The organism is Steroidobacteraceae bacterium (assembly GCA_041395505.1).
Classification (GTDB): domain Bacteria; phylum Pseudomonadota; class Gammaproteobacteria; order Steroidobacterales; family Steroidobacteraceae; genus JAWLAG01.
On the sequence record JAWLAG010000001.1, the window covers coordinates 1,955,494 to 2,416,866 of the forward strand.

General features: G+C 61.3%; 452 protein-coding genes, 8 tRNA genes, 4 pseudogenes and 1 riboswitch (2 of these 465 cut by a window edge). Of the genes and pseudogenes, 206 read left to right on the top strand and 258 right to left on the bottom strand.

All coding sequences use genetic code 11. The features are described 5' to 3' along the window. The 26 genes from fliF to R3E77_09150 all read left to right on the top strand — a co-directional run. Positions 1-26, top strand: the 3' end of a protein-coding gene (gene fliF / locus R3E77_09025; protein MEZ5499553.1) for a flagellar basal-body MS-ring/collar protein FliF. It extends 1,603 nt beyond the left edge of the window; only the last 26 of its 1,629 coding nucleotides appear in the window; its start codon lies off the left edge, out of view; it ends in the stop codon at positions 24-26. Between the two features lie 97 nt (positions 27-123). Beyond that, entirely contained in the window at positions 124-654 is a 531-nt protein-coding gene (locus tag R3E77_09030) for a flagellar assembly protein FliH (GenBank protein MEZ5499554.1), read from the top strand. Then, positions 651-2,009 carry a FliI/YscN family ATPase gene (locus R3E77_09035; protein MEZ5499555.1) on the top strand — a complete coding sequence of 453 codons (1,359 nt, stop codon included), beginning with the start codon at positions 651-653 and terminating at the stop codon, positions 2,007-2,009. Before R3E77_09030 ends, R3E77_09035 begins: the two co-directional genes overlap by 4 nt. A gap of 2 nt (positions 2,010-2,011) precedes the next feature. Next, entirely contained in the window at positions 2,012-2,461 is a 450-nt protein-coding gene (gene fliJ / locus R3E77_09040; GenBank protein MEZ5499556.1) for a flagellar export protein FliJ, read from the top strand. Position 2,462: 1 nt separating this feature from the next. Next, positions 2,463-3,545 carry a flagellar hook-length control protein FliK gene (locus R3E77_09045; GenBank protein MEZ5499557.1) on the top strand — a complete coding sequence of 361 codons (1,083 nt, stop codon included), beginning with the start codon at positions 2,463-2,465 and terminating at the stop codon, positions 3,543-3,545. Positions 3,546-3,675: 130 nt separating this feature from the next. After that, entirely contained in the window at positions 3,676-4,173 is a 498-nt protein-coding gene (locus R3E77_09050; protein ID MEZ5499558.1) for a flagellar basal body-associated FliL family protein, read from the top strand. Positions 4,174-4,191: 18 nt separating this feature from the next. Further along, the gene (gene fliN / locus R3E77_09055) at positions 4,192-4,560 is read left to right on the top strand and encodes a flagellar motor switch protein FliN (protein ID MEZ5499559.1); all 369 of its coding nucleotides are present in this window, start codon (positions 4,192-4,194) and stop codon (positions 4,558-4,560) included. Beyond that, the gene (gene fliO / locus R3E77_09060; protein ID MEZ5499560.1) at positions 4,561-4,989 is read left to right on the top strand and encodes a flagellar biosynthetic protein FliO; all 429 of its coding nucleotides are present in this window, start codon (positions 4,561-4,563) and stop codon (positions 4,987-4,989) included. Further along, complete coding sequence (gene fliP / locus R3E77_09065) at positions 4,986-5,738, top strand: flagellar type III secretion system pore protein FliP (GenBank protein MEZ5499561.1); 753 nt, start codon at positions 4,986-4,988, stop codon at positions 5,736-5,738. Before fliO ends, fliP begins: the two co-directional genes overlap by 4 nt. Beyond that, positions 5,735-6,004, top strand: coding sequence for a flagellar biosynthesis protein FliQ (gene fliQ, locus R3E77_09070; protein MEZ5499562.1), 270 nt, complete (start codon positions 5,735-5,737; stop codon positions 6,002-6,004). The genes fliP and fliQ overlap by 4 nt, the downstream gene beginning before the upstream one ends. A 2-nt stretch (positions 6,005-6,006) precedes the next feature. After that, positions 6,007-6,786, top strand: a complete 780-nt coding sequence (fliR, locus tag R3E77_09075; protein ID MEZ5499563.1) for a flagellar biosynthetic protein FliR — start codon at positions 6,007-6,009, stop codon at positions 6,784-6,786. Positions 6,787-6,789: 3 nt separating this feature from the next. Then, the gene (flhB, locus tag R3E77_09080; GenBank protein ID MEZ5499564.1) at positions 6,790-7,953 is read left to right on the top strand and encodes a flagellar biosynthesis protein FlhB; all 1,164 of its coding nucleotides are present in this window, start codon (positions 6,790-6,792) and stop codon (positions 7,951-7,953) included. Next, positions 7,950-10,010, top strand: coding sequence for a flagellar biosynthesis protein FlhA (gene flhA, locus R3E77_09085; protein MEZ5499565.1), 2,061 nt, complete (start codon positions 7,950-7,952; stop codon positions 10,008-10,010). The genes flhB and flhA overlap by 4 nt, the downstream gene beginning before the upstream one ends. A gap of 41 nt (positions 10,011-10,051) precedes the next feature. Further along, positions 10,052-11,122, top strand: coding sequence for a hypothetical protein (locus R3E77_09090; GenBank protein MEZ5499566.1), 1,071 nt, complete (start codon positions 10,052-10,054; stop codon positions 11,120-11,122). Beyond that, on the top strand, positions 11,109-11,993 hold the full coding sequence (locus tag R3E77_09095) for a P-loop NTPase (GenBank protein MEZ5499567.1): 885 nt from the start codon (positions 11,109-11,111) through the stop codon (positions 11,991-11,993). The genes R3E77_09090 and R3E77_09095 overlap by 14 nt, the downstream gene beginning before the upstream one ends. Beyond that, positions 11,990-12,721, top strand: a complete 732-nt coding sequence (locus R3E77_09100; GenBank protein MEZ5499568.1) for an RNA polymerase sigma factor FliA — start codon at positions 11,990-11,992, stop codon at positions 12,719-12,721. Before R3E77_09095 ends, R3E77_09100 begins: the two co-directional genes overlap by 4 nt. Before the next feature lie 30 nt (positions 12,722-12,751). Next, positions 12,752-13,492, top strand: a complete 741-nt coding sequence (locus R3E77_09105; protein MEZ5499569.1) for a flagellar motor protein — start codon at positions 12,752-12,754, stop codon at positions 13,490-13,492. A gap of 10 nt (positions 13,493-13,502) precedes the next feature. Then, the gene (motD, locus tag R3E77_09110; GenBank protein ID MEZ5499570.1) at positions 13,503-14,369 is read left to right on the top strand and encodes a flagellar motor protein MotD; all 867 of its coding nucleotides are present in this window, start codon (positions 13,503-13,505) and stop codon (positions 14,367-14,369) included. Next, positions 14,356-14,742 (top strand): hypothetical protein, encoded by a 387-nt coding sequence (locus tag R3E77_09115; protein ID MEZ5499571.1) that lies wholly within the window; start codon positions 14,356-14,358, stop codon positions 14,740-14,742. The genes motD and R3E77_09115 overlap by 14 nt, the downstream gene beginning before the upstream one ends. Positions 14,743-14,853: 111 nt before the next feature. Then, entirely contained in the window at positions 14,854-15,678 is an 825-nt protein-coding gene (locus tag R3E77_09120; protein MEZ5499572.1) for an HDOD domain-containing protein, read from the top strand. Further along, positions 15,671-16,549, top strand: coding sequence for an HDOD domain-containing protein (locus tag R3E77_09125; GenBank protein ID MEZ5499573.1), 879 nt, complete (start codon positions 15,671-15,673; stop codon positions 16,547-16,549). Before R3E77_09120 ends, R3E77_09125 begins: the two co-directional genes overlap by 8 nt. Before the next feature lie 51 nt (positions 16,550-16,600). Beyond that, positions 16,601-17,644, top strand: a complete 1,044-nt coding sequence (locus R3E77_09130) for a L,D-transpeptidase family protein (GenBank protein MEZ5499574.1) — start codon at positions 16,601-16,603, stop codon at positions 17,642-17,644. A gap of 6 nt (positions 17,645-17,650) precedes the next feature. Beyond that, complete coding sequence (locus R3E77_09135) at positions 17,651-18,124, top strand: lipocalin-like domain-containing protein (GenBank protein ID MEZ5499575.1); 474 nt, start codon at positions 17,651-17,653, stop codon at positions 18,122-18,124. Beyond that, positions 18,121-18,963: an SAM-dependent chlorinase/fluorinase gene (locus R3E77_09140; GenBank protein ID MEZ5499576.1), complete on the top strand. Its 843-nt coding sequence runs from the start codon at positions 18,121-18,123 to the stop codon at positions 18,961-18,963. The genes R3E77_09135 and R3E77_09140 overlap by 4 nt, the downstream gene beginning before the upstream one ends. Positions 18,964-19,023: 60 nt before the next feature. Further along, the gene (locus R3E77_09145; protein MEZ5499577.1) at positions 19,024-19,248 is read left to right on the top strand and encodes a hypothetical protein; all 225 of its coding nucleotides are present in this window, start codon (positions 19,024-19,026) and stop codon (positions 19,246-19,248) included. 6 nt (positions 19,249-19,254) lie between these two features. Next, positions 19,255-21,840, top strand: a complete 2,586-nt coding sequence (locus R3E77_09150) for a bifunctional aspartate kinase/diaminopimelate decarboxylase (protein ID MEZ5499578.1) — start codon at positions 19,255-19,257, stop codon at positions 21,838-21,840. Here R3E77_09150 and hisIE read toward each other — a convergent pair. From hisIE to R3E77_09195, 9 genes are read right to left on the bottom strand one after another with little or no spacing between them, the layout of a single operon-like run. Then, positions 21,837-22,484: a bifunctional phosphoribosyl-AMP cyclohydrolase/phosphoribosyl-ATP diphosphatase HisIE gene (gene hisIE / locus R3E77_09155; protein MEZ5499579.1), complete on the bottom strand. Its 648-nt coding sequence runs from the start codon at positions 22,482-22,484 to the stop codon at positions 21,837-21,839. The genes R3E77_09150 and hisIE overlap by 4 nt on opposite strands. Next, on the bottom strand, positions 22,475-23,197 hold the full coding sequence (locus R3E77_09160; protein MEZ5499580.1) for a HisA/HisF-related TIM barrel protein: 723 nt from the start codon (positions 23,195-23,197) through the stop codon (positions 22,475-22,477). Before R3E77_09160 ends, hisIE begins: the two co-directional genes overlap by 10 nt. A gap of 29 nt (positions 23,198-23,226) precedes the next feature. Then, positions 23,227-23,958, bottom strand: coding sequence for a 1-(5-phosphoribosyl)-5-[(5-phosphoribosylamino)methylideneamino] imidazole-4-carboxamide isomerase (locus tag R3E77_09165; GenBank protein MEZ5499581.1), 732 nt, complete (start codon positions 23,956-23,958; stop codon positions 23,227-23,229). A 5-nt stretch (positions 23,959-23,963) separates the two neighbouring features. Beyond that, positions 23,964-24,569, bottom strand: a complete 606-nt coding sequence (hisH, locus tag R3E77_09170) for an imidazole glycerol phosphate synthase subunit HisH (protein ID MEZ5499582.1) — start codon at positions 24,567-24,569, stop codon at positions 23,964-23,966. Continuing rightward, positions 24,566-25,639 carry a bifunctional histidinol-phosphatase/imidazoleglycerol-phosphate dehydratase HisB gene (hisB, locus tag R3E77_09175; GenBank protein ID MEZ5499583.1) on the bottom strand — a complete coding sequence of 358 codons (1,074 nt, stop codon included), beginning with the start codon at positions 25,637-25,639 and terminating at the stop codon, positions 24,566-24,568. The genes hisH and hisB overlap by 4 nt, the downstream gene beginning before the upstream one ends. Further along, positions 25,636-26,703, bottom strand: coding sequence for a histidinol-phosphate transaminase (gene hisC, locus R3E77_09180; GenBank protein MEZ5499584.1), 1,068 nt, complete (start codon positions 26,701-26,703; stop codon positions 25,636-25,638). The genes hisB and hisC overlap by 4 nt, the downstream gene beginning before the upstream one ends. A gap of 14 nt (positions 26,704-26,717) precedes the next feature. Beyond that, complete coding sequence (gene hisD / locus R3E77_09185; protein MEZ5499585.1) at positions 26,718-28,022, bottom strand: histidinol dehydrogenase; 1,305 nt, start codon at positions 28,020-28,022, stop codon at positions 26,718-26,720. A 3-nt stretch (positions 28,023-28,025) separates the two neighbouring features. Further along, a complete protein-coding gene (gene hisG, locus R3E77_09190) occupies positions 28,026-28,913 on the bottom strand; it encodes an ATP phosphoribosyltransferase (protein ID MEZ5499586.1) in 888 nt (295 codons plus the stop codon). Between the two features lie 2 nt (positions 28,914-28,915). Then, on the bottom strand, positions 28,916-29,233 hold the full coding sequence (locus tag R3E77_09195) for a YerC/YecD family TrpR-related protein (GenBank protein MEZ5499587.1): 318 nt from the start codon (positions 29,231-29,233) through the stop codon (positions 28,916-28,918). 120 nt (positions 29,234-29,353) lie between these two features. Beyond that, positions 29,354-29,471, top strand: a riboswitch (SAM riboswitch). A gap of 132 nt (positions 29,472-29,603) precedes the next feature. Between R3E77_09195 and R3E77_09200 the strand changes: the two genes are divergently transcribed. After that, positions 29,604-30,653, top strand: a complete 1,050-nt coding sequence (locus R3E77_09200; protein MEZ5499588.1) for a homoserine O-succinyltransferase — start codon at positions 29,604-29,606, stop codon at positions 30,651-30,653. Then, entirely contained in the window at positions 30,650-31,816 is a 1,167-nt protein-coding gene (gene metB / locus R3E77_09205; GenBank protein MEZ5499589.1) for a cystathionine gamma-synthase, read from the top strand. Before R3E77_09200 ends, metB begins: the two co-directional genes overlap by 4 nt. On the opposite strand, the gene leuB is transcribed toward metB, so the two are convergent. The 6 genes from leuB to ilvC are packed head-to-tail and all read right to left on the bottom strand — an operon-like array spanning position 31,803 to position 38,451. Then, the gene (leuB, locus tag R3E77_09210) at positions 31,803-32,885 is read right to left on the bottom strand and encodes a 3-isopropylmalate dehydrogenase (protein MEZ5499590.1); all 1,083 of its coding nucleotides are present in this window, start codon (positions 32,883-32,885) and stop codon (positions 31,803-31,805) included. The genes metB and leuB overlap by 14 nt on opposite strands. Further along, positions 32,882-33,457: a 3-isopropylmalate dehydratase small subunit gene (gene leuD, locus R3E77_09215; GenBank protein ID MEZ5499591.1), complete on the bottom strand. Its 576-nt coding sequence runs from the start codon at positions 33,455-33,457 to the stop codon at positions 32,882-32,884. The genes leuB and leuD overlap by 4 nt, the downstream gene beginning before the upstream one ends. 22 nt (positions 33,458-33,479) lie before the next feature. Continuing rightward, positions 33,480-34,883 (bottom strand): 3-isopropylmalate dehydratase large subunit, encoded by a 1,404-nt coding sequence (leuC, locus tag R3E77_09220; GenBank protein MEZ5499592.1) that lies wholly within the window; start codon positions 34,881-34,883, stop codon positions 33,480-33,482. A gap of 10 nt (positions 34,884-34,893) precedes the next feature. Further along, positions 34,894-35,853, bottom strand: a complete 960-nt coding sequence (locus tag R3E77_09225; GenBank protein ID MEZ5499593.1) for a branched-chain amino acid transaminase — start codon at positions 35,851-35,853, stop codon at positions 34,894-34,896. Between the two features lie 25 nt (positions 35,854-35,878). Next, positions 35,879-37,441, bottom strand: coding sequence for a 2-isopropylmalate synthase (locus R3E77_09230; protein MEZ5499594.1), 1,563 nt, complete (start codon positions 37,439-37,441; stop codon positions 35,879-35,881). 14 nt (positions 37,442-37,455) lie between these two features. Continuing rightward, the gene (ilvC, locus tag R3E77_09235) at positions 37,456-38,451 is read right to left on the bottom strand and encodes a ketol-acid reductoisomerase (protein ID MEZ5499595.1); all 996 of its coding nucleotides are present in this window, start codon (positions 38,449-38,451) and stop codon (positions 37,456-37,458) included. A 335-nt stretch (positions 38,452-38,786) separates the two neighbouring features. Here ilvC and R3E77_09240 point away from each other — a divergent pair, with 335 nt between their 5' ends. The 8 genes from R3E77_09240 to R3E77_09275 all read left to right on the top strand — a co-directional run bounded on the left by R3E77_09240 (position 38,787) and on the right by R3E77_09275 (position 46,763). Further along, positions 38,787-39,677 carry a DMT family transporter gene (locus tag R3E77_09240; GenBank protein MEZ5499596.1) on the top strand — a complete coding sequence of 297 codons (891 nt, stop codon included), beginning with the start codon at positions 38,787-38,789 and terminating at the stop codon, positions 39,675-39,677. Then, positions 39,677-41,014: a hypothetical protein gene (locus R3E77_09245; protein MEZ5499597.1), complete on the top strand. Its 1,338-nt coding sequence runs from the start codon at positions 39,677-39,679 to the stop codon at positions 41,012-41,014. Before R3E77_09240 ends, R3E77_09245 begins: the two co-directional genes overlap by 1 nt. Before the next feature lie 20 nt (positions 41,015-41,034). Next, positions 41,035-42,726, top strand: coding sequence for a dihydroxy-acid dehydratase (ilvD, locus tag R3E77_09250; protein MEZ5499598.1), 1,692 nt, complete (start codon positions 41,035-41,037; stop codon positions 42,724-42,726). Between the two features lie 302 nt (positions 42,727-43,028). After that, entirely contained in the window at positions 43,029-43,661 is a 633-nt protein-coding gene (locus R3E77_09255; protein MEZ5499599.1) for an energy transducer TonB, read from the top strand. 21 nt (positions 43,662-43,682) lie between these two features. Beyond that, a complete protein-coding gene (locus R3E77_09260; protein MEZ5499600.1) occupies positions 43,683-44,462 on the top strand; it encodes a MotA/TolQ/ExbB proton channel family protein in 780 nt (259 codons plus the stop codon). Between the two features lie 38 nt (positions 44,463-44,500). Next, positions 44,501-44,947 carry a biopolymer transporter ExbD gene (locus tag R3E77_09265; GenBank protein ID MEZ5499601.1) on the top strand — a complete coding sequence of 149 codons (447 nt, stop codon included), beginning with the start codon at positions 44,501-44,503 and terminating at the stop codon, positions 44,945-44,947. A gap of 14 nt (positions 44,948-44,961) precedes the next feature. Next, the gene (locus R3E77_09270; GenBank protein ID MEZ5499602.1) at positions 44,962-45,384 is read left to right on the top strand and encodes a biopolymer transporter ExbD; all 423 of its coding nucleotides are present in this window, start codon (positions 44,962-44,964) and stop codon (positions 45,382-45,384) included. A 128-nt stretch (positions 45,385-45,512) separates the two neighbouring features. Further along, positions 45,513-46,763 carry a tetratricopeptide repeat protein gene (locus R3E77_09275; GenBank protein ID MEZ5499603.1) on the top strand — a complete coding sequence of 417 codons (1,251 nt, stop codon included), beginning with the start codon at positions 45,513-45,515 and terminating at the stop codon, positions 46,761-46,763. Positions 46,764-46,976: 213 nt separating this feature from the next. On the opposite strand, the gene R3E77_09280 is transcribed toward R3E77_09275, so the two are convergent. The 8 genes from R3E77_09280 to R3E77_09315 form a co-directional block, all read right to left on the bottom strand. Further along, on the bottom strand, positions 46,977-49,421 hold the full coding sequence (locus tag R3E77_09280; protein ID MEZ5499604.1) for a TonB-dependent receptor: 2,445 nt from the start codon (positions 49,419-49,421) through the stop codon (positions 46,977-46,979). A 139-nt stretch (positions 49,422-49,560) separates the two neighbouring features. Continuing rightward, positions 49,561-49,899, bottom strand: a complete 339-nt coding sequence (locus R3E77_09285; GenBank protein MEZ5499605.1) for a hypothetical protein — start codon at positions 49,897-49,899, stop codon at positions 49,561-49,563. 109 nt (positions 49,900-50,008) lie between these two features. Further along, complete coding sequence (locus tag R3E77_09290; protein MEZ5499606.1) at positions 50,009-51,040, bottom strand: class I SAM-dependent methyltransferase; 1,032 nt, start codon at positions 51,038-51,040, stop codon at positions 50,009-50,011. Between the two features lie 88 nt (positions 51,041-51,128). Next, the gene (locus tag R3E77_09295) at positions 51,129-52,265 is read right to left on the bottom strand and encodes a class I SAM-dependent methyltransferase (protein MEZ5499607.1); all 1,137 of its coding nucleotides are present in this window, start codon (positions 52,263-52,265) and stop codon (positions 51,129-51,131) included. Continuing rightward, on the bottom strand, positions 52,262-52,582 hold the full coding sequence (locus R3E77_09300) for a hypothetical protein (protein MEZ5499608.1): 321 nt from the start codon (positions 52,580-52,582) through the stop codon (positions 52,262-52,264). Before R3E77_09300 ends, R3E77_09295 begins: the two co-directional genes overlap by 4 nt. Continuing rightward, positions 52,579-53,466 (bottom strand): hypothetical protein, encoded by an 888-nt coding sequence (locus R3E77_09305; protein MEZ5499609.1) that lies wholly within the window; start codon positions 53,464-53,466, stop codon positions 52,579-52,581. Before R3E77_09305 ends, R3E77_09300 begins: the two co-directional genes overlap by 4 nt. Beyond that, positions 53,463-54,098 (bottom strand): isochorismatase family protein, encoded by a 636-nt coding sequence (locus R3E77_09310; GenBank protein MEZ5499610.1) that lies wholly within the window; start codon positions 54,096-54,098, stop codon positions 53,463-53,465. The genes R3E77_09305 and R3E77_09310 overlap by 4 nt, the downstream gene beginning before the upstream one ends. 14 nt (positions 54,099-54,112) lie before the next feature. Beyond that, on the bottom strand, positions 54,113-55,492 hold the full coding sequence (locus R3E77_09315) for a CaiB/BaiF CoA-transferase family protein (protein ID MEZ5499611.1): 1,380 nt from the start codon (positions 55,490-55,492) through the stop codon (positions 54,113-54,115). Here R3E77_09315 and R3E77_09320 point away from each other — a divergent pair. The 5 genes from R3E77_09320 to R3E77_09340 all read left to right on the top strand — a co-directional run bounded on the left by R3E77_09320 (position 55,479) and on the right by R3E77_09340 (position 61,900). After that, on the top strand, positions 55,479-56,393 hold the full coding sequence (locus tag R3E77_09320; GenBank protein ID MEZ5499612.1) for a hydroxymethylglutaryl-CoA lyase: 915 nt from the start codon (positions 55,479-55,481) through the stop codon (positions 56,391-56,393). The genes R3E77_09315 and R3E77_09320 overlap by 14 nt on opposite strands. Before the next feature lie 86 nt (positions 56,394-56,479). Beyond that, positions 56,480-58,591 carry a hydantoinase/oxoprolinase family protein gene (locus R3E77_09325; protein ID MEZ5499613.1) on the top strand — a complete coding sequence of 704 codons (2,112 nt, stop codon included), beginning with the start codon at positions 56,480-56,482 and terminating at the stop codon, positions 58,589-58,591. Positions 58,592-58,638: 47 nt separating this feature from the next. After that, the gene (locus tag R3E77_09330; protein ID MEZ5499614.1) at positions 58,639-60,552 is read left to right on the top strand and encodes a hydantoinase B/oxoprolinase family protein; all 1,914 of its coding nucleotides are present in this window, start codon (positions 58,639-58,641) and stop codon (positions 60,550-60,552) included. Next, on the top strand, positions 60,549-61,193 hold the full coding sequence (locus R3E77_09335; GenBank protein MEZ5499615.1) for an isochorismatase family protein: 645 nt from the start codon (positions 60,549-60,551) through the stop codon (positions 61,191-61,193). Before R3E77_09330 ends, R3E77_09335 begins: the two co-directional genes overlap by 4 nt. After that, positions 61,193-61,900, top strand: a complete 708-nt coding sequence (locus tag R3E77_09340; protein MEZ5499616.1) for a c-type cytochrome — start codon at positions 61,193-61,195, stop codon at positions 61,898-61,900. The genes R3E77_09335 and R3E77_09340 overlap by 1 nt, the downstream gene beginning before the upstream one ends. Here R3E77_09340 and R3E77_09345 read toward each other — a convergent pair. Genes R3E77_09345 through R3E77_09355 form a run of 3 tightly spaced genes read right to left on the bottom strand, consistent with a single transcriptional unit; the run spans position 61,894 to position 65,016 of the window. Continuing rightward, on the bottom strand, positions 61,894-62,856 hold the full coding sequence (locus R3E77_09345) for a universal stress protein (protein MEZ5499617.1): 963 nt from the start codon (positions 62,854-62,856) through the stop codon (positions 61,894-61,896). The genes R3E77_09340 and R3E77_09345 overlap by 7 nt on opposite strands. Then, positions 62,853-63,497 (bottom strand): response regulator transcription factor, encoded by a 645-nt coding sequence (locus R3E77_09350; protein ID MEZ5499618.1) that lies wholly within the window; start codon positions 63,495-63,497, stop codon positions 62,853-62,855. Before R3E77_09350 ends, R3E77_09345 begins: the two co-directional genes overlap by 4 nt. Positions 63,498-63,516: 19 nt before the next feature. Continuing rightward, positions 63,517-65,016, bottom strand: a complete 1,500-nt coding sequence (locus R3E77_09355; protein ID MEZ5499619.1) for a PAS domain S-box protein — start codon at positions 65,014-65,016, stop codon at positions 63,517-63,519. Positions 65,017-65,163: 147 nt separating this feature from the next. On the opposite strand from R3E77_09355, the gene R3E77_09360 reads away from it, so the two are divergent. From R3E77_09360 to R3E77_09375, 4 genes are read left to right on the top strand one after another with little or no spacing between them, the layout of a single operon-like run. Continuing rightward, a complete protein-coding gene (locus R3E77_09360; protein ID MEZ5499620.1) occupies positions 65,164-65,793 on the top strand; it encodes a hypothetical protein in 630 nt (209 codons plus the stop codon). Positions 65,794-65,836: 43 nt separating this feature from the next. Then, positions 65,837-68,878: a TonB-dependent receptor gene (locus tag R3E77_09365; GenBank protein ID MEZ5499621.1), complete on the top strand. Its 3,042-nt coding sequence runs from the start codon at positions 65,837-65,839 to the stop codon at positions 68,876-68,878. Beyond that, positions 68,878-70,143, top strand: a complete 1,266-nt coding sequence (locus tag R3E77_09370) for a nucleoside transporter C-terminal domain-containing protein (protein ID MEZ5499622.1) — start codon at positions 68,878-68,880, stop codon at positions 70,141-70,143. The genes R3E77_09365 and R3E77_09370 overlap by 1 nt, the downstream gene beginning before the upstream one ends. Positions 70,144-70,145: 2 nt before the next feature. Further along, positions 70,146-70,745, top strand: coding sequence for a CDP-alcohol phosphatidyltransferase family protein (locus R3E77_09375; protein ID MEZ5499623.1), 600 nt, complete (start codon positions 70,146-70,148; stop codon positions 70,743-70,745). Here the strand turns inward: R3E77_09375 and R3E77_09380 are convergent. The 5 genes from R3E77_09380 to R3E77_09400 form a co-directional block, all read right to left on the bottom strand. Further along, positions 70,708-72,960 (bottom strand): GGDEF domain-containing protein, encoded by a 2,253-nt coding sequence (locus R3E77_09380; protein MEZ5499624.1) that lies wholly within the window; start codon positions 72,958-72,960, stop codon positions 70,708-70,710. The genes R3E77_09375 and R3E77_09380 overlap by 38 nt on opposite strands. A gap of 101 nt (positions 72,961-73,061) precedes the next feature. Further along, positions 73,062-74,489, bottom strand: coding sequence for an OmpA family protein (locus R3E77_09385; GenBank protein ID MEZ5499625.1), 1,428 nt, complete (start codon positions 74,487-74,489; stop codon positions 73,062-73,064). A gap of 53 nt (positions 74,490-74,542) precedes the next feature. Then, complete coding sequence (locus tag R3E77_09390) at positions 74,543-75,523, bottom strand: universal stress protein (GenBank protein ID MEZ5499626.1); 981 nt, start codon at positions 75,521-75,523, stop codon at positions 74,543-74,545. 201 nt (positions 75,524-75,724) lie between these two features. Next, a complete protein-coding gene (locus R3E77_09395) occupies positions 75,725-76,255 on the bottom strand; it encodes a hypothetical protein (protein MEZ5499627.1) in 531 nt (176 codons plus the stop codon). Positions 76,256-76,313: 58 nt separating this feature from the next. After that, the gene (locus tag R3E77_09400; GenBank protein MEZ5499628.1) at positions 76,314-77,453 is read right to left on the bottom strand and encodes a D-2-hydroxyacid dehydrogenase; all 1,140 of its coding nucleotides are present in this window, start codon (positions 77,451-77,453) and stop codon (positions 76,314-76,316) included. Positions 77,454-77,558: 105 nt separating this feature from the next. Between R3E77_09400 and R3E77_09405 the strand changes: the two genes are divergently transcribed. Beyond that, the gene (locus R3E77_09405; protein ID MEZ5499629.1) at positions 77,559-79,058 is read left to right on the top strand and encodes a M20/M25/M40 family metallo-hydrolase; all 1,500 of its coding nucleotides are present in this window, start codon (positions 77,559-77,561) and stop codon (positions 79,056-79,058) included. Between the two features lie 26 nt (positions 79,059-79,084). On the opposite strand, the gene R3E77_09410 is transcribed toward R3E77_09405, so the two are convergent. Both R3E77_09410 and R3E77_09415 read right to left on the bottom strand, forming a co-directional pair. Further along, the gene (locus R3E77_09410) at positions 79,085-79,939 is read right to left on the bottom strand and encodes a dienelactone hydrolase family protein (protein MEZ5499630.1); all 855 of its coding nucleotides are present in this window, start codon (positions 79,937-79,939) and stop codon (positions 79,085-79,087) included. Between the two features lie 16 nt (positions 79,940-79,955). Further along, positions 79,956-80,585, bottom strand: a complete 630-nt coding sequence (locus R3E77_09415) for a carboxymuconolactone decarboxylase family protein (GenBank protein ID MEZ5499631.1) — start codon at positions 80,583-80,585, stop codon at positions 79,956-79,958. Between the two features lie 139 nt (positions 80,586-80,724). On the opposite strand from R3E77_09415, the gene R3E77_09420 reads away from it, so the two are divergent. Next, positions 80,725-81,909 (top strand): acyl-CoA dehydrogenase family protein, encoded by a 1,185-nt coding sequence (locus R3E77_09420; GenBank protein MEZ5499632.1) that lies wholly within the window; start codon positions 80,725-80,727, stop codon positions 81,907-81,909. Here the strand turns inward: R3E77_09420 and R3E77_09425 are convergent. Continuing rightward, positions 81,900-84,242, bottom strand: coding sequence for an EAL domain-containing protein (locus R3E77_09425; GenBank protein ID MEZ5499633.1), 2,343 nt, complete (start codon positions 84,240-84,242; stop codon positions 81,900-81,902). The genes R3E77_09420 and R3E77_09425 overlap by 10 nt on opposite strands. 91 nt (positions 84,243-84,333) lie before the next feature. Here R3E77_09425 and R3E77_09430 point away from each other — a divergent pair, with 91 nt between their 5' ends. Both R3E77_09430 and R3E77_09435 read left to right on the top strand, forming a co-directional pair. Further along, a complete protein-coding gene (locus tag R3E77_09430) occupies positions 84,334-85,155 on the top strand; it encodes a sterol desaturase family protein (GenBank protein MEZ5499634.1) in 822 nt (273 codons plus the stop codon). A gap of 251 nt (positions 85,156-85,406) precedes the next feature. Further along, a complete protein-coding gene (locus tag R3E77_09435; GenBank protein ID MEZ5499635.1) occupies positions 85,407-85,766 on the top strand; it encodes a hypothetical protein in 360 nt (119 codons plus the stop codon). 18 nt (positions 85,767-85,784) lie between these two features. Here R3E77_09435 and R3E77_09440 read toward each other — a convergent pair whose 3' ends face one another. Then, on the bottom strand, positions 85,785-86,207 hold the full coding sequence (locus tag R3E77_09440) for a hypothetical protein (protein MEZ5499636.1): 423 nt from the start codon (positions 86,205-86,207) through the stop codon (positions 85,785-85,787). A gap of 132 nt (positions 86,208-86,339) precedes the next feature. On the opposite strand from R3E77_09440, the gene R3E77_09445 reads away from it, so the two are divergent. The 3 genes from R3E77_09445 (at position 86,340) to R3E77_09455 (ending at position 90,278) form a co-directional block, all read left to right on the top strand. Next, positions 86,340-87,086 carry an endonuclease/exonuclease/phosphatase family protein gene (locus R3E77_09445; GenBank protein ID MEZ5499637.1) on the top strand — a complete coding sequence of 249 codons (747 nt, stop codon included), beginning with the start codon at positions 86,340-86,342 and terminating at the stop codon, positions 87,084-87,086. A gap of 12 nt (positions 87,087-87,098) precedes the next feature. Beyond that, positions 87,099-89,135 (top strand): 3-hydroxyacyl-CoA dehydrogenase NAD-binding domain-containing protein, encoded by a 2,037-nt coding sequence (locus R3E77_09450; GenBank protein MEZ5499638.1) that lies wholly within the window; start codon positions 87,099-87,101, stop codon positions 89,133-89,135. A 69-nt stretch (positions 89,136-89,204) separates the two neighbouring features. Beyond that, complete coding sequence (locus tag R3E77_09455) at positions 89,205-90,278, top strand: cyclic nucleotide-binding domain-containing protein (GenBank protein MEZ5499639.1); 1,074 nt, start codon at positions 89,205-89,207, stop codon at positions 90,276-90,278. 67 nt (positions 90,279-90,345) lie between these two features. Here the strand turns inward: R3E77_09455 and R3E77_09460 are convergent, their stop codons facing one another. From R3E77_09460 to rrtA, 11 genes are all read right to left on the bottom strand, one after another. After that, complete coding sequence (locus R3E77_09460; protein ID MEZ5499640.1) at positions 90,346-90,720, bottom strand: PilZ domain-containing protein; 375 nt, start codon at positions 90,718-90,720, stop codon at positions 90,346-90,348. Next, on the bottom strand, positions 90,717-91,706 hold the full coding sequence (gene holB, locus R3E77_09465; protein MEZ5499641.1) for a DNA polymerase III subunit delta': 990 nt from the start codon (positions 91,704-91,706) through the stop codon (positions 90,717-90,719). The genes R3E77_09460 and holB overlap by 4 nt, the downstream gene beginning before the upstream one ends. Further along, complete coding sequence (gene tmk / locus R3E77_09470) at positions 91,703-92,320, bottom strand: dTMP kinase (GenBank protein MEZ5499642.1); 618 nt, start codon at positions 92,318-92,320, stop codon at positions 91,703-91,705. The genes holB and tmk overlap by 4 nt, the downstream gene beginning before the upstream one ends. Continuing rightward, positions 92,321-93,352 carry an endolytic transglycosylase MltG gene (mltG, locus tag R3E77_09475; GenBank protein ID MEZ5499643.1) on the bottom strand — a complete coding sequence of 344 codons (1,032 nt, stop codon included), beginning with the start codon at positions 93,350-93,352 and terminating at the stop codon, positions 92,321-92,323. It lies immediately after the preceding gene. Then, entirely contained in the window at positions 93,349-94,167 is an 819-nt protein-coding gene (gene pabC / locus R3E77_09480; GenBank protein ID MEZ5499644.1) for an aminodeoxychorismate lyase, read from the bottom strand. The genes mltG and pabC overlap by 4 nt, the downstream gene beginning before the upstream one ends. Further along, entirely contained in the window at positions 94,164-95,543 is a 1,380-nt protein-coding gene (locus tag R3E77_09485) for an aminodeoxychorismate synthase component I (GenBank protein MEZ5499645.1), read from the bottom strand. Before R3E77_09485 ends, pabC begins: the two co-directional genes overlap by 4 nt. A gap of 6 nt (positions 95,544-95,549) precedes the next feature. After that, positions 95,550-96,797, bottom strand: a complete 1,248-nt coding sequence (gene fabF / locus R3E77_09490; GenBank protein MEZ5499646.1) for a beta-ketoacyl-ACP synthase II — start codon at positions 96,795-96,797, stop codon at positions 95,550-95,552. Positions 96,798-96,889: 92 nt separating this feature from the next. Continuing rightward, entirely contained in the window at positions 96,890-97,129 is a 240-nt protein-coding gene (gene acpP, locus R3E77_09495) for an acyl carrier protein (protein ID MEZ5499647.1), read from the bottom strand. 200 nt (positions 97,130-97,329) lie between these two features. Beyond that, a complete protein-coding gene (gene fabG / locus R3E77_09500) occupies positions 97,330-98,061 on the bottom strand; it encodes a 3-oxoacyl-ACP reductase FabG (GenBank protein ID MEZ5499648.1) in 732 nt (243 codons plus the stop codon). 8 nt (positions 98,062-98,069) lie between these two features. Further along, the gene (fabD, locus tag R3E77_09505; protein ID MEZ5499649.1) at positions 98,070-99,020 is read right to left on the bottom strand and encodes an ACP S-malonyltransferase; all 951 of its coding nucleotides are present in this window, start codon (positions 99,018-99,020) and stop codon (positions 98,070-98,072) included. A gap of 8 nt (positions 99,021-99,028) precedes the next feature. Next, positions 99,029-99,664, bottom strand: coding sequence for a rhombosortase (rrtA, locus tag R3E77_09510; GenBank protein MEZ5499650.1), 636 nt, complete (start codon positions 99,662-99,664; stop codon positions 99,029-99,031). A gap of 51 nt (positions 99,665-99,715) precedes the next feature. Here rrtA and gspG point away from each other — a divergent pair, with 51 nt between their 5' ends. Genes gspG through R3E77_09550 form a run of 8 tightly spaced genes read left to right on the top strand, consistent with a single transcriptional unit; the run spans position 99,716 to position 105,253 of the window. Beyond that, positions 99,716-100,180 (top strand): type II secretion system major pseudopilin GspG, encoded by a 465-nt coding sequence (gspG, locus tag R3E77_09515; protein ID MEZ5499651.1) that lies wholly within the window; start codon positions 99,716-99,718, stop codon positions 100,178-100,180. Positions 100,181-100,203: 23 nt separating this feature from the next. Then, a complete protein-coding gene (gene gspH, locus R3E77_09520) occupies positions 100,204-100,746 on the top strand; it encodes a type II secretion system minor pseudopilin GspH (GenBank protein ID MEZ5499652.1) in 543 nt (180 codons plus the stop codon). After that, entirely contained in the window at positions 100,743-101,234 is a 492-nt protein-coding gene (gspI, locus tag R3E77_09525) for a type II secretion system minor pseudopilin GspI (GenBank protein MEZ5499653.1), read from the top strand. The genes gspH and gspI overlap by 4 nt, the downstream gene beginning before the upstream one ends. After that, the gene (gspJ, locus tag R3E77_09530; protein MEZ5499654.1) at positions 101,231-101,854 is read left to right on the top strand and encodes a type II secretion system minor pseudopilin GspJ; all 624 of its coding nucleotides are present in this window, start codon (positions 101,231-101,233) and stop codon (positions 101,852-101,854) included. Before gspI ends, gspJ begins: the two co-directional genes overlap by 4 nt. Beyond that, positions 101,851-102,792: a type II secretion system minor pseudopilin GspK gene (gene gspK / locus R3E77_09535; protein MEZ5499655.1), complete on the top strand. Its 942-nt coding sequence runs from the start codon at positions 101,851-101,853 to the stop codon at positions 102,790-102,792. Before gspJ ends, gspK begins: the two co-directional genes overlap by 4 nt. 5 nt (positions 102,793-102,797) lie before the next feature. Next, positions 102,798-104,036, top strand: a complete 1,239-nt coding sequence (gspL, locus tag R3E77_09540; protein ID MEZ5499656.1) for a type II secretion system protein GspL — start codon at positions 102,798-102,800, stop codon at positions 104,034-104,036. After that, entirely contained in the window at positions 104,033-104,512 is a 480-nt protein-coding gene (gene gspM / locus R3E77_09545) for a type II secretion system protein GspM (GenBank protein MEZ5499657.1), read from the top strand. The genes gspL and gspM overlap by 4 nt, the downstream gene beginning before the upstream one ends. A 6-nt stretch (positions 104,513-104,518) precedes the next feature. Then, positions 104,519-105,253: a type II secretion system protein N gene (locus R3E77_09550; GenBank protein ID MEZ5499658.1), complete on the top strand. Its 735-nt coding sequence runs from the start codon at positions 104,519-104,521 to the stop codon at positions 105,251-105,253. Here R3E77_09550 and R3E77_09555 read toward each other — a convergent pair whose 3' ends face one another. The 9 genes from R3E77_09555 to R3E77_09595 form a co-directional block, all read right to left on the bottom strand. After that, positions 105,254-108,598 (bottom strand): UvrD-helicase domain-containing protein, encoded by a 3,345-nt coding sequence (locus R3E77_09555; GenBank protein ID MEZ5499659.1) that lies wholly within the window; start codon positions 108,596-108,598, stop codon positions 105,254-105,256. Then, positions 108,591-111,122: a PD-(D/E)XK nuclease family protein gene (locus R3E77_09560; GenBank protein MEZ5499660.1), complete on the bottom strand. Its 2,532-nt coding sequence runs from the start codon at positions 111,120-111,122 to the stop codon at positions 108,591-108,593. The genes R3E77_09555 and R3E77_09560 overlap by 8 nt, the downstream gene beginning before the upstream one ends. Before the next feature lie 66 nt (positions 111,123-111,188). Further along, positions 111,189-112,481 (bottom strand): aminotransferase class I/II-fold pyridoxal phosphate-dependent enzyme, encoded by a 1,293-nt coding sequence (locus tag R3E77_09565; GenBank protein MEZ5499661.1) that lies wholly within the window; start codon positions 112,479-112,481, stop codon positions 111,189-111,191. A 46-nt stretch (positions 112,482-112,527) separates the two neighbouring features. Further along, positions 112,528-112,977, bottom strand: coding sequence for a hypothetical protein (locus R3E77_09570; GenBank protein MEZ5499662.1), 450 nt, complete (start codon positions 112,975-112,977; stop codon positions 112,528-112,530). 2 nt (positions 112,978-112,979) lie between these two features. Continuing rightward, entirely contained in the window at positions 112,980-113,453 is a 474-nt protein-coding gene (locus R3E77_09575; GenBank protein ID MEZ5499663.1) for a Dps family protein, read from the bottom strand. A 119-nt stretch (positions 113,454-113,572) separates the two neighbouring features. Further along, complete coding sequence (locus tag R3E77_09580) at positions 113,573-114,526, bottom strand: DUF4437 domain-containing protein (GenBank protein ID MEZ5499664.1); 954 nt, start codon at positions 114,524-114,526, stop codon at positions 113,573-113,575. Positions 114,527-114,561: 35 nt separating this feature from the next. Further along, positions 114,562-114,816, bottom strand: coding sequence for a hypothetical protein (locus tag R3E77_09585; GenBank protein MEZ5499665.1), 255 nt, complete (start codon positions 114,814-114,816; stop codon positions 114,562-114,564). Positions 114,817-114,885: 69 nt separating this feature from the next. Continuing rightward, positions 114,886-116,874 carry an FAD-dependent oxidoreductase gene (locus R3E77_09590; GenBank protein MEZ5499666.1) on the bottom strand — a complete coding sequence of 663 codons (1,989 nt, stop codon included), beginning with the start codon at positions 116,872-116,874 and terminating at the stop codon, positions 114,886-114,888. After that, entirely contained in the window at positions 116,871-117,572 is a 702-nt protein-coding gene (locus tag R3E77_09595; GenBank protein MEZ5499667.1) for a glutathione S-transferase N-terminal domain-containing protein, read from the bottom strand. Before R3E77_09595 ends, R3E77_09590 begins: the two co-directional genes overlap by 4 nt. Positions 117,573-117,599: 27 nt before the next feature. Here R3E77_09595 and R3E77_09600 point away from each other — a divergent pair, with 27 nt between their 5' ends. Continuing rightward, a complete protein-coding gene (locus R3E77_09600; GenBank protein MEZ5499668.1) occupies positions 117,600-118,496 on the top strand; it encodes a hypothetical protein in 897 nt (298 codons plus the stop codon). On the opposite strand, the gene R3E77_09605 is transcribed toward R3E77_09600, so the two are convergent. The 8 genes from R3E77_09605 to R3E77_09640 are packed head-to-tail and all read right to left on the bottom strand — an operon-like array spanning position 118,483 to position 125,529. Further along, positions 118,483-120,057, bottom strand: coding sequence for a peptide ABC transporter substrate-binding protein (locus tag R3E77_09605; protein ID MEZ5499669.1), 1,575 nt, complete (start codon positions 120,055-120,057; stop codon positions 118,483-118,485). The genes R3E77_09600 and R3E77_09605 overlap by 14 nt on opposite strands. Beyond that, positions 120,054-120,803: a hypothetical protein gene (locus tag R3E77_09610; protein MEZ5499670.1), complete on the bottom strand. Its 750-nt coding sequence runs from the start codon at positions 120,801-120,803 to the stop codon at positions 120,054-120,056. Before R3E77_09610 ends, R3E77_09605 begins: the two co-directional genes overlap by 4 nt. Before the next feature lie 2 nt (positions 120,804-120,805). Then, positions 120,806-121,441, bottom strand: a complete 636-nt coding sequence (locus R3E77_09615; protein MEZ5499671.1) for a glutathione S-transferase family protein — start codon at positions 121,439-121,441, stop codon at positions 120,806-120,808. Between the two features lie 30 nt (positions 121,442-121,471). Continuing rightward, entirely contained in the window at positions 121,472-122,476 is a 1,005-nt protein-coding gene (locus tag R3E77_09620; protein MEZ5499672.1) for an ATP-binding cassette domain-containing protein, read from the bottom strand. Further along, the gene (locus R3E77_09625; GenBank protein MEZ5499673.1) at positions 122,469-123,434 is read right to left on the bottom strand and encodes an ABC transporter ATP-binding protein; all 966 of its coding nucleotides are present in this window, start codon (positions 123,432-123,434) and stop codon (positions 122,469-122,471) included. Before R3E77_09625 ends, R3E77_09620 begins: the two co-directional genes overlap by 8 nt. After that, on the bottom strand, positions 123,431-124,297 hold the full coding sequence (locus R3E77_09630; protein ID MEZ5499674.1) for an ABC transporter permease subunit: 867 nt from the start codon (positions 124,295-124,297) through the stop codon (positions 123,431-123,433). Before R3E77_09630 ends, R3E77_09625 begins: the two co-directional genes overlap by 4 nt. After that, positions 124,290-125,213 carry an oligopeptide ABC transporter permease OppB gene (oppB, locus tag R3E77_09635; protein ID MEZ5499675.1) on the bottom strand — a complete coding sequence of 308 codons (924 nt, stop codon included), beginning with the start codon at positions 125,211-125,213 and terminating at the stop codon, positions 124,290-124,292. The genes R3E77_09630 and oppB overlap by 8 nt, the downstream gene beginning before the upstream one ends. A 10-nt stretch (positions 125,214-125,223) precedes the next feature. Then, positions 125,224-125,529 (bottom strand): hypothetical protein, encoded by a 306-nt coding sequence (locus tag R3E77_09640; protein ID MEZ5499676.1) that lies wholly within the window; start codon positions 125,527-125,529, stop codon positions 125,224-125,226. 72 nt (positions 125,530-125,601) lie between these two features. Between R3E77_09640 and R3E77_09645 the strand changes: the two genes are divergently transcribed. Next, positions 125,602-126,471, top strand: coding sequence for a sulfurtransferase (locus tag R3E77_09645; GenBank protein MEZ5499677.1), 870 nt, complete (start codon positions 125,602-125,604; stop codon positions 126,469-126,471). On the opposite strand, the gene R3E77_09650 is transcribed toward R3E77_09645, so the two are convergent. Beyond that, a complete protein-coding gene (locus R3E77_09650; GenBank protein MEZ5499678.1) occupies positions 126,468-127,007 on the bottom strand; it encodes an ureidoglycolate lyase in 540 nt (179 codons plus the stop codon). The two genes, R3E77_09645 and R3E77_09650, sit on opposite strands and share 4 nt — an antisense overlap. 67 nt (positions 127,008-127,074) lie before the next feature. Between R3E77_09650 and R3E77_09655 the strand changes: the two genes are divergently transcribed. Then, positions 127,075-127,752: a hypothetical protein gene (locus tag R3E77_09655; protein MEZ5499679.1), complete on the top strand. Its 678-nt coding sequence runs from the start codon at positions 127,075-127,077 to the stop codon at positions 127,750-127,752. Between the two features lie 61 nt (positions 127,753-127,813). On the opposite strand, the gene R3E77_09660 is transcribed toward R3E77_09655, so the two are convergent. Both R3E77_09660 and R3E77_09665 read right to left on the bottom strand, forming a co-directional pair. Next, a complete protein-coding gene (locus R3E77_09660; protein MEZ5499680.1) occupies positions 127,814-130,375 on the bottom strand; it encodes a TonB-dependent receptor in 2,562 nt (853 codons plus the stop codon). 179 nt (positions 130,376-130,554) lie between these two features. After that, complete coding sequence (locus R3E77_09665; GenBank protein ID MEZ5499681.1) at positions 130,555-132,138, bottom strand: FAD-binding oxidoreductase; 1,584 nt, start codon at positions 132,136-132,138, stop codon at positions 130,555-130,557. Between the two features lie 179 nt (positions 132,139-132,317). On the opposite strand from R3E77_09665, the gene R3E77_09670 reads away from it, so the two are divergent. The 8 genes from R3E77_09670 to R3E77_09705 all read left to right on the top strand — a co-directional run bounded on the left by R3E77_09670 (position 132,318) and on the right by R3E77_09705 (position 139,221). Continuing rightward, a complete protein-coding gene (locus tag R3E77_09670; protein MEZ5499682.1) occupies positions 132,318-133,130 on the top strand; it encodes an IclR family transcriptional regulator C-terminal domain-containing protein in 813 nt (270 codons plus the stop codon). A 66-nt stretch (positions 133,131-133,196) separates the two neighbouring features. Next, positions 133,197-133,946 carry an electron transfer flavoprotein subunit beta/FixA family protein gene (locus tag R3E77_09675; GenBank protein MEZ5499683.1) on the top strand — a complete coding sequence of 250 codons (750 nt, stop codon included), beginning with the start codon at positions 133,197-133,199 and terminating at the stop codon, positions 133,944-133,946. Beyond that, entirely contained in the window at positions 133,943-134,890 is a 948-nt protein-coding gene (locus R3E77_09680; GenBank protein MEZ5499684.1) for an electron transfer flavoprotein subunit alpha/FixB family protein, read from the top strand. The genes R3E77_09675 and R3E77_09680 overlap by 4 nt, the downstream gene beginning before the upstream one ends. Before the next feature lie 8 nt (positions 134,891-134,898). Continuing rightward, positions 134,899-136,077: an MFS transporter gene (locus tag R3E77_09685; GenBank protein MEZ5499685.1), complete on the top strand. Its 1,179-nt coding sequence runs from the start codon at positions 134,899-134,901 to the stop codon at positions 136,075-136,077. A 9-nt stretch (positions 136,078-136,086) separates the two neighbouring features. Then, entirely contained in the window at positions 136,087-136,551 is a 465-nt protein-coding gene (locus R3E77_09690) for a hypothetical protein (GenBank protein ID MEZ5499686.1), read from the top strand. A 47-nt stretch (positions 136,552-136,598) separates the two neighbouring features. Then, the gene (locus R3E77_09695; protein MEZ5499687.1) at positions 136,599-137,570 is read left to right on the top strand and encodes a hypothetical protein; all 972 of its coding nucleotides are present in this window, start codon (positions 136,599-136,601) and stop codon (positions 137,568-137,570) included. Further along, entirely contained in the window at positions 137,567-138,601 is a 1,035-nt protein-coding gene (locus tag R3E77_09700) for an ATP-grasp domain-containing protein (protein ID MEZ5499688.1), read from the top strand. The genes R3E77_09695 and R3E77_09700 overlap by 4 nt, the downstream gene beginning before the upstream one ends. Further along, positions 138,580-139,221 carry a DUF2238 domain-containing protein gene (locus R3E77_09705; protein MEZ5499689.1) on the top strand — a complete coding sequence of 214 codons (642 nt, stop codon included), beginning with the start codon at positions 138,580-138,582 and terminating at the stop codon, positions 139,219-139,221. Before R3E77_09700 ends, R3E77_09705 begins: the two co-directional genes overlap by 22 nt. On the opposite strand, the gene R3E77_09710 is transcribed toward R3E77_09705, so the two are convergent. From R3E77_09710 to R3E77_09765, 12 genes are all read right to left on the bottom strand, one after another. Next, positions 139,170-140,591, bottom strand: a complete 1,422-nt coding sequence (locus R3E77_09710) for a patatin-like phospholipase family protein (GenBank protein MEZ5499690.1) — start codon at positions 140,589-140,591, stop codon at positions 139,170-139,172. The genes R3E77_09705 and R3E77_09710 overlap by 52 nt on opposite strands. Further along, positions 140,588-141,475, bottom strand: coding sequence for a hypothetical protein (locus R3E77_09715; GenBank protein ID MEZ5499691.1), 888 nt, complete (start codon positions 141,473-141,475; stop codon positions 140,588-140,590). The genes R3E77_09710 and R3E77_09715 overlap by 4 nt, the downstream gene beginning before the upstream one ends. Positions 141,476-141,481: 6 nt before the next feature. After that, on the bottom strand, positions 141,482-142,450 hold the full coding sequence (locus R3E77_09720; protein MEZ5499692.1) for a universal stress protein: 969 nt from the start codon (positions 142,448-142,450) through the stop codon (positions 141,482-141,484). Positions 142,451-142,516: 66 nt separating this feature from the next. Next, a complete protein-coding gene (locus R3E77_09725) occupies positions 142,517-144,376 on the bottom strand; it encodes a KUP/HAK/KT family potassium transporter (GenBank protein MEZ5499693.1) in 1,860 nt (619 codons plus the stop codon). Beyond that, complete coding sequence (locus R3E77_09730; protein MEZ5499694.1) at positions 144,366-145,379, bottom strand: NADP-dependent oxidoreductase; 1,014 nt, start codon at positions 145,377-145,379, stop codon at positions 144,366-144,368. Before R3E77_09730 ends, R3E77_09725 begins: the two co-directional genes overlap by 11 nt. A gap of 15 nt (positions 145,380-145,394) precedes the next feature. Beyond that, complete coding sequence (locus tag R3E77_09735; GenBank protein ID MEZ5499695.1) at positions 145,395-145,877, bottom strand: peroxiredoxin; 483 nt, start codon at positions 145,875-145,877, stop codon at positions 145,395-145,397. A gap of 42 nt (positions 145,878-145,919) precedes the next feature. Next, positions 145,920-147,467, bottom strand: coding sequence for a dihydroorotase family protein (locus R3E77_09740; protein MEZ5499696.1), 1,548 nt, complete (start codon positions 147,465-147,467; stop codon positions 145,920-145,922). A 12-nt stretch (positions 147,468-147,479) separates the two neighbouring features. Beyond that, on the bottom strand, positions 147,480-148,796 hold the full coding sequence (locus R3E77_09745; GenBank protein ID MEZ5499697.1) for an MFS transporter: 1,317 nt from the start codon (positions 148,794-148,796) through the stop codon (positions 147,480-147,482). After that, positions 148,796-149,611 carry a GntR family transcriptional regulator gene (locus R3E77_09750; protein ID MEZ5499698.1) on the bottom strand — a complete coding sequence of 272 codons (816 nt, stop codon included), beginning with the start codon at positions 149,609-149,611 and terminating at the stop codon, positions 148,796-148,798. Before R3E77_09750 ends, R3E77_09745 begins: the two co-directional genes overlap by 1 nt. Positions 149,612-149,615: 4 nt before the next feature. Further along, on the bottom strand, positions 149,616-150,347 hold the full coding sequence (locus tag R3E77_09755; GenBank protein ID MEZ5499699.1) for an SDR family oxidoreductase: 732 nt from the start codon (positions 150,345-150,347) through the stop codon (positions 149,616-149,618). Further along, positions 150,337-151,044, bottom strand: coding sequence for an iron-containing redox enzyme family protein (locus tag R3E77_09760; protein ID MEZ5499700.1), 708 nt, complete (start codon positions 151,042-151,044; stop codon positions 150,337-150,339). Before R3E77_09760 ends, R3E77_09755 begins: the two co-directional genes overlap by 11 nt. A gap of 10 nt (positions 151,045-151,054) precedes the next feature. Then, complete coding sequence (locus R3E77_09765; protein MEZ5499701.1) at positions 151,055-152,458, bottom strand: UbiD family decarboxylase; 1,404 nt, start codon at positions 152,456-152,458, stop codon at positions 151,055-151,057. 91 nt (positions 152,459-152,549) lie between these two features. Here R3E77_09765 and R3E77_09770 point away from each other — a divergent pair, with 91 nt between their 5' ends. Continuing rightward, positions 152,550-153,677: a class I SAM-dependent methyltransferase gene (locus R3E77_09770; GenBank protein MEZ5499702.1), complete on the top strand. Its 1,128-nt coding sequence runs from the start codon at positions 152,550-152,552 to the stop codon at positions 153,675-153,677. 29 nt (positions 153,678-153,706) lie between these two features. After that, positions 153,707-155,203 (top strand): aldehyde dehydrogenase, encoded by a 1,497-nt coding sequence (locus tag R3E77_09775; GenBank protein ID MEZ5499703.1) that lies wholly within the window; start codon positions 153,707-153,709, stop codon positions 155,201-155,203. 12 nt (positions 155,204-155,215) lie between these two features. Here R3E77_09775 and R3E77_09780 read toward each other — a convergent pair whose 3' ends face one another. Continuing rightward, the gene (locus R3E77_09780; protein ID MEZ5499704.1) at positions 155,216-155,683 is read right to left on the bottom strand and encodes a VOC family protein; all 468 of its coding nucleotides are present in this window, start codon (positions 155,681-155,683) and stop codon (positions 155,216-155,218) included. A gap of 55 nt (positions 155,684-155,738) precedes the next feature. On the opposite strand from R3E77_09780, the gene R3E77_09785 reads away from it, so the two are divergent. Continuing rightward, positions 155,739-156,362 carry a glutathione binding-like protein gene (locus R3E77_09785; GenBank protein MEZ5499705.1) on the top strand — a complete coding sequence of 208 codons (624 nt, stop codon included), beginning with the start codon at positions 155,739-155,741 and terminating at the stop codon, positions 156,360-156,362. Here R3E77_09785 and R3E77_09790 read toward each other — a convergent pair. After that, on the bottom strand, positions 156,359-156,928 hold the full coding sequence (locus R3E77_09790) for a carboxymuconolactone decarboxylase family protein (GenBank protein MEZ5499706.1): 570 nt from the start codon (positions 156,926-156,928) through the stop codon (positions 156,359-156,361). The two genes, R3E77_09785 and R3E77_09790, sit on opposite strands and share 4 nt — an antisense overlap. Positions 156,929-157,024: 96 nt before the next feature. On the opposite strand from R3E77_09790, the gene R3E77_09795 reads away from it, so the two are divergent. Together R3E77_09795 and R3E77_09800 are read left to right on the top strand one after the other, a co-directional pair. Next, on the top strand, positions 157,025-157,498 hold the full coding sequence (locus R3E77_09795) for a DUF4440 domain-containing protein (GenBank protein ID MEZ5499707.1): 474 nt from the start codon (positions 157,025-157,027) through the stop codon (positions 157,496-157,498). 76 nt (positions 157,499-157,574) lie between these two features. After that, complete coding sequence (locus R3E77_09800; GenBank protein MEZ5499708.1) at positions 157,575-158,378, top strand: alpha/beta hydrolase; 804 nt, start codon at positions 157,575-157,577, stop codon at positions 158,376-158,378. A 6-nt stretch (positions 158,379-158,384) separates the two neighbouring features. Here the strand turns inward: R3E77_09800 and R3E77_09805 are convergent, their stop codons facing one another. Together R3E77_09805 and R3E77_09810 are read right to left on the bottom strand one after the other, a co-directional pair. Beyond that, entirely contained in the window at positions 158,385-161,192 is a 2,808-nt protein-coding gene (locus R3E77_09805; GenBank protein ID MEZ5499709.1) for an EAL domain-containing protein, read from the bottom strand. 2 nt (positions 161,193-161,194) lie between these two features. Beyond that, positions 161,195-161,698: a prepilin-type N-terminal cleavage/methylation domain-containing protein gene (locus tag R3E77_09810; protein MEZ5499710.1), complete on the bottom strand. Its 504-nt coding sequence runs from the start codon at positions 161,696-161,698 to the stop codon at positions 161,195-161,197. A gap of 145 nt (positions 161,699-161,843) precedes the next feature. Between R3E77_09810 and R3E77_09815 the strand changes: the two genes are divergently transcribed. Beyond that, positions 161,844-163,043, top strand: coding sequence for a hypothetical protein (locus R3E77_09815; GenBank protein ID MEZ5499711.1), 1,200 nt, complete (start codon positions 161,844-161,846; stop codon positions 163,041-163,043). Positions 163,044-163,077: 34 nt separating this feature from the next. Here R3E77_09815 and R3E77_09820 read toward each other — a convergent pair whose 3' ends face one another. The 21 genes from R3E77_09820 to R3E77_09920 form a co-directional block, all read right to left on the bottom strand. Next, entirely contained in the window at positions 163,078-163,959 is an 882-nt protein-coding gene (locus R3E77_09820; GenBank protein ID MEZ5499712.1) for a MaoC/PaaZ C-terminal domain-containing protein, read from the bottom strand. A 34-nt stretch (positions 163,960-163,993) separates the two neighbouring features. Then, positions 163,994-164,974 (bottom strand): tetratricopeptide repeat protein, encoded by a 981-nt coding sequence (locus tag R3E77_09825; GenBank protein MEZ5499713.1) that lies wholly within the window; start codon positions 164,972-164,974, stop codon positions 163,994-163,996. A gap of 6 nt (positions 164,975-164,980) precedes the next feature. Beyond that, complete coding sequence (locus R3E77_09830) at positions 164,981-165,409, bottom strand: cytochrome c-type biogenesis protein (protein MEZ5499714.1); 429 nt, start codon at positions 165,407-165,409, stop codon at positions 164,981-164,983. Then, positions 165,406-165,939, bottom strand: a complete 534-nt coding sequence (locus R3E77_09835; protein MEZ5499715.1) for a DsbE family thiol:disulfide interchange protein — start codon at positions 165,937-165,939, stop codon at positions 165,406-165,408. Before R3E77_09835 ends, R3E77_09830 begins: the two co-directional genes overlap by 4 nt. Then, entirely contained in the window at positions 165,936-167,906 is a 1,971-nt protein-coding gene (locus R3E77_09840; GenBank protein ID MEZ5499716.1) for a heme lyase CcmF/NrfE family subunit, read from the bottom strand. Before R3E77_09840 ends, R3E77_09835 begins: the two co-directional genes overlap by 4 nt. Positions 167,907-167,921: 15 nt before the next feature. After that, positions 167,922-168,401, bottom strand: a complete 480-nt coding sequence (ccmE, locus tag R3E77_09845) for a cytochrome c maturation protein CcmE (GenBank protein ID MEZ5499717.1) — start codon at positions 168,399-168,401, stop codon at positions 167,922-167,924. Beyond that, positions 168,398-168,559, bottom strand: coding sequence for a heme exporter protein CcmD (gene ccmD / locus R3E77_09850; GenBank protein MEZ5499718.1), 162 nt, complete (start codon positions 168,557-168,559; stop codon positions 168,398-168,400). Before ccmD ends, ccmE begins: the two co-directional genes overlap by 4 nt. Then, a complete protein-coding gene (locus R3E77_09855; protein ID MEZ5499719.1) occupies positions 168,556-169,293 on the bottom strand; it encodes a heme ABC transporter permease in 738 nt (245 codons plus the stop codon). The genes ccmD and R3E77_09855 overlap by 4 nt, the downstream gene beginning before the upstream one ends. Positions 169,294-169,309: 16 nt before the next feature. After that, a complete protein-coding gene (gene ccmB, locus R3E77_09860; GenBank protein ID MEZ5499720.1) occupies positions 169,310-169,987 on the bottom strand; it encodes a heme exporter protein CcmB in 678 nt (225 codons plus the stop codon). Continuing rightward, entirely contained in the window at positions 169,984-170,619 is a 636-nt protein-coding gene (gene ccmA / locus R3E77_09865) for a heme ABC exporter ATP-binding protein CcmA (protein MEZ5499721.1), read from the bottom strand. The genes ccmB and ccmA overlap by 4 nt, the downstream gene beginning before the upstream one ends. Before the next feature lie 76 nt (positions 170,620-170,695). Next, a complete protein-coding gene (locus tag R3E77_09870) occupies positions 170,696-171,445 on the bottom strand; it encodes an SDR family oxidoreductase (protein MEZ5499722.1) in 750 nt (249 codons plus the stop codon). After that, entirely contained in the window at positions 171,442-171,858 is a 417-nt protein-coding gene (locus tag R3E77_09875; GenBank protein MEZ5499723.1) for a VOC family protein, read from the bottom strand. The genes R3E77_09870 and R3E77_09875 overlap by 4 nt, the downstream gene beginning before the upstream one ends. Before the next feature lie 5 nt (positions 171,859-171,863). Continuing rightward, positions 171,864-172,868 (bottom strand): zinc-binding dehydrogenase, encoded by a 1,005-nt coding sequence (locus R3E77_09880; GenBank protein ID MEZ5499724.1) that lies wholly within the window; start codon positions 172,866-172,868, stop codon positions 171,864-171,866. 6 nt (positions 172,869-172,874) lie between these two features. Next, positions 172,875-173,765 carry an SDR family oxidoreductase gene (locus tag R3E77_09885; GenBank protein ID MEZ5499725.1) on the bottom strand — a complete coding sequence of 297 codons (891 nt, stop codon included), beginning with the start codon at positions 173,763-173,765 and terminating at the stop codon, positions 172,875-172,877. A 3-nt stretch (positions 173,766-173,768) separates the two neighbouring features. Further along, positions 173,769-174,773: a Gfo/Idh/MocA family oxidoreductase gene (locus tag R3E77_09890; protein ID MEZ5499726.1), complete on the bottom strand. Its 1,005-nt coding sequence runs from the start codon at positions 174,771-174,773 to the stop codon at positions 173,769-173,771. Beyond that, positions 174,773-175,897, bottom strand: coding sequence for a DUF819 family protein (locus R3E77_09895; GenBank protein ID MEZ5499727.1), 1,125 nt, complete (start codon positions 175,895-175,897; stop codon positions 174,773-174,775). The genes R3E77_09890 and R3E77_09895 overlap by 1 nt, the downstream gene beginning before the upstream one ends. Positions 175,898-175,926: 29 nt before the next feature. Then, positions 175,927-176,010 (bottom strand) — tRNA-Leu (locus tag R3E77_09900). 56 nt (positions 176,011-176,066) lie between these two features. Beyond that, positions 176,067-176,507 carry an ion channel gene (locus R3E77_09905; GenBank protein ID MEZ5499728.1) on the bottom strand — a complete coding sequence of 147 codons (441 nt, stop codon included), beginning with the start codon at positions 176,505-176,507 and terminating at the stop codon, positions 176,067-176,069. Positions 176,508-176,579: 72 nt separating this feature from the next. Then, a tRNA-Cys gene (locus R3E77_09910) sits at positions 176,580-176,653 on the bottom strand. A gap of 96 nt (positions 176,654-176,749) precedes the next feature. Beyond that, positions 176,750-177,250, bottom strand: coding sequence for a DUF4399 domain-containing protein (locus tag R3E77_09915; protein ID MEZ5499729.1), 501 nt, complete (start codon positions 177,248-177,250; stop codon positions 176,750-176,752). 154 nt (positions 177,251-177,404) lie between these two features. Next, positions 177,405-178,127 carry a helix-turn-helix domain-containing protein gene (locus R3E77_09920; protein MEZ5499730.1) on the bottom strand — a complete coding sequence of 241 codons (723 nt, stop codon included), beginning with the start codon at positions 178,125-178,127 and terminating at the stop codon, positions 177,405-177,407. 112 nt (positions 178,128-178,239) lie between these two features. Between R3E77_09920 and R3E77_09925 the strand changes: the two genes are divergently transcribed. Then, a complete protein-coding gene (locus R3E77_09925; protein ID MEZ5499731.1) occupies positions 178,240-179,550 on the top strand; it encodes a vanadium-dependent haloperoxidase in 1,311 nt (436 codons plus the stop codon). Between the two features lie 18 nt (positions 179,551-179,568). Here the strand turns inward: R3E77_09925 and R3E77_09930 are convergent. From R3E77_09930 to R3E77_09955, 6 genes are all read right to left on the bottom strand, one after another. Then, positions 179,569-179,644 (bottom strand) — tRNA-Gly (locus R3E77_09930). A 110-nt stretch (positions 179,645-179,754) separates the two neighbouring features. Beyond that, positions 179,755-180,330 (bottom strand): CDP-diacylglycerol--glycerol-3-phosphate 3-phosphatidyltransferase, encoded by a 576-nt coding sequence (gene pgsA, locus R3E77_09935; protein ID MEZ5499732.1) that lies wholly within the window; start codon positions 180,328-180,330, stop codon positions 179,755-179,757. A gap of 7 nt (positions 180,331-180,337) precedes the next feature. Next, positions 180,338-182,152, bottom strand: a complete 1,815-nt coding sequence (gene uvrC / locus R3E77_09940) for an excinuclease ABC subunit UvrC (protein MEZ5499733.1) — start codon at positions 182,150-182,152, stop codon at positions 180,338-180,340. 22 nt (positions 182,153-182,174) lie between these two features. Beyond that, entirely contained in the window at positions 182,175-182,795 is a 621-nt protein-coding gene (locus tag R3E77_09945) for a uracil-DNA glycosylase (GenBank protein ID MEZ5499734.1), read from the bottom strand. Between the two features lie 47 nt (positions 182,796-182,842). Further along, positions 182,843-184,171 carry an NADP-dependent isocitrate dehydrogenase gene (gene icd, locus R3E77_09950; protein ID MEZ5499735.1) on the bottom strand — a complete coding sequence of 443 codons (1,329 nt, stop codon included), beginning with the start codon at positions 184,169-184,171 and terminating at the stop codon, positions 182,843-182,845. Between the two features lie 65 nt (positions 184,172-184,236). Beyond that, positions 184,237-185,619 carry a 3-deoxy-7-phosphoheptulonate synthase class II gene (locus tag R3E77_09955; protein ID MEZ5499736.1) on the bottom strand — a complete coding sequence of 461 codons (1,383 nt, stop codon included), beginning with the start codon at positions 185,617-185,619 and terminating at the stop codon, positions 184,237-184,239. Between the two features lie 130 nt (positions 185,620-185,749). Here R3E77_09955 and R3E77_09960 point away from each other — a divergent pair, with 130 nt between their 5' ends. Beyond that, positions 185,750-186,922, top strand: coding sequence for a saccharopine dehydrogenase C-terminal domain-containing protein (locus R3E77_09960; protein MEZ5499737.1), 1,173 nt, complete (start codon positions 185,750-185,752; stop codon positions 186,920-186,922). Then, entirely contained in the window at positions 186,919-188,472 is a 1,554-nt protein-coding gene (locus R3E77_09965; GenBank protein MEZ5499738.1) for an aldehyde dehydrogenase family protein, read from the top strand. The genes R3E77_09960 and R3E77_09965 overlap by 4 nt, the downstream gene beginning before the upstream one ends. Here the strand turns inward: R3E77_09965 and R3E77_09970 are convergent. The 7 genes from R3E77_09970 to R3E77_10000 form a co-directional block, all read right to left on the bottom strand. Continuing rightward, complete coding sequence (locus R3E77_09970; protein ID MEZ5499739.1) at positions 188,453-189,871, bottom strand: ATP-binding protein; 1,419 nt, start codon at positions 189,869-189,871, stop codon at positions 188,453-188,455. The two genes, R3E77_09965 and R3E77_09970, sit on opposite strands and share 20 nt — an antisense overlap. Before the next feature lie 3 nt (positions 189,872-189,874). Beyond that, positions 189,875-190,552 (bottom strand): response regulator transcription factor, encoded by a 678-nt coding sequence (locus R3E77_09975; protein MEZ5499740.1) that lies wholly within the window; start codon positions 190,550-190,552, stop codon positions 189,875-189,877. Positions 190,553-190,573: 21 nt separating this feature from the next. Next, entirely contained in the window at positions 190,574-190,873 is a 300-nt protein-coding gene (locus tag R3E77_09980; GenBank protein ID MEZ5499741.1) for a PepSY domain-containing protein, read from the bottom strand. A gap of 73 nt (positions 190,874-190,946) precedes the next feature. Continuing rightward, positions 190,947-191,561 (bottom strand): glycine zipper 2TM domain-containing protein, encoded by a 615-nt coding sequence (locus R3E77_09985; GenBank protein ID MEZ5499742.1) that lies wholly within the window; start codon positions 191,559-191,561, stop codon positions 190,947-190,949. A 126-nt stretch (positions 191,562-191,687) separates the two neighbouring features. Beyond that, positions 191,688-192,476 (bottom strand): nucleoside triphosphate pyrophosphohydrolase, encoded by a 789-nt coding sequence (mazG, locus tag R3E77_09990; protein MEZ5499743.1) that lies wholly within the window; start codon positions 192,474-192,476, stop codon positions 191,688-191,690. Continuing rightward, positions 192,473-193,150 carry a CoA pyrophosphatase gene (locus R3E77_09995; protein MEZ5499744.1) on the bottom strand — a complete coding sequence of 226 codons (678 nt, stop codon included), beginning with the start codon at positions 193,148-193,150 and terminating at the stop codon, positions 192,473-192,475. Before R3E77_09995 ends, mazG begins: the two co-directional genes overlap by 4 nt. After that, complete coding sequence (locus R3E77_10000) at positions 193,140-194,540, bottom strand: class II fumarate hydratase (GenBank protein ID MEZ5499745.1); 1,401 nt, start codon at positions 194,538-194,540, stop codon at positions 193,140-193,142. The genes R3E77_09995 and R3E77_10000 overlap by 11 nt, the downstream gene beginning before the upstream one ends. 71 nt (positions 194,541-194,611) lie before the next feature. On the opposite strand from R3E77_10000, the gene purB reads away from it, so the two are divergent. The 8 genes from purB (at position 194,612) to R3E77_10040 (ending at position 203,661) form a co-directional block, all read left to right on the top strand. Next, positions 194,612-196,009: an adenylosuccinate lyase gene (purB, locus tag R3E77_10005; GenBank protein MEZ5499746.1), complete on the top strand. Its 1,398-nt coding sequence runs from the start codon at positions 194,612-194,614 to the stop codon at positions 196,007-196,009. A gap of 142 nt (positions 196,010-196,151) precedes the next feature. Next, positions 196,152-196,715 carry a hypothetical protein gene (locus R3E77_10010; protein ID MEZ5499747.1) on the top strand — a complete coding sequence of 188 codons (564 nt, stop codon included), beginning with the start codon at positions 196,152-196,154 and terminating at the stop codon, positions 196,713-196,715. A gap of 9 nt (positions 196,716-196,724) precedes the next feature. Beyond that, positions 196,725-197,255, top strand: a complete 531-nt coding sequence (locus R3E77_10015) for an NUDIX hydrolase (protein ID MEZ5499748.1) — start codon at positions 196,725-196,727, stop codon at positions 197,253-197,255. Positions 197,256-197,305: 50 nt separating this feature from the next. Next, complete coding sequence (gene mnmA, locus R3E77_10020) at positions 197,306-198,415, top strand: tRNA 2-thiouridine(34) synthase MnmA (protein ID MEZ5499749.1); 1,110 nt, start codon at positions 197,306-197,308, stop codon at positions 198,413-198,415. Between the two features lie 68 nt (positions 198,416-198,483). Then, positions 198,484-201,372 (top strand): aconitate hydratase AcnA, encoded by a 2,889-nt coding sequence (acnA, locus tag R3E77_10025; GenBank protein MEZ5499750.1) that lies wholly within the window; start codon positions 198,484-198,486, stop codon positions 201,370-201,372. 3 nt (positions 201,373-201,375) lie between these two features. Next, positions 201,376-202,023, top strand: a complete 648-nt coding sequence (locus R3E77_10030; protein MEZ5499751.1) for an HAD-IB family hydrolase — start codon at positions 201,376-201,378, stop codon at positions 202,021-202,023. Positions 202,024-202,083: 60 nt separating this feature from the next. Then, positions 202,084-203,010: a protein-methionine-sulfoxide reductase catalytic subunit MsrP gene (gene msrP, locus R3E77_10035; GenBank protein MEZ5499752.1), complete on the top strand. Its 927-nt coding sequence runs from the start codon at positions 202,084-202,086 to the stop codon at positions 203,008-203,010. A 30-nt stretch (positions 203,011-203,040) separates the two neighbouring features. Continuing rightward, the gene (locus R3E77_10040) at positions 203,041-203,661 is read left to right on the top strand and encodes a protein-methionine-sulfoxide reductase heme-binding subunit MsrQ (GenBank protein ID MEZ5499753.1); all 621 of its coding nucleotides are present in this window, start codon (positions 203,041-203,043) and stop codon (positions 203,659-203,661) included. Here the strand turns inward: R3E77_10040 and R3E77_10045 are convergent. Beyond that, positions 203,635-204,492, bottom strand: coding sequence for a tryptophan 2,3-dioxygenase family protein (locus R3E77_10045; GenBank protein MEZ5499754.1), 858 nt, complete (start codon positions 204,490-204,492; stop codon positions 203,635-203,637). The genes R3E77_10040 and R3E77_10045 overlap by 27 nt on opposite strands. Positions 204,493-204,581: 89 nt before the next feature. On the opposite strand from R3E77_10045, the gene R3E77_10050 reads away from it, so the two are divergent. The 3 genes from R3E77_10050 to R3E77_10060 are packed head-to-tail and all read left to right on the top strand — an operon-like array spanning position 204,582 to position 207,895. Further along, complete coding sequence (locus R3E77_10050) at positions 204,582-205,595, top strand: beta-eliminating lyase-related protein (GenBank protein MEZ5499755.1); 1,014 nt, start codon at positions 204,582-204,584, stop codon at positions 205,593-205,595. A 52-nt stretch (positions 205,596-205,647) separates the two neighbouring features. Next, entirely contained in the window at positions 205,648-206,448 is an 801-nt protein-coding gene (locus R3E77_10055) for a TatD family hydrolase (GenBank protein ID MEZ5499756.1), read from the top strand. Between the two features lie 46 nt (positions 206,449-206,494). Beyond that, a complete protein-coding gene (locus tag R3E77_10060; GenBank protein MEZ5499757.1) occupies positions 206,495-207,895 on the top strand; it encodes a M20/M25/M40 family metallo-hydrolase in 1,401 nt (466 codons plus the stop codon). Between the two features lie 13 nt (positions 207,896-207,908). Here the strand turns inward: R3E77_10060 and R3E77_10065 are convergent, their stop codons facing one another. The 4 genes from R3E77_10065 to thrA are packed head-to-tail and all read right to left on the bottom strand — an operon-like array spanning position 207,909 to position 213,251. Continuing rightward, positions 207,909-208,532 (bottom strand): nuclease-related domain-containing protein, encoded by a 624-nt coding sequence (locus R3E77_10065; protein MEZ5499758.1) that lies wholly within the window; start codon positions 208,530-208,532, stop codon positions 207,909-207,911. Continuing rightward, the gene (thrC, locus tag R3E77_10070) at positions 208,532-209,833 is read right to left on the bottom strand and encodes a threonine synthase (protein ID MEZ5499759.1); all 1,302 of its coding nucleotides are present in this window, start codon (positions 209,831-209,833) and stop codon (positions 208,532-208,534) included. The genes R3E77_10065 and thrC overlap by 1 nt, the downstream gene beginning before the upstream one ends. After that, positions 209,830-210,765 (bottom strand): homoserine kinase, encoded by a 936-nt coding sequence (locus R3E77_10075; protein MEZ5499760.1) that lies wholly within the window; start codon positions 210,763-210,765, stop codon positions 209,830-209,832. The genes thrC and R3E77_10075 overlap by 4 nt, the downstream gene beginning before the upstream one ends. Further along, entirely contained in the window at positions 210,762-213,251 is a 2,490-nt protein-coding gene (gene thrA / locus R3E77_10080) for a bifunctional aspartate kinase/homoserine dehydrogenase I (protein MEZ5499761.1), read from the bottom strand. The genes R3E77_10075 and thrA overlap by 4 nt, the downstream gene beginning before the upstream one ends. A gap of 183 nt (positions 213,252-213,434) precedes the next feature. Here thrA and R3E77_10085 point away from each other — a divergent pair, with 183 nt between their 5' ends. From R3E77_10085 to R3E77_10095, 3 genes are read left to right on the top strand one after another with little or no spacing between them, the layout of a single operon-like run. After that, positions 213,435-214,481, top strand: coding sequence for an XdhC family protein (locus R3E77_10085; protein ID MEZ5499762.1), 1,047 nt, complete (start codon positions 213,435-213,437; stop codon positions 214,479-214,481). After that, on the top strand, positions 214,478-215,497 hold the full coding sequence (locus R3E77_10090) for a hypothetical protein (protein ID MEZ5499763.1): 1,020 nt from the start codon (positions 214,478-214,480) through the stop codon (positions 215,495-215,497). The genes R3E77_10085 and R3E77_10090 overlap by 4 nt, the downstream gene beginning before the upstream one ends. 40 nt (positions 215,498-215,537) lie before the next feature. After that, on the top strand, positions 215,538-216,887 hold the full coding sequence (locus R3E77_10095) for an amidase (protein ID MEZ5499764.1): 1,350 nt from the start codon (positions 215,538-215,540) through the stop codon (positions 216,885-216,887). On the opposite strand, the gene R3E77_10100 is transcribed toward R3E77_10095, so the two are convergent. Then, positions 216,862-217,704, bottom strand: a complete 843-nt coding sequence (locus R3E77_10100; GenBank protein ID MEZ5499765.1) for an SDR family NAD(P)-dependent oxidoreductase — start codon at positions 217,702-217,704, stop codon at positions 216,862-216,864. The two genes, R3E77_10095 and R3E77_10100, sit on opposite strands and share 26 nt — an antisense overlap. 64 nt (positions 217,705-217,768) lie before the next feature. Between R3E77_10100 and R3E77_10105 the strand changes: the two genes are divergently transcribed. The 4 genes from R3E77_10105 (at position 217,769) to R3E77_10120 (ending at position 221,782) form a co-directional block, all read left to right on the top strand. Then, complete coding sequence (locus R3E77_10105) at positions 217,769-218,539, top strand: enoyl-CoA hydratase-related protein (protein ID MEZ5499766.1); 771 nt, start codon at positions 217,769-217,771, stop codon at positions 218,537-218,539. After that, entirely contained in the window at positions 218,536-219,855 is a 1,320-nt protein-coding gene (locus R3E77_10110; protein ID MEZ5499767.1) for an MFS transporter, read from the top strand. Before R3E77_10105 ends, R3E77_10110 begins: the two co-directional genes overlap by 4 nt. A gap of 113 nt (positions 219,856-219,968) precedes the next feature. Then, positions 219,969-221,150 carry an aromatic ring-hydroxylating dioxygenase subunit alpha gene (locus tag R3E77_10115; protein ID MEZ5499768.1) on the top strand — a complete coding sequence of 394 codons (1,182 nt, stop codon included), beginning with the start codon at positions 219,969-219,971 and terminating at the stop codon, positions 221,148-221,150. 53 nt (positions 221,151-221,203) lie between these two features. After that, a complete protein-coding gene (locus R3E77_10120; protein ID MEZ5499769.1) occupies positions 221,204-221,782 on the top strand; it encodes a nucleotidyltransferase family protein in 579 nt (192 codons plus the stop codon). Positions 221,783-221,791: 9 nt separating this feature from the next. Here R3E77_10120 and R3E77_10125 read toward each other — a convergent pair whose 3' ends face one another. The 11 genes from R3E77_10125 to R3E77_10175 are packed head-to-tail and all read right to left on the bottom strand — an operon-like array spanning position 221,792 to position 230,877. Beyond that, a complete protein-coding gene (locus tag R3E77_10125) occupies positions 221,792-222,448 on the bottom strand; it encodes a TadE/TadG family type IV pilus assembly protein (protein MEZ5499770.1) in 657 nt (218 codons plus the stop codon). A 10-nt stretch (positions 222,449-222,458) separates the two neighbouring features. Continuing rightward, complete coding sequence (locus tag R3E77_10130) at positions 222,459-223,319, bottom strand: type II secretion system F family protein (GenBank protein ID MEZ5499771.1); 861 nt, start codon at positions 223,317-223,319, stop codon at positions 222,459-222,461. Positions 223,320-223,321: 2 nt separating this feature from the next. Then, positions 223,322-224,170, bottom strand: a complete 849-nt coding sequence (locus R3E77_10135) for a type II secretion system F family protein (protein ID MEZ5499772.1) — start codon at positions 224,168-224,170, stop codon at positions 223,322-223,324. Continuing rightward, positions 224,167-225,510 (bottom strand): CpaF family protein, encoded by a 1,344-nt coding sequence (locus tag R3E77_10140; protein ID MEZ5499773.1) that lies wholly within the window; start codon positions 225,508-225,510, stop codon positions 224,167-224,169. Before R3E77_10140 ends, R3E77_10135 begins: the two co-directional genes overlap by 4 nt. After that, a complete protein-coding gene (locus R3E77_10145; protein ID MEZ5499774.1) occupies positions 225,507-226,778 on the bottom strand; it encodes a pilus assembly protein N-terminal domain-containing protein in 1,272 nt (423 codons plus the stop codon). The genes R3E77_10140 and R3E77_10145 overlap by 4 nt, the downstream gene beginning before the upstream one ends. A gap of 13 nt (positions 226,779-226,791) precedes the next feature. Beyond that, positions 226,792-227,628 (bottom strand): Flp pilus assembly protein CpaB, encoded by an 837-nt coding sequence (cpaB, locus tag R3E77_10150; GenBank protein MEZ5499775.1) that lies wholly within the window; start codon positions 227,626-227,628, stop codon positions 226,792-226,794. A gap of 16 nt (positions 227,629-227,644) precedes the next feature. Then, a complete protein-coding gene (locus tag R3E77_10155) occupies positions 227,645-227,818 on the bottom strand; it encodes a hypothetical protein (protein ID MEZ5499776.1) in 174 nt (57 codons plus the stop codon). Continuing rightward, positions 227,815-228,471: a hypothetical protein gene (locus R3E77_10160; GenBank protein MEZ5499777.1), complete on the bottom strand. Its 657-nt coding sequence runs from the start codon at positions 228,469-228,471 to the stop codon at positions 227,815-227,817. Before R3E77_10160 ends, R3E77_10155 begins: the two co-directional genes overlap by 4 nt. Then, a complete protein-coding gene (locus tag R3E77_10165; GenBank protein ID MEZ5499778.1) occupies positions 228,465-229,277 on the bottom strand; it encodes a hypothetical protein in 813 nt (270 codons plus the stop codon). Before R3E77_10165 ends, R3E77_10160 begins: the two co-directional genes overlap by 7 nt. Continuing rightward, positions 229,274-230,629: a hypothetical protein gene (locus R3E77_10170; GenBank protein ID MEZ5499779.1), complete on the bottom strand. Its 1,356-nt coding sequence runs from the start codon at positions 230,627-230,629 to the stop codon at positions 229,274-229,276. Before R3E77_10170 ends, R3E77_10165 begins: the two co-directional genes overlap by 4 nt. Continuing rightward, positions 230,626-230,877 carry a hypothetical protein gene (locus tag R3E77_10175; GenBank protein ID MEZ5499780.1) on the bottom strand — a complete coding sequence of 84 codons (252 nt, stop codon included), beginning with the start codon at positions 230,875-230,877 and terminating at the stop codon, positions 230,626-230,628. Before R3E77_10175 ends, R3E77_10170 begins: the two co-directional genes overlap by 4 nt. A gap of 195 nt (positions 230,878-231,072) precedes the next feature. On the opposite strand from R3E77_10175, the gene R3E77_10180 reads away from it, so the two are divergent. The 3 genes from R3E77_10180 to R3E77_10190 all read left to right on the top strand — a co-directional run bounded on the left by R3E77_10180 (position 231,073) and on the right by R3E77_10190 (position 237,095). After that, a complete protein-coding gene (locus tag R3E77_10180; GenBank protein MEZ5499781.1) occupies positions 231,073-233,142 on the top strand; it encodes a S46 family peptidase in 2,070 nt (689 codons plus the stop codon). Positions 233,143-233,216: 74 nt separating this feature from the next. Further along, on the top strand, positions 233,217-233,690 hold the full coding sequence (locus tag R3E77_10185) for a DUF4440 domain-containing protein (GenBank protein ID MEZ5499782.1): 474 nt from the start codon (positions 233,217-233,219) through the stop codon (positions 233,688-233,690). Positions 233,691-233,948: 258 nt separating this feature from the next. Further along, positions 233,949-237,095, top strand: coding sequence for a S8 family serine peptidase (locus R3E77_10190; GenBank protein ID MEZ5499783.1), 3,147 nt, complete (start codon positions 233,949-233,951; stop codon positions 237,093-237,095). 82 nt (positions 237,096-237,177) lie between these two features. Here the strand turns inward: R3E77_10190 and R3E77_10195 are convergent, their stop codons facing one another. The 3 genes from R3E77_10195 to R3E77_10205 form a co-directional block, all read right to left on the bottom strand. Next, a complete protein-coding gene (locus tag R3E77_10195; GenBank protein MEZ5499784.1) occupies positions 237,178-237,852 on the bottom strand; it encodes a hypothetical protein in 675 nt (224 codons plus the stop codon). A 25-nt stretch (positions 237,853-237,877) separates the two neighbouring features. Next, positions 237,878-238,822 (bottom strand): MBL fold metallo-hydrolase, encoded by a 945-nt coding sequence (locus tag R3E77_10200; GenBank protein ID MEZ5499785.1) that lies wholly within the window; start codon positions 238,820-238,822, stop codon positions 237,878-237,880. A gap of 86 nt (positions 238,823-238,908) precedes the next feature. Next, the gene (locus R3E77_10205) at positions 238,909-239,712 is read right to left on the bottom strand and encodes an NYN domain-containing protein (GenBank protein MEZ5499786.1); all 804 of its coding nucleotides are present in this window, start codon (positions 239,710-239,712) and stop codon (positions 238,909-238,911) included. Between the two features lie 158 nt (positions 239,713-239,870). On the opposite strand from R3E77_10205, the gene R3E77_10210 reads away from it, so the two are divergent. From R3E77_10210 to R3E77_10300, 19 genes are all read left to right on the top strand, one after another. Then, positions 239,871-240,167 (top strand): hypothetical protein, encoded by a 297-nt coding sequence (locus R3E77_10210; protein MEZ5499787.1) that lies wholly within the window; start codon positions 239,871-239,873, stop codon positions 240,165-240,167. A gap of 11 nt (positions 240,168-240,178) precedes the next feature. After that, entirely contained in the window at positions 240,179-241,027 is an 849-nt protein-coding gene (gene purU / locus R3E77_10215; protein MEZ5499788.1) for a formyltetrahydrofolate deformylase, read from the top strand. Between the two features lie 104 nt (positions 241,028-241,131). Further along, entirely contained in the window at positions 241,132-242,127 is a 996-nt protein-coding gene (locus R3E77_10220) for a sugar phosphate nucleotidyltransferase (GenBank protein MEZ5499789.1), read from the top strand. A 55-nt stretch (positions 242,128-242,182) separates the two neighbouring features. Then, entirely contained in the window at positions 242,183-242,509 is a 327-nt protein-coding gene (locus tag R3E77_10225) for a hypothetical protein (protein MEZ5499790.1), read from the top strand. Further along, a complete protein-coding gene (locus R3E77_10230; protein ID MEZ5499791.1) occupies positions 242,490-242,891 on the top strand; it encodes a hypothetical protein in 402 nt (133 codons plus the stop codon). The genes R3E77_10225 and R3E77_10230 overlap by 20 nt, the downstream gene beginning before the upstream one ends. A 127-nt stretch (positions 242,892-243,018) precedes the next feature. Continuing rightward, entirely contained in the window at positions 243,019-243,996 is a 978-nt protein-coding gene (locus R3E77_10235; GenBank protein ID MEZ5499792.1) for a proline iminopeptidase-family hydrolase, read from the top strand. Positions 243,997-244,182: 186 nt separating this feature from the next. Then, entirely contained in the window at positions 244,183-244,446 is a 264-nt protein-coding gene (locus R3E77_10240) for a hypothetical protein (GenBank protein MEZ5499793.1), read from the top strand. After that, positions 244,443-244,838 (top strand): type II toxin-antitoxin system VapC family toxin, encoded by a 396-nt coding sequence (locus R3E77_10245; protein MEZ5499794.1) that lies wholly within the window; start codon positions 244,443-244,445, stop codon positions 244,836-244,838. Before R3E77_10240 ends, R3E77_10245 begins: the two co-directional genes overlap by 4 nt. Positions 244,839-245,037: 199 nt before the next feature. Beyond that, entirely contained in the window at positions 245,038-245,310 is a 273-nt protein-coding gene (locus tag R3E77_10250) for a hypothetical protein (GenBank protein ID MEZ5499795.1), read from the top strand. Between the two features lie 456 nt (positions 245,311-245,766). Next, the gene (locus R3E77_10255; GenBank protein ID MEZ5499796.1) at positions 245,767-245,967 is read left to right on the top strand and encodes a hypothetical protein; all 201 of its coding nucleotides are present in this window, start codon (positions 245,767-245,769) and stop codon (positions 245,965-245,967) included. A gap of 1,582 nt (positions 245,968-247,549) precedes the next feature. After that, a complete protein-coding gene (locus tag R3E77_10260; protein ID MEZ5499797.1) occupies positions 247,550-247,930 on the top strand; it encodes a hypothetical protein in 381 nt (126 codons plus the stop codon). Positions 247,931-248,046: 116 nt separating this feature from the next. After that, positions 248,047-248,589 carry a hypothetical protein gene (locus tag R3E77_10265; GenBank protein ID MEZ5499798.1) on the top strand — a complete coding sequence of 181 codons (543 nt, stop codon included), beginning with the start codon at positions 248,047-248,049 and terminating at the stop codon, positions 248,587-248,589. Positions 248,590-248,648: 59 nt separating this feature from the next. Continuing rightward, positions 248,649-249,197, top strand: coding sequence for an RHS repeat-associated core domain-containing protein (locus R3E77_10270; GenBank protein ID MEZ5499799.1), 549 nt, complete (start codon positions 248,649-248,651; stop codon positions 249,195-249,197). Positions 249,198-249,582: 385 nt separating this feature from the next. Next, entirely contained in the window at positions 249,583-250,032 is a 450-nt protein-coding gene (locus tag R3E77_10275; protein MEZ5499800.1) for a hypothetical protein, read from the top strand. Positions 250,033-250,541: 509 nt separating this feature from the next. After that, positions 250,542-250,901 (top strand): hypothetical protein, encoded by a 360-nt coding sequence (locus R3E77_10280; protein ID MEZ5499801.1) that lies wholly within the window; start codon positions 250,542-250,544, stop codon positions 250,899-250,901. Between the two features lie 307 nt (positions 250,902-251,208). Next, entirely contained in the window at positions 251,209-251,448 is a 240-nt protein-coding gene (locus tag R3E77_10285) for a hypothetical protein (GenBank protein ID MEZ5499802.1), read from the top strand. 11 nt (positions 251,449-251,459) lie between these two features. Beyond that, positions 251,460-251,975 (top strand): hypothetical protein, encoded by a 516-nt coding sequence (locus tag R3E77_10290; GenBank protein ID MEZ5499803.1) that lies wholly within the window; start codon positions 251,460-251,462, stop codon positions 251,973-251,975. A 1,999-nt stretch (positions 251,976-253,974) separates the two neighbouring features. Next, on the top strand, positions 253,975-254,409 hold the full coding sequence (locus R3E77_10295; GenBank protein ID MEZ5499804.1) for a DUF4265 domain-containing protein: 435 nt from the start codon (positions 253,975-253,977) through the stop codon (positions 254,407-254,409). Positions 254,410-254,639: 230 nt separating this feature from the next. After that, positions 254,640-255,314, top strand: coding sequence for a tetratricopeptide repeat protein (locus R3E77_10300; protein MEZ5499805.1), 675 nt, complete (start codon positions 254,640-254,642; stop codon positions 255,312-255,314). Positions 255,315-255,573: 259 nt separating this feature from the next. Here R3E77_10300 and R3E77_10305 read toward each other — a convergent pair whose 3' ends face one another. After that, the gene (locus R3E77_10305; GenBank protein ID MEZ5499806.1) at positions 255,574-255,807 is read right to left on the bottom strand and encodes a hypothetical protein; all 234 of its coding nucleotides are present in this window, start codon (positions 255,805-255,807) and stop codon (positions 255,574-255,576) included. A gap of 113 nt (positions 255,808-255,920) precedes the next feature. Here R3E77_10305 and R3E77_10310 point away from each other — a divergent pair, with 113 nt between their 5' ends. The 13 genes and pseudogenes from R3E77_10310 (at position 255,921) to R3E77_10370 (ending at position 266,777) form a co-directional block, all read left to right on the top strand. Then, on the top strand, positions 255,921-256,595 hold the full coding sequence (locus R3E77_10310) for a hypothetical protein (protein ID MEZ5499807.1): 675 nt from the start codon (positions 255,921-255,923) through the stop codon (positions 256,593-256,595). Positions 256,596-256,772: 177 nt separating this feature from the next. Further along, positions 256,773-257,510 (top strand): annotated as a pseudogene (locus R3E77_10315) (RHS repeat-associated core domain-containing protein). Next, positions 257,507-257,800, top strand: coding sequence for a hypothetical protein (locus R3E77_10320; GenBank protein MEZ5499808.1), 294 nt, complete (start codon positions 257,507-257,509; stop codon positions 257,798-257,800). Before R3E77_10315 ends, R3E77_10320 begins: the two are co-directional and overlap by 4 nt. A gap of 854 nt (positions 257,801-258,654) precedes the next feature. Beyond that, positions 258,655-259,182, top strand: coding sequence for a hypothetical protein (locus R3E77_10325; protein MEZ5499809.1), 528 nt, complete (start codon positions 258,655-258,657; stop codon positions 259,180-259,182). A gap of 1,505 nt (positions 259,183-260,687) precedes the next feature. After that, entirely contained in the window at positions 260,688-261,035 is a 348-nt protein-coding gene (locus R3E77_10330; protein ID MEZ5499810.1) for a hypothetical protein, read from the top strand. A gap of 18 nt (positions 261,036-261,053) precedes the next feature. Next, on the top strand, positions 261,054-261,629 hold the full coding sequence (locus R3E77_10335; GenBank protein ID MEZ5499811.1) for a hypothetical protein: 576 nt from the start codon (positions 261,054-261,056) through the stop codon (positions 261,627-261,629). 106 nt (positions 261,630-261,735) lie between these two features. Further along, positions 261,736-262,251: a hypothetical protein gene (locus tag R3E77_10340; GenBank protein MEZ5499812.1), complete on the top strand. Its 516-nt coding sequence runs from the start codon at positions 261,736-261,738 to the stop codon at positions 262,249-262,251. A gap of 906 nt (positions 262,252-263,157) precedes the next feature. Beyond that, positions 263,158-263,811: a hypothetical protein gene (locus R3E77_10345; GenBank protein ID MEZ5499813.1), complete on the top strand. Its 654-nt coding sequence runs from the start codon at positions 263,158-263,160 to the stop codon at positions 263,809-263,811. Beyond that, the gene (locus R3E77_10350; protein MEZ5499814.1) at positions 263,808-264,158 is read left to right on the top strand and encodes a hypothetical protein; all 351 of its coding nucleotides are present in this window, start codon (positions 263,808-263,810) and stop codon (positions 264,156-264,158) included. Before R3E77_10345 ends, R3E77_10350 begins: the two co-directional genes overlap by 4 nt. A 465-nt stretch (positions 264,159-264,623) precedes the next feature. Next, a complete protein-coding gene (locus R3E77_10355; protein MEZ5499815.1) occupies positions 264,624-264,899 on the top strand; it encodes a hypothetical protein in 276 nt (91 codons plus the stop codon). A 15-nt stretch (positions 264,900-264,914) separates the two neighbouring features. Continuing rightward, complete coding sequence (locus R3E77_10360; GenBank protein ID MEZ5499816.1) at positions 264,915-265,151, top strand: hypothetical protein; 237 nt, start codon at positions 264,915-264,917, stop codon at positions 265,149-265,151. 101 nt (positions 265,152-265,252) lie between these two features. Continuing rightward, on the top strand, positions 265,253-265,945 hold the full coding sequence (locus R3E77_10365) for a hypothetical protein (protein MEZ5499817.1): 693 nt from the start codon (positions 265,253-265,255) through the stop codon (positions 265,943-265,945). Between the two features lie 205 nt (positions 265,946-266,150). Next, complete coding sequence (locus R3E77_10370) at positions 266,151-266,777, top strand: hypothetical protein (GenBank protein ID MEZ5499818.1); 627 nt, start codon at positions 266,151-266,153, stop codon at positions 266,775-266,777. A 33-nt stretch (positions 266,778-266,810) separates the two neighbouring features. Here R3E77_10370 and R3E77_10375 read toward each other — a convergent pair whose 3' ends face one another. Further along, a complete protein-coding gene (locus R3E77_10375) occupies positions 266,811-267,005 on the bottom strand; it encodes a hypothetical protein (protein ID MEZ5499819.1) in 195 nt (64 codons plus the stop codon). Positions 267,006-267,372: 367 nt separating this feature from the next. On the opposite strand from R3E77_10375, the gene R3E77_10380 reads away from it, so the two are divergent. Together R3E77_10380 and R3E77_10385 are read left to right on the top strand one after the other, a co-directional pair. Then, the gene (locus tag R3E77_10380; protein ID MEZ5499820.1) at positions 267,373-268,098 is read left to right on the top strand and encodes an RHS repeat-associated core domain-containing protein; all 726 of its coding nucleotides are present in this window, start codon (positions 267,373-267,375) and stop codon (positions 268,096-268,098) included. A 94-nt stretch (positions 268,099-268,192) separates the two neighbouring features. Next, on the top strand, positions 268,193-269,077 hold the full coding sequence (locus tag R3E77_10385; protein MEZ5499821.1) for a hypothetical protein: 885 nt from the start codon (positions 268,193-268,195) through the stop codon (positions 269,075-269,077). A gap of 109 nt (positions 269,078-269,186) precedes the next feature. Here the strand turns inward: R3E77_10385 and R3E77_10390 are convergent, their stop codons facing one another. Continuing rightward, positions 269,187-269,501 (bottom strand): DUF5076 domain-containing protein, encoded by a 315-nt coding sequence (locus R3E77_10390; protein ID MEZ5499822.1) that lies wholly within the window; start codon positions 269,499-269,501, stop codon positions 269,187-269,189. 252 nt (positions 269,502-269,753) lie between these two features. Continuing rightward, positions 269,754-269,948: a hypothetical protein gene (locus R3E77_10395; GenBank protein MEZ5499823.1), complete on the bottom strand. Its 195-nt coding sequence runs from the start codon at positions 269,946-269,948 to the stop codon at positions 269,754-269,756. Between the two features lie 185 nt (positions 269,949-270,133). On the opposite strand from R3E77_10395, the gene R3E77_10400 reads away from it, so the two are divergent. Both R3E77_10400 and R3E77_10405 read left to right on the top strand, forming a co-directional pair. Continuing rightward, positions 270,134-271,030: an RHS repeat-associated core domain-containing protein gene (locus R3E77_10400; GenBank protein ID MEZ5499824.1), complete on the top strand. Its 897-nt coding sequence runs from the start codon at positions 270,134-270,136 to the stop codon at positions 271,028-271,030. Positions 271,031-271,669: 639 nt separating this feature from the next. Continuing rightward, positions 271,670-272,281: a CPBP family intramembrane glutamic endopeptidase gene (locus R3E77_10405; protein ID MEZ5499825.1), complete on the top strand. Its 612-nt coding sequence runs from the start codon at positions 271,670-271,672 to the stop codon at positions 272,279-272,281. A 404-nt stretch (positions 272,282-272,685) separates the two neighbouring features. On the opposite strand, the gene R3E77_10410 is transcribed toward R3E77_10405, so the two are convergent. Both R3E77_10410 and R3E77_10415 read right to left on the bottom strand, forming a co-directional pair. After that, positions 272,686-273,108, bottom strand: a complete 423-nt coding sequence (locus tag R3E77_10410; protein MEZ5499826.1) for a type II toxin-antitoxin system VapC family toxin — start codon at positions 273,106-273,108, stop codon at positions 272,686-272,688. Further along, positions 273,105-273,353 (bottom strand): hypothetical protein, encoded by a 249-nt coding sequence (locus tag R3E77_10415; GenBank protein ID MEZ5499827.1) that lies wholly within the window; start codon positions 273,351-273,353, stop codon positions 273,105-273,107. Before R3E77_10415 ends, R3E77_10410 begins: the two co-directional genes overlap by 4 nt. A gap of 567 nt (positions 273,354-273,920) precedes the next feature. Here R3E77_10415 and R3E77_10420 point away from each other — a divergent pair. The 10 genes from R3E77_10420 to R3E77_10465 all read left to right on the top strand — a co-directional run bounded on the left by R3E77_10420 (position 273,921) and on the right by R3E77_10465 (position 290,228). Beyond that, positions 273,921-274,826, top strand: a complete 906-nt coding sequence (locus tag R3E77_10420; protein ID MEZ5499828.1) for a PDZ domain-containing protein — start codon at positions 273,921-273,923, stop codon at positions 274,824-274,826. A gap of 10 nt (positions 274,827-274,836) precedes the next feature. Then, on the top strand, positions 274,837-281,952 hold the full coding sequence (locus tag R3E77_10425) for an FG-GAP-like repeat-containing protein (protein ID MEZ5499829.1): 7,116 nt from the start codon (positions 274,837-274,839) through the stop codon (positions 281,950-281,952). 5 nt (positions 281,953-281,957) lie between these two features. After that, positions 281,958-282,626: an ankyrin repeat domain-containing protein gene (locus R3E77_10430; GenBank protein MEZ5499830.1), complete on the top strand. Its 669-nt coding sequence runs from the start codon at positions 281,958-281,960 to the stop codon at positions 282,624-282,626. Between the two features lie 386 nt (positions 282,627-283,012). After that, positions 283,013-283,792 carry a hypothetical protein gene (locus R3E77_10435; protein MEZ5499831.1) on the top strand — a complete coding sequence of 260 codons (780 nt, stop codon included), beginning with the start codon at positions 283,013-283,015 and terminating at the stop codon, positions 283,790-283,792. Continuing rightward, positions 283,792-284,145 carry a hypothetical protein gene (locus tag R3E77_10440; protein MEZ5499832.1) on the top strand — a complete coding sequence of 118 codons (354 nt, stop codon included), beginning with the start codon at positions 283,792-283,794 and terminating at the stop codon, positions 284,143-284,145. Before R3E77_10435 ends, R3E77_10440 begins: the two co-directional genes overlap by 1 nt. Before the next feature lie 907 nt (positions 284,146-285,052). Further along, positions 285,053-286,081: an RHS repeat-associated core domain-containing protein gene (locus R3E77_10445; GenBank protein MEZ5499833.1), complete on the top strand. Its 1,029-nt coding sequence runs from the start codon at positions 285,053-285,055 to the stop codon at positions 286,079-286,081. A gap of 1,174 nt (positions 286,082-287,255) precedes the next feature. Further along, on the top strand, positions 287,256-288,191 hold the full coding sequence (locus R3E77_10450) for a hypothetical protein (GenBank protein ID MEZ5499834.1): 936 nt from the start codon (positions 287,256-287,258) through the stop codon (positions 288,189-288,191). Positions 288,192-288,235: 44 nt separating this feature from the next. Next, positions 288,236-288,520, top strand: a complete 285-nt coding sequence (locus R3E77_10455; GenBank protein MEZ5499835.1) for a hypothetical protein — start codon at positions 288,236-288,238, stop codon at positions 288,518-288,520. 297 nt (positions 288,521-288,817) lie between these two features. Continuing rightward, entirely contained in the window at positions 288,818-288,976 is a 159-nt protein-coding gene (locus R3E77_10460) for an ankyrin repeat domain-containing protein (GenBank protein ID MEZ5499836.1), read from the top strand. A gap of 304 nt (positions 288,977-289,280) precedes the next feature. Next, positions 289,281-290,228, top strand: coding sequence for an RHS repeat-associated core domain-containing protein (locus R3E77_10465; protein MEZ5499837.1), 948 nt, complete (start codon positions 289,281-289,283; stop codon positions 290,226-290,228). A gap of 1,409 nt (positions 290,229-291,637) precedes the next feature. Here the strand turns inward: R3E77_10465 and R3E77_10470 are convergent. The 18 genes from R3E77_10470 to R3E77_10555 form a co-directional block, all read right to left on the bottom strand. Then, positions 291,638-291,925: a hypothetical protein gene (locus R3E77_10470; GenBank protein ID MEZ5499838.1), complete on the bottom strand. Its 288-nt coding sequence runs from the start codon at positions 291,923-291,925 to the stop codon at positions 291,638-291,640. Positions 291,926-292,103: 178 nt separating this feature from the next. After that, entirely contained in the window at positions 292,104-292,460 is a 357-nt protein-coding gene (locus tag R3E77_10475) for a type II toxin-antitoxin system VapC family toxin (protein ID MEZ5499839.1), read from the bottom strand. A 6-nt stretch (positions 292,461-292,466) separates the two neighbouring features. After that, complete coding sequence (locus tag R3E77_10480; GenBank protein MEZ5499840.1) at positions 292,467-292,667, bottom strand: type II toxin-antitoxin system VapB family antitoxin; 201 nt, start codon at positions 292,665-292,667, stop codon at positions 292,467-292,469. 89 nt (positions 292,668-292,756) lie between these two features. Beyond that, positions 292,757-292,921, bottom strand: a complete 165-nt coding sequence (locus tag R3E77_10485; protein ID MEZ5499841.1) for a hypothetical protein — start codon at positions 292,919-292,921, stop codon at positions 292,757-292,759. A 781-nt stretch (positions 292,922-293,702) separates the two neighbouring features. Continuing rightward, positions 293,703-293,778, bottom strand: a tRNA-Lys gene (locus tag R3E77_10490). A gap of 91 nt (positions 293,779-293,869) precedes the next feature. After that, a complete protein-coding gene (gene queC / locus R3E77_10495; GenBank protein MEZ5499842.1) occupies positions 293,870-294,562 on the bottom strand; it encodes a 7-cyano-7-deazaguanine synthase QueC in 693 nt (230 codons plus the stop codon). Next, complete coding sequence (gene queE / locus R3E77_10500) at positions 294,559-295,212, bottom strand: 7-carboxy-7-deazaguanine synthase QueE (GenBank protein ID MEZ5499843.1); 654 nt, start codon at positions 295,210-295,212, stop codon at positions 294,559-294,561. The genes queC and queE overlap by 4 nt, the downstream gene beginning before the upstream one ends. Before the next feature lie 5 nt (positions 295,213-295,217). Continuing rightward, the gene (gene ybgF, locus R3E77_10505) at positions 295,218-295,961 is read right to left on the bottom strand and encodes a tol-pal system protein YbgF (GenBank protein ID MEZ5499844.1); all 744 of its coding nucleotides are present in this window, start codon (positions 295,959-295,961) and stop codon (positions 295,218-295,220) included. Then, on the bottom strand, positions 295,945-296,469 hold the full coding sequence (gene pal, locus R3E77_10510; GenBank protein MEZ5499845.1) for a peptidoglycan-associated lipoprotein Pal: 525 nt from the start codon (positions 296,467-296,469) through the stop codon (positions 295,945-295,947). Before pal ends, ybgF begins: the two co-directional genes overlap by 17 nt. Positions 296,470-296,495: 26 nt before the next feature. Next, positions 296,496-297,797: a Tol-Pal system beta propeller repeat protein TolB gene (tolB, locus tag R3E77_10515; protein ID MEZ5499846.1), complete on the bottom strand. Its 1,302-nt coding sequence runs from the start codon at positions 297,795-297,797 to the stop codon at positions 296,496-296,498. Continuing rightward, positions 297,790-298,539, bottom strand: a complete 750-nt coding sequence (locus R3E77_10520) for an energy transducer TonB (protein ID MEZ5499847.1) — start codon at positions 298,537-298,539, stop codon at positions 297,790-297,792. Before R3E77_10520 ends, tolB begins: the two co-directional genes overlap by 8 nt. A gap of 9 nt (positions 298,540-298,548) precedes the next feature. After that, positions 298,549-298,989, bottom strand: a complete 441-nt coding sequence (locus R3E77_10525) for an ExbD/TolR family protein (protein ID MEZ5499848.1) — start codon at positions 298,987-298,989, stop codon at positions 298,549-298,551. A gap of 8 nt (positions 298,990-298,997) precedes the next feature. Next, positions 298,998-299,687, bottom strand: a complete 690-nt coding sequence (gene tolQ / locus R3E77_10530; GenBank protein ID MEZ5499849.1) for a protein TolQ — start codon at positions 299,685-299,687, stop codon at positions 298,998-299,000. 8 nt (positions 299,688-299,695) lie between these two features. Beyond that, positions 299,696-300,100, bottom strand: a complete 405-nt coding sequence (gene ybgC, locus R3E77_10535; GenBank protein ID MEZ5499850.1) for a tol-pal system-associated acyl-CoA thioesterase — start codon at positions 300,098-300,100, stop codon at positions 299,696-299,698. Continuing rightward, entirely contained in the window at positions 300,097-301,140 is a 1,044-nt protein-coding gene (ruvB, locus tag R3E77_10540; protein MEZ5499851.1) for a Holliday junction branch migration DNA helicase RuvB, read from the bottom strand. The genes ybgC and ruvB overlap by 4 nt, the downstream gene beginning before the upstream one ends. Further along, positions 301,137-301,748 (bottom strand): Holliday junction branch migration protein RuvA, encoded by a 612-nt coding sequence (gene ruvA, locus R3E77_10545; protein MEZ5499852.1) that lies wholly within the window; start codon positions 301,746-301,748, stop codon positions 301,137-301,139. The genes ruvB and ruvA overlap by 4 nt, the downstream gene beginning before the upstream one ends. Next, positions 301,736-302,302 carry a crossover junction endodeoxyribonuclease RuvC gene (gene ruvC / locus R3E77_10550; protein ID MEZ5499853.1) on the bottom strand — a complete coding sequence of 189 codons (567 nt, stop codon included), beginning with the start codon at positions 302,300-302,302 and terminating at the stop codon, positions 301,736-301,738. Before ruvC ends, ruvA begins: the two co-directional genes overlap by 13 nt. Further along, a complete protein-coding gene (locus R3E77_10555) occupies positions 302,265-303,008 on the bottom strand; it encodes a YebC/PmpR family DNA-binding transcriptional regulator (GenBank protein MEZ5499854.1) in 744 nt (247 codons plus the stop codon). The genes ruvC and R3E77_10555 overlap by 38 nt, the downstream gene beginning before the upstream one ends. Before the next feature lie 52 nt (positions 303,009-303,060). Between R3E77_10555 and R3E77_10560 the strand changes: the two genes are divergently transcribed. After that, on the top strand, positions 303,061-305,037 hold the full coding sequence (locus R3E77_10560) for an HD domain-containing protein (GenBank protein ID MEZ5499855.1): 1,977 nt from the start codon (positions 303,061-303,063) through the stop codon (positions 305,035-305,037). 157 nt (positions 305,038-305,194) lie between these two features. After that, positions 305,195-307,273, top strand: a complete 2,079-nt coding sequence (locus R3E77_10565) for a TonB family protein (GenBank protein ID MEZ5499856.1) — start codon at positions 305,195-305,197, stop codon at positions 307,271-307,273. A 45-nt stretch (positions 307,274-307,318) separates the two neighbouring features. Here R3E77_10565 and lpdA read toward each other — a convergent pair whose 3' ends face one another. From lpdA to R3E77_10600, 7 genes and pseudogenes are all read right to left on the bottom strand, one after another. Continuing rightward, positions 307,319-308,749 carry a dihydrolipoyl dehydrogenase gene (gene lpdA / locus R3E77_10570; GenBank protein MEZ5499857.1) on the bottom strand — a complete coding sequence of 477 codons (1,431 nt, stop codon included), beginning with the start codon at positions 308,747-308,749 and terminating at the stop codon, positions 307,319-307,321. 15 nt (positions 308,750-308,764) lie between these two features. Further along, a complete protein-coding gene (odhB, locus tag R3E77_10575) occupies positions 308,765-309,946 on the bottom strand; it encodes a 2-oxoglutarate dehydrogenase complex dihydrolipoyllysine-residue succinyltransferase (GenBank protein ID MEZ5499858.1) in 1,182 nt (393 codons plus the stop codon). Positions 309,947-310,041: 95 nt separating this feature from the next. Further along, positions 310,042-312,843 (bottom strand): annotated as a pseudogene (locus R3E77_10580) (2-oxoglutarate dehydrogenase E1 component). Between the two features lie 119 nt (positions 312,844-312,962). Continuing rightward, positions 312,963-313,439 (bottom strand): DUF5658 family protein, encoded by a 477-nt coding sequence (locus tag R3E77_10585; protein MEZ5499859.1) that lies wholly within the window; start codon positions 313,437-313,439, stop codon positions 312,963-312,965. 46 nt (positions 313,440-313,485) lie between these two features. Then, the gene (locus R3E77_10590; protein ID MEZ5499860.1) at positions 313,486-314,478 is read right to left on the bottom strand and encodes a PA2778 family cysteine peptidase; all 993 of its coding nucleotides are present in this window, start codon (positions 314,476-314,478) and stop codon (positions 313,486-313,488) included. Next, on the bottom strand, positions 314,459-314,854 hold the full coding sequence (locus R3E77_10595; GenBank protein MEZ5499861.1) for a PA2779 family protein: 396 nt from the start codon (positions 314,852-314,854) through the stop codon (positions 314,459-314,461). Before R3E77_10595 ends, R3E77_10590 begins: the two co-directional genes overlap by 20 nt. A gap of 100 nt (positions 314,855-314,954) precedes the next feature. Next, the gene (locus R3E77_10600) at positions 314,955-315,260 is read right to left on the bottom strand and encodes a metalloregulator ArsR/SmtB family transcription factor (GenBank protein MEZ5499862.1); all 306 of its coding nucleotides are present in this window, start codon (positions 315,258-315,260) and stop codon (positions 314,955-314,957) included. 152 nt (positions 315,261-315,412) lie between these two features. Here R3E77_10600 and R3E77_10605 point away from each other — a divergent pair, with 152 nt between their 5' ends. Genes R3E77_10605 through R3E77_10625 form a run of 5 tightly spaced genes read left to right on the top strand, consistent with a single transcriptional unit; the run spans position 315,413 to position 322,533 of the window. Then, positions 315,413-315,616, top strand: coding sequence for a DUF2892 domain-containing protein (locus tag R3E77_10605; GenBank protein ID MEZ5499863.1), 204 nt, complete (start codon positions 315,413-315,415; stop codon positions 315,614-315,616). Beyond that, positions 315,613-316,695 (top strand): efflux RND transporter periplasmic adaptor subunit, encoded by a 1,083-nt coding sequence (locus R3E77_10610; protein MEZ5499864.1) that lies wholly within the window; start codon positions 315,613-315,615, stop codon positions 316,693-316,695. Before R3E77_10605 ends, R3E77_10610 begins: the two co-directional genes overlap by 4 nt. Beyond that, positions 316,692-319,949 carry an efflux RND transporter permease subunit gene (locus R3E77_10615; protein ID MEZ5499865.1) on the top strand — a complete coding sequence of 1,086 codons (3,258 nt, stop codon included), beginning with the start codon at positions 316,692-316,694 and terminating at the stop codon, positions 319,947-319,949. The genes R3E77_10610 and R3E77_10615 overlap by 4 nt, the downstream gene beginning before the upstream one ends. A 2-nt stretch (positions 319,950-319,951) precedes the next feature. Next, positions 319,952-321,235 (top strand): FAD/NAD(P)-binding oxidoreductase, encoded by a 1,284-nt coding sequence (locus R3E77_10620; protein ID MEZ5499866.1) that lies wholly within the window; start codon positions 319,952-319,954, stop codon positions 321,233-321,235. Further along, complete coding sequence (locus R3E77_10625) at positions 321,232-322,533, top strand: TolC family protein (protein MEZ5499867.1); 1,302 nt, start codon at positions 321,232-321,234, stop codon at positions 322,531-322,533. Before R3E77_10620 ends, R3E77_10625 begins: the two co-directional genes overlap by 4 nt. Here R3E77_10625 and R3E77_10630 read toward each other — a convergent pair. Beyond that, positions 322,499-322,783 carry a hypothetical protein gene (locus tag R3E77_10630; protein ID MEZ5499868.1) on the bottom strand — a complete coding sequence of 95 codons (285 nt, stop codon included), beginning with the start codon at positions 322,781-322,783 and terminating at the stop codon, positions 322,499-322,501. The two genes, R3E77_10625 and R3E77_10630, sit on opposite strands and share 35 nt — an antisense overlap. A gap of 12 nt (positions 322,784-322,795) precedes the next feature. Next, positions 322,796-325,180, bottom strand: a complete 2,385-nt coding sequence (locus R3E77_10635; GenBank protein ID MEZ5499869.1) for an EAL domain-containing protein — start codon at positions 325,178-325,180, stop codon at positions 322,796-322,798. 97 nt (positions 325,181-325,277) lie between these two features. Here R3E77_10635 and R3E77_10640 point away from each other — a divergent pair, with 97 nt between their 5' ends. Both R3E77_10640 and R3E77_10645 read left to right on the top strand, forming a co-directional pair. Further along, positions 325,278-325,925, top strand: a complete 648-nt coding sequence (locus R3E77_10640; GenBank protein ID MEZ5499870.1) for a methylamine utilization protein — start codon at positions 325,278-325,280, stop codon at positions 325,923-325,925. Further along, on the top strand, positions 325,913-327,145 hold the full coding sequence (locus tag R3E77_10645) for a hypothetical protein (GenBank protein ID MEZ5499871.1): 1,233 nt from the start codon (positions 325,913-325,915) through the stop codon (positions 327,143-327,145). The genes R3E77_10640 and R3E77_10645 overlap by 13 nt, the downstream gene beginning before the upstream one ends. Positions 327,146-327,172: 27 nt before the next feature. On the opposite strand, the gene R3E77_10650 is transcribed toward R3E77_10645, so the two are convergent. After that, the gene (locus R3E77_10650) at positions 327,173-327,508 is read right to left on the bottom strand and encodes a hypothetical protein (protein MEZ5499872.1); all 336 of its coding nucleotides are present in this window, start codon (positions 327,506-327,508) and stop codon (positions 327,173-327,175) included. Then, positions 327,505-328,659 carry a class I SAM-dependent methyltransferase gene (locus R3E77_10655; protein ID MEZ5499873.1) on the bottom strand — a complete coding sequence of 385 codons (1,155 nt, stop codon included), beginning with the start codon at positions 328,657-328,659 and terminating at the stop codon, positions 327,505-327,507. The genes R3E77_10650 and R3E77_10655 overlap by 4 nt, the downstream gene beginning before the upstream one ends. Positions 328,660-328,947: 288 nt before the next feature. On the opposite strand from R3E77_10655, the gene R3E77_10660 reads away from it, so the two are divergent. Then, a complete protein-coding gene (locus tag R3E77_10660) occupies positions 328,948-330,105 on the top strand; it encodes an acyl-CoA dehydrogenase family protein (GenBank protein MEZ5499874.1) in 1,158 nt (385 codons plus the stop codon). Between the two features lie 82 nt (positions 330,106-330,187). Here R3E77_10660 and R3E77_10665 read toward each other — a convergent pair whose 3' ends face one another. After that, positions 330,188-331,057 carry a MaoC/PaaZ C-terminal domain-containing protein gene (locus R3E77_10665; GenBank protein MEZ5499875.1) on the bottom strand — a complete coding sequence of 290 codons (870 nt, stop codon included), beginning with the start codon at positions 331,055-331,057 and terminating at the stop codon, positions 330,188-330,190. A 209-nt stretch (positions 331,058-331,266) separates the two neighbouring features. Here R3E77_10665 and R3E77_10670 point away from each other — a divergent pair, with 209 nt between their 5' ends. The 3 genes from R3E77_10670 to R3E77_10680 all read left to right on the top strand — a co-directional run bounded on the left by R3E77_10670 (position 331,267) and on the right by R3E77_10680 (position 333,003). After that, positions 331,267-332,163 carry an SDR family oxidoreductase gene (locus R3E77_10670; protein MEZ5499876.1) on the top strand — a complete coding sequence of 299 codons (897 nt, stop codon included), beginning with the start codon at positions 331,267-331,269 and terminating at the stop codon, positions 332,161-332,163. A gap of 17 nt (positions 332,164-332,180) precedes the next feature. Further along, positions 332,181-332,666 (top strand): MaoC family dehydratase N-terminal domain-containing protein, encoded by a 486-nt coding sequence (locus R3E77_10675; GenBank protein ID MEZ5499877.1) that lies wholly within the window; start codon positions 332,181-332,183, stop codon positions 332,664-332,666. 94 nt (positions 332,667-332,760) lie between these two features. Further along, positions 332,761-333,003, top strand: a complete 243-nt coding sequence (locus R3E77_10680) for a hypothetical protein (GenBank protein MEZ5499878.1) — start codon at positions 332,761-332,763, stop codon at positions 333,001-333,003. An 18-nt stretch (positions 333,004-333,021) separates the two neighbouring features. Here the strand turns inward: R3E77_10680 and R3E77_10685 are convergent. Continuing rightward, positions 333,022-333,097, bottom strand: a tRNA-Arg gene (locus R3E77_10685). A gap of 86 nt (positions 333,098-333,183) precedes the next feature. On the opposite strand from R3E77_10685, the gene R3E77_10690 reads away from it, so the two are divergent. Further along, entirely contained in the window at positions 333,184-333,645 is a 462-nt protein-coding gene (locus R3E77_10690) for a VOC family protein (GenBank protein ID MEZ5499879.1), read from the top strand. A gap of 9 nt (positions 333,646-333,654) precedes the next feature. Here R3E77_10690 and R3E77_10695 read toward each other — a convergent pair. Next, positions 333,655-333,730, bottom strand: a tRNA-Ala gene (locus tag R3E77_10695). A gap of 121 nt (positions 333,731-333,851) precedes the next feature. Here R3E77_10695 and R3E77_10700 point away from each other — a divergent pair. Then, positions 333,852-334,307, top strand: coding sequence for a peroxiredoxin (locus tag R3E77_10700; GenBank protein MEZ5499880.1), 456 nt, complete (start codon positions 333,852-333,854; stop codon positions 334,305-334,307). Between the two features lie 19 nt (positions 334,308-334,326). On the opposite strand, the gene R3E77_10705 is transcribed toward R3E77_10700, so the two are convergent. From R3E77_10705 to R3E77_10720, 4 genes are all read right to left on the bottom strand, one after another. After that, positions 334,327-335,211 carry an SPFH domain-containing protein gene (locus R3E77_10705; GenBank protein ID MEZ5499881.1) on the bottom strand — a complete coding sequence of 295 codons (885 nt, stop codon included), beginning with the start codon at positions 335,209-335,211 and terminating at the stop codon, positions 334,327-334,329. A 64-nt stretch (positions 335,212-335,275) separates the two neighbouring features. Further along, positions 335,276-335,839, bottom strand: coding sequence for a phosphoglycerate mutase family protein (locus tag R3E77_10710; protein MEZ5499882.1), 564 nt, complete (start codon positions 335,837-335,839; stop codon positions 335,276-335,278). 1 nt (position 335,840) lies between these two features. Next, complete coding sequence (dapA, locus tag R3E77_10715) at positions 335,841-336,788, bottom strand: 4-hydroxy-tetrahydrodipicolinate synthase (protein ID MEZ5499883.1); 948 nt, start codon at positions 336,786-336,788, stop codon at positions 335,841-335,843. Continuing rightward, a complete protein-coding gene (locus tag R3E77_10720) occupies positions 336,785-337,780 on the bottom strand; it encodes a hypothetical protein (protein ID MEZ5499884.1) in 996 nt (331 codons plus the stop codon). Before R3E77_10720 ends, dapA begins: the two co-directional genes overlap by 4 nt. A 21-nt stretch (positions 337,781-337,801) precedes the next feature. On the opposite strand from R3E77_10720, the gene R3E77_10725 reads away from it, so the two are divergent. Further along, positions 337,802-339,547 (top strand): mechanosensitive ion channel family protein, encoded by a 1,746-nt coding sequence (locus R3E77_10725; protein ID MEZ5499885.1) that lies wholly within the window; start codon positions 337,802-337,804, stop codon positions 339,545-339,547. Here the strand turns inward: R3E77_10725 and R3E77_10730 are convergent. Next, entirely contained in the window at positions 339,475-341,484 is a 2,010-nt protein-coding gene (locus R3E77_10730; protein ID MEZ5499886.1) for an acetyl-CoA carboxylase biotin carboxylase subunit, read from the bottom strand. The two genes, R3E77_10725 and R3E77_10730, sit on opposite strands and share 73 nt — an antisense overlap. 20 nt (positions 341,485-341,504) lie before the next feature. Further along, entirely contained in the window at positions 341,505-343,112 is a 1,608-nt protein-coding gene (locus R3E77_10735) for a carboxyl transferase domain-containing protein (protein ID MEZ5499887.1), read from the bottom strand. Between the two features lie 80 nt (positions 343,113-343,192). Here R3E77_10735 and R3E77_10740 point away from each other — a divergent pair, with 80 nt between their 5' ends. Next, on the top strand, positions 343,193-344,359 hold the full coding sequence (locus tag R3E77_10740; protein MEZ5499888.1) for an isovaleryl-CoA dehydrogenase: 1,167 nt from the start codon (positions 343,193-343,195) through the stop codon (positions 344,357-344,359). A 2-nt stretch (positions 344,360-344,361) separates the two neighbouring features. Then, positions 344,362-345,105 carry a GntR family transcriptional regulator gene (locus tag R3E77_10745; protein MEZ5499889.1) on the top strand — a complete coding sequence of 248 codons (744 nt, stop codon included), beginning with the start codon at positions 344,362-344,364 and terminating at the stop codon, positions 345,103-345,105. 12 nt (positions 345,106-345,117) lie between these two features. Here the strand turns inward: R3E77_10745 and R3E77_10750 are convergent, their stop codons facing one another. The 8 genes from R3E77_10750 to R3E77_10785 form a co-directional block, all read right to left on the bottom strand. Next, positions 345,118-345,915 (bottom strand): SDR family oxidoreductase, encoded by a 798-nt coding sequence (locus tag R3E77_10750; GenBank protein ID MEZ5499890.1) that lies wholly within the window; start codon positions 345,913-345,915, stop codon positions 345,118-345,120. 26 nt (positions 345,916-345,941) lie between these two features. Beyond that, positions 345,942-346,490 (bottom strand): VOC family protein, encoded by a 549-nt coding sequence (locus R3E77_10755; GenBank protein MEZ5499891.1) that lies wholly within the window; start codon positions 346,488-346,490, stop codon positions 345,942-345,944. After that, positions 346,487-348,241: an AMP-binding protein gene (locus R3E77_10760; GenBank protein ID MEZ5499892.1), complete on the bottom strand. Its 1,755-nt coding sequence runs from the start codon at positions 348,239-348,241 to the stop codon at positions 346,487-346,489. The genes R3E77_10755 and R3E77_10760 overlap by 4 nt, the downstream gene beginning before the upstream one ends. 3 nt (positions 348,242-348,244) lie before the next feature. Further along, positions 348,245-348,541: an antibiotic biosynthesis monooxygenase gene (locus R3E77_10765; protein ID MEZ5499893.1), complete on the bottom strand. Its 297-nt coding sequence runs from the start codon at positions 348,539-348,541 to the stop codon at positions 348,245-348,247. Positions 348,542-348,612: 71 nt separating this feature from the next. Further along, a complete protein-coding gene (locus tag R3E77_10770; protein MEZ5499894.1) occupies positions 348,613-349,857 on the bottom strand; it encodes a dihydrolipoamide acetyltransferase family protein in 1,245 nt (414 codons plus the stop codon). Beyond that, complete coding sequence (locus R3E77_10775; GenBank protein ID MEZ5499895.1) at positions 349,858-350,871, bottom strand: alpha-ketoacid dehydrogenase subunit beta; 1,014 nt, start codon at positions 350,869-350,871, stop codon at positions 349,858-349,860. 1 nt (position 350,872) lies between these two features. After that, positions 350,873-352,108: a thiamine pyrophosphate-dependent enzyme gene (locus R3E77_10780; GenBank protein ID MEZ5499896.1), complete on the bottom strand. Its 1,236-nt coding sequence runs from the start codon at positions 352,106-352,108 to the stop codon at positions 350,873-350,875. A gap of 18 nt (positions 352,109-352,126) precedes the next feature. Then, entirely contained in the window at positions 352,127-353,197 is a 1,071-nt protein-coding gene (locus R3E77_10785; GenBank protein ID MEZ5499897.1) for a Glu/Leu/Phe/Val dehydrogenase dimerization domain-containing protein, read from the bottom strand. A 112-nt stretch (positions 353,198-353,309) separates the two neighbouring features. On the opposite strand from R3E77_10785, the gene R3E77_10790 reads away from it, so the two are divergent. After that, positions 353,310-353,771, top strand: coding sequence for an Lrp/AsnC family transcriptional regulator (locus tag R3E77_10790; GenBank protein MEZ5499898.1), 462 nt, complete (start codon positions 353,310-353,312; stop codon positions 353,769-353,771). On the opposite strand, the gene npdG is transcribed toward R3E77_10790, so the two are convergent. The 5 genes from npdG to cofC are packed head-to-tail and all read right to left on the bottom strand — an operon-like array spanning position 353,764 to position 359,254. Further along, positions 353,764-354,447 carry an NADPH-dependent F420 reductase gene (gene npdG / locus R3E77_10795; GenBank protein MEZ5499899.1) on the bottom strand — a complete coding sequence of 228 codons (684 nt, stop codon included), beginning with the start codon at positions 354,445-354,447 and terminating at the stop codon, positions 353,764-353,766. The two genes, R3E77_10790 and npdG, sit on opposite strands and share 8 nt — an antisense overlap. A gap of 31 nt (positions 354,448-354,478) precedes the next feature. Beyond that, a complete protein-coding gene (gene cofD / locus R3E77_10800) occupies positions 354,479-355,414 on the bottom strand; it encodes a 2-phospho-L-lactate transferase (protein MEZ5499900.1) in 936 nt (311 codons plus the stop codon). After that, positions 355,414-356,202, bottom strand: a complete 789-nt coding sequence (gene cofE, locus R3E77_10805) for a coenzyme F420-0:L-glutamate ligase (GenBank protein ID MEZ5499901.1) — start codon at positions 356,200-356,202, stop codon at positions 355,414-355,416. Before cofE ends, cofD begins: the two co-directional genes overlap by 1 nt. Further along, complete coding sequence (gene cofH, locus R3E77_10810) at positions 356,202-358,595, bottom strand: 5-amino-6-(D-ribitylamino)uracil--L-tyrosine 4-hydroxyphenyl transferase CofH (protein MEZ5499902.1); 2,394 nt, start codon at positions 358,593-358,595, stop codon at positions 356,202-356,204. Before cofH ends, cofE begins: the two co-directional genes overlap by 1 nt. Next, entirely contained in the window at positions 358,592-359,254 is a 663-nt protein-coding gene (cofC, locus tag R3E77_10815) for a 2-phospho-L-lactate guanylyltransferase (GenBank protein ID MEZ5499903.1), read from the bottom strand. Before cofC ends, cofH begins: the two co-directional genes overlap by 4 nt. Before the next feature lie 58 nt (positions 359,255-359,312). On the opposite strand from cofC, the gene maiA reads away from it, so the two are divergent. Next, entirely contained in the window at positions 359,313-359,954 is a 642-nt protein-coding gene (gene maiA / locus R3E77_10820; protein ID MEZ5499904.1) for a maleylacetoacetate isomerase, read from the top strand. A gap of 29 nt (positions 359,955-359,983) precedes the next feature. On the opposite strand, the gene ald is transcribed toward maiA, so the two are convergent. Next, positions 359,984-361,084, bottom strand: a complete 1,101-nt coding sequence (ald, locus tag R3E77_10825) for an alanine dehydrogenase (GenBank protein MEZ5499905.1) — start codon at positions 361,082-361,084, stop codon at positions 359,984-359,986. A 133-nt stretch (positions 361,085-361,217) separates the two neighbouring features. On the opposite strand from ald, the gene R3E77_10830 reads away from it, so the two are divergent. The 3 genes from R3E77_10830 to R3E77_10840 are packed head-to-tail and all read left to right on the top strand — an operon-like array spanning position 361,218 to position 363,560. Then, entirely contained in the window at positions 361,218-361,676 is a 459-nt protein-coding gene (locus tag R3E77_10830; GenBank protein MEZ5499906.1) for an Lrp/AsnC family transcriptional regulator, read from the top strand. A 25-nt stretch (positions 361,677-361,701) separates the two neighbouring features. Continuing rightward, on the top strand, positions 361,702-362,070 hold the full coding sequence (gene arsC, locus R3E77_10835) for an arsenate reductase (glutaredoxin) (GenBank protein MEZ5499907.1): 369 nt from the start codon (positions 361,702-361,704) through the stop codon (positions 362,068-362,070). Then, positions 362,067-363,560: an AMP-binding protein gene (locus R3E77_10840; GenBank protein ID MEZ5499908.1), complete on the top strand. Its 1,494-nt coding sequence runs from the start codon at positions 362,067-362,069 to the stop codon at positions 363,558-363,560. Before arsC ends, R3E77_10840 begins: the two co-directional genes overlap by 4 nt. A gap of 24 nt (positions 363,561-363,584) precedes the next feature. Here R3E77_10840 and R3E77_10845 read toward each other — a convergent pair whose 3' ends face one another. The 4 genes from R3E77_10845 to R3E77_10860 form a co-directional block, all read right to left on the bottom strand. Further along, on the bottom strand, positions 363,585-364,958 hold the full coding sequence (locus tag R3E77_10845) for an L-serine ammonia-lyase (GenBank protein MEZ5499909.1): 1,374 nt from the start codon (positions 364,956-364,958) through the stop codon (positions 363,585-363,587). A gap of 10 nt (positions 364,959-364,968) precedes the next feature. Then, a complete protein-coding gene (gene putA / locus R3E77_10850) occupies positions 364,969-368,133 on the bottom strand; it encodes a bifunctional proline dehydrogenase/L-glutamate gamma-semialdehyde dehydrogenase PutA (GenBank protein ID MEZ5499910.1) in 3,165 nt (1,054 codons plus the stop codon). A gap of 109 nt (positions 368,134-368,242) precedes the next feature. Next, complete coding sequence (locus R3E77_10855; GenBank protein ID MEZ5499911.1) at positions 368,243-368,953, bottom strand: DUF481 domain-containing protein; 711 nt, start codon at positions 368,951-368,953, stop codon at positions 368,243-368,245. A 91-nt stretch (positions 368,954-369,044) separates the two neighbouring features. Beyond that, the gene (locus R3E77_10860; protein MEZ5499912.1) at positions 369,045-369,809 is read right to left on the bottom strand and encodes a queuosine precursor transporter; all 765 of its coding nucleotides are present in this window, start codon (positions 369,807-369,809) and stop codon (positions 369,045-369,047) included. 48 nt (positions 369,810-369,857) lie between these two features. On the opposite strand from R3E77_10860, the gene R3E77_10865 reads away from it, so the two are divergent. Then, complete coding sequence (locus tag R3E77_10865) at positions 369,858-371,048, top strand: glycine C-acetyltransferase (protein ID MEZ5499913.1); 1,191 nt, start codon at positions 369,858-369,860, stop codon at positions 371,046-371,048. Continuing rightward, on the top strand, positions 371,045-372,109 hold the full coding sequence (gene tdh, locus R3E77_10870; GenBank protein MEZ5499914.1) for an L-threonine 3-dehydrogenase: 1,065 nt from the start codon (positions 371,045-371,047) through the stop codon (positions 372,107-372,109). Before R3E77_10865 ends, tdh begins: the two co-directional genes overlap by 4 nt. On the opposite strand, the gene sppA is transcribed toward tdh, so the two are convergent. From sppA to ffh, 7 genes are all read right to left on the bottom strand, one after another. After that, positions 372,085-373,923 carry a signal peptide peptidase SppA gene (sppA, locus tag R3E77_10875; protein MEZ5499915.1) on the bottom strand — a complete coding sequence of 613 codons (1,839 nt, stop codon included), beginning with the start codon at positions 373,921-373,923 and terminating at the stop codon, positions 372,085-372,087. The genes tdh and sppA overlap by 25 nt on opposite strands. A 13-nt stretch (positions 373,924-373,936) precedes the next feature. Next, entirely contained in the window at positions 373,937-375,070 is a 1,134-nt protein-coding gene (locus tag R3E77_10880; protein ID MEZ5499916.1) for a PQQ-dependent sugar dehydrogenase, read from the bottom strand. Next, a complete protein-coding gene (gene rplS / locus R3E77_10885) occupies positions 375,054-375,398 on the bottom strand; it encodes a 50S ribosomal protein L19 (GenBank protein ID MEZ5499917.1) in 345 nt (114 codons plus the stop codon). The genes R3E77_10880 and rplS overlap by 17 nt, the downstream gene beginning before the upstream one ends. A 1-nt stretch (position 375,399) precedes the next feature. Beyond that, on the bottom strand, positions 375,400-376,143 hold the full coding sequence (trmD, locus tag R3E77_10890; GenBank protein MEZ5499918.1) for a tRNA (guanosine(37)-N1)-methyltransferase TrmD: 744 nt from the start codon (positions 376,141-376,143) through the stop codon (positions 375,400-375,402). A gap of 10 nt (positions 376,144-376,153) precedes the next feature. Next, positions 376,154-376,651: a ribosome maturation factor RimM gene (gene rimM, locus R3E77_10895; protein ID MEZ5499919.1), complete on the bottom strand. Its 498-nt coding sequence runs from the start codon at positions 376,649-376,651 to the stop codon at positions 376,154-376,156. A 56-nt stretch (positions 376,652-376,707) separates the two neighbouring features. Continuing rightward, complete coding sequence (gene rpsP, locus R3E77_10900; protein ID MEZ5499920.1) at positions 376,708-376,965, bottom strand: 30S ribosomal protein S16; 258 nt, start codon at positions 376,963-376,965, stop codon at positions 376,708-376,710. A gap of 158 nt (positions 376,966-377,123) precedes the next feature. Continuing rightward, entirely contained in the window at positions 377,124-378,482 is a 1,359-nt protein-coding gene (gene ffh / locus R3E77_10905; protein MEZ5499921.1) for a signal recognition particle protein, read from the bottom strand. Positions 378,483-378,577: 95 nt separating this feature from the next. On the opposite strand from ffh, the gene R3E77_10910 reads away from it, so the two are divergent. Next, positions 378,578-379,843 carry a CNNM domain-containing protein gene (locus R3E77_10910; protein MEZ5499922.1) on the top strand — a complete coding sequence of 422 codons (1,266 nt, stop codon included), beginning with the start codon at positions 378,578-378,580 and terminating at the stop codon, positions 379,841-379,843. Here the strand turns inward: R3E77_10910 and radA are convergent. Further along, a complete protein-coding gene (gene radA, locus R3E77_10915; protein MEZ5499923.1) occupies positions 379,821-381,164 on the bottom strand; it encodes a DNA repair protein RadA in 1,344 nt (447 codons plus the stop codon). The two genes, R3E77_10910 and radA, sit on opposite strands and share 23 nt — an antisense overlap. 138 nt (positions 381,165-381,302) lie before the next feature. Here radA and R3E77_10920 point away from each other — a divergent pair, with 138 nt between their 5' ends. Genes R3E77_10920 through R3E77_10930 form a run of 3 tightly spaced genes read left to right on the top strand, consistent with a single transcriptional unit; the run spans position 381,303 to position 383,838 of the window. Then, positions 381,303-382,229 (top strand): Stp1/IreP family PP2C-type Ser/Thr phosphatase, encoded by a 927-nt coding sequence (locus R3E77_10920; GenBank protein MEZ5499924.1) that lies wholly within the window; start codon positions 381,303-381,305, stop codon positions 382,227-382,229. A 15-nt stretch (positions 382,230-382,244) separates the two neighbouring features. Further along, positions 382,245-382,958, top strand: a complete 714-nt coding sequence (locus tag R3E77_10925; GenBank protein MEZ5499925.1) for an FHA domain-containing protein — start codon at positions 382,245-382,247, stop codon at positions 382,956-382,958. 19 nt (positions 382,959-382,977) lie between these two features. Further along, entirely contained in the window at positions 382,978-383,838 is an 861-nt protein-coding gene (locus R3E77_10930) for an NmrA family NAD(P)-binding protein (GenBank protein MEZ5499926.1), read from the top strand. Positions 383,839-383,845: 7 nt separating this feature from the next. Here R3E77_10930 and alr read toward each other — a convergent pair whose 3' ends face one another. From alr to rnr, 7 genes are all read right to left on the bottom strand, one after another. Next, a complete protein-coding gene (gene alr / locus R3E77_10935; protein MEZ5499927.1) occupies positions 383,846-384,922 on the bottom strand; it encodes an alanine racemase in 1,077 nt (358 codons plus the stop codon). Continuing rightward, positions 384,919-386,322 (bottom strand): replicative DNA helicase, encoded by a 1,404-nt coding sequence (dnaB, locus tag R3E77_10940; protein MEZ5499928.1) that lies wholly within the window; start codon positions 386,320-386,322, stop codon positions 384,919-384,921. The genes alr and dnaB overlap by 4 nt, the downstream gene beginning before the upstream one ends. A 10-nt stretch (positions 386,323-386,332) precedes the next feature. Next, positions 386,333-386,782 (bottom strand): 50S ribosomal protein L9, encoded by a 450-nt coding sequence (rplI, locus tag R3E77_10945; GenBank protein ID MEZ5499929.1) that lies wholly within the window; start codon positions 386,780-386,782, stop codon positions 386,333-386,335. Between the two features lie 9 nt (positions 386,783-386,791). Beyond that, positions 386,792-387,034 carry a 30S ribosomal protein S18 gene (gene rpsR / locus R3E77_10950; protein MEZ5499930.1) on the bottom strand — a complete coding sequence of 81 codons (243 nt, stop codon included), beginning with the start codon at positions 387,032-387,034 and terminating at the stop codon, positions 386,792-386,794. Between the two features lie 17 nt (positions 387,035-387,051). Continuing rightward, positions 387,052-387,450 (bottom strand): 30S ribosomal protein S6, encoded by a 399-nt coding sequence (rpsF, locus tag R3E77_10955; protein ID MEZ5499931.1) that lies wholly within the window; start codon positions 387,448-387,450, stop codon positions 387,052-387,054. 135 nt (positions 387,451-387,585) lie between these two features. After that, positions 387,586-388,347, bottom strand: coding sequence for a 23S rRNA (guanosine(2251)-2'-O)-methyltransferase RlmB (rlmB, locus tag R3E77_10960; protein ID MEZ5499932.1), 762 nt, complete (start codon positions 388,345-388,347; stop codon positions 387,586-387,588). After that, the gene (rnr, locus tag R3E77_10965) at positions 388,344-390,395 is read right to left on the bottom strand and encodes a ribonuclease R (GenBank protein ID MEZ5499933.1); all 2,052 of its coding nucleotides are present in this window, start codon (positions 390,393-390,395) and stop codon (positions 388,344-388,346) included. The genes rlmB and rnr overlap by 4 nt, the downstream gene beginning before the upstream one ends. 49 nt (positions 390,396-390,444) lie before the next feature. Between rnr and R3E77_10970 the strand changes: the two genes are divergently transcribed. After that, positions 390,445-390,530: transfer RNA gene (locus R3E77_10970), tRNA-Leu, on the top strand. A 216-nt stretch (positions 390,531-390,746) separates the two neighbouring features. Here R3E77_10970 and R3E77_10975 read toward each other — a convergent pair. The 6 genes from R3E77_10975 to R3E77_11000 form a co-directional block, all read right to left on the bottom strand. Continuing rightward, a complete protein-coding gene (locus tag R3E77_10975; protein ID MEZ5499934.1) occupies positions 390,747-391,226 on the bottom strand; it encodes a GNAT family N-acetyltransferase in 480 nt (159 codons plus the stop codon). Beyond that, positions 391,219-391,491 carry a DUF1778 domain-containing protein gene (locus R3E77_10980; protein MEZ5499935.1) on the bottom strand — a complete coding sequence of 91 codons (273 nt, stop codon included), beginning with the start codon at positions 391,489-391,491 and terminating at the stop codon, positions 391,219-391,221. The genes R3E77_10975 and R3E77_10980 overlap by 8 nt, the downstream gene beginning before the upstream one ends. A gap of 362 nt (positions 391,492-391,853) precedes the next feature. Beyond that, positions 391,854-392,732, bottom strand: a complete 879-nt coding sequence (locus R3E77_10985; GenBank protein ID MEZ5499936.1) for an SDR family oxidoreductase — start codon at positions 392,730-392,732, stop codon at positions 391,854-391,856. Between the two features lie 88 nt (positions 392,733-392,820). Further along, on the bottom strand, positions 392,821-393,702 hold the full coding sequence (locus R3E77_10990) for a CoA ester lyase (GenBank protein MEZ5499937.1): 882 nt from the start codon (positions 393,700-393,702) through the stop codon (positions 392,821-392,823). Continuing rightward, positions 393,699-394,157 carry a MaoC family dehydratase gene (locus tag R3E77_10995; protein MEZ5499938.1) on the bottom strand — a complete coding sequence of 153 codons (459 nt, stop codon included), beginning with the start codon at positions 394,155-394,157 and terminating at the stop codon, positions 393,699-393,701. The genes R3E77_10990 and R3E77_10995 overlap by 4 nt, the downstream gene beginning before the upstream one ends. Before the next feature lie 34 nt (positions 394,158-394,191). Next, complete coding sequence (locus R3E77_11000; GenBank protein ID MEZ5499939.1) at positions 394,192-396,123, bottom strand: PQQ-binding-like beta-propeller repeat protein; 1,932 nt, start codon at positions 396,121-396,123, stop codon at positions 394,192-394,194. A 157-nt stretch (positions 396,124-396,280) separates the two neighbouring features. Between R3E77_11000 and R3E77_11005 the strand changes: the two genes are divergently transcribed. Next, positions 396,281-397,303, top strand: a complete 1,023-nt coding sequence (locus tag R3E77_11005) for an LLM class F420-dependent oxidoreductase (GenBank protein ID MEZ5499940.1) — start codon at positions 396,281-396,283, stop codon at positions 397,301-397,303. Here the strand turns inward: R3E77_11005 and thpR are convergent. Both thpR and R3E77_11015 read right to left on the bottom strand, forming a co-directional pair. After that, positions 397,300-397,890: an RNA 2',3'-cyclic phosphodiesterase gene (thpR, locus tag R3E77_11010; GenBank protein MEZ5499941.1), complete on the bottom strand. Its 591-nt coding sequence runs from the start codon at positions 397,888-397,890 to the stop codon at positions 397,300-397,302. The two genes, R3E77_11005 and thpR, sit on opposite strands and share 4 nt — an antisense overlap. Then, the gene (locus tag R3E77_11015) at positions 397,883-398,422 is read right to left on the bottom strand and encodes a nuclear transport factor 2 family protein (GenBank protein MEZ5499942.1); all 540 of its coding nucleotides are present in this window, start codon (positions 398,420-398,422) and stop codon (positions 397,883-397,885) included. Before R3E77_11015 ends, thpR begins: the two co-directional genes overlap by 8 nt. A gap of 56 nt (positions 398,423-398,478) precedes the next feature. On the opposite strand from R3E77_11015, the gene R3E77_11020 reads away from it, so the two are divergent. Next, positions 398,479-399,699, top strand: coding sequence for an MFS transporter (locus R3E77_11020; GenBank protein ID MEZ5499943.1), 1,221 nt, complete (start codon positions 398,479-398,481; stop codon positions 399,697-399,699). Positions 399,700-399,736: 37 nt separating this feature from the next. Here R3E77_11020 and R3E77_11025 read toward each other — a convergent pair whose 3' ends face one another. From R3E77_11025 to R3E77_11035, 3 genes are read right to left on the bottom strand one after another with little or no spacing between them, the layout of a single operon-like run. Next, positions 399,737-400,909, bottom strand: a complete 1,173-nt coding sequence (locus R3E77_11025; GenBank protein MEZ5499944.1) for an alpha-hydroxy acid oxidase — start codon at positions 400,907-400,909, stop codon at positions 399,737-399,739. A gap of 34 nt (positions 400,910-400,943) precedes the next feature. Next, positions 400,944-401,537: a hypothetical protein gene (locus R3E77_11030; protein ID MEZ5499945.1), complete on the bottom strand. Its 594-nt coding sequence runs from the start codon at positions 401,535-401,537 to the stop codon at positions 400,944-400,946. Then, complete coding sequence (locus tag R3E77_11035) at positions 401,521-402,135, bottom strand: HupE/UreJ family protein (protein ID MEZ5499946.1); 615 nt, start codon at positions 402,133-402,135, stop codon at positions 401,521-401,523. Before R3E77_11035 ends, R3E77_11030 begins: the two co-directional genes overlap by 17 nt. 35 nt (positions 402,136-402,170) lie before the next feature. On the opposite strand from R3E77_11035, the gene R3E77_11040 reads away from it, so the two are divergent. Next, a complete protein-coding gene (locus tag R3E77_11040) occupies positions 402,171-402,791 on the top strand; it encodes a hypothetical protein (GenBank protein ID MEZ5499947.1) in 621 nt (206 codons plus the stop codon). A gap of 32 nt (positions 402,792-402,823) precedes the next feature. Here the strand turns inward: R3E77_11040 and R3E77_11045 are convergent, their stop codons facing one another. The 4 genes from R3E77_11045 to R3E77_11060 form a co-directional block, all read right to left on the bottom strand. Then, complete coding sequence (locus R3E77_11045) at positions 402,824-403,384, bottom strand: glycine zipper 2TM domain-containing protein (GenBank protein MEZ5499948.1); 561 nt, start codon at positions 403,382-403,384, stop codon at positions 402,824-402,826. A gap of 103 nt (positions 403,385-403,487) precedes the next feature. Continuing rightward, complete coding sequence (locus tag R3E77_11050) at positions 403,488-404,204, bottom strand: phosphatase PAP2 family protein (GenBank protein MEZ5499949.1); 717 nt, start codon at positions 404,202-404,204, stop codon at positions 403,488-403,490. Between the two features lie 9 nt (positions 404,205-404,213). Then, complete coding sequence (locus tag R3E77_11055) at positions 404,214-405,842, bottom strand: phosphoethanolamine--lipid A transferase (protein MEZ5499950.1); 1,629 nt, start codon at positions 405,840-405,842, stop codon at positions 404,214-404,216. After that, positions 405,823-408,060, bottom strand: a complete 2,238-nt coding sequence (locus R3E77_11060) for a multiheme c-type cytochrome (protein MEZ5499951.1) — start codon at positions 408,058-408,060, stop codon at positions 405,823-405,825. The genes R3E77_11055 and R3E77_11060 overlap by 20 nt, the downstream gene beginning before the upstream one ends. A gap of 61 nt (positions 408,061-408,121) precedes the next feature. Between R3E77_11060 and R3E77_11065 the strand changes: the two genes are divergently transcribed. The 4 genes from R3E77_11065 to R3E77_11080 are packed head-to-tail and all read left to right on the top strand — an operon-like array spanning position 408,122 to position 411,695. Further along, complete coding sequence (locus R3E77_11065) at positions 408,122-408,655, top strand: VOC family protein (protein MEZ5499952.1); 534 nt, start codon at positions 408,122-408,124, stop codon at positions 408,653-408,655. A gap of 4 nt (positions 408,656-408,659) precedes the next feature. Then, positions 408,660-409,610: a class I SAM-dependent methyltransferase gene (locus tag R3E77_11070; GenBank protein MEZ5499953.1), complete on the top strand. Its 951-nt coding sequence runs from the start codon at positions 408,660-408,662 to the stop codon at positions 409,608-409,610. Next, the gene (locus tag R3E77_11075; protein ID MEZ5499954.1) at positions 409,607-410,542 is read left to right on the top strand and encodes a glycosyltransferase family 2 protein; all 936 of its coding nucleotides are present in this window, start codon (positions 409,607-409,609) and stop codon (positions 410,540-410,542) included. Before R3E77_11070 ends, R3E77_11075 begins: the two co-directional genes overlap by 4 nt. Further along, entirely contained in the window at positions 410,529-411,695 is a 1,167-nt protein-coding gene (locus R3E77_11080; GenBank protein ID MEZ5499955.1) for a glycosyltransferase family 1 protein, read from the top strand. The genes R3E77_11075 and R3E77_11080 overlap by 14 nt, the downstream gene beginning before the upstream one ends. Positions 411,696-411,698: 3 nt before the next feature. On the opposite strand, the gene R3E77_11085 is transcribed toward R3E77_11080, so the two are convergent. After that, entirely contained in the window at positions 411,699-413,249 is a 1,551-nt protein-coding gene (locus R3E77_11085) for a radical SAM protein (GenBank protein ID MEZ5499956.1), read from the bottom strand. 132 nt (positions 413,250-413,381) lie between these two features. Here R3E77_11085 and R3E77_11090 point away from each other — a divergent pair, with 132 nt between their 5' ends. Next, on the top strand, positions 413,382-414,344 hold the full coding sequence (locus tag R3E77_11090) for an NAD(P)-dependent oxidoreductase (protein MEZ5499957.1): 963 nt from the start codon (positions 413,382-413,384) through the stop codon (positions 414,342-414,344). Then, on the top strand, positions 414,341-415,441 hold the full coding sequence (locus R3E77_11095) for a glycosyltransferase (protein ID MEZ5499958.1): 1,101 nt from the start codon (positions 414,341-414,343) through the stop codon (positions 415,439-415,441). The genes R3E77_11090 and R3E77_11095 overlap by 4 nt, the downstream gene beginning before the upstream one ends. Here R3E77_11095 and R3E77_11100 read toward each other — a convergent pair. Next, positions 415,438-416,598 carry a glycosyltransferase family 10 gene (locus R3E77_11100; GenBank protein MEZ5499959.1) on the bottom strand — a complete coding sequence of 387 codons (1,161 nt, stop codon included), beginning with the start codon at positions 416,596-416,598 and terminating at the stop codon, positions 415,438-415,440. The two genes, R3E77_11095 and R3E77_11100, sit on opposite strands and share 4 nt — an antisense overlap. Positions 416,599-416,678: 80 nt before the next feature. Between R3E77_11100 and R3E77_11105 the strand changes: the two genes are divergently transcribed. Then, complete coding sequence (locus R3E77_11105) at positions 416,679-418,148, top strand: hypothetical protein (GenBank protein ID MEZ5499960.1); 1,470 nt, start codon at positions 416,679-416,681, stop codon at positions 418,146-418,148. Here the strand turns inward: R3E77_11105 and R3E77_11110 are convergent. Together R3E77_11110 and R3E77_11115 are read right to left on the bottom strand one after the other, a co-directional pair. After that, positions 418,097-419,329: a glycosyltransferase gene (locus R3E77_11110; protein ID MEZ5499961.1), complete on the bottom strand. Its 1,233-nt coding sequence runs from the start codon at positions 419,327-419,329 to the stop codon at positions 418,097-418,099. The genes R3E77_11105 and R3E77_11110 overlap by 52 nt on opposite strands. Continuing rightward, positions 419,326-420,360, bottom strand: a complete 1,035-nt coding sequence (locus tag R3E77_11115; protein MEZ5499962.1) for an NAD-dependent epimerase/dehydratase family protein — start codon at positions 420,358-420,360, stop codon at positions 419,326-419,328. Before R3E77_11115 ends, R3E77_11110 begins: the two co-directional genes overlap by 4 nt. Positions 420,361-420,513: 153 nt before the next feature. Here R3E77_11115 and R3E77_11120 point away from each other — a divergent pair, with 153 nt between their 5' ends. From R3E77_11120 to R3E77_11180, 13 genes are all read left to right on the top strand, one after another. Further along, positions 420,514-421,587, top strand: a complete 1,074-nt coding sequence (locus tag R3E77_11120; protein MEZ5499963.1) for a Gfo/Idh/MocA family oxidoreductase — start codon at positions 420,514-420,516, stop codon at positions 421,585-421,587. Between the two features lie 164 nt (positions 421,588-421,751). Beyond that, positions 421,752-422,123: a hypothetical protein gene (locus R3E77_11125; GenBank protein ID MEZ5499964.1), complete on the top strand. Its 372-nt coding sequence runs from the start codon at positions 421,752-421,754 to the stop codon at positions 422,121-422,123. Beyond that, positions 422,123-422,767 carry a hypothetical protein gene (locus R3E77_11130; GenBank protein MEZ5499965.1) on the top strand — a complete coding sequence of 215 codons (645 nt, stop codon included), beginning with the start codon at positions 422,123-422,125 and terminating at the stop codon, positions 422,765-422,767. Before R3E77_11125 ends, R3E77_11130 begins: the two co-directional genes overlap by 1 nt. Before the next feature lie 8 nt (positions 422,768-422,775). Beyond that, entirely contained in the window at positions 422,776-424,263 is a 1,488-nt protein-coding gene (locus R3E77_11135; protein MEZ5499966.1) for an FAD-dependent oxidoreductase, read from the top strand. A 15-nt stretch (positions 424,264-424,278) separates the two neighbouring features. After that, the gene (locus tag R3E77_11140; GenBank protein MEZ5499967.1) at positions 424,279-425,277 is read left to right on the top strand and encodes a Gfo/Idh/MocA family oxidoreductase; all 999 of its coding nucleotides are present in this window, start codon (positions 424,279-424,281) and stop codon (positions 425,275-425,277) included. Further along, entirely contained in the window at positions 425,274-426,149 is an 876-nt protein-coding gene (locus R3E77_11145; GenBank protein MEZ5499968.1) for a hypothetical protein, read from the top strand. The genes R3E77_11140 and R3E77_11145 overlap by 4 nt, the downstream gene beginning before the upstream one ends. After that, positions 426,149-427,333 carry a glycosyltransferase family 1 protein gene (locus R3E77_11150; GenBank protein ID MEZ5499969.1) on the top strand — a complete coding sequence of 395 codons (1,185 nt, stop codon included), beginning with the start codon at positions 426,149-426,151 and terminating at the stop codon, positions 427,331-427,333. Before R3E77_11145 ends, R3E77_11150 begins: the two co-directional genes overlap by 1 nt. After that, positions 427,330-428,049: a polysaccharide deacetylase family protein gene (locus R3E77_11155; protein MEZ5499970.1), complete on the top strand. Its 720-nt coding sequence runs from the start codon at positions 427,330-427,332 to the stop codon at positions 428,047-428,049. The genes R3E77_11150 and R3E77_11155 overlap by 4 nt, the downstream gene beginning before the upstream one ends. After that, entirely contained in the window at positions 428,049-428,936 is an 888-nt protein-coding gene (locus tag R3E77_11160) for a hypothetical protein (GenBank protein ID MEZ5499971.1), read from the top strand. The genes R3E77_11155 and R3E77_11160 overlap by 1 nt, the downstream gene beginning before the upstream one ends. Beyond that, positions 428,933-429,934, top strand: coding sequence for a glycosyltransferase (locus R3E77_11165; GenBank protein ID MEZ5499972.1), 1,002 nt, complete (start codon positions 428,933-428,935; stop codon positions 429,932-429,934). The genes R3E77_11160 and R3E77_11165 overlap by 4 nt, the downstream gene beginning before the upstream one ends. After that, the gene (locus R3E77_11170; GenBank protein ID MEZ5499973.1) at positions 429,927-431,165 is read left to right on the top strand and encodes a glycosyltransferase family 4 protein; all 1,239 of its coding nucleotides are present in this window, start codon (positions 429,927-429,929) and stop codon (positions 431,163-431,165) included. Before R3E77_11165 ends, R3E77_11170 begins: the two co-directional genes overlap by 8 nt. Then, a complete protein-coding gene (locus R3E77_11175) occupies positions 431,162-432,967 on the top strand; it encodes a hypothetical protein (GenBank protein MEZ5499974.1) in 1,806 nt (601 codons plus the stop codon). The genes R3E77_11170 and R3E77_11175 overlap by 4 nt, the downstream gene beginning before the upstream one ends. A 25-nt stretch (positions 432,968-432,992) precedes the next feature. Then, positions 432,993-433,961, top strand: coding sequence for a UDP-glucuronic acid decarboxylase family protein (locus R3E77_11180; GenBank protein MEZ5499975.1), 969 nt, complete (start codon positions 432,993-432,995; stop codon positions 433,959-433,961). 3 nt (positions 433,962-433,964) lie between these two features. Here the strand turns inward: R3E77_11180 and R3E77_11185 are convergent, their stop codons facing one another. The 4 genes from R3E77_11185 to R3E77_11200 all read right to left on the bottom strand — a co-directional run bounded on the left by R3E77_11185 (position 433,965) and on the right by R3E77_11200 (position 438,737). Then, entirely contained in the window at positions 433,965-435,089 is a 1,125-nt protein-coding gene (locus tag R3E77_11185; GenBank protein ID MEZ5499976.1) for a hypothetical protein, read from the bottom strand. A gap of 123 nt (positions 435,090-435,212) precedes the next feature. Further along, positions 435,213-436,661, bottom strand: coding sequence for a hypothetical protein (locus R3E77_11190; protein ID MEZ5499977.1), 1,449 nt, complete (start codon positions 436,659-436,661; stop codon positions 435,213-435,215). Between the two features lie 2 nt (positions 436,662-436,663). Beyond that, positions 436,664-437,518, bottom strand: a complete 855-nt coding sequence (locus R3E77_11195; protein MEZ5499978.1) for a hypothetical protein — start codon at positions 437,516-437,518, stop codon at positions 436,664-436,666. Between the two features lie 10 nt (positions 437,519-437,528). Further along, positions 437,529-438,737, bottom strand: coding sequence for a DUF3617 family protein (locus tag R3E77_11200; protein ID MEZ5499979.1), 1,209 nt, complete (start codon positions 438,735-438,737; stop codon positions 437,529-437,531). A 170-nt stretch (positions 438,738-438,907) separates the two neighbouring features. Between R3E77_11200 and R3E77_11205 the strand changes: the two genes are divergently transcribed. The 4 genes from R3E77_11205 to R3E77_11220 are packed head-to-tail and all read left to right on the top strand — an operon-like array spanning position 438,908 to position 442,771. Next, positions 438,908-439,585, top strand: a complete 678-nt coding sequence (locus R3E77_11205) for a response regulator transcription factor (GenBank protein MEZ5499980.1) — start codon at positions 438,908-438,910, stop codon at positions 439,583-439,585. Between the two features lie 7 nt (positions 439,586-439,592). After that, the gene (locus R3E77_11210) at positions 439,593-441,428 is read left to right on the top strand and encodes an ATP-binding protein (GenBank protein ID MEZ5499981.1); all 1,836 of its coding nucleotides are present in this window, start codon (positions 439,593-439,595) and stop codon (positions 441,426-441,428) included. Positions 441,429-441,486: 58 nt separating this feature from the next. Next, on the top strand, positions 441,487-441,996 hold the full coding sequence (locus tag R3E77_11215; GenBank protein MEZ5499982.1) for a DUF2059 domain-containing protein: 510 nt from the start codon (positions 441,487-441,489) through the stop codon (positions 441,994-441,996). Between the two features lie 46 nt (positions 441,997-442,042). Continuing rightward, entirely contained in the window at positions 442,043-442,771 is a 729-nt protein-coding gene (locus R3E77_11220; GenBank protein ID MEZ5499983.1) for a carbon-nitrogen hydrolase family protein, read from the top strand. A 15-nt stretch (positions 442,772-442,786) separates the two neighbouring features. On the opposite strand, the gene R3E77_11225 is transcribed toward R3E77_11220, so the two are convergent. Beyond that, the gene (locus tag R3E77_11225) at positions 442,787-443,101 is read right to left on the bottom strand and encodes a hypothetical protein (protein MEZ5499984.1); all 315 of its coding nucleotides are present in this window, start codon (positions 443,099-443,101) and stop codon (positions 442,787-442,789) included. A gap of 122 nt (positions 443,102-443,223) precedes the next feature. Here R3E77_11225 and R3E77_11230 point away from each other — a divergent pair, with 122 nt between their 5' ends. Next, positions 443,224-444,516, top strand: coding sequence for a helix-turn-helix domain-containing protein (locus R3E77_11230; GenBank protein ID MEZ5499985.1), 1,293 nt, complete (start codon positions 443,224-443,226; stop codon positions 444,514-444,516). A gap of 20 nt (positions 444,517-444,536) precedes the next feature. Here R3E77_11230 and R3E77_11235 read toward each other — a convergent pair whose 3' ends face one another. The 21 genes and pseudogenes from R3E77_11235 to R3E77_11335 form a co-directional block, all read right to left on the bottom strand. Further along, a complete protein-coding gene (locus R3E77_11235) occupies positions 444,537-445,040 on the bottom strand; it encodes a hypothetical protein (protein ID MEZ5499986.1) in 504 nt (167 codons plus the stop codon). Positions 445,041-445,057: 17 nt separating this feature from the next. Further along, positions 445,058-445,549: a hypothetical protein gene (locus tag R3E77_11240; protein ID MEZ5499987.1), complete on the bottom strand. Its 492-nt coding sequence runs from the start codon at positions 445,547-445,549 to the stop codon at positions 445,058-445,060. A 489-nt stretch (positions 445,550-446,038) separates the two neighbouring features. After that, a complete protein-coding gene (locus R3E77_11245; protein ID MEZ5499988.1) occupies positions 446,039-446,467 on the bottom strand; it encodes a hypothetical protein in 429 nt (142 codons plus the stop codon). Between the two features lie 73 nt (positions 446,468-446,540). Beyond that, positions 446,541-447,014, bottom strand: a complete 474-nt coding sequence (locus R3E77_11250) for a hypothetical protein (protein ID MEZ5499989.1) — start codon at positions 447,012-447,014, stop codon at positions 446,541-446,543. Further along, complete coding sequence (locus R3E77_11255) at positions 446,986-447,768, bottom strand: TIGR04255 family protein (protein MEZ5499990.1); 783 nt, start codon at positions 447,766-447,768, stop codon at positions 446,986-446,988. The genes R3E77_11250 and R3E77_11255 overlap by 29 nt, the downstream gene beginning before the upstream one ends. Positions 447,769-448,275: 507 nt before the next feature. Further along, positions 448,276-448,773: a hypothetical protein gene (locus R3E77_11260; GenBank protein MEZ5499991.1), complete on the bottom strand. Its 498-nt coding sequence runs from the start codon at positions 448,771-448,773 to the stop codon at positions 448,276-448,278. 34 nt (positions 448,774-448,807) lie between these two features. After that, complete coding sequence (locus tag R3E77_11265; GenBank protein ID MEZ5499992.1) at positions 448,808-449,206, bottom strand: hypothetical protein; 399 nt, start codon at positions 449,204-449,206, stop codon at positions 448,808-448,810. A 217-nt stretch (positions 449,207-449,423) separates the two neighbouring features. Beyond that, positions 449,424-449,591: pseudogene (locus R3E77_11270) on the bottom strand (IS3 family transposase). Between the two features lie 195 nt (positions 449,592-449,786). Further along, positions 449,787-450,074 (bottom strand): annotated as a pseudogene (locus R3E77_11275) (transposase). A 335-nt stretch (positions 450,075-450,409) separates the two neighbouring features. Beyond that, the gene (locus tag R3E77_11280) at positions 450,410-451,780 is read right to left on the bottom strand and encodes a DUF3631 domain-containing protein (protein ID MEZ5499993.1); all 1,371 of its coding nucleotides are present in this window, start codon (positions 451,778-451,780) and stop codon (positions 450,410-450,412) included. After that, the gene (locus tag R3E77_11285; GenBank protein MEZ5499994.1) at positions 451,777-452,070 is read right to left on the bottom strand and encodes a hypothetical protein; all 294 of its coding nucleotides are present in this window, start codon (positions 452,068-452,070) and stop codon (positions 451,777-451,779) included. The genes R3E77_11280 and R3E77_11285 overlap by 4 nt, the downstream gene beginning before the upstream one ends. A gap of 128 nt (positions 452,071-452,198) precedes the next feature. Beyond that, the gene (locus R3E77_11290; GenBank protein ID MEZ5499995.1) at positions 452,199-452,459 is read right to left on the bottom strand and encodes a hypothetical protein; all 261 of its coding nucleotides are present in this window, start codon (positions 452,457-452,459) and stop codon (positions 452,199-452,201) included. Between the two features lie 65 nt (positions 452,460-452,524). Beyond that, positions 452,525-453,055, bottom strand: a complete 531-nt coding sequence (locus R3E77_11295; protein ID MEZ5499996.1) for a hypothetical protein — start codon at positions 453,053-453,055, stop codon at positions 452,525-452,527. Continuing rightward, positions 453,052-454,107: a site-specific integrase gene (locus R3E77_11300; protein MEZ5499997.1), complete on the bottom strand. Its 1,056-nt coding sequence runs from the start codon at positions 454,105-454,107 to the stop codon at positions 453,052-453,054. The genes R3E77_11295 and R3E77_11300 overlap by 4 nt, the downstream gene beginning before the upstream one ends. Positions 454,108-454,332: 225 nt before the next feature. Then, positions 454,333-454,422, bottom strand: a tRNA-Ser gene (locus R3E77_11305). A gap of 16 nt (positions 454,423-454,438) precedes the next feature. Continuing rightward, positions 454,439-455,719 (bottom strand): serine--tRNA ligase, encoded by a 1,281-nt coding sequence (serS, locus tag R3E77_11310; protein MEZ5499998.1) that lies wholly within the window; start codon positions 455,717-455,719, stop codon positions 454,439-454,441. A gap of 13 nt (positions 455,720-455,732) precedes the next feature. Next, complete coding sequence (locus R3E77_11315) at positions 455,733-456,110, bottom strand: CrcB family protein (GenBank protein ID MEZ5499999.1); 378 nt, start codon at positions 456,108-456,110, stop codon at positions 455,733-455,735. Positions 456,111-456,116: 6 nt separating this feature from the next. Further along, on the bottom strand, positions 456,117-457,421 hold the full coding sequence (locus R3E77_11320; protein ID MEZ5500000.1) for a replication-associated recombination protein A: 1,305 nt from the start codon (positions 457,419-457,421) through the stop codon (positions 456,117-456,119). A 16-nt stretch (positions 457,422-457,437) separates the two neighbouring features. Further along, positions 457,438-457,824: a VanZ family protein gene (locus R3E77_11325; GenBank protein MEZ5500001.1), complete on the bottom strand. Its 387-nt coding sequence runs from the start codon at positions 457,822-457,824 to the stop codon at positions 457,438-457,440. An 11-nt stretch (positions 457,825-457,835) separates the two neighbouring features. Continuing rightward, complete coding sequence (lolA, locus tag R3E77_11330) at positions 457,836-458,474, bottom strand: outer membrane lipoprotein chaperone LolA (GenBank protein MEZ5500002.1); 639 nt, start codon at positions 458,472-458,474, stop codon at positions 457,836-457,838. Between the two features lie 4 nt (positions 458,475-458,478). Continuing rightward, a complete protein-coding gene (locus tag R3E77_11335; GenBank protein ID MEZ5500003.1) occupies positions 458,479-460,800 on the bottom strand; it encodes a DNA translocase FtsK 4TM domain-containing protein in 2,322 nt (773 codons plus the stop codon). Between the two features lie 70 nt (positions 460,801-460,870). On the opposite strand from R3E77_11335, the gene trxB reads away from it, so the two are divergent. Beyond that, positions 460,871-461,373: the 5' portion of a thioredoxin-disulfide reductase gene (trxB, locus tag R3E77_11340; GenBank protein MEZ5500004.1), read on the top strand. 457 nt of this gene lie beyond the right edge of the window; the window shows 503 of its 960 coding nt (coding positions 1-503); it begins with the start codon at positions 460,871-460,873; its stop codon lies beyond the right edge, outside the window.

The window sequence follows — 461,373 nt, forward strand, 5'->3', positions numbered from 1 at the left end:
AGACATGGGTGAACGAGAATGAATAGCAGCATTTCAGTACCAGAGGCAAAGAGCTGGTCGCCCCCAGATATTTCGACGGACAAGGTTCCGAAGCAACTCCTGCCGAAACTCCGCAGCAGTACGATGCGTGAGCAACAGCTGTTCGAAGAGGGCTTTGAGGCGGGAAAGTCGGCTGGTCGGGCCGAAGTTGTCAGCATAACCCAGGACCTGGTATCGCAACGCGAACAATTGAACAAGCTCCTTGCGATGATCGCTGACCCGTTGCAAATGCTGGAGGCCCAGATTGGCAAGAACCTGGTGCGCATCGCTTTGCTGCTCGGCAGCCATTTGGCCCGCCGCGAGCTGACCGCGGAACCGCTGCAACTGATCTCCGTGATTCGAGACTGCGTGGGACGATTGTCTGGCGCCGGCGATGTCGTGACTATCAAGATGCACCCACAGGATGCCAGCGCCGTTCGCGGCGCTTTGCGCGAGGCCGAGTCGGGTGCCGCTTGGCGTATTGTCGAGGACCCGCTCAGCAGTCGCGGAGGCTGTGTTGTCACTAGTGGATTTTCCACTATCGACGCACGCCTGGAGAGCCGCATCAATGACGCGATCGCAAGCATATTGGGCGATGACAGATCCGATCTGCGCGACGGAGCACCGGATCGATGAGCGCGGCCATCGAACTGGCTGTTGCACGCCTCGGGAGGGTTGTCGACACATCGCTGGAAAGATGCGCAAACCTCGATTTGCCGCCCATCCAGGGCAAGCTGACGCGTCTCGTTGGACTCACGCTGCAGGCCGCAGGTTGTGGCGGCGCTGTCGGTGACGGCTGTAAGGTTATTGCGAGCGATGGGCAGCAGATCGACGCGGAAATTGTCGGATTTTCCAGTGACACCACCTACCTGATGCCGATCGGCGACGCTCGGGGATTGCAACTGGGCGCCCGCGTCGTGCCGGCAAAGAGCGTGCAGCATGCGCTCGTTGGCGAGGGTCTGCTCGGCCGAATCGTCGGCGGCAATGGCGAGCCGCTCGATGGCCGCGGTGCGCTGGCATGTGCCGAAACAGCTTCGATATTCGGCTCCAGCATCAATCCATTGTTGCGCTCGCCGATTAATGAGCCACTCGACGTCGGTGTCCGTGCCATCAATTCCCTGCTCACCGTAGGCAAAGGACAACGCCTGGGCCTTTTTGCCGGAAGCGGTGTCGGCAAGAGCGTCCTACTTGGAATGATGTCCCGTTATACAAGTGCCGACGTCATCGTTGTCGGCCTGATTGGCGAGCGTGGCCGCGAGGTCAAGGAATTTGTCGATAACATCCTGGGGCCCGAAGACAGGAAACGTGCGATTGTGGTTGCAACTCCAGCAGACCAATCGCCGCTTATGCGTTTGCATGGCGCCTGGCTGGCTACGTGCTATGCGGAGTATTTCCGATCTCGCGGTAAGCATGTGTTGCTCCTGATGGATTCCTTGACCCGCTTCGCCCAGGCGCAGCGCGAAATTGGACTCGCAATCGGTGAAGCGCCGGCGACCAAAGGATATCCGCCGTCCGTATTCGCACGCCTGCCGCAACTGGTCGAACGCGCGGGCCTCGGTGCGGGCGGAGATGGTTCCATCACGGCATTTTATACAGTGCTTACCGAAGGTGACGACCTGCAGGATCCAATTGCAGACGCAGCGCGGGCAATTCTCGACGGTCATATCGTACTGTCCAGAAGTCTGGCAGATAGCGGTCACTTTCCGGCCATTGACATCGAAGCATCAATAAGCCGGGTCATGACGGAAATCGTTCCAAATGAACAACTGCAACTGGCCCGAGAGTTGCGCCAGCTAATAGCGACACACAGACACCACCAGGACCTGGTGGCAATCGGTGCTTATAAGGAAGGCGTCGACGCGCGCCTTGATAGAGCTTTGCGCCTCTGGCCGAGTATCCAGCATTTTCTTCAACAGGACGTCAGCATAGCTGCCAATAGACGCGAGAGTAGCCTGGCGCTGCGCAAACTGCTCGAGACGGATGGAGACTAGTCGTGAGACGTACCCAGCGTATGCAGACCGTTACCAAGGCACTGGCAGGTCAGGAGCAGGAGCATCGCCGCGCATTGCACGAGAAGGAACAGGCCCTTGATGCAGCAAGGCAACGGTTGGACGAATTGCTCGGATACCTCAAGTCCTACCGGGAGCAATTCGTCAAACGCTTTGGCGAAGGAACAAACGGTGCAGTGGGCCGTGGCTACCAGCAATTCGTCGAGCGACTGCAGTCCGCCATCGCGCAGCAGAACGAAAATATTCGACGTGCGTCAGGAGAACGTGACAAGGCGCAACATCTATGGCGCGAAGCGGCGAGGCGCAGCAAATCGGTCGAGAGAGTGGCAAGCCGTTGGGCCGTGCAAAGTCGCAAGCGCGACGCTGTGCGCGATCAAAAGGCAACGGATGATCTTGTTACCAATCGTACCCAGAGACTGAAAAATGGCAGTTAGCATGACAGCGGTGCCGACTGCTGGTGCTGAAGCATCTTTGCCCTCAGCCCAACCGGGCACGAATTCACCGGAAGCTGAAGACGACTTCGGAATCGTGGCTGAGAGCTGCGCGATGCGACCAAGTCCGGACTTGGCTCTGGCGGCGACCGAAGACGCATCGGATGACCCGATGCGGGTCGATAAGTCGGACGCAACGCCGGAGGACACGTGGCAGCCGACCGGCTGTCTGGTCGTCACCGCAGCATCCATCGCGGCCTCGGGCTCGCCAGGGCCGGCATTAGGGACCACATCGAATCCGGGCGAAGGTGAGGGTGAGGTTAATGGTGCACGCAAACCCGAGAAGTCAGAGGTTTGCGATGCGTATGGAATTTCCGAAAATCGTCCGCGCACGTCGATGGACAGGCACCAGGGACTCCCACCGCTATCACCGGACAATGCCGATCCGCCGATCGACGTCGATTCCACAGTCGGGGAATCGGTTCCCTCCCAGTCGACTCATGCAGACAGCGCAAAAGGCGGCTTGCATTCGCTTCTTGCCATACTGGATGGATCACAATCACAGAATGAATCCGCAAGGCTTGCGCACACGGCCAACGCGGGCTTGCCGCAGGGTATAGCCCCGAAGGGGCTGCAGGGCAGTCACAGTCTCGTTGCAGAGGCTGCACCAGTCCGAGAGTTGCGGGAGCCAATCATGTCGCCCCGGTGGCGCGACAAGTTCGTGGAGAGCATTGCCGTCTCTCTGAAACATGGTCAGCACAAGGTCTGCATTTCCCTTACACCGGCAGAGTTGGGGCCGATCGAAGTTCGCATTGAATTGCGGTCCAACGACGCGAGCATCCATTTCGTTGCCGGGCACGCAGATACCAGGACGGCGATCGACAGTGCCCTGCCGCGACTTCGAGAAATGTTCAATGGACTTGGCATGTCCCTTGCGGATGCCAGCGTATCGCAGGGTCACGGTCAAAGAGAGATGCCGAGAATGTTCCAGGAACCGTCAGGACCTGTGATTGCAACCGAGACCGACGTGTTGTCTGCCCTTGGCCCAGTGGCGATTCCTTCAGGACTGGTTGACGCATACATCTGACCGGCTGGTGCCAATAATCCGGCACTGAATTATCTGCGCGCCTCGCGCATTGTGACATTCATCGCAATTTGCGTTGGCACGCAGATTGCTCCTGGTGGGTAGGACCCCTCGAAACCCAGGAGTAATTGTCATGGCCGAAAAGCCAAATGCTGAAGAAGCCGATGCACAACCGAAAAAGAAATCGAAGCTGCCGCTGATCATCGCGGCTGTTGTGCTTCTGGCTGGCGGTGGCGGCGCCGCCTGGTGGTTTCTCAAACCGAAGCATGATGAAACCAAAACCGCTGAAGAGACAAAAGAGCCGATTGGTCCGGCTCATTACCTCGCCCTTGAACCACCCTTCGTGGTGAATTTTCAGTCGAAAGAGGTTGTGCGTTTCCTGCAGGTCGCGGTTCAGTTGATGAGTCACGACCTCGAAACAATTGAACTCGTCAAAGCGAATGACCCGGCCATACGCAACGATCTACTGCTTCTGTTCAGTGGTCAGTCCGCAACCGAGCTTGCGGACAGAAACGGCAAGGAATCGCTTCGCGGTGCGGCTCTGGAGGCTGTCAAAGAGGTCGTCAAACAGGCGGGCGGCGAACCGGAAAAAGTCGAAGCGCTGTATTTCACAAGTTTCGTAATGCAATAGCACGGGAAGGAATAGGGCATGAGCAGTCCTGAACAAGACAACGCGCAGGCCTCGGAAGCCACCGGTGAACCGCCGGTCGAGCAGGAGACTGACGCTGAAATCGCCGTTGCGCAAAGCGAGGCGGAAAAGCCAACGTTGGAAATGGTCCTCGACGTTCCTGTAACTCTTTCGCTCGAAATAGGCAATACGCGAATGCCAATCAGGAATCTGCTGCAATTGAACCAGGGAAGCGTCGTTGAACTCGAGCGCGCAGCCGGTGAACCACTCGACGTTCGCGTGAACGGCGTCCTCGTGGCGCACGGCGAAGTTGTTCTACTGGACGAGAAGTTTGCGATACGACTGACGGATATCGTAAGTCCCACTGAGCGCATCCGGAAATTGAGCTGAATGATGGCCGTATCGCGAAATTCCCTGCTCCAGGCGCTGCGCTCGATTCTTGCAGTTGGCGCCATCTATTCGGTCCGTGCTGTAGCGTCTGAACCAGCGGCGACTTTGCCGACGCCGGCCGTGCCTGGCCTGTGGCGAAGCACTCTGGCCTTGATCTTCGTGGTTGCAGTGATTCTGGGAATAGCGGCCTTGCTGAAGCGCCGTGGCTGGGGTCGCACAAACCATTCGCAATACCTTCGAGTTGTGACGACGTGCTCCCTGGGTCACAAGGAACGCCTGGCCGTAGTTCGCGCCGGCGAGCGCTACCTGTTGGTCGGCGTTACGCCATCCGGCATTACCGCACTCGGCGACGTTTCCGGAGCGGAATCCGTGCTCGGCGGTGACAAGACCGGATTTTCGGAACTCCTTGCGCAAAGGTTCAGACAATGACGCAACGTGCGCTGCGCATGATGCTGCCAATGCTCTTGTGCGCCGCAGCCCCAATGGTCGCCAGCGCGAGTCCTGGGCTTGCTGCGCTGACCGTTCAAAATGGGGTCGACGGTTCCCAAACCTGGTCGCTCAGCATGCAGATCCTCGCACTGATGACAGCGATAACGCTGTTGCCAGCCATCGTGTTGAGCATGACCGCTTTTACTCGAATCGTGATCGTCCTGGGAATACTGCGTCAGGCATTGGGCGCTGGACAGACCCCACCCAACCAGGTCCTCGTGGGTCTGGCGTTGTTTCTGACCGTTTTCGTAATGGCACCCGTCGGAACAAACATCAGGGAAGTCGCTCTGCAACCCTACATGGCCGGCGAAATCGAAATGCCGGTTGCACTTGAGCGCGCCCAGGCTCCGCTGCGGAAATTCATGCTGTCCCAGACTCGCGAGAATGATATTGCCGTTTTCGCGCGCATCGCGGGATACGAAGGTTTCGAGAGCCCGGATAACATTCCGAATTCGATACTGATGGCCGCCTTCTTGACCAGCGAACTCAAGACGGCGTTCTTGATCGGATTCCTGATCTTCATCCCTTTTGTAATCATCGATCTCGTTGTCGCAAGCGTTTTGATGTCGATGGGCATGATGATGCTTTCGCCCATGCTCATATCCCTGCCGTTCAAGCTGATGTTGTTCGTCCTGGTCGATGGGTGGGTCCTCGTCATGGGCAGCCTCGCGGCGAGCTTTACCCGATGACCCCGGAAATCGTCCTCGAAATCGGCCGGAACAGTCTCCTGGTCATGTTGTGGCTGGCGACGCCACTGCTTGCCTGCGCGCTGGTCATTGGTCTTGTGATCGGCATATTCCAGGCCGCCACGCAGATCAATGAGATGACACTTTCTTTCATCCCGAAGTTGATTGGCATGGCTGCCGCCCTGGTCCTCGCGGGGCCCTGGATGCTGAAGCTGCTGATCAACTATACCGCCAACCTGTTCAACAGCATTCCGACCCTGGTGCGCTGACAGTGAATGTATCGACACTGCAACTCGAAGCACTGGTAGGCGCATACATGTGGCCTTTCCTGCGAATTGGTGCATGCCTGATGGTCGCACCCGGCTTCGCCACCGCGGCAGTGCCCCGGCGATACCGGCTCGTACTCGCGGCGATTTGCGCATTCCTCGTGGCACCCAGCGTTTCGATACCAGCGGAACTGTCTCTGCTGTCGGCTACCGGTACGGTGGTGGCACTCCAGCAGTTGGTGATTGGCCTGGTTCTCGGTCTGTGCCTGCAACTGGCTTTCGACGCGTTGAGCCTTGGCGGGCAGGTCATCGCGAACAGCATGGGTCTTTCTTTTGCATTCAATGTGGACCCGCTAAGAGGTGCCAGCACGCCAGCCATTGGGCAACTGTACCTTTTGATCGCCACACTCACATTCCTTGCGTTGGATGGCCATCTCGCCATCGTGCAGCTGTTCTCGCAAAGCTTTGTTGTCCGACCGATCGGCGCCGAGGGCTCGATTGCCGATGGTGCCTGGAACTATGCAACCCTCGGCGGCCTGTTGTTCGAATCGGCGGCGGCGGTTGCTCTTCCTGCGGTGACCGCCCTGCTGGTCGTAAACATTTCTTTCGGAGTTATCAGTCGCGCAGCGCCGGCGCTGAACCTGTTCGCTGTAGGGTTTCCGGCCGCACTGCTGTTCGGCTTGCTCCTATTGTTGTGGACGCTACCCGGCGTTCAGCAGGTATTCGTTCGCCAATTTGCCGAACTGGTGCAAATCGCCCTTCAGATCATCTCGGGCGTGAGCTAGGCCATGGCAGACGAGCAAGCCAGCCAGCAGGACCGCACAGAGCAACCAACACAAAAACGCTCTGACGAGGCACGTCGCGAAGGACAGGTTGCCAGATCAGGCGAACTGTCGGCAGCCGCCGTGCTATTGGCCGCGACGATATCATTGGTTGCAACGGTTGAATCGCTCCGTGTGGCGCTCGCCGACCTTTTGAAGGCCTGTATTGGCCTCGCAGGGCAATTGCATGGGTTGTCGAGCCAGAACGAGCTCGTAACTCACACCTCCCGGTCGCTCCTTCAGGTTGCGATAGCTCTTGCACCGGTATTGACTGCAGTATTCCTTGCGGCACTTGTCGCACCTTGGTTGCTTGGCGGGTGGAATTTCAGCGCCAAGGCGCTATTGCCAAAGTTTTCGCGTCTTTCACCACTAGCAGGTCTCACCCGAATGTTCTCGGTGCGCGGCCTGGTCGAACTGTTCAAGTCCATCCTCAAGTTCCTTCTGGTGGGCTCCTTTGCAGCCATCGCCATTTTCGGCGCTCGCGGGGAGCTGATGTCCCTTGGAAATCGTGAGATCGGTGCGGCTTCAGATGTGGCGGGCCATATCGTCGGTAACACGCTTTTTGCGCTTGTCGGCGCAATCGTGATCATTGCACTCGTCGATGCGCCATATCAATTTTGGAAGCATCGCCAGGACTTGAAGATGACCAAGGATGAGGTACGCCGGGAAATGCGCGACAGCGAAGGATCGCCGGAGGTGCGGGGTCGAATTCGAATGATGCAGCAGATGCTCGCACGCAAACGCATGATGGCAGCGGTCCCGGAGGCGGACGTCATCGTCACAAACCCGACCCACTTCGCCGTGGCCCTCCGGTACGACGCGCAGCGTATGCGGGCCCCACGAGTTGTCGCCAAAGGTACAGATCTGGTCGCGCTGCGAATCCGAGAGATCGCCTCCCAACACGAGGTACCGGTCATTGAGGCACCACTGCTGACGCGCAGTATTTATCGCCTGGTAGAGATTGGTCAGGAGATTCCCGCGGCACTTTACCTGGCAGTTGCGCAGATTCTCGTCTATGTCAGTCAGTTGAATGACTTGCGTCGCGTCGGTACGAGACAAACCCTGCCAAAGCCGAACGATTTGCCTGCTGATCTGGCTCGCGCACTTGGCACGCAGGTCACGCCGCAATGACGGCTGGTTCCGCAACCGCGAGCGGCAATCTGCAGCTGACGCGAGCCATCGCGTTGCCGGTTGGTGTGTTGCTTTTGCTCGCCATGGTTGTACTGCCACTGCCGCCGATCGCTCTTGATATCCTTTTCACATTCAACATTGCTCTTTCTCTCCTTATTGTTCTCGCTGTCTTTCATGTTGCACGGCCGCTCGACTTCGGCGTGTTCCCGACGTTGCTGCTGCTCGCTACCATCCTGCGTCTTGGTCTGAACGTTGCGTCGACCCGGGTTGTACTGCTCAACGGGCATGCCGGCAGCTCCGCGGCCGGAAGAGTCATCGAGTCGTTCGGCGAGTTCGTCATCGGCGGTAATTTCGCGGTGGGAATCGTTGTTTTCGCGATCCTTACCATCATCAACTTCGTTGTCGTCACAAAAGGCGCCGGACGAATTTCCGAAGTCAGCGCCAGGTTCACCCTCGATGCAATGCCGGGCAAACAAATGGCCATCGATGCCGATTTGAATGCTGGACTGATCAATCAGGATGAAGCGAGGACCAGACGAAGCGAAATTCGTGCGGAAGCGGACTTCTACGGCGCCATGGATGGCGCCAGCAAGTTCGTGCGAGGAGACGCGACGGCAGGAATTCTCATCGTAATCATCAATATGGTTGGTGGGCTCGCCATCGGCACACTCATGCACGATCTCCCGTTCGCGGACGCCGCACGATCATACGTACTGTTGACGATCGGCGACGGCCTGGTCGCGCAGATCCCGGCGCTGTTGTTGTCAACGGCAGTGGCAATCATCGTCACTCGCATGTCCAAAGAGCAGGACATGGGGCGGGAGTTCGCGAAGCAGCTACTTGGCGATCCGCGGACGCTGACGATCGCGACGATTCTTCTCGTCGTCCTTGGCTTGATACCAGGCATGCCACATTTCGCATTCCTGCTGATCGCCGCCGTCTGCGGCAGCCTGGCCTGGTGGATCAAGGTCGCACGCGACCGCGCAAGACAGACTCCGGTCACGCCGGCTCCGGTAGCAGCTGCCGAGCCCGCAGAGTTGGGTTGGGATGACGTAAAGCCCGTGGACAGGTTGAGCCTGGAGGTTGGCTACCGATTGGTAAGCCTGGTTGAAAAGTCTCACGGGGGCGACTTGCTCGCACGAGTCCGGGGTGTCCGCCGCAAGCTTTCAGAAGAGTTCGGCTTTCTGATCCCTACCATCCACGTCCGTGACAACCTCGATCTGCCACCAAACGGGTATCGAGTCAGTGTTTCGGGCGTTCCGGTTGGCGAAGGCAGCGTTTATCCGGAGAAGGATCTCGCTATCAATCCCGGCAAGGTTTTCGCACGTGTCAGTGGAATCGACACACGAGATCCTGCATTCGGGATGGAAGCCACCTGGATCGAGCGCTCGGCGCGCGAACACGCGCAGACTTCCGGATATACGGTAGTCGATCCGGCTACTGTGGTCGCAACACATCTCAGCCATCTGATACAACAGAATGCCGCTGATCTTCTCGGACACGAAGAAGTACAGAAGCTCCTGGAAAAGCTTGCGCGGAGCAGTCCGAAACTGGTTGAGGACTTGACTCCGAAATTGATGCCGATGAGCGGTATTGTGCGTGTTTTCCAGAATCTCTTGAGCGAAGGAGTTTCCATTCGAAATACGCGCAGCATCGTCGAGGCGATCGCTGAGCACGCGACGCGCAACCAGGACCCGTCCGTAATCACGACGCATGTGCGAGTCGGCCTGGGACGTCAGATCGTCCAGGATATCGTCGGTTTGCGCGACGAAATGCCAGCCATGACCCTGGACGGACAATTGGAGCAGCTCCTTGGAGGTACCAATACCGCGGCGCTGGAACCCGGTATTGCCGAAAAGCTGCAACAGCGACTGCAGCAAGCGGTTCAACAACGCGACGTGCAGGGCGAGCCCGCAGTACTGGTGGTCGCACCGGCCATCAGGGTGACAGTAGCCAAATTTGCGCGCGCAGTTGCGCCGGGCTTGCACGTGCTTTCCTGGCAGGAAATACCCGACAGCCGCCGCCTGCGCCTGGTGGCAACGATTGGTGCGAAATAGAAGAGACAGGTATGCGACTAAAGAGATTTGAAGCGCAAGACATGAGAGAGGCAATTCGCGAAATTCGCGAGGCGCTAGGCCCGGACGCGATCATCGTATCGACCCAGTCCTCGGCGGATGGGGTTGTAGTCATGGCAGCGCGCGATGCGAGCGAGGTTGATGTCGTCCGGTCGACCCCAAGCAGCCCGCCGATACTGCATCCTCAGACATCCGCCGCTGCCGAACCCATAGGCACGGAACTTCGCGAGCTGCGCCGGCTGTTGGAGGTGGAGCTCGCAACTCTCGCGTGGAACGACTACACGCGGCGCGAGCCCGTTCGCGCTGCTGTGCGCATGGACCTGTGTGCGTTGGGACTGGACGAAGGACTTGCGCAGCATATTGCCGATGAGGGCCCGGCAACCCAATCGCTCGATAGCGCGTTGTGCAACGCCCACGCCAGTTTGCTGGCACAGCTGCGCGAGTGCGATCTTGGGCCACTGGCACAAAGAGCGGTGGCATTCGTAGGGCCGGCCGGGTCCGGGAAGAGTTCGCTCTTGACCAAGCTCGCAATCGGACATGTAAGCGAGCATGGTGGCCCGTCATTATTGATCGTTGCAGATGCCAGCAAGAGGGTAGCAAGCGACTACTCGCCTCAGCGCCTTGCCGCACTTCTCGGTGCCGAATACGCCGAGATTGCCGGGGTCGACGACCTGCGGCCGATTCTCGAGCGCGCAAATGGACGCCAACGGGTGATGATCGACGACTGCGACCATTACCTGGTCCAGCAGGCGCAGGGCCATGCTCGGGTTGCCCGCATCCTGGCATTGCAAGCGCACATCGAGGCGCGCGCTATGGCGGCAACGATCGATGCCTACTGCGCCCATACGCTTGCAGGCGTTGCCATCACCAATGTCGACCGCGCGGCGTCCCTCGGTCAGGTGATCGCCGCACTCGTGGCTCGGAAAGTACCGATGGCATTTCTGTCCGACGGACCGGATGTCGTCAGGGATCTGCATGTCGCTACGAGCGGTGACCTGCTCGCGCGCGCTCTCGCAGTACACGAGAAGTTCAAAACCAGAAACAGCGAGCGCAATTCGCCCGCTTATAAAGGAGTAACCCATGGCTTCGGGTAACGGAATATTGGAGCAGGTGCAGCACATGGGTCGATCAAACGCCCACTGTCCAACTACCATTGCCATAGCCGGTGGCAAAGGCGGCATTGGAAAAAGTGCAATCGCTGTCAATCTAAGTGCCGCATTGGCAGGATCCCACAGACGCGTCCTCCTGATCGATGGTGACTTCGCCCTCGCCAACGCCGATCTGCTGCTCGGACTCACCCCGAAATACACGTTGCGCGACGTATTGGACGGAGCCCGCAGCCTTGACGAGGCCATTAGCGTTTGCAACTTTGGTTTTTCAGTACTGGCCGGCGCATCGGGCATCAGTCGGCTTGCAACACTCGGCGAGAGCGAGATTCTGGGGCTGGTGCGGGCTTTCTCATCGCTCAAATCCGTACCGGACACCGTTGTGATCGACACTGCGGCCGGACTGTCGCCCGCGGTAACCCGGTTGTCCCACGCAGCTCAGGAAATTCTCGTGGTGATCTGCGATGAGCCGGCATCGCTTGCCGACGCATACGCTTATATAAAAGTGATGAGGCGCAACCACGGTGTGCGTCGATTTCACATAATTGCGAACATGGCCAGAGGCGATGGAGAGGGCGGTCGCGTCTTCGCCATGTTGAAACGCGTCACTGATCGCTTCCTGGATGTCTCGCTCCGCTATACCTGCGAAATACCCGACGATCCCTATATGCGCCGTGCAATCCGCAACCAGCAGCCGGTCGTCATTGCACATCCCGGGTCGCCTTCCGCTCGTGCGCTCAAATATCTTGCAAAACTCGCGAGTGCCTGGAGTCCGCCGGCCGAAACCCGCGGAACGATTGAGTTCTTTGCAGAGCGATTGATAGCGCGCCCAACCGCTCGGCTGGAGCTCGTCGGATGAACGCCGTCGAAGCATACCAGGCACAGGGAACAGAGCGGGATGCAGAGCGACTCATTCTCGAGCATGCCGAGCTGGTCAAACGGATTGCATATCATCTTGCCGGCCGTTTGCCCGCGTCGGTTGACGTAAACGATTTGATCCAAGCGGGAATGCTCGGGCTGCTGGAAGCCGCTGGCAACTTTGCGGCCGGCAGGGGTGCGAGTTTCTCTACCTACGCGGGAATTCGCATTCGTGGCGCCATGATCGATGCGCTACGCAAGCTCGACTGGGCTCCACGCTCGGTGCATCGAAAGAGCCGAGCAGTCTCCGCCGCCATAGCCAGCATTGAAGGACGAACCGGCCGAGAGGCACGCGACGCCGAGATCGCCGAGGAAATGGGCATCAGTCTCCAGGACTACCACCAGATCAGTCAGGACACCGTCGGATGTCAGCTCGCAAGCCTTGACTCAATAGCTGCGTCAGGCGTCGACGATGAGCAAAGCGACCCGTTTCGGGACACGGCATCCGACCAGTTCCGCAAGGCGTTAGCGCGGGAAATCGACTCACTACCCGAGAGAGAGCGAATGGTCATGTCGCTCTATTACGAGCGCGAGCTGAACCTGAAGGAGATTGGCAGGGTATTGAACGTCACGGAGTCGCGGGTTTGCCAGATTCACGGACAGGCTATCGCGCGGCTCCGCGGGCGCCTCCTCGATTGGGAAGCCGGCGACGGCGAAAGGGCGATCTGATTGCGACCGAAACGGTCCCGATGAAGGCGGATGGACATACTGACCATAATCGGCTTCGCGCTCGCACTTGTTGCGGTCGTGGTAGGAGCGATCCTCAAAGGCGCCGGCGTGATGGCTCTGCTGTCAAGCGCCGCCTTCATGATCGTTGTCGTCGGTACATTGGCTGCGATTTTCGTGCAAACCCCGCTCATCGTTTTCAAGCGAGCGATGTCGATGCTCTCATGGATCGTGAGACCGCCGGCACTGGATGCCAAAGCAATGATTGCGCGAATTGTCGATTGGTCGAACACAGCGCGAAAACAGGGCCTCCTGGGCCTTGAACCCATGATTACGAGCGAATCGGACGACTTCGTCACGAAAGGTCTGCAACTTGTCGTCGACGGCAATGAACCGGAAGTCATTCGCTCGGTGATGGACGTTGAATTGACCACGCGGGAGCTGCGCGATATTCGCGCCGCCAAGGTCTTCGAAGGCATGGGAATTTATGCGCCAACACTCGGGATCATCGGTGCCGTCCTCGGATTGATGGCCGTCATGCAGAACCTGGCCGATCCGAGCAAATTGGGCGCAGGCATTGCCGCCGCATTCACAGCCACAGTCTACGGAATCGGCCTTGCTAATCTGTTTTTTCTTCCCGCTGCAGCGAAGTTGAAGGGCATCGTCCAGGAGCACGCGCAGGTCCGCGAAATGATCATTGAAGGAATGATCTCCATTGCTCAGGGTGAAAATCCACGTGCAATCGAAGCCAAATTGCACGGCTACGTAGGCTGAGGAAATTCATATGGGTCGCAGACATCGCCACGAGGAGCACACGAACCACGAAGCCTGGGCGATTCCCTATGGCGATCTGATCACCTTGCTCCTTGCATTTTTTGTCGTGATGTACGCGATTTCTTCGGTTAACGAAGGTAAATACCGGGTCTTGTCCGATTCCCTGGTCGCCGCGTTTCGCGGCACACCGAGAACCCTTGAACCCGTGCAGGCGGGACAGAAGAAGGTAGGGTCGGGGGCAGATATCAATATTTCAATCGTGCAGGAACAGATGCAGGCCGGGCAACCGCGCGATTTGATGCAGGCCCTGCCAGTCACTCCAAGTGATAATGAAACGAGGGCCGCAGGAAATGCCAATTCCGAAAATCGTGCCGCGACCAAAACCCTCGACAAGATTGCAGACAACCTTACGTCTGCATTGTCAGGTCTCGAGGCGGACAACCTCGTCACGGTTCGCAGGAAACCACTGTGGGTCGAGGTGGAGATCAAGACCGACCTGCTTTTTGCAAGCGGCAATGCGCAGATCGCGCCCGCCGCACGGCCCGCAATCGAAAAGGTCGCCACGGCGATCAAGGATTTCAATAATCCGGTTCGTGTCGAAGGGCACACCGACAATGTACCGATCAGGACGGCCGCGTTTCCGTCCAATTGGGAATTATCTGCGGCACGCGCGGGCAGTGTCGTGGCACTGCTCGAGGCCGTCGGCGTTGCGCCATCGCGTCTGGCGGTCATCGGCTATGGGGAGAATCGCCCAATCGCCAACAACGATACAGCCGAGGGCCGAAACAGTAACCGCAGAGTCGTGGTGGTAATACTCGGCGGATCATCCACAAGCACCGAAGCGTCAGAAAAGGAAAAAGACGATGTTAAGCAGTGATCTATACATACCAACCTACCTGGCATACGCAGGGATCGGGATCGGCCAGTTCGCGATCGTAGCCGCGTTGTGGTTATTGACGCGCGCATCTGCGCGGCACCGCTCCGAACTCGAGCGACGGTTTACGTTCTGGTCGGAACACCTGAGCACTCGCGTCGAACAAATCGGCTGGTCCGCGCCAGCAACATTGCAAGCGGCGTGCAATACAGCGATCCGCCTCGCCAAGGAAGGGCACTCGACGACGGATATTGTCAAATCACTGCAATTCCCGGAATCGGAAGCGGAACTGGTCATCAAATTGCACGGCCGGCCGGGGCGGGTTGGCCACGAAGTCACCCAGCACACGACCAATTGCTCAAGAACTGATCGCTAGCGCCGATACGCATTTGATCAATATTCGCATCTTGTCGAGGAAGTGACCGTGTCTGTTTCAGCTTCACATGCCGCTCCGGCGTCGGGAGCCAAATCGCCAGCGTTTGCTTTCGTGAAGGCTCTCGCGTTCGAACTCTCGAAAGGCAAGGTTGAAATTCCAAGCTTCCCCGAGGTTACATCGCGTATCCAGCGTATTCTTCGTGACGCCAATGTCCCCACCGACAAAGTAGTCCGTGTAATTGGGTCGGAACCGGTTCTGACGGCACGGGTATTGCAGATATCGAACTCTGTCGCATTCAATCCCAACGGCAGGAAAATCGTCGAACTCCGGACGGCCGTGATGCGACTCGGCTTCGACATGCTGCGAAGTGCCACCATGGCCTTTGCCGTAGAACAGCTACGCCGCGCGAAAGGTATGGCACATTTGCAGAAGCCTCTTCATTCACTTTGGCAGCGCAGTGTGCAGGTTGCGGCCCTCGCGTATGTCATCAGTAAACGCTACAGCGCGATCAATTGCGATACAGCCCTGCTGAGCGGAATGCTGCATTCAGTCGGAAAATTGTACATTCTCTCCCGCGCCAATGAGTTTCCTGGCCTTATAGAAGACAACGACGCATACCAGACGATAGTGGCGGACTGGCACGCGAATGTCGCAAAGGCCGTATTGGAGAACTGGGACATCGCGGACGATGTTGTAGCGGCCGTCCATGACTATGAGGATCTAGATCGTGATCCGCGCGGTCCTGTAACCCTGACAGATATCCTGTCCGTAGCCACCGTTTGCGCAAGATTTCACCCGGACGCCGAGTCGGCCGCCCAACACATCGGTCGATCTCGTGTCGGTGCGAAATTGCAGCTCAAGGCGGAGGACATGCAATGCCTGCTTGCCGAATCCACCGAAGAAGTGCAGACACTTAGGGAGGCACTCAGTGGCTGAAGCGGCAAGGAGCAGCGGTACGGGGCGAACGGCAGCTTTCGATTTCGTCCAGGCATTGGCGGGTGAGCTGTCCAGCAAGAACGTCGAGCTGCCCAGCTTTCCCGATGTAGCGATCCGGGTTCGGCAGGTACTGTCCGACGAGTCGATTGAACTGGCGAAGGTTGTCCGCGTCGTCGGATCGGAACCCAATCTGGCCGCGCGCATCCTGCAGATGGCCAATTCGGCCGCGATCGGACGCGGTTCTCGCGCCGTGACCGAGGTTCGTGCCGCCATCGCGCGAATTGGCTTCAACATGGTCAGAAGTGCAGCCATTGCCTTCGCCATGGCACAGGTGCGCAAGGCAAAGGAATATCAGCATATACAAGCAGACCTGCAGGATCACTGGAAACGAAGCGCCCAGGTCGCCGCACTGAGTTTTGTGATCGCGCGAAACTTCACGCGCGTAAACAGCGATACGGCAATGCTCGCGGGACTGCTGCACAGTGTCGGCAAGCTGTACCTGCTGACTCGCGCCCAGAAATATCCGGAGCTTTTCAGCGACAAGGAGGCGTATAACACCATCGTCGCGCAGTGGCATGCGAACGTGGCGAAGGGATTGCTCGAGACATGGGGCATGGCCGAGGAGATCGTCACTGCAGTCTATGAGCACGAAGATCTCGAGCGGGGGCATGAAGGCGAGACTGATCTGACGGACGTTCTCACTGTCGCCGGCATCATCGCCGATCACTATCGCCATGTGGAACAGATACCGGATCTGCTGCGCGGCGTGTACGCGGCAACCAGAATGGGTCTGGACGAAGGCGCCATCAACAAGATAATCGCGGAATCAGCAGATGAAATAGCGGCCATCAAGAGCGCCCTCAGCGGCTGACAGCGTCTTGATACTGCATGCCAGGCGTGCCTCGTGTTACGATCGCGCCTGGTGAAAAAATATCTCAATCGCAACGTCGGACGTGCGTTTTGCAGTGCCAACCAACATGCAACCACGTTGGGGACTTGGCTGGCCTGGGGCGCACTTGTCTGTTGCAATGTATCGTGGGCGACTGTCTACCCGTTGCGCGAGGACGGCGCGAACATTTTTGGTGAAGTCACCGAAACTTCGACGCAGTACGAAGACACTCTCATAGACCTGGCACGATCCTACTCGCTCGGCTACGAGGAGCTGATGCGTGTCAATCCGGGTGTCGACCCGTGGCTTCCCGGCGACGGTACACGCATACTTATTCCTGGAAAACGGCTGCTGCCGGCAGGTCCGCGTACGGGCATTGTCGTAAATCTGCCGGAACATCGACTATATTATTTTCCGCCTGTCAAACGTGGCGAGGCGCCGGTTGTGCATACCTTTCCGGTCAGTATCGGCAAGATGGATTGGCAGACACCCATCGGGACGACCCGGGTGGTTGGCAAGCAACGCAATCCAAATTGGTACCCGCCGGAGTCGGTCCGCAAGGAACACGCCGAGCGTGGCGACCCGCTACCCAAGGTTGTGAAGCCTGGGCCTGACAATCCGTTGGGCGCGTACTCGCTAAGATTGGGAATCGCCTCGGGCAGCTACCTGATACACGGCACCAACAATCCGGCGGCGGTTGGAATGGCGGTCACACACGGGTGCATTCGCATGTACCCGGAGGACATAGAGCGGTTGTTCGGCATGATCCGCGTCGGTACACCTGTGACCCTCATCAACGAACCGGTCAAGATCGCATTCGTCGACGGCGAACTGTGGCTCGAAGTGCATCCGCCTGTTGATGCAATGGGCCAGAGTTTCGAGCCAGATGTCGATCAGTTCTCGGAGCGTCTCACGGAGATTCTCGGCGACTCGGTCACGGCAATTCACTGGGATCTGGCGCTCGATGCATTGCGCAAGGCCGAAGGCATACCTGTAGTGGTCGGGATCGAGGCAGACCTGAGCGACCCGCCCGCACAGGACAACCATGCAACCGTCGACGCGGACATCGCACGCTGAACGACGATGGGCCCGGATTTCGCGGCACGGATCATAGGCGCCTGGCTGCTGGAGGATTGGCAAATCCTCACAGCAGAGGAAGCACCGACCACCCGCCCATTTGGTGACGAGCCGCTCGGACTCCTGCTCTACAGTGCCGATGGCTGGATGTCGGCGCAGATAAATTCGCGCTCTCGCAGCGCCTGGTCGCACGGAAGTGCGCGCCGCGCCACCGCCGAGAGCAAGCTGCCGGCACTCGATGAGTGCATGTGCTACAGCGGCAGATGGTGGCTTGAAGGCAGTACTATCGTACATTCGATCCGGCAGTCGTTGAATCCTGTTTTGATAGGCAGCAGACAGGTGCGTCAACCCCAATTCGACGGTGATCGCATGCGCCTAACGGCACTGGAGGAAATCGGCGGGCGATCGCGCAAGCATGAAATCCTCTGGGTGCGATCCAAATCGACTGGCGTAGAGCAGAAACCGGAGCGAACCCAATGACTCAGGGGCCGAAGCACTCCTGGCAGCCTGCCGGGATCATTACGTTGACGACAGATTTCGGTTCCGCCGGGCCATATGTCGGCGTCATGCATGGCGCGATCCTGCTGCGTATGCCTGCCGCAAAAATCGTCGATATCACGCACGATATCTTTGCGCATTGGCCGTACGAAGCGGGCTTCTGGATCAGCCGGTCCGCGCGTTACTTCCCGGCCGGAACGGTGCATGTATGCGTAGTCGATCCCGGGGTTGGCACGGATCGCGGCATCGTCCTGGTCCAAAGCGGTGAACAGGTTTTCCTAGCGCCCGACAACGGTCTGCTCGCGCCCGTCATTGAACAAAATCGCGGTGCACAGATATATCACCTGCGCTCGCAACGTTTGCGCCAGTTTGCGTTCGGCCAATCGAGCGCAACGTTTCACGGCAGGGACGTGTTCGCACCTGTTGCAGCCGAACTCGCTGCGGGCAGGGCTGATCCGCACGATCTCGGTGAGCGAAGCTCGAAATATGTTCCGGCGCTGTTCGATGAGCCGGAGCTGCATGACGGGGCGGTGACTGGCGTGGTCGTGAGTGTCGACAAGTTTGGCAATCTCATCACAAATATCGATGGTCAATGGCTGGAGCATTTTCGAGCGCCCATGCTCTCGGCCGGCGGGCATGATTTCCGAATTGCCCGCACCTACGGCGACGTCGCACCCGGCGAGATGGTTGCCTTGTTGAGCTCATTTGGCAGCCTTGAATTGGCCTGCGCAGAAGCGAGCGCAGCCGATCGCCTGGGCCTTGGGCGTGCAGCGCCGGTGCGATTGGCAGGGGAGTTGATTGGCCCGGCAAATCCGCTATAGTTCGCTTCCGCGCACCACGCGCGAGACCATTTAACCCTTTGAATATAAAAACAAAATACCATGACCGAGCGCGACGCCGACAGTTTCGACATGGATTCTGATTTCGATAACGATGGCCCGGAGGAGGGTCGCTCGGTAGAAGCTTTGCTAGAGCGGCCGGAACGCCGGGCTCGTCATGCGCCGGTTCGTGCGAGCGCCCGAGCCGCCTGGGCGCGGATCGAAGACGTACTCGCAGACCGCAAACTTGCCAACGATCTCAAGGACGTGTTCGAGGACGACGTCTAGCGATCCATGGCTTCTTCCCAGACACGCTGGCTGGTGCTCAAGTTCGGCGGTACCAGCGTTTCGACGCGAGCCAACTGGGAGCAGATTGCAACGATTGTGCAGCAACGCCTCGCGACTGGGGCGCACCTGCTCATCGTGCATTCGGCATTGTCAGGCGTGACCGATCTGCTAGAACAGCTGATTTCAGCCGCTGTCTCGGACGATGACGCACAGCAACTGTTGATCCGCATCCGGGAACGCCATGACCAGCTCGCCCGAGACCTGGAAGTCCCGGTACCCGCCACTTTCGAATCATTGTTTGCGGCCCTGGAGTCCGCGGTAAATGCAATTCGAATCGCAGGCGAGTGCGATGATTTCGCACGCGCCGCCATACTGGCATGCGGCGAACTGCTCGCGACGACATTGGGCACACAGTTTCTGCGCCAGCGCGGATTCGATGCCGTCTGGGCCGATGCGCGGAACTTGTTGCGCTCCGAGCAACATGGAGCGCACGCGCGAGCGGACGTATTGGCTGCAGCTTGCGGCTTTGAACCTGATGCACAGTTCGCCGCGAATTTGGCAACCAATGGCCAACTGGTCGTAACCCAGGGTTTCATCGCGGGCGATCACAGCGGCAACACGGTTCTGCTCGGCCGCGGCGGATCTGACACATCGGCCGCCTATCTCGCGGCGCGACTTGCCGCTATGCGCCTCGAAATCTGGACAGACGTTCCCGGCATGTTCAGTGCCAATCCGCGCGCCATACCGGGTGCCCGGTTGCTGCGCAGCCTGGACTACGATGAAGCACAGGAAATCGCCACTGCGGGCGCAAAAGTCCTTCATCCTCGCTGCATCCTGCCAGTCAAGAAATTCGGCATCGAACTGCACGTTTACTCGACTGTCGATCCTGCCATGGCGGGTACCGTCGTCAGTGCGAGCGGCGGTGGGCTTGCGGCGCAGGTCAAAGCCGTATGTCTACGTAAGGGCGTAACGCTGGTGACCATGGACAGTCCCGGGATGTGGCATCAGGTCGGATTTCTTGCCGATGTGTTCGCCGTATTCAAGCAACACGGCCTCAGTGTGGATCTGGTATCCACATCCGAGACCAATGTGACCGTGTCCCTGGATCCAGCGGCCAACACGCTTGACCGCGCGCTACTCGATCGGCTGATTGCGGATCTCGAGCCCATGTGCGGCGCGGAGATCATCGGTCCTTGCTCCTCGGTAACGCTGGTTGGGCGAAACATTCGGGCGATTTTGCACCAGCTCGGAGACGCGCTTGAACTGTTCGAAGAGCAGAAGGTATATCTCGTAACCCAGGCCGCCAACGATCTCAATCTCACATTCGTCGTCGATGAAGGGCAGGGTGATCGACTCGTGAAGCAATTGCACGAGCGCCTGGTCCGTCCGACCAAGGGTGACCTCGTATGGGGTCCGACCTGGCAACAGTTGTCTGCCGCAACTCCGGACGAAGGTCAACGCGAATTGCCTTGGTGGCATAAGCATCGTGAGCAAATCCTGGCGGCTGCAACGCAGCACGGCGCCGCGTTCATTTACGATCTGTCATCAATTGCCGATGCGGCTCATCGCCTGCGATCCATCAAATCCGTCGGGCGTTTTCTCTATGCGATGAAGGCCAACTGGCATCCTGCGATACTGCAGACACTTTACAATTGCGGTATCGATATCGAATGCGTGTCGAGAGGCGAATTGGAGCATGCCTTTGACTGCATACCGGATCTCGACCCACAACGGGTACTCTTCACGCCGAATTTCTGTGCGCGCGAAGAATACGCTCGCGCGATGAGTTACGGCGTATTGATCACCCTGGACAACCAGTTTCCGCTGACAGAATGGCCCGACCTGTTTCGAAACCGCGAGATCATGGTGCGGGTCGACCCTGGATTTTCCCAGGGTCATCATGCACACGTGCGCACGGGGGGTAGCCGCTCGAAGTTCGGCGTAGCAATCGCCGAGTTGACCAAATTGGCCTCACTGTGCGACGACAACTCTACCCGCGTGGTGGGCCTGCATGCGCACAGTGGCAGCGGCAATCTCGACATCGACAACTGGGCCCACCTGGCCGAGCTCCTCGCAGGTCTCGCAGGAAACTTTCCTGCGGCCCGATTTCTCGATCTTGGCGGAGGGCTTGGTGTGCCTGAGCAGCAGGGGTCTGCAGTTCTCGACGTTCAAGCACTCGATGCAGCCCTCGCCAGGCTTGTCGCACAGCACCCGCGGCTTCAGTTGTGGCTAGAGCCGGGTCGCTACCTCGTGAGTCAGGCCGGCGTATTGGTTGCTGCTGCAACACAGCTCAAGAGCAAATCCGGCGTGGATTTCGTTGGTCTTGCAACCGGCATGAATTCACTGATCCGCCCGGCCCTGTATGGGGCGCATCATGAAATATTCAACCTGACACGCATCGCGGAACCTGCGACCCGCCTGTACGATGTGGTCGGACCCATCTGCGAGAGCGCGGACTTTGCCGGTCACGATCGATTGCTGCCGCAGACGCAGGCCGGTGACATCCTGCTTATATGCAATGCCGGTGCCTATGGCCGCGCCATGTCATCTCACTACAATCTGCGCAACCCCGCCGTTGAAATAGTCGTCTAGCGAGTCGTCTCACTCAACCGGTTCTGATGGCGCGCCTCGAGCTCTTCGATAATATTTTCGAGCGTCAGATTCCGCGCCTTGATCAGTACCAGGAGGTGGTAGAGCAGATCGGCCGATTCGGCAACCACCGCCGAATCATCGCCGCTTGATGCAGCAATTGCCAGTTCGACGGCTTCCTCACCAACCTTCTGCGCAATTCTTTTGACACCCTCGCAGTACAGTCGCTGCGTATAACTGTTCTCGTCCGGCGCGGCAATTCTCCGCGCAATGATGTTTTCGAGCACATTCAGGAACATCGCTGATCGTGCGCCCGGGCGACCGTCATCGAAACAGGTAGCCGCACCGCGGTGGCACACTGGGCCACTTGGAACTACGTCGAACAGGAGAGTGTCATCGTCGCAGTCAAGCCTGACCTCGACGACATCCATCACATGTCCACTTGTTTCGCCTTTTTTCCATAGCTTGCCCCTGGTCCGGCTATAGAACACAGCCTGGCCAAGCTCGATGGTCGCTTCGAGCGCCTCTCGATTCATGAACCCAAGCATGAGTAGCTCCCCGCTGACCGCATCGCGCGTAATTGCAGGCACAAGCCCGTCGAGCTTACCGAAGTTGACCCGCTCGATGTCGAGCTCGTTCAGTTGCATGGGCGCACCTCAACTCCTCTATTGCGCAAGAATCGTTTGAGGTCTGCTATCGGCAGACTACCGGAGTGAAACACGCTCGCCGCCAGCGCCGCATCAACACCCACCGAGAAAACATCTGCAAAATGCGCCGCACAGCCGGCACCACCGGAAGCGACCAATGGCACGGTACATTGTGCGCGAGCCTGCCCAAGCTGGGTGGTGTCATATCCCTGGCGCACGCCATCCTGATTCATGCAATTGAGTACGATTTCGCCGGCACCGCGATCCTGGACCTCCGATATCCACTCGAGCGTAAGACGCTTGGTGCTTGCACTCTGTCGCGGATCACCGGTATCGCGATATACATAGTAGGTATCGTCGGCGGCAAAGCTGTCGATACCAACGACCACGCATTGTGAGCCGAAACGTCTCGCCAGCTGATCGATTAACACAGGCTGGGCCAACGCCGGCGTGTTCACGGAGATCTTTTCGGCGCCAGACTGCAATATCGCTTCGGCATCCGCCACGGAGCGGATGCCTCCCGCGACGCAAAACGGAATATCGAGTACCTCGGCCACCCGTTGTACCCAATTGCGATCCACTGTGCGCTGTTGCGGGCTCGCTGAAATATCATAGAAAACGATCTCGTCCGCGCCTTCGCGACAATAGCGCCGCGCCAACTCCTCGATGTCGCCGACGATCCTGTGATTCGCAAATCGGATGCCCTTGACCACCTGGCCATCGCGGACATCCAGGCAGGGAATTATGCGTTTGGCAAGTATGGCCGTAACTCCATCAGGGAAATTCTCTCCTCCAATAACGCCTTGCCGCTGATCGCTGCAGCTGCGCCCGCGGCCGCAAGAGCCGCCAGATCCGCGCCGCTTGCAATGCCACCGGATGCTTGCCAAGCCAGCTCGGGGTGTCGAGTGATGGCTTGGGAATACAACGCTGTGTTTGGGCCGGACAAAGCGCCATCGCGGGCAATGTCGGTACAAAGTACGTGCTTCAATCCGCAGTCACGGTAGAACTCGAGAGCCTGCCACAAGGACAAACCTCCGGATTGTGTCCAACCGCGCGTCCGCAATTGCGGACAGCCGTCCGCGTCGAGCTCTATGTCGAATGCCAGACACACTCGTTCGCCGCCGAAGCGGCCAATCCAGTCGATAACGGTGTCGGGCTTCTCAGCCGCAAGGCTGCCAATCACGACGCGGTCGACCCCGATCCGCAGCAGGTCATCCGCCGTTCGTAAATCGCGCACACCACCGCCAACCTGAATCTGTACTGCCTGCTGACTGGCCAGACGCGCGATCGTTTCGCGGTTCTCGAGTTGTGCCGACCGTGCACCATCGAGATCCACGATATGCATCCAGCTCGCGCCCATATCGCGATAACGCTGCAGCAATTCGTGGGCTTCGAGAGGATAGATGGTCTCCTGGTCGAAGTCCCCACGCAGCAGCCGAACACATCTGCCCGCGCGTAGATCAAGTGAGGGCATCAAAATCATGAATAGAGAGCCAGGAAGTTACGCAGGACCATCTCGCCGCAGGCACCCGACCGCTCGGGGTGAAATTGCACACCCCAGAAGTTGCCGCGGCGCGCCACGGCACTGATAGGCGCACTGTAGTCACAGCGGGCGATGCAGTGGCGGTCCGGCACTGCGGCGTAACTGTGCACGAAGTAGAAATAGCTGCCGTCCTCAATAGAGTCGAGCAGAGGGTCGTCGACGCTACGCGTGATCGTATTCCAGCCCATGTGCGGCACCGGGAAACCGGGCGATGAAGGAATTCGCCGTACTGTGCCAGGGAGAATACCAAGGCATTCTGTCGCACCTTCTTCCGATAGATCAAAAAGCAATTGCATGCCCAGGCAGATTCCCAAAACCGGTTGGGAGAGCGCGAGAATCGTATTGGCAAGGCTCCGTGAATGCAGGCGTTGCATGGCGTCCCGGGCCGAGCCAACACCAGGCAGTATCACGCGATCCGAGTCCGCCAACACTGTCGGGTCACTTGTGACGGTCGACGTTGCGTCAAGGCGTCCCAGAGCGATTTGGAGCGACGCGAGATTGGCGCCGCCGCTATCGACAATCGCGACCCGAGGTGCGGTCACAATACGCCCTTCGTGCTCGGCAGTTCATTACCGGCACGTCGCAGCGCCATGCGCAGTGAACGTCCTACGCCCTTGAAGCACGCTTCAATCATGTGGTGGGTATTGCTTCCCGCAACCTTGATGTGCAGCGCGAATTGGCCCGCATCCGCCAGGGACCGAAAGAAATGCGAAACGAGCTCTGTTGACAAACCGCCAACATTGGCTCGGCCGAACCGAGCGTCGAATTCGCAATGCGCACGGCCCGAGAGGTCAAGGCTGACAGTCGCAAGTGCCTCGTCCATTGGCAGGACGAAGCCATAGCGGTCGATTCCACGTTTGTCGCCCATTGCTTCGCGCAATGCCTGACCAAGCGCGAGTGCACAGTCCTCGACCGTGTGGTGATCATCGATGTGCAGATCCCCGACGCAGTTGAGAACCATGCCGATACCGGCGTGCTTGGTGAGCTGTTCGAGCATGTGGTCGAAAAAACCAATCCCCGAATGTATAGCCGGGTCGAAGGGATCGTCCAGGTTGATGAGTACGTCGATCGACGTTTCGCGGGTCCTGCGTTGCAGCTGTGCAATCCGTGCAATGCAGCGATTTGCTATCTCTGGCCAGCGATCGCCGGAGCTGCCTTTGGCGTCGATGGGCAGGCCGCGGATACCGAGTCGCCGCGCGAATTCCATATCGGACTCGCGATCCCCGACCACCGCGCTGCGGCGCATGTCAATCTGATTGGCCTCGAGATAGGCGGTGACCATGCCGATGTCCGGTTTCCGGCAGTTGCAGTGGTCGCTGGCAAAATGAGGGCATATGTACACGGCATCGAATTCGATTCCCTGGCTGGCGAACGAGCGGAGGATGAACTCATGCACAGGTTGGAATTGCGCCAACGGCAGACTCGCCGTGCCAAGACCGTCCTGATTCGTAACCATGACAAGGCGCCAGCCCGCAGCCACGATAGTCTGTAGTGCACCGAACACTCCGGGCAGAAATCGAATCTTTTCGAAGCTGTCGACTTGTTCGTCAGGCGGTTCCTCGACCAAGGTACCGTCGCGGTCGACAAACAACACTCTGGTCTGCCCGCTCATTGCCATGCCTCCAGCAGTCGATCATTGTCCTCCCGCGCTCCGATGCTGACGCGCAGGCAATTGTCGAGGTTCAGCGCCGCGGATTGGTCTCGAACAAGTATTCCTGCCGCCAGGGCGGCACGCATGAGTCGCACGGAGTCATAGCACCTGACCAGTAGAAAATTGGCATCGCTCGGCCATAGTTGCGCGATCGCCGGCAGCTGGGTCAATTGCACAGTCATTCGTGCTCGTTCGGCGCGCAATAGATCGATGCGCGCTCGCGTACGCGCAATGGCCAGCGGCTGCATTGCCGCAATACCTGCTGCGATCGCGTAATTGCTGAGCGAATAGGGCGGGGCGATTCGTTGCAGCAATTGGACGATTGCAGGACGCGCAAGGGCCACACCCAGACGGGCTCCCGCGAGACCATGCGCCTTTGACATCGTGCGCAAAACGACCAAATTCGGATGTCGCTCGATATGGCGGGCAAGACTCGCTTGATCCGCGAATTCGATATAAGCCTCATCGACTACGACCAGTGATCGGCCTTGCCAGAATCTCGCCAGCGCCAAAATCTCGTCGGCGCCGGCGCAATTGCCGGTCGGATTGTTCGGCGAGCACAGGAAAATAATCTTGACGCCAGGTGCCGAGATCGACTGGAGACGATCGAAGTCCGGCAGCCAGGCACCGCTCACGGTGAGAGGCACCTCGATGATGCCCGCACCCTGGATCTTCGCCGCCACAGCATACATGCCGAATGTCGGCGGGCAAGTGACGATTGCATCCTCGCCGGCGCTACAGAATGCGCGCACGAGCAGATCAATGGCTTCATCGCTTCCGTGACTCAGAAAGACGGCATCGCCCGGGACGCCGAAGTAATCGCCAGCGAGCTGCGCCAGTCTGCGCGGACGGGGCTCAGGGTAACGATTGACTTCATTGGCATCATCTGCGTGCGCGCCGGGCCAAGGCAATTCATTGGCGTGCAGGCGAAGCAGGCCTGGCTGGAATGTCGCATGCGAGTAAGGCTGCAGATCCCGGATTTCGGATCTTGCGCGCGCGATCACCTCGTTTTCTTCAGCAGTCATTGCCATAACCATGACTATCGGTTTGACGCTCGCGCGAGACGCAGCTCCACCGCCTGCGCATGGGCATCGAGACCTTCGATTTTCGCAAGAGTTACCGCTGTCGGACCAAGGCGTGCCAGACCCTTTTGCGTCAGTGTCTGCACGGACATACGTCGCTGGAAGTCGGCGAGACCCAGGCCGCTATAATTGCGCGCATAGCCATAGGTCGGCAGCACGTGATTGGTTCCAGAGCAATAATCTCCGATGGGCTCCGGGGTCCACTCGCCGAGGAACACGGATCCCGCGTTGCGCAATCGCGGTAACCACTTCTCTGGTTCGCGACATTGCACAATCAAATGCTCAGGCGCATATAGATTCGCGATATCGATGGCTGCGCCGAAGTCACTGACACAGATGATGCGCAGGTTGCGTATCGAGGCCGCGAGTATCTTGCGGCGCGACAAACGACGCACCTGGTTCCGCAACTCAGCAACCACCATTCGCGCTATCGAGCGGGACGTCGTCACCATGATTGCCTGCGCCGATGCATCATGCTCGGCCTGGGCGAGAAGGTCAGCAGCCGCGAATTCGGCACGCACGCTTGCGTCCGCTATGACCATGACTTCTGATGGTCCGGCCGGCAAATCGATGGCGGCACCACGCGGATCATTGGCAACCTGCTGCTTGGCTTCCGTTACCCAGGCGTTGCCGGGGCCGAATATTTTGTCGACCCTTGGGACCGACTCCGTCCCATAAGCCATCGCGGCGACGGCTTGCGCACCGCCCACGCGAAAGATCCGGGTGACACCGCAATGTTGCGCAGCGTAGAGCAAGGCCGGGTGAATTGATCCATCAGCGCGTGGCGGCGTGCATAGAATGCCAACCGCGCATCCTGCAAGCCTGGCCGGAACAGCCAGCATGATTACGGTCGATGGCAACGGCGTCGCGCCCCCTGGCGCATATAGTCCGACGTTTTCTATCGGTCTGACCAGGCTTTGACACCTGACGCCGGGCATGATGTTGACTGTGATGTCATCGCGCCGCTGGGCCTCGTGAAATAACGTCACATTGTCGATCGCTCGCTGGATCGCATCCCGTTCATCGCGCTGAAGTTGACCAGCCGCGGCCGCAATTTCCTCCTGGTCGATTTCCATTTGCGCAAGCTCGACGTTGTCGAACTGCACTGTGAAACGAGCGACCGCGCGATCGCCCTTCGCCCGGACCTGAGCGATTATTCGAGCAACCTGATCGCGCATTTCTGCGCGCCCCTGCATGGCCGGGCGCGCCAGGGCGATTTCGCGCTGGCGCGGTGTAAGCTCATTCCACAACAGCACTTGCATTGGTCAGGCCAGCATTTTCTCGACCGGCAGAACCAGCAGCGAACTGGCGCCGGCCTTCTTCAATCCCTCCAGGGTCTCCCAGAAAACGTTTTCGCGGCATACGGCGTGAATCGCCACGCGATCCGGTGCGCCATCGAGTGGAATGATCGTTGGTGATTCGCTGCCCGGGAGGAGCTTGCGGATTTCCGGCAAGGCGTGTCGCGGTGCGTGGAGCATGATGTACTTGCTCTCCTTGACTTGCTCGACACCTTCGATTCGCAGGAGGAGTCGTTCCACCCAATTGGCTTTCTCGGCAGGCAACGGGACCTGCGTCCTGATCAAAACGACCTTGCTTTCGAGCAGCGTTTGTACTTCTGTCAGGTGGTGGGCGGCGAGCGTCGAGCCTGTCGATACCAGATCACAGATGCAATCGGCGCGTCCGAGTCTTGGCGCGATTTCGACCGCCCCGGAAAGCACGACGATGTCCGCTTGCACACCCGCGCTATCGAGATGTCTGCGCAGGAGATTTGGATAGCTGGTCGCTATACGCCGGCCCTGCAACCAGCGAGGCCCAGTGTACTGCTCGGAGTTCGGCACGGCGATGGACAGCCGGCAACGACCAAAATCAAGCTCCCGCAGAATCTGAAAGCGCGGTGCCGTGCCGTTTGCCTGCAGACCGAGCCGCCGTTCCTCAAGTACATTCAGGCCAATCAGCCCGAGATCGCACACATCCTCCTGAACGAGATCCGTGATGTCGTCGTCACGAACGAACAGGACATCGAGCGGCATGTTCTCGCCGTAGCCCATCAAATGATCCTTGCCCCGCACGAGTTTCAGGCCACATCGTTGCAGCAGGTCGATGCATGGGTCGGTAAGGCGTCCGGATTTCTGAATCGCGAGTCGCAGGCGCATGCTCAACCGCCCCCCTGGTTGCCAAGCCGATCGCGTACGAGTTGATAACCGCCGTTTCCTGCCAGCAGGAAACGGGCCACTCGACCGATGGTAGTGACCGAAACGCCGGTTGCCTCGTGAATCTTGCGATAGGGCAAGCCGCGTTGCAGAGGCTCGACTACGGCCCAGCGATCTGCAAGGGCCTGCAACTCAGCGGGTGTGCATAGATCGCGAAAGAACGCGCGACACTCATCGACGCTACGAAGGGTGAGTATGGCGGAATAAAGCTGGCGCTCGGCATGCGCTTCCTGTCGGGCGCTTTGGGCACGGTGGGTTTTCATGGTGTACAATAATGTATTAACGCGCTATTACAATATATTACAGCGGCTGCCGGCAGAGGTCAAGAGGCCCCGGGCAAGGCAGCTTGACAGCGCCCCCATCCGCAAAAGTACAATCCCCGACACTCATCGAGACCGGTTGAGGGATAGGCCCTTGGACGCCGGGGCAACCTGCGCGACTAACCATCGCGTCAAGGTGCCAACTCCTGCAGCGGATGACGCCATCCGCGACAGATGAGCGATTGCGTAGCCGCCGTTTGCGGATGGTCGCAACATGGTTCGCCTGCTCAGGCGGATTCGCTCAAATGGTGACTCGATGCGATGAATTGCCCACACGACGGCGCGGCAATGTTGGACAAGCATGGAGTTCGCATTGAAACGAGAGCATTTCGCGGCCATTTCCGCCAACGATCCACGCGCATCTGCGACTGGCATCGAACCCGGTGACAGCCCGGATCAGGACGGTGTCCTGGTGCTGCCTGGACAACTACGACTACATCACGGCGGCGAGTTGCAGGACGTGCGCGTCGGTTGGCGCCTCAGCGGTCCGGCCGGTGCTCCGGTTGCCATGGCACTGGGCGGGATATCGGCGGGCCGCAACGTGTGCGGGAACTCGGCCGCATCCCGTGGCTGGTGGGCTGACGTCGTCGGAAAGGGGCAGGCGCTCGATTCAAACAGGCTTCGGATTCTGTCCTTCGATTATCTTGGCGGCAGCGGCAACACGGTTTCGGGTGATGAGGCACCAATGCCCTCCATATCGACCTACGACCAGGCGCAGCTGGCGCTCGCGCTGCTCAATCACCTCGGTCTGCGCGCATTACACGCCTTCGTCGGGGCGTCCTACGGCGGCATGGTCGGCCTTGCATTCGCCGAGCGTTATCCCGACCGATTGTCGCGGCTGATCTGCATCTCCGCGGCAGACCGAAGCGATCCGCTGGCCACCGGCTGGCGCGCGGTGCAGCGCCACATCGTTCGTCTCGGCGAACGCACCGGCGAGGCGAGGGCGGCCCTCGAAATTGCCCGTGCGCTGGCGATGACAACCTATCGCAGCCGGGAGGAATTCAGCGCTCGCTTCGGGCGGCAGCCGACTTTGCAGGATGGCCGTCATGTTTTCCCGGTCGAGGAATACCTGTTGTCGCGGGGCGGACAATACGCGTCACTTCACCGGCCGGATGCATTTATCTGCCTATCCGAGTCGATCGATCTGCACGCAGTCGACGCAACGCGAATTTTCACGCCGACGACGCTCGTTGCGGTACGCGAAGACCAGCTCGTTCCGGTTGCCGACATGCGTGCAATGGCGGCACGACTACCGCACGCCCAATTGTCCGAAATTTCATCCGTGTTCGGGCACGACGCCTTTTTGAAGGAGGTGGCACAACTACGGGCGGTATTTGCGAAAGCGCTCGGGGAATTGCCATGAGCCGATCCAGGAGACGTCCATCGACCATCGCGGTGCGAGCAGGGCTCGAGAGCGACCCGACAACCCGTGCGGTGGTCCCGCCGTTGCACTTGAGTTCCACGTTTGCCTTTCGAGGCTTCAATGACAAGGGCCCTTACGATTACACGCGCTCGGGTAATCCGACGCGGGATCTGCTTTCGAGCGCCTTGACCGAGCTCGAAGGAGGTGCCGGCGCCGTCGTCACTGCGACGGGCATGGCGGCGATCACATTGGTCGGACAGTTGCTGCCAACAGGTGCGCGAATCGTTGCACCCCATGACTGCTATGGCGGCACTTTCCGACTGTTCCAGGCGTGGCGAAGGACCGGACGCTTCGCCGTCGATTTCATCGACTACGCGGACCATACCGCATTGGCTCGAGCGCTGGGCACGGCCTGCGACCTCGTATGGATCGAAACGCCGAGCAATCCGTTGCTGCGGATCACCGACATTGAGCAAGTGGTCGCTCTTGCCCACGGGCGCGGAGCGCGCGCCGTCGTCGACAACACCTTTCTTTCGCCATTGTGGCAGCAACCACTGCGCCTCGGCGCCGATCTCGTCGTCCACTCGACCACAAAATACCTCAATGGTCACAGCGATGTCGTTGGCGGCGCCGTCGTTGCCGCAACCCGCGAATTGTCCGATGAGCTCGCATGGTGGGCCAATTGTCTTGGCCTGACCGGTGCGCCTTTTGACAGCTATCTCACACTGCGCGGCCTGCGAAGCCTGTCCGCCAGAATGCAAGTCCACGAGAAGAATGCCGTTGAACTCGCCCAGTGGCTCGGCACGCGGCGCGAAGTGCTCAAGGTGTATTACCCGGGTTTGGCCAAACATCCGGGTCACCTGGTGGCTCGGCGCCAACAAACGGGATTCGGTGCAATCATCACGATCGAAATCGCGAACGGTGCGCGTGGCGCCAAGGCGCTGGTCGAGAATCTGCGATTGTTCTCGCTGGCCGAATCGCTGGGCGGCGTCGAGAGTCTGGTTGCCCATCCTGCCACTATGACCCACGCGGCGATGGAGCCCGAAGCGCGTGCGGCCGCCGGTCTGGTTGATGGCTTGCTGCGCCTGTCGGTCGGAATCGAGGACGTCGAGGACCTGCGCGATGACCTGGCGACGGGCCTCGATCAGATCAGATTGGGTTAGCCGTACTCGCAGCGAGCTCGGCCAGCACGGCCGCGCCCGCTTCGCGCGTCGATACCGGGCGGCGATCCGGCGAGGCGATGTCGGCTGTACGAAATCCCTGCGCTATCGCGCGTTCGACTGCCGTCTCGATCATGGCCGCTTCATCCTCGAGGCCAAGCGAGTACCGCAGGAGCAGGGCACAGCTCAAAATCGTTCCATAAGGATTGGCAATGCCCTTGCCAGCGATATCGGGCGCGGACCCGTGGATTGGCTCATAAAGTCCACGCCGACCGTCGCCAAGTGATGCCGATGGCAGGACACCAAGCGAGGCTGCGAGCATTGCTGCCTCATCCGTCAGGATGTCGCCAAACATGTTCTCGGTCAGCAGAACATCGAAATCCCGCGGCCGCTTCAACAAATGCATGGCCGCGGCATCGACCAACATGTGCTCGAGGGTGACATCAGGGTACTCCGTGTGCAACACCCGCTCGACCACCTCGCGCCACAGTCGCGACGTCTCGAGGACATTCGCTTTGTCGATCGAGGTCACGCGGCGCTTGCGGGCGCCGGCGAGCCGCCCGGCAACCCGGGCCACGCGTTCGATTTCGGGGACGCTGTATTCACACAGATCGCGCGCCACGGCGCTGTCGCGATACTTCTCGCCAAAATAGATGCCACCGGTCAGTTCGCGCACGAAAAGCAGGTCGACATCCTGCACGACCTGCGCCTTCAATACCGACGCATCGATCAGGGCAGGCATCGATCGAATCGGGCGCAGGTTGGCAAATACACCGAGCCGTCTGCGCAAGACAAGGAGTGCTTGCTCCGGGCGCATCTGCGGTGCAGCCGTTTGCCATTTCGGACCGCCAATGGCGCCCAAAAGCACGGCATCGCTCGCTAGGCAAAGGTCGAGCGTCGTTTTCGGCAGTGCTTCGCCGTGACGATCCGCAGCGACACCACCAAAATCCGCGCTTTCCAGGGTGAACTCATGACCGCGGCGGGTGGCGACTGTGCGAAGGACGGCGACGGCCTCAGCCATGACCTCCGGGCCGATACCGTCGCCCGGCAGCACAGCAATGCGCGCGATCATGCCAGCCTGGCTTCGTAGCTCTCTATGGCCGACTCTTGCGCGAGAAGATAGCCGAGTTCATCTATGCCATTCAAAAGGCAGTAACGCGCAAATTCCTCGAGTGTGAAGCCCGCGGTTCCACCACTGCCCATGCGTAGCTCGCCGGCCTCGATGTCGATTTCGACTTCCGCGCCTGGATGATCCAGCAACCAAGCGTGCGCCCTTGGCTCGACGATGACCGGAACCAGGCCGTTCTTCAGCGAGTTATTGCGAAATATGTCGGCGATCTGCGTGCTTATGACCGCCTGGAAGCCGTAATCGAGGAGCGCCCATGGTGCGTGCTCGCGTGACGATCCGCAGCCGATATTGGGCCCGGCCACGAGGATCCGGCAGCCGCGCACCGCGGGTTGGTTGAGAATGAACTCGGAACGCTCCAGACCGTCCTTGTCGTAGCGCCAGTCGGCAAAGAGGTGCTGGCCGAGACCGGTCTTTTCCGTGGTAGTCAGAAACCGCCCCGGAATGATCTGATCGGTGTCGATGTTGGCCGCTGGCATCACGACAGTGCACGATTTGATCAGTTTGATGCCGTTCATGGTTCGCTTCCCGCCGCAGGGTCTACTGTAGGAAATCGCGAGGATCGGCAATCTTGCCGCGCACGGCCGACGCAGCAGCCGTTGCCGGCGAGGCCAGCAACGTGCGCGCGCCGACGCCCTGACGCCCCTCGAAATTCCGGTTGCTCGTGCTCACCGAATATTCGCCGCGGTCGACTGTGTCGCCGTTCATTCCCAGGCACATCGAGCACCCAGATTCTCGCCATTCGGCGCCGGCATCCAGGAATATCTTGTGCAAGCCCTCGGCTTCGGCTTCGGCTTTCACGGCCTGCGAGCCCGGCACGACCAGCATGCGCACGTTCCTGGCAACCTTGCGACCACGCATGACGCTGGCCGCCGAACGAAGATCCGACAGGCGCCCATTGGTACAGCTACCAACGAACACAACGTTGATGGATTTTTCGGTGAGGCGCTCACCCGGCGCGAGACCCATGTAGGTGAGAGCGGCCCGCTCGATCGCGCTGGGCTCATGATCGGGCACATGGCCGTTGACCGCCACGCTCATTCCCGGGTTCGTTCCCCAGGTGATCATGGGCTGAAGTTGGCCGGCATCGACCGCAACGCTTCGGTCGAATCGAGCACCGGGGTCGGTTGGCAGCGTGCGCCAGTGGGCTATAGCGCGCTCCCAGTCCCCGCCCTCCGGCGAGCGTGCACGGTTTCGCAGATAGTCGAAAGTCGTCTGATCGGGAGCAATCATGCCGGCGCGTGCGCCCGCCTCAATGCTCATGTTGCACACCGTCATGCGCTCGTCCATATCGAGCGATGCTATCGTGGGACCTCGGTATTCGATGACGTGCCCGGTGCCACCATCCACACCGATTTGATTGATGATCGCGAGTATCAGGTCCTTGGCGCTGACGCCGGTCGGCAAGGCGCCCGTGACTTCGATGGCCAGGGTTTTTGGCTTGCGCTGCAACAGGCATTGCGTCGCCATTACGTGACCGACTTCGGTCGTGCCGATGCCAAATGCCAGTGCCCCGAACGCACCGTGCGTGCTGGTGTGACTGTCGCCGCACACGATGGTGCGACCGGGCTGCGTGAGGCCAAGCTCCGGCCCGATGATATGCACGATCCCGCGACGCTTGTCCTTCAGGTCGAGAAGTTCGACACCGAATTCACGGCAGTTCTTTTCGAGTTCAGCAACCTGGTGGGCAGCCGATGCGATACTGATAGGAACTCCGCCGAAGACCTGTTCGGTACGGGTCGGCGTAGCATGATCCATCGTCGCCACGGTCTTGTCCGGCCGACGCAGTTTGAGGCCGCGCTGGCGCAAAACCGCGAAGGCCTGCGGCGATGTCACTTCGTGAGTGAGATGCAAGTCGACATAGAGTACTGCCGGCGTAGCGGCCGTCTCGGCGACCACCTCATGACTGGACCAGACCTTTTCGAAAAGTGTTCGCGCGGCCATATGTGCCGGGTCAGCCGTCTACTGCCATCGGACGCGCGTTCATGTCGACGTAGTCGAGCCAACCGTGTTTGTCCGTGCGGCTGCCATCGAATAGCCCGAAGAATGCGCCTTGCAGCAACTTCGTGACAGGCCCGCGCTTGCCATCGCCTATCATGAGGCGATCGACTGAACGGACCGGCGTGACTTCGGCGGCCGTGCCGGTCATGAACAGCTCGTCGGCCAGATAGAGCATTTCGCGTGGAATAGTGGTCTCGCGCACTTCGATACCAGCCTCCCTGGCAAGGCAAATGACCGAATCGCGGGTAATCCCTGCGAGGACCGAGTGGCCGAAGCCGGGAGTCAGGATGGTGCCATCCTTGACCAGGAACAGATTCTCGCCGGCACCTTCGCTGACCGTACCGTCGGCCGCGAGCCCGATGCCTTCGGCGAAGCCGAGACGCTTGGCCTCCATGCTGATGAGCTGGCTCGACAGATAGTTGCCACCCGCTTTCGCCATGGCCGGGAGCGTGTTCGGAGCAACCCGATTCCACGACGATACGCAGACATCGACACCTTCGGCCTCGCTATCCTGGCCGAGATACTTGCCCCATTCCCACGCCGCCACAGCAACTTCCGTTGGCGGATCGATGGCTGGTGCAACCCCAATCTCTCCATAGCCACGGAATGCGACGGGTCGGATATACGCACCCCGGCCAAGTCCATTGGCCGAGACGACCGTGCGGCAGGCCGCGCTGATCGCGTCCGCATCAAATGGCAGCTTGATACGGTAGATCTTTGCCGAGTCGGCAAAGCGGCGTGAATGGTCCTTGAGGCGGAAAATCGCAACGCCATCGGGTGTCGCATAGGCACGCACACCTTCGAATACGGAACTGCCGTAATGCAACGCATGCGAAAGCACGTGCACCGTGGCTTTCTCCCAATGAACCAGTCGGCCGTTGAACCAGATGTATTTCGTGGCAGGAATGGGCATTTGGTCTGTCTCGCTGTGCCGTCGGTCAATTCGCTGCAGCAGCGGCCGGTTGGCGGTGCTGCTGCAATCTCTGACCCAATTCGATCCGATTTATTACTTCCAGAAACGCGAGCGCGCTCGCCTCGACAATGTTCGTGCTGACGTTGCTGCCGCGGTAACTTCGCTCATTGTACTCCACGTAGACGACCGCTTCGCCTTGCGCATCCTCGCCCTCGGAAACGCTGCGTAATTCGAATTTCGTCAAATCGACATCGATACCCGTGGCCGCCTCAATCGCCTTGAACGCCGCGTCAACCGGCCCGTCACCTATGGCATCGCGCTGCACCTGCCGGCCATCGACATGCGCCAGACGCACGGTAGCGCGCGCCGGCTCGCGATTATCCGCCGCAGTAACCAGCTGCAGCATCGACCAGGGTCCATCGTCCAGACCCTCAGCATGCAGTACCAGCGCTTCGATGTCGCCGTCGAACAATTCCTTCTTTTTATCTGCGAGCATTTTGAATGACTCGAAGACCCGATTGAAATCTCCCTCGTCGAGCGCAAAACCAAGCTGCTGGATGCGCTCACGAAGCGCGTGACGGCCACTGTGCTTGCCCAGCACGAGGTTGCTTCGCGACAACCCGACATCCTGCGGCAGCATGATCTCGTAGGTCGAGTGGTGCTTCAGCATGCCGTGCTGGTGGATACCCGATTCATGTGCAAAGGCATTCTCGCCCACCACGGCCTTGTTACGCGGTATCGGCATGCCGGTGATACTTGCCACCAGGCGCGAGGTGGGGTAGAGCCGCTTGCTGTCGATGCCGGTCGACAGGCCGAAAAAGGCCTCGCGCGTGCGAATGGCCATCACGACTTCCTCCAACGAGCAGTTACCCGCTCGCTCGCCGATTCCGTTGATGGTGCACTCGATCTGGCGGGCACCGGCAACGCAAGCCATCAGACTATTCGCAACCGCCATGCCGAGGTCGTCGTGGCAATGCACAGACAGGCGCACCTGGTCGATGCCGCGCACTTCCTTGCGAAGATAACGGAATAGCTCGGCGAATTCGTGAGGTACCGTATAGCCGACAGTGTCGGGGATATTGACGGTCGTGGCGCCAGCGGCGATCACCGATTCGACTACCTCGGCGAGAAACTCGAGTTCCGTGCGTGATGCATCCTCGGGAGAGAACTCGACATCGTCGCAGAACTCGCGCGCTATTTTCACGCCTTCGACGGCCGCGCGCAGGATTTCCTCTTTGGCCATGTTCAGCTTGTACTGCCGGTGTATGGCGCTCGTCGCGAGAAAGACATGCAAGCGGTGCCGCGGCGCGGGAGCAAGGGCCTTCGCTGCCAGCTCGATGTCCGAGCGATTGCAGCGGGCAAGGCCGCAAATCGTCGAGCCTTGCACGTCGCGCGCTATGGCGTTCACCGCCTCCCAGTCGCCCGGTGACGCTGCAGGAAAGCCTGCCTCGATGACGTCGACACCCAGATCGGTGAGTGCCCGAGCTACGCGCAGCTTCTCGGTCTTGGTCATGCTGCAGCCCGGCGATTGCTCGCCGTCGCGCAACGTCGTATCAAATATGAGCACTCGTTCGGGTTGCGATGTCATGGTATGGCTTCCAGTTATTTGCCGGACTCGTTCAACCAGGGCATGCGCGCGCGCAGTTTTGCCCCTACCTTCTCGATTGGGTGACGCAGATCCGCCGCCAGCATCTTCTTGTACTTGCGTCGCCCGGTGGCATTTTCACGGATCCATTGCCGTGCGAATTTGCCGTCCTGGATCTCACCGAGAATCTTCTTCATCTCGCGTTTGGTCGCGCTGTTGACCACGCGCGGCCCGCGGGTGAGATCGCCATACTTGGCAGTTTCGCTGATGAATTCGTGCATTTTGGTTATGCCGCCTTCGTGCAGCAGGTCGACGATCAATTTCAATTCGTGCAGGCATTCGTAGTAGGCGGCAGCCGGCTGGTAACCCGCCTCGACGAGCACCTCATAACCCTTCACCACCAGTTCCGTAGCGCCGCCGCAAAGCACCGCCTGCTCGCCGAAAAGATCTGTTTCCGTTTCCTCGGCGAATGTCGTTTGCAGTACGCCACCACGGGTGCCGCCGATGCCGTGCGCATAGGCGAGGGCGCGGGCGTGGGCGCATCCGGTCGCATTTTGCGAAACTGCCACCAGGCAAGGAACGCCGCGGCCCTGTTGGTATTGGCGGCGCACCAGATCGCCTGGTCCTTTCGGCGCGATGAGCACGACATCGAGATCCTTGCGCGGCTTGATTTGCTTGAAATGAATGTTGAAGCCGTGGGCGAACAACAGGGTGGCGCCGCGTTTCAGACTTGGCAGGATCTCTTTGTAGAGCGACTTCTGCGCCAGATCCGGAACCAACATTGCAACCAGGTCCGCACCTGCGACCGCCGCCGCCGGCGCCGCCGTCTTCAGGCCATCGCGCCGCGCTTTGCGCGCGCCCGCACCGCCCGCACGTACTCCGACAACGACATCGAAACCACTGTCTGCAAGGTTCAGAGCATGTGCGCGACCCTGACTGCCGTAGCCCAAAATGGCAATGCGCGCGCCTGCCAGCGCCTTACGATCAACGTCTTTCTGCGAATAGAGCTTCATCGATTTCCTCTCCGAAAAAATCCTCAAAACTGACACGCCATAGTCAAAACCCCGCATCGGTGTTCGCCGGTGCGGGGTTTTGTATGGTGTCCTGCTTCGCTAAGGTCTGTTAGGCAGGCGTCCCGCACCGGCTCGCTGCAAGTAGCAGCAGGCCAAGTACCGGCAGGACGAGGGCAGCCTCGCGGGAAACCGATCCGGTTTCGAGCGCCAATGGAGCTATGCGAGCTGCAATTGCCATATCTTTGGATGTCACCACATTGGCACACCCCAAGTCAACCGGCTGAATGCCCGCGCCCGGGCCAACGGCGTCACGGATATTGGCTAAGCTTGCCACCGTGACCGATTCCGGCAATTCCGTTGCACCCCGCCACCTGCTGCTGCTGGTCGCAATCACGCTGGTATGGGGATTTAACCTGATAGCCGCAGTTGAAGGCGTCCGCCAGCTCCCACCGCTGACGTTTGCATTTTTGCGCTTTGCCGTGGTTGCTGTCCTGCTATTGCCATTGCTGCGTTTCCATCGCGGCGCGATGGGCGCAATGGTCTCAGCGGCACTATTGGCCGGGGGGCTGCATTTTGGATTGCTCTTCGTGGGCCTCAGCACGGCGGTCAGCGTGAGCTCGGTGGCCATCGCGAGCCAGCTCGGAGTGCCATTTGCGACCTTGCTATCGGTCGCGTTGCTCGGCGAGCGCATTCGCTGGCGCCGATGGTGCGGTATCGCGCTCGCGTTCGCGGGGGTAATCGTCATGGGCTTCGACCCGAGGATCTTCAGCAACTGGCAGAGTCTCTCGCTGGTCGTACTGTCTGCGTTCATTGGCGCGCTCGGGCTCATCGCCATAAAGAAGCTGCAAGGTTTCGGGGCACTTGAACTCCAGGCCTGGCTGTCCTTGATCAGTGTGCCGTTGCTGCTGGCGCTGGCATGGGTATTCGAAGGGCCGCCGTTGGAAGCTGCAATGCGCGCACCAATGAGCGCCTGGCTATCCGTCCTCTATACTGCGATTGGCGCGAGCCTGTTTGCGCATTCGAGCTTCTATTACCTCATTCGCCGTTATCCGGTCACCAGCCTTGCACCAATGACCACGCTGTCGCCGGTATTCTCGGTCATGTTCGCGACGACCTTGCTGCATGATCCATTGAGCACACGAATCATTGCCGGGGGTATCCTGACGGTGGCCGGAGTGGCGATCGTGACCCTGCGTGAAGGACGGATCGCGGAGGCCGCCAGCTGATGGATTTCAGTGGTCTTGGACCATCCGCAGTGCAACCGTCGCTGATCGAGCGCGCGATACTGCGACGTGAAATCCTGCCGTGGGCCTTGCTTGGCGTAACGCTCGGACTTGTCGAGGGTGCGACTGCGGCGGTCCTCGTCAAGGAAACTTTCGCCGGCGCGGCAAGCCCCACCAGCGTCAACGTGGCCGTGAGCCTCGTGAGCGGCGCACCCGCAATGGCCAATGTCGTGAGTTTCGCCTGGGCAAACATCGCGCACGGCCGCGCGCGCGTGCAATTGGTCGTTGCGCTGCAGGCATTGTTCGCGCTTTTTGTCGGCCTCGTCGGCCTGGCGCCGTCCGCCGCAGGCGGACTCGTCTTCGCAGTGATGTCGATCCTGCTCGCACGCACGCTCTGGGCCGGCGTTTTGACCGTGCGCGCGAGCGTGTGGATCAGCAACTACCCGCGGCGCGTCCTGGCTCGGATAACCGGACGCATCGTGACCTTGAGTTCGCTTACCGTGGCAGCGTCCGCTGCACTTGCCGCGACTGTGCTGGGCACTGGAAGGGTCGAAGCGCGCTGGCTATATGGCCTTGCGTCCCTGTGCGGATTGCTCGCTGCATGGCTCTATCGACACACGCGTGTCCGTCGCGAGTTTCAGTTGCTGCAGGCGGAAACCCGGGTGCTGCGCCGTAGCGAGCCTTTCAGCCTGGCGATGCTGCGCCAGATCCTCCGTGAGGATCCTGACTATCGCAGCTACATGTCCTGGATGGCCATCTACGGCGCTGGCAACCTGATGCTCGTACCCATACTCGTGGTCTTGATGACCGATCATCTTGGCATCCCGGCTGCGCAGCAGATTGCGTTGTTATCGGTTGTGCCACTCGCGGCCTTGCCGCTGGCGATTCCCGCCTGGGCAAGGCTTTTCGAGGGCGTGCATATCGTCGAGTACCGCGCGCTGCAAAGCTGGGCAATGGTGGCCGCGATGGTGCTGCTTTTCTGTCCGGCATTCTTCGGTTGGCCCAACCTGCTGTGGCTCGGCGCCGTGGCTCTTGGCGCAGCGCTCGCCGGCGCCAATCTCGGCTGGAATCTCGGCCACAATGATTTTGCGCAGCCGGGCAGGGCGCAGCATTACATGGGCGTACATGTCACGCTGACCGGCGTGCGTGGCATGTTTGCGCCATCGATCGGCATCCTGTGCTACGAACTACTCGAGTCGTGGCATGCCGGCAGCGGGCGATTTGCGCTATTGTTGCCGTTCACACTGACGGTCGCGGGTGCGTTCGGCTTCGGGTTGCAGGCTGAGCAACTCAGGGCGCGAGGCGCGCTCGTGCAGTCGCAAAAAAAGTACAAACCCTGATCAGGCATTGCAGACCACCGATGAAGCGCAAGAAAAGAAGTAAAGACAAGCATGACCCGCGGCATTACTCGGCGCTCGTCGTCGATGGTGTCAAGCAGACCGCGTCGCGCGCAATGCTGCGGGCCGTCGGGTTCAATGACGACGATTTCGCACGGCCACAGATTGGCATCGCATCGACTTGGGCTAACGTCACGCCCTGCAATATGCATATCGGCGATCTCGCGAGCCGAGCGGAGCGTGGCGCGAATGCGGCGGGCGGCAAGGCACTCGTATTCAATACGATTACCGTTTCGGACGGCATCTCCATGGGTACGCCGGGCATGCGTTATTCGCTGGTCTCGCGCGAAGTCATCGCCGATTCCATCGAAACGGTCGTCGGCGCGGAGGGTTTCGACGGTTTTGTCGCAATAGGCGGCTGTGACAAGAATATTCCCGCCTGCGCGATGGCGATCGCGCGCTTGAACCGGCCGGCCGTATTCGTATATGGGGGCACGATACGACCCGGCGCCGGCCATACCGACATCGTGGCCGTATTCGAGGCAGTCGGCTCTTTCGCCGCAGGTCGTATCGATCACAATGAACTGACACGCATCGAGCGTGTGGCGATCCCGGGGCCGGGCAGCTGCGGCGGGATGTACACCGCAAACACAATGGCATCGGCGGTTGAGGCGCTGGGCCTCAGCCTGCCCGGCAGCTCCGCGCAGGAAGCCGTGAGCGAGGCCAAGCGGGCGGATTGCGAGCGTGCCGGCGCGGCTGTCGTTGCGATGGTCAGGTCCGGCCTCAAGCCGCGGGATATTCTCAGCCGTCGGTCATTCGAGAACGCCTTTACAGTCGCAGTCGCGCTCGGCGGATCGACCAATGCCGTTTTGCACCTGCTTGCGATCGCACACGAGGCGGGAGTTCGCCTGACCCTCGATGATTTTGCGCGCATCGGCAAGCGCGTACCGGTCCTGGCAGACCTGCGCCCGAGTGGCCGTTACCTGATGTCCGAACTGATTGCCATCGGCGGTATCCAGCCATTGATGAAAGAGCTTCTGGCACGCGGCCTGCTGCATGGCGAATGCCTGACCGTGACCGGGAAGACGTTGGCGGAAAACCTGGCCTCGAGCAGCCACTACCCGCAGCAGCAGGAGATCGTGCAGCCTTTTGATCGACCCATCAAGAAAGACTCGCATATAGTTATTTTGTATGGAAATTTGGCGCCGGAAGGCGCCGTCGCAAAAATCACGGGCAAGGAAGGATTGCGTTTTTGCGGGCGCGCCCGGGTGTACTCGGGCGAAGAGAGTGCCACCGCCGCCATCCTGGGCGGTAAGGTCAAGGCCGGCGATGTCGTCGTCATTCGTAATGAAGGCCCACGCGGCGGGCCCGGCATGCGCGAAATGTTGAGCCCCACGGGTGCCATCATGGGCCGAGGCCTCGGAGACAAAGTGGCTCTCATTACGGATGGGCGTTTCTCCGGCGGTAGCCATGGGTTCGTGGTCGGCCACATCACGCCCGAGGCGGCGGTTGGCGGCCCGATCGCCTGCCTGCGCAATGGCGATCGCATAACCATCGATGCGGTCGAACGCCGTATCGACGTTGCGCTCAGTCGGGCGCAAATGCGTGAACGCCGCAAAAGCCTAGGAAAAGCAGCACCGCCGGCACCGCGCGGCGTCCTCGGCAAATATGCTGCGACGGTTTCAAGTGCATCCAGGGGCGCGGTCACGACTTGAGTTATGTGCACACGACCGTGGCGGCGGCGGCAGGGCCAATCCTGCCGGCCGAAGGAATGGTTGTCAGTCGGCAGAGGCCACGGTAGAGTGAGCGCCGGCCACGCAGTCCGGGGCGAGCGTTGGCCGTGGGTTACATAAACAAACTGCAGGGGATTTTAAAGTCGGCTGACCCGACCAGAGCGTCAGCCGCGTTTAGAAGTCAAGGCTGAGAGTGCCGGGCGGTTGCGCTATTGCGCAATCGACGATTCGGGTTACCCTCGGGCTTTATTGTCCGTACAACTTAGAGACGCTGACAGGTACACATGGCGGCATACGCACAAGACACTTCATTTTTCTCGCGGCGCGGTCTGGTCTTTCTCGCCGTTGTCGGTTTTCACGTCCTGATGGTGTGGGCCCTTGCCTCGGGGCTAGCGCGCAAGGTGGTCCAGGTGATCGCGCAGCCGCTCGAGACCGACATCATTGACGAGATCGAAAAGCAGGACGAGCCGCCGCCACCGCCGCCACCCGAACTCGAACGCCCGCCGGTCGAAGTGCCGCCACCGGATATCCAGATCAATATCCCGATGGAGACCTCCACCAGCACGGCTATTACCGACGTAACGGACAAGCCGGTGCCCAAGGCGCCGCCGCCGCCACCGCCGCCCAAGGCACGCAAGGCGCCGTCCCTCGATGTGCGGCGATCCCCGTCCACGGATGATTACTACCCACCGACCTCCAAGCGTCTCGAGGAAGAAGGCGTGGTCACGGTCAACGCCTGTGTCGACGCAAGCGGTCGTACCTCGGGCGCAACGGTCGAGAAGTCGTCGGGTTTCGGCCGCCTCGATGAAGCCGCAGTCAAATGGGCCAATCGGGCGCGCTGGAAGCCTGGCACGGAAGACGGACAACCAGTCGCCATGTGCCAGGCATTCAATGTACGGTTCAAGCTGACCAATTAACGGATACACACAACGGGTGGCATGGCAATGCTGCCCGTTTTTTCAATAGCAGAGGAAATCATGCAACACAGTGAAGATACTGCAGTCGTAGACAACCCATATGGCCTGCAAGCCCTTTGGGAACAAGGCGATTTTGTCGCAAAAGGCACGCTGATCATTCTGGTGATCATGTCGTTCTTCTCCTGGTACATCATCGCCACCAAGCTCTGGGACCAGCGCAAGCTGCGCCAGGCGAGCAAGCGCGTCGAGAAGCAATTCTGGAACGCGGGCTCGGTCAAGGAGGCCGTCGAAAAGCTCCCGAAGGGCGACGCATTTCGGCTGATGGCCGAGGATGGCCTGCGGGCAGCCTCGCATCACGAGGGCCGGCTGACGGATCGCATCGATCTTCACGAGTGGATCACCATGTCGCTGCAGCGCGCTGGCGAGGGCATCAACTCGCACCTGCAGGGTGGCTTGTCCTTCCTCGCGACCGTCGGCTCCACCGCACCCTTCGTCGGGCTGTTCGGCACCGTTTGGGGCATTTACAACGCGCTGATCGCCATAGGCATCTCAGGCCAGGCGAGCATCGACAAGGTCGCGGGTCCCGTCGGTGAAGCGCTCATCATGACGGCAATCGGCCTGTTCGTCGCGGTGCCTGCGGTCATGGGTTACAACTGGTTGCTGCGTCGCAACAAGGGCATCCAGGAATCCGTCAAGCACTTCACCGGCGACCTGCACGCCTATCTGGTCAGCGGTGCACGAGTTGCTGCCGAAGGTGGCTCCGGCGGTGCGCGCGCAGCGGCACCAGCGGCCAAGCGGTAACCGCTGATTTCCTCAGCTAGCGAGCGGGGCTTAAATCCATGAGCATGAGCGTAGGTTCACCGGACGATGGCGATGAAGGCAAAGCGATGTCGGAGATCAATACGACTCCGCTTGTCGACGTCATGCTGGTGCTGTTGATCATCTTCCTGATCACTGTTCCGGTCATTACCCAGACGGTCAAGGTCGACCTGCCCAAGGCGGTCAATATCCCGACCCAGACCAAGCCGGAGAACATCACCATTGCCATTGACGCGGCGGGCAACGTCTACTGGAACGCTCGCCTGGTTTCGGACCGGTTGCAATTGCTCGAGGAAGTCAAGCGGGTGGCTGTGCTGCAGCCGCAGCCCGAGGTGCATATCCGTGCCGACAAGTCGACGCGGTATGAAGCCGTGGGCCGGGTGATCTACACAGTGCAGCGCGGCGGCATCGTCAAGCTCGGGTTCATCACCGAACCCGATCGCGGCATCCGTGGCACCCGCTTCTGATCAGGAGATAGAACATGTCGATGTCTGTAGGTAGCGATAGTGGCGACGACTCAATGGTGGATATCAACACCACGCCACTGATCGACGTGATGCTCGTGTTGCTCATCATGTTCATCATCACGCTTCCCATCATGACGCATGCGGTCAAGCTCGATATGCCGCGCGGCGACAATCCTCCGCCGCCCGTCAGACCCGAGGTCATCGACATAGAAATCGACTTCGACGGCACGATCGTCTGGAATGGCACTCCGATCAGTGGCATCGCGGCGCTCGATGGCTATTTCAGCCAGGAATCGGACAAGGATCCACAACCGGAATTGCACATTCGTCCGGACAAACGTGCCCGTTATGATGCTGTCGCCAAGGTATTGGCTTCCGCGCAGCGCAACCGGATGCTCAAGATCGGCTTCGTAAATACGGCCGAATTCGGCTTCTGAGATCTGATTCCACGCGCTGGATGGCCTTGATTGGCCATTCAGCGCGTGTTCATATGTACAGGTCAAAATGTGTATGAGAGGACCACCAGGTCCGCTCGATTGACCGCAAATTGCAGTGAGGAATTGACATGCAAAGAGCTTTACTGACAGGAAAGCTGTTCCGATCGTCCGTCCTGGCGACCATGCTGGCGGCGCTGGCAATTTTTGCCGTAACCACACAGCCGGCACAGGCGCAGAAGAAGGCCACGGTCAGCAAGGCGCTGGCGAAACCCCTCAAGGCGGCTCAGGACGCCATGGGCAAGAAAGACTGGCCGACCGCACGCGCAAAGCTGCGCGAGGCCGAAGCCATGTCCGGGCGCAGCGATTTCGATGATTTCACGATCAACGAAATGATCGGCTACGTCGCCGTGCGTCAGGGCCAGTACGGCGAAGCCGCCGAAGCGCTCGAGAAGAGCTTCAACTCACCGCATTTCGACAAGGCACAGACTGCCTCCCGTCTCAATGCACTCTCGCAATTGTTCTACCAGGTCAAGAACTACGGCAAGTCCATCGAATATGGCAACCGCGCCATCCGCGGCGGCACCGCGGACGAGGACATGTACACGCTTGTTGGCCAGGCCTACTACGTCACCAAGGACTACAAGAACACCATACGCCTGCTGGGCGGCTACACGAGCGACGTCGCCAAGCGCGGCCGCACGCCCAAAGAGCAGCATTTGCAGCTCGTCCTCAGCTCCTGCATCAACCTCAAAGACAATGCCTGCGTCACGGACTCGCTGGAGAAGCTGGTCGCGTACTATCCGAAGGAGGACTACTGGCAGAATCTGGTTGCATCCCTGTTTGCTTCGACCGGCAACGATGACCGTTTGCTCCTGAACGTGTTTCGACTGGCTGTCGAAGTCAATGCAATGCGCCGGCCGGAGGACTACACGGAGATGGCGCAGCTTGCCATCGAGAAAGGCTCTCCAGGCGAGGCCCAGTCAGTCCTCGAAACCGCATTTGCACGCAAGGTGTTCACGGACAAGCGTGAGATCGACAAGAACCAGCGCCTTCTGGACCAGGCCAAGAAACTCGCGGCGACGGACAAGGCAAGTCTGAAAAAGGTGGAAGCGGAAGCCGCAGGAGCCAAGTCCGGTGAAGCGGCTGTGAGGGTTGGACAGGCTTACCTGAGCTATGGTGATTACGCCAAGGCCTCGGCGTTGATTCAGCAGGGCATCGGAAAAGGTGGCATCAAGAACGCCGAGGAAACCCAATTGCTGCTTGGAATTGCCGAGCTGAAGAATGGCCAGAAAGCTGATGCCATCAAGGCATTCAAGGCCATCAACGGCAGTGACAGCTATAAGCGCATTGGTAATCTCTGGGCACTACACGCCGGTTGACCAGCGATTTCTGAAGCGGATTCGAAAGTCCGCAATGGTCGAAAAAACGCCGCCCTCCGGGCGGCGTTTTTTTGTCGACTACGCGCCCGGTTCATCCTCGCCACATAACAACCGTGCCGGGCATTGTGCGTGTCGACGAACGTGCGCCGTTCGGGTGACGAAAAAAAGCCGCCGCCCGAAGGCGGCGGCGGAGCATCGATCTGCCTGACGGGATTAGCGGCGATCGCCGAATCGATAGTTGAAATTGATGGACCAGCGGCGCGGGTCCTGGATATAGGGCAACTCGGCAAGAACCGACACGATCTGGTCCTCGTTGGTGCAGTTGCTGCAGTTGGCTTGAACGGTCCACCCGGCATCCTCGTTCGCGAGCTGGATGCCCGCATTGAAGACCGTGTAGGAACCGACCAGGGAGATGGGCGTGCCGCTCGTACCGACGTTGTTGGCGCCGACATGCTGCGCCACGATGGAGGGCGTCAAGGTCAGTCGGTCACCAATGTGGAAACGATATTTGGCAAGCCCAGTTACCGTGTCGGGCACTCTCACCGGCTCGGCAATCTTGCCCTGCGGGTCGACGATGCCGGCCGCGCACAGATTGGCTGTCGAACCGCCCGATTGCAATGCCGCCAGACAAGCCTGCTGCTGAGCGGCGATCAGTGGGTCGAGATTCGTGTATTCAGCGCTCTGGAAGCCAAAAGTCAGTCCCAGCTCGAGATCGTCTACAGGCTGGAACCGTATGTCACCCTCGATACCCTTGTTTTCCATGTCGGCGAAATTCTGAGTAATGAAGGTCGGTCCTGTCGGACCATTGATTGCCGATGGCGTCTGCAGGTCTTTGACATCGAGGAAAAAGGCCGTGAGGTTGATCAGCACCCGGCCATCGGCCAGCGTGGAGCGCGTCCCCAGTTCATATGACCAGGCTTTTTCCGGATCGAACGGCAGGATGGCGCCCGGAAAAGTGCCGCGGGCATTCCAGCCACCCGACTTGAAGCCATTGGTCGCAGACAGGTAGAAATTGGTGTTCTCGGAGGTATTGAACTTCAACGCGACCCGGGGCGTGAACTGGCTGGTTGATTGCGACAGCGGTATGAACGGCGCGGTGCTGCCCGCCGAGGTCGTCGGGTTGGTCGATCCGACTCGGGTGGCCGCTATATTCGCGGAATTGACCCGGGTGACCGCCGAAGGTGCCGCAAGCGCGGGATTCGCGTTTGAGGTGAATTCGATTTCCTTGTCCTCATCCGTCCAGCGCCCGCCCACGGTCAATTGCCAACGATCGTTCAGATTGAAGTCCCACTGCGAATAGGCAGCGATCGCCTTGGCCGTATTGTCGAGGATGCGGTCCTCAAGTATGAGCGGGAAGGGAATCGTGCCCCCGCCGAGCGCCAGGAAGAACAGGTCGCCGAAATCCGTGTGATTGTCTTCCTTGAAATAGAACAACCCGGAAGTGTGGGTAATTCGCTCACCCAGGGTACCGACCAGCTTGATCTCTTGCGAGATCTGCTTGTGCTCACCCTCATTTGCAATGACGAACCCCCCGGTCGGGAATCCAACGAAGGGCGCCGGTGTGCCGTTGAAGAAGTCGAGCGCAAAGTCCTGTTGTAGCTTGCGATAACCCGTGATGAAATTGAATTCACCCAGTCCCGTCTTCAGCTGAACGTTCGAGGTGAGCGCAACGTTCTTTACCTCGTTCCCCAGGGGGTAATTCTGCTTGTTGCCGGTGAAACGGCCAACCAGCGTGGACTGATCGCTGCGCATACCGGTGCAGGTAAAGCGCGAGCTGGTGGCGCCGACGCCCGGCGGGCAGCGAGCGGCGATATTCGCTATCGCCGCCGTGGCGATGCCGGGTGCCTGCTGCGGACCGCCGCTACTTGAGAAATTGAGCAGGTTTGCGCCGTCGTCCTTGCCATATTCGACGCCGAGGTCCCAGGTGGCCGAGTCCGACAGCAGGAATCGCAGATCGCCATGTACACCGATCGATTTGCGATCGTTGATGCCGTCTTCATTGGTGACCGGGTTCCACACATAGCCGTCGTCCTTGACGGAATAGAACGAGAGCTTGCTCAGCACCCGATCCGAAATCGGCAGATCAACGGTGCCGCGCATGCGAAACCTTCCGAACTGGCCAAAGCCGGCTTCCATGTAGCCGCCAAATTCCGGCGACGGCTTGCGAAGGCGGATAATGACCGCGCCCCCGGTGGTGTTGCGGCCGAAAAGCGTTCCTTGTGGTCCGCGCAGGATCTCGATGCGCTCGACGTCGAACAGCCCGAAGTTATTGGCGTTCTGGCGGCTGACGAATATGTCGTCGATATAGGTCGCGACCGGCGGGTCGAAGGTGGCGATCGATTCGGTGTTGCCAAGACCACGAATATAGTAGCCATTGGCGGTACCAAGACCGGTGTTGTTGAACGTCAGGGCGTTCGGGATGAGCGGGGCGATGCCGATCGCCTCGGTAATGTTGAGCTGGCTGAGCTGTGCATCCGTCACAGCCGTAATGGCCAGAGGCACGTCCTGCAATTTTTCGGTACGTCGCTGTGCCGTTACAGTGATTTCCTCGAGCAGGCTGCCGCTGCTCGCTGTGCCTTCCTGTGCGATCGTTACCTGGGAGAACAAACTCGCGAGGAGTTGGCTGGCCAAAGCCAGGCCGAATCGTATTCGGGTCATGGAGTCTCCATTGTTGTTAAGACGCAACAAACGCGGACGAATGTCCGTACAAGCCTAGCGCGCATTGGATAGCTTGACCAGTGGCAGCTGACGGCCGTCCGGCATCGACTGCCATGTGCGGCGATGACGAACGAGGCGGTCAGTCAATGACGGCCGCGATCACGTCGGCCTCGCTACGCGGGCCATCCGGACGGGTTGCCTCATCGAGCTCAGCCTGAAGGATTCGAAGCACCCGGGCGATATATTCACTACGGCTCCTTTCACGGCGCTGTTCCTCGGCGGCATCGGGCTGATACGCGTCGACGGCGTCCGCAGCAAGCACCCGATGGCGTACCAACAGCCGCTCGAGCGTGGCCAGGCGGTCACGGGTGACTGAGAGTTCCTCCATCAGGCTCAGCGTCATGGCCAGCAGTTTGTCGGTAGCCGGGTCGGCAAAATATTGGGGCCGCTTGCCTTTGGGGATGCGCGCGAGTCTCACTGCCTCGCCTGCTGGCTCGGCGACTGGCGCCTTCGCACGACGCGACCGGGCCGTTGTATTTCGCTTTGCGCGATTTGTCTTCTTGGTCATAGGCATTCCATCGGAGCCATCAGCGCTGCGCGCAGAGGATTTTCCACCGGAAGCTCCGCGAGTAGAGGTGGCGGGTCTTCCCGGCACCCGGGTCGGCACCGATCAGCGAGGTTGCATCAGGCGCAAAACCCGCTTGCACTGCATGCGCCGCAAGATCAGCTTCGGTCAGATAGCCGGCGAAGGTCTCATTGTTGTTGTAAGTCTCCCAGTTGTACATGAACTTCTCGAACGGTGTATCGCCCCTCGGGATCTCAAGGTGCAGCATGATACCGCCGGGTCTCAGCAATCGGTGGCACTCGCGCAGAATGTTGCCCAGCGCCAGACGCGAGGTTTCATGCAACATGATGTGCGAGAGCACGAGATCGAAACTCGCCGTGGCAAAATCCGTTTGTTCTGCATTTTGCTGCGAGAAATTAACGGCGATCCCGAGCTCCTGGCTTCGCTGATGGCCATAACGGAGCATCGGAGCGGCAACGTCGATTGCCTGCAGGTCTGCCTCGGGATAGCGTCGTGCCCATGCGACGCTGTTGTTGCCTATCCCGCAGCCCATGTCGAGAATTCGCTCGGGCCGCCGTTCGGCGAATTGTCGTGCGTACCAGTCGCTGAGGAATCGACCCATGCCGTCGTGAAGCAAGCCGGGCGAATCCGGCTGGTAGATGCTGAGAGCGCGTTCATACAGGGCGCCGGAAGCGACATCACCGGCACCTCGGTCGCTGTGGTAGCCGCCCGGTTGCAGATGAATGTCGGCGGCGACGTGGTAGCGTGGTATCGGCAGTCCGGAATCGAGTCGCAGACTCCCCAGCGGCCGCGTTCGTCGCGATGCAGACTCATCCGCGCGCGTCGCGAGAGTGGCGTCGGTCTGTTCGACGGAGTCGGCCACGGCCGACCACATCATTTCCTGGCTCAGACGCTGGGTCGCGCTCCAGAACTGGTAGTAGCCATCCTGGGTCATGAGCTGGCGTACTTCGGTTGACGTTGCCGGTGGCCGACCGTTTGCCGCCATGAAGCGCGGCAATACGCGGCGCTCGAACATCAGTTCGTTGCCGGGCATGACATTTCGCGACAGGTGCCGGCGCAGACTGCGGACGAAATCTTCGCGCGCCAGGGCATCGTGGGCCGGCTCGCGTCGACTGCCTCGCTCAGCGCAGTGCTGCGATGATTTTCCAGGCGAAGCTTTGTGCATAGTTGCCTTGCGCTGCGCTGATTTCCTGTCGGTAGTCGAGCACCTGCATCCCGCTTGCTGGAAAGCCTGCGTCGGTGACTTCCGCCGGCCAATCGACATGAGTCACGAATCGCGCAAACGTTTCGTTGTTGTTGAAGCTTTCCCAGTTGTGCATGAAACGCTCCACGGGATTCGAACCCCGCGGAATCTCCAGATGCAGCATCATGCCGCCTGGTCGCAGCAGCCGGTGGCACTCGCGGAAGATGCGTCCGATGGCCGAACGCGACGTCTCGTGCAACATGATGTGCGAAACCACGAGGTCGAAATGCCGATCGGGAAAATCGGTGCCCTCGGCGTTCTGCTGGCTGAAGTGGATTGGAACGGCCAATGCTTCGGCGCGCGCGTGCCCGTAGCGAAGTACCGGCGCGCCGATGTCGATTCCATGCACGTGCGCCTGGGGAAATTCTCGCTTCCAGCACAGCGTGCTATTGCCTATGGCGCAACCCAGGTCGAGTATGCGCCGCGGATCGAATTGCGCAGCCCTCTGGCGGAGGAATCCGACCAGCACATCGCCCATGAGGTCGTTATTCGTCCCGAGCGCGCCATTCAGGTAAATGTTAATTCCGGCGTCGTAGATCGCGCCGGCCGCGATATCGTCCGGCTGTTGGTCCTGATGGTAACCGCCCGGCTGCAGATGTATGTCCGCGTTGCGATGGTAGGGCGGGATGACCAGAGCCGGATTGAGCTTTAGTGTTCCGACTCGCTTGCCACTCGCGGCGAGTTGTCTGGCGAGGTCGGTAAGCTGCGGCAGGTCACGCTCCAGCGGCTCGATCACCGACTCCCAAAGCAGCTCCTGGCTGCGCCGCTGCAATGCGCTCCAGAATTGATAGTAGCCGTCCTCGAGCATGAGGTTGCGCACTTCCTGCTCATCCTGCGGTTTGCGCCCGTGGCGCGCCATGAATCGTGGCTCCGCACGGGCCGAATACAGCTTGTACACACCCGGCATGACCCGGCTCGATAGATGTGCGCGCAAGCCGCGCACGAAATCCTGCCGTGCATTGTCATCGTGCTGTAATCGAGGGCACATGGCATGGCGATGCAGGCGGCGGCTCATGAATCGTTTTTTTCCGTGAGGCTGCGCCGGTAGTCTTCGAACGGTCGCAGGACCTCGTCGACGATTTTCGCGCGCAGGGCTCTGCGCTCGGCTTCCGCGCGATCATCGGGCTCAAAGGCCTCGATTTTGCGACGATCGAGCCGCCCCTCGGTCTCGAGTACCCGCTCCAGTGTGTCTATTCGCATCAGCGCCACGGCCAGTTCGCCCGAGAGCGCAAGCAAGGCGGCAATCAATTGATCAACAGTCGGATCGTCGAAGTAATACGGTCGCTTGCCGTCCGGTGCGTGGAAAGTCGCGTCTCGGTTATCGTCCGTCACGACTCGATCAACTCGATCCACTCGCCACCAGCGCCGACACAGACGGCAGCGCGGCGGCCGTGGTATGGCGTTTCCGCTATGTCACGCGGCGTGGCGCGGTAGGACAGTCCGTCGGGGAGCGCGTCGACGGCAAAACTGACCATGCTGATCGCCACGGGTAACTCGCCCGGCGGCTGTGGGCGCGCCGTCGTCGAGGATGGCATGGTATCGAGTTCGATGAATGACTGCCCGGCCAGCGACAGCGCCGCCAACTCATGGGCAGTGTCCCGCGGCAAGTCATGGGCGGCCGACAGTACGCTTATGACGCCCTGCATGGGCGCCGCCGGCGTCGTGCCGAGGTGGCGAGCATAGAACTCGCTCAACTGGGTCACCGACGGTCCACCGACGATCACGATGAACACACGATCGACTGGATGTCGCGCATCCGGGGTGTCGAACTCGGCCAGACGCTCCTTGAACATGGTGAGGTAGAGCGCTTCGTTCGAAGGACCCAACACCTGCATGGCACGGATCTTGTCGCTGAAAGACAAATCGGCCGGCGGCCCGATCACCCGAAACGGGCCATCGGCCAGCTTTTCGGCCAGTGCATCGACATCCTGCACCATGATTTCGGCCGCGTTCCAGCCAAAATGGCCGAAGGGCCGAAAGGAGTTCGCCGACGGTCCCTCCACGAATCGCAAACAGGGGCCGCTATCGCCGCCTGGCAGCATGAGCGCGTACCTGCGTCCGGCGAGGGACGGGCAGGCCCAGAGCGCAGCGAGGCCCGCGTCGATGCGGCCGCGTTCCATCAATTGATAGCCAAGATGAAGTTGATAGACGTCGATCGTAGGCTGCAACTGCGCAACGGCGACGGTTACCGCGCGGATCGGACCCAGCCTCGTCATTGCCGGTTTGCCAGCAGTTGCAGTACATGCCGCAAATCGACGACCTCTGCGTACTTGGCCTGCAGGTCGAACAGGTTGGCCTCATGCGGTCCGCTCGCGCGATCGCCGACGGCATCGCGAACGACGATCGGCACGAAACCATGCTGGCAGCAGTCGACCGCGCTCGCGCGAATGCAACCACTGGTGGATACGCCGGCAATCAGCACCGTATCGACTCCGAGGGCGGTCAGGGTCGATGCCAGGGTGGTACCGAAGAATGCGCTGGCATATTGTTTGGTGATGACGGTCTCATCCGGTCGTGGCTCGAGACCTTCGGCGAAAGCAGCGAGCTCCGGGTGTTGCCCTGCCTCGAAACAGGCAAGCGCCGGCACCTTGCGAAAGAACACGCCGCCATCGCGCCCGCCACGCTGGAACGAAACATTCGTATGGATGATGGGTATCGCGGCGCGGCGCGCAGCTTGCAGCAGCTCGACGGCGGCGGCACGAGCCGACTCGACACCGGCATAGAGCGGCGATCCGGGCACCAGGTAGGCGCGAACAAAATCGATTACGACCAGCGCCAGCTGCCTGCCAGGTTGGAGCGATTTGCCAAAGCCGCCACGCGCATAGTTCTCTTGCAGGGATTCAGTCATGGAGCAGTGCGCCTTCAGATCACCTTATTGGCCTTGAGAATTTCATAGCGCTCGCGGCTCAGCCCGAGCAGATCAAGGTAAACGTTGTCGTTGTGCTCGCCCATGCCCGGACTTGGGCTACGGATTCCGCCAGGCGTCTCGGACAGTTTCGGCGCGACGTTCTGCATTCTCAGATCGCCGAAGTCCGGGTGTTTGGTGGAGACAATGGCATCGCGCGCCTTGAAGTGCGGGTCCTCGAGCATGTCCGGAGCGCGGTAGATCAGTCCCGAGGGCACGCCGAAGTTGTCCATCAGGGCGAGTATTTCCTTGCAGGTCTTGGTGCGTGTCCAGTCCGCAATCAGCTCATCGAGCTCCTGTTGACGCGCGCCGCGCGCCATGTGGCTGATGAAGCGTTCGTCCTTGGCGAGCTCCGGCTGACCCATGGCTTCGGCCAGGCGCGCGAAAACCGTGTCCTGATTGCCGGCGATCAGGACCATCTGGCCGTCGCTGGTGGGATAGACATTCGATGGGGCGACATTTGGCAGTATGGCTCCCGTGCGTTCACGGATATAGCCCGCCTTGTCGTACTCGGTGATGAGCGACTCCATCATGTTGAGCACGGCTTCGTAGATCGCCGAGTCCACCAGCTGCCCGCGCCCCGTCTTTTCGCGGTAGTGCAGGGCCGACAAGGCGCCGACCGCCGCGAACGTTGCAGCGAGTGAGTCGCCGATGCTGATCCCCATGCGCGAGGGCGGGGTCGCGGGATCGCCGCAGACATAGCGGAGCCCTCCCATGGCCTCGCCGACGGCGCCAAATCCAGCCTGCCGGGAGTAAGGCCCGGTCTGGCCGAACCCGGATACCCTTATCATGATGAGCCGTGGGTTGATCTTTGACAGGACGTCCCATCCCAAGCCCCATTTTTCCATGGTGCCGGGCCGAAAATTCTCAAGCAAAAAATCAGATTCCGCGACTAACTCCTTGAGAAGGCTCTGACCTTCAGGCTGCCGTAGGTCCAGAGTGACGGCCTTCTTGTTGCGCGCGATCACCGGCCACCACAGGCTCTTGCCATGGGCTTTCTCGCGGCCCCAGTTGCGCATCGGGTCACCCTGGCCCGGCGGCTCGATCTTGATGACTTCGGCGCCCATATCGCCCAGTAGCTGGCCGCAGAATGGTCCTGCCAGCAGCGTGCCCAGTTCGATGACCCGCAGGTCCGAAAGGGGGCCGTTGCGGAATTTGGGGTCCACAGTCATGTCTAATTGTCCTCGCTGAAAAGCCTGTTTTTCCGGGTTGGCTGACGTATACCGAGCACCAGATGGGCGGTCAAGCAAGCGATCGCTTGCCGCCCACGCAGCGTGCTCTATGATTGTCCGTGCATTTAGGCTGGATTGGAGCGAAATGGCAATGGCCAGGCGCATCGAAATCGTCGAAGTGGGGCCGCGGGACGGTCTGCAGAGTGAGCCTGGCGTCATGGCGACCGCGACCAAGATCCAGTTCATCGATCGCCTGATCGGCTGCGGCGTGCGGCGTCTCGAGGTCACGAGCTTCGTAAATCCCAAGCGTGTGCCGCAGATGGCGGATGCAGAAGCCGTTCTGGCCGGGCTGACCCGCCGCGACGACGTCCACTATGTCGGCCTCGTCCTGAATCGCCGCGGATTCGATCGCGCCCTCGCAGCGGGCTGCAACGAAATCGGCATGGCAGTCGTTGCCAGCAACACTTTCAATGAGCGCAACCAGGGCGTGACGACCGAACAATCCATCGCCGCCTGGCTGGATATTGCGAAGGCGGCACACGCCGCCGGGATCCGCGCGCAAGTGACAGTCTCGGCCGCGTTTGGTTGCCCATTCGAGGGTGAGGTCAGGATCGATCGGGTCATCGAGATCGCTCGCCGTGTCGCCGATGGCAATCCGCACGAAATCGCATTTGCCGACACCATCGGCGTGGGTGTGCCGGCGCAGGTCACCGAGTTGTTGACCCGCGCCCGCGATGCGCTGCCGGGCATGCCGCTGCGTTGCCATTTTCACAACACCCGCAATACGGGCCTTGCCAACGCCTATGCGGCCGTCGAGGCCGGGGTCAGCGCGCTCGATGCGAGTACGGGCGGAATTGGCGGCTGCCCGTTCGCCCCTGCGGCCACGGGCAATATACCGACCGAGGATCTCGTCTACATGCTCGCCCGAAGCGGAATCGACTGCGGTATCGACCTCGATGCGCTGATTGCAACCGGCCAATGGCTGGCTGAAGCGCTCGGTCGGCCCGTTCCTGGCATGTTGGTCAAGGCTGGAAACTTTCCGGGCGCACTGCCGAGCGCGGCTTGATGCCAAGGCCGCGCGTGCGCCGGCAATTGCCACGACGGAACTAAACTCGGATACTCAACAGGATTCACTGGAAGGACAGGATCAATATGTCGTACCGATTGGGAGTCGATGTAGGCGGCACGTTTACCGATCTGCTGCTGGTCAACGAAAAGACCGGCAAGAGCTGGAGTGCGAAGATACCGAGCACGCCGCAGGATCAATCGATCGGCGTACTGAATGGCATCAGTCGCGTCTGCCAGAACGCCGGCATCGATCCAACTGAGATCGATCACGTAATGCACGGCACCACGGTCGCAACCAATACCGTGCTGACAGGCACGGGCGCCGTCTGCGGCCTCGTGACTACCAAAGGCTATCGGCAGGTGCTGCAGATCGCACGCTCCTACGTACCGGGCGGATTGGGTGGTTGGGTGATCTACAACAAGAGCCTGCCGATGGCCCCGCTCGCGCTCACGGTCGAAGCGGACGAGCGCATCAGCGCCAAAGGCGAGGTTGTACACAAACTCGACGAGGACAGCCTGCGGCGTAGTCTGCGCGATCTCAAGGGACGCAAGATCGAGGCCCTGACCGTATCGCTGATCAATGCCTTCGCCAACGATGCCCACGAGAAACGCGTACGCACGATCGCCGCGGAGGAATTGCCGGGCGTGCCGGTATCGCTATCCTCGGAAGTCGTCCCGGAAATGCAGGAATACGAACGCACCGTCACGACGGTTGCCAATTCGTACGTGCGCCCGCGCGTTTCAAAGTATGTTGCCAGCCTCAAGAGCAAGCTCGAGAAGACCACCAGCAAGGTCAAGCTGCACATTCTGCGCTCCGATGGCGGACTGGCTTCCGCCGCATCGGCCGAAGAGTACCCGGTCAACCTGTTGATGTCCGGGCCAGCCGGTGGCGTAACCGGCGCGCTCTGGGTCGCCCTGCAGGCGGGCTTCAAGAATCTGTTGACCATCGACGTGGGTGGCACCTCGACAGACGTGGCGCTCATCCAGGACGGTGAACCCAGACTGCGTCGTGAGACCACCGTCGGTGACGTCACCGTACGGGCCTCGTCGGTCGATATACGTACGGTGGGTGCTGGCGGTGGGTCGATCGCCCATGTACCGGAACTCACCAAGGCCCTGCGCGTCGGTCCGCAGAGCGCCGGTGCGGATCCAGGCCCAGCGGCCTACGACCGTGGAGGCACCGAGCCGACCGTCACCGATGCGAATGTCGTGCTGGGCTATCTGCCCGAAATGCAGCGTCTCGGCGGCGACATGGAACTCAAGCGTGACCTGTCCGCTCAAGCCGTGCAGAAAATCGGCGCAGCGCTAGGCCTGTCCAAGAAGGATGCGGCCCTCGGAATCTACAATATCGTCAACGAGAACATGGTCGGCGCACTGCGCCTCGTGTCGGTCGAGCAGGGTTACGACCCCCGCGACTATGCGCTCATTTCCTTTGGCGGAGCGGGTCCGCTGCACGCCAATGCGATTTCGCGGCTGCTGGGATCCTGGCCCTCGATCATCCCGCCGGGGCCGGGTGTGCTGTGTGCTCTTGGCGATGCGACGACGGCCGTGCGCGATGAACGCGCGCGCACTTTCGTGCGCAAGTTCTCCCAGACCAGCGCGAAGGAGGTCGCGAAAACCTTGCGCGAACTCGCGAACGAAGCGTCTGTTGCGCTCGTCAAGGAAGGTGTGCCGAAGAGCGACATTTCGACGCAGTTCCAGGTGGACGTCCGTTATCACGGCCAGGGCCTTCGACTTACGGTCAACGTATCGCTGCAGGACCTCGAGAAGAACGGTCTCAAGGCGATCTCGGAACCCTTTGACGAGGAACACAAGCGCCTGTTCACATTCGCCCTGAGTCTCGAACATGAACTGGTCACGCTGCGCGCGGCGGTCCGTGGGCGAGGAATCCGCGTCACCCGGCCAGCCATTGCCAAGGGCTCGGCCGATGCCAAGGCTGCCATCGTCGCAACGCAGGCGAGTTACATGGATGGGCGCGACGTCAAGGCCAAGGTCTACGACCGCGCCAAATTGAAAGCAGGCAACAAGATCGCAGGCCCGGCGATCATCATGGAAATGGATTCGACAACCGTGATCCTGCCGAAGCACCATGGACGCGTCGACAAGTTCGGCAACATTTTGATTTTCCCCGATGGCCACAAGGCAGCCGGAGCGCCCACCAAGCGCAGGCGGTCGAGCCCGTCACGCAAGAAGTGACCGCCGCCCGACGTAACGCCAACACGTAACAGATTCAGGAGACGCAAATGCCGGCAACTATCATTGAACCGAACAAGAAGCGCTGCAAGAAGGTCAAGGTCGACACCGTGACGATCGACATCATCGAGAGCGCGCTGCGCAATGCGCGCTATGAAATGGATACCGTGCTGTTTCGTACCGCAATGTCGCCAGGCATCCGCGAGCAGCACGATGAATTTCCAATGATCGCAAACCTTGAAGGAAAGATGGTCGTCGGCCAATTCGGCTCGTTCATCTGGGGATTCATGCAAGGATACGATGGTACGGTCGAAGAGGGCGATATCTTCCTCACCACCGATCCCTACTCCGTCAATGGCGCAATCAGCCATGCCAATGACTGGCTCATGCTCATGCCGATCTACAAGGACAAGCGGGTCATCGCATGGGCCGCCATGTTTGGCCATATGACCGACATCGGCGGCAAAGTGCCGGGCTCGCTTCCGACGGATGCCCGGCAGATCTTCGAAGAGGGTATCGTTGTGCCGCCCGTCAAGATCTACAAGAACGGCAAGCTGCAGGAAGATGTGCTGCGCGTCATATTGCACAATTGCCGTCTACCGCACTGGAACCTGTCGGATTTCAATGCCATCGTGGCAGCGTTGCGCACGGCCGGAAATCGTTGCCGCGAAATCGCTCGCCGCTTCGGTGATGATGTTTTCTACTCGGCCATGGATGCGATGCTCGAGCGCAACAAGCGCGCCATGCGCGAACTGATCCGGCGCACCGTCCCGGAGAAAAAGCAGTATTTCGAGGACTATATCTGCGACGACGGCATGGGCAGCGGCCCGTACAAGATCGCCTGCAGCATGTGGCGCGAAGGCGATAAGTGCATATTCGATTTCACGGGCACCGACCCGCAATCGGTTGGCTCGATCAATTTCCTGCTCAACGAGGAAATGTTCAAGATGTTTGCGGGCGTGTACATGATCATGGTGTTCGACCCGCAGATCCTGTTCAACGACGGCTTCTATGACCTCATGGAGGTTCGCATCCCTCCGGGAACCTTGCTGAAGCCGCTCAAACCGGCGGCACTTTCCTGTCGAACCCATGCGCTGGGTCGCATCTTCGACATCCTGGGAGGCTTGCTCGGCCAGGGCAATCCGCAATTCATGTGCGCGGCAGGATTCTCGGACAGTCCGCATTTCATGTACTCCGGATACGACCGCAATGGCGAGTGGTACCAGCTCTACCAGATCGGTTTCGGTGGTATCCCCGGCAAACCTTTCGGAGATGGGCCGGACGGCCATTCACTGTGGCCTTCGTTCACGAACGTGCCGAACGAGTTTCTCGAGAGCTACTTTCCGTTGCGAATCGATGTCTATGAAACGCTCGCCGACACTGGCGGTGCAGGCAAGCACCGTGGTGGCAATGCGCTACGGATCGGCTACCGGTTCCTCGAACCGGGCGAGATTTCGATTCACGACGATCGTTGGCTCACCTATCCCTGGGGCGTCAATGGCGGCTTGCCGGGCGCACGCAGCACCAAGATCCTGGTGCGAACCGATGGCACTCGCGAACTGATGCAGTCGAAGTGCGACCGGATCCGCGTCGAGGCCGGCGATCTGCTTTATTTCGATACCTGGGGAGGCGGCGGCTGGGGAGACCCCCTGGAGCGCGATGCCGCGCAAGTAGCCTTCGATGTTGATGCGGGCCTCGTGACTCGCGAGGGAGCCCGCCGCTATGGCGTCGTTTTGCGAGACGACCGCTCCGTCGATCAGGAACAGACCAGGGCTCTTCGGCAGCGCATGGCGAGCGAGCGGGGTGAGGTCAAGTTGTTCGACCGCGGTTTCACCAGCATTGATGAACTCAAGGCACGCTGCGAGAGCGAAACGGGCCTGGCTGCGCCTGTGCAGCCCCAGTTCACCAAATGGGCAAAAGTGGCAGCGGAATCCGCGCTGCGCAAACGCGGCAAAGCGGCGTGAGCGACGACCCGTACAAACAGGTTGGCTACGGCGCCTATGACATAGGCTATGGCGAAAAACCGGCTGTGCTCTGCGTTGACTGGCAGGTTGCGTTCACCGATCCGCGATTTCCGCTCGGCAACCTGCCCGCGCTGCACCGCGCACGTGACAATACGGTCAGGCTGCTCGATGTCGCTCGCGCAGCTGGTGTGCCAGTCGCAGCCTGTTATACGGCCTATTGCAGTCAGTCCGACATGCCATTGTGGAAAGTCAAAGCGGTCCGCGAAGAGTTCATCTACGGTCATGAGTGTACGGCGATGGACCCCCTGATCGACCACCCGGACAATTTCACCTACTGCAAGAATGCGCCGTCGATGTTCTTTCAGACGCCGCTGATTACCTACCTCGTGCGTCAGAACATCGATACCGTGATCGTCACCGGCTGTACGACCAGCGGCTGCGTACGCGCGACAGTTGTCGACGCTTTTTCCTATGGTTTTCGGGTGCAATTGGTTGACGACTGTTGCGGCGATGCGGGAGAGGGGCCACACAACGACGTTTTGCGCGATTGCGGACGCCGTTATTGCGATGTCACCAAACTGGCCGATGTGACCCGGCAATTGCGTGTTGGCCAGTCGCAACGCCAGGCTCCGGCCGCCTGATGCGCGCCAACCGGGCAATCGCGGTACGCTTTCGGCTTGTCGCGCTTGCGCTTTTGGCAATCGGCGCGATCAGCGCAGCGCATGCAGCCGAGAGCAGCGCGCGGAGTGACTACGCAGCAGCCGCAAGGCTGACGGCGGATTCCGCCCGCGGCCGGGAGCTGTTTGGAGTCTGTGCCGCCTGCCATGGCGTTGACGGCAACGGCCAGAGGGATGGATCCATACCCGCCATCGCGGGCCAGCATCGCAGTGTTCTGCTGCGTCAGCTGATCGATTTTCGACATCAGCGACGATGGGACATCCGGATGGAGCACTTCGCGGCGAGCAAGCGCTTCCCCGATCTTGCTGACCTTGTCGATCTGGCGGCCTATGCCTCGTCTTTACCGGTCAGGCCAGGTCGGGCGCAGACGGGCAATGGCACGGAGCTACGTAGCGGTGTATCGGCCTATCTCACCAACTGCTCGCGTTGCCATGGTACGAGCGGGCAGGGCGATTCAGCAAAGGACGTGCCGCGGCTAGCTGGGCAGCACTACGAATACCTGGTGCGGCAGATGCACGACACCATGGAAAACCGGCGTCCCAACATGGCGCCAACCCATATCGACCTGCTGCGTCGGGTATTGGACCGCGATGTAATCGACGGTATAGCGGACTACCTCTCCAGGCTGTGTGCCGACCGGGCCTGCTCCGGACCGCCGCAGAATCAGTAGGCGGGCGACGGCTGCTCGCGAATCCCACTGACGAAATTCCCTGGTTTGACGACCAGGACATCGGTTTGCAGCAAGTCGAACAGTTGTTCCGCCGTATTGCCGACAAATATGCGGCGAATCGCTGAGCGCGACACGGCCCCCATGACAGTCACCGCAACGCTGTTTGCAAGCGCGACCTTGGTGATGTTCGCGGCGATGTCGCCTTCGGTCAGGTGACAACGGCTCGATGGCAGCCCCGTGGCTTTTGCGATCCGGCGCAACGCGCGTGCGGCTCGATCGCGTTGTCGCTCCGTAAGGCCGCCGTCCTCGCCGAGCGGAACCGGTTGCCCGAGTCCGACCGGCATGAATTGCTGCATGGGGACGAGATTGTGCAACATGTGCAGTTTGCCACCGAGTTGGGCGGCGAACTTCATGCCCGACCGAAGTATCTGTTTGTCGAGCGCTGCCGGCTTGGCGCGGCTGTGAAACGGATCGATCGACGCAAGGATATTCCGACTGCGCTGCCAGTTGGCAATTGGTTTCATCAGCAGCAACGGCAACGGACAGTGACGAATCAGTTCCCAATCCGTGTTCGATAACATCAGGCGAGCGGCACGCGCGTGATGATGCGTTTCGATCACGATCATGTCAGCCTTGATCGCCAGCGCACGGCGCACGATTGCCTCGTGCGCGGGGTAGTCCCAATTGACCGCGGTACGGACTGCGACAGCACGAAGGGCGGGGGCCTCCGCCAGTTGATCGAGCGAATCGAGCACCGTGCGTTCAATTCTTGTCATGACCTGTTGGCGCATCCGGCGACCTGCGCTGCCGCCGAGCGACACTGACGTGACAGGTGCATCGATCGCGCAGTACAGCTCGAGTTCGGTCCCTTTCTGCCTGCCGAGTACCGCGAGTTTGCCGAGCGTAGGGCGCGCGAGACCGTCGCCATGTTGAACTGCAATGAGGATTCTCTTCACGGTGCGTCGACCCCCCGCGTCTTGCCCGCCATGGCATCGTCGATACCGATCACCATGCGAACCAACTGTGCCAACGAACCTGCGCACATCTTCTCCATGACCCTGGCACGGTGAATTTCAACCGTGCGCTGACTCACGCCGAGATCCGCTGCCATGACCTTGTTTGGCCTGCCGGTGGATACCAGGCGCAATACCTGCATTTCCCGCGGCGTCAGGGACTCGTAACGCGCGCGGATTTCCGCCAGCGAGGCAAGTTCCGAGCGTTGCTTGCGATCCAGTTCGAGGGCGCGCTGCACCCGATCGAGGAGGTCCTGGTCGCGAAACGGTTTTTGCAGAAAATCCATTGCTCCGTGCTGCATTGCCTCCACGGCCATGGGCACATCGCCGTGACCCGTAATGAAGATGACCGGCAAGGTGATGCCACGTTGGTTCAACTGCTGCTGCAATTCAAGCCCGCTCATGCCCGGCATGCGCACATCCAACAGCAGGCAGCCACCCACCTCCGGTCGATAATTCGCAAGAAAGTCATTCGCGGATGGAAAGCTCGTACATTCCATGCCAACGGAGCGCAGCAGCAGCTCGAGCGAATGCCTGACAGCCTGGTCGTCGTCGACAACAAAAACCGTCGGCCTGGTAACCATGGTCAGTGTCCTCCCCGTATCACGCCGGCAGGCTTACCGTGAACTTCGCGCCACGCTCGCCGCCACTTGCAAATGCGATCTGTCCTCGATGCGCTTCGATGATACTACGGCTAAGCGCGAGCCCAAGTCCGGATCCCGTTGCCTTGGTCGTTACAAAGGGCTCGAAGATTCGCGGGGCCACGGACTCATCGACGCCGGGGCCGTTGTCGGTGATCTGGATTCTGATCTCGTCCGATGCGCAGGTTGCACTGACCCTGATAACTCGCTCGGTCACTACAACATCCTGCATCGCGTCGATCGCATTCTTGATCAGGTTGAGCAAGACCTGCTGTATCTGGATTCGATCGACCTTTGCTTCGGGCAGATCAGGGTCGACGTCGAGCTCGATGCGCACGTCGTTTGCACGAAGGTCGTGCTTGGCAAATTCGACGGTATCGGCAAGCAGCGCCGACAGATTCGTGGCCTCGGTTTTCGTCGCACGGCGCTGTGCCAGGCCGCGAAGACGCGTAACGATTTCGCCGGCGCGCAGTGCCTGGCTTGATATATGTCCCAGAACTTCGCGCACCTGAGCTGGATCGGGCTGACCCGACTGGCAGATTCGGATCGCTGCCTGGGCATAGGTTGCGATTGCAGAAAGAGGCTGATTGAGTTCATGGGCAATACCGGCCGAGATCTCGCCGGTGGTCGCCAGGTGCGACATGCTGGCCATTCGCTCGCGCGCCTGGTGATACTCGCGCTCCGCTGCACGTCGCGCGGTTTCGTCTTCCGCCGAACACAGCAGCGCCTGTACAGAACCGCTTGCGTCGCGCAATGGCACGCAACGATGGTGCAGGAAGCGCCGCACTCCATCGGCTGCATCTACTCGGATGTCGCCGCGCACCTCGTCGTCGCAGACGGATGCAAAAGCCGCGCGCACCTGTTCGCGCATGCCCTCGCGATCCTCGATGCAGAGGAATTCGAACCAGTTCTTGCCAACGAGTTCGCGCACGTCCGTGCCGAGTATGGTTGCACCATGCCGATTGATCTGCTGGATATTGCCACTCGCATCGAACACGGCGATCATGACCAGAGCGACATCCAGGTAAAGCCTGGCGCGATCACGCTCCGCTTGCAGCGCTCGCGTATTCTCGACTTGCAGCGAGATGTCGTGCAGGATTCCGACATACCGTGGCCGATCCGCGCCGCCGATTTCGCCAACTGACAGGTGAGCCGGGAATTCGCTGCCATCCCTGCGCTTGGCCAGCACCTCGCGGCCTGTGCCAATGATGTGGCCAACCCGCGATTGCTGGTATCGCGAAATATAGCCATTGTGATTTCTCGCGTCGGATTCGCTCATGAGCAGGCTGACGTTACACCCGACCGCTTCATCGCGTGTGTATCCGAACATCCGCTCGGCGCCCCGGTTGAACCGCTGAATACGCCCTGTTGCATCGATGACCAATATTGCATCGACCGTTGCATCGAGCAGAGCGGACAGCATTCCATCGGATGGATCACCTGCTGCTTTCAATTGATCCATTTGACACTCGTGCGCACAAACATAACAGCATGTTGCACAACTTGCTTATGGCAAAGCCCCGACGCGCCTAGGTAGTTTCCGCAATCCACTTTCACTGCGTGGAGCGTAACACTTGTTCGCCTGGAATCGGCTGACGGGCGGAATTTTTTGCCAAGCATTCTGGTACTGGTTGAACGAGGTCCGGACAGCGCGATCGTTCTGCGCCGCGCGCTCACGCTGGCGCGCTACCTGCAAGCCGATGTCATCGCCACGCTGGCCGGTGAGTCGAGTGAGGGAGAGCACGCGGATGCCTACTATCTGGACATCCTGATCAAGAGTTTCGGCCCGACCGGCGAGCGGGTCAGAACCGTGGTTCGGCGCGCAAAGACCGACCGTCAGGACCTTCGGGCCCTTACCGAGGGCCACAACGTGCGTATGCTCATCGGCGGGGCAGTGTCTCCCAACTATTTTGCAGCATCACCCGAGCCTCGTTCGCTGGCCATCATGCTGGCGAGGCCGCTGCTGGTGACGGCCGGCAGCACCTGGGCGCCAGTTCCGCGGGTTGTCGTCATCCGCGAGACTGAAGGGTCACAAAGCACGCCAGGTGCTCGTCGCTGGGCACGTGAACTCGCACAGGCCTGTAACGCGAGCGTCGTGGAATGGGCCGGGATCGATTCGTGCCGACTCGCGGCCGATCGACCGGACATCGTGTTGCTCAGCACCGGAAGTACCACGCCGCTGCCACCGCACTCGCGCTCGCATCAGCCCGACTGGATGTGGGTGCCGGTGGGAGATTGAACCCTCGCCGCAATTTGAGCGGCCGATCCCGGGTCAAATGATCATGCGAATTTCTCGGGGGCTCGCGCCGTTGGCGGCGGGTTTCGCTCTGCTTCACATGGCGGCCGCTGCAGCACAGCAGGCGGGTCTGCATGTGACTGTCATCGACCAGCACCTGCCGCAGTCCGGCGAAGCACCGGGCTACGAGGTACGGGTCGACAATGCGGCCATCGGTCTGCATATGCGACAACGGCTGGCAGGCGGGCGCCAGGCCCGTTTTGAGCCGTTACCCACTACGGGCCGTTACCGAGTGTCGGCATGGGCCCTTGACGAGGCCGGCGGTTCGGTCGCGCTCGATGACCTGCAGTTGCGCAGCGGCGAAGTCAGGGCCGTGCAGCTGCTCCTGCGTCCGGCCCCGCTTGAGGAAGTACAGGTTTCTGCGCGTCGCGCGGGCGCACTCGCCAACCGTCTTAACGCAGAGGTCGCGGCGTCCCTTGATTCGACAGCACTTGCCGCCTTGCCCATAGCGGGCAGGGATGCGCTCACCAGTCTTGTGCGAATGCCGAATGTCGCCTGGTCAACGGGCTTCTTTCCGGAAGCGCCGCCGGTGTCCATTAATGGCGCAAACGGATTATACATTAACTATCTTTTAGATAGTATTGATAATAATGAGAATTTTCTTGGCGGCCAAAAATTTCCGGTCCCCTTGGGAGTGGTCCAGCAAGCAACCGTGCTTGCCAACAATTTCTCGAGCGAATTCGGACGATCGGCAAACGGCATCGTGAACTTCACGACGCGCGGTGGAACCAACGAACGTCAACGTGAAGTCTACGGCCAGTTCCGGCCGGGGCGCCCCATTGATTCGCCATCGCGATTTCGCCAGCGCGACTTGTCAGGTAATGCCGTCAGCGATGATTTTTCGCGCGAGCAATACGGCGTAACCGTCAGCGGCCCTATGCGCAAGGATTGGACTCACTACCTGCTCAATCTCGAGTACACGGATGAGTCAAATGCCTATCTTCTCGATTCGCCCATACTCGGCCTGTTACGCAGCATTCCCGGAAGGAACCGCTATGCGCTTGGATCGCTGCGACTGGATCAGCGGGTTTCCGCATTATGGGCTGCGACCCTGCGCGCCCATCTGGGGCGCATCGCGCTCGAACGACCCGGCGGCGGATTGGGAGGTGGCAACGTAACCTTTCCGTCGGCCGGGTCCGCTCAGGATCGTGATTCGAGTTTGCTGGCTCTCACCATGGGGCGCCGCGGGTCGCGATATGACTATGAATTGGTCGCGCAATTCTCCCGATTTGATTGGAACTATGCCCGACCGTCCCAGGCAGGACCGCAATTCGTGCTGCGAGATGAAAGCGGCTTGCCGATTGCAGTCCTCGGCAATCCCGGGTTCGTCTTCGACAGTCGCGAAAAGAGCGCGCAGTTCGGCCACAAGCTCTCGTGGCAAAGCGGTAACCATCGCCTCAAACTGGGTGCGGAATTCCTGCAACACGAGTTCTCCCTGGCCGGCGGCGGCAACCCGAACGGGAATTTCACACTCGACCTGACCGCGGACGAAGTCGCGCTGCTCGGGAACACGTCCGGCACATCGCTCCCCACGATTGCCGAAATCGTGGCATTCGATCCACTGGTCGCGAACTACGCTGTCGAGCTGAGGCCCGCGCGTTTCGGCGTTCCACAAAGACTTTGGGCCGCCTATGCAGAGGACGAGTGGCATCCGGACGAGCGCTGGACCGTCACTGCCGGAGTGCGCTGGGACAAGGATTCTTTGAGTGGCGCGGGTTCCGGGCGCGAAGACAAGGACAATTTTGCGCCGCGCCTTGCCGTCAACTTTCGGCCCGACCAGCTCAATGTAATGCGCGCCGGGATCGGAATCTTCTATGACAAACTGACCTACGCCGTCATCTCCGACGCTTTACAAAGAAACTCCGACAGTGTCGGTTTGCGCTCACAATTGCAGCAACTGATCGCGCTTGGCGCGTTACCCGCGGATACGACAATCGATCGCGTCCTGTTCCCGGGCAATCTGACCGTGAATCCCGCTTGTCTTCGGATCACGGAATGTCCATCCGGCAGCGAGGTGGCACTGCTACGCGAGCAGTTCGCAAGCAATGAAATTCGTATCAAGAATCCTTCCGGCTATGAAAATCCCTACAGCGTGCAAATCATGCTCGGTTGGCAACGCGAACTTGCCAACGAATTGCTGTTCTCCGTAGATGCGTTGTTCAATCGCTCATTGCATCTTGTGCGCCTTCGCGATCTGAATGCGCCGGCGCCTTTCGCCGCGAACCTGGCAGCGCTGACGCCACAGATCGTCGCGCAGCTGCAGTCCCTGCCGGACAATGCCGCGCGACTCACCCTGGCGCACGAGCTCGGCCTGGTGCGAACCCCTGCGGAGGCGGACGCAAGCCGCCCGGTCGCCATTGTGCCGGGCGGGGCGCGGCAAATCACCGTTTCCGAAACAGCCGGCACGTCGACCTACCGCGCCTTGACGCTGCGTTTGACTCGCCCGTTACAACCAGGCGCAGTGGGCATCGATCTCGCATATACGCTGTCGAAACTCGAGAACGACACCGATGACATCAATTTCCGCGCGGCCGATGCCAACGATTTCACCGCCGACTACGGACCTTCCGCCAATGATCGCCGCCATGCGCTCTCCCTGGTCGGCACCATCTCCCCTCGCGCGGGCTGGGAGGTGACAGTAGCCGCGCTTCTGCAGTCGGGCCAACCGATCAATTTCGTTCCCGACGGGCGAATTTTCGGAACGCAGGACCTCAATGGCGACGGCATGTCATTCGGTGAGAATTATCTCGGTAATTCGGATCGTTACCCGGGAACGGGGCGCAACAGCGGTCGGCTTCCCTGGTCCAGCAACATCGACGTCGGCCTTCGCTACAATCGCGCGCTGGGAAAGGGGAGTGCGCGTTTGAGTGTCGATATATTCAATCTGCTCGACAGCAACAACTGGTCGGGTTTTGCAAATGCTGCGACAACGTCCAATCAGATCCAGTTCGGCGGCGGCGTGCAACCTGTGCAGCGCAATGCCGGAGCGCGGCGACAGTTTCAGATCGCGCTGGATTATTCATTCTGATGACAGCGTGGCTTGGACATTTGCAGGGAGTACTCGGAATTGCCGCAATAGTCGGTTTGTGCTGGGCTGTCAGCGAAAATCGGCGCGGCATGCCGAGCTGGCGCTGGCTGGGCACCGCACTCCTGATACAGCTGGTGGTGGCGGTCACCTTGTTGCGTATTCCCGCGATGTTCGAAGTGCTTCGTTTTGGCAACACAGCCGTCGATGCGCTCGCGCGCGCCAGCCGTGCAGGATCTGCCTACATGTTCGGCTACCTTGGCGGCGCTGATTTGCCGTTCGATCTTCGCGACGGCGGCGGCCGCCCGGTCATCATCGCGTTCGAGATCCTGCCGCTGGTCATCGTGACATCTGCGCTCGCCGCGTTGCTCTGGCATTGGGGCATACTTCGCGCCATCGTTCGGGTTCTGTCATACGCCATGCAACGCAGCATGCAAATCGGTGGCGCGGTCGGCCTGAATGCCGGCGCGAACCTTTTCCTCGGAGTCATAGAGGCACCGTTGGTCGTTCGCGCCTATCTCGAGCGCATGACGCGCTCGGAACTGTTCATGGTCATGACGCTTGGCATGAGCACGGTATCAGGCGTGGTTCTCGTGCTCTATAGCCAGACGCTGGCACAAGTCGTCGACAATGCGTTCGCGCACATACTGACAGCCTCGTTGATATCCATGCCCGCGGCGGTATTGCTGGCACGCGTCATGGTTCCGGGCTCCAGCCCCACGGGGGCTGACCGACCGGCAGATGAACTGCGTTACGAGAGCAGTATCGATGCGCTGGTGCGCGGCACCGGCGATGGCCTGAAACTGTTCCTGATGGTCATCGCCATGTTGATCGTCATTTTTGCCTGCGTTTCGCTATGTGACCAGTTGCTCGAACAGCTGCCCAACCTTGGCCATACCGCGTTGACTCTCAAGCGCGTGTTTGGCTGGTTGTTTGCGCCGCTCATGTGGGCCATCGGCATCGACTGGCAGGACGCAGCGATGGCGGGATCATTGATGGGGACGAAGGCTGTGCTGAACGAATACGTGGCCTACCTGGAACTGGCCGCTGCAGGGCAGGGCGCAATGACGCCGCGCTCGACATTGATCTGTACGTATGCACTATGCGGATTCGCGAACTTCGCAAGCATCGGCCTGTTGATTTCCGCAATCGTTACACTCGCACCATCGCGACGACGAGACGCAGTTCAGCTCGGGATGCGCTCGTGGCTGGCAGGCAACCTGGCGAGCGCAATGACCGGCGCAATGGTGGGAATGGTTCTCGCCTGATCATGTTCGACAGGAGTCTGCAACGCGGCCTTCAGCCACTTCTGGATTCAATCGCGGCGAGACTGCAGCAAGCCGGGCTGCGCGCCAATTGGCTGACGACGATCGGCCTCGCCGCCGCGGTGACCGGCGGAGTCTGTATTGCATCGCGCGCCTATGGGCTCGGACTGTGCGCCATCGCGATCAGCCGACTGGCGGACGGCCTTGATGGACCGCTTGCCCGGCTTTCACGCCCGACCCGCTTCGGCGCGTATTTCGACAGCGTCGCAGACTTTGCCTTCTATGCAGCCGTGCCACTTGGGTTCGCCCATGCCGCTGCCGAAAATGCCCGGGCGGCGGCAACCTTGCTCGCCGCCATCGTCCTGTCGTCGAGTAGTTTCCTGGCCTACGCAGCGGTATGCAACACGGCACCGCTAACCGAACCCCACAGTCACGGGAAGGGATTCGCATACAGCCAGGGTCTTGCAGAAGGTGGCGAAACGATTGCGGTTTACGCAGCGATGTGCCTCTGGCCGGGCCAGTTTGGCCCGCTCGCCTACGCGTTCGCGGCGATATGTGTCCTGACCGCTATCCAGCGACTTGTCGCTGCGCGCCAGGCGTGGTGACCCCCGCAAGCTGGTTCAGAACACTCTCCAGAGGTTGCGGCGCACCGCAACCGTAGCCTTGACCATATACGACACCCAGCTTGCCCAGGTACTCTGCAGTTTCCTGGTCCTCGATATGTTCGGCCACGGTCACCAGATTGAGTTGCCGGGCTATATGCAGGACGGCGCGCACCATCGACTCGGAACCCGAATCGCGCAAGACATCACGCACGAACGCGCCATCGATTTTCAGACACTCCACCTTCAATTCCTTGAGATAGGCGAGGGAGGACAGACCGGTACCGAAGTCATCGAGTGCGAAGTTGCAGTCGAGTTCCCCGAGCCGCTCAATGAATCGTTTAGCGGCGTCCAGATTGCCAATCGCTGCGGTTTCCGTCACTTCGAAGACCAGATTCGCACCCGACAGGCCCGAGGATCGCAATGCAGAGCGGACCCAGTCGGCGAATTCGGGGTCTGCAAGTGACGGTCCCGACAGATTGATGGCAAACCGCGCGCCGGTCTCGTCGAGCTGCGAGGCATAGGGGGCGAGCTCCTTGAGCGAGTGACTTACCACCCAACGATCGATTTGCGGCAGCAATTGATATCGGGTCGCGGCTGACATGAATGACTCTGGCGCCAAAATATTGCCCGATTTGTCCCGCATTCGAACCAGCAGCTCGAAGTTCGTTGGACGCGTGGGATCCCACAGGGGAACGATCGGCTGGGCGAAAAGGACGAAACGCTCATCGGACAGCGCATCGATGATTTCGCGAAATACAGCGACATCTTCGTGCCGGCGCATCAGGCTGAGATCGGCTGCCTCGAATACCTCGACGCGATTTCGACCTCTGTCCTTGCCTGCTTTACAGGCCGTCTCCGCAGCCGCTATCGCGTGCTCGAGCCGCGTATCGCCAGTGGCCACCGCAACGCCCAGCGTAACCGTCAGGGGCAATCTTGCCGGCTCGCCCACGCTCACATTCCGGGCGATTTGCTCGCGTAGATTTTCCGCCCAGGTTCGGGCCTGATTCAAAGTGGCACCGTTCAGTACGGCGAGAAATCGATCCCCCGTCAGACGATAGACGCCGCCGCCAGCCGAACCCATGGGCACAGTGCGCCAGATTTCGCCGATGCGGCGCAGACAATCGTCTCCCTGGGAAAAACCATACAGCTCGTTGATTACATGCAACTGGTCCACGTCACCGTAAACGATCGCCGCATTCGCTTCACCCAGTTTCGTGAGTGTCTGGATCCGCTCCTCCAGTGCACGGCGGCTCTGGACACCGGTCAGCCGGTCAATGTTGGCGGTAACGAGTTCATTGAGGCGCGGCACCAGACGCTCGAGGACTCGCGCATCGTCATTGGTGAAGGATCTGCGGCGACTACTGTTGTAGACGGCTACAACGCCCAGGCATTCGTTCTCGGCCATCAGTGGAACGCAGAGAATCCGAAATGGCAAAAGTGCCTTCGACCCTTCCTCACGAATCTTGTTGACCACAAGCGTCTGCGCCCGCTTTTGGACCGCCCTCAGGAGGTATCCGGTCGTAAGCTCGCGCAACTGTTCGCCTGTTTGCTCCGCGCCGTCCTTGCGTCCATGCACACGCGTCAAATGACATCCCGGCACATGCAGCACGATCCAGTCGGCATCGAGACGTTTCTCGATTGCGGCTAGTGTGTCGCCGATCAGATCGGACTCCGACTTGCCACCGGCTCGCAATTGGGTCACGTCGAGCAACCAGTTGAGCTCGACGGTTTCGTTGAGGTTGAATCGACCGGATTCGATGGCCGCGCGTTGGGAAATGTCCCGACCAACCAGCACGAGCAATGCGCGCAACAACTTGTCGACTGCTTCGAGCGTACTGAGACCACCCTGGCTCGATCGGCACAGAAGGCATGTCACGCCGACCAGCCTGCCGCGATCGTCGGTCACTCGCAGGAAATAGGCGAGTAGATCGCCGATCTCGGCTGATCGCCCGATACCATCGACGGTTTCGGTATCGCTGTTGCCGCCTCCTGCCGCAATCATTTCGCTAACGATGGCCGCAACTTCCGGCAAAATCGTCCCATCACTGCTGTACAAAAGACTGTCGGCAGTGTCGATGAATGCTATCCACGTCGCGCGCGGAACCAGCGCCTTTATCATCTGGGCGCATGGCGCGAAATCGAATTCCTGAGCATCCTGGCTCATGAGTGCCGGCGGTCCCCAGTGCGTATTGATGGCCAATGCACGAAGGGTCAAAAATGCCGCATTGCACGCGATGGGGAGATGTCCCAATTCACAGCAATATCCCTCGACCTGTGAACTGGCGCACAGGTCGATCTATTGTCCGATTGGACCAGCTACTCGCGGGAGACCGGGAGTACCAGGGCGCCGCGCAGTACGACGTCGATTCGGCGATTCCTGCCGCGACCTTCTGCTGAGTCGTTGCTGGCGATGGGCTGGGTCTCGCCGTAGCCCTGGGCGGTCACCTTGTCGGGATCGAGTCCGGGCGTATTCGCCAGCAAGTACTCTCGCACGGATAGCGCCCGCTGCGCAGAAAGCTCCAGATTCGCTTCATCGCTACCGAACGAATCCGTATGGCCCTCGATGAGCACCTCGCCTGGCGAAAACAGCGTAAGGACATCGCGCACCTTGCCAAGCAAGGTATAAGCGCTCGTCTCGACCGTCGAGCGGCCGCTCGGAAAGGTCAGTCCAACCAGCCGCAAAAGCAGATCGTTGCCCTGCTGGTAAACCAGCGCTTCTTCCGGCGGGAACATGAGCTCGGTTTGTCGCAATCGGTCACGCAGCCGCTCCTGTTGCGCCCTGCGCGCCGACTCACGACCGAGCTTGGTTTCGAGATCGCCCAATTCCGCTTCGAGATTCGCAATCTGCGTGTTGCGCTCGCCCAGCAATTGCGAATCCTTCTGCAATCTGGTGACCGCCTCGATTATTTGTTGCGCAAGCACCGTGGATTCGACATCGCTGGTCGGGCTGAGATCCAGCTGCGCGGCCACATCGCGTAACGGCTTTTCCGACTGCAACAGCAGTGTTTCCAGTTCTGCCGCGCCGTCGCGGACCGGGCCGATCCGTGCCGCCAGTGACAACGCGTGCGCAGCCTCAGCGCGGGCTTCCCGCGCCAGGCTGCGCGGTTCATCGACATCGTAACGATTGCGCTCGAGGGCGGAATCGGCCTCCGTCAGCAGCGCTTCGGCATGGGCCAGTGTCCTCGGAGCGTAACGAGCGACACGCTCATTTCGGGCCCTTTGTATGAGTTGCCGCGCTTCGTCGAGATATTGGGTCTTGATTGCACCAAGCTCGGCGGCACGGTAGGCGGTACTTGCCTGCACGCCACGCGATCGTGCTCCATTGAGATCGCCACTCTCAAGGCGTTGCGCCGCGGAGCTGAACAGCCTTTGTGCCTCTTGCCATCCATCCGGTGCAAATTTCGGTGCCTCGGACTTGAGCGCATCGGCTCGCGCACGCATGGTATCTGCCAGCGAGACCGCCGCAATCTTGGCGGCATCGCGCGCGGCTGACCACGACGTGGTGGCACGTGCCAAATCGGCCTTGATTCGATCGATGTTGCCCTTGTCGGCCAGTCGCTGCTCAGCACGCTCGTAGTAACGGCTGGCTTCCGAATAGTTCTGCGGCGCAAGGAGCGCCGCTTGCTCGTTATCTGCTGACTGGCGCGCGGCATCTGCGTCGGCAAACAGAGTTGCGCGCAGTTCCTGCGACCAGGCAAGCGAGGCCAGCAACATGCTGACCAGCAGGAAGATGGATCGGCGCATGTAAATTCCGGTGTCCTCGGCTATTGACACCGGCATATTAGCTCAATTTGAAGCTAGGTAACCGCTGGTGTGGCCATGATCCGCAGACCGCGGCTGCCGCGAGCAACCGGCGAACGGAACGAGCGCGGCTTGACGACCAGGGCATCGCAAGGCAGCGCATCAAGCGTTCGCTCCGCCGTATTGCCAATGAACAAGCGCTTGATAGCCGATCGCGACACCGCACCCATTACGACGAGACCGGCCCTTTGCTTGCGAGCAATCGTTACGATCGCCGCACTTGGTTCCGCCGAGATGACGTGACGTCTGTCGCGAGCGATCGGCCGCTTGCCAATTAATTTGTCGAGCTCAGCGCGTGTGCTTCGGAGCCGTTCCTCGGGACTCGAATCGGGGAGCGCATACGCTTCCATGTAGCCGAATGACGGGTAGACCGGGGGCGCAGGGCATGCCGTAACCGCGTGAAGCTTCGCGCGCAACATTTCCGCGTAGTCTGATGCTGTATTCAGGATTGCGGTATCGAGTGCCGCAGGCTTGGCGTGCGCGTGCGTAGGATCAACGGCGGCGACAACCACTTTGCCGTCGTAGCCGCCTTCTGTCTTGGCGATCAAGACCGGGCAGGGCGCCAATCTCAACAGCTCCCAATCATTGAAACTCAACAGCCAGCGCGCATGCCGCGCGCCCGCGTGCCGATCTGCGATGATCAGTGAAGCGCCCCATTTGCGAGCCTGCCGGACGATGGCCTCGGCGGGCGGGTAATCCCATTCGGCAGCAACGGATATCCTCACGCCACTCGATCCGGGTCGGCTCGCAAGCTTTTCGAGCGCAGCGCGACTGCGCTTCAGTTCCCGCGACTCCAGGGTGCGCAAACTGTCACCGCGCGCAGTAAGTGCATCGAGATAGATGGGTGCCGACAGGCTATGGAACAACTGCACCTGGCCGCCGGCGGCACGCGCGAGCGCCAGCGCTTTGCGCAGGGCCGGCAACTTCCGATCAAACGGGTCCTTGACCGCTACAAGTATTTTCTTGGGGCTTGGCATTGCGCGCTCCCGGTGGTCGCTGGATCTCATGGTAAAGATGACTTATCGCTGCGCGAATGCCAATCCGGATCGCTACGTGATCGGTAGGGGTACTTACTTAAGTAACACCACGGTCCAGCATTAATTTAACTTAATATACATTATGCGCAGTTGACCAGCTGCCACCGTGAGGCTCGCCGGCGCCGATTTGTGTCGTTTCCTTCACGACGCAGTATTCGCATCCGCAAGCCACGCCTCGAGGAATGCCAGCCCCGGCTTCTTGCGCTCTACGTCGATGACCACCGGTTGCTGTCGTGAGTCGTAAATCTCGATATGGGGCGTGCCATAGAAACGATAGAAGTCGTGGATATCTTCCTGCCTGTCCTGCCAGGCGGACATCTCTTCGCTGCTGGAAAATCCAATTTGACCACTGAAGGTCTTGACCTGCCGTACTACGACATCCCGGCGTCGGTCCAGGAACGCGGGAAGCTGCCCCTCGAGCCAACGGCATGTCGAACAATGCTCCGAATAGATCTCCACGACCGTATAGACGCCAGGTTCGGCCAGATCCGACAAAGGTTTCTGCGCGTCGAACAGTACGCCTATATCGAAGCGTTCGATGGCCGCAGTACTGCGCAATTTTGCCTCAGGGAGCACCCGGTATGGCACGCGCGAACGGCCGTCATCGCCATCCCTGACGACAAAGAAGTAGATCGCGACGGCGACCACCGCGACAAAAGCAATTTTTCTCATGGCCCATGGTAGCTCGAGAGCGCGATACGATCTGTGACCAAAACCCCGCCCAGAACGCTCAGTACTGGCGGTCGACATCAACCACAGAAAGCAATCGGGCGCCGGCGACGTAACGCCTAACGTTTTCCGCAATCACAGCGAATTGCGCCTCTTCGCCGAGATCAGACTGAGCCGCGACATGGGGCGTCAGTATCACATTGGGCGCCAGCCACAACGGATGATCCTTGGGCAGCGGCTCCGGTTCGGTGACATCGAGGGCCGCGCCTGCAATCTGCCTGGCCTCAAGGGCGTGCACCAGATCGTCGGTGACTACCAGCCCTCCGCGCGATACATTCACCAGGTACGCCGATGGTTTCATGCGCGCAAACATCTGCGCATCGAACATGCCGCGTGTCGTCGAGGTCAGCGGCGCCGTGACCACAACCGCGTCTGCGGACGCGGCAAGATTGGCAAGTTCGTCCGGTTTGCCGAGGTAGCTCACGAACGGCGGCGCCGGCGCATTACTCGCGCGCGTCGCAATCACACGCATGCCGAGCGCATCGGCGCGACGCGCAACCTGTTCGCCGATGCCCCCAAGCCCGACGACCAGCAAGGTCTTGCCTTGCAATGTACGCATGGTCGCGCCCTCGCCCATTACCGCCCACTCACCATGCATCTGCTGCCGGAACGAATCTGGCAGATTGCGGCTCAATGCGAGCAGCATGGCTATTGCGTGCTCGGCGATCACGGCTCCGGCGATAGCGCGCATATTGCTCAGCAGAAGTTTTCCGTCGCGGATCTGCGGTTTGTCGACGCAGGCCTCGACACCCGCATAGATACTCTGCAACCAGCGCAGGTTCCGGCCCGCGGCCAGCAATGGTTCGCTGCAGATCACGCGCGTACGGCCGATGGCGGCATCGGCGCCGGCCGACCGCGCCACCATCTCCGCCGCGTCACCCGCACTGATCACCGTAACCCCGGGCGCCGCAGACTTCACCGCATCGACCAGACCCGGCACGCCCGCATCCACCAGAATGCGTTGCGGCCGACGCCAACGGACCCATGCAGCAACCGGCGTCGCCGACTCGCGCAAGCGATATTTTTCTATCAGCGCTTCCGCACCGGCGTCAGCGGCGCGCACCGGCATCTGCCAGGCCGCGCCAAATGCCGCGGCTAACACCGTGGCGAGTGCAAAACTCTTGGTACCGTCCCTCCGCACCTGCCGAGCATAACAAGCCAGGACCCGCGCCGAGCAGCATTCGTTATAATCGCCGCCGAATCGATCTCGACCTACCCGTGCCCTCGCCCCGATAAGGACACCGTCATGAACAAGAGTTCACTTGCCTTGAAGGCTGCTGCGATTGCGATTGCCGGCACGCTCGCTGCGCCGATGACCTGGTCCGGCCCGCGCGACCTGCAGGCCATCCGCACGACCATTGCCGCGCAACACGACGAAGGCGTGAAACGGCTGCAGGAATGGATCGCCCTGCCCTCAATCGCTGCCGAGGATCGCGGATTCCCGGACGGTCCCGAATACATGGCCCAGATGCTCAAGGATGCCGGCTTCCAGCAGGTGAGCATCGTGAGCACCGACGGCAAACCGGGTGTGTTCGCAACCCTTGACGCCGGTGCCCCCAAGACCGTTGGCCTCTACTTCATGTACGACGTCAAGCAGTTCGATCCAGCCGAATGGAGCTCGCCGCCGCTCGAAGCGCGACTGGTCGACAAGCCCGGCCTCGGCAAGGTCGTGATGGGTCGCGGCGCAGTCAATCAGAAAGGGCCCGAAGCCGCATTCATCGCCGCACTGCATGCCATCCGCGCAGCCGGCAGGAAAATGCCCGTGAACCTGGTCCTGATCGCCGAAGGCGAGGAGGAAATCGGTTCGCCCCACATTGGCCAGATCGTGCACCGGCCTGAGGTTGAGGCAGCGCTCGCGGGCACGATAGGCGTATTCATGCCAGGAGCATCCCAGGATCTCGACGGCACGGTCACGGTAAGCCTTGGCGCCAAGGGCGTGATTGAAGTGCAGCTGGTCGCGAGTGGCGAAAAGTGGGGTCTTGGACCGGGCAAGGACGTGCATTCATCGCTCAAGGCAATGATCGACAGTCCGAGCTGGCACTTGATTCACGCCCTCGACTCGCTCGTCTCCGCCGACGGCAATACCATAACCATCGACGACTATCCGGCGCCTCGCGCCGTAACCGCGGCCGAGAAAGAGATGATTGCCGCTGCCGCCAAGCGACGCAATGAAGCGCAGATGAAGCAGCAGTTCAGCACGAGTGTCTGGATCGACGATCTGCCTTTCGAACAGGCGCTCGAACGACTGGTCTCACAACCGACCGTCAACATCGAAGGTCTGGTGGGTGGTTATACCGGGCCCGGCGGCAAGACGGTTTTGCCACACAAGGCGGAGGCGAAACTCGACCTGCGGCTCGTGCCCGACATGACGGCCAAAGGCGCACTGGCCGCATTGCGGGCGCACCTTGAAAAGCACGGATTCGGTGACATCGAGGTCACGATGTCCGGCGGCTACGACCCCACGAGCACCCCACTCGATGCGCGCCTCATTCAGGCGCAGATTGCCGTCCTCAAGCGCAACAAGATCGATCCGCTCATCTGGCCGCGCAACGCGGGCTCATACCCGGGCTACGTATTCACCAATCCGCCACTCAACCTCGCATCCGGACATTTCGGCCTGGGCCACGGCAGCGGCGCGCACGCACCGGATGAATACTTCGTGATCGACTCGGTAAATCCCAACGTGCAGGGTTGGGAAGGCGCCGTATTGTCCTACGTGGAGTACCTCTACGAGCTGGCGAAATAATCCTTGATGGTGGATGACGCCCTGCGTCATCCACCCAAGGCACGCTTGAACAGCGCCAGCATCCGTTGCCAGGCGCGCTCGGCAGCCGCTTCATCGTAAACACGGGAGTCCGGCGGGCACCAGCCATGCAAGGTGCCCGCGTACACCTCGATCTCCGCCTCGAGGTGGGCGGCATCGAACGCGTCGCGCAACAGAGTCTTGGCATTCGGGTCACGTTGGTCGTCGTTTGCCGCGATAGCGATCAGGAATTGCGCGCGCATGCGCGGTATCAGCCGGTGGGGGCTATCAGCGGCCTGGGTCGCGAGTCCACCGCCATGAAACGTCGCGCCCGCGCCAATTCGATCGGCACGGGCAGCCGCTGTGCGCATGACCAGTGGCCCGCCCATGCAGTAGCCAGTGGTTGCCATCTTGCGCTTGCCGTCGACAGCGGGTTGTTGATCGAGCCAGTCGACAAAGGCCTTGGCATCGATTGCGGCTGACTCGGCCGTGAGGGATTTCGCCATCGACATGAGCGCCTGGCGGGTCGCCGCATCATCAAAGTCCGCCCCGGGCTCGGAAGTCGGCGCGCGCTGTAGCCGATAGAACGGATTGACCACCAGCACGCTATAGCCAGCGCCAGCAAGGCGGCGTGCCATCTGCCGAAACGCCGGTCGCAGGCCAAAGATGTCCGGCCAGATCAACACCGCGGGATGAAGGCCGAGCGCTGGATGCACGAAATAGGCATCGGCCGAACCGGATGGGGTTGGTATCGTGACTTCCTGTTCATCGAGCGTGCCATCGTGCGTCTTCGCAGCAGCCAGCCCCGAAAGGCCAGCGCCGATGGTCAGGGCTCCGAATTCGCGACGCGTGATTGCGTTCGATGCACGGTCATATCGACTCATGTCGGCAAAGGAATCTTCATCGCACACGTGAGGTCTCCAATTTTTTGCTAGCGGTCGCATGCCGCCCGGCCTGCCAATCCTCCGCCTTGAGCGTTCGCAACGCAAACTCGAGGGGTGCCTGCTCGAGCTCCGTAGCCAGGGTATCGTTCCAGCGATTGAGAAAACCGAACAGCGCAATCATTCCCACGATCTCCATGACCGCGCGCTCCGAAAAGTGCTCACGCAGCGCGGCGAAGTGTTCGTCGGTCGCTGCGCTCGGTTGCTGACCCGCAGCGACGGCCAGCTCGAGCGCGGCGCGCTCGGCCGCGGAAAACAGGTCGCTGGTCCGAAACTGCCACACCGCAGCGATCTTCTCGGCGCTCGCCTGGTCTTTGCGTACTGCGCCGTGGGCGGTATGAGCCTGGCAATAGCGGCAACCCGCCGCGCCGCTCACCACGGTTGCAACCATGCGCTTCAGCTCACCGCTGACGGCGCCCGGGCTGTACAGGACACGAACCAGGCCCTGAACCGCAAAATACAATGCCGGCCAGCGGGCGAGCGTCAGAGCATCGTTCGGCACGAAACCCATCAGACTCTCGGCTTCCTGCAAGGCACTCCGTAAATCCTGCGGCAATTCGCCGATATCCATGGGTTCGATTCGGGCCATGCCATTCTCCCTGGAGACTTACATATTGAGACCACTTCGCGATTACGCTGCCAGCGCCGCGGCTGCAGGAGGATGGTAGCAACAATGTTCGAATTTGCACTATCCTGCCCGCGAGCGTGGGCCACGGATACCAACGACGATGAGTGATTTTTCTCCGAGCGATCGCGAAACCGAGCTGTCTGAAAGGACACGCAAATTCATCAGGGACAAGGTGATTCCGTTCGAGAACGATCCGCGCAATGGTCCGCGTGGTCCGTCGGATGAACTACTGCGCCAACTGCGCGACGAAGCACGGCGCGCCGGCTTGTTCGCTCCGCAGGTGTCCAGCCGTTGGGGCGGCCTCGGATTGACCCATAGCGAAAGTGCTGCAGTTTTTCGCGCCAGTGGTTACTCGCTGCTTGGACCACTGGCGATGAACTGCATGGCGCCCGACGAAGGCAACATGTTCCTGCTCGAGAGGGTGGCCACGCCGGAGCAACAGGAGCGCTTCCTGCGCCCGGTCGCCGCCGGTTCGTGTCGCTCCACGTTTTTCATGACCGAACCGCATCCCGGTGCCGGTGCGGATCCCGACCAGTTGCAGACGACGGCCGCGCGCGACGGCCATGACTGGATCATCAATGGACGCAAGTGGTTCATCACGGGCGCCGGTGATGCTCGCGTCGCGATCATCATGGCGCGCACCGACGCCGGAGCCACCCTGTTCCTGACCGAAATGGACAGCCAGGGCATCACGGTCGAGCGGCTCATCGAGACGATAGGCGATACCATGCCGGGCGGCCATGGCGTCGTCCAACTCGACAATCTGCGCATTCCCAGTGACCAGGTTCTCGGCGAAGTCAACCAGGGATTCCGTTACGCGCAATTGCGGCTCGCTCCGGCGCGACTGACGCATTGCATGCGCTGGTGGGGCGCCGCGCAGCGGGCGCACGATATCGCAACCGATTATGCCAATGTGCGCCGCGCTTTCGGCAAGACGCTGATTGAACATGAAGGCGTAGGGTTCTCTCTCGCACGCAATCAGATCGATCTGCTGCAGTGTCGCCTCATGATCGACTATGTCGCCTGGCTGCTCGACAAAGGGCAACGCGCCGGCGCGGAGTCATCCATGGCGAAATTCTCATGTGCCGAAACTCTCTTTACTGTGGTCGACCGTTGCGTCCAGATCCTTGGCGGTCAAGGCGTGTCGCATGAAACCGTCGTTGCACAGATCTTCCAGGGCATCCGTGGGTTTCGAATCTACGACGGTCCATCGGAAGTGCACCTGTGGGCTCTGGCCAGGCGACTCGCGCGCGATCACAGCAGGCGCGCAACCATTCAGGAATAGCCGGCCACCTGCAACGCGCGCATCCGCACGGTATCGGTCAGTCGATCACGCTCCGCCACCGCCGTGAGCATTGAAGTGCAGTCATCGGCCGACACGGCGCCGCTGTAGTAATAGCCCTGGGCGAAGTCGCAGCCCAGCGCGGCGAGCCGCATGGCGTGCTGGGCAGTCTCCACACCCTCTGCGATAGTCTCCAGTTTGAGGTTGCGGGCCATGCTCACGATGGCACTGACAATTGCTGCGTCGTTGGCATCGACGGCCATATCACGCACGAACGAGCGATCTATCTTGAGATGGTCGATGGGCAGGTGCTTGAGGTAACTGAGGCTCGAATAGCCGGTACCAAAGTCGTCTATTGAAATCTCGAATCCCGCCTCGCGCAATCCCTGCAGGATGTCGACCTGGCGTTCGATATCTCGCATGACCACACTTTCGGTGATCTCGAGCTGCAGCTGCCGCGGCGCAATACCATGACGGTCGATGATGCGACAAACGCGTTCGCGGAAGTCGCGGCCGGTCAGCTGTTGGGCCGAGACGTTGATCGCGACCTGCACCCGGGGTAGGTCCATGCCATTCCATACCGCCAGCTGCGTCGCGACGCTCTCGATGATCGCATCGCCCAACTCGATGATCAGCCCGGCATCCTCGGCGACACGGATGAACTGCGTCGGCGGCACTTGCCCGATTTTCGGGTGGCGCCAACGTGCCAGTGCCTCCAGTGCCACGACACGCTCGTTGCGCAGGTCGACGATCGGCTGAAAATGTGCGCTGATGGCGCCCTGTGACAATGCCTCGCGCAGCGCCGCTTCGAGAGCCATGCGCTCGGACACTCTCGCGCTCATCTCAGGCGCGAAGAACCTGTAGCTGTTCTTGCCGCCCTCCTTGGCCTGATATAGCGCAATGTCGGCGCGCCGCATCAACTCGCCCATATCCTGGCCATCCTGAGGCGATACGCTGATTCCGATGCTTGCGCTGGTTTCGAACACCCGTCCCTCCACGTTGAGGGAATCGCGCAGTACAGCGACCAGACGCGCCGCAAATCGCTCGACGGTGGCATGGTCCCGGCAGAACTTGACGACCACGAACTCATCGCCGCTGATCCGCGCAACGAGGTCCGAGTCCCGTACGGCCCCTTTGAGTCGCTCGGCGACGCGTCGCAGGAACGCATCCCCGGTCTCGTGACCGCAGGAATCGTTGATGTTCTTGAAATTGTCGATATCGATGTAGCAGACGGCGAGCTCACGACCAGCCTGGGTGGCCTCTTCCAGCAATTCCGGTAGCCGTGAATTCAGGAACAGACGATTCGGCAAATGCGTTAGCGGATCGTGATTCGCCAGGTGCTCAAGTTTGCGTTGCCGTTCGAGTATCTGTTTCTCCGCGTGCTTGCGCCCGGAGACGTCACGCAGGAGCAAGCAGGCCAACGTCCCGGATGGACCGTTCACACTGCTCACGGCTGCTTCCGTGTGGTACGGGCTGCGGTCGCTTCGAAACAGGTCGACTTCATGCACATGGGTGGTATCCGCCCGTGCCGCGACAATAGCATCCCACAATGACGGAATGGACTCGTCACTTACCAGATGGCCAAGATCTGCGCCGCGCAGTTCGCTCGCCTTGCGACCGAGCTGCGTACAGGCCGCCGGATTGCAGTCGACGATACGCAATGTCGCCGGATCGACCAACAACACACCGTCGATCATCTGCTGCAACACCGCCGTTGCTGGCGACTCGAGCGCCGCCCTCAAAAGTGCGGCGGGTGGCGACGGCCGCGCAAGGCCAAGGGCCGCGATGGCCGCGAGCGCAGCCGCAAGCAGCCACCATGCCAGCAGTGGCCAGGTCGCCGCGACCGGCAGCGTCCCGATGGGCAAGAGTGCAATGACCCTCGTCCCCTGCCCCATCGTCACGGGCTGGCTTGCAATGTAGGGGCCTTGCGGCAGCAGCCGGTACATCGTGGCCACACTCGCCGTTGTCGCCTCGCGCTCTTGTGCGACCAGCAAGTTGCTCCAGGCAGAGTCGATTGCTACCAGCTGCGGCTCGCTGCCGGACCAGCGCCACAACCCAATCCGGGTGGGCCGTTCCTGCAAGAACAACATACGCAGCTCCGCCGCCGATGCCGCTTGACCCTCGAGTGCTCGCTCGAAACCCCCTTTTGCGCTGCCACGCTGAGCGGCACTGACTGCGATCGCGTCGAGGAAGATTCTCTGGCGAGCGACGCTGGCCGCGGCGGACGTGCCCTGGGTCGCGTAATAAAGGTACAGTGCAGCGCCGGCAGCAGCACATAGCGCCAGGGTCATGGCAAAGCCACGCAGCGAATTCCACGCCAGCTTTTGGTTCAACATAAATGGCCGAAGGCCCCAGTGGCCGCAATGACTGGTATTTCGCCCGGGATCGGCCCTCAACATGCAAAATTGAAGGAACTTGATTAGGAACATGACGCTGTTCGCAGATCAGCAGCTGCTCGTGCAAGCTGGCCTTTTCAGCGGCTGGCTAGGATGTCTCCTGCTGCTGGAGCACTGGTTCGCCTGGCGCAATGCGCCCCTGCATCGCTGGCGCGTGCGTCTGCGCAATCTGCTGCTCGGCGGCAGCGGAGCCCTCCTTGGCGGCCTGCTCGCGCCGCTCGCGAGCGTCCAGGTTGCAGCCTGGACGAGTGCCCACCAGTTCGGCCTTGCGAACCTCGCGCATTTTCAGGGCTTGGGATCGTCGCTGGCCGGCTACCTGGCGCTCGATCTGGCCATCTACGCCCAACATCGCGCATCGCATCGCTGGCGCTGGTTCTGGCGCCTGCATGCCACTCATCACTCTGAGTCCCATTTGGACGCGACGACGGCGGTGCGCTTTCATCCCCTCGAGATCGGGGTCTCCCTCATCTGGAAGGCCGCCACGATCGCGATCATCGGGGTGCCCGTTGCGGCGGTGATCGCATTCGAGGTCGGACTCAGCATCGCGGTATTGTTCAATCACAGCAACCTTGCCTTGCCCGCTCGGCTCGCGCATGTACTCGGCTGGTTACTCGTAAGCCCCGACATGCATCGCGTGCACCATTCGGTGCAGCGCCACGAAGCCGACACGAACTTCGGATTCTGCCTACCGTGGTGGGATCACTTGTTCGGCACCTATAGCCGGTCGGCGGGAAACCAGGACCCGTCACTTCGCATCGGATTTCCCGGTGGCGACGGACCCGCAACCGGCTCGCTCACCGCCCTGCTGCTGCTACCGTTGCGAATACGCCGTCCCAACGACCGAGTCGCCTAGCCGCGCTCATGGTTTTAGAATCAATCAATTGGAGCTGATAATTTCTGTTAATTCGAGATAATCGGCCGTACAGCTCGTCGGTGGCTGCAACCAACGCAAATTTGACATTGTATTCGGTGCAAATGACGGTATATTTGATGCGTAGGTGGCTGATGGATCAGGGGTCTTTGGCCACCAGAAAGTCGAGAATCAACCTTAACTCCCGGTTGTAACTCGATTCGGTAGACAACTACAAATAGAACGAGGCGGCCATGTCCTCTACGCAAGAACGCTTTCGCCGTGCGACATTGATACTGGCGCGTTCCGGTTCGATCAAGAACCGGTTGCAGCAGGCCTACGCAACGCAGCTGGAAGATCTCGAACCCGACGAAGTGCCGAGTGTCATACGCGAAGATCTCGAAGCGCTGCACCGGGATCTGCGGCGCGCGCGGCCGCTGCCAGGCGAGGACGCCGTCCGTGCAACGATACGAAAACTCTCCGAGTCAGAGGCCGACGAACTGGCCGCGACCGTGGTCGGCATGTATGGCCGGGTTTCGGAAATTCAGGCCGTGCTTCGTTTCGACAACCAGCTACCGCGCGCGCACGTACAACTGGTAGCCGCCGAAGCCTGAGGAAGGCCAAGGTAGCTTCTAGTCCAGTTTGAATTCCACCGTATCCCAGCGCCCCGTTTGTTCGTGACGCGCCTGCCGGCGCAGCGCGTCCACAAGCGCTCGCTCATCCCAGGAAATGACCTCAGTCGCCAGCTCGCGCAGCGTTTTGACCGGCTCTGCCGGTGCGCCGAAGTTTGGCAGCAGAACCACCGGAATTTTGCTGGCATTGGCAAATAGGAGCTGAAACTCGCTCAAATCACGTTGACTGGCGTAGAGCGAGTTGAGTGCAATGACAACCTCGGCGTGGCGAATCTGATTGCGCAGCGCCTCCTTGAACGCTTCCTTGTCACCGACCGGCTTTCCCTCCGTGCTCGAAACATTTCTGTAGAAGAAATTTCGGGCACTTTCGAGGAACTCGAATACGCGCAAATAGTCATCGGAATTTTCCCAGACGTGCGTCACGAATACGCGAATTGGGTCCTGCTCAGACATGCCTGGACTCCGGGACAGTGCACTCCGGCAAGGGTAACAGGCTTCACGCCTCATTGACACGGCGATAAACTCCCCTTTGTTCCAGCCGATACAGTCCTACCCGTGCGCTTACTGCTGTACAACATCCGGTACGCCACCGGCACCGGTCCTGCCTTTCATCTGCCTGTGCCCGGCGCCGGCTACCTGCGCAGTAACAAGCGCGTGTTGCGGGAGATCACGGAATTCGTGCGTGTCGAAGACCCCGATATCGTTGGACTGATCGAAGTGGACACGGGATCGATCCGCACTGGCATGCTGAATCAGGCGGAATTCATTGCCCGCGAGATCGGGCATTACTCCACATACGAGTGCAAGTACGGCGCGCAATCGATCAACCAGCTGATGCCGATACTGCGCAAGCAAGGGAATGCTTTTCTTGCAGCCCCGCGCGTCACCGGCGAGCGCTTCCACTATTTCGATACCGGCATCAAACGGCTGATCATCGAGCTCGAGCTCGATGAGGTGTGCATATTCCTGGTGCACCTGTCGCTGAAGTTCCGGCAGCGACAGTATCAATTGCGGTCACTTCATGATCTGATTACAGCAGCCACCAAACCAGTCATCGTGGCCGGCGATTTCAATGCGTTCTGGGGTACGCACGAAATCTATTTGTTCATGCGCGCGTCGGGCTTGCGCAGTGCGAATCTGCACAATCTGCCGTCCTATCCGGCACGAGCCCCGAGGGTAGAACTCGATTTCATCCTGGTCAGCAATGGCATCGAAATCGAGGATTTCCGCGTACCCGATGTGCGTTTTTCCGATCACCGGCCGCTGGTGTGCGACTTCGCACTCACGCGACAGGGTCATTAGGGAGTAGAGGCGATGAGTTCATGGCAAGCAGAACGTGACAGCAACGATATCGTGTGGCTCACAGTCGACAAACCCGGCGGTTCCGCCAACGTGTTGTCAAAAGAGGTACTCGAGGACCTCGATGCGCAACTCGCGCAGCTCGAGGCTCGCCTGCCGGCCGGTGTGGTCGTTCGATCCGGCAAACCGAGCGGTTTCATCGCTGGTGCAGACATCCGCGAGTTTACGACTCTCACCGACCTCGATGGCGCCTATGAGCTGGTGCGCCGTGGCCAGCGCGTGCTCGACCGGCTGGAAGCTCTGCCCTGCCCCACTGTCGCAATCATTCAGGGTTTTGCACTCGGCGGCGGCCTTGAGGTCGCGCTCGCCTGTCGCTACCGGATCGGCGTCGACAACGGCAAACTGAGCCTCGGGCTGCCGGAGGTGAATCTCGGCATCCACCCTGGATTCGGCGGCACGGTGCGAAGTGTCAGGCTGCTCGGCGTCGAGCAGGCAATGCCGATCATGCTCACCGGTCGGCCCGTTCGCGGTGAAAAGGCCCTCGAGATCGGCCTGATCGATCGGCTCACGCCCGAAGACAGGGCCGAAGAGACGGCCCGGGAGCTCATCGCGCGGCGACCGTCACCGCACCAACCCGGCCTGCGGGCGACGCTGCTGTCACTGGCGCCTGTACGCGGTTTCGTTGCCGGGCGATTGCGTGCTCAAGTTGCCCGCAAGGCCCGACGCGAACACTATCCGGCGCCCTATGCGATGGTAGAACTTTGGGAGAAATACGGCGCCAAGGACGATGCAGCCTACGAAGCCGAAGCGCGCTCGATCGCCAAGTTGTTTCTCAGTGACACGGCGCGAGGGTTGATACGCGTTTTCTTTCTCCAGGACAAACTTAAAGGCCTTGCTGGCGGCGCAAAAGCGAACATTCGAAACGTGCATGTTGTCGGCGCAGGCGTCATGGGCGGCGATATCGCTGCCTGGTCGGCACTGCGCGGATTCAACGTCACGCTCCAGGATCGCGAAGACAAGTACGTGCAGCCCGCAATGGCTCGCGGCCGCGCTCTGTTCGAGAAGAAATTGCACGATGACAAGTCACGAACCGCAGCAACGGAACGACTGCGCGCGGATGTCGCAGGCGATGGCGTTGCCGAAGCCGACATAATCGTCGAGGCCATTTTCGAGAACCTGGAGGCGAAGCAGCAGCTGTACGCGAAAATCGAACCACGCATGAAACCAGGGGCCATTCTTGCCACCAATACTTCGAGCATAGTGCTCGAAACACTCAACGCACAGCTTTCGAACCGCGGGCATTTCGTGGGGCTGCATTTCTTCAATCCAGTTGCGCAAATGCCGCTGATCGAGGTCATTGCAACCGAGCAGACGGATGAACAAAGCACGCTGCAGGCGATCGCTTTCGCGCGCCGGCTCGACAAGCTGCCACTGCCCTGCCGCAGTTCACCAGGATTTCTGGTCAATCGCGTGCTGGTTCCCTACCTGCATGAAGCAATGCGCGCGATCAACGAAGGCATACCGATGCGCACAGTCGATGCCGCAGCGGAGGGTTTCGGTATGCCGATGGGACCAATCGAACTGGTCGACACCGTCGGCCTCGATGTCGCACAGCACGTCGGTGAAATCGTCACCAAAGCCATGTCGCGCGAACCCGCCGACGATACCCGACTGAAGGCCCTCATTGCCGACGGTAAACTCGGCCGCAAGTCCGGGCAGGGGTTCTATGTCTGGCAGGATGGCAAAGCGATCAAACCCGATGCCGGGAACGCCGTCGTGCCGGCTGATCTCGAAGACCGGCTGATCCTTGCGCTTGTCAATGAGTGCGTTGCCTGTTTGCGCGAGAAAGTCGTCGCCGACGGGGAGCTGCTCGATGCCGGCGTCATATTCGGCACCGGATTCGCGCCATTTCGAGGTGGCCCCCTCAATTACGCCCGCCACGCCGGGATCGACAACATGCTTAAGCGATTGAGCACCCTGGAACAGCGCTACGGCAGCAGATTTCGCGCGGACCCGGGCTGGGACTTGCTGCGCAACCAGTCTGCGCCGTGAGCCGCGTCCGCGGCCTCAAAAATGAGGTGTGCTAGCATCGCGCTTTTGGTCCAAGGATAGCTGCTTGCAATGTCTGACGATCGCCGCGCAACCGTAAAACAGCTGCAGGGATTCTCGCCGCTCGGCGGCATGAAGCGCGACAACCTGGCCGCTCTCGCAAAAAAGGTGGCGATCCGGGAGGTCAGCGCAGGTCGGCTGCTGTTCAAGGAAGGCGAAAACGACCGGCGTACCGTATGGCTGGTCAGCGGCACGGTGGAATTGCGCAATTCCGATCGGGTGATCGGCGTGATACGCGCAGGCACACCCGAGGCGCAATCGCCGCTTGCGCCCAGTCAACCCCGCAAGTGCTCGGCGCGAGCGGTCGAGGACATCGAATTCCTGGCCATCGATTCGGAACTGCTGGATGTAATGATCGTCTGGGATCAGACAGGCAGCTACGAAGTATCCGAACTTCGATCCGAGGCCGAGGCTGCGAGTGATGGCGATTGGATGACCACTCTCCTGTCGAGCAATGCCTTCCAAAGGATCCCGCCGGCCAACATACAGGCCATTTTCATGAAGATGCAGCGCCTGCCCTACCGTGAAGGCGACGTGGTCATCAAGCAGGGAGACGAGGGCGATTATTTCTACGCCATCGTGTCGGGCAAATGCCTCGTGACGCGCGAGACACCCATGAACAAGGAGGGCCTCAAACTCGCGGAGCTTGGGGTGGGCGACACGTTTGGCGAAGAAGCGCTTATTTCCGAAGCCAAGCGCAATGCGACGGTACGAATGGCGACCGATGGGGTGCTGGTGCGCCTCGGCAAGCAGGAATTTCGCGAACTGATGAACGAGCCCATGCTGCACTGGGTCGACGATGCCGAGGCGCGTCGCATAGTGGCTGACGGCGGGCAATGGCTCGACGTCCGCCTGCCCAGCGAATTCCAGAACATGCGGCTCGACAATTCGCTGAATATTCCGCTGTATTTCATCCGCCTGAAGACAGGAACCCTGGATACCGCCCGACCCTATGTCGTCGTGTGCGACACCGGGCGGCGCAGCTCCGCTGCGGCCTACATCCTCGTGAATCGAGGCTTCAAGGCCTATGTGCTGAAAGGCGGAATCAGCAGTGCGACCTTGCCGCTACGCCGCGCTCCGGGGTGATCGACACTAACCATCGCGAGCCCGAGGACTAGCGGACAATCACGCAGACTCCGCGCCGCTGCAAGACCTACATGGTGTGGGTGGGTTTGTCACCCGTCAGCGCGCCGGCAAGATACGTCTCGATCTTTTTCTGCGTCTGGCCGCGATCCTGCTCAGAGAACTGCACGCCAATGCCCGCCGTGCGCTTGCCTTGTGCGCCCTTGGGCGTGACCCAGATCACCCGACCGGCGACAGGAATCTTCTCGTCCTCGCCCATCAGGTTGAGCAACATGAATACCTCGTCACCCAGGCGATAGTTGCTATTGGTCGGAATGAAGAGCCCGCCATTGCGTACGAACGGCATGTAGGCCAGATACAAGGCACTCTTGTCCTTGATCGTCAGGGTGAGCAGCCCCGGCTTGTTGCCAGCACTGCGCGCCGGAGATTTTGCTGCTTCGCTCAAGCCGTTCGCCTCTGCAAGGCCATCGCGAGGTGCCACAACAGCGCCTCGATTGCCATCTTGCGGTTAATCGGTGTTGCCAGCTGCGATCGTATTCGCGCCAATTCGCGTTGCACAGCGAGCAATTCCACTATATTCCGCGCCGGAACGCCATCTTGCAAGTGCGCAGGTTCGCCCTGTCCGGAAAATTGCGGACGGTCGCCAGCCGCCGAAAAAATTCGATCTGTGAGCCAGTTCTCAAGCGCGACCAGGTATAACGCCGTATCGGCCTGTGCCCAGTGAACTGCCGCATTGCCCGGATGCTCGCCTCTTTGCAGGTGCTGCAGCGCGTCGATCACATCCTGGCGGATTGCACGCGCCTGATCAGCCGGAATGCAGGCCGCAGCAAATGGTCCGCCGCCCGCCAGGTCGAGCGCCGCGCTCCAGTCCTCCGAGGCGCCATGCGCCTGCGCGAGCCACTGCAGTGCCGTCGAGCGGTCGGGCCTCGGCAACCGGATGCGCTGGCAACGACTGCGTATCGTCGCTGGCAGCCGTGATGCATCAGCCGTCACGAGTATTATCACCGTGCCCGGCGGTGGCTCCTCCAGGGATTTCAGCAGCGCATTTGCCGCCGCGGCGTTCATCGACTCGGCTGGAGTCACCACGGCCACGCGCGCGCCACCACCATGCGTCGTCAGCGCCAGCTCGGCGCCGAGCTCACGGATCTGGTCGACACGCAATTGCTGTTTGTCCGCGTCCGGCTCTGTCCACAGAAGATCAGGATGCTCGCGGTGTACCACCCGTCGACAGTCCGGGCACGTCCCGCAGGGCGCGTTGCCGGCCTCGCGCTTACGGCACAGCAGCAACATTGCCGTCTGCAATGCAAGCCACTCGCCGCCACAACCTCGCGACTCGTGCAGAAGTAGCGCATGCGGCATGCGATTGCGGTCGGCAAGGCTGGTCAGCTGCGCGACGATCGGGCCAAGCCAGGGCGGATTCGGCGACGTCACAGCAGTGACTCCAGTTCCCGACCGACTGCGGCAAGCACCTGCTCCGCCGATACCGTGGCGTCGATAATTCGGATCCGCTGCTCTCGCGCGGCCAACTGCAGGTAGCCTGTTCGTACGCGCTCGAAGAACGCCAGGTTCTGCGATTCGAAGCGATCCCGGGCCTGGCGGCGACTGGCCGCACGCTGCAGCCCCATCCTAACCGGCAGATCAAGCAGGAAGGTCAGGTCGGGTTCGAGTCCGCGCTGGACACTTCGCACCAGTTGCTCGATCAGGTCTTCATCCACACCGCGCCCTGCACCCTGGTAGGCACGGCTCGCGTCGGAGAAACGATCACATAACACCCAGGTTCCCGCCTCGAGGGCCGGCTCTATTCTATTGCGCAGGTGAATACTGCGTCCCGCAAACATCAGCAGCGTCTCGGCGACACTATCGAGGGGCTCGTCGCCGTGAGCGAGGACCAGTTGCCGGATTTGCTCGGCGAGTGGTGTGCCGCCGGGTTCGCGGGTCACCAATACCTCGAGTCCACGATCCCTGAGCGAGGCGGCAACGCCGTGGACCACTGTGGATTTGCCCGCACCTTCTATGCCCTCGAATGTGATGAATCTGCCGCGCATCTAGCGTGTTCCCTGCAGCTTCAATTTGGCCAGATAGCGCCGGACCGCATCGGCATGCGCGGCGTAGTTGCTGGAGAAAAAGTGGGAGCCATCGCCGTCGCCGGTCGCGACGAAGTACAGGTCGCCCGTGATCTCAGGCTGTGTAACGGCCAATAACGCTTCCTTGCCGACGAGGGCAATCGGCGTCGGTGGCAGGCCGGCCCTTGTATAAGTGTTGTAAGGCGTGTCGGCACGCAGGTCGCGACTGCGAATATCCCCGTCGTAGCGCGCTCCCATCCCGTAGATCACGGTCGGATCGGACTGCAGCCGCATGCCGCGACGCAGCCGCAGTAGAAACACGCCGGCAATTCGTGCTCGCTCGCCCGGCAAAGCGGTTTCCTTCTCGACGAGTGAGGCCAGCGTGAGCACTTGATATGGTGACTCGAGTGGTTCGGTATTTGCGCGCACGCTCCAGGCGGTGGCCAGTTCCTGCTGCAATCGCTCATGCGCCCGACGAAGCAACGCTAGGTCCGTGCTGCCGGCGGCAAAACGATAGGTGTCAGGATAGAGCTGCCCTTCCGGATGCAGCTCGCCCGACCCGAGCAGCGTCATGACTTCGCTATCGGACCGACCGGTGAGAGTTTGACTCAGCGCGGGATGTCGCGCGATTGCCTGGCGAGCCTGATCGAAAGTCCAACCCTCTATCAAGGTGATTGATTCGAGCACGACGCGACCGCTGCGCAGCTGCTCGAGGATGTCGTTGACACTCGCGCCCGCGTTGATGTCGTATTCCCCCGCCTGAATCGAGATGCCAGGCCGTCGCCAGCGGAGATAGGTCGCTACGATCTGCGGATGACTGACCAGGCCGGCGCGGCCCAGTCGCTGTATTACGGCAGTCAGACTGCTGCCGGCCGGCACGGCAAAGCGCTGCACCGCGACCGACGGTCCGCTCTGGCGCAACAAATTCCGGCACCACAGCTCACCCGCAAATGCTGCCGACGCAACCAGCGCGAGCAGAGTGACGATGAGCAACAATCTAGCGCCGCGTTTCATGCCACAAGGTCCCGAAACAGGTCGACTGCCCGAGCTGGTCCAAGCGCGCGGCCGTCAATCCGGCCGACCCCGACCGCACCGATGCGCACGTTGGTCAGGAACATCTCCGTACAGCGCTTGATTGCCGCCAGCGGTATGCGGGTTTCTGTCAGCGCGACATTCGCCGCGCGTGCACGGTCGATGACTTGCGCCCTGGCGATACCCGCGACGCAGCCGCAGGCGATCGCCGGCGTAAGGAGTTGTCCATCGAGGATGACAAACACGTTCGTCATGGTACCCGAGACGAGGTCGCCGGCGGCATTTGCATGCAGCGATTCGAATATGCCAGGATCCGACCATTCGGCACGTGCAAGCACCTGCGGCAGACGATTGCAGTGCTTGATGCCGTCGAGCCCCGGATCCTGTGGCCAAATCGTTTGTCCGAGCCGGACAGCCACTCGTCCGGCAGGGTCCAGCGCCGGACCAGACGGAAAATCGTAGCGCAACAGCACGACCGTCGGGCACAGGCCCTCATGCATCACATAACCACGCGCCGGGTCGCTGCCGCGCGTTACGATCAGTTTGAACACCGCGCGATCCTCGCGCGAGGCACAGGATACGAGCGTCTGTGCGAGCCCCGGCCAGTCCACAGATCCAATACGCAGACGCGCCATACCCGCCCGCAAGCGCTGCATGTGGGCGTCCAGGTGGCGCGCCATGCCATCGCGCACGACGATCGTTTCGAATAGCCCGTCGCCATAGTGCAAGCCGCGATCGAAACAGACCCTCACGCCGAGATCATCGTGCGAACTGAAGATGACGTGCCCGGCCGTCACGTTGCTGCGCCGAGTGCCTTGAGTACGCCCCTCGCCTTGGCGCGCGTTTCTTCGAGTTCCGACTGAGGATCGGAATCGGCGACGATGCCCGCGCCAGCGCGCAGTTCGATGGCGCGGTCCACCATCACGAGCGAGCGAATGAGAATGTTGAAATCAGCGCGCCCATCGTAGCCGATGTAACCAATGGCGCCCGTGTACGCTCCGCGGCCAACGCCTTCGAGCTCTGCGATGATCTGCATGCAGCGAAACTTCGGACAACCGGTGATGGTGCCGCCGGGAAATGTCGCGCGCAATGCGGCTATGGGCGAGACGTCCTCGCGCAACCGGCCGCGCACGTTCGAGACGATATGATGAACATGCGCATATGTCTCGATATTCATGTACTCGTTCACTTCGACCGATCCTGGCACGCACACCCGTCCGAGATCGTTTCGCTCGAGGTCGATCAGCATGATGTGTTCGGCCCGCTCCTTGGGGTGCTCGCGCAACTGCTCGATCATGGTCCGTTCGGCGGCATGGCCGCTCGCCCGAGGCCGCGTTCCCGCAATCGGTCGGGTCGCTATGAAACGGTCCCGGTCGATCGACAGGAGCCGCTCGGGCGATGAACTGAGCAGCGCCATATTCTCGCAGAACATCAAACCGGCCATGGGTGCGGGATTATCGCTGCAAAGCTGGTCGTAGAGCGCTGCGATGGGTGCATCGACGGGCAGCGATCCCCGCCACCAGCGCGACAGATTGGCCTGGTAGATCTCGCCGGCCGCGATCAGTTCCTTGGCGCGTTCGACTCGACGAAGGTAGAGATCCGGCGCCTCTTCGCACATGGCCACCTTGCATGAGAACGCCGACACCTGCGGCCGGCGCAAGCGCTCGAGATCGCCTTCGATCGTCGCAAGCGCGGCCTGATTCCCTGAGACAGACAAATACCATGATTCGCCGGTCGAAGTATCGTGCACGATGGCGTTGTCGACCTGCCAGGCACAAGCCGTAATCGGCGATTCAGCCGCCGGCAGGTTCAGGCGGGGTTCGATTTCGGAAACGGTCTCGTACCCCAGGTAGACAAACCAACCTCCGATAAACGGCCACTCGCCGCCTGCGCGTGCCATGCCCGTCGTGCGCAACTGTTGCTCGAGCGCGTCCAGGAATCCTCCGCGCCTGCGCCCATCCCGGCTGTCGTGCACCACCGCGGACCGGCGCAATACGAGGCGCCGTCGCGGAGATACGGCCAGCAGGCAATACCGTCCCAGCGGACCATGGGCGGCGCTGTCGAGCAACATGGGATATCGTCGCGGCCAACCGCCGGCAAGACCCAGGAGGTCCCGACGGCTCGCATCGAGCCTGGTTGCGACGTATTGCGATGGAAGCGTTGGGCGGCCTATCTTGCGTCAGTCCACGAAACGACGAAAGACCACGCTGCCGTTCGTGCCTCCGAAACCGAATGAATTCGACAAAGCCACATCGACGGCAACCTGCCGGGCCTCATTCGGCACGCAATCGAGGTCGCAATCGGGGTCGGGATTCTCATAGTTGATGGTCGGTGGCACGATCCGGTCACGAATCGCGAGTATCGACAGGACGGCTTCGACAACGCCTGCAGCGCCAAGCAGATGGCCAGTCATCGACTTGGTTGCGCTGATCGGAATCCGCGCGGCATGCTCGCCGAAAGTGGTTTTTATCGCGAGTGTCTCGGCCTTGTCGCCGAGCGGTGTCGATGTAGCGTGGGCGTTGATATGATGGACCGCTGCAGGCTCTATCCGGGCATCGCGCAATGCATTTTGCATTGCGAGCCTTGCTCCGGACCCGTCTTCGGGCGGCGCCGTGATGTGGTGGGCATCGCCGCTCATGCCGAAACCGATCAGCTCCGCATAAATTCTGGCGCCGCGACGCTTGGCAAATTCCAGCTCCTCCAAGACCACCGCGCCTCCGCCATCGCCAAGGACGAAACCATCGCGTTCGCGGTCGAATGGGCGCGAGGCGCGTGTCGGCTCGTCGTTGCGCGTGGAAAGCGCCTTGGCCATCGAGAAGCTGCCAAGGCTGCAGACGGTGGTGGCATATTCCGCGCCGCCCGCAATCATGACATCGGCATCACCGTACTGGATCGTGCGCATGCCGAGGCCGATTGCATGCGTCGAAGTCGTGCAAGCCGTGACGATGCCGAGGTTGGGTCCCCGGAAGCCATAGCGGATCGACAGGTGCCCCGCGATCATGTTGATGATCGAGGCCGGGATCAGAAAAGGCGAAATCTTGCGTGGATTGCGCGTTTCGAGATAGGCGCCGAACTGATCCTCGATGGTTGCGAGACCGCCGATGCCGGAACCCGATATCGCCCCGACACGCTGGGGGTCGACCGCCTGCATGTCGAGGCCACTGTCCGTGACAGCCTGGATCCCGGCCGCCACGCCGTAGTGCATGAACGCATCCATCCGCCGCGCATCCTTGGGCGGGATATAGCTCGCGACATCGAAATCGCGTACGGCGCCACCGAAACGGGTGGGAAATGCGGAAACATCGAGCGCGGTAATGGCCCCGATGCCGCTCTCGCCGGCCAGGGCGGACTTCCAGACCGACTCGACGGTACTGCCCAGGGGAGTAATCAGGCCGAGGCCTGTGACAACAACGCGGCGTTTACTCAAGCGGTCTCCGACCTCGGATTAAGGCGGCGCAGCGACGCGACCGCCGCCGCTGTGGCGCATGGGAGTTTGCAAAGCTGCGGCTAGGACCGCGATCAGCTCTTGCGGCGCTCGTTGATGTAATCGATGGCCTGCTGAACCGTGGTGATCTTCTCGGCATCCTCGTCCGGGATCTCAGTCTCGAATTCTTCCTCGAGCGCCATGACCAGTTCAACCGTATCCAGCGAGTCTGCGCCCAAATCGTCAACAAACGACGCATCGCTCGTGACCTGCTCCGGCTTGACTCCGAGCTGCTCGGCGACGATGGCCTTAACCTGCTGTTCAACAGTACTCATCAGTGTCGTGTCCTCTTAAGACCTTGAATATTTGCGCCCCGGATTCTCGCTCCCGGGTTATCGCAAGGCGCGGTATTGTAGGTTAAGCCCGCTGCTTGGGCTACATAAGGCGGCATTCGTCCCGCTATCCTTAATTTTTTATACAATGAATCAATTACCTACAGTCACTTTTTCCAGTCGAGTGTAAACACCTGGCGCGATCATACCATCAGCATGCCGCCGTTGACGTGCAGTGTCTGTCCGGTGACATAGGCGGCGCCTTCGCTCGCGAGGTAACTGACCGCAGCGGCGATATCGCCCGGCATACCCAGCCGCGCCATGGGGATCGTGCTCATCAGGGCATCACGTTGGGCGTCCGACAGTGCCCTTGTCATGTCGGTGTCGATGAAGCCCGGCGCAATACAGTTGACGGTAATGCCGCGCGAGGCAACTTCCTTTGCAACGGACTTGCTGAAACCGATGAGACCGGCCTTGGCGGCGGCATAGTTCGCCTGACCGGGGTTCCCGGTGACGCCAACGATCGACGTAATGTTGATAATGCGGCCGAATCGCGCTTTCATCATTGATCGCAGGCAACCTCGGCTCAGTCGAAAAACGGAAGTGAGGTTGGTGGCGAGTACACCGTCCCAGTCGTCATCTTTCATGCGCAGCAGCAGGCCGTCACGCGTAACCGCCGCGTTGTTGACCAGGATCGCCGGCATCACGCCCTGTTCGTCGAGGCTTGCGAGAAGTGCCTCGACCGAAGCCGCGTCAGCGACATCGAGAACCGATCCGCGGCCACCGTGAGCGCCAAGCCAGTCGCTGATGGCGCTCGCGCCCGCGGCGCTGGTCGCCGTGCCGACGACCAAGGCACCACGCGCTGCCAATGCTTCGGCGATCGCCCTGCCTATGCCGCGAGAGGCTCCCGTTACCAGCGCCGTGCGACCTTTCAATTCCTCGTTCACGCCTGCGCTCCATTCAATTGTGTTATTGCTGCGCGAATCCCAGCCGCGTCATCAGTCGCCATGCACACGAGTGCGGCATCGCGACCAATGCGCCTGTTGAGAGTGGTCAGTACTTTGCCCGGACCCATCTCGACCGCATGGGTGACGCCCATCGCAAGAAGCGCTGCGACGGTTTTCGTCCATTGCACCGGTGCCGCCAGTTGCGCGGCGAGTGCCTGCCGAACGTCCTCCGGCTGGGCGTGGATTTCAGTATCGGCGGCACTCACGAAGGTGTAACGAGGCGGGGAAATCGCAACCCCGTCGAGCCGCTGCGAAAACTGTCGCGCCGCCTGCTGCATAAGCGATGAATGGAACGGCGCACTGACCGGCAGTTTGACCGCGCGTTTGGCGCCGAGCGCGCGCGCGCCCTCTATGGCTCGATCCACTGCCGCCGCGTGGCCTGCAATTACGACCTGGCCCGGCGCATTGAAATTGACCGCTTCGACGATCTGCCCCTGCTGCGCAGAAGCGCAGGCCCGCTTGACCTCATCGTCTTCGAGGCCGAGCAGCGCTGCCATGGCTCCTTCCCCGGCGGGCACCGCGGCTTGCATGGCTTGCCCGCGAAACCGCACCAGCCGGATAGCATCCGGGAATGCGAGCGCTTCGGCGCATACCAGCGCCGCAAACTCGCCAAGACTATGGCCGGTGACCACGTCGGGCTCCCGGCCGCCGCACTCCCGCCACACGCGGTAGAGTGCGATCGACGCTGCAAGCAGGGCCGGCTGTGTGTTTTCCGTCAGGTTGAGCGCACTGTCCGGGCCGCTTTGTACGAGCTGCCACAGGTCGAAGCCAAGCGCAGCACTCGCTTCGGAAAAAGTGCTCTGGATGATGGAGAACTCATTCGCGAGCCCTCCCAGCATGCCGACGGTCTGCGACCCCTGGCCGGGAAAAACCATGGCGATCTTCATGCGACGGATTATAGCGGCTCACCGCCGCCATGCCCGCGCTTGTTGCGCCACAGCGTTGGCACGATTGCCGTCAAGCCGCCAAACGCACCGTAGATATGGGCAGCCGATGCAACAGGCAAGTCGCCAACCGTCGGCAACTGCCCGCCGGAATGCTCGTAGGCAAGTTTCGCGCACAGTAGCGCCAAGGACAGGAGCGCCAATGTTCGCTCGCGACGCAAATGGGCGACCGCACCTGCAACCAACACCCCGTGCAGCACCCCGGATGCACCTCGATACCACTCGAGTTGTGTCTGCTGCAGCCAGAGGCCGGCGTCTATCGCCATCATGCACGCGAACACGACGAAGGACCACGCGAGCGGGCGCATGCCGCGCGCGAACAATGCCCAGAGCAGTGCAAGTCCGGCGCAGTTCGCGAGCGCATGTCGTGGGTTGACATGCACCAGGTGTGCGGTAAGGAGGCGCCACAACTGGCCAGCTGCCAGATCAGTGCGCGTGTAACTCAGCAATTCCTGCCATGCGGCCGGCATCGCGGCCATTGTCAACAGCAATGCCAGCAGCGTTGCGAGGGTGATGCCATAACGACCGTCGCAATTGAGCGACCGACTCCAGGATGAGCGGGACGGCTCGGGTTTTGTCACAGTCATTTGTTATGATCGCCGCAGCTACGCTCAAGTTCCGAGGCACTTATGGACCGCATGATTCGCCGCCAGCAATGCTTTGACGCACGGGGTCGGCGCCAGGTCGGCTTCACATTGATCGAGATCATGGTGGTGGTCGTAATCATCGGGCTTCTGGCTGCCATCATAGTGCCGAATGTCATCGGCAAGGTCGATGAAGCACGTGTCAGCAAAGCGCAGGCCGACCTGCGCCAGATTGAGACGGCATTGACGATGTTTCGCCTGGATACGTCGCGCTACCCGACCTCGGAACAGGGCCTGAAGATCCTCACCAAGGCGCCTGCCGACGGTTCGGTACGCAATTATCGCGCCGAGGGCTATCTGCCGCGGCTCCCGAAAGATCCTTGGCAGAACGACTACCACTACACCTTTCCCGGGACCCACGGTCAGGCTTATGACCTGTACTCGCTCGGCGCAGACGGCCAGGAGGGCGGCGAAGGCGCTGACACCGACATAGGCAACTGGAACCTAGAAGAGCAGTAGCGCAAACCACTGCGGCCGTGGCCATGCGCAATATGCCAGGACAGCCGCGCGCGGGGTTTACCCTGGTCGAGCTGCTCGTGGTGATGGTCATTATCGCGGTCGTGGTCTCGGGTGTCGTGTTCTCGATAGGCGTCGTCGGTCAGGATCGCGAATTGCAGCGTGAGGCCGACAGACTCGTCAGCCTCCTCGCCTACAGCCGCGAGCAGGCGGAACTCACCAGCCGCGAGTACGGTCTGTATTGCCTGGCAGGTGGCTACAGTTTCGTGCTCTTCAACCCGCGGACTTCCCTGTGGGTGGATTTGGCCAACGACGAGGTGCTACGCGAACGCACGTTGCCCGCCGGGTTGTCGACCCGGCTCTGGGTAGAAGGACGTGAAATCGTCCTGCCGCTCGCAGTGCCTCTGGACCAGGCCGATTTGAAACCGCAGATCCTGTTGTTCTCAAATGGCGACGTCAACACGTTTGAATTGCAGCTCGAACGTGCCGATGCCGGACGCTGGATTCGTCTGGCGGTGAATGAACAGGGTGAGGTTTCAGCGGGCGACATCTCTACAGGTACACATTGAGAGCACGCGGCTTCACTCTGGTCGAGGTTCTGGTGGCGTTGGTCATCGTCGCGTTCGCCATGACCGCGTTGATGAGCACGGTAACCAGTTCGGCCGATAGCACGTTGTACCTGGCCGACAGGCAGCTCGCACAGTGGATCGCCGAAAATCGCATCGCCACGCTTCGACTGCAACTGCTGGCGCCCGGCAAGGGCGTGCAATCCGGCTCGATCGAATACGCCGATGCCAAGTGGCAATGGCGCCAGGAGATCATCGACACCGACGTACCTGGATTGCGCCGCATCGACGTGCAGGTGCGTCGCTTGCAGCCCGGTGAACGCGAAACCAGTGTCACGGACGCTACCGGCAATTGGCTGGTCACGGTCAGCGGCATACGTGGCAGCAAGGTGGCAATTGCCGGTAGCGGCGGCTTCGGCGTGACGGGCACCCCGCAGGCGAGTCCTGCCGATTCGCCCCCTACCGACGCGAACGGCAACCCAATCCAATGACGCGGGCGCGGCACAGTGGATTCACGCTGGTCGAGATCCTGGTGGCGCTGTTCATCGCCGCCATCCTGTTCGCAATCGGCTATTCCGTCGTCAACCAGGGCATGATAGAGCGCGAACGCCTGGCGCAGCGCCAGGCCCGGCTGTTGCAGCTGGCGCGCGCGATGCGCGTCATCAGCCAGGACGTCGCGCAGCTCGAGGCACGGCCAGTGCGCGATACGCTCGGTGCCGGATTGCAACCCGCATTGGACGGCAGCCGCCGCGGCGAGGAATTGCTGATTCTAACCCGTAGCGGCTGGGCCAACCCGGCCGGCCTGCCACGTTCGACTTTGCAACGCGTGCAATACTTGCGCAAGGACAAGCAGCTGATTCGTGCTTATCTGCCTGTGCTCGATGCAGCGCAAGGCGTATTGCCACTGCAGCGTGTCCTGCTCGACGGCGTCGACGACGTCAAATTGCGATTCATGGACAATGGCAGGCGCTGGCTCGAGCAGTGGCCGGTTGCAATTCCAGGGAGCCAATCCGGGCTGCAGCAGTTCCGATCGCTGCCGATCGCCATCGAGATCACCGTCCGACTGGAGGACGTCGGCGAAATCGTGCGCATCATCGAGACACCCGCATGAGGGCACCCTCTCATCGCCAACGTGGCATTGCCCTGCTAACCGCCATCATGCTGTTTGCCATTGCGACGGTCCTTGCAGTCGCCATTGGCTTTGCAACCACAATGACAGCACGACGGGCTGTCGCCAATTCTTCGTTCGATACCGCATTGATGTATTCGCAGGGCGCCGAAGCACTCGCAGCAGTAGCACTGACAGAAGACCAGAACAACGAAGACAGCCCGGATGAGTCCTGGGCGCAACCTTATGGCCCGGTCGAAATTGCGCCGGACGCTCTGATCACCGCTCAACTCGAGGATCTCGATGGCCGATTCAATATCAATTCCCTGATCGACAAGGACGGTGTTGCCGATCCGGTTGCCGTCGCCACTTTCACCCGGCTGCTCGAAATACTCGGTCTCGAATCCAAGTGGGCGCAGCTACTGACAGACTGGATCGACATCGACAACCAACCGACGCTGCCGGATGGCGGCGAGGACAGTTACTATCTCGCACAGACGCCGCCGTATCGTCCGCCAAACCTGCCTGTCACTACGATCACTGAACTGATGTCGCTGCCGGGCTTCGATATCGAGCGTTTCAACCGCCTGGCGCCGCATATCACTGCCCTGCCGCCCGATCCTCAGCGAAAGATCAATCTTTGCACCGCGAGCGGCGCGGTCCTGGATGCTCTGCATGGCACGCAGCTGCAGTTCTCGCTGGACGAGGCGGCACTGCAACGAAATCGGGAGCGAGGCTGCTTTCCGACCCCCGACACTTTCCTGGACACGGTTTCGGCCGAAGCGCGCCAACAAATAAGTGACCGGGTCGGCAAAACAAGCGCGGACTTCCTGCTGACCAGCTATGTGACTATTGGCACTACGGAAATGGCCCTGTACAGTCTGGTCCAGCGGGATCGCAACCAGATCCGAGTTATTCGCCGATCGCAGACGCCAAACTAGACACCATGAGCGAAACCCTGCTACTGCGAATGTTCCGCGATGACGCCCACAGCGCGAGCTGGGTTGTCGTCAATTCGGCAGGCGAATTGCTTCGCAAGCCGCAGAGCGGGCCACTGACACTGCTTACGCCGATCGCAGCCGAACGCCGGGTGATCGTTTTGGTCCCGGCATCCTCGGTTACCCTTCTCAATGCCCAGATTCCCCAGCGACAGCAGTCACGGTTGTTGCAGCTCGCACCGTTCGCGCTGGAAGAGCAACTGGCGGAGGACATCGAATCGTTGCATTTCGCAGCAGGCAAGCGCGAAGGCGATTCGGCGAATATTGAAATCGCGGTCGTCTCGCGCGCCTTCATGGACACGACGCTGGCAGCACTTCGTACGGCCGGAATCGAACCAGCCGAACTCGTAAGCGATGCACAATTGCTGCCTTCGCATCCTGCCGACGCTGTTGCGCTGATCGATGGCGATGAGATATTGATTCGCACCGCCAGGGGAGCCGCTGCCGCCCTGCCCGCCGCGGATCTTGCAAGCGCCTTCGAAATTACACTCGCGGGCGTGCCCGATGGAGCACAGCTCAAGGACAGCTCGGTCATCATCCATGTGCCGCAGCGGGAGTGGCCGGATCAGCAACGCGCCGTTGAATCACTGCGACCGTCATTTGGTGGCTTGAAAGTCCAGCTGTTGCCCGAGGGCGCGCTGCCTCTGCTGGCAGCACAGCTGCATTCGTCTGATCGCATCAATCTGCTGCAAGGCGATTATCGCCCGAAATCGGCCGGTCAGTTCGAATGGCGTCGTTGGCGCCTGGCTGCAGCACTGGCAGTGGCGAGCCTCGGCCTGTATATCCTCGGGCATGCGGTCGAGTTGCGGCGACTGGCCAGGGCGGAGAGCGCCCTTGACGCGCGCATCGATCAACTCTACCGCTCGGTGATTCCGGGCGAGCGGGCGCCGCCCGATGCCCGACGCCGCCTCGAAGCACAGCTGGGTGGATCGAGCGCAGGTCCCGAACTACTCCAGGTGCTCTCCGATCTTGCTGCAAGTCGCGCGAATGTTCGTGACGCGCAGCTGCTCGCGTTCACCTACCGGGACGGCGCGCTGGAATTGAGAATGCGTGCGCAGAGCGCCGAACAACTCGATGGACTTGGCCAGTCGCTGCGCCAGCGCGGTTGGGATGCCGAGTTCCTTGGTGGCGGCACGAGTCGTGACCACTACGAAGGGCGCATCAAAGTGCGTTTTGCCAGCTCATGAGTTGGCGGGCCCGCTATGACGCGTTGCAGCCGCGCGAGCGCATGATGGTCACCGGTGGTGCCTGCCTCGCTGCGCTGTTGCTTTTGATCGCCTTGCTATTGCCGCTCGGTAGCAAAGTCCACAAGGGCCGCGACCGTCTCGCCAGCAAGGGCGCTGATCTTGGCTGGATGGAACAGGTCGTTCCGAGACTGGCAGGCGCAGGCGCGCGTGTCACAGCACCGGCCAACCGCGACAACATGGTCGTGATCGTCGACCGAACTGCGCGTGAAGTCGGTTTGGGCAGCGCATTGGCCAGCTCTGAACCCGCTGGAGAAGGTGCATTGCGCGTTCGCCTCGCGGCCGCCCCTTTCGACCAGATGGTTGCATGGCTCGCAAGACTCGCCCAGCAAAATGGCGTTCAGGTCGTTTCGGCTTCGGTCGAGGCCACCGGCGAAAGTGGCGTGGTCAACGCCCAACTGCAATTGCAGGCGCCCTGATACCCGATGCATCGCGGCCGTATTTGGCTGATCGTCCTGGCAGTTATCGTCTTCGCCACGATTGTCGTCGCAAGGCTGCCCTTGCGCTGGCTACTGCCCGCGCTGCCGACGGGCCTTGCTTGCGCGAGCGCGGCCGGCAGTCTGTGGCACGGTGCCTGCGACGGCTTCTCGGTCGACGGGCAAACCCTGGGCGATCTGCGTTGGCAGCTGCGGCCCGCGTCCTTGCTTCGAGCGCGGCTCGACAGCGATTTTCAGCTGGTGCGTGAACGCATGCGCATCATGGGACGGCTGCAGCTGAGCCCGGGCGGTGCGTTGACGTTGCTCGACACGCAGGCCCTGTTGCCACTCGAGCGAGCCTATCTGCCAGCGCTCCCGGCAGACCTGGGCGGGCAGGCCGATGTTCTTCTGCGCGAACTGCAGTGGCGGGACGGCAAAGTGCTGGTACTGCAGGGTGAAGCGGACGCGCACGACCTGCGCCAACCGCAATCCGGCGCGGCGCTCGGGAACTATCACGTCGATTTCCCCGAGACCCGGGCCGAACCACGCGGGACACTGCGCGATGACGGCGGTCCTCTGGAAGTGAACGGCGAAATCGTGTTGACCGGCGAACCGGGGTTCACGGTCAATGCACTCGTGCGCGCGCGTGCTGACGCGGCACCGCAATTGCAGGAGCAGCTGCGCTATCTCGGCTTGCCGGATGCGGCCGGGCGATACAGCCTCTCGATTGCAGGCACCTTCTGATCAGCGCGCGTTCACCGCGCCCGCACCAGGGCCTTCGCTCAGATCCTCAGGGCTGTACTCGGCCAGGTGCAACAGATGCACGAAGTAGATTCCCGCGCGGACCGGCTCGGGCCCGAGCCGTCCGACGAGCCGCGAGTAACGGCGCAACTGCATCCTGTAACGCTGCATCTCGCTCGCCACGAACTCCTCCACGGCCCCGCCCGCATGGCGTCCCGTCTTGAAGTCGACGACCCAGCGTTCGCCAAATTCGCTTATGAAGCTTCGGTCGATGATGCCCCGGACAATCAGACCATCGACGTTGCCGGCCAGAGACAATTCGCTCGCCGCCTCCCGATGACCGGGATCGAGCAACCAGCGGACCTGTGGCTCAGCGAGCAGGCGGTTCAATGCGGACTCGACTTCCGCAACAGCGCCGCCGATTTCAGCCGGACTCACGCCTTCGGCCGCCAACATCAGGCAATATTGTTCGCTTGAATTCAACCGCCGGTCTTCTGGTCGATTTGCAGACCAACGCAGCAGCTCGGCGTGGATGACCGTGCCCACGTGACGCGCAACATCGCCGGCCCAGTCATAGCGAACCAGCGCATTCGCGTCTGCGGCCTCAGGCAGCAATGTGTGACCGGGCAGTGGTTCGCCAAAGGCGTCATCGTTGAATTCCAAATAGCCCAGGCTCGACAGGTTTGGCGGGCTCTCCGCCGCAGGTTGGCTCGTGGCGCTCGCGGGCAGGCGCTTGCATTGACCAAACTGGCTTGCGAACACCGCAGCAAGTGAACCCGACGGTGGCTGACTTACGCCCGACTCCGTGGCGATCAGGTCAAGAGACTCCCGGGCGCGCGTTGCGGCGACATAGCCCAATCGGCGCAGCTCCGCCGTTCGGCGACGTTTGTCCAGGAAGCGCAGGAAATCCGCGATTTCGTTTTTACCCTCACCGCGGGGCGCAAGAACCGCATCCGCCACCGCCTGTGGTGCCGTGTAATCCACGAACCACTCGAGCAGTTCGCGATTATCGGCGCGCGCGGTGGACTCGAGCCGTGGCAATATCACTGCGTCGAATTCCAGGCCCTTGGCAGCATGTATGGTCATCACGGTCACACCAGTGGCCTGCTGCGCCGCCGCGGCGACATCGACGGATTTCGTTCGCAGATCGGTCTGCAGCGACGCCAGATCGGGCGTCGCCACGCCGCGCGCGTGGCGATTCAACAGCTCCGTGAATATGCGCATGGCCCGACCAGCGGCGCCGTCGGACCACAGGGGCAGTCCGAGCCGAGTGGCCATCCGTTCAACGGCCGCGGCTACCCCCAGTTCATCGGCATCGCGCCGCGCGGCTGCCAACACCTCGAGCAACCGGTCAATTCTTCTGCTCAATTGTGCGCCGAGCGAGCTGCGTATGGCCGGATCGAGCAAAGCCGGTTCGAGATCACCGGCTTTGGATCCGTCACATACCGCTTTCAGTTCACGCAAGTCGAGCGCGCAACACGGCGACCGCAACATGGCGAGCCACGCGACCCGGTCGTGGCGGTTCAGCACCAATCGGGCAACAGTGAGCAGGTCGAGGACATCCTGGCGCTGGTCGAGCGCAAGGGACTGGGGTGAATTGACGGCGATGCCGCGATCGCGCAACGCTCTGGCACATTGCTGCGCCTCGGCGCGCTTGCGCACCAGTACGCCAATACGTTGATCGGGATACGCCGCGAGCAAGTGCACGACGCGCTCGACGAGCAGATTGATTTGCGCCGCGACATCGCCGCCGTCGACCTGCGTGAAAGTCACCTCCGCGGCGGTCGGCGGCTGCACGGCCAGTGCCTCGCTTGCAAAACCTGCATTCCCGAGCGATGCGCCTTCATCCTGCGGTGCCGCGAACAAGGCATTGTTGAACTCGATCAAGGCCGGACGACTGCGAAAGTTGCAATGCAACTGCAGATGACGCAGTCGCAGATGTGCGATTGGCTGGGTGCGCAAACGCAGGAACAAGCCGACATCGGCATCGCGAAACTGGTAGATCGATTGCGCCGGGTCGCCCACAATGAATAGCGTGCGGCCATCGCCCGGCTGCCAATCGATCACCAGATTCTCGATCAACTGCAATTGCTCGGGCGAAAGGTCCTGGCACTCGTCAATGAGCAAATGGCGAAAACTGCCGCCGAGCCGCAACGCGAGGTCGGTCGGTTCGCCCTCACTCACCAGCGCCTCGCGCGCAGCGGCCGTGACAGCGGTGTAGTCGTGCCGACCGGTCGCAGCAAAGTGCAGATTGAGCTCAGCGCATGCGCCAAGCAACAACTCGCGGATTGCGCACAGCAGCGCGACGTCGCCCTCTTGGAATCGGGCGCTCGCCGGAATGGCCTGGATGGTTGCGAGTGCTTCGATGGCGCCTGGTCGCTGGCTCAACTGTTCGCGCAGTTGGGACCAGGCATCGCGCAGCCCATTCGGCCATTGTTCCGCGTTGTTCATGCGCGGCGCGACAGCGCGAAGCGTTCCCTTCCGGGTCAGCATCAGGTTCGCAAGCCGGTGCCACGACTGTACCATCGTCGCCGCATCATCGAGATCTGTTTCCGGCGTTGCGGCGTGAGTGACGGCGGCACGGGCCAGCGCCCGCGCGACCGTCGATGCCTGCTGCTCGACCTGGACACCAAATTGCTTTCGACAGTCGGCGACCAACTGCGACATCAGCCTGCAGAGCGACAGATTGAGGCCGTCAACCGAAAAGTCACCAGCACGCTGCAGGAGCAGCGGCAACCACTGGGCCCGGCGCGACAGCAGCGTCGCCATGGATCTTTCCAGTCGCTCCCGGTTGTTGTCGTTGCACTCGTGCACGAGTCGCACGGCATCGTGCAATTGCGGATCTTTTGCAGCCCTTGCCAGGAATCCGGCGGCAACCCTTGCGTAGATGGATGACGGACTGTCCTCGATCTCGATCCCGCCCACCGTCTGTGACGGCAGCGGCAGAATCGTCGCCAGCCAGTAACAGAATGAGTCTATTGTCTCGATTCTCAGTTGCTCCGGATTTTCGAGCAAACCCCAGCCGAGCGCGACGTCGCGCGCGCGTACCGGCTCTGCCAGCTCTCGAAGCACCGCGGCATTTGCACTGCTATCGTCGATCTCGCCTCTGAGGGCGGCGATGATCCGGCTGCGCATTTCGCCCGCGGCCTTGCGTGTGAATGTCATCGCCAGAATGCCCTCCGGCCGGTCGACGACCGCAAGCAAGGCGAGGAATCGGGTCACCAGGGTCCGCGTCTTGCCGGATCCGGCCGGCGCTTCGAGCAGTATCGATTGGGTTACGTCGGTCGCGACGATACGCGCCGCCCGGTCCGCCTCGAGCAAATGCGCACTGTGCGAAGGGTCAGTCATCACTATCCTCGTCCGCCGCTGCAATGGCCATCTTTCGGCAAAGGCTTGGCAGATGGCAGTTCGCGCAAACGCCCTTCGCCGGCTCCACGGCCGCGTGGCCCGCACCAAAATCGTCCGCGAGCTTTGTGGCCAACTCGCGCAAGCGCTCGAGGTCCGCGAGGAATTCGCCCGATGCCTTGACCCGGGGCGCGAGGTCGGCGCGCTCTGACACGCCCGTGAACTGCACGGCGGCGCCATCGATTCGCGCGAACAGGAGACCTGCAACCGGATCCGGTACTGCATGGGCGTAAGCGGCCATTTGTGCATCGCGCGACGCATCGAGCCTGGATTTGCCGGTCTTGTAGTCGATGACGACCTGGCCGCGGGTCGACAACGCGTCGACCCTGTCGAGTCGCAATCGCAACCGGTACCCGGCGAGCTCGATTTCGCGCTCTTCCTCCACGGCCAGGACGCGAAATTCGCAACGCTGCAGTTCGCTATCCAGCAATTTTCGAATCAATGCCTGACAGCGCCGTTCTTCCCATTCGAGCAGTCGCTGCCACTGTGCGTCATCGCGCCGGGCGGCAACGTCCGCAATTGCCGGGTGCAGCGCGCCTTTTATGGCGCTGTCCAAGGCGCCGGGATCATTCGCGAGCTCGCGCAAATCCGCTTGCGAGCCCGTCTTGCGCCAGAACCGCGCGAGCGCCTCATGCACAATTTGACCTCGTAACAACGGGCCAATTGCATAGCGCGGCGGGTCCTGACGCGCCGCACCGAGGCGCAACTCGGCGTTTGCGCGGAACGGACAATCCTGCTGCAATTTCAGCGCGCGGGTGCCGCCCGGCAATGGCTCGGATACCGGCGAGGCCGGCGCCGTGTCATCGGTCTGCATTGCCATCCTGATCGCATTGCTGCGTGTGGCGTCAGGTGCAATCGATCGGTGGTGCACGGCAGCGGCGGCACCCTCAAGCAGCGACGACCAACGGAGCTGCTGGCTCTCATCGACCACAACGCTGCACGAGAGCATCAACTCGCGTGACTGCCTGCTCCAGGCGTGCAGGAACTGGCGCGCCAGGGCGAGCTGTCCGCCGGTACTGGCTGCGCGCAAATTGCAATCGCGCTGCAGTTCGAATGGTACGAATGCGTCCAGCAGCGGCGGACCAGGCCACCGATCCGCCGTGCAGTCGGCAATCCAGACGCCATCGTAACGCTCGACCGGCAGCTCGTATCTGTCCGATACGGTGACGTTCGCCGCCTCCTGGTGCGGCACGAGAGTCTTCTGCGCGATCACATGCCCGAGCTGCGACAGCGCCGCTGCCGGCGTCAGCCGGCCATAAATCGACCCCAGGCGGCCGAATTCGGCTAGCGCATCCCGCCACAGTTGCGAGATCATTCCGGTTGCGCCGCTCGCCCCTGCAAGGGGCGGCACGCACAGGGCAACCACTTCCGAGAAAACCACGCTCCAATCGCCTGGCGTCCGGTGCGGCGCCGCCGCTACTTGCCGCAAGCGCAGCATTTGCTCGCGCAATGGGTCACCGGCGGCGGGATCGGCGCATCGTGCCAACAGCACGTGCAAGGCGCGATAGTCGAGGCGCGGCGGAGCGTCGCGACGCAGTGCCGCCTCGAGGCGCCCGTCCGCGTCATAGGGCCGCAGCAGACCGGCGACCTGCTCGAATGCAAGTTCGGCAATCGCGAGACTCAGCCAATCCATCGCTTTGGCCACAACGGGTTGGTCGCGGAGCGATGCACCGCCTAGAAATGCGACGCGGTTGGTATTACGCGCGCCGTTCGCGGCATAACAGGCCGGATCGAAGCTGCGCATGAATATCGCGGCAGCGCTCGAGCCCGCGGCCGTGTCCCATGGCAGAACAACATGCACTCGTGCGGCCGGGTTGTCCTCGATACAGCTTCGAGCCCACCGACCTGCCGCGGCGATTTCATCCTCCACGCTGTCGGCGGCGACACGTTGGGCCGATTGCCCGGCGAGTGGCCCCCAGGGCAAATCGATGACCGGATCGACACCCGCAATTGACCTCAGGAGCGGTGTCGACTGGGCAAAACCAAGCCACTCAATGCTCGTGACCGGACGCTGGTCGTCGAGGTAGCGGCCAAGGCAGTGAGTGGGAACCGCTTGAAGGTCCGCGGCCCTTTCGGCGACCAACTTGGCAGCCATGGCAAGTAGCCGCGCCTCCGGGAGCGCATGGGATCGCAACTGCGCCGCCCCCATGCACATCTGGTCGAGGAGTCGTGCCGAGCGCGTCAGCCGCAGCGCGAGCCCGCCGGTGTCCAGGATGCCGAACTGGTCGGCAGCGTGACTGGCCGCATCGCGCCACAGCGCCGCCTCCTCGCTCGGCCGTAACAGTCGTAACGGCCGATTCGCCGCAAGCAAGGCGCGGGCCGCCCGCTCGCGCAGCCACGCAGCGAAGTGAGTTACGCGCGGACGGCGCCATCCGGGGGCGCCCTTGACGAGCTGTTCGCGGTCCAGCGAATTGGCGAGCAGACGCGCCTGGTCAGCGCTCGACGTAACCCGTTCCGGGTCAGTCATCGCCAGGTTGACGCCAAGATAACTCTATGTATAACAATGTATTAAATGTTTTTATTCGAGCGAACTCTAGGATGGGCTACGAAACCGCCCGCCGGCATCCACAACACGCTCCGAGGCATCGCCACGCCAGGCTCCATGCGCCGCGCGATCTTTCAATAATTCCTCGATCCGCGCAAACACGACTCGAAGCGTCGCCGCATCGGGCAGATTGGTGACCCGGAAAAAATTCCTGTAAGACACGTTGAAGCTGCTGCCCGGGGCGACCAGTACATGTTTCTCCTCCAGCAACTGCAAAGCGAATTCCGTGTCCTTGAAATGTGGAAATCGTTCGTCATCGACCGCGACGAATCCATACAGGGCACCCTGCGGGCGAACCAGCGAGAGAAACTCACTCTTGTCACAGGCTTCGATCAGCGCCTGCCGCGACGCATGCAACCGCCCTTGCGGCGCCACGAGTTCGCGGATGCTCTGGTAGCCACCCAGCGCGGTCTGGACAGCCCATTGCGCCGGCACATTGGCGCAAAGTCGCAATGAAGCGAGAAGTTCCATTGCGTTCAGCAGCTCGCCTGCCAATTGCAAACGCCCCGACACAACCGCCCATCCAACCCGATAGCCGCAGGCGCGATAGACCTTGGACAGCCCCGACATGGTCACGCACAGGGTATCGTGCACAAGGCTCGCCATGGGGATGAATTCAGCTTCGTCGTAAAGCACCTGATCGTAGATCTCGTCCGCGAAAACGAGCAGACCGTGTCGTTCCGCCAACGCCGCAATGGCCTCCAGCACGGCTCGCGGGTAGACCGCGCCAGTGGGATTGTTGGGGCTGATGACGACGATCGCGCGCGTGCGCGGCGTGATCAGGCTTTCGATCTCGGCCGGATCGGGCACGAAGGCATTCTCGTGGCGAGCCGGATAATGGACCGCGCGCCCGCCGTTGAGGTTGACGGCTGCCGTCCACAGCGGGTAGTCCGGGCTTGGCACCAGGACTTCATCACCGGCCGATAGCAAGGCTCGCAGCGACAGGTCGATCAATTCGCTGACACCATTGCCTATGAAGACTTCCTCGGCGCTGACGCCCAGTATCCCTCGCGCCTGCTGCTGCATGACCACGGCTTCGCGCGCGGGGAATATGCCCTTCTGGTGGCAATACGCTTCGCTCTGGCCGAGATTCTCGATCATGGCGAGACGCATGGTCTCCGGAGCCCGAAAACCGAACAGGCCTGGATTGCCGATGTTGAGGGAGATGATCTCGTAGCCGCGTTTTTGCAGCTCATGGGCACGTCGCGCCAACCGCCCGCGTATCTCGTAGCGGACGTTCTGTACCACGGTGCTGGCGCGCATGGGTCTGTCCTGGCTCATGCATCAAAGCATAGCCAGTCGACCGACTGCGTGCACGAGAACTACTTCAAGAACCGCCTGTGTCGGCTCCCGCAATCAGGCACGCGAGAGCCGCCCGGTCATCCTGGTCGTCGAGCCCGACGAAAGCCATGGTCGTGCCCGGCACGAAACGGGCTGGATTCTCGATGAACCGCTGCAGATTGTCCCGATCCCAGACGATTCCAGACTCTCGCAAGGCGGGGGAAAAGCTGTACCCCGGGAGGGTGCCCGCCCGCCGCCCGACAACGCCCACCAACGGTGGTCCGTCGTGGCCGCCAGGCAGGTCAGCCAGGGTGTGGCAGGCCTGGCAGAGGGTGGCAACCTCGCGCGCGAGGGTCAGGTTACAGCCGCCCGCGGTCGCAGCAACCTCGGGTTCGCCAATTGCCATTTCGGCGGGAGGGTCTTCCGCGAGCACGGTACCCATCGTCGCCACGGCATAGGCCACGAGCGCAGCAACAGCACCCGCCCGGCCAGACACGTTCAGCCCTGCTCCAGGAGCGAACGCAACATCCAGGCATTCTTCTCGTGCACTTCGAGGCGTTGGGTCATGAGATCCGCGCTCGGCTGATCGCGCGCCTCCTCGGCAGCGATTATCGCAGCCCTGGCCGTACGGCACAGCGCCTCCTGGCCATCCACGAGTTGCTGGATCATCTGCTTCGCCGGTGGTGTGCCTTCCTCCTCACGGATGGAACCGAGTTCCGCAAAGCGGCGATACGATCCAGGCGCGGGCGCGCCGAGCGCGCGGATCCGCTCGGCAATCGGATCTAGCGCGTTCCACAGTTCCGTATACTGGTCCATGAACATGACGTGCAGCGTCTGGAACATGGGTCCTGTGACGTTCCAGTGGAAATTGTGCGTCTTGAGGTAGAGCAGGTAGCTGTCTGCCAGTGTCCGCGACAGGGCATCGACAACCTTTGCGCGGTCCTTTTCGCTGATTCCGGTATTGATAGCCATGGTCTACTTCCTCCAGCTTGCGGTGCATTCGATGCAACCAGTCTGGTCCGGATCGGCTAATAAATCCAATCGATTGCGCAGAGACAATCGATAGATACTGTCTATCTATCCCCTGCCCGTTACTTTTTCTTGCGCCGCCGACGGCGGTGCGAATGCTCAACACGTCCATCGCCGTGATGGTGCGGTGAATCGCCATGCGCATGACCGTGGTCGTGCTCGAAATCCACCGGGTGGTTGTGCCCCGCCATGTTGATCCAGCGATACAGCTGCGGCTTCCAGGCGAGCATGCGGCTTGCCGCCCGCTGCCGGTTCTCTTCGATATTGGTCCAGGGATTGAAGTGAAAATGATTGTAGAGCTGGGAGTCGGTCCGGCCGATGGCAAGGATACCGAGCTTGCTCGCGAATGCCCCGTGGTTGATGTAGGGCGGTCGATAGAAATAGCCCCCCGTGGGCAGGTCGCCAAACTGCATCATCCAGGAGGTTCCCCAGATGTGATAGGCCTCCTCCGCGCAGTCGTGGTAGGAAATATTGTCCTGCCAGAAATTCGGCGTCATGCAATAGAGGAAAGTGAACGCCTGCGTGCGAACATCATAGTGCAGCACCTTGACCATGCAACCGGGCGCCGTCGCCGGAAAGAAATTCGTCGACGTCCATTGCAGGTTGTCGTAGGAATTGACGGCCGTGAACTGGCTGCGCTCTGCAAGCGGGTGGTCACAATCGGACTCTACGAACGAGGGCTCGCCATAGTTGTAGAAAATGAGGCCGGTCGCGCCGCGGGGCGAGGACAATGCTTCGATGGCAACTCCGGCAGGAACGAAGAAATAGCTGCCCGGCCCCCAGGTTTTGTCACCGACCCTGATCGAGCCGCTCATGATGAACAGTTCGTATTCGCTATAGCTCATGCCTGGCGGCTGGCTATAGCCCGGCTCGAACAGCACGGTCATGCTGCACGCACCGGTATCGTCATCCAGGGACAGCATCTTGTACTGCTGCCCTTTCGGGAAACCGGGCAAGGTCATTTTCTTGAATGGAACGACTCGATCGACGAATGGTTCAATATGAGGGCGAGCCATGTGTCAACTCCAGTAAAGCTACGGCGCAGCTGCGCTCAAAAAACGACGCGGAATTTGCGCCTGGGCTTGGTCGGAATCTCCTCCGGCCTCACCTTGCGCATTTGATCAAAATGCACGTGAACTCCGCGCGTCTGGATGCGCTGCAGGAAGTCGGTAATCCAGCGATCGCGTTTGGGTGACAGGCGATCCTGTTCGGCCACGATGGTTCGATAGCGACGCTTTTGTTCTGCCGATTCCCGCTTGAGCCAGGCGAGTACGTCCCGACTTCTCTTGTGCTTGATCGCCTGCATTTGTCCGTCGTCCTCTGGTGGGCTGCGTAGCAGCAACTTTAGGTCAGGTCCGTCTTCTGAGCACGGTAGTCAGTCCCGGCTGCCCGCTGCGTGGCCTTCCCGGGTCGCAGCCATGGCATCCCTCGGCGCCCGGCAATCGCCAACCAACAGGACATCCACATCGGGCAGACTCCCCAATCCTGCCAGGAGGCCCAGTTGTGGCTGGCGGGCAGTCGAGTAGGTCACCAGGGCGATGTCATTGACGGTGCTCGTATCACCATTGTACACATTTCGAATCGCAAGCTGACCGTCAGCCCAGTCGCTGGCGCTGTCGACCTCGCTGCAACAACGGATATCGGCCCGAGCATGGTGCAGATGCCGCAATAAAGCGAGCCGGTTCACGAGCGCACAATCCTCTGCAATCCGATCGCGGGTCGTGACGATCAAGACCCGCGAGAACAACTGGCACAACCGCAATGCGGCATGGTAGGTACCCAATGTGCCATCTTCATCGATCAATACCGCCGTGCCATCCGCGTAGGATTGTCGTCTCAGGTTGACCATCGTGTCGCGCAGATCGCAGATGACGCCCTCCTCGCCAAGCTCTCGGGGCAAGCTGGCCGGCCAACTCATGTCTGCGCCAGTCGCCACGACGATACGCTCGGGGCGCAGCTGCATGATGTCATCGACACCCGCACGCACGCCTGGCTCCAGGGCTACACCAGCGCGTTTGGCTCTTTGAAGCTGATAGTCGTAGATACTCGAAAGATGCTGGCCGCCAGGCAGTTCCGCGTGCAGGCGTGTCTTGCCGCCAAGGTCCGCGGACGCGCAAAAAAGCGTTACCTTGTGGCCGCGCTGTGCCGCTACCCAGGCGGCTTCCGCGCCAGCAATACCGCCACCGATCACGACCACGCGACGACCCGTGCTCGTGCGGCGCGGCGGCGGAGCCACTTCCAGCGGATCGGCCACCAGCGGATTGTTGTCACAGGCGACCGGACGGGAGGCGACGATGCGTCCCCAGCAGCTGTTGCAGCCAACGCAATAACGTATGTCGGACTCGCGACCTGCAGCCACCTTGCTGGGCCAGGCCGGATCCGTAATCAGCGGACGTCCCAAAGCGATCAGATCCGCGCAATCCGCGGCACGCAGCGCCGCGGCTTCGGCGGGGTCGGTAATGCCACCAACCGCCACCAGCGCCGGCAATGCAGAGTGTCCCGCCGCGAGCCGAGCGCGCAAGCGGCGCAACTGCGCGGCAAAAGGCGCACGTGGCATCAGCAGATCCGGCAGGTGCAGGTCCAGGGTATGTGCGTGCGTACCCCAGGCCGGACACAGGTAGTCGACGTCGGTCGCAGCGACGATCGACTCACACAGGCGCTCGCAGTCAACTGGCCCGAGACCGCCGGGCAAGCCATCATCGCCCGGCACTTTCACGCCGATGACGAACGATGCTGCGGTTGCCGCCCTGACTGCCGCAATGACGTCGAACAGAAATCTCGCCCTGCCGGCGGCATCCCCGCCATAGCGATCCTTGCGGCGATTCGAGCGCGGCGAGAGGAACTGGTGAAAAAGATGACCATGACCGGCCGATATTTCCACGCCGGCGAAGCCGGCCCGCTGCAGGCGACGTGCCGACGCGGCAATCTCTTCCACCATGCGTTCGATTTCATGCGCAGCGAGTTCGCGTGGCACAGTCCAGCTGAGATCGTCCGGCAGCGCCGATGGCGCGATGGCATCTTCGGTACGACCGCCAACGTGCCGACCTCGGCCAGGGTCCTGGATCTGTGCAAACAGACGGCAGTCGAAATGCTCGACGGCGGCCGCCCAGCGACACAGGCTATCGTAGGCCGAGTCGTCAAAAGCGCTGACCTTGTATGGCAGCTTGTGATGTGAAGCAACGCTGAGCGGTTCGGTGACGACTGCAGCAGCACCGCCCGCGGCACGATTGGCGTAGTAACGTACCATCGCCTCCGTGGCCTTTTGGGCTTCACCCATGCGTGTCGTTATCGCCGCATGGATTATCCGGTTGCGCAGTCGCAGACGGCCTCGTTGCAGGGGCGCGAACAGCTCGGGGTAATTCATCGACCCTGCCCTTGCTGCAGCTGGCTCCGCCCGAAGAAGGCCTCGCGCGTGCGGCGATCCGGGTTGCCGATGCGGGTGTGTTCGGCCATGACAGCCATGCCGCGGCGAACAGCCGGACGCTCGCCGATGCGCTCGAACCAGCGCTTCACGTTGGCAAATTCGCCCAGTTCGATCCGGTGCAGCCAGCGCACGTCGACCCAGGGGTAGACGGCAATGTCCGCGATCGAATAGTCATCTGCCAGATATCGGCGATGCCGGAGGCGGCGATCCATCACACCATAAAGGCGCAGTGTTTCGTTGCGATAACGTTTGATGGCATAGGGAATGCGCTTCGGCGCGTAACCCAGAAAGTGGCCACATTGCCCGAACATCGGTCCGACACTCGCGACCTGGAAATTGAGCCATTGCAGCGTGTTGTAGCGCTGCCTCGGCGAACGTGACAACAATCGTCCGGTCTTGTCCGCAAGGTATTGCAGGATCGCGCCGGATTCGAACACCGCAAGGCGACCGCCTGCCAGCGACTCGGTGTCGACGATTGCCGGAATCTTGTTATTCGGGCTCAGGCGCAGGAAGCGCTGCGAAAATTGTTCGCCGCGCAGGATATTGACAGGTCGCAGCCGATACGGCAGCGCCAGCTCCTCGAGCACAATGGTCACCTTCTGACCATTCGGCGTAGGCCAATAGTACAAATCTATCATCGTCCATTCCTATGCTAGGGTAGTCGCATGCTCCAGGCCATAGTTTCCGTGACCTTGACCACGGACCATCTGCAGGACACCGCCGCGATCTATGGCCGCTGGCTTGGATTCAAACCAGCCGCCACCGGCCGCATCCCGCCGCAGCTTGCGGCCCTCTGGAATCGTCCGGCCATGGGCGGCAAGCCGTTCCAGCTCCTGCAACCTGCCAGCAACTGCGGTGTATACCTGCGCCTGATCGAGTCCGTCGCCGACAGCAGCTACGTGGCGTTACGCGACCTCGGCTGGAATGCCAACGAAATGCTGGCTCGCGATCCCGAGCAATTGGCACGCAGCTTGCGAACCTCTGCGTTCACGATCGTTGGCGAACCGAGACCCTTGACGATGAATCCGGCGGTCGTCGCGATGCAGGCTCGCGGACCCTGTGGCGAGATCAATTACTTCACGCGCCTGCCGGGCGATGGTCGAAGTCTGCTCGACTGCACGGCCGAGAGTTTCGTGGATCGAACGTTCATCGTCGTCTGCGCAGCGACCAGTATGGCTCGCATGAGCGAGTTCTACGGCGCGACGCTTGGCCTTGCGACCACCGACATTATCGATGCCCGGATAGAACTGATCAATCGAGCGCTCGATCGGCCGATTGACGAAACCCGCCCCATGCGACTAGCGCGAGTTGGACGCGATTTTCTCATCGAACTTGACGAGTACCCGAGCGATACCGCAGCGCGTCGATGGCCAGCGGATAATCTGCCCGCTGGAATCGGCATGGTCAGTTTCCGCGCTGCACCGGGGAGCGGATCCCGGCTGTCACGACTGCCGTGGTTGCGATCGCCGCAGCCGATCGCCGAGCCGCCTTACGGTGGTTGCCATGCCGGTGTGCTCGTGGGGCCCGGCGGCGAATTGGTTGAAGTGATCAGCGCGGACTGACTTCGACGACCGACATATAACGACTCAAATGCACGCCACGCGGGTTATCGATCCAGCCACGAATTCTGTCCGATACTAGCCGACGCCCGACATAGCCATATAGCGGCATGAGCGGATGCGCGCCGATCGCCAGGAGCTCGGCTTGCCGAAGCGTCCGCGCGCGTTCGCCCGCATCCACGATGCTTTCGGCGCGATCGAGTAGCGCATCGTATCTGGTCGACCTGAAGCGCGACACGTTGATTCCAGTTGCGCGCGAGTCGAGCAAGCGCAGAAAACTCACTGCGTCGCTGTCTTCGGCATACCACGCGGCGCGCGCGACGTCGAAATCTCCGGATGCGAGATATTGTTGATGTGCCTTCATGTCGGCCGCGAGCAGCTCCACATCCACTCCAAGCGGTTTCCACATTGACGCCACGGCAAGTGCAACCTTGCGCTGCGTGTCGGCATTGTTGTAACGCAGGCGCAGCGCAAGTCGCCTTTGCGGCCCGAATCCTGCCTCGCGAAGCAAGTCGCGCGCGCGTGCGCGCCGTTCGGCCATCGGCAGCGCGGCACCGGGCTCACAACCCTTGTCGAAATAACCGTGCACTGACGGCGGCACGACACAGGTCGATGGTGGCTCGCCGGCACCCAGCACTTTGCCTGCGAGCAACTCGCGATCGACCGAGATGGACAACGCCTGCCTGATGCGGGCATCGTCGAACGGTTTCCTGCGGGTATTGAAGGCGTAGTACTCGAGTCCAAGCTGCTGTACCAGTCGCAGCTGCGCACCGAAACTGCGCCGCAACGTGCCCAATTGTTCGCTGGGGACGCTTACGATTGCATCCAGCTCGCCTGCCCGAAACCGGCGCAATGCGGTCGCCGGGTCTTCCACCGGTATGTGGTAGACAACGTCCAGTGCGACCTGTTTTGCGGCGTAGAAACGCGGATTGCGGTGCAGTTTCACATAGCTGTTTGGGCGCCACTCGCTCAAAACGAATGCGCCGTTCGAGACGATGTGCTCAGGGCGGGTCCAGTTCCTGCCGAAACGCTCGATTACGTGCCGAGGCACGGGGAGCGCCCGATGTACGATCAATTCATTGAAGTAGGGAGCCGGGTGCGTCAAGCGAATTTCTATCGTGTGCGAATCGGGCGCCGTGACGCCCAACCGCTCGACCGGCAACTCGCCGCGATTGACCGCTGCGGCATTGACGATTACGAACAGCAGTCCGGCCGCCGGTGCCGCGGTCGCGGGATCGAACAGGCGGCGGAACGAATAGAGGAAATCCGCGCTGTCGAGCCGTTTACCGTCGGACCACTCGAGGCCGTCTCGCAGGCGGTAGCGATAAACCCGCCCGTCCGCACTGACTGTCCAGGAGGCGGCGGATCCGGGAACAACCCGCGCGCGTGCATCAAGTGTCGTCAGCCCGTGAAAAAGATCCTGGGCGATATTGCCGTCCTGACCGTACACCCACATTTGGGGATCGAGCGTCTGGGGCTCGCCGGTGCTCGAGCGGCGCAATACCTGCTCGCCGGTGGCTGGCAGGGCCACCACCACCAGAACGATCGCGATCAGGGACTTCAAAATCGATGCAGCTCCACGAGCTCATAAACCGTCTGCATGTAGCCGGTTACTGCGGCTTTCAGGAGTACATAGTCGCCGTCATCCGTGCACCACAGATCGTAAGGCGGGTGTTTGCCTGGTTCGTTGCGGGTATCGGCTTCGTCGGCGTCGGACGTTTCTGCATAACGGAAATGCAAAGCCGCGAACTCGCCCGCGGCGACCTTGATGCGCTCCCGACCCACGAATGCCAGTCGCACGCCGATCGGATGCTCGCAAAGTAGTGGTCCCGTCGCTCCCCGGTGGTCGAGGGAGCATAGCAGGACGTTCCTGTAGACCCGGGTCCCCGGCCCGGCCTGCAAATCGACGATATGCGCGAGCCACGCATCGCCCTGGATGGGGTGCGTGCCAAATGCGGCCAGCGGCTCGGACAATGGCCAACGCTGCGACATCCGGCCTTCGAGTGCCGTGTACCCCTCACAGCTCGCCTCTGTCGCAGTGAAGCGGAACCAGCTGGAGCCGCGGAATTGATCCCCGACCGAGAGGCGGACGAAGCAATCGGTCGGCATCCAGGCATGATCGAGGCTCAAAACGACATCGCGCATGACATTCGGCGCGTCGTCGATTTCGACGTAGGCGCGCAGACTGCGCCGCCCGTCCGCATGTACCGTAATGGTGAATTCCTCCCTGCCGCGCTCGACTCCGCGCCGCTGCGGTTGGTTGCTGGTGTAACGAATGACGCCACGAATCCGGCGATGTGGAATTGGCAAGGTCAGTTCTCCTTGATCAATGGATCATGAAAGATAGTGCCAGGCTCGACGCTGGCAAACCACTCGCCGAGCCTCGGCCGCCCGGCGAAGCAGTCATGGTCCGGCGAAATGCCGCATTCTGCCGAGGCTAGCGTCGGAGTCTTTAGAACCAGGAACTGGATCGCGCCAACGGTGCGCAAATGCCCGATGTCGAGCGGCCTTGTCGAATCGACATCAGCGTCCATTTGATCCAGGCATCGCGCCACCCGCTGCCACTGGCGCATGACGAACCCTTGACGCAAGGACGACGGTTCCTGCCAGGACTCGATGATGATCTGCACGAAACTGTCGAACATGCCGTCGGCAAGCCAGGCCCGCCGCAACGCCTGGAATCGCTCCGGTCCGGCCGCAGGGTGCAATCGTCGGCGGTCATGCAGGCTGTCCAGATACTCATAAATGACCGGTCCGCCGGCCAGGTAATTGCCATCGTCGAGTATCAGCGTCGGCACCTTGCCCAGCGGGTTGACCGACGGCAGCGGTGTGTCGATATCGAATGGTCGGGTTGGAACAGGCTCGACCCGATCGCGCAATCCAGCATAGTTCAGCACGGCCTCGACCGTGTGTACATAGTGCTTGATCGGCGTGTACAGGAGCTTCATCCAGAACCTATCCGGCCAAGAGCCGCAGTATCAACCGGAACCCGCTGGCGCGTGAACATCAACATTCCAGCAAGCCACTGCGTGGCGAACCCCGACGTCCTGCAGCGGGGGTTTCATGCCGCGGCAGCCTGCGCTCGCCATCGGGCAGCGTGGCAGATAGCTGCAGCCGCCGCCACTGGGCTCGACTTCAGCTCCGGTTTCGCCTGCACTGGCGAGCTGCACCAACCGGTGACGCTGACGTTCCGGATCGGTTACCGGCGTTGCCGCCAGGAGCGCGCGCGTATAAGGATGACGCGGCGCCGAGAACAGCGCCTCAGCGGGCGCCGTCTCGACCAACCGTCCGCGAAACATCACCATGACCCGTGTGCACAGTTGGCGGACAACCGCGAGGTTGTGACTGACAAATACGATGGCAACGCCGCTGGTGCGAGCGAGTTCAGTCAATAGCGCCACGATTTGCGCCTGGATCGACACATCGAGAGCGCTGACCGCCTCATCGCAAATCAACACCTGCGGCCGGATGATCATTGCACGGGCAATCGCGACTCGCTGACATTGTCCACCGCTCAACATGTGCGGATAGCGGATCAACAGGCTGCGATCGAGCCCGACGGCCGCGAGCATGCCGGCGACCCGTTCGGCGCGTTCGTCGCTCCGAAGTCCCGGTTCGTGGATGCCGAGCGGCTCGGCAAGGCTCTGCGCAACCGTCATGCGCGGATCCAGACTTCCGGCGGGGTCCTGAAAAACCGCCTGGACATGACGGCGCAGCGGCCGCAGGCGCGACTCTCGCAACATGGTGACATCCGTGTTCCGCCAGCAAACCCTACCCCCTTCCGGCCAAACGAGCCGCAGCATCATGCGGATCAGCGTCGACTTGCCACAACCCGATTCGCCGACGATGCCGAGCACATCCCCGGGAAATACGGCCGCAGTCACGTCCTCCACTGCGACGACGCGGCGTGGACGCGCGAACCCGGCGCCAGCGTCGAGATAACTGCGACTTACATTTCGAAGCTCGATGAGCGCGTCAGTCATGATGATGGCATGCCAATTGCCACGACGAACCGTCGGCCGGCGCGAGCAGCGGCCGCCGCTCTCTGCACAGCTCGTCGGCCAACTGACAGCGCGGCGCAAATGCGCAACCCGGGACGCGCGCTGCTGGATCAGGCGGCTGGCCTGCGATGGGTCGTATTCGATCGCCCTCAGCATCATCAAGGCGCGGCACCGCAGCCAAAAGTGCACGCGTGTAGGGATGGCGAGGCGCCTTCAGCACGGAATCCACCGGACCAGACTCGACGATGCGTCCTGCATACATCACCAGCACTCGATGCGCGAGTCCTGCAACCACACCGATGTCGTGGCTGATCAGTGCAACTGCCAACTCTTCGTCGCGCAACAATCCAGCAAGAACCGCAAGCACCTGAGCCTGCACCGTGACGTCCAGGGCCGTCGTCGGTTCGTCGGCGACCAGCAGACGCGGGCCAGCCGCCAATACCATGGCCAGCATCGCGCGTTGTCGCATGCCGCCCGACAGTTGGTGGGGAAACTGGCGGGCCCGGAACTCCGGTTGCGGCATGCGTACCTTGCGCAACATGTCGATTGCCATTGCCCCGGCATCCGCCCGCCGCACCTTGCGATGCCGCAGGAGGTTCTCCTCGATCTGGCGACCGATGCGAAGATGGGGCGCGAGCGACGTCAATGGATCCTGGAAGACCACGCCGATCTTGGCGCCGCGCACGGGCCGGATCTGAGCTGCGTCCGACGGATCGACGCGCATGCCATCGACCATGACCGTGCCGCCTACCCGGCAGTTGCTGCCAGCGAGCCCGAGCGCAGCCAGGAAGGTCTGCGACTTTCCGGCTCCGGACTCGCCAACGATCGCCACACACTCACCGCGGTCGATTTGCAGAGCGATGTCCGATACGGCGCTGACGGGGCCACGGGGCGTCTCGAATTGAACGCTATAGTTGCTGAGCTCGAATACTGCCGTCACAGCCGTTCCGATGCCGGGTCCAGCGCGTCGCGCAGACCATCGCCGATGAAATTGAATGACAACAGCAGCGCCACCAGAAAGCCGCTGGGTACGAGCAACATCCAGGGCGCCGATTCCATCTCCCGCGCGCCTTCGGTTATCAAGCTGCCGAGACTCGCCATCGGTTCCTGAACACCCAGTCCGAGAAAACTGAGAAAACTCTCGAACAGGATCATCTGTGGAATGGTGAGAGTCGCATAGACAGCCACCGGACCGATGACATTGGGAATCACGTGCCGCCGCAGGATACCCGCAGTACCTACGCCAGTCGCCCGCGCGGCGAGCAGGAATTCTCGTTGCCTCAGCGCCATGGTCTGGCCACGTACGATTCTCGCCATCGTCAGCCAACCAACGGCGCCGATCGCCACGAACAGGATCACGATGTTGCCGCGCTCGAAAAGCGTCGACAGGATGATCACGATGAAGATGTACGGCAATGCGTAGAGAATGTCGACGAATCGCATCATCAGCGCATCGATCCGGCCTGCGAGCAGGCCCGCCGTGGCCCCCCAGATCACCCCGATCAGCAAGCTCACCGCACTTGCGGCAAGACCAATGAGCAGTGAAAGCCGCGTGCCTGCGAGCGTACGCACGAACATGTCGCGGCCTAGGCGATCAGTTCCAAACCAGTGCCCCGCCACGGAAACCGGGGGTACGGCAATATTGTCCCAATCGAGCGCATCGATCTCGTAACTCGACAGCAGCGGGCCCGCGATCGCGAGACCGGCCGTCGCCGCCAACACCAGCGCCGCAACCACAGCTGCGCGGTTTCGCAACAGCCGCCGCCACGCCGCACCCCAAAGCGACAATTCGTGCTCAGGCATCGCGAATGCGTGGATCCAGCCAGCCATAGAGCACGTCAGCCAGCAGGTTGCACGAGAGCGTCAACGCGCCGTAGAGGATGACCATGCCCATGACCAGGGTATAGTCGCGGTTGATCGCGCCATTGACGAGATAGCTGCCTGTGCCCGGCAGCGAGAATACGGTTTCGACAACAAGGGAGCCGGTGATGACGAAAGCGATCGCCGGCCCAAGATAGCTGACCACGGGCAACAACGCCGGACGCAGCGCATGGCGCGTGATGATCTGCCACTCACCGAGTCCTTTCGAGCGCGCCGTACGGATGAAGTCGCTGCTCATGACGTCGAGCAGGCTGCCACGCATCAGGCGCGCGACGTAGGCCATGACCGGCAATGCGAGCGTGACCACCGGGAGGACCAGGTAACGAGGCTCGCCACGCTCCCAGCCCGCGACTGGCAGCCATCCCAGGTGGATGCCAAACACCAAGGCCAGCGCCGGTCCGATGACAAACCCCGGCACCGCAACGCCAAGCACGGCGAGCGCCATGACCGAATGATCCGACCAGCCATTTCGCCGCAATGCCGCGACCATGCCAGCCGGTACGCCGACCAGGAGCGCCAGCAGCACGGCTGCGATACCCAGCGGAGCGCTGACCGGCAGTCCATTGCCAATCAGTTCCGTGACCGTGAAATCCTTGTATTTGAAGGATGGACCAAAATCGCCGTGCATCAAACCACCGAGGTAGCGTCCGAATTGCACGTAGAGGGGGCGATCGAGTCCATAGGCCGCCTCGAGATTGGCGCGTATCTGGGCGGGAATCACCTGCTCTTCATCGAAAGGCCCACCTGGAGCCAGTCGCACCAGGAAGAAGGTCAGTGTCACGATGATCAAAAGGGTCGGAACCATGCCCGCTACCCTGAGACAGACGAATCGGAGCACCGGCCTCGCCCTATAACGCCTCGGTGACGATGAACAACGGATTGTCCGCCATTGCGCGGAAGGTCTCGACGACCTTCTGCATGGCGGGAACCGATACGTCCTTGCCAAGTGCGTCGATGCTTTCGATACGCAGCACTTCGATGTATTGATATGGGGCGGGCGAGCCATCCATGAGTCCAACGGTTCGCAAAACCTCGAAACTGTTGACCGACGGCAATCGATTCACGGCCGGCAAGTCGATCTGGCGTGCGAATTTTTCGTAGTCCGCCACCTTGATGTCGGGACGAAGATTGAACAGAACGATGATCGTCGTCATGTACCACCCTGGCTTGCATGGGCCCGGCGCGTCGGGCACTGTGCGCAATTCATCTCTCCCTTGCAGGTTATCATGCAGGCGCCGCCCCGTTTAGACCCGCTTATCAGCTCTCAGGAGCTGGCATCCCGGCTCGGCGACAGCAACCTTCGCCTGTGCGACACGACTGTGTATCTGCGGGCAGAGCCGTCGGGCCGGCTCAAGGCCCAATCCGGCCGGGCTGATTACACCGCAGGTCACATTCCCGGCGCGGTTTTCGTCGATCTCCTGGATGATTTTGCCGCACCGCATGCCACGCTCAAGTTCATGCTGCCGACAGCCGGGCAGTTTGCGCATGGCATTGCGGCACTGGGCATCACCAGTGACCATGAAGTCATTTTCTATAACACAGGACCCACGTGGTGGAGCACACGCGCCTGGTTCATGTTCCGCGAGTTTGGTTTCGAGTCCGTGCGTGTCCTCGATGGTGGCCTGGACCTGTGGCTGCGACAGGGGTTGCCGGTCACGAATGCCGAGAGCCGGTTTGTACCCACCGCGGCTGTACCCGTCACGAGGCGCGGATTTTTCGTCGAGAAGGCGGACGTAATCGCAGCGCTCGCAGATACAGGGACTATATTGCTGAACGCCTTGTCTGCCGAGCAACATGCCGGACGGGGTGGAACCTACGCGCGCCGGGGTCATATCACGGGCAGCCGCAACTTGCCTGCGACGACCCTCTACGACGATGCCGGATGCTTTCAGGCGCACGATGCGCTGGCCGCCCGGTTTGCTGACGCCGGCATACACTCGCAGCTGCGCTGCATCAACTACTGCGGTGGCGGCATTTCCGCTACGACGCTCGCCTTTGCCCAATGTCTGTTGGGGTGGGACAAGGTGCAAATCTATGACGGGTCGCTCAGCGAGTGGGCCGGCGACCCCGACCTGCCCATGGCAACGGCGGACTAGAACTCGAATTGCACGCCCAGGCGATTCTGGACATTGCGCTTTTGCAGATCGGCACCTTCGGCCTCGTCGTGACTCCGTCGCTCGAGATCACGATTGGTCTCGTTGCGCAGGATCACGAGCAGATCCATGGTCGATTCGAGCGCAAACGGAAACTCATGCCAGGTGCCGATATGCATCATGAACCCTGTGCCAGGCGGAAACCGGAATGCACGCACAGACTCGACATCGGGCAGCGTATGCGGGCATGGCGGACCGAGTACGGCCACAAAGGGCCTCGCGGTGAGCGGCACGAATGCCTGGGTGTGCTTGAAGTGCCGCTCGAGATAACGGACCGACCGCGCGCGCGGATGAACGCGCGCAATGCTCAAGCGCGTATCGGCGTCGGATACGAATGCCCCCGGGTCGTATAGCTCCACGGCATCGCCATAGAAGTCGCTACGGGCGCCCCGTTGGCCTGGCGGAACCGCGAGCAACCGGCCAAAGGGCGCAAAATTGGCAACATCCGGTTCGATCAATGGCAAGCGCACGCAAGTCATCGTGGCAACCTGTCTGGCTTGATAGCGTGCCTGTCGGCCCCATTGCCGACGGTGGCATACTGGGTGAATGATATCGACCTACAACGCTCTGCAGTACCTGCATATCGTGTTGTTTGCCTATTGGTTGGGCGGTGACCTCGGGGTATTTCTGGCCGCACGCCGGGTCGCACAGACCGACCTGACGCTCGATGAGCGATTACGCTTCCTGCAATTGCTCCTTGCAACGGACATGGCTCCGCGTACGGCCCTGGTGCTCATGGTTCCGGTGGGGAGCACGCTGGCTGCACTCGCCGGTTGGCTGGCACTGCCCCGCGCCCTGCTAGCAATCATCTGGGTCGGTTCGATGCTTTGGCTCGCCCTCACCTGGCATCTCTATCTACAGAGCCGGCGGGGTCGGGCATTGGCGCGGCTGACCCGCCTGGATCGTCATGTGCGCCTGGCAGTGATCGGCACTTTCATGGGTCTGGCCGCAGGCCAACTGATGGGCATGCTGCCGACCGTACCGAACTGGCTCGCTGCCAAGTTTGCCTTGTACGCCTTCGTGATCGTGCTCGGATTGCTGCTGCGCGGCGTAATCACCGCATGGCGCCTCGGATTCCAGCAGCTGCGCGCCGGCGCGGGTGTCGATGCGGCGAACGATCTCATCCATGGCGCCCACCGTCGGGCGGCCCGGCTGGCACTCGCGCTTTGGATTGCTGTCGCGGTGATCGCCTGGCTTGGTGTCACCAAGCCCGCGCTCGGCTGATTCGATCGTCAAACGGGCTGCCTGGTGATCCAGGCAGCCCGGTAGCAACGACGTTGTGGCGTCAGAACTTGTAGTTGAAACGCAAGCCCACTTCGCGGCGATCCAACGGCGTTACGGCAACGCCTTGCTTGGCGGTCAGGAACGCGAATTGCGTGGGGCTCGAGAAATCAGTCCAGCGAGCGCCGGTCTGCCAGGCATCCTCGTCGAACAGGTTCTTCACGAACAGCTCGACCCGATAGTTGTCCTTCTCGATACCACCACGCAGATTGACGACCGTGTAGTCCGCGAGTGATGCGAGATTGGATTCATCGACGAATGTCTCACCCTGATAGACGAGGTCCCCGCGAACATAGGCATTCTGCGAACCCATCCGGAAGTCGTAGGTGGCCGATGCGTTGCCGCTCCACTCCGGTTGTCGCGGCGTGCGATTGCCTGCCATCTGCGAGAAGCCGGCGAAGGGCGCCACGAAATTGAAGATGTAGTTGTCGTACTTGGAATCGATGTAGGCAAAATTGAGGGCCATGTTGAGGTTGCGCACGGGCCGCCACAAGGTCTCGACCTCGAGGCCACGGATGGTCGCATCACCCGGCAACAGAATATTGCGCGAATTGAAGAACGGTATCAGCGTGCCAGTACCGTCATCGATCATCTTCGGATCCCCAGGCTGTACACCTGGGAAGGTGCAGCCGGTGACACCAATGGCGTTCGCACCTGTGGCATCGCAGGTCTCGTTGATCAGGAACGACGAGCGGCCCTTGATGTTCTTCCACTTGTTCTCATAGATCGCGACGTTCAGTTGCACGCGTCCGTCGGCGAAGCGCTGCTTCCAACCCAGTTCCAGCGCCTTGTTGGTCTCGGCTTCGAGCGACTCCTTGATGGTCGGATCCTGGGCCAGGTACTGCGCCCGCTCGCGGGCATCGGCGTCGATGTACGAGGTATTGAAGTCGCCGGCGATCATGCCCTCGGCATAGCTTGCGTAGACCGTCGTCGCGTCGGTCGGCTCCCAGCGCACGATGAACCGCGGCAGGAATTTCTTGAACTCGTCAGTCAGCAGTGGCTGTCCGGGATTGCTGAGTCCGCCGCCCTTGGTCAGCTTGTCCTGTTGCTGCCGGCCCTCGAGTATGACCGTGAATTGATCAGTCATCTTGAAATCGACGGACCCGAAGAAGCCGGTAACCTCGGCTCGATCGGCATTGGCGAGCGTGGTGTTGGCAAAACTCAATGCAAAGTTCGGAATGCAGGTCGCGAAACTATCGGTCAGCGTCGGCGACGTGGAGAAGCAGGACGTCGTCGCATGGCCGCCCTCGCCGGCCGAAACGAATTCCTGCTTGTATCGATTGACACCGAGCAACCAGCTGAATCGACGCTGCTGGGGGCTGCTCACGCGAAACTCATAGCTTTGATCCTCCATGTACTGAGGATCGCGGGAAAACCAGTTGAGCCTGTCGGAGAGGTCGAAATCGCGTATCCAGGTCGCTGCCTGCTCGTTGTAACCCGCCGTCAGTTCGAATTCGTAGTCGTTGTAGTTATAGGCGAAATTGACATTGGCGCGCTCGGTCCGACGCACCAGGCCGATGTGGTCGATCTTCGGCAGCGAAACCCCGGTCACACCCGCGGGCAAGGCAGGCGTGTTCGCAAAGAAAGCACCAATATTGGCCGGCAGGATCGTGTTGGCGGAACTCGGGCTGAAGCCCGGATCGGTGATCGCGTTATTGGGACCAGGCACCTGGCCGCAGATGTAGCGCACAGGATTCGCCGTCTGGCCGGCCGCCGTGGTGATCGTAGTGCCGGTGCAGGTGTCATTCAAAATGCCCGAGATGAAGCCCTGCGCCGGTGCACCGTCCTCGTCTTCGCTGTGCGAGTAGTTGATGCGAACCGCGAGTCGCTCGGAAGGCGTCAGCAGCAGCGAACCGTTGAGCGTGGTCGTCTGCTCATCACCCAGCCGCCCGCGGTCGGTTGCAGTGAAATGGCCCTGCTTGTCGTACAAGCGCCCGCTCAGGTTGAAGGCGATGCGGTCTTCGACGATAGGTCCGCTGAGGTAACCGGAAATCTCATTGTTGCTTCGATCCGTCGTGCTGATCGAAACCTCGCCCGTCAGTTCCTTCATGTTGGGCCGACGGGTGATCAGATTGACCGCACCACCGAAGGTATTGCGGCCGAAGTAAGCCGCCTGCGGACCCTTGATGACTTCCACGCGCTCAACATCCATCAGCGGCAGCGAAGTGCCGCCATTGAGAACGTAGATACCGTCAATGAACAAGGCGCCGGTGGCAAAACTTGGCGAGAATTGCGCCGTCGTCATGCCGCGAAATTGCAGCTGGGTATTGTAGCGACCGGGCTGCTGGTTGCCCTGGTTCATGAATTGAAAGCCAGCAGCGAGTTGCGACAGATCCTGCAAGCCGGTGAGATTGGCCGCCTCGATGTCGTCGGCACCGAAAGTCGTAATGGCGATGGGCACGTCCTGGAGGGATTCAACGCGCTTTCGCGCCGTGACGGTCACTTCCTGCAACGCATCGCTACCTTCGCTTGCGCTGGTGTCTTGTGCAAGACCGGCGCTGGGCATGCCAGCGGCCAAAGTCACGCACAGCGCGCCCAGATAACCCCAACGGCATCGCTGAAACATGTGTGTGCTCCCTAACCCTATTGAACGTTCGTTATGCTTTGCACAAAGGCGCCACCGGTCCAGGCGGGCGACGGCCGAGCGCGGCTTCAAAAAATCATCATAGTTGTATAGCGAATCCCAGGCAACGCTTGTTGCATTGGCGCAACACAATGACTCGCAGGTCGCGCGGCTACCGGCCGCTACAGACCCAGACTGCCCGGATTCATGCGTCCGTTCGGATCCAGCAGTTGCTTGAGCTCCCCCAGCAAGGCGCGTGCGGACGGGTCCAGGCCCTGCTGGTAAGGATAGAACTTGCCGATCTGAAAGCTGACCGCACCCGCTTCCATGAACAGGGTTGCCAGATCGGCGCGCAAGGCATGAACGGCTGCGGTCGCCTGCGGGTTGGGTGGATAGCTTGGTAGGCGTGCCAGGTAGTCGGCATCCAGGACTCTCTCGTGAAATGCCAATCGCTCCGCCGGCCAGTACATCACCGGCTCGAGCAGCAAGCCGCTGCTGCCGACCGTACAGCTGAGATAGCCATGGTCGATATCGAATGTATTCATGGCTTCGGCATGTCGTGCGAACACGCCCTCGCATTGCTCAAAGATCCAGGCGCCGCGACTGAGTGGCACGATGCCATGCACCGGTACCCAACGCTCGCCATTGGGTCCCAGCATGCTGTTGACCTCGGCAAATGGATTCGCGCGCATGACTCTCGGCACGCTTGCTTCGACTTCACTGCCGGCGCCGCCGCAGATTTCGCGCGCAAGCGCCACGGCCTCCGCGAGCACGGTCTTGCTCGCTCCTTCAACTGTCAGATGCAACGAGAACTGCTCCTCCGGCAGGAATTCCCTGCCTGCCAGCATGAGCTTGGCGCCCGCCTTGAGCCCCTTCATCGCACCGCCGGCAGCCCTGACCACCTTGCCTAGCGTTTTTACGTCATCGGCCAGACTCGCGCGCTTCATGCGTTGCGCCTGCAGGCCCGGGTCAAACGCAAAGATCTCGCTGCCTACCCTTTTGCGTGCGAGTTCTGCCATCGCCGCGAACAGTTCCGCTGGTGCGGCAAAACTGAACGAGAGATGGTCGACGCACGGTGCCACTGGCAGCAGCTTGAAGGTCGCGCGGGTCTTGATGCCGAGTGCGCCGGTGTCCGACAGGAACATGCCCAACAGATCCGGACCGAAATTGCGAAAGAACGGCGCGCCGTTCTTGATCGAATGACTGCCGAGGCGCAGTTGCCGACCGTCTGCGAGCATGACATCCAGTCCGATCACGCTATCGGCAACGCTGCCGTGCGTGCCCGCGCCGAGAAAGATGCTGCCTTGCGAAAGTGCACCGCCGATGCTCGAGCGCAATCCAGACAGGGGGCCCCAATATGGCGTGCGCAATCCATGCGGCAGCAGGGCGTCATTGAGCGCTTTCCAGGTCGCGCCGCATTCGATCGTCACATAGCGATCCTGCAGGTTGATCTCGACCACGCGGTCGAGGCGTTGCAGGTCGATCACCACGCTATTGCTCGACCGGGGCAGGTAGCCATCGGTATAGGACATGCCGCCGCCTCTCGGCACCAGCTCCACGTCCGAGTCTGCCAGCGCGCGCAATGCGGTGGCGAGCTGCTCGGCACTGCCGGGACGAAGCACCGCCATCGGCAGTTCGCCACGGCGGTAAACGTCCTGGGAGAAGAACTCGCGCTCGCGTTGATCGGTGATCAACACATCGCCTGGTAATTGCTGACGCAATCCGGCCAGTGCGCTTTGCCCCGATCCTGATTGGCTGGCTGACATTGATTCGCATCCTGGTGTCGGTGTAGGCGCATTATCGAGTTCGCTGCCGGCCGCGATGACCGCCGACACGGACACGTCCGCGTGTTGGACACACGCGGACATCCTTTGTAGAATCAGGTTGTTAATCGCCCAACGACGCAGCCTCCGTTGCTGCAGCACTAAAGGCTCACACAGACGAGATGGAATCCACGCGTCCCATTCGCGCGCTTATTCGCGGGCTCGATGCGCTGACCGTACTCAATCTGCGCAATGGCGCAACGGTGTCGGAGATCGCGCAGGAGATCAAGCTGCCCCGGACCACGACCTATCGCATACTCGAAACATTGAGCCATGCCGGCTACGTGTACCGTGACACCACGGACGATCGCTACCGACTCACCATCATGGTCCGTGGTTTGTCCGACGGTTATGACGACGAAGCCTGGGTCACCCAGGTCGCGCGGCCATTCATATACGAACTGGGCAAAGACGTCATCTGGCCTGTCGCGATTGCATCATTGTCGGGCACCAAGATGATGGTTCGCGAATCGACCGACCACGCGAGCCCGCTGGCCGTCGAACGCTACTCGGCCGGATTTCGGGTTCCCCTGCTCACCTCTGCGTCGGGGCGCGTTTACCTTGCATTCTCGCCGCCGACCCAGAGGGACGCTCTGATAGAAATCCTGGCGCGCTCGAGTCGCGAGGAGGACAAGGCGGCGCAGACACGGCCCGAACTCCTGCGATTGTTGAACGAGACCCGGGCCCAGGGCTATGCCTATGCGGTTCGGCCGCTGCGGGTATCGGACGAGATCAGCCTGGCTGTGCCGGTGATCATCGACGAACGGGTGCTGGCGGCGGTCAGCCTGAGATTTTCAAGCACTGCCGTTCCGCTGAAAGTCGCGCTCGATCGATTCCTGCCCAAGCTGCGCGAAACGGCTCAACGTATCCGCACCAGTTTCGCGGATGAACGCAAGGACCCGCCCCATCATCACCATCGGCCGGCGCAGATCTAGCCGATCGCGCACGCGGGTTCGATTCCAGATCAATTGCAGGCAAGAAATGTTCTACCGGGACCAGAGATGAAGCGAATTATTGTTGGTATCAAGCGAGTCATAGATTACAACGTCCGCGTCAAAGTCAAGGCAGATGGTACTGGCGTCGTCACCGACGGCGTGAAGATGAGCATTAACCCTTTCGATGAGATCGCGCTGGAAGAAGCATTGCGAATCAAGGAAGCGGGTGGCGCCAACGAGGTAGTCGTTGTCTCAATCGGCCCGAGCGACGCGCAGCAGCAACTGCGTACGGCGCTTGCGATGGGCGCTGACCGCGCGACTCATGTCGTCACCAGTGAAGCGATCGAACCACTGGACGCGGCGAAGATCCTGTGCGCGCTGGCTGACAAGGAGCAGGCCTTTCTTGTCATTCTGGGCAAACAGGCCATTGACGATGACAACAATCAAACCGGCCAGATGCTTGCAGGGCTCTGGGGGCGGCCTCAGGCCACCTTCGCATCGAAGGTTGTCATCGATGGCGACACGGCAAAGGTCACGCGCGAGGTTGACGCGGGTCTCGAGACGATCGAAATCGACCTGCCGGCGGTCATCACGGCCGATCTGCGTCTCAATGAGCCGCGCTACGTGAAATTGCCGGACATCATGAAGGCCAAGAAGAAACCGCTCGACAGCCTGACGCCGGCTGATGTCGGCATCACTCCGGGCAAGCGCACGCGCGCGCTCAAGTTCGAACCGCCAGCAACACGCCAGAAGGGAATCGTCGTAAAAAGCGTCGCCGAACTGGTCGATGCGCTCAAGAAGAAAGGTCTCGCATGAGCAAGGTACTCATCGTCGCCGAACATGCCAACGGCAAGCTCAATCCCAGCACCGCAAAATGCGTCAGTTGCGCGCAGCAGATTCCGGGCGCGGAAATCACCGTCGCCATTTTTGCAAGCGATGCCGCATCGCTCGCGACTGAAGCCGCAAAGCTGGCCGGAGTGACCCGCGTCCTGCGCGTCGACAACGCCGTTCACGCGCATCAGATGGCTGCCGCCATCGCACCACAGCTCGCGGAGCTGGCTGCCGGCGCGACGCACGTTTTCGGACCCTCGACTACCTTTGGCAAGGACCTCATGCCGCGAGTCGCCGCCCTGCTCGATTGTCCGCAGTTGAGCGACATCATGGCCTGCGACAGTGCGACGACGTTTCGCCGCCCGGTCTACGCCGGCAATGCCATTCTTACTGTCGAAGTTCCCGAAGGAAAAATCGTTGCCACTGTCCGCACCGCATCGTTCGAAGCGGCGCAGGCAACAGGTGATGCCGCTATCGAACAGGCAACTCCGGCGGCAACGCTACCGGCACATACCCGTTTCGTGGGACTGGCCGCCGCAAAGAGCGACCGACCCGACCTGCAGACCGCGGCGCGCGTCGTCTCGGGCGGCCGGGCGCTCGCGAGCCAGGACAATTTCAAACTGATCTTCGATCTGGCAAGCAGCTTGAACGCCGCCGTCGGCGCATCGCGGGCTGCCGTCGACGCTGGCTACGCAGCGAATGACGTGCAGGTCGGCCAGACAGGAAAGATCATCGCTCCCGAGCTCTACGTCGCCGTCGGCATTTCCGGCGCGATCCAGCACCTGACGGGCATAAAGGACGCGCGCACGATCGTTGCAATCAACAAAGACTCCGAGGCGCCGATCTTTGAAGTCGCCGATATCGGAATCGTAGGCGACTTGTTTCAGATCGTGCCGGAGCTAACGCAGGCGCTAGCCGCGGCGAAATAGGCGCGAATTTGACCGCGCCGCCGCGGTTCTCCTGGGTCCTGCTCCTCGGCGTTGCGAGCGGCTTGTCGCCGTTCGCAATGTCGAGTCTCGTGCCGGCACTGCCTGCGATTCAAAAAGCTCATGACGCGGGCTATGCGCAGGTTCAGTGGCTGATATCGGCCTACCTGCTTGGCCTTGGGCTGTCGCAGCCGCTGCAAGGACTGCTGTGTGACGCCATCGGCCGGCGTCGCGCATTGCTTGCCGGCTTCACGCTCTACAACATTGCCAGCGCGCTGGCCATTTTTGCTCCTACACTCCAATTGCTGATCGGGATCCGCTTCGTGCAAGCCGTTGGCGTCAGCGTGGGCACGGTGGCGACCCGGGCGATGGTTCGCGACGTTTGCGATACGGAATCGGCCGCCATCGCACTCACCTGGCTTGCCATGTTCATGGGCGTCGCCCCGATGGCGGCGCCTGCACTCGGTGGATTGCTCGCCGACAGCCTGGGTTGGCGGACGATTTTCTGCGCCCACCTGGTCATTGGCGTCGCGATAGCTGTCTGGATGGTTGCGTCACTCAGGGAAACCCGCCCGAGCGGAACAGCCGCGGCGTCCCTGTCGCGACTTGCGGTCGGCTTTCGTGAACTCGCGGTTGACCCCGCATTCGTTGGCAACAGCGGCGTTTACGCGGCCAGCAATGGCGCGTCCTTCGCGTTTATTACAATTGGCGCGGCTCTCTTTCACGATCTGTTCGGCATGAGCGCAACCCAGTACGGTCTGTACGCCGCCGGTTATGCGCTCTCCTACACCGCCGGCGCAGCGTTGGCGGGGCGCTGGGTGCGCCGCTTCGGCATTGCGCGCACCCTGCGCATTGGCATCGCTGCGACTGCGATTGCGGCTCTACTGTCATCTGCAGCCGCCGCCTTCGATCACCAGCAATTCCTGCAGCTGACCGTCGCCATTGCCATTCTGGCAGCTGCGGGCGGCCTGACCTCACCTTTGGCACTCGCCGGCGCGGTCAGTGCGCGGCCGGACCTGGCGGGCGTCGCTTCGGGATTCTCGAGCAGTATCGCGATGTTGACCGCCGCGGGATTCGCCTGGCTTGGCGGCAGGCTCTACAACGGTACAATCGGACCGCTGGCCGCACTGCTTGCGGTAGCAGCGCTAATGACCTACGGCTCGGCGCGCATGGCTAGAAGGAGGGGCTAGTCTCTATCGATGAACACGTCTCTCGCCGACGAACTGTCCCCGCTCTGGCGGAATTTTTCGCTCAACTGGAATAGCAGGGATTTCGCCGCGCTGCGCGCGCTTTGGCATCCAGAGGTCGCTCCGGTTTATTTTGCCGAGGAGATTGACCGGCCACTACTCGACTGGCCGGCAATCGAGTCGTATTGGCACGACGTACGGCGATCATTCATTGCGCTCGATACACAAATCATGGATCTGCGATCACTGCCGCGAGGCGAAAACCAGGCTGCCAGCCTTTTCGTGATGCGCTGGCAGGCGTTGATGTCGAACAACCAGGCACCCATCGCCGGTGACACACGAGTCATCGCCAACCTCGCACGCCACGGCAACGACTGGAAAATCACCCAGTACGTCGAAGCTCCGCTTGCACCGATAGTCTATATGCGCAAGCTCTACCAGCGTATTGCCGAGAACCAGCTCTGGGTCAGCCGCTAGTGGGTCGCGTAAAGAGATATTGGTGGGATCGGCTCGATGATGACGATTTGCTGGATGTCCCGCTGCGGCGTTTGCGCCTCACCATGCGCAATTCGGCGGTAGAGCGCGGTGTCGATCAGTTGCGGGACGAACTGCAACGCCGGGGCATTCGCTTCAAGCCACATGCATGGATTTCCGATGAATGGTTCTCTCCGGATGGTGTCCCCGGAATCGCGGTGCCCTTCTACCTGATACATCCAAGACTGAAACGCATCGAGCGCACTCACACGCACATGGTGGAAGGCGGAAATCACCATTGGTTGATGCGCATTCTGCGTCACGAGGCAGGCCATGCGATCGACACCGCCTACGGCCTGCGTCGCCGCAAGGATTGGCGTCGGATATTTGGACACGCTTCGGCACCCTACCCGAGCACCTACATTTCGCACCCGTCGAGCCGCAGATATGTACTGCATCTCGGACATTGGTATGCCCAGGCACATCCGACCGAAGATTTTGCCGAGACTTTCGCGGTCTGGCTGCAACCGCGCGCGCGCTGGCGTCGTGACTACCAGGGATGGCCGGCGCTGCGCAAACTCGAGTACATCGAGCGCCTGATGGCGGAAATCCGCCGCACCCGCCCAAGGTGCACGAACAGGAGCAGGATCGAACCACTCGGCGAGAAGTCACAGACACTCGCCCAGTACTACAAGCGCAAGGCGGCACGCTACGATTTCGAAGAACGACGGTACGACCGGATGCTGCAGCGTGCCTACGCAGCGCGCCGTGGCGCGCGTTGCACCCGGGCGAGTCGCTTTGTTCGGGAGATGAAACCGCAATTGCACAGACTCCTGACGCGTCGCGCGCGGCTGCACCCCTACCTCGTCGATCACGCAATCGACTCCGTCGCCAATCGACTAGCACAATTGCGGCTCTGCATACGCGGCGATCGTCGCAAGGCAAAGCGTGTTACCGTCCGGCTTCTGGAACGAATCGTTCTCGACATCATGCGCCGCAATCGCGAGAACTACGCACTATGAAAGCACTTCGTATCCTGCTGCTCGTGCATGAATCTCTGGTGCCGCCATCGGATCTCGTGTCATCGGATGAATCCGAAATCGAAGACTGCCGGACGGAATACAACGTGATGTCCACACTGGCCAATCTCGGTCACGAGGTCAGGGTACTTGGCATTGGTGACTCGCTACGCGAATTGAGAATTGCCATTCGTGACTGGAAGCCCGACCTGACTTTCAACCTCCTCGAGGAATTCTCCGGCATAGTCACTTATGACCATTACGTTGTTGCCTATCTGGAGTTGATGCGCCAGCCGTACAGCGGCTGCAATCCACGTGGCATGATGATTTCACGTGACAAGGTTCTCTCCAAGCAGGTGCTGGCGTATCACCGCATAGCCACTCCACGCTTCCACGTATTTCCGCGAAATCGCAAGTTCGTAGCACCCAGGCGTCTCGAGTACCCGTTATTCGTCAAGTCGGCCACGGAGGATGCCTCCCTCGGAATATCCCAGGCGTCGATCGTTACGGACCGCGCGCGCCTGCAGGAGCGCGTGGAATTCATACATCACACGACCGCGAGTGATGCCCTCGTTGAGGAATACATAGAAGGCCGCGAACTCTATATTGGCGTCATGGGAAACGAACGGCTCACGACTTTGCCCATCTGGGAAATGCGCTTCGGCAGACTTACCAACGTGCAGGCCGGAATCGCGACACGACGCGTCAAATGGGACCCCAAATACCAAAAGCATCACGGTATTGAGACTGGACCGGCAACGGATATCAAAGGCGCCGCGCAACAGCGTCTGACTCAACTCGCGAAGCGGGTCTACCGCAGCCTTTACATGAGCGGCTATGCGCGTATGGACTTGCGCATGAAGTCTGACGGCAGCGTGTTCGTGCTCGAAGCCAATGCGAATCCCAACCTGACCTACGGCGAGGATTTTGCGGAATCTGCCGATGTCGTGGGCATGAAGTACCCGCAGCTGCTACAGCGTATCGTCAATCTGGGTTTGTCGTACCGGCCGGAATGGCGCCTTTTCGAAAGCTGACACTGCAGGGAGCGGGCAAGTGCACGCGCGTTTGCCTGGCAGTATATTTGCCAATCTGGCTGGCACTCGCGATCGCACCCGTCGACCGAAGCGACTGGCTGCTGGAGAATCTACTGGTCTTCGTTGCCGTTCCCTACCTGCTGGGGCCGCGCGCACGCTCAACTCTTGGCTGCGGCTCCTATGTCGCCATCTACTGTTTCTTGTTGCTGCACGCAATTGGTGCCCACTATACGTATTCCCTGGTTCCCGTCGGAGATTGGTTCAATTGGGCCGCAATGGACCGCAACCATTACGACCGCGCTGTACATTTCGCCTTTGGCCTACTGATCACCCTCCCAATGCAACAGCACATCCGGCCTTTGCTCCAAATGCCCGTTGTTGGGCAAAGCGCCGTTACCCTTGCGGTCATGCTTTGCTGCTCCGCGATTTATGAGCTAATGGAATGGGGCGCCGCCGTGCTCTTCGGCGGCGAGCTGGGCATTGCATTCGTGGGTGCGCAGGGCGACCCCTGGGATGCGCACAAGGACATGGCACTCGCCGGCGCAGGCGCATTGATTGCGCTCTTGAGTCAGCTCTCCGGCCACCTGGCCGCGACACAGAACTCGCGCACGCCGTCCTGACTCTTCGCGCCGCCGAGCTCACTCAAAGTCGATGCATACTCGCTGCTGCCGCGAAGCAGTCGCCCGCCCGCGCAAATGAGACTGTCAATATCACGTCGCTGCAAATTGAAGTTCGTCGGCAACAGCAAAAGCGACTCTCTACGGTCCCGATCCACGATGTCGCGCAGGTCGACATCGATGATATGGACACGCGTAGCCGGACCCGGCTCGTTCCTTCGCCCGGTCAGTACCAGCCAACGCTGCAGCTCGTTTTGCAGATCGACTCGCGTATCTGCAGCGAGCCGGTCTACTGGAACCGACCCTGCGAGCCGCAATGTAGCCACCTCCCCCGGCGCCTGGGCGCTGCGCGCAACGGCAACGCCAGCACGGGTGCTCGCATTGACAATGACGAACACTGCAAGGTTGGCGGCAACATTGTCGACAGGCACCGGCGAACCTGAACCCGGTGAAAGCCGGGCCAGCGCATCGATGACAACGCGAAGGCCAAGATTGTCGGCGAATGCACCGTCTGCGAGGTGCAGATACGGATACAGGTCGGGCTGCAGATATCGACTCAGGTCCTGCGCCAACTGATAGCGGCGACCGCTGGCACTGCCTTCGAGTAACGCCTTGGCGATCCATCCCGGACGCGATTCACTGCATTCGCCATTTCGATTCAGCAACGTCACCGGAGTCGCCAAGGGTGGCAGTGCCGCTGACGCAGCCACGGCTCGACCAATTGGGTACCGCGCGAGATCGAGACACAGCAGATCGAATTTGTCCTGCGTGAATTCAAATCGCGTCCCGGTACTCAAATCGGTCGCGTTGATGATAAGGAACGGTGCATCCTTGCGTGCGATGAACTCTGCGAAAGTCGCCTCGTCGAAATACCTGGCACCTACGTAATCTGCGAACATGTCGCCGCGTGCGTACCTGTGTGAGGCGAGCCGCCAGAGGTTGCGCGGACTCAGGAAGAGGTGCCGGAGATCCTTGTCGACGTTGCGGTAAAGGAATTGCTCAGGAAATTCACGAAAGAAATCATCTCCATGCAATACCCAATAGGCTGCCGGAATGCTGCTGCCCGATACGGCCGAAATGACATCGATGCGCTTCGCCAGCGGCAGCATTCCGATCGGCGTTGGCACGCGATCCGCATTAAGTTGCCTGAAAACACCGTAGGCGAAGCTAGCCGCCCGCGCACCGCCACCCGAGGTCGCCACGACCAGCAGCAGACCATCGTTGCGTCGCGTCGCCACGATATTCGCGAAGCGATACCCGCCCGAAGTTTCGCCGCGATAGTCCGGAGATGGCGCACCAAGCGGCGGCCAGCTCGCGCAGGCGCTCGAAAGCGCAAGGACGACCACCAGCGCAATCGGTCGAAAAGTAATCATGCTTCCAGAAGGCGCATCTTGTGCGTCACCGCGGCAGCATGATATTTGCGGCATTCGAGCTCCCGACCGAGGATCAACCGGTTAGCAGGTCCGTGCTCGATTTGCTCCGTAACGACCATGCATTGTCGCCAACGGTCCGCGCCATCGTACATAATACTCACTCGATCTCGCCACAGCCCGCCACCCGAAGCACAGGCCCCTTCCATCACCGTGTAATTGTGTCCATGGTGAACGAGGTGGATGATCATATGCCCCGGGCTGGCCGGCTCTCGATCGGCGTTGCCTGTGCGTTTCGCGCTGTCCGGCTTGATACGAAATTTTCGAAAAGTCTCATCGACGTACAACAAGTCTGCGACGCTCGGCGCGATGAGCGCAGCGGCGGGCAGCAGCCCGCCCTTCGTCAGCCGCGTCCCAAGTAGCGTCGCCAGCGCGGTGCGTATCGCCTCGAGTCGCTTTGCTCCCATTCCTGCAAGCGCGGCGAGACGCCCATCGTGCGCGGCAACTTCGAGTTCTTCAAGCGACTCGATGCCCAATATTTCATGGGCTCGTTGCGCGGTCCTCTTGCCGACCGCAACCACCGCACCCAGGAGTGTCGGCACATCAAGCTTGCCGCGCAAGCGCTGCAGGATTGGCAGCGATCCTCGCGTCACCAACTGGCAGATAGCGCGCCGCGCCAACATATCCAGGCCTGGGATGGATTCGAACGCATCCATACCCTTGCGCCGCACGATAGGCGCTAGCGGTTCCGCCATCCGATCGAGCGCGCGGGCCGCCCCCCTGAATTTGTCAACACGGCCGGCGCTCGCATGTTGCACTTCGAGCAAGTCAGCCAGTTCGTCGAGACGACGCGCAATTGCCACATTGGTGCGAGCGTCGCTTTGCACGAGGTTTTAGAGTGCAGATTGACTCGCGTCTGCGCGCTTTGCGTCAGGACTGATGATCAACAAGTCGGCATCGATTCGGTCCAGCAGCTTCTCTGCGGTCCCGCCGATGATCGCTCGGTTGGCGTCGCCTCGCGATTTTGCGCCGACTATGAAGATGTCGATCCCTGATTGCGCGACGAATTTCGGCAGCACGGCAATTGGGTCGCCATCGATTATCCTTGCGATGTCTCCCGCAAGTCCAGATCGCCGAATGATCGCCGCCAGACATGCGACCCGCTGCTCCCGCATTTGATCGAATTCCCTTGCGGATTCGTTGACTGCAGCGGGTGCGGTAGCGGCGAGATCCAGCGCCATGAACAAGGTATCCGGGGAAGGAATCACGTGGATGGCCAGGACCTCGGCCGTAAATTTCGAACGCAAGAGCGTGAGCGCAGCGAGCAACTCACGATCGACGGAATCATCCGGGTCCGAGGGATGACCGGGATCCAGAGCCGCGGCCACGCGCATGGTCGTTGCGTTCCATGGCCTATCGTGCGTCAACAGCAGCGGCACCGGACATCGGCGTATCAATTGCCAGTCTGCGTTACTGAAAAGGCGCCGACGAATTGCAGGCACGTGGGCAGCGCGCTTCATTATGAGGTCGGCGTGGTAATCGCTCGCCGCGCGCGCGATTGCATCCGCCAGTGACCAACCCGCTTCACAACGCACATCGACTGTTACATCCACACTCGCGCGCCGCAGCGGTTCAACCAGGCGTTCCAGACGCTCAGTATGCAGGTTGCGGTAGTTGTCGGCTGCCCTTTGAAAACTGGGCGCATCGAGATAGCGGCGCGCCTGCGGAAGCGAGACGCTGTCGCAGCAACACACCTTCACCGCAGCGTCGAGACCGCGGGCAAGGCGGACCGCCTTTGCCATCAGCGCGCTGTTATCTTCGCCCGGATCGACGGCGACCAGGATTCGCCGGATCTGCTGCATAGGGCATACCTCCAACCGTCAATGCAGCATAGTGAGATCAGGCCAATCGACTACCGTGGGATATACCTAGATCCGGACGCGACTACCGATTTCCAACAGGTTTCTGTCCGGCACCCCATAAAAGGCGGTCGCGTGGCGGGCATTTCGCAACATGAACGCGAACAGGCGCTTCTGCCAACCTGACATCCCCGATCGCCCAAATGCGACCGAAGTGACACCTACGAAATACACGCTCGAGGCGAGATCGCAACTTACGCCCTGACGCTCGGCAGCATAGACAATGTCAGCTACCGTGGGTCGCTCCATGAAGCCATAGTGGGAGGTGATCCGGGTAATACCCGGCAGCAGATGCGTAATCTCCATCCGTCGCCGGTCATCGACGCGCGGAGACTCCTCGGTAACGATAGTCAGCAGAATCACATTGCGGTGAATTGCGCCGAATTGCTCGATATTGCGCCAGAGACTACGTGGAACGCCCCGTGCGCTTGCGGACAAGTAAATGGCCGTGCCATCGATCAGTGCAGGCTTGGCGCGCAGCAGCTCCTGCTGCAGCTCCCGAACGCTGTGCTCGTCGCGTTGCAACTGCTTGCGTAACACCGCGACGCCCCGCGTCCAGGACAACATGGCTGCGAACGCGGCGGCGGCCAGTGCGAGCGGTACCCAACCACCGCCCGAAAGCTTGCCGGCGTTCGCCATCACGAACATCGCATCGATCAAAAGTGCCGCCAGCATGACCGGCAAGATGATGCTGGCCCATCGGATCCGGCCCGCCCAGAGCCACAGCATGACCAACACTGCATCGATCAACATCGCAAGCGATATTGCAATTCCGTAAGCGCCCGCGAGCGCATTGGAGCTCGCGAATCCAATCACTAGTGCGCTGGTCGCAAGCCACAGCAGCAGGTTGAAAAATGGCAGATAGACCTGGCCCATAGTCTGTTCGGATGAGTGCCGTACCTCAAGGCGCGGCAATCTCCCAAGCCGTATCGCCTGGTAGGAAACCGAGAAGACGCCGGATATGACGGCTTGGGAGGCGATGACCGAGGCGACGGCCGCCAGTACGACCATCCCGCCAAGCAGAGGCTCCGGCACCAACATGAAAAAAGGTTTGACAGCGGCGGCCGGGTTGGCCAATACCAAGGCACCCTGCCCGAGATAATTCAATATCAGTGCCGGTAACACCAGGCAGTACCACGCAAGTCGTATCGGCGTCCTTCCGAAATGACCGAGATCCGCAAACAGCGCCTCGCCGCCGGTCACGGCGAGGAATACGGCCCCCAGAACGGGCAGCGCGACACTTGAATGCGACTCGAGGAAACGCAGCGCGTGGACTGGATTGAGCGCCCTCAAAATTGTCGGCACCTGCACGATCATGCGAATACCGAGCGCAGCCAGCGCCAGGAACCAGATCACCATGATGGGACCGAAGCTTCGACCGATGCGCTCAGTGCCGCGTGGCTGTGCGGCAAACAGCACTGCAATGATCAGCAACGCGATAATGACGAGGTGCCTTGGTGAATCCACATGATTGACGCTGAGCCCCTCGACCGCACTCAACACCGTAATTGCCGGTGTTATCGCACCATCGGCAAAGAACAATGCGGCGCCCAACATGCCAAGGTACAGGATTGCGCGTCGTCCGCGCGGAAGGTCCAGTGCCGAGACCAGAGTCGAAAGCGCCAGCACGCCACCTTCCCCCCGATTGTCGGCGCGCAGAACGATACTCAGGTATTTGATGCAGATGACGGCAACAATCGACCAGACGATGAGCGAAAGAATTCCGAGTACGGCTTCGGGCCTCGACATTCCTGGCGAAACATCGAGGCAGGCCTGACGCGCGTAGAGTGGACTCGTGCCGATGTCGCCGAATACGACGCCGAGTGCGGCAATGGCGAGACCGCGGCGACCGGAATGCTCAGAGTCGATGCGGGCCCACTCTCACCAGGGCCTTGCCAAAATTCTCACCGCGCATGAGGCGACAGAATGCCTCTGGGGCCGAAGCGAGCCCTTCGCTGACATCTTCACGGTACTTGAACGTGCCCTTGCGGATCGCACCGCCAACCACTTTCAGCAGGTGCGGCTGCCTCGCCAGATGATCGTAGACCACCAACCCCTTGACCGTGGCGCGTGCGCCGACGACTGGCCCCAGGAAGGGTCCAGGCGGTGGTTTGTCCAGACTGTATGCCTCGATCATGCCGCACAGGATTATGCGCGCACCAATGGCGAGTCGTCCCAGAACCGCCGCGAGCGTATCGCCGCCCACATTGTCAAAATAGACATCGATACCGTCCGGACAGGCATTGCGCAGACCGCCCGTCAGGTCGCCGTCACGGTAATTGATGCAATCATCAAAACCAAGTTCCTCCACGGCATAGCGGCATTTCGCCGTACTGCCTGCAATGCCAACGACTCGCGCTCCCATCATGCGCGCAACCTGACCCGCCGTTGACCCGACCGGTCCGGTACAAGCCGATACGACAAAAGTCTCGCCTGGTCGCGGCTGCCCGAGCTCGACTGTCCCCGCGTAGCCGGTCAACCCTGGCATGCCAAGGACGCCGAGCCACGCGGACAGGGGTGCAATCTGCGGGTCGAGCTTTCGCACCCCCTGCCCCGATGAGAGCGCATAGTCCTGCCAACCGTTGCGTACCGCAATGTAATCGCCGATCAGGAAATCCGGGTTGCGAGATTCGACGATCTGCGCAACAGTCTCGCCGACCATGACCTCACCGGGGCTGAGCCGATCCTGGTAGATCTGGCTGTTCTTCATTACGTTGCGATAATACGGATCGAGCGACAGGTAGATCGTTCGCGAAAGAAATTGTCCCGGGCCGGGTCGCGGCACCGGTATGCTATCGAGGTCGAAATCATCCGCCACAGGCAACCCCCGTGGCGAACGCTTGAACAATACCCGGTTATTGCGCTCCGTCACGAGCCTCTGCCCGCCCTACACCTTGGTGAGGATATTCTCGGCTGATGACACCTTGAATTCCCCAGGCCCTTCCACCTCGACCGCAATCGCAACGCCGTCCTTCGCGACGATTGCGAATCTCTGGCCGCGCATGCCCATGCCAAACCCGCGAGCGTCGAGCTCGAGCCCGAGCGCCCGCGTATAGTCTCCGTTACCGTCGGCGAGCATCGTGACCTTGCCATCGGCTCCAGCCGATTTGCCCCAGGCGCCCATTACGAATGCATCATTGACTGCAAGACAGGCGATGGTATCGACGCCCTTTGCTCGCAGCGCGGCGTCGTTCTGCACGAATCCCGGCAGGTGTTTCGCGCTGCAGGTCGGCGTGAAAGCCCCGGGAACGGAAAACAGCACGACCTTCTTTCCCTTGAACAACTGCTCGGACGTCAGATCCTTCGGGCCCTCGGCGGTCATCACCTTGAAGCTGCCTGCGGGCATTTTGTCGCCAACCTTGATTGTCATGGTGAAATACTCCTGCTGATTCGGTTAGTTGGGTTGGTTGGGTCAGGTAACGGCGCCGTACGGCCGATGCAGATAGCGGCCCTTTGGCTTGCCAATTACTTTGCCGTTTTCGTAAATGGTCTGTCCGCGCAGCATGGTACGGGTAATCGATGCCGACATCTGCATTCCTTCGAACACTGAATATCCCTGCGATGACTCCGACATTGCCCCACTTGCCGTGAAACTCTTGTTTGGATCAACGAACACAAGATCCGCATCGTAACCCGCCGCGATATCGCCTTTGCCGTGCAGGCCGAAGCGCCGCGCCGGATTCCAGGAGGTAAGCTCCGCCATGCGATTATACGACAAGCCGCGCGGCTTGCCTTCCGTAATCAGAGCGGGCAGGAGGAATTCGGTTCCTCCAAATCCGGACTTGGCGACGAATACATCGCGCTCGCCGCTGTCGCCGAGCTTCGCTTCCGTACGGCAGCAGGCGTGGTCACTGCACACCCAGTCGAGCTTTCCATCGAGCAGTGCCTGCCAGAGATACTCGACGTCCTCACGCGAGCGAATGGGCGGATTGACTTTGGCACGAGACCCCACCGGTGTGTCGTAATCGAGCACGAGATGGCCGATGGTGACTTCGCGACGAAAGTCGACGCGAGGGAACGCCTTGGCCATCTTGAGCGCGGCCTCGACTGCCTTGCGCGACGTCAAATGCAGCAGATTGATGTTCAGGCAGCTGGTCTCGTGTGCCAGATAGGACGCTATCGTTATCGCCAGGCCTTCCGAATGCGGCGGGCGGGCGGCGCTATATGCGCGCAGCCCGGTAAGAGGCGCGCAATGCTGGCACTGCGGGTCGTCGGTCTCGCCAGTGAGATAGGTGGAAAGATCCGTCTTGCGTGCGCCGCTTTCCACCATCCTCGTGTAGGCATTGAGTATGTCAGCCAGCTCGCAGTGCAATGACAGCGAGATACTGTCCTTGATTGACGGATGACGTTCCATCGCACGCTGCACGCCGCGCATGACGAACTCGAAGTGGGCGATGTCGTATTTTTCATCCTTGCCTATCATCAGGAATTCGTGCTGCGAATTCGATGCGCCGTGCAAGCCATAGCCACCGTAGAACATGAAGATCTTGAACGAGGTGACGCCATACTTTTCGATGAGCATGTCGATTTCACCGATATGCGTCCGATCGAGCGGCGCAAGGTGATAGGCGTAATCGACATAGAACCGGTCCCGCGAGATATCGAGAACCTCCGGGTAGACTTCCGCATACGGACCGCCGCGTTGCATGTAGTAGCCGCCCGTGCGCATGTAGTTGAGACTTGACGTCACGCCACCCTGTGCCGCGGCCCGCGACTCGCTCAACGCATCTTCGGCAAGCGGCGAATAGATTCCGCAATGCATGTGCGGATCGACGAGTCCCGGAAATACCAACTGATCGAGGGCGTCCATGGAGTCGCGGGCGCTGCGGGCCGGGATGCCTTTGCCCATCTTCGCAATCTTGCCGTCACTGACGGCGATATCCACGCGTTGCACACTGGTGCGATTGGGTCGCACGACTCGCGCGTTCCTGATCAACAGGTCGTATTTCTTGTCGGACATGAACTTACTCCATCAGTGTGCTTTCGCCTTGTCGGCAGCCGCAGGCGAAAGTTCCAGCGGCTCGACGCGACGTATGAACAGGGAAATCATCAAAGCCTGGGCGATACAGATCAGCGATGACAGGACAAACACGACATTGTAGCCGGTCTTGTCGATCAGAACGCCGAACACGGACTGGAAGAGAGCTGCGCCAAACGCGCCCGCGGCGCCCGACAGACCCCAGATTTTCGCTACATGCTCCGCCGGGTAGATATCCGCGGCCAACGGAAACAAGGAACTCGTTTTGACCTGTATTCCGAAAATGGCCACAGCGGCGAGTAGCAGGGCCACGGGCGCGCTGGATACCGTTGCCACAGGCCAGGCGCAAAGCGTGGTCAGGCAGCCCGCCCAGATGAGACTCTTGCGCGATCGATCAACGCTGACGCCACGTCGAATCAACTTCTGCCCGAGCCACCCGCCACTGAGGCTGCCGAGATCCGCGCAAACGAACGGCAGTGCCGCGGCGAACGCAACATTCAGCAGCGTGAATCCGCGCTCCGATTGAAGATAAAGGGGCAACCAGAAGGCAAAGAAATAAAACGCCCCATCGCCTATGAAGCGTGACAGCACGAGCCCCCATGTCTGCCGGAAGCGAAAGTAATGCCCGAGCATCGCGATCTGCTGAGCCAATCCGCCGGTTCCCGCCGCTACGGAGACCCGGTCGCGCAAAGCCAATTCGCGCTCCGCGCTGGAAATTTGCGGATGATTTTCAGGCAGGTGATAACGTCGCCACCAGACTCCCACCCATAGAAGCCCCGCGACCCCTGGCACCAGGAAGGCCGCTTGCCATCCGAAGTAATGAGTCAATGTGCCGGCGAGTGGCGGTGCGAGTATCAAACCCAAGCCCGTTCCAGCGACCACCAGACCAGTCGCCATGCTTCGCTCCGCGCGGGGGAACCACTCCGCAATCGCCTTGAACGCTGCCGGGAAATTCGCGCCCTCGGTGACACCCAGCAGCACCCTGGCGAGCAGCAAGCCCGCGAAACCGGCGCTGGCCGCGTGACCTATGGCTGCGAAACTCCACAGTATCACTGCCCAGGCGAGTGCACGCCGCGTGCCAACGCGATCGACGACAATGCCAGAGAGCAACTGGCCGAGGGCATAGGCCATCAGGAACCCCGAACCGAGCAGCCCATAGTCAGTGTTGCTGAGCGCGAAACCGCTCTTCAAGGTTGCGGCCGTCACCGACATCGCCTGGCGGTCGATACTGCCTACCGCCGTAACCAGCATGAGCAGCACGGCGATCTGCCAGCGACGTTGCTGCCACCACTTCGGCTGCGCCGGGGACATCAGCTGTGCGCCCCGCGCGACACCTGCGAGGCCACACCGGCGAGGTGCATGCGGTACTGGTAGGCATCAGCCCGATACAGGGCCACGACGCGCTCGAGCGGTCTGCGTCGCGCGCCAAATACCACGCGCGTAATGCGCAGCAGCGGCGCACCGACCTCGAGGTGCAAAGCGCGCGCCGCCTCGACCGACGCGAGCGTTGCACCGACGAACTGGTCCGCCTCCATCGGCTCGATGCCGGCCAAAGGCAGCTGCTCGAGCAGTGGACGGTTCGATGCGCCTTGCGCCGGCAAACGCATCGCGACGGACATCGGCGTGAAAGTCGTGATCCAGGCCAGGCGTACGCCATTCAGCATGCGCACATGGCGGTTGCGCACGACCCTCGCATCGTCAGCGAGCTCGAGCGCCGCGCGCGTTTCGTCATCCGCTGCCATTACGGTCGATTGCACATCGGCAACTTCCGTCGTCGAACCGAGATCCGCCACCTGGCGAATGGTCTCGGCCAGGTCCAGGCGTACCGCGCCGCGCGCCGCGGACATGTCGACAAATGTGCCGCGGCCCTGCTGGCGAATCAGCCAGCCCTCTTTGACAAGCTGATCGATAGCGCGCCTGATGGTGATTCGCGAGACCGAGAACAATTTGCAAAGGTCCGGCTCGGTTGGAATCTGCTGCCCGGGCGCATAGGTCGAATCGCGAACCCAGGCCCTGAGCGTCACGTAAACACGAAAATAGCGCGGTGATGCGTCGTAGCGAAATCCTCCCCGGCCGCGTCGTGGCGATACTTCCGCAACAGGCGGCTTGCGCTTCGAACTCGCCATCCGCTCAGTCCAGCACAACGCCGCCGCTGACATTCAGGACGCTGCCGGTGACAAACCCAGCCCGCTCATCGAGCAGATATTGCACGGCCCACGCCACTTCTACGTCGCGACCTAAGCGCCCGAGCGGAACGCGAGCCACCACGTCCTGCCTCTGCTTCGCATCCAGCCGATGCAGCATCGGCGTATCGACAGGCCCCGGGGCGATGGCGTTGACACGAATGCCTTCCGGCGCCCACTCGCGAGACAGGTAACGCATGAGGTTGATCAGGCCCGCTTTGGCGACGGCATAGGCGGGGCCCGATACGGCGCTACCACCATTGCGGCCATTGCTCGAGGACAGAAATGTCAACGTGCCGCGGCTTGCGGCGAGTGGCGCGTGGACGGATTGCGCAAGATAGAAACCGGAGTCCAGGTTCACCGCGAGCAGATCGCGCCATTGTGCGACCGAAATATCGTCCATGGGCCCGGCGCCCGTCCGCCCTGCCAGGTGTACGACGTGATCTATCCTTGAAAATTGCCTGAGGCACCGGGCGACGCTGGCAGCAATGGCTTGGTGATCGCGAACATCGAGGGTCGCCTGGGACATGCCGGCATCGCCGCATGGTAGATCCGCGAGCGCCAGATCTGTTGCAAATATCCGCATGTCGCGCGCGCGCAGAGCCGTGACGACCGCCCGACCGATGCCCCCAGCCGCGCCGGTCAGGAAAACGACCGGTCCGGAGGAATCAGGCGGCATTCTCGAGGACGACGCAATCGTAGATATCGTCGAGCATCGCAAACCGCATCGATGCAGAGGCCTGTACGGCGGCGATCGCCATTTGCTGCAACTGCGCGCTGGTGGCATAGCGATGCGTCAACTCGAGCCCCACATGTGCATGCTCGGTGTCACCCTCGATATGCACATGGAAGAACTCAAGGTCGTCGTCGGAAAAATTCATCTTGCGCATCGCCGAGACATATTTCGGGTACAGCGTAGGAAGTTGGCCCTCGAGCGCCACCATGATGCCGGCGCATGCCTCGGCCAGGTGCCGGATCGTCGACAATTCCCAGATCCATGCGCGCATGCCCCGGGTCGCCGGCAGAACCATGCCGCGCTCCTCGGCACTTTCGATGTCCGTCGTCTCGACGCCGCAGGCACGGGCGAATTTCTTCAGGAGATCAGGGTGGCGCTTGCCTGGTGCACCGGGCATTTCTTCGCCCAACAGATTCTCGAGCAAGTGCTGGCGTGCATCGAGGTCGGGCAGGCGGGCAAATAATTGCCCGAATTGCTGCGGTACGACGTCGATGTAATGGAAATGCTGGATTGCCCACTGCCCGAGCTGCTTGCGACTGAGCTTGCCGTCCGCCCAGGCCTTGCTGATTGGGTGTCCTCCGCCGTGGCGCGGTTGCCTGGCCGCCTCCAGCGACTCGAAGAATCGTTGTTTGTCTAACATGTCTGCATCCTCATGCTATGGGCCAGTTCTGTACATTCGCACCAGCAAGGAGATCTGCGGCCTCCAGATCCGCCGTATCCGGCACTGCGAGCACCGGGACAGGCTTACCCTTGTTGCGACCTGAACGCGTTGCATCGATACCGATCTTGGATGTCGTTCCCTCGCCCTCGGGGAGTGAAGGATCGAGACTCGATCCTGACAGGCCATCGACGACGACCGTATCCCTGCGCCACTGCGTGCGCGTCGCGACGGCCCAATCGACGGCATGCTTGTCGAAGATATCGACATCAGCATCGACTACGATCACCGCCTTGACCCGGCGGTATGCCAGCGCCGCCACCAGCGCATCGCGCGCCTCCCCAGCCAGCGGCTCTGCCAGCTGCACGATGGCAACGAAGCGACGTGTCGAGGCGGGCACGTATACATTGCGCAACGAGGGCGCAACCGCCTTGATCATGCCGAACAACTTTCCCTCCATCGCCATGTTGTCCGGTACCAGCATGTCGGTGAGGCCCGATCCGTAGTCGTGATAGATCGCCTCATCACGCATGGTGATGCACGAGACCTCGACCAGCGGCGCATCGACGGCCGGTCCCATGTAGCCGGTGTACTCGCCAAAAGGACCATCCGGCGCCAGTTGTCCGGGCAGGGTTCGGCCTTCGATCACGATTTCCGCATCCGCCGGCACCATGATGCGCTCGCCATGGCTGATGCTGGGTACCACCCGCAGCGCACTGCCCAATACGCCTCCAGCGGCCTGCCAGTGACTTTGTGGGTAGCTCAGTTTCGCTTGGGTTCCAATCAACACCCTGGGATGGTGACCGATCCAGAACACGACCGGGCAGGCCTCGCCGCGAGCGGTGAACTTGCGCAGATTTCTAGCATTATGGGTCGCCGGATAGGGCCACCAACTCATGATGCGCGGACCCTTGATCCAGCATCGCTGTATGGCTGTGTTGTCGACGCCGGTGTCGGGATCGTAGGTCGTCGCGTGGGCGGCGGTCAGGTAGGGGCCGGGTTCGCCACAATGCTGGATGAGCGCCGGCAGGCGGGTCAGGTCGGCTTCATCACCCTGAAACACACGACTCTGGACCGGCGCTCGGTCGCGGCTCAGTACCTGTGGCGCGATGGCACTTGCGCTACGGGCCGCGAACCACGCCGCCATGTCGCGGTGATTTGTCACGCCCAGGGCTTGCGCAGTCAGTTCACGGCTCGCTGTCAGGTTCGTTACGACCGGAATGTCGCTCAGCTGTCCATCGGGTAACACAACCTTGCGTGCCAGCAGGACGGGGAAGTGACCGCTTCGATCCAGGCGATGCTGCAGCGCCGTCAAACTGTGGCGTACCGACACGGGTTTCGGCAGCGACCAGACTGCCGCGGCATGCTCGTGCAGGAAACTTCGCAGATCGGTCATTTGATGGGAATTTGGACTAGGCCAGGGCTGAAAGAAACATTATATTGACATGATGAATGTCCCGTCGCCAAGTTGACCCGGTAACAAAGCCATGGCCCGAAACGTTCAACACAGCCTGCTGCCGGCGCTCTCGCACGATGACCGCGCGCGCCAGTCTTATGTCGTCGATTTCAAGCTCGCTCTCAACCGGCGCATGCGGGCCACCAATCGCGAGATCTACGAGCAGGCGGTCAAACCGATGCTGCCCGAATCGGCGGATCCCGCGCAGCGGCGCGACATCGGTCGCGCAATGTACGCGCACCCGGCCTACCGGCAATGGTGTGCGCTTGCGCGCGCGGCCCAGGAGCAGATGTGGCGCAGCGTCAGCGAGCCGCTCGAGCGTGATCGCGAACGCCTGCAGCGCGAATTCCACAAGCGCAGTTTGGACCGGGCCGCTGGCGGCAGTCTCGACCTGCGAGCGGACTTCTCGCCGCCTCGCAGCGTGGTTGCGCGCGCGATTCACCTGCAACCCGGCGGCTATGCCTGGGACCGTGGAGGCGACGACGTTACAGCCGGCGCATTGTACGAAACCGGCGGCAATCTCTACGCATTCGGGCAAGGCATCTCGAGGTCGGACAGCAAAGCGGCGCACGTCCAGCGATTCCTCGGGGAGCGTTACCCCGATTTCCGGCCAAAGCGGATTCTCGATCTTGGATGTTCGGCCGGTGCGGCCAGTGTTCACTATGCCCTCGCCTTCCCCGATGCACAGGTGCATGCGGTGGACGTCGGCGCCGGCATGCTCCGCTATGCTCATGCACGCGCCGAAGCATTGGGTGCACGCGTGCATTTTCATCAAGCGGACTGCGCTGCAACCGGTTTCGAAGATGGTTATTTCGATCTAGTCGTGTCCCACAATCTGTTGCACGAGATTCCGGATCGAACACGCCGCGCGCTGTTCGCCGAATCGCGTCGCCTGCTTGCGCCGGGCGGTATCGCTTTGCATCAGGACGTCCCGCTACGATTCGAAAACTACGACGAATATCAGAAATTCGAATACTCCTGGGATACACGCAACAACAACGAACCCTACTGGGAAGTCTATGCCACGGCTGATGTTGAACACGACATGCTTGCGGCAGGCTTCGATCGTTCGCAGCTTCATGTCGGACAGCTGTCGGCTGCATCGGGGAGCCTGCCGTGGTTCGTAGCCGTAGCGCGACTTCCGCAGGTTGCACAGTGACGTCATCAGGCAATTCCCAGCAGGCTTCGATGAGCGATCCGCCTTTCGCGGTGCGCGAGCGGATTACCAGCCTGATCGATGGTCAGGCCGTTGCGGCCCGCGGACCCGGTCACGAAATGCCGGTGATCTATCCTGCGACCGAGGAACGCATCGGTACCTTGCATGAAGCTGATTCCAGGGAAGTCGCGGCTGCTGTCACGGCGGCACGGACTGCGTTCGACTCAGGTCCGTGGCCCAGGATGGACATCAACGAACGCAAGGACGTTCTCTATTCGATCCGGGACCATCTTCGTCGGCACGCCGATGAGCTCGCCTACCTCGAGTGCCTCAATTCCGGCTTGCCGATGACCAGCATTCGCGGACATGTGCAGCGCATGGCACGCAATTTCGAGTTCTTTGCGGAAGTTGCCAGTGTCATGCACGGCGAGACCTATACGCAGAGCAAGGGCTTTCTCACCTACGTGACCCGCGAACCCAAGGGCGTCGCCGCCCTGATTGCGCCATGGAATGCGCCGCTCGCGCTCGCGTCGATGCGCCTGGCCACGGCTATCCCATGGGGAAATACCTGCGTCCTGAAGCCGTCGGAATACACGCCGCTGTCGATGTATCGCATGGTCGAGATATTGCACGAGGCTGGCCTGCCGCCCGGCGTGGTGAATCTGGTCAACGGCCGCGGCGCGGTTACCGGCCAGGCTCTTGTGAGTGATCCACGCATCGACATGATCGGCTTCACGGGCGGAACGGCCACGGCGCGCGCAATCATGTCGGCGGCGGCCACCAACATCAAACCGGTTGCGCTCGAGCTCGGCGGCAAATCGGCCAATATCATCTTTGAAAGCGCCGATATCGACAAGGCGCTGGACGGCGCATTGGCGGGCATATTTTCGAACAATGGTCAGCAATGCCTGGCGGGATCGCGCATTCTCGTGCAACGCCCGATTGCCGAACGATTCATCGAGTCCTTTGTAGAGCGCGCTGGCCGGATTCGAATTGGCGACCCGATGAGCCCGGATACGGAGATCGGCCCGCTTGCCTATCGGGCGCACCTCGACAAGGTTCTCTCTTACGTTGGTATTGCACAGTCCGAAGGAGCGCGCCTGCTCACCGGCGGCCGTCGCGCGGCCGGATTCGACCGCGGGTTCTACATGGAGCCCACCGCTGTACTGGCATCCGACAATGATTCACGTGTTTGCCAGGAGGAAATCTTCGGACCATTTGCGACGCTGCTCGTTTTCGATTCGCTGGACGAGGCTATTGCGATTGCCAATCGCTCCAATTTCGGGTTGGTCAGCTACGTCTGGTCCGAGGACCTGCACACCGTGATGCGCTGCTCAAGGGAAATCCGCGCGGGAACAGTCTGGGTCAATACCCCGCTCGTTCGCGAACTGCGCGCGCCGTTTGGTGGTTTCAAGGAATCTGGAATAGGCCGTGACGGACCCTATGCGAGCGCCGAGTTCTTCACGGAACTCAAATCGACGATCATCCCTGTCGATCCTGTGAGGATGCACCGCTTCGGCGCCGGATGAGCACCTCGATAACTACATTCTCTGGATAAAGTTCACGAGCACACCATTGGGGTCGCGCAGGGTCATCTCCCGCGAAACCGTTCCCTGCTGCGGCAGCTCGAGCAAGGTCGGCGGGCATAACACCGTGAGGCCCAGTTCCCGCGCTTGGCGGTGTATTGCCTCGATATCCAGGCACTCGAACACCAGGCAGGTCTCGCCGCGGTTGACGCGGTCGATGTTCGGGTGGCGGTCATCGTCGGGCACTGGATCCGAAAGCTCGAACAAACCCACCATGCCCCAGTCGCTGTCGGTCGAGCGCAGGATCACCCAATGGGTATTGCAGGGCGGCATACCAAGCAATTCATAAAGTGCGGGGATCTCCTCGCCAGCGCGGCCTTCGCTCCAGACCGTCATTCCGAGCGCGTCCTTGTAGAAACTCAGCGATCTCGGCATATCGCGGACGATGATTGCGGTACGTTTGAGCGGTGTGATCTCGGCCATGAACGAGGTAACTCCATTTATCGAATCGACAGATTCCATCATAATGCATTGCATCATGATTGACCTGCACACGACAGCAACTGCCAACGGCTACAAGGCCGCCCTTGTTCTCGAAGAAATGGCCTTGCCCTATCGGGTCATCGCATATGATTTGACCAAGGGGGAGCACCTGGCGCCGGCCTATCTGCAACTCAATCCCGTGGGCCGGCTGCCCACGATCGTGGATCACGATGGCAGCAGCAGCCAGCCTATCGTCGTATACGGTACCGCCGCGATCGCAAGCTATCTTGCCGACAAGACCGGCCTCTACATGCCGAAAGACGTCGCCGGGCGCGCCGCCTGCCAGCAATGGATCGGTATTGTCTCGAGCGACCTGGGCCCGGCTTACACTGGCCAGTTTGTGTTCAATGTATTGGCGCCCCAAGCGGATGCCTGGGCGATTCAATTCTACGATCGCCTTGTTACGCGCCTGCTTGTCGTCGTCGAAGCACGCCTCGCGGCGAACGACTATCTCGCAGGGGGCGAATATTCTATTGCGGACATGCTCGCCTACCCGGTCGCGGCCGTATCAGCTAAACGCTTCCCCGGGAACCTGGCCGATTATCCCGCGATCGCCGGGTGGGCAGGCCGAATCGCTGCGCGACCAGCCGTGCAACGCGCGATGCGCGTGCCAGCCTAGCCAGCGCCGGGCGAACCGAACTGGCAATAGGATTCCTTTTCGACAAGATCGAAAGTGAACAGGAATTTCGCCATGCCAACAAGTATGGCCATGGTCAAGCCCAATTCCACGATCTGCGCATCGCTGAAGTGGCGCCGGCACTCGTCATACAGGCCCGGATCGAGCGAACCTTGCGGCGAATTGAGCGAAAGGCGCTCGGCCAGTTCGAGCACCGCGCGCTCGGCATCACTCCAAACCTGCGCTCCCGGAGAATCAATGGCGGCGATCTGCTCATCGCTCAAACCGGCGCGCCGCGCATCGAGTCTATTGCCCCTGTTGCAGAACGCACAGCCGTGCAGCGTGGACAAGCGCAGTCGCGCGATCTCCTTGAAGCGCACCGGCACCTGCCCACCGTAGAATATCTGTTGATAGAAGTCCTGGTACCACTGCAGCAGCGACGGTGCATGCGCCATGACCTGCAGGAAAGTCGCATCGCCACGCTCGCGGCGCGCCTTTTCGACCGCTGCCTGCAGAACTGGCGACAGCGCCTCTTCGGGAACTCGCGGAATCTGTGGTTCAGGCGTCACGGGTGCTCCCGTTGTCATGAGTAAAACCGGTGATTTGTGCTGTCCAATGGACCGCCATGCAATTTACACTATCAGGACACATATTCGGGGGTATCGATGCGCCAAGCCGCAGTTCTGTTCGCACTCTTCCTGAGCGTATTTTCCGCTCATGCCGCGGATACCGACGATGCAGCCATCCGCAACGCGGCGGCGTCGTGGATAACGGCGTTCAAGTCCGGCGCGCTCGATGACCTGATGCAGCTATATGACGACGACGCAACCATAGCGCTCCACGGCCAACCGGTGTTACTCGGAAAGTCTGCAATCCGCGAGTATTTTCAACCGCGGATCGGCACGCCTGGAATTTCATTCCTGCTCGATATCGAATCGATATCCATCTATGGCGATACGGCGATACTCCTGTCCCGCTATTGGTTCGAAATGCCGGTCGCCAGCGGCTCTCGCCTGGAGGATGCGGGGCGATCGCTGCTCGTTTACCGCCGCGATGACCGCGGCCGTTGGCTCATCCGGTTCGACATCGACCAGGCAACACCCGACGCCACATTCCCGCCACCATCACAGGCACAGTGACGGGAGTGCACCCCGCAGGTCGTCCTCCGGAGTGGCCTCCCGCTTGTGCGCACTACGTTTGCAAGAGGATTGAACAGTGCCAACTGCGATTATCAACAACCACGAGATGTATTTTGAAGTTCACGGCGAGGGAGATCCCGTACTCTGCATGGGCGGCTGGGGAACGTTTTGTCATGAGAACATAGGTCATCTTGCGCGTGGCCTGACCGACCGCTACAAGGTCATTATTTTCGACTACCGGGGCATCCGGGACTCCGGTGATGAACTCGACAAGCCGTCGACCATGCAGCTTCACGCCGCCGACGCCACGGCACTACTCGAGCATCTCAGTGCCGAGCGTGTTCACCTGATCGGACTCGTTGGCATGGGCGCCTGCGTGTGTCAGGAAATCGCCATAACCCGACCCGACCTGGCACGCTCGATGCTCAACATGGGCGCGTGGTGCGAGGTCGATGACTTCCTGCGCGATCAGCTCGAGATGTTCCGCTGGATCCACCGGGACGCGGGTTTCCTCTCTTTTCAGAAGGCGGTAACACTCTTGTCGTTCACACCGGAGTATTACAACGCCAACAAGCAGAAGTTGCTCGGCCCCGAGGGCGGATGGAAGGAATTGAACGGTCGCTACACCGCGCACTCGAGACTCATCGACGCTTGCGTCAATTTCGAGTCGCGATCGCGGCTGTCACGGGTGCGCTGCCCGAGCCTGATCATTCACGCCGGCCTCGATACCGTGACCAGCCCACGCACGACGATACCGATCGAAAAGGCAATCCCCGGGTCGCAAGGACTGCTCTGGGATGACGTTGCTCATGTCGTGGCGGGCAAGGAACAGAAGATTCGTTTCGCAAAAACCCTGATGGAGTGGCTTTCGACGCACTGAGCACCGTCAGGCAGTATTCGCGAGGGGTAGCTCGATTTCGCGATGCAAGCGCTCCATGAGCGCGGCTGCGGTCATTGGCGCTCCTGTCAGATAGCCCTGCACCAGGTCGCAACCTTGCGCGGCGAGTATGCTGCGCTGTTGCGCACTCTCCACGCCCTCGGCGACTATCGACTTTCCGAGGGCATGCCCCATCGCTATGATCGACTCGACAAGCTGTTTCGCCCGCATATCATCGGCAATGTTTCGAATGAATTCGCGATCGATCTTGACACAATGAATGGGAAAATTGCGCAAGTAGCTGACCGACGAAAATCCTGTACCGAAATCGTCAAGAGCAATTCGCACACCCAGCTCCGACAGGGTCGCCAACGACAGCGCGACATCCTCGCCGCTCGCGAACAAGGTTTCGGTGATTTCCAATTGCAGCGCCGATGGCGGCAGGTTACGCGAACGCAAGGCTTGCGTAACGGTCATGCAGAACGACGAGTCCATTAGCTGGCGCGGCGAGACGTTGACCGAGATATAGTCCGGCGTGACCGAGCTGCAACGCAGCTGCACCATGATGTCGAGCGCCGTCTCGAGCACCCAGGCCCCGAGTTGCGTAATCAATCCGCACTCCTCGGCAACCGTGACAAGATCGAGCGGCGTTGCGCCCGCCTCATCGAATTTCTCGCCACGCAGCAGGACCTCCGCACTGACGATTCGACCGGTGTCGCAGTCAACGATCGGCTGATAGCCCAGCGTCAGGGACCCTTCGGTCATGGCCCGCCTGAGCAGCTGCTCAAGTCGGGCGCGACGCTGCATTTCATCCTGCATTGCCGTCGCGAACTGGACAATCTTTCCGCGGCCATCGTCTTTTGCACGGTACATCGCAATATCGGCATGCCGCAACAGCGACTCCACCGTTGTACCGTCGCGCGGAAACCAGGCAATACCGATACTGACGCTGATGTGATGCTCCTTGCCATCGATGACGACCGCAGGTGTCAGGGCACCACGAATTCGCTCCGCTACCGCGAGTGGCGTAGCCGGTGCGTCCCGGCCGCTGATCAGCACGGCGAATTCATCACCGCCAAGCCGCGCCACCCTGTCTACGGACTTGACCACACCGACGATTCGTTCGGCAATGACCTTCAGCAAACGATCGCCAGCCGCATGACCCTGGGTATCGTTCACCTGCTTGAACCGGTCTACATCGATGAACAACACAGCGCCATGCGCCGCGCCCTGGCGCGCGTCATTCAACAACCGCTCGAGCTGCTCGACGAACATGCGCCGATTCGGCAATGCGGTCAACGTGTCGTAATTGGCGCTGCGGATGATTTCCCGATCGCGCGCCAATTTATTGAGGACCACGGCGATACGATCCGTCAGCGCCTGGGCACGCACATCCTGCTGTGCATCCGCCACGCCCTCGCCGACCGCGGCGACCAGCACCGCCTCGATTTGATCCTTGATCACGATCGGCCAGATCCTGAGGCTGCCGTCGCATGGCCCTCCGAGGAAGACGTCGGCGGCATGCTTCAAATCGAGCGTGGCGCAGCTCCCCGCCTGTCCGCAGACCAGGTCGCGCAGATAGGATTGGATCTGCGCAGACAAGGCCACGCGCCGCACGCGCAGACCCTCTGTTGCGCCCGAACCCTGGTCGAACACCCTGGCCAACGTAGGAGTAACGTCATCGAGCATGACAAGCGACACGGCATCTGCTCGAAGCTGCTTCGCGATACAGGGCAACAGGGCATCGATCACCGACTCGAGACCATCGGAGTCGAGCAGGATGCGGTCGATTCGTGCCATCTCCTGCATGCTCTCGAGCTGACTCTGCAATTTGAGCGACATTCGCGTAAACGCCGCTGCGAGCCGCGCAAACTCGTCGCCGGCCGCGATACGCGGCACGATGACCCTCTGTTCCGTCTCGAATGTGGCGATCGCCCGCGTCAGTTCGTCTAGCGGTTCAAGGCGACGCCGAATTTCGCGCAGTCCGTACAGCAAGGCCAGAAACAGGCCGCAGGCTGCAATGGCCGGGAACAGGATCTGGCCGCGACGCAAAACCTGCGCCACTGTCGCGGGCGAGTCCCACACGAGGATATTCCAGTCGTCGGCGACGAATGCGCTGCGCATGAAACAGGTCCAGCTCGCGAGCATCTGCTCCTCGGCATCGCTCGGCGGCCGAAACCGCAGTTGCTTGAAAGTGCCTCCAGCACCCGATGGCACCTGCCGCAGCCGCGTCGCCACATCTGACAGCCAATCGGGCGGACCCGACTCCGCCAGTCGCACCTGCCCTGGCAATTCAATCGCAAAATGCGCGCCATTGGCATACTCGCCAAGGCCCGCAAGGAGATGATCATTCCTCACTCTGGCGCTGATGACGGATCCGTCATCCCGGCTCCTGCTCAACCAAAGTGCGACCGATCCGGCCGACTGATCGACCGTCAGGCGGGAGAAATCGCCCGCCCCGTCCGGCCGGCGCGATAGCGTAGCTGAGTCCGCCGAACGCAAGTTCGTCCGGATGCCATCGAATACGGGCGAGTAGGGTTGCTGAGAAACTGCTTCGGACACTGCGCCGACCGGCAGCGCCGCCAGGGCGCGCAGCATCTGGTCAGCCGAGTGCAGACGACTGAGCGTCTCGAGTCCGACCGCCTTGGCACTTGTACGGAGTTGCTCGCTGCTACGCGCCTCGAGGCTTGCGTCGAGCTCCGCGTAGCCCAGAGTCATGCTCGCACCAAGCGGCAACAGGACGCAAACCGCGAGCACCGCGAACAGATTGCGTGCTACGCGGCTGCGCAACAGCGACAACGATGCCAGTCTCGACACCCTCAGTAGTCCTCGGCGGCGCCGATATATGACCCGTTGTTTGCGCGGATGATGTCATCGCGACTCGCCGCGGCGGTCAAAGGCGCGTTCGACCGACCGTCTTCTCCCGTGCTGTATAGATCGTAATCCGTATTGAGCGGTACGAGATTCTTGTCCTTTCGCCGCGCTCCGGGCGGCGGATTCAGTTCGAAATTGAGATATACATAGGGTCGATTCCACGGGTCGACAAGCTGCGGCGCGCCCAATTCCGCAAGGTCCAACGGCAGTCGCGCGTTGGCCAATGAGAACTTGGATATCCGAAGTTGCAGTGTTCCGATATCGCGCACGGCCTGCCCCGCCTGCGCGCGCTGCACGTAGCGCACATAGGACGGCACCGCCACGGCAGCCAGCACCGCCATGGTTGCAACGGCAAACATCAGTTCGAGCAATGTGAACGCGCGCTGGCGATGTGCCGGGCAAGGCTTGCCGGACACAGCAGTCAGAGTGGGCGCGCAATTGCGATTCATGCGCGCGAGGATAAGTAGTTTCGCCCCGGCAATCGTTCGGATGACGGCGGCTTTGCACCTGTGGACTGTGAGATGGCGCCCATAATGCCGGTTAAGTCGGGAATTAAAGTAAACTTCGGATCGATTCCCGAGGTATCGAGGTCCGATGAGTATTCCGTTCGAATTCGTCCTGTTTGCGCTGACCCTTCTGTCGGTCGCGCTATTTCATCGTTTTGCCATGCACAGCGCGCTGGCCGGTGCCTTGGTTATCGTCGGCTACAAACTGGTGTTCGCTGATTTTCACGGCGTTCCCGGATTGACCGGACTTGCGCACCTCCTCGGCGAAGAGTGGGCGTTACTTACCAACCTGTTTGGCTTGTTGACTGGATTCGCCTTGCTGTCGGCGCATTTCGAAGAGAGCCGACTGCCGGAGCGACTGCCAGACTTCCTGCCGGACAACTGGCTCGGTGGATTCCTGCTGTTGGTAATTGTTTTTCTACTTTCCGGATTTCTCGACAATATCGCGGCGGCGATCATCGGCGGTAGCGTCGCCGCGACGATATTTCGAGGCCGTGTCCATATCGGCTACCTCGCAGGCCTGACGGCGGCCTCGAATGCCGGCGGCGCCGGCAGTGTGCTGGGGGACACGACGACAACGATGATGTGGATAGACGGCGTCAGCCCATTCGATGTCCTACACGCCTATTTGCCCGCTGCGACGGCACTGCTGGTATTCGGCATTCCTGCTGCACTGAGGCAACACCGCCACTCACCCATTGCGGCGATCTCCCCGGTGGGACTGCATATCGACTGGGTACGCGCGGGTATCGTCGGATTTGTCCTGTTCTCGCTGATCAGCGCCAATGTCACAGCCAACCTGAAACTTGAAGGCGGCGCGGAGAGCCTGCCCATACTGGGCATGACGTTGTGGCTCGCCTTGCTGATCGCGAGCCCGTTGCGGCGTCCCAATTTCGCGCTCGTTCCCGAAGCCGTTCGAGGCAGTTTGTTCCTGCTGGCACTGGTTTTCGCGGCATCGATGATGCCCGTCGAATCGCTGCCCGATGCGTCCTGGCAAGTGGCGCTTGGCCTCGGTTTCCTCTCCGCTGTTTTCGACAACATCCCCCTGACCAAGCTCGCTCTGGATGCGGGCGGCTATGACTGGGGATTCCTGGCCTATGCGGTCGGCTTCGGCGGATCTATGATCTGGTTTGGTTCGTCGGCCGGGGTCGCACTTTCGAATCGTTTTCCGGAAGCGCGATCCGCCATGCAATGGTTGCGGCATGGCTGGCACATCGCCATCGCCTATGTCGCCGGATTCATGGTACTGCTCTGGCTGTGGGGTTGGCAGCCACACCCGGCTCACTAGATTACCGCCAGCGTCCCGTCAATGACGCGATTCGTCATCCTGCCGGTTCAAACACTCCGCTCAAGTGAGTCAGCTTCTCCTGGGTGTCCGACACATTGAACCTGAGTTGATTTCCCTCGCGCCAGTGGTGCAACGTCACCCAGGCCGGCAGCACGATTGGCTGTCGAAAACTGATTTGCAGCTTCCTGCATGGTTGTCCCGCTACGGCCTGTAATTCACTTGCCGAGCGCGCGAGCGACCACATGCCATGCGCGATCGCGCCCTTGAATCCAAAAAGGCGTGCCGACAGGTCGCTCAGGTGAATCGGATTGAGATCGCCCGCGAGCCAGCCGTAGCTTCGCCCAAGACCATTCGGCGCACGGAAGCTGCAGGACGTAACCGCAGCAGGCGCGACCTCCGCGTTGTCCACTGCGCGGGCGCGTTTTGGGCGCTCGGCACCTGGAGAACGTATCAGAAAGGTCGTGACTTCCGACCAGACGACTTCACCATCGCATGCGCACTCACTGATGAGGTCGAACTCCTGTCCGCGCGGCGCCTGGCGATGACCCTCTACGTGCGCGGACAAATGCAGGGTTTCGCCCGCGTCGATGGCACGGTGCTGGACAATGTCGTTGCGAACGTGCACGGCGCCCAGCACGCTGACTGGAAACTCCGCAGAGCCCAGCAGCGTCAGATGCAACGAGCTGGCTAATATGTGCGGATAGGCTATCGGCAACTGACTCCCCTCCGACGAGCACGTGAGCTCCCTGTAACGCTTCAAGTGCTCGGGGTCGACGACGCGCGGCGCAAGCCTTGCCGCGATATGCGGGACCGTCTCGCCCTCGGCGAGGAATTTCCGTTTTCTCGAAAAAAGCAGGCTGGCAAACTGGCGGAGTGTGCCAGGCGAAGGGTCGACTTGCTGCGAGGTGTCGGTCACAGCCCAAGTCTACCTCAGCGATGTCTGGCATGGGCTATCGATCGGCCGGAACGAGTTCGAGCGTAACGACCTCACGCGAACCCAGGGCGGTCATCCTGCGCACAACAGCATCTTCCGCGCTGGTGTCCGCATTACCGTCGCTATCCAGTCGAGCGGTGAGCTCAACTGTCTCCCCCTGCGGTAGCGCGGCATCACGGAGCATCAAGTCCGCACTGGTCAGCGTCACGTCCTGTGGAAACTCCGGCTTCAGTCGCTTGACAGCGAGCGGCGGGCCAAGCCTCCCCGGCCGGCGCAAGAATACGAACAGCACTGTCCGTTCGTCGATACGCGCACGTAGCTGAGGAGCTATTTCGATACGGGCATTCACGAGGACGACGGGGGCATCGGAATTGGCCGCATCGAGCGCCAGGATCTGTGCTTCCAGCAACTGCCTGACCTGAGGCGGCGGATCGCGCGACAGCAACTTGCGCAAGCGCGCCACTGCCGTCTGGTTATCGCCGCGATTCCTCGCCGCCAGCGCTCCGAAAAAAAGCGCCTTGCCGGAGTCGGGCGCCTGGGCAAGGGCCTCCTCGATGAGCTCGCCCGCCCGGTCGCTTATTTCGCCGCCGTCCCGCAATACGATCGCCTCCGCCAGATCGACCGACAATTCACCATCCGACTTGGGCGCGAGCGCCATCGCACGTTGCAGTGCGCGAATCGCCAACGGATATTGCTGCATGGCGATGTAGGATCGACCAAGCATTTTCCAACCCGCAATATCGTCGGGCTCTCTCTCGAGCCGCCTCGCCAATCGACCCACCATTGCAGCCGGGGAATCCGTCGCCGGCGCGGCTATCAATGACGCCAGGTCCGCCGAGGAGGAAAGCGAATAGACCAGAAAGCCACCGCCGATCAGCACGACCGAACCTGTCATGCCGGCGATCAGCAGTCGCCGCCGCTCGCGCCAGGCGGGCGCCAGCATCACAAGGCACAGGACAGCCGCGAGCAGGGCGCTCGCAAGGTAGAAGCGAGTCACCGGCACTCAGTCCGAAGAGACTTCGGTGGCGTCATCAGGCAAGAGCCGATTGCGGTGCCGAATGACGCGTACCGCCGCAATCGCGCCAATCAGCAGCAGGACCAGCGGTGCCAGCCACAACCAGGCATTTCGCAACGAGAATCGGGGTCGAAAAAGAATGAACTCCCCGTACCTCGCCACCATGTAATCGCGGATATCGTCGTCGGACTTGCCCGCTTCCAGGAGCTCGCGGACCTGACGTCGCAAATCGTCCGCAAGACCTACCTGGGAATCGGCGATTGATTGGTTCTGGCATTGCATGCAACGCAATTCGGTCGTCAATGCCTTGTAGCGCTGTTGCAGCGCAGGGTCGGACATTTCATGCGGGTCGACCGCAAGTACTGTCATCGGGGCCAACAGACAGAGCAGCAGCAACGGTGCGAGGGATCGCTTCATGGGGACTCCTTGCCAGGCAAGCGCGCGAGAAATTCTGTTTCCCAACTCGCCCAGTCGAGTGGACCGACGTGTCGATACACGACCTCGCCCTTGTCATTGACAAGAAAAGTCTCTGGTGCTCCGTAGACGCCATAGTCGATGGCGACCTTGCCGTCGCGATCAACGACAACGACGTCGTAAGGGTCACCAAGGGACGTCAACCACTCACGCGCGGCATTGTCATCGTCCTTCCAATCGAGACCCAACAGGGGAATGCGCCCATCGCGCTGGGCCTGCAGCAGGGTTGCATGCTCACGTCGGCATTCGACGCACCATGTAGCCCAGACATTCATCGCAAACCATCGTCCTTTGTATCGCTCGGGGCCCGAATTTTGCCCGCTCGCGAGCAGCTCCGGCAACGAGAACGGCGGCGCCGGCCTGCCGACCAGGGCCGACGGCAGGATCGATTTCTGCGGTGAGCGCTTGACGCCAACCGCGAGTACCACGGCCAGCAGGGCGAATGCAATCAACGGGATCAGGAAACGATTCATGGAATGACGGCTCCTCGCCGATCTGCCGCAGAGATGTCAGGCGTCGCCGCGGCGACCGACCTGGTACGGCGCGCCTGTAGCCCTGAGACCGCAAGTGCGCCTCCCGCCGCCATCACGAGCGCCGCAAGCCAGACGAGATTGATCAGGGGTCTTATTTGCAAGCGAAAACTATAGCGTCCGCCGCCGAGATCATCGCCCAGAGCGGCAAAATAGTCGGTCGCATTGTGCGTCTCTATGCCCGCCTCGGTCATTACCTGCCGCTGCACCCAGTAGTTGCGCTTCTCCGGATACAGAACCGCAAACCGCCTGCCATTTCGATATAACTCCAGCGTCGCGCGCATGGCGTCGAAGTTATTGCCCTGCCGCTCCTGCAAGGCGACATAGCGAAATTCCACATCGTCGACCAGCGCCGTTTCGTGGAGTGCCAAGGCCACATCGCGTTGCTGCGACCCCGTCTCGACCGTGCCGATCGCCAGCACGAACAAACCGACACCAATGTGCGCAATGGCCATTCCCAGTATCTCGCGAGTCAGGCTCTGGCGTCGCACCAGCCGCAGCAACGGCTCGGCGCACGCGCAGCAGACAATCCAGACACCCAAAGCGACCACCAGGAACTGGGCGAGCATGCGCTGCTGGAGGATGGTCAGCACCCATAGCAACGCCAGGATGAGCGCCAGGCCCAATGCGAGCAGGATACGCTTGCGCAAACGGCGCAACTGTCCCTGCTTCCAGCTGGCATGCATGCCGATCGCCAGCAGGACCAGCATTGGCAGCATCGTCGCAAGAAAGATCGGATTGAAATAGGGCGGACCAACCGACAGAGCCGACTGACCCAGCGCATCGGCGATCAGCGGCGCAAGTGTCCCGGCGAATACGGCGGCGGCAGCCACGACAAGGAGAATGTTGTTGAATAGCAGAAACGACTCGCGCGACCACAGTGTGAAACCTGCGCTCGAACGCAGCATGGGTGCGCGCCATGCATAGAGCGTCAGCGCACCACCTACTACCGCGAGCAGAAACACGAGAATTGCGATGCCGCGTCGCGGATCGGCGGCGAAGGAATGCACTGATACCAGAACGCCCGAGCGTACGAGAAACGTGCCGAGCAGACTGAGCGAAAAGGCGACGATCGCAAGCAGCAATGTCCAGCTCTTGAACAATCCGCGCTTATCGGTCACTGCCAGAGAATGGATCAATGCCGTACCTACCAGCCAGGGCATGAAGGAAGCGTTCTCCACCGGGTCCCAGAACCAGTAACCGCCCCACCCCAGTTCGTAATATGCCCACCAGCTACCCAGCGCGATTCCGACGGTGAGGCAGCACCAGGCAAGCATCGCCCACGGTCGACATTGACGCGCCCAATCCTGGTCGACCCTGCCCTGCAACATGGCAGCGATCGCAAAGGCAAATGCGACTGCAAATCCGACGTAGCCCATGTACAGCATGGGCGGATGCGCCACCAGCGCCGGATCCTGCAGAACCGGATTCAGATCGACGCCATCGAATGCGGCAGGAACCAATCGCAGGAAGGGATCCGACGTCGCGATGATGAACGCGTAGAAACCGGCACTGATCAGACCCAGCACCCCGAGCACGCGCACCGTGAACTCATCCTGCAGACGGACTCGGGCGACGAGTACGGCAACGCTCCAACCGGCGAGCATCAGACTCCATAGCAGGAGCGAGCCTTCGTGCGCGCCCCAGGTCGCGGCGATGCGATACAACAGCGGAAGAGCCGAATTGGAATTTTGCGCCACGTAGAGAACCGAGAAATCGTTCTCCACGAAAGCGCCGATGAGGATGCCGAACGCCGTGGCAATCGCCGCAAACTGCGCCAAGGTCGCGCCTCGCACCAGGCCGAACAGATGCCTCGCGCCCCGGTGGCTCGCAGAAATGCCGATGCCCGCCTGCAGCACTGAGGCCATCGCAGCCATGATCAAAGCAAAACGCCCAAGTTCCGGCCACATCGCTGCGATCGATCCTCAGCCCTGCGGGTTCGCCGTGTCGTTCGCGGCCGCAGCGCTCGCCCCGCTGCTCGCCTGGTTGTTCTTGATGGTCTTCTCGAGTCGCGGCGGCATGTACTTTTCATCGTGCTTCGCCAGCACCTCGTCGGCGATGAACACGCGGTCCGCGTCCAGCCGACCAGCCGCAATCACTCCCTGATTCTCGCGAAACAGATCGGGCAGAACGCCTTCGTAACTTACGGGTACTTCGTGCTTGAAATCGGTCACGACGAAGCGCACCTGCAAACTTCCTGGTGCGCGTTTGACGCTGCCAACCTGCACCATGCCGCCGAGCCGAAACCGCTTGCCCGGGGCTGGCTGTTGCTGCGCCACCTGCGTCGGATCAAAGAAGAACATGACATTCTGGCGAAACGCTCTCAGCGCGAGGGCACCGGCAATGCCTACGCCCAGCAATATCCCGAGTACCCAGAACAGGCGCCTTTTCCTGGCGGGCTTCATGCTTGCGCCCTCATGGCCACGCGACGGCGAAGCTCCGCCACTGCATTGCGATAATTGCGCCGCGCCAGCCAGATGTTCAATGCGATGACAAAGAACGTGAGCCCGTAACTGGGCCAGAGGTACCGCGCGTAACCACCCATTTCCAGGAAATCACTCATGCTTTTAGGACCTCGGCAACCCAACTCGCGTTCCGTTCACGGCGGATGATTTCCGCGCGCAGACGCATCGCCAGCAGGGCCGCACACAACAAGGTGAAACCAAAGAACATCGCAAGCAGCGGCCAGAGCATTTCGGCGGGCATGGACGGCCTGGCCATTTTCATTACTGAAGGAGCCTGGTGGATCGAGTTCCACCACTCGACGGAATAGCGGATGATCGGAACGTTGACAAGCCCGACAACCGCGAGCACCGCGCTCGCGCGGTCCGACCAGGCGATATCGTCGCGCGCCGCGCGCAGCGCCATGTAACCCAGATAAAGGAACAACAGCACCAGCTCGGCCGTAAGACGAGGGTCCCAGACCCAGTATGTTCCCCACATGGGCTTGCCCCACAACATGCCGGTTACCAGCGCAACGACCGTGAACCAGGCGCCGACGGTGGCACAGCTTGCGGCCAATGCGTGCGCGATCTTCATGCGCCAGATAAGGCCGATACCGGCAGAGATTCCGAGGGTGCTGTAGACGAACACCGAAATCCAGGCACTCGGCGCGTGGACATAGATGATGCGAAATCCGTCGCCCTGCTGGTAGTCGGCCGGCGCTGCCCACAGTCCACCATAAAGTCCGTAGGCAATGAGCAATGCAGCACCGCCGGCAAACCACGGCGTGAGTGATCCCGCCACGCGAAACACGTGTGGCGGCGATGCAAGCCGGTGAAACCATGTCCAGTTCATGAGAGATAAATCCGGGTCATTCCAATCCAATCCGCAGCGCCGCCGCAGCAGCCAGCGGCGCGAGCGTCACCCCAAGGACAGCGATAGCAGCCAGCAAGTATAGCGGTGCCGCCGTGTCCGCACCTTGAATGGCCAGTTCGCTCGCCCGAGCACCGAAAATGAGCACGGGCACGGCCAAGGGCAAGGTCAGGATCGACATCAATACTCCTCCGCGCCGGACGCCGAGCACCAGAGAGGCGCCGATCGAACCGGTCAGGCTCAGTGACATTGTCCCCATCACAAGCGCCAGCACGATCGCAGCCGACTGGTGCAAGGGCACGCCAAGCGCGACGCCAAGAAACGGCGCCATGATGGCGAGCGGCAATCCTGTCAGCAGCCAGTGCGCGGCCGTTTTGACCAGCACCAGCAACGGCAATGGCTGTCCCGCGAGCACGATCTGTTCCAGAGTGCCATCGTCAGAGTCCTCCCTGAACAGAAGTTCGTTGGCCAGCATCGACGATAACAAGGCAGCGATCCAGAGCACACCAGGTGCGATGTCTCGAAGGCGCGACAGCTGCGGTGTGAAACCCAATGGAAACAATACTGCGACGATTATGAAGAATCCCAGCGGCTGCAGAAGTTGCCCCGGTCGTCGCAAAGCGAGACGCAGATCACGCTTCAGCAACGCCAGAGCCGCGCCGACAGCCTCGCTCACGATCGCCCACCGTCGAGGTGCAGTACCTGGCACGCGGACAGCTGCCCCTCCAATTCGTGATGTAGCGATGCCAGGACCATGCCGCCGCGCGCCAGCTGCTCCCGCATCAGTTCGACGACCAACCCGCGCCCGGCAACGTCAAGATTCGTCATCGGCTCATCAAGCAGCCAAAGTGGCACATCGACCATGCAAAGCATCGCTAAAGCCACGCGTCGGCGCTGTCCCGCCGACAGGCTGCGCACCGGAAGGTCTGAAAAACCATCCGCCCGCATGCGCCGCAGCGCGTCAGGGACAGTCCCGCGGGAACCCGCACCGCGAATTGCCTGCCAAAAGCCGAGGTTTTCTCTCGCCGACAGGTCAGACTTCAGTGGTGCCTGGTGCCCGAGATAGAGCATCTGCGCATCCGCCGACGCTCGCTCTCGATGTACATCCATGCCGTTCAGACGGATCGAGCCCTCCTCGATTGGCAGCAGACCACAAATCGCACGCAGGAGGCTGGTCTTGCCGGCGCCATTGTCGCCACGCAGCAGCACGGCCGAGCCACTCACCAGGCTCAGCCGCACATTGCGCAGAACATGGGCGTCGCCGCGAAAGACATTCAAACCCTCGATGGTCAGGGCATTGCTTTGCATCAGGCAAGATTACGCAAACTGGGGCGTAAATGCCCGCTGAGTGGCGCACACTGCGAGGTATTGCCACTCTTGCGGGCTAGGCGCGTACGGACGCCCCGCCATCGACCACCAGGGTAGCGCCTGTAACGAACGAAGCATCGCGGCTCGCCAGAAACCGAATTGCTGCGGCGATTTCGGCGGGATCGGCGATTCGGCCGAGGGCCCCATAGTCACCCATTGACGCACGCAGCTGCTCGGCGTCGACGCCGCGGGATGCGGCGCGCTTCAGATGGAATTCCGTCAGCGTTGCACCCGGCAGGACGGCATTGACGCGCACGCCATCGCGGCCATGATCTATGGCGAGATTTCGCACCAAGCCAAGCAACGCAGTCTTCGAGACATCGTAGGCAGCCATTGCCTTCGGTGCCTGCAATACGTTGACCGATGCAACTACCACGATCGCGCCACCGCCTGCCCGTATCATGTGGGGCAGCACGGAACGACAGCAATTGACGACGCCTTGAAGATTGACGTCGAGCACGCGCTGCCATTCCTCTGGCGGTGTATCGAGGAGGCGGCCGCCGGTTTGCACTCCCGCATTGGCCACGAGGGTGTCGACGCGACCGAAGCGTTGCATTGCAAATGCAACGAATTCATCGCAGGACCCGGGATCCGCCACGTCACAACAAAATTGCTCGTGCCGACCCGCACCGGTGGACCGCGGGTTGAGGTCGCCGACAAGCACCTGACAACCGTCGGCAGAGAATCGGTCTGCGCAGGCCCTGCCGATTCCCGATGCACCGCCGGTAACGAGGCAAGTCTCGCGATCAATGCGATCCGCAGTCATGGGCGTGGCTCGTAGTCCATGACGCAGGTTCCTCCGGCGATCTGCATGCTCTCGTCGGTATATTGATGCAACTCGATGAAAATCCCGTTGGGATCCCGTGTCGTGACCATCCAGGTGCGATCCTTGCCACGCACCCGTTCACTGGCTGTGTATCCCGCCGCCAGAAGCGACTGGCGGACCGAGTCGATATCGTCTGACTCAATGGCAAAATGGCGCAACCCGCCCTCCGGGCGCGCCCGAACCACCAACACCACTTCGATGAAGCTACGATCGGCAAACTTCAGGTAAAAACCGATCAGCAAGCCGTCATTATTGCGAAATTCGAACTGGCGCCGCAGCCCGAGACAGCGATAGAACTTCTCCGTGATTTCCAGGTCTGCGGTTTCGATGCAGACATGCGCCAGCTTGCTCATGAAAACTAGCCTCCCTCGAATGCCGTCCAGTCGAATACGATGCCGAGCACATCCTGCCGATGCTGATCGGCCAACGCATAGGCTTCAGCGCACCTCGTGGGCGGGAATTCATGTGTGATCAAGTCATCGACGCTGAATCGACCGTCGAGCAGAAGTTTGAAAAAAACCCTGTCGATGGCGCGTTGCGTCCAGCCACCCCGGTCATGGTGATCATGGGTCGCGACGATAGTCAGCCCGCGCGTCATCACCTCGGAGCTCAGGTGCTGCTTCTCCGGATAACCGGTGTCGCCGAGCAGAACACAGCATCCAAAGTTCGCAACCATGGGCAAGGCAGCGTGAAATACCGTGGCGTTTCCAGTGGTGTCCACGACGATATCGAAACCATTGGCGCCACTCCCGGCGAGGAGCTGGCCTTTGGCGTCTTCGATTGACCCGCAAACCGTGCGGCAACACGCTCCCTGCGCAGCAAGTCGCAATCGCCTCTGCGACTGATCGACGACCACGATATCGCTCATACCGGCCGCGTTCGCCCAGCGAACCAACATCTGCCCGACCGGTCCGGCGCCAACGATCAGAACATTGCCGCCCAGCGCGAACTTCGCCGCAAAAGCCGCTCGAAAAGCCGTCTTGGCGAGGCCCGCCCAGCAGGCCGAGCGCGGGTCGGCCGCGCGCGGAACCGGCGAACAGGCGATCGCGGGCAAAGTCCAGCGCGAACAATGCGCCATCCGCATGAAGATACGCTCACCCGGGCGAAACTCCGTGACGCCCTCGCCAACACTTTCGATTTCGGCAACGCATTGCACGCCGGTCTTGAGTTGCGGAAACTTGAATCGCCGCGCGAAGTGCGAGTCCGGCGAGTAGCGCTGGTGCAAAATCGTGAGTTCAGTGCCGATACTCATCAGGCTATAGAGTGCGCGCACCGACACCTCACCATTGGCAGGCGCCGGGACATCGAAAGTCTCGAGCTCCGCGACACCTGGCCGCGTGAAAACGACGCGCTGCGCCATCATTGACCGTCACTCATTGGCCGGGTGCGGCGGCTCGTCTTGACCAACGCTCCACCAATGAGTGTCCGCCACCGATCTGAGGAACGTATCGCGATCACGATCGTCCATGCCGAGCATCTTCGCGAGCACCCTCTCCGCCGTGGGATCGGCCGGCCAGCGCAGCCGCGTGCCGTCCGACCGTGAAACGCGAACCATGAGCTCTGCAACGCCAGCTGGATCCTGGGCCTCCGGCAAGCGCTTCAGCCAAGCGTCGTTGCGATATGCGACGAGCTTCGAGTAAGGCGATGATGTTGGATAGCCAACCGGAAGATTCGTTCCGCGATCGATATTGCCACCGAATATCGAGGTTGCATAAAGTCCGGCTTCGATCAGCGCAACCCGGATGCCGAATCGATCGACTTCGTGGCGCAGCGCCTCCGTCGCGCCTTCAAGAGCGAACTTGCTCGCCGAATAGCAGACGTCCGCAGGCAGTCCGGCTATTCCGGACAGTGAGCTCACCATGATGACGTAGCCGGACCGCTGCAGCCGCATTTGTGGCAACACCGCCCGCGTCAGCAACATGGGTCCCACGAAGTTGGTTTCCATGACTTCGCGAATCTGCCGCTCGGTCAGATCCTCGAACGCACCTGGATGCAAAATGCCGGCGTTGTTCACCAGAACGTCCAGCCGCCCCGATTCAGCGACTATCTGTCGCACCAGCGGCGCAAAACTTGCGCCTTTAGTGATATCGAGTTCGACGCAGTGTATGTCGAGCGACTCGGCCCGCGCCCTGTCGCGTAGCGAGCCGCCACGGGCGGGATTTCGCATCGATGCGTAAACGGTATCACCTGCGCGCGCAAACGCGAGCGCAGCCTCGAGCCCGAAGCCGCTGCTGCATCCAGTTATGACGACAACGGCCATGGGTCAGTGACTCACCGCGGGCGCGTCTCGAGTGGCTGTTGCGGCACCGATCTGCCGCCGTATCTCATCCAGGCTTTTCATGATGGCGATCGTCTCCTCGAGCGGCATGACTGTGCTCTGCCGGTCACCTCGCGCCAGGCATCGCTTGACCTCGAGCAACTGGTACCCATAGCCCCCGGTCGGCAGCGGAAATTCCAATATCTCGCTCGTCCCGGCGTAATCGATGATCTCGAGCGTCAGCGGGCAATATACCGGCGCAGGGATCCGGATCCGGCCGCGCTCGCCCAGTATCTCCATATCCGGCGGCCGCCGCGAGCGCATGGATACAAATTGCAAGGCCTGGGCCGCCGGCCAGGACAATAGTGCCGCAAATTGTTCATCAACACCGGTCTTGCCGATCAAGCCGTTCGCGCAGATCGACTGCGGTGCTCCCAGCAGCATGTGACACAGCGATACCAGGTAGACGCCTGCGTCGAGCAGACAACCGCCACCCAATTGCGCACTCAACAGATAGTCCGGTGCATTTGCATCGGGCAGGAATGCGCCACCACCGGTGATGAGTCGTGTTGGACCTACTCTTTGGCCGGCGACAAGCCGGTGCAGCGCACTCATCACCGGCAGGAAGCGGGTCCACATCGCCTCCATCACGAATGTGCCGGTTGCTGCAGCGGCTGTAGCCACTTTCGATGCTTCCTCGGCCGACACCGCGAAAGGCTTCTCACACAAGACCGCAATACCGTGCCGAACACATGCCAGCATTTGCGCGGCATGCAACGCCGGCGGACTTGCGATGTAGACGAGATCCGGCGCGGCCGTCGCCAACATGTCATCCAGATCGACGAAACTCGCGACACTACCGAAACGGCTCGCAAACCGCCGGCTCGTTGCAAAATCGCGCGAGCAGTGCGCAACCAGCGCGTAGCCATGCTCTGCCATCAAGTTGATCTGCGCCGCCATGATCGCAGCCATCCGGCCACTGCCAATGATTGCGACCCGCAGGCCGGTCATCAGGGGGCAAGCCAGCGATACAGGGCAATACCGATGAAATTGGCGATGACGTAACCCAACATGCCGATCGTGATGGCGGGTGTTACCAAGGCACGCCACCCCTTGGTGGATGCGATCGCGGCGGCAGCGCCAGCGCCGACGATTGCCGCGCCCGAACCAACGACCATCGAGGGCACGTCGATGCGCAGCAGGCGCGCTCCCAGCAACAGCACGATGAATTGTATTGCCAGCATGTAGGCGCAATAGACGAACAGTACCGGCGCGGAACGAAGAAAACCGATTGCGTCAGTCCCCGCCCCGATCATCGCAAAAAAAGCGTACATGCAGAGCATGCCCAGCTCGAAATCGCCCTCCAGTCGCGCAAACCTTCGCGGCATGACATTCGCGACCGCGACCGTGATGACAGTGATGTAAAAAAGATTGTAGGTCTGGTGGCCGAATCGTGCGCTCAATTTGGTCGATACGGCACAGATAGCGAGACTCATCGCAAGCGCCAGCGCCAGATGCGACGGACGCAACGACGGCTTGGACTGCGCCGTGATCGCTGACCGCTCGACAGTCTCCTGATTGCGAGCGACACCGAGCCAGCGCTGCACCCAGGGCAAGGCCGGCAAAGTCACCAACACCAACAGGCCCAGCACGCTGACCGGCGCACTTGCGCTCAGCGATACGCTGAATTCAGTGGGTGTCATTTCAACGGCTTGCGAAATGGCGACGAAATTGACGACACCGCCAATGAATGCGCCGGCATAGGTTGCCGCAATCTTTGCGCCTTCTTGGCCGAGATCGAAAAGGTAATAGCCGCTCACTGCACCGAGGCAAACACCGACGCTCGCGATCATGAATGCCGGCAGCACCCAGCCGCCGCGCGAGATGACCTGGCGAAGATCGGCTTTGAATAACAAGAGTGGTACTGCCATTGGCAACAAATACTGGCCGACGAATCCAAAGGCGGCTGCCTCGCGAGGTATAACGCCGGTGTTGGAGAGCAACAGACCGATGCCAATGACCCAGGGCACGCCCGGCACGACGCGCGCGATCGGTCGACTGTCGATCCAGAATCCGAACCAGGCCAGTGCGAAGATGACGGCGGCCAGGGCAAGATGATTTTCGGGATCGATCACTGAACAGTCTCCCAGTACGACCGCGGGACTGCCCTGGGCCGGAATCGAACCGGCACGGCCTTGCGGCCAACGGATTTTAAGTCCGTTGCGTCTACCAATTCCGCCACCAGGGCAATGTTATATTTTTCAATATGCTATACGGCATTTCTCGAGCGATTCAAACACAAGCCTAGGTACTGCGACGCCAGAAACTCTGCATTTCGATGAATGTAAATGACGCCGACCAGGTAATCAGCACGAAACCAGCGAGTGACTCCGGGCCGGCGAGTATGCGGATCGCGCCATGCGGCACGATGTCACCCAGGCCCAGGGTCGTAAAGACCACGGCAGAAAAGTAACCGCAGTTGACGATGTTGTCCTCACCGATACCTTGCAACACCCCATAAACCGGATCCTGCAGCAGAAACAGGTAGGCCAGAGCGAAGAGGAAAATCTGCAGGCTGTGTACCGTGAGAATCGCAAAGATCAGCAGCAGAATTCGGCGGCGGCTGCGCGTATGCATGCGCGGCAAAGTCGCCGACAGCCAGGCAAGCGCCTCGTAGTGAATGAGGACGCACAGGCTGACCATGAACAGGGCGAGCAGGGAGACGACGACAACTGGCGTATGCAAGAAAATCCGGACCCATGCAATGAAATCCGGGAGAAGAATACCACTCGCACCGCGCCGACAAATGGGGGCGACTGGAGGCTAGGGTCGGAATCGAACCGGCGTCCACGGCTTTGCAGGCCGCTGCATGACCACTCTGCCACCTAGCCTTGCGTGGCGATCCGCCGCCGAAGCGGGGGACGGCACTTTAATGGCAGCCTCTGGCAGACGCAAGGCGCCGCATGGCATGCAGCCTGGCACAGGCGCTACCTGACGGTAATGTGAATCGTCTCGGAAACCACCGGTGGGTCGTGTGGTATGTGCAGGTAATCGCCGAGGAGCAGCGTCAGACTGTGCTCGCCCGGTGCGAGCTCGATCTGGGTCTCTGTCTGGCCGCCGCCAAAATGCCGGTGCTGCTCATCGTTCGGAATCGGTTGGCTCAAATCGGGCAGACCGGTGTCGATCAGCAAATGGTGATGACCCGAATTCGGCGCAGTGTCGCCGGCCTTGACGATCGCGACGCCTTCCGCGCCGAACCGAACCGTCACCGGATTCGTTACGGTCGCACCATCCACTGGTTCGATGATGAAAACGCTTGCGCCGGAGGGAGCAGGTGTACGTGGCAATGCAACCGGCGCCGTGGGCGGCGCGGCATTCGCAGGTTCGGCGGGCGCGGGCGATTGCGCACCGCGCTGACACCCTGCCGTCGAAATCGCAACCACGATCATCGCCATCCAGCACGCGTTCCGCGCAGTCGTTGCATTCATGTTGATTACCTCCAGGCGCCCGATCATACGCATAATGCCCCGATACATCACACTGGGAATCGCACACCTCATCTGCGGCCAGGGCTGTTGCGCGCACGCATCACCGCCCTATGAAAGCGGAGCACGTCGGTCTCCGCCGACACGTTCCACCCGCTCAAAGTCGCGGCATTTCCGCCAGCGCGGACTCGCGCCCCGATCGTTTGCGTGGATACGGCGCGAGCATGCTGAGCTTGAGCCATCGTGGGAACTGGCGCACAAGGCGCGCCGGACCGGTCACTACAATGTGACCGCTGCGCAGTTCGGCGCGAAGATCGCGGAAGCCACGCCAGGTCTCGATGAACAGGCGCAGCTCGGCCCGGACATGAAGATCCACGTCATAGCCCGGATCCTTGAGGCACATTTCGACCACACCCGAGTCATTGATCAGCCAGAAACGCCGGGTGTCGGCGGGCGCTCCAACGAAATGAAATTGCATCACCGTACGGCCAGGGGGCATGTTGTCGGTGTCGAGTCGCGTGTGCATGCTCCAGGCAAGAAAGGCCGGGTCCATGTCATCGTTGACCATATCCCGGCCCCAGTTCTGACCCCAGACCGCCAGGCTCTCGAGCATGGGCTCCAGGTCCCGCCCGGCTGGGGTGAGACGGTAGATACGCTTGCGGCCGCGCTTCGCGGCGGTACGCTCGAGAATGCCTGCCCGCACGAGCTGATCGAGTCGCTGCGAAAGTAGCGACGGCGAACAGCGGGGCACACCTCGCTGGATCTCACCGAACGACTCACAACCGTCGACTACACGGCTTACGATGAGGATCGTCCAGCGTTCGCACAGGAGCTCTGCGGCCAGCGCGAGCGGGCAATATTGTCCATATCCCCTCGCCATGCCTGCAGTTTCACCCGAATGCCGCGGCAATGCCACTACAGATTTTGCAGTAGTTGCCATTCGACAGGGTAATTACACTCGGCCTAATACCTGGAGCCTGAGGTATATGGCCATGCAATTGAAGAGATTCGCGCTCGGCGCGTTGCTCACCTGCGCCGCGGTCACGGGCGCGCAGGCCCGGGAGTCCGACAACAACACGCCCGACGCCGTGATGACCAGATTGATCGCGGATTTCAATGCGGCAGTATTGCGATTCGCGAAGGCCGAAGATGGGCTATTCACGCTGAAAGGACTTCGCACGGCGACCATGATGCATATCGCGATGCATGATGCATTGAATAGCGCCGATCAAAGATACGAACGTTACACCGACTCCACGCAAGCGGATATCGACGATCCATACGCTGCCGCCACCAGCGCCGCCTACACGATCGTTTTGAAGCAGTATCCCCAGCAGCGTGACACCTGGGCGCAGCTGCGTGGCCGCATCCGCGGCGCAGACACACGCAACAAGAATACCGAATTCGGGCAAAGGCTTGCTGAAAGCCTGTTCGAGGGCCGCGATGGTGATGGCTGGAACAGCGAAGCCGAGTATCGGTTCCATCCGATGGGCCCCGGCGTATACGCTGAATTCGCCGAGCACAGCGGCACACCGCAGGGATTTGTCTTTGGTACCGGCTGGGCGCGAGCGCGACCATTTGGGCTGGAGAGTGCTTCGCAGTTTCGCAGCCCACCGCCACCGGCTATCGATAGCCGCGAATACGCGCGCGCCTTCGAGGAAGTGAAGGCGTTGGGTCGTCATGCAAGTACGGCGCGAACTGCCGACGAAACGCACCTTGCCATGTGGTGGAAGGATTTCGTCGAAAACTCACACAATCGACTGGCTCGGAAATTGGTTGTCGAGGACCAACTCGATCCCTGGCGCGCCGCACGCATGTTCGCGCTCCTCAATATGGCGATCTACGATGGTTACCTCGCATCGTTCGAGAACAAGTTTCACTACAACCACTGGCGACCCTATACGGCGATTCGCTGGGCGGAACACGATGGTAATGCGCTCACACAGGCCGACGAATCGTGGGATAACCTGCACCACCATACCTATGCATTTCCCTCCTACCCTTCCGCGCATGGCACGGTCTGCGGGGCGGCGATGACGGTACTGGCCGACAGTTTTGGCGCGATGCGCGAATTCACCATGGAGACCCGCGAAGTCGACTCGTCGGGCCCCGGTTCGCCGCCCATGGCCACGCAACCGCCCGTCCGCCACTTTCGCAGTTTCGATGAGGCGGCCCGCGAGTGCGCCATGTCCAGGGTATATCTCGGCATCCATTTCCGATACGACTCGGAATTTGGTCACGATCTCGGCACACAGGTCGCCGACTTTCTGCTACGCCGAAAGCTGATACCACTGCGCCATTGATCGGCGCTTATCAAGGAATGGAGCGGGAAACGAGACTCGAACTCGCGACCCCGACCTTGGCAAGGTCGTGCTCTACCAACTGAGCTATTCCCGCAATCAAATAGGATCGGACCGGGCGGCAAATTGTAGGGTCACGGCCCGGCAAGTCAAGGGTTGGCCTTCGCAGAATTTTCGAATGGCCTGATTCGGCCGCGTCGAGGAGGGCTAGGTATCCTCCCGGACGGCAGCGCCTCGCAACTCCGGCCAGGCGGCACGTAGATAGAGGAACATCGACAGCAACGTAAGTACGGCTGCAACCGCCGTCAGCAACAAGCCCAATCGGTACAGCGGCAGCCCAAACAGGTTTTGCTCATAAAGCAGCATCGACAGACCGACAATCTGAAGAATGGTCTTCAATTTGCCGACCGACGACACTGCGACCTTCGTCCGCTGCCCGAGTTCGGCCATCCATTCCCGCAATGCAGAAATGGCGATCTCGCGCCCTATGATCACGATGGCGCAGAAGACCAACAGCATCCGCGGATCGCTTCCGACCAGTAGCACGAGCGCAACGGCAACAATCAATTTGTCGGCAACCGGATCGAGGAACGCGCCGAGCCGGGATACCTGGTTGAGTTTTCGTGCCAGATAGCCGTCAAGGCTGTCGGTGATTCCTGCGATTGCAAATGCGAGGCCCGCCGCAGGACGTGCCCAGGTATAGGGCAGGTAGAACAACACGACGATCAGGGGGATCGCCAGGATTCGCAGCCAGGTAAGCGTATTCGGTATCGTGATGAACATCGCGAACTCACCGGCCGGGGTGCAGATGATCATACAGGTTCTTCGCGAGAACCGGGCCTATCCCCTCAACCTTGCGCAGGTCATCCTCGCCCGCCCGCAACACGCCCTGCAGTCCGCCGAAATGACGCAGAATCTGCCGCCGCTTGGCGGGTCCAAGGCCAGGGACCGTTTCAAGGATGGACTCATTGAATCGCCGCGCCCGACGACGGCGGTGGCCGGCAATCGCGAATCGATGGGCCTCATCGCGAATGCGTTGCAACAATTGCCTGACAGCCGCCGACTGCAGTTCGATGCCACCAGACGCGGATCCAAGGAAGTAGGTTTCGTGACCGGCCCGGCGCTCCGGGCCCTTGGCGATGCCAAGCACCGGGAGGTCGGCAAATCCACATTCCGCAAGTGCCTCGCGCGCCTGGCGCAGCTGGCCGGCACCGCCATCAATCAGAAGCAGATCGGCGGGCGGATACTCCCCGGCCGCAACGCGCCGGTATCGGCGCACCAGCACCTCACGCATGGCGGCGTAATCATCACCCGCGGCGACGCGCCCCGACAGTGCATAACGACGGTATTGGTCCTTCATTGGACCGGTGGGTCCGAAGAGGACACATGATCCAACAGTTCCTTCACCTTGCGTGTGGCTGATGTCGTAGCACTCGATGCGTGCAGGTGATTCGGCGAGATGCAGCGCAGACGCGAGCGCTGCGAGCGCGGCCGACGATGCGCCGCTCTTCTGCCGCCTCAGCTCCAATTGAGAACGAGCGTTCTGCAGGGCGAGCGCAGTCCAGCGCTGCAAGAGGCCTCGACGAGCCGTTCGTATTGAGACTGTATGACCGGCGTGCTGGGTCAGCACCGCAGCCAGGGCATCGGCAGCGCCTGGTTCGCGATTCAGTATGACCTCGGGCGGCGCCGCAACGCGATCGTAGTACTGGAGCAGGAACGCACCCAGCGCTTCCTCGCCGTTATCAAGGCCAGCGCGCGGAAAGAAGGTGTTGGTTCCGAGGTTTCGACCTCCGCGTATCACCATGATGCATATGGCCAGATCCCCCCCATCTTCGAGCAATGCGCAGACATCCACGTCACGAGCACTGCCAGATGAGACTACCTGCTCGGCCTGTATGTCTTTGAGCGCAACAAGCTGGTCGCGCAATTGCGCAGCGGTTTCATAATCCAGCTGTTCCGATGCGTTTTCCATGCGTTCGACCAGATCCTTGCGCAATTCTTCACTGCGGCCCTCGAGCACTTTGACTGCGTTCGCGACGTCCTTGCGATACTGCTCGTCGCCGATCAGGCCGACACATGGCGCGGAACAGCGATTGATCTGGTGCTGCAGGCATGGCCGGCTACGGTTCGCGAAATAGCTGTCGCGGCAATTGCGGATTCGAAACATCTTCTGCACCTGACCAAGCGTCTGGCGCACCGCGTAGGAATTTGGGTAGGGACCGAAATATCGGCCAGGCTCATCGCGGGCACCGCGATAGAACTGCAAGCGCGGATAGGGGTGGGCGCTGGTCAGGTGAATGAATGGAAAACTCTTGTCATCGCGCAGGATGATGTTGTAGCGCGGCCGATGTTCTTTGATCAGGTTGTATTCGAGGATCAGAGCCTCGACATCCGAATTGACCAACGTGAACTCGAGACGCTCGACCTGCGCGACCATCAACGCAACCTTTGGAGCGAGCTGGCGTGGACTGAAGTAACTCATGACACGATCGCGCAACCTGCGCGCCTTACCGACATAGAGCAATTCACCATCGTCGCCATACATCCGGTAGATACCGGGTCGGCGCGGCAGCAGTCGCACCTGTTCGCGCAACGCGGCTGCCACAGTGCGCCGAACTTCTGTACTTTTAGCCGCCATCTGCGTTGGCGCCGGCGACAAGCTGGGCGCAACGCGCAGCCGCCGCCAGGACCTCCTTGAACATTGGGGCTGTCAGCCGTCTCGTCTGGGTGTTGTACCGGCTGCAATGGTAGCTATCGAACAAAGCTGGCGCCTGTGCCAGAGCATGCTGCGCGCCGTGCGCAAAAACGGCCGCAGCGCGTCTATGGCCGACAGCGTCCAGGACCGCATCGTGCGCAATTCGCCCGAGCGCCACGATTGCCCGCAAGCGGGTCATGGCTTGAATCTCGGCGCGCAAGAAGCCGTTGCACTCGCGAATCTCGGCCGGAGTCGGTTTGTTCTGCGGCGGCAGGCAGCGCACCGCGTTGGTAATTCGCACGCCCAGGAGTTTCAGATCATCGTTCGCCGCAACAGACGCTGGCTGGGTACCCAGTCCGAGCTCCGCGAGGGTTTGGTAGAGCAGAATTCCGGCGAAGTCACCGGTGAATGGCCGCCCGGTCCGATTCGCACCATGCATGCCGGGCGCAAGCCCGACGATGAGCAACGGCGCATCGAGATCGCCGAATGGCGGTACCGGTTTTGCGTAATAGAGCGGGTGCTGGCCGCGCACGCCGGCCAGATAATCGGCCAACCGAGCGCAACGACGACAATCGCCGTCATGCCAGGACTGCGCCAAATTCAATCGTCCATGTGCCGCACGACAGCAGCAGCAAATCCGGAGCAACTCATCAGCGTGGCCCCTGGAACCAAACGCTGCAGATCGTCTTCGACATTCCTGCGGCCCGCGATGTCGAGCTTACGCGCGCGGATTCCCTCACGCAGTCGCGCCAGGTCGTAGGTGAGCTCTTTTGCGGCGATGGTGTTGGCAACACCCTTGACGATCAGATCCGCCGCCTCCGTCATGCCAAGGTAGCGGAGCATCATTTCGGCGGAAAGAATCAGCGAACCAGGGTTCACCCGATCCTTGCCGGCAAAGCCAGGCGCCGTGCCATGCGTCGCCTCGAAAACGGCGATCCCATGCCCGATATTGCCGCCCGGGGCGATGCCAATACCGCCAACCTGGGCGGCAAGAGCGTCGGATATGTAATCGCCGTTCAGGTTCAAGGTTGCGATGACGTCATACTCTTCCGGTCGCAACAGAACCTGCTGCAGAAAATTGTCGGCGATGACGTCCTTGACGACGATCGGCCGATTGGTGCGCGAATTCATGAACTGCAACCACGGTCCGCCATCGAGCGGCTCGGCACCGAACTCGTCCTTGGCGAGCTGGTAACCCCAGTTGCGAAACGCACCTTCGGTGTATTTCATGATATTGCCCTTGTGCACAAGGGTCACGGATACGCGATCGTTATCCACCGCATACTGGATCGCCTTGCGTATGAGGCGCTGACTGCCCTCCTTCGAGACGGGCTTGATGCCAATCCCCGAACTTCCTGGAAACCGGATCTGGGTGGCACCCAGCTCATCGCGCAGAAAGTTGATCAGCTTCTGCACCTTGACCGAACCGGCCGGGTACTCGATACCCGCATAGATGTCTTCAGTATTCTCGCGAAAAACCACCATGTCGGTCTGGCTTGCATCCTGCATCGGACTCGATACACCGGGAAAATAGCGAATAGGCCGGACACAGGCGTATAGATCGAGCTCCTGGCGCATGGCAACGTTGAGCGATCGTATTCCCTCCCCTACGGGCGTCGTCAGCGGACCCTTGATCGAGACGACAAATTCACGAAGCGCCTGCAGGGTTTCGGTGGGGAACCAGCTGCCATAGATCCTGTTGGCCTTCTCGCCTGCGTAAATCTCCATCCAGTGGATCTTGCGTGATCCACTGTAGGCACGCGCCATGGCTGCATCGACCACCGCATGCATTGCCGGGGTAACATCGATGCCGATGCCGTCGCCTTCGATGAATGGAATGATCGGGCTCGCGGGAACGCTGAGGTCGCCATCCGGCCTGACGACGATCCGCTCGCCCTTCTCGGGCACCTTGATGTGATCGTAATGCATCGCGAAATTGTACACGAGCGCACGCTGACGCCCGCGCCGGGCGGCGATTCGTCGCGCAGTGATTGTCAGTCGTATGCTGCGGATCGACCCGGAGCGGTTTCTCGCAAATGGCGACCAATTCGCAGGGCGAGCTCCAGGGCCTGCTCGTAGTTAAGCCGAGGGTCCACGGTGGAACGATAGGCGCGTTTGAGATCGGCGTCCGAAAGCCCGCGCGCACCTCCCGTGCACTCGGTAACGTCATCCCCCGTCAGCTCGATATGCACCCCGCCCAGCCGCGATCCGCACGCGCGGTGGATTTCGAACGCCTGCTCGAGCTCACTCAGGATGTTCTGGAATCGCCGGGTCTTGTAACCACCGGCTGTCGTTTCGGTATTGCCGTGCATCGGATCGCAGACCCAGAGCACTGTCTGCCCGGTGGCACGCACGGCTTCGATGGCAGCCGGGAGATTGTCTGCGATCTGGCCCGCGCCATAGCGATGAATCAACGTGAGTCGACCCGGTACGTTGTTTGGATTGAGCACCGTCACGAGCTGCTGCAGCCACTCGGCATCCATTGCCGAGCCGACTTTGACCGCGATTGGATTGGCAATACCGCGAAAATATTCGACGTGCGCGCCGCCGAGTTGTGCGGTGCGCATCCCAATCCACGGCAGATGCGTGGAAAGGTTGTACCAGCACTTGCCGCGCGCATTGAAGCGCGTTTGTGCCTGCTCGTAATGGAGCAACAAGCCCTCATGGCTCGCAAAGAACTCCGCGCGCGCTGTCTCATGCACCTGCTTGCGCGTGACCGACTCCAGGAATTCCAGGCTATCGGCGATGGCCGCGACGATCTTCTGGTACTCGATTCGTTGCTCGGAGTGCGATACGAAACCGAGGTCCCAGTACTCCGGGTGATGAAGGTCGGCGAAGCCACCGTCGATGAGTGCGCGAATGAAATTCAGGGTGAGTGCCGCGCGCTCATAACCACGCAGCAACAATTGCGGATCAGGTTCACGCGACGCTGCATCGAAAGGAGCGCGGTTGACGATCGCGCCGCGAAACGCCGGCAGGGTCAGTCCGTCGCGGGTTTCGGTCTCTGCCGATCGCGGCTTTGCGTATTGCCCGGCGATGCGCGCAATGCGCACGACCGGGCAGCGGCCGGACTGCATCAGCACGAGGCTCATCTGCAGGAGTATCTTCAACTTGCGCACGATGACGTCGGATTCGCAGTCCTCGAGCGTCTCGGCGCAGTCGCCCCCGTGCAGGACGAAGCGCTCGCCACGCTGCGCGGCAGCGATCTCCCGGCGCAGGTTCTCAACCTCCCAACTGACGACCAGCGGTGGCAACCGGGACAGTGCCCCGACGACGGCCTGCAGCGCATCCGGGTCGGCGTACCGCGGTTGCTGAAGAGCCACGCGCGCCTGCCAGCTGGCCGGGTGCCACTCGGAATGATTGGTATTTCGGGTCATCGGAACGGATCCTAACCAGCAATAACTCTTTTGTAAAACAATATCTTGCGCCTATTACCTCCGAGCCGCCGCAGTGGCAGCGCCGGCGCTTCTCGGGCAGAATGCGCGGCTTTTCCGGATGCGGTGATATATGCACGACGTACTCATACTCGGTGCCGGCAAGATTGGCGCCCTGATCTCGGGCCTGCTCGGCCAGTCGGGAGCCTACCGCGTGACGCTGGCGGACATGGCCGCAGACGCCGCACGCTCGGTTGCCAATGCCCACGGCCTGGACACCATACACGCTGCCCAATTGGACGCTACCGACGAGACGGCGCTGCGAGCCTATTTCGTGAAGAATTCGCATGCGGCCGTTATTTCGAGCCTCCCCTACTACTGCAATCCGCTGGTAGCGAAGCTCGCACGCGAGCGTGGCATGCACTACTTCGATCTCACCGAAGATGTTGCGGTCACCAAGGCGGTGCGCGAACACGCGCAGGGATCTCGCCAGGCGTTCGTGCCACAGTGTGGACTGGCACCTGGCTTCATCAGCATCGCGGCACATGAACTGATGACACACTTCGATGACTGGGTCAGCGTCAAGTTGCGTGTCGGCGCATTGCCGCAGCATCCGAGTAATGCGCTGCAATACTCGCTCACGTGGTCGACAGACGGCCTCATCAACGAATACTGCAACCCCTGCGTCGCAATCCTTGACGGCAAGCAAGTTGAGCTGCCGCCGCTCGAAGGAATGGAAGAAATTGAAATCGACGGCACACGCTACGAAGCGTTCAATACGTCGGGCGGACTCGGCTCCCTCGGCGAAACCTTCGGAGCACGCTGTGAGACCATGGACTACAAGACCATGCGTTATCCCGGTCACTGCCAACAGATGCGGCTGCTGCTGAATGACCTCAAGCTGAGGCATGACCGCGCGACCTTGAAGCGCATCCTGGAGAATGCCGTGCCCACAACCCTGCAGGATGTGGTGGTCATATATGTGTCGGTCGCGGGCCACCAGGACGGTGAATTGCGCGAGGAGAATTACGTCAGCAAGATCTATCCCCAGGTCATTGCGGGTCGATTGTGGTCTGCCATACAGGTGACAACCGCAGCAGGTATTTGCGCTGTTGTAGATCTGGTCGTCGAATCCGGGAATCGCTTCCAGGGATTCATCACACAGGAGACGTTTCGCCTGGGCGACATCCTCGGCAATCGATTCGGACGCTATTACGCGCCGGGCGGAAGCAAGGACGTATCGGCTGATCTGGTCGCGGGCGGCAAGGGTGGCCGCCAGCGCCGCACGGCGAGAGGTGCAACATGAGCAAGATCAATGGTCCAATCGCGAATGCGGCGGGCGTACTCGCGCGCCTCGGTATCGAGGACGTCAATCCCGGCGCCTGCTCCGGCATCGGCGAGTGGCCACGGGACCAGGCAGGCGATGGGATCGAAGTGCGCAATCCGGCGACCGGGCAACGCATCGCGACCGTGGTACCCGCCAAAGCCAGCGACTACGATCGCATACTCGGACAAGCCGTCGCCGCGGCTCGAACCTGGCGCGCGGTCCCGGCCCCGAAGCGAGGCGATGCTATCAGGGTATTGGGCGAGCATCTGCGCAAACACAAAGCGGACCTCGGTGCGCTCGTAACAATGGAAAACGGCAAGATCCTCGCTGAGGGACTTGGTGAAGTGCAGGAGATGATCGACATCGCCGATTTCGCGGTCGGTCAGTCGCGGATGCTCTACGGGCTCACCATGCACTCCGAACGTGCGCAGCATCGCATGTACGAGCAATGGCACCCGCTCGGTATCGTCGGCATTATTTCCGCGTTCAATTTTCCGGTAGCCGTGTGGGCATGGAATGCCGCATTGGCTGCGATCTGCGGCAATGCCTGCATATGGAAACCCTCACCCAAGACCCCACTGACGGCCATAGCAGTGCAGCGAATCTGCAACCAGGTCATGCGCGAACTGTCACTGCCGGCAATATTCCAGATGTTCATCGACGGCGGGACTGAGCTTGCGTCGCGCTTTGTCGACGACCCGCGGGTCGCACTGGTCTCATTCACCGGTTCGACCCGAGTGGGTCGCCGGGTCGGCGAACGCGTTGCTGCACGCCTGGGGCGAAGCCTCCTCGAGCTCGGCGGCAACAACGCGATCATCGTGGACGAGACTGCGGACCTGGCGCTCGCCGTGCCAGCGATCGTATTTGGCGCTGTCGGTACGGCGGGGCAGCGCTGCACATCGACGCGTCGCGTCCTGGTGCACCGCAGTCGCGAAGAAGAACTGTGCAAGCGCCTCGTGGCCGCCTACAAGCAGGTGCGCATCGGCAATCCTCTGGAGACTGGAGTACTGATGGGCCCGCTTATCGATGAGCCTGCGGTACGGAATTACCTGCAGGCCGTATCTGCCGTGCAGGCAGCCGGCGGCAGACTCTTGTGCGGCGGCACGCAGCTCGACGGCCCGGGCAATTTCGTCTCACCGGCGATCGCCAGCGCGAAGAACGAGTGGGAGATCGTACAGACCGAAACCTTTGGGCCACTGCTGTACGTGATCCCCTACGACAAGCTGGAAGAGGCGATCGGCTTGCAGAATGCGAGCGCACATGGCCTGTCGTCAGCACTTTTCACGACCAATTTGCGAAACGCCGAACATTTTCTCTCGGCCAATGGCAGCGACTGCGGCATCGCCAATATCAACATCGGTACGTCAGGCGCCGAAATCGGAGGCGCGTTCGGCGGAGAGAAGGATACGGGCGGGGGCCGGGAATCGGGTTCCGATGCCTGGCGCAATTACATGCGTCGCCAGACCAATACGATCAACTACTCGTGCGAACTGCCGCTTGCGCAGGGAATCAAGTTTGACCTGGGGTGAACGGCGCAGGCCGCCGGGTCGCCTGGATCCGGCCCGGCAGCAGTACACGAACACAAGCACCGCCGAGTTGCGAGTCGGCAATCGAAATTTCGCCGCCATATAGGTCAACGGTGTCACGAACCATGGCGAGACCGAGTCCGTGGCCCGGCGCCCGTTCGTCAGCACGTACGCCACGCATCATCACCGACTCCCGCGCGCCGCTCGCGATACCCGCGCCGTCATCCTCGACCATCAACAGCAGAGCGTGCGCCGGCGCTTCGGCACTACTCAACTGCGCACGGACACGGACCGTGCTGCGGCACCATTTGCACGCGTTGTCGAGAAGATTACCCATCAGTTCCATGAAATCCGCGCGATCGCCAATGAAGGCGAGATCGGCCGGCACGTCGACACTGATCGAAAGGTCCTTGCTGCTTCCGTAGACACGCAGCATCGCGTTTCGAAGCTCGGCGACTATTGCACGGACCGGGACCGGCGCCTGCCCCACGGTTGCGCCGCCACTGGCTGCTGCACGCGACAGCTGGTGCTCGACGATGTCGCGCATGCGATCGACCTGCTCATTGATCACGATTGCGTCGCGCGATTGCGCGCCGTCCGTCGCGGATCGAATAACCGACAATGGCGTTTTGAGACTGTGAGCGAGGTTGCCGAGCGTATCGCGATAACGGGCGATGCGTCTGCGCTCCGCCGCAAGCAAGGCATTGAGGTTGCTGGTAACGCCCTGCAACTCACTCGGATAGATTCCGCTCAGGGCTTCGCGATCGCCATGTTCGATTTCTCGTATCTGCTGCTCGAGACGGCGCAACGGCCGCAATTGACCGCGCAACAGCACCGCGATCGCGAACAACAGCAACAGAGTCATTGCAACGAACCAACCGAACAGACGGCTGCGGAAACTGCGCAATTGCGCATCGTAGGGCTGCAGATCGCTCGCCACGCTGAACTGCAGTTTCTGCAGGGCGCCATCGGCGGTCTCCCAGCTTATCAACCGACTGGCTATCGCAAGCCGACCGCGGGTCGGTGTCGTCGTGTAGTGGAAAGAGTCCCGCTGATCCTCGCCCAGCCGCCCGAAGTCGACGAACGAGCCTGCAGTCGACGCGGAGCGCCATAACGATTCGCCTTTGACCGTGCGAATCTCCGCGAACAAACCCGAACCCGGCGTATCGAGCCGCGAGTCCGGCAGCCGGGCCGCGCTCGAGACCCGGCCATCCGCAGCGGGTTCAATTGCGGCTATCAATGCCAGCATCTGCGCATCCAGCAATTCACGTAGCGAGCGCTCCGACAGATCGCGGAACATCGCGTCAAGAATGAGGATTGTCAGTCCGAAAAACAGGATCAGAACGACACTGACCGACAGGAGCAGACGGCGAGTCAGCGACGGAGCTGAATCAGCGGACACTGATCAGCTGCGCGCCAGCGCCAACCGATAGCCGCGGCCGCGCAGAGTCTCGATTGGCTTCAACGACTCCTCTGGATCGAGCTTCCGCCGCAGGCGGCCGATCAGGACTTCGATGACATTGCTGTCGCGCTCGAAGTCCTGCTCATAAAGGCGCTCGGTCAGATCCGCCTTCGATATGACATCGCCTGCACGCAGCATCAGATGCTCGAGCAACCGGTACTCGAAAGTCGTCAACTCAACTGGCCGACCCGACACGGCGACGGTCTGCGCTCGTGTATCGAGAGCGATGGGTCCGCATTCCAGTTGCGGCGATGACCATCCGCCGGAACGTCGCAGCAGCGCCTGGACTCGCGCGAGCACCTCCTCGAACTGAAACGGCTTGGCAACGTAGTCGTCGGCGCCCGCGTCAAGCCCGGCGACCTTGTCCTGCCAACGATCACGCGCCGTCAGGATGAGGATGGGAAAGGCTTTTTTTTCGCTGCGCAACTTGCGGATTACATCCAACCCGGAGAGTTTCGGCAGTCCAATGTCGATGACCGCGACATCGATTGGGTACTCCCTGCCGGCATAAAGCCCTTCCTCGCCGTCGGCTGCAACATCGACACTGAAACCGGCATCGGCAAGCCGCAAACGCAACTGTTCGCGCAACAATTCCTCGTCTTCGATCACCAGCACTCGCACGATTGGTCTCCCGCGATCAACTCAGCGCAGTTCGCCGGTGTCGGCGTCAACCGTTACCGACCACACCCGCCCCTTGTCCGACAACAGCCGCAGGACATACACCTTGCGGCCGCCCTCTTCCGAAACGTCCGCTCGTACGACACGGGCCTTGAACATTTTTTCGACCATCTTCACGGCATCATCGATCGATATGCCCGCACCCTTGTCATACCGGGCGACTGCCCGCGACAGCTCGTCCCCGAAATACTGGGTTCGCGCCCATGCCACCTGAGCCAGGACCAGGCCGGGAATCAACAGCAAAGCCATGAGCAATTTCCGCATTGGATCGAATTCTAGCGTCTGTCCCTGGGCGCAAACAGTGCGCGGGCGCACACCGCGCCCGCGCACCGTGCATTCATCGATAGTCGTCCGGCTCCACGTCGACCCGGACACGTATCTGCTTGCCCGGGTCATAGGGCAAGCGTGTCGTGTAGCGTCTGCCAGCATATTCGTAGGTCACGCGATAGCCCTCGACGCGCTCTTCGACTTCCTCGCGATAGCGGGTATCGCAACGCTCCACCGTGTACGGCTCGTCGCGACGGTGGTCCGCATTGCCGTAACGCGGATCGTTCGCCCGCGCGCGCTCACCGGCATCATGGCCAAGGGCAGAGCCGATGATGGCACCGGCTACGGTTGCAGTTCGCCGACCGTCGCCGCGACCGATCTGATTGCCAATCGCCGCGCCCACGATGCCACCCAGGATCATTGCGCCAGCGGTGCCCGGGCGTCGCGGATCGCCTCGACGTGCATAGCGATCCTCGTAGCGCGTCTCCTCGTAACATTCGCGCACTGGCACGCTGACCCTCACCTGGCGCAGCATCGGCTCGACGTCGATGACGTCGGCGTATTCATATGCCGGCGCTTCGCCGTATCGCTCGCCGTGCCAGCCCCGGTCGGGTCCAGCCACGGCAACCTGTGCCGAGATGACAAGTCCGGCAGCGATCGTTCCTGCAAATATCCTGCTCGCCATAACGCCTCCTTCGAAGCTCATCGAGTCCCACATGCCACGACCATACGGGCTGATTCGAGACTCGCTGCCATGGTATTGCGCCATCAATGAACGCCTACTGAATGCCGCACCACGGAAAAATTCCCTTTAAAAACGGGACTTTGCATGCTGCCAACGCCGTTCCCATTCATCGCTCCCGGCACCGGCGAAGGGAACCTGGTCGAGCGCGGCGGCCTCCTCCATCGCGCGGAATCGGGTGGCGAATTTATGGTTCGCAGCTCGCAATGCCACCTCCGGATCAATGCCGACGTGGCGCGCCCAGTTGACCAGCGAGAAAAGCAGGTCGCCAAACTCTTCGGCAAATCGTTCCCGGCCCTCACCGTGCGCCAACGCCGCGTCCGCCTCATCGAGTTCCTCGGCTACCTTGCATCGCACGGCCTTCGCGTCCGGCCAGTCGAATCCGACGCGGGCGGCACGCCTGCCGAGTTTGGCTGCGCGCGCCAGGGCTGGCAGCGCCTGCGGTATGTCATCGAGAGTACTCGTATGTCCTTTAGCTGATCGCTCCTGCGCCTTGATGGCGTCCCAGTCGGCAGGCGCGATCTCATCGGCGGCATGATCCTGCGGCGCAAAAACATGCGGATGCCGTCGCACGAGCTTGTCAGCAATGGCATTCGCCACATCATCGAAATCGAATTGCCCGCGTTCTTCCGCGATACGCGCTAGAAAAACGACCTGGAACAGCAGATCACCCAATTCGTCGCGAATATCACTGCTCTGTGCGCCGCAAATCGCCGCTTCTAGCTCATAAGCTTCTTCGATGGTGTGTGGCACGATGCTCGCGAAAGTCTGCACCCGATCCCATGGACAACCGCGCACCGGATCGCGCAGCGCAATCATGACTTCGCGCAACCGGTCGATGGCAGCAAGCCGACTCATGTCTGTTGCGCCTCGGCACCCAGCAGCAACTGCGCCAGCGTCAAGACGATGCCGGCCGTCGCGCCCCAGATAAGCCGATTCTCATAGTGCAGGTCGAGCAAATCGTAGGGCACGCCATCGTGGTAGCGTCGCTGCGCGACATAGTTGCGCCTGTCGATGGCGTACACGAGGGGCAATTCGAACACGGAGCTCACCTCGGAACTGTCGATTTGCAATGAAAAATCCGGGCGCACCAGGCCCACTACCGGAGTGACCCGATAACCCGAGAAAATGAGATGATCCGGCAGCACGCCGAGCACGTCGACATGGCTTCTGGCCAAGCCAATCTCCTCCTCCGCTTCGCGCAGTGCTGCACCAGCCGCATCGGCATCGCCAGCCTCGATTCGACCGCCGGGAAAGCTCACCTGGCCGGCATGGCGGCGCAGATGACCGGCTCGCTCCGTCAGCAACAACGTCAGACCTTGCATATGATCGATGAGCGGCACGAGCACGGCAGCAGGCTGCAGCGTGGCGGGCATCGTTGCAGGCAGTTGCTGGTCCGCCGGGACAGGTTTGCCGCGATAGTAGACTACCGCCCCCCTGCTGGATGCAGCCGGGGACTTCAGTCGCCTGACAATCCGATCGCGTTGCGCTGCGGACGCGAGTCCGGCATCGACGTCGACTTCAGTCGTCATCGGATTCGTTCAGCCCGCCCCTGGTGAGCCGCAACGGATCGAGAAGCCTGGCAAGCCGCTTCGGTTCGATGCCGCTCATCTGCGCCGCTACTTCCGCGATGCTGCGATGTTCCGCGAATGCCCGTTGCGCGATAGCTGCCGCCTTCTCATAGCCGATCAGAGGCACCAGAGCGGTGACCAACACGGGATTCGCTGCAAGTGGTTGCGCGATGTGCTCGGCGTCGGGCGCAAATCCCGCTATCGCGTCCCGCGCCAGCGAACGCGCGGCTCCTGTCAGCAAGCGGATGCACGACAATAGATTGTGTGCGATCAGCGGGAGCATTGTGTTCAACTGGAAATTGCCGGACTGACCGGCCATCGCGCAGGCCAGGTCGAGTCCGACGACCTGCGTACAAGCCATCATGACAGCCTCGGGTATGACCGGATTGATCTTGCCCGGCATGATGCTGGAGCCCGGTTGCAGCGCCGGAAGTCGGATTTCGGCGAGGCCGGCATTGGGTCCGGAATTCATCCAACGCAGATCGTTCGCTATCTTGTGAAGCGCCAGGGCGAGTTGACGCAATTGCGAAGACAGATCGACTGCAGCGTCCATGCCGGACATGATGGCGAAGCGGTTTGACGAAGGCGTGAGCCTGAACCCGGTCTCCGTCGCCAGCAGCGCGCAGCAATGATCAGCGAATTGTGCGTGCGCGTTGACACCCGTACCCACCGCCGTACCACCGAGCGGCACTTCGAGCAGCCGCGCCTGCACGGCGTCGAGTCGCTGCAGCGCGTTTTCCACCAGGCCGCGCCAACCGGAAATTTCCTGGCCAAGAGTGAGCGGCATCGCATCCATCAGGTGGGTGCGGCCGGTCTTGGCGATTTCGCCGATATCCGATTCTCGCGCAAGGCAGCTTTCCACCAGTGCCATGCATGCCGGCGCAAGCTGCCCGCGCAGGCCATCCAGCGAAGCAAGATGAATGGCTGTCGGAATCACATCGTTGCTGCTCTGGCACAGGTTGACGTGATCGTTCGGATGTACCGGTAAAGGTGTGTGGGCGCCCGCGAGCCGGGCGATTACTTCGTTGACATTCATGTTCGTCGAGGTACCGGACCCAGTCTGGAATACATCGACGGGAAACTGCTCGTCGTGCCCGCCGCTCGCGACCTGATGCGCGGCCTCGGCGATCGCGCCAGCACGGTCGCGATCGAGGAGCCCAAGATCGGCATTGCAGTGCGCCGCAGCGCGCTTGATGAGGGCAAGGGCGCGAATGAATTCCGGCGGCATCCTGAGCCCACTGATCTGAAAATTGCCGACCGCCCGCTGGGTCTGCGGTCCCCAAAGCGCATCCGCCGGAATCTCGACCGAACCCAGGCTGTCATGCTCGCTGCGAAAAAGCTCGGCCGGCATTTGCTGAGGGACTCCGCGGCAGATCGCGACAGGCTAGAATGCGTATTCTAACAGCTTAACGAGCTACGACGATGACGATCCCTGGCCCGAGCGATGCGGCCCTGCAGTCGATATCACCACTCGACGGTCGCTACGCGGCCAGCGTTTCCGGATTACGCCCGCTGGTCTGCGAAGCGGCCTTGATCACCAGGCGCATCCAGGTGGAGGCACGCTGGCTTCGCTTCCTGCTTCGCGAGTTGCGCGCTGCAGGCGCTGTCGAGCTGCCTGCCGCCGTCGCAGCCGAACTGGAGCGACTCGACAGGGAGCCACCTGCCGATGCACCTTTGCGCGTCAAGCGGCTCGAGCAACGCACGAACCACGACGTCAAGGCTGTGGAGTACTACATACGCGAACAGCTGCAGAGCGTCGGAGCCAGCAACGCACTTCTCGAACTGGTGCACTTCGGCTGCACGTCCGAGGACATCAACAACGTAAGCTATGCGCTGCTGCTCGACGACGCACGCGAACTCCTGGCGGTGCAAATTTCTCGCATCGGCAAGCTACTGAAGCAAATGGCGGGCGAATACGCGGATACCGCGATGCTCGCCAGAACCCACGGCCAGGCAGCCAGTCCAACGACATTCGGCAAGGAAATGGCGAATATCGCCGCGCGCCTGGACTGGACGCTGCTTCGTTGGCAGGGCGTCACGGCACGCGGAAAGTGGAACGGCGCCGTCGGCAACTTCAACGCGCACATTGTCGCACGGCCGGACATCGACTGGCCCAACGTGAGTGCGCGCTTCGTTGCGGAACTCGGGCTCGAGCCCAACATGTTGACTACGCAGATCGAACCGCACGACTGGATTGGTGCCTATTGCGATGCATTATGCGGGATCAACATTGTCCTGCTCGACTTCGCTCGCGATATGTGGGGATATATTTCACTCGGCTACCTGCACCAGCGCGCGATCGACGGAGAAGTAGGCTCTTCGACCATGCCGCACAAGGTCAATCCAATCGATTTCGAAAATGCCGAGGGAAATATCGGCGTTGCCAATGCGCTGCTTCGCCACTTCGCCGACAAGCTGCCGGTCTCGCGCTGGCAACGGGATCTGACCGATTCGACTGTGCTTCGCAACATTGGCGTAGCGCTTGGTCACAGCCTGGTAGCCCAGCAGGCGCTGCTGCGCGGCCTGGGCAAAGTCTCTGTGAACCGGGCTCGCATGACGGCCGAACTGACAGTAACGATCGAGGTGCTCGGCGAAGCCGTGCAGATGGTGCTTCGAGCTGAGGGCATCGCAGACGGCTACGAATTGCTGAAGAAATTCACACGCGGTCGCCCGATCTCGATAGAACAATTGCATGAGTTCGTCGGCAGCTTGCCCCTGTCAGCCGACGCCCGCGAACGACTGCTGGCCTTGCAACCGGAGGGTTATACCGGCCTCGCCCGGCAGCTGGCCTTGTCCTGCGGGAGTAGTCAGCAGGCCTGAGAACTGCGACCTGGCGCGCATTTGCTGCAGCCGAACTGTCAAATTCACCCTGGAAACGTGACCGGCTCGGCGCGGCCAGCGCCCCGCATTTCCTTAACATCCCCGCTACGGCTGACCGAAGCCGCAAAAACGACCAGGGATTATGACCAGTACCGGGGAATTCGAGCTGGGATTGCTGACCTCCGTCGCGACCGCGCCTGCCGCGAGGCAAGATACGGACGATACGGCGGCGACTGTCGACATTCTTTCTTCCCTGGAAGAAACGCGAATCGCAGTGTGCAAGGTCGCCGAGACGGCGCAGCGCCTGATGTCGATCTACACGCGCAATTTAGAGCCGGAGCTCTACGAACAGTCACCGTTCCTGGAGATCATCAAGAGATTCGTGTTGGCGCGTCGCTTTGCCAAGGTACGCGTGCTGATCACCGATTCGCCACAGAGCATTCGTGATCGCCATCGTTTCATGGCGATGAGCCGCCGCTTGACGAGCTATATCGACATCCGACCGATCGAACCTCCCGGTGTTGGCGATCACGCCACGTATATCATTGCCGATGATCGCGCGATCGCGTATCGGCCGCGCGCCAAATCCTGGGACGGCGTCGCCAGTTTGAATGCTCCCGCAGTGGCGCGTCATCATCTGACGGAATTCGATACACTCTGGGCAACGACGGTTGCGGAAGATACGCGCTACGCCATGCGCGTATGAGAGCTCGCGATGCGTTCGAAGGGCGGCATGGACCTGACTGTCGCTGCCGTAGTCGAACGGCAGGGACAATTCCTGATGGTCGAGGAACGAATCCGCGGCGCGCTGGTACTCAATCAGCCCGCGGGCCACGTTGAAGCCAATGAAAGCCTGATCCAGGCAGTCATTCGCGAAACGCTCGAAGAATCGGCCTGGCGGCTGACTCCTGCTGACCTGCTTGGCCTTTACCTGTGGCGCAAGCCGCACTCCAGCCGCAGCTACCTGCGCATCGCATTTACCGGAACAATCGACGCGCATGATCCACACCGCAGGCTCGATCGCGGCATCGTGCGCAGTCTCTGGATGGCGCGCGAGGACATGTTGATGCGCGCAAGCGAATTGCGCAGTCCTCTGGTCCTGCGCTGCGTCGATGATTATGTTCGTGGCCAGCGCTACCCGCTGGCGGCCATCAGCGATCTGACGGGCGATGGCGACGCGTCCTGCATCTTGCAGGGCGAGCGGCTGGCCGCTGCCGCGGGCAACCTGCTACGCACCGTGAATTGAAGGCGGCGGGCCGATTGGGCCTTTGCCGATCGACGATCTACAATACTTCCATGCGCGTCATCGTGGGTCTGTCCGGCGGAGTCGATTCTGCCGTGGCCGCATTGCTCCTGAAGCAGGCAGGCCACGAAGTCGAGGGCCTGTTCATGGACAACTGGCCAGACGATGACGCCTACTGCACGGCCGCCGCCGATTTCCAGGATGCCCGGGCGATTGCGCACAGTCTCGGCCTGATTCTGCACCGAGTCGATTTCTCGGCCGAGTATCGTGAGCGGGTATTCTCACGCTTCCTCGATGCATATCGCTCGGGGCTAACGCCCAATCCGGATCTACTTTGCAACCAGTACGTGAAATTCGACCTGTGCCTCGAGCATGCCCGTCGCCTGGGGGCCGACCGATTTGCCACCGGTCATTACGCACGCCTCGTTCCGAGCGATCGCGGCATGGATCTGCACAAGGGCCGGGACGGCAACAAGGACCAGAGCTACTTCCTGGCAACCGTGTCCCCTTCACAGCTCGAGCATTGTCTATTTCCCCTGGGCGACCTGCACAAGCGGCGGGTCCGTGAAATGGCCCGCGACGCCGGTCTCCTCGTGCACGATAAACCCGACAGTACCGGCATCTGTTTTATCGGCGAGAGACCTTTTCGCGAATTCCTCGGCCGGTTTATCGCGAGCGAACCGGGACCGATTGTCGATGAGCACGGCTCGATCCTTGGTGAGCACTGTGGATTGGCGTTCTATACCGTCGGCCAAAGGGGCGGCCTCGGCATTGGCGGGCGACGCGGCAACGACGGCCTGCCCTGGTATGTCGCGGGCAAGGACCCGGCGCGAAACGCCCTGCTGGTCGTGCAAGGCAGCACTCATCCCCGCCTGTTTGGCAGGACTCTCCTGACCGGACCAGCACACTGGCTCGGCGCTGGACCCGAATTGCCCGGGCGCTTGCAGGCAAAGATCCGTTACCGCCAGTCCGATCAGGCCGCCATGGTACAAAGCGCGGGCGATGGGTCGCTGCGGGTCGACTTCGACGTCGCCCAACGAGCCATTACCCCCGGCCAGTACGCAGTGTTCTACACCGGCAGCCGCTGCCTGGGCTCGGCGGTCATCGCGCACGCCGCCATAGACAGTGGTGTGAACCCCGTGGCCAGCGCCATCAACGGTTAAATTATCCCGTCCGCTGCCGTTATAATTTGCGCGCTGCAGCGACGGTCGCGCAGCGCTGCGGAGGATACATGACCAAACGCTCGCAATTTAGCCGCAAACTCAAGGTCGGCAAGAAGCAATACGAAATCTTCAGCTTTGACAAGTTGCCCGCCGCCAAGGTCGCGGCTCTGCCTTACTCGTTGAAGATTCTGCTCGAGAATCTCTTGAGGTTTGAAGACGGCGTGAACGTGCGGCGCAGCGACATCGATGCCGTACTCAATTGGGACCCCAACGCGACACCGCATCACGAGATTTCGTTCACACCCGCGCGCGTCATCATGCAGGACTTCACTGGCGTGCCTTGCGTGGTTGATCTTGCGGCGATGCGCGAGGCAGTGCAGCGGCTGGGCGGCAACGCCGAGCGCGTCAATCCACTTGCGCCCGCCGAACTGGTCATCGATCACTCCGTACAGGTCGACAATTACGGCAATGCGCAGGCGCTATCGTCCAACACCAGGATCGAATTCGAACGAAATGCCGAACGTTACGCGTTTCTGCGTTGGGGCCAGTCGGCATTCAAGAATTTCAAGGTCGTGCCACCAAATACGGGCATCGTGCATCAAGTAAACCTTGAATATCTCGCACGTGTTGTGTTCGCAGACAACGGAGCCCAAGCCTATCCGGATACGGTCGTCGGCACAGACTCGCACACGACCATGATCAACGGTGTCGGTGTGCTGGGCTGGGGGGTCGGCGGTATCGAAGCCGAGGCGGCCATGCTTGGCCAGCCCGTGACCATGCTCATTCCGCAGGTAATCGGCGTCGAGCTCGTCGGCAGCCTCCGTCCGGGCGCTACCGCCACCGATCTCGTCCTGACCGTCACGGAACTGCTGCGCAAGCACGGCGTCGTCGAGAAATTCGTCGAGTTCTTCGGCGACGGCCTTGCCAATCTGCCGCTCGCGGACCGCGCGACGATTGCCAACATGTCCCCGGAATTTGGCAGCACCTGCGCCATCTTCCCGATAGATGATGAAACCCTGCGCTACCTGGCGCTGTCGGGGCGATCGCGCGACCAGATCGACCTAATCCGCAGCTACGCCCGCGCCCAGGGCATGTGGCGCGAGGAAGGTGCGAGGCCGGCGCGCTACACGAACGTCCTGCGGCTCGACCTTGCAACGGTCGAACCAAGCCTTGCCGGCCCGAAGCGGCCGCAGGATCGTATTCCAGTCAGCGGCGCCAAGGCGGCCTACCGCACCCATCTCGGCAAGATGCGTGAAGAGCGCTCGCGAAAGAATCCGCAGGCGACAGGACGCGCAGAGGTTACCCAAGGCCAGTACAGCCTGAACGACGGCGCGGTTTTGATCGCCGCCATAACGAGCTGCACGAATACCAGCAACCCCTATGTCATGATCGGCGCAGCACTGCTCGCGCGCAATGCTGCGCGTGCCGGCCTCACCGCCCGGCCGTGGGTCAAGACCAGCCTCGCGCCCGGTTCCAAGGTCGTCACGGACTACCTGCGCAAAGCGAGGCTTCTGGATGACCTCGCCAGCGTGGGTTTCTACCTGGTCGGCTACGGCTGCACGACCTGCATCGGCAATTCCGGTCCGCTTAAACCCGAAATCTCCTCGGCGGTCCGCGCCGGGGACGTGATCGGCTGCTCCGTACTGTCGGGCAATCGCAATTTCGAAGGTCGAGTGCACCCGGAAGTCAAGATGAACTTCCTAACATCACCGCCATTGGTCGTTGCCTACGCGTTGGCCGGCACCATGGATATCGATCTCGATTCGGAGCCTCTCGGCATCAATCGCAGCGGCGAACCTGTCTACCTGCGCGATATCTGGCCGTCACCTCAGCTGGTTGCGGACACGGTGCGCGCCGCAATCGATTCGCGCATGTTCCGCAGGAGTTATGCGGGCGTGTTCAAGGGCGATGCAAGCTGGCGAGCTATCCGCATTCCGAAAGGCAAGATCTACAAGTGGGATGATGCTTCGACCTATGTGCGAAATCCCCCCTACTTCGACGGCATGACCATGCGATTGCCGTCCGAACGACCGATCGACAATGCGCATGTCCTTGCGCTGCTCGGCGACTCGGTGACGACTGATCACATTTCGCCTGCCGGCAGCATCGCCAAATCGAGCCCGGCCGCGCGTTACCTGATGGACCATGGCGTGCAACCGGCGGATTTCAATTCATACGGTGCGCGACGCGGCAACCATGAAGTGATGATGCGCGGTACATTCGCGAACATCCGCCTGCGCAATCTGCTGGCACCCGGAACCGAAGGCGGAGTCACCGTGCATGTGCCGAGCGGCGAGCAGATGTCGATTTACGATGCCGCCATGCGCTATGCCACGGAAAAACGCGCGCTGATCGTCATTGGCGGCAAGGAGTATGGCACGGGCTCCTCCCGCGACTGGGCCGCGAAGGGAACGATGCTGCTTGGCGTTCGCGCCGTGATCGCCGAGAGCTTCGAACGAATTCACCGCTCCAATCTGATCGGTATGGGCGTGCTGCCGCTGCAATTTGTCGATGGCCAGTCCGCTGCCACGCTCGGACTGACCGGCCACGAGACCTTCACCATCGCCGGACTCGACGGCGGACGTGCCCGGCAGGTGCAAGTCAGTGCCACCAGCGCCGACGGTTCGAAAAAATCGTTTACGGCCCGCGTACGCATCGACACGCCGAAAGAGCAGGATTACTTCCGCCACGGCGGCATCCTGCAGTATGTCCTTCGGCAGATTGCGACAACGGCCGCCAAACCCACGCAGGCGGGGAAACCGCGCCGGCGGGCAAAGCCCAAGGCGAAAACTTCCCGGCCGGTGCGCAAGACGCCACGCAGGACGGCCACGGGGAAAGGCAAGGCGCGGCCCGGCAGGAGTCGCATACGATCGACGTCGCAGCGCAAGCCGAACAAACCAAAGAAGCCGGCGCGCGCTGCGGCGCGCGCCCGAAAGGCAGCGAAACGCAAGAAGTAGTCCTTGAGCGCGCGGCCCCATGCTCGACTGGTCGTATTTGATCTGGACGGTACGATCACGCGGCGGGACACGCTGGTACCTTTCCTGCTGGGCTGGCTCGCGCGCAAACCGGGGCGCGTCGTTTTCCTCCCCCTCGTTGCGGTGGCGGCAGCACGATTCTGTTTTGATCGCGACCGTGGGAGACTCAAGTCGAGCCTGATACGCAGCATTCTCGGTCGCGCGAGTCGCGATGAGCTGCGTGACTATGCCGAGCGATTCGCCGACCGCCTCTTGCCAAGCGGCTGTCTCGCGCCTGCACTCGAGGAAATCCGCAAACAACGCGAAACCGGTGCCCATATGGTGCTGTTGTCGGCAAGCCCGGATCTGTATGTACCGATAATTGCTGAGCGCCTGGGCTTTGGTCACTGCATCTGCACACAAGTCAGTTGGCGCGGCGAACTCCTGGAAGGACGGTTGCTGAGCGCCAACCGACGAGGCGAAGAGAAGGCGCGCGTGGTGCGCGAGTTGCTCGAGGCCCACGCCGACTGCGCATCCTGGGCCTATGGCAACAGCCGTTCCGATTTACCTCACCTGCTTCTGGTCGACAACGCATTTGCAATCAACCTGCGCGGCGCATTGCCACCGACGGTCAAGTACCTGCGCTGGTTCTGAGGGCATCTTGAAACATTCCCGGCCCTGGAGCGGTCTAGTGAACAGCACAGGAGCAAGACGATGCCCGCATACCGGTTTCCATTGATTCCCGCTTCCGAAATCACGCCAGAAGAGGTCTTCTACAATCGCCGCCAGGCGCTAATCGCGCTCGGCGCGGCCGCCGCCACCATGGTGACTCCGGGCGTGGCATCCGCCGCGGCGCGACGTAACGCGAAATACTCCGTTACTGATGCGCCGAACACCTACGAACAAATCACCACTTACAACAATTTCTACGAATTCGGCACCGACAAGAGCGATCCGGCCGAGCGGGCCGGGAGTTTCCGCACGAAACCCTGGCACGTAAACGTGAGTGGCGCTACAAGGAACGGCAGTATTGCGCTCGATGACCTGCTCGCCGGAATCGGCGAGGAAGAGCGCGTCTACCGGTTTCGCTGCGTCGAAGCCTGGTCCATGGTAATCCCCTGGGTTGGCATTCCGCTCGCGAGTCTCCTGCGCAAACTCGATCCCGGACCGAAGGCTCGCTATGTTGCGTTTGAAACGCTATTCGATCCGAAACAGATGCCAGGGCAGCGCGCACCGATCCTCGACTGGCCGTACCGGGAGGGTCTGCGCATGGATGAAGCGATGCATCCGCTGACCATGCTCGCAACGGGCGTTTACGGCAAACCGTTGCCGAACCAGAACGGCGCGCCATTGCGTCTGGTCGTACCATGGAAATACGGTTTCAAGAGCATAAAATCGATAGTCAGCATCCGCTTCAGCGAGACCCGGCCGCGAACGAGCTGGAACGACGCGGCGCCGAGCGAATATGGATTCTTCGCAAATGTGAATCCGCAGGTAGACCACCCGCGCTGGAGCCAGGCGAGCGAACGACGAATCGGCGCGGGTTTCTTCGCGGCACGTCAGCCGACGTTGATGTTCAATGGCTATGCCGAATTGGTAGCGGATCTGTACAAGGGCATGAACCTGCAGCGCAACTTCTGACGCTCTGCAACGGATCCAGCTGCTGCCACGATGCCGCCTTCCGCAAAAGTTCGCATCGGCAAGACTCTGCTCGTCGTGGCGGTTTCGCTGCCACTGCTGGTCATTGCAGCCGGCCTATTCGACGCGCCCTGGGCTTCACTCGGCGTCGATCCAGTCCGCGAGATTGAACACCGGCTTGGCAAGACTGCACTGAATCTGCTTGGCTTGACACTATTGGTGTCACCCCTGCAGCAACTGCTCGGGAAACCCTGGCTGGTACAACTGCGGCGCACACTGGGACTCAGCGCTTTCGGCTATGCGCTTTTGCATCTTCTTGCATATGCCTCGCTCGACCTGGAATTCAACTGGGCACAACTGGGGACCGATATCGCCAAGCGGCCCTACATTACGGTCGGTGTGCTGGCGCTCGCCATGATGCTTCCCTTGGCGATCACATCGACGGACCGCCTGATGCGCAGGCTTGGACGCAAATGGCTCGCGCTACATCGATTGATTTATCCCGCAGCAACGCTCGCCGTCCTTCATTATTACTGGCAAGTCAAACGTGACGTTCGCGAACCGCTGGTGTACGCAGCTGTGCTCGCCGCATTGCTCGGATATCGTTGGTGGCGTCAACGGGCGCGCCTACATCGACGTCCGCACCTGCCATAGCTCCGGGAAGAATTTGAGCTCGAGCGCCTTGGCCAGGTAGGACACGCCGGCGCTGCCGCCCGTGCCAGGCTTGTAGCCAATGACCCGTTCGACGGTTTTCAAATGATGAAACCGCCAAAGCTGAAAACGGTGATCGAGATTGATCAGTTTTTCCGCGAGTTCATACAGGTCCCAGTCTTTTTCCGCATTGTGATAAACCGCCAACCAGGCCGCTGCCACCTTCTTGCTGGGAACGTAGCTTTCGCTGAATTCCCTTGCAAGGGATTCATCAGGGATCTCGTAGCCACGTTGGCTCAGCAGCCGCAGTACATCGTCGTACAACGAGGGTGAGCGCAATGCCTGTTCGAGGAGTGCATATGCCCTCGGATCACGCTGGTGCACGGCGATCATCTGGCCATTCTTGTTGCCCAGCGTGAATTCAAGCAGCCGGTACTGGTAGGACTGGAAGCCCGACGAGCGCCCGAGCGAGTTGCGGAATGCCGAATACTCGAATGGCGTTATGGTCGACAAGACCTCCCATGCCGCCAGCAACTGGTCCTGCACCCGCGCGATTCGCGACAGCATCTTGAATGATGGATCAAGATCGTCTTTCTGCACGCACCGGCGCACACCCGCAAGCTCATGCAGCAGGAGCTTCATCCAAAGCTCCGAAGCCTGATGCACGACGATGAACATCATTTCGTCGTGCTCCGGCGAATTGGGTTCCTGCGCCGTCAGTATCTTCTCCAGGTGAAGATACTCGCCATAAGACTGGGACTCGCCGAGATCCCAGTGAATATTCTCATCGCTCAGGTCGACCTTCGTGGGCGGGCCGCGCTCGGATTGACTCATCGCCGAACCTCAAGGCAGATTGCTGTTCGTGGCATGATATCAGCCCATACGATCGGGTTCCGGGGCAAGCCATCATCGACCAGGTGACCATGAATTTTCTCAGTGACAACACAGCCAGCATCTGTCCGCCGATTCTGGAAGCCATCCTGCGCGCCAACCCGGGAAGCGCCGCAAGCTATGGCGAGGATGAAATCAGCTCGGGGCTTGATGAGAAATTCAGCAGATTCTTCGAGCGCGACGTCAGGGTGTTCCCGGTGCTCACCGGTACTGCAGCCAATGCCCTCGCGCTCGCCAGTGTCTGCCCGCCGCACGGCAGCATTCTGGCTCACAAAGAGGCCCATCTGCTGGTCGACGAATGCGGCGCACCCGAATTCTTCTCGGGCGCGCGCGTCGTGCCCGTATCGGGCGCCCATGGGCGAATCGATCCACGAGCGCTCGCGGATGAAATGCGCGCGGCACATCCAAGCGTGCACGCATTGCGACCTACCGTTTTGAGCCTGACGCAATCAACCGAGCTCGGCACCGTTTACACCGCCAGCTTGATTCGGGACCTGGCAACTTCCGCTCACCGAGAAGGCCTCCTCGTGCACGTGGACGGCGCCCGTTTCGCCAACGCGCTGGCGTCGAGCGGATCCACACCGGCCGGGCTCAGCTGGGCTTGCGGCGTCGACGTCATGTCTCTCGGCTTCACCAAGCTCGGCGCGATGCTCGCCGAGGCCGTCGTGTTCTTTGACCCGGCCCTGGTGGCCGACTTCGAGCGTCGACGAAAACGTTCGGGTCAACTATTCAGCAAGATGCGCTACGTCTCGGCACAGCTAATTGCAATGCTGGAGAACGATCTATGGCTCGAGAACGCGCGCCGCATGAACGCGCTCGCCACTCGAATTGGCGACAGCGCCGAGGGCCTGCTCGCAGCGCCAGTCGAGGCGAATTCAGTATTCCTTCGACTCGATGCCGCGGCGGCGCAACAGCTGCAACAGCGTGTGGCCTGCTACCCCTGGGGTGCACAGGACTCAATGCTGTATCGACTGGTTGTTTCCTGGAACCAGCCGGAGGAGGAAGTCGACCGTCTTTGTGAGCTGCTCCGCCAACTGCCGCGCTGAGGAACGTCTACCAAGCATCGATTGCCTGCTGACCGCAGCTTCGTACAGTCCTATGGAATTCATCGATATCGGACTCAATCTCACTCACGATAGCTTCGACATCGACCGCGAACAGGTGCTCGAGCGCGCTTTGGCACGTGGGGTTTCGCAAATGATCGTCACCGGTGCAACAGTCGAGGGCTCTAGCAAGGCCATCGAACTTGCCGCGGCATCGCCGAGCCGACTCTTTGCAACTGCCGGCGTACACCCACACCACGCGACAGATCTCGATGACCAGGCACTCATTGCGCTCGAACGGTTGTGCCAGCACGCTGAGGTGGTCGCTTGTGGCGAGTGTGGTCTCGACTACTTTCGCGACTACTCGCCGCGCGACGTCCAGCGCAGTGCGTTTGCAATGCAACTGCAGCTTGCTGGACGCTGCGGGAAACCATTGTTCCTGCATCAACGCGAAGCACACGATGATTTCGTGGGCGTCCTGCGCGAGAGCGGAGCGGCCGCCCTGCAGGGCGTTGCGCACTGTTTCACCGGCGACCTCGTCGAAGTGCGGGCCTACCTCGACCTTGGGCTGCATATCGGCATCACAGGCTGGATCTGCGACGAGCGCCGTGGCACCCACCTGCACGATGTCGTGCGACTGGTGCCCGCGGATCGCCTGCTCCTGGAAACAGACGCCCCCTATCTACTGCCGCGCGATCTGGTGCCGCGGCCGAAATCACGCCGAAATGAGCCGATGTTCCTTCCCCATGTTGCCGCCACTGTCGCAGCTGCGCGCGGTGAGTCGCTCGAGCAGCTCGCCGCCCAGAGTACGGCGGCAGCGCGTAAACTATTCGGACTGCCGCAGCTGGCGAGCTAGAGTCAGTTCCGGTTTATTAGCCAACTCATTGTTATTTAGGCAACTTATGGACCAATTCATCGCCGATAGCTGGGATCGCAGCATCGTCCCCGTCCTGACCGACTACATACGCATACCCAACAAGTCGCCGCTGTTCGCTCCCGATTGGGCGCAGCTTGGCCATATGGACAAGGCCGTCGAACTGTTTGCCGGTTGGTGCCGGGCCCAGGAAGTACCTGGCATGACGGTTGAAGTGCAAAAGTTGCCGGGCAGGACACCCTTGCTCCTCGTGGATATCCCCGGCCAGCGGGACGACGTGGTACTGCTCTATGGCCATCTCGACAAGCAACCCGAATTTACCGGCTGGAACGCGGGCCTGGGTCCCTGGGAGCCGGTCATGCGCAGCGGTCGCCTGTACGGGCGCGGCGGCGCGGATGACGGCTATGCCCTGTTCAGTTCGTTGTGCGCAATCATGGCGTTGCAGCGCGCATCGGTTTCGTTGCCGCGCTGCGTCATCGTCATCGAAGCCTCCGAAGAAAGCGGCAGCATAGACCTGCCGGCCCACCTGGCCGCGCTCGGCAAGCGTCTCGGCAAGCCGTCGCTGGTTGTGTGCCTCGACGCCGAGTGCGGCAATTACGACCAGTTATGGTGCACCACTTCTTTGCGCGGCAACCTCACCGGCACATTGCGGGTACAAGTACTCAAGGAAGGCGTTCACTCCGGCATGGGCACAGGTATCGCGCCGACGCCCTTCCGGATCGTCCAGCAGGTATTGGCAAGACTCGAAGATCCGGCAACGGGCGAGCTGCTGGTCGAGGAACTTCGCGCAGAAATACCCGGAGACCGGAGCGAAGAAGCCACGCTTGCTGCAGCGGTGCTCGGACCTGAGATCGCCGGCAAGTTGCCATTCTGTGAAGGCGCCAGGGCTGTCGATGCGGATCCTCGCGAATTGGTGCTCAACAACACCTGGCGGGGAACCCTCGCAATCACGGGAGCCGAGGGGTTACCTCCGATCGCCTCAGCCGGCAATGTGCTGCTGCCGGAAATCTCGCTCAAACTGTCGCTGCGCCTTGCGCCGACCACCGATGCGGCCATTGCAGCGGCGGCCGTGAAGCGAGTTCTCGAATCGCAACCGCCTTATGGCGCGAAAGTCACATTCGAAGTGAGCTCGTCCATGCAGGGGTGGAATGCGCCATCGCTGGCACCCTGGCTCGCCAGGTCCATGGAGCGGGCATCGCAACTCGTATACGGCAAATCCGCTGTGTTTCTGGGCTGTGGCGGCAGCATTCCGTTCATGGCGATGCTCGGCGAGATATTTCCGGAAACGCAGTTTTTCATCACCGGTGTGCTTGGCCCACATTCAAATGCGCATGGACCGAATGAATTCCTGCATGTGCCATATGCCAAGCAGCTGACCCACTGCGTTGCCGAAGTGCTGCGCGATCACGCGAACCGGGACTCCGACTGACGAACGACCCGCTCTAGCTGACGACCGCGCGCGGTTTGCGTAACGGGCTTGGCTGCAATGCTTCCAGCAGGTTCTGCCACGCAGGCGCGAACGCTTCATGGATGCCCCGCAATGCCTGCCGGTCGACGACCGGCAGATCGGCCGTCAATCCGCCCAACAGCAAGGTATTAGACGGGACTCCTTTTGGAAAGCGTGCACCGTCACCGAATACGATACGCCCCTCGACCGACAAATCCGCCGCAACGCGTTTGACAGCCGCAATTCTGTCGAGCAACGCTCCCTGAGGGTTCTCGAAGGTGCTGCGGCTACGCGGGTGCATGACCGTCCACTGCGTCATCTGATCGCCACCGAAGATATTGCCTCTGACATCACGCAAATCGACCAACACCACTCCACGCGGCGTTAGCAGCAGATAGTCGATGTGCAGCAGTGTGTCAGCGCCATCCGAGATGGCAACGTTGCGCCGATACTCGAACGAGATATCCGAAAGTGACTGCTCGAGCCGCCGCAACGCCCTACGATGCCTGTGCCAGCGCCAGATGATCCCGGCTGCGGCAACCAGGACGATGATGCCGGCGACACCGAGGCCGATCAGCAGCGGATCTCTGTCGGCCACGATGGATTCAAGTAGATTCATCAACCAGCCAATGATCCCAGAATTGCACGCAGGGACTCGATCTCAGGCGACATGACTTCATAGTGTGTGGCGCGATCTGCAAGCGCAGCAAGCGCCGGTGGCAATTTTATCGTGCTATCAATCAGCGGTTCGACAATTTCTGGAAACTTGGCCGGATGCGCAGTCGACACGATAGCCCAGGGTCGTTTGCGCCGTGGCGGTTCCAGTTGCGCGTAAACTTCGGCAGCGGTAGCAGTGTGCGGGCACCAGATGCGCCCGTATTCGGCGAAATCGTGGCGAATGCGCTGCCGGATCTGCTCATCGCTGACGGTGCACGCGCTCAAGGCTTTGCGCATGTCGGATGCCGACGGCGTGAGATCGAGTAGCCGTTCCATGTTGGAGGGGTTACCGGAGTCCATGGCCGACGCCAGAGTCGCAATCGTGGGCCGCGGTCGCCACTCACCGGTGTCCAGAAAGTCGACCACGCTGCGATTGGCGTTCTGCGCGATGATGATATCCGCGATCGGCAAACCGATCTGTCGCGCCCACACGCAGGCCATCGCATTACCGAGGTTGCCACTCGGAACTATGAAAGACAATTTCGTTTCGAACTGTCGCCAATGATGGACGCTGGCCCACGCGTAATACGCCATCTGCGGCAACAAACGCCCGAGATTGATGCTGTTGGCGGAGGACAGATGCAGGCGCAGCGCAAGGTCGGAATCCCGGAACGCGGCTTTGACCAACGCCTGGCAATCGTCGAAATCACCGCGCACGGCAACGCCGAGCACGTTATCGCCCCAGCAGGTCAATTGCAGCTGCTGAGCCGGAGAGACGCGGCCTTGCGGAAAGAGCACGACAACGTTGAATCCGGGCCGTCGGTGAAACGCCGCTGCGACTGCGCCACCCGTGTCGCCCGAGGTCGCCACCAGAATCGTCAGTGGTGGATCAGTCGGGCGGCGCAACGTCGCGAGGCTTGCGGCCAGAAACCTTGCGCCGAAGTCCTTGAACGCCGCAGTCGGACCGTGGAACAACTCCAGAACAGACAATGCGCCATCCGCAGTGACCGTGGTCAGTGGACATGGAAAATTGAAGGCGGCGCCGCAAATCGTTTCGAGGGATGTTTCCAGCACATCGCCTGCGGCGAACGGCCGCATCATCGTGGTTGCAATGGGCACGAGGGCGTCGGCGAGCAACGCGTCCTGCGACCAATGTGGCCACTCGACGGGCACGTAAAGCCCGCCATCGGGCGCAAGGCCCTGGGCCAGCGCGGCGGACAAGGAAATTTGCGGCCGAGGACTGCGGGTGCTGCGGTACTTCATCTGGAGGAGATGACGTGTGCACCCTTGCCGGCGAGGTCGACCGTCCAGGAGTCCGATGCCAGGCCAGCATCGGTGAACGCAGTCGCCATCGCCGCGCCGACCATGTCAGCGCGATCCGCGGCGACCCAGGCGAATACGCTCGGGCCCGCGCCGGAAATCGAGCAACCGATCGCACCACTGTCGAGTGCCGCAGCGCGCACGGCGTCGAAACCGGGTATCAGCGCTTTGCGCTGCCGTTCGATGACGATGTCATTGAGACCTTCGCGAATCAACTCCAGGTCGTTCGTATAACAGCCCGAGATGAACCCGGCCAGGTTGGCGGTCTGCCACACGAAGTCGGCCATTTCGACACTGCCCTTGAGCAGTGCCCGGGCGGAACGCGTTGAAATCTCGATATGCGGGTGCACGATGACGGCCCGAATCTGTGTCGGCACCGGAATGCGTTTGACTCTCGGGTCGTCCACACCGACCGTCAAAACCAGTCCGCCGAACAGACTCGGCGAAATATTGTCGACGTGCAGCGAACCGGATGAGACACGTTCGCCTTGCATCGCGAACTTCAAAAGCTCGATATCAGGCAGGGACTTCGGAAGAAGAGCATTCGCTGCAACTACAGCCGCCACAGCCGACGCGGCTGAACCACCGAGCCCCGACCCGAGAGGAATACCCTTGTGGATGTGCACGGCCATGCCGCAATCGGGCAGGAATTGCCGTTGCATCGCGACCAGACCGGCGCCGGCAGTATTCTGCAACGGATCGGTCGGTAGCTGCTCGACCAGCCCACTGCAGCCGCTGATCTCAACCCCTGGTGTATCCGTGCGATTCACTGTCACGGTATCGCCGAGCGCGTCGATGGCGAAGCCGAGGATATCGAAACCTATGGCGACGTTGCCCGCCGATGCCGGTGCGAATGCTTGCGCTGTCTGGATCAAAGTCGCGCACCAAGATAGGCGGACAGGCGCAGCAAATCGGCGAATACGCCGCCGGCCGTGACTTCGGGACCCGCACCTGGCCCTTGCACGATCAATGGATTGTCACAATATCGCGCCGTTGCAAATCGCACGATGTTATCTGTCAATGCAATGTTGGCGAGCGCATGGCCGGCCGGCACTTCGACCAGACCGACGCTCGCCTGTCCCGACGCATCGAGACGCCCGACATAACGCAATACCCGACCCTTGGCCCGAGCCGCCGCGTAGCGTTGGCGCATGGCCTCGTCGTGTTGCGGAAGATGCGCCAGGAATTCATCGACCGGCACGTCGCGCAGTTCGGTCGGTACCAGCGACTCGACCGTGACATCGGCGAGCTCGAGTCGCAGTCCCATCTCGCGGCCGAGAATGATGAGCTTGCGCGCCACGTCGGTCCCGGAGAGGTCATCACGCGGATCCGGCTCGGTGAAACCGCGGTTCTTCGCCTCGACCACGATGCTGGAGAATGCCTTGGCGCCATCATAGACATTGAAAAGGTACGCGAGCGTTCCCGAGAATATTCCCTCGATGCTGCGCACTTCATCGCCGGTCTCACGCAGGTCCCGCAGCGTCTGCATGATCGGCAAACCGGCGCCTACTGTTGCTTCATAAAGATAATGGGCACCGCTCGCGCGCCTTGATGCCTGCAGTCGCTGGTAGTAGTCATACGGTGCGCTGTTCGCTTTCTTGTTCGGCGTGATGACGTGGATACCCGCGGCGAGCCAGCGCTCGTATTGGCCGGCGACCTCGCTACTCGCACTGCAGTCGATGATTGCAGCATGCGGCAAGTGATCGACATGAACGTGGCTCGTGAACGTATCGAAATCCATCGCAAGCGACGATCCGGTGTACTGGTCCCGCCACGAATCGAGATCGATACGGCGCTCGTCTAGCAACATGCGCCGGGACCCTGCCAGCGCTCTCACCCGCAGATCCAGATGCGCATTATCGCGCAGCCTTTGTTGTTGCGAACGCATCTGCTCGAGAAGCACGCGACCGACCGTACCCGGCCCGATGAAACCAATCGACAACGTGTGCGCCGACAGGTAGAAACCCGAATGCACCGCCCGCAGCGCGCGCGTGCCGGCCCGACCGTCGATCACGACCGAAATATTGCGCTCCGAGGCCCCTTGCGCGATCGCGCGCACGTTGACGGCAGCACTGCCCAGCGCGGTGAATACCTTTGCCGACACGCCAGGGGTACCAGCCATGCGATCGCCAACAACGGCGAGTATGGACAGATCCTCGTCCACGCCGACATCCTGAATCTGCCCTTCGCGCAGCTCGCGCTCGAAGGCAAGCCGCACGACTTCGACCGCCCGTTTCGCCTCGCGTTGCGGTACGGCGCAGCATATCGAGTGCTCGGAGCTTCCCTGCGAGATCAAAATGACGGAAATGCCCTCCTCGCGCAGCGCGCCGAACAGCCGATGCGCCGTGCCGGGCACGCCGATCATCCCCGCACCTTCTATATTGACGAGAGCCACATCGTCGATCGAGGTGATGCCTTTGACGGTCAGGCCACCATCGGTTCGATCGCTGATGGTCGTGCCCCTGTCCTGCGGCGCGAAAGTATTGCGGATGCGGATCGGGATCCGCCGTTCGATGGCGGGCGCCATGGTCTGGGGATGAAGGACCTTGGCGCCGAAATAGGCGAGTTCCATCGCTTCGTTATAGGTCAGTTCGGCAATCACCTCTGCATCCGGCACCCTGCGCGGATCGGCAGAAAGCACTCCGCTGACATCGGTCCAGATCTGGATTTCGCTGGCGCGCAGCAAGGCGCCGAGTATCGAGGCGGAGAAATCGCTGCCATTGCGCCCGAGCGTAGTCTGCACCCCGCGACTGTCCGCAGCGATGAAGCCTGTCATGATGACGAGTCCGTCGTAGTCGTCGCTGACAGCAGCAGTAACCTTGCTCTGCGACTCCACCCAGGAAATCACCGGTCCGAGCGGCTGCCATTCGGCGACGATGATCTGCCTGGCATCGAGCCACAGAACCTTGTCGCCAAACCGGCCACGCTCGAGCATGAGTTCGCGAAATAGCAGTGTCGACCAGATTTCGCCGAAACCCGCGATCAGGTCCGCAACGCTTCGCGAAGCCGAACGGGTGAGCTCGATGGTTTGCAGGACCGACTCGATGTCGTGCAGGTCACGCTGCAGTGCCGCCAGGTAGCGTTGTGCACTGTTTTCGCTCAGCACCGACCGGGCGATGCCGGAATGTCGGTCACGCAGTTTTGCAAGCGTCTCCCGGTACGAACGATCACGCGCTTCCGCGAGGTGAACGAGCGACAGCAGGCTGTCTGTTACTCCCCGCGCCGCAGACAGCACGACTGCCTTGCGCCGCTGGGGTTCGGATTCGACGATTTGCGCCACGCGAGTGAAGCACTCGCTGTCCGCGACACTCGAGCCGCCAAACTTATGAACGACCCAGGCAGCAGGGCCAGACGATGACATTAACGAGCTTGATCCAGAATGTGACGGGCGGGCGTCGAATCGCGACCTATATTCGGACTCTAAATGCCACGCGGACAACACGCAAGCACCGACCGGCGCGGACCCTGGCGGCCAACGGATCGAGGTAGGCTGCACGGGCCGATGGCATAATCGACCACCACCTGCAACCGCCTGCCGCATTGGATGGACAGCTCCTTTTCCCGACTCCTGCCGTTTTTCGACGCCGCACGTCTGGCTGGTCAGGATCTGGTGCTCGCAACCGCCGTTGCGACCAGCGGCTCGACCTACCGCAAGGCAGGCGCCCAGATTCTCATTTCAGGAGACGGCCGTTACAGCGGCATGCTCTCCGGCGGTTGCCTCGAGCACGACCTCGCACTGCATGCCCGACGTGTACTCGACAGCGGCCGGGGTGAACTCGTGACCTACGAGCTCGGGGGGCCGGGCGATGAGCTTTGGGGTATGGGCCTTGGCTGCGAAGGCGGCATGCGCATTCTCCTGTCGCCACTTCACGCTGCCGGCGGCTGGCAGCCGCTGGCAGAGCTTGCTCGGTGCTGGCAGGACCGCCAGGGAATGACCGCGTGCTATATCGTTGCCTCCGCTTCGCCGGCGCTGCCGATCGGCCGAATCATTACATCGCTTACCGATGTGCCCATCGCCTTCAGGGACCTGGTCGGGCCATGGCTCGAGCATACTTCGGACATCGCCCTGTATCGAAAGACGGGTGATTCGGCCCTGGAGGCATTCACAATGCCGCTGGCATTGCCCGCGCGAGTGTTGCTGCTGGGCGCCGGCTTCGATGCAGAACCGGTCGTCGAATTCGCTCAGCGTGTTGGTTTCGGCGTCAGCGTTTTCGACCATCGCCCTGCCCTGGTACAACGCGCGCGATTCCCCGCCGCTGAGACCATGCGGCACGGGGAGCCCGCGGCCGCCGCCGACATGATCGCCGCCTTGAAGCCACGTGCAGCGATCGTCATGAGCCATCATCTCGCGAGCGACCGAATCTATCTGCAGTCCCTGGCGCGTAGCGACGTGCCATTCATCGGCCTGCTCGGGCCGCCGGGGCGTCGCCAAAGACTGCTCGAGAGCCTGCAGCCGAGCGACCGAGCGAGACTCGGGGCACGACTGCATGCCCCGGTCGGCCTCGATCTCGGTGGCCGCACACCTGAGACCATCGCATTGGCAATCGTCGCGGAACTCGTCGCAACTATTACCCATTGGGAAGCAACATGACCCGAGTAGACGTCCCCTGGTTCGAAGACTTGCCGCCAGGTGAGGAATTCGACGCCCCTGCCGTGACGCTTACGACCGGCCAGTCCGCGTTGTACCAGGCGATAACCGGCGATCGACTGCGGTTAGCGCTTGATCACGGCGCCGCGCGCGCTGTTACCGGTGCAGCCGAACCGCTTGCACACCCGCTGCTCGCCATCAATATGGCAATTGGACAAACGACCTGGGCGACACAACGCGTCAAGGCGAATCTTTTCTACCGTGGCCTTACATTGATGAAGACGGTCTGCCTCGGCGATAGCCTTTATACGAGGACGCGGGTCATTGCAGCGCATCGCAACCAGCTGCGCGAGCAGCGCGAAGCGACCGGCCTGGTCGCGCTCGAAATCACGACCCGCAATCAGCGGAACGAAACGGTTCTGCATTTCTGGCGATGCGCCATGGTTGCCTGCCGCGACCGGCTGCCCACCGAAGGCGGCACAGGGAATGAAATCGAACGCGTTGGCCGTGATTTCGATGTGACTTTGCCGGAAAGAATTGCCGCCGACTACGCCAGTCGCTGGCAGGTCGCGGCCTGGGCAAGCGGACTCTCCGGGCGCCGTGCAGCCCAATTTGCGCCCGGGGAGACGATGTCCTTGACGCCGCGCGACACCGTCAGCCTTGCGCCCGAGCTCGTGAGGCTTACATTGAACCTCGCCATGACTCACACCGATGCAGGCGCATCGTATTTGGGCGAAAGACTGGTCTACGGGGGCCATGTGATTGCACTCGCCTTCGCGCAATTGACGCGGCTGATGCCGAATCTCCTGACACTCATCTCCTGGGACGAATGTTCCCATACGGCGCCCGTACTCGAGGGCGACCGGTTGCGAAGCGAGGCGCGAGTCCTCGAATCCAAACAGATCGGTGACCTGGCATTGCAGCGGATACGCGTCGTGAGTTATGCCGCCCGGGGCACGATTCAACACGAGAGCGAGCAACAGGCGCTCGACTGGACCCTGACGGCACTCAGTCTGTGACGGTGCCGAAGCGCGCGTCAGCCAACAGAGTACCAGGTCGATGAAAACCATGGATCCACTCGATCAGTATCTTGCCGGTGAGATTTCATCCGTAAAGCTCATCGAAGATTGCCTGGAGGTGATTGCGCGTCGCAATGATGATTTGGGCGCATTGACCCACGTGGATGCAGATCGTGCGCTGGATGCGGCCCGCATGGCCGACATGCGCCGCGCACGCAACCAGAGCCTCGGTGTCCTGGATGGAGTGCCCATGTCCGTCAAGGCGAACATCGCCGTGGCCGACTGGCCGCATACTGCGGGCATGCGTACGCGCTACAGCGCTCGCGCCGAGCGCGACGCGTATGTCATCGCTCGTGCTCGCGACGCCGGGCTCATTCCGTTGTGCCAATCGAACATGGATGAGGCAGCACTCGGCGCCGATGGTGTAAACCCCTGGTTCCTCACGACCGATAATCCGCGTCTGGCAGGATACTGTGCCGGCGGCTCGAGCGCGGGCGCGGCCGCGGCCCTCGCCTCGGGCATGTGCCATGTCGCGATCGGCACGGATACGATTGGTTCGGTACGAATACCCGCCGCGTTTTGCTCCGTTGCGGCGCTGAAACCAACCTTTGGTCTGGTCAGCACCGCGAATGTCGTCCCAGTGCACCTGCGCTTCGACCATGTCGGGCCGATGACCCGCGAGGTCAGGCACCTGTCGGCGGTGACGGCTGCCATCGCCGGTTTCGATCGCAGCTGGCCCTGGTCATTTCCGGTGAATCAGACCGAAATGCTGCGTAACACACGCCCGCGCCTTGGCGTCGCGACCGGCCTCGATCAGCTCATGACCAGCGGTCCGGTCAGCACGAGTTTCGCCGCCGTGGTCGACAGGTTGCGAAGCCGCGACTGCGAACTATTGCCGTTCGATCTCGCGCCGTTCGATCTGCCCGGCCTGCGCCGAGCGATCCTCACTCTCTGCGAACGATCCATGTGGCGCGAACACGGCACTGCGATCGGCAACCAGCCTCAGGAGTATTCGGATCGTCTGCGTGCATTCATTCGGGCCGGAGGCCAACTGAGCGACGACGAGCTAACCCGCTGTGAGGAGAAAATAGCCCGATTCCACGGCGCGTGGCTGGAGAGGTTTCAGCACCTCGACGCCCTGCTGCTGCCGGCGGTTGCAACAGCCACCTATCCTCGTGGCGCAAGGCCGCCGCAGAATACGGCCGACCTGACCGCACCGGCCAGCGCGACCGGCCAACCCGCCCTGGTTGTTCCGATGCCCAGGGCAGCCGGCTCGCCGCCCGCAGGCCTGCAGATCATCGGTCCAATGGGCAGTGACTTTGCCCTGCCGCGGCTCCTGGATGGCCTCGGGCTCGCGGACCCGCTCAGTGATATTCCTCGCCCCCACTGACATTCATGGCCTCGCCGGTGATATAGGCGGCTTCGCCAGATGCCAGGAACGCGCAGGCCTTGGCGATATCGTCCTGAAGACCAGGCCGCCGCAGTGGTATCCGCGCGCGCATGTCGGCCAGGTATTGCTCTTCCGTTCGGCCTGTCGCCTCGCTGAAGTAACTGTTCTGCCAGGCACCAAGCCCGGTCGTGATGTGGTTCGGGCAAATCGCATTCACGGTGATCTGGTGCGGCCCGAGCTCGATGGCAGCGCTGCGCGTGAGGCCCACGACACCGTGCTTCGATGCAACATAGGCGGCTGCGAAAGGGAATCCCGACTTCGACGCCTGACTGGCGATGTTGATGATCCGACCGCCACCGCCCTGGGCAATCATCTGCCGCGCCGCATGCTTGATGCCAAAGAAGGTACCGCGCAGGTTGACGCCAAGGACTGCATCCCAATCGCTCTGCGAAACCTCGAGCAAGGGCCGCATGAGATAACCGATGCCGGCATTGTTGACCATGATGTCGAGCCGGCCGTACGTATCCACTGCGGCTGCAATCAGCTGCGCAACGCTAGTCTCATCAAGGACATTGCAGACAACGCCAACGGCGTCGCCGCCGGCGCCGACGATCGAGGCAATCGCGCGGTCGATATCGTCGCGACTGCCCACGGCCGATGCGGGCATCTCGGCGCCATGAGCAGCTCCCAGGTCGCTCAGCACGACCTTGGCGCCTTCCGCTGCCAGGCGCCGCGCCATTGCGGCGCCGATGCCTTTTTCACGTGCCGCACCGGTTACGATGGCAACCTTGCCCGAAAGATCCGTATATAGTGCCATCGCGCCCTCATTGCAGGGTGTCCCGCGCTGATATCATCAAGACCAGATCGTACCAAACATCCCCATGGCGAATGTCCTCGTTGAAATCGCGCCGCCCCTGTGCCGGGTCCGGCTCAACCGTCCGAAAAAGCGCAATGCCATGGACACGGCGATGTGGCTCGAGCTCGAGGAAATTGCGACGCAAATCGGTGGCAACACGAGCGTTCGCACCGTCGTGGTCTGCGGCAGCGGCGACGACGCCTTTTCCGCCGGAGCCGACATTGGCGAAATGGCGGACGCGATCCATGATCCGAAACGACTCCTCGCTCTTGCGCGCAGCGTGCAGCAGGCAACCGAAGCATGGGCCCAGATTCCCCAGCCGACGATCGCGATGATCCACGGTGCCTGCAGCGGCGGCGGCTGCGGCCTGGCGGTCGCCTGCGACCTCAGGCTTGCGGCCATGAATGCAACATTTGCGATTCCGCCATCGCGGCTCGGGCTCGTGTACAGCCTGGTCGACACCCGCCGACTCATCGATCTGGTCGGCAGCGCGCGGACACGCGAGATGCTCTTGACCGGCCGGCGTTACGATGCGGCAACCGCCCTGACGATCGGGCTGGTGCACGAAGTTGTCGCGGCTCGGCAGCTCGAACGCACGGTAGATTCACTTGCATGCAGAATTGCGGAAGCCGCGCCGCAGGCCATACGAGGAATGAAGCGCATCATCAATCTGATCGGCGCCGGGCAAAGGCTGGAATCGCCTGAAACCACGAGTCTCTACGAGCAAAGCTTTCTCAGTGCGGAATTCCAGGAGGGCGTGGCCGCGTTCGTCGGCAAGAGAAAGGCGGCATTTTGACGACGGCGGCGGAGTTCGCGAGCCGTCGACCGTTCTACGCATGGTTCGTCGTTGCGCTGTTGGCGCTCGCCAATTGCGTTTCGTTCATCGATCGACTGCTCCTGTCGCTTGTCGTTGCGCCCATCAAGACTGAGTTGCAATTGGCGGACTGGCAGGTGGGTTTGCTGCAGGGCCTCGCCTTCGCGACGTTCTACTGCGTCATCGGCCTTGCCGTCGCGAGGATCGCCGACATCGCTTCACGCAAGTGGATAATTACCGCCGGGGTTTCCCTATGGTGCGTGATGACCGCATTGACGGCCATGGCTCGATCTTTCGGTCAACTGTTCGTGACCCGCGCCGGCGTAGCCGTAGGTGAGGCGACACTGACTCCGGCGACGCACGCTTTGCTTGCCGGGTACTTTCCCCGTGAGCGGCTCGCCCTTGCCATCGGGATCTATTCGGCAGGTGTCACAGCCGGCATGGGCCTCGCCTATCTGGTCGGTGGCGCGGCGATCAACTGGGTCGGGACGTTGGGTAGTGTCGATGTGCCGCTACTCGGAACACTTTCCGGTTGGCGCCTGGTGTTCGCCCTGGTTGGAGCGCTTGGGCTGCCTGTGGCCGTGGCAACGCTCGCGGTCGTCGAACCGACTCGTCCGATCGACCACAAAGCCGCACCAATCCGTCAAGTATTCGGGCATTTCCGTTTGCATCTGGCCGACTACGGACTCGTGTTCGCAGGCTATGGCGCGACGACCATAACGGTGTATGCGTTCGTGTATTGGGCCCCGACCTTCTTTCAACGCCACTACCATACATCCATCACCGTCGCCGCCAGTCTGCTTGGCACTGCCGCATTGATCGGTGGATTGCTTGGCGCCTTCTGCGGCGGCGCATTGTCGGATCGACTGGAGCGCGCCGGGGACCATTGCGCAAAGCTGCGCGTACTGTGGTGGTGCTGCGCTGGACTGGTGGCACCAACGATAGTCGCGCCGTTCATGCCCTCCGCAGAAGCCTGCGCCGCCGTACTGTCGCTCACCTTTTTCTTTGGTTCTGCCTCGACAGGTCCCGCGGGTGCCTACGTCCAGTCAATAACGCCGCAGACCATGCGTGCCCAGTTCGGTGCCGCCTACCAGCTGTCACTCACCTTGGTTGGCGCGGTGCTTGGGCCGTTTGCCGTCGCAGCGTTCACGGATTTCGTCTTCCAGGACGAGTCGCGCGTGGGCTGGTCGCTTGCCTGTGTCGCAGCCCTGGCCAATCCGATGGCCGCCTGGCTCACATGGCGCGCCTTCATGCGCGCCAGACGCGCCGCCCCGGCATTGGGCAGTCGCAGCGACTAGCCTTACAATACGACCGCGGCACGGACACAGGCCACCTGTACCGCAGGCGAAGGCTGCCAGATGGCGTAAAAGGTTTGCATCTTCCCGCCCTGGCGCGCTCGGAGGTTGAAAACATGTTCATTAATTTCTGGTACCCGGTGATTCGCTCCCAGGATCTCGGCAACAAACCCGAGCGTGTCACCATCATGCGTCACGATTTTGTCGTGTTCCGTGATGACAGCGGCGCGCCCGCGGTGCTATCGGATACCTGCGTGCATCGAGGCGGATCCCTCGCTGGCGGCAAATGCAAATCCGACGGAACCGTACAGTGCCCCTACCACGGCTGGCGGTTCACGCGCGAAGGCGTATGCGTGCGAATTCCGTCACTCGGAATCAAGGCGAAGATTCCGCCCCGCGCGCGGGTCGACGCCTATCCCGTATGCGAGAAGTATGGCGTTGTTTTCGCGTTCCTTGGCGATCTGCCGGAAGCCGAACGTCCGCCTATCCTGCCTATCGAAGAGGACAAGGATCCGAACTGGCGCAGCACCGTCGCCACTTTCGACGTCGACTACCATTACGAACGCTCTATCGAGAACGGTCTTGATCCGGCACACAATGAATACGTGCACACGACGCACGGCTACCAGGGTGAGCGCGAGGAAGAATACAAGGTCAACGAACTCGAACCGCATCGCAACAATCCTTGGGGTTTTGGCTTCATGCATACCTTCGACGCCCCACCGCTGCGAAATCCGATCATGCGTTTCGCCAGATCCAAAGGCGGCAAGATGCAGGCCGGCTCAGGAACCTATGGCCCGAACCAGATGTGGACTTTCATCCACTTCTCACCGACCAAGTGCATGCATCAATACATGTTCGAGGCGCCGATCGACGAGAATCGCACCCGGGTGTTTCTGGTCAATTTCCGCAATGTCCTGTTTTTCCGAGGCGCTTTGACGCGCAAGTTGAACGGCTGGTTGGACAGCAAGATACACGAGCGGAACATGTTCGTCGCGCGGCAGGACATCCGGGTTGTACGCCACCTCAAACCTACGCTGACACCTCCATCGACCGCCAAGGAACTGCTGATGCCGGCCGACAAGGTCATCGTGCAGTATCGGGACAAGCTGCAGGAATTCGAAGATCGCGGCTGGCGTATTGACTGGGAAAATCTCAAACGTGCCCATGCGCAGGGCGATGTCATATACGCCATTCCCTCGCCGGCACGTCGTGAGACGAAAGCCTGGGTGCTGGATTGTGTCCCGCTTGTGCCGCCGCTCGATCCCGCAAGCGGTGCGGTGCGCGCAGTGCGCTGAAGTGCCGCAACTTGGACGACTTGCCGCAATCGTCGACGACTCTCGGCGCGCTTGTGCTTGCAGCAGGCGCAGGGTCCCGCTTTGGATCGGCGAAGCAGCTCGCGCGCGTGGGCGATCGACCGATGATCCATATCGCAATCACGCGCGCGGTTGCCGTTGCAGGCCAGGCGACCGTGGTCGTTCTGGGCGCGCACGCGGCGTCGATTGCACCGATGTTACGTCACACGCCTGCTTCGATAATCGTCAATCGGCAATGGCGCAGCGGACTCGCGAGTTCCATTCGACTGGCGGTCGAGCGACTGCCTGCGGGCGTAGACGCTGCGCTCATCACGCTAGCTGACCAACCCCTGGTGACTGCGGCAGATCTACGCCGTCTCGTCAGTGCGTGGCGCAGACAGCCGCAGTACGCGTGCGCGGCACAGTACGGCAGTGACGTCGGGGTTCCAGCGATTTTTCCGCGCAGCATGTTTGGCGATTTGCTCGGGCTTCGCGGCGATCGCGGCGCGCAGGTCCTCCTGTCGCGCTACCGTGACAGGGTGATCCGTGTTGCCATGCCCGCGGCGCGCCTGGATGTCGACCACCCGGAAGACCTGCTCGAGGTCGATACTCGCCTGGCATCAACGTCCGCCTGAGCGAAACAGTCAGCCGCCCATGCGGCGTCGGTCTATGTCGGTATGCATGTGGACCATGGAGCGTGCACGGATTGGCAGACGCAGATTTTGCAGACAATTGCGCTGCCAGGGATCGCTGAGGATGCGGGTCGCGACGGACGCTATCAGTTGCGCAGCGACCGGCACGATCAACCTGTAACAGTAATCTACCGTCGCTTTGAGCACATTCGCGTCGGCGCGAGACTGCCGGCTGGCAGAGCCAACGCGGGGATCGATGTTGATGTATTCGTTGCTTATGACATTGCCTGCAGTGCCTGCCACCGCGAAATCAGAAAACGCCGCTGGTGTCGGATTGTCGAACTCAAGTCGCAGCAGGGCTGGCGAGCTCGCGTCCCGTAGCGCACTTGCGTAGGCAACGGCAAGGGTCGCTTGCCAAGGCCCCGACGCGGTCAGGTCGGCTGCGTTGACGTGCAACGGCACGAGGCCACGCGCCATTTCCCTCGTGAAGACAGATCGATCGGCAGAATCGAGTGCCGCAGCGCGCGCAGCACGAAAGGTTGCATAGGCGAGCGTGTTCTTGGCGATGCCAAGCAACGCGAACTGCATGGTTGCCAGTGTCAGGGGTATGAACACGAGTATCGCCACCAGCAGGAATTCCACCAGCGTCGAACCCGCCGACCCTCGCATGGACGTTCGCTCAGCCAGCACCGGTGATGCGCACCACGATTGGAAAGCCGATGATCAGGAAGACGCAGGGAAAAATGCATAGCACCAGGGGCAGCAACATCTTGAGCGGTGCTTGCGCGGCGAGCTGCTCCGCCGCGTTGTACCGCTCCTGCCGGCGTTGCTCCGCCTGCGCGCGCAAGGCCGCGCCAAGTGCCGCTCCGCTACTGCTTGCATTTTGCATCGCGCCAACGAGCGCCTGAACGGCATCGGTGCGACAGAATCTTGCAAGCTGCTCGAGTGCGTCAGCCTTGGCCATTCCGGCCCGGATATTGAGCAGATACTCTGCGAAACCATCGCGCAGTACCGAGCGCGGCGCTTTATGAACGATAATGCGCAACGCGGTGGTGACATTGGTTCCCGCCTCGAGCGACAAGCGCAGCAAGTCGAGATAGACCGGGAGTTCGCGCAGCATTTCGCGTTCACGCTCGCGAATGCGGTCCCGCAACCAGCTTTGCGCAAGTAGCGAGCCGATCAGCGGCACAGCAATGGCAACGGTTGCGCCCGCGATTGGCGCAGTGAGGGCAATGACGATGAGGCACCATACGGCCTGCGCCACGATCCAGTCGGTGGCACGATAGGGAGCGGAAAGTCCGGCGCGGCGCAGCAGACCCTCGAGACGCAGTGCCACCGCCCGGGGCATGATCTCCGTCGTCACGAGGCCCGAGGTCAGTCGCAGCGGTAGGCGCAGACCTTTGGGCAGATCCGCCAAGCCATGCACCGCCTTGCGGAGCTGTACATGAAGACCTGCCAGCAACAACGCACAGGCCGCGCATGCGCTGGCTGCGGCGAGCGCCGTAATGAGCAGTGGTTGCGCTGCGTCCGCCCCGGCCACGTTCACAACGGTACCGCAACAATGCGACGAATCATGTAAAAGCCCACGCCTTCGAGAAACCCGATCGTGATCAGCGTCAACCAGCCCGGCCAGGTCGTCCAGAGCGGCCGCATCGAGTTGCTGTCCATCGCGCCGAGCGCAACGGCGAGCACGAGCGGCAGCAGACCGACGATTATGGCCTGCAACCGTCCCTGTGATGTCAGCGCCAGCAGCCGTCCTTCGAGCGTCAACTGACGCCTGAGGCTGCCGGCGAGGTCGTCGAGGGCGTCGGCAACGCCACCACCGGTTTCACGCGCCACCCGCAGGAGAGTAACGAACATGCGAAAATTGACATTCGCGGCGCGGCTTGCGAGCTCATCCGCGGCGCTGTCAAGGGATTGCCCAAGCCGCTGCTTGCGGGCCATCAGGCCGAGTTCCTGTGAAATTGGTGGCGGCTGGTGGCGGGATAACTCGGCGATCGACGCCGACAGCGACAGACCGGACCGAAGCGCGCCGGCCAGCGATTGCAGGGCATCAGGCAACTGCAGTGCAAGTCGGCGGCGGCGGCGGGCGCGCAACCTGCGGTACGCGACCCCGGGCGCGGCTACCACGAGCAACGCAACGAGCGCTGCAACCACGGATCCGGCCAGCATGTAGGCGGCGCCCACGGCGATGACAAAGGCAATCGACGCCGCTGTCAGCAAGTCAGCTGGTTCCAGGAACAGGAACAAATCCGCAAGTCGAACCCGTGCGTAGATTTCGGTCTGCTCGCGGTAACCCTGGGCGATGCGCCGGCACATCTGTGCACCGAGCAGCATCGTCGCTGCGCCGGTTACCCCGGCAAGCAAACCGATCACTGTACCTGCGCTCATGGGCGTGCACTCTCCTCACCGTCGCCCGCCCTTCCCGGACGAAACACTGGCACGCGTCCCTGCGCTCGAAGCTCTTCGAAAAACGCGGGCACATTGCCGCAATTCTCGAACTGTGCGCCTGGCGCACCACCCGCCGTACCACGGCGGCGCAAACGATAGAGTTCCTGCAATTGTATGGTTCCGGCTTCGATCCCTGTCACCTCGGATATCGAAGTCAGGCGCCGCTCACCTGTCGGAAATCGTGCCTGTTGCACGATGATGTCGATTGCGCTCGCCATCTGCTGGCGAATGGCCGAAACGGGCAATTCCATTCCGGACATCAACACCATGACTTCGAGACGTGAAAGAAGGTCGCGGGGACTGTTGGCGTGAGCCGTGGTCATCGAACCGTTGTGGCCGGTATTCATGGCCTGCAGCATGTCGAGTGCTTCGCCACCGCGGCACTCGCCGACGACTATTCTGTCCGGTCGCATGCGCAGCGCGTTGCGCACCAGGTCCCTGATGCTGACAACGCCCTTGCCTTCGATATTGGCCGGTCGCGCCTCCAGCGTTACGAGATTTTCGTGGCACAGTTGCAGTTCGGCGGCGTCCTCCACCGTCACAATCCGCTCCGCTTCGGGAATGACGTTGGACAAAGCATTGAGCAGGGTCGTTTTGCCGGAGCCGGTGCCGCCGGACACGACGATGCTGCGCCGCTCCCGGACGCAAAGCTCGAGGAAGGCTCGCATTTCCTGGCTCATGGAACCGGCAGCGCACAACTCGGCCAGGGAGAGGACTTTCTTCGAGAACTTCCTGATGGTAATGCAGGCACCACGCACCGCAACGGGCGGAATAATGATATTTACCCGCGAACCATCCGGCAGTCTCGTGTCCGCCATCGGCACCGACTCGTCGAGTCGCCGTCCGGTATAGGCCATGATGCGCTCGATGATGCCCTCGAGTGCCGAGGGTCCGCTGAACAGGCTAGGCGCACGGGCAAGGCGACCCTGCCGCTCGACGAATACATTGTTGACACCGTTGATCATGATTTCGCTGATCCCGGCGTCTGCCAGCAATACCTCAAGCGCGCCGAGACCGAGCGCCTCGTTCATCACGAAATCGAACAATTGGGCGCGCTCGGCCTCGCTGCCGGACCCCACGGTCTCGAGAATGGCCTGTACGTGAGTGCCGACCACTTCACGCAGCGCGGTATCAGTCATGCTGCGCACATCGATGCGCCTGAGATCCAGGCGATCGAGGAGTGTCCTGTGCACCCGTCTTGCCGTCGCAAGAAATGACGCGCCGGACACTTCTCCGCCCGGGGCGGGAGCGCCTGCCACCGATTTGCGCTGTGCGCTCATTGTGCCTCGCCCCGCTCGCGCGCCCTGGTGGCCCGCTCTAGCAGCTCCTGCTGGAGATCGCGTGCGGCATCTGGAGCGGCCTCGGCGCTCGCGAGATGCGGGGTGATCAGGATGGCCAGCTCTGTGTCGACACCGCGCCTTTGGCGGGAGCGAAACAGGCCGCCTATCAGCGGTGCCCGATGCAGAACGGGCAGTCCCGATCGTGAATCGGCGCGCGTCTGGCTGATCAGTCCCGCGATGACCAGCGTCTGGCCGATTTGCAGATTGACATCGGTCGCGGTTCGTCGTTTCAGCAACCCGGGCACGCCGAGTACCCGCTGGGACTCGTCGATTTCACTGACTTCAGTGTCGATCCTGGTATGGATGCGCGAACCACCGAGCAAGGTCGGTGTCACGTCGAGGATGACTCCGTACTCGTGGAATTCGACATCCGTTGACCCGCGATCATCGATGACAGGTATGGGAATCTCGCCGCCTGAGACAAAACGCGCGTTGCCGCCACTGCGGCAACTGAGGTTGGGCTCGGCCAGGACATAGGCATCGCCCTGCTGCTCGAGGAACCGGATGCGCGAGTCGATCGAGCTGACCCAGCCGGCACTGGTTGCGGCAGGCCAGATGCGGCTGCCGGCAGGAACCGAGTCGACGGATGCGGCATGCGGCTCACCTGCCGGAACGACACGAAACAATGAGTTGTTGCCAAAGTCGGCCGCAATCGCGGCGTGCGGCCCATTGATGTCCGTGCGCCAATCGATACCCAGTTCGCGCAATCGATTGCGTCGTACCTCGAGAATCCGCACCTCGAAATGAATCATCGATTCCCAGGTCTGGCCGGCCGTCAGGTTGATCACCACTTGCGGATGCAATTCGGCGACTGCCGCCGCTCGCCGACGGTCGCCCGCCGCCGCATCACCTTCGAGAACGATATGCCGGCCGATCTTTCGCGCAACAATGCGGGAATCGGCTCCCAGGAGCTCGCGCACGTCACCCAGGAGCAAGTCGAGATCGATGTCGACTACCGTAATGCGCATCAACCGGGATTTGCCGGTTCGAGGCCAGACCCGCACTTCGGTGCTGCCGGTCTGCTCTGCGAGCAACAACAGCATGTCGCCATCGACACGGGATGCGCTGAGGATCTTGCCGTCGGCGATCGCAGCGCGCCGGACCGGGTAGTCGATGAGGTGCGTGGCCCCGATCTGCAATTGCAGGTCCACGGCCTGCGCGTGAACTTCGCCCGCCAGCGCAAGGCTGGCAATGATCCATAGTCGCATTGCGCCGCGCATCTCAGCGCCCGCCGCGCGGCAGAACGACGCGCCGCATGCCGGCACCATGCCCGCCGATCAACAATTCGATTCCAGCGCGCTTGGTGCCCACGGCACCAGAAGGCGTGGCGAACAAGGATGAGAATCGGGTTATCTGGGCTGTGTGCGCTGCGAGGTCATCGGGCGCGCGCAATATGAGGCTCAGGCGACCGGCTTGTTGTGCGAGCACGATGCGCTGCGCCTCATCGGGCGAAACGGCGAGTGTCGCGGTATTGAATGTGTTGTTCGCAGCTTCAGGATCGATCCTGTCCTGCTCCTGACCGGTCGCGAGGACGCGAACCGCCGCAAGCAGCGGACGCACGGTTGGATCCAGGCTGCCCGAGCGCAGATCGGCGGCGATCAACAGCACATCGACAAGGTCGCCCGGTCGCAGCAACCCTGCTTGGGTACCGCTCTCATCGAGCACGACCGTGACCGCGCGCGTACCCGGCAACAACTGGGCCGCCAGCCGCAAGGTGCGCGAGGTGATGAACCGTGTCGTCACAGGTTCACCGCGCCCGATTGCGACCAGGGCCTTGCGGCCATCGAGCGTCTGCGCATTGTCCGCAGTCACGCTGTCCGAAGGCAGGTAGCGGACCGGAATCGGGCGCAAGGCCAGATTGTCAGCCGACAGTGTCTCGCCGATGCCGATTTCCTGCGCAGCCACGATCACGCGACGCGTCTGTTGCTCATTTCGCATGGTCAATTGCAACTGCTGGGTCTGGTCGAGCAGATAGCGTTGCATCAACCAGTAGGTACCGACGCCACCTGCGATTGCAACAACGCCAAGGGTGGCCAGAATCCAACGGGTAGAGCTCATTCCATGCCTCACTGGTTCAATTGACGGAAATACTCAGACTGAAAGCGCGCCAGTAGAGCAACCATGCTTCGAGCAACCAGCCTGCCAGTGACCCGCGCCCGGCAATGGGCGCGAACAACGCGACTGCAAGCACGGTTGCAATCAATGCGAATTCGATGCTGGCTTGTCCGGACTGGCGCAGATGGCTCATTTCTCAGCGCGTCTTTCGTGCAAAACCGCGACCGCCGAGTCACCCGTGCGGCGCCAACTGACCATCAGCCAGGCGTCCCGTCGACGAAATAACGATGCAGCCTGCAATCCGGTGCCGCTAGCCGCGGATGATTGAATCGGCCGATAGCCTGCATCACCCGCCGCACGGGCCAGACCGTCCTGCACGCCTTTGTGATTGGGAATGGACACGATGAAAGTTCGCTCGGCAGCATCGCGCCCGACATGTTCCACGCACGACCTGATTTGCCACCCGTAGGGCAAATGCAATGGCAGGCGTGGCAAAGGCGAAACCGGCCGACCGAGCGCCAGGCGCGATCTTACGATTTCGCTTGCGTCACTCGCGCGCGCCGGGCCTTGCGGACGCACTTGCACGGTTTCGAAGAATTGGCCGCTCCGTCGCGCCAACACCACCCACTCGCCAGTGTTCGAGCGAATTACGGGCTCGGCTGATTGCCGTCGCCACGCGGCGGACTCCATCGCCAGAACTTCCTCGACGCTCGCGTCGCTCTGCTCGACACTCATGGATAATTCGGCGCCATTGACGCGAGTCGACCACCGTCCCAGCGTGTGCAGGTTCGATCCAGGTGCGGCTTGCAACGCCAGCACCAGGACGCCGAGCGCAGCACTCAGCATGGCGGCGACCAGTAGCCGCCCGGGGCGGCAGCCCGCGGACCCAGCCGGTCGGCGGGGACGACGTCCGGTAGTGCGGGTGCGATACAGAAATCGCGTAACGAGGGCTCCAGCGCGGCCATCACGGCCGTAAGTGGCCGAACCACGCGATCGACCACCCGCAACGGAGCCACCGGCATCAGCGCACGCGTGCGTTGGTAGACCTCACGCGGATGTGTCGCCCCCCAGGAATCGGCCAGGAGTTCGTGGCGCGCACTGAAATCGAGCAACGGGCTCGATGGCATCGGCGGCGCGATCGGCATCGCGCGCAAACGCACCGTCGCAGTACCCACGACGCCGCCCTCGGGCGCCAGGTCCAGGCGCTCGGGCGCAAGTGTCTGCACGGGCCGCAGCGCGGCAACAAACACACGTTGCGCGCTCGCGGCCTCGCCCGACAGATCGGACTCACCCAGGGTTATTCGGGCTGCATTGGATCCATCCTTGAGCGGTGTCACGCCATCGTGTGCGAGCCAGTAGGGATCCGGAACAGCCAAACCCCGCCCGGGCGTCGCATCGTCGAATCGCAGTGCGCCAGACGGCACTGGCAACAGACGGTTCGCCAATCGGCTGGCGCGCACCTCGTCAGCGATTCCCGGTGCGAGCGCGACATCGAAGGCGCTGAATCGCGCCGCGTGTTCGGCTTGCGCTCGCGCGTCCTGCCACTTCGGAATGTAGACAATGGCGAGGAACAAAGGCGACAACAATGCCATGGCCGCCAGGCATTCCGACATGGCTTGGCCCGCGCTCCGCGCGGATGCAACAGATTTCATGGACTGGCACCCCTTGCGCCTGCAATTGCATCGGCACCATCGAGCAGCGCCTGCTCTCCCGTCGTGAGCGATGCCAGTCGAGCCCGCCAGTAGGGATTGAACAGGCTGCCGCGCTCGCGTTGGCGGTCGCGGCGACCAATTGGCCGAACGAATGCGACCTCTGCGGCGCTCGTAGCGAGGATGCGATCGCGCAGCAAAGAGGGTTCGGCGTCGGCATCGGACGTGCCGGGCGTGGACAGGCGCGCGCCAGGCCAGATCTCCTGCCAGAATTCGAGACTTTGTCGCGGCAGCTGGGCCCGCAGCACAGTACGCAACCGCGGATCGCTGCCCGCAGCACGATCGCGCAGCGCAAGGCTTGACGGCAGGCCGAGGTATTGCCGTCGCGCGACCGTGCCCGCGCGCGCGAGGCTTGAGGTTCGAGGATTGACCGCCCAGCTGCCATCGTGCCAGCCACGAACCAGGGTCGCGCGACCGTTTTCCGCCGATCCCCAACCGAGGGGAATCGTTTCGCGAAAACCACCGAATAGTGGTCGCGCATGTAGCGCAGCCGTGTCCATTCCTCGCCAGGTGTCGAATCCGAGCAGCTCGGTGCCGCCGCGCTTGCGCAGCCGCAGCACGGCGCCGAGCAACGGCGGGCGAACGTCGTAGGAGCGTGCACGTGTGAACTCATCCAGCGATTCGCCAACGACATTCTTGAGTCGCTCCCTGCGTCGGCCACCGTCCTCGACCAGGAACCCTTGCCACTGTGCCTGCTGGCGACGCAAGGCGAGCTCACCGCCGGCGCTCCAGCTTGCTGTTGGTTCATTGACGTTCAGTGCACGGCGCGCAAGATCCGGTGTCGTCAGTGCGCCGAGCCGCAGGAATGCCCGTTGTGCCAGGGCGAGTTCCTGGTTCGATGTGCTCAGCACGATCTCTGTGGCACCGAGCGCGGGCTGAGCAGTTGCATTGATGCCGCCCGCAAGCCTTGCCAGCGCGGCCATGGCCTGACCAACGTAAGGGATGGCCGAGGTGATCGCGCCGCTGTTGCGAGTCGCGGTCTGCATGTACTCAAGCCATGAGCGCAGGCTGACCGCCTGGGCAATTGCGGCCTCATTCGCAACGATTGCGCGATTCACGTAGGCGCCGCTGTTCAACATCCGGGCCTGCCATGTTGCGACGCTGAAGGCCGCTGCATCTGCGGCATTCAGCAGCCGCTGTTTGCGTGCAAGCAGCTGCGTCGCATTGAACGTCACTACGACACCTGCGAGAAGTGCGCCCAGCATGCCCAGCAGATACACGAGTGCCTGGCCCGCCGAACCGCACCCCGCAGGGACCGAGTTGGCGTTGCGGCGGCGCGAGATGGCGCCCTTCATGGCTCGAAGTCGTTGAGTCGCTTCTGCGACATGCCTTCGGCGTTCGATGCATTCTGCGCCTGGGTGACGTTGTTGCGCGCCCCACCCGACGCCGCACCCGCCAGACTCGAGGCAGCAACCGAGGTCTGGCCCCGCACGATGTCGCCGAAAGCGCTGTAAACACCGATGGCAGCGATGGCGATGAGTGCGACGATGATGATGTATTCGGTCATTCCCTGACCGCATTGGCGATAGTTCGGCCTGGCCATGATTTGCTCCCGGAGGTTGCGGTCAAGATCGAACCGCACCAGCACATTGCATCAGTCGCCGCCGGCGCGCAGCGTCGATTTGTTGCCTGTGCGTGGCCAAATGAATCGCGCAGCCGGTGCGCATTTGCGTGCTTTCGGGTGCATAATTGCGCAATTGCAATTCGTTGCTGAAAATTTCAAACCAAGGATTCTTCGATGGTAATTCGTATCACTGCGCTGGTGTTTCTTGGCGCAATACTGCTCGGCCCCACGGTGGGTCGCGCCGACGAAGGCATGTGGACTTTCGACAATTTTCCGGCCAGCGAAATCGCGTCGCGCCACGGCGTCAATATCTCCCGCGACTGGCTCGAGCATGTGCAGCGTTCCGTTGTCCGTCTGTCAAACTGCACAGCATCCTATGTTTCGGCCAACGGCCTGATCCTGACCAATCACCATTGCGTGGCCAGCTGCCTCGCCGAGCATTCCGGACGTGACAGCAGCCTGCTCGAAACCGGATTCCTGGCGACCTCTCGCACCGAGGAATTGCGCTGTGGCACACAGATTGCCGATACGCTGATCGCAATGATCGACGTGACTGCAGACGTCAATGCGGCGACGTCGGGCATGGCAGCGGGAGCGGCCAACGATGCGCGCAAGAAGCGACTCACGGAACTGGAGTCGGATTGCGAGCGCACGCCGCCTGACCCGGCGAGCGGCGGCAGCACGCGCTGCGAGGCGGTAACGCTCTATCAGGGCGGTCAATACTATATATACAAGTATCGTCGCTACGATGACGTGCGCCTGGTTTTCGCACCGGAGGAAGGTATCGCCGCTTTCGGCGGTGATCCGGACAATTTCCAATTTCCACGCTGGTGCCTCGACATGGGCGTGTTGCGGGCGTATTGGAAGGGTCGTCCGGCCCGAACCGCGGACTTTCTCAAAGTCGACTTTGCGGGCCCGGCCGAAGGTGAGGCGGTTTTCGTCGCCGGCCATCCCGGTTCGACCGACCGGCTTCTGACTGTCGCCGAGCTCAAGGGCCTGCGCGACCGCGACCTTCCTGGCGCGCTGCTACGCGCGTCCGAAATGCGCGGCCGCTACATACAATTTGGCAAGCAATCCGAGAGTGCCGCGCGCATCGTCGCCGAGCCGCTGAATAGTCTGGAGAACGGCATCAAGGTAAGGCGCAAGCTGCTGGATGCCTTGCACGATGACGACATGCTTGCCGTGAAGTCAGCCGAAGAACAGGCTCTCGCCGAGCGTCTGCAGGCAGGCGGGGACAACCCGTTTGCGCGCATCGCGCAAGCACAACGTGCCGAGGATGCTTTCTATCTTGACTATCTTTTCCTCGAGAACATGGTCGGGTTCAACAGCCAGTTGTTTCGCTATGCGCGTGCGATCGTCCGCGCGGCCGCGGAACGCGACAAACCCAATACCGAGCGCCTGCGAGAGTATACCGACGCTGCGTTGCCACGCCTGACCCAGCGACTCGAAGCGCCGACGCCAGTGTATCCCGAACTCGAACAGCTCACGCTGTCCTATTCCCTGGAGCGCATGCGTGAGTGGTTGGGACCCGATCACGCTGTCGTGCGCGAACTGCTTGCATCCGATTCGCCGGATTCGCTGGCATCGCGTCTGCTAACAGGCAGCAAACTGTCGGATCCCGCCGAGCGCATGCGGCTCTACAACGGAGGCCAACCCGCTGTCGCCGCCTCGGATGATGCGCTCATCAAGCTCGCTGCAAGTCTCGAGCCAAAGGCACGAGCGGTACGGCAGCAATATGAAAACGAGGTGGAGGCGCCGTCCGCCCAGGCGGCGGAAGAAATAGCGCGCGCCCGGTTCGCTGCGCTCGGGACCAGTGTCTACCCGGATGCGACTTTCACGTTGCGCCTGAACCCGGGCACGGTCCAGGGCTGGCAGGAAAGCGGCAGGACCATCGAACCTTTCACGAGATTATCGCGCCTTTTCGAAAGAGCCACCGGCCGCGCACCTTTCGCCATACCGCAGAAATGGCTCGACGCGAAAGATCGCCTCGATTTGAACACCCCGTTCAACCTGTCGACCAACAACGACATTGTCGGCGGCAATTCCGGGAGCCCGCTGATCAATGCCAGGGGTCAGGTCGTCGGGCTGATGTTCGACGGCAATATCCACTCGATTTCGGGCGCCTACTGGTTCGACACGGACAAGAACCGTGCTGTTGCAGTCGATACGGCAATCATTCGCGAGGCATTGTCGAAAGTATATGACGCCAAGGCCTTGCTCAAGGAGATCGGCGCCGGACGCTGAGCACTCTATCGCGAGGCGTGCCGGCCACAAGCGTGAAGGTAAGACCAATGACTATCCGGTCAACTGGAGGAACCATGCAAAGGCACATTGCATCGCTATTCATTCTGGTCATCTCGATGCTGCTGTTCGGCTGCAGCCGCGGTCCCGACGCCCTGCCGCAAGCGGCCGCCGATACCTGGGAGCGCGCTTTCAACGACAACGACCTCAATACCCTGATGGCCTCCTACAGTGACGACGCGCAATTGTTGCCGCCAGGGCAACCCGTGCGCGCGGGCAAGGCCGCCATCCGCGGGTTTTTCGACGGATCGCTCGGCGTGCTGCAGATCAAGGGCAAGTCGACGCAGTGGGAGAGCCACGTTTCGGGTGATACGGCCTATCGCGTCGGTGCTTATCGCATCATGGGCATCGATGGCAATTCGCTCGAAGTCGGCAAGTTCGTCGAGATCTGGCGCTTGCAGGACGGCCAGTGGAAGTTGCACCGAAATATCTGGAACCTCGATGCGCGCAGCGGCACCGATACGCAGGTTGATGTAGAACCCGCGACTTAACAGAATATTCCACGCGCGCTGATGGTGTCGTGAATGCGGCCAAGGGGTTGCGCAATCGTACGATGGGGCGGACAATCGCTGCCAATTTCGGGATGACTAGGGACTGACCGGGGACGAAACTCGTCCTCCGGGCGGAAAAACAACAACGGCGATGCCCCGCCAGCGCCTGGGCCGGGGACCGATTCGGTCCCGCGCCCCAGAGGGTTCAATCAGAATCCCGCGGCAAGGCTCGCAACAGCGAAGGGAGTTCTTGTACCCATGCGTAAATCGATGATGGTGGCGAGCACAATCGTGCTCAGCGCTTTGGCATCAATTGCCGGCGCACAAAACCTTTCGGTAGCACCCAATGCAGCGAGCCTCAATCGGCTGGCGCCGCAAAGTGCCATTGCTCCGACGCGCGTCTATGTCGTGCAGATGGCCGGCGAGCCCAGCATCAGCTATCAGGGCGGTGAAGTGGGTTTCGAAGCGACAGCGCCCCGCCGCGGCGAGCGCTACAACTCGCGCCTCGCAAAGGTTCGCAACTACACCGAACACCTACGCGACAAGCAGGATCGTGCTTTGAGCGCAGTCGGTGCATCGAGCCGCAAGGTCTATAGCTACAGCCACGCGTTCAACGGTTTCGCAGCACGCCTCACGGCCGTAGAAGCCGAGAAGCTGCGCGGCAACAAGGACGTCATGAACGTATGGGAGGATCGCGCTGTCGACCTCGATACCAACAACAGCCCGGAATTTCTCGGCCTGCTGGATCGCAAAGACGGCCTGCGCACGCGTCTTGGCCTCAAAGGCGAAGACATCGTCATTGGCGTACTCGACTCGGGCGCCGTGCAGGAGCATCCGAGCTTCGCAGACACGATCACCAAGCCGCTGCCCAAATTCTGCGACAACCCGTCCTGGTGGCAAAAGCCCTTGTGCGGCTTCCTTGAGAAATTCCGCACCGTGCGTGTCTACGACGCGCCGCGCAACTGGAACGGCATCTGTCAGGAAGGCGAGGCCTGGGCCGCGACCGATTGCAACAACAAGCTGATCGGTGCGCGCTGGTTCGTCGATGGCTTCCTGGCTGGACGCGGCTCGGTCGTCGACGGCGAGTTCCTCTCGCCGCGCGATTCCGATGGCCATGGCAGCCACACGGCGAGCACGGCGGGTGGCAACGAAGTCACGGCCTCGTTGAACGGCACGCCACTTGCCCAGATCAGTGGCATGGCTCCGCGTGCGCGAATTGCCGTCTACAAGACCTGCTGGCTGTCGCCCGGAGCGACCAACAACAGCTGCTTCTTCTCTGACAGCGCCGCCGCCACGGACGCCGCAGTCGCCGATGGCGTCGATGTGATCAACTTCTCCGTCGGCACGGCGTTCGCATTCAACGACCCGCAGGACCTGGCTTTCCTGCGCGCCGTCGATGCGGGCGTATTCGTCGCCCGCTCTGCCGGCAACGAAGGGCCTGCGCCCGAGACCGTTGCAGCCGGCGAACCCTGGGTGACCTCGGTCGCAGCCTCCACGCAGGACGGCACCGCATTTGCCCAGGCCATGTCGGTCAACTCCCCGGCCAATGTAGCTGGCGAGTACGCCAGTCTCGAAGGCGCAATCACGGCGCCGCTCGCGCTGACGGGACCCAAGACCGACGACCTGGTCGCTGCATCGCCGATCGATGCCTGCACACCGCTCAGCAATTCCATCGGTGGCAAGATTGCCCTGATCGCACGCGGTACCTGCACCTTCACCGTCAAGATCGAGAATGCGGTCAATGCCGGTGCGGCGGGCGTACTCATGTACACCACGCCGACGGCATCCAAGACCGTCATGGGCGGCACGGCAACGGCGCTCACGACCAGCATTCCTGGCGTTATGATCGACAACGCGCCGGGCGTTGCACTGCTGGCGGAACTGACGGCCGGCAACGCCGTCAACGTAACGCTCTCGGCGAGCACCTATATCACCGAGCCGCTGCAGGGCAACATCATGGCCGACTTCTCCTCGCGCGGCCCCTACCCCATGGAGACGGACTGGATCAAGCCCGATGTCACGGCTCCGGGCGTGCGGATCCTCGCAGCCTATGCGCCCGAGAAGGCGGACGGGAGCCTCGGCGACCTGTTCCAGTACCTGCAGGGCACGTCGATGTCGAGCCCGCACGTGGCGGGTATCGGCGCGCTGTTGCGCGAGGCACATCCCGACTGGAGCCCCGCGGCCATCAAGTCGGCCTTGATGACCACCGCGCGCCAGAACCTGGTCAAGGAAGACGGCGCGACGCCAGCCGATCCGTTCGACTTCGGCGCGGGCCACATCGTGCCGAACGATGCGGTCGATCCGGGCCTCGTCTACGATGCCGCGCTGTTCGACTACCTGGCGGCGACCTGCGGCACGGTCTCGCCGCTCGTCACGGCCGGGAGCTGTGACTTCCTCGCGGCGAATGGCTTCTCGCTCGACCCGGCGAATCTCAACCTGCCGTCGATCGGCGTGGGTGAACTGGTCGGCTCCAAGACCATTCGCCGAACAGTGACCAACGTCTCGCGCAATGGCCGCACGAAGTATCGTGCCGAGATCGAGGCGCCCGCAGGTTACGAGGTCAGCGTTTCGCCAAGCCGTCTGTCACTGCGACGCGGCGAGACGGCAACCTATGAAGTCACCATCACCAATGTCAGCGCTCCACCCAACGAGTGGCGATTCGGGTCGCTCACCTGGACGGCCCGCGGCGGTGATGATGACGATGATCGCTCGAGCCGCGGCTACGCGGTGCGAAGCCCGATCGCCGTGAATGCAGTCGCGTTGTCCGCGCCCGCAGAGATTTCGGGCACCGGCAGCAACGGAAGCGCGCAGTTCGATGTCGGCTTTGGCTATACGGGTCCGTACACCGCCCAGGTGCACGGCCTCAATAGCCCGCTCATCGTACCGGGCACGGTTGCCCAGGGCGGCACGGCCGTCATCGGCATCAACGTGCCGGCTGGCCAGGCACTGGTGCGTTTCGCGCTTTATGACGAGTACACCAGCGGCCAGAACGACCTCGACCTCGATGTCCTGTATTGCCCGGGCGGTACCTGCATTTCGCGCATCGCGACCAGCGGCGGTCCGACCTCGCGCGAACAGGTCGATGCGGTATTCCCGCAGCCAGGTCTGTACGGCATCTTCATCGATGGTTTCGCGACCGAGGGCGGCAATCCGGCCGACTTTGCGCTGTTCGTCAATGGTTTCGGAATCGTCGACGATGCCGGCAACATGACGGCCAGCGGACCGGCAAGTGCCGTCGTCGGTGGCACAGGCACCGTCGGAGTCACCTGGTCGGGCCTCGCGACGGGCGCTGGCGCCAAGTACCTCGGTGCCGTGTCTCATAGCGATGCCAATGGCATCATCGGCCTGACAATCGTCAGCGTCGACAATGATGCAGGGCTGGGACTCGGCGACCTGCTGCCCTGAAGTAGCACGCCGGACCGGCATCACCCACCGAAGCTGCCCGACCTCTGGTCGGGCAGCTTTTTTTTCGCGATCTTGCCGCGCTCTAATCAGCCGTTATTTCGGGGCAGGCGATGGTGCGGACAAGATCGGTGTGATACGAGTACTCGCGACCATTGTGCTTCAACGTGAGGATGTATCCCTTGGTCGCGACTGCCGGATAACTCTGCCCCGGCTCTGGACAATCCATGCCGGCATCTTTCCAGGTTGCGCTTCGGCCGGAAAGCATCTGGATGCTCGACGCATCGACTCCCAGACGTGCTGCGAGATCCTTGCGCGCCGCCAGGAGTTGTTCGGCGAATACCAGCTCCATCTGGTCGGTGACGCCACCCACGGCTTTGGCGCGATGACATACGAAAATGCGCCCCTTGGCGGAGTGCACGAAGTGAATCGCCTGGCCGACCCGCAACGTGATCTTGTAGCCTGGCGTAATCACCTGCATATAGGCTTCGCCCGGCTGCGGGCATCCCAGCGAACTGTCGCGAAAATCGACGGCGCGAATCGTTTCGACGCTCACCTGATCGACCGGGATGCCCAGGTCGTCGGCCAGAGTCCGTGCCGCGCGTTGCGCTAGGTCCTTGGGCAGCGACTCGGCGGCCTCGGGTTTGCCGGCGGAGTCGATGACGCGGGTTTCTCCCTTGGCGTCTGATTCGTCCGAGCAGGCGATCATCAGCAGCGCGCTGAGTCCCACGGCGAGCGTGGCAGTTTTCCGGTGAGCCATGAGTGATTCTCCTCCACTTCGCTGGTCAACAGCTCTTGTACAAGTAAACTCCCGCACTGTCCGGGCGGCGGGTAATGGCGCCGCGGCGCATCAGGCAGTTGAGGTGCGCAAGGGTCTCCCCGGTGGCCATGTGCAGCAGCTCGCGGCCGATGCTGCGCGCGAACATCGCGCCGAACAAGTCGACCGCTCGACACTCCTCGCGCGACAGCCGTCGCAACAAACGCAGCATCGTGCGCTCATGACCCTCCACGAGGGCCTCCAGCCGCGCGTGCACACCGACAAAAGGCTCATTGTGTGCGGGCAGCACCAGCGTGTCCGCGGGAATGAGCTCTGCGAGCCGATTGCAGCTTCGCAGCCAGTCCGACAGAGGATCGGCCTCCGGCTCGGTCGGAAAGACCGAGACATTGGACGAAATCCTTGGCAGTACCTGGTCGCCTGAAATCAGCACCCCAAGTGTTTCCTGCCAAAGGCAGGCATGCTCGGGGCTGTGCCCATTGCCAGTGACGATACGCCATGGCATGCCACCGATGTCGAGCGAGTCGCCCTCGCACAGTCGCTGGAAGCTCTCCGGGAGCTGCGCGACATTGCTCCCGAATTCGCCGAAGGATGTGCGATATTGCTCGAGTGCCGGGGCGTCCCAGCCTGCGCGTCGATAGAATTCCACTGCCGCTGCCGGCGCCGGACGCAGCGAGTCGCCAACCAGCATGCGGCAGGTCGTGTATTCGAGTCGGCTCATCAGCAGCGGGCAGGAAAATCGTTCCGCCAGCCAACCGGCGAGGCCAACGTGATCGGGATGCATGTGGGTGACGATGAGGCGCTTGATGCGGCGCCCGGCCATTGGCCCCACCAGCAACTGCTCCCAAAGCGCCCTGGTTGGCGCGTCTGGCAAGCCCGAGTCGATCAGCACATAGCCGTCGCCGTCATCCAGCAGCCAGAGATTGATCCAGCGCAGGGCAAAAGGCAGCGGCATGCGTATCCAGTGCACGCCGGACGCGACCTCACGCAGTTCGGCGCCACCGGGAGCATCACCGCATGGATAGCTCAGCTTGGCGACCGTCAGCGAGCCTCTCCCGCGAGCCGCACGATGTATCCGCCCGAACGCTCATCGGCTTGCAGTGACATCAGGCCACGCTCGGCCCCCTCCTCGAGCAGCTCGTTGAATGAGCCGAAGCCGTAATAGGACTCGTTGAAGCCTGGTCGGCGCCGCTTAAGCGCTTGTTTGATCATCGAGCCCCAGATTCTGTCATCCGCGCTGCGTTCCGCAGTGAGCGCCTCCAGGGTGCTGACGATGTACTCCATGGCCTCGGCGGTCTTGTCGCGATCCTTGTCACCATCCTCCGCCTTGCGCGCCGTCGGCAGTTTGCGTGCGGGCCGGCGACGCCGCTCCCTGACCAGATCGTCGTAGAAAATGAACTCGTCGCAATTGGCGACGAGCAGATCGGAAGAGGAATTCTTGACACCGACGCCGATGACGACCTTGTTGTTTTCCCGCAGCTTCGATACCAGGGGCGAAAAATCGGAATCGCCGCTGATGATGACGAAACAGTCGACGTGGGACTTGGTATAGCACAGGTCCAATGCATCGACGACCATGCGGATATCGGCAGAGTTCTTGCCCGATAGGCGCCGGTGCGGAATCTCTATGAGCTCGAAAGCCGCCTGGTGCATGACTGCCTTGAATTCCTTGTACCTGTCCCAGTCACAGTAGGCCTTCTTGACCACGATGCTGCCCTTGAGCAGGAGTCGCTCGAGCACTTTCGCGATATCGAACTTGGCATACTTGGCTTCCGCAACGCCCAGTGCGATGTTTTCGAAATCGCAAAAAAGCGCCAGGTTGCTATCGTCGCTACGCGCCGTCATGCAGGCGATTATACGGGCTTCTCGCAGCGGTACCATGACTGAAGCCGGCATTTGCCGCGTCCACCCCGCCGTTTGATTCGCAGCTGCAGGGACCGCGGCGCTTGCGTATCATTCAAATCATTCGGAACGGCGAAATTATCCCAAGGGAGAGATTCACCATGGCGAAACGCAAATCTGCCGCCGGCAAGGCGCGCAAAACCAAACGCGGGCAGACCAGGACGCGTGCCCGGACCGCGTCCGCGGCCCGCCGCAGACGACAGCCGCTGCATCCAAAGCGCGCCGAGGTCGCCGGCCGCGCAACCGGCATCGCCGTGGACGCCGCAATCGCCAATGCGCTCGGGAAATTACCGCGTCTCGGCCGCAAGTACGCCACTCTCGGCGGCATACAGATCGAGGATACAGGTGATGGTGGGGGTACGACGACGCACGTCCTGATGTACGTGCACCTCCCCTGAGGTCGCATACCGTGGGTGAGTATGTCCTGTCACTGTCGTGCCGGGACCGACCAGGCCTTGTTGCCGCCGTGGCTACTTCGATCCTGCGACTGCGCGGCAATATCACCGAGGCCCAGCAGTTCAATGACCCGGATTCGGGTCGTTTCTTCATGCGCGTCATGTTCGCGGCCGAACCGGTGGAGAGTTCGGTGCGCAGCGCCATCGGCGAAGTAATGCAGCAGCATGAAATGAACTGGCGACTCAACGATGCTCGACATCGCAAGCGCGTCCTGCTGATGGTCTCGAAGCTCGATCACTGCCTTGTAGACCTGCTATACCGACATCGAATCGGCGAATTGGCCATGGACGTCGTCGCCATTGCGTCCAATCATCCGCGCAATCCCGGCTCACTGGTGAACCCGGCTTCAGTGCCATTCCACCATTTGCCGGTCGACAAGGACACCCGGCCTCAACAAGAGGCACAAGTCAGGGCGCTCATCGAAGAATCCGCGGCGGAACTCGTCGTGCTCGCACGCTACATGCAGGTTTTCTCTGATGACATGGCGCGTTGGCTGGCCGGGAGGTGTATCAATATTCACCATTCCTTCCTGCCAGGATTCAAGGGCGCACGGCCCTACCACCAGGCCCACGCCCGTGGCGTGAAAATGATCGGCGCCACGGCGCACTATGTGAATACCGATCTGGATGAAGGACCTATCATTCACCAGGACGTCGAACCAATTTCCCACGCCGACAGGCCTGACGACCTGATACGCAAAGGACGCGACATCGAGCGTCGCGTGCTGGCAGAAGCGGTGCGCCTGCACCTCGAGGACAGGGCACTACTGAATGGCAACAAGACCGTGGTCTTCCGCGGCTGACGCCCTCGACGACTGCGATCATTAAGATCTGCGACAACTACGCACAGACGGCGAACTCCCGCTGACCTATCCTGTCCATATCGGTTGTCTTTGCTGGAGGCGCAATGGTCCCTGCCAGAGAACCGTGGGTGCTCGTGCTCGCCGGAGGCGACGGCCGGCGACTGCGCGAGCTGGCAACTGACTCATCGGGCATCGCGGTACCCAAACAGTATTGTTCCTTGTGCGGCGGCGAAACGCTTCTGCAAGCCACGTTGCGACGTGCCCAATCGATCAGTCGTCGCGAAAGAATTTGCGCCATCGTTGCAGCGCAACACGAGTGCTGGTGGCGGGGCCACCGCGACCAGTTCGCGCGAGGGAACCTCATCGTCCAGCCGGAAAATCGCGGCACGGCCAATGGAATACTGCTGTCGGCACTGCTCATCGCTCGTCGCGATCGGCAAGCGACCATCGTCATCCTGCCGTCGGACCACCATTTCATGTCCGAGGACCGACTGACGTCAGCCATTCGAACGGCGCTTGCCGACCATCACCTGAGGCTGGGACAAGCGATTCTACTGGGTATCGCGCCGGACACTGCGGACACCAGCCTGGGTTATATCCTGCCGTCGGCACCCGATGGCCGGGTCGGCAGCAAGGCAGTTTCGAGATTCATCGAGAAACCCAATGCCGAAACGGCCACTCATCTATTGGGTGCCGGGGCACTGTGGAATTCGCTGATCGTCATTGCCAGGGTCGCGACATTGCTGCGGCTCTTCGAGCGCAGGCTGCCGGGCAATCTGGCTTCGATTCGCTCGGCACTGGCGACAGAAAGGGCGAGTGCGAATCGACTTGTCGCGCTGGCCCGCAGCTATCAATCGTTGCCGCATGCGGATTTCTCGCGCGACGTCCTCGAAGGCGAGGAGCGGTCGTTGCGGGTTCAGCAGGTCGGCCATTGCGGTTGGAGCGATCTCGGCACGCCGCAGCGCATTCGCCAGGTACTTGGCAGGCTCCCAAGAACGCTCGCATCGACGGAGGACGCACCGGACTGGCAACGCAGCGGACAAGGGCAGAGCCTGAATCTCGAGGCGCAGCACACGCGACTGCAGGCCCAGGGCCATTGAACCGGCTCCCTGAGAATCGTCGCAGCGCGCACATTGCAAACTGGAGGAGAAATCCATGAAAGAGGACAGCGAGAAGTTGCTTGCCGACGTGCGGCAAGTCGTTTCGGATATCGATGAATACCTGAAAAGCCGCAAATCGCGCGTTGCCACAGGGGTCAAGGAGGCGCGACAGAGTGGCATCGCGGCATTGCAGACCGCGCGCGATGAGCTCGCGGCATTCGAAGAGAAAATGCTCAGCAATGCCAGGAAGGGTGCTGAGCATGTCGATCGCTATGCACGTGAGAATCCATGGGCAATGCTCGGCGCCGCCGCGGTGGCGGCCTTCGTCGCCGGCTATGGCGTCGCGCGCAAAATGGATGGCCGTGGCAAGGCACAGGCCTGAACCAGCCGATCGCAGCCGGGCGCAACCGCCTGGCGACGACGGCGCACAGTCCGATCGGCCAGAGGCGCCGACCTTCGGCCGCATTGTGCGGCGGTTGCTGCGTTTGGCCGCCATTGCCGGCGCGCTGCCTTGGGGACGGCTGCGGCTGGCCTATCGTCGCGGCTTGCTTCGGGTATTAGCCACGTGCAGCTTGGCTCTCCTGTCAACGCTCACGGCAACCGGCGCGCTCGGGCTCATCGCTTTCGCGGCGACGGTGGCGCTTTGGCCCGAACTCGGATGGGCCGCCGCCGCCTGGGTCGGCGCATTCTGCCTGCTGCTGGCGGTCGCGATCGGCGCCATTGCCCTTCGCCTGGGGTTCGGATCGCGCGCTCGGGTGCAGTAGCGCCGCCGCCCAGGCTGTTCGCGGCTCTGCCGAGGCACGCGACCGTGTTTTTCGTTGGTCAAATTCAAACGTTGGATGGCACAATGTTGCAGGCCCATCGTGCGCAACATTGGAAGAATCAGCGGTAATGACTTGCTCCCGACGCACAATCCTCAGAGGTCTGGCTCTGGCGCCGGCCTTGTTCCATGGGTATCTGCCCAGATGCCTCGCCGATACAGAATTCTTTCCCGAGCCCGAAGTGTCGGGCTTTATTCCCGTGCGCGGCGGAACCATCTGGTATCGAGTGAATGGCAGGCGGCATTTTGCAAATGGCCGAACGCCGCTGTTGGCGCTGCACGGTGGCCCGGGCAGCACTCATCACTACCTGCTGCCCCTGACTGATCTCGCCGATGAGCGACCAGTGATTCTCTACGATCAGCTGGACTGTGGTTTGTCCGAGCGGCCAGGCAACGCCGCCAACTGGACGACCGATCGTTTCGTTTCGGAAATCGACAGCATTCGCCAATTCCTGGGACTATCTCGCGTCGCCCTGTACGGCAACTCCTGCGGTGCCACCTGGGTTGCCGAGTACGCGGTTCGCCAACCGCAGGGACTGGAGAGCATCATACTCGCCAGCCCTTTTCTCAGTGCCGCGCGATACCGAGCCGACGCCGCGCGCCTGCGGGCGCTGTTGCCGAGCGACATTCGCGCTGCCCTCGATCTGCATGAGGCGCAGGGCACCACGGATTCGGATGAATACCAGAACGCCTCATTATTCTGGCTGGAACGCCATGTTTGCAGAAAGCTACCCTGGCCCGACTACATCCAGCGGACCATCGAGTTGTTCAGCAACGATTTGTACCACTATATGTGGGGACACTCGGAGGCTGACATTTCCGGCACGCTGAAAGACTACGATCTGACCGATCGCCTCGACCAGATCAGCGCACGAACCTTTTATCTTTGCGGCGAACACGATGAAACAACGCCGCAGGCGACCAGGTATTTCGCGAGCAGGACGCCCGGTGCACGATTTCAGGAATTCGCAGGGGCGTCGCATACGCCGCACATCGAAAAACGCGATGAATTCATGGCCGTGTGCAGGGAGTTCCTGCGCTCCGCCTGATTTCAAACCGACCTGGCCCGGAATTCCTGGTCCAGGTCAGTGTTCCCTGCAATGGTGAGCCTCTAAGCAGGCTCCAAATGCGTCGAAATGCGCGTAACGATTGTTTTGATAAATACCGATCGGGCCCGCTGTTTCACATCTATGAGTCAGATTGACTCATGGCCATGAGTTAACAAGACTGGCGGTATGGCGAAGCGTTTGCAGGTCATCATCCAGGACCTCGAGTACCGCGAAATCCAGCGCGCGGCGCGTCTGCGTGACATGACGGTCGCTGAATGGGTCCGTCAGGCCCTGTCACTCGCGCGCCGGCGTGAACCCGTGATCAGCACAGGCCGCAAACTCGATGTGATCCGGGCGGCCGCCCGACACGAATTCCCCACGGCGGAACTGCCGCAAATGCTTGCCGACATCGAGCGCGGCTATGCGGATCCTGCCAACGCCCCACCTTGATCCTGATCGACTCCAGCATTCCGATGTACCTCGTGGGTGCACCGCACCCGCACAAGATCGACGCGCAGCGCGCCCTTGAGCGCCTGGTCAGCGAACGCAAACGCCTCGTCACCGACGTCGAGGTCTTGCAGGAAATCCTTCATCGCTACGTCGCGATCAATCGACGCGATGCCATTCAGGCCGCCTTCGACGCCGTGCTCGGCATTGTCGAAGAGGTCCTCGCGGTGGACGTGGCGGCCATCGAACGCGCCAAGGCCGTTATGCTCGGTCACCCTTCCCTGTCGGCGCGGGACGCGCTGCACATCGCGATCATGGAACTGCACGGGATCCAACGCATTCTCAGCTTCGATGCGGGGTTCGATGCCTATCCGGGAATCCGGCGGGTGCGATGAGGCCGCTGGCGCGGCATCGGATGAAACAGCGGTGCCGGATCCCGCGCTGAGTTGGTCACGCACTGCTGGGACTGTAGTTCTCTGTGGCAAATCAGATCAAATGTGCCTTTGCAGAGTTGGTCTTCCGATGAAACGGTGCGGAATCGTTGCCGCGGTTATCGTGATCTCCGCGTGTTCTGCAAGACCCATGGAGTTCCGCGTGCAATGGCCAGCGACGAAGCTGCCGGACAGTGTCACGGTACAGCATTGTGGTACCACGCAGATTCTGCCGACGGGGTCTGCCGGTGTTGTGGTGGACTCCGTCAATTTTCGCTGCGAGGGTCTCGCGACGGTCGTTATCCGTTGGCCGGATGGTCACCAAGTCGCCTGCCCGGCCGTCTATGTCACGTCGTCACCCAAGACCCTGTGGTTTGACTTCGTGACGGATACGAATGCCTGTCGGTTGCGCGGCGAGTCATTCAAGGAGCGCTAGGGCAGGGGCGGCGCCGTTGTTGCCATCATGTCAGCGACTCTCCCAATGCATACCTCTGGCAGGAAATTCGTACTTGTAACCGCAGGTTCGGTACGCGCAAATGCCTTCACGTTACTTTTCCTGCTAACGCTGTTGAATGCGCCCGCTCGGGCATGTATATGCGACTGCTCGTCGAGCGACGTAACTGCGCAGGATGTCGCTGCGGCCCTGCCTGCAGCGCGGGAATTGGACGCTGTGTACTCCGGCATTGTTATTTGGCGGCGACAAACTACCGAGCCGGTTCGCGAGGCGCAATCTGTTGAAGGTAACGCAGCACTTGTTGTGCAGGGAGGCCGGTGGGACCGCGCCAAGATATTGGTGCTTCGTGTCTGGCGCGGCGCACCACCGCTGATAGTGGACGTCTGGTTGCCGATAGTCACCGACTGTGACGTTTCTGCTTTGCCAGGCATGCACTTCGTGGCACTGAGCAAGTACGACGGTGCCCGCAACGTCGTGCATCGAACCTATTGCGACTGTGCCCTTGAAGTGGCTGCGAGAGCCGGGCACGGTGAGTGGACGGTGGGTGCTTGGACAGTGTTCATGCTACTGGGCCTGTTGGCCGCGGCGGTCCTGGTGGCCCTCGCCCGATTCGTCAGACGCCACGTGTTGGCGGAGTGACGTGTAGGAGCCACGATGCGATTTTTCTGGATGTTCGCGCCTGGAACGAGCCGGGATCGGCGCCTACGGCGAACCGTCGACCTGGAGTGGAAGCCGGTTCAAATACACCGGGCAAATCGCCCTGCCCGAAGTCCAGCTCTACCACTACAAGGCCTTGGTGCATGGTCAACAAACAAGCCGTCGCAGACGGCGTGAACCCAGTCCATGCCGTAACGCCGTTAGGCGGAAGCGGCGAAGCCGCGTGAGGACCAGGCGCGCTGTGTTCCTCCTCTTTGGACGCAGGATGACCTCAATCTCTATGCCTATGTGGGGAATGATCCTATAGGCCATGCTGATTCTGAAGGTCAGCAACGAAGACCCGTCGGACCACTGATTGAGCAAAATACGCTCACAAACGTCCGAGCTTCGCCACAGCTGCGGTATGTTCGAGCAACGCTGCCTACATTTCAGGTAGCGCGTATGACGCCGCCAGGCGGCGCACCGTATTCAACAGCCGAGCTGAACCTTTTTCGCTCGGTCAATCGTGCGTTGGATCTGGTGGGTAGATCCAATTTCAGTGATTCATCCGTGCGATCGCCACCTCGCTCAGAGTTTGGGCTACTTCTTTCAAATTCTGTCGGTCAACGGGCGCTTCGAAATAATTCCTATCAGTTCGAAACAGGCAGGACCTCGGAAAATGCACGGAGTGATTTTTCGACGTTGTCCGGAAAGTTTTCGCCTGTCAGGTCGTATAGCAACGGAACGCAGTCGTTTAGTCAGAGCCTAGGAGACGGACCAAGCGTCACCTACAATTTGAGAATGGATTCGCGAGGCAGCGATTCGGCTCTTACAATAGAGGCACAGTTTATGCAAACGACAACACCTATTGGATCCCGAATTTCACGGGAGGAGGTTATATTGACGATCAAGGCGATATATGGAACCGACCGATAAGATTGGATTGGAATGTGAACTAACCTGGGTTGCAACCGGGATTGTTCCGAATTGGACCCTTTTCTTCCCCAATTTTGTGTTGTCCAAAACCCTTTGTCCGGTTTTGGCGATTGGTTCAATACATGATGCCGTGCAACATGGCGAGGTGGTTCCTTGGGGTACTACCCACAGCGTGACTCGATGGGCGCCCATTGAGATACGAAGCCTGCGCGTTTGTGTTGCTGAAACTCTGAAAGTACCTTCCGACCATGCTGGGTTCTACAAATTCTGGGTGGCAAACGATTTCAACAACGGGATCTTTTGGAATACTGGATTGGACATTTACGGAATTCACTCTGGGACAGACTATTTTTGTATCGCGGCGCCGGAACTGATAGTCAAGAAACTCTTCTCAAGACCAATAGAGCAAATCGATCTGGACCTGACGGCATTTTGCATTGACATGTTGAATCAGGCGCAACGGACGAAATTGGACCCACTGGCTGACGTTTGGATGCGAAACCTCGCGTGGATTAGGTGCTTCCGATAGCGGGGCATTTGCGTGGACTAATAGACCAAAAAAAAGCAAGATGACCTATTTGTCAACGCCGCAGCCGCAATGACACCCGTCGCTCCCACCGTCTACCATCGCCAGCCATCGGATCATTCGTTGCTCGAATTCACCGACTGGTCGAACTCGGTCGCATCGGTAGTTCAAAACGCGTTAGCGACGCTTGATCCGTGTGTTGCCTCCACGCGGGCATGGGTGCGGTCGTTGTCGTCAACGGACTTAAGTGTGCTATTCGGCGATGTGGAGCACGTACTATATTTTTGTGCCGGATTCATCGCCCTGGAACGCAGCAAGGTGTCGCAAGATCTGGACGCAACCTATTCGATAGACTTCGAATTGGTGTGGGAGGATCGGGCTGTGGGTATCTATGCGAGATTGTTCACCGCAGGACTTTCCGGTTCGACAATGTACGGACTCACGATCGTCCGACTGAACGCTGAGCAATTGGCGGTGGCTAATGCGCGTCCGCCAGATAGTTGAGTCACATCTGAGCACCTCAGAGGATGGTTCGAGTCAGCGTGAGCGAAATCAGGCCGCGCAGAGTCGGCTGATGAGAAAGCACCGCGCCCGATAGCATCACAACTGAGTACACCAGTGTGTCGGGCACGTCGTTCACGCATGATGCGAACGGTAATCTGACGAGCGACGGCTCGCGCAGCTTTGCCTACGATAAAGAGAACCGCCTGCTCACGGTCACCGGGAGCAGCAGCATCACGCTCAGCTATGATCCACTTGGGCGCTTGAAGGATTCCACGGCGGCCGGCGTCACGACCCAGTATCTCTATGACGGCGACCGACTGATCGCCGAATACAATAGCGGCGGCACGGTCCTGCGCCGCTATGCGCATGGCGCGGGGGTGGATGAGCCGCTCGTGTGGTACGAAGGCAGTGGGCTCACCAACCGCGCCTGGCTGCACGGGGACGAACGTGGCTCCGTCATTGCAAGCACTAACCGCGCGGCGGCGGCCACCGCCCATACCTACGGGGCCTACGGCGAACCGTCCACCTGGAGCGGAAGCCGCTTCAAATACACGGGGCAAATCGCGCTCTCCGAAGTCCAGCTCTACCACTACAAGGCACGGGTGTATGATCCAACAATGGAGCCGCCGGAGGCGGCGTGCATCCAGTCCGCGCCGTAGCTCCGTTAGGAGGAAGCCGCCAAGCGGCGTGAACGCCGAGGAAATAGTGTCCGGATTCTCTGGGGCGCTTTTTGCAGACCGATCCGATCGGGTACAAGGATGACCTGAATCTCTATGCGTATGTTTACAGCGATCCCATCAACAAGACGGATCCGACGGGGTTAGCCGGGCGATGTGATGGGCCGCCATGTGAAGAAGTCGCCATTGTTCCTATCGATCCGGCAACGCTTGAAGGTATTTCTACGGATGCGTTGCAGCAAGTCGCGCCCGATATCGAAGGCACGGAGGTAGCCATCGACCGGGGTATGCAGATTGCAGAAGGGGATACTCGGGAAAACCTAGGATTCCCGCCGGGAGACGCGGACAATCAGGATTTGGGTTCCGCAGCGGACAGTGAGACACCACTCTATGACCCTACTACCGCTGGGTCGACGCAACAAGACAGAAATATTGCGGCCGAATCAGCTACCAACGCGCAGGTGGAATTCTTGGAAAGAAGAGGGAAAGCGTTTTCGGAGGGTGATTGGGCGGGCGTTGAGTTTTGGAACGGCAAAGCAGAAGAGGCACAGAAACGATATTACGAAGCAATCGGTCAACCGCTGGAGTGAAAAGCGAATGAAGAAGAGTTGGGTGAGGAACGGCCGGTAGTTGGCGGCCGAATAGATGCGATCGGGTTCGGTGGCGAAGAATTTGCGTGCGTCGCGTTGGCAACTCCCGACCCTACTGGGCGTAGTGTTCTGCGCAGTCGTTTTGTGGGTTTGGCACAGGAATTCGGTCGTAACAGGGCTTAACCAATCAACCGACCGAGTGACGTTGGGCGAGCGACAAGTGAGTTCTGCGACTCCACCCAGCTTTGGAGCCGACGCAGCAGAGCGATCGATTGAGGCCACGGATAAAGCGAAACGGGGGGCCGAGTTCCAAGACAAATCAATATTGCGCAGCCGAGAAACGCTTGGGCCGCGACCGACGGTGCCGTATCAGGACTCACGCGACATGACGCGTGTTCCGAGCGCGGCGATCGCAACCGAGGGCATCGATCCTGCTGAGGTGATCGGTCGTCCGTTTCCCCTGTCGGCTTCGATCCAGCGCAGCTGTGCAGAAATTTACCACGACACGTGTACGCCCATTTTTGAGCGCTTGGACCGATTCCAGAATGAGCCGCGCGACCCCGAATGGGCATCGCGAATCGAGGATCGTCTGCGACAGCTTGTCGGAACCGTTGCGGCGGGACAAGCTACGGTGCGGCAGGTCGAATGTCGCACCACGCTATGTGCCATGGAAGTCGAGTGGCGCTACAAGAATATGATGCTCGATACTTGGCAGGACGAGGTCTTGCGCCGCGAAGTCCTCGAAACGGGCGCGATTGTCGGTTTTGAAAACTCCAATAGTGAAGAGAAGCTTCAGGTGACGTTTGAAGTCTATTTTCGACGACTATCGCCATAATGTATGCCAAACAACTACTCCGATTGATTTTACGTGATGGTCGCCGCTCGTTCGATCGTACCCAGTACCTGGCAATCGCATACGTCTTAACTACAACTTCGCCACTACAAGGCCTTGGTGCATGGTCAACAAACAAGCCGTCGCAGACGGCGTGAACCCAGTCCATGCCGTAACGCCGTTAGGCGAAAGCGGCGAAGCCGCGTGAGGACCAGGCGCGCTGTGTTCCTCCTCTTTGGACGCAGGATGACCTCAACCTCTATGCGTATGTAGGGAATGATTCGGCGAACAAGACCGATCCGAGTGGGCAGTGCGAATGCTCTGCGGAACAAAAGAAAGGCTGGCTCAATCGCTGCAACCCCATCAAGTTTGAGCTTCGCAATGCATTTTTGCGGGGCGCCAATAAGTTTCGAGCGTACGTGTCGCGATCATCTGCAGAGGTTGGTGTTGGGGTTCGCAAAGATATCGCGGTTCACAGTCCGATGAGTGTTAGAGGTGGTGCCGCTGTTCGCGTGAATGTCGCGGCCAAATTGGCTGCCGATCAGGAGAAAGGCGCCCGTTTCGAAGTTGCCGCAGGCGCAACGGGTACCGTCGAGACTCCAGACGGTACGACACTCACCGCACCTGGTGCATTTCATGCGGAGGCGCACTTTGGAACCAAAGGCGCGGACGCGAGTGCTGTGGCGAAGCCGGAAGTGTCCGCGTCGCGGGAGACAAAGATGGGAGTGGCGCGAATTACCCTTAGTGAGGGAAAAGTCGAGTTTGCGGTGCGGACGTCGCCATTTGTTCAAGTAGGAGTCGGCTACAAATACGGCGGGCTCAACGACGAACTAGCTGCGATTGACCAGACCGTACCGGTAGATGAAGAATAGCTGGATCCGAGCTCGGATTCTGTTCTTGAATTGCTGAGTCAATGCATTGAGGCTTAGGTTTCCATCGATTGTCGGCATAACGTTTGGCCAGTTGTGCGGTGCCGCCATGGTCTTTGGCGGAGGCTTTCTCGCCATGGTCGGCGGCGAAGGTCTTAAGTCTGCTGTCGGGCTAGTGAGCATCATCACTGCGTGCGTGACGGTATTCGGCGTCGCGGGAGTGTTTCTTGGTGTAAAGGTTCTCGGTGGGTCGAAAAAGGTGTTGCCCGCGTGTTGCGTTTACTGGCTTTTGCAGGTTCCATTCCTAGATATGCCGGCAGGGGTATGGCGCGTGGTCTCCGGCGGTCACGTTGCAGCCCTCGTGGGCTTTGGTGCCGACGAAGCGACACTACGCCTCCACGCACAGCTGGGTGCCGAGGCGGCCGTTGGCGTTCACGGCGAGCGCGAAGCACCCTATGTGGGTATCAACCTGTTTGGTTTACTTGGATTTGTCTATTTTCTGAGCCGCTGGCGGGATGCACGCGATGGCATCAAGAGCAATACGGCCTGAGTGTTATTGTGGTGCAGACGACGTCCACCGCCGATTTTGAAAGTCAAGCGGTGACGCTTGCCGGTACGTTCTCTGCGATGACGGCGAATGCGTTCAGCGCAACGAGTTGGGCTTTCGTTGCATGGCTGGCAGCGCGATTCGTGAGGGCCCTGCATGCGCAAGGCACACTGAATTTCGACGCCATATCCGCGGTGGCATGGGACGGTTGGTGCGTAGTTGGCGTTACGGTGGTTGCCGCCCTGCTTTCGCCATTCTTGGTGGTTTGTGGAGTCAAGGTATGCGGCAATCACTTGTGCGTCAATCGCTGGGGATATCAAAAGGCGATTCCATTGATTGATATTCAGGCGACCGAATTTATTCGGAGGAGTGAAGCCGAGAATACACCAATTGCCCGAATCGTTTTCTCGCGGCCAAACGGAAGGTTAGCAAGAGTGCTGCTCGTTCCGAAGAATGACAAATTGTTCGACAAGTTCGAGGAGTGGCTGCTGACCAAGCCGAGATTGCCTCAGGGAGGCTCTGATACTTAGAATCCCTCGCGGCTGTTGTTCAATTTCCTCCAGGCCGATGAACGGCGAGCCTGTCAAATAGACCCGGCACCCACTCTCCGAACGGAGCGACGGATCGCATTGCGTCGGCGTGCAGGCGTGACCGCACTCGATTGTTGGCTCACGCTTCAAATACACGGGGCAAATCGCGCTCCCCGAAGTCCAGCTCTACCACTACAAGGCGCGGGTGTATGATCCCCACCTTGGACGCTTCTTGCAGACCGATCCGATCGGGTACAAGGATGACCTGAATCTCTATGCGTATGTGGGGAATGATCCGGGGAACAAGACGGATCCGACGGGGCTTGCTCCGGGAGATCCGCTCCCTAGTCCGGAGGCGGCGGCAGACGATGCGATTACATACATTAATCCCACGTCGATTAGGGAGAATGTCGAATTTGGCGGGCACATTTATGAGCGTGGCGGCAGCTACTTTGCGTCCGAACCAACGTCCAGTGGAAAGGGTGATTCGGTGACACACGCGATACCGAAATCGGCTGTTGGTGATTACCACACACACGGTGATTATTCGAGAAAGGGGACTGACGGAACCCCTGAGCGAACAACAAGAAGTAGGGATGAATACAAGAGTGACAAATTCTCGCCCGGCGACAAAGCAAATTCCGCTGTGCTTCGAAAGGCGACGGGTAACAAGAATTACAAGAGCTATTTAGGAACGCCAAGCGGGCGAGCAAAGCAATATGACCCAAGTACGAAAAGGGAGACCGATCTTAAAGTTCCGCCCGTTCGGCAAGAAACCCCTCGTCCTGACTTTTGTGGGCACCGGCAATGTCCGCCAAGCCAGTAAGGCCAAGTGTCATGCACGAAAGAAAATATCTGGAGCTCCTACGGCAATTAATGTATCAGCTAGCGTTTTTCTGGCTCGCATTAGGTTACGTTGCACCGTCTGCGCGTGCGCAGCCACCCTCGAATTCGCCGGATTACGAAATTGACACAACAGCGATAGTCGTGGCGAGCGCGGCTTTCAAGGACTTTAGTCGGCGGAACCGTCAATGGAGATGCTTTCGTGTTCGAGTGTACGTCGAAGATAACAAATGGCATGTTGACTTCTTGCCGACCGACAACACACGGGATATTGGTGGCGCAATAGTCGTCAACACGTCCAAATGTGGCGCAAGCACCAGTTACGTTCTGACCGATTCCGGGAAGATTATTGAGCGTAGCTATGGCCGTTAGATGGCCGGAGGATCCAGGTAGATTTGGATGACCTCAATCTTTATGCGTATGTAGGGAATGATCCAACAATGGAGCCGCCATAAGGCGGCGTTCACGCTCCCCGCCTGATAGCGCCGTTAGGCGGAAGCCGCGTTGCGGCGTGAAGATCGTGCGGACTGTGTGCGGCGCTTGAGTACACGGTTGACGCCAGTCCGTGGGGTGCGGTCGGTGCGGGCGCAAGGAATAAGACGGATCCGAGCGGCTTATGCGGATTTTGCATCCTTGGTGAAATTCCACCGGTTTTGGAACCGATTATTAGGCCCGGAATTGCGGAAGAACCAGTTATTGGTCCGCGCGGTACACCACTCCGACCACTTGAAGAACTCCCGAAGGGATCCAGTGATGGTCCAGGGGCTGGCAAGAATTTTCCCCGTACTGCAAAGCCGGACGAAACTCGTCCGTGCACGTATTGTGGGCGTGACACAACGCGTAAGCCCGGGCCGGATCAACACAACAACGACTATATTAAGCCGAAGGTTCAGAATGGCAACAACGAACCAGCTAACAAAGCTGATGCATGCAGGACGTGCAATCTGTCGAAGGGCGGCCGCACTCCGTCGCAGTGGTACGAGAGCCTAAAGAACAAGGTCAAAGAGTTCTTTGCGCCTCCTCCGACACCACTCCCGCCGCCGCCAACGCCACCGTGTCCGCGCGGTTCCATTTGTGCCTGAGTAGCGATATGCGGAACCGGATGCAAGTAGACGATGGACTTGTGAGGGTTCGATTCCGGACGGATCCACAAGGGATGGGTGGTGGTAGTCCGGAACGGCTGTGGGCAAAACGGTTACCCAGCGACAGAGCGTACTTCGAGCTGCGTAACTCTCCATTCTTCGCCAAGGGCGTTAGCTACATGGACGTCGTCGAAGCAACGGAGGATCCAGATTGCGCCGGAGAATTTGAGTATCGGCGAACGTTGTCGAATTCGGGCCACTCCACATATCGAATACTGGTGCCGAAGAAATCAGAATCCTTCGCGGCTTGGTGGGCAAGGCTTGCCAGCTTAGAGTGCACCTACGAGTACGCAGACGAAGGGGCGAAGCTGCTCTATGCGGTTGATGTTCCTCCAGCCGCCGACATTTTTGAGGTGTACAAAATATTGGAAGAAGGCGAAAGGCAATCCATTTGGGTTTTTGACGAAGGCCATTGCGGGCACTCGACAGACCGTCGATCTGCGAAATAAGTCTCGCGTAGTTGCCGCTTGTGCTGTTGTTCCGGGTGAGCGTCCCGAGGTGCTACTTCGCTGATCGCGGACGGACGTTTGTGCGCCGAGGAACTTTACGAAGCCGGATAGGGCCTTTGGCTCCGTGGCAATGCCATGTGCTTGATCGAAGGTGTTATAGCGGCGGCCGGTATGCAGGCGACTACATTCGGCAGTAGGATAGCGGCAGCGCTTGATGCCATTTTTTGACAATGTATCGCTTCGTTGAGGATGATCGGTTCAACACTCCCGTGCTGCTGACACCGTCGACGGCGTCGGCCAACGGTCACTACTTTGCATTGCACGCTGAGTCGGCCTTGGCGGAGTTTCAGCGATTAGCGAATGAGGGGAATCTTGATGCGCGTGCGACTCTTGCCTTAATCAAGGCAACGGGAAGCCTGGGTCAAGAACCGAACCTGCCTGCTGCTCGCGAACTTGTCGAGCTTGGTGCCAGTCGCGACCACGCCTATAGCCAACACGTCATGGCCTGGTTGCTGGTCGAAGAGAATCAGCCTCTCCATGCCGTTCAGTACATGCGCCAGGCGGCCAGACAGGGCTTTTCACCCGCGTTGCTCGACATGGGGCGCTTTTATCTTAACGGGATCGGTGTTACCAAGGATCGGCGCATCGCCATGGAGTGGCTGTGGCGGGCGTACAAAGCCGGCCACGCGGTTGCCAAACGATACATACTGCAACAGTACCGCGCCGGGCATTTTGGCCGGTCGCGAAAGTGGCTTGGACACCTCATCTGGCCACTGACTACGATCTGGCTCCGAGGACAACTCAAGCTCCATGGGGGATATACGGAATCCACTTTCATCTACAACTGGCCGCATGCCGTGTCCGCAGAGACCAAGGGGCGAGCCAAGAACGGAGCGCCGTGTTAGCGGCGCGTCATGCCGAGTCAACGGTGGCGACGTTTGGAACTGTTCGGCGGCGCGAGTACCTCAACAGCGTTCGATCGCCGCAAGGCGCGGCTGCATCGCACGCAATGATTCTCGCGGCCCCGTCGGCGACGGTCCGATCGCCGGAGCCCGACAGGGCCCCCAAGATGCGATGCCTAAACCATCCAGAGCGGACATCTCAACTTTGCTCAAAGCGGACATTTGAACTTTGCGCGTATAGGCGTACTTCGCGTAACGAACATTATGACAACTTCGCATGTCGAGTCCGTCGTTGTGGATTCAAGTGCCTGCGCATCGCGAGCAGCGTCGCGAGCCACAAGAGCAACCAGCCGCCCATGGCACCGCCGCCGCCGCTACCACTCGATGGCGGCGACGTGGGTGGGGGCGGTGCCGGTGTGGGCGGCGGCGCTGCGGCTTCATAGGTGATGCGCACCACAGCCGTATTGGAGTAGTCGAGTTCGTCGAAGAAATTCAACGAGAATTCATCGATATCGCCAGCTTTCGCGTCGGGGCCGGGCTCATAGTAGAACTCGAGGTTGGTACGACGGTGCGGGCCGCAAGCTCACCGAGGTCAACGATTCACGTACCGTGAGCTACCAGTGGTACGAATCGGGTGAGCGCAAGCGAACCACCTGGCCCGATGGCTACTTTGTCCACTATGAAACCGACGATCTCGGTCGCATGACACGGGTGCGTGAGAATAGTACTTCTGCTAATGAAATCGCGCTCTATACGCTCGATCCGCTGTCACTGAGGCAAAGCCTCAAACTCGGGGCCAGTACGACGAACCTTGTGGGCTATACCTACGAGACAGATCTTGATCTTGACGTCCTGACGCATACGCTCTCGACCAACTCGGCGCAACTCGACTACGGGCACAATCTTTCGGGGCAGATCACCTCGATCGCGGCGAACGATGATTTCTATCTCGCCAAACCGATCTCGGCTTCGACGATCGGCTATGTCTCGAACAAGCTCAATCAGTACGGTAGCGTGGGTGGCGTCAGCGCCACTTACGATAACAACGGCAACCTCCTCACTTGGTCCATTCCGGGCGCAGGTTCAAGCCATACGTATACGTACACGCCAGAGAACATGCTCCGTACGGCGACGGTGACCGGCACCGGAGCCACCAGTGCCACGTACGAGTACGACGGTCTGGGGCGACGCGTCAGCAAGGTCGCGGGCGGGGTCACCACGCAGTATCTGTCAGACGGCGATGAGGAAATCGCCGAGTACAATAGCTCTGGTACCAACAAATGAGCCGCCCCAGGCGGCGTCCACCCTCCCCGCCCTGTAGCTCCGTTAGGAGCAAGCTGTGAAACAGCGCGCACGGCCTGCGCCCGACTAACGTCGGTACCGTGTGCAAAGAGTGACGCCCCGCTCACGCGGGGCTCATCTGTTGGCACTGGGGGCCAGCGCTATGCCTACGATGCCTACGGCAATGCCGCCAATGGCGTGCCCGCCACGGGTCAGCCGTTCAGGTACACGGGAAGGCGATTAGATGCTGAAACCGGACTCTACTATTATAGGGCCCGGTACTACGCGCCGCAGATCGGGCGGTTCCTGCAGGTTGATCCGATCGGGACGAAGGATGACCTCAACCTCTATGCCTATGTCGGCAATGATCCGGGGAACAAGACGGATCCGAGGGGCCACGCGGCGCAGGCGATTCCCGTCGTCGTCGTGTACGGGGTTGGAGCTGCCGTAATCTGTTACGCGTCCGGAGCTTGCCAGTCCTTTGCCAGCGGTGTAAAGGCGGCTGCGGACGCGATCTCAAACGCGATCTCGAACATTTTCACAGAGGATGCGGAGGCGCCGAGCGAGCCATCCACGGGAGCAGCGGATGCGCCAACCGTCACAACTGATAAACCGAGTAGGGAATGGATCTATGGCCCGAAGGATGACCCCAAAGTCAACCCGGATGGAAGCACCAAGCCAGATACCTGGACGACGCCAAATGACTTTGGGGATCGCGGAGAAGCAACGGACAAGCTCGACCCCTTCAAGCCAATCGAAGGGCGCCGCCCTGTTGATATTCCCGCAGGTACTGATGTAAAGAAGGGGACGACGCCTGGCGGAGAGGGGCCGTTCGATGGCTCCGGCGGTGCAGATGAGACGCTCATCCCTGACGGGTTGCCGCCGGGTTGCTGCGGACCTTGGGAGCCACTTCCATGAAGCTGAAATATAAACTTGAGCACGACCTTATTGCACAAGCTGCGAAGTGCCGGGAATTCGCTAATGGTGCAGCCCAGGTGAGTGTGACACTGACGGATGGCCGCCGATTTGACAATGTTCTGTTGTCCGACAAAACGTACATTATCGGAATTAAAGGGTATTCAGATTTGCCGTTTTCTCCAGGCGATATCGCTGCTATTTCCCAGACACCGCAAGACGTTCGGCCGCGCGAGCGTTCGGGGTGGATCTTCTTCGACGAATGGAATTCGACGAACGCTGACGGTGAGTAATGGCTGGCGGCACCAATATTTGGATCAGCGCCCAACTCGCCAACAATTGAGCCGCCGCGGGCGGCGTCCACGCCGTCCGCTCCGCAACGCCGATGGGCGAGAGTCAGTTGATCACGCTGCCTCCCTGTTCCTACGGGCCACCAGCAGCGCGCACGGCCTGCGCTCGACTAACGTCGGTACCGCGTGCGGAGGGTGACGCCCCGCTCACGCGGGGCTCATCTGTTGGCACTGGGGGCCAGCGCTATGCCTACGATGCCTACGGCAATGCCGCGAATGGCGTGCCCGCCACGGGCCAGCCGCATGGAGGCAAGACACACCGGAGGGCTTGGGCACAATACGATCAAGCCTAACGGCGATATTGTCGGCGTTGCGTGATCGCTGCGCTCGATTGTTGGCCGGCGATTAGATGCCGAAACGGGCTCTGGGCCATGGATGGGCCAGCGGCGACGAGCGGGAACAATCGCGCCGAATGAGTGATCAAGCGAGGTGCCGGGAGCCCTGGCACGACCGCGCTCTTGCCGGGGCGAAACGCGGCAAGTGCAGGGATGCACGCACGGCCGCGAGTTGAAAACAAGTATTATAGGGCCCGGTACTACGCGCCGCAGATCGGGCGGTTCCTGCAGGTTGATCCAACAAATGAGCCGCCGCAGGCGGCGACCAAACAGTCGGCTTCGTGACGCCGTTAGGCGAGAGCGGCGAAGCCGCGTGAGGACCAGGCGCGCTGTGTTCCTCCTCTTTGGACGCAGGATGACCTCAATCTCTATGCCTACACCTATAACGATCCGGGGAACTACTTCGACCCCACAGGAACGAGCTGCGAGCATACAGAGAGCGAGTCCGGTAATGAGTTCACCGTGCAGTGCAAGATTGACGAAGGTCGCGATGAGTTCGTAAAAGTATTCGGAGAGGAGGCAGCGGCGGCACTGGAGCTTGCGTATACCAACGCGGTTAATACGCTTCTCTCCCGCGGCGATACGGAGACATTCATTTCAGTTCCAGAAATTGACCCGGATACCGAGAAACCAACAGGCGGCCAAGTCACAGGTACAGCATCGGCGGCGAAGGTCGCGGCGGCTCTGATTCGTGCAAAGGTCGGATATGATCCGCAAGTGGACAAGAAACCGAGAATTATGAAATCGCATGAATTAGCACAGAGGACTAATTTGACGCCTGTAACTTATGAACGGACTGTCGGTATTTCCTTCTGGAGCAATCCAACTGGCTGGCGGATGAGGGATTATTCGGGAATGGTGGCATGGACCCACGAAGGGATTCACTTATCAGGCGCGCATGAATCGCTAGGGCCTCGGAAAACCTGGGAGACGCTGCACGACGTCGGCTTCAATCAAGCGGCCTCAAGGCTTCTCGGGAGATGGAGGTGAATCGGTTAATGCGTTTTGCGCTCGTTGGAATGTTCATGGCGGGGTGCGTCGAGGCGGGCCAGGCGCCCCCGGAGTCGAAACACCCGGGTGCGATCCAATTCGAGATGTACAAGACCGCGCTGGGACAGACTATTGTCTGCGAGGAACGCACGTCGCAGGCTCAGTGCTATGGGGCAGAAGCACCGAACCTCGACTTGCTGGATTGTTCAGACGAGCGGTATCGCTGCGTTTACGATTACGCTGACGTGATGGCCGTACCGCGCGATGGGTTCCTGACGCCGGGTCAACGATATTCCGTGTTCGGGTACCTTCTGATCGTGGAGAAATGCCTTGGTGAGTCGGGGGTCTGTGACACTGTCGCCATCTCCTCGCGCTGCGAAAGTGAGGCGGCGTGTCGTTGCGATGGCTCGACCGCACATCGACAGAAATTAATGTTCTACTACTCAAGATCACGTGGAGTGATCGCCTTCTTTCCGATTCTACTTGATCCCGCCCGGGACCTGGGCTCACAGCGAGGTGGATTGGGGTTGGATGGCGACGCGCTCGTTCATGTCATGCGACTGGGGACATACGTTCTTGTTGCGAATGAAGGAGTACTGAAGTCGCCTTTACATCTACCGAAGGCGGAACGCCGGCGAAATTGTCCGTGAGAAATCGTGTCACCTTGTACGGAGCGAGGCCGCGCAAAGTTGTAGCTCAATTTGAATTGTCTCCGACGAAAGCCGGCCATCATGTTGCTTTCGAATGCGAGAGGCGGCATGAAGGACGATGATTGATTGCATGCGAACGGAGCTGTGTGCCCACATGAAATCGCCGAGTACAACAGCTCGGGTACCAACAAATGAGCCGCCGCAGGCGGCGTCCACCCTCCCCGCCTTGTAGCTCCGTTAGGAGCAAGCTGTGAAACAGCGTGCATGGCATGCGCCCGACTAACGTCGGTACCGTGTGCAAAGAGTGACGCCCCGCTCACGCGGGGCTCATCTGTTGGCACAGGGGGCAAGCGCTATGCCTACGACGCGTATGGCAACGCCGCGAATAACGTGCCCACAACGGGGCAGCCATTTCGCTACACAGGCCGGCGGTTCGATGAAGAAACGGGACTCTATTATTATAGGGCCCGGTACTACGCGCCGCAGATCGGGCGGTTCCTGCAAACCGATCCAACAAATGAGCCGCTGTAGGCGGCGTTCAAACAGTCGGCTCCGTAACGCCGTTAGGCGGAAGCGGCGAAGCCGCGTGAGGACCAGGCGCGCTGTGTTCCTGCTCTTCGGACGAAGGATGACCTCAACCTCTATGCCTATGTCGGCAATGATCCGGGGAACAAGGTTGATCCAGACGGGCGCCTTGCATGGTTCATTCCGGTGATATGGGGAATTGGTGCGCTGGTGGCCTCGGATGCCGCCAACGCTCCTGGGCCGGATGACACCCCGGAGCCACAAGGTGCGGCGGCTAGGAGTGGGATTGGGGGGTTACAGCCGGGCGCAGGTTCGTTACGGTCGGTGGTGATGAATGCGGCTTCGCGGGAAGCCAAAGTGCTGACTCAGCGAGCAGCAACACGTGAGGCAAAGCGCCAAACAGGTATTCCGACCAGTCAGCAACCGAAAAGCCAGACCAACGGCACTGCTAGTGATGGTACGAAAGTTGGTCGCCAGCAGACCTATGAAACCCCAAAGCCGGGTGGAGGCACGCAAGATAAGTCGGTACAGGTATCACGTGACCGGGTAGGTTCCCACGCTGGTCAATCACAAGTGGAAGCTGGAAACGTCAAGGCTGGCGGACAAACCGACAGCGCAGGGCGGCCGAGAATCGAGAACGAAGACAAAGTCCGAGTAGACTTTGATCCGAATCTCTGAGTGTAATGGAGGATGGCCGTGAACGAAAGCGACACTAACCGTATTCGGCAGTTGCGCGAACGGCGGATGCGAGTTGCCGAGGAAAAGGAACGGGCCGAAAAAAGGGCTAAACGTGGGGGCTATGTTGCGGCCAAAGCAAGCGTGGCGTTGCGAACGCACCTTACCCTTGATGCGTTCGATGTTGATGCAAAACTGCCGATCAACTTTGAAAGGAAACCCAACTTAGCAGAATGTCCGGGGTTGGTCGCTGCGCACGTAAGCGAGAAGCGCGCTCGACATATCGCCGAGTGCTGCGATGCGACGATTGGTCCGCAGGCCGGTCGATTGGGTTTTGACGAATACAGCTATGTAGGAACGGCCAGCGTTGCGAGTACGAACTTCACGGCGCTATTGGACGCCGCCACTTCGCTTCACGACTCCGTTCTGTTTTGCCCTAATGACAGCGATTCCATCGTACTCATTGATTATTACAACGTCGGTGGACTCTCGCGAGATGTTGGTTTCAGCATCGTGATTCAGGGTTCGCAACTGGAAGCGAAGCTTGCGATCTGTTTCGATAACTCGGTGAGCTTGGAAGGCGCTAGAGCAAGATGATGACCTCAATCTTTATGCCTATGTCGGCAATGATCCGGGGAACTACTTCGACCCCACAGGAACCAGCTGCGAGCATACAGAGAGCGAGTCCGGTAATGAGTTCACCGTGCAGTGCAAGATCGACGAAGGTCGCGATGAGTTCGTCAAGAAATATGGTGAGGAAGCGGCGAAGGCGCTAGAAAATGCATACACGGACGCCGTCAAGACTTTGCTGGCCTCCGGACAATATACCTTTGTTTCAGTTCCCGAGCACGATTCCGACAATAAGAAAACCGGCGGAACAAGGTCCGGCACGGTGTCTGCCCGGGAAACAGCGGAGAAGTTGATAAGCGCTACGGTCGGATACAATCCTGCGGTCGACGACAAGGTACTACAATCGTATGAGAGCACGGGACGAATTGAGTTGACAGCGCTGAGCGAACAAAAATTGACTAAGCGAGATTGGGGTTCATTCAATTTGCAAGCAATCCTGACCGCTCCTCACAACTTTGCCATGATAGCCTGGACTCATGAGGGCATTCATCTATCTGGAGTGCACAAGCAGTTGGGCCCGCGGAAGTATTGGGAGACGTACCATGACGCAGGGTTCAACTACGCCGCGCGGAGACTGCTCGGTGAATAGTCGAATCCGCCCACCAGTCATCGCGCTAGCCATTTTGCTGCATGGCTGCGCCGCTACTGCCCTGCCGCAAGTCCCAACTGGGCCAAATGACGTCGTTGTTGCGTATAAAGGCGCAAATGGCGGAACCGTGGTTCAATGTTACGCGCCGGCACCGTTTAACTTTTGCGAGGATGAGTCGGGTACGTATTTGGATTGCTCGGATGACCAATTTGACTGTGTGCATAGTTCGAGCGTGGTCTTTGCAGTTCCGCGGGATGGTGTCAGCCGCGGTCTCCAGTACGACGTGGCCGGCGCCCATCTGACCGTGGAACAGTGCCTTGGGCCGGATGGATCGTGTGAATTTACCCTCATTTCATCGCGCTGCACGGATCTTGGTCAAACCAGGTGCAATGAAGGCGCCCTACCGGGATTCGAACTTCGGTTCTTCTTCTCTAATGAGCTGGGTGTCACAGCCTTCTATCCACACAGCGACGCGCCACCGGAGAGCGGGTTCAGCAAATCCGAATGGGATGCCGTTTGTCGTGCAACGACTATGGTACTGGTCGAGGACAAAGGGTTCCTGCGGATACCTGGGAAGCTCGCACGGGAACTGCCGACGCCATCCGATCCGACGCATGCGAAATAGTGTCAGTAGACCAATCCCGAGCGCTCCCTGATTCGCAGGGGCCCGGGTAGCCGGGGGCGATCCATGAAAGGATATACTTGCCGGGGTGCAACTCAATCGTTGGGTTCCCGGCTTGTGCGGGGGGACGCTGTCTAACTGCAGGGTCAACCCATCCGACTCAACGCTTCCCGGGAGATGGACGTGAAGCTGTCAATGTGTTCCGTGCTTATCACGGTATTAGCCGCGGACTGCGCTGCGCTGGGTCAAATGCTCCCGTAGCTGGCACCCTTAAAGAACGGTCCGTGAGCCCACGCGGTATTGAACTTGTCCGGCCGCTCCATGTGCCGAAGTCCTGTGAGTCGCTCAAGCGAGCTTTCGCTGATGAGTCGCTGCGCGACGCCCTCGAACGTGTCCACGAAGCAGCGGCGTCCGGCGTGCCTGGCGCGCGTGCCATCATCGGGTGCCTCGCGTTGCGCGGCGTTCCGGATGGCGAACCCGATGCGGCACTTGCAGTGGACGTGTGTGCGCCAGATGTTGAACGCGGCGATTCCTACGCCCAGTACATCACGGGGGAGGCGCTTCTGGCGCAAGGCAAGATGCTTGATGCGATTCCGATATTGATGCAATCGGCAACGCAGGGGTTCCTACCTGCCATGGGCGAGATGGGTGTGCTGTTCGCCATGAACCACGCTGACAATGAGAACGCGGCCAATATCCGCAAAGGTGCACGCTGGATGTTCACCAGAGCCGTGCTGCGGGGCTACTGGCCGGCACTCGCGCAGCTGTGCGGTATCTGGCAGCACTCCTCGCGAGCCTGGGGCGTGCGTGTCCTCGGCCACGTGCTCGAACCCATCGCCCTCCTTCTGATGTTGCCGCCCATGCTGCTGACGCCGTACAGCCAACGTATCTTCATGGCAACGGTCGGGCGTTCGGCGAGCCAGGCGCAGCCACCATGAAGTTCACGCTGTATTGGGTGAGTATCGGCTGCATGCTGATTGGCAGTCAGCTCTTGCTCCGCCTGCAGGAGCGGGTTGCGACGACGACGACCGACGCGTTCAAGCCGCCGTTTTGCCGCGCGTGCCTGAACAAATGGTCATTCTTCTTTCTATTGTGCGGATTTCTGTATCTCCGCTGGTGGCAGCCGTTTGTCGGCTATGGATTGGCGCTGCTGATGCTGGTCCTCGTTTTTCCGGCCGAGCGTCAGGGTCGCGCTCGAACATGGTCCAGTATTTATGCCGGTTTCGGCGTGTTGATATCACTCGTATGGCTGGTATGGCGGGCCCGCGATGTTCTGATTCGGTAGAGTCAACCGCGAAGCGACGCGAAGTGGAGCACTGGGAGTCCACCGTGCGTGCGAAAACAATGTAACCTATTCAGCGACGCAAGGAACCGGTCGCGCAGTGACGTCAGGGTATCGTGTCAGACGTTCACCCTAACGCAAAAGGCCTTCAGATCGTGGAGCTGCCCAGGCGGGAATCCCTAGCGCTTTGACGTGGCTTGCTATGGCGGCGCGCGATGTGGTGTCAATTGGATCGTCGAGAGCAAGCGTCTTGAGCCGAGAGTGATGGCCAGAATGAAACACCAACGTCCCGGCGGCCCATTGGACTCCGGCTCGCAACATGATGGTCCTCCCCCACTCGAAAGAACAGTATTACGCCGCCGCATTGCCGGTTGGCTGCACTTCGGCGCTGCGGTCGCGACGGGTGCAGTGGCGCTCTACTCAAGTCCCACGATGCCGACAATGGAGCGCTCAGTCAGAGGAATTCCGTTGACGGCCCAGGCTGCGATTGCCTGGCTGCCCTATGTTTTCTCGTGGTTTCATGTCCGGTCGGGGATCGGAGTGAGCCGATTCTACGGGCCTTGGCTCTCCGGTTTTATTGTGCTGACCGGCCTCGCGTTCGCCTTTTACGCCAACATTTCGCCCACCGTCGGGGTCGGCGAGCGCTTGATCGCCTGGCTCGCACATACCGTCTTGCTATGGCTGCTTGGCGTGGTCACCGTGCGGCTCGATGAGGATGAGTGGGGAGTGAAACGCAGCGACTGACAGGAGGCGGCTGGCATGACAGATACCCGACACGAGATTGCGCACTCACCCATCAGACGTGGCAAAGCTATGGCGCGCGTGCTGACTGTTGTCCTTGTCGGCGGCGTCGATGGCGGCTGCGCGCGTACCGAGGTCGGCCAGGTCGCCTTCAGCTGCGCACATGCCGTGCGGGAGCGGATCACCACGGAAGGCGAGGCGATCCACGCCGCACGGCGGATCTGGCACTGTATCCGGGATGTCATACCGTCGTAGAGCAAACGCAGTGGCGTCGGCAGCACGTGACCGTGCGGCGCGGCGATGCCTGACATGGCAGCGGAACGGTCCCCGAGGGCGATGCCGGCGGCGGGATCATCATGGATCTTCAAGAAGCCACCATTTGGCAGATTTGTTGGTCTTGGTTTCACCAAATATTCAACGTCCGGATCAGTTGGGCAATGCAGATGAGACGTCGAGCAGCTGAGTTTTGGAACGGCCTGATGCGCGACGCTGCAGGTTGCGATGGCACACCTGGAGCAACAGATGCATTGCTTGTGGCAGCAGAAAAGCACCTCGCGCGGTACAATGAGCATTTGGGATGCGAGCTGATTTGTACTAACAGTGTCCCGGCACTTGTAATCACGGCGTACGGCAACTCCGACCATCGCGACGCCGTGGTCGAGTTGTGTTCGGCGGCGCCGATTAGCGTGCCATTCGAAGTGAAAGCTTTCCGTCCGGCAGCGGGTGCGAATGCGATTTGCGAAATCGACGATCGCTGCTTCGATGTGGCGGCAATGCGATTTCAATCTCTTTCAGACGCTAACGATCCAATGTTTCTCGGAATCTGTGTTCATATTTATGCGGAGAAGCCACTCACCGATGAACTCGCATTTGCAGCGGCGACTCTAGCAGTACAAATGATTCTTGGTGAAGAGACATTCATGACCAGAGTCGATTTCATCAAGGCTGTCACGCACGGCAGAAGCGTCGACACGGCAGGATTTGTACCCATGATTATGCTGCCGACCTTGGTGGAGCGCCATTTAGCCAGAGTTCGTGCACTTACCTAGCGGAATTAACGCGGCACGGCATCGGATGAAGGTTACGCGCGCTTGTCAGAAGCCCGATGAGCGCTCAACGTCCACTGTTATGATGGCCATGAATTGCGGTTCATGACTGCATCGTCAGAGATTCGCGGCCTAAATGAGCATAATTCTTAGTAGAGCGGGTTTCTATGTGTGGCGCGATCACGTGCATGGAGTTCCTGGACTCGGCGTGGAATCGCGGCGCCTTGCTGTATGTATGGCGCATTACAAATCCAAGCGCTTTGGCGGACTCTTTGGTACGCCGGATTTCGGTTTTGAGGAACGCAACCTCGATTTTCTGTACGATGCCAAGAATGCCAATTGGCTGTGGTTCTGGGACGTTGCGTTAGAGAGCATCGACGCGCTATATGAGCTCAAGGTTGTGCGTGAGATTGGTATCAACCCCAAACGTCCGGGCATCGATTTCTCCCGTCTTCCCTCGCTCCGCGCTGTCACAAACCATTGGATTCGAGCCGATCGTGGTATCGGCGGCTCGCGTATCACGCGATACCGCCTTCTACATTTCAATCCGCGCGCTAAGCAATTCGGCCAAGCGGAAATGCCTAGCCGTGTCGAGCAGCTGGAGATGATCTGGGCGAATCCGGCATCGCTGCAGGGACTACCAATCCTGCCCTGTCTCCGAGAACTTCAGTTGCATCGCTGCCCCAATCTCCGAGATCTTTCATCCTTGCCGATGATTGCGCCGGCACTCGAAACTTTGATCATTACCAGTGCGCCGCGCGTGAATGCTGAGCACGGCGTGCGCGACCACCCGAATCTCTCTCGTGCACAGGTAAATGGCATTGCGATCATTTAGGCGCGCACCCCGTTGGGTGTCACCGCCCGGACGCTACAGGTCGGCCGCTCGGTCCTGCTTCAGCCGCGCGCCAAGTTGCTGGCGCGCGAACTCGGCATAGCGTCGGCATGCGCGGCCGTCAATCAGTTTCGCGCGGCCTCCTGTCGTGAGCCGGCCCCACATCCGCGTTGCGTTGGGATGCGGGGTCAGCAGGATGTTGCAGGTGGCAACGTCAAGAGGTTCTATCACACCAATCATCACAAAATCGCCGGGAGCGATTTTGAACAGCCGAGGGCTGGCCGCGTCAGCGGCGAGGGCATGGATAGCCCGAGTAACGGAGTGTGATTGCCGTGACCGACGCGGCCGGCAGTTACACCGGCACTGGGGGCCAGCGCTATGCCTACGATGCGTATGGCAACGCCGCGAATGGCGTGCCCGCCACGGGCCAGCCGTTCAGGTACACGGGAAGGCGATTAGATGCCGAAACAGGGCCTGGGCCACGGATGGGCCAGCGGCGACGAGCGGGAACAATCGCGCCGAATGAGTCATCAAGCGAGGTGCCGGGAGCCTCGGCACGACCGCGCTCTTGCCGGGGCGAAACGCGGCAAGTGCAGGGATGCACGCACGGCCGCGAGTTGAAAACAATTATTATAGGGCCCGGTACTACGCGCCGCAGATCGGGCGGTTCCTGCAGGTTGATCCGATCGGGACGCAGGATGACCTCAACCTGTATGCCTACACCTATAACGATCCGGGGAATAAGACGGATCCGAGGGGCGCATCCTGGAAAAAGTGGGCCGATGTCGCCGACGCGCTAAAGTCGACCGGGCATATTGCTGGCGCTACCGCCGCATTTGTTGTCGGAAAGGCAACGAGCAACGATTACCTCGCGAATGCCGCTGCCGACGGGCTCGCTGAAAGTCAGTTGGATGCACTTGAAGCTGGCGCAAACCTAATCGATCCTACAGGAAAGGGATTCGATGCGACCAAAGTTGCGATCAAAGAATACGGACACTATGTAATCGAGACGACCAAGGGATTCTTTTACGTAGGTAAGGGCACGTATAAGCGCTTCCGGAAGTCGATTCGGGACGTCCTGCGGGGAAACAAGGCCAAGCAAAAAAAAGGCGAAGTCCCCGACGATGTTGGCGATATTGACGACACGCGTTCATACTGGAAGTCAGCTGACACAGATAAAATTGCTCGCACACGAGAGGCGACCGAGCAAGCTCGTCGCGGTGGTAGAAAGAACCCAAATAGCATGAATTCACGAGATGAAAGACCACCGAATCCGTGCGACAGTGGAGCAGTTCGTGATCGCGATGCGACATGCGTGAAGTAACTACTCGACGACTAAATGTTTCGGAAGCGCAGCGCATTCCCTTGGCCCATCGAATGCCGAGATTGGGCGCGGTACGATAGTCAACAACCAAGACATGCGGAAGACAAGACAAGAGTTTCGCATCGACGAAATGGCCGGCCGGGAATTCCTGAGTCTGGAATCTGCGCGACTCAAGGAGTGCGTGGCTTATTACCGGCGGCGCGGGTTGCGGGCGGTGCACATCTCACGGTTCCATGGGTTTGCAGAAACCGACCTCGGGGTGCTCGCCACATTGCCGCAGCTGGAGGCCGTATTCGTGCAGGATCCTTGGGTGGATCATGGCCCGCTGCACGACCTGCCGGATCTGCAGTGGCTGACCTGTGGCCCGGGCACGGCCCCCCTGGACGTGAGTCGACTGCCTGCATTGCGTCATCTGAACGTCGACTGGTGGCCCGCGCTCACCGGGTTGCCATCGGCGCGCAAACTGCGCTATCTCGACATCGGCTATTACAAACCGCCAGCACGCGATCTCAGTGAACTCGCCGGGCTGAAAGGCAGTTTGCGCGAGCTTTTCATCGAGCGCTCGTCGATAAAATCCCTGAATGGCGTGCAGGCGTTGCAGCGGCTGCATACCGTATCGATTTCCTTTTGCCGTGCGCTGGAGGACATCAGCGCGTTGGCGCCCCTGAATGGCAGCCTCCGCAAGCTGGCCTTTGTGAACTGCCGCAAGGTTCAGCCATTACCCGTGGTGCGCTCGCTCAAAAGCCTCAGTCGCCTGGCGCTATCGGGCACCGCGCCGATCGAATCCCTGGGATTCGTGAGGTCATTGAAGTCGTTGCGGACGCTCATTCTGACGGACACCCGCATCGAAGATGGTAACCTCAGACCGGCGCTCGGCGTCCGGGACGTGCGGTTTACCTCCTCCAAGGGCTATTCGCACGACCGGCTGTCGTTTCGTGCCGAGCAGCGCAGGCGGGGTATCCGGGTGCCGCGGTACTGATATCATAGGCCGGGCAAGATTGAACATGTTATCGATGACGGATTGTGGGCATATCAGTTCAGCCGCGGGATTCCAAAAAGTGGCCTACTCAGTTCGCAACATGGCATGGTCACTGCACCGGGCCTTGAATGGAGCCCTCAACAGCTGATGGATGCTCCAGCTCGTTCAAAAGCGTCGTCGTAATACGCTCAAGCACGGATTCCCTACCTTGGCCGTATTGTTGGCTGAGCGCGTCAGCAATATGTGACACGACCTCTGCCAGCAATTGCCCCCAGATCGCACAATTTTCGCCAAGTGCCTGATGGGCTATGGAGATATGCAACCTATTGTCAATGATCCAACCCCGCAATACCTCCACTGCCTCAACGTCGGTTGCGGCTTCTGGTGGCGGCGGCAAGGCGTGTACGTTTCGTTTGCTACTCACTAGTTGAAACTCCGCTGCTGAGCCGCCACGACCGATCTTGCAATCGAACCACAATCCACCGAACGCTACGGTCGCGCTCGGCCCAAGAGCCTTATTTTAGCGCAACGGCGGGCGGGTGGACTGCGGTCCAATGCTGCAGCCACCGACGTGGTGAGTCCGCGTCCGACTTTGCACTCTTATTATCTCGTCCCGTCGAACCTGCGTCCGCGCGCGGTAGCCGGAGCGTTGTGGCAGGTGTCACCGCCCTAGACGTTACAGGTCGGACGCCCGCTCCTGCTTCAGCCGCGAACCCAATTGCTGGCGCGCGAACTCGGCATAGCGTCGGCATGCGCTGCCATCAATCAGTTTCGCGCGGCCGCCCGCTGCGAGCCGGCCCCACATCCGCGTTGCGTTGGGATGCGGGGTCAGCAGGATGTTGCAGGTGGCAACGCCAAAACGTTCTACCACACGAATCACCGCAGAATCGCCGGGAGCGATTTTGAACAGCCGACGGCTGGCCGCGTCAGCGGCGAGGGCATGGATAGCCCGAGTAACGGAGCGTCATTGCCGTGACCAACAAATGAGCCGCCCCAGGCGGCGTCCACCCTCCCCGCCCTGTAGCTCCGTTAGGAGCAAGCTGTGAAACAGCGTGCATGGCATGCGCCCGACTAACGTCGGTACCGTGTGCAAAGAGTGACGCCCCGCTCACGCGGGGCTCATCTGTTGGCACCGGCGGCCAGCGCTATGCCTACGATGCCTACGGCAATGCCGCCAATGGCGTGCCCGCCACGGGCCAGCCGTTCAGGTACACGGGAAGGCGATTAGATGCTGAAACCGGACTCTACTATTATAGGGCCCGGTACTACGCGCCGCAGATCGGGCGGTTCCTGCAAACCGATCCGATCGGGACGAAGGATGACCTGAATCTGTATGCGTATGTTTATAACGACTCCCCGAATGCCACCGATCCAATGGGACTCAAGGGTTGCTCTAATGGTAGCCCTGGAGTCTCTGGACATTGCCCGTCGGACTCGAAACGCTTGCAGAACGCCCGTGCCAAGTCCGCGTCACGACGAGTTGCGCAGCTCGCTGAGCATGTTGGCACATCAAGCGGTGTCGCGGAGACTGCGGCAAGAGGCGTCGCGGCAGTGGCTGAGCAGGGACCCGGTGGACTGGAAGAGACCGCGGGAGGTGCAGGGAAAGTCGCAGGCGTCATTGGCAATGCGGCAACCGGCGTACAAATTGCTGCCCAGTTGGCGGAGGGCGATGCAATCGGCGCCACCAAAACGGGAGCGGCTGCGGCTGTCGACGTCGCTGTTGGAGCACTTGCCGCGGCCGGAGTCATTGCACTCGGGCATCCGGAGCTGGCACACGTGGCGAATGCGGCCGGGGAGGCTTCATCAAACTTATCCGGCTTCAGTGAGAAAGTTGCGGGGCCCGCTATCGAAGTGACCAGTGATGCAGTTGAGCGAGCAGCATCTGCCGCTGCATTGGATGTTGCTCGCAATCTCTGCAAAATGCAGCCGGAGGTCTGTGGGGATGGCCTGTAAATAGTGGGCATACAGCGTAATTTGTGTAGCAATGCTTCCCGCTTCGTAGTCTTCGTTTGCGGCGGATTGATCGCGGGTACGTTCCTATTGGGCGACTATGGCGTGTATAGTATTCTGGCGCCGAGCACATCGGTTCTTGCCGCAGCTGCCGTGATCGCCATGGTGGGATTTGCGGTGATGTGGCGCTGCTCTCGCGCAGAAGGTCTCTCATTAACCCCCTCGACTGCCGCCCGACTCAAGCGGGCCGCCGCTATGGCGGTGATCGTGGGCTTCACGGTCCTCTGGACCACCTACGCGATGAGCGCGTATCAAGATGGGCCGATTCGTGAATATCGGGGTGTCATTCAGAAGCGCGAGAGGACATACGGACGGCGTTCCCGGTGTGATGAGAACCTCACGGTGCGGTTTGAGAGGCAGTTCGGTTCCCGCTCGATCTGCATTGACACAACGATCGGACCGACGGCCATGCTGGAGCGTCTCGTGCCTGGGCGAAATGTACGGATTGATGTCAGGATGACGTGGTTCTATCCAAGGGTAATAAGCGTGCGGCGCAGTGACTAGAGTTGTCGCGGCGATGGGCGACGCTCGCCAGTGCCAGATACCGTGAAGTCCGTCTGGACTCTACTGGTGATGGCGGGATTGGGGGCATTGCTGTTCCCGACAGTCTGCGCGATTTTCCCGGAAATCAATCTGCGCACCACACCAGCGATCGTCTGGTTTCCAGTACCTCAGCTCGCCGTGGCAGTTCTCATTGTCTGGTTGTGCCGCTGGCCGGATTCGGACGGTACCTGTACGCGCTCGCCACCGGCGCTCGGCGTAATGATCGCGTTTGGCCTGGCACTCGGCATGGGTGTGCTAGGTCTTGTTCTGACAGGGCTCGATGCGGTTGTGGGCGGTCAAGCAGGGCTCAAGGGTGATAGGTTCCTTGCGACAAAGACTTTTCAACATGTGTACTCCGTCATGGACGTGCTCTGCGCCGGGCTGACTGAAGAGGCAGCGATCAGGGGGATCGCGCAGCGCCGCCTGACCGCCATTGTTGGTAACGCCAAGGCGCAGATATGGTCCGGCACTCTGTTTCTGCTGCTTCACGTCGTATCCAAAGTAACGTGGCAACAGTGGCTCTTCGTTCTTGTCACTGCAGTTGTGGCAGGGGTGCTTGCCGCGCGATTTCGTTCCGTTCTCGTACCTGCGGTTTTCCATAGTGGTGCGAATGTGGCAGTAGCCGCAGGAGTTCTCGCATTCAGGATTTGAATCAAAAGCGCCCTGCGCCATTGCGAGAGCGTCGTGACCGACGAGGTTCGAAGCTGCGCCAGTACCGAAGGATAACGTGCTGGTTCAAATGACGAGTACAACGGTCTGGGGCGACGCGTCAGCAAGGTCGCGGGCGGGGTCACCACGCAGTATATATAAGATGGCGATGAGGAAATCGCCGAGTACAACAGCTCCGGTACCAACAAATGAGCTGCCACCGGCGGCGTCCACCCTCCCCGTCTTGTAGCTCCGTCAGGAGGAACAAATGAGCGGAGCGAGCACTTCAATAACGTTTGACCGCCGTTAGGCGTGCATACGTCGTACGCCATGTTTCTTCTGCTCCAACCCGCCGCGAAGCAGCGTGCAGGCTGCGCGCCCTTGTTACCTGTGCAGAAGTCCCCGGCCTACCGGGCCGTCCAGGGATTGACGACCCCGATGCCGCAGTGTTCAAAGTCCCTGGCATTGCGGGTGGCAAGCACTGCGCCTGTCGCACGCGCGATTGCGGCGATCTGGGCGTCGAATTGCGAAATGGGCCGCCCGCGCCGGCTGCGATCCGTCACGATCTCGGCATAGGCCTGCGCCGCCAGGCTGTCAAAGGGCATAATGCGCCCCGCCAGATCCTCGCTGAACATCGCTTGTGCCGCCCGGGCGATGGCATCGCGACGACGTCCGGCCGGCAGCATCAGCACACCGTGCAGAATCTCCGCCTGCGTGAGGCTGGTGGTCGCGAATACCGAACTGTCGCGAGCGCCGATCCATTCGGTCAAGGGCGCTGCGGGTGCCTCCCTCATCAATTCCGAGATCACGTTGGTGTCGAGCAGTATCACCGCTTGATCTTGGGCGGCTGGCGGACTGGACCCCGTTGGGCCACTTCGAGCCGCACGCCACGCAACGGTCGGAAGCGCTCCTGAATGGCGGCTGCGAGATTGACTCCCTCGGGGCGCTCCCCGGTGAGCGCATCTTTCAGAATGTGCCGCGCCTCCTCTTCCATCGAGCGGCGGCGGTGCGCCGCCCGAATGCGCAGGCGATTCTTGATCGACTCATCGAGATTGCGGATCGTCAGGCTGGCCATGCTGTCCTCCTGAGTGCAATGATATCATTGAAATCATTGATGGCAAAGCGGGCCCAACAATTGTGCCGCCGGCGGCGTCCACGCCGTCCGCTCCGATTCCGGCCAGACGCGCAGCGTCCACATCGAGCGCACTGATCCCTTCGCAAGTGCGTCAGGCGCTACGCTGCATTGCTGCCGAACATGCGACGGCGCCGCCTGCACCTGTCCTCCGCGACACCAGCGCGCGCTGTGTTCCCTAGTGGCCGGCGTCCGCAACTGATTTAACGTTATTGCGCCGAAAATCCTGAGGGCAAACCCTATATCTGTCGCCAGCCGAGGCAATGTCGCACCCCCTTGGGTGCGCACGAAGGTCGCCCGGGTTGCGCCGGACCGAGGCACGGCGCGCGCGCAAACACCTGATTGCACGGCGCAATGCGATCGACGCTCACAAAGTCATCATCAAAGTAGGCTGAATTTGCCCAACTATATTTTTTCACCCTCTTGACGAGACGGCGTTAATGCGCGCAGCGTAATCGCCAACGAACAATCTGTTTCGTGCGGGCGCTCCGACGGCAAAGGACTGATGTCTTGATCGAGCGTGATGTGCGGGTGAAGTCGAACTGTCGACGGCCTTCAGGTGTGAAGGCGAGCCCGACCGCTACGATTGCGCGCAATCCATTCACGATTGAGCCCGGCTCGACGCCGGCGCGGCGTTGGCGCTCATACCATGCCGTTGGCGTCGGCGTACTGCTGACACTGGGCGCCCTGTTCGCCGCCGGCGTGGAGCCGTGGCAGTGGTGGCGCGATTACCTGGCACAGCGCGTCGCAACTGAATTTGCCCAGCGCCAGGCATCCTTGCCCGAACCGCCGCGTGCCGTAGTGCAGCCGGTGCCGATCGGGACCGACTCGTCGGTGCAAGGCGCTCGTCCCTTGGTGCTCACCGCCATCCATCCGGGGCGCAATGTCAGCGAAGGCCATGTGGAGCTTGAGATCAGCGCGATCTCGCCGCAGACGTATCGCGCCGGTGCCGTGCTCGCAAACGGCGCACGGATCGAGGCGATCTATGCTGATCACATTGTGCTCACGCGGGGCAGCGAGCGTGAAGAACTCTATGTCGGCCGGCCACCGACGGCGAGTCCGCTCACGACGGTCGGCGGCGGGGTCCAAGCGCCCGCGGTCCAACCTGACAGTGTCGAGCCGCTGGATGATTTTATTCGCGTGACGCCCGTCTACGCGGGTGATGCCCTTGAGGGCATCGAAGTCTATGCCAATGAGACCTCGGCTGTGTTCGCGGACCTTGGCCTCGAGCCGGGGGATCGGATCACGGCCATTGACGGAGCGCCCGTGACCGATGCCGAGGCGGCGATCACGGCGCTACGGCGCTTGAGTGGCGGCGCGGCCTTACAGGTGACCGTCGATCGCGCCGGACGCCAACAGGATTTATCGCTCGATGGCTTGATTGTGACCACGGCGCGCGCGGCGCCGGCCGGTTAGGAGAGAGGCGATGAAATACACAGGGATGGTGGCGCTCCTCGCAATGAGTCTGGGCGCCGTGGGTGCTGTACAGGGCGCAACGGCTTTCAGCCAAAAGGACTACGACCTCTACGCCGGCGATTTCGATGGAGATGGGGTCGATGACGTCTTGTTCATTGCCCGCGATGCCACACACTTGAGCGGCATCACGCTCTCCGATGGCACCTCGTTCTCACGCCCCCTGCAGACCTGGGGCAATGCCTATCTGGGCGTTCCCTGGTCGAGTGGAGACTATGACATCGTCATCGGGGACTTCGATGGCGATGGTCGAGATGATGTGTTCTTGCAGCGTAAAACCCCGGGCGATCACTTTGTGATCCTGACCGAAGACGGCGGATTGGGGGGTATTGCGCAAGCTATCCCGAACGACGCCATGGGCCTCACCTGGTCCGAGGATGCCCATCGGGTGCATGCCGGGGATTTCAATGGCGATGGGCGGGCGGATCTCTTTTTGCAAGCCGCCGATCCTGCGGGAGTCAGCGCGGTCATCTTGAGCGATATCAATGGGCAGTTCACGGCCAGCGCACCCGATCAGAGTTGGGCGGACGGCTATGCCGGTTATAACTGGGCGACGAGCGAGGCCAATGTCTTCACGGGGGACTTCAATGGCGATGGGCGCAGCGATCTTCTGCTGCAGGCCAAACCGTTGCCCGGCACGGGCACCAGTGCCGACAAGCCCCCGGTCTTTCTGCCCAACATGAACGGCGTCCTGCTCGCCAAATCAACCAAACAGATCTTTGGCACGACCGGCGTGCAGGCCTGGAGCCAGAACGGGTTCTCGGCCGAATGGTCGCCACTGCTCTGCGTCGTCGTGAGTGCCGACTATAACGGGGACGGTCGCGCGGACGTGTTGCTGCAAGGGGCGCGCGACGGTTCGCCCAGCTATCTGTTGTACGGCCGCCCCCGCGGCGCCATCTTTGAACTGGCAGCGACCTACGATGCCACCCAGGTCGCGACCGCCACCGTGGGTACGGCACTCGCAGGGCGATTCACGACGGGCTCGACCGATACGCTCTTCATGCAGGCGGCGGACGCCGCGGGTAGCAATACCTTGAGCCGCATGGCGGCGACCGGTGTGTCTGTTCTGGCCTCCGATGTGGCCATCGTGGCCAAACCCGAGGAAGAGCTGCGCGCGGCCGGATCAGGGCCGCTGCAGCCGGGCTCGAGCGGCGGCGGCCCGGTCATGTTGGCGGCCCTCGCCGTCACCTCCGCCGGTCGTACTCCAGGGCAATATGCCGTGTCCGCGATGGGTGGTGCGACCTATCAGATTCCGCTGTGGGCGCCGCCGGGAGCGCGCGGTATCCAACCGGAGCTCTCCGTCGCGTACATGAGCGGTGGGCCGGATGGCGTCATGGGTCCGGGCTGGAACCTGCAAGGCTTGTCCGCCATTGCGCGCTGCAACAAGACCTATGCGGCGAATGGCGGCGCGCCGGCGCCGGTCACGCTCACACTCACCGATGATTTTTGCATGGACGGCAATCGCATGCGGGTGACCGTCGGCAGTTATGGTGCCGCCGGATCACAGTACCAGACCGAGATGGCGGATTTCTCGCGCATCACGGCAAATGGGACTGCCGGCAATGGGCCCTCGTACTTCGTTGTCGAAGGCAAGGACGGCAAGTACTACGAGTACGGCAATACGGCCGACTCCAAAGCCTACGCCAATGCCGGCACCACACCCTACGGCTGGCTCCTCAACAAAGTGCGCGACCGCGAGGGCAACAACATGACCATCACCTACTCGACCACGAGTGGGGATGTGCAGCCCTCGGTCATCAGCTACACGCAGACGCCCGCAACCGGAACGACCTATCCGTATACGGTCAACTTCTCCTACCAGACCCGCGTCACGAACCTCAACAAGCTCGTAGCCAGTGGCAGCATCACGCAGACCAAGGTACTGAGCAAGGTCGACGTCAAGAGCGGCACGACGTCGGTGCGCCAATATCTCTTCAGCTACGAGACCGCGCCGACCACCCAGCGCGATCGGCTGGTCACCATCCAGGAATGCGGCGGCAGTCTCGGCACCGACTGTCTGCGGCCGACCAATGTCGGTTACCAGAATGGGACAGCGGGCGTGCCGAGCCCTGGTACCGCGACCGGGAGTGGTGCAACGAACGGCACGTTGCGCACCGTCGATATCGACGGTGACGGCAAGCAGGATCTATTGTTTGCGACGACAAGCGGCGCGAACTATCAATGGTGGGTCCAGTTCGCGACCGCGGCCGGTTACGGATCGCCGATCAACACTGGCGTTCTCGCGCCGAGTACCGCCAACGTCATGGTCGGGAACTTGCTTGCGGACGGCAGGGGCACGCTGCTCGCGCCGAGCGGCGGCACCTGGTACAGCTACCGGTGGAATGGCACGTCATTCGTTTCTGCATCGACAGGTCTCGCCGTTGTCGCGAATCTGGGGGCGAACCAAGCCGCGATTGCAGATGGGGATGGCGATGGCCGCCCGGACCTTTGGTTGGCACCGCAACTTAGCGCCGGTAATTATACTGTCTCCGTATACCGCAATCAGTCGACTGCTACGACAGTCGGTTTCTCGACAACGGCAACGGCGACGTATGCCGCCGCCTATACAGGTGGCATCGTGCAGTTGCGTGGGAATAACTCCTTCCCAGGGTCGTCCGTTGGAACCGTGGATGTAAACGGCGACGGTCGCAGCGATGTTCTAGTCAATCGCACCTTCTTCGGTGTGACGTTTCTTGATGGACTGACGTTGAACGGGTCAACGATATCCGTGGCCGGCAACTACGCAGGTGCGATTCAGTCGTTTCTCCCGGTCCGGTGGAACGATGACGCGTGCACGGATAGTCTTAATGTTTCAGCGTCGACGCAGGTCCAAATAGCGACTTGCCAATCGTCCGGATCGACGGTCGTCAATTTAACCGCGCCAATTTCTTCTAAGAGAATATCCTTGGATTGGGATGGCGATGGTCGATCCGATGTCCTCTACGACTCCGGCGGCACGTGGCAGCTTCAGCGCTCACTGTCCACTGGCGCGACGACCGCAATGTCGACCGGCATCGCTGTCGGATCAGGTACTTGGGCGGTGACGGACCGAGACGGCGACGGACTCAGTGACCTCGCCTTCGCAAACGCAAGCGCAAGCTATGCGATCTCGGTCGGTCTACACAACGGCGCCGCCACGCCCGCGGATCTCGCCACCAGTATCACGGACGGCTGGGGCATCCAGGCGTCCTCGACCTACGCGCCGATTACGCAGAGCAACTACACGAAGGGGACCGGTGCCGTGTTCCCCGACGTCGACCTGCAGGCGCCGCTTTATGTGGTCAGTCAATCCAGCCAGTCGGATGGCACCGGCAATAGCTTCACCAATTCGTACTGGTACAACTATGCTCGCGTCAACCTGCAGGGTCGAGGATTCAGTGGCTTCTATTCCACGCGCTCGCTCGACAGCCGCAATGGGTTGATTCGTTACACGTATTACCGTCAGGACTATCCGTACACCGGTCGGGTCTTTCAGGACGACGTGGTCCAACCCGACGATACGACGCTCATTACCCGCACGTCGAATGTCTTCGCCGCCAAGATTTTGTCAGGCGCGGACTGCAACGGTGCGACCAGTCGATGTTTTCCGTATGTCAGTCAGCAGACCACGACGCAGCGGGAACTGACGGCCGGTGCACCGCTCATCCAGACGTCGGTCACGACGACGGATTTTGACAACTACGGTAACCCCTTGACGGTCGTGACCACCACGACCGACAACGACAGCACGTCGCCCTTCTACAACACATCCTGGTCCTCGACGGTTACCAACGCCTACACGAATGACACCACGTACTGGTGTCTCGGGCAGTCGACCTCGACTTCCACCACGAACACGGCGCCCGGCCAGACGACCCTCACCCGCCGCGTGGATCACACGTATACGATCAGCGCCTCGGCGTGCCGCGTGAGCACCGAGACCGTTGAGCCCTTGAGCACAACGCTCAAGGTGACCACAAACGTTGGTTACGACGGCTGCGGCAACGTGAACTCCGTGTCCGTCGTCGGCCTCGACAAGAATGGCGTCGCGATGCCCGCGCGAACGACGACATCGAGCTACGGCACGCGCTGCACGTTCGCAGAGTCCACGACCAATTCGCTCAGCCAGACCGCAACCGCGGCTTACAACTACAACTACGGGGTGAAGTCCTCCGAGACCGATCCCAATGGGATCAGTGTTTCGTGGTCGTATGACAACTTCGGGCGCAAGTCGCAAGAAAACCGGCCTGACGGTACGTACAGCACCTGGGGCTACTACGATTGCGCGTCGGGCCCTTGTTGGGGTGTCAATGATTTGCGTTTCCGTGCCTACGAGTTGAGCTACGCGAGCGATGCGAGTTTTGTCCGCGGCCACGATCTCTACTTTGACGGACTCGAGCGCTTGCGCTATGTCGAAGGGCAGCGCGTGCTGGGGGTATGGACTGATTTCCAGATCATTGTTTACGACGCGTTCGGCCGAAAGTATGTCGAATATCAACCCCTATCATCGTCGGGCAATGGAAGCCACTGGTTCAGCTACGACTGGCTGAACCGGCCGACGCTGGATCGCTTGTACAACTCAAGTGACCTCTTGGACCGATCGATCAGCATCACGTACGCCGGCCTCAAAGCCACCCTGACCGATGCGCGCGGCTATTCAACTACCAAATGGAGCGACGTCACGGGCAAGCTCCGGCGCATCATCGATCCGGCGCCCGGCGGCACCACGGATTACACCTTCGATGCCTTCGGGAATCTCCTCCAGTCGGTGGATGCCACCGGCAAGACCATCAGCAACGTGTACAACATTCGCGGCTTCAAGACCTCGACGAGCGATCCCGATACCGGCAACTGGACGTATACGCCGAACTCGCTCAATGAGCTCGTCAGCCAGACGGATGCCAAGAGCCAGGTCACGACATTCGACTATGACAAGCTCGGCCGGTTGATCTCCCGCGTCGAGCCTGAATCGACGACGGCGACGACATTCACTTATGGAACCAGCGCAGCGCTCAAAGAGATCGGGCGGCTCAAAACGGTCTCAAAGCCCGACGGCTATGGCGAGAGCTACCTCTTTGACTCGATCGGCCGCCAGTCGCAGGTGACCTATACCGAGGACACGAGCTATCAGGTCAATTTCAGCTACAACAGCATCGGCGCGGTCGACGTCATCACCTACCCGACCAGCACGTCGGGTGTGCGCTTTGCACTGAAGCACCTTTACAGCTATGGCGCGCTGTACAGCGTCAAGGACAATGCCGCCGGCACCGTATTCTGGTCACTCAGCACAGCGAATGACTACAGCGCACCGACGAGCGAGGTGCTGGGCAATGGAGCCACCATCACCAGCAGTTACACGCCCTGGACCAATGACATCGTCACCCGTCAGGTGGGTACGGGTGGTTCGACCACCAACCTTCAGAACCTGACCTACCAGTGGGACCTCAACCACAATCTGACACAACGCAAGGATCTCGCGCAAAGCCTGACTGAGGACCTCACCTACGACACGCTGAACCGCATCGATACGGTCAAGCTCAACAGCGTGCAGACCCTGAGCATGACCTACGACGCGGCGGGCAATATCACGAACAAGAGTGACGTCGGCGCCTACAACTACACCACAGCACAAACGGGATGTTCCTATTACACCCACGTCCAGCCGCATGCCGTACGCGCAGCCGGTTCAACGGTCATGTGCTATGACCAGAACGGCAATGTGGTCAAGCGGGGCGGCTCGCCCATCACCTGGTACTCGTATAACCAGCCGCAGAGCATCACCTCGGGCACCAACTCCACGCAGTTCAACTACAACGCCAACCACCAGCGCTGGAAGCAGATTGCGGTCGATTCGAGCGGGGTGTCCGGCGAGACGGGCACCACCACGACCTACTATGTCGGTGGGCTCATGGAGAAGGTGACGCGCCCGAGCGGCATCACCGAATACCGGCACATGATTCCGACCGGGTCGGGCATGGCGGTCTATACGCGCCGATCAGACGCCACGAACAGCACCTATTACGTCACGACGGATCACCTCGGGAGCGGCGATTTGATCCTGAGCAGCACGGCGACAGTGCTCGCGAAGGAGAGCTTCTCCGTTTTCGGCGAACGCCGCGGCAGCAACTGGCAGGGCACACCGAGTGCGGGGGACAAATCCACGTTCTCCGGCACCACCCGCCGCGGCTTCACGGGGCACGAGATGTTGGACGCGGTCAGTCTCGTGCATATGAATGGAAGAGTCTACGACCCCAAGATCGGCAGGTTCCTGTCCGCGGACCCGATCATCCAGACGATTGAACTCAGTCAGGCGCTCAATCCATTCTCATACGTCATGAACAATCCGCTCAGCCTCGTCGACCCGAGCGGGTTCTCGTGGCTCAGCAAGCTGTTCAAGAAGATTGGCAAACTGTTCCGGTCCTTCGTCAACTTCCTCAAGTCCAGCATCAATGTCATCATCGGCGTTACGCTGATCGTCGTGGGATACCTCGTGATGCCCGTCAATCCCGCATTGGGCATGGCGCTCAAGTCGATCGGGTCGGTAGTCCTGAAGTTCCCGGTGCACGTGACGCGTTCGGACGGGCGCTGGGGGTTCCAGGTGACCTACAAGGGATTCTCAGGCGGCAACGGTTTGCAGTTGCAGCGCGGCTCGGTCAGCCCATTCTGGAAGGCGTCACCCAGTCCGCTCGAGATCCTTCGGCGGCGCGGGATCGTAATCTTGAATGAAGGCGCCGCTGGCGTGGATGGAGACAGTTACTGGACTCGCCTCTTACGCTGGTTAGGTTCCGAAGAATCGCGAACGGCAACCAGCATAGACCTCGTACACAAAGTCTTGACGGCATTTCATCTCGCCGAAATCTCTTTGGGCGTAGCTGCAGACACAGTCCAATGGGGTTTGAAGGATATTGAGCTATTTCGCCTAACCGGTGACCATGTCTATGCAACGCCGGGTTCGGCGATTCCGTGGGGAGAATGGCAAATAGACTGGTCACGATACGATGCTCCGGGGCTGACAACCGAAGAAGTATTCCAGCGGTGGGCGGCAGCGTGCTCCGAAAACCAATCGCAGTGCGGTCGCACTGGAGGATGATCAAGTTGAACGTCACGAGACTTGTCGGGGCTATTGCGGTCGTTGCCGTACTGCTGCCAATTCCATGGGGTTGCGCGAACACTGACTGTCTGCCCCAATCGCCGAATCTGGCGGCCGAGATTGTGCGCGAACAGTATCTTACCGAAGAGTTTCAACAGATTCTTGGGGAAGCGAAAGATGGTGACCGTCGGCTGCAGGGCCATAGTCGCGCCTACTATTTGGCAGCGACGGGCAATCTGGCGCGACTTCGAGAGGTTACGGAGGAGTGTGCGAATCTTCCCACCGACGCTTCGGACGCTCTGATCGTCGCAGCGCAAGTGGGCGAGCTGCGTATTGTCGAATTCCTATTGGACGAATGCCGAATTCCTATTGATAGTTCGCTGGGCAATGGCGCCACCGCCCTCATGGTAGCTGCGGAGGCCGGCGAGACAATTGTCTTGGAAGCATTGCTGCGGCGAGGCGCGGACCCGTTGCGCAAAAATGACAGGCAGTCCAATGCCCTGCATCATGCCATCGCTTTTCGCCAGGTCGCCACGGTCAAGCTGTTGCTTTCCTCGCGCCCGGAACTATTGTCTGTCGATGCGCCGAACGGGGTATCCGTGTCTCAGCTCGCGGAAAATACCCGTGATCGATGCACGATTGATGCTGTTCGAGCGGCGACTAACAAACATTGATCTGTAGGCACGCGTTGCTTGGGCTGTTACCGCGGGGGCACCTCCGTGTCTTCGGCGAGCGCCGCGGCTTCACGGGCCACGACAAAATCGCCGGGAGCGATTTTGAACCGCGGAATGCGGGCTCGCGAAGCGAGCGAGGACAGGACAGTCCGAGTAGCAATCCGTTGAGCCTGACAGATCCAACAATTGAGCCGCCACCGGCGGCGATCACACGGTTCGCACCATGATCTCCGTTAGGAGAAAGCCGCCTCGCGGCGTGCAGCCGAAGTACCCTGGCCTCCCGTTCATCTCGCGGCTACTCCTGGCTCAGCAAGCTTTTTGGTGCGATCGGGCACTTCTTCAAGCAGATCAAGCGCCTATTCCATAACCATATATTCCGTCTGGTATTGTCTATCATAGCCGCTGTGGCGTTGCCGTTCATGAGCCCGCTCTTCTCGCAGTATGGCATCTGGAGCGCGATGCTGACGGGTGCCGTCGCCGGCGGGATTGCGGCGGGTAACTTGCAGGGCATGCTCGTCGGTGCCATCGCGGCAGGAATTGCCTATGGAATCAGTTCCGGTGTGCAACCGAGGCAAACGAAGTTCTTTGGAGCGGCGGCGGAAACATCCAAAGATGGCGTGCAAGGTCTTGCATCGACGATCCGCAGGATTCAGCAAGCCGGCGTGGAAGCAGCCAACGCGGCACGAACACACGAGTCGCAAAATCAGCAGCGGGGCCAGTCTTCGCCGGAACCTCAGCGGCCGGTAACTAATGGGTGTATTGGAACGCCTATACAATGCGGCGGGGAGAATTTCTGGCGCGACTTTGCAGCGGGGAGATTCTTGTCCTCTTTCGCCGATCCGCTCGCCTTGTTCAATGACGGTGTCAATCCGCTATCCGATGTGTGGCTCACCCCTAGAGAGCAGAATGACGCAAGGTTTGTAGGCTTTCTGTCGGTTGCGACGGCGGGATCGGGATACATTACGGGAGTTGAAGTCAAATTTGGTCAGAACTTCCGATTCGCGCTATTCGGGAATCGCACCGGCAATGAGTTGGGCCGGTATCCACACTATCATAGGCGCGGGACCGATGCCGCGACCGGCGAGACACTCCCGGGTCAAGGAATCGGACGTCATCGCCCGTGGGAGACGAAGTCGCCTGACACATCGTTCTGGGATCGATTCTGATGACAGCGCCACTGATTCTCAGTGATCAAGGGGACGTCGCCGTCTTCGAGACGGTACGCGACCTTGAGCGCTATGTGGAGTCGCCAGATATAGCTGCGTACAGCGTCTTCGATACTTCCGGGCGGCGCTACTTTTTCAAAGGATGCCAAGACACTTCAAGAGACAACGCAATTTTTCAAGGCGTCAATTCCGCAGAGCTGGATCAGGAGAATCCTGGCCATATAGCCCAAGATGAGCTGGCGGCAATACTCCGTAGCTATATTCGGCGCGTCGAGCGTTGCGATCCGACCGAAACATTGTCACTTCAGCAGCTGGTACAGAAGACAATTGACTTGTGTGGCTATACGAAATGAGCGGCGGGCGCTAACCTCGCTGCCCGCCGCGCTTGGCGCTCCGCACGTTTTCTGCCCCCGTTTCGCTCAACGAATCTGTCGCTGCCGGCGGCGCTTACGGTGCACTGTACGGCTTTAGCCATATGGCCTCCGGTGCCACGCAAATGGTGGCCTATGCCGGCGTTGGTGCTGGCACCGGCGAAGTAGCCTTGCTGGGCACGGCGGGTGTCATCAGCGATGTCGGAGGGACCGCACTTTTGGGAACGGCTGTCGGTGGAGCCGCTGCTGTCGCATCGCTGCCCGTATTTGCAGGTGGATACTGGGCCGGAAGTCTTGTATCGCCATGGGTTCGTCAGCACTGGATTGATCCACTTTACGGTTACTAGGGGCACAAACCGGTTGTACGACTTCGATGCCGATACATGGTGGCTGGTGCTGCAACGGAGGAGTGAGTAGCGTTGTGATAGCACGCAGCGATTCAGTTTTGCTCGGTTCGGATTGAGGTATGGGGATGGCCTTCACTGGATTCAGGTTAATGGCAGTCGACCGGCACATGCGGTCGAGGCGCGCCCCATTCAGCCTTGCTGCGGTAAGTGTCATTGCATTCGGTATTGCGCTGTGGACCGCTCGCCGAAATGCGCTGCCCGCCGGTGAATCAGCCCCATGGTCGACTGCGGCCGCAACGGGCGCAATAGTCTGGAGCGCAGTTCTCGCCCTGGTGGGATGGCGCGGTGTGGTCACTTGGCGACGGTTGTGGCGCTACGGACGAAACGCGTGGGAAGAGATTGTTTACGATTTCGGCGTACGCGGTCTCGGTGCAACCCTTGCAATTGTATTCGCTGGTGCCGGCGCATATTTTGGGTTTGCCTTGGCTGTGGGTCCAACTACTTGGTGCGCAGCTCTCTCTGGTGCAGCATTGTGCTTGATCATGGGCCTCATCCCCGCGCTGCACTTTGGCGAACTCTGGGGAATTCTGTTCGCATTTGCGCTTGGTGTGCGAAGGGATGCGACGTCCGGAAGTGGTGAGCCGCCGCAGGCGGACGCGAAGCGCGAGGGCCAGGATGGCCCGAGTAACGCAGGACAGCGCGAGTCAATGCTGGACGCAGTCAGTTTGGTTCACATGAATGGAAGGGTCTACGATCCCAAGATCGGGCGGTTCCTCTCAGCTGACCCGATCATCCAGACGATTGAACTCAGTCAGGCGCTCAATCCATTCTCATACGTCATGAACAATCCGCTCAGCCTCGTCGACCCCAGCGGGTACTCCTGGCTCAGCAAGCTGTTTCATTCGATTGGGCACTTTCTGAAGAAATGGGGTGGGACGATTATCAGTGTGGCATTCGCGGTAATCGGAATGCCGTACGTCGGGGCTTTGCTATCAAGTGCCTTTAATCTAGCGGTCAACGGCGGCACGCTCGGCAGTTTCTTCACCGGATTGGCTATAAGCGCAATAGCTGGAGCAATAGCCGGGCCCATAGGGGGCAAATTAGCTTGGCTTGTTGGGGCAACCGGGAGTTCCATCGGCGCAAGAATAGTTGCGGGTGCCATCACGGGCGCCATTGCCGGTGGGATAAACTCCGAAGCAAACGGCCAATCGTTCTGGAGCGGATTTGCAGTCGGCGCGGTTACCGGCGGGTTGACGGCGGGCCTTCAGGCGAAATTCGGTGGGCACGAATTAGATCCAGGGTCGCGATCGGCACGCGCGGAATCCTGGGCGCGAGGTACGGTTGGCAAGGTGTGGAATCTGCCGAATACGATTGTTGGGCTGCTGTATGGGGGCGTCGGGCATGTGGTTGGGGAGATTGGGTACCGACTTGGCCTATATTCCTCCAATCCATCCGTATCCATTCGAAACAATTCGATTACTTTCACAAACAATCCGTTCATGTCGACTGCGATGACGATTGGCAATGTTGCCATCTATGGGAACAATCCGCGGTATCAACCAGGAACATGAGAATGCAAGGTGTCACGTTAGGGCAAGAGGAGATGCAGCATACGTTTCAGGGGGAAGTTCTTGGAATTCTCTATCTACCCGCCCATCTATTGCTAGGGGCTATCTCCAGTCTCATCTATGCGCGTACGCTCGATCCATGGCATGGACCTGTGAATGTTTTGGAGAATGGACCGCATGCGAATCCGCCGCATCCGTGGTGGTGGCAGAAATGAAGATATCGAGAAGCATTTGGCCTGCATTACTTGTGCCGTTCCTGGCCGGGTGCCCTCCGCAGGAAGAGATTCGCGTACAAAACGACACCGATTCGGTGTACACGGTTTCGTTGGAATCCGGCAGACGTGTTTCGATCGAGCCACGAGGTGGGGCGCGATTTGCATCTGACGATAGTCCGTTCGGTGTTCGGACAATGGGGGACATTTCCGTCCCGACATTTCGCATTAAGGGACCTGATGGCGTCGCTATTTACGTTTTTTCAGGCGGCTTGTTTCCAAAGGGGTACGAGACTCGTAACGGTGCACGTCGCCTGTACTTGCATCTGGCATCGGATGGATTGATCTATGTGAGCCGCGCAGATGGCGCGCTGTCGGATATTGAGAGGGCAAATCAACCCGACGGTTTTCCAGTTGCACCTCGGCACCAACAGCAGCGGTAACGTAATCATGAAGGGTTCATTGCGCCTGGAACGTTGACTCGAAAGCGAGTGTACGGTAACGTGAAAAATGTTCCGTACCTCGAAAACGCCATGGAGGGTCGCTCAATGGTTCTTCGGAAGCACTCCCGCGCACTTTCTGCGTCCCTATGCGTAATCTTGTTAATGGCCATGCCAGCTAGGGCAATGTATTGCGAACCCATGTTTACGTATCCAACGCTCTATTGGTTTTGTGAATCGGGGTTGCAACAAAACGGCGGTTGGTGGACGACAGTGTACATGACCGTGACCCCAATAGGGTCCCAGGGCGGCGGTCCAGACTTTATGCGTTGGGCGTACTGTAGAAGTACGTCATTACCTACAGTCGCACGTGAAGTCAGGTATAACATTCAGGCTGGTTTTTTTACACAGAGTGACGCATGGACCGGTTTTAGTTGCGGTGGTCCACCTATCTAATTCGAGCAGGCTCTAGAGCCAACGCGTATCTTGCCGAATTGTTTAAGTAGCCGATCAGGAGGTTCCGCGATGAACGCTCGAATCTTCGTGCTTTCGTTCATGTTTGTCATGAACATGGCAACAGCGCATTTTGGGGTGGCGGGAGATGATTTAGGGCCATCGGCCAATGCACCGCGCCGGACGCAACAAAACGATTCTTTGCCACCGCGACAGTCGGTTCAGGTAGTGCTTGCTCCGGGTGTCTCGCAACGGGTGGAACTTATTTATCCCGAACTCGAACCGGACTTTTCTTCAAGGCTTCCGATCGCAGACCACTACGGTGCCCTTGCCGAAGCCGCGCACGCAGGTGACGGCCCGGCGGCCACGTATCTATACGAGTCAATGAGAGACTGCCGTAGAGCGCACCGCACGAGAGCTGCGCTCGATCAGGCTATTGAGTTGATGCGAAAACGCGGGATGCTGCAAACCGCAGACATGCCGACACCTCTCACTGTGGTCGGAGATGAACCTGTTGAAACATTGATTGATCGTCAACTGCTGAAGCCGTTCGAATCTTGCTTCGGCTTAAACAATGAGCAGCTCGCGTCGGCTGAGGATTGGTTGCGGCGTGGGGTCGAGCTCAATGAGCCAAAGGCCGCAGCACTGTCTTATAAATCGGCTCAATCGAACGAAGAATTGATCAACCTTTATTGGATCCGACTTCGGTGGGGCGATTGTTACACGCATAGCGGGCTCTCAAGCGTGTTCTTCGAACGGTGGCGCTCCGCCGCGGCGGCGGAGCCTTCGGATCTGCTCAATGCCTACGCTCATCAACTGCTGTTTGTGCGACTTCTCGAGTCTGCGCGCGTCATGGAGCTCGGGCGGATCAGGCAGCGTTTTTTGAACGAAGGTCAGGCTCAACTGCTTTTGCTTGAGAATAAACTGACGAGCGACGAGTTAAGTGCCGGTGCTCAACGCGCTGCAGGCTTGTTGGCGAAGCAAGGCAGTCGTTGCCTGCCGATGTAGCACGCGCACTCTGAATGTGCAGCAGAAGACTGCAACCGGCGAGGATGATGCGCAAGCGCAGGATTCTTGATGCCCTCGTCATTACGTTGGCGGTTGCGTTTGTTGCGGCATTCATCCGGGAGGAGGTGCTTCAGCGGCGAGACGAGGCTCGTAACCGACCGACCTGCGACGATGATGTGCCCGCCACGCCGGCGCAGGCGACCGCACTTGCCGATGCGCGGCGGCGCAAGGTCGACCGATGCAGCGCATCGGATCCAAAGTGCAGGTTTGATCTCTACACGGACAGCGATGGGCAATTCGTTGGCATCGAGGAAAAACCGTACGGTTAGCGGTGATGCTCGGCAACCTTGCTCTCGCCATTGCGCTTCGGTGTCCGCGCACTTGTCCAGCGCTCGGCGTGCAGGACGGCGGACTGAATCAAACTCGGTGCAAGCGCCACGGAGGATGATCAAGCCGGAATTGATGCGACTCGTTCGAGTCGTCGCGACAAGCGTCGCGATGACGGCGATTCTTTCGGGCTGCTCAGATCCTGACTGCCGGCCGACGCTTCGGACACTTTGATCGTCCCGGCGCAAGTGGGCGAGCTGCGTATTGTCGAATTCCTGTAGGACGAATGCCGAATTCCCATTGATAGTTCGCTGGGCAATGGCGCCACCGCGCTGATGGTGGCTGCAGAGGCCGGTGAAGCCATTGTTGTGGAAGCGTTGCTGCGGCGAGGCGCGGATCCTTTGCGCAAGAACAGCATGAAGGCCAACGCCCTGCATCATGCCATCGCCTTTCGCTAGGTCGTCACCGTCAAGCTGTTGCTTTCCTCGCGCCCGGAACTATTGTCTGTCGATGCGCCGAACGGGGTATCCGTGTCTCAGCTCGCGGAAAATACCCGTAATCGATGCACGATTGATGCTGTTCAAGCAGCGACTAACAAACATTGATCTGTAGGCACGCATTGCTTGGGCTGTTACCGCGGGGGCACCTCCGTGTCTTCGGCGAGCGCCAAGGCTTCACGGGGCACGACAAAATCGCCGGGAGCGATTTTGAACCGCGGAATGCGGGCTCGCGAAGCGAGCGAGGACAGGAAAGTCCGAGTCAATGCTGGACGCGGTCAGCTTGGTTCACATGAATGGAAGGGTCTACGACCCGAAAATTGGGCGGTTCATGTCTGCAGATCCGTTTATCGACTGTGCTGCAAATTCACAAGGTTGGAACCGCTACACGTACGTCAAGAATCGCCCGCTGTCGCTTTGGGACCCGAGCGGCTTCGGTTCGAGGATTCGTGTTTGGCGCGAAGACGGTGGCCCCCCGATTGGAGGCAACAGCGCCGCCTATTTTGGTGATCTTGGCAGCGCGGCAAACAACGGTGCAATTGGGTCGGGAGGCGATAGCACCGGCCCGCGCGGTGGCGCGACCGGCGCTGGCGGAGTGCCGCCGGGTGTCAGCGCGGGAGATGGTAGCGTCAGTGACAAGAAAGAGGAGGTGACTGTGACCGGAAAGCGCTACAGCAAGTGCATGAAAGACTGTTTGCGTGATGTTCGCGCTCACGCGACCGGTACTGCGAACATGCTACTTAATAGCGCGATGTTGGCGCCCTCTTTCCGAATGAGTCGGTTAGATCGTCGGGCTGGCGCTATTCTGGCGCTGTCTCCTATCGCCGCATACGGTGTAGGATATGTTGCGGGCAGGAGCGATGGATTTCTTGGGCAACTGTCTGCGGTTGGATTGTCCATACTTACTTCTGCTGGCACTTCGCGGTTACTAACCTCAAATGTCGACGATGTCGTAGCGGATGCCGCTGGTGCAATAACTGGCGAGTTAGTCGGACGTGTATCTTCGCCCTCGCAGCAATTCGCGTATGGAGGCGCCGCTGGAGGCGCGGTAGCAGGTTTCCTGCTGCGAAATACGTGGGCCACCCGATCGCTCATTGCGTTTAGAAATTCGGTTCTGGGTGCAGGCGGAGGCCTCATCGCAGGCCAAGCTTACGACCGGATCATGCGCGAAGGGTACTGGAACTGCGACAGTAAATGTGCAGGATCCAATTGACAGTACCTAGCGCAACCTGCCCGAAACCGTCCCGACGCAGGCGTTGGTTGGCCCTTGTTGTTTCGGGCCTTTACGTTGCTTTTGTGACGTACGTCGCCGCAAGAGTGCCCGCGAATGCAGTGCCTGTGCCAAGGCCATTTGACACACCGCTGCTACTAATGTTTTTTTTGCTCGGAGCACACTATTTGGCAAAGTCCGTATTGAGCGGCAATTGGAACCCGATTACATATATCGCAGCGTTGCGACACGGGATCATGGACCGGCGTACGGTTGACCCGGAACGCGAATCTCAGAATCGCAAGTATCTCACTGCACTTCTGGCGGGGTACGGAATTTTGATATCTTTGTCACTAGGTTTGGCGCTTATGTCGACGCTTGCCGTCGTGCAATCGGAAGGCGCGTTAGCTTCAAAACTCGCAACCGCTGCCGCATTGCTGTGGAAGTGGCCGTCAATACTACTCGCTGCCGTAGGCGTATTTGCGCACGATGGAGGCGCATTGTTGTTCAATGGATTGGCGGCACCATATCCTTGGGCAGCGCTGTTCTATGCGTTCCGCTTGCGGGGTGCGGCTCGCTGAGGTTTCAATGATCCGAATGTCTCAGGCAACGGGGTACGTCCGAGGTTAAGACGAACCTGGGACCAGTGCTATAATTTAGCGCGCATTTTCCGGTCCATGCCACGCGACACAACCACCACGACAGCGCTACGGCTTGCCGTCGAACGTGCGGATGTCGCCGTATCGATAGATGCCTTTGTTGTCTCGACACAGGTGGCTGGTGATGCCGGATAGCGGGTCAGTCCTGCTGGGAAGCCGGCGCGTGTCGTTCTGACAGGTCAGAACGCGCCAACGATTCGGTTGATTTGCGCCGACCGGATACATGTCGACCGGCCCCAATGTACGGGACCCGGGAAAAGCAATACCTTTGACGCAGTACCCCGGGACATCTGCCGGCGGCTCCGCCTGTACGACCGACACCCGCTTGAACCAGCACGTTCCTGAGGACAGCGGGGGTGGCGACTGATTGCCGACCACTGGGATGCAGTACGGGAAAACATCCAGCTTGTCGCCGAGGCTTGTCGTCAACCACGTTGGGCAGTCGCCCTCGGTGTTGCAAGAATTTTGGTTTGCGAGACCCGGCTGGAAGACCAGGCAAGCAGCAAGCCGACAAGAGAGATGCCCGCTATGGGCCCCATCTTTTTCATGATCTTGGCCTCCATTGAGTGCGACCGTGTTCGTCGAACACCGTTAAGGATGTCGTGGCATCCTCGCCCGACGTCAGCATCAACCGTTGCTGTGGCGGCTGGCAATGGAGAAGGTCTGAAGTTTCACGAGAGATTTGCTGAAACGCCGAAAAAATTTCGCAACGAAAACTCGCCGGTGCGCTCAGCAAGCATCCAGCTTTTTCTATCAGGTGCGACCTCTGGCCCTGCGAGTCACACCATCGAATGGGTCAGTTCCGTCCCTGCTTCTCCGCCGCCCGCGCCGTCGCGCCTCGGGCCGCGAGCAGTTGTTCCCCGTAACGCGCGGCATGCGCGCACTTTTCCAGCGCCCCGCCTGCATGACGGCCGGCGGTTCGATGTTGAGCGGAAACAAGTCCTGCGTTGCCCCGACCCGCAATGAGCGGCCGTTGATGGTGTCGATCCCCTCGACCGGATAGAAGAAAAACGGGAACGAGAGCGGGTCCGCGTTGGCCACGGGACTTGGGTATCCGCCTCCAGAGAGGTAGTCCCGAATCGGGTCGATCTGGCGGCGCGTGTCGGCGGTAAGTGGCAACGGGCAACCCCTTACAAATATGGCCATAGATCTCGGTCAGTGCAGATGGCCGTCCCGGTCCTTCAGGTCGCAGCGGCATGCGTGTCCTCCCATGCACCGTTCAAAGGGAAGGGATCCGTAGCGCTTTTGCCGCCGCCGCCAGTCGTTTGTCATGGGTCCAGAACGCCGTATCCGCGAGGCGCACGGACGCCAGCAAATGCAGGTCAATCCAGCCTAATCCGGTTCCGAACAGCCGATGAGTCTCGAGCAGGTGCAGGACCTCGCTGTGATCGGCCATCGGCAACGTGGGCAGATTGGCAAACATATCGAGAATCTCCGCGCGTCGCGCAAGGTTGCCACAGGCGAGTTCCCCTACGACGAAGGGATGTGTCATCACTTGCTCGGCTTCAAGTAGCCGGATCAGCGGCTGGCTGCCCCGCCGGAGGTGATCCGCCCAGACCGAGGTATCGACGAGCAAGTCGGTTCAGGACGCCGCCTGGCCTCGCCGCCGGGGCGGCAGTCGCAGCTTGGGCTGGGTGCCACCCAGTGCGGCCAGGCGCCTCGCGCTTTCGCGGGCAATCAGGGCTTGAAGGCCGGCGTGAACGACCGCGGTCTTCTCTCGCAAACCACTGAGCGAGGTCGCCTTGCTCAGCAGTTCATCGTCAATGATCAGCGTTGTTCTCATATGCATCAGTATGCCTGTTTCATGCATATCGTGCAAGATGAGGTTCCGTGCTCTAAGGGGCCATGGTCGCGCTGCCATCAAGGTCACCGCTAGCGCGGCGTGTATTCGAGCCGTACTGCGTTTGGATCGCCGACATGCCAGCCCTGATCCTTGAGCAGCGCGTCGATATTGACGCGGGAGCTCATGATGCCCAAGCGCAGGATTCCTGATGCCCTCGTCATTACGTTGGCGGTTGCATTTGTTGCGGTATTCATCCGTGAGGAGGTACTCCAGCGGCGAGACGAGGCTCGTAACCGACCGACCTGCGACGATGATGTGCCCGCCACGCCGGCCTAGGCGACCACACTTGCCGATGCGCGGCGGCGCAAGGTCGACCGCTGCAGCGCATCGGATCCAAAGTGCAGGTTTGATCTCTACACCAATGACTACGATGTTCTGGCCTACGATCCCGATGGCCAATTCGTTGGAATCGAGGAAGAGCCGTTTCGAGTCGTCGCGACAAGCGTCGCGATGACGGCGATTCTTTCGGGCTGCTCAGATCCTGACTGCCGGCCGACGCTTCGGACACTTTGATCGTCCCGGCGCAAGTGGGAGAATTGCGCGTTGTCGAATTCCTGCTGGACGAATGCCGAATCCCAGTCGATAGTCCACTGGGCGATGGCGCCACCGCGCTGATGGTGGCTGCATAGGCCGGTGAAGCCATTGTTGTGGAAGCGTTGCTGCGGCGAGGCGCGGATCCTTTGCGTAAGAACAGCATGAAGGCCAAAGCTTGCGGAAAATACCCGTGACCGATGCACGATTGATGCTGTCCGAGCAGCAATTGGCAAGGCCTGTCCAGCGTCGGCGGTTCACTTGGCACGACAAGATCACCGGGAGCGATAGGGAATTGAGGGCATGGATAGCCCGCTCAGCCTCGTCGATCCAACAACCGAGCCGCTACAGGCGGCGATAGCTGGTTGGGCACTCGATTTACAATGGTGACTCATTGGTGACTTTTCTTGAGTCCATCGGGGAGTCGCTCGAAAGGTTTGAATTTGGTGGGCCGTGCAGGATTTGAACCTGCGACCAACTGGTTAAAAGCCAGCTGCTCTACCGACTGAGCTAACGGCCCGAGCGCGTCTGTGCCGCCGAGTACGCCGGACCGGGTCCGCGGGCAATTCCAGGGCACGACTGGATCCACAATTCTACTACGTGCATGCCGCTCACGCGAGTTTCGGCCGGTAGCGGGTCGGGTCTGCAAGCGAAGCGGCCGCGAATCCTTCCTGTCGCAGGCGGCAGCTGTCGCACATGCCACAGGCCTCGCCCGAATGTGACGCCTGGTAGCAAGAGACCGTCAGCGAGTAGTCGACGCCAAGCGATGTACCGAGCTCGATGATCTGCGCCTTGGACAGCGACTGCAGTGGCGCAACGATGCGAATGGCACGGCCCTCCACGCCTGCCCGCGTGGCAAGCGAGGCCAACCGATCGAAGGCAGCGATGAATTCCGGGCGGCAATCCGGATAGCCCGAATAGTCGACTGCATTGACGCCAATATGCACTTCGGTCGCGTCCAGCACCTCCGCCCATCCGAGCGCAAGCGCCAACATGGTGGTATTGCGTGCTGGCACGTAGGTTGCAGGAATTCCCGCTGATGGCGCGACCGGCACCCGCTGCGCCGGATCGGTCAGCGCAGAGCCGCCGATGCCTGCCAGGTCAATACGCATGGTCCGATGTTCGACGGCCCCCAGGGCGCTCGCCACGCGGCCCGCCGCCGCCAGCTCCGATGCATGCCGTTGGCCGTAGTCAACGGACAGTGCGTAGCACTCGCGTCCTCCTTTTCGAGCAAGCGCGAGAACGGTTGCGGAATCGAGCCCGCCCGAGAGGAGCACCACGGCGCGATTTGCAGGCGCGCTCATCGTCCTGGCACATTCCCCCACAGGTATTTGTGCAACTGTATCTGAAATCGCACCGGCAGCCGGTCGGCAATGATCCACTCCGCCAGGTCCCGCGCAGGAAGCTGCTCGTGGCTGGGAGAAAAGAGCACCGTGCAGATGCGATCGAGCCCGCGTTCCAGGACTTCGTTGCGGCTCCATTCATAGTCATTGCGGTCGCAGATGACGAATTTGACCTGATCCCGTGCACGAAGCGCGCCCAGCTCACTGTATTTGTTGCGCGCGCACTCGCCGGACGCGGGCGTCTTGAGGTCCACCACCTTCACGACGCGATCGTCGACGCCCGCAAGCGACATCGCGCCGCTCGTCTCGAGCGACACCTGCAGTCCTACATCACACAATTTGCGCAACAAATCGATGCAATTGCGTTGCGCGAGCGGCTCGCCGCCGGTCACACAGACGTGTCCCACTTCCTGACCGCGGACTTGGTCGACGATTTGCTCGATGCTGAGCAACGTGCCGCCCTGGAAGGCGTAGCTGGTATCGCAGTAGACACAACGCAACGGACAGCCGGTGAGACGCACGAACGCGGTTGGCCACCCAATCTGATTGGCCTCACCCTGCAGCGACAGGAAGATCTCGCTGACCCGTAGTCGTTGATCAGCAGCGGGCATGGACACTAATCGCGCTTGTCCAGCCGCTCCTGCGCCAGCCTGCCCGCGTCCGTGTCGCGGTAGGTCGCCGCAACCTGGCGCAGTATCTCCTGCCCTTTGTCCGTGTTGCCGAGCTCGAGATAGGTATAGCCGAGCTTCAACAAGGCATCAGGCGCCTTGCGCGACTTCGGCCAGCGGCTGACGAGATCCGCAAAGGCATCGCGCGCGGCTTCGTATTGCAGCGTGACATAGTAAGTCTCGCCAAGCCAATACTGGGCGTTTTCCGCGAGTTCGTGCTGCGGAAAACGCTCGACAACGGTAGCGAAGCCCTTGATGGCCGTCTCGTACTGCCCCGACTTCAGCGCATCGAATGCGAGGTTGTAGGTCGTCGCCGCTTCGTCGCTTGCACGAACGGCTTCGGGGATTGGTGCCGCCGGCGCTTGCGTCGTGACGGCCGGAGACTCGGCGAGCGGCTCACGGCGGATCTCGGCCAGCCGGCGAATGTCATTGCGCAGCACGTCCATCTCGCCGCGCAAGTCGCGCATTTCTGCCTGGAGGCGATCGATGCGCCGGGACAGTTCCAGGAGATTGTCGTTGCCGACGACGCGTTCGAGCTGCGCCACACGCGCATCGAGCTGCGCATTACTCGGTGCAGCCGGCTGATCGTCCGCCGGCATCAGCGAACAGGCGCCCAGGCCGATGGTTGCCAGGCATGCGGTTACGCTGGTCCTGCACAGGCGCAGCACCTGATATTTACTTGAGATAGACAATTTCCACCCGTCGATTCTGGGCCCAAACGGTTTCCCCATCGCCGAAGACGGCTGGGCGTTCCTCGCCATAACTGACGGTGGCGAGCTGCTCGTCGCGCACGCCCTGCAGCATCAGCGCCCGACGGACCGCCTGTGCGCGGCGTTCGCCGAGGCCGATGTTGTATTCGCGCGTGCCGCGCTCATCCGCATGGCCTTCAAGCCTCACGTGCTGTGCGGAGTTGGCTGCCAGATAACGCGCGTGCGCCGAAACAACCTCGAGATCCGCGGGGCGAATTTCGGCGCGGTCATAGTCGAAGTAGATGATGCGTTTGGCCAGCAGTCCCTCGGATGGGCCTGGACTCGAATCGTCTGCGCCGACCTCGCCGGCATTGGTGAGATCGCCGGTGTCGGCGTTGCTGTCAGCCGCCGCCGTGCCGGAACCAGCGGCTTCCGAGGCGCGCTGACTCGCGCAACCGCTCAGCAGGATCGCTGCGGCGAATGCCAACGCAAATACGCTGTTACGCATCATGAGACTCTCCGCTTGATGGATCGAGACTAATTGACAAATGGACCCCACACCGGTTCGCGCACTTCGCCGCGATCCGCCGCAAGCTGTTGCTGGACTGCGCCGTCGCTCGAGACCGTCAGCAGTCCCGGACGCCCTCCGCGCTTGCCGGCATAAATCAAGGCCACACCATTCGGCGCAAAACTCGGCGATTCGTCCTGGCCGCCATTGGACAACACCGTGACCTGACCGCTCGCCAGGTCCTGGATGGCGATGCGGTAGGCGTTGCCGTCGAGCGTCACCATGGCAAGCTTCTGTCCGTCCGGCGAGGGCCGCGGTCGTGCATTGTAACTTGCAGTGAACGTGACCCGCTGCGGCCTTGCATTGCCCGCCAGGGGCATGCGATAGACCTGCGGCCCGCCGGCACGGTCCGAGGTGAAGTAAAGGCTCTTGCCATCGCTTGAAAATGCCGGTTCCGTATCGATGGCCGGATCGTCCGTCAGTCGGGTCAGTTCCTGCGACTGCAGGTCAAGCATGTATATATCGAGATTGCCATTGCGACCACCGAGCGTAACGGCCAGCTTGCGGCCGTCGGGCGACCAGGCGGGGGCACCGTTGATGCCCGCGCGGGCCGAGACGCGCCGGCGCTCGCCGGTTGCGAGACGTTGCACGTAGATGGCCGACGCGCGCGATTCGAAGGAGACATAGGCAAGCCAGGCGCCGTCGGCCGAGAACGCGGGTGACATGATCGGCAGGCGCGATTCGAGCACAATGCGCGGACTTGCGCCATCGGCGTCCGCCACCACGAGCTGATAGCGCTGTTTTGGCGCGCTGCCGTCGACTGAGACATAGGCGATACGCGTCGAAAACGCACCACGAATTCCCAGCGTCTTTTCGAATACGAGGTCGCTGATACGATGTGCCGCAGCCCGCAGTGTCGCCGGCAGCGCGTCGAACTGCTCGATGAACAATCGTTGGCCGTTGAGGACGTTGACCAGCTCGGCCGTCACGCCGAAGGCCTCGCCATCCCTGGCTGTCAATCGTCCCACCACCACGTAGTCATTGCGCTGCATGCGCCAGTCTTCGAGTACGACTTCCTCCTTGCGGCTCGGCCGCGACAACATGTCGCCCCGCTCCATGGTGCGGAATCGTCCCGAACGCGCCAGGTCCTCATCGACGATGCCGGCGATCTCGTTGCCAAGACGCGCCACCCCGCCCGAGGCAAACGGCACGATCGCGATCGGGATCGGATCCGTGACGCCCGAGGTGATTTCGACCTGAAGCTGGGCCCAGGCGCGCGCTGGCAGCAGCGCCATGGCGATGATGATCAGTGCCAATCTGGTGTCAGTCATGGGGTCTGAACCGTACCTCTATTTCCCGCTCGAACAACTGTGCTTCCGGCGGCGGCGGCAGGGGTGATGCGCGCCGCGCGGCCGTCTCGATCGATTCGCGCACCGCAGCATCGCCATTGCAACTCACCACGCTGGCGGACACCACCTCGCCACCAGGTATCTGGGTGACGTGAACCATGCAATCAATGCCCGCCCCGGCCGTCGCCGGCCGGATCCAGGCGCGTTGGATGCGCGCCGCGATCTGTTGCGCCCATTGCTGCGCCAGTGCCGCGCGACGTCCGCTGTCCTCCCGCTCCTCATCAGCGAGCCGCGCGCGAAGCTCCGCCTCGCGACGAGCCCGATCGCGCTCCCTGGCTTCTGCCTCGGCGCGCTTGCGTTGCTCTTCGCGTTGCTTGGCTTCGACTTTCTCACGCTCGATTCGCGCACGCTCTTCCCGCTCGCGTTGCGCAGCCAGCAGTTGCTCTTTGGCCGCCGCCGACTCCTGCGGCAATGTTTCCTCCGGCGTCGCCTGGGGTTCGGGTTCATCGGCAGGCGGTGGTTCCTCGACCGGCTGCGGTTGCACCGGCGCACCGATTTGGAACTGGCTTGGATCAACCACCACAGCCTCGATGGCCAGTTGCTGCACCGGCGCCTCGCGTTGGCGAAAGTTCACGAAGCCGAACCAGAGCATGGCGGCAAATGCCGCATGCATGATGAGCGACAGGAATGCAGGTCCAATTGCAGCACGTTGCTCAGCCGCCATGAATATGGATCACCTGCGATCCGCATCGACCGTTACCGGGCTGGACAGGAACCCAAGCTTGCGCGCGCCGGCCTGCTGCAAGAGCGTCATCGCTTCGACCACTCTGCCGTAGGGCACGCGCCGATCGCCCTCCACAAGCACGGCCAGATCGGGCGCGCGGCGAATGATGGCAGCCGCGTCTGCGAGCACATCATCGTCAGTCCGTGGCGCCTCGGGACGCGCGCCAACGTTCAAATAGAGCAGTCCATTGCGATCGATAGAAAGAATCAATGGTTTCTGATCCTTCAACAAAGCCGGGTCGAGAGGCTCGGAGGCGGCCTGCGGCAGTTCGACCTTGATGCCCTGCGCAAGCAACGGCGCCGTGATCATGAAAATGATCAGCAACACCAGCATGACGTCGATATACGGCACGACGTTGATTTCCCCCAACAGGCGGCGACTGCGTTTCAAACTAGCCATTATCCGGCTCCAGCGCGACCTGTCGCCGAACTGCTACGTGTTGCATGGCGTTGCAGTATCGTCGAGAACTCCTCGACGAAGGCGTCAAAGCGCAGTTCCATGCGGCCGACCTGGTCGGCATAGCGGTTATAGGCCACCACCGCCGGAATCGCGGCAAACAAGCCGACCGCCGTCGCGACGAGCGCTTCGGCGATTCCTGGCGCCACCATCTGCAGGGTCGCCTGCTGCACGCCGCCGAGCGCCACAAATGCGCTCATGATGCCCCATACCGTGCCGAACAGACCGACGTAGGGACTCGTCGAACCAATCGTCGCAAGGGTTGCAAGGCTCGCCTCGAGTCGATCGAGTTCCTTCAGCTGCGCAACGCGCATGGCCCGCCGCGCGCCTTCCAGCAACGCATCGACGCCCGCCCCCTGCTGGCGCAGCCGCGCGAATTCCCTGAATCCCATCTCGAAAATGCTCTCGATGCCCGTGCTGCGCCCACGTGACTCGATGTCGCGGTACAGCTGCGACAGGTCACCGCCCGACCAGAACTGTTCCTCGAAACGGGTTGAGACCTTCCTGATGCGTCCAAGCACGGCCTTCTTGGAAAAAATTATCGTCCAGGATGCCAACGAGGCCAACAACAGGATCGCTATCACAAGCTGCACGACGACGCTTGCATCGAGAATCAGTTGTACGAATGACAAACCGTCTTTCATGCAAGTTCCTTGGCAATGGCAGCTGGAAAGCGCGCGGGCCGCATGGTCCTCGCGTTGAGACAGGCCACCCGAACGAGAGCGCTGGCGAGCAATTCGCCGCCGGCATCGCTCCTGCGTATTTCCTGCTGGAATTCCAGGCTGACCTTTCCAGCAGCGCTCGGCGTGCAGCTCACGACAAGCAGGTCGTCCAACCGGGCCGGCCGATGGTAGTCCACTTCCACCCTGACCACCGTGAATACGACACCCGGATCGTGCTGAAGTTCGCTCTGGCGGAACCCCAGCGCGCGCAGCCACTCGCTGCGCGCGCGCTCGAAGAACCTGAGATAGTTTGCGTAGTAGACGATTCCGCCGCCATCGGTATCCTCCCAATAGACCCGAATCTGCGTCACCGACCCGCTCATGACTTGCCCTGAAACAGCGGCAATTCTCCGTTCGCCGTGACCGGCTCCAGGCCAAAGTGCAGGTAGGCACTACGCGTTGCAATGCGCCCGCGTGCCGTGCGCATCACGAATCCCTGCTGGATGAGGAACGGCTCGATCACGTCTTCGAGCGTTCCCCGCTCTTCGCCTACCGCCGCAGCAATGCTTTCGATTCCGACTGGGCCACCAGAGAATTTTTCGATGATCGTCAGTAGAAACTTGCGGTCGAGCGTATCGAAACCCTCCGGATCGACCTGCAGGAGGTTGAGCGCTGCGTCGGCGACCTCCTCGTTGACGGCTCCGCCGGCGCGCATCTGCGCGTAGTCTCGCACGCGGCGCAACAGGCGGTTTGCGATTCGCGGTGTACCACGCGAGCGCGCAGCGATGCGTCGCGCACCGCCTGCATCGACATCAACCGAGAGTATGCCGGCGGCCCGCGTCACGATGCGCGTCAGGTCGTCGGTGCCATAGAACTCCAGTCGCTGCACGATGCCGAAGCGGTCTCGCAGCGGCGATGTCAGCAGCCCGGCGCGTGTCGTTGCGCCTACCAAAGTGAAGGGCGCAACCGGCAGCTTGATCGAACGTGCCGCCGGCCCCTCGCCGATCATGATATCGATCTGGTAGTCCTCCATTGCCGGATAAAGGACTTCCTCGACGAGCGGCGACAGGCGGTGGATTTCATCCACGAACAGCACGTCGCGTTCTTCCAGATTGGTCAACAATGCGGCGAGATCGCCCGCGCGCTCGAGTACGGGCCCCGAGGTCTGGCGCAAGTTCGATCCAAGCTCGTTCGCGATGATGTGCGCCAGCGTTGTTTTGCCAAGTCCCGGTGGCCCGAAGATCAGCACGTGGTCAAGCGGTTCACCGCGCTGCCTTGCCGCACCGATGAATATTTCCAGCTGTGTCTTGACTTCGGCCTGCCCGACGTAATCGCCCAGCCGCTTGGGACGAATGGCGCGTTCTGCGCTCTCCTCGTCAGCTCGCGCACGCGACGTGACCAGCCGTTCGTCCAGTTCGTTCATGTACCGCCGATCCCCTGCAGCGCCTTGCGGATCAATTCTTCGGTTTGCAACTGCTCGGCACCCGGCACGGCACGCAGAAGGCGGGTCGCCTCCGCCGGCTTGTAGCCCAGTGCCAGCATCGCGCTGAACGCTTCGGCTGCTGCGCCGGCCGGATCCTGCGCACCCATCGGACGTTCGCCCCCATCCGGCATCTGTGCGGCCTGCAAACGATCTCGCATTTCGATCACCACGCGCTCGGCGGTCTTGCGACCGACACCGGGTATGCGGGTGAGCGTGGCTGCATCGTCGGCGCGGATGCAGCCTATCAGCGCGTCGACACTGATTCCCGAGAGTATCGCAAGCGCAATGCGTGGCCCCACGCCTGATACCTTGAGGAGATCGCGAAACATGCGTCGTTCGAGCTGTGTCGCAAAGCCAAACAACAGATGGGCGTCCTCGCGTACCACGACGTGTGTGCACAGAGCGACTTGTTGTCCCACCTTCGGCAGCACATAGAATGTCGACATCGGCGATTGCAGCTCGTAACCGACGCCGGCAACGTCGATAAGCAAGTACGGCGGAGTTCGCTCCAGCAACTGCCCGCAGATCCGCCCGATCATGCTCGACATGTCCGTTCGAATGCTCGCGTATTTGCGTGGCAGAGGGCGATCGCCAGTGCATCGGATTCATCGCTACCTACCGCCTGGCGCAGTCCCAGCAACGCAGCGACCATGTGCTGCACCTGGCCCTTAGCGGCGGCGCCCGTTCCCACCACCGCAAGCTTCACGGCTCGGGGCGCATACTCGAAGACCGGCGCCGGCCCGACGGCACACAGTGCCGCGCCCCGCGCCTGGCCGAGCTTGAGGGCGCTGTCGGCGTTGCGGCTCATGAATACTCTTTCGATTGCGATCTCGTCCGGCGCAATGGAGCGGGCTATCTCGCTCAGGGAGTCATGGATTTCGCGCAGTCGCTGCGCCAGATCGTCGGCGCGCGGAACGATGCACCCATGCGTGACGTACTGGGTACGCCGCGCATCGACCCGCAGCACACCGTACCCGGTGCGCCGGGATCCGGGATCGAGGCCGAGCACGGTGAATGGCGCGCGCTGCCGCGCCGGCGCAGTGGCCGCTCCCAGGCCCACCGGATCAACGCTGCGCCAGGAGCTCGTCCGGAATTTCCGCATTCGAGTACACGTTCTGCACGTCGTCCAGATCTTCGAGTGTTTCGAGCATTTTCAGCATGCTCTCCGCCTGCTCGCCCGCCAACGCGGCGCTGCTGGCAGCCCGCTGGACGACGCTGGCATCTGCCGGCGTGTGACCGGCGGCCTCCATAGCCGCAGCAACCGCCGCGCACTCGGATGGCGAAGTCAGCACTTCGATGGTGCCGTCCTCGCTGACGATGACATCCTCTGCACCGGCTTCGAGTGCGCGATCGAGCAGCTGGTCTTCGTCCGTGCCGGGCGGATAGGTCAGTACGCCGACTTCATTGAACAAATAGGCCACCGAGCCGTCTGCGCCGAGATTGCCACCATATTTTGTGAAGGCATGGCGCACTTCCGCGACTGTACGATTGCGGTTGTCCGTCAGGCACTCGACCATCACGGCCACGCCGCCCGGTCCGTAGCCTTCATAGCGAACCGCCTCGAAGTTGGCCTCCGCGCCATCACCAGCCGCGCGCTTGATGGCGCGATCGATCGTGTCCTTTGGCAGGCTGCCGGCACGCGCCTTGTCGATCGCCAGGCGCAGGCGTGCATTCATCGCCGGGTCGGCGCCACCGTTGCGCGCAGCGGTGCTGATGGCACGTACCAGCTTGGTGAAAACCTTGCCGCGACGCTTGTCCTGGGCACCTTTGCGGTGCTGGATATTCGCCCATTTACTGTGTCCCGCCATAGCCGCAATATCATACCGTTTCCGTCATCGCCGCGGCAGGCAGACCAGGCCAATGAAGCTCGAAATTCCACTTCCGGCGCAGCTCAAAGGCGATATCGACTCGCTCGCAGCCAGCGGACCGCCGGCGCTGTCGTTCGCCGCCACACAGGTTGCGGCTTTGGTCTATTCGCTCACGGAGGATCGCGACCTGACCGTGGCCGCCCTACTCGCGCACCAATTGAGGAGTGAAATTCCGCAACGCGACGCCACGGTCACGCCCACGCAGCTGCGCCTGGCAAGAGAACTCGCGGCCCTCGGGGAAATCGGGCTGCCGGCAGGATGGTCCCCCGCCGATGGAGTCGACCGCGCGCAATCCGAAGCGGTCCGTCGAATGTTGCTTGCAGTCGTCAGCGATCCGCGCCTGGTGATCGCAAGGCTTGCCCAGCAGCTCGTACGCTTGCGCGACGCCCGTGATGCCTCGGCCGCCGAGCGAAACCGACTGGCGAGCGAAGCCACCGCGGTATTTGCACCCTTGGCCAATCGCCTCGGTGTATGGCGCCTCAAATGGGAACTCGAAGATTACTCGTTGCGCTATCTCGAGCCGGAAAGTTACGCGGCAATTGCGGGCGCCCTCAACGAGACACGGCGCGAGCGGGAAAGGTTCATTGCTGATGCCTGCCAGCAACTGCAGGCAGCGCTGGTACTGCAGGGGCTCGACGTCGAGGTCTACGGCCGGCCGAAGCACATCTACAGTATTTATCGGAAGATGCAACGCAAGCAGTTGCCGATCGAGCAGCTGTATGACCTGCGCGCACTTCGCATCATCTGCACCGACGTGGCGCAATGCTACGCCGCCCTCGGCGTCGTGCACGGGCTGTGGCGCTACCTGCCAGGCGAATTCGATGACTACATAGCCACGCCCAAGGAAAATGGCTATCAGTCGATTCACACGGCCGTCATCGGCTCGGACAACCGTCCCATGGAGGTACAGATCCGCACCGCGCAGATGCAAGCCAGCGCGGAACTGGGTATCGCTGCGCATTGGCGCTACAAGGAAGGAACGAAGTCGGCCTCTTATGACGCGAAAATCGCCTGGGTCAGGCAGCTGCTCGAACCCGGTGCCCTCGGCGGCGGCAGCGATGAATTGCTCGAGCAATTGCGCGGTGAACTGTTCCAGGATCGCGTCTTCGCAATGACGCCGCGCGGCGATGTAATCGATCTGCCCTCCGGAGCGACGCCGCTCGATTTCGCCTACCATGTACACACCGATCTCGGTCATCGCTGTCGGGGCGCGAAGATCAATGGTCGCATCGCGCCCTTGAATCAGCGCGTCGAAAACGGCGCCGTCGTGGAAATACTGGCCGGCAAGGAACTGCGGCCAAGTCGCGACTGGCTCAAGCCGGAGGCCGGCTATCTGGTCTCGCCGCGCAGTCGCGCGAAGCTGCGCGCCTGGTTTCGAAGCCACGATCCGGGCCTGGCCATCGGGGCCGAAGACGACGACCTGACCACTGCCGCCTCACCGGCCAACACCCGCGTACGACACAACGGCATCCGTGCCCGAAAGTCCATGCCGCGCCGCAGCGGTCAACGCATCGTGGTAGCCGACGATCCCGACCTGCCCTGGAGCCTGGCACGATGCTGTAGCGCAATTCCGCCTGAACCCATTCGCGGCTACCTGACGATCGACCGTGGCGTAACCATTCACGCGGCCAGCTGCCGCTCGCTCGAGCGAATGCTGCGACGCAGCCCGCAAAGGGAACTGAAGGCCGCTTGGAACAGCGCCGCAACCGGCACCAGTGCGGTGACGCTGCTGCTGTCAGCGAACGACGGTCCCGGCCTGTTGCGCGACCTCGATGGCGTCCTGGCGGCGCGCGACGTCGCGATGGAGAGCCTGGTGCGTCGGCGGGCAGCCGCGGGCGAGGAGGCATCGCTCGAGCTGACCGTCCGGGTTGTCGATCAGCAGCAGCTGCAGGCATTGATTGGCGCCCTCGGCACACTCAAAACAGTGACGCAGGTCCGCCACCAGCGTAGCCACATGGCCCGAAGGTGATGGCTATCACAGGCACCGGCAGGACATTGCCGCGCTGTGCCCGTGAACCGTGATGCGGCGCAACGCGGCAAGCACGCCAAACCCTTAATTATTAAGGTGATATAGCGCACGGCAGGATACTCCTGGCTCCGTGCCGGACGTGCAGCGGAAGCCCTGGATGCGAATTCTCATTGCAGATCATGATTCGGTATTGCTCGAGCGAGTCGCGCGCGGCCTCGGCGCGCCGTTCGAAGTCGATACCGTCACCAACAAGGCCGACTGCCTGATGCTCGCTGGCAAGGGCGACGTTGCCATGGTGATCGCGTGCGAGAAAGTCGCCGATGGCTCGGGACTCGATCTGTTGTCGAAATTGCAGCGGCGTCATCCACAGATCCTGCGTGTATTTGCAGCCGATGCAGATCGCCTGGCGCTGCTCGGTGCGCACCTCGAACCCTTCCAGCTCTTCGACACGATTGGCTATCCGCTCGACCCGGGCGAGTTGACCAATACGCTGTTCGTTGCCATGGCGGCGGACAGCGCGCATGCCGACACGGCAACCATCCAGCACATCGTACTCAGCGCCGAGGATACGCCGCCGGCGCCCGCTCCGCGCGCGCGCCGCACAGCGGCAGCACATGGCAGTCCCGCGGCTGCGGCACCGGCACCAACTCCGGAAATCATCGAACAACCAGTCGTTGATCAGGCGAACCTGCCGCGCGCCGTGCTCATTACACGCGACACCGCCTGCCTCGACGCTGCGCGGACTGCCTGCAATGACCGCGGCCTGCAGCTATGGCCGAACAGCGATCCAGGCGTCGCCTTGCGAACCGCCGCGGCACGGCCAACGCAATTCATGATGATCGACATCGCGAGCACCCGAGCGGAGCGCGGCGAACTCGTCGCCGCCATCGCAAAACAACTGCCGAACGCCGACGTCATCCTGATCGGGCGACGCGAAGACAGCGCGTTCGCGGAGGCCTGCATTGCTCGTGGCCTTGCCAAACGCTGGATCGCGAAGCCATTCACGGCCGCCAGCGTGCGTCTTGCCATCGACAACCTGGCGAGCGGCAACGCCCGGCAAACACCAGAGGAAATCGCGAATTCGAATCTGGTACGCCAGGGTGCCAGCGCCACACCGGTCGCTCCCAAGGCGACACCAAGTCCCGCGGCGAGCACCGCGACGACCGCTACGGCCAGCACCACCATTGACTTCGCTGATGAAATGCGCAACGTACTCGCGCAATCAGCCACCCCCGATACCCCCGCGCAGCGACCGCTCCCTGTCAACTGGCGCGCGACAGCGCGTCCGGCAACGCCGGCACGCAAATCGACCTGGCCGCGTTGGCTCGCCGCGTTGCTCGTTGGCGTGGCCATCATTGCCTACCTCGGTACGCGCGGCAAACCCGCGGCGCCACCGCCGGCGAGCCGCGCGGAAACGGCAGCCGCGCCACAGGCGCCGTCACCGGAAATAGTCCCGCAGAATGAGCAATCCGTGCCCGCCGGCAGTTCCGTTCCATCCGAGCAGGCAGACGTCACGGCGAGTGAAGCCCCCTCGCCCGCGCCTTCGAATGCGTTGCCGCCGCAAACAGCCGCGATGAACACTGACTCACAATTCGGGGCACCGCAACCTCAAGATGGAACGCGCCCGGCGTCGGCGGCATCGGCACGCGAGGCAGCAGACGATCGGGCGCCAGCGCCGATAACGCGCGGCACCACGGCCAACGCCGCGCCACGCCCCAGGGAAACTGCCATTGCGACCGACGCAGCCAGCGCGCAACAGCCGGACAGATCACCGGCGCCGCCTACGACTCCTCCGAGCCAGGGGAACGTGAATACGGCTTCGGCCAACGCCGCCAGCACGGCTCCGGCATCGACCGGCTCTGCCGCTGGCACGAATCAGCCCCCGCAGGATGATGCGAGGCGGGCGCCAACGCCCGATGACAGCCAATCCGGCCCGAGCGATGGCGGTCCCAAAAGGGTCGCGCTTTCCTCACTCACGCCACTGAACGGTATCGAAGTGCGTTATCCGCGATCCGCCTTGCGCGCCGGGACCGAGGGCTATGTGGACGTGGAATTCACCGTCGAATTCAATGGCGCCGTCTCGGACGCTGTGGCTTTGGCCGCCGAACCGTCCGGAACCTTCGACCGAGCCGCCGTGCAGGCAGTCAGGCAACTGCGGTTCAAGCCGGTACGCGAGGGTGGCGCATCCATTCGCGTACGCAGCCAACTGCGCGTGCAATTCAAGCTCGACAAGTAAACACCCGGCTCGCGCATTCCTGCAATATGCAGGTGCGCTGGCGAGCTAGCGATTGATGCTATCGATGGCGATCTTGTCGGCGGCCAGCGCCGCTTCGTGCATCGCTTCGGCAAGGGTCGGGTGCGCGTGTATCGTGCGCTGCAGGTCTTCTGCGCTGGCCGAATACTCCATGGCAAGCACAGCCTCGGCGATCAGCTCTCCGGCCATCGGGCCGATGACATGCACGCCCAGCACTTCGTCGTCGTCGGTGGCGGCAACAATCTTGACGAACCCCGTCGTAGCTTCCATGGCACGGGCTCGGCCGCTCGCGAGGAAAGGGAATACACCCGTCTTGTAGGCTCGCCCGGATTGCTTGACCTGCTGTTCGCTTCGGCCGACCCAGGCGATTTCCGGCGTCGTGTAGATGACCGAGGGTACGGTGTCGTAATTGACTTCGCCGTGCAGGCCGGCGATCAGGTCCGCCACCATGACTCCTTCTTCCTTCGCCTTGTGAGCGAGCATCGGGCCACGCACGCAGTCACCGACTGCCCACACATTGGCGATTGAGGTTTTGCAGTGATCATCGACCACGATGCAGCCGCGCTCATCGACGGCAACGCCACTTTCGGGCGCAAGCAGTCCTTTCGTGTTCGCGCGACGTCCAACGGCGACCACGAGCCTGTCGAATTGCTCCTTGTGGCCGTCCCCTTTTGCATCCTTGTACTCGAGGTCAACGGCATCGCCACGCACGGCCGCCTTCTGCACCCGCGCACCGAGCCTGATGTCGAGACCCTGCTTCGTGAACGCCTTGAGCGCTTCGCGCGCCAATTGGGAATCCGCCATGGGCAGAAACTCATCGAGCGCCTCTAGAACCACGACTTTCGAGCCGAGGCGACTCCAGACACTGCCAAGCTCGAGTCCGATTACACCGGCGCCAATCACACCGAGGCGCGCCGGAGCGGATGTGAAATCCAATGCGCCCCAGGAATCGACGATGCGCTCGCCGTCGAAGGCTGCGCTCGGCAACTCTGCCGGAACGCTCCCGGCGGCAAGAATGACGTGCTTGGCGCTCAAGGTCCGCCGGCTGCCGTCCGCCGCCGTGAACCTTACCTTGCCAGCGCCGAGCAACTCGCCGCGTCCCTGCAATGTCGCTGCGCCTGCGGACTTGAGCAATGCCGCAATGCCGCCCGTCATGCCGCGCACGATGTCCTGTTTACGCTTCTGCATGGCCGCAATGTCGACCTTCACGGTGCCACACTTGATGCCGTGCTTTGCAAATTCGGTTTGCGCACGATGCAACAACTCGGTGGATTCGAGTAAAGCCTTGGATGGAATGCATCCGGCATTCAGGCATGTACCGCCGAACGCGTACCCGCCATCCCGGTTCTGCCAGCCATCGATACAGACCACCTTGAGTTTGCGTTGAGCGGCGCGAATGGCCGCTGGATATCCAGCGGGGCCGCCACCGATGACTACGACGTCGAATTCGTCCGACATGCGATCCACTCCCAATCAGATCCCGAGCAGCATGCGACCCGGATCTTCAAGTGCGTCGCGAATGGCGACGAGAAATTGAACTGAATCCCTGCCGTCTATGATGCGATGATCATAGGTAACAGCAAGGTACATCATCGGTCTCGCGACCACGGCCCCATCGACAACGATCGGGCGCTCCTGGATACGGTGCATGCCGAGAATCGCGCTCTGCGGCGCATTGACGATGGGAGTGGAGAGCATGGATCCGAATATGCCGCCGTTCGTGATGCTGAAAGTGCCGCCCGTCAATTCTTCGATCGTAATCGTACCGGCGCGTGCCTTGCTGGCGAATTCACCGATTTCCTTTTCGATCGCGGCAAAAGACTTGCCGTCGGCGTCGCGGATGACCGGCACCATCAGCCCTCGATCGGTCGATACCGCAACACCGATATCGTAATACTCGTGATAAACGATATCGCCGCCATCGACCATGGCATTGACGATCGGAAATTTCTTCAATGCCGCGACGCAGGCTTTGACGAAGAACGACATGTAACCGAGCTTCACGCCATGGTCTTTTTCGAAGCTGTCCTTGTACTTCGCTCGCAATGCCTGTACGGCGCTGAGATCGACCTCGTTGAACGTGGTCAACAGCGCCTGCGTAGCCTGCGCCTCGACCAGGCGCTGCGCGACCCGCTGTCGCAGGCGAGTCATCGGAACGCGCTGCTGCGCGCGAATTGCACCCGAGGGCATGGCCGATGACCGGTCGAGATGCGCGACGACATCGCCCTTGGTAATGCGCCCGTCCCTGCCGCTGCCTTCGATGGCCTTCGGATCAAGCTTGTTCTCCTCGACCATGCGGCGAACGGACGGACTGAGCTTCGATTTGTCGCTCTTGGCGGCTGACGCCGCCCCTTTGGCGGCGGGTGTTGCCTGCGGCGTCGCGGCCGGCTTCGCCGCCGCCACGGAAGGAGCCGCCGCCCCCTCTTCTATGACGGCGAGCAATTGCCCGCTCGTGACTGTCGCGCCGGCCTCGACCTTCAGCTCGCGCACCGTGCCATTGACCGGCACCGGCACCTCGAGCACGACCTTGTCGGTCTCGAGGTCGGCGATGTTCTCATCGCGGGCAACGGATTCGCCGACCTCTTTGCGCCAGGCGACCAATGTCGCATCTGCCACGGACTCCGGCAGTTGAGGAACACGTATTTCTGTACTCATGAACTTTTCCTGACCGCAGTCGCAATGGGTGTAACACGCAGCCGCGCCGTATCGCGCACCGATTCCTGAACCGCTGATGCAAACAAGGCCGCGTGGATGAACTCGTTCTGTTCCAGCTCGTGCACTTTGGCGATACCGGTCGCCGGTGCCGCGGCGGGCGCCCGGCCCGCGTACAGCAACTGGTGCTGCTCACCGATCGGTTCGACGAGACGATGTCGGATCTGGTACCAGGCGCCCTGGTTCTGCGGCTCCTCCTGGCACCAGACGAGTTCGCGCGCCTGCCCGTATTTCTCGATGATCGCGGCATACTCCTCGACCGGAAACGGGTAGAGCTGCTCGATACGAATGAGCGCGACACCGTCTTGCTGTTTCTCGTCCCTGCGCCGCAACAGGTCGAAATAGACTTTGCCGCTGCAAAATACCAGGCGCCGCACGCCATTCGGCTCTTTGATCGCGGCATCGTCGATCACCAGCTGGATATGCTCCTGCGCAAGGTCATCGAGCGCCGAGACCGACAATTCGTGGCGCAACAGGCTCTTTGGCGTCATGACGACCAGCGGCTTGCGAAAGCTGCGCAGCATCTGCCGGCGGATCATGTGAAACATCTGCGCCGGTGTCGACGGCACGCAAACCTGCATGTTGTACTCGGCGCAAAGCTGCAGGAAGCGCTCCAGGCGCGCCGATGAGTGCTCCGGGCCCTGACCTTCGTAGCCGTGCGGCAGGAATAGCGCAAGACCACAGAATCGCCCCCACTTCGCCTCGCCCGAGCTGATGAACTGATCGATGATGACCTGCGCACCGTTGGCAAAATCACCAAACTGCGCTTCCCAGATTACGAGTGCATGAGGGTCGGTGGTCGAGTAGCCATACTCGAAACCGAGCACGGCTTCCTCGGACAACACGGAATCGATTACCTGGAACGGCGGTTGGCGCTCGCCTATGTGCTGAAGCGGAATATGGGTCTCGCCGGATTGGGCATCATGCCAGACGGCGTGACGATGAAAGAACGTGCCGCGCCCCGAATCCTGACCGGAAATGCGAACCTTGAAGCCGTCCTCGAGCAATGCCGCATAGGCCAGGGTCTCGGCGCATCCCCAATCAAGCGGCAACTCGCCGGCGAGCATCTTCACTCTGTTCGCCACCACGTTCGCCACCCGCGGGTGCAGCGTGAAACCCTTCGGGATGGCGGTGATGCGTGCGCCCAGGGACCGCAGGCGCTGCATATCCACGCCTGTGGATGCCCGCGTCGTTACGTCAGGCACGGTGAACTTGGACCAATCGACGGTATATTTGTTGCCGATCATGCCGAGCGAGGCGCGAGCCTGTGGCCGCCCCTGGTCAAGCCCCTCGCGATATTGGGTCATCATCTGCTCGGCGGCCCCATCGTCGATTTGCCCGGCCGAAGACAGCGAATTGGCATACAGCGTGCGCACGGTCGGGTGCTTGCGTATGACCTGATACATGACCGGCTGGGTCGCCGCCGGCTCATCCGCCTCGTTGTGCCCATGGCGGCGATAACAGACCAGGTCGATGACGACGTCCTTGTGAAACTTCATTCGATAGGCGAACGCCAGTCGCGTGACGAAGACAACCGCTTCGGGATCATCCGCGTTGACGTGGAAAATTGGCGCTTCGAGTATCTTGGCGACATCCGAGCAATACATCGTCGAGCGCGTGTCACGAGGGTCGGAGGTCGTGAATCCAACCTGGTTGTTGATCACGATGTGCACACTGCCGCCCGTGCAGTAGCCGCGCGCCTGCGACAACTGCATCGTCTCCATGACCACGCCCTGGCCGGCAAATGCAGAGTCGCCGTGGATCAATACCGGCAGAACGCGCTCACCACGGGCATCGTCGCGCCGCTCCTGTCGCGCGCGTACCGACCCTTCGACCACGGGATTCACGACCTCCAGGTGCGATGGGTTGAAGGCAAGCGCGACGTGGACATTACCCCCTGGCGTGCGCAGGTCGGCGGAGAAGCCCTTGTGATACTTGACGTCTCCGGAGCCCTGCCGCGTGGCGATGTCATACTGGCCCTCGAACTCGGAGAACAGATCCGAGGGAGCCTTGCCGAGCACGTTTACAAGAACATTCAATCGGCCGCGATGCGCCATGCCGATCACGACTTCCTCCACGCCGGCGGCACCACTACGCTGCACGATATCGTCGAGCATCGGGATGAGCGAATCGCCACCTTCGAGCGAGAAACGCTTCTGCCCGACATAGCGCGTGTGCAGGTACCGCTCCAGACCCTCCGCCGCCGTCAGCTGCCAGAGGATATTGCGCTGCTCGTCCTCGCCGAATCGCTGCTGCAGACGCCCGGCCTGATAGTGGTCCTGCAACCAAAGTCTCTCGTCCGTGTTCGATATATGCGCGAATTCGGCACCGATGCTGCCGCAATACATGAACTCGAGCTGGTTGATGATTTCGCGCAGCGGCAGTCGATCAGGCACATCCGAAGTTCGCGATCCCGTGAAAAACACTTCATCGAGGTCACTCGCATCGAGATCGAAATACTTGAGTTCGAGGACGCGGGGTCGCTCCCGCTTCATCAACCCAAGCGGATCGAGGCGTGCGAGCAGGTGACCGCGATTGGCGTAGATCTGGATCAGCCGCGAGACCGCTCCCTGCTTGGCGCTACCTCCCGCGGACCCTGACGGTGCGGCCGCCGAGCTTGCTACTGCGGGCGATCGAGCCCGTTGTGCAATGGCGACCTGGACCTGGCCGTGGGTGAGCGGCGCTGGACCTTCCGGCCCGAGCGCAGCGAAATAGGCTTGCCAATCCTTGTGAACGCTGGCCGGATCGCGCAGAAAACTTTCGTAGAGCGCGTCGATGTAATTGGCGTTGGCACCCGAGAGCGAGCTCGACGCCATCAGTTCGGCCAGTTTTGATGCCATGGTAAGGACAAACCTCAACGCCGCCGCATGCCGGCATTGACGCTGCCGGCGCCCTGGCGCCAAAGACTTAACAGAATGTGAGTTTAACGGAATGTGACTCGTTCAGAAAACGAGCGCAGTCACGTTTGTTGCGTCAGCAGACCCAACAACCACAACTCATAGCCTATGAGCGCGGCATAAAGCGTCAAAATTCCGTACAGGACGTTGGCGACACGGAGCCAGCCAAATACATGGGAATGGGCAAGCAGGATCAGCAGGACCATGCCACCGCCGGTCATGGCCAGTTTGCAGATCGCAAATGCCGTACCGCTGCCGGCGACCAGAGGCAGCATGACCGGGTTGGCTTCGTAGGCGCCATGGTGGATCAGGTTGAGCGTCAGGAGCGCGTCTGCCAGCGAGCACAGCATGACCAGAATTGCGACTGCCAGCCAACGTGCATCATGCCAGTCGACCGCAATGAATCCGCGATTGCGCGTGCGGCGCACGGCCCGCCGGCGGCGATGCACACTCCCAACCAGGAGGCCATAAATAACCCGCTGGCGCCGGTCGGATCGCAATCGGCGATCGCCCTTCGCCGCTGCCGCATTGGATTTCATCGCCTCGATTCTATTGGATGCACGGCCGCGGAGCCGCCGATGTGACTTATTGAGGGTCGGTAGTGATGTCGGCATCGTGGCATTGTGATGCCGGGGTTCCTGCCGTATCGCGAGCCCGCGCCTCGAGTTCGGCGGCACTGCGCGACAGTGCTTCGCGTAGCAGGATATCCGTAGCGGACGCTTGCGCCCGCTCAATCGACGCGCGGGCCAATGTCATGCAGCCGAGCCTCATTTGCAGGTGCGCGAGGTTGTTCAGGTAAAGCGGGTTGTCGCGATCGTGCTGCAGAGCGCGGCGATAGGCCAGCCCGGCCCCTGCATTGTCGCCAAGCTGCAAACGGGCATTGCCCAGCGCGAACCAGACCAGGGAATTGTCCGGGTCGATCGTAGCCAGAGAATCATAGGTGCGCTCCGCGACCGCGAAGCGGCCGAGAGACTCGAAATCGGCACCCAGCGACAGTAATCGGCCGCTATCGGGGCGCGGTGGCAGCTCGCCGGGCCTGAGCATGACCAGCGCATAACGATCCGCCAGATTCCAGGCATGCATGAACACCCGATTGCGCATGACACTGCGTCGAATGCGACCGGAGCGAAGCACCCACGCAGAGCTTGACCGATCGAAGCCTACGACTACCGCGAAATGCCAGCGCGGAATCCACTTCAAGCCAAGGTTCAGCAGTACCAGCACCGCCCGCCCGGCTTGCAGCTGCTCGACGATTGCCGACGCGTCCCGATCGACCTGGTACGGCAACCGGTCCGACTGACGCGCGCGTGCCGTGAGCTCGAGTGCCAGGCTCCCGCGCCGCTGTGGCAGCATGACGTCGGGCGCCAATGCGTCTGGCGTCGTGTTGACACCACTCGCGACGAGCACGGTCGCAAGCGCCGCCGGGCCGCACTGGTGTGCGGATTGGGCAAAAAACGGCGTATCGACCAGTTCGATCGCCGCAGGACCTCGCAGCGACGCGCAACCGCCAATGGCGCCGAGCGCAAGAAGCGGAACGAGCGCGTTACGCGACTTGCTGCTAGCGGCGCGCCGGTCCAATCGACTTGAAGATGTCGATCACGCCTACGACCTCGAGTATCAAGAGCACCAGGAAGGTCGCGCCGATGATTGCCAATGCATCGCCCGCTGCCGGATCCGACTCGAGGCGCTCGGCCAGCTGGTGCAACTCGGAGTCGGTCAATGCCGCGATACGCCGCTCAACAGACTGCGGATCGACACCCAGTTTCTGCATATGGGCACTGACCTCGGCGCTCGCCATGATTGCGTCGATGCGCGCAATGTCTGCGCCACGATTCGTGCCTTGCAAGGCAAAACTGGTGGGTAACATTTCGGCGAATGCGCCGACCGGTGTGCCGGCCAACATGACAGCACAGCTCAGCAAGCAAACCAGAGACCGTTTGCCGGAAGATTTCATGGACCACTACTCCTCGAGTTGACGCGACCGCAGCGCTAGCCTAGCGCAATTGGCCGCAACTGGCGATGGCGAGGCGTCGCCGGATGGCGACGTGCGTCGATCAGGGCGCTGGCGCGTCCCGCCCGTCGACGGAGCAGTAGATGTCATGCAGGGTCTGCACGATCTGCGCAGCCGGTCCCGGCAGCAACGCATAGAAAATGACCTGGCCGTCGCGCCGGGCGCGCACCACGCCCTGTTCACGCAGGATCGCCAGATGCTGCGACAGCGCTGACTGGCTGAGCGGCAATTGCGCGTTCAACTCGCCGACCGACAATTCTGCCTCGCTCAGCAGGCAAAGGATCATCAATCGTTGCTGATTGGCCAGGGCGCGCAACAGCGTGCCCGCTTGTGCCGCGTGTGGGGCCATGGCCTGCGCCGGCGTGGCGCCCGTCTGCCTGTGCCGTGCGGTTTTCCTGTGCGCCAAAGTATGACCTCGTCGAACCCTGATATATATACTACTTTACTAATTTAGTGTTGTCTAATATTATTCCCTGACTGGCGCGCATGACGAGGTGGCTTATGAATATCGATCGTATCGTGATGGCATTCGCCGGCAGCATGATTCTGCTGAGCCTGGCGCTCGGCGCCCTGGTTTCGCCGTACTGGCTGCTGCTGGGTGCCTTCGTCGGGCTCAACATGCTGCAGGCAGCATTCACGCGCTTCTGCCCATTGGCCCTGATGCTCCGCCGAATGGGCGTCCTGCCAGGCGCGGCATTCAAGTGAGCCGACTTCAGTGCGTCGTAATTGCGCCGCTTGCGCTCGCAGTCGTGCTGCTGGCAGGTTGCACGTCCGGCAAGTCGCCTGCGACTGCCGACGAGGCCAAGCCGGCGCCCTACCCCGTTCTGACCGCGCAATTGCGACCGGTGCCGGTTGAACGGCAGCTCGACGGCCGCATCGAAGCGGTCAACCAGGGTACGGTGTCGGCCGAAACCTCCGGGCGGGTGGTCGAGATCAATTACGACGTCAATGATTTTGTCCCCGCGGGGGCGGTCATCCTGAGATTGCGCGCCACGGAGCAACGCGCGGGCCTGTTGCAGGCCCAGGCTGCACTACGCGAAGCCACGGCACGTCAGGGCGAGGCAAATTCCCGCTATGAACGTGTCGCCGACATGTACGAACGCAAAGTGGTGCCGAAAGCGATGTTCGATGAAGCGCTTGCCAATCGCGATGCTGCCGATGCGCGTCTCGCAGCGGCGCGCGCCTCCGTGCAAAGTGCCAGTGAAGGCCTCGGGTACACCGAAGTACGTGCACCCTACGCCGGTGTGGTCGTCAAGCGACACGTCGAGATTGGCGAGAGCGTCAGCCCCGGCACGCCGTTGGTGAGCGGACTGTCACTGCAGTTCCTGCGCGTGGCCGTGGACATTCCGCAACGTCTGGTCGAACAGGTGCGCAAGATACGCAAAGCGGCCGTCTACGCACAGGGCAAGCGCATCGATGCGACCCAGGTCGTGATCTTTCCGCAAGCGCAGCAGCCGTCTGCGACCTTCCGCGCCCGGGTCGACCTACCCGAAAACGCGGCAGACCTCTATCCGGGCATGCTGGTCAAGGTTGGTTTCGTCGTTGGCGAAGCCGAGAGCCTTACCCTGCCGGCGAGCGCCGTCATGCATCGCAGCGAAGTCACGGGCGTATATGTCTGGGATCCTGCCGCCGGTGTCACGCGATTCCGCCAACTGCGCATCGGTCAGTCGGTCGCCGAGGCCGTCGAAGTACTGGCAGGACTGCGCGCAGGCGAGCAGGTTGCGGTCGACGCCATGTCCGCGATGTCGCGCGCCACCGCCGATGCGGCGGAGTCGCGGCAGTGACCGACACGCGCCTCGGCATATCCGGCCGTCTGGCGCGGTATTTCCTCCACAATCAGCTCACCCCGCTACTGGCGCTCGCAGCGCTGCTCCTGGGTATCTTCGCAGCGTTCATCACACCGCGCGAAGAAGAGCCGCAGATTGACGTCACCTTCGCCAACGTGTTCATTGGCTTTCCCGGCGCATCGGCCGAGCAGGTCGAAACGCTGGTGGCATCGCCGATGGAACAGGTGTTGGGCGAAATCGCCGGCGTCAAGCATATCTATTCGACGTCGAGTCCCGGCATGGCGGTGCTGACCGTGCAGTTCGAGGTCGGACAGAAGCGCACGGAGGCGATCGTCCGGCTGTACAACGCGATTTACTCGAACGCCGACTGGCGGCCACCCGCGCTCGGCGTGGCGCGACCGTTGGTCAAGCCGGGCGGGATCGACGATGTACCGATCCTCACGCTGACGCTGTGGACGCGCGATGCCGCACGCGGAGCATGGGATCTCGGCAAGGTTGCCCGCTCGATCGAGACCGAGATCAAGCGCGTTCCGGGCACGCGCGATGTGTACATCGTGGGCAGTCCCGAGAATATCGTGCACGTCGAACTCGATCCCGCCAGGCTTGCCGGCCACGGCTTGAGCGTGAGCGAGGTCGCAAACGCCCTGGAGCAGGCGAACGTCGTGCGTCAGGCCGGCATGCTGGTGGGCCACGATCGCGTCACGCCGGTGCAGGCCGGAGAATTTCTGGGCGATCGCGATGCCGTCGCCAATCTCATCGTCGGCGCGCAATCGGGCCAGCCCGTGTACCTTGAGGACGTCGCGACCATTTCGGCTGCACCCGATCAGGCCGACTCCTACGCCTGGTTCGGCATGGGGCTGCACCATGCTGACGGCGCGCAGGCGGTGAGCAATGCGCCTGCGGTGACGATCGCGATTGCGAAGAAACCTGGCGAGAATGCCATTGATGTCGCCAGCCAGGTGCTGAAACGCGTCGACATGCTGCGTGGCACCTATATCCCGGACGGCGTCGAAATTGCCGTCACCCGCAATTACGGCGTGACGGCCAACGACAAGGCCACGAAACTCATTCAAAAGCTGCTGTTCGCAACGGCATCCGTCGTTTTGCTAGTCGTGCTCACCATGGGCCGGCGTGAGGCAATCGTGGTTGGCACGGCGGTCATCGTGACCCTGGCCGCGACGTTGTTTGCGTCCTGGGCCTGGGGTTTCACGATCAACCGGGTGTCGCTGTTCGCCCTGATCTTCGCTATCGGCATCCTCGTGGACGACGCCATCGTCGTGGTCGAGAACATACACCGACACCAGCAACTGAGCTCGGAGCCTGCCGCGACGCTGATTCCGCGCGCCGTCGACGAAGTTGGCGGGCCTACCATACTCGCCACCTTCACCGTCATCGCAGCACTGCTGCCGATGGCCTTCGTGAGCGGCCTCATGGGTCCCTACATGAGCCCGATCCCCATCAACGCCAGCATGGGCATGCTGTTGTCGCTCGCAATCGCCCTCATCATGACGCCCTGGCTATGCCGCAAACTGCTCGCGAAGCCAGGAGCATCGTCGCACGGACCCGCCGATGCGGCCGGGCACAAGGATCGAGTCTCCCTGTGGTTCGAGCGAATCCTGCGTCCGTTCCTGGCTGGTACCGATGCACGCCGCCGGCGACATCGCCTGTATGCGGGGATCGGGTTGGCAATCCTGGTCGCCGTCGGGCTCGCGCTGATGCAGTGGGTCGTCCTGAAGATGCTGCCGTTCGACAACAAGTCCGAGTTCCAGGTCATCGCGAACCTTCCTGAGGGCTCAACGGTGGAAACGACCGCGGCCCTGCTCGGTGAACTCGGCACGGTGCTGCAGGACGTGCCGGAGGTCGTGAATTTCCAGGCGTATGCAGGCACGGCGGCACCGATCAATTTCAACGGACTCGTACGCCAGTACTATCTGCGCCAGTCCCCGGAACTGGGCGATATCCAGGTCAACCTGGTCGACAAACATGAGCGGGACCGCAAGAGCCACGAGATCGCACTGGCTGTCAGACCAGCGCTCGCTGCAATCGGCAAACGCTACGGCGCTTCGGTTCAAGTGGTTGAAGTGCCGCCCGGCCCGCCGGTGCTTGCACCGATCGTCGCCGAGATATATGGGCCCCGCTATCGCGAGCAGCGGCTGCTCGCGACAGCATTGCGCGCGCACTTCGAGGATACCGCCGATATCGTTGACGTCGATGACAGCGTTGAAACGCCCGCCGAGCGGATCACACTGCTCGTCGACCGGCAACGCGCCGCGCTGCTCGGCGTCAGCCAGCAGCAAATCAGTTCCGTGTTGGCAATGGCGCTGGGCGGCGCCGACGTGAGCTTTGTTCACTCAGGTCGCGAGCGCCAACCGATTGCGATACGTCTCGAACTGCCGGTGGCGGACAAGGCCGAAGTCGATGACCTGCTCACTTTGCGTGTAAGGACGACGACCGGCCAGACGGTGCCGATATCTGAAGTCGTCGACATTGCGCGCGGCGCCTGGGACGGCGCGATCCATCACAAGGATTTGTTGCCCGTCGCCTATGTCACGGGCGATATGGCCGGCAAACTCGACAGTCCGCTCTATGGCATGTTCTCGCTGGTTGGCCAGATACGCCGCGAGGGACTACAGGGCCAGGAAGTTCGCCAGCACTTCATTGCGCCGCCAGATAACCCCAATGAAATCGCGATCAAGTGGGATGGCGAGTGGCAGATCACCTACGAAACCTTTCGCGACATGGGCGCGGCCTATGCGGTCGGCCTGGTGCTCATCTACCTGCTGGTCGTGGCGCAGTTCGGCTCCTACGCGGTACCGCTCGTGATCATGGCGCCCATCCCCCTGACGATCATCGGCGTCATGCCCGGACATGCGCTACTCGGAGCGCCGTTCACCGCGACATCCATGATCGGGATGATTGCGCTCGCCGGCATCATCGTGCGCAATTCCATCCTGCTGGTGGATTTCATCAATGGCGCCATGGCGGATGGCATGTCTGCCGCAGACGCAGTGATCCGCGCCGGCGCGATTCGCGCCAAACCGATAGCTCTCACGGCGATCGCCGCGATGACCGGGGCGTTCTTCATACTGGACGATCCAATTTTCAACGGCCTCGCGATCTCCCTGATTTTCGGAATCTTCGTTTCAACGGCACTGACGTTGCTGGTCATCCCGGTGCTGTATTTCGCGTTCCTGCAACGCCGCGGACATGTGCCAGCGGCTCTTGCGACAAATAGCGACGGAGGACAATAGCCATGGCTCATATTGCAATTGTTGGCGCCGGCATCGGCGGCGTCCCCTGTGCCTACGAACTGCGCAAGAAGCTCGGGCGCGACCACCAGGTCACACTCATCGGAAGCTCGCCTTACTTCGAATTCACGCCGTCGAATCCCTGGATTGCGGTCGGTTGGCGCAACTGCGAGCAGACACGTGTCGCCATGCAGGCGCCTCTGGAATCGAAAGGCGTTCGTTGGCTTGCCGACCAGGTCATGCGGATCGACGCCGCCGAGAACCGTCTTCAACTCAGCGGCGGAAGCGAGCTGAGCTATGACTACCTGGTCATCACGACCGGCCCCAAACTCGCCTTCGACGAGGTGCCAGGTCTCGGGCCCGAGGCCGGGCACACCCAGTCGATATGCACCCAGGCACATGCGCAGAAGGCATGGGAAGCCTACCAGGCCTTTCTCGAAAATCCCGGTCCGGTAGTCATCGGCGCCGTGCAGGGCGCCAGTTGTTTCGGTCCGGCCTACGAATTCGCCATGATTCTCGATGCCGATCTGCGCAAACGCAAAATGCGCGACCGTGTGCCCATCACCTACGTGTCCAGCGAACCGTACATCGGTCACATGGGCCTCGGCGGTGTCGGCGACAGCAAGGGCCTCATGGAACGGGAACTTCGGCAACGTCACATCAAGTGGATTACCAATGCCAAGGTCGATCGCATCGAGGCCTCGAAGATATCGCTGACATCGACCGACGAGTCCGGCCAGGCACAGCGAAACCACGAACTTCCCTTCAGCTATGCCATGCTGTTGCCGGCCTTTCGCGGTGTCGACGCCGTTGCTGGCGTACCCGAGCTATGCAATCCACGCGGCTTCGTCCTGATCGATGAACACCAGCGCTCGAAGAAGTACCGGAACATTTTTTCGGCGGGCGTGTGCGTCGCGATACCACCGGTGGAAGCAACGCCCGTGGCGACCGGCGCCCCCAAGACCGGCTACATGATCGAATCCATGGTGAGCGCGATCTGCGAAAACATCGCCGCCGAAGTCGCTGGCAAGACCGCCGATGCAAGGGGCACGTGGAACGCAATATGCCTTGCCGACTTCGGCGACACCGGCGCTGCATTCGTTGCACTACCGCAAATCCCGCCACGCAACACCACTTGGGCGAAAGAAGGCAAATGGGTGCACTTGGCCAAAATTGCCTTTGAAAAATACTTCCTGCGCAAAGTGCGCAGCGGCTCGATTGCTCCGGTGTACGAGCGCTACGTACTCAAGGCGCTGGGGATCGTATCGTTGAAGGAAGTGCATCGGTGAAACAGGCGATCGTTGAATTTTTCACCGCAGCCGGACTCGCAGCTCTTTGTGGGTCTGCCCAGGCCGAGACCTTGCGGGATGCCTGGCAGATGGCTCTTGCGAGCGATGCAACGATTGCTGCGGCCGCGGAGGATGTGGCAGCCGGCTATGCGCAGCTGCGCGCTGCCCGCGCACAGCGTTGGCCGACGCTTTCCGCAGGTGCGAACTACATGCAGTTTGACCATGCACCGGCTCTCGAATTGTCGACGCCGCAGTTCTCGTTCACTTCTCCACCGATATTCGACAACGACGAAACACTCAGCACGAATTTGCAGCTATCGATGCCAATCTTTACGGGCGGGCGGATCAACAACTCCATTCGCCAGGCGAACGCACAGCACCGCGCAGTACAGGCTAGCTCGGAGCAGTACCGCCAGGATCGGCTGCAAACCGTCGCAACCGCTTTTTTCAACGTACGCCTGACACAGCAGCAGCTCGAGGCAGCGAGCGCGAACGTCGAGCAATTGCGTTCGCACGTCCGCGACGTTGGCATCATGGTGCAACGCGAAGTCGTGGCACGCAACGACCTCCTGGCCGCTCGCGTCGCGCTGGCCGATGCCGAGCAAAAGCAACTGCAGGCGGACAATCAATCGCAGCTTGCATGGGCCGAATACAACCGGCTGGTTGGAATGGACACCGAGCGGCGGGTTGACCTCGTGGAACAGCCGGGCTTCGAGGTCGCTACCGATGACGAGCCGCTCGAGAAGCTGCTCGAGTCGGTCGCCGACCAGCGGCCAGCCATAGTTGCCCTGGGTGCGCAGACCGAGGCGCTGGGCGCGGCTGCTCGCGCCACCGCGGCCCTGCAACTGCCTCAACTCTCGCTCGTCGCGGCCTACAGCCACCTCGAGACGACGGTGCTCGACCGCCAGGATTTTCGCACCATCGGCGTCGGCCTCAACTGGGCCATCTTCGATAGTGGCCAGACGCGTCAGCGCGCAGCTGCGCTGCGACGCACGGCGGCGGCCTCCCGTCTGCGACTGGATGACCAGGTATCGGCTGCAAAACTCGAGGTGCGTCGGGCGTGGCTGGCGCGCGACGAAGCACGCGGCCGCGTCAAGGTCAGCACCGAGGCGGTAGCAGAGGCCGAAGAAAACCTGCGCATTGCGCGCGAGCTCTACGGCGCCGGACTCGCAACCAATACCCAGGTCCTGGAAGCTGTCGCCCTGCGGATCGGCGCCATAGGCAATCGCGACCGCGCCTTGTTCGACTCCGACCTCGCCCGTATCAATCTGGCGCGCGCGGCCGGCCGACTGCAGTAGTGGCATCTCCCGTGCGATAGAGTCTGATCGCCCAGCGAATTCCCCACGCGACGCCAAGCACAACGCAGACCGCAGCGAGCAACAAACCCAGATCGAGCGCGCCAAAATCGGATTTATGCCCCGCCAGGAACAGGAATCCGAGGACAAAGCCTGCAACCGCACCAGCGAACGCACCGAGGCCCACCATGAGTACCCCAAGGAGCAGCAGCAGCCAGCGCGGTGGCTGACCCTTGAAGACGGGAATCTCCACGGCGACCTGCGATTAACCTTCCCGGATATTGAGCGCGCGCAGCTGTGCGAGCGTCGGGCTCGAGTCCGTCAGTACCTCGTTGGCGCGACGTACGAAATCCACCATCTGCGATGGTTCCAGCGGTTTCGAAATCAGATAGCCCTGTGCGTAATCGCAACCGAGCTGGCGCAGCAGTGTCCATACTTCGTGGGTCTCAACGCCCTCGGCGACGACCCTGAGACCGATGGCATGCCCGAGCTCGATGGTCGAACTTACTATAATCCGATCATCGCGTGACTCGTGCGACCGCGAGACGAAGCTGCGATCAATCTTGAGTTCGTCGACGGGAAGCCGGCTCAGGTGTGATAGCGATGAGTAACCGGTACCAAAATCATCGATGGCGAAGCGCACGCCTGCAACCCGCAACAATTGCATATGCTGTGCTGTCGTGACAGGTTCGCGCATGGCCGCGCTCTCGGTAATCTCGAGAACGAGCAACGTCGGTGGCACACCATTTTGTCGCAATTCGGCCAGAACCTCATCCGCGAAAGTAACATCCATGAGATCCTGGGCACTGACATTCACAGCAACTTCGATTTCGACATCCATTTTGCGCCACTGCCCGAGCTGCCGGATCGCCTTGCGCAATACGGTTCGCGTCAGCTGGCGTATCAGGCCGGTTTGCTGCGCCAAAGTCACGAATTCTGCTGGAGCGATCTCCCCGAGTTCCGCGTGCCGCCAGCGCGCCAGCGCTTCGACACTGCGCACGCGGCGATCGGCGATGGCCACCTTCGGCTGAAAAACCAGGCGCAGGTCGTTATTCTTGAGAGCCTTGTGCAACTCAGCCGTCAGCTGCACGCGGCGATGGTAGCCCTGGTCGCGACCGGATTCGTAGACGACTACTGGACGGTCGCCATCCAGTGCGCCTTGCAGGGCAATTTCAGCGCGTCGCAACAACAACGAGGCTTCGTAGCCATGGTCCGGTGATGCGCAGACGCCAAAGGCCGCGTTGAGTGACAACATGGCGCCATCGACTGCGAGCTCCGCACGCACCGTTGCCTGCAGACGGATCGCCAGCAGGCGGGCCTGCTCCAGCGAGCACTGCCTGACGACGATCAGGAAGCGGTACGCGCCGACCCTCGCGACAATGTCATTGCGGCCACAGGTATCCTGCAAGCGCTTGGCCAGGCTTGCGACGGCTTCATCGCCAACGCGATACCCCAGCGACGCATTCACCTCGCGCACACTGTGCGCGGAGATCATTACGCAGCCGATCAATGCGTTCGAACCATACTGCCGCAGCATTTCCTCGAGCGCCTGTTCTGCACCGAACCGGTTGGGCAGACCGGTCAGTTCATCGTGGTATGCGCGATGGCGAATCTGGGTCTCGCGATCGGCAATGCCGCGCTGCATGCTATTGAAGCTGGCCGCCAACCGGCTCAACTCCCGGCCGCCCTTTGCCATGACATTCGCCGAATAGTCGCCTTGCGCGATGCGGCCTGCCGCTTCCTCGAGCTCTGCAATCGGCCGGGTCATGGTCCTTGCCAACCAGACGCCGAAGGCGACAGCGAGAAATAGCGCCGTGCCACCCACCGCCAGCATTACGTCGCGGACCTCACGGTAGGGTGCCTGCACACTGGTCATGGTGCGTTGCAGAACAAGATACAGGCGATCACCGTTGCCGGGCAGCGGCGCGACACAAACGAGCCAGCCGCCACCCTCGCCTGTTCGCCAGCGTTGAGCAGAACCGCCCTGCGGCAGTTGTCGTGCGCTCTGTTGCAATTCCCGCCGCTGCCCTTCGCTCAGAGAACTCGCAGCCAGCACCGCGTCGCCCGCGTCCAGCGCCAAAAGGCTGACATCGGCAGCAAGCAGATGTTTCAACTCGCCAGCCAATTCGTCATTGAGAGCAAAGCCAAGCGCCACCCAGCCAATCGTGCGTGGTGCGCGCACCGGCACCAGCAGGAACTGAAACGCCTGGTCGCCGACCACGGCGTTGAACGCCTGCGGGCCACCGCCATTGGCCTGCACCTGAAGCTGTTTGAGCGTCAGTGAGGACTCGCGCCGGGATCCGGCCTGCAGGACTTGTACGACCCCGTCGATGTCCGCGATCAGACCGACGTCGGCGTTGACCCGGCGCATATGATTCGCGAGGGCCGAGCCCATGGTCGCCGAGTCCGCGCTGGCGACAGCCTCGCGAAAACCGTAATCCTGGGCAAGTACGGCAACAGCGGCGGCGAGCTGACCAGACCGGACCTGCAGGAACTGGCTCGCGTAAGAGGCTCCGGCAATCAGGTTTTCACCGGCACGCGCCTCGACGTCGTCGCCGACCCGCGCAAGGACTGCGAACAGGGTCACACTCTGGGTCGCAACTATCAGGCCCAGCATCAACGCGAGAAGTCGGTTACGGAAGCTGCTCATCGAATGGCCTTCTAATAGCCAGCTTCGAGCTTATGTGAATTGCCTGGCCAACCGTGAGCGCAAAGGAATAAATCTGAGACTTGCCGCATCAGTAGGCATGGAAAAGGCCCGCGCCGCGGTAATTCTGTGCGCTTTCGCACTGGCGCCGACCTGCCCTGTGCGTGCCGCTACCATGGCTGTCACGTTGCTCGACCGCGACGGCCACGGTTTTGCAGATGCCGTGATTGAAATCAGGCCGTTGGAGCAGGCACAACCAAGCGCCGCACCGATCAGCGCGGTGATGGATCAGGTCAATCTGCAATTCCGACCGGAAGTACTGGTCGTGCCGGTTGGCTCGAATGTGGCATTTCCCAACAGCGACCACACACGCCATCAGGTTTACTCGTTCTCCGCCGCTCGCAAATTCCAGCTGCCGCTCTATCGCGGCAAGCCCTATCCGCCGCTCGTATTCCCGACCCCTGGCATCGTGACACTCGGCTGCAATATTCACGACGAAATGGTCGCGTACATCCGGGTGACCGATGCGCCCTACTACGGACAGACGGACAACGACGGACACTGGCGTGCGATTCTGCCCGCTGGCCATTACCGCCTGCAGCTTTGGCACCCGCGCATTCGCGATGACAGCGGCAGCCTGGCCCGGGACTTCGTTCTCGAGACCAACGACGAAATGACACTGAGTCTGCGCCTCGCCAGGAGTGTGTTGCCACCGCCGCCCGAAGGAAATGTCGCATGGGCCTATTGACTCGAAGCGCCATGCGTCACCTGGGTCTCACTGCTTGCCTCGCAGCAATCACGCTCGCAGGTCATGCAGCAACAGATATCGAAGCTGCGATTGACCTGCGTGTCATCGCCACGGACTCGGAGCGCTCCGAACTCGACGGCGGGCTCGGTCGCACCCGATTCGGCGACGACGCGCGCAGTGTGCAATTGGGACGAGCCCGACTGGGACTGCAACAGCACCTCGGCGAGATTGCGAAATTGCACATCGACGCGTCGGCCTGGGGTACGGCTGATGGCACGAGCGTCGACGTTACCGAGCTCTACCTGGAGCTGCGTCCCTATCCTCAGGGTCCATGGCGCTACCAGCTGCGTGCCGGCGCGTTCTACCCGCCCGGTTCGCTCGCAGTTCGAGCAAGTGGCTGGGAGACGCCCTATACGCTCAGCGCGTCGGCCGCCGATACCTGGATTGCTGAAGAGATCCGCACTATCGGCGTGGAGGCGCAGGCACAATGGCTTGGCGGCGCGAACACGCATTACCAGCGCGCCAGTGTTGCCGCCGGTATTTTCGGCTGGAATGATCCGGCCGGTGTTCTGCTCGCGCAGCACGGCCTCGCCTGGCACGACCGGCAGACCGGACTATTTGAACGAACAGGCGCCGGCGACAGCCCCTATCTGGCGGCGCGCGAGCTGTTCCATGAAATCGACGGTCGTGCGGGCTTCTATGTTGCGCTCGACTGGCAGCTGCCCGAGCGCGCTGAGTTGCTCGGATTGCACTACGACAATCGCGCCGACCCAAGCCAGTATAGCGCTGCGCTGATGGACTTCGCGTGGTTGACCAAATTCGATACGGTCGCAATCCGGGCGGAACTGGGAACGCACTGGACACTGCTCGGGCAGTGGCTCGGTGGCTACACACTCATTGAAGTACCGGCGGAGCTCGAGTGGTATTTCGATACTGCATCCCTGCTCGCCAGCTACGAGCGAGGCGGGCAGCGTTTTTCCGTGCGTTACGATGAATCGAGCGTTGACGCCAATGCGGCCGCTGGCGGTAGCGCCGATCGCGGCCATGCTTTCACTTTCGCCTACAGCCGCGATTTCGGCACGACTTGGAATCTCCGCGCAGAATGGCTGCGGACGGACAGTCGTATTGCGCTACGCCCTCTCGCCCTGGGCGAACCAGCCAAACGCGACGAGAGTCTGTTGCAACTGTCCCTGCGGTATCGCTGGTCCACGCAGAGGTAATTGGCTCTTTCTGCGGTCAGTGCCGGCTCAAGGCGACTCGTCGCTGCTCTCGCCCCTTGCCGCAAGTAGGGGCCGACACACTTTGTCGAGCAGGCGTTGGCGCATTTGTTCGCGCGCCGTTTCCGCCTGCGCATCAGGCACGTAGGCCTCGACGGCATCCTGGGTGGCCGAGACGCCGGCGCCATTGAGACGCTCGTGGCTATCGAGCCGATCGCGCAGGATCGACACTTCGGATGTCAGTGCCATGATCATGCCGACCAGCGTATCGACACGCGGGTCCCGTCCCGGCGCGGTTCGCCGCCCCTTGTGAACCCGATGACGCAGCAGACGGCCCGGTTGTGCGGTCTTGTCCGCCGGCTTCATTGCGGTTTGCGGCCCGAGACCAGGTACCAGGACTTGTAACCGCCCTTGTTCGGCTGGCCGAATTTCGCGGTTTCGCCACGCGACGGCGGTCCGAAAGCGGCGTCCTGGTAACCGGCGGCAACATCGACGAAACCTGCCGATCGCGCAAGTCCTGCGAGGTCCGCCGAAATTGCTCCCAGCCAGAACGGCTCGTTGTTGTAGCGCGTCTCGAAATCTGCACGCAAAAGCGAAAACGCATCGGCTTCCGCAGCACGCATCGGCACTTCTAGGTGGACCATGACACCGCCGGGACGCAGGACGCGCATGCATTCGCGGATGATGCGCGGCAACGCTCGCGCGGAGGTTTCGTGAAGCATGGCGCTGCTGAAAACGAGATCGAAATGCTCCGATGGGTAGCCGGTCTGCTCCGCATTGGCTTGTTTGAAATGCAGCGGCACCCCAAGCCGGGCGGCTCGCGCGTGCGCGTAGCGTAGCAAGCCGGCACCGACGTCAACGCCGTGCACCTCGGCATCGGGGAATGTGCGGGCAACGGCCACGAGGCTATTGCCGACGGTACAGCCCATTTCCAGGATCCGGCGGGCGTCGAGTCCGGGGAATCGCTCGAACACGTGCGCGGCAACGGTATGGCCACGCATGTCATTCATCTGGCCGCCCTGGCGCCCCAGGCTATAAAGCGATGCGGCCTTGTCGAAGACGGCGCCCTGGCGGACACCGCCCTGGGGCGGATCGACGTGGTAGCTGCCCGGCATCATGTGAGTGTCGGTAGCGGCCAGATATCGGGGCAGCACGAAGTCGGGATCCACAGTCAGGCTGCCGAGCGCGGGCGCCAGGGCCGCAGAATCGTCGAGTGCATCGAGTTGGCGGTCGACGCAATCGCCGGCTGCCTGCCACATGAGTTCCTGCGCGGAGCGCATCGCCGATACCCAGTTCTGGTAGGACTGATCCGCGCTCATGCGTTTGCGCAGTTGTGGCAGCCACTTCGACTCCCCGGCCGCCGCGCCTATCTGTGCTGCGATTGCGTCGGTGCGCTCCCGCACGATGGGATCCATCTGCGCGGCGATATAAGACTTGAATGCAATCACGAATTTTTGCTCCGACAGCTCGTCGTGACTGCTCTGCGCCATCATCGGGTGGACTTTCACGCTGGTCATGAGCGCTACTTTCGCAAAGCTGCGGGTCGTGCACCAGTCCTTTTGGACAATGCTCCGGCTGCCAGGCCTCCAGGCGGTCATGGCCCCGCCGAACAGGGCCACGAACGGCGCCGGGCTCCCGTCGATGCCTGATATCGGACGACACCTGGTATCCATGGACGCCCTCGCCCGGCGGCGCTCGTAGTGCCGCAACCTGACTGCGTAGCGTGCTATATTTGACGATCCCGTTCGAACATTTTTTTGCGCTACCGAATCTGCAGCGGAGCGTGTACGAGAGACGATCGCCCGATGTATTCACTCACCGAAGAGCAGCTCGCAGTCCAGGAACTCGTACGGCGCGTTGCACGCGAGAAAGTCGCCCCGCGAGCTGACGCTATCGATCGCAATGCCGAGTACCCGCAGGACATGTTCGATCTGCTGAAGGAGCTGGGACTGTTCGCGTTACCATTACCGGCGGAGCATGGTGGTGCAGGCAGCCTGCTGTCAGCATGCATCGCCGTCGAGGAGTTCGGTCGCGTCTGCTACAACACCGGCTACCTACTGGTCGTGCAATGGGTTGCCTTCGGTGCACTGCTCGCGGCGGGCAATGAAGAACAGAAGGCGCGGTACTTGACTGGACTCGCAAGCGGCGCACTGCGAGGCGCATTTTCGACGACAGAAGCCCAGAGTGGCTCGGATGTCTCAGGGATCAAGACCCGCGCCACGCGCGTGGACGGCGGCTATCTCCTGAACGGCTCGAAGATCTGGTGCACGAATTCTGACGTCGCGGATTTCGTGCTAGTCGGCGCGAAATGCGCGGGCGATGACGGCAAGGATGCCATCAACCTGTTCATCGTCGACCGGGGCACACCGGGCTTCAAAGTAGGTCGCAAGGAGGACAAGATGGGCGCTCGCGGCGTTCCGTCCTGCCCGCTCTTCTTCGACGATGCCTTTGTACCAGCGGGCAATCGCATGGGCCCAGAGGGTGGTGCCGGTTTCAAATCCGTGATGGAGGCTTTCAATACCAGCAGACCAATCGTCGCCGCGCGAGCCGTCGGACTCGCCCAGGGCGCGATAGATCATGCAACGGAGTTCATCCAGTCGCGCAAGGCTTTCGGCCGTAGAGTGGCGGATTTTCAGGGGGTGCGCTGGATGCTGGCCGAAATGGCAATGCGCACGGAAGCTGCGCGTCAGCTCACGTACAAGGCGGCTTCGATGGTTGACGCCGGGATCACTGGCCCCGAACTTGGCAAAATGGCCGCAATGGCCAAGTGTTTTGCGTCTGATGTCGGCATGACGGTCGCAACCGACGCAGTGCAGCTATTCGGCGCCGCGGGTATTTCGAATGAATACCCGATCAATCGATATTTTCGCGATGCCAAAGTCGTGCAAATCATCGAAGGAACCAATCAGATTCAGCGCAACATCATTGCCAACATGTTGCTTGGTCGCGAGCAGAAAGCCTGAAACTGCGTCGACCTGCGGGTCACGTACCAGGCATCGCAGCGACTTGCCCGGTGGTACAACTCCGGCTGCGGGCGGTCACATCTCAGATGAGCTCGACCAGGCCGTTGTTGAGCACTACCGCAGCGCGAGCGTCGACGGTGGCACGAAAAAGATAACGCCCACGCCCCTCATCCCAATATTCGAATCGGACGGTTTCGCCTGGCAAGACTGGCGCAGTGAAGCGCACGGCTACACGACGGATACGCGACGCATCGTACCGGCACACAGTTCGCAGCAGACCGTGTACGGCCATGCCATAGGTACAGAGGCCATGAAGTATCGGGCGCGAGAACCCTGCCGCCTTCGCCACCGACGGATCCGCGTGGAGCGTATTGTAGTCACCGCTCAATCGATAAATGAGCGCCTGGCGCTCAATGGTCGGCAGCGTCGCTTCCACATCGCAATCGCGATCGGGGACCTTGGGCAGCTGTTCGGGGCCCTGGTCACTGCGTCCGCGATGCAGGCTGTACCCACCATCGCCTCGCAGAAAAGTGATCATACGGGCTCGTGCAACCAACTCATCGGTCGCCTGCAGCCGCAGCTCGCGTTCGATGACGACTAATGCACCCTTGCCCGGGCCTTTGTCGGTTATCGAGAGTATTCGATTGCGCGCCGTAATTGCAGCCGCTGTGGGTAGCGTCCTGTAAAGCTGCAAGTGCTGCTCGCCGTGCACCAGCTTCACCCAGTCCGCACCGGTCCAGCCATCCCGCCAGAAAAAACCCGGGCTGCCAATCACAGTAGCCATCGTCGGCACGGCCTGTAGATTCTTTTCGAAAACGAAACACAGCTCGCCATCGTCGAGCGGATCGGCCCCCATGCCGAGTCCGAGCGCGTAAAGCATAGTGTCGCGCTCGGTATAGGTCTGAACTATGGAGCCAAAGTCATGCGCGCGAAGCGCATCGTATTCGAGCATCGAGCCTCCGTGAATCCTGGCCTGCGCAATCGCTCATCGGACGTCCGGTCGCGGGCGATGAATTTTCTATCAGTCAAGTTGCCCATCACGGCTCCCGAATCATCGTTGACGTTGCTGATGGACGATATTCATACTACTGCAGAGCGCTCGATATTACGATCGACCCGCCCGGTCTCGGGCCCGTCAAGAGGAGATTGCGATTGAATAAAATGGTTGCAGGCAAGGTCGTTGTCATCACGGGTTCCGGTGCCGGCATTGGGCGGGATTTCGCGCTCGCATTCGCCGCCAACGGCGCGCGGGTAGTCGTAAACGATGTGACGCCAGCAAAGGATGGCAAGCCGGCGGCGGCGGACCAGGTCGTGGCGGAAATCCGCGCGAGCGGTGGTGAGGCGGTTGCTTGCACCGAGAGCGTCGCCTCGGCGGCCTCCGGCGCCAAAATTGTTCAAGCAGCTCTCGACAATTTTGGCAGTATCGACTGTGTGGTCAACAATGCAGGCATCGTTCGGGACCGCATCTTCTACAAGATGTCACCGGAGGAGTGGCAGGCGGTCGTCGACGTACATCTGAACGGTTCATTCCATGTCGCACGCGCAGCGGCAAATCACTTCAAGGCGCAGGAGGCCGGATCCTACGTACACATGACGTCCTCATCCGGACTCATTGGCAACGTCGGCCAGGCCAACTACGCTGCCGCAAAACTCGGCATTGTAGGCCTTTCCAAGGCTATAGCGCTTGATATGGCGAAATTCAACGTCCGATCCAACTGCATTGCCCCCTGGGCATGGACAGCCATGACCGCGACCATTCCGGCCGATACGCCCGAGAATATCACCCGCATCGAGAAAATGAAGAAGATGGAATCAGCGAAAATCGCACCGCTTGCCGTCTATCTTGCGAGTGACAGTGCAGCGGCCGTGACCGGGCAGATTTTCGGCGTGCGCGCCAACGAGATCTACCTGTTCAGCCAAAGCCGCATTGTTCGCTCGGTACATCGCGCCGGGGGCTGGACACCGGAGGAGATCGCCGAGCACGCCATCCCAGCGTTCGAGGCCAACTTCTTCCCGAATGTCGCTTCACTGAAGATTACGCCCTGGGACCCGATCTGAGGCGAGCCGCAACCACAATGAAAGACGAATACGAAACCGCGGGGCTTGGCTTTCATTTCGAGGACTTGCCAATTGGGCGGAAATTCAAGACCGTCGGCAGGACGATAACAGAAACGGATATCGTGCTCTTCATCAATACGATTGGCATGACTGAGGTGTTGTTCACGAATTACGAGTTCCTTGAACAGGATTCGCAGATCAAGGGGCGTCCCGCGCCCGGTTCATTGGTCTACTGCATTTGCGAAGGCCTGCTCACGCAATCAACATTGCAGGGAACAGGCCTGGCCTTCCTGAACATGACACTTGATATCAAGAACCCGACGCTTGCGGGAGATACCATCCACGTGGAATGCGAAGTCATCGAATCGCGGCCATCAGCGAGCAAGCCGGGTCGTGGTCTGGTTCGCACGCGCAATCGCGTGGTGAAGCAGGACGGTACGGTCGTGCTGGAGTATACGCCGCTGCGCATGGTTAAGTGCCGCGGATCCGGACATGACCCGTAATTGCACGCTCCGCATGAATTTCAGACATTGTGACCAGTGAGACTCGGTTGCATTGTTCCGGAGGCCGGCAACTAGATTCGTAGGACTTACCTGAGTGCAACTACCGGCAGGCGCCGCCCTGCCACTCCCGACGGTTGTTGCCGCCAGCCTTGAGACATTCCGCAATCGCTCACGCATCGATCCGAATCACGACACAATCGAGGTCATCTGGTACCTGACAAAGTTTCCGCAACCCGCCGCGTTGGCAAGACTGAAGGAACTGTCGCGCTCGAGAAACTATCTGGTTTCCTACAACGCAAAACGCGCCTGTGCAATCTTCGACAAAACGCCCAATTGATTGCGACACGTCGACGGATGGCGCCCCCGGCAGGAGTTGAACCTACGACCTACCGCTTAGGAGGCGGTCGCTCTATCCACTGAGCTACGGGGGCAACCGCTTTGTGGTGCACTTGTGATTGTAATAAGAATACGCACATCATGTGCACTAACGGCAGTGCCCGCAGCAGCGACCTGAATAGTGATCCTCGGTATCCACCATGTTTCCCTGGCGACGACCGACCTTGCACGCCTGCGGCGGTTCTACTGCGAGATCCTGCAATTCGAGGTTATTTCGCAGTTTGAATGGAGCAACCGCGTGGATCTCGACCGTTTCGTCGGCTTCGCCGACTCGGCGGGACGCAGTGCCATGCTAAGGCTGGGCGACGCGTTCATCGAACTGTTCGAATACAGGCGACCGCAGCCACACGATACGCCGCGCAGGCTCTGCGACCCCGGCTATGCGCATGTCGCGCTGCTCGTGCGCGATATCGACGGCGAATATCAGCGCCTGCACGCGGCTGGCGTGGAGTTCAACAGCGAGGTGACGGATTCCGGGAAGTTGCGCGCCGTTTACGGCAGGGACCCGGATGGCAACGTCTTCGAGCTGGTGGAAGTGACGAGTCCGGCGAGCCGGTACGCGCCCTCTTCTGGTGCAACCTGACGGGAAAAATGGTGGAGCGGAGGAGGATCGAACTCCCGACCTTCGCATTGCGAACGCGACGCTCTCCCAGCTGAGCTACCGCCCCACGCGAGCGGCGCATGTTACACCGGGCCGGCTATGCTGCAAACAGCGCAATTATCAGTTTTGCCACTGGGCCGCTGCGGCGCTATCTTTGGCGGAACACGAAGAATCGACGGGATCCAGGGATGCTGGCTGTTGGGGACCGGGCGCCGGAATTCACTCTGGCGAATCAGGATGACGTGGAAGTCGGGCTGACCACCCTGCTCAATGCCGGGCCGCTGATCCTGTATTTCTACCCTGCCGATTTCACGCCCGGATGTACCAAGGAAGCCTGCGCGATTCGCGATCTCGACAGCGAGATCCGGCGCGTCGGACTCAATGTCTGCGGCATCAGTCCGCAATCGCCCGAGTCCCATCGCAAATTCCGGGAGCGCCATTCGCTGCCGTTTCAGCTGCTGAGCGACCCGGACAAATCCGTCATCCGCATGTACGACGTCAATGGCCCGCTTGGTTTCGGCGTCCGGCGGGCCACCTATTTGATCGATTCAGGCCGCAGCATCCGTGCCGCCGTGTTGGCGGATTTTCGCATTGCCGAACACGAGGACTTCGTGCGCAAGGCCATCGCATTGTCCGGTCACTGATCGGCGCCGGGATCGCTCATCACGGCGAACTGGCCGCCCGCCGCGATCGTCGCAACCCGCCACTGTCGAGCAGCAGCTGGAAACCCTGCATGTTGGCAGGAATCACCACGGCGTTGCCCTCGTTCTTGGCAAATTCTGCAAGCGCCTTGTTGACTTCGTGCTGCAGATACTCCGCCGTCAGGGATTGATTGATAATCCGGTTGGCCTCGGCAACACCCTTGGCGCGGGCAATCTCGATTTCGGCGTCCTTGGCCGCGATGTCAACTTCGATCTTCTTTGCCTCCAGCCGTTTCTGGTTTTGCACCGCGAGCTGGATCGCCTGTTCGATGGACGGATCGGTATTGAGCGCCCGTACGACGACGCGCGAGATGGTAAAAACTCCCGGGTCGTTCTGGTCGAGCCTCGCCTGCAGCACTTGCTCGACATCACGCTGCAGCTTTTCGCGTTGACGATGCAACTGCAGGGAGTCGACACCCGCGACCACCTCATAGACCGCTCCACGCGCCTCGCGCAGCACCACGTTGTAGGCAGGGTAAAAGCCGCCATCACCTTTTTGATCCGCCGCCGCGTACTTGACGGACAGTTCTGCAATCTTGTCTGCAGCCGCATTGTAGAAGACCGTGACGTCCAGATCGCGCAGCGACAGGTTGTCCGCTGCCTTGGGCGTCAGGTCCGTCAGATCGATGGGTATTTCCTTCGCCGCGACGACCCGATACTGCGTGATGATCGGCATGCGCATGCGCAATCCTGGCTGCACCTCGGTCGGATCGACCTTGCCAAGGGTTTTCTCCACGCCGACGAAACCCGTCTCGACCGTATAGAAGGAAGCCCAGAGCAGTACCGCAGCCAGTCCAACCAGAATGACCCAGCCCGGAAACGCGCCGGTTCCGACCCTGCTGCCCACGTGCCCATCGCCATCCCGGGTTCTTGAAAACACCGCCATCGCCGTCGCCCTCCCGTATCGTCGATCAATAAATCAAGTGCAACACCGAAGCGCGTCGAAAGCGCGGTAGCGTCACAATGTACAAATTGCTGTAATCATCGTCGCGTATAGGCGTAACAGTCGTGCCGCCTGCCAGCTGCTCCACCATCTGCGGCACGGTATTGCTGTGCCCAACGACCAGCACGAGCTCGCCGCGATGCTCGCGCAGAATCCGGCCAACCAGCTCCTTGCTCGCGGCTGCATCGTAGATCGTCGGCTCGATTGCCAGCGCGTCGGCGAGCGGACGCGCAGTCTCGCGAGCGCGGCGCGTGTTCGACACATAGATGGCTTGGATCCGCTGCCCGTCGCGCGCTCCGAACAGGCGTGCCAATCCGGCGGCGCGCTCCGAGCCCGCGCTTGATAGCGGCGGATCGTCGATGCTCACCAGTTCCTTGTCTGCGTGTCGCACCAGCACGATGGTCGTCGTGGAATTCTGCAGCCAGAGAATCGCGCCTACTGCAAGCAGCAGGATGGCAAGCAGGACACCGAGCCAAAGTGGCGCCGAGAAAAAACTGCGATGGCTGCGAGCGATACCCGGCGCCTGAACCATCTCAGGCAGCCAGTTGCAGTTGTTGCAGAATTCGTCGCAGCGGTGCGGACGACGCTTCGTCGAGCCAGGCGAGCGGCGCACGTATTCCGCAGTCAATCATGCCCATCTGCTGCAACAGCCACTTGACGGGAATTGGATTGGCTTCGATGAAAAGATCGCGGTGCAGGTCGGCAAGCTGGGCGTCGAGATCCTGCGCGAGCGCGACATTGCCCGCCAGGGCGGCAGAAACCATGCGCGCATATTGGCCAGGCGCGACATTTGCCGTCACTGAGATCGCTCCGCAGGCGCCGGCAGACAAGGATCTGCACGCGGTGGCGTCATCGCCGCTCAGAATCGCAAATGTGGCTGGCAGCAATCGGCGCAACTCCTGTATTCGCTCGAGGCTGGGGACGGCTTCTTTCAGCGCGACGATATTGCGCTCGGCAGCCAGCTGCTGGACTGTTTCCGGCAGGAGATCGACCGCGGTGCGGGAGGGCACGTTATATAGAATGACGGGGCAGTCAACCGCCCGCGCGGCAGCGCGAAAGTGCCCGATGAGGCCACGCTGTGGCGGCTTGTTGTAGGCCGGCGTAACGACCAGCAGGCCGTCAACCCCATGGCGTGCAAAGCGCTGCGCCCGCTCGATCGTCGTGCGTGTGCAACTACTGCCAACGCCGACGATGACCTGCATGCGCCCGGCGCCGATGCGCAAGGCCTCGATGGTCAGCTCGCGCAATTCGTCGTCGTCGAGACAAGCCGATTCACCTGTCGTACCGCCTACTACGACGCCCGCTGTGCCGCTCGAAGCATGCCACTCGAGCAGGCGCTGCCATGACTTCCAGTCGATGTCGCCCCCGGCTCGCATGGGCGTCACCAGGGCGACGTAACTACCGCGAAAAGCCTGGCTGGGACTTTCGGTCACTTCGTCGGCCTCGCGCTGTTCAAGAACGGATGGTACCTCATGTCTCATCGTTTTTTGGCTGCTCGTGCAACTTGCAGGTGCACGAGTAGTGGGGCGACAGCGCCCCCGTTGTCCCCCGCCAGTGTAACCTTGAGCGCGCCCCGCGCTCCAGCACGCCCCGCTATCCAGGCCAGGCGCGCCATACCGTCCTCGCCCGTGACAATCTCGGTCCGTTGCAACGAGCCGACGGCTGCGGGGATTTCCAGTTGCAATACCGCCTGGGCAACGGGATTGCCGAAACCGTCGCGAACCATGACGAGAGGACCGGAAATGTTCGCGCCCGCCTCGACGTCCATGGGAACGGCGCCGACCACCGACATCGCAGCAGGAGGCCCCGCATCGACCTGGATCTCGACGCTTTGCATAGCGATCGCGGGCAGATCCGGCACGGCTGCGCTCAGCGTGTGGCGCCCGACGGTTTCCAGTTTGGCGATCTCGACCGCGGTGGAACCATCCGGGCCCGACGCCACCAACGACAGCGGTCTGCTGTCCAGTTCGAATGCAACACTGGTCGCCGGAACACCATTTCCTGCCCAGTCGAGTACACGAGCCGTGAAATTCCTGGGGGGCGCGCCCGCCGGCATGCGCACGGCGTTGCCGTCAGGCCAAACGAGGCGCTGAGCGCGGCCGGCCGACACCACGACAGGGACAGTATTCGCCCGGCGGCCGCTTGCTACCCGCACACTCGCCTCGCCGACCGGCCCGGTGGCAGAAACGAGTCCCGTAGCGCTCACCGTCACACAGCAGCCGCCGGCCAGCGAATAGCTCAAACGCGCACCGGCGATAGGCTGGCCTGAGGCGTCATTGACCTGCGCCTGCAGCTGCCGCGACTGACCCGCCTGCATCGTGACGCTCGCCGGCTGGACGAGTATTGCTGCCGGTTCGAGCGAAGGCATGTCGGATGCGTCGGCGCCATCTGGCGCGGACAAGTCGGTGCAGCCCAGCGCCAACAGCAGACAACCGCAGACTGCAGTACGGTACAAGCGATCGACGGCTCTCATGATCCGCAAGGAAGGTAGCGCATGTCAGCATCATTGAACAGTGGTGGCGGCACGTGGGATCATCGACGCATGTCAGCCATGCGCAACAGCCTGCGCGCAGTATGCCTGCTCGCGCTCCTCGCCGGTACCGCGCGTGCGGACGATGTTGCACAATTGACGCCTTCGCCAAGCGACAACTCGGCGCCTGGCGACAGTCCCGCGCCCGTCAGTTTTCGCGGCAACGTTCTGTTTGAATTGCGCTCGGGTATCGGTGAGCTCGACGCCCGCGCCCGCGCCGAAGCCGTCCAGACCCGCCTGGTACGGGCTCTGGCAGGCGCCGACCCGTCGGCGCCATTGCGTATCGTGGAGCGCGAGGACAGCTCCGACATTTATGCCGGCGAGCAGTTGATCGCCAGTGTTACGACGAGCGACGCCGCGCCGCTTGGGCGCACGAGGGCGCAGCTGGCTGCCGACTACCGTACCGTGCTGCAGGGAGCGATCGCAACCGAGATGCGCGAACGCAGCGCCCGCGGACTCCTGATCGCCGCCATACAGGCACTCACGGCGAGCGTCGTATTGGCTCTCCTGCTGTGGCTCCTGGGGCGCGGCTACAACGGCGTGCGTTCCGCAATTCGCGGCTGGCTCGAGCGCATGATCGGCCGCGCGCGCAAGGACCGCGGTCTTGCAACCAACGTCCTGGAAGATATCGTCGTCGCTGCCACTCGCAGTGCATTGTTCATTGCGATCGTGGCCGCCATCTTTGTGTATGTCGAATTCTGCCTGTCGCGGTTTCCCTGGACTCGCGCAGCCGGTCTTCGCCTGGGTGCGGCGGCGATCAGCGCCTTGCGCACGGTTGGCGATGCCATCTTTGCCTACGTGCCGAATATTTTCGTGATCGCGCTGATCGTCGTCGTCGTGCGCTATCTCCTCAAGATTGTCCGCGCCGCATTCATCCGTGTCGCAACCGGGCGTATTCGCTTCGCCAGTTTCTATCCTGAGTGGGCGCAACCGACCTATTCCATCGTCCGGTTCGCACTGCTCGCAATCGGTGCAGTCATGATCTTCCCTTACCTGCCTGGCGCCGGATCGGAAGGCTTCCGTTCGGTGTCCGTCTTTGTCGGTGTCCTGCTCTCGCTCGGCGCTGCATCCGCTGTCGCCAATGTCATTGCGGGACTGGTGGTGACCTACATGCGCCCGTTCCAGGTGGGTGACCGGGTGAAAATTGCCGACACCATCGGTGACGTCGTTGCAAAGGACTTGTTCGTCGTTCGCGTGCGAACGATCAAGAATGTCGAGATCACGGTGCCGAATGCGCTCGTGCTCGCCAACCACATCGTCAACTTCTCCGCAACGGCCGCGGCGGAAGGATTGATCCTGCACACGACCGTCACCATCGGTTACGACGTCGACTGGCGCAAGGTGCATGCGGCACTGCTCGACGCGGCCCGCCGCGTCGAATCACTGCTCGATGACCCTGCCCCGTACGTGCTTCAAACTGCTCTGAACGATTTCTATGTCAGCTACGAGCTGAACGCCTATACGCGTGAGCCAGCACGAATGGCGCAGATCTACTCGGAGCTTCACGCCCATATCCAGGACTGCTGTAACGAGGCGGGCATCGAAATCATGTCGCCGCATTACTCTGCCATACGCGATGGCAATGCCAGCGCCATACCAACCCAATACCTGCCGCAGAATTATGCTGCGCCAGCGTTTCAGTTCTTCGCGGCGCCGTCGGCGTCCGCAACTGGCACGAGATCGACCAGTTCCGCGCCCTCGGGCACCTGATCGCCAACCTTCGCACGAATCGCCTGGATGCGCCCTGCATGAGGTGCCGCTACCGTGTGCTCCATTTTCATCGCTTCGATCACCATCAGCGATGCCCCTTTGGCGACCTGCTGATTCGCTGCGACATTGATGCGAATCACGCGACCCGGCATCGGTGCGCGCAGATCGCCATCGCCCTGCCGCAGGCTGCTGTCATGCTGCAGTCGAGCGATGCGCTCAATTCGCCACTCATCACCGTCATCGGTCAACAGGTGGCACTCCTTGGCGCTCATTATGACGGTTGCAACGCTCATGCTACCGTCGATCTCTGCTCGCAAGCGCCGATCCTGGTAGTTGAACCAGGCCAGGTTGAAAATTTTGTCGGCCAGAACGACCTGCATGGGTGGCGCGGCGCCGATGACATTGGCGCGGATATCCTCGCCGCCGTGGCGGAGGCCGATGCTTTGCACCGTATCCGCATTGAGTCGCCAGCTGCCGCTCGACCACCACGGACTCGAGTGCGCGGCGTTCCGCGAGTCCCGCTCCAACGCCGCGCAGGCAAGTGCTGCGAGCGCGAGAATCCGACCCGGCACCGCTGCAGCAGTGGATCGGGCGACAGCGCTGTCTGCATCGATCAAAGTCGTGCTTAATCGCGCGGCGATGAAGCGTTCGTCCCCGAGCAATCCGCGCAGGAACGCGACGTTGTTGGCGATTCCGCTGATCTGGGTACGCTCGAGCGCCTGCAGCAGCGCTCGCCGGGCACTGTCCCGATCGGCACCGTGGGCGACGACCTTGGCCAGCATGCTGTCATACCATGGGGTCACGATATCGCCTTCACGAAACCCCGCATCGACGCGCAGAGTCGCCGATCGCTCCGGCCATCGCACATGCGCCAGCTGTCCGCTGGCGGGCAGGAAGCCGCGCGCTGGATCCTCTGCATAGATTCGCGCTTCAATGGCGTGACCATCCTGGCGTATCCCTCCCTGGTCGAGCGGCAGCGACTCGCCCGCGGCAACCCGCAGTTGCCACTCGACGAGATCGAGGCCGGTGATCATTTCCGTGACTGGATGCTCGACCTGCAGACGTGTATTCATCTCCATGAAATAGAACTCGCCGCCCTCGCCCAGCAGAAATTCGACTGTACCGGCGCCGACGTAGCCAACCGCCTCGGCCGCCTTGACCGCCGCTGCGCCGAGTGCCGCGCGCAAGCTGCTGTGGAGTCCCGGTGCCGGCGCCTCTTCGATTACCTTCTGGTGGCGGCGTTGCATGGAGCAATCGCGCTCGAACAGATGCAGGCAGTGCCCGTGCTGGTCAGCGAACACCTGTACCTCGACATGGCGCGGATTCTCGATCAGCTTCTCGATGAGTACCTCATCGCTTCCGAAGCTGCTTTTCGCTTCGCGCCGACAGGCCGCCAACGCGTCCGCGAATTCCGCCGCAGCGCGGACCGCGCGCATGCCCTTGCCGCCGCCCCCGGCGCTTGCCTTGATAAGCAATGGATAACCGATACGCGCTGCATTTTCGGCAAGCACGGCGTCGTCCTGGTCCGCACCGTGGTAACCGGGGGTAACAGGTACGCCGGCTTGCGCCATCAGCGATTTTGCCGCGGCTTTCGAGCCCATCGCCCGGATTGCAGCCACCGGCGGTCCGATGAACCGAATACCGGTATCGGCGCAGGCAGCCGCGAAATCCGCGTTCTCGGACAGGAAGCCGTAGCCGGGATGCACGGCCTCGGCACCGGTAGCGGTGCTGGCACGAAGAATGCGCCCGATGTCGAGGTAACTGCGACGCGCCTCGGCTGGGCCAATACAGACGGCCTCGTCACAGGTCTCGACGTGCAGCGCATTGCGATCCGCTTCGGAGTAGACCGCGACCGTACGTATGCCGAGGCGCCTCGCAGTACGCGCGATGCGACAGGCGATTTCGCCGCGATTCGCAATGAGTATCTTGTCAAACACGTCTACTCTCCACGCCCGGGCTACATTCGAAACACGCCGAAGCGCGTCGTACCGGAACCACTTTGGGCCGCAAGCTGCAGCGCCAAGGCAAGACACTGCCGGGTATCGAGCGGATCGATCACGCCATCGTCCCAAAGACGCGCCGATGCATAGTACGGATGGCCCTGCCGCTCATATTGCTCACGTATGGGCGCCATGAAAGCGCCCTCTGCTGCGTCGCTCCATTTCTCGCCGCGAGCCTCGAGTGCGTCCCGCCGGATGGTCGCGAGCACCGTTGCTGCCTGCTCGCCACCCATGACACTGATACGGGCATTGGGCCACATCCACAGGAAGCGAGGCTCATAGGCGCGACCACACATGCCGTAGTTGCCAGCCCCGAAGCTGCCACCGATCACGACCGTGAACTTCGGCACGCCGGCGCAGGCCACTGCCGTCACCAGTTTGGCGCCGTGACGGGCAATGCCTTCGTTTTCGTACTTGCGCCCCACCATGAATCCCGTGATGTTCTGCAGAAACAGCAACGGCACCTGGCGCTGGCAACACAGTTCAATGAAGTGCGCGCCTTTCTGCGCCGATTCGGAGAAGAGGATCCCATTGTTGGCGATGATGCCGACGGGAAAGCCGTGTAGATGAGCAAATCCCGTTACCAGCGTCGTTCCGAAGCGCGCCTTGAATTCGTCGAATTCGCTGTCATCGACCAACCTCGCGATGATCTCGCGCACATCATACGGATGGCGGGTGTCGTTCGGCACGATGCCATAGAGGTCCCCGGCCGGGTAGCGCGGCGGTCGTGGCTCGCGCGGCGCCCGCCACTGTGCGCGTGGTCCCGGCACCTGACCCACGATACTTCGCGCCAACGACAACGCATGAGCGTCGTTTTCGGCAAGATGATCGGCTACACCCGATAGCCGCGTATGCACGTCGCCACCGCCAAGGTCCTCGGCGGTAACCACCTCTCCGGTGGCTGCCTTCACCAGTGGTGGACCACCGAGAAAGATCGTCCCCTGCCCACGCACGATGATGGATTCGTCGCTCATCGCCGGAACATAGGCGCCTCCCGCCGTGCAACTGCCCATGACCACTGCAATCTGCGCGATACCCTGCGCGGACAAGGTTGCCTGATTGAAGAAAATACGGCCGAAATGCTCCCGGTCCGGAAACACTTCGTCCTGACTCGGCAGATGCGCACCGCCCGAGTCAACCAGGTAGATGCACGGCAGGCGATTCTCACGCGCGATCTGTTGCGCGCGCAGATGCTTTTTCACGGTCAATGGATAATACGTTCCGCCCTTCACCGTTGCGTCATTGCAGACGACCATGCAGAGCCGGCCGCTGACGCTGCCGATTCCGGTGATCAGGCCGGCGCCGGGAGATTCATCGTCGTACATGCCATAGGCAGCAAGCTGAGAAAGCTCGAGAAAGCCGGAACCGGGATCCAGGAGCGATTCGACGCGATCGCGCGGCAGCATCTTGCCTCGAGCGACATGGCGTTCGCGCGCGCTTGCGCTGCCACCCAGGCGCAGCATCGAGACCTTGGCGCGCAGATCATCGACCAGCGCCCGCATGGCCTGTCGATTTTCAGCGAAGTCCACAGCGCTCGTATCCAGGCGGGAGTGCAGAGATGACATAACCTTGGCTCCAGAGACGACTTGCGGCCGGCCACTAATTGTCCGACAATAGCACTATCCGACTTTACCGGACAAGCGCCATGTCAGCCCTGGACACCTGTGATTTTGATTTCCTGCTGGGCGACACCCTGGACGAGGTGCGCCACCAGGTACGGCGTTTCGCGCGGGATGCGATCGAGCCGGCCGCCGCGGAGATCGACCGCAGCAACGAGTTTCCGCGACAACTATGGCCGCAGCTCGGCGCCCAGGGCCTGCTCGGCCTGACCGTTCCCGAGCGATGGGGCGGCGCGGACCTTGGCTACCTGGCGCACATCGTCGCCATGGAAGAAATCTCGCGCGCCTCGGGTTCGGTTGGACTCTCCTATGGCGCGCACTCCAACCTGTGCGTGAACCAGCTGCGCCTCAACGGCAGCGATGCCCAGCGCGATCGTTATCTGCCGCGCCTGGTAAGCGGCGAACACGTCGGAGCGCTCGCAATGTCTGAGCCTGGCGCGGGTTCCGACGTGGTCTCGATGCAGTTGCGTGCCGAGAGGCGCGGTGATCACTACCTGCTGAACGGTCGCAAGATGTGGATCACCAACGGTCCGGATGCCGACATCGTTGTCGTGTACGCAAAAACCCGGCCGGAGGCTGGCACAAAGGGCATCAGCGCATTCATCGTCGAACGCGGGTTTGCCGGCTTCAGGGCGGCTCAAAAACTCGACAAGCTCGGCATGCGCGGCTCCAGCACGTCCGAGCTGGTGTTCGATGACTGCCGGGTGCCAGCGGAGAATCTGCTCGGCGAGCCCGACGGCGGCGTACGCGTACTCATGTCGGGGCTCGACTACGAGCGCGCCGTGCTTGCAGGCGGACCGCTAGGACTCATGGCTGCGGCGCTCGACCTCGTGCTGCCCTACGTACAGCAGCGCAAGCAATTCGGTCGACCCATCGGCAGCTTCCAGCTGATGCAGGCAAAAGTCGCCGATATGTATGCGGCACTCAATGCCGCGCGTGCCTATGTGTATGCAGTCGGACGTGCCTGCGATGCCGGGCACAGCTCGCGCCGCGATGCGGCGGCCGCCATCTTGTTCGCCTCCGAGCAGGCGACCCGATGCGCGCTCGAGGCCATCCAGGCGCTTGGCGGCAATGGCTATATCAACGACTACCCGGCCGGCCGGCTACTGCGCGATGCAAAGCTCTATGAGATTGGCGCCGGCACCCAGGAAATCCGGCGCATGTTGATCGGCCGCGAGCTGCTGGCTACCTGAGCATGGCGATCGCATTCGAGCAATTGCGAATCGAGCCTGCCTATCGGCAGGTCGCGACCGCTCTGCTCGAGCGCATCACCGACCGTAGCCTGAAGACAGGCGACCGCCTGCCGTCCGAGAACGAACTGGCTCGGCAATTTGGCGTCAACCGATCGACCGTACGCGAGGCACTACGCGAATTGCAGTCGAGCGGTGTACTTGGCCGCGAGCGCGGTTCGAAACTGATGACTGTCACGCGGCCCGCGCCGAGGAAAGTCGGCGAGGACGTGAGCCGTGCCCTGCACCTTCACGATGCGAGTGCCTTCGATGTCTGGGAAGGTCTCACCATCGTCGAACCCGCCATCGCAGAACGAGCCGCCGAACGACGCAGCGAAGCGGATTTGCTGCGGCTGCAGGCAGCCGCTGCAGAATTTCGCGGCAGCAACCGCGCGGCGGGCGCCGCCGCGGAACGTGTGAGCGAGTACTTCCGGGCGTTGGCGAGCGCGGCTGCCAACCCGGTGCTGGAGCTGGCACAGGAGCCGCTGGTTAGGCTATTGCAGCCATCGCTCGCCATCATGATCAACAAGGTCAGCCAGGCGCGCGAACGCATCGCAGCCGCACAGGAGAGAATTGCGACGGCTGTTGAGGCACGCAACTCCGATCAGGCACGCGAATGGATGGCGAAACACATCCGCGACTTCCGGCGCGGCTACGAACTTGCGGGTATCGACCTCGAGCGGCCTGTCGCCATCGCCACGCGCCGCTGAGCCGTAGCTGCCCTAGCTGCCACCGGCCGCGCGCCGCATGCTGGCATTGATCTCCCAGGGAAGCGGGTTGCGCCGCAAAGTAAGTCCGCCATTGATCTGCAAGGTCTGACCGGTCATGAAACACTCATCACCGGCAAGCCACAGCGCGGCATCCGCAACATCCTTTGTCGTGCCGATCCTGCCGAGCGGGTACTCATTCAGAAACGCCTGCTCGAGACCAGGCATGCGCACTTCGTTCTCGGTCATCGGAGTCGCGGTCAGGCCCGGCGCAATGCTGTTGACGCGAATGCCCTTGCCCCCGAATTCGTTGGCAAAGCAGCGCACCAGGGCTTCACCTGCTGACTTGGTCGCAATATAGGCCGCGTGATTGAAAAGAAGCGCGTGCACCGAGGCCGATGAGACCATGATGATCGATCCGCCCTTGCTTCGCGCCATTTGTGCCGAAGCCGCCTGCAGGAAGAAAAATGGGCCCTTGAATTGCAGTGCGGAAAGACGGTCCATTTCATCTTCGTTGGTATCGAGGAGCTTGCGCAGCAGTCCCCAGCCCGTGCAATTGACAGCGATATCGACCTTGCCGAAGCGTGCCGCGGCCTCATCGAACAAGGCTTCGACCTGGGGCTTCCGGGTAATATCGCACTCGAATGGCACAGCACCTATCTGGCCAGCGATGGACTCGAGCTCTTGCGCCTTGCGACCGGACACCACCACTTTGGCGCCCTCCGCAGCGAATCGCCTCGCCATCACCTGGCCCATGTTGTCGCGACTGGCCGCACCCAGAACCACAGCGCACTTGCCTTGTAGACGTGACATCGATCCATCCCCTTCGCGTTGAGTCCCTACCCCAACCGCCGCAGCGGCTGCTCGCCGTTCCAGTTCTCGGCCGCGCGGCGCACGTAGGCGTAAAAGCGCGTGAGATCCCTGCCCGGTTCATAGATTTCCAGCATGTGCCCAAGCTCCGCACTGGTATCGAGCATTGCAAATTCAACGCCGGTGGCGGTTTCGGCATGCAACGCCGCCGCAATTCCGCGCGCGCCATAGTCGGCCATGACATCGGCGACGCTTGGGACGAAGACGGCGACGTGATGCAGGCCACTGTCATCGGGCGCGTACAGATCCCTGAGCGCCGACGGCCCGTCATTATGCTGGCAGATGAGTTCGACCATGAGTTCGCCCGCCTGCCCGTAGGCCGAGCTGTGGTCAAAAACCGCCGGCAGACCGCGATACTTCGCGTAGCGCAACGGAATATGCGAGAGCAGGAAGAAGGGCCCCCAGCCGTAGCGGCGTGAAAACTCATGCGCCGCACTCTCCGGGTCCGCAACGTGATAGGCGAACTGCACGGGTCGCAGAGCCTGCGCCGAGCCAGGTACAGCCTTGTTATCGCTCACGTAAGGCCTAGTTCCTCGATAAGCGCCGAGCGCAAGCGGAACTTCTGGATCTTGCTGCTCGACATCGGCCACTCGGTCACGAAGCGAACATGCCGCGGCACTTTGAAACTGGCGATTTCATTGCGACAGAACTGGATCAGATCCGATTCGCTGGCCGACATGCCCGGTTCGAGTTCGACGAACGCCGCCGGTATCTCGACGTATTTGTCATCTGGAAGGCCGACGACCTGCGCGAGCCGTACGGCCGCATGTTTCTGCAACTGCGCTTCGATTTCGGCTGCTGCGACATTCTCGCCACCGACCTTGAGCATGTCCTTCAGTCGTCCATGGAACATGATCGTGCCGTTGGCATCGAGCGAACCGATGTCACCGGTGTGAAACCAGCCGTCCGCATCGAGCGCCTGGGCCGTCTTCTCGGCATCCTTGTAGTAGCCGCTGAACAGCGAATAGCCGTGAACCAGCACTTCACCGCGTCGGCCGACCGGCAAATCCTCACCATTTTCCGGATTGATTACCCGCACGCGCAACCCGGGCAGCGGTTTGCCGAGGCGAGTTATGCGTTGCGACTGGGGTTCGTCCCAGGCGCCGGTACAGACCGTCCCTGCAGCTTCGGTCATGCCGAAGCTGCCGACCTGCAGCGCCTGCGGCATCGCTTTCATGATTGCCGGCGGCACGGCGGGTGGGAGCATCGCAAAATTGCTGTTCATCAGCCTGACTCGCGACAGATTCGTGTCCTTGAACGTCTTGTCGTAAATGAGGCCCTGCATGATGGTCACGAACGACGGATACATCGCGGTCACCCGGTACTTCGCGAGCATACGCAGCGCCACCGCCGGATCGAAATAGCCCATCGTGAGATAGGCACCACCGACGTCGAAGATCGCCAGCATCGGTAGTACCGAGGCAATATGGAACATCGGCAGCGGCGACCACATCCGGTCGCGATGTGTCAGTCGATAGCGATGTCGGCCAAGGGCGATGCTGTTGCGCACCATCGCCTCGTGCGTAATCAGGCAGCCTTTGGGATTGGCGGTGGTCCCGGAGGTGTAGAGCATCAACCCCGTGTCCCGCAGGCGCACGCTCAAGCGTCGGCGATGCACTTCGAGTTCCTTTACGGATTTGCCGGCCGATTCGAATTCGCCCTGGGTGATGAAGCCTGCCGGTTTCGACTTGCCGAAGATGACGAGGTTACGCAATCGCGGAGCCGCCGCCACGCTCAAGGTCGAACTCTGCCGCGCAACTGCAAGCTCAGGAAACGATTTGTTGAGTCGTTCCACGAAATCGACCGAGTCGGCGATGGCGTCGGTGGTCAGCACGGTGACCAGATCGCCATTCTCGATGACATAGCTGATCTCGTTCGACTTGTAGCGCGCATTGATCGGCACGACCACGGCGCCACACAGCGCGATACCGAAGAACAATTCCACGAAATCCACGCAGGTGTGCATCAGGATGCCCACGTGATCGCCCGGCTGCACGCCAATGGCGACCAGGCTTCGTGCCCGCTGCAGCGCACGCTGCGCGAGTTTTCGATAGGTGAGCTCCTTGCCAGGCAGTACCAGCGCCAGGGCATCAGGAAAGCGATCGGCGGCCGTGAGCAACAAATCGCCCATGGTCGTGACATTGATGCGCAATTTGGCGAGATCCTCGCCGGCATAGCCCGCGAAGGCCTTGTGCTTTGCCGGCGGCAATGCGTTCGCCGCGCGGCGCGGACGCCGACGGGCCGCGGCCGCTTTACGCTTGGCTTTCATGATTCAGACCTCGAATGGATCAAGATATTCGCGCACCCAGGTACCCTCGACACAGTCCGCAATCCGCGGGCCGTAGTCGGCAAGCCAGGACGATGACATATGCTTGTGCTCGTCCTCTTCGTTTGCGAACGATTCGACGACACAGTAACGCTGCGGTTCGCGCAACTTGAAGAACTCGAACCAGATGATGTACGGCTCACGCTCTTGCGTGATGGCAGCCAGTTCCTTGCAGATCCTGACGAATTCCGCTTCGCGGCCCTTCTTGACCGTCATTCGGGAGACAAACGTGATGCGTGCCATGGAACCCTCCGCGCGACCAGGAAGCGCAGATTAGCACCGGCAGCGAAAGAGAAAAACAGTCAGGCTTGTTTTTATTCGCCGTCCGGCGCGAACATCAGCGCCGGCTGTTCGAGCCGCTGGCGCAGATCGGCGATCATGGCAGCGGCGTCGTAGCCATCTACGAAGCGGTGATCGAAACTTGACGACAGGTTCATCATCGAGCGCACTACCACTGCGCCATCGACGACGACCGGTCGGGCGATCACGCGATTGACGCCGATGATGGCCACTTCCGGGGCGTTGATGACGGGCGTCGAGACGATGCCGCCGAGCTTGCCAAGGCTCGTGACGGTGATCGTCGAGCCCGTGAGGTCCTCCTTGCGCGCCCTGCCCGACCGAGCAAGATCCGCGACGCGGCGAATCTCCGTCGCCAGATCGCGCAAGCGACGCCTTTCGGCATGGCGTACCACCGGCACCTTGAGCCCGTCGGCGGTCTGGGTCGCGACCCCCACATGCACGGCGCTGTGACGCAACAGCACATTGCGCGCACTATCGTGCAGGCAGTTGCATTGGGGAAAACGCGCCAGCGTACGCACGAGTCCCAGCACGATCAAAGGCAGGATACTGAGTGGATCCCTCGCAGGGTCCTGCCTGTTGAGGTGCGCGCGCAGCTTCTCGAGTTCGGTGACGTCGACTTCCTCGACATAGGCAAAATGCGGAATGTTGCGTTTCGCCTCGGACATGCGCTCGGCGATGAGGCGGCGCAGTCCGATGATCCTGATCTCCTCAACTGCCGCGCGGGTTGCCGCCTGTGTCGCGACGCCCGGGCCTGCCGAGGTGCCTGCGGCCAGATGGGTGTCGAAATCCTTCGCAGTGATGCGGCCGCCGGGGCCGCTGCCCGCGACAGCCGCCAGATCGACACCCGCCTCCTTGGCCCGGCGCCGCACGGCGGGTGAAGTCATCACCCGCTGACGAGGTGCATCCTGCTGAACGCCAGCCTGGCTCGCCGCCTGATCGCGCGATTTGCTCGTCTGCGGCCCCGCGGTTGCGGAAACGGTCGTTGCGGGGTTCGCAGCATGGTCGGCAGGCGCGGTGGCATCGGTCTCGAATACGACCAGCTCGGAACCGACGGGCAACATCGTACCCGGCTCGCCGTTGATGGCGACGACCTTGCCGGCAACCGGCGACGGTACCTCGACCGAGGCCTTTTCGGTCATGACCTCGCATAGCACGGTATCTTCGTCGACGTGATCCCCGACCGCGACACGCCAATCGACGATCTCCGCCTCCACCGTGCCTTCCCCGAGATCGGGCAGCTTGAATACGTAGCGAGTCATTTACGCCTCCATCACGCGGCGCAAGGCGGCGCCGATTCTCGCCTGCCCGGGAAAGTACTCCCACTCGAAGGCGTGAGGATACGGCGTATCCCAACCGGTCACGCGCTCTATGGGCGCCTGCAATGACCAGAAGCACTCTTCCTGAATCGTCGCGGACAATTCGGCGCCAAATCCACCAAAGCGGGTTGCTTCGTGCACGATCACACACCGGCCGGTACGATGTACCGAGGCGGCGATCGTATCGACATCGAGCGGCGTCAGCGTGCGAAGATCGATCACTTCTGCATCGACGCCGAATTTATCAGCCGCTGCCAGCGCGACGTGCACCATGGTGCCATAGCTCAGGATCGTGACCGCGCTACCCTGGCGCACGATATCCGCCTTGCCGAGCGCAACCTTGTAATAGCCCGCCGGTACCTCGCCCTTGGGCTGGGTGCTCCACGCGGTGGCCGGCTTGTCCGGATCGCCATCGAATGGTCCGTTGTAGATACGCTTTGGCTCGAAGAATACGACCGGGTCGTCGTCTTCCACGGCCGCAATCAGCAGTCCTTTGGCATCGTAGGGGTTGGATGGCATGACGACCTTGATGCCCGAGACGTGGGTGAATATGCCTTCGGGACTTTGCGAATGTGTCTGGCCACCGCGTATGCCACCGCCGCAGGGCGTACGGATCGTCACCGGTGCGGAGAATTCGCCGGCACTGCGATAGCGGATGCGCGCCAACTCGCTGACCACCTGGTCGAACGCCGGGTAGATGTAGTCCGCGAACTGTATTTCCGCGATGGGCCGCAGCCCATTGACCGCCATGCCGATCGCCGCACCGACGATTCCGCCCTCCGCGATCGGTGTATCGAGGACCCGATGCTCGCCATACTTGCGCTGCAGCCCGTCGGTTACCCGAAAGACGCCGCCGAAATAGCCGACATCCTGACCAAAGATCACGACCGCGGGATCACGATCGAGCAGGACGTCCATCGCCGAATTCAGCGCCTGGACCATGTTCATCCTGGCCATCTCAGCTCCGTTCCTTGAGCATCTGCTCGCGCTGGCGGCGCAGGTAATCCGGCATCACCTTGAAGACATCCTCGAACATCTGCTCGGGACCCAACTGCGCTCCTTCCGCCAGCGAACCGTATTTCAAAGACTCGCGCCAGGCATCGGCCACTTCGCGCTCCAACTCCCTGGCAAGCTCTGCGTGCCGCTCTTCGCTCCATTCGCCGAGATGCAGCAGGTGCTCTTTCAGTCGCTCGATCGGATCGCCCAAGGGGAAGGCCTGCCACTCATCCCGGGGCCGATAGCGGGACGGGTCGTCGCTGGTCGAGTGCGGACCGGCGCGATAGGTCACCAGCTCGATCACGGTCGGTCCGCGACCGCGGCGCGCCCGCTCGGCCGCCCATTGGGTCGCCGCATGGACCGCCAGAAAATCATTGCCGTCGACGCGCAGCGAGGCAATGCCGTAGCCAAGGCCGCGCGCTGCGAAACTGCGCCGCTCGCCACCCGCGAATCCCTGAAAGGTCGAAATGGCCCATTGATTGTTGACCACGTTGAGAATGACCGGCGCCTGGTACACCGCCGCGAAAGTGAGCGCGTGATGAAAATCGGCCTCGGCGGTGGAACCCTCGCCCGTCCAGGTCGCGGCGATATGGTCCTCGCCCTTGATCGCGGCCGCCATGGCCCAGCCGACTGCCTGTGGATACTGGGTGGTGAGGTTTCCCGAGATCGAAAACAGGTTGTGTTCGCGCGAGTGGTACATGGTGGGTAGTTGGCGTCCCTTGCACATGTCATGCGCATTCGACAGCAGCTGGCACATCAGGGTGACCAGCGACTGACCGCGGGCCACCTGCAGGCCCTGATTGCGGTAGTAGGGAAACAGCATGTCTGCCGGTTGCAATGCCATGGCGGCTGCCACCGACACGGCTTCCTCGCCCGTGCTCTTGACGTAAAATGAGATCTTTCCCTGCCGTTGCGCCTTCTGCATGCGTTCATCGAACAGGCGCGTCAGCAACATGTGCCGCAATCCGATCTGCAGGTCGCTTGCTTCCAGGTGCGGATCCCAGGGACCCTGCGCGCGACCGTCATCGTCGAGAACGCCTATCAGACTGGTCGCGAGGCTTTCGATGTCCGATACCCGCGCCTGCGGTTCCGGACGCGCGGCAGCGCCAGCCGGTGACAACTCCAGGTAACTGAAATCCGGTCGATCGCCCGGACGAGCCGGCGGATGAGGAACATGAATACGGGGTTTTCTGGGCATGGTCATACCATCGGTTGTTCAGGCCACCTGCGTTGCCTTGGGCGCGGCGGCGGCGAGCAGGTGCTGAGCCATGTCGCGTGCTGCCGCGACCGTCGATTGCCGGTTATCTTGCGCCGCCTGCAGCACCCTGCGCAATGTCAGTGGAATGGATTCGATCTGTCGTTGCAGCTCATCGGCATCGCTCGCTCGCAGATATTCCGCGGCCACACTCATGATACCGCCCGAGTTGACCACGAAATCCGGCGCAAAAAGGATGCCGCGATCGACCAGCGCGTCAGCATCGGCAAGTGTGGCAAGCTGGTTGTTCGCGGCGCCGCAAACCAGGACGCAGCGCATTCGTGCGATGGCTGCGGCGTCGATGATGCCACCGAGCGCACAGGGCGCGACGATGTCGACGTCGCTCGCAAGGATTGCCTGTGGCTCGATGACCGTCGCCCCGAATTGGCTGCGCGCGTACTGTGCGCGAACTGGATCGATGTCGCTCACCGTCAATTGCGCACCGGCCTCATGCAATAGCTGGCCAAGATGCCGACCTACGCCACCGAGACCCTGAACAGCAACACGAACGCCCTCGAGTGATTCGCTCCCACCCAACCAGCGCCAGGCCTCGCGCATCGCCAGGAACACACCGCGGGCCGTGTGTGGCGACGGGTCGCCACCGACAGACCGGCCGTCGGCGCCGATACCACTGACATAGGCCGTGCTGCGCGCGACTGCCTTCATGTCATCGACACGCGTGCCAACGTCCTCGGCGGTGATGTAGCGCCCGCCGAGTGCATTCACGGCGCGACCGAATGCCGCGAACAATGCGCTGCGATCGCCGATCGAGGCCGGCGCGAGTATGACCGCCTTGCCACCGCCCAGCGGCAGTCCGGCCAGCGCGTTCTTGTAACTCATGCCCTCCGCGAGTCGCAGGGCATCGCCCAGGGCGTCGTCACGATTGGGATAGCGCCAAAGGCGGCAACCGCCCGCTGCAGGACCGAGGGCCGTGCTGTGGATCGCGATGATGGCTTCGAGGCCGCTCGCCGCGTCGCGCAGGAAATGCACGGCCTCGTGATCGGCAGCATCAGGGTGATCGAAAGGCAGCATGGGACGGAAGTATGGCTCGATATTCGTGCAAATTCTTCACAATTGTGAGCAATAAATCTCAATAGTTGCAATTCTAAGATCCTTTTCGTTACTTGAGTGATATATTCATTTCATGAAACTCGACTCGACGGATAAACAGATTCTCGATGTCCTGCAACGCGACGCTGCGCTCTCGGCGAGCGAGATTGCCGGTCGACTGGGATTGTCGAGCGCGACCTGCTGGCGGCGGATCGGTCAGCTTGAGAAATCCGGCGTCATACGTCGCCGCGTTGCGCTGCTCGACCCGCCCTCGGTCGGACTCAATGTGCTGATCTTCTGCCACATCAAGCTCTCGACGCAGGGCCGCGATGCCATCAGGAAATTCGACACTGCCGTACGCACCCTGCCCGAGGTGCTCGAGTGCTACACGCTGCTCGGAGAATGGGATTTTCTATTGCGCATCGTGGCGCGTGATATCAAGAGCTTCGAAGCCTTCTTCCTCGACCAGCTATCGAAGCTCCCCTACGTGCAGTCGGTCGTTTCGTCGATTGCCCTGACCCCGGTCAAGTACACGACCGAACTACCACTCAACTGACCTCCCGGCCCGACGCGCCCGGCAGACCGGTGATGCGGATTCCCGTCGCCGGCACTTTGTAATGCCGATTGAGCGCGATCAGCACAGAAGTCAGCGCCTCTGCCGCCGCGGAATTCGCAAGCGGCCCGGCGTGCAATCCGCGCATGCCGGCATCCGCGGCCAGGTCGATCGCGACTTGACGCGCCTGGGGATCGTCGCCGCACACGAGCACATCGCATTCGACTTCGTGCTGGAGCTCGCCGAGCTGATGAGCCGACACGTTCTGGAATGCCGACACCACACGGACCTCACTGCCGAGTTCGGCCTGCAGCGCGTTCACGGCCGAACCGCCCTGCGGCAACTGGACGCGCGAGACCTTCGGCGGCACGAGCGGTACCGTCACGTCCACCAAAATCTTGCCGGCGAGCTCGCTGCGTAACGCAAGTGCCGTTGGGCGTTGCGCCGCGAACGGCACGGCAAGCACGATGATCTCGGCCGCTGCTGCCGCGTCGGCATTGCCCAGACCCCGCAATTGTCGGGTCGCCGCCGTAGACAAGCGTGCCGCCGCTTCGACAGCGCGCCCAGCCTCGCGCGAACCGATGATCACATCGTGCCCGGCATGCGCCCAGCGCAATGCCAGCCCGCCGCCTTCGGCGCCCGTACCACCAAGAACGGCTATTCGTCTGGATATGCTCAATGCTCTCTCCCTGCCCGATTTCCGGATCATCTTAACCCGGCCTGCCGTTCGCGGCGGCGATCACCGCGCGTGCAAGTGCTCGCCGTTCGGCATCGTCATGCATGATCGTCGGCGCTGTGACAACTTGCACCGATCCCGGGCAAGCCGCGCCTTCGTCCTCCGTATCGATCACCAACACATCGAGCAGGTCGGCATAACGATCCGCAATCGCGCTCGGGCCCGGCTCGAGACCCAGTTCCGTCAGGATCTTGGCGGCAGGACCTTTCAACGCCCGCCCGCCGACCAGCGGGCTGACTGCCACGACCGGTGCCGATGTCATGCGCAGGGCATCGCGCATCCCTGGTACGGCAAGAATCGGCTCGATGCTGAGCAGCGGGTTCGACGGGCAGATGACGATCGCATCGTAGCGGTTCTGGCAAAGACCTTCGACTACGCTCGGTTGTGCGCGGGCCGTCCCGGCGCCGAAATATTCGATCGCCGTGACCCTCGGTTCGCAGCGCTGACGAACGAAATAGTCCTGGAACTCGAGCCAACCGCGCGCGGTGGCAAGGCGCGTGCGCACGGGTTCATTGCACATCGGCAGCACGTCGACGCTGAGCCCGAAGGCTCTGGCGATCGTCGCCGTGCACGCGGTGAGATCCTGGCCCGCCTTGAGCAACGCCGTTCGATATACGTGCAGGGCCAGGTCCCGATCACCCAGCGCAAACCAGGTCGGTCCGCCGAGTTCGCCCAGCGTCGCCAGGAAATTCCATTGCTCATCGCGTCGACCCCAGCCACGCACGGGATCGGCGAGCCCCGCGAGGCCATAGAGCACCGAGTCGATGTCGGGGCAGATGCACAGTCCGACGTGTTCAAAATCATCGGCCGTATTGACGAGCACCGTGAGCTCATGCGGTGCGAGTACGGCCGCAAGCCCGGCGACCAGTTTGGCGCCGCCGACCCCGCCGCTCAGCGCAAGCATCGCCATCAGCGAAAAAGGTCCTGCTGCGCCGGGCGCAGCAGCGCCCGGACGCCGCCCTCGTGCTCGGGCGGTTGCAGGCCGCGCATGAGCACGACCGGTCGGCCTTCTTGCGCCTGGCCCATCAGGAGCGACGCGGCCGCTGCAATCTCGTCGGCGACCGCCACCTCGCTGACGCGCAACATCCGCCCCGACAAATCCGCCCGCCCACGCAGGTCCACCAGGGCCTGCAATCCCGCCACGCCGATCGCCACGCCCACGGTGCCCTGGCGCCAGGGCCGGCCAAAACTGTCATTGATGATGACGGCCATCGGGCACCCGAACCGTCGCTGCATCTGCGCACGGAGCTGTCGCGCGCTTTCGTCCGGATCGTGCGGCAACAGGAGCACCGGCTCTAAACCGTCCCAGGGACCCAGGTTCGATTGATCGACGCCGGCGTTGGCCATTACCAGGCCCAGACGATGTTCCACGACCAGTATGTCGGGGACTGCGCGCACGATGCGCACGGATTCGCCCAGGATGACTTCGACCAGCCGAGCATCTTTCCGCACGATCTGCGCCAGCCGCTTCGCTTCCGCGCCCGGTTCGACATGTGCCAGATCGACGTAGCGGTTCTCGGCCTTGGAGACGATCTTCTGCGCGACGATCAGCACGTCTCCCGCGATCAGTCCGTGCTGACTGCGCGCCAGTGCATCACCAATGAGTGCGCCCAGATCATCGCCCGGGCGAACGAGCGGCAGTGCCGGCACACACCACAACTGCACTTCGCTACCGAGCGCAGCGTCCGGGGATGACATCACGCTATGCCGGAGGACGCCAGCGCTGGCTGATTCGATCCGCAGCGACCCGACTCCACCTGGTCAGGATCGATGTGTTCGTAGAGTGTCGTACGCTGCCTCGGCTCACGCCCGACGGATCTGGCGAGCTCGATCATGCCGTCGGCGTCGAGCATCTGTCCGTTCACGCCGCCGGCTGCGCGCGTGATCGACTCGTTCATCAGCGTTCCGCCCATGTCATTGGCGCCGGATCGAAGACATTGCGCGACGCCCGCGACGCCCATCTTGACCCAGGATGCCTGGATATTGACGATGTGTGGATCGAGCACCAGTCGCGCCACGGCATGCATCAGCAGGGTTTCTTCCCAGCCCGGGCCACTGCGCGCAAATCCCTTGCGCCACAAGGGCGCCTCCATATGCACGAACGGCAGCGGCACGAATTCGGTGAAACCGCCGCTATTGGCCTGCAAATCCCTCAGCACCAGCAAGTGCTTCGCCCAGTGCCGCGGCTGTTCGACATGACCGAACATGATGGTGGCCGTCGTACGCAGGCCGAGGCCGTGCGCCGCGATCATCACCTCGCACCACTGCCGGGTATCGAGTTTGTCCGGGCAGATCTGCGCACGGACATCGTCACAGAGTATTTCGGCGGCGGTCCCCGGCAAGGTCGCGAGCCCCGCACGCTGCAAGCGCGCAAGGAACTCCGGCACGCTGAGCTCGAGCGTCGCCGCACCGTGACTCACCTCGAGCGGTGAGAATGCGTGGATATGCACGCCGGGCGCAGCTTGGCGCACCGCGTTCACTATGTCGAGATAGGTCTTGCCGGTGAACTGCGGATGGATACCACCTTGCAGGCACACTTCGGTTGCACCGGCGGCCGCCGCCTCGGCGGCACGTTTCCCGACCTCATCGAGATCGAGCAGATAGCCCGGACCACGCAGGCTCGCCGCGCCGCGGCCTTTGGAGAACGCGCAGAAGCCGCAGTGATACAAGCAGATGTTGGTGTAATTGATGTTGCGGTTGATGACGAAGGTGACGGTTTCGCCGACCCGCCGGCTGCGCAGCTCATCGGCCGCGCGACAGACATCGGCACGCGCAGCGCCGCTCGCCTGGAACAATGTGACGACCTCTTGCTCCTGCCAATCGGTCCGTGTCCCTGCCTCGTGCAGTAGCCGCTGCAGGCGCCGCCAACGCCCGGTAACGATCGCAGCCGGCGCGACCTCCTCAGGCACCGCGATCGAGCCGCCTACCCGCCACGGGTGGTCATGCACGAAACCGCGACTGTCGGTCAGGCGCCGCGCACGGGTGGCAAGCTGCGGACTGGTCCAGCGCGATACCTGCGCCAGGTATTGCGGCACCAGCGCAAGCCGTTCGCGCAGCACGCGGCCCGAGCGTCGGGTTCGCGCGTCGAGGTCGTCGAGATGCGGCCAGGGCGCTTCGGGATTGACGTGATCGGGCGTCAGCGGCGACACGCCACCCCAGTCGTTGATGCCGGCACGCACGAGCAACTCGAGTGCGTCCGGCTGCAGGTTGGGCGGCGCCTGCAGCGACATCCCGGCACCGAACATCAGTCGCGCCACCGCGATGATCCACAGCTGCTCATCGAGTCCAGGCTCGACTGCGCCGGCCATGCGCGTCCCCGGTTTGGCGCGAAAGTTCTGCAGGATGATTTCCTGCAGGTGACCATGACGAACATGGAGCTCCCGCAAGCGCAGCAACGCGTCGAAGCGCTCGCGCCGGGTCTCGCCGATACCAATCAACAGGCCGGATGTCATGGCGACGGACATGCGGCCGGCGGCCTCGAGCGACTCAAGGCGAAGCGCGGGCTGCTTGTCCGGGGATCCGTGATGCGCGCCGCCACGGCGGCCAAGACGATCACTGGCCGTCTCGAGCATCAGGCCCATGGAGAGCGCATGCGGGCGCAGTTGGCGCAGATCGTCCGCGCTCATGACGCCCGGGTTCAGGTGCGGCAACAGCGCAGTGTCCCGAACGATGCGCTCGGCAACCCGGGCCAGGTAGTCGATGGTGCTGGCACAGCCAAGCGCTTGCAGCGCCTCGCGCGCTGCGCGGTACCGCAATTCCGGTTTGTCGCCAAGCGTCAACAGGGCTTCGTGACAGCCTAGTTCCGCACCACGCCTGGCGATGTCGAGCACCTCGTCAATGGTCATATAGGCCGATGCGATGTGACGCGGTGTCTTGGCGAACGTGCAATAGTGGCAGACGTCGCGGCACAATTTCGTCAAAGGAATGAATACTTTGCGCGAATAACTTACTGTGGCACCAAACCCTTCGAGCGTGAGGTCCTCGGCGGCCTGCATGAGCTCATCGAGTGGCGCCTGGCTCACGCGCGCATAGAACTCATCCGGCGCGAGGGTGGCGGCGAGCGCAGGCCAGTCGGATTCGCGGTGCTTCAACCAGTTACTGCCTTGCGAATGCCGTGGACGTCGAGCCGGGCCAGATCCCGGGGCAGATCGACGTCGTACATGAATCCGGCAATTCGCGTTGCGGGGACCGACCAGCCGCGGCAACGCGCAGCCCTGCGATGTGCACTCGCGCTATCGCTGCCGAAGTGAAATTCGAAGTCCGTACTGCCGCGCAGGTAAATGCCGTTGCTGCCATGACCCGTGCTGTCCACGGCAAGCGCAAAACCCTGGCGCCGGCCAAGTGCCACGAATTGATCGACCTCGGCGGGCGACAATGTCGGCAAGTCGGCGGGCAGGATCAGGAATTCGCGGCAGCCGAGATCGCGCAATAGTTGGTGTGCATGAGCGACAGCGAAATTCTGATCGTTCCCCGGATCGGCGAGTACCGGTATGTGCGAGGGAATTTCGTCGCGCTCGGGACTTACCACGACGACGCGGGCCACGCTGTCCGCCGTCTGCAGCACGGCGAGGACCCGCGCGAGCATCCTTCGCACCAACGCCAGTCGCTCGGGCACGCCAAGCACTTTGGCAAGCCGGCGCTTGCCTTCGATGCGACGCCTCACGGCGACGATCGCCGTGCAGCCGTCGGATCGCAGTTCCGTCAGCCGCATTTCCCCTGGCGGGGAGTCCTTCGATTGCGTCCGGCTCATCCGCCCATTATGCCGCATGCGCGTCGACCGGACAGCACGACGCGGATATCATCGGCTAATGCTCGCACTACATACGTACTGGCGTAGCTCGGCCGCCTACCGGGTGCGCATCGCGCTCAATGTCAAAGGCATCGAAGCACGCCAGATCGCCTGTAACCTGGTATCGGGCGAACAAGGCGGCAGCGCCTACCGCCAACTCAATCCGCAAGGATTGGTACCGGCACTGCTCGATGGCGAGCAGGTCATCGGTCAGTCGCTGGCGATCATCGAATACCTGGAGGACATACACCCCCTGCCGGCACTCCTGCCAGCCGAGCCGCTGGCGCGTGCGCGGGTACGATCGATTGCGCTCGCCATTGCCTGCGACATTCACCCGCTCAACAATCTGCGGGTACTGAATCACCTGCGTGACGAACTGGCGCAGAGCAAGGAACAGATCCGGGCCTGGTACCAGCACTGGATTGCCACGGGGTTTGCCGCGCTGGAGGAGGAAGTGGCGCGCAGCAGCGAAACGGGACGATACTGCTGCGACGACACGCTCTCGCTCGCCGACGTCTGCCTTGTGCCACAGGTCTACAATGCCGAACGCTGGCAGTGCGACCTGGCGCCCTATCCGCGCCTTCGCGCCATCAATGAGCACCTGTGCTCGCTGGCCGCGTTCGCCGCCGCAAGACCGGAAGCGCAGCCGGACGCGCGGTAAACCTCGGCCGGGGACAGGCGATCGACGCGTTAGCCGAATGACTTGCAGGGCAGGTCGAGCGCCGCGGCGACCGCAGGATGCGCGATCGCACCAGCGTGCACATTGAGTCCGGCCGCGAGGCCGACATCATCGCGAAGCGCCGCCAGGGCGCGATCCGCAAGCCGTCTCACATACGGCAGGGTTGCATTGGTCAGGGCGAAGGTGGACGTGCGTGGCACGGCACCGGGCATATTGGTCACGCAGTAATGCACCACGTCATCGACGACATAGGTCGGCTCGGCATGCGTGGTCGGACGGCTGGTTTCGAAGCAGCCACCCTGGTCGATTGCGATGTCGACAAGTACCGCGCCTTTCTTCATGTTCTTGACCATCTCCCTGGTCAGCAGCTTCGGCGCCGCCGCGCCGGCCACGAGCACGGCACCGATCACCAGGTCGGCATCCCGCGACAGATGCGCGATGGCGCGCGTCGTGGAATAAACCGTCTTGAGGCGGTTGCCATGAATCGCCGCCAGCTCGCGCAAGCGCGACAGCGAGCGATCGAGCACCGTGACATCGGCGCCGAGGCCCATGGCCATTTCGGCAGCCTGGGTGCCTGACACGCCTCCGCCGATCACGACCACCTTCGCGGGTGTAACGCCGGGCACACCGCCCAACAGTACGCCGAAGCCGCCGTTTGCCTTCTGCAGGCAAGTGGCCCCGACCTGCACCGACATCCGTCCGGCCACCTCGCTCATGGGTACCAGCAGGGGCAGCGATCCGTCGACCGCGGTCACGGTCTCGTAAGCGATCGCCGTGGCCCCGCTCGCCATCAGCCCCTGCGCCTGCTCCTTGTCCGCGGCCAGATGCAGGTAGGTAAAAAGCAACTGCCCGGCGCGCAACATGCGGTATTCGACAGGCTGCGGTTCCTTTACCTTGACCACCATGTCGGCGCGCGCGAACACCTCCGCCGCCGTCGAGGCAATTTTCGCACCCGCATGCCGGTAATCGTCATCGACCAGGCCGATGCCGCCGCCGGCGCCGGTCTCGATGAGCACCGCGTGCCCGCCCGCGGTGAGTTCGTGGACACCGGAGGGCGTCAGCCCGACGCGATACTCGTGAACCTTGATCTCTTTGGGCACACCGATGAGCATGGTTTTACTCCAGGGAGCGAAACCACGAGTCTAGATTCTCGTCACTCGCAAAATCCTGCAAAAAACAGCGTCGGCAGCACCAAAAGCACAATATCCTTGCGATAAACAGACATAACATCGCAGAATATTGCGTATGCTGGACACCACGGACCGAAAGATCCTCCGCTACCTGCAACGCCACGGGCGCTGCAGCAACAGCGAATTGGCGATCGCGGTCGGGCGTTCCGAGTCGGCATGCCTGCGTCGGGTTCGCCAGCTCGAAGACGCCGGCGTGATCCGCGGCTATTCGGCGCAACTCGATCCGCGCGCCGCGGGCTTTCCATTGATCGTCTTCGTCTACATTGCCCTCGACCACCAGCGTGCGGCGGATCTCGACGCGTTCGAGGTCGCCGTGACGGGTATCGCCGCGGTCACCGAATGCTATTTGATGACCGGCGAATTCGATTACGTGCTGAAGTGCGTGGCGGCCGATGCGGCCGATTTCGAACGGGTGCACAAGGAGCAATTGACCCAGCTACCCGGCGTCACGCGTATCCAGTCGAGTATTGCGCTGCGCGTCGTGGCCGACAGCCGCGGGTTACCATTGCGCTGAGTTCAGGAACCCAAGGTCGCAATCCGTGACAGACACACCGGCGCAAATGACCATTTATCACAACCCGCGTTGCAGCAAGAGTCGTGCGACACTCGCCCTGCTCGCTGCCAGCGGCGAACGCTATCGCATCATCGAATACCTCAGCGATCCGCCGAATGCCGGGCAGATTCGCGATCTGCTTGGCAAACTCGGGCTGCCCGCGAACCGCCTCGTGCGCAGGGGCGAGCCGCAGTATGCGGCGCTCTTCGGCGATGTCGAGCCCGATGAAGCCGCGCTGATCGAGGCGATGGCGCGCTATCCCATCCTCATCGAACGACCTGTGGTCGTTCGCGGTGCACATGCCGTGATCTGCCGACCACCAGAGAACCTGCAGCAGCTGCTCGAGCCACGATGAACCTCGAGCACGGCAGTGATCCGTTGCGGCAGTGGCTCGCGATGTTCGACTCCTGTCGCGAGCGCGGGTTCGCGATCCAGGACTCAGGCACCGTGACCTACGGAGAAATGGCTGCGCTGTCCGGCCGTTATCTGCGGGCCATGCAGTCCTGCGGACTGGTTGCGGGCGATCGAGTCGCATTGCAGTGTGAAAAATGCCTGGAAGCGATCGCCGTGTACCTCGCCTGTCTGCGCGGCGGCTTTGTGCTGGTGCCGCTGAATCCGGGTTACACGGCGGCGGAGACCGAATATTTCCTTCTGGATGCCGAACCGTCGTTGCATGTCATCTCGCCCGGCACCATAGCAACCGCGGCGCAGACCGTCACGACCGTGACACTGGCGGGCGATGGCGGCGGATCGCTGGCTGCGATGGCCGCATCGGAGCCGACGCCGGGCAAGGATTGCCTGTCGCTCGACGCGGATACGCTGGCGGCACTCGTCTACACATCCGGCACGACAGGACGCGCGAAAGGCGCCATGCTGACCCGTGGCAATCTCGCGAGCAATGCCGATGCGCTGTGTCGCGAATGGCGGTTCGAGCCCACGGATGTCCTGTTGCATTGCCTGCCGATCTACCATGTGCACGGCCTGTTCATCTCGCTCAATACCGTCATCGCTGCCGGAGCGAGCATCGTTTTCCGGTCGCGATTCGAGGTCGCCGACGTGCTGCGCTGGCTGCCCGAAAGCACTGTCTTGATGGGCGTGCCGACCTATTACACACGTCTGCTCGGCGATGAGCGTTGCAACAATGCGGCGACCGCGCACATGCGCCTCTTCGTCAGCGGTTCGGCGCCGCTCCTGCCGCAAACACATGGCGAATTCGCTGCCCGTACCGGGCATCGTATCGTCGAGCGTTACGGCATGTCGGAGACCTTGATCAATACCACCAATCCGGTTGCCGGCGAGCGGCGTCCTGGCACCGTCGGCAAACCGCTCGATGGCATCGAATTGCGCCTGCGCGAACCCGTTGACGGGATCGGTGTCATCGAAGTGCGCGGCCCGAATGTCTGCCACGGCTACTGGCGCAATGCTGCCAAGACTGCCGAAAGCTTCTGCGACGACGGGTTCTTCGTGACCGGCGACCTTGGGACTTTCGACGACCAGGGTTATCTGCAAATCGTCGGCCGGGCGCGCGACTTGATCATCAGCGGCGGTTTCAATATCTACCCGAGCGAAGTCGAGGCTGAACTCGACCGACTCGAGGGGGTCCTCGAGAGTGCCGTGGTTGGAACCGACGACGCAGACCTCGGCGAAGTGGTCGTCGCATTCATCGCGCTCGGCGAGCGCGTCGCACCGCCGGTTGAGGCGATCCGCAGCAAGCTGTCGGAGCGGCTCGCGCGCTACAAGATCCCGCGTCGATTCGAATTCGTGAAGGAATTGCCACGCAACAGCATGGGCAAGGTACAAAAAGCGCAGCTGCGCGAGCAACTGAAACCGGGACCCGTGCCTTGATGCCGCACGGCCATTGGATCGTCTTCAACACTCCGGTACGTTGACCGCGAGCCCACCCTGCGATGTTTCCTTGTAAATGGTCGACATGTCCCGGCCGGTCTGGCGCATGGTTGCAATGACCTGGTCAAGCGACACCTTGTGGCTGCCATCGCCACGTATCGCAAGGCGGGCGGCGTTGATCGCCTTCACTGCGCCCATGGCATTCCGTTCGATACAGGGAATCTGCACGAGGCCTGCAACCGGGTCGCAAGTCAGACCGAGATTGTGCTCCATGCCGATCTCGGCCGCATTTTCGCACTGCTCGTTCGTGCCGTTCAGTGCGGCGACCAGGCCCGCAGCTGCCATGGAACAGGCCACCCCGACCTCACCCTGGCAGCCCATTTCGGCGCCCGAAATGGATGCATTGCGTTTGTAGAGCATACCGATCGCGGCAGCCGTCAACAGGAACCTGCACACGCCATCATCGTTGGCGCCAGTCTCGAATCGACGATAATACCCGAGCACTGCCGGCACGATTCCTGCGGCGCCGTTGGTCGGCGCCGTAACGATACGCCCGCCCGCCGCATTCTCTTCGTTGACCGCGAGCGCATAGGCATTCACCCAGTCGATGGCGTCGAGCGGCCGCGATGAATCAGCTTCGCTCAGCATCCGGTAGAGTCGTGGTGCGCGCCGACGCACCTTCAGGGTTCCCGGCAGGACACCTTGCTGCGCGAAACCGCGCTCTATTGCACGGTGCATGACCGCCCACAGCTCGAGCAATCCACGGCGGGTATCCGCCGCAGGACGGAGATTCGATTCGTTACGCATCACCAACTCGAAAATCTCGAGGCCATGTGTGCGACAAAGCGCCAGCAGCTCCTCGGCTGAGCAGAAATCGAACGGAGCTGAAGAATATTCGTACTTGGCGCCGGCATCCTGCATTTCTTCGGCGCGACGCACGAAACCACCGCCAACGGAATAGAACTCGCGCTCGGCAAGCGTCGCGCCATCGGCCGAAAGCGCGGTAAAACGCATGCCATTGGTGTGCAGCGGCAGGCGCTCGTGGGTCATGAACAGCAATTGCATAGGCTCATCGAACTCGATGACGTGCGTACCGGCAAGTCGCAACTGTCGCTGCGACTTTACGCGCGGCAAGATCTGGCGAAGCTCGTCGGGGTCGACTGTCTCGGGCAGCTGGCCCTCCAGTCCCGCCACTACGGCAACGTCCGTGGCATGACCGCGCCCGGTGAGCGCCAACGACCCGTACAGGCGCGCATAGACTTGCGCAACGTTTCGGAGCTGTCCGCTGTCCTGCAGTTGCCGCGCGAAATCGCATGCGGCGCGCATGGGTCCCATCGTGTGCGAACTCGAAGGCCCGATGCCGATCTTGAAGATGTCGAATACGCCAAGTTGCCCCATGGCGACGAGCCTACTGCAGCGTCAGCAACGATGCATTGCCGCCGACTGCGGCGGTATTGATCGTCACCGTTTGCTCAGTGGCGAAGCGTTGCAAATAATGCGGACCGCCTGCCTTGGGCCCCGTGCCCGACAGCCCGCAACCACCGAAAGGCTGCGTACCGACAACCGCACCGATCATGTTGCGATTGACGTACACATTACCGACCCTGACCTGCCTGGCAATGCGCTCGGCGAAGGTTTCGATTCGACTGTGCACGCCAAGTGTCAGACCAAAACCCAGTCCGTTGATTTCGCCGAGCAAATGGTCAATGTCAGCTGCCCGATACGGCAGCACATGAACGATCGGCCCGAAGACCTCGCGCCGAATCTGCCCGAGCGAGGCTATCTCGATTGCTGTCGGCATGACGAAAAAGCCCGGCTGTGCAGGCGCTCCGGGCGCGACACGATGGCTCCAGGGCGCCGTGGCGATTGCGCTCGCGACGTGCGCCTCGAGCATGCTGCGTGCCGCCTCGTCGATGACCGGGCCGATGTCGGTTGCCAACAGGGCCGGATTGCCGACGGTGAGCTCGTCCATATGGCCTGCGAGCAGCTGCTTGACGCGCGCGGCGATATCGGCCTGCACGAGCAGAATGCGCAGCGCTGAACAGCGTTGCCCGGCGCTGTTGAATCCGGACTGTACGGTATCGATGACCAACTGCTCCGGCAACGCCGAGCTGTCGGCAATCATCACGTTGAGGCCACCGGTCTCGGCGATCAGGGTTCCCAGGGCGCCTTCACGACCCGCGAGGGTGCGATTGATGGACTGGGCGGTTTCGGTGGAGCCCGTGAATGCAACACCCGCGACGCGCGGATCCGCACAGATCGCGGCGCCGACACGGGCACCGTCGCCCGGCAGAAACGCAAGCACATCGGCCGGCAGGCCAGCGCCGAGCAACAATTCGACCGCAAGTGCCGCGCAGTGCGCGGTCTGTTCGGCCGGCTTCGCAACCACGGTGTTGCCCGCCGCAAGAGCCGCAGCAATCTGGCCGACGAAAATCGCTACGGGGAAATTCCAAGGACTTATGCACGCAAATACACCACGCCCGCGCAGCCGAAGCCGATTGCTCTCTCCGGTCGGTCCCGGCAAGGCCGCGCCTGAATCGAAATTCGCCCGCGCCTGCGCGGCGTAATAGCGCAAAAAATCGACCGCTTCGCGAACCTCTGCAAGCGCGTCGGGAATACACTTGCCCGCTTCGAGCACGCAACGAGCGACGAGACGCGCGTGATGCTGCTCGAACAGGTCCGCCGCGCGATCCAGGATTGCCGCCCTGGCCACGCCGCCGCATGCATCCCATGCCGGCTGGGCCGCGCAGGCGAGCGCAATCGCACGAGCGACATCCTCCGCGGACGCCTGGCTCACGACTCCAGTGCGCTGCCCGCGATCGGCGGGATTGAAACTCGGTTCACTGGCCCGCTCGCGCAGCACCTTCTCACCGCTTGTGACAGGACCGGATCGCCACGATTCGGCGGCTTCGTCGCGGCAGGCCGACTGCAATCGAGCGAGTACGCGGTCATCGGCGAGATTTGCGCCGCGCGAATTGCGACGCTCTGGCGCATACAGGGCCGCAGCCAACGCGATCGCCGGGTGGCGCAATTGCAACGTCGCGTCGACATCGGCAACCGGATCGGCAACGACCGCCTCCACCGGCAATTTCTCGTCGACGATTCGATTGACGAAGGAACTGTTTGCGCCATTTTCGAGCAACCGCCGAACGAGATACGGGAGCAGGTCACGGTGTGGACCAACCGGTGCATAGACACGACAGGCGGCTTGCGCAGAGCGCTCCAACACAATGTCGTAGAGCGCCTCGCCCATACCGTGCAAACGCTGGAACTCGTAGCGCCCCCGCGCATTGCGGAACAACTCGCTGACATAGGCTACAGTGTGCGCATTGTGCGTGGCGAACTGCGCGTAAATGACGTCCGTCATACCGGCCAGCCGGCGCGCACATGCGAGGTAGGACACGTCGGTGTTGGCCTTGCGGGTGTAGACGGGAAAATCATCGAAACCACGCTCCTGCGCGCGTTTGACCTCGGCATCCCAATACGCACCCTTGACCAGCCGGACTGTGATCCGGCGGCGCTGTGCGCGAGCCTGGCTCGCCAACCAATCGAGCACTGCTGGAGCGCGTTTCTGGTAGGCCTGGACGGCGAGACCCAGCCCTGCGAAATCCTGCAGCCCGGGTTCGGTGAAAAGGCGCGCTATCAACTCGAGCGACAGCTGCAGCCGCTCGCTCTCCTCGGCGTCGACCGTCACGGCGATTTGCTGCTCGCGCGCGGCGTGCACCAATTGCGAAAGCACGGGATAGAGCTCGGCATGCACCCGCGCCCGCTGCGCAAATTCGAATCGCGGATGCAGCGCCGACAACTTGATCGATATGCCGTGTCGCGCGAGCAGGTCGTTACCGCCGGCACAGGCTTTGCCGAGCTGCTCGATCGCATGGTTGTAGGCGTCGGCGTAGCGCCGCGCGTCGGCGGCGGTAATCGCCGCTTCGCCCAGCATGTCGAAGGAATATCGGTAGCGCCCGCCCGCCGCATCGGCCTTGACGATCGCCTCTTCGATATCCCTGCCCATCACGAATTGATGCGCCAGAATTTTCATCGCCTGGCGCAATGCCGCACGGGCCACGGGCTCGCCAATCCGTGCCACCAGTTTTTCGTACCAGCTGCGTGGTGAGCGCAACTCATCCGCATCCACGGCAATCATGCGTCCCGTCAGCATCAGACCCAGGGTAGAGGCATTGACCAGCACGGATTCGCCGTCGCGCAAGTGGCTCGCCCACGCGCCCGAGGCAACCTTGTCGGCGATCAGGGAATCGGCAGTGTCGGCATCGGGTATGCGAAGCAGTGCCTCCGCGAGGCACATCAGGATCACGCCTTCCCGCGAGCTGAGCGAGTATTCGCGCATGAATGCATCGATGCTGCCGCTGGCATCACGTTCGCGCACCGCGCGCACGAGACCGCTTGCGACCGCATCGACACTGCGACGCGCGGCGTCGCCCAGACGAGCCTCGTCCGCAAGCCGCCTGACCAACTGATCCTCGTCGCCCAGATAGTTGCCATTGATGGCGGCGGCAACGCTGCTTTGCGAATGCTGCGCCGACTCGGTGACAAATGGAAAGCCTGCTGCGGACATCGGGGGCTTCGTTACGCGACCATGCTGGCCGCACGAGTGAAATTCTACGCTCGCAACGCGGAAAAAGCCTGCGAGGAGGAGTCCTCGCAGGCGATCATTCGGTTGCCCATCAGAATGCGTAGACGAGATTGACCGTGGTCAACGTGTCGGTTTTCTTCAGGCCGACGGGAGGGTCCGTGTTGTAGCGCACGCCGACGCCGACGGCGAGTGCCAGCGCATCGCTCATCTTGACCTCAAGGGCCAGATCGTTGCCCGCGAATGTATTGTCCGAGCCCGACTCGACTACGAGCTTGTCGAGCAGCTTGGTCGTCGAGGTCAACAGGTGCTCAAACCCGATGTCACCGCGAAGGATCGCATCGCCGGACGTCGCACCAGTCAAAGCGTCTTTCAACTTGCGATAACCCACACCCGCCTGCGCCGACAGCTTGGTCGTCTCGGTGTCGATCAACTTGTAACCGTAACCCGTACTGGCACTCGCCTGGTAGTCGAAGCCCGAGAAACGGTCATCTTCATAACGCAATGCCCCGAACCAGTAGCTGCGCTCCGTGAGCTTGAAATCGGACTGCCAGCCCGCCGCGTAGCGCTGCGCTGTCGTCAGGTTATTGCTCGAGGCCTTGAGCCCGGCCAGCGAAAAGCCATGTTTCCAGCGATCGAGCTCGGTCGCCATTTCGATTTTCGCATTGAGCGTCTCGGTATCGGTATTGCCGTTGGCAAAGACAATGCCGAGTTCGCCCTTGCCCTTCCATTCGGCATCTGCCGGCGTATGCAGCGCGAGCAGGGCAAGCGCCGACAGTATCTTCACGGATCTTGCAAAATTCACACTTATCTCCTTGTGTAACATAGAAAAATGCGGGCCAAAAGAGCGCGCATTATAGGGAGTCGCGATGCCGAGGCAAGGGCCTCGGAAGCTGCTAGCGCGCGGCTTCGAGCCGCAGCCGTTCAGCTTCGTGGCCGCCCAGGTAAGCCTGAATGGCAATACGCGACAGGTAGAGCAGCGGGATGAGCACGATCGCCGCGGACAGCTTGTAGCAATAGTTGACCGTACCGACGGCGAGGAACTGCGCGACCGGCCACTTCTGCGGACCGAGCACGAAGGCGATGTACAGCACGATGAAACTGTCGATGAGCTGCGAAACCGCTGTCGATGCCGTTGCGCGCAGCCAGACCATCTTCTCGCCCGTGACGCGACGGATATGCTTGAACACCAATACGTCGATGAGCTGGCCGACCAGAAACGCCGTCACGGAACCGGCAATCGTCCACATCCCCTGGCCAAAAATCGCCGCATAGGCCGATTGCGCATCGGGCACACCAAGCGGCTTGTTGGCTTCGATCCAGAAACCCGCCGGCGCCAGGCCGATGGCAATGTAGGCGGCAAGGAACGCATAGATGATGAAACCGACGGCGAGCCAGGAGATCAGGCGCACGCCGCGCACGCCGAAATACTCGTTGATGACGTCGGTCATGATGAATACGAACGGCCAGAGCAGGACACCGGCCGTGAAATTCAGCGTGCCACCGACGCCGAACACCTGCCAATGCACGGGCGCGATACCGAGGGTTGGCTCCAGCGCAAAAATCTTCACGCCGACGAACTCGGCGATCAAGGCGTTGGTGAGAAAGAAGCCCGCCATGGCAATGAACAGGCGGTTGCTGCGGGCGTTGGCGATGAGCATAGGTACTGCGAGTATAATTGTCGCAATCCGCTCATTGGTTCATTTTTTATGCTCCCTGAAGTTTTCTCGACCCGCCTGGCAGCGGCGCAACAGCAGCTGCGCGAAGACGGCCTCTGGAAGAGCGAACGCGTACTGCTCTCCGCGCAATCGGGCCGTGTGCGAGTCGCCTCTGGCACGGTCATCAATCTCTGCGCCAATAACTACCTTGGTCTTGCCAATCATCCGGCCATGAGGGAGGCGGCACATCGGGCGCTCGATCGCTACGGTTATGGGATGGCGAGCGTGCGCTTCATCTGCGGCACGCACGATGTGCACCGTGAGCTCGAAAAGGCACTGGCGGATTTCGTCGCCATGCCTGATTGCATCCTGTACTCCTCGTGTTTCGATGCGAACGGCGGCCTGTTCGAGACGCTGCTCGATGAGTCCGATGCCATCATTTCCGACAGCCTGAATCACGCCAGCATCATCGACGGCATCCGTCTTTGCCGTGCGCGGCGGCTGCGTTACACCAACGGCGACATGGCACAGCTCGAGGACTGCCTGCGGCAAAGCGCGGACGCGCGGGTCCGCATGATCGCCACCGATGGCGTATTCTCCATGGACGGGAGTTTTGCGGATCTCGCAGCCATCTGCGACCTCGCCGAGCGCTACCAGGCGCTTGTCATGGTGGATGATTCGCACGCCACCGGATTCATCGGCGGGAACGGCCGCGGCACACATGAGCGCGCCGGTGTCATGCAGCGCGTGGACATCATTACCAGCACCCTCGGCAAGGCCCTCGGCGGGGCGAGCGGCGGGTTCGTCGCGGCGAGCCAGCCGATCATCGACCAGCTCCGTCAGCGCTCCCGGCCCTACCTGTTCTCGAACAGCCTCGCGCCATCGATCGCGGGCGCCACTTTGCGAGCATTGGACCTGTTGCGAAGCTCGGGCGAACTACGCCTGCGCCTCATGGACAACGCGCTTTATTTTCGCGGCCGATTGAGCGAGCTCGGCTTCCGATTGCTACCCGGCGAGCACCCGATCATCCCGGTCATGTTGGGCGATGCCGCCCTCGGCAACCGGATGGCAGATGCATTGCTGCGTCACGGCATATACGTCGTCGGTTTCTCCTTCCCGGTCGTGCCACGCGACGCGGCGCGCATCCGCACGCAGATGTCGGCCGCGCTCAGTCGCGAAGACCTGGATGCCGCCGTCGCAGCATTCGCGTCGGTTGGGCGCGAACTCGGGGTCATCAAATGAAAGCGCTGGTCAAGGCCGAGGCTGCACCGGGCCTCACACTCCAGGACATTCCCGAGCCGAGCGTCGGCCCGAATGATCTGCTGATACGCATCCGCAAGACCGCGATTTGCGGCACCGACATGCACATCTTCAACTGGGATCGCTGGGCGCAGCGCACGGTGCCGGTGCCGATGGCGGTTGGCCACGAGTACTGCGGCGAAGTCGTGGCGCGTGGCAGTGAAGTGCGCGGCTTCGAAATTGGCGATCGCGTTTCCGGCGAAGGCCACATCACCTGCGGCCATTGCCGTAACTGCCGCGCGGGCAAGCGCCATCTTTGCCGCAATACCATTGGAGTTGGCGTCAATCGGCCAGGGTGCTTCGCCGAACTACTGAGCATTCCGGCGGGAAATGCCTTTCGCTTGCCGGATGTGATCACCGACGACATCGCCGCGATCCTCGACCCTTTCGGCAATGCGACTCACACGGCGTTGAGCTTCGACATGGTTGGCGAGGACGTACTCATTACCGGCGCGGGCCCGATCGGCATCATGGCCGTTGCCGTGTGCCGCTTTGTCGGCGCTCGCCACGTCGTCATCACCGATGTAAACGAATACCGGCTCGGTCTTGCAAAGAAAATGGGCGCGACGCGCGCGGTCAACGTCACCCGCGACAATCTCGATGACGTCATGCGTGAACTCGGCATGCAGGAAGGCTTCGATGTCGGCCTGGAAATGTCAGGCAATGTTCGCGCCTTCAGGGACATGCTGCGCACCATGCACCACGGCGGCAAGATCGCAATGCTCGGCATTCCGGACAGCGAAGCCGCCATCGACTGGAACGATGTCATCTTCAAGGGCATCACGCTGAAGGGTATCTATGGTCGCGAAATGTTCGAGACCTGGTACAAGATGTCGAGTCTGTTGCAAAGCGGCCTGGATCTCGGGCCGGTGATCACCCACCACCTGCCGGTGAGCGATTTCCAGCGCGGCTTCGAGATCATGGGCAGCGGCAAGTCGGGCAAGGTGATACTCGACTGGCGCGCCAGCCAGCCGGCGGATCAGTTAACGCCGCAGAAACAGTAGCTCAGGGTGCCACGGGTACCCGTGAGGCGCCGCCAGCGCTCGAGATCGTTGCGTAAAGACCGGGTGAGCGGCTGATCGAGCACCGCCGGGCGCGCACCCGAGGCTGCGATGGCCCGACCAAAGATTCCGGCGATGCGCGCCTGGGTTTGCAACACGAGCTCCTCCCACCAGGGCCGTCGCGGTTCGACGAAATCCGGCTCCACCTCGCCCTCGATGCCTGCCCGCTGCGCTGCCGAGGCGATGGCGTCATTCAAACTGCCCATCCGATCGACGAGACCGAGACGCTTGGCGTCGGCACCCGACCAGACCCGTCCGCGCGCAATTTCATCGATCCTCTCGGTCGTGGCGTCGCGCCCCGCCGCAACCAGCGCAATGAAGCGCTGGTAGTTGTTGTCGACCATCGCCTGCAGGACCGTGCTCACGTCCGGGCCGATCGGCCTGTCCAACCGCGCCTGCCCCGACAACGGTGTCGTACCCAGCCCATCGACATTGATGCCGAGCTTGTTCAGCGTGCGATTGAAGGTGGGCACGAGCGCGAACACGCCGATAGAGCCGGTGATCGTTGCTGGGCTTGCGATGATTTCGTCGGCCGGCGCCGCAATGTAGTACCCGCCCGACGCTGCCATGTCACCCATCGACACGACCAGTGGTTTCCCGGATTTCTTGAATTCGAGCAATTCCTGGTAAATATGCTCGGACGCGATCGTACTGCCGCCCGGACTGTCGATGCGAAGAACGAGCGCGCCAATATCGTCGTCTTCGGCGGCATTTCGTATCAGCTCGATGGTCGAGGCATCGCCGACCAGGCCCGGCGCCTGGTAGCCATCGAGAATCTCGCCCGCAGCGACCACGACTGCAACGCCCGGCTTGCCATCGCTGCGGAATTTCCTCTGCGCTCGAGTCACTTGCAGGTAATCCGTCATTTCTATCGCGTTGAATGATCCGCTCTGCTCGTCCTCACCAACCTCTTCGGCCAGCCGCCGCTCCAGAGCCGAATAGGACGACAGCGTATTGACGAGCTTCGACTGCAGAGCGAATCGCGCCGCGTCGCCCTGCTCCTTCTTGACGCCAGTTGCGAAGCCGGCAACGTAGTCGGCAAGTGCGGTTGCCGGCAACGCGCGTGCGGCAACAACCGACTGCTGATAGCTTGCCCACAGGGAGTCGAGATAGGCTTGCGTGGCTTCTCGCGCAGGCTGTGACATCTGCTGCTCAACATACACCTCGCCGGCGCTCTTGTATTCGCCCGCACGATACAGCGAGACGTCAACACCTATTCGCTCGAGCAGATCCTTGTAGTAATTGCGATAGCTCTCGTAACCGTCGATCCACACGGCACCCATGGGGTCGAGCACGACTTCGTCGGCCTGCGCCGCCAGCAGGTACTGCGCCTGCAGCATGACCGTGCCGAAAGCAATGACCTTCTTCCCCGATTTTCGAAAGTCCGCGAGCGCCGCAGCGATCTCCTGCAGGATTGGCTGCCCGCCGCCGCCCATGTAATCAAGATCGAGCAGCAGCGATTTGACGCGATCGTCATCGCGCGCGGCGCGTATCGCCTCGGTAATGTCCCACACCCGGGTCTCCGGTTCATCGGTCCCCTGTGCCTCGGCGACTGCACGCTGCAGCGGATCCCCGCTCAATTCCTCGACGATATCCCCCTGCGGCGCGATCAACAGGACCGCCTGCTGCGGCAGATGCGGGATGCTGCCACGCAATCCCATGAACAGGAGCGCGAACAGGAACAGCAACAACAACAGATGCAGGACCTTGCGCAGGGTATCGAGGCCATGCCAGATCGCCGAGAAGAATGCACGCATTGCAGAACCCAAATCAGTTGTTCGCGTTGCCGCGGTAGTGGATACGGTATACGAGCCCGTTCATGTCGTCTGACACCAGCAGACTGCCGTCGGGATCGATCAGCAGATCGACAGGTCGGCCGATGACGGTGTCGTCTGGACGCAGCCAGCCGCTCGCAAAGCTGTCATAGTTTGCGGCACCATTGCCGCTGAGCCGCACCAGGCTGATTCGATAGCCGCTCTTGCGTGTCCGATTCCAGGAGCCATGCTCGGCAATGAACGCCTGGTCGCGATACTGCGCGGGAAACTGGTGTCCGGTATAGAACCTCAGTCCAAGCGGCGCGACATGTGCACCGAGCGGCTGCACCGGCGCGATGAAGCGCGCGCAATCGATGCCGGAGCCAAACTGCGGGTCCTTGATATCGATACCGTGACAAAACGGGAAACCGTAATGGGGAGAGTCGCTCCCGGCAGCGACGCGATTGAGCTCGCAAGGCGGGGCATCGTCGCCGAGCAGGTCGCGGCCATTGTCCGTGAACCACATTTCCGCGCTGCCTGGGTGCCAGTCGAAACCCACCGTATTGCGCACGCCACGCGCGACGGTCTCGCGCGCGCTGCCATCGGGGTTCATGCGGATGATTTCGGCGAAGCCCTCCCGGTCGCAGACATTGCAGGGCGCACCGATGGCCGTATAGAGCTTGCCATCCGGCCCGAAGGCGAGGTAACGCCGGCCGTGATGGCGCTCTTTGGGTAACTCGGCGATGAGCACAGGGGTCGGCGGCCGATCGAGCCGTGACTCGATGTCGTCGTAGCGAACGATGCGATCGACTTCGGCGACGTAGAGCGCACGCTCGTGAAATGCCACGCCATTTGGCATGTTGAGGCCCGACGCAAGTGTGTGCAGGGCCGGAGTGCCGCCCGCATCGAAACGGACCGCATAGACTTTGCCGGCCGTACTCGTGCCGACGAACAACGTGCCGCCGTCGCCGCGAGCGAGCGAGCGCGCCGAGTCGAGCCCATCGACGAGAATCTCGATAGCGAAGCCCGGCGGCACATCGAGCTGCGCGAGCAGCTGTGATCGCGGCAATTGCCCGGCCCTGGCGCCGCATCCGGCCAGCAGCGCCAGCAAGGCAGCGAAAAAGATTGTTGCGTTAGACTTTCTCTTCAATCCGCGCTGCCTTGCCGGACAGATCGCGCAGGTAGTAGAGCTTGGCGCGGCGCACGTTGCCACGCCGCTTGACCACGACATCATTGATTGCCGGGCTGTGAGTCTGGAAGACGCGCTCCACACCTTCGCCGTGGGAAATCTTGCGCACGGTGAACGATGAGTTGAGGCCGCGATTCTTCTTGGCGATGACGACGCCTTCGTAGGCCTGGGAGCGCTCGCGATCGCCCTCCTTCACCTTCACCTGCACCACCACGGTGTCGCCGGGCTTGAATTCGGGCAGCTTGCGCCCGGATCGTGCGTTTTCCAGTTGTTGTATTACGTCAGCCATTTCATCCACCTGCTCGCTCTGCGAGGAATTCGTTCAACAGCACCTGCGCCTCGCGCGACAGGGGCTGCCGTATAATCATATCCGGTCGTCTCTGCCAGGTGCGAGCAACCGACTGCTTCAAGCGCCACCGGCGAATCGCCGCATGGTCCCCGCCCTGCAGCACAGCCGGCACCGTCAAACCTTCGAAGGCTGGCGGGCGCGTGTAATGCGGCCAGTCGAGCAGGTTTTCCGTAAACGACTCGTCCCGTACCGAGTCGGCACCGCCGAGTACTCCCGGCAACAGGCGCGAAACGGCATCGATTACCGCCAGTGCGGCCAACTCGCCGCCCGACAACACAAAATCGCCGATCGACAATTCTTCATCGATCGCCAACTCGACTATTCGCTCATCCAGCCCCTCGTAGCGTCCGCACACCAGCACCAGGCCCGGCAAGCCGGCGAGGCGTCGCGCCTGCGCCTGGTCGAAGGGCCGGCCCTGCGGCGACAGCAAGATCCGCGGACTGCCGGGCGGCGCACGCCGCGCTGCCATGCGGATCGCCTCGACACAGGGCTTCGGCTTCAGCACCATGCCGGGTCCGCCACCATAGGGTCGATCATCGACCGTCTGGTGTACATCGCTCGTAAACCGTCGCGGATCCGTCGTACCGACCTGCACCAGGCCGGCGGAGATCGCGCGACCGAGCACGCCGTGTGCACAGGCCTCGTCGATCATCTGCGCGAACACCGTCACCACCTCGAAGCGCATGATGGCGGCCCTAGAAATCCGCGGGCCAGTCGACAATCAGGCGCCGCGCCGCGAGATCGACGTGCTGCACGTGCACTGGCGTCATTGGTATCAATCGCTCCGTTGCGCCATGCACCACCATCACCGGGTGCGCGCCATTGTCGAAAAAATGTTCCAGCTTGCCGAAATTCACACCGTCGACATTCACAACCTCGCAGCCCACCAGGTCTTCGAGGTAGTGCTGTCCCTCGGGCGGCGCGGGCAGGTTCGCCCTTGGCACCATGACCTCCAGACCCGCCAGCGCTGCGGCCTGCTCCGGGCTGTCGATGCCCGCGAGCTTGACCAGAAACCCGTCTGGCTGGGGCCTGCGATCAAGAACCTCCAGGGGCTCGCCCGCTGCCCCCGCGACCTGCCATCCGGCATAGTTGAATGCGGCTTCGGGCGGATCGGTAAATGATGTCAGGCGCAACCAGCCCTTGATCCCGTGGGACCGGCCGAAGCGAGCAACGGTTATCAGCGCAGCTGTCACAAGCCCGAGCCCCAGAGGGCTGCACTCGTTGCGGCCCGGGCGCGATCCGACCCGGCTCAGGCGGCCGGTTGCTGCTTGCGGTAGCCCGCAACCAGCGAACCTACGCGATCGGAACAACGAGCGCCTTTGCCAACCCAGTAATCGACGCGCGCAAGGTCCAGCCGAAGCTCCGTCTCGCCCTTGCGGGCCACGGGGTTGAAAAAACCGACCTGCTCGAGCGATGCCCCGCCCTGGCGCTTGCGGCTGTCAGTGACCACGACATGGTAGAAGGGCCGATTGCGCGCACCGCGCCTGGTCAGGCGAATAGTAACCATAACTTCCCGTAATTCTTGAAAAAATACCCGGAGCGGTATCGCTCCGACTGCAAAAAAGAGCGCGGATTCTACGCAAAACGACGGTGCATATAAAGCCCTTTCTGTGACCCGGGCTCCCGGGTCGACCGGCAGCCCAGGGCGCCGGGTGCCGCCTCCGGTCAGCGCATGAAGGGCAGCTTGCCGGCGCCGCCCATGGCCCCCAGGAGCCGGCGCATCTTGCCGCCCTTGAGGGATTTCATCATGCGTTGCATATCGAGGTACTGTTTCATCAGCCGGTTGACGTCCTGCACCTTCACGCCCGCCCCGGCCGCAATGCGTCGCCGGCGCGAGCCATCGATCAGGCCCGGCTGGCGCCTCTCTGCGCCGGTCATGGAGTTGATGATTGCGATCTGACGGCGCAGGTCGCGCTCGGCGACATCGCCGCCAGCCAGGTTTTTCTTCATCTGGCCCGGCAGCTGCTCGGCCAAAGCGGCCAGGCCGCCCATTTTCTGAACTTGCTGCAACTGGCTGCGCAAGTCATCCAGATCGAAGCCGCGCCCCTTGACGACCTTGCGGGCAAGCTGCTCGGCGGCCGCCACGTCAACGTCGCGCTTGACCTTCTCGACCAGAGCGACGACGTCGCCCATGCCAAGGATGCGTCGCGCCATGCGATCGGCATCGAATGCCTCGAGCGCTTCCGTCTTCTCGCCGACGCCGACGAACACGATGGGTTGCCCGGTAATATGCCGCACCGAGAGCGCAGCGCCACCACGGGCGTCACCATCGGCCTTGGTGAGGATCACGCCGGTCAGCGGCAGCGCAGTCGAGAAAGCGCGAGCGGCATTCACCGCATCCTGGCCGGCCATCGCGTCGACCACGAACAGCCTCTCGTGCGGGTGAGCGGCGGCGTCGATCGCCTTGACCTCGGCCATCAATTCGTCATCCACATGCAGGCGGCCCGCTGTATCGACGATCAGCACGTCGTAAACGCCACGTCTCGCCGCCGCGAGCGCATCCCCGACTATCCTCACGGGCTCGCCCTCGCCATTGAGCTCGTGGAAGCCCGCACCTATCTCCGTTGCCAGCCGCGACAGCTGCAATACGGCAGCCGGTCGGCGGACGTCAGTCGACACGAGCAGCACTCGCTTGCCATGGGTCTCGGCGAACCAGCGCGCAAGTTTTGCCGCCGTCGTCGTCTTGCCCGCGCCCTGCAAACCGGCGAGCAGGACAACCTGGGGAGGCGCCACTCGCAGCGACAAGCCTCGTGCCTGCGCTCCGCCCATGGTGGCGATCAGCTGCTCGTGGAGAATTCCGATGAAGGCCTGGCCCGGTGTCAGGCTTTTCTGCACGATCTCGCCGACAGCCTTCTCGCGGACCGAATCGATGAATTCGCGCACCACGGGTAGCGCGACATCGGCCTCGAGCAACGCCCGCCTGACTTCGCGGAGCGTCTCGGCGACATTGTCTTCGGTGATTCGACCGCGCCCGGTGAGACGCTGGGTCGCGGTCGTCAATCTGTCGGTCAGCGTGTCGAACATGGCAGTGCAACATTATAGAGGCACAGCCTCGGCCTTACCCCTCGGTGGCAAAAAAACCCTATGCTTGTGCGAAACCAGCCTTAGGGGACAAGACATTGGAAACCGCGCCTACCGCTGCCCTGATCGGAGCATTGGTCTTCCTGCTCGCGTTGATCGCCTTTTCCTCCGGCACGGAAGTGGCCATGCTGTCGGTGAACCGCTACCGGATTCGCCATCGCGCGGCCGCCGGCTCGCGTGCGGCGCGCATCCTCGAGCGGCTGCTCGACAAGCCCGATGACTGGCTCGGCGCGAATCTGGTCGTACTCACGATTGGCAGTTTTCTCGCTTCCTCCGTCGCCACCCTGCTCGCGCTGCGCAGCGGCCATGAGCTCGCTCTCGCAATCACCGCGGTGGCCTTTCCGGTGGTGATGCTGGTGTTCTGCGAACTTGCGCCGAAAATATTCGCCGCCTTGCACCCTGAAGGCGTGGCGCTTGGATCCTCGTACATCTACCAGGCACTGGTGGTTTCGACACGCTGGTTGCTGTGGCTCGCCAATGAGGCCGCATACGGGCTGTTGCGTCTGTTCGGCGTGCGCCGCGGAGCGCGCGCTTCCCAAGCTCTCTCCAAAGAGGAACTGCGCACGGTCGTCGCCGAAGCCGGCCCGATGGTGCCGCCACGACATCGGCAGATGCTGCTGTCGATTCTCGATCTCGAACGCGTTGCCGTCGACGACATCATGGTACCTCGCCAGGAGATCTCCGGTATCGACCTCGACGATGACTGGGATGACATCCTCGATCAGTTGAAGCAGAAGCCCCACACGCGGTTGCCTGTCTATCGCGGCGAACTGGACAACCTGGTCGGCATCCTTCACATGAAGCGCGTGGCCCATGAACTCGCGCGCGGGACGCTCGACAAGCAGCGCCTCGAGGAGATCACTCGCAGCCGCGAGCCATATTTCGTTCCAAGCGGCACGACGTTGATGCAGCAACTGACGCAGTTTCAGCGCAATCGCCGCCGCCACGCCTTCGTTGTCAATGAATACGGCGATATCGAAGGCCTGGTGACGCTCGAGGACCTGCTGGAGGAGATTGTCGGCGAGTTCACCACCGATCCCGTGACCGTCAGCCACAAGGACATACACCGAGAATCCGCGACGAGTTACATCATCAATGCCAGCGCCACCTTGCGCGCACTCAACCGCGCACTCGGGTGGCAACTGCCGACCGATGGCGCCAAGACACTGAACGGGCTGCTGCTCGAGCAGCTGGAGACGATTCCCGAAACCGGTACGTCCGTTCAGCTAGGCGATTACCGCTGCGAGGTCCTGCAGGTTGCTGACAACAGCGTCAAGACCGTCAGGGTGCGCACAACGACCTGAGTTCGCCGACGGCAACATCGACGCGTTCCACGGCACGTACATCGAGACCCTTGATCGGTTTACGCGGCAGGTTCGCTCGCGGCGCCAGCGCGACTGTGAATCCCTGGCGCGAGGCCTCGATGAGGCGCTCCTCGCCATAGGCCACGGGCCGGACCTCGCCGGTCAGGCCAATTTCCCCGAACAACGCAAGACCCGCCGGCACCGCCCGGTTGGCATGACTCGACACCAGGGCTGCGACGATCGCGAGATCGGTCGCGGGTTCACGCACCTCGAGTCCACCAACGAGATTGACGAACACATCGGCGTCGGCCAACGCGATCGCGGCGTGCCGGTGCAGCACGGCAAGCAACATTGCGAGCCGCTGCGCGTCGAGCCCCTGGGCCATGCGCCGCGGCTGCCCATACTTGACCTGATCCACGAGGGCCTGCAGCTCGACGAGCAGAGGCCTCCCCGAATCGTGCGTCACGGCGACCACGCTGCCAGGAGCCGGCCGCTCCGGACGCGTCAGGAAAAGCGCCGACGAGTTTCGTACCCCACGCAGGCCTTGCTCGGTCATTGCGTAGAAGGCGAGTTCGCTCGCCGGTCCGAAGCGATTCTTGACCGCGCGAATGATGCGATAGCGGCTTCCGGAATCGCTCTCGAAGTAAAGCACCGTGTCGACCAGATGCTCGAGAACTCGCGGCCCGGCCAGGGTGCCTTCCTTGGTGACGTGCCCAACCAGTATCACGGCCGTGTCGGTGCTTTTGGCGAAACGCACGAGTTCCTGCGCACACTCGCGCAACTGCGCGACGGCGCCGGGCACGCCGGTCAACCGCGACGATGCAATCGTCTGCACGGAATCGACCACCAGCAGACCCGCCTGGCAAGCACGCGCCTGCGCCATGATTTCGTCGAGGTCGCTCTCGCATAGAAGTCGCAGCGGTGCCTCTTCGAGGCCAAGCCGGCTCGCACGCAGCCGGATCTGCGGCAATGATTCTTCCGCGGATGCATACAGCACCGGCACATTGCGGGCCAGTGCCGCACCGAGCTGCGTAAGCAGAGTCGACTTGCCGATGCCTGGGTCGCCGCCGAGCAGCAGTACCGATCCTGGCACCAGCCCGCCGCCGAGCACCCGATCGAGCTCCGCCTGCCCGGTTGGCCAGCGGGTACTGCCGGCAACGCCAGGCAGCGCCGCCGAAGCACTGGATGCCGCAACCCCTTTGCGCCCGGCCGTCGCTTCGACCAGGGTATTCCACGCACCGCAGGCCGGGCACTGGCCCTGCCATTTGAGGCTGGTGCTAGCGCATTCTGTGCAGGAAAAAAGCGTACTGGGTCGCGCCACGGCAACTTAAAGATGTGAACTGGGTTTGGCCGGATGCTAGCATGGCCCCGGGGGTCGCAAGGAACAGCCGGATAGGCCGGTTCCGGCCGGAAAGCGAATCCAACAATGTGATTTGGGGCTCGGACAGCTCCACTGCGGATGATAGTTTATGCAGTTGGTTCGCGTGCGTGGCCCGCGACGGCGCTTGCTTATGCAGTTATTGCTCAAAACCAGATCTTCACGACAGTCCGGGACCACAGAGTGAGTCTGGCGGGCAAGCTCAAATTCGTCGGCGAAACCGACACAGGTCGGGTGCGCGAGCACAACGAAGACGCAATCGCCTTCGATCCCGACATCGGCCTGCTGGTCCTCGCCGATGGCATGGGCGGCTACAACGCCGGCGAGGTAGCAAGCGGCATCGCGGTCAAGACCGTCGTCAACCTGGTGCGTGAATTTCTCACGCGCGAGAACATGAAGGCGATCGATGCGGCGACCGGCCTGTCGCGACCCAGCATAATTTTGCGCGACGCCATCGCGCGCGCCAACAAGATCATCTTCCAGACGGCCCGCAGCCAGCCGCAGTGCGAGGGCATGGGCACGACCATCGTGGGCGCGCTCTTTTACGACAATCGAATTTCGATCGCCCATGTGGGCGATTCGAGGCTATACCGGATCCGCGGTGGCCGCGTACAACAAGTGACCTCCGACCACTCGCTGTTGCAGGAGCTGGTCGACCGCGGCTTCTATACGCCCGAGGAAGCCCAGCGCGCCGCCAACAAGAACTATGTCACGAGGGCCCTGGGCGTCGAGCCCGCCGTCGATGTCGACATTCAGGAGGTCGCGGTCGAGAAAGGCGACCATTTCCTGGTATGTTCCGACGGGCTGTCGGACATGGTGCAGGACGACGATATGCACTTAACGCTGAGCACCTTTGGTGCTAATCTTGAGGCGGTCGCTAAGCAACTGATTCAATTGGCCAACAATAACGGTGGCCGTGACAACATTTCTGTCATCATCGCCGAGGTCGTGGATGGATTCCCGGCCGAGCGGCGCTTGGTGGACCGGGTGCTGAGCTGGTTTAGCTGATAGTCGAGGCACGCAATGGCTAGGTTGATTCTAAGCCTTGATGGCCAGGTAATGGCCGAGTACAACATGAACAAGGAGCGGTACACGATCGGCCGCCTGCCCGACAACGACATCCGGATCGACAATCCGGCCGTCAGCGGTCACCACTCGCTCATCATCAATATCCTCAACGATTCCTTTCTGGAAGACCTGAACAGCACCAATGGCACCTATGTCAATGGCAAGCTGATCAAGAAACACGCCTTGCAGCATGGCGACATCATCACCGTTGGCCATCATCAGTTGCGTTTCGTCGAAGACGACGAGCAACAGGACGAATTCGAAAAAACCATGGTCATACAGCCGTCGCAACGACCAGTCGAGTCCGTGCGCCGCGCGGATGCGGCCGTGGAACGAATCGCGGGTAGCGCGGCCGCGAGTGGCGTGCGCCGTGCACTGAAGGACAACGAGCTTGCGCTCAAGAAAGCCAAGCTGCAGGTACTCTCAGGTGCCTTTGCGGGACGCGAACTAGACCTTGCCAAGGCGTTGACGACCCTGGGCCGGCCGGGCGTGCAGGTCGCAGCGATCACGCGTCGCGCAAATGGTTATTTCATCGTACATGTCGAGAGCGCCAAGGAGGGAGATTTCCCGACAGTCAATGGCAATGCTGTCAGCTCCCAGGCGATCAAGCTCAATGATAACGACGTCATCCAGCTGGCTGGCGTCAAGATGGGCTTTTTCGAGGGATGACGGTCGGCCCTAGCGCGCAGTGATACTCATAACCGGCGCAACCGGCCGTACCGGTCACCAGGCCGCGCTCGACCTGGCGGCGAAGGGTTGCGCCGTGCGCGCCCTGGTGCGCAATGCCGACAAGGCCGCGGTACTCAAGGAAGCGGGCGTCGATCTCCTGTTCGGCGATGCAGCGGATGCCACGGCCGTCGATCGCGCGATGAAAGGCATCAACCGACTGATCATCATCCTGCCGAATGGCGAGCAGCAGCTCGCAAACGAGAAGAACCTCGTCGATCGCGCGCTCGCCAACGGCATTCGCCATATCCTGAAGGTCTCGTCGATCGAAGCAAATGCTGGCGCGATCAATCCGATCCACCACATGCACTTCGAATCGGAGCAGCACATCCGCCGCACAGGGATACCCTGGACCTTTGTCCGGCCGAGCTTCTACATGCAGAATTTTCTTGCCAGCGCCGCCACGGTCAGGGCAGAGAGCAAATTGCGCTTCCCGTTCGCTGAGCGCGGCGCGGCCGTCCTCACTGATGCAGACGACGTCGGCCATTTCATCGCCGAAGTCATATCCGCGGGCGACCACGGGAACCAGAGCTACGACATCACCAGCGGCGACAAGCTGCGCTTCAGCGAAGTCGCGGAAGTCTTCGGCGACGTACTGGGTCGCAGGATCGAGTATGTCGCGGAAGACCCGGTCGCCTATCGTGCCAGGCTCGGGCGTTTCCTCACGAACCAATGGCACCTGGATGCCGTTTGCGACCTGTTTGCCGAGATCGCGGATGGCTATGTCGGCGAGACATCCGACGACTTCCGGCGGATCATGGGCCGCGAGCCGACTTCACTGCGTGAATTCGTGGCCAGGCATCGTCAGGCATTTGCGGCCTGAACGCCGGTCAGATCAGTTCGCGCGGCACGCGCTGGCTCACGCCGCAGACAAGCTCATAGGGAATCGTGCCAGCACAACGCGCCAGCGCCTCGACCGGCGCATCCGCGCCCCACAGCACCGCACCTGCGCCTGTCTCGATGCCCGTTGCATCGGTGACATCGACGGTCACCATGTCCATGGACACGCGCCCGACGACCGGCACTGACTGGCCCGCAATGCTCACCCGTGCGTCGCCCGCGAGATTGCGCGGCAGGCCGTCGCCATAGCCTCCTGCGAGCACGGCGATGCGACTGTCGCGCGGTGCGACCCAGGTTCCGCCATAACCGACAGCATCGCCGCGCCGCACCGGGCGGATGGCGATCACCGTGCTCAGCAGTTGCATCACCGGTCGCAGGCCGTGCGCCGCAGCATCGTCCTTGCCGAAGGGAGAAATGCCGTATAACGCGATCCCGGGCCGCACCCAATCGGCGTGACTGTCCGGCCAGGCGAGCACACCAGCGGAATTCGCAATACTGCGGGGCAGCGCCTCACCCTTTGCGGAAGTGGCGAACCGTGCGAGCTGGCCGCGCGTCCAGTCCGCAGCGGTTTCATCCGCGCGTGCCAGGTGGGTCATCAATCCTAGCGGCGCCGTTCGAAACGCCGTGCCCGAAATATGGCGCCTGACCTCGCCCAACTTGTCCGGGGCAAAACCGAGGCGATTCATACCGCTGTCGAGCTTGATCCACAACGGCACGACTTGCGCGTCTTTGCTGGCACCGAGCAGTGCGAGCTGGGCCGGATCATGGAGGACGATATCAAGGCGATGAGCGATTGCCTCGGCCAGTTCGTCCTGTGCAAATACGCCTTCGAGCAGCACGACCCGACCGCTTATACCCGCCTGCCGCAACGCCAGCGCCTCGTCGAGTCGCGCGACAGCGAGCGCATCGGCTGCGCCGAGCGTCGTCGCGACGTCAACCAGCCCGTGGCCATAGGCATTGGCCTTGACGACAGCCATGATCTTCGCGCCCGACGCGCGGCGACGCAGTTCGGTCAGGTTGTGCTGGAGCGCGCCGCGGTCGATCACCGCGCGGATCAGGCGCGTCACTTCAATACGCCCTCGGAGTAGGAGTCGGGCGCATAATTGGTGAAGCGGGTGTATTGCCCCTGGAACGTCAGGTAGAAAGTGCCGATCTCGCCATTGCGATGTTTGGCGAGGTCGATCTCGGCAATGCCTTTCTTCGGCGAATTCTTGTCGTACACCTCGTCGCGGTAAATCAGCAGGATCATGTCGGCGTCCTGCTCGATCGCCCCGGACTCGCGCAAGTCCGACATCACGGGCTTTTTCTCCTGGCGTTGCTCGACCGACCGGTTCAACTGACTCAGGGCAATGACCGGAACGGCCAATTCCTTGGCCAGCGCCTTCAGCGACCGGGAGATCTCGGCAATTTCCGTGGCGCGGTTCTCTTTGCTGCCCGGCACCTGCATGAGCTGCAGGTAATCGACCACGACCAGGTCGAGACCGTGTTCGCGCTTGACGCGACGCGCACGCGCGCGCAGATCGGTCGGCGTCAGCGCAGGTGTTTCGTCGACGAAGATACGCGCCTCTGACAGTTGGCTGGTCGCCGACGTGATACGCACCCAGTCATCGTCAGAGATGCGACCGCTCCTGATGCTCGCGAGCGGAACATGGCCGATTGAACTCAACATGCGGGTCAGCACCTGCTCGGCCGGCATTTCGAGGGTGAAGATCGCGACCGACGCTTTGGCGGCCGGGTTGATCGCGGCGTACTCCGCCATATTCACGGCCAGGGTAGACTTGCCCATCGATGGCCGACCCGCAACGACGATGAGATCGCCCGCCCGCAGGCCACCGGTGAGTCGATCGAAATCCGCGAAACCCGTCGCGAGGCCGCGCAGGCTGCTCGGGTTCGAATGCCACTCGTCGATCTGGTCGATCAATCCGGGAAGGAGCGATTTCACCGCTACCGCGCCGTCGCGCCGTCCACGCAGTCCGCTGTCGGCAATTTCGAAAACACGCTGCTCGGCACGGTCGACGAGCTCTCGGGCGGTTTCGCCTTCATTGCGCACCACGGATGCCGCGATTTCGTTGCCCGCATGGGCCAGGCGGCGCAGCAGCGCACGTTCCCGTACGATTTCCGCGTAATGGCGCGCGTTGGCGGCTGTCGGTGTGTCGCGTGCGAGGGTGCCGAGGTAACCGAGCCCGCCCGCTTCCTCGAGCTTGCCCTGGCGCGCCAGCGCCTCGCTGACCGTGACGACGTCGGCGGGCTTGGCGGCGCCAGCAATCTGGCCAATCGCCGTGAAAATGAGGCCATGATCGGGCCGGTAGAAGTCCTCGGCCACGACGGCATCGGCCACGTCGTCCCAGGATTTGCTGTCCAGCAACAGACCGCCCAGCACCGCCTGTTCGGCTTCCACCGAATGCGGCGGTGTCGCGAGCGGCGCCGTTGCGCCGGTGTCGCGGCGTAGCTTGGGCTGCCCCGCCACGCGGACCTGCCTATTCGATCGGCACGACGATCACGGCGATCGGCACGTCGATGTCCGTGTGCAGATGCAGGTCGACATTGTGTTCGCCGACCATGCGGATCGGGCCATCGGGCATGCGTACTTCACTGCGCGTGACTTTGAAGCCCTGGGCACTGCAGGCCTCGGCAATATCGCTGGTGCCGATGGAGCCAAACAGCCGTCCTTCGGTACCGGCCTTTGCCTCGATGGTCAGCCGCAGGTCTTTCATTGCGGCAGCCCGCTCGCTCGCCTCGCTGAGCGCCTCACGCGCGAGTCGCTCGAATTCCGCGCGCTGCGCTTCGAATCGCGCAATGTTCGCGGCTGTTGCCAAAGTCGCTTTGCCTGACGGCAGCAGGAAATTGCGGCCATAGCCCGACTTGACCCTGACCTTGTCGCCGATGTTGCCGAGGTTGGCCACCTTCTGCAGCAGTATGACTTCCATGGTGCTACCTCAGTGCTGATCGGTATAGGGCAACAACGCGAGATAGCGTGCGCGCTTGATCGCGGTTGCTAGCTGGCGCTGATAGAACGAACGCGTGCCTGTGATGCGGCTCGGCACGATCTTGCCGGTCTCGGTGATGAAACTCTTGAGCGTCGCGAGATCCTTGTAATCGATCTCGGTGACATTCTCGGCAGTGAACCGGCAGAAGCGCCGGCGACGGGAGAATCTGGATTGACGGCTGTTCTGTGCCATGACTTTCTTGCCTCGTCTCAATTGCTGTCGCCGATGCTGGCGTCATCGTCATCGTCGCGATCGAAGCGCGGGCGCTCACGACGCCCACCATCGTCCTCGTCGGACTTGGCGAGCGGCGAAGGCTCGGTGACGGCACTGTCCATCTTGACGACCAGGTGCCTGAGCACGGCGTCGCTGAAGCGAAAGGCGCCGGTGAGCTCGGCAAGCGTCGCGGCGTCGATCTCGACATTCATCAGGATGTAGTGCGCCTTGTGCACCTTGGCTATGGGGAAAGCGAGTTGGCGGCGCCCCCAGTCCTCGAGCCGATGCACGGTGCCGTTACCCTGGGCGATGAGGCCCTTGTAACGCTCGAGCATGGCCGGAACCTGCTCGCTCTGATCCGGATGGACCAGGAATACGATCTCATAGTGCCTCATGGTTCCTCCTTATGGTCATGAAGCTGCCCGGCAGAGGCGCTTGCCGGTGCAGCAAGGAGCGTAGGGCGGCCAACGGCCAGCCCGTCGCGAAAGGGCGGCGAGGATACCCGATGAGCGCTCCCGGGGGCAAGCCGTTCAGGGTCCGGCCGCAGGTTCGGATCGCTCCCTCTGGCGCAACACCTCGTAAAGCAGCATGCCGGCTGCCACCGACACGTTCAGGCTCTCCACGGTGCCTCGCATCGGCAACCGCAGCAGGCCATCACAGCGCTTGCGGGTCAATTCGCGCAAACCCCTGCCTTCGGCTCCCAGGACCAGCGCGACGGCGCCGCGCAGATCCGCGCTCGCGGCAGCCTGTGCCGCCGACGCATCGGCGCCATAAATCCAGCAGCCAGCCTGCTTCAAGAGCTCGAGGTGACGCGCCAGGTTGGTCACGCTCACCACCGGCGTCGTTTCGGCGGCTCCCGCCGCGACTTTTCTAACGGTTGCGTTGACCTGGACCGCCCGGTCGCGCGGAACGACCACGGCCAGGGCGCCGCAGGCGTCGGCCGTGCGCAAGCAGGCGCCGAGATTGTGCGGATCCTGGACACCATCGAGCACCAGGACCAGTGGGCGCGGATGCGCTGTTATCGCCTGCAGAAGGTCTTCCTCGCGCCAGGGTTCGAGCGGCGCGACCCGCGCTGCGACCCCTTGGTGCACGCCTTCGCCGCTCAGCCGATCGAGCTGCGCCAGGGAAATGCGTTGCAGGCGAGCTCCCGCCGCGACCGCCAGGGCCTGCAACTCGGCGCTGCGCGTGTCGTTTCTCGTCTCGGCGAGCAACAATTCCTGCACGCGGCCCGGACTGCGGGACAACAGCGCACGCACTGCGTGCACGCCGTGGACGTAGCGATCTGCGCTCAAGCCAGCTCCAGATCGATCTGCCCTTCGACGGGATTCGCGCGCAGGACACGCACGCGCAAATGCTGGCCCATGGCGAGCTCACGGCGGCTGCCAGGGGAAATCCAGGCGTGTCCGCTGGCGTGCATCTGGTAGGAGCGGTCATCGAAGGTATCCAGATGCAACAGCCCGTCCACGCCGAGCTCGAGCAGTTCCACGAAACAGCCGAACTCGACCACGCTGGTGATCAGCCCGTCGAAAGTCTGGCCAATGCGCTCCACGAGGTAGTGACACTTCAGAAAGGTATCGACATAGCGGCTCGCGCCATCCGCGCGCTTCTCGAGTTCCGAGCAGACCGTGCCCGCGGCCGCAAGCTCGGCAGCGGAATAACGCCGTGCCTGGGGATCATCCTCCGTGAGCAACGAACGCAGGATGCGATGCACGATGAGGTCCGGATAGCGTCGGATGGGCGAAGTGAAGTGCGTATAGGCGCCAAGGACCAGGCCGAAGTGGCCGATGTTCTGCGGCTGATATACCGCCTGTGCCATCGAGCGGATCACCTGGGTTTCGACGAACGGCCGCTCCGGGCGCTTGCCCAGCCGCTCCACCAGGCGTTTGAGGTCGCGACTGCGCACTTCCTCGGGCAGTTCGGCGGGAAGCCCCAGCGCGGCGAGCAATTGCAGGAGGTTGTCGAGCCGGTCGGCATCGGGTTGCGGGTGCACACGATAAATTCCCGGTTTGCCCGATCGGGCGATTCTCTGTGCAACGGCGACATTGGCGAGGATCATGCACTCCTCGATCAGGCAGTGCGCTTCGTTGCGGCCACGCAATTCGATCGCATGCAACCGACGTGCGGAATCGAACCGGAATTTCGCCTCGCGCGCTTCGAATTCGAGCGCGCCGCGTGCGCGGCGCGCCTTCAGCAGCGCCCGATACACTTCGACCAGCGGTTCCAGGGCATCGACCAGCATGCCAAGTCGATCGCGCGCGGCCGTCTTGCGCTCGAAGAGCGCTGCATGCACTTCGTCGTAGGTCAGTCGTGCGTGGCTACGCATGACGCCAGGATAGAACTCGGCCGCTGTAAGCTTGCCGCCGCGGCTGACTTGCATCTCGGCGACCATGCACAGGCGATCTTCGTCCGGCTTCAACGAGCAAAGCCCATCGGAGAGGTGCGCCGGGAGCATCGGGATGACCCGCTCAGGAAAATAAATCGACGTACCACGCGCCTGCGCTTCGCGATCGAGCTCACTGCCCGGCCGCACGTAATAGCTCACGTCCGCGATGGCGACGACCAGCCTGAAGCCGCCAGCGTTGGCTTCGGCGAAAACGGCATCGTCGAAATCGCGCGCATCAGCGCCATCGATGGTTACGAGCGGCAGACTTCGCAGATCGCGCCGACGTCGCACTTCGTTCGGGTCGACGGCCGACCCGAAGTGCTCCGCGGCGGCCAGGACCTCGCCGGCGAAATCTCCCGGCAGTTCATAGCGCGCGCCAGCAGCGGCATACGCAAGCTCCAACGCGTTCTCAGGATCGACGCGACGCACGATGCTCGCCTGCGCCAGGCGCTGCGCCTGCGGATAGCGCGTGATGCGCGCGATCGCCCAATCGCCGCTGACGCAACCCTGCAGCTGTGCCGGCGACAGGACCGCGCGCAGGCCGAGCCGACGGTCGACCGCGCGGACAAAGGCACCGCGGCCTTCGATTTCGACGGTACCGAGAAACGATGTCGTGCCGCGCTCGAGCACCTGCAGCACCTCGGCCGACAGCCGGTCCCGGCCATCGCGCCTGAGGCGCAGCTCCAGCAAATCGCCGCGCATGAGCGCGCCGATCTGGTCGCGACCGATATAGGCGCTTTCGTTGGAGTCCTCGATCCGCGCAAAGCCAAAGTCGCCACGTCGGGTAATCAAACGTCCGCGTACTGTCGCACCGGAGAGCGCAGCCCGGGATTTCCCGGCGACCCCGGCACGAGTCCTGGCAGTGTTCGAAGGCGGATTGCGCCGACCGGCAACCCGTTTGCGACTTCCGGAGTCATTGCGGCCGCGACGCTTGGAGCGGCTATTCTTTCGTTGCATGCGCCATTTGACACTCTTGCGGCGGCTGCGTAAATTGCGCCGCCCACCTGCCCAGGTGGCGGAATTGGTAGACGCACTAGTTTCAGGTACTAGCGGGTAACCCCCGTGGAGGTTCGAGTCCTCTCCTGGGCACCATATCACTGTTCCATCGCGTTCCATCGCGTTCCATAACGTCCTGATTCCAAACTGTTTTGCCCTCTCCGCGCTGTCCAGGTCGTGTCAGGAGAGACCACCCTGTGATGCGGAGATTCGAGCGAGCGGGTAGCGTGAACGTCGAGGCAGTGGTCCAGGACAGCAAGAACTCGGCCAAGGACGAACACCGACATCACTGATATCGCGGGAGAAAGCAGCTCAGAGCGGCAGGCACAAGGTCTGCGGCGCATCGCGACAGGATCTGAACCCGTAGTGCAGGTAGAAACTCACTGCGCTCTCGTCCTTGGCGTCGACGACCAACGCATGGGCCGCCACTTCCTGCCGCGCCTTGAGGCAGCGTTCGACCGCCAGACCGACCAGCAGCCTGCCGTAACCCCTGCCACGCGCCGCCCGGTTAACCGCGAGACGCCCCATTCGGATACATGGGATCGGATAGCGAGGCAGCCGTTTGCGTTCCGCATCGCTGAGTGACTCCGCTTCAAGCTGCGCTGCGCTCAGCGTGTAGTAGCCGAGTACCTCGGTCGGCGCGCTGTCATCGACGAGCACGAAGGTCTGTGACACGCCGCGTCGCCGATGCTGGCTCGCAAACTTGCGCAGATAGTCGTTGAGCGCAGGAACGCCGCAATCGAATCCCGCGCAGTCGTGGATCCCGGTATCGAGGCGCTCTTCTTCAAGCACGGCGCACGGATGTGCGCGCGGATTCGATCGCGCGTCGAAGCGCTTCATTCGGCTCGAAGGCACGCTTGACCGCGGCCGTCACAGCTGCGAAATCTCGGTTCGACAGGTTGATGCGCCGCTCCTGCTCGATCAGCGCCCGCGCCTTCTCTTTCGCAGCCGTACGGACGAACCCTGCCATTGTGGTACCCATCAGGGCTGCCGCTTCGGCGAACAGATCCTTCTCGTCCCGGTCGAGTTTGAGGTCGAATCGCGTTGCACTTGCCATGGGTGGGAGCCTCCAGTTGAGGCCCCAAGTATACGGTATTTTACCGTACCTCGAAGGGTGCATTTGCATGGGTAACACATTGGGTAACCCAGCGAGATCGAAAGACTTATCTCTTTCGAATCAATAGCTTAGAGGGAGAATTCGAGTCCTCTCCTGGCGCCATGAGTTTATTTGATCAAGTAGTTATTAATATTTTCTTAAGTAATTTCCGACTTTGACCAAAAATCATGAACCGAGTCGCCCTGGCCGGTTCTCCTGACAGACACTGCCAAATCAAACCTGCGGACGCAATTACGCCGGGCACCCTCGCCCCGCCGCTTCGCTGCGGAACAAGTCTCAACTTGCCATGCAAAGACGCCCGCTCAATCGCCAGGCATTTTCGCTAGCTGATCGCGCCAATCTGACCTGCCACGTGGTTCGGACGTTTGGGTCACGATGAACGCGCGGTTTCGGGCGCGCGGCTCGACCGCGCTCACAATCGCCACCTCTGCAAGGTCGGCTCGAGCAATGGTTCCAGGCGGCGGTGGTGCATCGGGAGGAGGCAGCGATTCGGCCGTTCGCATGACCAGTTCCTCGGCCTTTGCCTTGTAGGTGGACGACGCCGCGAGCCTGATCTTCCACGCACCTGCAGGCCGCGCCAGGATACCGGTTGGTCGCAGCGTGACGTATTCAATGCCCGACGCGGCCAGAATCTTCTCTGCCTCGCGCTTGTCGCCGAAGGCCTTCAGAAACGGCGGCGGCATGTTGGGCGGTGGCGAATAGACGCTCATACCTGTGATGAACACGATGCGCTTCACGCCAGCACGTTTCGCTGCCCCGACCAGGTTGCGAGTCCCCTCGCGATCCACCGCTGCGGTGTCGTTGTCGCCCTGCAGTTGCGTCGTTGCAGCGGCATTGATCACCACCTGCACGCCCTTCAGCGCTGCATCGAGCGAGACCGGGTCACGCAAATCGGCGACCACCCAGTCGCGCTGCACACCCGGACCCGCCTTTTCCTTCGCTTTGGCCAGGTCCCGCACCATGGCTCGGGGTGTCGCGCCGGCCGCCTCCAGAGCCTCAACGATGGCACTGCCATTGCGGCCGGTCGAGCCCACGACCAGAATTCGGGTCCGCTTCAAGGCCCTGGCGATCTTCGGATCGCTCGCAATCGTAGTTGATTTGGCGGGGCGACTGACGTGAGCCGCCTGCCCGTCGGGGGCGGACAAGAAAGCACTGACCGCCGACATGACAAATATTGCCATGTTTCGCTTGATTGTTTTCGTCACAGAGCTTCTCCGGTTTCCCGCAGTTGCGTGAGCACGCCAGGTGAGTTTGAAACGCGAACCTACTTCATGACCCCGAGTGGGCCGCCCGCGCCAGCACTTTTTCGGCTTGCTTGAGATGTGGAATATCGACCATCTGTCCATCGAGCGTAAGAGCCGCGCTGCCGGGGTTGGCGGCAAACAGCGCCACGATCCGGCGTGCTTGTGCGAGCTCGGCGGCACTCGGCAGGAAGGCCTCGTTGATGATCGCCACCTGATCCGGGTGAATTGCGAGCTTTCCGGAAAATCCATCGCGGCGTGCATCCGCACAGGATGAGCGCAACCCATCGGCGTTCCTGACATCGACGAATACCGTATCAAAGGCCGCTACACGCGCCGCGCCAGCGGCGAACAGGCAGAAGCTGCGTGCCAGCTGATAGGGCGTGGTCCAGCGCCCGTCAGGCTCCTTGTTGCCGCTGGCACCCAGCGCCGCGCTCAAATCCTCGGCACCCCAGGTGATGCCATAGAGGCGCGCGCGGCAGCTTGCGAAACTGCCGAGCGAGAACATGGCTTCCGCGGTTTCGGTCGCGATTGGAAGTATGCGGGTTGCGCCTCGCTCCATGCCGCGCTCGACTTCGAGTACATCAAGGTAGGCCCCGAGGCGCCTGATGTCGTTGGCATCGCGGGCTTTCGGCAGCATGATTCCGTCGAGTCCCGCGGCGATGACCGCGACCAGATCGAGCAATGCCTCGGGTGTTTCGAGCGGATTGATTCGCACCCACAGTGACGCGGCAAACTGTTGCGATTGTGCCGCGATGAATTCGCGTACGCGCTGGCGCGCGGCGGGTTTCTGGTCGGCGGCGACCGCGTCTTCGAGATCGAGGATGACGAGATCGGCCCCGGCGGCGGCAACCTTGGCGAGCTTGCGGTCGCTGTCTCCCGGGACGAACAGCAGTGAGCGTGCGCTCATGGCGTCGGCCGGCGCAACATCAGGGCCGTTCGTTTGCAGGTCGCGACCATGACATCGCGTTGGTTGTAGGCACGGTGCAGAAAAATGACGATGCCATTTTGCGGACGGGATGCGCTCGCGCGCAATTCGAGAACCTCGGTCTCGACACGCAAGGTGTCGCCATGAAAGACCGGCTTTGGAAACCGCACTTCGTCCCAGCCAAGGTTGGCAACTGTCGTACCGAGCGTCGTTTCGCCCACCGAGATTCCAACCATCAGGCCGAGTGTGAATGCGCTATTGACGATACGCTGACCGAATTCGGTTTCATTTCGGCAGTATTCCTCGTCCAGGTGCAGCAACGCAGGATTGTGCGTGAGCGCAGTGAAGAAAACGTTGTCCGCCTCGGTGACTGTCCGGCGTATGGGATGCCGAATGACCTGACCAGGCGAAAATTCCTCGAAATACAATCCAGGCACGAGTCATCCCCCCGGCATCGGCACAACCGGCCTGCTACTTGCCATCGACGGAAAACGCCGCCAGGACGTTGCCTGGAAGATGGAAGTAAAGCCCGTAGCCAGAATTGGTATAGAGCATGCCATCGAAAACCACCGGGCCGCCGCCGCCGATCGTGCCACCGCGTGCCTTGGCGCCCGACAGAGTCGTCATTTCGACGCTCGTGTCGAACTGCCATAGCACCCGGCCCGTTGTCGAATCATAGGCGCGGACTCGACCATCCATGTGACCAGCGAAGATCACGCCCGGCATCGCAGAAATCGACGCGAGGATGCCGGGATCGCAGAATTGGCGTTCACCGCAGACGTTGTCCGCCGGTGAGGACCAAAGCACCTCGCCATTCTCGGGATTCAACGCATAAAGCCCGGGTCGCGGCGGACCTGCCGCGGCATCCCGCGCCGCGGATGAAGCGTCCATCGCATTCGCCATGTCGGCGATTGGCACATAGATGCGTTTGCCATCGTAAGCCATGCCAAACTGGATGCCACCCTGGATCGAACCGCGGCCGACGCGCGTCGCCCAGATGCTGCGGTCGTGGCTCTGTGGATCGATGGCAACCGCCATGCCGCTCTTGAGTCCCACGATGATGCGGTCGCGGCCATTTGCCATGCGCGCCAGCATGGTTCCGGAGCCGATGTCGTAATCGGGGCCCGGATCCTCCGGGCATGAATCATTGCCGATCATGCAGCCGACGTTCCAGGCGTCGTCCTTGACGATCTGCCAGTGCCAGCGCACGGCGCCCGATTCGAGATCCATGGCCATGACGGAATTGCTGGTATCGGTCGTCGGCCGGGAATAGTTGTTGGCCGTACCAACGTACAGCAGACCGCGTTTGGCATCCAGGGTCGGCGTGTTCCAGATCGCCGCGCCGGAGGGAGCGAATACCTTCACACCCGAGGGCCGCTCGCCGACCTCCCTCGGCGCCTGTTCGATGGAATAGGTCTTCCAGAGCTGATCGCCCGTCGCAGCGCGCAAGGCGAGCACGCTGCCCCGGAACGTGCAGCAGGGATAGGACGGATCGGCCGACGCTTCCTCCAGCGAGGATACCGGCACATAGAGCACGCCATTACGGTACACCGGTGAACCCGTGATCGTCGCATTTGGATGATCGTCGGCCTTGATTCTCCAGACTTCCTTGCCGGTCAACGCCTCGACCGCATAGACACGACCGATCAAGTCGCCAAAGAACGCGAGCGGCTTGCGACCTGGTTGACGCGGAATGACTACTGGGGTGCGCACTTCCGCACTGGACTTGAAAGTCCAGCGGACACAGCCGGTCTTCTGGTCGAGCGCGTAGACGGTACCGTCCTGGCTACCAACGTAGAGCGCGCCATAGGCGAAAGTCGGGCGGGAACGCGCACGCACGCTATCAGGGAAAGCGATTGCCCATTTGAGCTTCAGGCGGGACACATCCTTCGCCGCAAGTCCTGCGACCTCGGCAGGAATGAAATGGTTGTTGTCCGCCGTAAAGCCCCAACCTTCGATTCTTGCTGGACGGCGCAGATCGAATCGCGCCGCCGCACCCTGACAGGAAGGCAATGCAGCCGGCGCCGGGCCGCCGAAAGCGCGCCCCGCGAGATACTCCGCGACCTGGCGCATTTGCTCATCGTCAAGACCCGCAGCCTGGATCTTCATGATGCCCGCGGATAATGCGCCGTGTATCGCCTCGGGCGTCATGAGCTCGAGGAACGTTCGCGCAGGCGCCTTGGCAGCCTGTCCCTCGTGGCAGAAACTGCAGCGCTCGCGGTAGATGGCAGCCCCAGGCAGTGCATCCCGATCCACGCCCGCCTTGCCGGCATCCATGGAGGCGCGAAAAGCTGCCGCTTCCTGATCCTCCTTGGACTGCTGCGGCGGAGTGGCCGCCCACAACATGCCGAGACCGGCCGAGAGGAGAACGATTAGCGAGGCGCGCACCGCAATTGCAATCACTGTTTGTCTCCGGGTGTCATGGCCTTTGGCCTGGTCGACAATCACGGCCGTCAGGTTATCATTTGTGCCCAAGTCCGCCCAACACTACCGCACCGCCCTTCGCGACAGCTTGTCTTGCAAGACCTGAGCGCAGGCGCATCATTCGAGGTACTGCGTCGTGAAACTTGGTCTTCAGCTTGGCTATTGGGGCACCAGGCCCATCGATCGATTCATCGAGTTGGCGCAGCGGGCCGAAGCGCTTGGTTTCGACATGGTGTGCACCTCCGAGGCCTACGGTTCGGATGTGTTCACTCCGCTCGCGGCGATCGCCTCGCGAACGAGCCGCATCCGTCTCGGCACGTCGATCATGCAGATATCCGCGCGCACCCCGGCCTGCGCGGCGATGACTGCGATGACGCTCGATCATATTTCACAGGGTCGCCTTTGCCTCGGCATCGGGGTATCGGGCCCGCAGGTGGTGGAAGGCTGGTACGGGCAACGATTTCGCCGCCCTCTCGAGCGTACGCGCGAATGGCTCGCCGTATTCCGCCAAGTCATGGCGCGTGAGGCACCCGTTACTTTCGACGGCGCACAATATGCGCTGCCTTATCGCGGCGAGGATGCAAGCGGTCTCGGCAAGCCATTGATGCTGATCACCCACCCCTTGCGCAAGGACATCCCGGTGTTTCTGGGAGCCGAAGGGCCAAAAAACGTCGCGCTTGCGACCAGTGAATTCGACGGCTGGTTTCCTATCCTCATGCCACCGGAACGGTTCGACATGTTCGCGGAACAGCTTGCCGCGGCGCGTGCCGGATTCGAAATACTGGCCACCGTGAGCGCATCGCTCGCCGATGATCTTGCCAAGGCACTGGTTCCGGTCAAGCAGCACATTGCCTTGTACGTTGGCGGCATGGGCTCCCGGGAGGAGAATTTTCACAAACGCATGATCGAGCGCAGTGGCTACAGCGAGGCAGCACAGAAGATCCAGGACCTGTGGCTGACCGGCAAGAAGGCAGAGGCCGTCGCCGCCGTGCCCGACGAATTGGCCGACTCCCTGGCCCTGGTGGGTCCGGCCGATCATGTTCGCCAGAATCTCGCGCGCTGGAAGGCCTCGCCGGCCACGACCTTGCTCATCAACGCGCTGCCGCGCTTTGAGGACACCGTGCGCAACATGGAGTTTCTCGCTGGTGAAGTGCTTTAGGCCGGATCTCCCGCCGGTGCTCCCGGCTGCCACTGCCTGAGCACCACATAGGCGTGCATCGGGACGAATACGCTGCGCACGAGCGCGATCCTTGTCATGCCCCAGGTGACCGTCTGGAGCGGATCGAGCGCGTCGAGGTCCGCTGGCGACTCGCCTCGACCGACAGTGACATGCGCGCGAAAACGTTGCGGGTCAGCGGCTCGGCCAAACTGCGCCTGCAGTGGCGCCAACCGCTCGTGGAGCGCCTGGACATGCTCCTGATGCGAGGCCGTCGCGCAAAGTACCTTGCTGCGCGGCCAGTATTCCAGCCGATCGAGTCGCAGTTGCGCTGATGCCGCGCGGGCCGCAGGCCAGCCTTGCGACAGCAGACGCCCGGCCGCAGCCATCAGTTCCGCCATCAACTGGCACGGCAGACTCCCAAGAAACTGCAGCGTCAGGTGCAGCTTGTTCGGATCCTGCCAGCGGCCGCGCCATTGCGTCGCCTCAAGTGAACGCTTGGCCTCGGCGAGCAACGCATGTTGCTCCTTTGCATCTGGCCAGATGGCAAAAAACAGCCGCATCGCGCCATCGCCGGCACCATCAGTCACCGTGATAGGTCTTCCAGGTCGCGAGCGTCTCTGGCCAGTCGGCGGGTCGCTGATCACCATAGGCCCGCATTCGCAATCTGCTGCCCATCGCTTGTTCGTATTCGCGGCAGGGGACATAGTAGAAAAACGCCAGGTCCCTTTCGGCAAAATGCCACCGCTCATCGAGTCGTACGAGGCGGTCGTGGTAGCGGATGGCCGCGATCATCGCTACGCCCGTGCGAAACACCTCGGCATGAGAGCTCACAAGCGCAGACGCCTCATCCGGCGCATCGTCGGACAGGTCGATCGCGACATCATGTGTATAGTGAAATGTCGGACCGAGGACCGCAAAACGTCCCTTGAACATTTCGGCGATTGCGCCGCGACCGCGAGCATTCATGACACCGTCACGTGATTTCATGACGGCATCAGGCGCGAACAATGCCGTCAGTGCCGCGAGATCACGGTCGTCCACGACCTTGCAATAATCCGCAACCAGTCGGCGGATCGCATCCCGGTCCTCAATCCGGCGGATGCGCCCTGACAGATCCATATACGATACCCCCAGCAAAGTGTTGAATCCTGCACGACCCTGAACGAACCGAGCGCTTGAACACCCTGCCCACGAGCCCTGCCCGCCAGCGAATCGCCGAATCGCCGTCCACCCTGCCGTTCCTCGGCGCGCTTGCGGCGATGGGCGCTCTCACCATGGACATCTACATGCCGGCCATTCCGACAATGGCGGCCGAACTCGGTGTCGCAATCGTCAAGGTCAACAATACCATCAGTTCGTTTCTCATAGGCTATGCGATTGGCCAGTTCTTCGGTGGCTTGCTGTCCGATCAGGTAGGTCGCAAGCGCATTGGACTCACGGGCCTTGGAATCTATGTCGCTGCGTGCCTGCTCGTGGTCGCCGCGCCGAATATCGAGGCGATCACCTGGTTGCGGGCGATTCAGGCTCTCGGCGTCGGCTTTTCCTCGGTCGCCTGTCTGGCGCTCGTGCGCGACATCTATGATCCTGCCGTACTGGGCCGCCGTCTTGCCACTGTCACGGTGATCATGTTGGCGGCGCCACTCCTGGCTCCTGCCGCGGGCACGCTGCTGATGAGCATTGGCTGGCGAAGCATATTCGTCGCCAAGGCAATCTACGGGACCGTCATGGGGTTGTGGTGGGCGCTCGCATTCCCCGAAACCCATGCCGGTCGCTGGCGCAATCTGAACCTGCTTACCATCTTTCGCCAATGCGTCGCCGTTCTCAGTCGACAGGTTGACGGACGCCGGTTGCCATCGCGATTGGTCATGGCTCTCGGCTTTTCGGCAAGCGTGATGATGGTCTATCTGACCAACTCTGCGTTCCTTTACATGCAGACCCTGGGCCTGGGTCCGAAGTCGTTTGCGATGGTCTTTGCATTTGGCGTAACCGGATTCATCGGCGGCGCACTCATCGCGCGGCGCTTCCTGACGCTACAGAGTGCGGCACGACTCATGCGACACGCACTTGCCTGCCAGCTGGTGGTCGCAACGCTACTGCTTGTGCTCGTGATTGGCGGCCGCGCGATGGTGTGGAACGTACTGCCGTGCATCTTCCTGTTGCTCGCAATGCAGGGCATCATCAGCCCGTCCGGCTCCGCCCAGTATTTGCAGCACTTTTCAAAGCTCGCCGGGAGCGCGGCGGCCGTGCAAATGACTGCCGTCTATTCGGCTGGCGGTCTATTCGGATGGGTGAGCGGCCTGCTGTACGACGGCAGCCTCGTACCCATGACCGCCGTGATGCTGATCTGCTCGGTGATGGCCAATGCGATTGCGCGCCCGGCGCTGCGCCAGCCATAGCCCAGTGCTTGCGGCGCTCTCGCGATTGCGGCCCGACTCAGCGCCGCAGGCGCAGCACATGCTCGGGCTTGAGATCAGCGATCGAGGCGCATCCAAGGAGCGCGAGGTCGCGCGCGAGTTCTGACTTCAGCAGCTCCAGCGCGCGCAGTACGCCGAGATGGCCGCCAGCTGCCAATCCGTACAGATAGGCTCGGCCAATTGAACAGGCATCGGCCCCCAGCGCCAGGGCCTTGAGGATATGCGTTCCGCGGCGTATGCCGCCGTCGACGATGAGTTCAAGCCGATCGCCCACGGCATCGCGAATCGGCGCAACGCAGTCGACGGGCGCCGGCGCCGACTCGAGCTGCCTGCCGCCATGATTGGAAATCATGATCGCGCTCGCGCCAACATCTGCGGCGCGCAGCGCATCCGCGGGCGACTGGACGCCCTTGATGATGAAGGGTCCCTGCCACTGCTCGATCAGCCATGCGACATCATCCCAGTCTACGCTGCGATCGAACTGGCCGTTGACATAGTCGATCAGGGACATCGAAGTCGCTGCAAGCGCATCGACACGATGCGCCACGTTGGCCAGCCGGAAATCCGGGTGGCGCAGCAGGTTCCAGGTCCAGGAGAAGTGCGTAGCGAAACTCGCCAGGCTGCGCCATGTGAACCGGGGCGGCATCTGCATGCCAGTCACATGGTCGCGCTCACGATTCCCTGCGAGCGGCGTATCGACGGTCAATGCGAGCGCGTGGCAGCCGCTCGCTTTGCAGCGCACGACGAACTCCCGGGTCAGTTCTCGATCCTTCAGAATGTAGATCTGGAAAATCCACGCCTGGTTTCCCATCGCACCGATCGATTCGATCGACGTCGTGCCTATCGTGGACAGCGAGTAATAGGTACCGAAAGCCTGCGCAGCTCTCGCCACCGCGGTCTCGGCCTCATGATGAAAAAGGCGCGACATGCCGGTCGGCGAGAGGAAAAACGGCAATTCAATCCGCCGTCCAAGCAGTTGCGTTCCGAGGTCGATGGCCGAGACATCCCGCAACTGCGTTGGCAGGAGCTGGTAGTCGTCGAACGCGGCCGTATTCCTGCGTAGTGTCCATTCATCGTCCGCGCCGCCGTCGATGTAATGGAACATTGCAAGTGGCAACCGACGCTGCGCAAGGGATCGCAGGTCAGAAATTCGATAGCAACGCTCGAGACTGGCGGGTCGATGAGTCAGCATGGACGCAATTTACCCCGAACCAAGGTCTGTTGCTCTAGCGCGGATCCATGAAACCGGACAACGCGAGCGCCCAGAGCAGCAGGCCGAGGGCGGCCACCCATGCGCCGACGACATTGCCGGTGTAGCGCAAGCGCGCACCCACACGTGACACGAGTTCCATCGACCACGCGCTGGTCGCTGCAAATCCGACGGCAACACCCAGTGCAGGAACGACGCCGGCCACATCCAGTCGGCTTGCAATGCCAACGCAACCCCCGGCTATGAGCGCAAGCACCATGAGGAGCGCCCGGCCGGGTGCGGTGCCCAGCACACACAGCAACCCGAGCGCCGTCAGTACCGCAGCGAGCCATTGCAGCGACAACTGCAGGCCGGACCATCCGGCAATGAGCGCGGCGACTCCGGCAACGACCAGCGCAAGCACGACCACGTCGTCCTTCGATCGCGCAATCAGTGCACCGAACCCGATCGCGGTTGCGATGGCAATCGCACTCGTAAAGAAATGCACGACGCCGCCCCACAGATTGCCTGCGCCGCTGCCCATGGCATGCGCTTGGGCCAGGGGCGTGTACGCGAAGGCTGCGCCGAGCAACGCAGTGCCTGCGGCACGACTGTCAGGCCGGCGAGACACGGCTGAGCAGTATCCAGATGCCGAGCGCGGCGATCAGAACACCAGCGCCGCGCAGCAATGGCGCTCCGAAGGACAATCGGCGAACCAACCCGAGCGCAATTCCGCAAAGATGCAGCCCACCGGTTGCCAACACGAAACCCGCCGCATAGGCCGCGGGATCAGCCGCGTCGGGCAACTCCTTGCCATGTGCGAACCCGTGAAAGACTGCGAAGAACGCCACGATGGCCACCGCAAGTGCCACAGGCGCTCGCCATGCCCCTGCAATGGCGGCGCCTAGCGCGACGACCGACAGGGCCACGCCGGCCTCGATCAGGGGCAGATCAATGCCTGCAATACCGAGGATGGCGCCAACCACCATCATCAAGGGAAAGGTCACGGGTAGTAGATATATGAGAGGCGCGCCAAGGAAGGCGCCCCAGATCCCGACCGCCACCATGGCGAGCAGGTGATCGACCCCAGCGAGCGGATGCATGAAGCCGGACAGGAATCCCCCGGCTGCCGCGACGCCCTGGTGGGCAAGTGCGACCCCAGGTACCGCCGCCATGGCAACCGCGCAGAGGACTCGCCGCCATCCGGATATAGGCACGCGCAGGAACATTAGGCAAAATTCTGGCAATTCAGCAACGGATCACCATGCTAACGCTATTTGGTCTCGCCTTCCTGATCGGCATGCGCCATGCGCTCGATCCGGATCATATCGCAGCGGTGTCGAATCTTGCGTTGCAGGACGCGAGTGCCGGCCGGCTATTGCACCATGGAGCGGCCTGGGGCATGGGACACGGGGGCATGCTGATTGTCTTCGGCATTGCCGTAACCTTGCTGGGCGGGCAACTTCCACCTGGCATCGATTCCCTGTTGCAATTGGCTATGGCCGCAGTGCTGCTTGGGCTTGGCATCAGCACGCTGCGCCGGGCGTGGCGCGCGCGCAATGGGTCGCGGGGCGCAAATCCTGGCGGATCAAGGACTATGCACAACTCCTTCCTCGTCGGTCTTGCCCAGGGCCTGGCTGGAACCGCGACCCTGACGCTCATGGCGACCCTCCCTCACGCGCACGAGCGCTCGCCATTGCTGTTCCTCGCGGTCTTCGCACTCGGCTCGTTGATCGGCATGCTGGGGCTGCTGGCAGTGGCGACCCTGCCACTCGCGGGGCGGCTCAAATCCGCATTCGCGCCGCGAAGTCCGCTACATTGGATTATCGGCCTGGCGACGGCCGCCATCGGCTGCAACGCGGCGGCGAGTCAGCTGTTGCACTGAATTCGCCTCGCACGGGGCCGCCGACGGCGATTTCAATCATCACGCAAACGCCAGGCCCCGGGCCCGGCTCGGCATGCGACTCCGCGCTGGCGCGTCTTCTGCCCGGCGCGCTGTACGATCAGAACGTAGCTTCGGCAATTGCTGTCGCGCCGGCGCGAAACGGGGCCGGCGGAGAGCAGATAGGTCGTGTCCGTGATTGCATTGCGCCAGGCGACCTGTCGGCCAGCACCGGCCAGCTCGAAGCTGTGCCCCATGCAGGCGCGGTCGCCCTCATCCATCTCCCGCCCGATCTTGGCGCCAACCAGCGCGCCGACGGCGGCGCCGATCACGGTGCCAACGACGCGGTTGTCCGGATCCGCAACCCGGTTGCCGATCACGCCGCCCGCGACGCCACCGAGTACCGCGCCAATCGCCTCGCGATCGCAACGACCATTTCGTACCGCAAAATCGCGGTCATATTCCTGCCCAGAGTAACCGCGATACTTCTTGCGATAACCGTGCGCTGGCGCCCATTCCGGGGGATCGGCCAGCGACTGGCCAATCCAGGCGGATGTCATCAGCACGCACAGAAGAACGGCAGCACGACGTAACATGGTCTGACCCTCGCAGGACGCGTCACAGCGAGGAAAATCCTGCGCCCGCCAGCCGCATCAAAGAAGGACGCAGGTCACAGTCGGCGCATGAACGCCCCTTCCGCTACGACTCTTCATTAACCAGTGCGTGTTGCGGCCGACGGTGACGGGGCATCCGGTAGCGTAGGCTCGTCAGGCCGTACAGCAGTGTCCACACCAACATCGCACTGGTCAGGTCGTGCGACATGAAGTGCGCACCGCGTGCCTGCTGGCCGAAAGCAAAAATCGCCCCAAGCAACAGCGCCGCTACCAGGATCTGCCGACTGTATTTCGAGCGGTTCTGCCGGGCGATGAAATAGAACACGAACAATGCGAACGCCGAACCCGAATGTGCGCCCGGAAAGCACTTCGCGCGAGGCAGGCTCCCGGGACGCGTCTCGAAAAGCCCGACAAACGGCCGTTCACCTCCGAACAGCTGCAGATCCCAGGGGCAATCCATGTTGCTGGTCGCTTTAATGACACCGATCAGCGCGACCGCCGCGGCGATGCCAAAGAACGCGAATGCCGCGTCGCGCCGGCAATCCCGCAAGCGCGCAATGCGATAACCCGACAGCCACACGATCAGGGTTGCGGCCGCGATCAGTTTGACCATCCAGGCGCCGCCGGTATGAATGAGGTCGCGGGCCCACCACTCACCGGTTCCCGTACCCAGCCAGTGTTGCAGCCTGGCATCGTAGAACAGGTGCTCGGCGATCCGAAAATCCCAGTGCCCCAGCGTGAGCGCGAGGAATACCGGCAGATACACCGACCACGGCAACCACAGATGCGTGAATCGATTCAAAGACACAGTCTAGGGGTCCGCTGAATTGCGGCAGCTCGCCAATACATCGAGCGATCGGTCGTACGCCGTCGTGGTGACATCGAGGATGCCGAGCACCGAGTGGAAGAGATTGTCGTGAGCCGCGGGCTGCTGCGCGCGCTGACGCAGGCAATTCTCGTCGAGCCGCGTGAGCTGCATGAATCCGCTCGTGGCCCAAAACACCATGGGCACCTGCAATTGCACGTCCGGCGCTATCGCGTAGGGCATACCGTGCAGATAGAGCCCCGACTCGCCCAGCGACTCGCCATGGTCTGAAACGAACAGCATCGCACTGTCGATTCGCGACTGTTGCGCCGCAAGCAGGTCGATGATGCTGGCGAGCACGGCATCGGTGTAGCGCAACGCATTGTCATATGAATTGACAACCTGCTCGCGCGTGCATCGGCGCAATTCAGCAGTATCGCAGGTCGGTGTGAAAACGCGGTAGGCGCGTGGATAGCGCTGATAGTAGGCCGGGCCGTGCTGACCCAACATATGCAGCACAATGGCGACTCGTGCCGACGGTTCGTGCAGAATATCAGCGAGCGCACCGGCCAGCACGCCGTCATTGCAGCCGTCGGCACTGCACAGTTGCGGATTGTCCTTTGCCCGCAGTGTTCTCGAGTCGATCGCCGGATTGGCGCACACACCCTTGCAACCGGACTGGTTGTCGCGCCAGAAAACACGGTACCCGGCGCGCACCAGCACATCGAGCAGCCCTTCGCTGGTGCGGATCCTGTCCTCGTCGTAATCGCGCCGGTCAACCGCCGAGAACATGCACGGCAAGGAAACTTCCGTCGACGTTCCGCAGGCTGTTACGTCACGGAAGGCGACCACGTTGCGCGCAAGTAATTGCGGGTTGGTATCGCGGGAATAGCCGAGCAGGGAGAAGTTCGCGGCTCGCGCAGTCTCTCCGACTACGATCACCAGTACTCTGGGTCGCTCAAGTTCGCTGCCAACGAAGCGCGCGTCGGCAGCGACGATTGATCTCGGACCATCCGGCTTCCCCGCAGGGCCCCAAAGGTTGTGCAACGTGCCGTAAATGATGTTCGCTGGTGTAACCCGGTAGCGCAGGCCGCGCTCGTTTCGCATCAAGGAACTGAAATCCCGATAGACGCTGAAAACGCAAGCCGCAGCCAACACCAGCGCGATCAACATGCTGAGCAGTCGCCAGGCCAGCGCGCGTCCCCAGGGTAGCGACCGGAAACGTACCCACCAGATGAAGAACAGTGGCGGCACGGCCGGCAGGACGATCGAGAGAACGGACTGGCGGCTGATGAACTCCGACGCTTCGCGCGCATCCGTCGCGAGGACGTTCTGCATCATCGTAGGGTCTATCACGACGCCATAGGTGCGCATGTAGTAGTTGATAGCCATAGCGGCGATCACGGCGATGCTCAGCACGACTCGTCCGAACCAGCCAATGGCGACAAGTCCAAAGAGAACATAATGGACCGCGGACAGCGCGATCCCGAGCGCAAGCGCAAACCACCAGTTGCCGACTTCGGCAAAGCTGCGGCCCGCGAGCACGCCCGTCCACCAGGTCTGGTTGGCGAACAGCACCAGGTAGCCCGCGATCAGCAATACCAGTGATTCGGATCTAACGACGGGACGATTCAATGCCTTGCTTCCATGAGTTCAACGTATCTTGCAGAAGTTGCTCGCCGGGGCGCAATCGCAACGCGCGCCCGAGCACCTGCAATGCTTTTGCGCCCTGCCCCGAGTCGTGCAGTGCAACAGCATACACATAGCTGAAGCGGACATTCGTCGGCTCACGCCGGCTGGCCTCAGCCAGGTAGGGCAAGGACTCAGCCACGCGTCCCTGTCTCACCAGCGACAACGCCAAAGCGTGATGCACTGCGCCGGTCCCGCCGGCAAACGGCAAGGCATCGCGCAGCACGCGTTCCGCATCGCTCTCCCGGTCCTGCATCCGCCGCGCCTCTGCCAGGTTGACAGCGGCGGCAACGAACTCGCGATCGATCTGCAATGCTTCGGCAAACGTTGTTGCCGCCCCTTCCAGGTCGCCGCGCCACAGCAGCGCATTGCCCAGATTGACCAAGCCCTCGGGCCGGTCGGAGTTGAAGCGTTGTGCCGCAAGATAATCGTCGAGCGCCGCATCGAAGCCGGGCAGCCGCGCAAGATCGCCAAATGACGTTCCGTCGGCGATGGCGGCACCAACCGCCTCCACACGCACACTGCGAACCCGGTCGCCAAGCAGCATCGGCCAGGCCTCGGGGTATGTTGATGCAAAGACTGCGGCCGTGCGTCGCAACAGTGGGTTCGGATCGGCCGCAAGACGCAGGGTCTGCTCTCGCGGCGGTCTTGCTCCAAGATTCGCCAGCCGCTCGAGGGCACTCGCACGAACAAGCGCCGATGTTTTGCCGTCGGCGACGATGGCAGGCAGGGATTTCACTGCATCCCTGTCGCCGGCATCTGCAGCCGCAAAGGCTTCTGCAAAATACTGCTGGCCGGCTTTGGGCGGGCCGAAGCGCTCGCGCAGACGCGCGGCGGCCCACTTCGCGCCGCGACGCGCGTGGCAGCCGTCGCAGGCATTCGGCGCGCTGAAGGATAGCGTGCGGTCCGGCCGTGGTATGCGAAACGAGTGATCGTGCCTGCCATCGATCTGCATATAGATCCGCGTCGGTGCATGGCAAGCAACACATCGCGCACCGGCCGAGGCTGGGTCATGAAGATGATGGTCCCGACTCGCGTAGCGAGGCAATTCATGACATTGCCCGCATAACGCATCACCCTCTGCACGGATCCTGCCGGTGTGAGGATTGTGACAATCACTGCAGGTCACGCCGGCCGCATACATGCGGCTTTGCACGAATGAGCCATAGTTGTAGACCTCATCGCGCATCTGTCCGTCCGCGAAAAAAAGCCCCGGCTCAATGAGCGCGGTCCGGTAGCCCTGTTCGAGCTCACCCGCGGAGCCCGCGCTGTCTGTCAACTGACTTCGCCTGGAATGGCAGCGGGCGCAGACTTCGATCTCCCTGTCGCTGATTCGCGGGCGGCTGCGAACGGGCTGTCGTGTAAGGCGGTCCGTTGTCCAGACCACATCCCTGCGCTCATCGAGCCGCGCCAGATGATCACCTGCAGGGTGACCGTCAACCTGCAGGCCTGCTTGCCGATATCGCTCGCCATGTAACGACCCCGCTCCGTGGCAGGCTTCGCACCCGACACCAACCTCGGCCCAGGTCGATGCATAGCGGTTGGTCGTGGGATCGAAATTCTTGCGAAATCCCGTTACGTGGCAGTCGACGCACATGAGATTGGCGCTCTGGAGATAGCCACTCCAATGCAAGGCGTCACCGGGTTGCAATGTCATCCCAGGATAGAGAGAGAACCAGCGATTGCCACCGTATTCGGCCTGGCGTGTATCCCAGGCGATCGTCAGTGCCTGCAAACGCCCACCCACCCCTTCGAGGAGATATTGCTGCAAGGGTGCCACGCCGAAGGCATAACGCACCGTGTGCCGGCTCGGTGGTTGGTCGCGGACCTGCTCCTCGACCAGATAATCAGCCCCCTCCCTGAAGAAACGATAGTGCAAACCGTCAACGCGAATTCTGCGACCATCGAACGCACCGAGGATGGACGTCTCGCCGGCCGGCTGCATCGCTATCGCATGCTGCGAAGCCTTCCATTCGAGCGCAATTTCCGCGTGGCAGCCCGCGCAGGCCGCGCTGCCGATGTACTCAGGGTCCTGGGCTTCCCCACCGGCCGTCGCAACACCCACAGGTTGCGGCGCTGGTTGTTGCCCGTTGGTGCAGCCCGCGAGCAGGACGAGCACGGCGACACGCAACAACCACTGCCGCGCCGCGGCCGCACAGGTCACGGCCAATTCCGTACAATGTCGACTGATGGCGGGCGCATTGGTACCCCGGCGGGAGGACAAGATGAGCAAATTATTCGGTCCGATCTTCCAGGTTGCGTATGTCGTGCCGGAGCTTGAACCGGCCGTGGAGCATTGGACCAAAACTATGGGGGTGGGGCCATTCTTTCTTTTTCCGCTGCCGCTGGCGCTCGACTGGATGACCGTCTACGACCAGCCGACCGACCGGCGCGATATCCTGGCCCATGCGGCCCTCTCGTTCTCCGGCGAAACCATGGTAGAAATCATCGTGCCCGGGCCCGACCCGTCACCCTATGCGGACTTCCTGCGCCGTGGCCGCAGCGGAGTGCATCATGTCGGAACCTTCGCCACTGACTACGATGCGCAGATGGCGGCGGCGCGCGCTGCCGGCATCAAGGTCGCGGTCGAGGGTCAGCTGCCGATTTCGCGCTTTGCCTACCTCGAAACCGACGTCCTGTGGCCAGGCACCATGCTTGAGATCATCGACGCGAAACCCGAGATGCATGCACTGTTTGACGACATCAAGCGTGCCGCGCGCGAGTGGGATGGCGGCGACCCGATACGCAGCCTTGGTTGACTGAATGACGCAGCGAGATGGCGATACGTTCAAGCTTGTCGATGCCGACAGTTACAACAATGTCGTCGATCAGTTCGAGGAACTGACACGTCGCTATACCACGCATATCGCGCAACGCCTGCTCGAATTCGCGAACGCCCGAAACTCCGACGCCGTTCTTGATGTCGGCTGTGGCACGGGCGTGCTCAGCCTGTCCCTGGCAGGTCACTCCGACAGCCGACCCAATTCCGTGATCGGGCTGGATTTGTCGGCGCAGATGTTGCAGCTGGCAAGCGCTGCTGCAGCGGCATTACCGCAACCGCAGATTGTGCAGTTTCGTCAAGGCGATGCCGAGAATCTTCCGTTTGCCGATCGACAATTCGACTGCATCGTCTCGTTGTACGCGCTGCGGCACTTTCCCGACCCGCAGCGCGCGGTGCGCGAGATGATGCGGGTGGCGCGGCCCGGTGCGCTCGTGTGCATAGGTGTTGGCAGCGCGCCCTCGTTGCTCTCTGTTGCCGGCGCGCGTGCCGTTGCGCGCCGTATCGGCGACCGGTTTGCCGCCTTGCGTGGCCGCGCAGTCCTCTGCGCCACGGAGTCGCTTGATTCGTTCCTGAGAGCCCGCGGCGACAATCCGGCCGCTGACGGCCATGCCGGCTGGACCCAGGGGCGCAAGCATTATGCGGCGTCAGTGGCAACACTGTTACGCAGCGCCGGCATGGAGGCGATCACCCAGCGATGGTATGGTCACCAGGAGCAGATCACAGATCCGGAACACTTCTGGATGCTGCAGGCAACTCTGTCGAGCTTTGCGCGCAAGCACCTGAATGCAATGGCTACATCGCAGTACGAGCGGCTGCGGGACGAATATTGCCGTTACTGTCACGCCGTGATGCAAAGCGGCGGCGCGCTCGTTTATCGCAGCGGCGCGCTCGTGACACGCGCGCGCGTGCCCGGTGGCACCGCCAACCCTTGAGTACTGACTTGACCGGCACGATCGAGAATCGCCGATCCACGCTCTCGGTGGTCATTGCCACCTGCAATGCAGCCGCTGTGATAGGCAAATGCCTCGACGCCCTGCTGCTCCAGCAGTCGGCGAGCATGGAAATTGTCGTGGCGGACGCCTCGACGGACGATACCGCCGCGATCGTCGCACAGGATTATCCATCCGTTCGCCTGTTGCGCTGCCCGGTCGAGAACAACGTCGCGCAATTGCGGGGCCGGGGTATCGCCGCTTGCACGGGAGCAATTGTCGCAGTAATAGACCCGTACTGTATCGTCGCACCGGACTGGGTCGAAGCAGTGACAAGACGCCAGCTGCAAGGGCGCGGCGGAATTGTCGGCGGATACGTTGAACCCTGGCGCGGCGAGTCGATGACATTGTCGCAATGGGCCATCTACTTCAACGAATACGGACATTTCATGTTGCCCATGGTCGCCGGCGAATCATCGGTGATTCCCGGCAGTAATGTGTCCTACCCGCGTGACCTGCTGTTCGATGACGACAAACCCCGATTTGCGATTTTCTGGAAGACCTTCGTCAACTGGCAGGCGGCTGCGGCAGGGGTGACGCCCCAACTGGACCCGGAAATGGGTGTCTCGCTCAACAAGCCGATCGCGTTGCTGGATTTCCTGCTATCGCGGTTTTTCCACGGTCGCTGTTTCGCAGGGATGCGCGCCCGGGAGGAATCACTGTCGCTGCGAACCCTGCGTGCGATCGGCGCACCGCTGGTACCTCTGCTGCTGTTCTGGCGTCTGGTGAGCACGGTCGCCCCCAAGCGTCGCCATCGATGGCGATTCGCGTTCACTTGTCCGCTGCAGTTGGCATTCTTCACGATGTGGGGCATCGGTGAATTTGTCGGTTACATCAGCGGTTCGGGCAAGGCCTGCCAGCATGTCAGATTCTGAACCACACGGAAGCCTCGGCGTGCTTGGCATCAATGGCATCCGGTTGCTGCGTAACCGCGGCGGTGTCGCCCGCGCGATCGAGGCGCTGATCACGCAGTTCGCGCGAATGCCGCACGGATTCGCGGCGATTCGCGTGTACACACCCGAACCGTTGCCCTCTGATTTTGACCTGCCGGCCAATATTGCGCGGGTCGTGCTGCCGTCGCGGCTGCCGGCCGCAGGCTGGGAACAGTGGACGTTGCCGCGCGCGCACGGGTCGGGCGGTGTCCTGTTCTGCCCGAGCTACATCTCGCCTTGGGTCAAACGGGCACCAACCCTGCTGACTCACCATGGCTCCTACGAGGGCTATCGGGAGCAGCACGAGGTATTTCCGCTCATGGCGCGTCTGCGTTCGCGACTCGGCTATATGCTGAGTGCGCGAACTGCCGATGTCGTTACCACGGTCAGCGAGTACAGTCGCAATGATATGGCTCGCTTCTACGGTCTACCTGCTGATGCGATTCACGTCATTCCGGAAGGCGTGGACACGAAGTTGTTTCACCCAGTGGATGATCCGGCGATACTGGCCGCGACGCGACGACGACTTACGGGCGCGGATACGCCATATCTCCTCTACGTGGGAAAGCCCACTCGGCGACGCAACTTGCCAAACCTGCTGCGCGCTTTTGCAGAACTCAAGCGCATGCGAAACCTCCCGCACAAGCTGGTGCTGATCGGAACGGCGCTGCCGGGCACGTCATTTGCCGCTGACATCGCCGCGCTTGGCGTGCAGGATGCCGTCGTCGCCATCGCACACGCAGATCACCGCGAAATTGCTGAAGCCTATTGCGCATGCAGCGCGCTGGTCTATCCGTCAGCATATGAAGGTTTTGGCATGCCGGTGCTCGAGGCCATGGCCTGTGGAGCGCCAGTGATCGCTCTCGACAATACGGCATTCCCGGAGTTTGCTGGAGGTATCGCGCGTTTGCTGCCGGACGCGCATGTTGCGACCCTCGTCGAAGGGATCTCCGGACTGCTTCAGGACACCGACGCCAGGACCAGGATGCGCGCCGAGGGGCCGATTCGTGCCAAAGACTACGACTGGTCACTCATCGCAGCACGCTACATGCGGCTCCTCGAGGATCTGGCGCTGCACAGCGCTACACGAGACTGAGCGCTATTTGGCAACCCTGATAGGTTCGCTTCGCGGCAAGGCACTGCGGCCGGCGCGCGGCTTGTGACTGACGCTGCGCGTGAAATGCCAACGCGCGGCATGAAAAAGCGTCAGTGCCGCCGATCGGCTTGCGAAATCCGCGATCGCTTTCAGCGATCGGTACGCCAGACCCTTGCGCCGGTCGTTCTTCAGAATGCCGTGGCGATTGAGTATGTGATCCTGCAGAAAACGGGCAAAACGATGCAGCCGCTTGATGTCGGCGCCGGTCAGGTTCTCGTTGCCCACCGATCGCTCATGGGCGCTGACGATCTTGTAGAAATCGGCCTCGATCAGCCGCTCATTCAGAGCCCATTTGTACATCGGCGTGCCGATGAACGGAGTCGCCATCGTAAATTGCGTCCAGTTGGCGCGTATCCGGATCGCGAACTCGATCGAGTCGAGGATCGTCCTCAAGGTGTCGCCGGGCAGACCGATGACGAAGAAGGCGAAGGTGGCGACGCCATGCTCCCTGCATGAGGCAACCTTGGCCACGAATTCCTCGGGAAGAATCGGTGTTCGATGAACGCCTTTCTGGATCTCCGGGTCAGTGCTCTCGACTCCGAAATTGATTCCGACACAGCCTGCGCGGGCCATGAGCTCGATGGTCTCATCGTCGAGGCAGTCCATGCGCGTTTCGCATTTCCAGTACACCTTGATACCGCGCGCGATGATCTCACGGCAGATCGCCATGACCCGCTTCTGTTGCGCTGAAAACATTGGATCGCGAAACAGGATGTATTCGACTCCAAATTTCTCAACCAGGAACTGCATTTCGTCAACGACGTTCGATGCGGATCGATAACGCCACTTGAGCCCTTGACCAACCGGATACGGGCAGTAACTGCAGCCGAACGGACAACCGCGTGAACTCAGCATCGGCAGGAAACGCGCGCTGCCCGAGGTCGATGACTTCGGGATGACGTACTCCTTGTAGGGGAGCAGGTCCCAGGCTGGAAACGGCAGCGCATCGAGGTTCTTCTCGAATGGCAGATCAGCCGTGTGCGTCCAGGCAGCGCCTTCGCGATAGCCGATACCTGGAATTTGCCCGACGGATTCGCCACGCATCAAGGCTGCTGCCGGACGATCGGGCTCGGTAAGGAACACGAACGACAGCGTTTGGTCCTGTTCGATGCGCTTCAGGAGGGACGGAATCACCGGACCGAACAAGGCAACGCGACCTGCGTCCTGCATGCCCGCAAGTCGCGCACAGGTCTGCAGATCGACATCGATGGTCGGTAGCGACGTGCGCACCAGTACAAGCGCAGCATGGAATTCGCGGTCGTTCCCGCACGTTTTTGCCAGATCGTCCAGCGACCAGCCTAGGGCCGCACAATCGTGCACGACGACGGCATGACCATCCTTGCGCAGATAGGCGGCGAGGTAGGCCATGTCGAGTGGCGGGAAAGGCGGCGCCTCCTCGGCATACAATTGTCCAAACCCGCCCATCGAGTCCTTGTTCGACATATAGCCAACGGGACTCGGCGGATTGATGATGATTGCCTTGGTGAAACTCACGCCCTTGGGACTTCGGGATTCGTGCGAACTGCGCGCCGTAAGTCATTCAGTATACATGGCAGAATTGCTCCGCAAAGGCGTCATTGCGAAATCGTCGAATGGCACTCAGCGGACGCATGTGATTATGTACATATGAGCCAGATCGCAGTTACCGGCGCCACCGGTGTCGTCGGCAAAGCTCTGTTGCGACACGTGCAAGCCGCCGGCATGCGAGGCGTTGCACTCTCGCGGCAAGCCACTCCGCATGCATCAGCCAACCTGACCCGACAGGTTGACCTGCATCGTCCGCAGCGCCTTGGGCAGGCTCTGGCCGGCTGCAATATCGTCGTCCACCTCGCTGGTGCAATTGAGGGCAGCGCGGCGGAACTTTACCGCGCCAACGTACTGGCAACGAAGAATCTCGTCGAGGCTGCCCGCGCGGAGCAGGTCGAGTGTTTTGTGCACGTGAGCAGCGCGGGTGTCTATGGCGAGCGCGCTGGTGACCTGCCCTTCACCGAGTCGTCCACGCCGAACCCGCAAACGGACTATGAGCGCAGCAAACTGGACGGCGAGCACGCTGTCATCGACACGCTCGCACAAACCCGCACGCGCTTCGTGCTGCTTCGCCCGACCGGCGTCTTCGCCGACGAACGGGCTGCAAGCATCCGCTTCCTGCGTGAAATACTCGAACGCAAATGGTGGCTGCATGCCCCGCCGAGATTGCTGGTCCACCCGCTGCCGGTCGACGACTTGTGCCGGGCAATCCGGCTCGCGATTGCACGCCCCCTGCCCTCCGGTACTCTCCTCAACATCGCAGGAGAACGGGCCATTTTTCTCGACGAGTGGATCGATCTCCTCGCGAGATCAGCCGGGAGCGGCCTGCGGCAGCTTCGATTGGGAGGTCGTGCCGTGCGCATCACGGCGCAAGGCATTACGACACTGGCCGACCGGTTGCACGTACCCGTCCCCGCGCGTCTGCGTCGCGCAACTCAGGCCAGCATGTCGCGCGCGGTGAGCATCGAACGCGCCAGAGATCTACTTGGCTACGACCCGCAGCCACTGGCGGCAGCGGCCGAGGCAATCGTCGCACGAATTCTGGCCAGGCCCAGCGCGTGAACACATCGACCCAACCATTCGTCAGCATCATCGTCCCCGTGTACAACGGTGAGCGCTTCCTGCGCGCGAGCCTCGAGTCCGTGCTCGCCCAGGATTACCGAAGGCGCGAAATTCTGCTGCTGGACGATGGTTCCACGGATGGCACGGCAGGAATTGCCCGCGACTACCTGGATAGGATCACCTATATCAGGCGGCCGCAGAACCTGGGTCAATTCGCCAACGTCAACGACGGAATTGCCCGGGCACGGGGATCACTCATCGCGATCTTTCATGCCGACGATATCTATGACCCGCACATCGTCAGCAGGCAGGTCGCCGCCTTCGTTGCACACCCCCGGGTAGGCGCCGTCTTTGCGCTCGACGTACTGGTTGACGAAGAGAACCGCGAGTACGCGAGACTCGAGTTGCCCGTGGAGCTGTCCGGCGGTCAACCGCTGCCATTTGCGACGATCTTCAACGCGCTGTTGACCTACAAGAATCGCCACCTCGTCACTCCCAGCGCAATGGTCTTGGCGAGCACCTACCGCGAGGTTGGCGACTTCGATGGTGCGCGCTGGCAAGTGTCGTCAGATCTGGACATGTGGATACGGGTCGCCCGCCACCGTGATCTGATCATCCTCGAAGAGCACCTCATTCGCTACCGGCATACGGAATCCCAGGCTTCGCGTTCCTACCAACGCATGCGCACGGAACCCGAACTTCATTTCGCCATACTCGATCACCACCTGCGCGCTAGCGGCGGAGCACAGATTGCACAACCAGCTGCGCTGCGGGCACATGAAGCCCATCGAGCTGAGGACTGGACCTTCGTGGCCATGCGCCGATATGTCCTGGGCCAGGTGAGCGCAACGAGGGCTGCCCTCGACAACGTCAGCCTGCGCAAACTCGTCGCGAGCCGCGTCATCCAGCGCGCGAGAGTCGCTACGCTTGCCCTCGTCCTCGCCGGCGCATGCCGGTTGCCATGGTCGTCGTTTCTCGCGGCGCTGTTCACGTACCGCTGGCAACTGCCGCGATCCCAGGCGCGAGGCGGTCTTCGGAAAATACTCGAACTGCGCGGCGAAATTCGCAGTCGCGCCGGCACCCGAACGAAGCCCTAGGCAGGCTCTGTACAGGTGGCACCGGCGCGCTCGCCAGCGCCCTGCCCGAGGAGTTTGCTGTCCTCGTGCAGCATCGAGACAATGCGCTCGACAAAGGCCTTGCATGTAAAGGGCTGGTAACCGGGCGAGGCCAGGAAATCGCGCGCGGCCTGCCGCTGGGCGCGCCACTCCTTATCGGACAGACCATGAAGGTACTCGCGCAGCTCGGCGTAACCGTCGAAACTTCGCATGTCGATGTAGCACTCCGCCGGCACAATATCGGCGATTTCAGGAGCACCCCAGTAGACAGGAACGACGCCCGCAAAAAAGCAGTCAAAGATTTTTTCGGTGATCCAGCCTTCGATCACGCAGTTCTCGAAGCAAAGCGCATAGCGGTACTGGCCCAATGTCAGCGCTTTGGACGAAACACTCCCTCGCCAAGCGCGCTGCGCCGAGCGCTGCAGGTCACCAGGAAATCGCCGTTGCCAGGCGCGTGCGATGGCAAGTGCTGGTTTCTTGATCGTCCAGGGCAGCCAGGTGCGACCCACCCGTACCGGCGGTTCCCCCCAACCTTTGCCATATAGATCGATCTCACCGTGCGACTCGAAGTAGGCCACTGCGCGCATGCGCTCCGTATAGAGCTCCTGCCAGTAAACACGAGGCAACTTGTTGGCATTGATCATTGCAAGGAACCGGCGGTCTTCGTTGGACCACACCGACTCGTGCACGCCATCGAAGGACTGCGGCCAACGAAATCGCTCGAGCTGCAGGTCTGAATTCGTGAATCGATGCAGGGACTTGCTGCTGCTCCACGAGCAGACTCGCCGAAAATCGCGCGCGACCCTCGGTAAGCGCCTGTAGATCCCCGGTTCGACGATGGGACATTCGAGCGCAAAGAATGCGCAGCGGATGAGATCGGCCCTGCCGCTGAGTGCGGCCAGTCGATCGAGCCCACCGAGGGAGATGAGGAATTCGCGTTCCGCCGACTCCTGCCGCGGCAACCTGTCCACCGTATGCACGGCCATGCCGATCGCCTGCAGTCGCTCACGAAGCGCAACGTAGGGCGCGTTCTGCTGGTCACCGTTCAGCCGGTCCGAGTCGTCCTCGAACAATCGATCCGCCAGGAAATGATGGCTCGGCGGATCGATGTACAAGGTACGTCCGCGCAGCAATGACAAAGGTCTGCTCCCTGGGTGGTGGCCGGATCGCTATACTGCCATGACCGGTCGGACATGAAAGTAGCCAGGGTGCACAATACGTGATCGCCGGCCTGCTCAGAGTCGGTGCACTGCAGCTCGCCGTCATGTTGGTGCTTGTTGCCAGGACCAAGGGCCTCGCCCTGTGGCTTGGCCCGGAATGGCTTGGGCTGATGTCGGTCATCGACAAGCTGCTCGCGCTCTTCGCGCAGACCGCGGCATTCTCCCTGCCCCTTGCGGCCGTCAGGTTCCTGCCGGCGGCACTGCAGAACAATTCCGGCGAGATGACCGCCATCTGGCGTGCGATGCGCAACTGGCTCGTGCTGACCTTGGCGCTTGCGATGGCCACCGGTTTGGCGCTGGCGACGTTTTCACCAGGACTGCTCGGCGCCGAGCTCGTCGGTCACCGGGACATTCTGCTGGTCGCGTTTGCTTCCCTGCCGGCGATCATGTTCGTGCCCTTTTTGCAGAATTCACTGTCCGCGCATGGTGAACCAACGGCAGCACTCACCAGCACCCTGCTCAATGCGCTCGGCCTCACCGCGAGCGCGTTCCTCGGAGTATGGCTTGCGGGCCTGCGCGGCCTGTATCTCGTATACGCGGTGTTCGGCATCTGTTTCGTCGCGCTCTCGTTACGGCGCCTGTCGCGCAAGTTCAACGGCGGCGTGTGGGTTGGCCCGCCGCGTGGCCGATTCTCCCTGCCAAGGGAAATCTGGCGCTTCGTGATGATCATGCGGCCACTTGCGATTGCCGGCCCATTCGCACTCCTGTTCGTGAACTATCGCGTGCTGCAGCTCGAGGGCGCCGCAGCCGCAGGTTGGATGCAGGCGGCATTCGCCATCGCAATTGCCGCGAGCACGGTGCTCAGTGCGGGGAACCTCGCAATGCACACGCCGAACGTGTCGCGGGGCGGCACGCCTCAGGAACTCATGAACCGCGCCGAGGAATATCTCTGCGCCAGCGGTTTCCTGGCCGCCGTCTGCCTGCCACCACTGCTATTGTTTCCAAAGACGGTCATTTCCATCCTGTACTCGCAGGAATTCCATCCCGCGACAGCCGTCCTGGCTATATTCCTGATCGCCAAGCTCCTGGAGCTTGCGGTAGGCGCTGTTCAGGCGATCGTCATCGCACTCGATCACATGAAATTTCACGTGGTTGAAAACGTGCTGGTACAGCTGCTGGTGATCGCGGCGGCCATCGTGTTGATTCCGCGTTTTGGCATCACCGGCGCAGCGCTGTCGCTTGCCCTGGAGTCATTGTGCCTGCTACTGGTCTCGACGACCTTCCTGCTCCACCGGCATGCGCTGCAGATGCCCACCCGCCCCTTGTGGCTGTGGATCTTCCTGTTGAGCGCAGCGATCAGCTGCCGGGCGTTGGCGCCGCTCCCGGAGTGGCAACCACAACCCCTGCTGCTGCGCGCCTGTCTCTATGCTGCGATCATTGGCGGCGCCTTCATACTCGCGCCGACGAGCCTTCGGACTCAGCTGCGGTCGTTGTTGCGACCGGGTCGGCGCGACAGTACCCGCTCGTAAACGGCGGTGTATCGGGTCGCGAGCCGCTCCCACCCGAATCGCCCGGCGGCGCGCGCATGGAGATCGAGCGGATCGAATGATCGAAGTCGCTGCAATGTCCGCGTGCATGCCGCGGCAAACGCTTCGGGATCACCCACCGGCGCGAGCTCTCCGTCCCCCTCGGTCACGATATCGTTCGGTCCACCACAGCGCGTCGCCACGACCGGCGTGCCACTCGACAATGCTTCGACCAGCACAGCGCTCGAGCTCTCGCGCTGACTTGTCACGATGAGCAGATCCGCCGCACGCATGGCTTCGCCGATTTGCGCTTGCGACTGTGGCCCGCGAATTTCGAGCGCTCCGCCCAATCCGAGCGCCTGCGCCTTGTGGCGCAGTTGCGCTAGGACGGGTTCATGGGGCCCGAACAGCGCTCCTCCGATGACTGTCAACGTTGCTCCCGGAAAGCCGCCGTGGCGCAATCGAGCAAGTGCCGCGAGCGCCAGGTCGATACCCTTGACGGTCCGCAGCCAACCGACGAATAGCAGTTGCCCCGATCCGCTTCCGGCGCGTTCCCGTGCCGGAAACAGACTCGGGTCGACTCCGATCGGAATCACCTCGGCCGGCACCGGCCGCTGCAGGACCGATTCCATGCTCGAGTGCACCGCGCGACTTACGCAGACAATTGCGTCAGCCGCGGCGACCGCCGCGTCTGCCTGCGGCACGATGGCTGGATGATCCTCCATCTGGGGCCGCCAGAAATTGTGCTCCGTCATGACCAGCGGCACCGGAAATGCGCGGGCCAGGCGCATGGCAGCGACGCCGTCGGGATAGATGAAGTGCGCATGGATCAGATCGAACGGCAGCGGATCCCGGCGCAACGCTCGCGCTGCAGCGTTGGCCTCGCAAGCGGCATCGAAACGAAAGGTCGTATAGCCAGGACCAGTCAGATAGCGTGGGTGCAGGATGACTATGCCATCGTCCTCGACCCGGCGGGCGACCTGGCGAAACGCGACTCGATGTGCCGGACCAGGTAGCGGCGGGAAATAGGGCACAGGCGCGACCACAGTGACATCGCAGTAACCGGCCAATGCCCGCAATTGATGGCGTACCCAGAGGCCCAGCCGCGGATTCGCGGTGCTCGGGAAATTGCGGCTGACGACCAGAATCCTTGGTCGCTTGCCGCGCAATCGATCAACCGTCATCGCTCGGTAAGCAAGACACCGAGCTTGCCGGCGACCTCGTCGGCCTTGTGGGTGGAGAAATACCAGTCGATCGTTCTCTTGAGCCCATCATCCACCGACACTTGCGGCTCCCAACCAAGCACCGCACGAGCACGAGAGAGGTCCGCGGCACGGCTGTAGACACCGACGGGCTTGCTCATGTCGAAATTGAAGGATTTCGGCCGGAACTTCGTCAGCCGGCAGATTTTCTCGACAAGATCGATGATCTGTACATGCTCCGCCGTGCCGATATTGATCGGCGAGCCATCGGTGATTTTCTCGGCGGCACGAATCATGCCCTCGGCAATGTCGGACACGTAGGTGAAGTTTCGGTCCTGCTTGCCATCGCCCCAGATTTCGTAGGGGTCCATGCGCACGAATGCTTTTGCGATCAACGCGATAACGGCGTGCGTTTCGTTCTCACGCTCACCGTAGGCAGTGAACAGACGGCAGGAAACGGACTTCAAGCCATACTGTTTGGCATAGGCCTTGAGACTCATCTCACCCATGAACTTGGCCCAGCCATATTCGCCATCAGACGATGCGCAACCCTCGGTGAAAGGATCGGCCCATTCCTCGCGAAGATAGACAACGTTGCCGCCCTGCGGAGCGACCTGCCGTTGCACCGGGTACACACAGGCGGAACTCGCGAAACTGATCCTGTCGACCTTGGCGCGATAGGCTTCCTCGAAAACGATTCCATCCAACACCATGTTGGCCGCACAATCGGCGGGGTGGGTGTCGATGAATCCGCGTCCGCCATGACAGGCAGCCAGATGGAATACCACCTGCTGATTCGAAACCATCTCTCGGGCGAATGGCCGCTCGCGCAGGTCGCCCTTGTGGAATTCGATCTTGTCGTGCGACAGCGCGAGGTTCTCGAGGCGCCCACTCGACAGGTCATCAGCCACGCGAACCCGCGCGCCCAACGTGACCAGCCTGTCGACAAGGTGGCTGCCAATGAAAGAAGCGCCCCCGGTTACGAGTACCTTTGCACCTGACCAGCTGACCACGTGTCACCTCTTTATGGTACGAATATGCGAAGTATGGGCAGGCTCGCCTGGCCCTGCATTGCCACATATCACATTGCATGCTGGCCGCGCCACATGCAAGCTAGGTGACAGCCTGCGGGCGCATTGTCAAACAACGGGAAGGGCCGAACCAGCGTGCCAAAAGTAGCCATTGCGGGCCTGGGGTCGGCAGCGCGATCCATCCACCTGCCTGCTTGCCGCAGACTGGGGAATGTCGAATTGGTGGGTGCCGTGGATCCACAGGCATCGCCACGCGGTACCGGCATGGCACTTTTCAAGGATGTCGCAGAACTACTGCGTGCCACCACGCCGGATCTGCTGATTGTCGCGACCCCGACCGAATCGCACCATGCCATCGCGAAGGAGGCCTTGCTAGCAGGGACACATGTATTGTGCGAGAAACCGTTCGCTTCGAATCTGGAGCAGGCGCGTTCACTGGTCGCTCTCGCACAGCAACGCGGCTTGCACATCGCGGTCAACAACCAGTACCGGTTCATGCGGTGCCATGCCGCGGCCCTGCAATACATGCAGACCGAAGCTTTCGGAAAGCTGGTATTCCTGCAAATGCAACAGACCTTCCGGTCCCAGGGAGTCGATACAACCAGCTGGCGGGATACGGATCCCGAGCACACCTGCAAGGAATTCGGCACGCACGTATTCGATCTGTGCCGATTCTTCATGGGTGACGAGCCAATTGCGATCCGCGCGCGCATGCCGCGCCCGGTGGACTACGGCGTAGGGGACTACCTGGATCTCATCGACGTCGAGTTCCCCGGCGAGCGGTTCGCGCGCATTACCCTCGATCGTCTCACCCGAGGACGGCACCGCTATCTCGACATTCGCCTCGACGGCACGAGCGCCACGATCGAGACAGAAATCGGAGGCGTACTGGCGCTCGCCTCGGGCATCAACGCCCAGACGCGAAGGCCGTTCGTGAATTTCGATTTTGCACCAAGCGCGCGTGCGATCGCCTACCGCGGCGAGCGACGCGAAGTCCTCGCGCGTGATCCCGGCGATCTGTTCGCGGCCGCCACGGCGCAATTGCTGCTGGGCTTGTTCCGATCAATTGCCGACGGCAGTGAAACGCCCTGTTCAGGTGCGGACAACCTGCGCAGCTTCGCCATGATGCGCGCTGCGTATCGCTCCGCGCGCGAAGACCGCGAAATCGACCTGCGCGCTGAATTTTCTCCCGATGCCGCCGGGTTCTAGCAGGCGACAACGCTTGCAAAATCAGCGGTGTCGATTGATTATCATTATGTTGCCAGGGCGGGTGACGGAACGCACAGTTCGGCTGGTTGCCCGCAGGGATCTTCGCTTGGGCCCCTGCCGATCGCTACTATGGTCGGCAAACGACGAATAGCCCAGGTGTCCCAGTGAACGTCACGGCTCGCGCCCATGCGGTGGATCGAACGGAGTTGATCGTTCGCAGCACTTTTGCGCGCTTCGATATCCGCGGTCTCGCAACGGCTACGGGCCTGGTGGCCGGAGCGCTGATTCTTGTCGCGACCGCCACGCTCCTGATCACTGCACCGCCCGATGCGCGCCATATAGGGCCGCATCTCGCTCTGCTCGCCAACTATTTCCCCGGCTTCAGCGTGACCTGGCCAGGAGCACTGCTCGGCTTCCTGTACGGATTCGTACTCGGCTTTGCGATCGGCACGACCGTTGGTTTCAGCTGGAATCTCGCGCACTACATTTTCGTGGTTCGTGCGATCGGCCGCTTCGGACAGACGGGCAACCTGTAATGGCGCAGCAGCACGAAACGCTCGAATTGACTGACGAGGAGCGCGCGGTGCTCGCGGCTGCGACCACGCTCAACACGCGAATTGCCGCCGTAACGCTTGGCGTCCTCACCGCAGTTGGATTGTTCCTGGCTACCCTGGTTCTGATTCTGCGCGGCGATGACGACGCCGGCGCACATCTATCGCTGCTTTCCGTTTTTATCTGGGGCTATGAAGTTACATGGCCCGGCGCACTGATCGGCGCTACCTGGGGGTTCATCTACGGCGCCGTGACTGGCGCACTGCTCTATCGCGGCTACGCGCGCACGATCCTGCATCGACTGACCTACCTTGACCCGGCGCTCGATCGGCGCAGGCGATTTCGCACACCGATCCTGCGCATCTATGGGCCCGGCCTCGGGCTGGTGCTCGGCGGCGTGGGCGCACTGCAGCTCATTGCCACGACCAACTGGCTCGTGTTTCGCGGCAGTAGCGACGAACACAGCAACGCGATGTTGCTCGGCCAATACTTCCCCGGCTACTCGGTGTCCTTCGCTGGCAGCCTGATCGGTGCCGCCCAGTTGTTTACAGTTATTTTCCTCGCCTGCCTGCTTCTGGCGTGGACCTACAACCGCCTCGTTGACTGGCGCCAGGGTCGGCACCGCTGAAGCGATCCATGAATGACACCGCCAAACACGTCGTAATCCTCGGCGCCGGCCCTGCCGGACTCGCCACCGGGCACGAATTGGTACAGAACGATGTGCGGGTAACCGTCATCGAGCGCAACGAATATGTCGGAGGATTGTGCCGCACCGTCCACGATCAAGGATACAAATTCGACCTCGGCGGTCACCGCTGGTTTACCAAGAATGAACACCTGAACAACTGGTTCCGACGCCTGATGGAAGGCGAGCTGGTGCTGGTCGAGCGTATCAGCCGAATTTATTACGACGGCAAGTACTACATGTACCCTGTCGCGATCGGGGACGTCATCAAGAACGCCGGTATCTTTACCATCATGAAGGCGGGCATCACATTCATGATGGCCGCAATTCGTTACGGCGTGCTGGACCGCCCGATCGACAACATGCGTGACGCCTATACCGCGCAATTCGGTTCGCAGCTCTACGAGATGTTCTTCCGCCGCTATACCGAAAAGGTATGGGGGAAACCGTGCGAAGAACTGTCGTCCGACTGGGTATCGCAGAGAAGCCGCGGATTATCGATATGGACGGTCGTGCGCGAAGCGCTTGCCAACCGCAAATCGAATGTGACGAGCCTCATCGAGGAGTTCATGTACCCACGCGACGGTTACATGCGAATCCCCGAGCGCATGACTGAATTCATCGAGAGCAAGGGCAATCAGGTCGTCCGGGGCGCAACGGTCGTTGCCGTCCGACACCTCGGACCGAACCGGCTCGAAGTCGATTACCGTGATGCTGCGGGGCTGCATACGCTTGCCGCGACGGATGTCGTCTCGACGATACCGCTCGGCAAGCTTGCGCAAATGACTTCGCCGCGCGCTGAGCAGCAGGTGCTCGATGCGGCCAATCAGCTGCAGTTTCGCGATCTGGTCACCGTCAATGTCAAGCTGCGCCGCAAGCAGGTAACGCGGGACACCTGGCTATACGTGCAGGACGAGAATATCCTTTTCGGCAGGCTGCACGAGCCGAAGAACTGGAGCCGGGCGATGGTCCCGGACGACGATCACACCTCGCTCGTGCTCGAATGCTTCTGCACTGTCGGCGACCACATCTGGTCCATGGACGATGAAGCCATTGTCAATCAATGCGTGACCGATCTTGCGGACAAGCTGCAATTCATTGCGCGCAAGGAAGTCGTCGGCTGGAACGTAATACGAACCCGGTTCGCCTATCCCGTCTACGACCTGCTGTACGCCGGGCGCATCGAGCTCATCAAGAACTACCTTGCCGGTCTCGAGGGTATCCACATCGTCGGTCGCGGCGGGACTTTTCGCTACAATAACGCCGATCATTCCATCGAGATGGGCTTGCTGCTGGGGCGACGTATTCTTGGTTACGACATCGACCACATGGCTGTGAATACGGAACTCGAGTATCAGGAAGAGATCCGCTCCCCGGGAATCGGTCGCGACCACTACAAGTCGGACAGACCGATCTCCCACAGCGGCTCAGTTGGCTAGGATCTTCCTGTGGCCATGTACCGCCCGCGCGTGGCAATCGTCGGTGCCGGTCTCATGGGCTATTGGCACGCGCGATATGCCCGCCGCTGTGGCGCGGAGATCGCCCTCGTCGTCGACACGGTAGCCGACAGAGCCGAATCACTGGCGGCGAAATTCGGCGCGCGCACCAGCGACAATCTGCTGGACGTCGCGCAACGGCACTCGATCGAGGTCGCCCATATTTGCACACCGCTCGCGCATCACGACGCGATGATCGCCGCAATGCTGACCCAGAACTGCCATGTGATCTGCGAGAAGCCCCTCGCCCGCGATCCGAACCGCGTCGAAGCGCTTGTCAATGATGCGGTCGGTCGCCAACGGGTTCTCGTGCCAGTGCATCAGTTCCTGTTCCAGCGCGGTGTTAGAAAGCTTGCGGATTCCCGAGCGAAACTGGGGTCGGTGCAGAGCATCGCGTTTGAGTTCTGCAGCGCCGGCGCGGATCGACTCGGGAACGATGCCGCCGGGTCCCTGGTGGAGGAAATCCTGCCGCATCCCGTATCGATCCTTGAGTCGCTTGGATTGCCGACGCATACCGCAGACTGGCGGGTCCTGCGTGCCAAGGCGGGGGAAGTCCTGGCGACCAGCATGCTCGATGCGACTGTCTGCTCGATTCACGTGAGCGCCACGGCGCGGCCTACGGTCGCGGCGATGACGCTGCGCGGAACGCTCGCAACCGCATATGTTGATTTCTTCCATGGATACTTGCGCTTGTATCCGGGTGCGTCCACGCGCAAGGACAAGATTCTGCGGCCTTTTCGCGATGCAGCCGGCCTCATCGGCACGGCGGGCGTGAACCTCGCGCTGCGGGGCGCGCGCGGTGAACCCGCATACCCTGGCCTCAAGGAGCTGATCCGGGACAGTTATGCTCTGATGCAGACCCCCGCCAGTGCCTCGGGGAGCCACACGCGGACCGTACGCATCTACCAGACCTGCGCGCAATTGCGCGCAGCGATGCAGCAAGCGAGCTGTCGGTGAGCGCAGCCTCCGTATCACCGCCCGCGGTCGGCGCAGTTGTCATCCCCCTCATCGGCGAAGGAAATCTGCAAGGCTGCCTCGACGACCTGCGGCGCCTCAACATCGACTACGTAATCGTTGGCAATAAGGGATCGCACGCGTTATCGGCGGAACAGCATGCACATTGGATCGAGAGCGATGCCCCCGTGCCATTGCGTCGCCAGTTGGGTGTCGCCTCGATTACCACGGACTGGATACTCATCATCGAAGACAGTGCCAGACTTTGCGGCAACTGGCGGGCGATACTGGAGAGTCTCGACGGCTTCTCGCGAGTGGATGCGATCGCAGGCCCGATTCGGCTTGCAAGGACACTGAACGGCCGCGACATCGCACTGGCTTGCCTCGAATACGGAGAGTTCGCGTTGCCGGCGAATGGGCATGCCATCAATCGCCTGCGTCTGCCGGGCCTGTGTATCGCCTACAGACGCACTGCCCTGACCAGTCTGCCGACGTCGCAAGGTATCCAGGAGCCCATTGCACAGGCATCGATACTCGCGAACCACCGCGGACTGCTGGACCATCCCGATGCAGAGGTTGAATACTCGGCGGTCCCACCCGGCGCAGCGACCTGGGCGAATCGCTACGCGCATGGCACGATCTTCGCGGCGAGCGTGCATCAGCAGCGCTCATTGGGCCGTCGCCTTTTATCGGTGTTCGGCGCACCGCTGATAGCCACGGTGCTCGCCGCTCGCGCCATTCGCGCCTGGCGGCGTTGCGGTCATGGTCGCAGGACTGCCCTGCCCTGGATTGTGGTCTTCGCCTGCGCCTGGGCCTGCGGCGAAGCCGTCGGAAGCATGCGACCCGCCAGCGCGCGACTTGCGAGTTGGCGCTGATGCGAATCGCAATCGATGCAGGAACCTGGCGCAATGGCCGCGGCTTCGGCCGCTTTACCCGCGAGCTGGTCTCTGCACTGCTGCGGACCCGACAGGGTCATGAATTTATTCTGCTATTCGACCAATTACCGGCCGATGCGATGCCCTGCGCGGCGATCGCGGTCAAGCCGCGGCGCGAGATCGCTCAGGCTGCAGTGGCTGATGATCATCGCGACATCGCGGACATGCTCAGATTCACGCGGGCCGCCCGTGCCACCGGTGCCGAGCTGTTGTTCTACCCCGCCGTCTATTCGTGGTTTCCGCCGCCGACGCGCATGGCCAATGTCGTCACCGTTCACGATGCAATCGCCGAGAAATTTCCGCACCTCGTCTTCCCGAAGTTGTTGCCGCGAATCCGCTGGCGCACGAAGATCTGGATGGCGACGCGCGCTGCAACGAGGGTGCTGACCGTGTCGCGTGCGGCCGCCGACGACGTCGCACGGCACATGAAAGTTCCCGCGAACTGCATCGACCTGACGACTGAAGGACCTGGCAGCGCTTTCAGCCCAGCACCGTCCATGGCTGAAGCAGAGGCCAACCGCGCTCGTATCGGTGCGGCATTCGGAATTCCACCAAAGGCGAACTACTTCTGTTACGTTGGCGGATTCGCAGCCCACAAGAACGTGTCATCCGTTATTCGTGCTTTTTCGCGCGTGGCGACAACCGACCTATGGTTGCTGCTGGTGGGCGATCCGCACAGCCAGGGGTTCGGCTCGTTGATCGGTGAACTGCAATCGCTGATTGCGAGCCTGCCGGATGTGCGCGAGCGCATAAGATTCACCGGCTTCGTGGATGATCTGACGTTGCGCGATATATATCGCACTGCCCTGGCTCTCGTTATGCCATCGCTCGACGAAGGTTTTGGCCTTCCGGCCGTCGAATGCATAGCATGCGGCACGCCGGTGATCGCGAGCGATCGGGGCGCCCTGCCCGAGGTCGTGGGCCCGGCGGGAACCTGCTGTTCACCGCTCGAAATCGATGCGTTGGCGTCGTGCATGCGTCGCGCGGCTCAAGATTCCACCTGGTGGCAGGAATGCCGTTCCGAGTGTGCCACACAGGCGCTGCGTTTCACCTGGGATCGCGCCGCCGCGATGACTTTGGAGGCGTTTGAACGGACCGCCGCAACCGCAACGGGGGCGACATGAAGGCCCTCGTACTCACCTTTCATGACATCAGCGATCATGATCATGTTCTTTCCTATCCGATCGACGCATTCGAGCATCTGCTGCAGGAATTCGGGCGGCACAACGTGCCAGTGGTGGATTTCGATACGCTACGGCGCGGCGGCGGCGGTGTGACGCTGACTTTCGATGACGGCTTTGCATCCGTGCATCGGGTTGCGCTGCCCGCGCTGCGCGCTCGCGGCTACCCCGCGCATCTTTTCGCTGCGACCGGATCAATAGGCCGGGCCGAGCGCTGGCCGGTCGGCGCCGCGAGGCCGGACCATCTTGCGATGCTGGATTGGCAGCAACTCGAGGACTGTCATCACGGCGGCGTGACGATCGAAGCGCACACGGTTGATCACCCGGACCTGTGCACGCTCGACCGGGACGCCATTGTCGATCAGTGCCAACGTGCCAACGAAACCATCGCAGCGCGACTGGGTCGCGCTCCGAGGTTGTTTGCCTATCCCTTCGGGCGATTCAACACGCATGTCGTTCGAGCGGCGGCACCACTGTACTCGGCGTGCTTTACGACGCGAATGGGCTATTGGATGGCCGGTAGCGACAGCGCCCGGGTGCCGCGCATCGATTCGTACTATCTGCGCTCCCGGTGGCTGCGACAGAATCTGCTTGGGACCGGCGCCGATCTCTACCTGCGAATGCGCGGGCTTGTTCGGCAGATTCTCGGCAGGACGTGATGGCAACGCAATTGTCAGTGATCGTTGCCGTCGAGCAGGCTGTGGACAACCTGCAGGCACTGCTATCCCGACTTGGCCCGTCAGGGCGGCCCGAGGTCGAAGTCCTGCTCTGCATCGCGCGCGGCCCCGACTACGAACGTGTTGCGGCGGCCGATCTTGCCAATTCCCGGCTGATCGAGGGTTGCAGCGGCGCACGCATTCCCGAGCTCTGGCGCGACGGGATCATCGCCGCGGCTTCACCGCGCGTCGCATTGCTCACCGCACATTGCCCGCCACACGATGACTGGCTGGCAGAGGCGATGCAACTGCCTGTCGATGCCCGAACCGTGGGTATTGGCGGGTATTTCGTCAATGCGGCAGAGGGCGACGCACTTTCATGGGGCATATTCCTGCAGCGCTACCGCGACTACGCGCAGGCGATCGATGCCATCGACGTCGGCGAAATCGCTGCGGACAACGCCGTCTATTGGCGCCCCGCAATTCTGCAGAGTGACGACCTGTTGCGTGAGGGTTTCTGGGAACCGGACTTCCATCGGCGCTTTCGCGCCGCCGGATGCCGTCTGGCTCGTTCGTCGCGCATACGGGTGGAACATCGCAATGTGTATACGGGTTCGCAATTCATGGCGCAACGATTTGCCCACGGACGACAATTCGGTGCATCGCGGGCACGGCAGTCAGGTGCATTACGGCGAGCGGTTCTGCTGGCATCGAGCCCTCTCATTCCTTTGGTCGTCTACTTCAAGATATTGCGAGGCGCCATGCGTGCCCGTCTGCTTCGTGAGGCGCCCGCCCTTGCCTTGCTCTGGCTTGCAGCATTTTGCATTGCGTGGGGCGGCGGCGAGGCACTGGGGTTGTTGACCGCCCGCATGAGGAGTGACATGCGTTGAATATCACGGTGATCATGCCCATGTACAACGCACGCAGGTTCCTGCCACAGGTCCTGCCCCCGCTGTTGTCGGCGCTCGGACGAGGCGAAATCTTCGAATTCATCGTTGTCGATGACGGGTCGACGGATGGATCGGCCGAGTTGCTGCGGACCCACGAATCGATACGTCTGCTGGCCACACCCGTCCAGGGCGGCCCCGGTGCCGCGCGAAATCTGGGCGTGCAGCATGCCCAGGGCGACATCGTATGGTTCGTCGATTCGGACATCATACTCGCCGAGGACTGCGCGAGAATCCTGGCGCAGTCATTTGCGGACGAATCTGTCTGCGCCGTGATGGGATCGTATGACGACAGCCCCGCCGCGGAGAATTTCCTGTCGCAATACAAGAATCTGATTCATCACTACTACCACCAACAGGGTGCAAGCGAAGCATCGACCTTCTGGGCCGGTTGTGGCGCAATACGCAAGGCGGCATTCCTGGCCGTGGGCGGGTTCGACGCTGCGCGCTATCGTTACCCATCCATCGAGGACATCGAGCTCGGCTACCGACTGCGAGCGGCCGGTCATCGCATCGTGCTTAACAAGAACCTGCGCTGCAAGCACCTCAAGGAGTGGCGGCTGGCCAATCTGCTGCATACCGAAATCTTTCGCCGCGCGGTGCCCTGGTCGACGCTCATGCTGCAGCGCAAGTCCCTGACCAATGACCTGAACGTATCGACACGAGAGCGCGTGCTGGCCATGCTGGCGGGCGTGACCGCATTGGTCTCGGTCGCAGCGCTGACCGGCCTGCTCGCCAAGCCTGCCGCTGCGCTCGCATTTTTCATCTTGCTCGCCGCAAACGGCAGAATGATTGCTTTCTTCACCCGCGCCAAGGGCCTCGTGTTCGCATTGCGCGCCTTCGCGTTTCATCAGTTTTACTATCTATATAGCAGCGCGAGCTTCGCCTGGGCATGGCTCAAACACCACCTCGGGCCGAAGCAAGACATCGCTGGTGCCTGAAACGATGCACTTCTGCCACGTCACCACGTTCTATCCGCCCCACTCTTTTGGTGGCGACGCGATCGCGGTTCAGCGTCTTTGCGAAGCGCTCGCTCGCCGCGGACACCAGGTCACCGTCGTCAGCGACTCGGATGCCTATTTCGCCATGGGCGGGACAGACGTAGATGTGCCTGCACCCGCTGGAGTCCAGGCGCTGCGACTGCGATCCGGGCATGCGCTGGCCGACAAATTTCTCGTACATCAGACCGGGCGCCCCGTTAGGCAAAAGCGCCGGATCGCCAAGATCCTCAACGACCCGTCGATCGACCTGATCCACTTCCACAATGTGTCGTTGCTGGGCGGACCGGGCGTGCTCCGAATGGGTCGCGCGCCGAAGCTCTATAGCGCGCACGAACATTGGCTCGTTTGTCCAACCCACGTGCTGTGGCGGCATCAACGCGAACCATGCCAGCAACGTCAATGCCTGCGCTGCCAGCTACGGCACCATCGACCGCCGCAACTGTGGCGTGCGGGGTCCTTTCTGGTCCGGGAGGCCGCGCACATCGATGTTTTTCTCGCGATGAGTGAATTCAGCCGCGACAAGCACCATGAGTTCGGCTGGCCGACCCCCATGGAGGTCCTGCCGCCATTCGTAGCCGATGCGCAAATCGCCGGCGGTGTCGAGCGCCATGAGTCCGGCTCAGGAGGCCGCCCGTATTTTCTGCTGCCAGGGCGCGTCGAGCATTTCAAGGGGATCGACACGGCGATCGCTGCCTTCGCGGGCTACGAGCAGGCGGATCTGCTCATCGCTGGCGACGGAACGGCCACCGCGAGTCTGCGCGCGAGCACACACGAAATCGCCAACATACGCTGGCTCGGCAAGACCATGCCCGATGAGTTGCGCAGCCTCTATCGGGGCGCCGTGGCAACGATCGCGCCGGCACGCGGCTACGAGACTTTCGGACTCACGCTCATAGAGTCCATGGCCCAGGGCACGCCGGTCATTGCGCGCAATATCGGCCCATTCCCCGAAATCATCGCAGCGTCCGGGGGTGGATTGCTGTTCAATGACGCCGACGAATTGCGCTCGGCCATCTCGCGACTGCAGGGCAACAGCGCCGAACGACAGGCACTCGCCCGCGATGGGCTCGCGGCAACGCGCGCGCAGTGGTCGGAATCCGCCGTCCTCGGGCGCTACCTGCAGATAGTCGCACGAACATTACAGCAGCACGCCCGGGATGAAGTCGCGTGAGCACGCGGGGACGCGATGCCTGGCCTCTGCTCGTGCTGGCGCTGGCAATCGTTGCACGATTGTGGCAGCTGGACGCCGACCCCTACGTTTACGGCTGGGCCGGCTTCGTCACGGATGAGGCGCGATGGGTAGAGACAGCGCGCAACCTGGCGCTGTTTCATGATCCGAATCTCTACGGCCTGTCGCGCTTGCACTTGTTACTGAGTCCGCTCTATCAAGGTGCCTGTTTCGTTGCCTTCAAATTGTTCGGCGTCGATTTCTGGCAGGCACGACTGGTCACTGCAGTGAGTTCAATCGCGCTCATGGCGCTGACCACGTTTGTATTGCGTTCAGCTCTGCCCTCGACGCTGCTGACGGCACTTTTGATGGCCATTGGCTTCGGTCCGGAGTTCCTTGGACTCGGCCGGATCGCCGTGCCGGAGATCCCCGCCCTTCTGGGCCTCGCCGCATCGCTCTACTGTATTTGCTCCGGCCAATGGTCGGTGCGGCGGGCGATACTTGCGGGACTACTCGCATTGATCGCGGTCGGCTGCAAGGGAACTGTGGGCCTCGCCTTGCCAGGCCTCATTGCGGCGTCCTACCTGGCCAATCGCATCGTGCCGGTCGCGCAGCGCCTGAGCGGCACATTGGCGTTTGTTGCGACCTTGGCAAGTCCGGCCCTACTGGCCGTTCCTGCGCTCATGGGCCACGATGGAGCGCAACCGGCGCTCAGCGACTCGATCAACCTCCTCCTCGGCTACCTTGAGAAACTTCAGCCAACCGGCCCGATCTGGTTCCTGTTCGAGCGCATGGGTGGACAGGCTTCGGTTGTCGTGCACCTGGGCCTGCTCGGCTGCTGGCTTGCAGCGATCGGCGGCATGGCTCGACGGCCAAACGAATCCGAAATCGCTTGCCGTCTGCGAACCGGGAGCCTCGTGGTCGGTCTCGGTACCTTCCTCGCAATGACGCTGCTCGATTATTCGCCGCCGCGCTATTTCGTACACGTACAATTCTTCCTGCTGGTGAGTGCGGCGCTCGGCATTGCGACACTTCGCGCCGCGGACTTTTCGCGTCCCGTAAGCGTTGGCCATGCGCTTCTGGTCGGCGCGCCAGCCGCACTTCTCGGCGCTCAGCTGCTGAGCGCAGCCTTCGCGGCAGTCCACCTGCCCATTGAACATCTGCAGTCCAGGCTCCTGATCTGCATCGCTGCAACAGCCGGCGCCTGGGTGCTTTTGCGCTGGATCAAACCGGCCGCGAGCTCGCGCCGAGCCATCTGCCTTGCCGCATTGCTGGTGCTGTTGTGCGAGGCAGTGGCATTGCATCTGGGATGGGTCGATTCGTTCTGGCCAACACGTGACGCAGACCTCTCCCCGCTCCTAGCGACGATTGCCGCTGGCCTTGCGCTCGCTGCCGCGGCGCGCCGCGGGGCGATGCACGATATTCGCCTGCCTATTGCCTTGGCCGCGATGATCGTTTTCGCGGCATTGGCCGGAACGTTGCGCCCAGTGCTGCAACCGAGCTTCAGCATTCGCGAAACGGCCGGGGACGTGGCGACCGACCTCCGTGGAAGCCAACGAATCTGGGTACGAAAGGCCGCGACCATCATGTTGCCTACGAAGCTGCGCTATCGCGAGTCCTCGCAGTTCGAGCGGCCAATCGAAGCAATCGTCGCACTCGAGTGCAGCAACAAGGCCTGTGATGTGCATTTCGAGCAAGCCGAAGCGCAAGGACTGAGAGAGAGCGCACGCTATGCGCTGCAGATTTCCGGTCGCGACGATCGTCGCGGTATAGACGTTCGGGTATTCTTGAAACCCAGTCCCTGACGACTGGTCAGCGAGCTACGGCACCATGAAAAACTATGCATTGCGCAAACGCGTCCTGGTCACCGGCGGTGCCGGCTTCCTCGGATCCCATCTGTGCGAACGACTGATTCGCGATGGCTGCGATGTGCTCTGCGTCGACAATTTCTTCACCGGCGCGCGTGGCAACATCACCGGGCTGCTCGGCAATCCGTCGTTCGAGCTGCTGAGACACGACGTCACCTTTCCTCTCTACGTCGAGGTCGACGAGATCTACAACCTGGCCTGCCCGGCCTCACCAATCCACTATCAATTCGATCCAGTGCAGACCACGAAGACGAGTGTAATTGGCGCAATCAACATGCTGGGTCTCGCAAAACGGGTAAAGGCACGAATCCTGCAGGCATCGACCAGCGAGATCTATGGCGACCCGAGCGAGCACCCGCAAACCGAATCGTACTGGGGCAACGTCAACCCGATCGGCACCCGCAGCTGCTATGACGAAGGCAAGCGCTGTGCCGAGACCTTGTTCTTCGACTATTACCGCCAGAACAAGACCGATATACGCGTGGTGCGGATATTCAACACCTATGGACCGCGAATGCATCCTCGCGACGGCCGTGTCGTCAGCAATTTCATCATGCAGGCACTCGCGAATGAAGACATTACGGTGTATGGCGATGGCAGCCAGACCCGCAGCTTCTGCTACGTCGATGACCTGATCGACGGAATGGTGCGCATGATGAACAACACCGAGCAGTTCGTCGGACCCGTGAACCTCGGCAACCCCCGGGAATTCACCATGCTGCAACTGGCCGAAGCGGTCGTTCGGCTGACCGGGTCCAAATCCAGGATCGTGCACCGACCCTTGCCGCAGGATGACCCGAAACAACGCCAGCCTGATATCAGTCTGGCCCGATCGAAGTTCGATTGGACTCCGAAAGTCGATCTCGATAGTGGGCTCGCGCGCACCATCGCGTACTTTCGAGACCTTGCGAACGCTATCGTGTCGCGCTAGACCTCAGGGTCTGCTCGAATCGATGATCGATGCCTCGCTGATGCCGCGCAACACCGGCGATGCCGCGAAATTGAACGAACCATAGGTCACGCGGTAACGACCACTGTCCCAATAGGCTTCGAGCGTATCGCCAAGCTCGACGTCGGGCGCGGCGCCATTGGCCGCGGGCGCCAAAACCGGGTTCGATTGCGAACGAAACCAGCTGACGCCGTCGGCGCTGCTGGCATATCCCAGGCCGTCACCGGCTCGTGTCGCGGCACCGCCGCTGCGCAGCGCCGGGTACCAAAGGTGGAAAAGACCGCGGTCATGAACGACGGTCACTCCGTTGATGGAACCATCATCCCATTGGCCAGGATTTCCCGGCACGAAAACGGGGTTTCCGGAGTATTTGCTCCAACGCACGCCGTCGCTCGATAGCGCATAGCCTACCTGCGCCCTGCCGCTCGTGGCGTTCACGCCCTTGTACCACATGCGATAGTCGCTTGCGCCAAGCCGCAATACTTTGACATCGGCGACATAGCCATCGTCCCAGGCGCCAGCGACCCCCGGTGACAATACCGGATTGCCGGAATACTTCGTCCATGCAAGGCCATCGGTTGAGGTCGCATAGCCGATGTAACGCGGCGCCCCATTGCCGCCACCGTGATACCAGAGCTTCCACAATCCCGCATCGGCATCGAATAACACGGCCGTAGGTGCGACTTCATTCTTCTCCCAGGATTGCGAGTAACTCAATACGATGCCGCGCTTGACCCAATTGCTGCCGTTGCTCGACGTCGCATACGCTATTTGCGTATCGTTGGCGCTATTCGCGATCGCTTCGTACCACATGCGGTAATCGCCCGCTGCCACCTTGACAATGGATCGTGGCCCCGCCTTGATGAAATCGAATGACTCGGGGCCGTTACGCAGAATCGGGTTGGCACTGCCACGCGTCAGCAGCTGCGTCAGCGGCGCGGGCCCGCTCGACGGAGGTGGTGCCGGCGGAGGTGTGATCGGGCCGCGTTCGCTATCTGATTGGACGCCCGAGCCGCCGCCGCAGGCCACCAGAAAGCACACCGCGGCCATGGCCGCTATGGAATTGCGGATTGACAAAACAACCCTCTGAAAATGTTTGCGCAACAGCACCAAGGAATTGTGCGGGCTGTCATCGGCGCGATGGACAGCAGTATGCCGAGTCAATGCTTCAGACCCAAGTTGTCTGCGACCTGCGACAGCCGCGGCATTGCTGCCCGCGCTGATCGCTGGACACTACATGGTTGCGCTGACTCTCACGTCCGCGCAACGGGCAGGCACACCAGGAAGCTGCCTCAAGGCGAGCAACTGGGCATTGATACGCGGGCGAAAATCACCAGGATCCAGGCTTTGCGCCCGCGCAAATGCACGCAGCGCATCGGTTTCGCGACAGGCGGCCGCATACGCCATGCCGAGATTGTTGGCCGCCCGGGCATTGCCCGGAGTTTGCCGCAAAACATGCTCCCAGAACGTGATTTCGTTTTCATAGATCGATTGCTGCGCCAGGCTTCGCTGCCCCAACAGTATGGCCAGCATGACGACCGGCACGACCGCGCCGACGCGGCCACAGCGCTTTTGGATGGAGCTTAGCTTCCACCCAAGCAACCATGCCGGACCGATCATCGCCAGATACAACTGGCGATCGAACGCTACGTCCATCCGCGACAAGACGGAGTTGGTGGGCGCCAGCCAGATGAAAAACCACAGCATGCCGAAGGCGACTGCCGGCCGACGGCGCAACTGACTCAAACCAAGCCCAATAAGCACAAGCAGCATCATGGCCCGCAGCATCGTTGCTGCGCCCGGCTGCACGACCTGCGCAAGCCCCGCGTCGGGATTGGGTAATCTGACGAGCAGAAGCTGACCGATGAGATAGCTGACGCCGTTCGCCTGCGTCCAAAGATTGCCCGACAGCGTATGACCGACGGCCGCCTGTGCAAGTAAACGCGGGTATGGGGTCACCCAGATCGCTGCGACCAGTGCCAGGAGCACGACCAGCGCATAGGGCCCTACGCTGTGCGTCAAATCTCGCAGAACCCGTGAACTCAACAACCGATCCTGCGAACCGGTACAAAGCACCCAAAGCCCCATTGCGGGAACAGTAGCGACCGACACCTCCTTGCATCCGAGCGCAAGCGCCAGTGTCACGTATGCCGCGAGATGCATCACGCGATTCGATCGCGCTGTGGGCGCCAGCGCGGCGTCGCGACGGGATGCCGCCCAGAGTGCAATCGTCAGCAGACTGAAGAGCGCGGCCAGAGACGTCGACCGTCCGGAGATGTATGTCACTGCATCAGCCTGAACGGGATGTAATGCAAACAGCATTGCCGCAATGCCTGCCGCAACCGGTGCGCTCGCAGTGCGGATGTTGTCCGGACGTTGTGCGATCTGCTGGCCAAGCAACAGGGTTACGCCGTATACGAGCACCGTATTGATTGCATGCAATACGACATTGACCGTACGAAACCCGGTTGCGTCGCTGCCGTACTCGTGGTTGAGCGCATACGTCAACTTGAGAACGGGTCGTATGCCCGGCATCGACTCCCACCAAGCAGTCAGCGATTGCACGCGCGGATCTGCGACGATTACACCGAAATCATCGAACTGGAAGCTGCCGTGGATCCCCATACTCCAGACGATAGCGGCAGTAACGAGGAGCGAAATCGGGATCAGCGCGAAATACATGATCAGTGCCCGGAGTGTGAAGACAAAAATTCAGCCGCGGACAATTGAAAGGCCTGCTCGAGAATTCCCAAGGCGACCCACCATCGATCCGGCGCATCGAGCATCACGATCCACACGTCCCTTTGATCGCGATGCGCCGCCAGGATGAGACATTTGCCCGCCTGCGAGGTAAAGCCGCTTTTGAGACCGTATACGCCGGTCACTCGCCCCACCATCTGGTTACTCTGGTGGAGCGCAATGCGCCGGCCTGCCGAGGAGACGATCGCAGCTTGCGTAATGGCTGTTCGATCGGCGATCTGTGGATTGGCAACTGCCGCAGCACTCAAGCGCAGCAGATCGCGCACGGTCGTGAACTGGCCTTCGGCGTCCAGCCCGCAGGGCTGCACGAAGTGCGAGTCACGCATCCCGAGCTCGCGGGCCCGGGCATTCATCAGTGCCGAAAATTTCATTGCACCGCCAGCTCGATCTTCTACCAACGCGATACAGGCATCGTTCGCCGACGCGACCAACATGGCCGTCAGGAGGTCTTCGAATCGGAAACTCTCGCCGGCACGCAAGCCGGCACGGGATCCAGCGATCCGCGCGGCGCCCGAGGAAATCTTCACAGTTGTGCCAGACGGCACACCGGGTTCGAGTATGACCAACGCAGCGAGCAACTTTGCCAGCGAGGCCGGTGGCCGCCGTGCGTCGAGGTTTCGTGCCCAAACCAGGCGCCCATTCACGGCGACCGCATACGCCGCGGCGGCGCGCGGAAACCTGTCGACGGGCGCGCCAGGACCAGCGGCGATCGCCAGCGGCGCTATCCACGAAGCGACTACGAGCCCGATCACCCGCCGCAGCGCACGGCAAGCTGCCATTCGTGACAGGTCAGTTCCCGCCGCCAAAAATACGTCCAAGCACCTTCTTGGCCGATTTGCCGAGTTCCTTGGCCTTGTCGGTCGCGGTCGCCGGCTTTGGCTCCTGGTTTTCGTCGTTGCCCGTCGCGGCCTCATTGTCAGCGGCGCCGGTCGCGCCCGGTCGGTCGCCCGACTCGCCCGCGGCGCTGGTGCGGACCTGCGACGAGGAATCCGCATCACCTGCATTGTCGCCACCGAAATCCCGGCCTGCAAGGTACGCCGACCAGCTGCTGCAGAACTTCGTATACCGCGGATCCTGGGCCGAAAAGGTAAATCCGCGTCCCGTGCATTCCCGATCTGCAAGTGCCTGCGCGAGTGGTAATCCTTCGGATATGAGGAATTCCCAATCGCCCGCGGCCTCTGCTCCGGCTAGAAGCTTCTGGCGCACGGTATCTTCCTTGCCGAGCGTGCAGCGGCTCAAGCGACTTTGCAGTGAATCATTCTTCACAAAGCCCTTGGCGAAGGCGCGTTTGGTCTCAAGAAATCCTGCGCGTGTATTGAGCGCGGCACAGACCGCCTTGCGATCCTCCGGTCGGCCGCACATCGCGGCGCTGCCATCGGGCGAAAATGCACGCGAAAACTCGTAGGCCACGTCGCCGGGCTTCTTCTTGAGCCCACTCATGATCTGGCGGCAGTTTTCCGCGATATTGTCCTCGGCTTGTTTTTGCATCTTGTTGGCCATCGCATTGAACTTGCGAAAATCCGCATTCGCATCGCAGGCCTGCCCCAGCTTGACGCTGGTCATTTTCATCGTCATATCGCCCTCGGCGGACGACATACGCATGGTTGTTCGGTATTTTCCTGGTCCGTCACTGACCTGCTCGAGTGATCCTTCCATCGCCTGCTCGCCCGTGCAGCGCATCTGCGCCTTGAAACCATTGGGCGAGCGCTGCACGCTCGTCAGCTCGCATTCGTCGCTCGGCATCGCAAGTGCTTCGTCCGCGTCATTGTTGGACACGCAGACCTCACGCGTCGTCGACGGAATGCTCATGCCCATCATTTCCATCGTCGTCGTCTGGCGATATTTCACGCCAGGCACAACCGCTTGGGTCAGTGCCAGGCGGCTCGCGAACAGCGCGAGGGCTGTCAGTGCCATCAGCGGCAGGGTCTTGCGCGCGATGATTAGGGTTTCTGATCGAATGAGGGCGGCTATCGCTGCCCTGCGCACGGTACTTCTCATGCTTCTTGGCTCCTGGATGCCCATGGTTTGCATTGAACGATGCACAGGTCGCAAGTGTCCGCGAAGTCGATGCCCTGTCGCGTCCCCAATTCAAGTGACGCCAAAGGTTCGGTGCCGCGACCCAACGTGGTGATACCACGCCGTAGCGGCCATTGCGTTAAGATCACGGCGTGAGTGCAATTCCGCCGGAAGTCGAACTGCGCGACGCGCTGCGCGTCATGATCGTCGAAGACGATGTGCGTTTCGCCGACCGCTTTCGCGCCGCACTGGCCCGATCACCCGTCATCCAGTTACTCGCTATTCACGCAAGCTGCGCGGTCGCAGTCGAAGCACTCCGGAGGCAGGCACCCGACATCCTGCTGGTCGATCTTGGACTGCCGGACGCCAGCGGCCTCGAGGTCATTCGCGAGTGCAATCGCCTGCATCCGCAGTGCGACGTCATGGTCATCACCGTATTTGGTGACGAGCAACATGTCATTGCGGCCATAGAGGCGGGCGCAACAGGCTATCTATTGAAAGACGCGCTGCCGGATGACCTGATCAGCCAGATCGTTGCACTCAGGCAAGGCGGAAGCCCGATCAGCCCATTGATCGCGCGGCAGCTATTGCGTCGCGCCCGGCCAGCTGCTGCCAACGACCCTGGAACCGCCAGTCTGTTGTCAAGCCGTGAGCAGCGGGTACTCGAGCTGATTGCCAAAGGCTATTCGTTCGTGGAAATTGCCCGGCTGTTGAGCATTTCTCCGCATACAGTGATGACTTTCGTGAAACGGGTTTATCGCAAATTGCAGGTCAATTCCAAGACCGAGGCTGTTTATGAGGCTCGCAAGATGGGCCTCCTTAGCGACTAGCCTGCTGTTGCCGGTCGCCTTGCTTGGCTGCGCCGGCAGGGGTCCGGACTACACCAGGGTAACCCGTGCCGAGCGCGCCTATGAGTCGCCGTCGACAGCCGCAAACGCGCCACTGCCCGACTCGATTCCAGCCTCGTTACGCTGGGAAACCGTCACGCTCCCCATGCAGGATACGAGCATCAGGCGCTTCGATCGGATCGACACCGTCAGGCTGTGGCTGCGTCTTGATCTGTCCGGCTTGAAATCAGTCGGCGAGGAGCCGCTCGCCGTCGCTTTCAGTGCGTTTCAACCCTCGGGCTTCCACGCCGTGCTTTTCGTCAATGGTGTACGAGAAACAGAAACCGACTCCAGCCGCTCCAATTACTGGAATCAACCTCAGCTGCTGCCGGTCCCACGCCGGAGTGCGACGGGACCTATCGACCTCGTACTGGCTGTCGATTGCAGTGTTGGCGTCATGGGATGCAGCGCGCCATCCTTCATGGTCGGATCGCTGAGTGCGGTAACTTCCTGGTATGAGCTTCAGCAATTCCTGCGTGTGGACATCTCCAAGATCGCGAGCATGGCCATGTTGGCCATCGGTGCCTTCGCGATGCTGTTCTGGGTGCGTGGCCGTCACGATTCGGCGTTCTTGTTGTTTGCGGTTGCATCACTGCTGTGGACACTTCGGAGCCTGCACTATCACTTGCCCAACTACCCGCAGCCCCAGTGGCTGTTCTGGTGGCTCACGGTCAGTTCGCTGAATTGGCTGTGTTTTGTCGTATATCTGTTTGCTATCCGCCTGCGTGGCGAAAGTCGGCCGCGCACCGAACGCGCACTCGCCATGGTTGCCGTTGTCCTGACATTACTGCGCCTGCCGGTGCTGCCGCTCGTCGAGTGGTGGCAGGAACAGCTGGTCTATGCGGCCCAGGCGATGACCTCGCTCCTGATCACCCTGATGTTGACCGTCGACGCATTTCGCGTGCGCACTCGCGAGCAAATGGCCTTGAGCATGGCGCTTTGGATCAGCCTGGCCTTTGGCATCCATGATGAGTTGCTCGATGGCGGGCTCATCAACATGGAAAGCGTCTTCTGGCTGCCGTTTGCCGCGGCGCCCATTTTCGGTGCTTTCATCTACGCCCTTGCGAGGCGCTACAGTGCCGCTGTCGAAACCGCAGAATCACTGAACGCTTCGCTTGAGACAACGCTCGCGGCCCGGCAGGCAGAACTCGCGCAGAGCTATGAGCGACTCAGCCAGTTCGAGCGCGATAGCGCAAGGGATGCCGAGCGGCAGCGATTGATGCGGGAAATGCACGACGGACTTGGCTCGACGCTGGTAAGCACGCTGGTCGCCGCGGAACGCCCCGAGACAGACCATGCCCAGATCGTCGATTTGCTGCGGGACGCTGTCGGCGAGCTACGCCTATTGATCGACTCGACGGATCTGGCTGATGACGACCTGGAAACGGCGCTTGGCAATCTACGGTACCGACTCGCTGCGCGAGTCGCACAGCTTGGTATCGCAATCGAGTGGCATATGGACAACCTGCCGGCACTGCCCTGGCTGGACGCGGCCTCGATTCTGCAAGTATTGCGCATCGTGCAGGAATCCGTCGCGAACGCGATCAAGCATTCGGGCGCGTCGGTCATTCGCATCGAGACGCGGGCGAACGAGCACATCTGCATCACCATCAGCGACAATGGCCGCGGCTTTGACGTTGCAGCGACGGAACAAGCGCCAGCGGGCAGAGGCCTCGCGAATCTTCGATACCGTGCGCGTCAGCTGAATGCCCATCTGGACATCTGCTCGTCAGGCAGCGGCAGTACCCTGCGACTGATGCTCCCGACCGGGATTCGAAGCACGTAACAAAGGCCCGGCTGATTCCTGTTAACGTAGACCAGGTTCCATCCAGAAAGGCCCTGCCATGAGACTCATGCTCGTTCTCGTTCTGCTTTCACCAGCATTCACATTCGCGACCGACCCGCCTGCTACCGACGACTCGATCCGCCAGCTCATCGAGATCACCGAAGCGAGCAAGATGATGGATGCGACCTACTCGCAGGTTGATGCCATGATGCAGAACTCGATGAAGGAAGCCGCCGGTGGGGCGACATTCACTCCGCAGCAGCAGAAAATCCTTGACGACATGCGGGGCCAAGTGATGGCCGTGCTGCAGGATGAAATGCGCTGGGACAACATTGAGCCGTATATTATTTCAATCTACAAGCAGACATTCAGCGAAGAGGAAGTTCAGGGACTGCTCGACTTCTATCGATCCAAAGCGGGACAGGCGATGATCAGGAAAATGCCGACCCTTATGCAGGGCACGATGAACATGATCCAGGACCAGATGGGTCGACTCATGCCGAGACTGCGCGAGATTCAGGACGATACGACTCGACGGCTGAAATCCTGCTGCACCGACGATTCCTAGTGGCTAGCGGCACTTCCCGGCTCCCCAAACCCGGCGGTCGCGGCCAATGAAGCTTTGCGCAGCGCAGATTGCGCCACAAGCCGGGCGAGTCGACCTCAATCTGAACAAACATCTGGCTGCCATCGATCAGGCGATTTCCCACGGCGCCAAATTTGTTCTTTTTCCGGAACTGTCCCTGACCGGCTACGAACCAACCCTTGCCAGCGATCTTGCGCTGGCTCCGTCCGATCCTTGCCTAGATGTCTTTCAGGGGCGCGCTGACGATACCGCCGTTGCGATAGCGCTCGGCGTGCCGCTGCGCTCATCCGCCGGCATTCAGATCGGTATGATGGTGTTCCGGCCCCGGTTGCCACGCGCAAGCTACGCCAAGCAGCAGCTTCACCCTGATGAGCAGACGCACTTCGCATGCGGTGATCGGGCGCTCTGCCTACCATACTCGGAACATGTTCTTGCCCCTGCCATCTGCTACGAGTCGTTGCAGGCCGACCACGCGGCAAGCGCCGCCCGGTTGGGCGCCGATGTGTACCTTGCGAGCGTCGCCAAGTCCGCACATGGTGTGACACAGGCTGGCGAGCACTACCCCCAGATTGCACAGCGACACGGCATGGTGGTGGTGATGGCGAATTCGATCGGCCCGTGCGACGATTTCGTCAGCGCAGGCCGATCCGCGATCTGGAATCAGCGCGGTCAAGTTGTTGCGCAACTCGAAGAGCACGCCGAGGGCCTGGTGATCTTCGACATCTCGACCGGCCGCGGAAAAGCCGTGTCGATTTGAAGCGCGCGCCGGTCGTCACATGTCCATGGCAGGCGCAATCTCAATCGAACCGCCGGACTTGAGGATTGGGCAGGCCTTGGCTTTCGCCTGCGCATCCTTGACGTCCTTCGCCTCGATGAGGCTGTAGCCGCTGGCAGGATTGGAGCCACCGTCGTTGGCGATCGACCCGTCCGACCTGACAGTCGTCGACTTGCCGACTGGATTGCCGCCATCGATCACTGCGGCACCCATGGAGCCGAACCACTTGCCCCAGTCGTCCATCACCTTCTTGGCCTGGGCTGCGTCGGCTGGCGCTTTACCACCGTGGTAGACAAAGAGATATTTGGCCATGTTGATACTCCTGGTTGAGCTGCGGAATGCCTGACCTGCTGTAGACTAATCACAATTAATCGATGGATCATCAGCCAAACTGCCGCAAAAACCGGCGTGCTGATTGTTAAATATTCACAATCATGAACAACAATGGACCGAATCGGACCCTCGGCGCCCCGCTGACCGTACTCGCCCGGCTCGGCGTCGTGCCCCGGGCCGGGTGCAGCCTGCAATTGCGTGCCGCAAAGGCGCTTGACGAGCTCGAGCGAACCATACTCCGGGAAATCCCCAACTATTCCGCGAGCGCCAATCCACAGGTGCTCCCGGAGCTCAAGCTCCATGCAAAGGCCCACGTCGAGGAGATCTCGCGACTCCTCGGCGGTGGTCTGCCAGCGCCGCTCGAGTTCGTGAAAGCACACGCGGTGCGGCGCGCGGATCAGCACTTTCCGCTCGAATCCCTGCTGCACGCCTATCGTTGCGGCCACAAGGTGCTATCGCGGTGGATGCGCGATGCAGCGATCGACGCGGCGCCTGGCAATGTCGAGCGAGCAGTCGCCGCCATTGCCGATTTTGCCATTGAATACACCGACCTCATCAGCACGCTGTGCGCCGCCGAGTATGTGGCGCGCACCCGCAAGATCGCCGAGGCCGAAGGAGATCGACGCACGGAACTGCTGAACCTGTTGGTCGCTGGTTACGATGAATCCGACGCGCGGGCGGCGCGTTTGATGAAACGCGCGGGATATCTCGAACAGCGGCAATCCTATTGCGTCGTGCTCGCGCAATCGACCGATCCGCTGGAAATGGAAAACCCGGGTCGCGCACAACGTATTATCGCGGCCGTTACCGAAGCCGTGCAGGACAGTTCCGTACGAACGCTCACGGGGCTGCGTGACAACGCTGTGATTTGCATTTACTCCGACACACGCAGAGTCTCTGGCTGGACGGCACCGCAGAGCGCGCTCGCAGAGCGAATCTCCGCCGCATTGCTGTCGCTGGGACCGGCCGTATTGATCGGCGTCAGCGCCGATGCGCCCTCGAGCGCGCATATTCCGCGCGCGGTTCACGAAGCCGGCGTGGCGCTCGATTTTGCGTCGGTTACGAACCGCGTCGTCTCATATGCCGAACTACCCATCCGCCGTCTGCTTTTGCACCGCGGGTCCGACTATGTGCAGTCTGCCCTGCCCGCCTGGAGTGGCGAAATGGCCGCAGCAGATGACAAGACGGGCGGCGAGCTCATCCGCACATTACGCGCGCTCGCGGATGCCAATCTCAATGTGCAGCAAGCGGGGCGGCGATTGGCGCTGCATGCCAACACCGTGTATGCACGTCTGCGCCGCATCGAGGAAATTACCGGACTTCGATGCCAGAGTTTTCATGATCTCAACGAGCTATTGCTGGCGGCGGACTGTCGGCCCAGCCCGGCGCCCTAGATGGCGGTTGCCCGTCCGCCTCACTGGCCGCCGGACAGCAACTCCCCCAGTGCGTAAAGCGTCTTCTGCGGAAATTGCTCGAGAGGATAGTAATTCGTGATGATCTCAAGGGCTCGGTCTTTGGAACGAATGTTGAGATGCCGCAAAAGATACCGGACATCATCCTCGTCGTGAAACTCGGCACCGAGGCGCATTGCGAGGCATTTCATCGCGAGCATGTACTCAGGCTGCGCGACCATGATGCGCAAGTGATCGAGCTCGAGAAACAGGGCAAACTCCCCACGTTGGCTCAAGTACCCTTTCACGCCGTCATTGAGCCAATGCGAATCGATTCGAGCCCGAGCGGCCACCCGAGCCGCCGCTTCGCGCACCTCCCGCGTCGGCCGAAACAGCGCGTCCACGTCCTGCGTGGAGGGGCGGGCCGAATAGGCAAGGCACATGACTGCGCCACCGACCAGGAATAATTCGCCCCGGATTTCGCTCCTCCCCAACTCCTCGCTCAGTTGGTCGAATAGGCGTCGCAAATCGGAGGACTTGAGGGTCACACCCGATCGCCCAAGGACGAATCGACAAATATATTGCGGCCTCTGAATGGCGCTGGCGACTGCGTCAACAAATACAGTCGAAGGCTCTGCAAGCCGCTCGCGAAGAAAGGTTCGGCTAACGGTTCGATGGAACCCAGCCACTGGGGCAAGGGCACGTTTTTTCGTTGACAGGCAGACTCGACCAGTGCGGCCACGTAGTTTGCGACAAAAGAACTCATTTTCCCCGCGGGCAATACCGCGACTGCATCCATGAGCTCGAGAGCTGATAGCCCGGACAAGAAGGAGTTGAGCTCAGCGAGAGCAAACCGTGCCGAATCGTCCTGTCGGCAAGCGCCAACGTGGTTCGCAAATTGCGCCGCCGGCGAGGACAAAACTCTCTCGAGTACATAGGCCGACATGTCGAGACCTGCGTCTTTTGCGAGTCGCTGAATTGCGGCCTTCTCGGCGGCGGTCACCCGAATCTGCAGCTGAGCGGATTTCGGCTTCATACTGACAAGGCTAGTCGACCCAAGGACAAATGTCAATACATATGTATTGACGCGCCTGTTGATGACCGCATCGGAGGACAGGCGGAGACGATGGTATTGCCCGGCGCTTCGCTGAAATTTTGCACGGCTGCCTTCATGCAACATGTCGGCCGACTCAACAATTCAGGGCGCGCCTTGGGTTCGTCCACACACCCAGCCCCGAGTGGAAAAGACTCCAGTTGGCGGAGAGGGTGGGATTCGAACCCACGATCGGGTTGCCCCGATGCCGGTTTTCAAGTCGAACGAGACACGCCTACGTGAATCTCAATCGCACATAATCGCTTGAATTACCTGCAGATCAAAAATTGTATGAACCCCATAAACCATGGGGTTTTCAGGGCAACTGCAACCGAAAGTGCAACTTCGCACATCTCGCGATTCGAGCGACAAATCAGTTGTCAATGCGCTAAGACAGATCGACTCAACTTGCAGCGAACGACATACGCCACGCTACATGCCCTGCGCGGCAGGCGAGGGTTTGAATCCAGCATTTTTCTTATAGAACATATTGTAGATTATCAAAGCGATAACATCTGGATCACTATCATTCTTTGGGTCAGAGACGCTCAAATGAGCATGCCAAAGGTTGCCGTCAGTCCCCGCGCTGTCGTCAGCAGGAATCGGCGACGCATGAACAGTTACTTTTCCAAAATCCCGTACTGCGTCGACTCGAAGGTACACCCATCCCTTAAACGAATCCACGCTCTTAGTTCTCGCCACGTGCGCTACCGCAAGGCATGCAACCTTCTTGCAGACAGCGGTCTTGCAGTCGCCGAGCCCAAGACGATCGACGGAAATCTTGTTTACATCGCGACGATCAACGAAATCGTCGGGTACGTACGGTGGCGGCGGCGTAGGTTTGCCATCGTAGCCATTCAACGGCTTTCGAGGACGCCCACCAAATATCCGCCGGCCAATGACGTTTTGGTCCGGAAGTTCAGTCCCTATCGCATCACTTGGTGTCCAAAGTGCCACTTGAGGCCTTACCCAGCAAATCGACAATCGGTGCGAATTTTTCTTGCATTTCCTGACCTGAAATGTCTGCAAGATCGACAACTGTTGCCACCACCGTACTGCCTTTGATAGCCACAATTTTCGCTGCGCTGTTTGTAACGATTGCCGACATGCTGCCGGCGGAAAGTGGAATCTCAATGTGCAACGCGCCGTCTCTGGTGCCATAGAGATGCGGCTCCGCAGGAAAATGGGGGGACGCCAACTCAAGGAAACGTATCGACGCACGAACAACCGTAGGGCTCAGCCATTCTCCGCCAAGATCTTGCTCAACACTAAGCGGCGCTACGCGCGATTTTCTGACTATTTCCTGAATTGTGCCCAACCAGTGCGGCTTATGAACTGTCGGACCCTCAATCGCCGCGACGTCAAAGGCAAACCAACTGCTACTGACCGCGGTCGTGGATATCGACACTTTTCACCTCCAAGGCTTCGATGGTTTCCCTGCGTAGCAGATGGAAGAATTCTCTCTTCTCGATTTCATGCGCCTGCGTAAGCCACTGCACAACGTCTTCTTGATCGCTGAATCTACGATCCGGCGGCGAAAAAACATCAACATCAATGAAAACATTCGACCCGTCCGGCAGTTGATTAGTCAGAAATCGTGGCGTCGCAACTAGTACCTTGGACACGAAAAGTGGCGGATCGTCTACTATCAAGCTGAGATTCAAATCCGATTCTACACTTTGTCCTGCAATTCCTATTTTCAAGTCGAGCTCAGATACTCCCTGGATTGCATGCAGTCTCTTGTTTAGGACATTCATGTATCTGAGGCCCAACCGGGTTACTTCTAGCTTGCCGGCCTTTTCAAACAACACTTCAACGAGTTTTGACAATTTCGGCTGGAGCCCTGCCCACCCGCCGTATGGAGGCATCTTGTGATAAGAAACCACCCTAGGACCAACTCGGACAACAAATGACCGTTGCTCGTTCGGAACCAGTTCAAGAGTCGGCAGGTATGCCAGATTCGGGTCGGAGTCAAAGAGCGCCTGCGGAATATCACCAACTGGCAGCCGCCGCACCTCGAAAGCAGAATACTCAGCGTAATCAGAAAGTCGCCCTATTAGTCTTTCGCGTTCAAGCTCCGCCTTGAACTTGATCTCGAAGATCGCTTCCTGAATGCAGTCATCCTTGAGCTTCTTCGGAACCGGTGTACCACGTGCTACCATTACTAATTTCTAGAACCGCTAACTCGGTCAAGCCCTTTTTGACTATCTTCTGGAAACTTAAATCCCTGGCACAAGCGCCCAATACACGCGGACGTCAACTTGCTTGCGGACGTAGTGATACTCTTCCGGTAGTAGATCGCGGCGACATCTTGTAGACCCATCTCCTCTGCTGCACGGCCGAGATAGAACCAACTAAGGTTGCTCCCCGAATTGATACGCATCACTCGCACCGCAAGCTGGTCCCATTGGCCAGCATCGTAAAGGGCTTTCGTATCATCCGCACCCCTGCCTTCCGTTACTGCTACCGCGTACCCTGAGGTTAGCGACAGCGTCTGAAGACTACTGTTGCCACTCTTAAACGCGGCAAGGAGATCAGCCGAAGGAGTCGAATAAGTGGACGGGATAATGCTAGAGGACGTGCAGCCTGATATGAGGCTCGTCACACCGCAAATTAGCAGAATAATCTTTGCACGATACATGCGACTACACCTCGAAATACCCCCCCCCCTAGTTACTCTTCCCGCCAGAGCGAATGAATATCGCGTCTCCAATCTTCTCAAAAGCGATCTGATAGGCTTTTGGGTCAGCGACAATAGTGTCGTTCTGCGACTGCTGTCCGTACAACGATGAGGTTGATTTCGTATTCACGAAATTCAGCCTAATACTGGCAAAGCCAGTTCTAATTTCCTCTATGAATGCCGTTGCCTTTGTCTGACCATGAGAAGACACGCCACCGAGCGCCTCCCAGAACGACGTCCTATTTCCTGAAGGACTCGAAGCCGTTATAAAGCCCGTTTCCTTGTCGGCACTCTGTACGATGTATCCTAAGTCTTGAAATACGCTGATTACGGCTGCAAACGCGATTCCCTTCTCGACTTCGAACTCTCTGGCTTGATACGCCTGAACCTGAAGCGACGTCTCTGTTTTCGGAGGCGCTGCAGCACATCCAGCAACCACGATACAGCAAGGCACAAACCATACAAGAATTCTTTTGCACATTGTCATTTAGTTACTCGGCCGCCACAATTGACCAATACCCTTAGAATTCGCTGGCGCGACTACGAAAATCCGAGACTACTTTCTTGTCGTTGAACTTGATGATGAGCGTCATCGTTCGTTGCGATTGCTCAAACCCGGCTGCAGACGACGATCCGCCGGCTAGCAAAATCGTCCAATAACTACTGCTCGACGTAGCCTGAGACACGGTAGCCTGCCGCTGGAAAGTCCATACTTCCTGCCCCGACCCATCTATGGACGTGATATTCGGGGCACCAAAAACTTCCAACACTTGAGTCTGAGTCGTCTCGCCAACCTTGAGATTCAATTGCACGTTGCCATGCGTTAGTTCGCTGTTTCTTGCAGTGACTGGCTTGGGCGGCTGCGGTGCACATGCAACCGCAAATGCCACGACGGCGGGGAGAAGAAAAATGCCTTTCATGCGGCCTCCCATGATTTGCTATCTCCTTTAGCAAACCTAAGGATATCACGATGAGCTCTCTGCGCTAATAAGTAGTCTTGTGATAGCTTAATGTGAAGACCTCCAAAGCAAGGTCCTGGCAGTGCCGTTCCTACGAACCGTGCCCTAGAAATTGGACCGGGTTGGTCGCCAAAAATTGACGGCCGCAAGTTTGCCTTGAACCTCTCGTTGGAACTTTTTGCCACGGTTTGCCAGAATCGATGCGTGCCGTGTCGATGTTGGTCTGAGCCAAGCGCCGCAGCACCGCCCGCGACTCGAACTCCGGGCCGTAGTTTGATCTGAGATAGCTGGATGCACCGTGCACGTTGACCAGCCTGCTGAGCACTGCGATCCCTCTGCCGGAACGTCCCTCTCGGCCAGCCTGGAGCGATACTGAAGGCTCGACCGGATCACCTACAGCAGCGCGAGCGCTATGCGAAGCGACAGGCCGCGACGATGCACGCATTCGACCATGCCGACGGCGAGCGGGCGCGCCCACCGCTTTTTTTGCAACGACCTCCTTCATGATCTCGATTTCAAGGCCTCGCTCGGCCACCAACTTCTTGGGCCTCGCGTTCTCGAACTCCAAGGCGCGCAGCCGCTTCATGTCCACAGGCCCCAGGCCACTGAATCGCTTGCGCCACAGGCAGGTCGTGTGGTCGCTGATGCGATGCCGCTTGACCACTTCCACCACGGGTGCCTTATCCGCCTCCCGCAGGATCTTCACTATCTGTGCTTTCTGAATCGGATGTTCTTCATGACTTCCTCCAGCCGTTCGGAAGCCATCTCGCCAAGCATCATCCGGTCCGAAAATCAGTTCGCCGATCAGTGGCAAGCTGACGTGGGTCACTGAGCAGACTGCACTACACTTCTGTAAGTCTCTGATTCATATACTCAAGACAATCGCGGCTACGGTCCCCGCGTCGAAATCGGCAGGAAGGACCCGTGCCGGGTCATGACGGCAACAACCCCGCCGCGCGAAATCTGGCCTCTGCATCCTCGTCAGCCGGGACCATTACAAGCGTTGCGGCTGGATCGGCGATCAGGTTCGGGCTGGTTGGGGCTCTCGCCTTCGTAAATCCACTAGTCATGGCGTGTGTCGAAAATGTTCGGGGTTAACAAGAAAAAAGGGCACGCTCGATAGACACGCGAGTCCTGTAGCTTATCGATGCCCCCTACCGTTGATCACGCGCACCACTCGCAACCCTCCCCAGCGCAGCGAGGACAGCCGCTCTCCGGGGTGCCAACAAGCGGAACCTGCGGAACCGGTGGAACCGAAGCGGTGGGCAAAGCACTTACCGGTTCCGGATCGGTTCCGGATCGAGTGTATGGCTGGCGGAAATCCGGAACCGTTTCGGCTGGGGAATAAAGGGCCGGTTCCGGAGGTTCCGGAAGTTCCGGATTGCTGGAGATGGAGGGGAGGTAGCGCTGCCAGGCGTCATGGAGCTGGTCTCGCCGATACCCCTGCACGGCTGATCCCGCGACTTTGACCTTCGTGGGACCGACACCGTAGCCCTTTAACATGGACGAGAGCGCTCGCACAGTCAGTGGCCGTCCGCGAATGTCGCCCCAAGGCGCGTCAGGATCAAGCCCATAATCTGCCCCATCGGCAAGGCGCTGCAGGATGGCTTGCGTTCCGATCACTTCCTGGCCTTTGAACAGGGTCCTCAGATCGGCGAGGAGCCTTATGCCCAGACTGAGGCGCCGATCCTCGGCATCGGCACACAATGCGACACAGGCATCGCGCGCCATGAGAGGCCACGCGCCTCCGGCCTGGTCGGCAATTGCAATGAGGGGCTCCCATATTTCTGCAGGCCGGTCGACAACCCCACGCGGCATCGTCGGCCAGGCGGCACCCGCCGGTGGTCCCACGCGGCGTGCCCACTTGGCTAGCCGCTCACGCAATTCGAAACCCGCATGAGAGTGCTCGCGGTGGCGAAAGGGCTCGGCACGCTCGGATGGCGCGCGTCGACGCATTTTTATGATGACTGAACGTGACATGATCGTATCCGGCAGCTCGCCCAGCCCTGCCAGCGCAACGGCCGCGAAAACCGGGAAATCGACAACCTCATGCTTGGGACCGACACAACGCGGAATAGTGGCGCCTCGCTTGTAACCGGCGTTCAGCAGAGCGCGCAGGTCTTCGTGGTTGTCATCCTTGCCGCGACGATTCCATATGGCGTCGACCTCATCGAATAGCAACGTAATCTGCTCTTGCTGGAGTTTGCGGAAAATTGCTGCGGGCGAAGCGCTCAGGCTGAACATCGGCGCCGGCGCCAAAAGATCCAGAACCTCAAGCACGCGCGTCTTGCCGCTCGCCGGCTCCGGACTCAGCAGCGCAAGCCGCGGCGTTGATACGAAGTGCTCGATCGCGTGGGCATGTGCCGCCCAAAGCGCTACGGCTGTCAATGCGTGCTGCGTTGGAAATACGCAAAAACGACCGATGAATGCACGAACGTTCCCGAGAAGCAAATCCCCCGACTGCTCCGCATCGGCGCCCGTGGCCCTATCGAATCGTGCGACCGCTTCGTCGATCTGTCGCAGCGCATGGTTCATGGCGCCGCCCCTGCGATGCATGCGAGGCGATCCGCAGCCAGTGCCATCCGCACGCTGTCCTCGCCATCGAGCGACTCGCCGCGGGCCATTGCGGTAGCAGCGATTTGCAGGACCAAGATTTCCTGACGCAAGGCGACAAGAACATCGACAGCGTTCGCCGCGTGCGCGTTGCGAATAGGGCGAAACCGAGTGTCGCGGCGAAACGGCTCCCGAAACAGGTCACTAAAACGTAACCCGAGCGCGCTCAGGATCGACTCGACTTCACAGCGGCCGAAGCAAAAAATCAACACGCGTCCATCGTCTGTTTCGCGCACACTCAAGCTGGGGTTGCGGTCAGCATGAGCGGGGCATCGCGCAATCCACTGGCCGGGTCGCGATTGACGAACGCCCGCGAGGCGACCGAGAACCGCTGCGATGCTCATCGCGCCGAGCCACTCTTGCGATAGGCGGCGCATTCGTAGCCAAAGACCCGCGCGCCGCGGCGTTGCAGCCATTTGTCGTACCCTCTGGCGAGAACGACGAGCTCGCGGCCAACCCGGACCATGGCGCCAGCCTCGACGAGTTCGCGACGATGCGCGCGCAAAACGTAGCGCGCCCGCTCTGTGGAATTCGGGTAAACATCCGCCGGCCAATCGGACAGCGGCCAACTGTGAGCTAACACATTGTGCGCGCGCGACATCGAATCACTCCTTAGTAGATCAGTGATCGAATGATCGCGTATGTGGGCGAATCGAGTAGGAAGTGCTAGGACTTCCGGTCGCGCGCTCTTTTCACTCGCGTTCGGACCTGCCGCTCGCTAATACCCAATTGCTCTGCCGCGAGAAGCTGCGTTCGGAACTTCGCTACTACCGCAAGAATGTCGTCGTCTGATAGCGCCGACGATTGCTTGATACGCCGCTCCTTCTCGCGAATGTCACGTGCAAAAAGCGCATCCGCCCGCAGCATCATCCAGGATTCGGTAAGTTTCATTGCGCACAATGCAACCTCGTCTGAATCGCCGCGCCCCGCAGCACGTGCGCGCGCTTCGTTGAGACGCAGGACTCTACTGCGAATTTCGTCCGCCCAGTCCTGCCCGCACTCCAACTCGTGGTCTATCTCTGCGCGAGCCGCTGCCGCCAGCATCACTCCAAGCGCATCCTCAACACCGTTCGTCGGATTACTCGCCTGAAACCACTCGCGCCACTGTTCTTCAGTCTCTATGGATTTCTTTGATCTAGCCGATTTCTTGAACAGTGACCGAGGGACGCCACGTGCCCTTTTCTTTCGGGCATTCACGGGTCACCCCGGAGCTTCCTGTCGAGTGCATCATGACCCGTCACCGGCTTGCCCTCAACCAAGTGCGAGTAACGCTGAGTCACCGCCGGGCTTTTGTGCCCCAGGACACTGCCGATCTCAAGAAGCGTCGCGCCGTTTTGCGCCAAAATACTTGCACAGCTATGACGCAGATCATGCCATCGGAAGTCATGGAGATCGGCGGCCGCTCGTATGGTTCGCCAATGTTTTTCGAGCCCGCCTTTCTCCAGTGGCTCCCCCCTCGAATTGAGGAACACGCGTGAGCCGATCATTGGCTGTCGCTTGAGTGCGCGCAGTGCATGCGCCGCACTGCTGGGCAGATGCACAGCGCGTGATGTCTTGTTCTTTGCAATCAGAATACGAAGCCGCTGGCGCTCGAAGTCGACGTCGGCCCACGTAAGCCTTAGGAGTTCGCCCGCCCTTACGCCGCAACCCAAAGAAACCGAAATCGCCGCTCGCATCAGCGGCGAATACTCGGCAGCTTCTCTATTTAGGCGGGTCAGCTCTTCGTCTGACAGGAATCGAGTTCGGCCCTTGGGCTCTGTCAGCATTAGACGCAGTGGCCAAGACTGATCGAGCGGAACGATCCCGGCGGCGCGCGCAAAATTCCAGCAACTCCGCATGGCGCTTAGGTAACGATTGACCGTTGCCGGCGCACGGCCGTCTTTGCGCAGTCTTTTCCTGGCTTCACGCAAGGCAACCACATTGAGCCGCAGAACTCTTTCGCCACCGTACTCTGATGTCCACCACGCGAGTAGGTCGGACAAGTCGCGGTAGGTGCGAAGGCTTTGAGTTTCCGGATCGTCCAGATATTCGCGAATGATGTCGCCGACAGTCATTTTCGGCGCGTCTGAGCGGATGGCATTGCCGCGCTCGCGCTGCTTGCGGAGTTCGCTCTCCGTCTGTTCCGCCCAGCGTTTCGCGTCACGCCTGCTAGCAAATGCCCGGGCAGTTGGTTTATAGCCCGCAATACGCACTTGCGCCAGAAACGAGCGCCCGCTTTTGCGGGTTCGGCGTTCGGTTATGGTAGCCACGAAAAGAACCTTCGCGGCGCTATAGAATATGACCCAGCCATGTCAGCACCTCGCTTGCCGATGTGGTCAGGCCTCGCCAAGCGTTAGCGCGCTTGCCGGGGCCGATTCATTTGTGCGCCATTCGCGCACAAATTCATTTCTGACCTCAAATCGTATTGAAGTGCAACCAAAACTGCAACTAAGAACCAAGCAGAGCCGCAGATAGCGGCGTAACCCACTGATTTATGGCGGAGAGGGTGGGATTCGAACCCACGATCGGGTTGCCCCGATGCCGGTTTTCAAGACCGGTGCATTCAACCGCTCTGCCACCTCTCCGGCGGTTCCGCGCATTCTAAGAACGGGTGATTTTATCGATTCCGTGCAAGTATGGGCGCAAGACCTTGGGCACCGTGACCGAACCGTCCGCGTTCTGGTAATTCTCGAGCACTGCAACCAGCGCGCGCCCTACCGCCACGCCGGATCCGTTCAAGGTGTGCACGGGCTCGGGCTTCTTGCTCTCCGGATTGCGCCAGCGCGCCTGCATGCGCCGCGCCTGAAAAGCCTCGCAGTTGCTGCAGGAGGAAATTTCGCGGTACTTGTCCTGGCCAGGCAGCCACACCTCGAGATCATAGGTCTTGGCGCTGCCAAATCCCATGTCGCCCGCGCACAGCGCGACGACGCGATAGGGCAACTCCAGGCGCTGCAGGACTGCCTCCGCATGCGACGTGAGCGATTCCAGCGCATCGTAGGACTCGTCCGGGCGCACGATGTGCACGAGCTCGACCTTGTCGAACTGGTGCTGGCGAATGAGGCCGCGTGTGTCCTTGCCATAGGAACCCGCCTCCGAACGGAAGCACGGCGTGTGCGCGACCAAACGCATTGGCAGCGCATCGGCCGCTACGATCTGCCCGCGCACCAGGTTGGTCAGCGGAACTTCCGCGGTTGGAATCAGGAAGCTCGCGGGATCGCGCTCGATCCGAAACAGGTCCGCGGCGAACTTGGGCAATTGGCCAGTACCCAGGAGCGCGTCGTCGAGCACCATGTAAGGGACGTAGTGCTCAACATACCCATGTTCGCGCACATGCAGGTCCAGCATGAATTGCGCCAACGCCCGGTGCAGCGCCGCGACGCCGCCGCGCATCACGGCAAAACGCGCGCCGGATATCCGCCCCGCCGCATCAAAATCGAGGCCACCAAGGCCTTCACCGAGCGCAACATGATCGCGCACGGCAAAATCGTATCGCGCCGGCGTTCCGACCTGACGCAGTTCGCGATTGCACGACTCATCCTTGCCTTCGGGAACCGAGGGATGCAGCAGATTGGGCAAACCAAGCACGGCCGCATCGAAGCGTTGCTGGACCGACGCAATGCGCTCCTCGGCACTCGTCATCTGCGCGCCGAGCGCTTCGCCCGCGGCGATGAGCTCACTCGCATCCTCACCCCGCGACTTTGCGCCGCCGACGGCCTTGGCATTGGCATTGCGCGCGGCTCGCAACTCATCGACAGCGAGCTGAGCGCTGCGCCGCTCCTCTTCGAGTGACTTGAATGCAGCGATGTCGAGCGCAAAACCGCGCCGCGCGAGATTTGCGGCTACCTCATCGATATCGTTACGTAATTGTCTGCTGTCTAACACGCGACGTCCTGCTTCAACCCACCAAGATGACTTCGAACAATCGGCGCCCTGCGAGCGCGGCGCCGACGCAGCCCACGACGGTGGCAACCGCATACCCAACCGCGCGCAAACCCGGCACGGCGCCATCGAGCAGACTCGCCTCGAGCGCAAAGGCCGAGTACGTGGTAAACCCGCCGAGGATCCCGGTCATCAGAAACAGACGCAGACCCTCCGCCTGCGCGCTGCGCAGCGACCACCAGGCAAATACACAACCAATCGCGAATGAACCCAGCACATTGACGGTGAAGGTTGCGACCGGCCACCTGCCTGGCTGATGCGGCAGCCAAAGCGCGACGGCGTAGCGCGCGGATCCACCGAGTGCGCTGCCGACAGCCACCCAGATCCAGTTCAAGACCGGTTACCTCGAAATTTTCTGACGCAGCCGCTCGAGCGCCTCACCAATGCGAATCTCCAGACCTCTCTCGACCGGGCGATAGTACTGTTTTTGCGGCATGTCGTCGGGAAAATAGCGCTCGCCGACCGCGAAGGCGTCGGGTTCATCGTGCGCATAACGATAGCCCTTGCCGTGTCCCAGTTCCTTCATCAACCGCGTCGGGGCATTGCGAAAACGCAGTGGTACATCGAGCGTCCCGAACGACTCGATATCGGCTCGCGCCTCGCCGAATGCCACATAAGCCGCATTGCTCTTGGGCGCACAGGCGAGGTAAATGATTGCATTGGCGATCGCGAGCTCTCCCTCGGGGCTGCCGAGCCGTTCGTAGGCCTCCCATGCCTGCAGCGTGAGAGTCAGTGCGCGTGGATCGGCAAGACCAATATCCTCCACCGCCATCCTCACCGCGCGCCGCGCGATGTATAAAGGATCGCAACCACCGTCGATCATGCGCGCAAACCAATAGAGTGCGGCATCGGGATCAGTCCCTCGTACCGACTTGTGAAGGACCGAGATCTGGTCATAGAACTGATCGCCACCCTTGTCGAAGCGGCGCCGATTGCTGCTTGCGAGTTCACGAACGACATCGAGATCGATCATTGATCCAGATTCAGACGGGCGCGCGAGGTCAGCCGCGATTTCGAGCATGTTGAGCGCACGGCGCGCATCACCATCCGCGGCCTGTGCAAGCGCGGGCAGCACGCCAGCGGCAAATGCAAGTCGCAGCGCACCAAGGCCACGCTCATCGTCCTCGGCCGCACGTTGCAGAACCCCCTCGATATCCGCATCGAGCAAGCGCTTCAGGACATAGACACGCGCCCGCGAGAGCAAGGCGCTGACGACTTCGAACGAAGGATTCTCGGTCGTCGCCCCGATGAAGTACAACGTGCCGTCTTCGACGTAAGGCAGGAAGACATCCTGCTGGGCCTTGTTGAAGCGATGCACTTCATCGAGAAACAACACCGTGCGCCGCGCGAATTGCTCGCGATTGGCCTTCGCCTGCTCGACGGCCTGGCGGATGTCCTTGACACCCGCCATCACCGCCGACAAGGCGATGAACTCGGCATTGGCTTGCGTCGCGATCAGCCTCGCGAGCGTGGTCTTGCCGGTGCCGGGTGGTCCCCACAGGATCATCGAGTGCAGTTGCGCGCCTTCGACTGCCCGTCGCAACGGTTTGCCCGCACTCAACAAGTGCTGCTGACCGGCGAATTCGTCGAGATTTCGGGGCCGCATGCGATCGGCAAGCGGTCGCAGTAGGGTCTCGCTGGTCATGCGCGGGGCGATCGCGCTACGGCGCGAGACCGAGACGGCGCTCGAGCCACTCGGCCCAGCCGCCAAGACCCAGTCGGCCAATCACCAACCCAAGCACGATACCGACGGAATTGGCGAGCACGTCGTAGGGGTCCGCGCGCCGGCCCCAACCCGTCAGATGCTGGAGAATCTCGATCGCAACACCGAACAGGAACAACGCACCCGCCAGTACGAGATATCGGCTGCGCGCAACGATGCCGACGAACCACAACGCGAGGCCGAGGTAGGCGAGCGCATGCTCGACTTTGTCACTCAAACCCAGGGCGGGCAATCTGCGTGGCGGCACGAGACCCGTGACCAGAACGAAGGCGGCAATCAAAATGCCGACCGCCAGCCAGGTTCGTGTAAATCGCAGCTTGAGCATGCGGGCAGGTCTCAGGGCGAAGGCGACGCCGGTGTTCCGATGACATCCACGCCCTGGGGCGCGGAAAACCTGAACTCATCGGGATCCAGGGCCACATTGCGCGCAGCGCCGTTGAATTTGACGGTCGTCACCTGGCCCAGCTTGTCCGTGAGGCGCATGCTCACCAGTACATTCCTCGCAAAACCGAACTTTGCGATCGCGAATTCCGCATCGCTCCGTCGCGGTCTGACTTCGACCCAGTCGAGCCCCTGCTGACGCGGCAAGGCACGCACCAGGAAGGATTCGCGAATTGGCGCCTCGCCGGCAAGCAGCATGGCGGGCGTGCCCGGCAAGGTACTCGCTGCCGGCTTCACGGTCACTTGCTCGAGCGCTATGTCGTAGAACCAGAGATTCAGGCCGTCGCCGACCAGCACCTGCGCAGGCTGGCCCTTGCCATCACGTAGTGACCAGCGAAACCTCCCCGGGCGCTCGACCAGCAACGAACCTGAATCGCGCTGCACTTCGCGGCCTCGTGAATCGACCACCGTCTGCTCGAAATCCGTGCGCAGGGTCTTGAGACCGGTGAGGTATGCATCCAGCCGGGTGGGTTGCACCGCCGCCAGGGCCAGGCTGCACGCGAACGCAAGCCAGCACGCGAACAGGCTCCGCATGGGATCAGTCTCCGCCCTGCGCCGGCGCCAGCACTTCGCGAGAACCATTCGACTGCAATGGCCCGACGAGTCCCGCTGCCTCCATCGCCTCCACGAGGCGCGCAGCGCGGTTGTAGCCGATCTTCAGTCGGCGCTGCACATAGGAAATGGAGGGTTTGCGCTCTTCGATGACGATGCGCACGGCTTCATCGTAGAGCGGATCCTGCTCGGCATCGTCCGCGCCGCCTGGCTCCGGCGGCTCGCCCGAGATGCCGGGCAGCGGCGTGGACGGGCCCGCGATGACTTCTTCCAGATAGGTCGGTGTCCCGCTCGCCTTCAGCGCCTTGACCACCCGATGCACTTCGGAATCGGATACGAATGCGCCATGCACGCGCATCGGCAGTGAGGTGCCAGGGGGCAGGTAGAGCATGTCGCCATGACCCAGCAATGCCTCCGCGCCGATCTGATCGAGGATGGTGCGCGAGTCGACTTTCGCCGATACCTGAAACGCGATGCGCGTCGGGATATTGGCCTTAATGAGACCGGTAATGACATCCACCGACGGGCGCTGCGTGGCGAGCACAAGGTGAATGCCCGAAGCGCGCGCTTTCTGCGCGAGCCGCGCGATCAGCTCCTCGACCTTCTTGCCGACTATCATCATGAGGTCGGCAAGCTCGTCGATGATGACAACGATGTATGGCAGCGGCACCAGGTCAGGAATTTCCGACTGGTCGATGGTCGGATCGTTCGCGGCCCTCGCCATTTGCACGGGATCGCGAATCGGCTTGCCCGCGTCGGTCGCCTCGCGCACCTTGCGATTGAAACCGATGATGTTGCGTACACCGAGCGCCGCCATCAGTTGATAGCGCCGCTCCATCTCGGCCACGCACCAACGCAGGGCATTGGCCGCATCGCGCATATCCGTCACCACGGGCGCGAGCAGTTGCGGAATGCCTTCGTAGACCGACAGCTCGAGCATCTTCGGGTCGATCATGATCATGCGCACGTGCTCGGCCGTCGCTTTATACAGGAGCGACAGCACCATGGCGTTGATCGCCACCGACTTGCCCGAGCCTGTCGTGCCGGCGATGAGCAGATGCGGCATGCGAGCGAGGTCCGCGACAATGGGCGCGCCGCCAATATCCTTGCCGAGGGCGAGCGCCAGCGGCGAGGCAATGTCGTCATAGGCCTTGGACTTGATGATCTCGCCGAGGGTCACCAGCTCCCTGCGCTCGTTCGGGATCTCGAGACCCATTACCGATTTGCCGGGAATGACTTCGACCACCCGCACGCTGATCGCGGACAGGGCCCGCGCAAGATCCTTCGACAGGCCGCTGATCTGCGACACCTTCACGCCGGGGGCCGGCCGAATCTCGAATCGGGTGACGACCGGCCCAGGCTGCACTGCGACGACCTCGACTTCGACGCCGAAGTCCTTCAGCTTGAGTTCCACGAGGCGCGACATCGCCTCGAGTGCCTCTTCGGAGTAGCTTGGCTCGCTGCGCGGTGGATCGTCCAGGATATTGAGGGGCGGCAGTTCGCCCTGGCTCGGCGCCTCGAACAGGGGCACCTGGCGCTCGCGATCGACACGTTCGGATTTCTCCGGGGCGGGCGCCGGTGTGTCGATGCGCGGTTTGCTGCGGGTCGCAACCTTCTTCTGCTGAATGGCGACGGCCTCCTTGCGGGCCGCCTTGCGCTCCTCTCCCACCGCCGCATCGCGCGCAGCCGACTGCCTTGCCTTGACCCAACCCACGGCGCGCCATGCCGCCGATCCGACCTGGTCCATGACCTTGAGCCACGACAGGTCGAATGCCAGGGTCATCCCGGTCATCCAGACCGCCAATACCAGCACGGTCGCGCCGAGAAAATTGAGGCCCGACAGGGCCGCACCGCCCAGCAGCTGACCCAGGGCACCACCGGCCGTCTGGCGCAGATCGCCCGCACCAAAATGCATGGTCGCGAGCGCACAACTCGCACCGAGCATGAGGGCGAAGCCGCCGAGGCGAATCAGGAGGTTGATGCGGGCCACGGTCTCGCGATCGCGACGTCTTTGGTAGAGCTGCCAGCCCGCCAGGGCCAGCATCAGCGGAAACAGGAATGCGGGGTAGCCAAAAAGAAAGAAAAGCACATCGGCGAACCAGGCGCCGACACGCCCGATGAGGTTCTCGACGCTCCGCCCGTCGCCCGTGAACGAGAATCCCGGATCGAGCGGACTGTAGCTGGCGAGCGAGGCGAACAGCATCAGCGCCAGCGCGACCATCACGATAAGGCTCGCTTCGCGCAATCCCCGAGCCACTGCCCCGGTCAGTCGGGAATCACCGTCATTTTGCACTGCGTAGCCTGCCAATTGTCTGTCCTGTCAAATACCCTCTGTAGATTGTTGATTATAATTGTTGTTCCATGAACGCGAATTATACATGAGCACCCAACATACCAGTCTGATCATCCTCGGCTCCGGGCCGGCCGGTTTCAGTGCCGCGGTGTACGCGGCGCGGGCGAATCGCGAGCCGCTGCTCATCACCGGCCTGCAGCAGGGCGGGCAGCTGATGACCACGACCGAGGTCGACAACTGGCCCGGCGATGTCGAGGGGCTGCTCGGCCCCGACCTCATGCAGCGCATGCAACGACATGCGGAACGATTCGCGACGCGTATCGTCAATGATCATATCCATACAGTGAAACTCGGCAGCCGGCCTTTTGAACTGCAGGGTGACAGCGGCACCTATAGTTGTGATGCGCTGATCGTCGCAACCGGCGCATCGGCCCGCTACCTGGGCCTGCCCTCGGAAACACGCTTCCAGGGTCGCGGCGTGTCGGCCTGCGCGACCTGCGACGGATTCTTCTTCAAGGGCCAGCAGGTCGCGGTGGTCGGGGGCGGTAACACCGCTGTCGAAGAGGCGCTCTACCTTGCCAACCTCGC

Bases quoted from the DNA above. Each gene is read 5' to 3' on its own strand.
- R3E77_10650 (MEZ5499872.1), bottom strand. From the start codon at position 327,508: ATGAAGCCGGCGGACAAGACCGCACAACCGGGCCGTCTGCTGCGTCAT.
- R3E77_09095 (MEZ5499567.1), top strand. From the start codon at position 11,109: ATGGCTTCGGGTAACGGAATATTGGAGCAGGTGCAGCACATGGGTCGA.
- R3E77_09375 (MEZ5499623.1), top strand. From the start codon at position 70,146: ATGTTCGACAGGAGTCTGCAACGCGGCCTTCAGCCACTTCTGGATTCA.
- R3E77_11290 (MEZ5499995.1), bottom strand. From the start codon at position 452,459: ATGTCGCGCGCGCACAATGTGTTAGCTCACAGTTGGCCGCTGTCCGAT.
- R3E77_10195 (MEZ5499784.1), bottom strand. From the start codon at position 237,852: ATGGCTCACCGGAAAACTGCCACGCTCGCCGTGGGACTCAGCGCGCTG.
- thrC (MEZ5499759.1), bottom strand. From the start codon at position 209,833: ATGAAGTACCGCAGCACCCGCAGTCCTCGGCCGCAAATTTCCTTGTCC.
- R3E77_10090 (MEZ5499763.1), top strand. From the start codon at position 214,478: ATGACCCGAGTAGACGTCCCCTGGTTCGAAGACTTGCCGCCAGGTGAG.
- R3E77_10050 (MEZ5499755.1), top strand. From the start codon at position 204,582: ATGAATTTTCTCAGTGACAACACAGCCAGCATCTGTCCGCCGATTCTG.
- R3E77_09855 (MEZ5499719.1), bottom strand. From the start codon at position 169,293: ATGAACTGGACATGGTTTCACCGGCTTGCATCGCCGCCACACGTGTTT.
- gspM (MEZ5499657.1), top strand. From the start codon at position 104,033: ATGAGTTGGCGGGCCCGCTATGACGCGTTGCAGCCGCGCGAGCGCATG.
- msrP (MEZ5499752.1), top strand. From the start codon at position 202,084: ATGCCCGCATACCGGTTTCCATTGATTCCCGCTTCCGAAATCACGCCA.
- R3E77_09100 (MEZ5499568.1), top strand. From the start codon at position 11,990: ATGAACGCCGTCGAAGCATACCAGGCACAGGGAACAGAGCGGGATGCA.
- fliO (MEZ5499560.1), top strand. From the start codon at position 4,561: ATGATGGCCGTATCGCGAAATTCCCTGCTCCAGGCGCTGCGCTCGATT.
- R3E77_10660 (MEZ5499874.1), top strand. From the start codon at position 328,948: ATGTATTCACTCACCGAAGAGCAGCTCGCAGTCCAGGAACTCGTACGG.
- R3E77_09145 (MEZ5499577.1), top strand. From the start codon at position 19,024: ATGACCGAGCGCGACGCCGACAGTTTCGACATGGATTCTGATTTCGAT.
- lolA (MEZ5500002.1), bottom strand. From the start codon at position 458,474: ATGCGGAGCCTGTTCGCGTGCTGGCTTGCGTTCGCGTGCAGCCTGGCC.
- R3E77_09315 (MEZ5499611.1), bottom strand. From the start codon at position 55,492: ATGCGCCTGGCCATTGCCATTTCGCTCCAATCCAGCCTAAATGCACGG.
- sppA (MEZ5499915.1), bottom strand. From the start codon at position 373,923: ATGCGTGCATTCTTCTCGGCGATCTGGCATGGCCTCGATACCCTGCGC.
- R3E77_10635 (MEZ5499869.1), bottom strand. From the start codon at position 325,180: ATGAGCAGCTTCCGTAACCGACTTCTCGCGTTGATGCTGGGCCTGATA.
- R3E77_09670 (MEZ5499682.1), top strand. From the start codon at position 132,318: ATGGAATCCACGCGTCCCATTCGCGCGCTTATTCGCGGGCTCGATGCG.
- R3E77_10725 (MEZ5499885.1), top strand. From the start codon at position 337,802: ATGTCAGCATCATTGAACAGTGGTGGCGGCACGTGGGATCATCGACGC.
- R3E77_09410 (MEZ5499630.1), bottom strand. From the start codon at position 79,939: ATGAGTCGATATGACCGTGCATCGAACGCAATCACGCGTCGCGAATTC.
- cofE (MEZ5499901.1), bottom strand. From the start codon at position 356,202: ATGTCATCCCCGGACGCTGCGCTCGGTAGCGAAGTGCAGTTGTGGTGT.
- R3E77_10235 (MEZ5499792.1), top strand. From the start codon at position 243,019: ATGACTTGCTCCCGACGCACAATCCTCAGAGGTCTGGCTCTGGCGCCG.
- R3E77_10010 (MEZ5499747.1), top strand. From the start codon at position 196,152: ATGACCAGTACCGGGGAATTCGAGCTGGGATTGCTGACCTCCGTCGCG.
- R3E77_11180 (MEZ5499975.1), top strand. From the start codon at position 432,993: ATGAAAAACTATGCATTGCGCAAACGCGTCCTGGTCACCGGCGGTGCC.
- R3E77_10465 (MEZ5499837.1), top strand. From the start codon at position 289,281: ATGCTGGACGCGGTCAGCTTGGTTCACATGAATGGAAGGGTCTACGAC.
- R3E77_10925 (MEZ5499925.1), top strand. From the start codon at position 382,245: ATGGCTAGGTTGATTCTAAGCCTTGATGGCCAGGTAATGGCCGAGTAC.
- R3E77_09735 (MEZ5499695.1), bottom strand. From the start codon at position 145,877: ATGACAATCAAGGTTGGCGACAAAATGCCCGCAGGCAGCTTCAAGGTG.
- R3E77_10100 (MEZ5499765.1), bottom strand. From the start codon at position 217,704: ATGGCACTATATACGGATCTTTCGGGCAAGGTTGCCATCGTAACCGGT.
- lpdA (MEZ5499857.1), bottom strand. From the start codon at position 308,749: ATGTCGGACGAATTCGACGTCGTAGTCATCGGTGGCGGCCCCGCTGGA.
- R3E77_10720 (MEZ5499884.1), bottom strand. From the start codon at position 337,780: ATGAGAGCCGTCGATCGCTTGTACCGTACTGCAGTCTGCGGTTGTCTG.
- motD (MEZ5499570.1), top strand. From the start codon at position 13,503: ATGGGTCGCAGACATCGCCACGAGGAGCACACGAACCACGAAGCCTGG.
- ruvA (MEZ5499852.1), bottom strand. From the start codon at position 301,748: ATGTCGAGCATGATCGGGCGGATCTGCGGGCAGTTGCTGGAGCGAACT.
- R3E77_10785 (MEZ5499897.1), bottom strand. From the start codon at position 353,197: ATGCTGCCTTTCGATCACCCTGATGCTGCCGATCACGAGGCCGTGCAT.
- R3E77_09640 (MEZ5499676.1), bottom strand. From the start codon at position 125,529: ATGACGACGATCATCGTTCTGTTCAATCTTCGTCCCGACATCAAGGTG.
- rpsF (MEZ5499931.1), bottom strand. From the start codon at position 387,450: ATGAGGCACTATGAGATCGTATTCCTGGTCCATCCGGATCAGAGCGAG.
- R3E77_09330 (MEZ5499614.1), top strand. From the start codon at position 58,639: ATGCCGGCAACTATCATTGAACCGAACAAGAAGCGCTGCAAGAAGGTC.
- R3E77_09580 (MEZ5499664.1), bottom strand. From the start codon at position 114,526: ATGGCTCGCCCTCATATTGAACCATTCGTCGATCGAGTCGTTCCATTC.
- ybgC (MEZ5499850.1), bottom strand. From the start codon at position 300,100: ATGAGCGGGTCGGTGACGCAGATTCGGGTCTATTGGGAGGATACCGAT.
- R3E77_09785 (MEZ5499705.1), top strand. From the start codon at position 155,739: ATGATTGACCTGCACACGACAGCAACTGCCAACGGCTACAAGGCCGCC.
- R3E77_10520 (MEZ5499847.1), bottom strand. From the start codon at position 298,539: ATGGCGGCTGAGCAACGTGCTGCAATTGGACCTGCATTCCTGTCGCTC.
- R3E77_09960 (MEZ5499737.1), top strand. From the start codon at position 185,750: ATGCACGACGTACTCATACTCGGTGCCGGCAAGATTGGCGCCCTGATC.
- tdh (MEZ5499914.1), top strand. From the start codon at position 371,045: ATGAAAGCGCTGGTCAAGGCCGAGGCTGCACCGGGCCTCACACTCCAG.
- R3E77_09325 (MEZ5499613.1), top strand. From the start codon at position 56,480: ATGTCGTACCGATTGGGAGTCGATGTAGGCGGCACGTTTACCGATCTG.
- R3E77_09370 (MEZ5499622.1), top strand. From the start codon at position 68,878: ATGACAGCGTGGCTTGGACATTTGCAGGGAGTACTCGGAATTGCCGCA.
- R3E77_09035 (MEZ5499555.1), top strand. From the start codon at position 651: ATGAGCGCGGCCATCGAACTGGCTGTTGCACGCCTCGGGAGGGTTGTC.
- R3E77_11025 (MEZ5499944.1), bottom strand. From the start codon at position 400,909: ATGCTGACTCATCGACCCGCCAGTCTCGAGCGTTGCTATCGAATTTCT.
- R3E77_11040 (MEZ5499947.1), top strand. From the start codon at position 402,171: ATGCTAACGCTATTTGGTCTCGCCTTCCTGATCGGCATGCGCCATGCG.
- R3E77_09750 (MEZ5499698.1), bottom strand. From the start codon at position 149,611: ATGGCGAGTTCGAAGCGCAAGCCGCCTGTTGCGGAAGTATCGCCACGA.
- gspJ (MEZ5499654.1), top strand. From the start codon at position 101,231: ATGACGCGGGCGCGGCACAGTGGATTCACGCTGGTCGAGATCCTGGTG.
- R3E77_10620 (MEZ5499866.1), top strand. From the start codon at position 319,952: ATGGCTCATATTGCAATTGTTGGCGCCGGCATCGGCGGCGTCCCCTGT.
- R3E77_10480 (MEZ5499840.1), bottom strand. From the start codon at position 292,667: ATGAGAACAACGCTGATCATTGACGATGAACTGCTGAGCAAGGCGACC.
- R3E77_10145 (MEZ5499774.1), bottom strand. From the start codon at position 226,778: ATGCGACTATGGATCATTGCCAGCCTTGCGCTGGCGGGCGAAGTTCAC.
- R3E77_09425 (MEZ5499633.1), bottom strand. From the start codon at position 84,242: ATGTTGAACCAAAAGCTGGCGTGGAATTCGCTGCGTGGCTTTGCCATG.
- R3E77_10140 (MEZ5499773.1), bottom strand. From the start codon at position 225,510: ATGAGCGCACAGCGCAAATCGGTGGCAGGCGCTCCCGCCCCGGGCGGA.
- R3E77_10710 (MEZ5499882.1), bottom strand. From the start codon at position 335,839: ATGGTTCAGGCGCCGGGTATCGCTCGCAGCCATCGCAGTTTTTTCTCG.
- R3E77_11265 (MEZ5499992.1), bottom strand. From the start codon at position 449,206: ATGAAAGGCATTTTTCTTCTCCCCGCCGTCGTGGCATTTGCGGTTGCA.
- R3E77_09665 (MEZ5499681.1), bottom strand. From the start codon at position 132,138: ATGTCAGCCAGCCAATCAGGATCGGGGCAAAGCGCACTGGCCGGATTG.
- leuC (MEZ5499592.1), bottom strand. From the start codon at position 34,883: ATGGCCGCGCGAACACTTTTCGAAAAGGTCTGGTCCAGTCATGAGGTG.
- R3E77_09565 (MEZ5499661.1), bottom strand. From the start codon at position 112,481: ATGAGCCAGGACAGACCCATGCGCGCCAGCACCGTGGTACAGAACGTC.
- R3E77_09830 (MEZ5499714.1), bottom strand. From the start codon at position 165,409: ATGAAGCGATCCCTCGCACCGTTGCTGCTGCTCTGTCTGTTGGCCCCG.
- R3E77_11065 (MEZ5499952.1), top strand. From the start codon at position 408,122: ATGAGCAAATTATTCGGTCCGATCTTCCAGGTTGCGTATGTCGTGCCG.
- R3E77_10745 (MEZ5499889.1), top strand. From the start codon at position 344,362: ATGGCGATCGCATTCGAGCAATTGCGAATCGAGCCTGCCTATCGGCAG.
- R3E77_09885 (MEZ5499725.1), bottom strand. From the start codon at position 173,765: ATGGCCGTTGTCGTCATAACTGGATGCAGCAGCGGCTTCGGGCTCGAG.
- ald (MEZ5499905.1), bottom strand. From the start codon at position 361,084: ATGCTCATCGGTGTGCCCAAAGAGATCAAGGTTCACGAGTATCGCGTC.
- R3E77_09260 (MEZ5499600.1), top strand. From the start codon at position 43,683: ATGGCAATGCTGCCCGTTTTTTCAATAGCAGAGGAAATCATGCAACAC.
- R3E77_10670 (MEZ5499876.1), top strand. From the start codon at position 331,267: ATGGTTGCAGGCAAGGTCGTTGTCATCACGGGTTCCGGTGCCGGCATT.
- R3E77_09740 (MEZ5499696.1), bottom strand. From the start codon at position 147,467: ATGTCCGACAAGAAATACGACCTGTTGATCAGGAACGCGCGAGTCGTG.
- R3E77_10440 (MEZ5499832.1), top strand. From the start codon at position 283,792: ATGACAGCGCCACTGATTCTCAGTGATCAAGGGGACGTCGCCGTCTTC.
- R3E77_09555 (MEZ5499659.1), bottom strand. From the start codon at position 108,598: ATGACTGACCCTTCGCACAGTGCGCATTTGCTCGAGGCGGACCGGGCG.
- R3E77_09675 (MEZ5499683.1), top strand. From the start codon at position 133,197: ATGAAGCGAATTATTGTTGGTATCAAGCGAGTCATAGATTACAACGTC.
- R3E77_09115 (MEZ5499571.1), top strand. From the start codon at position 14,356: ATGTTAAGCAGTGATCTATACATACCAACCTACCTGGCATACGCAGGG.
- R3E77_10210 (MEZ5499787.1), top strand. From the start codon at position 239,871: ATGGCGAAACGCAAATCTGCCGCCGGCAAGGCGCGCAAAACCAAACGC.
- R3E77_09340 (MEZ5499616.1), top strand. From the start codon at position 61,193: ATGCGCGCCAACCGGGCAATCGCGGTACGCTTTCGGCTTGTCGCGCTT.
- R3E77_09700 (MEZ5499688.1), top strand. From the start codon at position 137,567: ATGAAAGCACTTCGTATCCTGCTGCTCGTGCATGAATCTCTGGTGCCG.
- R3E77_09105 (MEZ5499569.1), top strand. From the start codon at position 12,752: ATGGACATACTGACCATAATCGGCTTCGCGCTCGCACTTGTTGCGGTC.
- rrtA (MEZ5499650.1), bottom strand. From the start codon at position 99,664: ATGACTGTGACAAAACCCGAGCCGTCCCGCTCATCCTGGAGTCGGTCG.
- R3E77_10155 (MEZ5499776.1), bottom strand. From the start codon at position 227,818: ATGAGCCATCTGCGCCAGTCCGGACAAGCCAGCATCGAATTCGCATTG.
- R3E77_10160 (MEZ5499777.1), bottom strand. From the start codon at position 228,471: ATGCTGAGTGCTGCGCTCGGCGTCCTGGTGCTGGCGTTGCAAGCCGCA.
- acnA (MEZ5499750.1), top strand. From the start codon at position 198,484: ATGACCAAACGCTCGCAATTTAGCCGCAAACTCAAGGTCGGCAAGAAG.
- R3E77_11045 (MEZ5499948.1), bottom strand. From the start codon at position 403,384: ATGTTACGTCGTGCTGCCGTTCTTCTGTGCGTGCTGATGACATCCGCC.
- R3E77_10780 (MEZ5499896.1), bottom strand. From the start codon at position 352,108: ATGCCCAGAAAACCCCGTATTCATGTTCCTCATCCGCCGGCTCGTCCG.
- R3E77_11135 (MEZ5499966.1), top strand. From the start codon at position 422,776: ATGAATGACACCGCCAAACACGTCGTAATCCTCGGCGCCGGCCCTGCC.
- R3E77_09350 (MEZ5499618.1), bottom strand. From the start codon at position 63,497: ATGGTTACCAGGCCGACGGTTTTTGTTGTCGACGACGACCAGGCTGTC.
- tolB (MEZ5499846.1), bottom strand. From the start codon at position 297,797: ATGACTGACACCAGATTGGCACTGATCATCATCGCCATGGCGCTGCTG.
- R3E77_09310 (MEZ5499610.1), bottom strand. From the start codon at position 54,098: ATGACTGAATCCCTGCAAGAGAACTATGCGCGTGGCGGCTTTGGCAAA.
- R3E77_09560 (MEZ5499660.1), bottom strand. From the start codon at position 111,122: ATGACTGACCCGGAACGGGTTACGTCGAGCGCTGACCAGGCGCGTCTG.
- R3E77_09270 (MEZ5499602.1), top strand. From the start codon at position 44,962: ATGTCGATGTCTGTAGGTAGCGATAGTGGCGACGACTCAATGGTGGAT.
- metB (MEZ5499589.1), top strand. From the start codon at position 30,650: ATGAGCCGATCCAGGAGACGTCCATCGACCATCGCGGTGCGAGCAGGG.
- R3E77_09925 (MEZ5499731.1), top strand. From the start codon at position 178,240: ATGCAATTGAAGAGATTCGCGCTCGGCGCGTTGCTCACCTGCGCCGCG.
- R3E77_10485 (MEZ5499841.1), bottom strand. From the start codon at position 292,921: ATGAATACCGCAACAAATGCAACCGCCAACGTAATGACGAGGGCATCA.
- R3E77_10220 (MEZ5499789.1), top strand. From the start codon at position 241,132: ATGGTCCCTGCCAGAGAACCGTGGGTGCTCGTGCTCGCCGGAGGCGAC.
- R3E77_09645 (MEZ5499677.1), top strand. From the start codon at position 125,602: ATGCAGGCGCCGCCCCGTTTAGACCCGCTTATCAGCTCTCAGGAGCTG.
- odhB (MEZ5499858.1), bottom strand. From the start codon at position 309,946: ATGAGTACAGAAATACGTGTTCCTCAACTGCCGGAGTCCGTGGCAGAT.
- R3E77_10320 (MEZ5499808.1), top strand. From the start codon at position 257,507: ATGAAGCTGAAATATAAACTTGAGCACGACCTTATTGCACAAGCTGCG.
- R3E77_09840 (MEZ5499716.1), bottom strand. From the start codon at position 167,906: ATGTGGCCGGAACTTGGGCGTTTTGCTTTGATCATGGCTGCGATGGCC.
- cofD (MEZ5499900.1), bottom strand. From the start codon at position 355,414: ATGGCGATGCTTGCGCTGAGCGGCGGGGTCGGCGGCGCCAAACTGGTC.
- R3E77_10240 (MEZ5499793.1), top strand. From the start codon at position 244,183: ATGGCGAAGCGTTTGCAGGTCATCATCCAGGACCTCGAGTACCGCGAA.
- trmD (MEZ5499918.1), bottom strand. From the start codon at position 376,143: ATGCGCTTCGAGGTGGTGACGGTGTTCGCGCAGATGATCGACGAGGCC.
- R3E77_09320 (MEZ5499612.1), top strand. From the start codon at position 55,479: ATGGCCAGGCGCATCGAAATCGTCGAAGTGGGGCCGCGGGACGGTCTG.
- rpsP (MEZ5499920.1), bottom strand. From the start codon at position 376,965: ATGGTTACTATTCGCCTGACCAGGCGCGGTGCGCGCAATCGGCCCTTC.
- R3E77_10205 (MEZ5499786.1), bottom strand. From the start codon at position 239,712: ATGACGGCGCGTAGCGACGATAGCAACCTGGCGCTTTTTTGCGATTTC.
- R3E77_10565 (MEZ5499856.1), top strand. From the start codon at position 305,195: ATGCGAATTCTCATTGCAGATCATGATTCGGTATTGCTCGAGCGAGTC.
- R3E77_09195 (MEZ5499587.1), bottom strand. From the start codon at position 29,233: ATGAAAACCCACCGTGCCCAAAGCGCCCGACAGGAAGCGCATGCCGAG.
- pal (MEZ5499845.1), bottom strand. From the start codon at position 296,469: ATGATGCGTAACAGCGTATTTGCGTTGGCATTCGCCGCAGCGATCCTG.
- R3E77_09390 (MEZ5499626.1), bottom strand. From the start codon at position 75,523: ATGCCAAGCCCCAAGAAAATACTTGTAGCGGTCAAGGACCCGTTTGAT.
- R3E77_10060 (MEZ5499757.1), top strand. From the start codon at position 206,495: ATGGACCAATTCATCGCCGATAGCTGGGATCGCAGCATCGTCCCCGTC.
- R3E77_10555 (MEZ5499854.1), bottom strand. From the start codon at position 303,008: ATGGCGGGACACAGTAAATGGGCGAATATCCAGCACCGCAAAGGTGCC.
- R3E77_09290 (MEZ5499606.1), bottom strand. From the start codon at position 51,040: ATGCCCGGCAACGAACTGATGTTCGAGCGCCGCGTATTGCCGCGCTTC.
- R3E77_09150 (MEZ5499578.1), top strand. From the start codon at position 19,255: ATGGCTTCTTCCCAGACACGCTGGCTGGTGCTCAAGTTCGGCGGTACC.
- R3E77_10655 (MEZ5499873.1), bottom strand. From the start codon at position 328,659: ATGACCAGCGTGAAAGTCCACCCGATGATGGCGCAGAGCAGTCACGAC.
- fabD (MEZ5499649.1), bottom strand. From the start codon at position 99,020: ATGAAGATCGCCATGGTTTTTCCCGGCCAGGGGTCGCAGACCGTCGGC.
- dapA (MEZ5499883.1), bottom strand. From the start codon at position 336,788: ATGAGACATGAGGTACCATCCGTTCTTGAACAGCGCGAGGCCGACGAA.
- R3E77_10600 (MEZ5499862.1), bottom strand. From the start codon at position 315,260: ATGGCCCCACACGCGGCACAAGCGGGCACGCTGTTGCGCGCCCTGGCC.
- R3E77_10765 (MEZ5499893.1), bottom strand. From the start codon at position 348,541: ATGGCACGCATCACGTTTGTCTCCCGAATGACGGTCAAGAAGGGCCGC.
- R3E77_10180 (MEZ5499781.1), top strand. From the start codon at position 231,073: ATGGTAATTCGTATCACTGCGCTGGTGTTTCTTGGCGCAATACTGCTC.
- R3E77_09140 (MEZ5499576.1), top strand. From the start codon at position 18,121: ATGACTCAGGGGCCGAAGCACTCCTGGCAGCCTGCCGGGATCATTACG.
- R3E77_09745 (MEZ5499697.1), bottom strand. From the start codon at position 148,796: ATGTCCCCGGCGCAGCCGAAGTGGTGGCAGCAACGTCGCTGGCAGATC.
- R3E77_09275 (MEZ5499603.1), top strand. From the start codon at position 45,513: ATGCAAAGAGCTTTACTGACAGGAAAGCTGTTCCGATCGTCCGTCCTG.
- R3E77_09415 (MEZ5499631.1), bottom strand. From the start codon at position 80,585: ATGGCCCGAATCGAACCCATGGATATCGGCGAATTGCCGCAGGATTTA.
- R3E77_10790 (MEZ5499898.1), top strand. From the start codon at position 353,310: ATGAAACTCGACTCGACGGATAAACAGATTCTCGATGTCCTGCAACGC.
- R3E77_09955 (MEZ5499736.1), bottom strand. From the start codon at position 185,619: ATGACCCGAAATACCAATCATTCCGAGTGGCACCCGGCCAGCTGGCAG.
- R3E77_10595 (MEZ5499861.1), bottom strand. From the start codon at position 314,854: ATGAAATCTTCCGGCAAACGGTCTCTGGTTTGCTTGCTGAGCTGTGCT.
- R3E77_09455 (MEZ5499639.1), top strand. From the start codon at position 89,205: ATGTCTGACGATCGCCGCGCAACCGTAAAACAGCTGCAGGGATTCTCG.
- R3E77_10425 (MEZ5499829.1), top strand. From the start codon at position 274,837: ATGAAATACACAGGGATGGTGGCGCTCCTCGCAATGAGTCTGGGCGCC.
- R3E77_10675 (MEZ5499877.1), top strand. From the start codon at position 332,181: ATGAAAGACGAATACGAAACCGCGGGGCTTGGCTTTCATTTCGAGGAC.
- ccmE (MEZ5499717.1), bottom strand. From the start codon at position 168,401: ATGAAGCCCGCCAGGAAAAGGCGCCTGTTCTGGGTACTCGGGATATTG.
- flhB (MEZ5499564.1), top strand. From the start codon at position 6,790: ATGGCAGACGAGCAAGCCAGCCAGCAGGACCGCACAGAGCAACCAACA.
- R3E77_09225 (MEZ5499593.1), bottom strand. From the start codon at position 35,853: ATGCCCATTCCTGCCACGAAATACATCTGGTTCAACGGCCGACTGGTT.
- gspG (MEZ5499651.1), top strand. From the start codon at position 99,716: ATGATTCGCCGCCAGCAATGCTTTGACGCACGGGGTCGGCGCCAGGTC.
- R3E77_09995 (MEZ5499744.1), bottom strand. From the start codon at position 193,150: ATGACGACTGAAGTCGACGTCGATGCCGGACTCGCGTCCGCAGCGCAA.
- R3E77_10760 (MEZ5499892.1), bottom strand. From the start codon at position 348,241: ATGAAAGCCAAGCGTAAAGCGGCCGCGGCCCGTCGGCGTCCGCGCCGC.
- R3E77_09395 (MEZ5499627.1), bottom strand. From the start codon at position 76,255: ATGAGAAAAATTGCTTTTGTCGCGGTGGTCGCCGTCGCGATCTACTTC.
- R3E77_11090 (MEZ5499957.1), top strand. From the start codon at position 413,382: ATGAGCCAGATCGCAGTTACCGGCGCCACCGGTGTCGTCGGCAAAGCT.
- hisD (MEZ5499585.1), bottom strand. From the start codon at position 28,022: ATGCAAGTGCTGTTGTGGAATGAGCTTACACCGCGCCAGCGCGAAATC.
- R3E77_10135 (MEZ5499772.1), bottom strand. From the start codon at position 224,170: ATGAGCGCAGGTACAGTGATCGGTTTGCTTGCCGGGGTAACCGGCGCA.
- R3E77_09600 (MEZ5499668.1), top strand. From the start codon at position 117,600: ATGCTCCAGGCCATAGTTTCCGTGACCTTGACCACGGACCATCTGCAG.
- R3E77_10700 (MEZ5499880.1), top strand. From the start codon at position 333,852: ATGCTGGCTGTTGGGGACCGGGCGCCGGAATTCACTCTGGCGAATCAG.
- R3E77_10750 (MEZ5499890.1), bottom strand. From the start codon at position 345,915: ATGTCACGTCTACAAGGCAAGTGCGCTGTGGTTCTGGGTGCGGCCAGT.
- R3E77_10040 (MEZ5499753.1), top strand. From the start codon at position 203,041: ATGCCGCCTTCCGCAAAAGTTCGCATCGGCAAGACTCTGCTCGTCGTG.
- pgsA (MEZ5499732.1), bottom strand. From the start codon at position 180,330: ATGTTCATCACGATACCGAATACGCTTACCTGGCTGCGAATCCTGGCG.
- ruvC (MEZ5499853.1), bottom strand. From the start codon at position 302,302: ATGCGGAAATTCCGGACGAGCTCCTGGCGCAGCGTTGATCCGGTGGGC.
- R3E77_10065 (MEZ5499758.1), bottom strand. From the start codon at position 208,532: ATGAATCTACTTGAATCCATCGTGGCCGACAGAGATCCGCTGCTGATC.
- R3E77_09915 (MEZ5499729.1), bottom strand. From the start codon at position 177,250: ATGAATGCAACGACTGCGCGGAACGCGTGCTGGATGGCGATGATCGTG.
- R3E77_10360 (MEZ5499816.1), top strand. From the start codon at position 264,915: ATGACAGATACCCGACACGAGATTGCGCACTCACCCATCAGACGTGGC.
- R3E77_10740 (MEZ5499888.1), top strand. From the start codon at position 343,193: ATGTCAGCCCTGGACACCTGTGATTTTGATTTCCTGCTGGGCGACACC.
- hisC (MEZ5499584.1), bottom strand. From the start codon at position 26,703: ATGACTGCTGAAGAAAACGAGGTGATCGCGCGCGCAAGATCCGAAATC.
- R3E77_10000 (MEZ5499745.1), bottom strand. From the start codon at position 194,540: ATGCCGGCCGAGCTTTTTCGCAGCGAGCATGACAGCCTGGGTTCGGTC.
- R3E77_10185 (MEZ5499782.1), top strand. From the start codon at position 233,217: ATGCAAAGGCACATTGCATCGCTATTCATTCTGGTCATCTCGATGCTG.
- R3E77_10415 (MEZ5499827.1), bottom strand. From the start codon at position 273,353: ATGGCCAGCCTGACGATCCGCAATCTCGATGAGTCGATCAAGAATCGC.
- R3E77_11260 (MEZ5499991.1), bottom strand. From the start codon at position 448,773: ATGACAATGTGCAAAAGAATTCTTGTATGGTTTGTGCCTTGCTGTATC.
- R3E77_11035 (MEZ5499946.1), bottom strand. From the start codon at position 402,135: ATGTTCCTGCGCGTGCCTATATCCGGATGGCGGCGAGTCCTCTGCGCG.
- icd (MEZ5499735.1), bottom strand. From the start codon at position 184,171: ATGCATTACGATCACATCAAGGTGCCCGAGAAGGGCGAGCGGATCGTC.
- ilvD (MEZ5499598.1), top strand. From the start codon at position 41,035: ATGAAGCGCAAGAAAAGAAGTAAAGACAAGCATGACCCGCGGCATTAC.
- R3E77_10865 (MEZ5499913.1), top strand. From the start codon at position 369,858: ATGCTCCCTGAAGTTTTCTCGACCCGCCTGGCAGCGGCGCAACAGCAG.
- R3E77_11160 (MEZ5499971.1), top strand. From the start codon at position 428,049: ATGGCAACGCAATTGTCAGTGATCGTTGCCGTCGAGCAGGCTGTGGAC.
- fliQ (MEZ5499562.1), top strand. From the start codon at position 5,735: ATGACCCCGGAAATCGTCCTCGAAATCGGCCGGAACAGTCTCCTGGTC.
- R3E77_10450 (MEZ5499834.1), top strand. From the start codon at position 287,256: ATGAACGCTCGAATCTTCGTGCTTTCGTTCATGTTTGTCATGAACATG.
- R3E77_10380 (MEZ5499820.1), top strand. From the start codon at position 267,373: ATGCACGCACGGCCGCGAGTTGAAAACAATTATTATAGGGCCCGGTAC.
- R3E77_11070 (MEZ5499953.1), top strand. From the start codon at position 408,660: ATGACGCAGCGAGATGGCGATACGTTCAAGCTTGTCGATGCCGACAGT.
- fliN (MEZ5499559.1), top strand. From the start codon at position 4,192: ATGAGCAGTCCTGAACAAGACAACGCGCAGGCCTCGGAAGCCACCGGT.
- R3E77_09810 (MEZ5499710.1), bottom strand. From the start codon at position 161,698: ATGAATCGCAATTGCGCGCCCACTCTGACTGCTGTGTCCGGCAAGCCT.
- R3E77_11140 (MEZ5499967.1), top strand. From the start codon at position 424,279: ATGTACCGCCCGCGCGTGGCAATCGTCGGTGCCGGTCTCATGGGCTAT.
- ruvB (MEZ5499851.1), bottom strand. From the start codon at position 301,140: ATGAACGAACTGGACGAACGGCTGGTCACGTCGCGTGCGCGAGCTGAC.
- R3E77_10385 (MEZ5499821.1), top strand. From the start codon at position 268,193: ATGCGGAAGACAAGACAAGAGTTTCGCATCGACGAAATGGCCGGCCGG.
- mltG (MEZ5499643.1), bottom strand. From the start codon at position 93,352: ATGAAACGCGGCGCTAGATTGTTGCTCATCGTCACTCTGCTCGCGCTG.
- R3E77_11225 (MEZ5499984.1), bottom strand. From the start codon at position 443,101: ATGGCCAAATATCTCTTTGTCTACCACGGTGGTAAAGCGCCAGCCGAC.
- R3E77_09815 (MEZ5499711.1), top strand. From the start codon at position 161,844: ATGAGTATTCCGTTCGAATTCGTCCTGTTTGCGCTGACCCTTCTGTCG.
- rplI (MEZ5499929.1), bottom strand. From the start codon at position 386,782: ATGGAAGTCATACTGCTGCAGAAGGTGGCCAACCTCGGCAACATCGGC.
- R3E77_10365 (MEZ5499817.1), top strand. From the start codon at position 265,253: ATGGATCTTCAAGAAGCCACCATTTGGCAGATTTGTTGGTCTTGGTTT.
- R3E77_10200 (MEZ5499785.1), bottom strand. From the start codon at position 238,822: ATGCCGCTGCCTTTTGCCCTGCGCTGGATCAATCTCTGGCTGCTGGAT.
- R3E77_09165 (MEZ5499581.1), bottom strand. From the start codon at position 23,958: ATGCCCTCACTTGATCTACGCGCGGGCAGATGTGTTCGGCTGCTGCGT.
- cpaB (MEZ5499775.1), bottom strand. From the start codon at position 227,628: ATGAGCTCTACCCGTTGGATTCTGGCCACCCTTGGCGTTGTTGCAATC.
- rnr (MEZ5499933.1), bottom strand. From the start codon at position 390,395: ATGCAACGAAAGAATAGCCGCTCCAAGCGTCGCGGCCGCAATGACTCC.
- gspK (MEZ5499655.1), top strand. From the start codon at position 101,851: ATGAGGGCACCCTCTCATCGCCAACGTGGCATTGCCCTGCTAACCGCC.
- R3E77_10015 (MEZ5499748.1), top strand. From the start codon at position 196,725: ATGCGTTCGAAGGGCGGCATGGACCTGACTGTCGCTGCCGTAGTCGAA.
- R3E77_09980 (MEZ5499741.1), bottom strand. From the start codon at position 190,873: ATGCGGAAATTGCTCATGGCTTTGCTGTTGATTCCCGGCCTGGTCCTG.
- R3E77_11215 (MEZ5499982.1), top strand. From the start codon at position 441,487: ATGAGACTCATGCTCGTTCTCGTTCTGCTTTCACCAGCATTCACATTC.
- flhA (MEZ5499565.1), top strand. From the start codon at position 7,950: ATGACGGCTGGTTCCGCAACCGCGAGCGGCAATCTGCAGCTGACGCGA.
- R3E77_10985 (MEZ5499936.1), bottom strand. From the start codon at position 392,732: ATGGCAATATTTGTCATGTCGGCGGTCAGTGCTTTCTTGTCCGCCCCC.
- R3E77_09875 (MEZ5499723.1), bottom strand. From the start codon at position 171,858: ATGAGCAAGCTGGCGCATGTCTGCATCGAAACCGCAGACCTGGAAATC.
- R3E77_10350 (MEZ5499814.1), top strand. From the start codon at position 263,808: ATGAAGTTCACGCTGTATTGGGTGAGTATCGGCTGCATGCTGATTGGC.
- R3E77_11155 (MEZ5499970.1), top strand. From the start codon at position 427,330: ATGAAGGCCCTCGTACTCACCTTTCATGACATCAGCGATCATGATCAT.
- R3E77_11325 (MEZ5500001.1), bottom strand. From the start codon at position 457,824: ATGCTCAAGCTGCGATTTACACGAACCTGGCTGGCGGTCGGCATTTTG.
- hisIE (MEZ5499579.1), bottom strand. From the start codon at position 22,484: ATGCAACTGAACGAGCTCGACATCGAGCGGGTCAACTTCGGTAAGCTC.
- R3E77_09435 (MEZ5499635.1), top strand. From the start codon at position 85,407: ATGTCCTCTACGCAAGAACGCTTTCGCCGTGCGACATTGATACTGGCG.
- R3E77_10640 (MEZ5499870.1), top strand. From the start codon at position 325,278: ATGGAAAAGGCCCGCGCCGCGGTAATTCTGTGCGCTTTCGCACTGGCG.
- R3E77_09135 (MEZ5499575.1), top strand. From the start codon at position 17,651: ATGGGCCCGGATTTCGCGGCACGGATCATAGGCGCCTGGCTGCTGGAG.
- R3E77_09265 (MEZ5499601.1), top strand. From the start codon at position 44,501: ATGAGCATGAGCGTAGGTTCACCGGACGATGGCGATGAAGGCAAAGCG.
- R3E77_10455 (MEZ5499835.1), top strand. From the start codon at position 288,236: ATGATGCGCAAGCGCAGGATTCTTGATGCCCTCGTCATTACGTTGGCG.
- R3E77_09620 (MEZ5499672.1), bottom strand. From the start codon at position 122,476: ATGACTGACGCGCTCATCGAGCTTCGAAATGTAAGTCGCAGTTATCTC.
- R3E77_10105 (MEZ5499766.1), top strand. From the start codon at position 217,769: ATGGCGAATGTCCTCGTTGAAATCGCGCCGCCCCTGTGCCGGGTCCGG.
- R3E77_09890 (MEZ5499726.1), bottom strand. From the start codon at position 174,773: ATGACCGGCCTGCGGGTCGCAATCATTGGCAGTGGCCGGATGGCTGCG.
- R3E77_09765 (MEZ5499701.1), bottom strand. From the start codon at position 152,458: ATGACCGATCTGCGAAGTTTCCTGCACGAGCATGCCGCGGCAGTCTGG.
- R3E77_11195 (MEZ5499978.1), bottom strand. From the start codon at position 437,518: ATGGCAGCTTGCCGTGCGCTGCGGCGGGTGATCGGGCTCGTAGTCGCT.
- rpsR (MEZ5499930.1), bottom strand. From the start codon at position 387,034: ATGGCACAGAACAGCCGTCAATCCAGATTCTCCCGTCGCCGGCGCTTC.
- R3E77_09655 (MEZ5499679.1), top strand. From the start codon at position 127,075: ATGATATCGACCTACAACGCTCTGCAGTACCTGCATATCGTGTTGTTT.
- acpP (MEZ5499647.1), bottom strand. From the start codon at position 97,129: ATGAGTACTGTTGAACAGCAGGTTAAGGCCATCGTCGCCGAGCAGCTC.
- gspL (MEZ5499656.1), top strand. From the start codon at position 102,798: ATGAGCGAAACCCTGCTACTGCGAATGTTCCGCGATGACGCCCACAGC.
- R3E77_11240 (MEZ5499987.1), bottom strand. From the start codon at position 445,549: ATGAAGCCGAAATCCGCTCAGCTGCAGATTCGGGTGACCGCCGCCGAG.
- R3E77_11320 (MEZ5500000.1), bottom strand. From the start codon at position 457,421: ATGACCAGCGAGACCCTACTGCGACCGCTTGCCGATCGCATGCGGCCC.
- gspH (MEZ5499652.1), top strand. From the start codon at position 100,204: ATGCGCAATATGCCAGGACAGCCGCGCGCGGGGTTTACCCTGGTCGAG.
- queC (MEZ5499842.1), bottom strand. From the start codon at position 294,562: ATGAGCGCGCCTGCAAATCGCGCCGTGGTGCTCCTCTCGGGCGGGCTC.
- R3E77_10860 (MEZ5499912.1), bottom strand. From the start codon at position 369,809: ATGCTCATCGCCAACGCCCGCAGCAACCGCCTGTTCATTGCCATGGCG.
- R3E77_10770 (MEZ5499894.1), bottom strand. From the start codon at position 349,857: ATGACTCGCTACGTATTCAAGCTGCCCGATCTCGGGGAAGGCACGGTG.
- purB (MEZ5499746.1), top strand. From the start codon at position 194,612: ATGACGATCCCTGGCCCGAGCGATGCGGCCCTGCAGTCGATATCACCA.
- R3E77_10190 (MEZ5499783.1), top strand. From the start codon at position 233,949: ATGCGTAAATCGATGATGGTGGCGAGCACAATCGTGCTCAGCGCTTTG.
- R3E77_09985 (MEZ5499742.1), bottom strand. From the start codon at position 191,561: ATGGCGAGCAGGATATTTGCAGGAACGATCGCTGCCGGACTTGTCATC.
- R3E77_09965 (MEZ5499738.1), top strand. From the start codon at position 186,919: ATGAGCAAGATCAATGGTCCAATCGCGAATGCGGCGGGCGTACTCGCG.
- R3E77_09835 (MEZ5499715.1), bottom strand. From the start codon at position 165,939: ATGAATCGTTTCCTGATCCCGTTGATTGCATTCGCCCTGCTGGCCGTG.
- R3E77_10560 (MEZ5499855.1), top strand. From the start codon at position 303,061: ATGAAGCTCGAAATTCCACTTCCGGCGCAGCTCAAAGGCGATATCGAC.
- R3E77_10125 (MEZ5499770.1), bottom strand. From the start codon at position 222,448: ATGCGAGGGTCGGCGGGTTCGACGCTGGTGGAATTCCTGCTGGTGGCG.
- maiA (MEZ5499904.1), top strand. From the start codon at position 359,313: ATGCTCGCACTACATACGTACTGGCGTAGCTCGGCCGCCTACCGGGTG.
- R3E77_11255 (MEZ5499990.1), bottom strand. From the start codon at position 447,768: ATGGTAGCACGTGGTACACCGGTTCCGAAGAAGCTCAAGGATGACTGC.
- R3E77_10665 (MEZ5499875.1), bottom strand. From the start codon at position 331,057: ATGCTCGAATACGATGCGCTTCGCGCGCATGACTTTGGCTCCATAGTT.
- R3E77_11150 (MEZ5499969.1), top strand. From the start codon at position 426,149: ATGCGAATCGCAATCGATGCAGGAACCTGGCGCAATGGCCGCGGCTTC.
- R3E77_09920 (MEZ5499730.1), bottom strand. From the start codon at position 178,127: ATGGCGAGGGGATATGGACAATATTGCCCGCTCGCGCTGGCCGCAGAG.
- ccmD (MEZ5499718.1), bottom strand. From the start codon at position 168,559: ATGAGTGATTTCCTGGAAATGGGTGGTTACGCGCGGTACCTCTGGCCC.
- R3E77_09030 (MEZ5499554.1), top strand. From the start codon at position 124: ATGCGTGAGCAACAGCTGTTCGAAGAGGGCTTTGAGGCGGGAAAGTCG.
- R3E77_09615 (MEZ5499671.1), bottom strand. From the start codon at position 121,441: ATGAAGCTCCTGTACACGCCGATCAAGCACTATGTACACACGGTCGAG.
- R3E77_09450 (MEZ5499638.1), top strand. From the start codon at position 87,099: ATGAGTTCATGGCAAGCAGAACGTGACAGCAACGATATCGTGTGGCTC.
- ffh (MEZ5499921.1), bottom strand. From the start codon at position 378,482: ATGTTCGACACGCTGACCGACAGATTGACGACCGCGACCCAGCGTCTC.
- R3E77_10295 (MEZ5499804.1), top strand. From the start codon at position 253,975: ATGGGTGGTGGTAGTCCGGAACGGCTGTGGGCAAAACGGTTACCCAGC.
- R3E77_10225 (MEZ5499790.1), top strand. From the start codon at position 242,183: ATGAAAGAGGACAGCGAGAAGTTGCTTGCCGACGTGCGGCAAGTCGTT.
- R3E77_10300 (MEZ5499805.1), top strand. From the start codon at position 254,640: ATGTATCGCTTCGTTGAGGATGATCGGTTCAACACTCCCGTGCTGCTG.
- R3E77_09365 (MEZ5499621.1), top strand. From the start codon at position 65,837: ATGCGAATTTCTCGGGGGCTCGCGCCGTTGGCGGCGGGTTTCGCTCTG.
- R3E77_10175 (MEZ5499780.1), bottom strand. From the start codon at position 230,877: ATGGCCAGGCCGAACTATCGCCAATGCGGTCAGGGAATGACCGAATAC.
- rplS (MEZ5499917.1), bottom strand. From the start codon at position 375,398: ATGGCTGACGTAATACAACAACTGGAAAACGCACGATCCGGGCGCAAG.
- leuD (MEZ5499591.1), bottom strand. From the start codon at position 33,457: ATGAACGGCATCAAACTGATCAAATCGTGCACTGTCGTGATGCCAGCG.
- R3E77_10980 (MEZ5499935.1), bottom strand. From the start codon at position 391,491: ATGGCAAGTGCAACGCGATTCGACCTCAAACTCGACCGGGACGAGAAG.
- R3E77_11130 (MEZ5499965.1), top strand. From the start codon at position 422,123: ATGGCGCAGCAGCACGAAACGCTCGAATTGACTGACGAGGAGCGCGCG.
- R3E77_09680 (MEZ5499684.1), top strand. From the start codon at position 133,943: ATGAGCAAGGTACTCATCGTCGCCGAACATGCCAACGGCAAGCTCAAT.
- R3E77_11230 (MEZ5499985.1), top strand. From the start codon at position 443,224: ATGAACAACAATGGACCGAATCGGACCCTCGGCGCCCCGCTGACCGTA.
- R3E77_09705 (MEZ5499689.1), top strand. From the start codon at position 138,580: ATGGCGCCTTTTCGAAAGCTGACACTGCAGGGAGCGGGCAAGTGCACG.
- R3E77_10645 (MEZ5499871.1), top strand. From the start codon at position 325,913: ATGGGCCTATTGACTCGAAGCGCCATGCGTCACCTGGGTCTCACTGCT.
- R3E77_09295 (MEZ5499607.1), bottom strand. From the start codon at position 52,265: ATGAGCCGCCGCCTGCATCGCCATGCCATGTGCCCTCGATTACAGCAC.
- hisB (MEZ5499583.1), bottom strand. From the start codon at position 25,639: ATGAGCGGGCAGACCAGAGTGTTGTTTGTCGACCGCGACGGTACCTTG.
- R3E77_10115 (MEZ5499768.1), top strand. From the start codon at position 219,969: ATGTTCATTAATTTCTGGTACCCGGTGATTCGCTCCCAGGATCTCGGC.
- R3E77_09795 (MEZ5499707.1), top strand. From the start codon at position 157,025: ATGCGCCAAGCCGCAGTTCTGTTCGCACTCTTCCTGAGCGTATTTTCC.
- R3E77_10165 (MEZ5499778.1), bottom strand. From the start codon at position 229,277: ATGAAATCTGTTGCATCCGCGCGGAGCGCGGGCCAAGCCATGTCGGAA.
- R3E77_09770 (MEZ5499702.1), top strand. From the start codon at position 152,550: ATGGCCCGAAACGTTCAACACAGCCTGCTGCCGGCGCTCTCGCACGAT.
- R3E77_09045 (MEZ5499557.1), top strand. From the start codon at position 2,463: ATGACAGCGGTGCCGACTGCTGGTGCTGAAGCATCTTTGCCCTCAGCC.
- R3E77_09710 (MEZ5499690.1), bottom strand. From the start codon at position 140,591: ATGATTACTTTTCGACCGATTGCGCTGGTGGTCGTCCTTGCGCTTTCG.
- leuB (MEZ5499590.1), bottom strand. From the start codon at position 32,885: ATGATCGCGCGCATTGCTGTGCTGCCGGGCGACGGTATCGGCCCGGAG.
- R3E77_09090 (MEZ5499566.1), top strand. From the start codon at position 10,052: ATGAGAGAGGCAATTCGCGAAATTCGCGAGGCGCTAGGCCCGGACGCG.
- R3E77_09405 (MEZ5499629.1), top strand. From the start codon at position 77,559: ATGAACAAGAGTTCACTTGCCTTGAAGGCTGCTGCGATTGCGATTGCC.
- R3E77_09720 (MEZ5499692.1), bottom strand. From the start codon at position 142,450: ATGCAGCAGATCCGGCGAATCCTGGTCGCCGTCGATCCGGGCGAAGAT.
- R3E77_09385 (MEZ5499625.1), bottom strand. From the start codon at position 74,489: ATGCGCCGATCCATCTTCCTGCTGGTCAGCATGTTGCTGGCCTCGCTT.
- R3E77_10285 (MEZ5499802.1), top strand. From the start codon at position 251,209: ATGCCGGCAGGGGTATGGCGCGTGGTCTCCGGCGGTCACGTTGCAGCC.
- R3E77_09430 (MEZ5499634.1), top strand. From the start codon at position 84,334: ATGACGCTGTTCGCAGATCAGCAGCTGCTCGTGCAAGCTGGCCTTTTC.
- R3E77_09420 (MEZ5499632.1), top strand. From the start codon at position 80,725: ATGAGTGATTTTTCTCCGAGCGATCGCGAAACCGAGCTGTCTGAAAGG.
- R3E77_09630 (MEZ5499674.1), bottom strand. From the start codon at position 124,297: ATGCCTGAGCACGAATTGTCGCTTTGGGGTGCGGCGTGGCGGCGGCTG.
- R3E77_09780 (MEZ5499704.1), bottom strand. From the start codon at position 155,683: ATGGCCGAGATCACACCGCTCAAACGTACCGCAATCATCGTCCGCGAT.
- R3E77_09660 (MEZ5499680.1), bottom strand. From the start codon at position 130,375: ATGTTTCAGCGATGCCGTTGGGGTTATCTGGGCGCGCTGTGCGTGACT.
- hisG (MEZ5499586.1), bottom strand. From the start codon at position 28,913: ATGCGCCTGCGACTCGCGATTCAGAAATCCGGACGCCTTACCGACCCA.
- R3E77_10735 (MEZ5499887.1), bottom strand. From the start codon at position 343,112: ATGTCATCTCTGCACTCCCGCCTGGATACGAGCGCTGTGGACTTCGCT.
- R3E77_09760 (MEZ5499700.1), bottom strand. From the start codon at position 151,044: ATGTTAGACAAACAACGATTCTTCGAGTCGCTGGAGGCGGCCAGGCAA.
- R3E77_10845 (MEZ5499909.1), bottom strand. From the start codon at position 364,958: ATGGGGCAACTTGGCGTATTCGACATCTTCAAGATCGGCATCGGGCCT.
- R3E77_10830 (MEZ5499906.1), top strand. From the start codon at position 361,218: ATGCTGGACACCACGGACCGAAAGATCCTCCGCTACCTGCAACGCCAC.
- R3E77_09775 (MEZ5499703.1), top strand. From the start codon at position 153,707: ATGAGCGATCCGCCTTTCGCGGTGCGCGAGCGGATTACCAGCCTGATC.
- mazG (MEZ5499743.1), bottom strand. From the start codon at position 192,476: ATGAGTCGGCTTGCTGCCATCGACCGGTTGCGCGAAGTCATGATTGCG.
- R3E77_09590 (MEZ5499666.1), bottom strand. From the start codon at position 116,874: ATGAATTACCCCGAGCTGTTCGCGCCCCTGCAACGAGGCCGTCTGCGA.
- R3E77_10840 (MEZ5499908.1), top strand. From the start codon at position 362,067: ATGAACCTCGAGCACGGCAGTGATCCGTTGCGGCAGTGGCTCGCGATG.
- R3E77_10445 (MEZ5499833.1), top strand. From the start codon at position 285,053: ATGGGCCTCATCCCCGCGCTGCACTTTGGCGAACTCTGGGGAATTCTG.
- R3E77_10585 (MEZ5499859.1), bottom strand. From the start codon at position 313,439: ATGAAATCCAATGCGGCAGCGGCGAAGGGCGATCGCCGATTGCGATCC.
- R3E77_10055 (MEZ5499756.1), top strand. From the start codon at position 205,648: ATGGAATTCATCGATATCGGACTCAATCTCACTCACGATAGCTTCGAC.
- R3E77_10400 (MEZ5499824.1), top strand. From the start codon at position 270,134: ATGGCATGCGCCCGACTAACGTCGGTACCGTGTGCAAAGAGTGACGCC.
- ccmA (MEZ5499721.1), bottom strand. From the start codon at position 170,619: ATGCAAAGCAATGCCCTGACCATCGAGGGTTTGAATGTCTTTCGCGGC.
- R3E77_10170 (MEZ5499779.1), bottom strand. From the start codon at position 230,629: ATGAAGGGCGCCATCTCGCGCCGCCGCAACGCCAACTCGGTCCCTGCG.
- R3E77_09690 (MEZ5499686.1), top strand. From the start codon at position 136,087: ATGAACACGTCTCTCGCCGACGAACTGTCCCCGCTCTGGCGGAATTTT.
- thrA (MEZ5499761.1), bottom strand. From the start codon at position 213,251: ATGTCATCGTCTGGCCCTGCTGCCTGGGTCGTTCATAAGTTTGGCGGC.
- putA (MEZ5499910.1), bottom strand. From the start codon at position 368,133: ATGTCCGCAGCAGGCTTTCCATTTGTCACCGAGTCGGCGCAGCATTCG.
- R3E77_09595 (MEZ5499667.1), bottom strand. From the start codon at position 117,572: ATGATAGATTTGTACTATTGGCCTACGCCGAATGGTCAGAAGGTGACC.
- mnmA (MEZ5499749.1), top strand. From the start codon at position 197,306: ATGCGCGTCATCGTGGGTCTGTCCGGCGGAGTCGATTCTGCCGTGGCC.
- R3E77_09585 (MEZ5499665.1), bottom strand. From the start codon at position 114,816: ATGCAGGCGATCAAGCACAAGAGAAGTCGGGACGTACTCGCCTGGCTC.
- R3E77_10045 (MEZ5499754.1), bottom strand. From the start codon at position 204,492: ATGAGTCAATCCGAGCGCGGCCCGCCCACGAAGGTCGACCTGAGCGAT.
- R3E77_11220 (MEZ5499983.1), top strand. From the start codon at position 442,043: ATGAAGCTTTGCGCAGCGCAGATTGCGCCACAAGCCGGGCGAGTCGAC.
- R3E77_09280 (MEZ5499604.1), bottom strand. From the start codon at position 49,421: ATGACCCGAATACGATTCGGCCTGGCTTTGGCCAGCCAACTCCTCGCG.
- R3E77_11110 (MEZ5499961.1), bottom strand. From the start codon at position 419,329: ATGACGGTTGATCGATTGCGCGGCAAGCGACCAAGGATTCTGGTCGTC.
- R3E77_09650 (MEZ5499678.1), bottom strand. From the start codon at position 127,007: ATGACTTGCGTGCGCTTGCCATTGATCGAACCGGATGTTGCCAATTTT.
- R3E77_09870 (MEZ5499722.1), bottom strand. From the start codon at position 171,445: ATGACTGCGGATCGCATTGATCGCGAGACTTGCCTCGTTACCGGCGGT.
- R3E77_11280 (MEZ5499993.1), bottom strand. From the start codon at position 451,780: ATGAACCATGCGCTGCGACAGATCGACGAAGCGGTCGCACGATTCGAT.
- R3E77_10330 (MEZ5499810.1), top strand. From the start codon at position 260,688: ATGAATGCGGCTTCGCGGGAAGCCAAAGTGCTGACTCAGCGAGCAGCA.
- R3E77_10085 (MEZ5499762.1), top strand. From the start codon at position 213,435: ATGGACAGCTCCTTTTCCCGACTCCTGCCGTTTTTCGACGCCGCACGT.
- R3E77_11190 (MEZ5499977.1), bottom strand. From the start codon at position 436,661: ATGTATTTCGCGCTGATCCCGATTTCGCTCCTCGTTACTGCCGCTATC.
- ilvC (MEZ5499595.1), bottom strand. From the start codon at position 38,451: ATGAAGCTCTATTCGCAGAAAGACGTTGATCGTAAGGCGCTGGCAGGC.
- R3E77_10095 (MEZ5499764.1), top strand. From the start codon at position 215,538: ATGAAAACCATGGATCCACTCGATCAGTATCTTGCCGGTGAGATTTCA.
- queE (MEZ5499843.1), bottom strand. From the start codon at position 295,212: ATGCCCGCTGCTGATCAACGACTACGGGTCAGCGAGATCTTCCTGTCG.
- tmk (MEZ5499642.1), bottom strand. From the start codon at position 92,320: ATGCGCGGCAGATTCATCACATTCGAGGGCATAGAAGGTGCGGGCAAA.
- R3E77_09355 (MEZ5499619.1), bottom strand. From the start codon at position 65,016: ATGGATCAATTGAAAGCAGCAGGTGATCCATCCGATGGAATGCTGTCC.
- R3E77_09050 (MEZ5499558.1), top strand. From the start codon at position 3,676: ATGGCCGAAAAGCCAAATGCTGAAGAAGCCGATGCACAACCGAAAAAG.
- R3E77_09230 (MEZ5499594.1), bottom strand. From the start codon at position 37,441: ATGACATCGCAACCCGAACGAGTGCTCATATTTGATACGACGTTGCGC.
- R3E77_10775 (MEZ5499895.1), bottom strand. From the start codon at position 350,871: ATGGCCAGGATGAACATGGTCCAGGCGCTGAATTCGGCGATGGACGTC.
- R3E77_10990 (MEZ5499937.1), bottom strand. From the start codon at position 393,702: ATGAGCGCACGCTCACTGCTGTTCGTCCCGGGAGACAGCGACCGCAAG.
- R3E77_09245 (MEZ5499597.1), top strand. From the start codon at position 39,677: ATGGATTTCAGTGGTCTTGGACCATCCGCAGTGCAACCGTCGCTGATC.
- R3E77_09305 (MEZ5499609.1), bottom strand. From the start codon at position 53,466: ATGACGAGGCTGGGTCCGATCCGCGCGGTAACCGTCGCCGTTGCGCAG.
- R3E77_09255 (MEZ5499599.1), top strand. From the start codon at position 43,029: ATGGCGGCATACGCACAAGACACTTCATTTTTCTCGCGGCGCGGTCTG.
- R3E77_10920 (MEZ5499924.1), top strand. From the start codon at position 381,303: ATGATAGTTTATGCAGTTGGTTCGCGTGCGTGGCCCGCGACGGCGCTT.
- R3E77_11015 (MEZ5499942.1), bottom strand. From the start codon at position 398,422: ATGGATCTGTCAGGGCGCATCCGCCGGATTGAGGACCGGGATGCGATC.
- R3E77_10275 (MEZ5499800.1), top strand. From the start codon at position 249,583: ATGACGCGTGTTCCGAGCGCGGCGATCGCAACCGAGGGCATCGATCCT.
- R3E77_09575 (MEZ5499663.1), bottom strand. From the start codon at position 113,453: ATGGCTATCAATACCGGAATCAGCGAAAAGGACCGCGCAAAGGTTGTC.
- R3E77_11200 (MEZ5499979.1), bottom strand. From the start codon at position 438,737: ATGAGAAGTACCGTGCGCAGGGCAGCGATAGCCGCCCTCATTCGATCA.
- R3E77_10605 (MEZ5499863.1), top strand. From the start codon at position 315,413: ATGAATATCGATCGTATCGTGATGGCATTCGCCGGCAGCATGATTCTG.
- R3E77_11080 (MEZ5499955.1), top strand. From the start codon at position 410,529: ATGTCAGATTCTGAACCACACGGAAGCCTCGGCGTGCTTGGCATCAAT.
- cofC (MEZ5499903.1), bottom strand. From the start codon at position 359,254: ATGAGCCGGACGCAATCGAAGGACTCCCCGCCAGGGGAAATGCGGCTG.
- R3E77_09755 (MEZ5499699.1), bottom strand. From the start codon at position 150,347: ATGCCGCCTGATTCCTCCGGACCGGTCGTTTTCCTGACCGGCGCGGCT.
- R3E77_09550 (MEZ5499658.1), top strand. From the start codon at position 104,519: ATGCATCGCGGCCGTATTTGGCTGATCGTCCTGGCAGTTATCGTCTTC.
- R3E77_09880 (MEZ5499724.1), bottom strand. From the start codon at position 172,868: ATGATGGCGCAGCGCGTCGTTTTCACGCGGCCAGGTGTCGCGGAGCTC.
- fliP (MEZ5499561.1), top strand. From the start codon at position 4,986: ATGACGCAACGTGCGCTGCGCATGATGCTGCCAATGCTCTTGTGCGCC.